At 45.2% G+C, this 359,829-nt stretch carries 329 protein-coding genes, 6 tRNA genes, 1 rRNA gene, 3 pseudogenes and 1 other annotated feature (2 of these 340 running past the window's edge); of the genes and pseudogenes, 177 read left to right on the top strand and 162 right to left on the bottom strand.

Annotation, left to right across the window (positions count from 1 at the left end; translation table 11 throughout):
- From map to rplQ, 9 genes are all read left to right on the top strand, one after another.
- Positions 1–453: the 3' portion of a type I methionyl aminopeptidase gene (gene map, locus RUMAL_RS00305; RefSeq protein WP_013496817.1), read on the top strand. 294 nt of this gene lie to the left of the window's left edge; 453 of the gene's 747 nt are visible here — the last part of the coding sequence; its start codon lies off the left edge, out of view; it ends in the stop codon at positions 451–453.
- Positions 453–743: a KOW domain-containing RNA-binding protein gene (locus tag RUMAL_RS00310; RefSeq protein WP_013496818.1), complete on the top strand. Its 291-nt coding sequence runs from the start codon at positions 453–455 to the stop codon at positions 741–743. The genes map and RUMAL_RS00310 overlap by 1 nt, the downstream gene beginning before the upstream one ends.
- The gene (gene infA, locus RUMAL_RS00315) at positions 743–961 is read left to right on the top strand and encodes a translation initiation factor IF-1 (protein WP_013496819.1); all 219 of its coding nucleotides are present in this window, start codon (positions 743–745) and stop codon (positions 959–961) included. The genes RUMAL_RS00310 and infA overlap by 1 nt, the downstream gene beginning before the upstream one ends.
- A gap of 77 nt (positions 962–1,038) precedes the next feature.
- Entirely contained in the window at positions 1,039–1,152 is a 114-nt protein-coding gene (rpmJ, locus tag RUMAL_RS00320) for a 50S ribosomal protein L36 (RefSeq protein ID WP_002847757.1), read from the top strand.
- A 29-nt stretch (positions 1,153–1,181) separates the two neighbouring features.
- Positions 1,182–1,550, top strand: a complete 369-nt coding sequence (gene rpsM / locus RUMAL_RS00325; protein WP_013496820.1) for a 30S ribosomal protein S13 — start codon at positions 1,182–1,184, stop codon at positions 1,548–1,550.
- Positions 1,551–1,565: 15 nt separating this feature from the next.
- Entirely contained in the window at positions 1,566–1,964 is a 399-nt protein-coding gene (gene rpsK / locus RUMAL_RS00330) for a 30S ribosomal protein S11 (protein ID WP_002847929.1), read from the top strand.
- A gap of 102 nt (positions 1,965–2,066) precedes the next feature.
- Entirely contained in the window at positions 2,067–2,663 is a 597-nt protein-coding gene (gene rpsD / locus RUMAL_RS00335; RefSeq protein ID WP_013496821.1) for a 30S ribosomal protein S4, read from the top strand.
- A 117-nt stretch (positions 2,664–2,780) separates the two neighbouring features.
- The gene (locus RUMAL_RS00340) at positions 2,781–3,740 is read left to right on the top strand and encodes a DNA-directed RNA polymerase subunit alpha (RefSeq protein ID WP_013496822.1); all 960 of its coding nucleotides are present in this window, start codon (positions 2,781–2,783) and stop codon (positions 3,738–3,740) included.
- Between the two features lie 18 nt (positions 3,741–3,758).
- On the top strand, positions 3,759–4,100 hold the full coding sequence (gene rplQ / locus RUMAL_RS00345) for a 50S ribosomal protein L17 (RefSeq protein ID WP_013496823.1): 342 nt from the start codon (positions 3,759–3,761) through the stop codon (positions 4,098–4,100).
- 142 nt (positions 4,101–4,242) lie between these two features.
- On the opposite strand, the pseudogene spo0A reads toward rplQ, so the two are convergent.
- Positions 4,243–5,014, bottom strand: a pseudogene (gene spo0A / locus RUMAL_RS23010) (sporulation transcription factor Spo0A).
- Positions 5,015–5,708: 694 nt separating this feature from the next.
- Here spo0A and RUMAL_RS00355 point away from each other — a divergent pair.
- Positions 5,709–6,200 (top strand): GtrA family protein, encoded by a 492-nt coding sequence (locus RUMAL_RS00355; RefSeq protein ID WP_013496824.1) that lies wholly within the window; start codon positions 5,709–5,711, stop codon positions 6,198–6,200.
- Positions 6,201–6,285: 85 nt separating this feature from the next.
- On the opposite strand, the gene RUMAL_RS00360 is transcribed toward RUMAL_RS00355, so the two are convergent.
- Positions 6,286–6,912 carry a sugar O-acetyltransferase gene (locus tag RUMAL_RS00360; RefSeq protein ID WP_013496825.1) on the bottom strand — a complete coding sequence of 209 codons (627 nt, stop codon included), beginning with the start codon at positions 6,910–6,912 and terminating at the stop codon, positions 6,286–6,288.
- Between the two features lie 248 nt (positions 6,913–7,160).
- Here RUMAL_RS00360 and RUMAL_RS00365 point away from each other — a divergent pair, with 248 nt between their 5' ends.
- From RUMAL_RS00365 to rplL, 5 genes are all read left to right on the top strand, one after another.
- A complete protein-coding gene (locus RUMAL_RS00365) occupies positions 7,161–8,315 on the top strand; it encodes a hypothetical protein (RefSeq protein ID WP_013496826.1) in 1,155 nt (384 codons plus the stop codon).
- Positions 8,316–8,339: 24 nt separating this feature from the next.
- Complete coding sequence (locus RUMAL_RS00370; RefSeq protein WP_013496827.1) at positions 8,340–9,350, top strand: hypothetical protein; 1,011 nt, start codon at positions 8,340–8,342, stop codon at positions 9,348–9,350.
- Between the two features lie 19 nt (positions 9,351–9,369).
- The gene (locus RUMAL_RS00375) at positions 9,370–9,849 is read left to right on the top strand and encodes a deoxycytidylate deaminase (protein ID WP_013496828.1); all 480 of its coding nucleotides are present in this window, start codon (positions 9,370–9,372) and stop codon (positions 9,847–9,849) included.
- A gap of 137 nt (positions 9,850–9,986) precedes the next feature.
- Positions 9,987–10,112, top strand: a sequence feature (ribosomal protein L10 leader region).
- A gap of 39 nt (positions 10,113–10,151) precedes the next feature.
- Positions 10,152–10,664, top strand: a complete 513-nt coding sequence (gene rplJ, locus RUMAL_RS00380) for a 50S ribosomal protein L10 (protein ID WP_013496829.1) — start codon at positions 10,152–10,154, stop codon at positions 10,662–10,664.
- Between the two features lie 76 nt (positions 10,665–10,740).
- Positions 10,741–11,112, top strand: coding sequence for a 50S ribosomal protein L7/L12 (gene rplL / locus RUMAL_RS00385; protein ID WP_013496830.1), 372 nt, complete (start codon positions 10,741–10,743; stop codon positions 11,110–11,112).
- A gap of 152 nt (positions 11,113–11,264) precedes the next feature.
- Here the strand turns inward: rplL and RUMAL_RS00390 are convergent, their stop codons facing one another.
- Positions 11,265–12,020 carry an NPXTG-anchored protein gene (locus RUMAL_RS00390; protein ID WP_013496831.1) on the bottom strand — a complete coding sequence of 252 codons (756 nt, stop codon included), beginning with the start codon at positions 12,018–12,020 and terminating at the stop codon, positions 11,265–11,267.
- A gap of 295 nt (positions 12,021–12,315) precedes the next feature.
- Positions 12,316–14,358 (bottom strand): glycoside hydrolase family 11 protein, encoded by a 2,043-nt coding sequence (locus RUMAL_RS22800; RefSeq protein WP_013496832.1) that lies wholly within the window; start codon positions 14,356–14,358, stop codon positions 12,316–12,318.
- Between the two features lie 473 nt (positions 14,359–14,831).
- Between RUMAL_RS22800 and RUMAL_RS00400 the strand changes: the two genes are divergently transcribed.
- A complete protein-coding gene (locus RUMAL_RS00400) occupies positions 14,832–15,590 on the top strand; it encodes an ABC transporter ATP-binding protein (RefSeq protein ID WP_013496833.1) in 759 nt (252 codons plus the stop codon).
- A gap of 335 nt (positions 15,591–15,925) precedes the next feature.
- Positions 15,926–16,855, top strand: coding sequence for a cysteine synthase A (gene cysK / locus RUMAL_RS00405; protein ID WP_013496834.1), 930 nt, complete (start codon positions 15,926–15,928; stop codon positions 16,853–16,855).
- Between the two features lie 91 nt (positions 16,856–16,946).
- Here the strand turns inward: cysK and RUMAL_RS00410 are convergent, their stop codons facing one another.
- The 3 genes from RUMAL_RS00410 to RUMAL_RS00420 are packed head-to-tail and all read right to left on the bottom strand — an operon-like array spanning position 16,947 to position 19,237.
- Entirely contained in the window at positions 16,947–17,405 is a 459-nt protein-coding gene (locus RUMAL_RS00410) for a chemotaxis protein CheW (RefSeq protein ID WP_013496835.1), read from the bottom strand.
- A 21-nt stretch (positions 17,406–17,426) separates the two neighbouring features.
- Positions 17,427–18,401, bottom strand: coding sequence for a chemotaxis protein CheB (locus tag RUMAL_RS00415; protein WP_013496836.1), 975 nt, complete (start codon positions 18,399–18,401; stop codon positions 17,427–17,429).
- Positions 18,398–19,237 carry a CheR family methyltransferase gene (locus RUMAL_RS00420; protein WP_013496837.1) on the bottom strand — a complete coding sequence of 280 codons (840 nt, stop codon included), beginning with the start codon at positions 19,235–19,237 and terminating at the stop codon, positions 18,398–18,400. Before RUMAL_RS00420 ends, RUMAL_RS00415 begins: the two co-directional genes overlap by 4 nt.
- 328 nt (positions 19,238–19,565) lie before the next feature.
- On the opposite strand from RUMAL_RS00420, the gene RUMAL_RS00425 reads away from it, so the two are divergent.
- The 4 genes from RUMAL_RS00425 (at position 19,566) to RUMAL_RS00440 (ending at position 24,782) form a co-directional block, all read left to right on the top strand.
- A complete protein-coding gene (locus RUMAL_RS00425; RefSeq protein WP_013496838.1) occupies positions 19,566–20,225 on the top strand; it encodes a hypothetical protein in 660 nt (219 codons plus the stop codon).
- A gap of 45 nt (positions 20,226–20,270) precedes the next feature.
- On the top strand, positions 20,271–20,807 hold the full coding sequence (locus RUMAL_RS00430) for a hypothetical protein (RefSeq protein WP_013496839.1): 537 nt from the start codon (positions 20,271–20,273) through the stop codon (positions 20,805–20,807).
- Between the two features lie 30 nt (positions 20,808–20,837).
- A complete protein-coding gene (clpB, locus tag RUMAL_RS00435) occupies positions 20,838–23,462 on the top strand; it encodes an ATP-dependent chaperone ClpB (protein ID WP_013496840.1) in 2,625 nt (874 codons plus the stop codon).
- A gap of 135 nt (positions 23,463–23,597) precedes the next feature.
- The gene (locus RUMAL_RS00440; RefSeq protein WP_013496841.1) at positions 23,598–24,782 is read left to right on the top strand and encodes a DHHW family protein; all 1,185 of its coding nucleotides are present in this window, start codon (positions 23,598–23,600) and stop codon (positions 24,780–24,782) included.
- 319 nt (positions 24,783–25,101) lie between these two features.
- Here the strand turns inward: RUMAL_RS00440 and RUMAL_RS00445 are convergent, their stop codons facing one another.
- The 8 genes from RUMAL_RS00445 to serS form a co-directional block, all read right to left on the bottom strand.
- Positions 25,102–26,487, bottom strand: a complete 1,386-nt coding sequence (locus tag RUMAL_RS00445; protein WP_013496842.1) for a hypothetical protein — start codon at positions 26,485–26,487, stop codon at positions 25,102–25,104.
- Positions 26,488–26,647: 160 nt separating this feature from the next.
- Complete coding sequence (gene gpmI, locus RUMAL_RS00450; protein WP_013496843.1) at positions 26,648–28,222, bottom strand: 2,3-bisphosphoglycerate-independent phosphoglycerate mutase; 1,575 nt, start codon at positions 28,220–28,222, stop codon at positions 26,648–26,650.
- 102 nt (positions 28,223–28,324) lie between these two features.
- The gene (gene gpmA, locus RUMAL_RS00455; protein WP_013496844.1) at positions 28,325–29,074 is read right to left on the bottom strand and encodes a 2,3-diphosphoglycerate-dependent phosphoglycerate mutase; all 750 of its coding nucleotides are present in this window, start codon (positions 29,072–29,074) and stop codon (positions 28,325–28,327) included.
- Positions 29,075–29,215: 141 nt separating this feature from the next.
- Positions 29,216–29,710 (bottom strand): hypothetical protein, encoded by a 495-nt coding sequence (locus RUMAL_RS00460; protein WP_013496845.1) that lies wholly within the window; start codon positions 29,708–29,710, stop codon positions 29,216–29,218.
- 101 nt (positions 29,711–29,811) lie between these two features.
- A complete protein-coding gene (tpiA, locus tag RUMAL_RS00465; RefSeq protein WP_013496846.1) occupies positions 29,812–30,588 on the bottom strand; it encodes a triose-phosphate isomerase in 777 nt (258 codons plus the stop codon).
- A gap of 174 nt (positions 30,589–30,762) precedes the next feature.
- Positions 30,763–32,130, bottom strand: coding sequence for a tRNA uridine-5-carboxymethylaminomethyl(34) synthesis GTPase MnmE (gene mnmE, locus RUMAL_RS00470; RefSeq protein WP_013496847.1), 1,368 nt, complete (start codon positions 32,128–32,130; stop codon positions 30,763–30,765).
- 90 nt (positions 32,131–32,220) lie between these two features.
- On the bottom strand, positions 32,221–34,083 hold the full coding sequence (mnmG, locus tag RUMAL_RS00475; RefSeq protein ID WP_013496848.1) for a tRNA uridine-5-carboxymethylaminomethyl(34) synthesis enzyme MnmG: 1,863 nt from the start codon (positions 34,081–34,083) through the stop codon (positions 32,221–32,223).
- A 175-nt stretch (positions 34,084–34,258) separates the two neighbouring features.
- Entirely contained in the window at positions 34,259–35,548 is a 1,290-nt protein-coding gene (gene serS, locus RUMAL_RS00480) for a serine--tRNA ligase (protein ID WP_013496849.1), read from the bottom strand.
- Positions 35,549–35,911: 363 nt separating this feature from the next.
- On the opposite strand from serS, the gene RUMAL_RS00485 reads away from it, so the two are divergent.
- The 5 genes from RUMAL_RS00485 to RUMAL_RS00505 are packed head-to-tail and all read left to right on the top strand — an operon-like array spanning position 35,912 to position 38,586.
- Positions 35,912–36,394, top strand: coding sequence for an FtsB family cell division protein (locus tag RUMAL_RS00485; RefSeq protein WP_013496850.1), 483 nt, complete (start codon positions 35,912–35,914; stop codon positions 36,392–36,394).
- Positions 36,395–36,447: 53 nt separating this feature from the next.
- Positions 36,448–36,966: a S1 RNA-binding domain-containing protein gene (locus tag RUMAL_RS00490; protein WP_013496851.1), complete on the top strand. Its 519-nt coding sequence runs from the start codon at positions 36,448–36,450 to the stop codon at positions 36,964–36,966.
- 14 nt (positions 36,967–36,980) lie between these two features.
- The gene (locus RUMAL_RS00495; protein WP_013496852.1) at positions 36,981–37,244 is read left to right on the top strand and encodes a DUF4321 domain-containing protein; all 264 of its coding nucleotides are present in this window, start codon (positions 36,981–36,983) and stop codon (positions 37,242–37,244) included.
- Positions 37,241–37,933 (top strand): hypothetical protein, encoded by a 693-nt coding sequence (locus RUMAL_RS00500; protein WP_013496853.1) that lies wholly within the window; start codon positions 37,241–37,243, stop codon positions 37,931–37,933. Before RUMAL_RS00495 ends, RUMAL_RS00500 begins: the two co-directional genes overlap by 4 nt.
- Positions 37,934–37,962: 29 nt before the next feature.
- Positions 37,963–38,586: an immunity protein Imm33 domain-containing protein gene (locus tag RUMAL_RS00505; protein ID WP_013496854.1), complete on the top strand. Its 624-nt coding sequence runs from the start codon at positions 37,963–37,965 to the stop codon at positions 38,584–38,586.
- Positions 38,587–38,850: 264 nt separating this feature from the next.
- Here the strand turns inward: RUMAL_RS00505 and RUMAL_RS00510 are convergent, their stop codons facing one another.
- The 16 genes from RUMAL_RS00510 to RUMAL_RS00590 form a co-directional block, all read right to left on the bottom strand.
- Entirely contained in the window at positions 38,851–39,858 is a 1,008-nt protein-coding gene (locus tag RUMAL_RS00510; RefSeq protein WP_013496855.1) for a glycoside hydrolase family 130 protein, read from the bottom strand.
- 401 nt (positions 39,859–40,259) lie between these two features.
- Entirely contained in the window at positions 40,260–41,702 is a 1,443-nt protein-coding gene (gene proS, locus RUMAL_RS00515; RefSeq protein WP_013496856.1) for a proline--tRNA ligase, read from the bottom strand.
- Positions 41,703–41,852: 150 nt separating this feature from the next.
- Positions 41,853–42,218, bottom strand: a complete 366-nt coding sequence (locus tag RUMAL_RS00520; protein ID WP_013496857.1) for a hypothetical protein — start codon at positions 42,216–42,218, stop codon at positions 41,853–41,855.
- Positions 42,215–42,589: a TIGR04076 family protein gene (locus RUMAL_RS00525; protein ID WP_013496858.1), complete on the bottom strand. Its 375-nt coding sequence runs from the start codon at positions 42,587–42,589 to the stop codon at positions 42,215–42,217. Before RUMAL_RS00525 ends, RUMAL_RS00520 begins: the two co-directional genes overlap by 4 nt.
- Before the next feature lie 68 nt (positions 42,590–42,657).
- A complete protein-coding gene (locus RUMAL_RS00530; protein ID WP_013496859.1) occupies positions 42,658–44,103 on the bottom strand; it encodes an MBOAT family O-acyltransferase in 1,446 nt (481 codons plus the stop codon).
- Entirely contained in the window at positions 44,103–44,600 is a 498-nt protein-coding gene (locus RUMAL_RS00535) for a DUF4358 domain-containing protein (RefSeq protein WP_013496860.1), read from the bottom strand. The genes RUMAL_RS00530 and RUMAL_RS00535 overlap by 1 nt, the downstream gene beginning before the upstream one ends.
- 44 nt (positions 44,601–44,644) lie before the next feature.
- Positions 44,645–45,535, bottom strand: a complete 891-nt coding sequence (locus RUMAL_RS00540; protein ID WP_013496861.1) for an SGNH/GDSL hydrolase family protein — start codon at positions 45,533–45,535, stop codon at positions 44,645–44,647.
- A 203-nt stretch (positions 45,536–45,738) separates the two neighbouring features.
- Complete coding sequence (locus RUMAL_RS20410) at positions 45,739–46,260, bottom strand: T6SS immunity protein Tdi1 domain-containing protein (protein ID WP_013496862.1); 522 nt, start codon at positions 46,258–46,260, stop codon at positions 45,739–45,741.
- Between the two features lie 71 nt (positions 46,261–46,331).
- The gene (locus RUMAL_RS00550) at positions 46,332–46,919 is read right to left on the bottom strand and encodes a Maf family protein (protein WP_013496863.1); all 588 of its coding nucleotides are present in this window, start codon (positions 46,917–46,919) and stop codon (positions 46,332–46,334) included.
- A 2-nt stretch (positions 46,920–46,921) separates the two neighbouring features.
- A complete protein-coding gene (locus RUMAL_RS00555; protein WP_013496864.1) occupies positions 46,922–48,436 on the bottom strand; it encodes a SpoIID/LytB domain-containing protein in 1,515 nt (504 codons plus the stop codon).
- A gap of 166 nt (positions 48,437–48,602) precedes the next feature.
- Positions 48,603–49,697 (bottom strand): cell wall hydrolase, encoded by a 1,095-nt coding sequence (locus tag RUMAL_RS00560; RefSeq protein WP_013496865.1) that lies wholly within the window; start codon positions 49,695–49,697, stop codon positions 48,603–48,605.
- A 135-nt stretch (positions 49,698–49,832) separates the two neighbouring features.
- On the bottom strand, positions 49,833–50,888 hold the full coding sequence (locus RUMAL_RS00565; RefSeq protein WP_013496866.1) for a class B sortase: 1,056 nt from the start codon (positions 50,886–50,888) through the stop codon (positions 49,833–49,835).
- An 86-nt stretch (positions 50,889–50,974) separates the two neighbouring features.
- Entirely contained in the window at positions 50,975–52,051 is a 1,077-nt protein-coding gene (locus RUMAL_RS00570; protein WP_013496867.1) for a class B sortase, read from the bottom strand.
- Entirely contained in the window at positions 52,038–52,601 is a 564-nt protein-coding gene (locus RUMAL_RS00575; RefSeq protein ID WP_013496868.1) for a CinA family protein, read from the bottom strand. The genes RUMAL_RS00570 and RUMAL_RS00575 overlap by 14 nt, the downstream gene beginning before the upstream one ends.
- Before the next feature lie 407 nt (positions 52,602–53,008).
- Positions 53,009–54,187 carry a tRNA uracil 4-sulfurtransferase ThiI gene (thiI, locus tag RUMAL_RS00585; RefSeq protein WP_013496869.1) on the bottom strand — a complete coding sequence of 393 codons (1,179 nt, stop codon included), beginning with the start codon at positions 54,185–54,187 and terminating at the stop codon, positions 53,009–53,011.
- A gap of 116 nt (positions 54,188–54,303) precedes the next feature.
- Positions 54,304–55,443, bottom strand: a complete 1,140-nt coding sequence (locus RUMAL_RS00590) for a cysteine desulfurase family protein (RefSeq protein WP_013496870.1) — start codon at positions 55,441–55,443, stop codon at positions 54,304–54,306.
- Positions 55,444–55,660: 217 nt separating this feature from the next.
- Here RUMAL_RS00590 and RUMAL_RS00595 point away from each other — a divergent pair, with 217 nt between their 5' ends.
- The gene (locus RUMAL_RS00595; protein WP_013496871.1) at positions 55,661–56,044 is read left to right on the top strand and encodes a cytidine deaminase; all 384 of its coding nucleotides are present in this window, start codon (positions 55,661–55,663) and stop codon (positions 56,042–56,044) included.
- A 93-nt stretch (positions 56,045–56,137) separates the two neighbouring features.
- On the opposite strand, the gene groL is transcribed toward RUMAL_RS00595, so the two are convergent.
- Entirely contained in the window at positions 56,138–57,784 is a 1,647-nt protein-coding gene (groL, locus tag RUMAL_RS00600; protein WP_013496872.1) for a chaperonin GroEL, read from the bottom strand.
- Between the two features lie 130 nt (positions 57,785–57,914).
- Positions 57,915–58,187, bottom strand: coding sequence for a co-chaperone GroES (locus tag RUMAL_RS00605; protein ID WP_013496873.1), 273 nt, complete (start codon positions 58,185–58,187; stop codon positions 57,915–57,917).
- Between the two features lie 469 nt (positions 58,188–58,656).
- Here RUMAL_RS00605 and RUMAL_RS00610 point away from each other — a divergent pair, with 469 nt between their 5' ends.
- The 3 genes from RUMAL_RS00610 to RUMAL_RS20415 all read left to right on the top strand — a co-directional run bounded on the left by RUMAL_RS00610 (position 58,657) and on the right by RUMAL_RS20415 (position 62,196).
- Positions 58,657–59,361 carry a response regulator transcription factor gene (locus tag RUMAL_RS00610; protein WP_013496874.1) on the top strand — a complete coding sequence of 235 codons (705 nt, stop codon included), beginning with the start codon at positions 58,657–58,659 and terminating at the stop codon, positions 59,359–59,361.
- Positions 59,354–60,766 carry a sensor histidine kinase gene (locus RUMAL_RS00615; RefSeq protein ID WP_013496875.1) on the top strand — a complete coding sequence of 471 codons (1,413 nt, stop codon included), beginning with the start codon at positions 59,354–59,356 and terminating at the stop codon, positions 60,764–60,766. Before RUMAL_RS00610 ends, RUMAL_RS00615 begins: the two co-directional genes overlap by 8 nt.
- A 68-nt stretch (positions 60,767–60,834) precedes the next feature.
- Positions 60,835–62,196: a S1C family serine protease gene (locus RUMAL_RS20415; protein ID WP_013496876.1), complete on the top strand. Its 1,362-nt coding sequence runs from the start codon at positions 60,835–60,837 to the stop codon at positions 62,194–62,196.
- A gap of 211 nt (positions 62,197–62,407) precedes the next feature.
- Here RUMAL_RS20415 and RUMAL_RS00625 read toward each other — a convergent pair whose 3' ends face one another.
- The 3 genes from RUMAL_RS00625 to RUMAL_RS00635 form a co-directional block, all read right to left on the bottom strand.
- On the bottom strand, positions 62,408–63,490 hold the full coding sequence (locus tag RUMAL_RS00625; RefSeq protein WP_013496877.1) for an SGNH/GDSL hydrolase family protein: 1,083 nt from the start codon (positions 63,488–63,490) through the stop codon (positions 62,408–62,410).
- A 57-nt stretch (positions 63,491–63,547) separates the two neighbouring features.
- Positions 63,548–64,309, bottom strand: a complete 762-nt coding sequence (locus tag RUMAL_RS00630) for a Nif3-like dinuclear metal center hexameric protein (protein WP_013496878.1) — start codon at positions 64,307–64,309, stop codon at positions 63,548–63,550.
- 66 nt (positions 64,310–64,375) lie between these two features.
- The gene (locus RUMAL_RS00635) at positions 64,376–65,089 is read right to left on the bottom strand and encodes a hypothetical protein (protein WP_013496879.1); all 714 of its coding nucleotides are present in this window, start codon (positions 65,087–65,089) and stop codon (positions 64,376–64,378) included.
- 493 nt (positions 65,090–65,582) lie between these two features.
- Between RUMAL_RS00635 and RUMAL_RS00640 the strand changes: the two genes are divergently transcribed.
- Genes RUMAL_RS00640 through RUMAL_RS00655 form a run of 4 tightly spaced genes read left to right on the top strand, consistent with a single transcriptional unit; the run spans position 65,583 to position 71,126 of the window.
- A complete protein-coding gene (locus tag RUMAL_RS00640; protein ID WP_037304200.1) occupies positions 65,583–67,274 on the top strand; it encodes an efflux RND transporter periplasmic adaptor subunit in 1,692 nt (563 codons plus the stop codon).
- A gap of 14 nt (positions 67,275–67,288) precedes the next feature.
- On the top strand, positions 67,289–67,999 hold the full coding sequence (locus RUMAL_RS00645; protein ID WP_013496881.1) for an ABC transporter ATP-binding protein: 711 nt from the start codon (positions 67,289–67,291) through the stop codon (positions 67,997–67,999).
- Positions 67,996–69,825 (top strand): biotin/lipoyl-binding protein, encoded by a 1,830-nt coding sequence (locus RUMAL_RS00650; RefSeq protein ID WP_013496882.1) that lies wholly within the window; start codon positions 67,996–67,998, stop codon positions 69,823–69,825. The genes RUMAL_RS00645 and RUMAL_RS00650 overlap by 4 nt, the downstream gene beginning before the upstream one ends.
- An 11-nt stretch (positions 69,826–69,836) precedes the next feature.
- Positions 69,837–71,126 carry an ABC transporter permease gene (locus tag RUMAL_RS00655; RefSeq protein ID WP_013496883.1) on the top strand — a complete coding sequence of 430 codons (1,290 nt, stop codon included), beginning with the start codon at positions 69,837–69,839 and terminating at the stop codon, positions 71,124–71,126.
- A gap of 77 nt (positions 71,127–71,203) precedes the next feature.
- On the opposite strand, the gene RUMAL_RS00660 is transcribed toward RUMAL_RS00655, so the two are convergent.
- The gene (locus RUMAL_RS00660) at positions 71,204–72,505 is read right to left on the bottom strand and encodes a CAP domain-containing protein (RefSeq protein WP_013496884.1); all 1,302 of its coding nucleotides are present in this window, start codon (positions 72,503–72,505) and stop codon (positions 71,204–71,206) included.
- Between the two features lie 268 nt (positions 72,506–72,773).
- Here RUMAL_RS00660 and RUMAL_RS00665 point away from each other — a divergent pair, with 268 nt between their 5' ends.
- The 4 genes from RUMAL_RS00665 to RUMAL_RS00680 all read left to right on the top strand — a co-directional run bounded on the left by RUMAL_RS00665 (position 72,774) and on the right by RUMAL_RS00680 (position 75,507).
- The gene (locus RUMAL_RS00665) at positions 72,774–73,136 is read left to right on the top strand and encodes a hypothetical protein (protein WP_013496885.1); all 363 of its coding nucleotides are present in this window, start codon (positions 72,774–72,776) and stop codon (positions 73,134–73,136) included.
- Between the two features lie 4 nt (positions 73,137–73,140).
- Positions 73,141–73,635 carry a hypothetical protein gene (locus RUMAL_RS00670; RefSeq protein WP_013496886.1) on the top strand — a complete coding sequence of 165 codons (495 nt, stop codon included), beginning with the start codon at positions 73,141–73,143 and terminating at the stop codon, positions 73,633–73,635.
- Position 73,636: 1 nt separating this feature from the next.
- On the top strand, positions 73,637–74,176 hold the full coding sequence (locus RUMAL_RS00675; protein ID WP_013496887.1) for a DUF3592 domain-containing protein: 540 nt from the start codon (positions 73,637–73,639) through the stop codon (positions 74,174–74,176).
- A 401-nt stretch (positions 74,177–74,577) separates the two neighbouring features.
- Positions 74,578–75,507: a cell wall hydrolase gene (locus tag RUMAL_RS00680; protein WP_013496888.1), complete on the top strand. Its 930-nt coding sequence runs from the start codon at positions 74,578–74,580 to the stop codon at positions 75,505–75,507.
- 55 nt (positions 75,508–75,562) lie between these two features.
- Here RUMAL_RS00680 and RUMAL_RS00685 read toward each other — a convergent pair whose 3' ends face one another.
- The 3 genes from RUMAL_RS00685 to RUMAL_RS00695 form a co-directional block, all read right to left on the bottom strand.
- Positions 75,563–76,483, bottom strand: coding sequence for an RnfABCDGE type electron transport complex subunit D (locus tag RUMAL_RS00685; protein ID WP_013496889.1), 921 nt, complete (start codon positions 76,481–76,483; stop codon positions 75,563–75,565).
- A complete protein-coding gene (locus tag RUMAL_RS00690) occupies positions 76,480–77,742 on the bottom strand; it encodes a 4Fe-4S dicluster domain-containing protein (protein ID WP_013496890.1) in 1,263 nt (420 codons plus the stop codon). The genes RUMAL_RS00685 and RUMAL_RS00690 overlap by 4 nt, the downstream gene beginning before the upstream one ends.
- Positions 77,743–78,109: 367 nt before the next feature.
- Entirely contained in the window at positions 78,110–78,745 is a 636-nt protein-coding gene (locus RUMAL_RS00695; RefSeq protein ID WP_013496891.1) for a helix-turn-helix domain-containing protein, read from the bottom strand.
- A 161-nt stretch (positions 78,746–78,906) separates the two neighbouring features.
- On the opposite strand from RUMAL_RS00695, the gene RUMAL_RS00700 reads away from it, so the two are divergent.
- The 8 genes from RUMAL_RS00700 (at position 78,907) to RUMAL_RS00735 (ending at position 83,020) form a co-directional block, all read left to right on the top strand.
- Positions 78,907–79,569, top strand: coding sequence for a histidine phosphatase family protein (locus tag RUMAL_RS00700; RefSeq protein WP_013496892.1), 663 nt, complete (start codon positions 78,907–78,909; stop codon positions 79,567–79,569).
- Positions 79,550–80,482, top strand: coding sequence for a hypothetical protein (locus tag RUMAL_RS00705; protein ID WP_013496893.1), 933 nt, complete (start codon positions 79,550–79,552; stop codon positions 80,480–80,482). Before RUMAL_RS00700 ends, RUMAL_RS00705 begins: the two co-directional genes overlap by 20 nt.
- Complete coding sequence (locus RUMAL_RS00710) at positions 80,464–81,294, top strand: RluA family pseudouridine synthase (protein ID WP_013496894.1); 831 nt, start codon at positions 80,464–80,466, stop codon at positions 81,292–81,294. The genes RUMAL_RS00705 and RUMAL_RS00710 overlap by 19 nt, the downstream gene beginning before the upstream one ends.
- Positions 81,295–81,333: 39 nt before the next feature.
- Complete coding sequence (locus tag RUMAL_RS00715; protein ID WP_013496895.1) at positions 81,334–81,858, top strand: shikimate kinase; 525 nt, start codon at positions 81,334–81,336, stop codon at positions 81,856–81,858.
- Positions 81,851–82,537: a tRNA (adenine(22)-N(1))-methyltransferase gene (locus RUMAL_RS00720; RefSeq protein ID WP_013496896.1), complete on the top strand. Its 687-nt coding sequence runs from the start codon at positions 81,851–81,853 to the stop codon at positions 82,535–82,537. Before RUMAL_RS00715 ends, RUMAL_RS00720 begins: the two co-directional genes overlap by 8 nt.
- Positions 82,538–82,614: 77 nt before the next feature.
- Positions 82,615–82,688, top strand: a tRNA-Pro gene (locus tag RUMAL_RS00725).
- A 134-nt stretch (positions 82,689–82,822) separates the two neighbouring features.
- Positions 82,823–82,898, top strand: a tRNA-Thr gene (locus tag RUMAL_RS00730).
- 37 nt (positions 82,899–82,935) lie between these two features.
- A tRNA-Tyr gene (locus RUMAL_RS00735) sits at positions 82,936–83,020 on the top strand.
- 102 nt (positions 83,021–83,122) lie between these two features.
- On the opposite strand, the gene RUMAL_RS00740 is transcribed toward RUMAL_RS00735, so the two are convergent.
- Positions 83,123–84,457 (bottom strand): SGNH/GDSL hydrolase family protein, encoded by a 1,335-nt coding sequence (locus RUMAL_RS00740; protein WP_013496897.1) that lies wholly within the window; start codon positions 84,455–84,457, stop codon positions 83,123–83,125.
- 455 nt (positions 84,458–84,912) lie between these two features.
- Between RUMAL_RS00740 and glmS the strand changes: the two genes are divergently transcribed.
- Positions 84,913–86,751 (top strand): glutamine--fructose-6-phosphate transaminase (isomerizing), encoded by a 1,839-nt coding sequence (gene glmS, locus RUMAL_RS00745; protein ID WP_013496898.1) that lies wholly within the window; start codon positions 84,913–84,915, stop codon positions 86,749–86,751.
- A 421-nt stretch (positions 86,752–87,172) separates the two neighbouring features.
- On the opposite strand, the gene RUMAL_RS00750 is transcribed toward glmS, so the two are convergent.
- The 5 genes from RUMAL_RS00750 to RUMAL_RS00770 all read right to left on the bottom strand — a co-directional run bounded on the left by RUMAL_RS00750 (position 87,173) and on the right by RUMAL_RS00770 (position 92,292).
- On the bottom strand, positions 87,173–88,330 hold the full coding sequence (locus tag RUMAL_RS00750) for a family 8 glycosyl hydrolase (protein ID WP_013496899.1): 1,158 nt from the start codon (positions 88,328–88,330) through the stop codon (positions 87,173–87,175).
- 134 nt (positions 88,331–88,464) lie between these two features.
- Positions 88,465–88,884, bottom strand: coding sequence for an NUDIX hydrolase (locus RUMAL_RS00755; RefSeq protein WP_013496900.1), 420 nt, complete (start codon positions 88,882–88,884; stop codon positions 88,465–88,467).
- Between the two features lie 36 nt (positions 88,885–88,920).
- On the bottom strand, positions 88,921–89,598 hold the full coding sequence (locus RUMAL_RS00760; protein ID WP_013496901.1) for a PoNe immunity protein domain-containing protein: 678 nt from the start codon (positions 89,596–89,598) through the stop codon (positions 88,921–88,923).
- 12 nt (positions 89,599–89,610) lie between these two features.
- Entirely contained in the window at positions 89,611–91,821 is a 2,211-nt protein-coding gene (locus RUMAL_RS00765) for an alpha-galactosidase (protein WP_013496902.1), read from the bottom strand.
- Positions 91,822–91,839: 18 nt separating this feature from the next.
- Positions 91,840–92,292, bottom strand: a complete 453-nt coding sequence (locus RUMAL_RS00770; protein WP_013496903.1) for a hypothetical protein — start codon at positions 92,290–92,292, stop codon at positions 91,840–91,842.
- A gap of 748 nt (positions 92,293–93,040) precedes the next feature.
- On the opposite strand from RUMAL_RS00770, the gene RUMAL_RS00775 reads away from it, so the two are divergent.
- Together RUMAL_RS00775 and RUMAL_RS00780 are read left to right on the top strand one after the other, a co-directional pair.
- Positions 93,041–93,670, top strand: a complete 630-nt coding sequence (locus tag RUMAL_RS00775) for a type I phosphoribosyltransferase (protein ID WP_013496904.1) — start codon at positions 93,041–93,043, stop codon at positions 93,668–93,670.
- Between the two features lie 142 nt (positions 93,671–93,812).
- The gene (locus tag RUMAL_RS00780; protein ID WP_013496905.1) at positions 93,813–94,001 is read left to right on the top strand and encodes an alpha/beta-type small acid-soluble spore protein; all 189 of its coding nucleotides are present in this window, start codon (positions 93,813–93,815) and stop codon (positions 93,999–94,001) included.
- A 126-nt stretch (positions 94,002–94,127) separates the two neighbouring features.
- Here the strand turns inward: RUMAL_RS00780 and RUMAL_RS20420 are convergent, their stop codons facing one another.
- From RUMAL_RS20420 to RUMAL_RS21520, 10 genes and pseudogenes are all read right to left on the bottom strand, one after another.
- Positions 94,128–96,368 (bottom strand): BspA family leucine-rich repeat surface protein, encoded by a 2,241-nt coding sequence (locus tag RUMAL_RS20420; RefSeq protein WP_050793246.1) that lies wholly within the window; start codon positions 96,366–96,368, stop codon positions 94,128–94,130.
- 92 nt (positions 96,369–96,460) lie between these two features.
- Complete coding sequence (locus RUMAL_RS00790; protein ID WP_013483890.1) at positions 96,461–97,000, bottom strand: hypothetical protein; 540 nt, start codon at positions 96,998–97,000, stop codon at positions 96,461–96,463.
- A pseudogene (tnpC, locus tag RUMAL_RS22280) lies at positions 96,990–98,224 on the bottom strand (IS66 family transposase). Before tnpC (RUMAL_RS22280) ends, RUMAL_RS00790 begins: the two are co-directional and overlap by 11 nt.
- Complete coding sequence (locus RUMAL_RS22290) at positions 98,221–98,499, bottom strand: IS66 family transposase (protein ID WP_043550556.1); 279 nt, start codon at positions 98,497–98,499, stop codon at positions 98,221–98,223. The pseudogene tnpC (RUMAL_RS22280) and the gene RUMAL_RS22290 overlap by 4 nt, the downstream one beginning before the upstream one ends.
- 92 nt (positions 98,500–98,591) lie before the next feature.
- The gene (gene tnpB, locus RUMAL_RS00805) at positions 98,592–98,948 is read right to left on the bottom strand and encodes an IS66 family insertion sequence element accessory protein TnpB (protein WP_013483393.1); all 357 of its coding nucleotides are present in this window, start codon (positions 98,946–98,948) and stop codon (positions 98,592–98,594) included.
- On the bottom strand, positions 98,942–99,259 hold the full coding sequence (gene tnpA / locus RUMAL_RS00810) for an IS66 family insertion sequence element accessory protein TnpA (RefSeq protein ID WP_013483496.1): 318 nt from the start codon (positions 99,257–99,259) through the stop codon (positions 98,942–98,944). The genes tnpB (RUMAL_RS00805) and tnpA (RUMAL_RS00810) overlap by 7 nt, the downstream gene beginning before the upstream one ends.
- Before the next feature lie 100 nt (positions 99,260–99,359).
- The gene (locus RUMAL_RS20430) at positions 99,360–100,631 is read right to left on the bottom strand and encodes a BspA family leucine-rich repeat surface protein (protein WP_013496907.1); all 1,272 of its coding nucleotides are present in this window, start codon (positions 100,629–100,631) and stop codon (positions 99,360–99,362) included.
- Positions 100,632–100,964: 333 nt separating this feature from the next.
- Entirely contained in the window at positions 100,965–101,159 is a 195-nt protein-coding gene (locus tag RUMAL_RS00820) for a hypothetical protein (protein WP_013496908.1), read from the bottom strand.
- A gap of 431 nt (positions 101,160–101,590) precedes the next feature.
- Positions 101,591–101,827, bottom strand: coding sequence for an HD domain-containing protein (locus RUMAL_RS22885; RefSeq protein WP_157865488.1), 237 nt, complete (start codon positions 101,825–101,827; stop codon positions 101,591–101,593).
- Positions 101,828–101,926: 99 nt separating this feature from the next.
- Positions 101,927–102,040: pseudogene (locus RUMAL_RS21520) on the bottom strand (recombinase family protein); the annotation flags it as partial.
- 140 nt (positions 102,041–102,180) lie between these two features.
- Here RUMAL_RS21520 and RUMAL_RS22295 point away from each other — a divergent pair.
- On the top strand, positions 102,181–102,711 hold the full coding sequence (locus tag RUMAL_RS22295; protein ID WP_013496909.1) for a GNAT family N-acetyltransferase: 531 nt from the start codon (positions 102,181–102,183) through the stop codon (positions 102,709–102,711).
- A gap of 71 nt (positions 102,712–102,782) precedes the next feature.
- Here the strand turns inward: RUMAL_RS22295 and RUMAL_RS22300 are convergent, their stop codons facing one another.
- The gene (locus RUMAL_RS22300) at positions 102,783–103,265 is read right to left on the bottom strand and encodes a hypothetical protein (RefSeq protein WP_028504159.1); all 483 of its coding nucleotides are present in this window, start codon (positions 103,263–103,265) and stop codon (positions 102,783–102,785) included.
- Positions 103,266–103,750: 485 nt separating this feature from the next.
- Here RUMAL_RS22300 and RUMAL_RS00835 point away from each other — a divergent pair, with 485 nt between their 5' ends.
- From RUMAL_RS00835 to dcd, 21 genes are all read left to right on the top strand, one after another.
- Positions 103,751–104,461 carry a LytR/AlgR family response regulator transcription factor gene (locus RUMAL_RS00835; protein WP_013496910.1) on the top strand — a complete coding sequence of 237 codons (711 nt, stop codon included), beginning with the start codon at positions 103,751–103,753 and terminating at the stop codon, positions 104,459–104,461.
- Between the two features lie 616 nt (positions 104,462–105,077).
- On the top strand, positions 105,078–105,500 hold the full coding sequence (locus tag RUMAL_RS21595) for a Spo0B domain-containing protein (protein ID WP_157865466.1): 423 nt from the start codon (positions 105,078–105,080) through the stop codon (positions 105,498–105,500).
- The gene (locus RUMAL_RS00845) at positions 105,501–105,845 is read left to right on the top strand and encodes an ATP-binding protein (protein ID WP_013496912.1); all 345 of its coding nucleotides are present in this window, start codon (positions 105,501–105,503) and stop codon (positions 105,843–105,845) included.
- Positions 105,846–106,105: 260 nt separating this feature from the next.
- A complete protein-coding gene (locus tag RUMAL_RS00850; protein WP_013496913.1) occupies positions 106,106–107,362 on the top strand; it encodes a radical SAM protein in 1,257 nt (418 codons plus the stop codon).
- Positions 107,362–108,366 (top strand): radical SAM/SPASM domain-containing protein, encoded by a 1,005-nt coding sequence (locus tag RUMAL_RS00855; protein WP_013496914.1) that lies wholly within the window; start codon positions 107,362–107,364, stop codon positions 108,364–108,366. The genes RUMAL_RS00850 and RUMAL_RS00855 overlap by 1 nt, the downstream gene beginning before the upstream one ends.
- 48 nt (positions 108,367–108,414) lie before the next feature.
- Positions 108,415–108,591, top strand: coding sequence for a hypothetical protein (locus RUMAL_RS21600; RefSeq protein WP_013496915.1), 177 nt, complete (start codon positions 108,415–108,417; stop codon positions 108,589–108,591).
- Positions 108,592–108,677: 86 nt separating this feature from the next.
- A complete protein-coding gene (locus RUMAL_RS22080) occupies positions 108,678–108,854 on the top strand; it encodes a hypothetical protein (RefSeq protein WP_013496916.1) in 177 nt (58 codons plus the stop codon).
- Between the two features lie 86 nt (positions 108,855–108,940).
- Positions 108,941–109,117, top strand: coding sequence for a hypothetical protein (locus tag RUMAL_RS22085; RefSeq protein WP_013496917.1), 177 nt, complete (start codon positions 108,941–108,943; stop codon positions 109,115–109,117).
- 131 nt (positions 109,118–109,248) lie between these two features.
- Positions 109,249–109,425, top strand: a complete 177-nt coding sequence (locus RUMAL_RS22090) for a hypothetical protein (RefSeq protein ID WP_013496918.1) — start codon at positions 109,249–109,251, stop codon at positions 109,423–109,425.
- A 211-nt stretch (positions 109,426–109,636) separates the two neighbouring features.
- Positions 109,637–109,807, top strand: coding sequence for a hypothetical protein (locus RUMAL_RS21605; RefSeq protein WP_013496919.1), 171 nt, complete (start codon positions 109,637–109,639; stop codon positions 109,805–109,807).
- Between the two features lie 28 nt (positions 109,808–109,835).
- Positions 109,836–110,015, top strand: coding sequence for a hypothetical protein (locus RUMAL_RS00860; protein WP_013496920.1), 180 nt, complete (start codon positions 109,836–109,838; stop codon positions 110,013–110,015).
- Positions 110,016–110,058: 43 nt separating this feature from the next.
- Positions 110,059–110,226 (top strand): hypothetical protein, encoded by a 168-nt coding sequence (locus RUMAL_RS21610; RefSeq protein ID WP_013496921.1) that lies wholly within the window; start codon positions 110,059–110,061, stop codon positions 110,224–110,226.
- 32 nt (positions 110,227–110,258) lie between these two features.
- A complete protein-coding gene (locus RUMAL_RS00865; protein ID WP_013496922.1) occupies positions 110,259–111,248 on the top strand; it encodes a S8 family serine peptidase in 990 nt (329 codons plus the stop codon).
- A complete protein-coding gene (locus tag RUMAL_RS00870; RefSeq protein WP_013496923.1) occupies positions 111,241–112,860 on the top strand; it encodes an ABC transporter ATP-binding protein in 1,620 nt (539 codons plus the stop codon). Before RUMAL_RS00865 ends, RUMAL_RS00870 begins: the two co-directional genes overlap by 8 nt.
- A gap of 119 nt (positions 112,861–112,979) precedes the next feature.
- Positions 112,980–113,639 (top strand): ABC transporter ATP-binding protein, encoded by a 660-nt coding sequence (locus tag RUMAL_RS00875; protein WP_013496924.1) that lies wholly within the window; start codon positions 112,980–112,982, stop codon positions 113,637–113,639.
- Positions 113,640–116,102: an ABC transporter permease gene (locus tag RUMAL_RS00880; RefSeq protein WP_013496925.1), complete on the top strand. Its 2,463-nt coding sequence runs from the start codon at positions 113,640–113,642 to the stop codon at positions 116,100–116,102.
- Between the two features lie 442 nt (positions 116,103–116,544).
- On the top strand, positions 116,545–117,351 hold the full coding sequence (locus tag RUMAL_RS00885; RefSeq protein WP_013496926.1) for a hypothetical protein: 807 nt from the start codon (positions 116,545–116,547) through the stop codon (positions 117,349–117,351).
- A 112-nt stretch (positions 117,352–117,463) separates the two neighbouring features.
- On the top strand, positions 117,464–117,799 hold the full coding sequence (locus RUMAL_RS00890) for a hypothetical protein (protein ID WP_028504156.1): 336 nt from the start codon (positions 117,464–117,466) through the stop codon (positions 117,797–117,799).
- Between the two features lie 84 nt (positions 117,800–117,883).
- A complete protein-coding gene (locus RUMAL_RS00895; protein WP_013496929.1) occupies positions 117,884–122,035 on the top strand; it encodes a hypothetical protein in 4,152 nt (1,383 codons plus the stop codon).
- A gap of 177 nt (positions 122,036–122,212) precedes the next feature.
- Positions 122,213–123,724, top strand: a complete 1,512-nt coding sequence (locus RUMAL_RS00900; protein WP_013496930.1) for a hypothetical protein — start codon at positions 122,213–122,215, stop codon at positions 123,722–123,724.
- A 192-nt stretch (positions 123,725–123,916) separates the two neighbouring features.
- Complete coding sequence (gene dcd, locus RUMAL_RS00905; protein WP_013496931.1) at positions 123,917–124,453, top strand: dCTP deaminase; 537 nt, start codon at positions 123,917–123,919, stop codon at positions 124,451–124,453.
- Positions 124,454–124,566: 113 nt separating this feature from the next.
- Here the strand turns inward: dcd and RUMAL_RS00910 are convergent, their stop codons facing one another.
- Both RUMAL_RS00910 and RUMAL_RS00915 read right to left on the bottom strand, forming a co-directional pair.
- A complete protein-coding gene (locus tag RUMAL_RS00910) occupies positions 124,567–124,746 on the bottom strand; it encodes a hypothetical protein (protein ID WP_013496932.1) in 180 nt (59 codons plus the stop codon).
- A 38-nt stretch (positions 124,747–124,784) separates the two neighbouring features.
- Positions 124,785–126,206: a dockerin type I repeat-containing protein gene (locus tag RUMAL_RS00915; RefSeq protein ID WP_013496933.1), complete on the bottom strand. Its 1,422-nt coding sequence runs from the start codon at positions 126,204–126,206 to the stop codon at positions 124,785–124,787.
- Between the two features lie 465 nt (positions 126,207–126,671).
- Between RUMAL_RS00915 and RUMAL_RS00920 the strand changes: the two genes are divergently transcribed.
- The 3 genes from RUMAL_RS00920 (at position 126,672) to RUMAL_RS00930 (ending at position 130,991) form a co-directional block, all read left to right on the top strand.
- Entirely contained in the window at positions 126,672–127,676 is a 1,005-nt protein-coding gene (locus RUMAL_RS00920) for an aldose 1-epimerase (RefSeq protein ID WP_013496934.1), read from the top strand.
- On the top strand, positions 127,649–128,428 hold the full coding sequence (locus RUMAL_RS00925; RefSeq protein ID WP_013496935.1) for a hypothetical protein: 780 nt from the start codon (positions 127,649–127,651) through the stop codon (positions 128,426–128,428). The genes RUMAL_RS00920 and RUMAL_RS00925 overlap by 28 nt, the downstream gene beginning before the upstream one ends.
- Positions 128,429–128,507: 79 nt before the next feature.
- Positions 128,508–130,991: a glycoside hydrolase family 94 protein gene (locus tag RUMAL_RS00930; RefSeq protein WP_013496936.1), complete on the top strand. Its 2,484-nt coding sequence runs from the start codon at positions 128,508–128,510 to the stop codon at positions 130,989–130,991.
- A 123-nt stretch (positions 130,992–131,114) separates the two neighbouring features.
- Here RUMAL_RS00930 and RUMAL_RS00935 read toward each other — a convergent pair.
- The 13 genes from RUMAL_RS00935 to RUMAL_RS01000 form a co-directional block, all read right to left on the bottom strand.
- Positions 131,115–131,188 (bottom strand) — tRNA-Arg (locus RUMAL_RS00935).
- A 95-nt stretch (positions 131,189–131,283) separates the two neighbouring features.
- Positions 131,284–133,239, bottom strand: a complete 1,956-nt coding sequence (gene metG / locus RUMAL_RS00940) for a methionine--tRNA ligase (protein ID WP_013496937.1) — start codon at positions 133,237–133,239, stop codon at positions 131,284–131,286.
- 119 nt (positions 133,240–133,358) lie between these two features.
- A complete protein-coding gene (locus RUMAL_RS00945) occupies positions 133,359–134,963 on the bottom strand; it encodes a mannitol dehydrogenase family protein (RefSeq protein WP_013496938.1) in 1,605 nt (534 codons plus the stop codon).
- 10 nt (positions 134,964–134,973) lie between these two features.
- Complete coding sequence (locus tag RUMAL_RS00950) at positions 134,974–135,981, bottom strand: sugar kinase (protein ID WP_013496939.1); 1,008 nt, start codon at positions 135,979–135,981, stop codon at positions 134,974–134,976.
- A 4-nt stretch (positions 135,982–135,985) separates the two neighbouring features.
- Positions 135,986–136,738 (bottom strand): bifunctional 4-hydroxy-2-oxoglutarate aldolase/2-dehydro-3-deoxy-phosphogluconate aldolase, encoded by a 753-nt coding sequence (gene eda / locus RUMAL_RS00955; RefSeq protein ID WP_013496940.1) that lies wholly within the window; start codon positions 136,736–136,738, stop codon positions 135,986–135,988.
- Positions 136,739–136,785: 47 nt separating this feature from the next.
- The gene (gene uxaC / locus RUMAL_RS00960) at positions 136,786–138,201 is read right to left on the bottom strand and encodes a glucuronate isomerase (protein ID WP_013496941.1); all 1,416 of its coding nucleotides are present in this window, start codon (positions 138,199–138,201) and stop codon (positions 136,786–136,788) included.
- A 67-nt stretch (positions 138,202–138,268) separates the two neighbouring features.
- Entirely contained in the window at positions 138,269–139,336 is a 1,068-nt protein-coding gene (gene uxuA, locus RUMAL_RS00965; protein ID WP_013496942.1) for a mannonate dehydratase, read from the bottom strand.
- Between the two features lie 359 nt (positions 139,337–139,695).
- Entirely contained in the window at positions 139,696–139,905 is a 210-nt protein-coding gene (locus RUMAL_RS00975) for a DUF1858 domain-containing protein (protein ID WP_013496943.1), read from the bottom strand.
- Between the two features lie 138 nt (positions 139,906–140,043).
- On the bottom strand, positions 140,044–140,646 hold the full coding sequence (gene rbr / locus RUMAL_RS00980) for a rubrerythrin (protein ID WP_013496944.1): 603 nt from the start codon (positions 140,644–140,646) through the stop codon (positions 140,044–140,046).
- A 24-nt stretch (positions 140,647–140,670) separates the two neighbouring features.
- Positions 140,671–142,008, bottom strand: coding sequence for a germination protein YpeB (gene ypeB / locus RUMAL_RS00985; RefSeq protein ID WP_013496945.1), 1,338 nt, complete (start codon positions 142,006–142,008; stop codon positions 140,671–140,673).
- 112 nt (positions 142,009–142,120) lie between these two features.
- Positions 142,121–143,437: an ABC transporter permease subunit gene (locus RUMAL_RS00990; RefSeq protein WP_028504118.1), complete on the bottom strand. Its 1,317-nt coding sequence runs from the start codon at positions 143,435–143,437 to the stop codon at positions 142,121–142,123.
- On the bottom strand, positions 143,430–144,374 hold the full coding sequence (locus RUMAL_RS00995) for an ABC transporter ATP-binding protein (RefSeq protein WP_013496947.1): 945 nt from the start codon (positions 144,372–144,374) through the stop codon (positions 143,430–143,432). The genes RUMAL_RS00990 and RUMAL_RS00995 overlap by 8 nt, the downstream gene beginning before the upstream one ends.
- Positions 144,361–145,044 carry a hypothetical protein gene (locus tag RUMAL_RS01000; protein ID WP_013496948.1) on the bottom strand — a complete coding sequence of 228 codons (684 nt, stop codon included), beginning with the start codon at positions 145,042–145,044 and terminating at the stop codon, positions 144,361–144,363. The genes RUMAL_RS00995 and RUMAL_RS01000 overlap by 14 nt, the downstream gene beginning before the upstream one ends.
- Before the next feature lie 496 nt (positions 145,045–145,540).
- Between RUMAL_RS01000 and RUMAL_RS01005 the strand changes: the two genes are divergently transcribed.
- From RUMAL_RS01005 to RUMAL_RS01040, 8 genes are all read left to right on the top strand, one after another.
- Positions 145,541–146,962: an MBOAT family O-acyltransferase gene (locus RUMAL_RS01005; protein ID WP_013496949.1), complete on the top strand. Its 1,422-nt coding sequence runs from the start codon at positions 145,541–145,543 to the stop codon at positions 146,960–146,962.
- 14 nt (positions 146,963–146,976) lie between these two features.
- Entirely contained in the window at positions 146,977–149,679 is a 2,703-nt protein-coding gene (locus tag RUMAL_RS01010; protein ID WP_013496950.1) for a DHHW family protein, read from the top strand.
- Between the two features lie 2 nt (positions 149,680–149,681).
- Complete coding sequence (locus tag RUMAL_RS01015) at positions 149,682–151,463, top strand: HAD-IIIC family phosphatase (protein ID WP_013496951.1); 1,782 nt, start codon at positions 149,682–149,684, stop codon at positions 151,461–151,463.
- Positions 151,464–151,465: 2 nt separating this feature from the next.
- Positions 151,466–151,711, top strand: a complete 246-nt coding sequence (locus RUMAL_RS01020; RefSeq protein WP_013496952.1) for an acyl carrier protein — start codon at positions 151,466–151,468, stop codon at positions 151,709–151,711.
- A gap of 29 nt (positions 151,712–151,740) precedes the next feature.
- The gene (locus tag RUMAL_RS01025; RefSeq protein ID WP_013496953.1) at positions 151,741–152,298 is read left to right on the top strand and encodes a hypothetical protein; all 558 of its coding nucleotides are present in this window, start codon (positions 151,741–151,743) and stop codon (positions 152,296–152,298) included.
- Between the two features lie 40 nt (positions 152,299–152,338).
- Positions 152,339–152,869, top strand: a complete 531-nt coding sequence (locus RUMAL_RS01030; protein WP_013496954.1) for an inorganic diphosphatase — start codon at positions 152,339–152,341, stop codon at positions 152,867–152,869.
- 25 nt (positions 152,870–152,894) lie between these two features.
- The gene (locus tag RUMAL_RS01035) at positions 152,895–153,413 is read left to right on the top strand and encodes a DUF2262 domain-containing protein (protein ID WP_013496955.1); all 519 of its coding nucleotides are present in this window, start codon (positions 152,895–152,897) and stop codon (positions 153,411–153,413) included.
- A gap of 112 nt (positions 153,414–153,525) precedes the next feature.
- Complete coding sequence (locus tag RUMAL_RS01040; RefSeq protein ID WP_013496956.1) at positions 153,526–154,173, top strand: class I SAM-dependent methyltransferase; 648 nt, start codon at positions 153,526–153,528, stop codon at positions 154,171–154,173.
- A gap of 127 nt (positions 154,174–154,300) precedes the next feature.
- On the opposite strand, the gene RUMAL_RS01045 is transcribed toward RUMAL_RS01040, so the two are convergent.
- Both RUMAL_RS01045 and RUMAL_RS20435 read right to left on the bottom strand, forming a co-directional pair.
- Positions 154,301–157,333 (bottom strand): glycoside hydrolase family 2 TIM barrel-domain containing protein, encoded by a 3,033-nt coding sequence (locus tag RUMAL_RS01045; protein WP_013496957.1) that lies wholly within the window; start codon positions 157,331–157,333, stop codon positions 154,301–154,303.
- A 77-nt stretch (positions 157,334–157,410) separates the two neighbouring features.
- On the bottom strand, positions 157,411–160,377 hold the full coding sequence (locus RUMAL_RS20435; protein WP_013496958.1) for a GGDEF domain-containing phosphodiesterase: 2,967 nt from the start codon (positions 160,375–160,377) through the stop codon (positions 157,411–157,413).
- A gap of 418 nt (positions 160,378–160,795) precedes the next feature.
- Here RUMAL_RS20435 and queD point away from each other — a divergent pair, with 418 nt between their 5' ends.
- The 5 genes from queD to queF are packed head-to-tail and all read left to right on the top strand — an operon-like array spanning position 160,796 to position 163,653.
- Positions 160,796–161,218: a 6-carboxytetrahydropterin synthase QueD gene (queD, locus tag RUMAL_RS01055; RefSeq protein ID WP_013496959.1), complete on the top strand. Its 423-nt coding sequence runs from the start codon at positions 160,796–160,798 to the stop codon at positions 161,216–161,218.
- 1 nt (position 161,219) lies between these two features.
- Positions 161,220–161,894 carry a putative 7-carboxy-7-deazaguanine synthase QueE gene (gene queE, locus RUMAL_RS01060; RefSeq protein WP_013496960.1) on the top strand — a complete coding sequence of 225 codons (675 nt, stop codon included), beginning with the start codon at positions 161,220–161,222 and terminating at the stop codon, positions 161,892–161,894.
- A gap of 3 nt (positions 161,895–161,897) precedes the next feature.
- A complete protein-coding gene (gene folE / locus RUMAL_RS01065) occupies positions 161,898–162,458 on the top strand; it encodes a GTP cyclohydrolase I (protein ID WP_013496961.1) in 561 nt (186 codons plus the stop codon).
- Between the two features lie 8 nt (positions 162,459–162,466).
- Positions 162,467–163,153: a 7-cyano-7-deazaguanine synthase QueC gene (gene queC / locus RUMAL_RS01070; RefSeq protein ID WP_013496962.1), complete on the top strand. Its 687-nt coding sequence runs from the start codon at positions 162,467–162,469 to the stop codon at positions 163,151–163,153.
- 2 nt (positions 163,154–163,155) lie between these two features.
- Positions 163,156–163,653: a preQ(1) synthase gene (queF, locus tag RUMAL_RS01075; RefSeq protein ID WP_013496963.1), complete on the top strand. Its 498-nt coding sequence runs from the start codon at positions 163,156–163,158 to the stop codon at positions 163,651–163,653.
- A 305-nt stretch (positions 163,654–163,958) separates the two neighbouring features.
- On the opposite strand, the gene RUMAL_RS01080 is transcribed toward queF, so the two are convergent.
- Complete coding sequence (locus tag RUMAL_RS01080; protein ID WP_013496964.1) at positions 163,959–164,462, bottom strand: hypothetical protein; 504 nt, start codon at positions 164,460–164,462, stop codon at positions 163,959–163,961.
- A gap of 253 nt (positions 164,463–164,715) precedes the next feature.
- A complete protein-coding gene (locus RUMAL_RS01085; protein WP_013496965.1) occupies positions 164,716–166,797 on the bottom strand; it encodes a glutamine synthetase III family protein in 2,082 nt (693 codons plus the stop codon).
- Between the two features lie 379 nt (positions 166,798–167,176).
- On the opposite strand from RUMAL_RS01085, the gene RUMAL_RS01090 reads away from it, so the two are divergent.
- The 3 genes from RUMAL_RS01090 to RUMAL_RS01100 all read left to right on the top strand — a co-directional run bounded on the left by RUMAL_RS01090 (position 167,177) and on the right by RUMAL_RS01100 (position 169,889).
- Positions 167,177–168,865 (top strand): hypothetical protein, encoded by a 1,689-nt coding sequence (locus RUMAL_RS01090; RefSeq protein WP_013496966.1) that lies wholly within the window; start codon positions 167,177–167,179, stop codon positions 168,863–168,865.
- 141 nt (positions 168,866–169,006) lie between these two features.
- The gene (locus RUMAL_RS01095) at positions 169,007–169,534 is read left to right on the top strand and encodes a nitroreductase (RefSeq protein WP_013496967.1); all 528 of its coding nucleotides are present in this window, start codon (positions 169,007–169,009) and stop codon (positions 169,532–169,534) included.
- Between the two features lie 13 nt (positions 169,535–169,547).
- Positions 169,548–169,889: a phenylpyruvate tautomerase MIF-related protein gene (locus RUMAL_RS01100; RefSeq protein ID WP_013496968.1), complete on the top strand. Its 342-nt coding sequence runs from the start codon at positions 169,548–169,550 to the stop codon at positions 169,887–169,889.
- Positions 169,890–169,929: 40 nt separating this feature from the next.
- Here the strand turns inward: RUMAL_RS01100 and tsaD are convergent, their stop codons facing one another.
- From tsaD to hisC, 5 genes are read right to left on the bottom strand one after another with little or no spacing between them, the layout of a single operon-like run.
- A complete protein-coding gene (gene tsaD / locus RUMAL_RS01105; RefSeq protein ID WP_013496969.1) occupies positions 169,930–170,946 on the bottom strand; it encodes a tRNA (adenosine(37)-N6)-threonylcarbamoyltransferase complex transferase subunit TsaD in 1,017 nt (338 codons plus the stop codon).
- Between the two features lie 29 nt (positions 170,947–170,975).
- Positions 170,976–171,716: a GNAT family N-acetyltransferase gene (locus RUMAL_RS20440; RefSeq protein ID WP_013496970.1), complete on the bottom strand. Its 741-nt coding sequence runs from the start codon at positions 171,714–171,716 to the stop codon at positions 170,976–170,978.
- A gap of 14 nt (positions 171,717–171,730) precedes the next feature.
- Positions 171,731–172,165: a ribosomal protein S18-alanine N-acetyltransferase gene (gene rimI, locus RUMAL_RS01115; RefSeq protein ID WP_013496971.1), complete on the bottom strand. Its 435-nt coding sequence runs from the start codon at positions 172,163–172,165 to the stop codon at positions 171,731–171,733.
- Positions 172,159–172,689 (bottom strand): class I SAM-dependent methyltransferase, encoded by a 531-nt coding sequence (locus RUMAL_RS01120; protein ID WP_013496972.1) that lies wholly within the window; start codon positions 172,687–172,689, stop codon positions 172,159–172,161. Before RUMAL_RS01120 ends, rimI begins: the two co-directional genes overlap by 7 nt.
- Positions 172,686–173,753: a histidinol-phosphate transaminase gene (hisC, locus tag RUMAL_RS01125; RefSeq protein ID WP_013496973.1), complete on the bottom strand. Its 1,068-nt coding sequence runs from the start codon at positions 173,751–173,753 to the stop codon at positions 172,686–172,688. Before hisC ends, RUMAL_RS01120 begins: the two co-directional genes overlap by 4 nt.
- 376 nt (positions 173,754–174,129) lie before the next feature.
- Between hisC and RUMAL_RS01130 the strand changes: the two genes are divergently transcribed.
- Positions 174,130–175,554, top strand: a complete 1,425-nt coding sequence (locus RUMAL_RS01130; protein WP_013496974.1) for a GGDEF domain-containing protein — start codon at positions 174,130–174,132, stop codon at positions 175,552–175,554.
- A 340-nt stretch (positions 175,555–175,894) separates the two neighbouring features.
- Positions 175,895–178,282 carry an HD-GYP domain-containing protein gene (locus tag RUMAL_RS20445; protein ID WP_013496975.1) on the top strand — a complete coding sequence of 796 codons (2,388 nt, stop codon included), beginning with the start codon at positions 175,895–175,897 and terminating at the stop codon, positions 178,280–178,282.
- Between the two features lie 150 nt (positions 178,283–178,432).
- Here the strand turns inward: RUMAL_RS20445 and RUMAL_RS01140 are convergent, their stop codons facing one another.
- The 4 genes from RUMAL_RS01140 to RUMAL_RS01155 form a co-directional block, all read right to left on the bottom strand.
- Positions 178,433–179,392: a ketopantoate reductase family protein gene (locus RUMAL_RS01140; RefSeq protein WP_013496976.1), complete on the bottom strand. Its 960-nt coding sequence runs from the start codon at positions 179,390–179,392 to the stop codon at positions 178,433–178,435.
- A 160-nt stretch (positions 179,393–179,552) separates the two neighbouring features.
- Positions 179,553–180,446: a carbohydrate ABC transporter permease gene (locus tag RUMAL_RS01145; protein WP_013496977.1), complete on the bottom strand. Its 894-nt coding sequence runs from the start codon at positions 180,444–180,446 to the stop codon at positions 179,553–179,555.
- 14 nt (positions 180,447–180,460) lie between these two features.
- A complete protein-coding gene (locus RUMAL_RS01150) occupies positions 180,461–181,345 on the bottom strand; it encodes a carbohydrate ABC transporter permease (protein ID WP_013496978.1) in 885 nt (294 codons plus the stop codon).
- A gap of 92 nt (positions 181,346–181,437) precedes the next feature.
- On the bottom strand, positions 181,438–182,730 hold the full coding sequence (locus RUMAL_RS01155; RefSeq protein WP_013496979.1) for an ABC transporter substrate-binding protein: 1,293 nt from the start codon (positions 182,728–182,730) through the stop codon (positions 181,438–181,440).
- 1,089 nt (positions 182,731–183,819) lie between these two features.
- Here RUMAL_RS01155 and RUMAL_RS01160 point away from each other — a divergent pair.
- Positions 183,820–184,359: a stage V sporulation T C-terminal domain-containing protein gene (locus RUMAL_RS01160; RefSeq protein WP_013496980.1), complete on the top strand. Its 540-nt coding sequence runs from the start codon at positions 183,820–183,822 to the stop codon at positions 184,357–184,359.
- A gap of 46 nt (positions 184,360–184,405) precedes the next feature.
- On the opposite strand, the gene tsaA is transcribed toward RUMAL_RS01160, so the two are convergent.
- The 7 genes from tsaA to RUMAL_RS01195 all read right to left on the bottom strand — a co-directional run bounded on the left by tsaA (position 184,406) and on the right by RUMAL_RS01195 (position 189,148).
- Entirely contained in the window at positions 184,406–185,077 is a 672-nt protein-coding gene (gene tsaA, locus RUMAL_RS01165; RefSeq protein ID WP_013496981.1) for a tRNA (N6-threonylcarbamoyladenosine(37)-N6)-methyltransferase TrmO, read from the bottom strand.
- Between the two features lie 75 nt (positions 185,078–185,152).
- Positions 185,153–185,512, bottom strand: coding sequence for a hypothetical protein (locus tag RUMAL_RS01170; RefSeq protein ID WP_013496982.1), 360 nt, complete (start codon positions 185,510–185,512; stop codon positions 185,153–185,155).
- Between the two features lie 124 nt (positions 185,513–185,636).
- Positions 185,637–186,656, bottom strand: coding sequence for a 3-deoxy-7-phosphoheptulonate synthase (aroF, locus tag RUMAL_RS01175; protein WP_013496983.1), 1,020 nt, complete (start codon positions 186,654–186,656; stop codon positions 185,637–185,639).
- 348 nt (positions 186,657–187,004) lie between these two features.
- Positions 187,005–187,520: a hypothetical protein gene (locus RUMAL_RS01180; protein ID WP_013496984.1), complete on the bottom strand. Its 516-nt coding sequence runs from the start codon at positions 187,518–187,520 to the stop codon at positions 187,005–187,007.
- A 115-nt stretch (positions 187,521–187,635) separates the two neighbouring features.
- Positions 187,636–188,493 (bottom strand): NPXTG-anchored protein, encoded by an 858-nt coding sequence (locus RUMAL_RS01185; RefSeq protein ID WP_013496985.1) that lies wholly within the window; start codon positions 188,491–188,493, stop codon positions 187,636–187,638.
- Between the two features lie 504 nt (positions 188,494–188,997).
- A tRNA-Gln gene (locus tag RUMAL_RS01190) sits at positions 188,998–189,070 on the bottom strand.
- Positions 189,071–189,073: 3 nt separating this feature from the next.
- Positions 189,074–189,148, bottom strand: a tRNA-Gln gene (locus tag RUMAL_RS01195).
- A 284-nt stretch (positions 189,149–189,432) separates the two neighbouring features.
- Here RUMAL_RS01195 and mscL point away from each other — a divergent pair.
- Both mscL and alr read left to right on the top strand, forming a co-directional pair.
- Positions 189,433–189,924: a large conductance mechanosensitive channel protein MscL gene (mscL, locus tag RUMAL_RS01200; protein ID WP_013496986.1), complete on the top strand. Its 492-nt coding sequence runs from the start codon at positions 189,433–189,435 to the stop codon at positions 189,922–189,924.
- Between the two features lie 104 nt (positions 189,925–190,028).
- Positions 190,029–191,150, top strand: a complete 1,122-nt coding sequence (alr, locus tag RUMAL_RS01205) for an alanine racemase (RefSeq protein ID WP_013496987.1) — start codon at positions 190,029–190,031, stop codon at positions 191,148–191,150.
- Positions 191,151–191,196: 46 nt separating this feature from the next.
- On the opposite strand, the gene RUMAL_RS01210 is transcribed toward alr, so the two are convergent.
- Positions 191,197–192,285: a GGDEF domain-containing protein gene (locus tag RUMAL_RS01210; protein WP_013496988.1), complete on the bottom strand. Its 1,089-nt coding sequence runs from the start codon at positions 192,283–192,285 to the stop codon at positions 191,197–191,199.
- A gap of 527 nt (positions 192,286–192,812) precedes the next feature.
- Between RUMAL_RS01210 and RUMAL_RS01215 the strand changes: the two genes are divergently transcribed.
- Complete coding sequence (locus RUMAL_RS01215) at positions 192,813–193,262, top strand: Hsp20/alpha crystallin family protein (protein ID WP_013496989.1); 450 nt, start codon at positions 192,813–192,815, stop codon at positions 193,260–193,262.
- A 56-nt stretch (positions 193,263–193,318) separates the two neighbouring features.
- Here the strand turns inward: RUMAL_RS01215 and gpr are convergent, their stop codons facing one another.
- A complete protein-coding gene (gene gpr / locus RUMAL_RS01220; protein ID WP_013496990.1) occupies positions 193,319–194,188 on the bottom strand; it encodes a GPR endopeptidase in 870 nt (289 codons plus the stop codon).
- A 222-nt stretch (positions 194,189–194,410) separates the two neighbouring features.
- Here gpr and rpsT point away from each other — a divergent pair, with 222 nt between their 5' ends.
- The 4 genes from rpsT to RUMAL_RS01240 all read left to right on the top strand — a co-directional run bounded on the left by rpsT (position 194,411) and on the right by RUMAL_RS01240 (position 199,041).
- A complete protein-coding gene (gene rpsT / locus RUMAL_RS01225; protein ID WP_013496991.1) occupies positions 194,411–194,662 on the top strand; it encodes a 30S ribosomal protein S20 in 252 nt (83 codons plus the stop codon).
- Between the two features lie 222 nt (positions 194,663–194,884).
- A complete protein-coding gene (locus RUMAL_RS01230) occupies positions 194,885–195,340 on the top strand; it encodes a MarR family winged helix-turn-helix transcriptional regulator (protein WP_013496992.1) in 456 nt (151 codons plus the stop codon).
- Complete coding sequence (locus RUMAL_RS01235; RefSeq protein WP_013496993.1) at positions 195,337–197,118, top strand: ABC transporter ATP-binding protein; 1,782 nt, start codon at positions 195,337–195,339, stop codon at positions 197,116–197,118. Before RUMAL_RS01230 ends, RUMAL_RS01235 begins: the two co-directional genes overlap by 4 nt.
- On the top strand, positions 197,119–199,041 hold the full coding sequence (locus tag RUMAL_RS01240; protein ID WP_013496994.1) for an ABC transporter ATP-binding protein: 1,923 nt from the start codon (positions 197,119–197,121) through the stop codon (positions 199,039–199,041).
- 155 nt (positions 199,042–199,196) lie between these two features.
- Here RUMAL_RS01240 and thrB read toward each other — a convergent pair whose 3' ends face one another.
- From thrB to rsmA, 9 genes are all read right to left on the bottom strand, one after another.
- Entirely contained in the window at positions 199,197–200,087 is an 891-nt protein-coding gene (gene thrB / locus RUMAL_RS01245) for a homoserine kinase (protein WP_013496995.1), read from the bottom strand.
- A 30-nt stretch (positions 200,088–200,117) separates the two neighbouring features.
- Complete coding sequence (locus tag RUMAL_RS01250; RefSeq protein ID WP_013496996.1) at positions 200,118–200,735, bottom strand: TIGR04100 family radical SAM protein; 618 nt, start codon at positions 200,733–200,735, stop codon at positions 200,118–200,120.
- A 193-nt stretch (positions 200,736–200,928) separates the two neighbouring features.
- Positions 200,929–202,338, bottom strand: coding sequence for a glycogen synthase (locus tag RUMAL_RS01255; RefSeq protein WP_013496997.1), 1,410 nt, complete (start codon positions 202,336–202,338; stop codon positions 200,929–200,931).
- Positions 202,339–202,404: 66 nt separating this feature from the next.
- A complete protein-coding gene (locus RUMAL_RS01260) occupies positions 202,405–202,923 on the bottom strand; it encodes a hypothetical protein (RefSeq protein WP_013496998.1) in 519 nt (172 codons plus the stop codon).
- Between the two features lie 111 nt (positions 202,924–203,034).
- On the bottom strand, positions 203,035–204,162 hold the full coding sequence (gene glgD / locus RUMAL_RS01265) for a glucose-1-phosphate adenylyltransferase subunit GlgD (RefSeq protein ID WP_013496999.1): 1,128 nt from the start codon (positions 204,160–204,162) through the stop codon (positions 203,035–203,037).
- A gap of 18 nt (positions 204,163–204,180) precedes the next feature.
- Positions 204,181–205,383: a glucose-1-phosphate adenylyltransferase gene (locus RUMAL_RS01270; protein WP_013497000.1), complete on the bottom strand. Its 1,203-nt coding sequence runs from the start codon at positions 205,381–205,383 to the stop codon at positions 204,181–204,183.
- A gap of 62 nt (positions 205,384–205,445) precedes the next feature.
- On the bottom strand, positions 205,446–207,419 hold the full coding sequence (glgB, locus tag RUMAL_RS01275; RefSeq protein ID WP_013497001.1) for a 1,4-alpha-glucan branching protein GlgB: 1,974 nt from the start codon (positions 207,417–207,419) through the stop codon (positions 205,446–205,448).
- 213 nt (positions 207,420–207,632) lie between these two features.
- Positions 207,633–209,942 (bottom strand): SpoIIE family protein phosphatase, encoded by a 2,310-nt coding sequence (locus RUMAL_RS01280; protein ID WP_013497002.1) that lies wholly within the window; start codon positions 209,940–209,942, stop codon positions 207,633–207,635.
- 69 nt (positions 209,943–210,011) lie between these two features.
- Positions 210,012–210,872 (bottom strand): 16S rRNA (adenine(1518)-N(6)/adenine(1519)-N(6))-dimethyltransferase RsmA, encoded by an 861-nt coding sequence (gene rsmA, locus RUMAL_RS01285; RefSeq protein ID WP_013497003.1) that lies wholly within the window; start codon positions 210,870–210,872, stop codon positions 210,012–210,014.
- A gap of 273 nt (positions 210,873–211,145) precedes the next feature.
- On the opposite strand from rsmA, the gene RUMAL_RS01290 reads away from it, so the two are divergent.
- The 11 genes from RUMAL_RS01290 (at position 211,146) to purN (ending at position 218,874) form a co-directional block, all read left to right on the top strand.
- The gene (locus RUMAL_RS01290) at positions 211,146–211,343 is read left to right on the top strand and encodes a hypothetical protein (protein ID WP_154662731.1); all 198 of its coding nucleotides are present in this window, start codon (positions 211,146–211,148) and stop codon (positions 211,341–211,343) included.
- A gap of 364 nt (positions 211,344–211,707) precedes the next feature.
- Entirely contained in the window at positions 211,708–212,205 is a 498-nt protein-coding gene (purE, locus tag RUMAL_RS01295) for a 5-(carboxyamino)imidazole ribonucleotide mutase (RefSeq protein ID WP_013497005.1), read from the top strand.
- Complete coding sequence (locus RUMAL_RS01300; RefSeq protein ID WP_013497006.1) at positions 212,202–212,855, top strand: HAD-IA family hydrolase; 654 nt, start codon at positions 212,202–212,204, stop codon at positions 212,853–212,855. Before purE ends, RUMAL_RS01300 begins: the two co-directional genes overlap by 4 nt.
- A gap of 31 nt (positions 212,856–212,886) precedes the next feature.
- Positions 212,887–213,606 (top strand): phosphoribosylaminoimidazolesuccinocarboxamide synthase, encoded by a 720-nt coding sequence (purC, locus tag RUMAL_RS01305; RefSeq protein WP_013497007.1) that lies wholly within the window; start codon positions 212,887–212,889, stop codon positions 213,604–213,606.
- A gap of 3 nt (positions 213,607–213,609) precedes the next feature.
- Positions 213,610–215,031, top strand: a complete 1,422-nt coding sequence (locus RUMAL_RS01310) for an amidophosphoribosyltransferase (RefSeq protein WP_013497008.1) — start codon at positions 213,610–213,612, stop codon at positions 215,029–215,031.
- A 42-nt stretch (positions 215,032–215,073) separates the two neighbouring features.
- A complete protein-coding gene (gene purM / locus RUMAL_RS01315; RefSeq protein WP_013497009.1) occupies positions 215,074–216,114 on the top strand; it encodes a phosphoribosylformylglycinamidine cyclo-ligase in 1,041 nt (346 codons plus the stop codon).
- 89 nt (positions 216,115–216,203) lie between these two features.
- On the top strand, positions 216,204–216,767 hold the full coding sequence (locus RUMAL_RS01320; RefSeq protein ID WP_013497010.1) for a hypothetical protein: 564 nt from the start codon (positions 216,204–216,206) through the stop codon (positions 216,765–216,767).
- The gene (locus tag RUMAL_RS01325) at positions 216,764–217,219 is read left to right on the top strand and encodes a DUF5680 domain-containing protein (RefSeq protein ID WP_169736134.1); all 456 of its coding nucleotides are present in this window, start codon (positions 216,764–216,766) and stop codon (positions 217,217–217,219) included. The genes RUMAL_RS01320 and RUMAL_RS01325 overlap by 4 nt, the downstream gene beginning before the upstream one ends.
- A gap of 10 nt (positions 217,220–217,229) precedes the next feature.
- Positions 217,230–217,721 (top strand): SF0329 family protein, encoded by a 492-nt coding sequence (locus tag RUMAL_RS01330; protein ID WP_013497012.1) that lies wholly within the window; start codon positions 217,230–217,232, stop codon positions 217,719–217,721.
- On the top strand, positions 217,718–218,227 hold the full coding sequence (locus tag RUMAL_RS01335) for a hypothetical protein (protein ID WP_013497013.1): 510 nt from the start codon (positions 217,718–217,720) through the stop codon (positions 218,225–218,227). The genes RUMAL_RS01330 and RUMAL_RS01335 overlap by 4 nt, the downstream gene beginning before the upstream one ends.
- A gap of 20 nt (positions 218,228–218,247) precedes the next feature.
- The gene (gene purN / locus RUMAL_RS01340; protein WP_013497014.1) at positions 218,248–218,874 is read left to right on the top strand and encodes a phosphoribosylglycinamide formyltransferase; all 627 of its coding nucleotides are present in this window, start codon (positions 218,248–218,250) and stop codon (positions 218,872–218,874) included.
- Positions 218,875–218,888: 14 nt separating this feature from the next.
- Here purN and RUMAL_RS22095 read toward each other — a convergent pair whose 3' ends face one another.
- The 14 genes from RUMAL_RS22095 to pta all read right to left on the bottom strand — a co-directional run bounded on the left by RUMAL_RS22095 (position 218,889) and on the right by pta (position 229,001).
- Positions 218,889–219,041 (bottom strand): hypothetical protein, encoded by a 153-nt coding sequence (locus RUMAL_RS22095; protein WP_013497015.1) that lies wholly within the window; start codon positions 219,039–219,041, stop codon positions 218,889–218,891.
- Positions 219,042–219,219: 178 nt separating this feature from the next.
- Positions 219,220–220,575, bottom strand: a complete 1,356-nt coding sequence (gene purD / locus RUMAL_RS01345) for a phosphoribosylamine--glycine ligase (RefSeq protein WP_013497016.1) — start codon at positions 220,573–220,575, stop codon at positions 219,220–219,222.
- A 25-nt stretch (positions 220,576–220,600) separates the two neighbouring features.
- Positions 220,601–221,341: a hypothetical protein gene (locus RUMAL_RS01350; protein WP_013497017.1), complete on the bottom strand. Its 741-nt coding sequence runs from the start codon at positions 221,339–221,341 to the stop codon at positions 220,601–220,603.
- Between the two features lie 32 nt (positions 221,342–221,373).
- Positions 221,374–221,586, bottom strand: a complete 213-nt coding sequence (locus tag RUMAL_RS01355) for a hypothetical protein (RefSeq protein WP_013497018.1) — start codon at positions 221,584–221,586, stop codon at positions 221,374–221,376.
- 66 nt (positions 221,587–221,652) lie between these two features.
- Entirely contained in the window at positions 221,653–222,438 is a 786-nt protein-coding gene (locus tag RUMAL_RS01360) for a hypothetical protein (protein WP_013497019.1), read from the bottom strand.
- Positions 222,438–223,619, bottom strand: a complete 1,182-nt coding sequence (locus tag RUMAL_RS01365) for a phosphoribosylaminoimidazolecarboxamide formyltransferase (protein ID WP_013497020.1) — start codon at positions 223,617–223,619, stop codon at positions 222,438–222,440. The genes RUMAL_RS01360 and RUMAL_RS01365 overlap by 1 nt, the downstream gene beginning before the upstream one ends.
- A gap of 15 nt (positions 223,620–223,634) precedes the next feature.
- The gene (locus RUMAL_RS01370; protein ID WP_013497021.1) at positions 223,635–224,453 is read right to left on the bottom strand and encodes a hypothetical protein; all 819 of its coding nucleotides are present in this window, start codon (positions 224,451–224,453) and stop codon (positions 223,635–223,637) included.
- A gap of 25 nt (positions 224,454–224,478) precedes the next feature.
- Positions 224,479–225,015: a CbrC family protein gene (locus RUMAL_RS01375; protein ID WP_028504112.1), complete on the bottom strand. Its 537-nt coding sequence runs from the start codon at positions 225,013–225,015 to the stop codon at positions 224,479–224,481.
- A gap of 44 nt (positions 225,016–225,059) precedes the next feature.
- Positions 225,060–225,251, bottom strand: a complete 192-nt coding sequence (locus RUMAL_RS01380) for a hypothetical protein (RefSeq protein ID WP_028504111.1) — start codon at positions 225,249–225,251, stop codon at positions 225,060–225,062.
- Positions 225,248–225,571 carry a TFIIB-type zinc ribbon-containing protein gene (locus RUMAL_RS01385; protein ID WP_013497024.1) on the bottom strand — a complete coding sequence of 108 codons (324 nt, stop codon included), beginning with the start codon at positions 225,569–225,571 and terminating at the stop codon, positions 225,248–225,250. Before RUMAL_RS01385 ends, RUMAL_RS01380 begins: the two co-directional genes overlap by 4 nt.
- Positions 225,572–225,651: 80 nt before the next feature.
- On the bottom strand, positions 225,652–226,044 hold the full coding sequence (locus RUMAL_RS01390; RefSeq protein WP_154662729.1) for a hypothetical protein: 393 nt from the start codon (positions 226,042–226,044) through the stop codon (positions 225,652–225,654).
- Between the two features lie 11 nt (positions 226,045–226,055).
- Positions 226,056–226,772 (bottom strand): IMP cyclohydrolase, encoded by a 717-nt coding sequence (locus tag RUMAL_RS01395; RefSeq protein ID WP_013497026.1) that lies wholly within the window; start codon positions 226,770–226,772, stop codon positions 226,056–226,058.
- Positions 226,759–227,730, bottom strand: a complete 972-nt coding sequence (locus tag RUMAL_RS01400; RefSeq protein WP_013497027.1) for a hypothetical protein — start codon at positions 227,728–227,730, stop codon at positions 226,759–226,761. The genes RUMAL_RS01395 and RUMAL_RS01400 overlap by 14 nt, the downstream gene beginning before the upstream one ends.
- Before the next feature lie 254 nt (positions 227,731–227,984).
- The gene (gene pta / locus RUMAL_RS01405; RefSeq protein WP_013497028.1) at positions 227,985–229,001 is read right to left on the bottom strand and encodes a phosphate acetyltransferase; all 1,017 of its coding nucleotides are present in this window, start codon (positions 228,999–229,001) and stop codon (positions 227,985–227,987) included.
- Positions 229,002–229,247: 246 nt separating this feature from the next.
- Here pta and RUMAL_RS01410 point away from each other — a divergent pair, with 246 nt between their 5' ends.
- From RUMAL_RS01410 to RUMAL_RS01450, 9 genes are all read left to right on the top strand, one after another.
- Positions 229,248–229,721, top strand: a complete 474-nt coding sequence (locus tag RUMAL_RS01410; RefSeq protein ID WP_013497029.1) for a PH domain-containing protein — start codon at positions 229,248–229,250, stop codon at positions 229,719–229,721.
- Complete coding sequence (locus RUMAL_RS01415) at positions 229,718–231,214, top strand: PH domain-containing protein (RefSeq protein WP_013497030.1); 1,497 nt, start codon at positions 229,718–229,720, stop codon at positions 231,212–231,214. Before RUMAL_RS01410 ends, RUMAL_RS01415 begins: the two co-directional genes overlap by 4 nt.
- Positions 231,215–231,238: 24 nt before the next feature.
- Positions 231,239–231,532: a hypothetical protein gene (locus RUMAL_RS01420; RefSeq protein WP_013497031.1), complete on the top strand. Its 294-nt coding sequence runs from the start codon at positions 231,239–231,241 to the stop codon at positions 231,530–231,532.
- A gap of 19 nt (positions 231,533–231,551) precedes the next feature.
- Positions 231,552–231,839: a hypothetical protein gene (locus tag RUMAL_RS01425; protein WP_013497032.1), complete on the top strand. Its 288-nt coding sequence runs from the start codon at positions 231,552–231,554 to the stop codon at positions 231,837–231,839.
- Between the two features lie 10 nt (positions 231,840–231,849).
- Positions 231,850–232,242, top strand: a complete 393-nt coding sequence (locus RUMAL_RS01430; RefSeq protein WP_013497033.1) for a hypothetical protein — start codon at positions 231,850–231,852, stop codon at positions 232,240–232,242.
- Between the two features lie 37 nt (positions 232,243–232,279).
- The gene (locus RUMAL_RS01435) at positions 232,280–234,697 is read left to right on the top strand and encodes a chemotaxis protein CheA (RefSeq protein WP_013497034.1); all 2,418 of its coding nucleotides are present in this window, start codon (positions 232,280–232,282) and stop codon (positions 234,695–234,697) included.
- Positions 234,690–235,124 (top strand): chemotaxis protein CheW, encoded by a 435-nt coding sequence (locus tag RUMAL_RS01440; protein WP_013497035.1) that lies wholly within the window; start codon positions 234,690–234,692, stop codon positions 235,122–235,124. Before RUMAL_RS01435 ends, RUMAL_RS01440 begins: the two co-directional genes overlap by 8 nt.
- 129 nt (positions 235,125–235,253) lie before the next feature.
- Positions 235,254–237,824: a DNA polymerase I gene (gene polA, locus RUMAL_RS01445; protein ID WP_013497036.1), complete on the top strand. Its 2,571-nt coding sequence runs from the start codon at positions 235,254–235,256 to the stop codon at positions 237,822–237,824.
- 73 nt (positions 237,825–237,897) lie between these two features.
- Positions 237,898–238,863 carry an RluA family pseudouridine synthase gene (locus RUMAL_RS01450; RefSeq protein WP_013497037.1) on the top strand — a complete coding sequence of 322 codons (966 nt, stop codon included), beginning with the start codon at positions 237,898–237,900 and terminating at the stop codon, positions 238,861–238,863.
- A gap of 55 nt (positions 238,864–238,918) precedes the next feature.
- Here RUMAL_RS01450 and malQ read toward each other — a convergent pair whose 3' ends face one another.
- From malQ to murC, 15 genes are all read right to left on the bottom strand, one after another.
- Positions 238,919–240,436: a 4-alpha-glucanotransferase gene (gene malQ / locus RUMAL_RS01455; RefSeq protein ID WP_013497038.1), complete on the bottom strand. Its 1,518-nt coding sequence runs from the start codon at positions 240,434–240,436 to the stop codon at positions 238,919–238,921.
- 225 nt (positions 240,437–240,661) lie between these two features.
- The gene (gene atpC, locus RUMAL_RS01460) at positions 240,662–241,066 is read right to left on the bottom strand and encodes an ATP synthase F1 subunit epsilon (protein WP_013497039.1); all 405 of its coding nucleotides are present in this window, start codon (positions 241,064–241,066) and stop codon (positions 240,662–240,664) included.
- A 15-nt stretch (positions 241,067–241,081) separates the two neighbouring features.
- Positions 241,082–242,488 carry a F0F1 ATP synthase subunit beta gene (gene atpD, locus RUMAL_RS01465; protein ID WP_013497040.1) on the bottom strand — a complete coding sequence of 469 codons (1,407 nt, stop codon included), beginning with the start codon at positions 242,486–242,488 and terminating at the stop codon, positions 241,082–241,084.
- A 61-nt stretch (positions 242,489–242,549) separates the two neighbouring features.
- On the bottom strand, positions 242,550–243,410 hold the full coding sequence (gene atpG, locus RUMAL_RS01470) for an ATP synthase F1 subunit gamma (protein WP_013497041.1): 861 nt from the start codon (positions 243,408–243,410) through the stop codon (positions 242,550–242,552).
- A gap of 12 nt (positions 243,411–243,422) precedes the next feature.
- Positions 243,423–244,937: a F0F1 ATP synthase subunit alpha gene (atpA, locus tag RUMAL_RS01475; protein WP_013497042.1), complete on the bottom strand. Its 1,515-nt coding sequence runs from the start codon at positions 244,935–244,937 to the stop codon at positions 243,423–243,425.
- 42 nt (positions 244,938–244,979) lie between these two features.
- On the bottom strand, positions 244,980–245,528 hold the full coding sequence (gene atpH / locus RUMAL_RS01480) for an ATP synthase F1 subunit delta (RefSeq protein WP_013497043.1): 549 nt from the start codon (positions 245,526–245,528) through the stop codon (positions 244,980–244,982).
- The gene (gene atpF / locus RUMAL_RS01485) at positions 245,528–246,043 is read right to left on the bottom strand and encodes a F0F1 ATP synthase subunit B (protein WP_013497044.1); all 516 of its coding nucleotides are present in this window, start codon (positions 246,041–246,043) and stop codon (positions 245,528–245,530) included. Before atpF ends, atpH begins: the two co-directional genes overlap by 1 nt.
- 45 nt (positions 246,044–246,088) lie before the next feature.
- Positions 246,089–246,349, bottom strand: a complete 261-nt coding sequence (gene atpE, locus RUMAL_RS01490; RefSeq protein ID WP_013497045.1) for an ATP synthase F0 subunit C — start codon at positions 246,347–246,349, stop codon at positions 246,089–246,091.
- 75 nt (positions 246,350–246,424) lie between these two features.
- Entirely contained in the window at positions 246,425–247,150 is a 726-nt protein-coding gene (locus RUMAL_RS01495) for a F0F1 ATP synthase subunit A (protein ID WP_013497046.1), read from the bottom strand.
- Between the two features lie 6 nt (positions 247,151–247,156).
- The gene (locus tag RUMAL_RS01500; RefSeq protein ID WP_013497047.1) at positions 247,157–247,561 is read right to left on the bottom strand and encodes a hypothetical protein; all 405 of its coding nucleotides are present in this window, start codon (positions 247,559–247,561) and stop codon (positions 247,157–247,159) included.
- A 335-nt stretch (positions 247,562–247,896) separates the two neighbouring features.
- Positions 247,897–249,570 (bottom strand): glycosyl hydrolase, encoded by a 1,674-nt coding sequence (locus tag RUMAL_RS01505; RefSeq protein WP_013497048.1) that lies wholly within the window; start codon positions 249,568–249,570, stop codon positions 247,897–247,899.
- A 138-nt stretch (positions 249,571–249,708) separates the two neighbouring features.
- A complete protein-coding gene (locus RUMAL_RS01510; RefSeq protein WP_013497049.1) occupies positions 249,709–250,599 on the bottom strand; it encodes a glycosyltransferase in 891 nt (296 codons plus the stop codon).
- Positions 250,600–250,810: 211 nt separating this feature from the next.
- Positions 250,811–251,578, bottom strand: coding sequence for a zinc ribbon domain-containing protein (locus RUMAL_RS01515; RefSeq protein ID WP_013497050.1), 768 nt, complete (start codon positions 251,576–251,578; stop codon positions 250,811–250,813).
- Between the two features lie 35 nt (positions 251,579–251,613).
- Positions 251,614–252,198 carry a transcriptional repressor LexA gene (gene lexA, locus RUMAL_RS01520; RefSeq protein ID WP_013497051.1) on the bottom strand — a complete coding sequence of 195 codons (585 nt, stop codon included), beginning with the start codon at positions 252,196–252,198 and terminating at the stop codon, positions 251,614–251,616.
- 25 nt (positions 252,199–252,223) lie between these two features.
- Entirely contained in the window at positions 252,224–253,657 is a 1,434-nt protein-coding gene (murC, locus tag RUMAL_RS01525; RefSeq protein ID WP_013497052.1) for a UDP-N-acetylmuramate--L-alanine ligase, read from the bottom strand.
- Between the two features lie 437 nt (positions 253,658–254,094).
- Between murC and RUMAL_RS01530 the strand changes: the two genes are divergently transcribed.
- Together RUMAL_RS01530 and RUMAL_RS01535 are read left to right on the top strand one after the other, a co-directional pair.
- A complete protein-coding gene (locus RUMAL_RS01530) occupies positions 254,095–255,873 on the top strand; it encodes an ABC transporter ATP-binding protein (RefSeq protein WP_013497053.1) in 1,779 nt (592 codons plus the stop codon).
- Entirely contained in the window at positions 255,873–257,642 is a 1,770-nt protein-coding gene (locus RUMAL_RS01535; protein WP_013497054.1) for an ABC transporter ATP-binding protein, read from the top strand. The genes RUMAL_RS01530 and RUMAL_RS01535 overlap by 1 nt, the downstream gene beginning before the upstream one ends.
- Positions 257,643–257,788: 146 nt before the next feature.
- On the opposite strand, the gene RUMAL_RS01540 is transcribed toward RUMAL_RS01535, so the two are convergent.
- On the bottom strand, positions 257,789–261,376 hold the full coding sequence (locus RUMAL_RS01540) for a leucine-rich repeat protein (RefSeq protein WP_013497055.1): 3,588 nt from the start codon (positions 261,374–261,376) through the stop codon (positions 257,789–257,791).
- Positions 261,377–261,576: 200 nt separating this feature from the next.
- Here RUMAL_RS01540 and yabP point away from each other — a divergent pair, with 200 nt between their 5' ends.
- A complete protein-coding gene (gene yabP / locus RUMAL_RS01545; protein WP_013497056.1) occupies positions 261,577–261,849 on the top strand; it encodes a sporulation protein YabP in 273 nt (90 codons plus the stop codon).
- On the top strand, positions 261,846–262,121 hold the full coding sequence (locus RUMAL_RS01550; protein ID WP_013497057.1) for a hypothetical protein: 276 nt from the start codon (positions 261,846–261,848) through the stop codon (positions 262,119–262,121). The genes yabP and RUMAL_RS01550 overlap by 4 nt, the downstream gene beginning before the upstream one ends.
- 37 nt (positions 262,122–262,158) lie before the next feature.
- On the opposite strand, the gene mnmL is transcribed toward RUMAL_RS01550, so the two are convergent.
- Genes mnmL through RUMAL_RS01565 form a run of 3 tightly spaced genes read right to left on the bottom strand, consistent with a single transcriptional unit; the run spans position 262,159 to position 265,297 of the window.
- Positions 262,159–263,094 carry a tRNA modification radical SAM protein MnmL/YtqA gene (mnmL, locus tag RUMAL_RS01555; RefSeq protein ID WP_013497058.1) on the bottom strand — a complete coding sequence of 312 codons (936 nt, stop codon included), beginning with the start codon at positions 263,092–263,094 and terminating at the stop codon, positions 262,159–262,161.
- On the bottom strand, positions 263,091–263,906 hold the full coding sequence (locus RUMAL_RS01560) for a hypothetical protein (protein WP_013497059.1): 816 nt from the start codon (positions 263,904–263,906) through the stop codon (positions 263,091–263,093). Before RUMAL_RS01560 ends, mnmL begins: the two co-directional genes overlap by 4 nt.
- Positions 263,907–263,920: 14 nt before the next feature.
- Positions 263,921–265,297, bottom strand: a complete 1,377-nt coding sequence (locus RUMAL_RS01565; protein WP_013497060.1) for an MBOAT family O-acyltransferase — start codon at positions 265,295–265,297, stop codon at positions 263,921–263,923.
- A 421-nt stretch (positions 265,298–265,718) separates the two neighbouring features.
- Here RUMAL_RS01565 and RUMAL_RS01570 point away from each other — a divergent pair, with 421 nt between their 5' ends.
- The 4 genes from RUMAL_RS01570 to ppdK all read left to right on the top strand — a co-directional run bounded on the left by RUMAL_RS01570 (position 265,719) and on the right by ppdK (position 270,473).
- Positions 265,719–266,654 (top strand): NAD-dependent epimerase/dehydratase family protein, encoded by a 936-nt coding sequence (locus RUMAL_RS01570; RefSeq protein ID WP_013497061.1) that lies wholly within the window; start codon positions 265,719–265,721, stop codon positions 266,652–266,654.
- A 302-nt stretch (positions 266,655–266,956) separates the two neighbouring features.
- On the top strand, positions 266,957–267,313 hold the full coding sequence (locus RUMAL_RS01575; protein WP_013497062.1) for a DUF6442 family protein: 357 nt from the start codon (positions 266,957–266,959) through the stop codon (positions 267,311–267,313).
- 4 nt (positions 267,314–267,317) lie between these two features.
- Positions 267,318–267,527: a helix-turn-helix transcriptional regulator gene (locus RUMAL_RS01580; protein WP_013497063.1), complete on the top strand. Its 210-nt coding sequence runs from the start codon at positions 267,318–267,320 to the stop codon at positions 267,525–267,527.
- Positions 267,528–267,848: 321 nt separating this feature from the next.
- Positions 267,849–270,473, top strand: a complete 2,625-nt coding sequence (ppdK, locus tag RUMAL_RS01585; protein WP_013497064.1) for a pyruvate, phosphate dikinase — start codon at positions 267,849–267,851, stop codon at positions 270,471–270,473.
- A 177-nt stretch (positions 270,474–270,650) separates the two neighbouring features.
- On the opposite strand, the gene RUMAL_RS01590 is transcribed toward ppdK, so the two are convergent.
- Entirely contained in the window at positions 270,651–272,879 is a 2,229-nt protein-coding gene (locus RUMAL_RS01590; protein WP_013497065.1) for a substrate-binding domain-containing protein, read from the bottom strand.
- A gap of 180 nt (positions 272,880–273,059) precedes the next feature.
- Here RUMAL_RS01590 and RUMAL_RS01595 point away from each other — a divergent pair, with 180 nt between their 5' ends.
- Positions 273,060–275,825 (top strand): glycosyl hydrolase, encoded by a 2,766-nt coding sequence (locus tag RUMAL_RS01595; RefSeq protein ID WP_013497066.1) that lies wholly within the window; start codon positions 273,060–273,062, stop codon positions 275,823–275,825.
- Positions 275,826–276,042: 217 nt separating this feature from the next.
- Here RUMAL_RS01595 and RUMAL_RS01600 read toward each other — a convergent pair whose 3' ends face one another.
- Positions 276,043–277,539 carry an FMN-binding protein gene (locus tag RUMAL_RS01600; protein ID WP_013497067.1) on the bottom strand — a complete coding sequence of 499 codons (1,497 nt, stop codon included), beginning with the start codon at positions 277,537–277,539 and terminating at the stop codon, positions 276,043–276,045.
- A 351-nt stretch (positions 277,540–277,890) separates the two neighbouring features.
- On the opposite strand from RUMAL_RS01600, the gene RUMAL_RS01605 reads away from it, so the two are divergent.
- From RUMAL_RS01605 to RUMAL_RS20450, 5 genes are all read left to right on the top strand, one after another.
- Positions 277,891–278,934, top strand: coding sequence for an FAD:protein FMN transferase (locus RUMAL_RS01605; RefSeq protein WP_013497068.1), 1,044 nt, complete (start codon positions 277,891–277,893; stop codon positions 278,932–278,934).
- Entirely contained in the window at positions 278,931–279,290 is a 360-nt protein-coding gene (locus RUMAL_RS01610; protein ID WP_013497069.1) for a NusG domain II-containing protein, read from the top strand. Before RUMAL_RS01605 ends, RUMAL_RS01610 begins: the two co-directional genes overlap by 4 nt.
- A gap of 4 nt (positions 279,291–279,294) precedes the next feature.
- The gene (locus RUMAL_RS01615; RefSeq protein WP_013497070.1) at positions 279,295–279,798 is read left to right on the top strand and encodes a Gx transporter family protein; all 504 of its coding nucleotides are present in this window, start codon (positions 279,295–279,297) and stop codon (positions 279,796–279,798) included.
- A 145-nt stretch (positions 279,799–279,943) separates the two neighbouring features.
- Positions 279,944–281,467, top strand: coding sequence for a dockerin type I domain-containing protein (locus RUMAL_RS01620; RefSeq protein WP_013497071.1), 1,524 nt, complete (start codon positions 279,944–279,946; stop codon positions 281,465–281,467).
- Positions 281,468–282,125: 658 nt separating this feature from the next.
- Positions 282,126–284,075 (top strand): leucine-rich repeat protein, encoded by a 1,950-nt coding sequence (locus RUMAL_RS20450; protein ID WP_013497072.1) that lies wholly within the window; start codon positions 282,126–282,128, stop codon positions 284,073–284,075.
- A gap of 130 nt (positions 284,076–284,205) precedes the next feature.
- Here RUMAL_RS20450 and RUMAL_RS01630 read toward each other — a convergent pair whose 3' ends face one another.
- Both RUMAL_RS01630 and RUMAL_RS01635 read right to left on the bottom strand, forming a co-directional pair.
- Positions 284,206–285,552 carry a sensor histidine kinase gene (locus tag RUMAL_RS01630; protein WP_013497073.1) on the bottom strand — a complete coding sequence of 449 codons (1,347 nt, stop codon included), beginning with the start codon at positions 285,550–285,552 and terminating at the stop codon, positions 284,206–284,208.
- Positions 285,549–286,289 carry a LytR/AlgR family response regulator transcription factor gene (locus tag RUMAL_RS01635; RefSeq protein WP_013497074.1) on the bottom strand — a complete coding sequence of 247 codons (741 nt, stop codon included), beginning with the start codon at positions 286,287–286,289 and terminating at the stop codon, positions 285,549–285,551. Before RUMAL_RS01635 ends, RUMAL_RS01630 begins: the two co-directional genes overlap by 4 nt.
- 701 nt (positions 286,290–286,990) lie before the next feature.
- On the opposite strand from RUMAL_RS01635, the gene RUMAL_RS20455 reads away from it, so the two are divergent.
- Positions 286,991–288,577 carry a hypothetical protein gene (locus tag RUMAL_RS20455; protein ID WP_013497075.1) on the top strand — a complete coding sequence of 529 codons (1,587 nt, stop codon included), beginning with the start codon at positions 286,991–286,993 and terminating at the stop codon, positions 288,575–288,577.
- A 79-nt stretch (positions 288,578–288,656) separates the two neighbouring features.
- Here RUMAL_RS20455 and RUMAL_RS01645 read toward each other — a convergent pair whose 3' ends face one another.
- A complete protein-coding gene (locus RUMAL_RS01645; protein WP_013497076.1) occupies positions 288,657–290,318 on the bottom strand; it encodes a glycosyl hydrolase in 1,662 nt (553 codons plus the stop codon).
- Between the two features lie 175 nt (positions 290,319–290,493).
- The gene (locus RUMAL_RS01650) at positions 290,494–290,859 is read right to left on the bottom strand and encodes an ACT domain-containing protein (RefSeq protein ID WP_013497077.1); all 366 of its coding nucleotides are present in this window, start codon (positions 290,857–290,859) and stop codon (positions 290,494–290,496) included.
- Positions 290,860–291,148: 289 nt separating this feature from the next.
- Between RUMAL_RS01650 and RUMAL_RS01655 the strand changes: the two genes are divergently transcribed.
- The gene (locus RUMAL_RS01655) at positions 291,149–292,093 is read left to right on the top strand and encodes a flavodoxin family protein (RefSeq protein ID WP_013497078.1); all 945 of its coding nucleotides are present in this window, start codon (positions 291,149–291,151) and stop codon (positions 292,091–292,093) included.
- 241 nt (positions 292,094–292,334) lie between these two features.
- Here RUMAL_RS01655 and RUMAL_RS20460 read toward each other — a convergent pair whose 3' ends face one another.
- Positions 292,335–293,726, bottom strand: coding sequence for a BspA family leucine-rich repeat surface protein (locus RUMAL_RS20460; protein WP_013497079.1), 1,392 nt, complete (start codon positions 293,724–293,726; stop codon positions 292,335–292,337).
- Between the two features lie 478 nt (positions 293,727–294,204).
- On the opposite strand from RUMAL_RS20460, the gene RUMAL_RS01665 reads away from it, so the two are divergent.
- Positions 294,205–295,047, top strand: a complete 843-nt coding sequence (locus RUMAL_RS01665; protein ID WP_202946544.1) for a VanW family protein — start codon at positions 294,205–294,207, stop codon at positions 295,045–295,047.
- A 77-nt stretch (positions 295,048–295,124) separates the two neighbouring features.
- Here the strand turns inward: RUMAL_RS01665 and RUMAL_RS01670 are convergent, their stop codons facing one another.
- From RUMAL_RS01670 to RUMAL_RS01710, 9 genes are all read right to left on the bottom strand, one after another.
- The gene (locus tag RUMAL_RS01670) at positions 295,125–295,697 is read right to left on the bottom strand and encodes an indolepyruvate oxidoreductase subunit beta (protein WP_013497081.1); all 573 of its coding nucleotides are present in this window, start codon (positions 295,695–295,697) and stop codon (positions 295,125–295,127) included.
- Positions 295,687–297,498 carry an indolepyruvate ferredoxin oxidoreductase subunit alpha gene (gene iorA, locus RUMAL_RS01675; RefSeq protein WP_013497082.1) on the bottom strand — a complete coding sequence of 604 codons (1,812 nt, stop codon included), beginning with the start codon at positions 297,496–297,498 and terminating at the stop codon, positions 295,687–295,689. The genes RUMAL_RS01670 and iorA overlap by 11 nt, the downstream gene beginning before the upstream one ends.
- A gap of 189 nt (positions 297,499–297,687) precedes the next feature.
- The gene (gene pulA, locus RUMAL_RS01680; protein WP_013497083.1) at positions 297,688–299,652 is read right to left on the bottom strand and encodes a type I pullulanase; all 1,965 of its coding nucleotides are present in this window, start codon (positions 299,650–299,652) and stop codon (positions 297,688–297,690) included.
- A gap of 36 nt (positions 299,653–299,688) precedes the next feature.
- A complete protein-coding gene (locus RUMAL_RS01685; protein ID WP_013497084.1) occupies positions 299,689–300,153 on the bottom strand; it encodes an HIT family protein in 465 nt (154 codons plus the stop codon).
- Between the two features lie 50 nt (positions 300,154–300,203).
- On the bottom strand, positions 300,204–301,076 hold the full coding sequence (locus RUMAL_RS01690) for a phosphatidylserine decarboxylase (protein WP_013497085.1): 873 nt from the start codon (positions 301,074–301,076) through the stop codon (positions 300,204–300,206).
- A 16-nt stretch (positions 301,077–301,092) separates the two neighbouring features.
- Positions 301,093–302,340, bottom strand: a complete 1,248-nt coding sequence (locus tag RUMAL_RS01695; RefSeq protein ID WP_013497086.1) for a DUF7021 domain-containing protein — start codon at positions 302,338–302,340, stop codon at positions 301,093–301,095.
- A 30-nt stretch (positions 302,341–302,370) separates the two neighbouring features.
- Positions 302,371–303,000, bottom strand: coding sequence for a CDP-alcohol phosphatidyltransferase family protein (locus RUMAL_RS01700; protein WP_013497087.1), 630 nt, complete (start codon positions 302,998–303,000; stop codon positions 302,371–302,373).
- Positions 303,001–303,083: 83 nt separating this feature from the next.
- On the bottom strand, positions 303,084–304,130 hold the full coding sequence (locus RUMAL_RS01705) for a lysylphosphatidylglycerol synthase transmembrane domain-containing protein (RefSeq protein WP_013497088.1): 1,047 nt from the start codon (positions 304,128–304,130) through the stop codon (positions 303,084–303,086).
- A 46-nt stretch (positions 304,131–304,176) separates the two neighbouring features.
- Positions 304,177–305,208 (bottom strand): MraY family glycosyltransferase, encoded by a 1,032-nt coding sequence (locus RUMAL_RS01710; RefSeq protein ID WP_013497089.1) that lies wholly within the window; start codon positions 305,206–305,208, stop codon positions 304,177–304,179.
- Between the two features lie 401 nt (positions 305,209–305,609).
- On the opposite strand from RUMAL_RS01710, the gene RUMAL_RS22100 reads away from it, so the two are divergent.
- The 7 genes from RUMAL_RS22100 (at position 305,610) to RUMAL_RS01735 (ending at position 309,796) form a co-directional block, all read left to right on the top strand.
- On the top strand, positions 305,610–305,771 hold the full coding sequence (locus RUMAL_RS22100; protein WP_013497090.1) for a hypothetical protein: 162 nt from the start codon (positions 305,610–305,612) through the stop codon (positions 305,769–305,771).
- 53 nt (positions 305,772–305,824) lie between these two features.
- On the top strand, positions 305,825–306,001 hold the full coding sequence (locus RUMAL_RS21615) for a hypothetical protein (RefSeq protein ID WP_013497091.1): 177 nt from the start codon (positions 305,825–305,827) through the stop codon (positions 305,999–306,001).
- Positions 306,002–306,161: 160 nt separating this feature from the next.
- Entirely contained in the window at positions 306,162–306,914 is a 753-nt protein-coding gene (locus RUMAL_RS01715) for an ABC transporter ATP-binding protein (protein WP_013497092.1), read from the top strand.
- Between the two features lie 6 nt (positions 306,915–306,920).
- Positions 306,921–308,243: an ABC transporter permease gene (locus tag RUMAL_RS01720; RefSeq protein WP_013497093.1), complete on the top strand. Its 1,323-nt coding sequence runs from the start codon at positions 306,921–306,923 to the stop codon at positions 308,241–308,243.
- 265 nt (positions 308,244–308,508) lie between these two features.
- Positions 308,509–309,063: a hypothetical protein gene (locus tag RUMAL_RS01725; RefSeq protein ID WP_013497094.1), complete on the top strand. Its 555-nt coding sequence runs from the start codon at positions 308,509–308,511 to the stop codon at positions 309,061–309,063.
- A gap of 3 nt (positions 309,064–309,066) precedes the next feature.
- Complete coding sequence (locus RUMAL_RS01730; RefSeq protein ID WP_013497095.1) at positions 309,067–309,591, top strand: hypothetical protein; 525 nt, start codon at positions 309,067–309,069, stop codon at positions 309,589–309,591.
- 1 nt (position 309,592) lies between these two features.
- Complete coding sequence (locus RUMAL_RS01735; protein ID WP_013497096.1) at positions 309,593–309,796, top strand: helix-turn-helix transcriptional regulator; 204 nt, start codon at positions 309,593–309,595, stop codon at positions 309,794–309,796.
- 56 nt (positions 309,797–309,852) lie between these two features.
- Here RUMAL_RS01735 and RUMAL_RS01740 read toward each other — a convergent pair whose 3' ends face one another.
- Positions 309,853–311,028 carry an IS110 family RNA-guided transposase gene (locus RUMAL_RS01740; protein WP_013497097.1) on the bottom strand — a complete coding sequence of 392 codons (1,176 nt, stop codon included), beginning with the start codon at positions 311,026–311,028 and terminating at the stop codon, positions 309,853–309,855.
- Between the two features lie 254 nt (positions 311,029–311,282).
- On the opposite strand from RUMAL_RS01740, the gene RUMAL_RS20465 reads away from it, so the two are divergent.
- The 13 genes from RUMAL_RS20465 to RUMAL_RS01800 all read left to right on the top strand — a co-directional run bounded on the left by RUMAL_RS20465 (position 311,283) and on the right by RUMAL_RS01800 (position 331,613).
- Positions 311,283–312,164, top strand: coding sequence for a CPBP family intramembrane glutamic endopeptidase (locus tag RUMAL_RS20465; protein ID WP_013497098.1), 882 nt, complete (start codon positions 311,283–311,285; stop codon positions 312,162–312,164).
- Positions 312,165–312,327: 163 nt separating this feature from the next.
- Positions 312,328–313,170 carry a fumarate hydratase gene (locus tag RUMAL_RS01750; RefSeq protein ID WP_013497099.1) on the top strand — a complete coding sequence of 281 codons (843 nt, stop codon included), beginning with the start codon at positions 312,328–312,330 and terminating at the stop codon, positions 313,168–313,170.
- A gap of 306 nt (positions 313,171–313,476) precedes the next feature.
- On the top strand, positions 313,477–314,634 hold the full coding sequence (locus RUMAL_RS01755) for a hypothetical protein (RefSeq protein WP_013497100.1): 1,158 nt from the start codon (positions 313,477–313,479) through the stop codon (positions 314,632–314,634).
- A gap of 23 nt (positions 314,635–314,657) precedes the next feature.
- On the top strand, positions 314,658–315,509 hold the full coding sequence (locus RUMAL_RS01760) for a hypothetical protein (protein WP_013497101.1): 852 nt from the start codon (positions 314,658–314,660) through the stop codon (positions 315,507–315,509).
- A gap of 39 nt (positions 315,510–315,548) precedes the next feature.
- Positions 315,549–316,646: a hypothetical protein gene (locus tag RUMAL_RS01765; protein ID WP_013497102.1), complete on the top strand. Its 1,098-nt coding sequence runs from the start codon at positions 315,549–315,551 to the stop codon at positions 316,644–316,646.
- Positions 316,647–316,684: 38 nt separating this feature from the next.
- Complete coding sequence (locus RUMAL_RS01770) at positions 316,685–326,944, top strand: hypothetical protein (protein ID WP_013497103.1); 10,260 nt, start codon at positions 316,685–316,687, stop codon at positions 326,942–326,944.
- A gap of 500 nt (positions 326,945–327,444) precedes the next feature.
- Positions 327,445–327,792, top strand: a complete 348-nt coding sequence (gene tnpA, locus RUMAL_RS01775) for an IS66 family insertion sequence element accessory protein TnpA (protein ID WP_013497104.1) — start codon at positions 327,445–327,447, stop codon at positions 327,790–327,792.
- Positions 327,786–328,049 carry an IS66 family insertion sequence element accessory protein TnpB gene (gene tnpB / locus RUMAL_RS21620; protein ID WP_157865468.1) on the top strand — a complete coding sequence of 88 codons (264 nt, stop codon included), beginning with the start codon at positions 327,786–327,788 and terminating at the stop codon, positions 328,047–328,049. Before tnpA (RUMAL_RS01775) ends, tnpB (RUMAL_RS21620) begins: the two co-directional genes overlap by 7 nt.
- Entirely contained in the window at positions 327,962–328,144 is a 183-nt protein-coding gene (gene tnpB, locus RUMAL_RS22890; protein ID WP_080557306.1) for an IS66 family insertion sequence element accessory protein TnpB, read from the top strand. Before tnpB (RUMAL_RS21620) ends, tnpB (RUMAL_RS22890) begins: the two co-directional genes overlap by 88 nt.
- 92 nt (positions 328,145–328,236) lie before the next feature.
- A complete protein-coding gene (gene tnpC, locus RUMAL_RS01785) occupies positions 328,237–329,682 on the top strand; it encodes an IS66 family transposase (RefSeq protein ID WP_013497105.1) in 1,446 nt (481 codons plus the stop codon).
- A 54-nt stretch (positions 329,683–329,736) separates the two neighbouring features.
- Positions 329,737–330,066 (top strand): hypothetical protein, encoded by a 330-nt coding sequence (locus RUMAL_RS01790; RefSeq protein ID WP_043550577.1) that lies wholly within the window; start codon positions 329,737–329,739, stop codon positions 330,064–330,066.
- A 26-nt stretch (positions 330,067–330,092) separates the two neighbouring features.
- Entirely contained in the window at positions 330,093–330,275 is a 183-nt protein-coding gene (locus tag RUMAL_RS01795; protein WP_043550584.1) for a hypothetical protein, read from the top strand.
- 420 nt (positions 330,276–330,695) lie between these two features.
- A complete protein-coding gene (locus RUMAL_RS01800; protein WP_013497106.1) occupies positions 330,696–331,613 on the top strand; it encodes an SNF2-related protein in 918 nt (305 codons plus the stop codon).
- Positions 331,614–331,682: 69 nt separating this feature from the next.
- Here the strand turns inward: RUMAL_RS01800 and RUMAL_RS01805 are convergent, their stop codons facing one another.
- The 3 genes from RUMAL_RS01805 to RUMAL_RS01815 form a co-directional block, all read right to left on the bottom strand.
- On the bottom strand, positions 331,683–332,207 hold the full coding sequence (locus RUMAL_RS01805) for a helix-turn-helix domain-containing protein (protein ID WP_336470120.1): 525 nt from the start codon (positions 332,205–332,207) through the stop codon (positions 331,683–331,685).
- A 200-nt stretch (positions 332,208–332,407) separates the two neighbouring features.
- On the bottom strand, positions 332,408–333,142 hold the full coding sequence (locus tag RUMAL_RS01810) for a hypothetical protein (RefSeq protein WP_013497108.1): 735 nt from the start codon (positions 333,140–333,142) through the stop codon (positions 332,408–332,410).
- 18 nt (positions 333,143–333,160) lie between these two features.
- Positions 333,161–333,607, bottom strand: coding sequence for a LytTR family DNA-binding domain-containing protein (locus tag RUMAL_RS01815; protein WP_013497109.1), 447 nt, complete (start codon positions 333,605–333,607; stop codon positions 333,161–333,163).
- Between the two features lie 407 nt (positions 333,608–334,014).
- Here RUMAL_RS01815 and RUMAL_RS01820 point away from each other — a divergent pair, with 407 nt between their 5' ends.
- From RUMAL_RS01820 to RUMAL_RS01850, 7 genes are all read left to right on the top strand, one after another.
- A complete protein-coding gene (locus RUMAL_RS01820) occupies positions 334,015–334,533 on the top strand; it encodes a hypothetical protein (protein WP_013497110.1) in 519 nt (172 codons plus the stop codon).
- Between the two features lie 219 nt (positions 334,534–334,752).
- Entirely contained in the window at positions 334,753–336,909 is a 2,157-nt protein-coding gene (locus RUMAL_RS01825) for an O-antigen ligase family protein (RefSeq protein WP_037304748.1), read from the top strand.
- A gap of 435 nt (positions 336,910–337,344) precedes the next feature.
- On the top strand, positions 337,345–337,830 hold the full coding sequence (locus RUMAL_RS20470) for a prepilin-type N-terminal cleavage/methylation domain-containing protein (protein WP_013497112.1): 486 nt from the start codon (positions 337,345–337,347) through the stop codon (positions 337,828–337,830).
- A 234-nt stretch (positions 337,831–338,064) separates the two neighbouring features.
- Positions 338,065–338,553, top strand: a complete 489-nt coding sequence (locus tag RUMAL_RS22655) for a type II secretion system protein (RefSeq protein WP_013497113.1) — start codon at positions 338,065–338,067, stop codon at positions 338,551–338,553.
- Between the two features lie 227 nt (positions 338,554–338,780).
- Positions 338,781–340,259, top strand: a complete 1,479-nt coding sequence (locus tag RUMAL_RS01840) for a preprotein translocase subunit SecD (protein WP_013497114.1) — start codon at positions 338,781–338,783, stop codon at positions 340,257–340,259.
- On the top strand, positions 340,252–341,226 hold the full coding sequence (secF, locus tag RUMAL_RS01845; RefSeq protein ID WP_013497115.1) for a protein translocase subunit SecF: 975 nt from the start codon (positions 340,252–340,254) through the stop codon (positions 341,224–341,226). Before RUMAL_RS01840 ends, secF begins: the two co-directional genes overlap by 8 nt.
- Positions 341,227–341,450: 224 nt before the next feature.
- On the top strand, positions 341,451–342,152 hold the full coding sequence (locus tag RUMAL_RS01850; protein ID WP_013497116.1) for a M23 family metallopeptidase: 702 nt from the start codon (positions 341,451–341,453) through the stop codon (positions 342,150–342,152).
- A gap of 78 nt (positions 342,153–342,230) precedes the next feature.
- Here RUMAL_RS01850 and RUMAL_RS01855 read toward each other — a convergent pair whose 3' ends face one another.
- The 6 genes from RUMAL_RS01855 to RUMAL_RS01880 all read right to left on the bottom strand — a co-directional run bounded on the left by RUMAL_RS01855 (position 342,231) and on the right by RUMAL_RS01880 (position 348,470).
- Entirely contained in the window at positions 342,231–344,855 is a 2,625-nt protein-coding gene (locus RUMAL_RS01855; protein WP_013497117.1) for a glycosyl hydrolase family 28-related protein, read from the bottom strand.
- 233 nt (positions 344,856–345,088) lie between these two features.
- Positions 345,089–345,289 (bottom strand): hypothetical protein, encoded by a 201-nt coding sequence (locus RUMAL_RS01860; RefSeq protein WP_013497118.1) that lies wholly within the window; start codon positions 345,287–345,289, stop codon positions 345,089–345,091.
- A 48-nt stretch (positions 345,290–345,337) separates the two neighbouring features.
- A complete protein-coding gene (locus RUMAL_RS01865) occupies positions 345,338–346,045 on the bottom strand; it encodes an NAD-dependent protein deacylase (RefSeq protein ID WP_013497119.1) in 708 nt (235 codons plus the stop codon).
- Positions 346,042–346,845, bottom strand: a complete 804-nt coding sequence (locus RUMAL_RS01870; RefSeq protein WP_013497120.1) for a CPBP family intramembrane glutamic endopeptidase — start codon at positions 346,843–346,845, stop codon at positions 346,042–346,044. The genes RUMAL_RS01865 and RUMAL_RS01870 overlap by 4 nt, the downstream gene beginning before the upstream one ends.
- An 18-nt stretch (positions 346,846–346,863) precedes the next feature.
- A complete protein-coding gene (locus RUMAL_RS01875; RefSeq protein ID WP_013497121.1) occupies positions 346,864–347,247 on the bottom strand; it encodes a VOC family protein in 384 nt (127 codons plus the stop codon).
- Positions 347,244–348,470, bottom strand: a complete 1,227-nt coding sequence (locus RUMAL_RS01880; protein ID WP_013497122.1) for a DUF2029 domain-containing protein — start codon at positions 348,468–348,470, stop codon at positions 347,244–347,246. Before RUMAL_RS01880 ends, RUMAL_RS01875 begins: the two co-directional genes overlap by 4 nt.
- 747 nt (positions 348,471–349,217) lie before the next feature.
- Between RUMAL_RS01880 and RUMAL_RS01885 the strand changes: the two genes are divergently transcribed.
- From RUMAL_RS01885 to RUMAL_RS01945, 13 genes are all read left to right on the top strand, one after another.
- Complete coding sequence (locus RUMAL_RS01885) at positions 349,218–350,192, top strand: aldolase catalytic domain-containing protein (RefSeq protein WP_013497123.1); 975 nt, start codon at positions 349,218–349,220, stop codon at positions 350,190–350,192.
- A 296-nt stretch (positions 350,193–350,488) separates the two neighbouring features.
- The gene (locus RUMAL_RS01890; RefSeq protein ID WP_013497124.1) at positions 350,489–351,319 is read left to right on the top strand and encodes a helix-turn-helix domain-containing protein; all 831 of its coding nucleotides are present in this window, start codon (positions 350,489–350,491) and stop codon (positions 351,317–351,319) included.
- 184 nt (positions 351,320–351,503) lie between these two features.
- Positions 351,504–352,346: a hypothetical protein gene (locus RUMAL_RS01895; protein ID WP_013497125.1), complete on the top strand. Its 843-nt coding sequence runs from the start codon at positions 351,504–351,506 to the stop codon at positions 352,344–352,346.
- Between the two features lie 197 nt (positions 352,347–352,543).
- Positions 352,544–353,650: a 3-dehydroquinate synthase gene (aroB, locus tag RUMAL_RS01900; protein ID WP_013497126.1), complete on the top strand. Its 1,107-nt coding sequence runs from the start codon at positions 352,544–352,546 to the stop codon at positions 353,648–353,650.
- Between the two features lie 24 nt (positions 353,651–353,674).
- The gene (gene aroA, locus RUMAL_RS01905; protein WP_013497127.1) at positions 353,675–354,904 is read left to right on the top strand and encodes a 3-phosphoshikimate 1-carboxyvinyltransferase; all 1,230 of its coding nucleotides are present in this window, start codon (positions 353,675–353,677) and stop codon (positions 354,902–354,904) included.
- Positions 354,905–354,959: 55 nt separating this feature from the next.
- Entirely contained in the window at positions 354,960–355,343 is a 384-nt protein-coding gene (locus RUMAL_RS01910) for an SMI1/KNR4 family protein (RefSeq protein ID WP_013497128.1), read from the top strand.
- Between the two features lies 1 nt (position 355,344).
- On the top strand, positions 355,345–355,809 hold the full coding sequence (locus RUMAL_RS01915; RefSeq protein WP_013497129.1) for a DUF7832 domain-containing protein: 465 nt from the start codon (positions 355,345–355,347) through the stop codon (positions 355,807–355,809).
- Positions 355,802–356,260 (top strand): NUDIX hydrolase, encoded by a 459-nt coding sequence (locus RUMAL_RS01920; protein WP_013497130.1) that lies wholly within the window; start codon positions 355,802–355,804, stop codon positions 356,258–356,260. The genes RUMAL_RS01915 and RUMAL_RS01920 overlap by 8 nt, the downstream gene beginning before the upstream one ends.
- A gap of 72 nt (positions 356,261–356,332) precedes the next feature.
- Positions 356,333–356,686 carry a hypothetical protein gene (locus RUMAL_RS01925; protein WP_013497131.1) on the top strand — a complete coding sequence of 118 codons (354 nt, stop codon included), beginning with the start codon at positions 356,333–356,335 and terminating at the stop codon, positions 356,684–356,686.
- A 24-nt stretch (positions 356,687–356,710) separates the two neighbouring features.
- Positions 356,711–357,118: a hypothetical protein gene (locus RUMAL_RS01930; protein WP_028504379.1), complete on the top strand. Its 408-nt coding sequence runs from the start codon at positions 356,711–356,713 to the stop codon at positions 357,116–357,118.
- A gap of 63 nt (positions 357,119–357,181) precedes the next feature.
- Positions 357,182–358,273 carry a chorismate synthase gene (aroC, locus tag RUMAL_RS01935; protein WP_013497133.1) on the top strand — a complete coding sequence of 364 codons (1,092 nt, stop codon included), beginning with the start codon at positions 357,182–357,184 and terminating at the stop codon, positions 358,271–358,273.
- A gap of 21 nt (positions 358,274–358,294) precedes the next feature.
- Positions 358,295–358,915, top strand: a complete 621-nt coding sequence (locus RUMAL_RS01940; RefSeq protein ID WP_013497134.1) for a DUF4364 family protein — start codon at positions 358,295–358,297, stop codon at positions 358,913–358,915.
- A 754-nt stretch (positions 358,916–359,669) separates the two neighbouring features.
- A 16S ribosomal RNA gene (locus RUMAL_RS01945) occupies positions 359,670–359,829 on the top strand (it continues 1,352 nt past the right edge of the window).

Here is a 359,829-nt window from a genome sequence, read left to right on the forward strand (position 1 = left end):
GTGGACGGATATCATGGTGATTCCTGCAAGACTTTTGCCTGCGGCAAGATCTCAGACGACGTACAGGCACTTCTTGATTCCACCGAGCAAAGTCTTTATGAGGCTATCAAAATGGTAAAGCCCGGCGTAAGGATAGGCGACATCGGTGCCGCTATACAGAAGTACAACGAGGACAGAGGTTTTTCAGTCGTCAGAGAATACTGCGGACATGGGTTGGGAAGAGATCTCCACGAAGATCCCGAGGTCCCCAACTACGGAAAAGCAGGTCATGGCGTAAGACTCCAGGCAGGTATGGTCATCTGTATCGAACCTATGATAAATATGGGTACTGCAGGTATAAAGGTCATGCCGGACGGCTGGACAGTCAAGACACTGGACGGAAAATGGTCCGCACATTTTGAGCACACTATCGCTGTTACACAGGACGGCTGCGTGATACTCAGCAAGCTGTGATGACAGAAAGTGTAATACAGGTCGGTTCACTGGTTTGGGCGCTTGCAGGCCGTGAGAAAGGCTCCTGCTTTGTTGCAGTGGGAGTAGACGGCGGCTTTGTGTACCTTGCGGATGGCAGACACCGAAAAGTCGGCAATCCGAAGAAGAAAAACATAAAGCACATTTCACCTGCTGATGCTCAGGTATATACGGGTGATCTGACTGACAAGAAGTTAAGACGGCTGATCTTTCGGTACCTGACCCATACCGATCGGCAGCAGACAAGACCTTTGAGTGGGGAGGTTTTTTAATGTCGAAAGAAGATGTACTTGAAGTTGAGGGAACAGTCGTTGAGGCACTGCCTAACGCGACATTCCAAGTTGAACTCACAAACGGTCATAAAATTCTTGCTCATATTTCGGGTAAGCTGCGTATGAACTACATTCGTATCGTGCCCGGTGATAAGGTCACAGTCGAGATGTCGCCTTATGACTTGACAAAGGGAAGAATAACCTGGAGAGCTAAGTAAGCAAAGCGGTTGCTGCAACGGCTTTCCCTTATACGTATGAGAGCCGAGAGGCTCGGATAATCGAAGGAGGTATTTCAATGAAAGTAAGACCTTCAGTTAAGCCTATCTGCGAAAAGTGCAAGATCATCAAGAGGAAAGGCAAGATCATGGTTATCTGCCAGAACCCCAAGCACAAGCAGCGTCAGGGCTAACAAACCAATAATGGAGGTGCAGCTAAATAATGGCTCGTATTGCTGGTATAGACCTGCCCAGAGATAAGAGGATCGAAGTCGCTCTTACCTACGTTTACGGCATTGGTCAGAAGACTGCTACTAAGATCATCAAGGAAACAGGCGTTGATCCTGACGTAAGAGTAAAGGATATGTCTGAGGATGACGTAGCTAAGCTTCGTGAATATATTGATCACAATCTTACAGTTGAGGGCGATCTGAGAAGAACAGTTGCTCTGAACATCAAGAGACTTACAGAGATCGGTTGCTACAGAGGCCTTCGTCACAGAAAGGGTCTGCCTGTTAGAGGACAGAGAACCAAGACGAATGCAAGAACTCGTAAGGGTCCTGTTAAGACCATCGCTAACAAGAAGAAGTAAGGGAGGGTATGAAGCATGGCTCAGGCTAAGAAGAAGACGACAGTTCGTCGCCGTCGTGAAAGAAAGAACATTGAACAGGGACAGGTTCATATCCAGTCCACATTCAACAACACCATCGTTACCATCACCGATATGCAGGGCAACGCAATTTCTTGGGCATCCGCAGGCGGACTCGGTTTCAGAGGCTCCAAGAAGTCTACTCCCTTCGCTGCTCAGACAGCCGCAGAGACTGCTGCAAGAGCTGCTAAGGAGCACGGTCTGAAGGTCGTTGAGGTATTCGTAAAGGGACCCGGCGCAGGCAGAGAAGCTGCTATCAGAGCGCTGCAGTCCGAGGAGCTGGAAGTAAGACTTATCAAGGACGTTACTCCTATCCCTCACAACGGCTGCCGTCCCCCCAAGAGAAGAAGAGTGTAATCATAAGTCATTTGAGTTTGCAGTTTAACTCAAAGTCGGGTAAAGCAGCATAGACGTAAGACTTGAAGCCCGATATCAATTTAGAAAACGGAGGTCATTAAAATGGCAGTAAACAGAGAACCAATACTCAAGAGATGTAAGTATCTTGGCATCAGCCCCATGGTTATGGGCGTTGCTAAGGAGACTAAGCGTGACCCCAACGCTAACAAGCGTAAGAAGGTTTCCGAGTACGGCCTTCAGCTGAAGGAAAAGCAGAAGCTGAGATTCATCTACGGCGTACTGGAGAAGCAGTTCCATCACTATTTTGAGATCGCTCAGAAGATGGAAGGTCAGGCAGGTACCAATCTGCTGACAATACTCGAGTCCAGACTCGACAGTGTTGTATTCAGAATGGGTCTGTCCATGACAAGACGTGAGGCTAGACAGCTGGTTGTACACGGTCACTTCCTCGTAAATGGCAAGAGAGTTGATATCCCCTCTTACAGGATCAAGGCAGGCGACGTTATCTCCCTGAAGGAGAACAGCAAGAAGAGCCCCAAGTTCAAGCAGATCATCGAGACTACTGCCGGCAGAGTAGTTCCTACTTGGCTCGATATGGACAAGGAGAACCAGACTGCAAAGGTAGTTCGTATGCCTGTTAAGGAAGACCTTGATTACGAGATCGAGGAACACCTGATCGTAGAGCTGTATTCCAAGTAATATGTGTAAGGTTCTCGGAGCGCTGTACCTTTTTTGGGTACAGCTCCGCAGAAGCTGCATAATATCTGGAACTTTCGGACACATTACAATTCATGTTTGAATACAGGAGGGTTACTAATGCTTGAAAAGATAGAAAAGCCAAAGATCGAAACGCCTGAGCTCAAAAGCAACGGAACATACGGCAAGTTTATTCTCGAGCCTCTGGAGCGCGGCTATGGTATAACTCTCGGAAACAGTCTGAGACGTGTACTGCTCTCCTCTTTACCCGGTGTAGCTGTTACTTCTGTGAAGATCGACGGTGTACACCACGAACTCTCAACAATCCCCGGTGTTAAGGAAGATGTTACTGAGATCATCCTTAACCTCAAGGGCCTGACTGCAAAGCTTTACGGTGAGGGTCCCAAGACTATCTACATTGAAGCTGAAGGCGAATGCGTAGTTACCGCAGGCGACATCAAGGCTGATTCTGAAGTAGATATCCTTGTTCCCGATATGCACATCGCAACCCTGGGCGCCGGTGCAAAGCTGTATATGGAGATCACTATCGACCGCGGCAGAGGCTATGTTTCTGCTGAAAAGAATAAGTCTCTCATGCAGAACGCACCCATCGGCATTATTGCCGTAGACAGTATTTATTCGCCGGTATTAAAGGTAAACTACACAGTAGATAATACCCGTGTAGGTCACATTACCGACTTTGACAAGCTCACGCTGGAGGTATGGACTGACGGTACTATATCTGCCAAGGAAGCTGTATCAATGGCAGCCAAACTCCTCAACGAGCATCTGAATCCATTCGTTGATCTCTCCGAAGAGACTAACGTTGTGGAGCTTATTGTTGAAAAGGATGATCAGGGCAAAGAAAAGATCCTTGAGATGACCATTGAGGAACTTGACTTATCCGTGCGTTCATTCAATTGTCTGAAGCGCGCAGGCATCAACACAGTTAACGATTTGATCGAAAAGTCAGCAGAAGAAATGATGAAGGTACGTAACCTCGGTAAGAAGTCATTCGACGAGGTTCGCGAGAAGCTTCATTCTTTGGGCTACGAGCTCAATTCTGAGGAAGATAATTAATGTAAGGAGTGAAAATCTATGCCAGGCACAAGAAAGCTGGGAAGGACCAGTGACCAGAGAAAAGCAATGCTGAGAGCTATGGTTACTTTCCTTCTGGAAAACGGTAAGATTGAAACAACTGTAACCAGAGCTAAGGAAGTTGCTGCTATGACCGAGAAGATGATCACACTCGGTAAGTCCAGCGAACTCCATTCCAAGAGACAGGTATTCGCTTATGTAACTAAGGAAGCTGTCGCTAAGAAGCTCTTTGATGAGATAGCACCTAAGTACGCAGACCGTAAGGGTGGTTATACCAAGATCATCAAGATCGGACCCCGCCGCGGTGACGCTGCTGAAATGGCTATCATACAGCTGGTTTAATATACTAATTATAAGGACCGTACCTTCGGGTGCGGTCCTTTTTGCGTATATACTAAAGGCAGGCAGACGCGTAAACTCACGTAATGTGAGATGCGTGTCCGCCTGCCTTTATTGTATATGGGGGTGCTTGTATGATATAGTATCAGGCAGATACCGCTGCACGGAATTTCAGACATATCTTATCTGTTATCAGTGCTATGAACTCGCTGTTCGTCGGCTTGCCCTTGCCTGTATTTATAGTGTATCCGAAAAAGCTGTTGAGAGTATCTATATCCCCTCTGTCCCATGCGATCTCTATTGCATGACGTATAGCTCGCTCAACACGGGAGGGTGTTGTTGAAAACTTTTTTGCCACCGCAGGATACAGCAGCTTTGTAACACTTTCAAGCATCTCCTTGTCGTTTACAGAGCATATTATTGCTTCACGAAGATAGTGATACCCTTTGATATGCGCCGGTACACCGATCTGGTGAATGATATCCGTTACGATTATCTCCAGGTTTGCTGGATGAAAGTATCCTGTGCTCGGAGGATATATCCGTGTCGATATCCAGCATGGCTTTGATACGCTCACCAAGTACCTTAACATCAAAGGGCTTCAGCATAAAGTATGATGCCCCTGCATTCATTACCTGATTCTCTATGAAGCTGTTCTCATAAGAGCTTGTTACTATATAACGGGGTTTCTTATCAAGCTTCTCAGACCTTCGTATAAGCTCTATGGCATCTATCCCGGGCATTACAGCATCTACGATGACTACATCGGGAAGCTCGTTCTTTACCGCGTCAAATATCACCATGCCGTCTTTCTGGCGTGTTATTACAAAAAATCCCGAATTTCTCAGGTTTGCGGCACAGAATACTCCGTACTGAGCAGAATCATCACCTATAAGTATCTTGATCTTGTTGTTCATTATGTTTCCTCCGTAGCTGAAAAATGTTCTTGACTTTTCCCGGGCAGTCAGCTTTTGTTTGCATAATTATCTTAACACAATTAAACTTAAAATGCAATAGCTTTTTATTAAAATCGCCATAAAAATTTCGATAGAATTAGACAGTATGCACTATAAATCAACATAAAATATTGCTATTCTGAATATTTACCCTCTTTTCCGACGCCATTCTGCAAATGCCGTATCTTAACGATATCATTCGCTGTTTCACTATATTATCCAAGCTAAAATTACATCATCAGTCACCTGATGACAAATCCCGACATAGCCCCAACAGAATATGACCGGTACGTATATAGAGTATTTATGAACACTACTGGAGGAAACCTTTCTGAAGAAAGGTTATCCTCCAGACCTCCTTCCAAAGACTTCTATTTCTATTTGGCAGGGGCAGCTATACTTTTATAGTACAGCAAAAGGCAGACATTCTCTGTTCTTTGAGAGAATATCTGCCCCTGCCAAATAGAGTTAAAAGTTTTGGGAAGGGAGTTTGAGGGATAACCCTTTTTCAAAAGGGTTTCCCTCAATAATGATCACAAACGTTCTATATACGTACCGGCCATAGGCGTGTTTGGGCTTTTGGGTGGGTTTACTTTTGGTTTGAGATATGGTATAATATAAGGGACATAATATTTAGTGAAAGGCATGGAAAGAAATGGAAAGTACAGAAAAAAAGGATATATTTGACCGAATAATGGGCTGGGGTTTTCTGAAGACCTTTGAACCTTTTTATAAAAAGAACAAGGAGGTACTTTTGTACCTGTTTTTCGGTGTGATGACAACAGTAGTCAGCTTTATCACGGCGGGTATAGCGAAGCTTCTGCTTGAAAAACTCGGGGCAGGACAAAGCACTGTGATAAACGTAAGCACGGTGTTTTCTTGGATATGTTCAGTGACCTTTGCGTACATCACAAACAGGATATGGGTGTTTGAATCTACCGCACACGGGACTTCGGCTATACTGAAGGAGGGCGCATCATTCTACGGCGGAAGATTGTTCACTATGTTCGTTGAGATGCTTATAATGAACATCGGCGTAAAGCGGTTAGGTGCAAACTACTGGATCACGAAAATAATTGCAAATGTTATAATCATAATCCTCAACTATGTGATCAGTAAATTGTTTGTATTCAAAAAACAGGAATAGCCAATTACCGCTATAATCGGGATAAACATATTTATATACGATATCAGAAAAGACCATGAGCAAATAAGCCCATGGTCTTGTGGTTTTATATACCGTAATTATCTCTTATCTCACGGGGGATCTTTCTGTCCCTGAAATAATACTCCCTGTCATGTTCGCCTATCTCCCTCTGCACTCTGCAGGGTGTACCCAGTGCAAGTACATTCGGGGGAATATCCTTTGTAACGACACTGCCTGCACCTATAACGGTGTTATCGCCTATGGTGACGCCCGGCAATATAAGCACTCCGGCGCCTATCCAGCAGTTTCTGCCGATGTGTACAGGCATATTGTACTGATACTGCTTTATACGAAGTTCGGGTACTATGGGGTGACCTGCTGTAGCTACGGTGACGTGGGGTCCGAACATGGTATGGTCACCAACATAGATATGTGTATCATCAACCAGGGTCAGTCCGAAATTAGCGTAGATATAGCTACCGAAGTGACAGTGCGCTCCGCCGAAATTTGAGTGGAATGGCGGTTCGATATAGCAGCCCTCCCCTATCTCAGCGAACATCTCTTTCAGCAGTGCGGTGCGTTTTTCACTTTCAGTGGGTCTTGTGTTATTGAAATCGTAAAGGCGGTCAAGACATTTTGTCTGCCAACCGATTATCTCCTTGTCATCGGGAAGATAAAGCTCGCCCGTATGCATCTTGTCAATTTCACCCATAGCCGTTACCTCCTTATACTGATATACTATATTATAACTCATCTGAGCTTATTTTTCAACATACTATTATTCAGCTGTTGAAAAATAAGCCCTACAGCCAGAAAAATATGTGAGAAAAAAGTGTCAGAAAGGCGAGTTTATCGTAAAAAGCCTTGATTTTAGTACAGTGATATGCTATAATATGTTATCAGATAAGAAATGCTATAATATGTTATCAGATAAATAGTATGAGCAAAGGAGAACATCAGATGTCAAAACGGTTTATAGCGGCTCTGCTTGCGCTGTCGATGTGCGCAGGATTTGCAGGCTGTGGAAGTGTCAGCAAAGGCAGCAAAGAAGCTGTCAATGGCAAAACTTCAAATACCGCAAGTAATAACGATACGACTAATGAGGGAAAAATAACAATACTCAACAATTTGAAATCTGAAAACATTCTTTATCATGATATTTCAGTCCAAGATTCCGACAAGCCCACAATAGAAGAGGCACTCATGTTTGCCGAGCTTGCTTTGGAACAATATAATGCAGCACAGTCGGGCGATGCTGAAAAATATAAGCAGACATTAAATTTTGAAAAAGTCCTTGACTCGATGGCGGATTCTTTATGTATAAGTATTTTCGTAGATAACAGCAATAAAGATATCAAGAGTGGTATCGCGTCCTTATGGGGGCTTATGCTGATGGCATCAGCTGATGAAGATAAGATAATGGATATCGAAAAAGCCAGAAGATCTTCTGCTAAGGATTTTGATAAGTTGATAAAGCAGCTCAACGAGGACTTTGATCCCAATGCACTTGAAATGTCACTCTGGACAAAAAGAGATTCTCTGTACCCTCTGGGTAATATCGATGATAAGACCATTGTTCGGATCTTTCTGTATGAATTTCAACGCGATGAAAATGCTCTGGAAGTCTATTTCAATATGGACGTGATCAATGATGAGTACATAACTTCACTGAAAAATATCGATGCGTGGTGTATAGACGGTGATATAGGTTTATTAATCAATGATGCAGAGCGTAAGATCAATAAATTTGCAGGCATGACAGCCGAAGAGATAGATCAGCGCCTAATGTATGAAGAAAATACATTAACAGCCCAAATGATATACGATTTTGTAGATGATTATTTCGCTCAAAAATCATCGGTGGGCGAAGATCTAAAGGAAGTCCTTGAAACAGACTTCCCTATGTGTTCTTCATCGGCAGGACTTGATCTCAGAGAAAATGAACCCGAAGCTGATGGCGATAATTATATATACAGTTTTTTGACCGTAACAGCTGAATACAACGGCACAGTATCTTTCGGTCCTTTAGACGAAGAAAAGGGTATGCCCGAATACGTGATATACACCGCAAAAGACGGGACAGCAACTAAATATCCCGATAACAGCGATGATTAAATATTTGTTCAGGAGGAATAAATTATGAGTAAGAAGATAATAGCCGCTATGATGGCGATAGTTATGTGTGCAGGTATTGCATCCTGCAGTAAGTCATCAGGCGGAGATGACAGCAAGTCAGCATCATCTGCGGCTGAAAAGTCGGAGGAGAAAAAGACAGATGTCACCACAGACGATGATACCACCGCTGAAAACGATACTGCGGACAGCACCGATGATTCATCAAAGGATGAAGTGCTTGTTTCCGATGAAAACACACTCAAGACTAATCACCTTACAATGAAGCTTATTGAACCGAATATCATATATATAGATGAGAACAATCTTGAATCCGAGCCTACAGAAGATGAGGTAAAGGCTGCCATCGATGCTATATTTGCACAGTATAAGGCTGCTGAGGACAAGGATGAGCAGGCTTTCATTGATTCTTTCAATTTCGGTATCCTCGTTGACCCCATAGCTACACTTAGCGAAGCTATGTTTGAGTACGACAATGAGAAGTCCGATGAAGAATTTAGGCAGTATCTTACAAGTACAAATCAGGGTACCAAATACGAAGTTATCGACGATGTTATAGGTCTGCTGGAAAAGATCGGTGATCCTGATATAAACAGTCAGCTTGCTGACGCTATGGATAAAAAGGACGGAACCAATCTGAAGGAACTCCTCAAAAAGCTGACAGACGGCGTAAAGCCCGGTGCAGAGGCTGTCAAGGAGAATCTTGATAATGAAACTATCTTCAACAGCAAGGAAGATATAAAGAAGATGGAAAACCTGGGTGATGATGCTACCTATGGTTTCTATCTGGAATACTGCGACAGGTACAACGATGAGCTGTATATGCGCATGACATTCTCGGTGCTGGCAGGAGATAAGGAGTACGACCTGGGCGGCGCAGAAACATGGTTCGTTGGTGATCAGCACGGTGTATTACTTACAAACGAGGCTTATGAGTATGAAATAGACGAAGAAATGATGAATATGAGCACAAAGCAGATATTTGAAGCTATGAAGACTCAGATGTCAGGAGAGTAATTATAAACAGGAGAAGAATATGAAAAGACAGGATTATCTCAGCTGGGACGAATACTTTATGGGTATAGCACATCTTTCCGCAAAAAGAAGCAAGGACCCGAGTACACAGGTAGGTGCCTGTATAGTATCAGAAGAAAACAAGATACTGTCTGTGGGATACAACGGTATGCCCACGGGCTGCAACGATGATGATATGCCTTGGGAGCGTGACGGAGATTTCCTTGAAACGAAGTACCCGTTTGTCTGCCATGCGGAGCTGAATGCGATACTCAACCGTTCTACAGGCAGTCTGAAAAATGCAAGGATATATGTATCTCTGTTCCCGTGTAACGAATGTGCAAAAGCGATAATCCAGAGCGGCATAAAGGAAGTAATTTACGGTGATGACAAATATGCCGATACAGACGGTGTAAGGGCATCGAAGAAGATGTTCAATATGGCTGGCGTAAAGCTGCGCAGATACGAGGATACAGGCAGGCTCGTGAGGATAGAACTGTAATAATTGTATATAAAACGGATGGTCATATGCTTCCGATGAAGTGCGGACGGTATGACCTCCGTTTTTGCGTTAGTTTACAAAAAGTTTACATTAATATCGGCAGTATCCCTTGACATACAGGGAGAAACTTGTTATAATATATAAGCATTCGTATTCTAAAGACAGTCGGCAGTAAGTAAGCCCGACCGAGGAAAAGAAAGCATCGTCAATAATGACTATGTATCTCTTTTGTCTTTGGATAAAAGGGATTTTTCTTTTAGATTACGCTTTGCGAGAAAACTGCAAAGAGGTGAATTTAAGAAATGCCAAGTGAGAAGACTTTACTTGCTAAGCAGGAAAAGGTCAAAGAGCTGACCGAGCTGATCAAGAACTCCGCAGCAGGCGTTCTGGTAAGCTACGAGGGTATCACCGTTGAGGAGGATACCAAGCTCAGAAAGGAAATGAGAGAGGCAGGCGTTAAGTACTTCGTTGAGAAGAACACAATGCTGAGATTTGCATTCAAGAACGCCGGTCTGGACGATATCACAAACGTACTCGAGGGTACTACTGCTATCGCTATTTCCGATGATGATCAGACTGCACCCGCAAGAATCCTCGGCAAGTTCGTTGAGGATACCAAGAACGAGAAGTTCAAGCTGAAAGCAGGTTATATCGGTAGTGAGGTATACGATGCAGCAGGTGTTACTGCTCTGTCCAAGATACCTTCCAAGGATACTCTGCTTGCTATGCTGGTCGGCTCCCTCCAGGGTCCGATGCAGAAGCTGGCTGCTACCCTTCAGGCTCTTGCCGACAAGGAAGGCGGCGACGCTGCATAATTTATGCAGCCTAAAGCTAAGGCGGACGGCTTAAAGCTCCGCACAACTAAAATATTTTATAAAGGAGATTTTAATCATGGCTTCTGAGAAGATTATGAATTTTGTAGAAGAGATCAAGACTATGTCTGTTCTTGAGCTGAAAGAGCTCGTTGACGCTATCCAGGAGGAATTCGGTGTAACTGCAGTTGTAGCAGCAGCAGGCCCCGCAGCAGGCGGTGCAGCAGCTGAGGCTGAGAAGACTGAGTTCGACGTTGTACTCGCTTCCTTCGGCGACAACAAGATGGCAGTAATCAAGGCTGTTAAGGAGATCACAGGTCTGGGCCTGAAGGAGGCTAAGGCTCTGGTTGAGGAAGCTCCTAAGGCTGTTAAGGAGGCTGCTCCTAAGGCTGAGGCTGAGGATATCAAGGCTAAGCTGGAAGCTGCTGGCGCAACTGTAGAGCTGAAGTAATTTCATCTTTTTGCTTACAAGACCCTCGTGTAAATCACGGGGGTCTTTTTGTGGTTATAGTATAGCGCATCACTTTATGCGACTGTATAACATGGTAAATAAAAAAGGATCGCCGATAAATCGACGATCCTTTTTACTATATAAGGACTGTATTAGTTCTTCTTCTTGGAAACTACTGCAACAGCGCCTGCGAGAGCAAGACCTGCCAGAGCAAGACCTGCGGTAGCACCTGTTGCCTGGTTTGTGTTGTCAGAAGCAGCAGCTGCGGAAGATGCAGTTGTAGTTGTGTTGTTGTTTACTGCAGCCTTGGAAGAAGCAGTTTCAGCAGCCTTGCTGGAAGACTCAGCAGCCTTGGACTCAGAAGAATTGCTGGAAGACTCATCAGCCTTGGACTCAGGCTGGCTCTCGGGAGCAGCTGCCTTCTCTTCACCGGTGATCTCGATGCCTGTTATGGAAGCATCCTTGCCCCACCAGAGCTGGCAAACTACCTGTGCAAAGTACTTCTCATCAGTAGGAGCACCCCAGTACTCTTCGCCCTTAGCGCCGAAATCAAATGTCAGTGTGTAAGCGCCGTCAGAACCCTCAGCAGTGATAGCCTTCTCTGCGCCTTCATTGCCCCAGGACCAATCAGTGTCATTCTGATCCCAGCCGCTCTTATTGCTGTTGAGCATCAGACCGCCGCCGAATCCGTCAGAATCATCAATGCTGAAAGAGATCTTAACTGCGGATACAGTAGCAGGATCATAAGGGCTTGCAGCCAGATCAACGTAGAGCTGATTGCCCTCCTTGACCTCAATATAGTCAAGACCTGTGTCGTTAGTGAAAGTGGTGTCTGCGAATGCAGGTATAGCCATTGTTGCTGCGATAGCCAGTGCAGACATTCCTGCAAAGATCTTAGAAATCTTCATATAGATTTACCTCCAATATTATTTTAAAATTTCGCTATATGCGGTATATCGCACATCTATGTACATATTTTAGTACAATGTCAAATAATTAACTAACCAATTATTGCGGTATAAAGCCTATTTTTGACCAATTATTGCGAATTATTACGAAATGTTATAAATTCGACTTAATTATAATTAAAATTAAGCTGATAAACTCAAAAAAATTAAGAAAGACCGCACAGTATCCTTTGATTTTTCGGTGTGTCAAAGAATACTTATCTCCGGTGCGGTCTTTTTAGATCAACAGAATATATCAGGAAAGCTTGGAGTATATTTTTCCGCCCATGAGCTCCTTGCCGTTAGCTGCAAAGAGTTCTGATACGGTAACTACCTGCCAGCCTTCGTCTTTCAGCCATGGTACTATTTCCTCCATAGCTTCTGCGGTCGCTGCATAATTCTCGTGGCAGAGAACTATAGCGCCGTTGAGTGAGCCGTTATCCTTTGCTTTTTTAATAGTATCAACTATTTTGTCAGAGGTAGCTTTGTTCCAGTCCTTGGTATCTACAGAACAGGATATAAGTGCTACATCATTGAGGGTCCTGGTTGTATCTCCGCCGCCGTCAAGATATGGCAGTCGCATCAATGCAGAAGGTTCTTCACCGATTATACCTTTGAGCTTTTCGCGGCATTTTTCGTATTCATCACGGATCTCTGCGGGCTTCAGCTTGGAGAGGTATGGATGTGTCATGGTATGGTTAGCTGTTTCCATGCCTTTCTCGTGAGCGTACTTAACCTGCTCCTCGGTCTTTATCTGACTTCCTATATAGAAGAAGGTAGCGTGGAAGCCGTTATCTGCCATAGTATCAATGATACGGTATGCAGGGTCACCTTTCTTGGCGGCGCTGGCACCGTCATCAAAGGCGATAGCGACCATAGGTTTATCCTTATCTATCCAGGATATATCCGCTGTATTGCTGACCGCTACGGGATCGCTGAATGTGTATTCAGCCTCCTCCTTTTTATCATCAGCTGTTTTTGCAGGCTCGCTGCCGTCACCTGTTGCAGATGCATTGTCAATATAGAAATCTGTAAGGCTGTCGGGTGATTCAACATACAGTACAAGCTTGGTAGCATCATCGGGGATAGTATAATCACCCTCAAGAGTGATCCATTCACCGTCGGGAGCGGTCTGCTGAGCAATCTGGTCATAGTGATCGCCGTCAGCGGCTGTATACTGCATAGTGAATTTCAGGGTAGCTTCCTTGCCGCTTTTCTGCATAGCATCGGTCTTGAATGAATAGGTACTGCCCTGCTTGAAGGTACCGCTGTCCAGCTCTATTGAAGCACCGTTCCAGTTATCCGTTCTGCCGCTTACGAACAGTGAGCCGCTTCCCTCGGAAGCCTCATCGGTGTTCTGTGCAACGGCGGCAGAGCCTCTGCTTGTCCAGCCGCACTCGTCCGATTCAAAATCAGCCGTGAAAAGACCTGCACCATTAGTGCTCTGTGGTTCGGGTTCTTTTTCATCGCTGCTCTTTTTGACTTCGGGTGCGGGGTCTGCGGAGTAATTTCCGTCCACGGTCAGTTCATTTTCGTATATTGTAGCCTGTCCGTTAGACTGATATCCTTCGATATTCAGTGCGACTTCGTACATATTACCGAGAGTGAGCCCTACCTGCTCCCATGCATCAAAGTGCTTGGATATGGATATGGTACCTTCGATCTTAGTGCCGTCGCCTGTGGGCTTATCCTGTCTTACGCTCCAGTACTGGTCAAATGTCTTGGTGCCGTCGATTGAGGGCTGTTCGTATCTTGTGGTCTTGTAGATATCGTACGTGCCGCCGTCAACGGTGACTGTGCCCAGGGATTCAGCAGCTCCGGGCGGCCTCCAGGAACCCCATGATTCTACGATGTAAAACTCTACCAGCGGATCTATTGTCCAGCCGTAAACGCACATATACGAATTTCCGTCGGGCTGATAGTCAACACCGTATTTTACAGAGATGTTACCAAGTTCCTTGTAGGTCTTCGTGCAGTCGAATTTCTTTCCTCTGCGGAACAGTGCATTGTTGATGTTGGACCACTTACATGAGAACGTACCGCCCTCGTTAATGGTCATTTCGGTGTCGCCCTTGTCTTTCCAGAGTTCGTAGTCGTAGCCATCGGAAGTGCCGCGGGCATTTTTGGTAAATACCTGTCCGTTCTTTGAGTCTTTGTTACTGTCAGCCTTAGCGCTGTCAGCGGACTTTTTGGATGAACTGTCCTTATCCGAAGAATTTCCGCAGCTGCCAAGCACACCTGCAAGACATATCACAGCAGCAACTCCCGCCATGACTCTCATCTTGAAATTATTCCTCATTCGGTTTATGACCTCTCTTTCCCGCACAGTTTTCAGCTGCTGTCTTTATTATAATAGTATTATCCTATGCATGATAAATGGTTAGCTGTTAAGAGTGATACTATAAATATACCGTGTATAATACCGCAGTCTGAGTGTGCGAATTTTATCATTCTATATTTTAGCACTTTTTATATTATTTTTCAAGTCAAAAATTGTTATTTGCTGTTAAATCAGAGATATTTTTTGTATCATTTGTTTATGCGAAGATTAATGACAATTAATATTATCGTTAATGTGCATATATAATAACTTTGAGAATAATTGCCGTATATGTCTGAAATGCAGATATATCGGGAAAAATCAGAGATGACACACTTAGGCGCTCGTTTTGCACGACCATTCTGATGATTATTTAAAGACTATTTAAGAATTTCCATGATATACTGGGTCATAGAAAAAGGGACAACAGGCCGCGGAAAGGAGAAACAACTATGAACAAGATACTTGAAGTAAAGGATCTTTGCAAAAGCTATGAGGTAAACAAAAGAAAGACAAATGTGCTGAACGGACTTGACCTGACGATAAACGAGGGTGAAATGGTGGCAGTAATGGGGCCTTCGGGTTCGGGAAAATCCACACTGCTGTATACTGTGTCGGGCATGGATAAGATGACAGGCGGCTCGGTAAAGTTTTGCGGAAGGGATATGGCTAAGCTCAGTGAAGGGGAGTTGGCTGAGATGAGGCTGGACGATATGGGATTTATATTCCAGCAGATGTACATGATGAAGAATCTTTCGGTGCTTGATAATATCATCCTGCCAGCTGTGAAGTCAAAGAGGACTAACGAATCCAGAAAGGAAACTATCCGCCGCGGACAGGACCTTATGCGCAAGCTGGGCATAATCGATACGGCGAACAACGATATCAACGAGGTATCGGGCGGTCAGCTGCAGAGAGCCTGTATATGCCGCAGTATGATAAATTCACCTAAGATGATATTTGCCGATGAGCCTACAGGCGCTCTCAACCGTACCTCATCAGAGGAGGTAATGGATGAGCTTACAAAGCTCAATGAGGAGGGTACAACAGTTATGCTTGTCACCCATGATGCAAAGGTGGCAGCCAAGTGCAGCCGAGTATTGTACATAGTTGACGGCAACATCAAGGGCGAATATGACCCCGACAAAACTCTCCCGGTGCATGAGCGTGAGAAGTCGCTGAACTCATGGCTTATCGACATGGGCTGGTGACGGCATAGAAAAGAGATACCGGATGCTTTGAATGTTCGGTCTTAATAAGTGGATACAACAATGCCCCGGAGCACTTTGAAAATGCTTCGGGGCAAAACTTATTTGTGGTGTCTGTCCGAAACGGCAGATTTTTGTGTGCAGTATCAGGCTCGAGGATGAGGCTTTTGCTTTGTGCAATATTACTTTCATTTGTTGAATAATGGTCAGTGTTTTGGTAAAAGTGGAGAATCACTACATAACCTATTGACATACTAGGGATTATTGTGATATACTGTGAACACAGAAGCGGTAAAATCCGTATTTCGTATCACAAAAAAACGAAAGGATGATAGATAATGGCAAATATCTACAAAAACATTGGTGAACTTATCGGCAAAACACCCCTGCTGGAAGCAGCAAGATTTTCCGAGGCTGTAGGCGCAGAGGGAAAGATACTCGCTAAGCTGGAATATTTCAATCCTGCAGGAAGCGTAAAGGACAGAGTGGCGCTGAATCTTATCGAGGATGCTGAGAAGAACGGCGTACTGAAGGCAGGTTCTACCATAATCGAGCCTACATCAGGCAACACAGGCATCGGTCTGGCAGCTGTGGGCGTTTCAAAGGGCTATAAGGTAATACTCACCATGCCCGAGACCATGAGTATCGAAAGAAGGAACCTGCTGAAAGCATACGGTGCTGAGATAGTTCTCACTGAGGGCGCTAAGGGCATGACAGGTGCTATCAAGAAGGCTGACGAACTCAATGCAGAGATCGAGAACTCTGTTATACTGGGACAGTTCGTTAACCCTGCAAACCCTGCTGTTCATCTGGCAACTACAGGTCCTGAGATCTGGGATGATACAGACGGCAAGGTGGATATATTCATAGCAGGTATAGGTACAGGCGGTACTGTAACAGGTGTTGGTCAGTATCTCAAGTCAAAGAATCCCGATGTTAAGATCATAGCAGTTGAACCTGCTTCTTCCCCTGTACTTTCTCAGGGCAAGTCGGGTCCTCACAAGATACAGGGTATAGGCGCAGGCTTTGTTCCCGATGTACTGGATACAAATGTATATGACGAAGTATTCGCAGTTGAGAACAGTGATGCATTTGCAACAGGCAACCGCTTTGCAAAGACCGAGGGCGTACTTGTAGGTATATCTTCGGGTGCGGCTCTCTATGCTGCTGCTGAGATCTCCAAGCGTCCCGAGAACAAGGGCAAGACCATTGTGGCTCTGCTCCCCGATACAGGTGAGAGATATCTCTCTACTGCACTGTTTGACTAAATCAGGCATCAGACTTATATAATAGAAATAAAAAGGATAGCTGTACTTCCACAGGTACAGCTATCCTTTGTTTTTATGCATAGCAACTGCCTCATTCGGGCAGTGCTGCGAATTTTTCTTCATCGTCGGGGCGTATTATCAGCTCGGGTGTGATGATGAAACAGGGCTGACCTTCATGCAGGAAGGTGCCGCTGATAAATCGCGGATTGACTTCATTGTTCACATCCGGCGGAGGCTGGATATCATCGTTTTCCGTTTCCACGAATCCTGTGATATTATCACAGAGCAGACCCAGACTCTTTTTTGTATCACATATTATTATGCATTCGCGGTCTGTAGTGACGCGGTCAGGATAACCGAATCGTTTTCTCAGGTCTATGACAGTTACGGTCTTGCCCTCATTTACGATAGTACCGTCAACATAATCAGGCAGATCGGGGACTTTGCAGGCATTCTGTGCAGGCACAATCAGACGAACATCTGAAAAGCCCATTGCAAATGTTCTGCCGTCAACAGTAAAGATCAGATATTTATTCTGGCTTTCCTCCAATATTCACACCTCCCGATGGGATCATTGTATTTTTGCTATTACATGGGCTGCTATCTCGTCCAGCGGAAGACTTATATTAGCAGCACCGTTTTCCGCAGCCACCCTGGGCATACCGTATACTACCGCAGTCTTTTCGGATTCTGCTATGTTGTATGCACCGAGCTTTCGCATATCCAGCATACCCTTGGCACCGTCACAGCCCATACCTGTCAGTATGATGCCTATGGCGTTTTCTTTTGCCGCATAGGCTGCCGATGAGAAAAGCACATCCACAGAGGGACAGTGGCCGTTGACCTTTACGCCTTCCTCGCTTGTGATAAAATAGCCCTTTCTGTCGCGGAACAGTCGCAGATGTCTGCCACCTTCAGCTATCACCACCATGCCGCGTGTGAGGTATGTTCCCGAAACTGCCTCGCTTACATCCAGCGGAAGTGAAGCGTTCAGCTGGGCGGCATAGATCTTGGTATAGCCTACGGGCATATGCAGAACGCATACTATCGGCGGGCTGTTGGAAGGCAGATCTTTAAGCAGCTCGGGTAAAGCGTTGGTGCTGCCTGTTGAACCGCCTATAACTATCACTTGATCTTCGTTTGTCTTCTGGGGACTGAGACGCATCCTTACAGCACTGGTACAGCTTTTTATACTCTGGCTGACCCTTTGCAGGAATTTTTCATCTGCACCTGCATCTATCTGATGCTGTACTACATCTATGGCACCTGCAGTAAAAAGTGAAGAACGCGGACCTTTATTTGCGGTAACTGCGATTATCGGTATGGAGTATCTTGGACAAAGATCTGAAATGAAGGCAGCGGCATCGGATGCTTCGCCTCCGTCAATATCCAGTACTATAGCAGAGGGTTTACTCTGAGCTATCATAGCCTTGGCGTTCTTGCGCATACCGGTAGCGATGATAGTGCCTGCAGGCAGAAGTACTGCGAGCCTGGCTGAGAGCAGCTCGCATATCATTATATTATCTGAAATGATGTATATAGTCATACGCTGCTCACCTCCGTTATCTTGCGGTAGATAGCAGGCTTCTGTTTTACATAGGGGATGTCATCGGGTGCTGATTCTGCGTGCCCTATGTAGAGATATCCTCCGTCCTCGGTGGCATCGTAGAAGCGTTTGCATAGCTGTGACTTTGTTTCATCGTCAAAATATATCATAACGTTGCGGCAGAGGATAAGGTCAAACTTTTTTTTGAAGTTGATCTCCTCCATCAGGTTGTGATATTTGTATACGACGTTCCTGCGTATACATTCCTTGACCTGATAAAGACTGTGTGATGTCTTGTCAAAGTACTTTGTACGCCATTCTTCGGGAAGGGCTTCAATAGCTTTTTCGGTGTATATCCCCCTTGCAGCCTGCCTTAATGCGTTGAATGAAATGTCGGTCGCGAGTATCTTCAGATCCCAGTTTGAACGTTCGGGACCGAAATACTCGTCAAGGCACATGGCAAGATTGTAAGGCTCGTTGCCATAGGAACAGCCTGCTGACCATATCCTGAGATCGTGATCCTTTATAGTCTTTTCTGCTTCGGGGAGGAATACCTCGCGCAGATGATCGAAATGATCGGATTCACGCATGAAATAGGTGTGGTTGGTAGTAAGCTTGTTTATCAGGTTTGCGACTTCCCTGCCTGAGGTATCATCAAACACGGTCTCAAGATATTCGCTGAAGCTGCTGAAACCGCAGTCTGCGATGTGATTGGCAAGGCGCGATTGTACAAGGAACTGCTTTCCTTCGAGGTCAATGCCGTAGCCTGATTTGACGAAATGTACAAGTCTTGCAAAATCATATTCGTTTATACCTGAATCGACGTATACTGACACAGCAGCAGACCTCCTTCCATGTGGAAAACGCGGTGTTCTATACAGTTGATTATACCATATTTTTCTGATATTTTCAAGAGGTTTTGTGTTTTTGGTACAATTGTTATAATCTGTGTGTTGTGATATCGGTGCGCTCGATAGAATGCCGATCTATGGTATGCATGAAAAATCAGTTCTATTTTAAAAGATTTTATATACATCAGACAATGGCGGAGGTGTGATGAGATATCTTGATTGTGCATAGTGATAAAGTGAACGTAAAATTATATAATGTCATTGACAAATTATTTAAACGGTGCTATACTATAATCATCAGGAAAGGGGTGAGATGATGAATAAGAGCGTGTATAGTCTGGTGCTGGCGGATGAAGTGGTAGAAGCTATCGACCGTATGGCATATTCGATGAATACCAGCAGATCAAATCTGATAAACCAGATACTGGCAGAACGTGTAAGTCTTATGACTCCCGAGATGCGTATGAGGAAAATTTTCAGCGAGATCGAACAGCTTATGGATCAGCGCTTTATGTTTATCGATCAGCCCTCGGATCATATGGTAGCCATAAAAAGTCCTGTGCGGTACAAGTACCGTCCCACACTGAGGTACAGCCTTGAACTCAGCAGAGATATGCAGGGCAAGGTGGGACGGCTGAAGGTCTCTTTCAGGACAAAGAGCGAACAGCTGACAGCCGCGGCAGATGATTTCTTCAGGGTGTGGAAGCGTGCTGAGGACAAATATCTTGCAAAGGTATTCCCCGAGGGGGTACCTGCACAGGCTGAAAACGGCAGGTATACAAGAGATCTGTATTCGCCCATAGCCGAGCGTCTTTCAGATGAAGAGATAGCAGGTGCGGTGGCAGGGTATATAAGACTCATGGACGGCTGTATACAGACCTATTTTGACGGGCTTACCGAGGGGCGAGATCGCTCGGCTGAGATAGGCGCGGAATATGGGGCTTATGTGAAGACGGTCACGGCGGTGATATAGGACGGTGGAACATAAGAAAGAAGAATTAAAGAGAGGAGACCAACAATGAGTGTTAAAAAGAAAATCTACTATGCACTTTGCTTTGGCTGTTTTATTTGTGGTATAATTTTATGTTATTTTTCTAAGATCAATGGTAAAGAGATGCAAAATAGACTTATAATGGCTACCATTTTTGTCACGACATCATATTTTATGTTTCCTTTTATAAGTAATGAAAAAAAGGATAGAATTCTTATTTCATTCTGTATAAATGTGTCAGTATTTTTGTTTTCTTTAGCTGTTGGAATTAAATCACTTACTTACTTGTTTAATAATGATACATCAAATTGGATTATTGATCTTTTTGCTGCATTAGGAATTTTGTTGATGGCATCTGATTTGGCATATATTATAATATCTTTTATTGCTTCGTTCTATTCTATTGTTTCAGGTGTAATAGGAAAGATCGTACAATCCAATGTTAAAGGAAAATATATGACATTAAAAAAAGTAATTACAGCTTCTACTGCTTTACTCGCAACAGTAACAACATCGTTGGCTGGTTTTTTCGCATTAATAAAATCAGCAAAGAGTATTATGTAAATCAAGTTTTTATATAAAGGAGGACAAACAATGAATATGCAGAAATTTACCGAGAAATCGGTGCAGGCTGTACAGGATGCGCAGAATATCGCGGCAAGGCAGTCAAATCAGGCGATAGGACAGGAACATCTGCTGAGCGCACTGTGCCTTGATGATAACGGTCTGATACCCCAGCTTCTCACACAGATGAGCACGGATATCAACGCTTTCCGCGGCGCACTGGACAGGGCTGTTGATAAGATACCGAAAGTCACCGTGGGCGGACGCGCACAGGGTCAGATATATATTTCCAGCGAACTTGACCGCGCACTTGCCGAGGCAGAAGCACAGGCAAAGCAGATGGGCGATGAGTTCGTATCCGTTGAGCATATATTCTTAGGTATAATGGAATGTGCAAACAGCGAAGTCGCAGAGGTACTGCGTACCTTCGGCATAAACAAGACAGGTTTCCTTGCGGCGCTGAAACAGGTGAGAGGAAGCGCAAAGGTCACAAGCCAGAACCCCGAGGAGACTTATGATGTACTGAAAAAGTACGGTCAGGAGCTGGTAGGTCTTGCAAGACAGAACAAGCTCGACCCCGTTATCGGCAGAGATTCCGAGATAAGAAACGTTATCCGCATACTCTCCCGTAAGACAAAGAACAACCCTGTGCTGATAGGCGAACCCGGCGTAGGTAAAACAGCCGTTGCCGAGGGTCTTGCACAGCGTATCGTCAGCGGTGATGTGCCCGACAGCCTGAAAGACAGACAGATATTCTCGCTTGATATGGGCTCGCTGATAGCAGGTGCAAAGTTCCGCGGCGAGTTTGAAGAGAGATTCAAAGCCGTTGTAAGCGAAATAAAGAAATCCGAGGGCAAGATAATACTGTTCATCGATGAACTTCACACCATCGTGGGCGCAGGAAAGTCCGACGGCGCTATGGATGCAGGAAATCTGCTGAAGCCTATGCTGGCAAGGGGCGAACTGCACTGCATCGGTGCCACCACCCTCAACGAGTACAGACAGTACATCGAAAAGGATAAAGCCCTTGAAAGACGTTTCCAGCCCGTTATGGTAGATGAACCCAGCGTTGAGGATACAATATCCATACTCCGCGGCATAAAGGAGAGATATGAGGTATTCCACGGCGTTAAGATACAGGATCAGGCGCTGATAACAGCGGCTGTGCTTTCCGACAGATACCTGACAGACAGATTCCTGCCCGATAAGGCTATCGACCTTGTGGACGAAGCCTGCGCACTTATCCGCACAGAGATGGACTCCATGCCCACCGAACTGGATGACCTGAGAAGAAAGATACTCCAGCACGAGATCGAGGAAACTGTGCTTAAAAAGGAAAGCGACAAGCTTGCCGAGGAACATCTGGCAGAAGTTCAGAAAGAACTTGCCGATATGAGAGCGCAGTACGACGAGATGCGTGCTAAGTGGGAAAACGAAAAGAACGCTATCTCCAAGGTGCAGAAGATACGCGAGGAGATAGATGCTGTAAACGGCGAGATAAAGCAGGCAGAGCGCGACTATGACCTCTCAAAGCTGGCAGAACTGAAATACGGCAAGCTGGAAAATCTGCAAAAGGAACTGGCAGAGGAAGAAAAGAAAGCAGAGCAGTCCTCAAAGAGCAATACCCTGCTTAGAGATAAAGTCACCGATGACGAGATAGCGCGTATTATATGCCGCTGGACAGGCATACCCGTTGCAAAGCTTATGGAGGGCGAGCGCGACAAGCTGTTAAGGCTTGAAAGCATACTCCATGAAAGAGTTATCGGACAGAACGAAGCTGTTGAAAAAGTCAGCGAAGCTATACTCCGTTCAAGGGCAGGTATCGCAAATCCCAACACACCTATCGGTTCGTTCCTGTTCTTAGGACCTACGGGTGTGGGCAAGACCGAACTTGCAAAGACCCTTGCACAGGCACTGTTCGATGACGAGAACAATATCGTCCGTATAGATATGTCGGAGTATATGGAGAAATTCAGCGTAACAAGGCTGATAGGAGCGCCTCCCGGATACGTGGGATATGAAGAAGGCGGTCAGCTGACTGAGGCTGTACGCAGAAAGCCTTACTCCGTTGTACTGCTGGACGAAGTCGAGAAAGCTCACCCCGATGTGTTCAATATACTCCTGCAGGTGCTCGATGACGGCAGAGTTACCGATTCACAGGGCAGAACGGTAGATTTCAAGAACACCGTTATCATACTGACCTCAAACCTGGGCTCACATTTCATACTTGAGGGCATCGACGAGGAAACAGGAGATATCAGCGAGGAAGCAAGGGACAATGTCAACGACCTGCTGAAAACTCATTTCCGTCCCGAATTCCTGAACCGTCTTGACGAGATAGTAATGTACAAACCTCTGCTGAAGAGCGAGATATACAGCATCTGCGGACTGATGCTGAAGAGCCTTGAAAAACGTCTTGCTGAAAAGCGCCTGAAAATGGAGCTTACCGAATCTGCAAAAGCGGCGATAGTCGATCAGGGCTACAATATGGCATTCGGCGCAAGACCCCTGAGAAGATTTATCCAGAGCCATGTGGAAACTCTGCTGGCAAAGGCAATAATCAGGGACGACCCTGCCGCTGACAGCCTGATGAAAGTCGATTATGACGGAAATGATTTCTCCGTTGAAACGATAGCACCCGAGATAAAAGAATAAGTTATTTATACTGAGGACAGCCGCAAAAGACTGTCCTCATTTTTTGCGCGATATGTTACTGCCTATTGACATTAGGTGCGATACTGTGCTATACTGGTTTTTGTCATGAATATGTTTTTTAGGAGCGTGTTATAGATGAAAATTAAACTTTTTGCCGCCTGTGCTGCAGTGACTATTGCGATATCGGGCTGCGGTAATGTCATCGGGAAGAACAATTCTGTAGTTCCTCCTGCACCAAAGAATACAGAAGCAGTTACCACCCCTGAGGAGGATTCGGCGGATACATCTGAGGTGCCTGTGGATTCTTCGTCACCCGAAACGACCACCACAAAAGCCGATAAAAAAGCCACAACGACAAAAGCTCCGAAAACTACCACTTCTGCTGTTACCACCACGGCAGCCCCGGAGGTCGGCAGCTATGAGTATTTTAACGGCTGTATACTCGCCAATTCGGGAACTCCGCAGGTGCGTGCCATGGAGGAGTATTACTACAGCAGTGAAAACGGAAGATATCTGGCGGACTGCGTTGATGTTTTCGCTGACAGCGCAGGAAATGATATAAACACCTACCTGATGATGATACCCACCTCACAGGAATTCTATACCCCCGATGACCTCCGCAGCAGCTATCCCGATCAGAAGACCTGTGCGGATGATGTGTATTCCATGATGACCTCGGGCAAGGGTGTGGCTGTTAATTCCATACTGGAGGAGCATAAATCGGAATACCTGTATTCCCGTACAGACTACCACTGGCAGCCGCTGGCGGCGTACTATGCCTCAAAGGTGTTCGCTGAAAAGGCAGGGGTGGATTTTGCAGATCTCAGCAGCTATGAAAAGGTTGAGCGCGAGGGTTATCTCGGTGCATTCTATACGGTGAACGGTATATATCCGCTGGAGGAGTACCCCGATACATTCACCTACTACAAGCCTGCAAACCTTGATGCGCTGACGGTGCTTTTCCACGATACATATTTCGGTGAGGGTGTGCCGAGTTCGCTGTTTTTTGAGAATAACGACATCTCCGCAAGCTACACCGTATTTGTTGGTACTGATGATACTATACTCGAAGTCGATACCGATACCGACAATGACAGAGTGCTGGTCATATTCAAGGACAGCTACGGCAACGCACTGGTGCCATTCCTGACCTCGTCATTCTCAAAGATATACCTTTGTGATAACAGGTTCTTCAATATCAACTCTGTTGATTTTGTAAAAGAAGTCGGTGCAACGGATGTGCTTTTTGCCCTGGGCGCGGCATCATCAGGCAGCTACGATAAGATATCTCTTATCGAATCAAATATGGCACAGTCGTAAGGCTGGTACTTATACAGAAGTTTTATGCTATCTATTGGGGAAAACCCTTTGGTTTCCGAAAACTTCTATTTCTTCTGGGCAGGGGGTAGCTATGTTTGCAAACATGGCTACCCCCTGCCTTTTTCTGTCTTTATAAAAAAATCTACCCCGCCCCAAAGAGTTAAAAGTCTACAAAGGCAAAGCCTTTACAGACGGATTCGTGGGATAACTTTTCTTCAGAAAAGTTTCCCCCGATAAATAATATAAACTTCCGTATGGGTACCCGCCTGACGGTGGTGCACAAAAAGGGGCTGTTGCAGCCCCTTTAATCATACTATCATCAGTTCTCTTTTCTCGTTGTTTTTACGCTTTTGGCAAATTCATAAAACCAACTATCTGCGCTTTCAAGCTCCTCATCGGATATACTCTCCTTACCGTTGCATGGCGCAACAACAAATGAAAAAATAGTATCCACAAAATTTTCATCCAAACAGTGAACTTGTATTCTTGAATAGCTTCCTCTAGTCTTATCATCAATACCATCTGCAGTGTTATCTCTGAATATAATAACTGCTCTATTACCGTCTTTTTTAACAGAATAAGTAAGTAGTTCAGGCGCTTTCTGGTCTAATGGATTATTTTCTTTTACTATTTCTTCACTATATTTTCTAAGATTATCGTCTGTGTATTCTTTTAGGTCAAGCTCTGCCACAATAGTATTTATAAATCTGTTTTTGTGTATTGCATATTTCTGACCATTATCCTCATATACGTAAGCAAAACAATTGAAAATGTCGCCCATATACGCTGGAAGTTCGTAGTGTATATCAAAACTGTGATCACTCCCAGGATACATATATTTATCTGGGAAACTGAAATTATCATCGGGTTTCGGAAAGTCATCCAATGAATTGATAGTATATCCCGCCGCCATAATTAAATATTCGTCATCAAAGTTGATATGCGAAACTGTTTTTGTTTTAGGATCTATACTGACCTCGTAAGAATATCCAAAACTGCTATAAGCACCATCCTTGAAATAGCTGTATGGTTGACTCATAGAAGCATCTTCACCTGTTTTTTGGGGAACAACGTAGGTATCCGTTACCATATCCCTCAAGTATACAAGTTTTTCTGCTTCTTCGATATCAGGTTCACCCCAAAGCCTGCGAATCTCTTCTATTGGCATACCTGCTTTCACACCCTTGGGAAATACCACATTTTTTGTGTTACACAATACCATAACATTACAATCCGATAAAAACTGCTTCTCTTCTTCCGTTGTTACATTGAAGTAAAAGCTTGTTTTAACACCATCAATGGTAACATTGTAAATACTTGGTTCTGCTATGATCGTTGTGGGATCTTGACCTTGGCTTATTCCAGCCAGCTGATTCTCATCCAGTTCCACACCATCCATATCAAACAGCTCCTTAGCCGTCATGGGAAGCCTTATCACCTTTTCACCCACCTGAAATACATCAGTATACATTTCCGCATTCAGTACTTCATCAGCTATCTTTGTCTCAGAATCGATTTCATTCTCCGCGGTAGTGTCATTATTTTGATTTTCTTCATTTCCACTTTTTTCGACTTCTGTTGTATCATTAGTAATTTTACTGGACTGTGTAACGATTTTACTTTCGTTATCTGCATTTCCGCAGCCTGTGATACAGCCACAGATACATACAGCTGTTATGAGCAATAATAATGCTTTTGTTTTCATAAAATCCTCCATAACAAAAAAGTATTTAGTTTTGTCGCAATATCTATTATAACCGTATCGACAAATAATGTCAATATATTGGTTAGATAAATTTTGAATAAAAAACAAAGAGCTGTTACGCGCGCAACAGCTCCTTATGTGATCGATAATTTATCGTTTATCAGATCATGGAATCTTCCCAGCAAGCAGGTGCTTCGATACCGAATATCTTCAGTACAGTAGGCGCTACGTTAGCAAGACCGTACTTCTCGCTGTCAGCATCCTTGATCTCGTACTTGTCCTTGCTTACGATGTAGAAAGGAACTCTGTTCAGGGAGTGAGCAGTTCTTACATTGATCTCACCCTTCTTGTTCTTCTCCAGCATCTCGTCAGCGTTGCCGTGGTCAGCTGTGATGAGTACAGTGTAGCCGTATTCCTCAGCGACCTTCAGCAGTCTTGTCAGACCCAGATCAACAGACTCAACACCGATGATAGTAGCGTCCATAGAACCTGTGTGGCCAACCATGTCACCGTTGGGGAAGTTGCATCTGATGAAGTCATACTTGCCGCTCTTGACAGCCTCGATCAGGTCGTCGGTGATCTCAGCGGACTTCATCCAGGGTCTCTGGTCGAAGGAAACCTTATCGGAGGGGATCTCCTTCCAGTCCTCGGAAGCGAACTTTTCGCTTCTGTTGCCGTTCCAGAAATATGTAACGTGACCGTACTTCTGTGTTTCGGATACAGCGTAGGACTTCAGACCTGCCTTCTCCAGTACCTCGCTCATAGTATCCTTGATCTCGGGAGGATTTACAAGGTACTTGTTGGGGATGTGGAGGTCGCCGTCATATTCCAGCATACCTGCGTAGATAACGTCGGGCTTAGCGCCTCTGTCGAAGTATGTGAACTCATCGCCGCCGTCGAATGCCATAGAAAGCTCGATAGCTCTGTCGCCGCGGAAGTTGAAGAGTACAACGCTGTCGCCGTCAACTATCTTGCCGACAGGAGCGCCGTTCTCAGCGATAACGAATGCAGGAAGATCCTGGTCGATAGCGCCTGTCTCGTTTCTGAGAGTCTCAACAGCTTCAAGAGCGTTAGCAAACTGTCTGCCCTCGCCCTTTACGTGAGTTTCCCAGCCGAGCTTTACCATATCCCAGTCAGCCTGATATCTGTCCATGGTGACCTTCATTCTTCCGCCGCCGGAAGCGATCTTAGCATCGAATGTAGCGTCATTCAGCTCAGCCATGCACTTCTCCAGATCCTCGATGTAGATGGGAGCGCTTGTTGCGGGAACATCTCTGCCGTCCAGGAGTACGTGTACTCTTACCTTAGCGGCGCCCTGCTCCTTAGCCTTAGCTATCATCTTCTTCAGGTGAGAGATGTTGGAATGAACGTTACCGTCGGAAAGCAGACCGATGAAGTGAAGAGTGCTGCTCTTGGTCTTAACGTTGTTTACCAGTTCGTTCCAAGTCTCGGAAGCGAACATCTTGCCGCTCTCGATGGACTCGTTAACGAGCTTAGCACCCTGAGAATAGATCTGACCGCAGCCAAGTGCGTTATGACCTACCTCGGAGTTGCCCATATCGTCATCGGTAGGCAGACCAACTGCACTGCCGTGAGCTTTCAGTGTGGTATAGGGACATTCTTTTTTCAGTCTGTCCAGTGTAGGTGTGTTAGCCTCGGTAACAGCGTCACCGAGATGTGTAACGGAAATACCGATACCGTCCATTACAACGAGGATTACTTTTTTGTTAGACATATTTTAAGTCCTTTCTGTATATATTACCGAATCGTCTGCCAAGCGCCCCCGCCGCAGCGGGGGACCCGACAGCCCTTCGGCCTTAAAATTCAGCCGAAACTGTTACTTTGCTTTGCCCTGATTTGCCACACTGTTCATTTTTGCAGCAAGCTCATCGGGGTCGCACAGATACTCCTTGCCGATCACGTTGAATTCGTCATCAAATTCATATACCAGCGGTGTTGCCGTAGGTATATTCACATTGATTATCTCCTCATCGCTGAGACCGTCAAAGTACTTTACCAAAGCTCTCAGGCTGTTGCCGTGAGCTGCTATCACCACACGTCTGCCCGATTTTATCTGAGGTTTTATCTCCTCTTCAAAGTAGGGAACAGCTCTGGCGATGGTATCCTTGAGACTTTCCTGCAAAGGTAACTCTGCGGGATCTTCCTCGCGGTACTTCGGGTCCTTCTTCGGATTCCTTTCGTCATCCTCGGTTAGTGCCATCGGAGGGATATCAAAGGATCTTCTCCAGATCTTCACCTGCTCCTCGCCGTATTTAGTGGCAGTTTCGCTTTTGTTCAGACCCTGGAGAGCGCCGTAGTGCCTTTCGTTGAGCCTCCAGCTCTTAACTACGGGCAGCCACTCTCTGTCCATCTCGGCCAGTACATTGTTGAGGGTATGTATAGCTCTTTTGAGGTATGAGGTATAGCAGATATCAAAGTCATAGCCTGCCTCTTTCAAGACCTTGCCGGCCTTCTTTGCTTCCTCAACACCTGCCTCGCTCAGCTCAACATCAGTCCAGCCCGTGAACTTGTTCTCCTTGTTCCACTCGCTTTCGCCGTGGCGGATGAGTACCAGTTTCATGCTCATATTAAATTGTCCTTTCGTTTATCTCACTGTCCGCGCATGAAGGACAGCGGGATACTTATTTATAATAAATGCTTTGCGCATATATTACCGAAAACAAATAAGAATTAAATATACACCGTAGGGTGTGAAGTTCAGATGCTGTCAATCCAGATCTGAAAATCTCTGTCTGCAAACGGCATAAGCCATAAGCATGAAGATAAATGCTGCAAGGTTTGCCCAGCCGCAATACTCCATCACGCGGAAATGCGCTGTTGTGAATGCTTTGTAATCAGCGCCAAGGCTTGCGTGAGCCTTTATGACGTTTGAGTATAATAACCTGTAGACTACCGTAGATGCAGGGAGCATCAGGAACGACAGTATGCCGATTATCAGCGGATCCATATCCTTGTCCATCATCAGTTTCAGCAGGAACCATAAGATGAAGTAAAGTATGATACCGCCGAACAGTACTCCTGTCAGTGTTTTGTCAGGATCTATGGCAGGGATCTCACTTATATCGAGATCGAACAGCTTTATCAGCGTGTTGTCATATACCGCAGGACGGAAGATCAACAGCACTGTTATCAAAAACATATATATCACTTCGGATACTACCGAGAGTGTCATAAGTCTGCGAAGAAGTCTGCTTCTTTTCATAATGAATACACCTCATAATTTACGTATAAGATCTATCCCCAAAAAACTCTATGAAAAAGGGGCGGGCTGACCCGCCCCCCGATGTGAAGCAAAAATAATTATTAGCCGTTTACAGCTGCCTGTACGATAGTGTTGAAGTCAGCAGCCTTCAGTGAAGCGCCGCCGATAAGACCGCCGTCAACGTTCTCCTTGCTGAGCAGCTCAGCAGCGTTGCCTGCGTTCATGGATCCGCCGTACTGGATAGTAACTGCCTGAGCGGTAGCTTCGTCATACAGCTTAGCAAGTGTAGCTCTGATGAATGCGCAAACTTCCTCAGCCTGGTCAGCAGTAGCAGTCTTGCCTGTGCCGATAGCCCATACAGGCTCATAAGCGATAACAGTCTTCTTAACGTCCTCTGCAGATACGTCGAAGAGATCCAGCTTGATCTGACGAGCGATAACTTCCTCAGTGATGTTGCACTCACGCTCCCAGAGCAGCTCGCCTACGCAAACGATAGGCTTCAGACCTGCAGCCAGAGCAGCCTTTGTTCTCTTGTTAACAGTCTCATCAGTCTCACCGAAGTACTGTCTTCTCTCGGAGTGACCGAGAACAACGTACTCAACGCCCAGCTCTGTCAGCATATCAGCGGATATCTCACCAGTGAAAGCGCCGCTCTTCTCGAAGTGAACGTTCTCAGCGCCTACCTTTACGTTAGAGCCTGCAGTAACATTTACAGCAGTTTCCAGGTTGGTGAAAGGTACGCAAGCGATGACCTCAACGTTGCCCTCTGCATTTGCTACGAGGGGCTTGATAGCCTCCAGCAGTTCCTTAGCCTCGGGACGGGTCTTGTTCATCTTCCAGTTACCTGCGATGATAGCTTTTCTTACGGATTTCTTCATTGTAAAAAACTCCTTTATATTTGAGATAAGATTAAAACCTACATTGATAATTATACAACAATAGCGGTTCAATGTCAATGCTTACGGCAAAATTTATAACAAAACGGCGCTCCCCTTCCGGAAAGTGCCGTGTGGTCATAAACAGTATGTGACTGAATATTGTTTGATGCTTTGTTATTTTCCGACGCAGAATTTTGAGAATACCTCAGCTACTACTGCTTCGGTGGCTTTTTCGCCTGTGAGTTCAAGCAGAGAATCCGCTGCGAAATCTACCATAACAGTTACAGCATCGAGGGTTTCGCCCATATCGAGGGCTTCAAGTGCGGCTTTAAGATTCGTGTGTGCTTTGTCAAGACACTGCTTCTGCCTTTCGTTGGCGAATATGGTGCTGTTTGCATCATAATTTTCGGGTGTGAATATCTTTTCCACAGCTGCTTGTATCTGTGCCCTGTCATCGCGGTTCTTTGCGGATATGTAAACTATATTCTCACTGTAACCCCTGAAAAAGCCTTCATCAACCGCGCTTTCAAGGTCGGATTTGTTCAGCACGATAAGACTTCTTTTGCCCGATGCCTTTACCTTTTCAAGCAGGGCGATATCGTCCTCGTCGGGGCGTACGGAAGTATCGAATACCTCGATAACGAACATACACTCATCAAGGCGCTTTTCAGCCATTTCAACGCCTATCTTTTCCACCCTGTCTTCTGTATCGCGTATGCCTGCGGTATCCGAAAGCCTGAATACCAGTTCGCCAAGCTTTGCGCTTTCTTCAATGACATCTCGGGTCGTGCCTGCCACCTCTGTTACTATTGAACGGTCATATCCCAGCAGAAGATTCATCAGGGTAGATTTACCCACATTCGGCTTGCCTGCGATAACAGTGTCTATGCCCTGCTTTATCAGCATACCGTTATCGTGGTCAGCGATAAGCTTACCTGTTACTGACAGTGCTTTCCCGATACTTTCGCGGAGGGCAGTTTCTTCAACTGCGGGTAGGTCTTCCTCGGGATAATCCACCCATGCCGCCAGTTCTCCCAGAAGCTTTACAAGGTCGCCTGTGACTTCATGGATCTGCCCGAAAAGACTGCCCTGTCTTGTGAGATTTGCCGAAGCAAGGGCATATTCGCCCTGTGCGGCTATGGTATCCATAACAGCTTCAGCCTGAGTAAGTGAAAGCTTGCCGTTCAGCATCGCCCTCTTTGTGAACTCGCCTGCCTGTGCAGGTTCACAGCCGTTTTCAAGACAAAGTCTCAGCACTTTTTTAGTGACATATATACCGCCGTGACAGGATATCTCGCAGACATCCTCGCCTGTATATGAATGGGGCGCACGGAAAACAGTCAGCACGCCGTCATCAACGGTCTTGTCACCGTCATGTATCTGACCGTAGGCGCAGGTGTAGCCCTGCATTTTTTCAACACTCTCACAGGTGAAAGGTTTGAAAACTTCAGCCGCGCAGTTTATCGCATTCTCGCCGCTTATTCTTATAACAGATATACCGCCCTCGGCAAGGGGGGGCGATATTGCACATACTGTTGACATTCTGTCACTCCTCTTGATTTTCATGGATAAGTTTAGATCCCAAATAATAGCTGCTTGGCGTACTGCAAATATTCCACGCTCTATGTGGTATCACTTTATAGTCTCCAGATATACCAGCAGTACATTTATATCAGCAGGGTTAACACCGCTGATACGGCTTGCCTGTCCCACGGAGAGCGGACGTATCTTTGCCAGCTTCTCAGCCGCTTCAAGACGCAGTGAGCCTACCTTTGAATAGTCGATATTTTCGGGTATCTTCTTGTTCTCCAGCTTTCGCATAGCCGCAACCTGTTCCAGCTGTATCTTGATATAGCCCTCGTACTTTATAGTGAGCTCCACCTGCTCGCAAACATCATCGGGCAGTTCGGGGCGCTCGGGGTCGATGAATGCAAGACCCTTGTATGTCAACTGAGGGCGGCGTATCAGCTGTGTCAGCTTTATGCCGTTGTTTATGGGGTCTGTACCCTGTGATACAAGATACTCGTTCAGTTCCTCCGAGGGTGCTATGTTTATGGCAGATACACGCTTTACCTCAGCCTCTATCTGCTCTTTCTTCTTTGTGAATGCGGCATATCTCTCGTCGCTTATAAGCCCTACCCTGTGACCTGTTTCGGTAAGTCTGAGGTCGGCATTGTCCTGCCTCAGCAGAAGTCTGTATTCGCTTCGGCTGGTAAGCATACGGTAAGGGTCGGATACTCCCTTTGTGCAGAGGTCGTCCACCAGTGTGCCGATGTAGCTGCTTGCGCGGTCGAGAACCATAGGTTCTTCGCCTTTCAGTTTCAGTGCGGCGTTTATGCCCGCCACAAGACCCTGCGCGGCGGCTTCCTCGTAGCCAGAGGTGCCGTTGAACTGTCCTGCTCCGTAAATGCCGTGGAATTCTTTGAATTCAAGGGTGGGCAGAAGGTCGTTGGGGTCACAGCAATCGTATTCGATAGCATAGGCATTACGCATTATCTCAACATTTTCAAGACCCTTTATCGTCCGCAGGAATTTCAGCTGAACATCAACAGGCAGAGATGAACTCATGCCCTGGAGATAGTATTCTTCTGTATCAAGACCCATAGGCTCGATAAAAAGCTGATGTCTTGGCTTATCGGAGAAACGCATTATCTTGTCCTCAATGGACGGACAGTACCTTGGACCTATGGCGTGTATACGTCCCGAATATATGGGCGAAAGATGTATGTTGTCCATGATGACCTTGTGGGTTTCTGCGTTGGTGTATGCCACATAGCAGTCCACTTTGTTTTCGGGCGGAACTTCATTGGTAAATGAAAATGGCTGTATATCCTCATCACCATGCTGAACTTCCAGCTTGTCAAAATCTATGGAACGCTTGTGAACTCTTGCAGGAGTACCTGTCTTGAAGCGGCGCAAAGTCATACCTGCCTCTTTCAGACTGTCGGAAAGTCTGCGTGCAGGCAGTACCGAATCGGGGCCGCTTGCGTAGGTGGTGGTACCTACGTGTATCTCACCGTTGAGGTAAGTTCCGCTGGCGATTATAACCGCCCTGCAGCCGTATTCAACACCGAGATGTGTACGCACACCGCGGACAGTCTTGCCGTCATCTTCAAACAGCACGTCGGTTATCTCAGCCTGTTTCAGGTACAGACCCTCGGTATCCTCTATGGTCTTTTTCATAAGGTTGTGATATGCCATACGGTCTATCTGCGCACGCAGACTGTGTACCGCAGGACCTTTTCCGCGGTTCAGCATCCTGCTTTGTATGAGGGTCTTATCCGCTGCCCTGCCCATCTCGCCGCCGAGTGCGTCTATCTCGCGTACAAGATGACCCTTGGCGGTACCGCCTATCGACGGGTTACACGGCATATTCGCCACTGCATCCAGGGTTATGGTGAACAGTGCTGTTTTAAGACCAAGCCTTGCCCCTGCCAGCGCAGCCTCACAGCCCGCATGACCTGCGCCTATAACGATTATATCAAAATTTTCCATACGGTCTGCTCCTAACGATAATATATCAAACTCTCTTATCCCAAAAAACGCCGCACCACTTACAGGCGCGGCAGTTATTTCATATACTTGAAGTCATAAAGATATACAGAACGTCTTTATCACAAATTCCCCGCCCTTGCGGACGGGGGATCTGTACTGTAATGTTTTATATCTCTTACTTTGTGGGCACCAGCTTGTCCTTGCCGCCCATGTACATTCTGAGAGGTTCGGGGATAGATACTGTGCCGTCGCCGTTGAGGTTGTTCTCGAGGAATGCGATGAGCATTCTGGGAGGTGCTACAACGGTGTTGTTAAGGGTGTGTGCAAAGTACTTGCTGCCGTCTTCACCCTTAACTCTTATCTGGAGTCTTCTTGCCTGAGCATCGCCAAGATTCGAGCAGGAACCTACCTCGAAGTACTTCTTCTGTCTGGGGCTCCATGCCTCAACGTCGCAGCTCTTTACCTTCAGGTCAGCCAGGTCGCCCGAACAGCACTCAAGAGTACGTACAGGGATATCCAGCGAACGGAAGAAATCAACAGAGTTCTGCCACAGCTTGTCATACCATGTCTTGCTGTCTTCAGGCTTGCAGACTACGATCATTTCCTGCTTCTCGAACTGGTGTATACGGTATACACCTCTCTCCTCGATGCCGTGTGCGCCTACTTCTTTACGGAAACAAGGAGAATAGCTGGTCAGTGTCTGGGGCAGCTTAGCTTCCGGCAGAGTTGTCTTGATGAACTTGCCTATCATGGAGTGCTCGGAAGTACCTATAAGATACAGATCCTCGCCCTCGATCTTATACATCATGTTCTCCATCTCAGCGAAGCTCATAACACCTGTAACAACGCTGGATCTTATCATGAAAGGAGGTACATAGTAGGTAAATCCCCTGTCGATCATGAAATCTCTAGCATATGAGAGTATAGCAGAGTGAAGTCTTGCGATATCGCCCTTGAGATAATAGAAACCGTTACCCGAAGTCTCACGCGCAGCATCGAGGTCGATACCGTCGAAAGTCTCCATGATATCAACATGGTAGGGTACTTCAAAGTCGGGAACAACGGGTTCACCGAACTTTTCGATCTCAACATTCTCGCTGTCGTCCTTGCCTATAGGCACGCTGTCGTCGATGATGTTGGGGATGACCAGCATTCTCTCACGGATCTTAGCTTCCAGCTCTTCTTCCTTTACTTCAAGGTCAGCCAGTTCCTTAGCCATAGCGTTGACCTCAGCTTTTACAGCCTCAGCCTCCTCCTTCTGACCCTTGCCCATCAGAGCGCCTATCTGCTTGGATTTTACGTTTCTCTGATTTCTCAGTTCATCAGCCTTTGTACGTGCTGCTCTGTATTCTTTATCAAATTCTGCTACCTCGTCTACCAGTACCAGTTTTTCATCCTGGAATTTCTTCTTGATATTCTCCTTTACGAGTTCGGGGTTAGTTCTTATCAGCTTGATATCTATCATAATTATTACTCCTAATCCTGGGCTTTCACCCGAAATTTATCAACTTATAGTGTAACATTTATTGCAGCTTTTGTCAAGACCCGAAAATGCCTTTTGCAGGCTGTGGTGATGCCTGTATAAGAAAAAACGATATCCATGAAAACAGTTTTCGTATTTACGAAAAAGATGAGTTTTCTGATATATTGTTTCTCCAAAAAACTGATAGCACCAGATGAACTATTTGTGTAAAACGCCTAAATTTATCTTAAATAAGAAAAACTTGGTAAAAGCCCTTGAAACTTTGGTCAAAAATGTTGTATAATACAGTGGAGTAGACTTCTGCTTTATATATTTATTGTATGCAGAGTCGGAAAGGAGCAGGCGATGGAACGGGACGACGAACTTGAGATCCATGATGGCATGGAGAACGAAAATGAAGCCGCTGACGCTGCTGAGCTTGTTGAGCATGATGAGGCTTACGAAACTGAAGATGAAGAATATACTGATCCTGTAGCTGATACAGATGATGAAGTACCTTTGCCGGACGATGAAGGCGAAACGGGCAGCATAACAGTTGCTAAGCGTAAACGCGCTCTGTTCAGACCCGTACTTTTCGTTATCATCGTTTGTTTCTGTGTTATCGCGGCAGTTGATATGATGTCACAGCGTAATGAGATCGAGCAGCTGCGGCAGGAAACTGTCATGATGACAAGCAAGATAGAGGAAACAAAGCAGAAGAACGATGAGTATACTGCTTTGCTTGAAGCGGACGAGGACGAGTTCATGGAGAGAGTGGCTGTTGAGCAGCTTGGGTATTCATATCCCAATGAAAGACGCTACTATATAGTGAATAAGTCAGGAGAATAGTAAACAGCGGTCCATGACCGAAATAAATATAAAGGTAAGGAAGTAAAATCCAGATGCAGCTTGAAGTAGGAAAGATCTATGAAGGAAAAGTAACAGGTATCACAAAGTTCGGTGCTTTTGTGGAGCTTGATAAGGATACCACGGGAATGGTACATATCTCTGAGGTGGCTAACACCTTCGTGAGCGAGATAAAGGATCATTTGCAGGAGGGACAGACCGTAAAGGTAAAGGTACTCAGTATGGGTGAGGACGGCAAGATCTCGCTTTCAATAAAGAAGGCGCAGCCCGCTCCCCCGAAGAAAATGGGTGATAAGGGCGGCAGACCTATGGGCGGAAATAACAGCCGCGGCGGTCAGGGCAGACCTCAGGGCGGTTTCAGACCCCGCCGCGATGACAGACCTCCCCAGGACTTCAGCAAGAACCCTCCTCCGATATACGATCCCAACCAGAGATCGGGAAATGCGGACTTTGAGGATATGCTGAGCAAGTTCAAGGCTTCCAGCGATGAGAAATTCTCCGATCTCAAAAAGATAACCGATAATAAAAGACGCTCACCTTCACGCAGAAAGTGAGTGCGGAGCAGACTATGGATAAATTTAAGAAAACTTTTGCATTTGTGTTTTTCGTGCTTTCAGGTATCATACTGGGTGTTTTTCTTGCTAGTATATGCGAAGGTCAGCCTTATTTCGACTGGCTGGCATGGGGCAGGGATCTTGGTATAGAGGGCGTATCGGTTGATCTGCACGTTATCAGATTCAACTTCGGATTTATGATACACGCAACTATATCGCAGATAATCACCATTACCCTTTCACTGGTACTGTTCGTGCGTATCGGCAAGAATATATGAAAAAGATCGTTAAGGCTCTGTCAGTGGGGCTGGCAGCAGCGCTCATGCTTGGAGGCTGCGGCAAGGCTGAGGACAAAGCAGGCGGTCTGCTTATAAAGCAGGCACGGGAGGAGTATACTTCTCTTGACAGCGCCAGGGTGGTCATGACGGATATGGCTACGGGTGAGGAGGAACAGTCCTTCACCTTCAAGTATGACGAAAAGGATACACTGGTTTTTTCATACTACGGCAAGAGCGATAACAGCGAGTATGCACAGTTCAATAACGGGCTGGAATGCTTCACCTATGAAAACGGTGAGGTCAAGCACTCGGTAAAAGGCGATAATGATTTCGTCAGGTATACAAGAAAGATGCCGCATCCGCAGGCTGATAAAGGTCTGCTGATATACGATCCTCAGTATATAACCTCTGCCAAAGAGGAAACTGTTGACGGCGGCATAAAAGTTACACACGTGTATGATGCGCAGAAGATCGGCGCTGAGGTGGAAAATGGTGAAGTCACAGGGTTCACGGCGGAATATTTTTTTGATGATGACGGCGGACTTGAATATTTTACCGAAACTACCACATCCGAATGTGAGGGCAAAGAAGAAATATACGCGTACAAGGTGGATATCACCGAAAAGAACAGTGTCGATAAAGTTGAGAACACTGTAAAACAATTTATGGATGATAAGACGGGCGGATAAAACTCCGCCTGTTTTTATAGGGAGATAATATGATACAGAATTACACGGAAGTGATACACGATATAAAGTTCAGATTTGCAACAGAGATGGCGCTGAGACCATTTGTTGAACCTCTGCTGGAGGCGATAGAGAATATACCTGCTGACAGGATAAAGGACGGATTCAGGATAAGGGCAGGTTTTTCTACGTTTCTGCTGAGTGAACATAACGGAGGATATGATATAGCTGCACCTGATTTCACGGATGACCCGCTTACTGCCCTCAACACCGATCTTACAACAGCACTCAGTATACAGTATCGTCAGATATTTCTGCTGAAAAAACTTGGGATCATGGGGGAAGCAGTGCATTTCTACGATAAAATGGCTGTGGCAAAAGGCGCACTTGAAAAGGATAACCTTGTTATGAAAAGGTTCAGGGAGATGGGTTCCTCAGGCTGGCAGCTGAACAGTTTCTCATACGGCAGCAGCGGCAAGGCAGAGATAGATGATGCTGCTTTATTTGAGCCTGTGTTTGTGTATGAGCTTATGGAGAAAAGACCGTCGCTGTTGGACTTTATGTGTCTGCCCTACGGTTACACAGCTGTGTTCCGCGGTGAGGTACTTGCTGAACTGTTTGACGATGAAGGCGAAAGCGTTATATACAATTCATAAGTACTAACGCCGGCCGGGCGAATATCGCGGCAGCAAACTTCCGCTCCTGTCAAATAGGCGCGGCACAACATTCCGAGCGTGGACAAAACAACTGTCCACGCTCTTTTTATGTGCGGAGCTATTGCCGCACCCGATGTCAGGGGTGAAAGGTCAGATGCAGTACGTCAGCTCAAAATGTTCCACGTGGAACATTTGTTCTGCAATATGGAAAGCAAAAAGCTGCCGCAAACGCAGCAGCTTTTCTCTTGATCACAAGATATTATATCAAACAGAAGAATGGCTCTTAACGTAGTCTACAACGTCATCAACAGTTGTGAATGCCATGCTTACGCAGGTATCTGCACAGCCGTAGTAAATAGCGATCCTGCCTGTGTCAGCATCAACGAGGGTAGCACAGGGGAATGTAACGTTCTGAACGTCACCAACGCACTCGTAGATCTTCTGGGGGCTCAGCAGATACTCAGCACATCTGTACTTAACCTTCCAGGGCTCGTCCTTGTCAAGTATGCAAGCCGAGAAGCTGTAAACAAAGCCGTTGCAGCTCTCCAGTACGCCGTGGTAGAAGCACAGCCAGCCTTCGCTTGTCTCTATCGGGATAGGACCTGCGCCGATCTTCTTGGACTCCCAAGCCCTCAGGGGTCCCATAACGTGTCTGTGCTCGCCCCAGTACTTCATATCAGGTGACTGGGATATAAACATATCACCGAAAGGAGTGTGACCGCTGTCGGAAGGTCTTGAGAACATAACATACTTTCCGTTGATCTTTCTGGGGAACAGTACACCGTTTCTGTTGAAAGGCAGGAAAGCGTTCTCGCACTGATAGAAGGTCTTGAAATCAAAGGTGTAAGCCACACCGATAGTAGGCTTCCAGCCGTAAGCGTTGCACCAGGTCACCCAGAATCTGTCCTCGATGAAGCATACTCTGGGGTCATAGCCGTAGCCCCACTGGTTAACTTCCTCGGTAGACTTTTCAGCCTGCTCGAATACTATCCTGTCAGGGTTGATATCCCAGTGGATACCATCCTTGGAGAAGCCTGCATGGAGCTCCATGTTTCTGCACTTGTCATCAACACGGAATACGCCTGCGAACTTTCCTTTCTCGCTCTCATAAGGAACAACTGCGCTGTTGAATATAGAGTTTGAGGTAGGCAGCTGATCTCTGGGGATTATGGGGTTAGCATCGTATCTCCATATAACGTCCTTGCAATCTGCGGGCTTGTCCTGCCAGGGAATATTGGGAAGTGATACACCATTGATTATCTGTGTCTTCATAGTAATTTCCACCTTTCAATTTAGATTTTATTATACTTACACCAAATCAGCTTTTGGTCATTCGGTAGTTGACTCAGCTGTCTTAAATTATTATACACAATTATTGCGAATTTTGCAACCCCCCACACTCATTAAGAAAACGATTAACCCATGATGAAAACGTATTCTTGTGAAAAGTTAACACAATATTTACAATTATGAACACATGATTATGGAAGTAATCGTTATCATAAACTGAGTCAGATGCGCTGATACGTTGCGGCACTGTTGCTGATCGGTCCAGTCGGTGCAGATCAATGTCCCGATTTTTGTGTTTTTATTAACGCTTAACAAAAAGCGCCCACGGAAGCATCCGTGAGCGCATATACATAAAAGTAAAAATATTTGCCAAAAATTGTGGATCAATAAGCCTTGCCCCAGAGTACCATTTTCTTTGCAGGCTTGCCGCAGCATACACATACGTCGCTGAAATTGTCCTGCTCGAAGGGGATACATCTTGAACCAACGCCTGTCAGTTCCTTGACCTTATCCTCGCACTCTTCTTCGCCGCACCACATAGCCTTTACAAAGCCGTCGCCGTTCTCTTCAAGAGCCTTGATGATCTCATCGGTGTTCTTGCAAGCGTAGGTACGTCTTTCGCGGTTCTCGAGAGCCTTCTGGAATATGCCCTCGCGTACTGCTTCGAGCTTGGCGTTTACTGTTTCAACCAGTTCGGTGAGAGGTGTGAAGGTCTTTTCTCTGTCGTGTCTTGTAACTATTACGCACTGACCGTTCTCGATATCCTTGGGTCCCAGTTCGATACGAACGGGCACACCCTTCATCTCGTACTCAGCAAACTTCCATCCGGGAGACTGATCGCTGTCATCCAGCTTAACGCGGATACCTGCTGCCTTCAGCTGCTCGTATACTTCGTTTGCCTTTTCAAGCACGCCTTCTTTGAACTGCTGTACAGGAACGATAACTGCCTGTATAGGTGCTACTGCGGGAGGCAGTACAAGACCGTTGTCATCGCCGTGAGTCATTATGATAGCGCCGATAAGACGTGTAGTAACGCCCCATGATGTCTGGTGGGGGAATGCCAGCTTGTTATCTCTGCCTGTGAACTGGATGCCGAAAGCCTTTGCAAAGCCGTCACCGAAATAGTGGGAAGTACCTGCCTGAAGTGCCTTACCATCGTGCATAAGTGCCTCGATAGCGTAGGTAGCTTCAGCACCTGCGAACTTATCACTGTCGGTCTTTCTGCCCTTAACTACAGGCATAGCCAGATCTTTCTCGCAGAAGTCAGCATAGCAGTTCAGCATACGCTCTGTCTCTTCGATAGCTTCCTCGGGAGTTTCGTGGATAGTATGACCCTCCTGCCACAGGAATTCTCTGGAACGGAGGAAAGGACGGGTGGTCTTTTCCCATCTTACAACGCTTACCCACTGGTTATACAGCTTGGGCAGGTCGCGGTAGCTGTGTACGATATTAGCGTAATGCTCGCAGAACAGAGTCTCGGAAGTAGGTCTTACGCAGAGTCTGTCTTCAAGCTTTTCGCTTCCGCCGTGAGTTACCCATGCAACTTCGGGAGCAAAGCCCTCAACGTGATCCTTTTCCTTCTGGAGAAGGCTCTCGGGGATAAACATAGGCATACAAACATTCTCGTGACCCAGTGCCTTGAAACGGCTATCGAGTATCTTCTGTATATTCTCCCAGATAGCGTAGCCATAGGGTCTTATTACCATGCAGCCCTTTACGCTTGTATACGCGATGAGTTCTGCCTTAGTGCAGATATCGGTATACCATTTTGCGAAATCCTCATCCATTGAGGTTATCGCATCGACCATTTTCTTATTCTTTGCCATATTTTTTTCAACTCCTAATTATATGTACGGCGATATCATTACGCCACTGTTTACTTATTTTATTTCTGCGCGTCGAGGATAAAATCGTTGATAAATGAAAAGTCGCTTTCATAATAGGAGAAAGATCCTAAAATGCCGGACGGCACTTTTTCATTTATCTTCATCTGTGCTGACCTCTTGCGGCGGCTCCGCTTTCTTCTTTTTCTTACCGAAGTTCAGCGCGTAGATATCCTGATTATATATCTTGTAATTCGGGTCGAAATCCTCTTCCTTTGAAGCTTCAAAGGCGCTGTGAACTTCGTAGTTTTCCTGGGGAGAATGTCCCGTGGCAGTATTCTCCACCCTTTCGGGCGCGGCAAGACCCTTGCGTTCGATCTTGTCTGCAAGCTGAGGATTTTTATTCTGTATCCATTTCGCCATTCTCGGCGTTACCAGACAAGCCAGCACTATCAGCACCATTATGATGCCGCATTTTAATGCCAGTGAACCCAGCAGATTCAGTAATTCGTGATTCATTTGCATTCCTCTGTTTCATCGGGGTAATCCCAGAACTTTCCTTTATGGAAGTTCAGGTTGCCCAAAGGCTTTGCGGTCAGTCTGAACATGACACAGCCGTCAGGACAGACTATTGTTTTTGTATACTTGCTGTCACCGCCGAGGTTTTCAAGGTCGCCGCCGCTGCGGACAGCTTCCATAAGCGGGTACAGCATCATCATAGTTTTGGAACATATACCCTGACCGTCCTTGTTTACGGGACAGCCGTAGGTACAGGTGTATATATCGCCGGGCTCTTCGCCGTTGCGGCAGTATCTTTCGGTCTTGTCACCATGAAGAAATCCCACAACTTCAACAGTGAACTCGTATTCTTCGTTATACCATTTTTTCATGGTGTACCTCCGTCAGAATTTGCATTTGTCGGCGCATTTTTGATATATCACCGTCAAAGCGAGTCCTCCTAGAACCTGAAATACAAAAACGGATTGAAGGAGTTGCCTGCCAGGTACGCTACCGATACTATGAACAGCAGGGTACATTCTGCGGGGACTATCACCGTTTCGTAGAGGGCGAGCTTGCGCTTTGCAAGGAAATCGCCTGTTTTCTTGATAATTGGTGTTGAGCATACTATTGCCAGTATGAACAGCAGAGCATTCTGCGAAAGGCGGAAGGATGTCATGTGGTTCCAGAAGGGAAGTCCGCCGAAGCCGAACATATTTTTAAGGTTCTGCAAAAGTGCCGTGGTATCCTCGTATGCGAATATGCCCCAGCCAATTACTATCAGCAGAAGTGCATAAATGTGCCGCACTATCTTTGGCGATTTTTTCAGCAGCTTCAGCAGGAAGTTTTTCTCCAGCAGGAGTATCACGCCGAAGTATACGCCCCACATCATGAAATTCCAGTTAGCACCGTGCCAGAAGCCTGTCAGGAACCATACAACCATGATGTTCACGCACTGTCTTGCCTTGCCCTTGCGGTTGCCGCCCAGGGGGATATAGACATAATCCCTGAACCAGCTTGACAGTGAGATGTGCCACCTGCGCCAGAATTCGGTGATGGAATCTGAGATGTATGGGTAATTGAAGTTCTCAAGGAAATCAAACCCGAACATCTTGCCGAGACCTATCGCCATATCGGAGTAGCCCGAGAAATCGAAGTATATCTGGAATGTATAAGCGATTATGCCTATCCAGCTTGCAGCCACGCTCAGTTCATTCTGCGGAGAATGGGATATAGTATCAAAAAGCTCGCCCACTGCGTTGGCGATAATTACCTTCTTTCCAAGACCCACACAGAAACGCTTTACGCCCTGTGCGAACTTCGCCTCGTCCTCCTGCCTGTTGACAAGCTGTTCGGCTACATCCACATACCTGACTATAGGTCCTGCGATAAGCTGAGGGAATAGCGCTACATAAGTCCCAAGGTGGAGTATATTCTTCTGGCACTTCACGTTGCCTTTGTATACGTCTATGACGTATGAAAGGGTCTGGAAGCTGTAAAAGCTTATACCTATTGGCAGTGCCAGTCCTGTGGGCTTTATTTGCGTGCCTGCGGCTGAGTTTATAGTATTTATAAAGAAATCAGTATACTTGAAAAACAGCAGCAGTCCGAGATTCCATACCACCGCTGTCATCATGGAGATAAAGGGGACTTTGCTGCCCTTTTTACTTTCAGGCAGACGGCTCTTATCCGCAAATATTCCCGTGAAGTATGCCACTCCTATCGACAGACACATAAGCAATATGTATATCGGTTCGCCCCATGCGTAGAACACAAGGCTGAACAGGAACAGCACTGCATTCTGGGCTGTCCTCGCGCGCTTTTTCAGGAAAAGCGGCATGAGGAAGTACATCAGCAGTACTGCCGGAAGAAAGCCGAAAAGAAAGGTCGTACTTGAAAAAAGCATTAACCGATTATCTCCTTAGCCTTTGCGCTGTCGCCTGATACGCAGTAGTATACATAATTGTCCTTGACTATCAGTACAGTATTTTCCAGCTTGGGAGCCTGTTCGGGCTTATAATCGGTGAAAACGCTCTTCTGATTTGTTACTCTTGTGGAAAGGCTTGCCTTGATAGTCTCAGCCATTCCGTCATTTGCTTCAAAGCAGGCGATCTCCTCGGGGGTAGCGCCTGTTGAGCTTACATACACCTTAGCTGTCTTGTAAGCTGAGGGTGCAATACCCAGTATATTCTCTATCTTGCCGCTGTCGAATTCAACAAGGCTGTCATCGTAAGCGATATCGCTCTTGAGCTTGTCTGCAACTGCTGTTACATCAACGCTCTCTGTTGCTGTCTGAGCCTTGTCGCTGCCCTTGTCGCTGCCGCCTTTGTCGCCGCATGAAGCGAATGCGCAGGTAACTGTCATAGCTGCAAGAATGATACATACTGTCTTTTTGATATTCATTTTAACTCACCTTATCCTTTTACTTTTTACTTATATCCATACCATCAGGTATTGTCTATTATGAAATTCTGCCAGTACAGGCAATAGTCGGCGGTCATGTGTATGCCGTCGGGAGAAGCTTCCTCGGGAAGATATCCGTTTTCGTCTGCAACAGCTTCCGAGCAGTCAAGATAGTGCAGACCCAGTTCACCTGCTACCTTCTTTATCGAAGCTGTGAATGTGCGGGCATTCTCATTGTTGACAGCATCGCCGTCAGTATCCTGGGATTCTGCCAGGGGAAGTATGCCTATGAGGTATATCTCCGCATTGGGCTGATAGCTCTGTATGGTCTTTACCATCTCGGTATAGTGTTCCTCAAAGGTATCAACATAAGGCCAGCCCATCTCGTTGGTGCCGAAGCTTATGAACACTCTGCCGTACTGACGGGAGCTTAACGCTTGCTGGAGAGTACCCACTGAACCGTCGCCCTGTGCTATCTCGGTAGATGTCAGTACGGTATCGATATTCAGACCGACTGCACACAGGAATGTTGCCTGCGGCTTATCGGTGCTGTTCATCATTCCGACTGTACGGCTGTCACCGATAAACACTGCATCACTGAGGTCATCAGCGGTATCCTTAGGTGTGGTGTACGGGTGTGTACCATCATCGGGATCCTCGGGCTGGGGCGCTATGGAGCTTGTGTCCTCAGCTGCTGAACTTTCCTGTTTCCTCTCGGTCAACTCTATGGTTATCCCTGCCACAGAACTTGTATCTTCTGTTTTGGTATCGGCGGTCTTATCCGCCTTAGCGTCAACAGCAGGCTTGTGTGCTTCTTTTACAGCTGCAAAAACAGACCAGCATACTGTGAACAGCATACACATAAGGCAAAGTGCCGTCACCATATTCTGCTGTGCTTTGACACGTCTTTTTCTGATAACTGAATTACTTTCCATATTTCCTTTCCTCTGAACATAACTAGATAAGTCTATCATACCATATTTCCGAGATATTTGCAAGTATATTATTGAAATTTAGTATTATTATCCCCCGATTTCTCCGCGCTATACAAAAGGCGGATAGATGACTCTATCCGCCTTGTTTAAAATTATATCCCAAATTCAGTTTCGTTTGCTATATCCTGATCCTGCGGGGGCTGTTAATTATAGAGATCCCCTGTGATAGTCCAGTAAACCTCAAGATCTGTAACATCAAGGTTGTCGATATCTTCCGCTCCGTTAAGGAACAAGGGTACTTTATAGCCTATACAGCTGCCGTATTTCAAATCGGGATCGCCGTTTTCATCGACCCATTCTTCATAGAATTCTGCGGCAAGAAAGCCGTCGGGGTCATCGGCGATATCGTCAAGGAAGGATTCAAAAGGCATATCGGTGGCATAGAACTCGCAGTCAAAAGCATCGACCATTTTCACATTGTCTGTAGCAGAATCCACAAAATAAAGCCTGCCAAGCCAGTCATAGCCGAAAAATGCAAGCTCCTCTTTCAGTGCGGGAAAGACTTCTTTGAATATTTTCTGCCACTTTTTAACGTCCTCTTTCCTGAAAAAAGTGAACAGTCCGTCCAAAAAGCTGTTGCCCGCCGCAATTTCGAGAAATTCTTCTTTGTTTGCACAGGAGGTTGCACCGACCTTCTCGGATGTGCCCAATATCTTTTCAAACATTTTTCGAGTACTCTCCATTGTATTACTTCGATACGATAAACTCAGGTCTTTGCTTTTTGAAAAACGATGTTTCAGTCCAGCATATCATGCAGCTTGATCGCAAGTTTGGATACGGGCAGTCCAACAACGTTGAAGAAATCGCCCTCGATCTTATCCACGAGAAGTGTTCCCTCGCCCTGTATGCCGTAAGCGCCAGCCTTATCCATCGGTTCGCCGGTATTGATATAGTCCTCTATCTCTTCATCAGTGAGATCTTTGAACCAGACCTTTGTAGTTTCGGTAAAGGTTTCGGTACGACCTTTATAGCAGATGGAAACGCCTGTATCCACAGTATGCATACGTCCCGAAAGAAGCCTGAGCATACGCGCCGCATCTTCTTCGTCCTTGGGTTTTCCGAGTATCTCGCCGTCAGCGGTGGTTACTACTGTATCGCAGCCTATAACTACTGCTTTCTGGTATACATCAGCTATGCATTTGCATTTCTGATATGAAAGAAACGCAGGAACGTCCGCAGCGTTCATAGCCTCGGGGACAGCTTCCCCGCAGTCGGCGGGTATCACTCTGAAAGAGGGACATATCAGCTGCATAAGTTCTTTCCTTCTCGGTGATGCCGATGCGAGTATCACATCGTATTCCATCATCAGATTTTTAATAGTCAACCTCAGTACCCTCCATTCTGGTCATAGGACCAGCTGTTATCGTAGTAGCCGCCGTTGTCGTAGCTGCCGTTATCATACCCTGTATCGGGTGTCCACTGTGTATCAGTTGAAGCATCCTGTCCGGACCACTGTGTATCGCTGTAGCCTGTATCTGTCTGCTGTGCGGTATTATCCTGTGCAGCAGGTGCAGTGTAGGTGTTGTCCTCGCTGCTGTTATCCTCGGGTGCTTTTTCGGATGATGAAGCAGGCTCTGAAAGTGCCAGCTTGGCATCAACGTAATAGTGGGTGAGTATCTGGTCATATGTCCAGCCGTTCTCTGCGTAGTAATGTGCGCCCCACTGTGACATACCGACACCATGTCCCCAGCCGCAGGAGGTGAATGTGAATTCTCCGTCCTTATACTTTATGGTTATTGCGTTGGATTTGAGTCCCATCATATTGCAAAGCTGGTTGCCTGTGAGCTTGCAGTTATCTCTGCCGTCGATAGTCACGGTATCTATATATACCACGCTGTACGCTCTGTCGATAGTGAACCACTTGGTCTGATCCTCTGAAAGGGTGATGCCGAAGCGGCTTTCCAGCATGGACTTGACCTGTGATCTTGAATATGTCTTTTCGATGCCCCAGTTAACATCCTGATCATCGAATTCGCTTTCAACGCATTTAAGGTAGGGATAATCCATGCTCCAGATGTCGCCTGCGGTGGTGGTATAGCCTGCGCTCGAAGCGGAGTATACCGCATTGATTATCTCTCCGTCATAGTGCATAGCCTGTCCTTCTACGGATTCGACTATACTCTCAAGCTTTGATGAATAGCCGTATCTGAGACCTATGGTAGGTGTAAGACCATGCTCCTGATTGAATCTCAGGTGGGAGTATGCAGCGACTATCTGCGCCTTTATGGCATCGTCGTCCCATGTATCACCTATCTCATTATTCACCATAAGGCAAAGCAGTTCATGACCGTTCATTACAACGGTAGAACCTGAATTTTCATCATGCACCCTGAAGTACTCGCCTGCTACACTTCTGGTAGCGGTAAGCTTCTGCGGTGCTGCTTTTTCTGGATAATAGATAAGCGTATCCTGCTCGGGGAACGGTACTGTAAAATCATCTGGGTCGGTGATAGCGGCACTGTTGATCTTGAATCCCTTGCACTTTGTTTCGGCAGCTGACATATCATAATCGCATATAGCTGCTTTTTTATACTTAGGAAAACTCATCTTTTCAACAGTTTTCTGCTCGCTCTCCTGTTTATCCTCGCTGTCGGTAGGAGTGATATCCTCGTTCGCGGGGGTTGCGGGCTTGTGGGCTGTCTTTTCTGCTTTCTCTACTATGGCAGATCTGACAGGTTCCTTAGCTTTCACCCTTTTTGCAGGGTTGAAGGCACTGTCGGTCAGCATAAGCAGTCCGCAGCCGCCTGTGACAGCAACACCTGTCACCAGCAGTCTGATATGTGCTGCAAGCTGTCTTCTGATAGACGGTTTACCCGTATTTTCGTTTTTAGTCATGCTCATCACAATATTACCTCAAACGTTTAAGATTCGTATTTTAGGGCTAAAACGCCCACACTTATAGTTTATCAAATAAAGAGAAAAAGTCAAGACAAAGCTATTGTCTGTCCTGACTTTTCGTATGTCTTACCAAATGTTGCACAAAGACTGTCGATAGTGCTTATGCACTTTACCAGTTTTTGAAATACCTCTGACCATCGACTTCAAGACAGAACTGCAAGGTCTCAAACCAAGCTGATGTGGAACCGCCGCAGTATCTGGGAGCGTAGTAGTAGGTAGCACCGTTGGTGTTATCTTCGCCCTGAAGCGCTCTCAGTGCACAATCTCTTGTGTTCTGGGTGGGGACGGCAGTGCCGTAGTAATAGCTGTATATAGCGTCAAACTGTGTGGGAGCTGTGAGCACTGCCGAAATAGAATCTGGGAACTGGCTCGATTTTACCCTGTTGATTATAACGTTTGCAACAGCGATCTTACTTGCTTCTGAACAATTTCCTACCTCGCTCTGGAGAACGTAGCACAGCATCTCGAACTCATCATCTGTATAGCTGATGACGCTTTTCTTTTCGCTGTCCTTATCCTCAAGCTCGATAACGGTCTTTTCTTCTTTCTTTGTTTCCTTGCTGTCCGGTTTTTTGCCGGTGAAGTACTCAGCCATTGCATAGCCCTTTATCTCGCCATGTCTTACCGAATACCACACACCGTCATCGGTGCAGCCGTCAACAACTACTCTTGTGTCGGTGTCGAGTACTTCAAGTGCTTCCGCGCTTTTGCTGGGTTCTGCCCTGAGATTTACGGGCGACTCAACGTAAAGGAATGTCTTTGAAATACTTTTTACCTTGTTCTCCGTTTTCTTACCGGTCTCAGCCTTGACCTTTTTCTTTTCTGTCTTTTTCTCCGTGGCTGAAGTTGTCGTCTCGGTCTTGGAGGTACTTGTCTTTTTCTCTGCTTCTGTTACCTTAGCGGTATCGGGAGCTGAGACCTCCGCGAACTCATACTCGTTGATACTTGCCTTTCTCCATGTGACAGTATCCAGTGCGGTATACGCACCCTCGTCTCTCGCTGTGTCGGTGGTGTTTACATTCGCAGCCTTTGTTTCTCTGCCGGTATCTGCTTCTGCTCCTGCATTTCTGCCAAGCAGTCCGCATACGCTTATTGTGCCCACCGTTAGTACGCACAGAGCGCTGCTTCCAAGCAAAGTGCCGACCTTTCTCACGGACGGCTTCGCGGAATTCCGTTTAGCAGCCCTTGATCTTTTCTGCTTCATTTTTTATCACATTACCTTTCCGGGAGCCCCTTGCGAGACTTCCTGTCCGCAGCCGTGAGAGATGCTGCGGAGCTTTATATTTTACACCGGCGAATCCGGTGTAATAAGCATAAAGCGAATGATGACCTTACGTCATCAGTATTGCCAGCCCTTATAGACTGTCTTGTTCCCGTAGTTGTCTTTCCACAGCTGCGGGAAGTAGATATCCTTGCCTGCTTTGTTCTTGTAGGATGCTTCTATGGCATCGATATCATCATCGGGTGTAAGCTTCTTAGCTACTATTACCCATCTTAATCCTTCCTCTGTCAGCTTTGAACAGGTGGAAAGGGTTATATACTTATCGTTCTCGGTACATTTGATATCGCTTGAGTACCATGAACGTCTTGTTATCTCGTTGTACCAGTCATCGAATCTGTACTGGTCATCGGTGAAATCTCTGTAGCCTATGTATTCCCAGAGTTCTCCGTTGTCGTCTTTTTCGTCAGTGTTTATTATAAAGCAGCTGACCACGGCGTATTTGCATTTGCTCTCATATATGGAGTTGAACTCTATTATTGCATGGTCTTTCACGAAATCGGCGCCCTGTTCGTACTCTGACAGGTGAGTGAAATTTGTGCCCACCCAGCCCATGTGGTGACCGAATATGGTGATATTGTCAGACTGGCGTTCCTTGCCTATAACGCTCCATGCATCTGCGAATATACTGCCTGATTCGTAGTAATTGCCGTCGATATCCTTATAGAGATATTCGTCATTGTCCTTGCCCTGAAGTACGGGGAAGCTCATATACTGGTCGCCGTCGCTGTCCACGAAGCCGGGTATCTTTATCCAGCCTACGACATCGTCGTTGCGCTCCAGCAGTTTCTTATCCTTGACCCACTTCTGGACCTCACGCGCTCTGTAAGATTCATCGGGTTCTGCGATATCCACATTGTCACTGCCTGTATTTGCCTCATAGTCTATATTGTCATCGAACTTGGGCTCATACTGGTCGATAACTCCGCGGGCACGGTCTTTGCCGTCGCGTACAGTATCAATATGGTTTTTCAGCTGTCCTAACGATACGCAGAAGATACCCACTGAAGCAATAAAAACTATCTTCCTGACTATCTCGCTGCTCTTGTCCCCCTTCCAGGGGATGAAATATTTCAACAGTCCTGCAAAGCTGCCGGACTTCTTGCTGTCGTTCATATCTGTTGTTTCTCCTGCTATTGCTATCTATAATTGTTCTCCGACTTTTCGGGGTCATATCCCTGCGTCGGGTCTTGTTTGTATGATCAGTATTCCCAGCCCTTATAGACCTTGTTGTTGCCGTAAAGGTCGCGCCAGTATTTCGGAAAATATATATCCTTGTCGGGCCTTTCCTTATAGGATTTCACTATCTGGTCTATATTGTCATCGGGCGTGAGTTTCTTTGCCACTATTACCCAGCGCAGATCCTTCAGCAGTTTTGAACAGGTGGAAAGGGTGATGTACTTATCGTCCTCGGTACACTTGATATTGCTTGAATACCAGGATCTTTTGGATATCTGATCGTACCAGTCCTCGAACTTGTTGTCATCATCATTGAAATCCCTGCAGCCTACATACTCCCATACATCGCCGCCATCATCCTCGGGCTCAGTGTTTATCGCAAAACAGCTGACTATCGCATATCTGCGACCGCTTTCGTATATGGAATTGAACTCGATTATAGGATACTTTTTCAGGAAGTCCACACCCTGTTCGTACTCTGACAGGTGGGTGAAGCTTGTGCCTACATAACCCATGTGGTGCCCGAACACCGTGATATTATCGGTCTGTCCGTTTTCATCCATCACGCTGGCATAATCGATAAATATGCTTCCTGACTCGTAATACTCTTTATCAAGATTTTTTTTAAGATAGTATTTATTATCCTCGCCTCTTAAAACGGGGAAGTTTACATACTCTTCGCCGCTGTAATCGGTGAAGCCCGGTATCTTTATCCAGCCGATAACGTCCTTATTGCGTTTCAGCAGGGGTTTTGCCCAGTCCTGTAGTTTGAGCTTCTGCTGTGATGCCTCGGGGTCGGCTGCGTCATAATCATCGGCGCCTTTGTTAGCATCGTAGCTGACGTTCCCATCGAACTTAGGTTCATACTGAACAACGACTTCCTGTATGTAGGATTTCTGTTCCTCACGGCTCGCACCAAGATAATCACTGAGCTTGTTGAGTGACATCGAGAACAGTACCAGTGATGCGCAGAATGCCGCTTTGCGGACTACCTCGCTGCTCTTATCGCCCTTCCATGGGATAAAGTATTTTACAAACCTCAGAAAGAAATTTGAATCATCTCTGTCTGTCAGATTTGCGGTTTCATTAAACATTGCCATCGTTATGATCTCCTTGACCTATCGGTATGCCGCAAAGCTCACATACCATCTGCATAGTCTTCAGTACAGTTATCCTTCTGATCATTTCTCTGTCAAGTTTTTCATACTCTTCATAAAGTTTCAGCACCCGTGACAGTTCCTTGCTGCCATACCTTACTGAAACGTACACCGTACCCACAGGTTTTTCCTCAGTGCCGCCCGAAGGTCCTGCAAGTCCCGTGATGCCTACAGCACAATCGGTGCCGAAAAGCTTCCGGGCGCCAAGGCTCATCTCGCTTGCCACCTGAGAGGAATATACCGTGTATCTCTCCAGTGTTTCCTTTTTTACACCGAGGACTTTCATCTTTATATCTTCGGTGTATGTGCAGACACCGCCTTTGAACATTCCTGACGCGCCTGACACTGCTGTGATGCATTCGGAAACCATTCCGCCGGTACAGCTTTCGGCTGTTGAAATAGTGACCGATTTCATCAACATATATTTTACTACACCCTCTGTAACTATGTCAATACTTTCTGTTACCACTTTGTAGTCTTCCGCAAAATTCATCTGTCTTCCTCCGCTTTTTACTGACACATCATACAAAAAATCAGGGCTGATTTTGAACTATGTATAGATTTAGGTAATGTATCTAACTAAAAAATCAAGGTTTTTTCTATGCCTGATGTTACGCTTTTGTTACAGATATGAGGCATAAGTGTTTGATTTTTCGGACATTTAACACATTCAAAACCTCGGAAATTCGGGAGATCATCATCTTTGATCACCAATTTTTCACATTGATCAAGTACCAAAAACAGGACACAAAACTTAAAATTTGGAAGCATTGTAACCGTTGTGTAACCAAATTTACCAATTGTAACATTATACAAATTGAGATATTTTTTGTACAGCTGAAAGTTCCTGCATAATGCAAATATATGAAACTGTCAGCCGCTTGTAAGTGCTTGGTTCTCTTATCTGTTTTTTATAAGCGTCACGCTGGTAGCTTCTACAGCCTTCTGTATATAAGGCTCAAAATCAAAGCTTGCCTGCGCCTTTTCTACCTCCGCAAGTGACGGTCTTGTTTTGGGGTGCTTGGGTGTAAATACGGTACAGCAGTCCTCATAAGGAAGAATAGAAGTCTCAAAAGTGCCGATCTTACGGGCTATCTCAACTATCTCGGACTTGTCCATACCTATGCAAGGTCTGAATACGGGCATACGGCAGGCTGCATCGGTGCATACCATGGCATACATGGTCTGACTTGCTACCTGTCCCAGGCTTTCACCTGTAACAAGTGCCTGGATATCTCCGTCCTTTTCGCATATACGCTGTGCTATCTCCATCATAAGTCTGCGCATGAGTATGGTGAAAAGCTCCTCGGGGCAGTTGTCGCGCAGAAGCTCCTGTATCTCCGTAAAGGGTACGCAGAAGAACTTCACGTCGCCGCAGTAGGCTGTCATTAGCTTTGCAAGTGTTTCAACTTTCATCCTCGCTCTGTCGGAGGTGTAAGGCGGAGCCTCAAAGTGTATAGCTTCAACTACTGCTCCTCGGCGTGCCATCATATAGCCTGCAACAGGGGAATCTATACCGCCCGAAAGCAGCAGCATAGCGCGTCCGCTTGATCCTACCGGTATTCCGCCTGCGCCGTCAACGGGGTCGGAGTGTACAAAAGCGAAGTCCTCGCGTACTTCAACAGTTACTGTGACCTCGGGTTCATGCACATCAACTTCCAGATGAGGGAACCTGTCCAGTATAGCTCCGCCAAGTTCAGCGCATATCTCAGGGGATTTGTGAGGGAATTTTTTATCGGCACGTCTTGCGTTTACTTTGAAAGTCTTAGCGCCCTCAAGTACCTCTGCCAGATAGTCGGGTGCCTGCTCGCATATTGCTTTCAGATCCTTTTCGATAGCGCCGCTCCTGCAAAGCTTAACAATTCCGAATACCTTGGAAAGTCTGTTTTCAAACTCGTCTACATCGGGGTTCTCACCTAAGGGTTCAACGTACAGTGTTGATTGCGATTTAGTTACTCTGAACTCTCCTGCGCTTGCCAGCCTGCGCTTTATAGTCTTGACCATCATGCTCTCAAAAGTGCTCTTGTTAAGACCCTTGAGGGCTATCTCGCCATATTTGCAAAGAATTATTTCCTTCATTATAACAGCTCCTCCGTTGATTTTTTGTCGGGAACTGTCGGCACGTAACATAAATAATCCTACATATACCGACATTTCTCTTTATATATTAATATGGTATAAAACGTCCGTTCACATCACTTCAGCCTTGCCAGTTCGCTTTGTGCGGCTGAGATCCCTTCTATAAGTCCGTACAGATCGTCCTCGGTGGTATCGGGCGAAAAGCTTATGCGGAGAGTTGTGTCCATATCGCGTACAGGTATTCTGAACTCTGCCAGAACTCCGCTTTTTTTACCCTTGGAACAAGCTGAACCGCTGGAAACGAATATCTCGCGCTTTTCCAGATAGTGCAGCAGTACCTCGGATTTCAGCCCGTCCACGGTTATACTTGTAACATAAGGCGATTTTTCACCGCGGAAATTTATGCCGATGCCGCCGTTCTTTTCGCAAAGCCCGAATAGCAGAGATTCCAGCTTTTTCGCATTTTCAAGTCTTTCTGCTATGCTTCCGCTGTAATGCTTTACTGCTTCACCGAAGCCGCATATCAGCGGTACGGACTCCGTACCGGAACGCATATTTTTTTCCTGGCCGCCACCCATCAGCAGTGCGGGGATGTGCAGACCTTTGCGTATATAAAGCGCACCGATGCCTTTCGGGCCGCAGATCTTATGGGCACTCAGCGATATAAGGTCTGCCCCGAGGGTCTTTGTCTTTATGGGCAGCTTCATATATCCCTGAACGCAGTCGCAGTGGGTGATGACCTTCGGAAAACGCCTGTGTATCGCATTGAAAGCCTTGCTTACGGGGAGCACTGCGCCTGTTTCGTTGTTGACCAGCATCATGCTTACAAGGAAGGTATCCTCGTTTACCGCGTCAGCCACGGCATCGGCCGGTATCATTCCGTTCTCATCGGGAGATATACGTATGACTTCGCAGCCAAGACGTTCAAGCTCATCAAATGGACGTGCGGTCGCAGGGTGTTCTATCGTGGTGGTGACCACTCTGTGCTTTCGCTTTCCCTGTGATCTGTATGCCCCGAAGATAGAGGTGTTGCTGCTTTCTGTAGCGCCGGATGTGAAGAATATCTCCTCTGCGAGGCATCCGAGGCTGTCAGCTATGGCATTTCTTGCATCAGTGACGAGCAGCTCCGCATCAAGTCCGCAGCGGTGCAGCGATGACGGATTGCCGAATACCTCCAGCCCCTTCATGACTCCTGCTTTTGCGGCATCACAGGGCTTTGTGGTGGCAGCGTTGTCAAGATATATCAATACGCTCATTCCTTTCCGTTTTTGTAACATAAATTATATTATACCATATTTAGCACATGATTTCAACATAATAAGTGTGAACACCTTCTATGCCACAGGTTATCCGAAAGTTCATTTCTGTGATATCTTTTGTTCATGGAAGTATTGACATCGGTTTACATAAATGCTATAATAATCTGGGTAATGGCCATAATGGCGAAATATATGGATATCGGGGTGTATTATAATGGATAGCAACGAACTTCTGCAGCTTGCCTGCGAAGCCGCACAGAATTCCTATTCAAAGTATTCGGGTTTTTCTGTCGGAGCGGCACTGCTGACTGAGGACGGAAGGGTATTCAAGGGGTGCAATATTGAAAACAGCTCATTCTCGCTGACTATATGTGCCGAGCGCACAGCTATATTCAAGGCGGTGTCGGAGGGGTGTACAAGTTTCAAAGCTATTGCCATAGTAGGCGGTGCTGAGGGCAATTTTTCGCATCCTTGCTGTCCCTGCGGCGCGTGTCTGCAGGTGATGAGTGAATTCTGTGACGAGGACTTCTCTATAATTCTCACAAACGGCGAATTCACGCTTGATGATTTTCTGCCTATGCGTTTTGAACTGAATTGACACTATATCAGAGCACAGGATCTCCTGTGCTTTTTTCATGCAAAAAAGCGGAGAACAGCTACTCTCCGCTTTTGTTATCATATTCTGTCAGGATCAGTACATACCGCCCATGCCGCCTGCTGCACCTGCAGCAGCTGCTGCCATAGCTGCATCAGCAGCGGGATCCTTCTTGTCAGCAACAAGGCTCTCGGTGGTGAGTACCATTGCAGCTACGGAAGCTGCATTCTGCAGAGCACTTCTTGTTACCTTGGTAGGATCAACTATACCTGCGGGTATCATATCAACATACTCGGAGGAGTATGCATTGTAGCCGTAGCCAACCTTGCCGGAACGAACGATGTTATCAATGATAACGCTGCCTTCCATGCCTGCATTGGCTGCAATCTGTCTCAGAGGCTCTTCAAGTGCCTTGTATACGATCTGAGCACCGGTCTTCTCGTCGCCTTCAAGACCCTCTACCAGTGTCTTGACATCAGGCATAGCATTGATGAGCGCTGTGCCGCCGCCTGCAACGATACCCTCTTCAACAGCTGCCTTTGTAGCTGCCAGAGCGTCCTCGATACGCATCTTCTTTTCCTTCATCTCAACTTCTGTAGCAGCACCTACCTTGATAACTGCAACACCGCCGGAGAGCTTAGCAAGTCTTTCCTGCAGCTTTTCTCTGTCGAAATCGGAAGTTGTGGTCTCGATCTGACCCTTGATCTGGTGGATACGAGCCTGTATAGCCTCGCTCTCACCTGCGCCGCCAACGATTATTGTGTTCTCCTTCTGAACAACGATCTGTCTGGCAGAACCCAGCTGTTCGAGAGTAGCTTCGCTCAGTTCCATGCCAAGCTCGGTGGAGATAACTTCGCCGCCTGTCAGCACTGCGATATCCTGGAGCATTTCCTTTCTTCTGTCGCCAAAGCCGGGAGCCTTTACAGCAACACAAGTGAAGATGCCTCTCAGCTTGTTGAGTATCAGTGAGCTCAGAGCCTCGCCCTCAACGTCCTCAGCGATGATGAGGAGCTTCTTGCCCATTTTTACGATCTGCTCCAGCAGTGGGAGTATATCCTGCATATTGCCGATCTTCTTATCAGTGATAAGTACCAGAGCATCGTCCAGTACAGCTTCCATCTTATCGGTATCTGTTACCATGTAAGGGCTGAGGTATCCTCTGTCGAACTGCATACCCTCAACAACCTCGCTGTAAGTCTCAGCTGTCTTTGACTCTTCCAGAGTGATAACGCCGTCAGCAGTTACCTTCTCCATAGCCTCAGCGATCAGCTGACCGATAGTATCATCAGCAGCGGAAACTGCACCAACTCTTGCGATATCCTTGCTGCCTTCGATCTTCTTGGAGTTCTTTATGATAGCCTCAACTGCTGTATCAACAGCCTTAGCCATACCCTTCTTCAGTACCATGGGGTTAGCACCTGCGGCGATATTCTTCATGCCCTCACGTACCAGTGCCTGTGCCAGCAGAGTAGCTGTGGTAGTGCCGTCGCCTGCTGCGTCATTGGTCTTTGTAGCAACTTCCTTTACCAGCTGAGCGCCCATGTTCTCGAATGCGTCCTCCAGCTCGATCTCCTTAGCGATTGTAACGCCGTCGTTAGTGATAAGGGGAGCGCCGTACTTCTTGTCGAGTACTACGTTTCTGCCCTTGGGTCCAAGTGTTATCTTAACGGTATCAGCCAGCTGGTCGATACCTGCCTGCAGTGCTTTTCTGGCATCTTCGCCGTAAATGATCTGCTTTGCCATTGTAAATTACCTCCGTCTTGATAATTCATGATCCATAGTTCGGTTTGGAAATCGCTTCCTGCTATTTATGAAAAAAGCTCTGAACTATGATGATTATAATTTGATGTTATGCCTGATGTACCTGCCGAAGTTATTCAACTACTGCGAGTACGTCCTCCATTTTAAGAATGGTATATTCCTGACCGTCTACCTTGACTTCTGTGCCGCTGTACTTGCTGACCAGCACCTTGTCGCCTACCTTGACGTTCATCTCAACGTCCTTCTTGCCGGGGCCTACTGCTACTACTTCAGCTACCTGGGGCTTTTCCTTTGCAGAGCCTGCAAGTATGATACCGCTTGCTGTAGTCTCTTCAGCCTCGGTCATCTTTATAACGACTCTGTCCATAAGGGGTTTGATATTCATTTTAAGTTCCTCCTTGTATATAAAAATGTTTGTCGCAAAATGTTATTTTAGCACTCTTGCTATCCGAGTGCTAAGTATATTGTACCACGATTTTTCTAAATTGCAATACATATAGTATATTTTTGTAGATTTGCACAAAACTAGGTTTGCACATGACATGAAAATTGTGTTAGTATGTGTCTGTTATTTTATGAAAATTTATGCTATAATGAATGTAATTAGTATATGTGACAAAAATCATCTGTTGTTGACTTTGTGTTTATTCTTTGAATTTTTTTAAATATCGCGCTAGAAATTTATTGAATATTCATTAAAAATTAACTGCCAGTTCACAAAAGTTGATTGTAAATTTGTTATACTGTAATTACTAATTTAATATTTAATTTAATTCTGTTGTCTGTAAAAAGACTACATTATATTAAGCGCTGCAGTCCGGGTCGTGACTGAGCCAATGAAAGGAAGATGAAATATGTCACTGGGAAGAGTCTTGGTAGTTGATGATGATAAGAATATCTGTGAGCTGCTGCGTCTTTATCTTGAAAAGGACGGATATGGCGTTATCCTGGCTCATGACGGCGAGGAAGCGGTCGTAAAATTCAATGCACTGAAGCCTGATATCATACTGCTTGATATCATGCTGCCTGGCATCGACGGCTGGCAGGTCTGCCGAGAGATCAGAAAGAAGTCCAACGTACCGATAATCATGATAACTGCAAAGGTCGAGACATTTGATAAGGTGCTCGGTCTTGAGCTTGGTGCGGATGATTATATCGTCAAGCCCTTTGATACCAAGGAAGTTATCGCGAGAATCAAGGCTGTTTACAGAAGAGTCGGTCAGTCCTCTGCAGAGAGTGAGATCAAGGAAGTCAAGTATGACAAGCTCTCTGTAAATATGACAAGATATGAGCTGAGAGTAAACGGTCAGGTAATGGATACTCCCCCGAAGGAGCTGGAACTGCTGTTCCATCTGGCATCGAACCCCAACAGAGTTTATACCAGAGATCAGCTTCTTGACGAGGTATGGGGTTTTGAGTACTATGGTGACTCAAGAACTATCGACGTTCATGTTAAAAGACTTCGTGAAAAGCTCGAGGGCGTTTCCGATAAGTGGGCACTGAAAACTGTTTGGGGCGTAGGCTACAAGTTTGAAGTATCCGAAAACAACAATGAATAACGGCAAAAGTATATTTACAAGGTACTTTGCGATTTGCTCAGCAGTAATACTGATAAGCTTTTGTTGCTTAGGAACAGTATTACTGCTTGTTTCTTCAAGGTACTTCTTAGATGAAAAAAAGAGCCTCATGCTGAAAGATGCCAGGGCTCTTGCTTCATATACGCAGGAAAAAATGCTGGCGCAGCCTGACGTGTGGCGCGAAGATGTTGTGGCGGAGATGAAGACCTATGCCATAGGCAGTAATTCGGATTATCTGCTTTGCGGTGATGACGGCTATGTGGTTGCGGCGACGAGCGGCGATGTTGAGGATATAGATCCTGAACTGCTGCAAAAGTTCGACGGCAATACTACCTATTCATACGATGACCTTAAAGGGGCGCTGAAAGAGGTATGTCATATCACCGGTGATTCATTCACGGCTAACGGTCCGAGGTACTATGTGCTGGCGTATTCTCCTAAATCGGAGCAGGATAACTATACAAAGAACATCATGGAGATATTCATGATCAGTGCAATAGCTGTGCTGTTGGTTGTGATGTTCCTGGTGTATTTTGCTACGCTGAAGCTTACCGCACCTATAACGGAGGTCGCTGATATAGCTAAAAAGCTGGGAAGCGGCGATTTCTCGGTAACGCTGCCAGAGTATACCACCAAGGAGTTCAATGAGCTTTCCATAGCCTTCAATGAGATGGCGGCTAACCTGAAAAGCTACGATACCATGCGAAACAGCTTTCTTGCCAATGTTTCACACGAACTGAGAACACCTATGACTTCCATAGGCGGCTTCGTGGACGGTTTGCTCGACGGTACGATACCCAAGGCAAAACAGGGATATTATCTCAGGATAATCTCATCTGAGGTAGCAAGACTTACCCGTCTAGTAAAGAGTATGCTGAACCTTGCAAAAATAGAAGCGGGTGAGCTTGAACCGAACAAGACTACCTTCCCTGTTACCGAGCCCATACTCGATACGCTTCTGACATTTGAACCAAGGATAGATGAGAAAAACATCGAGATCCGCGGTCTTGATGTGCAGAGGATAAGTATGTATGCTGATATCGATCTTATCCATCAGGTGATGTATAACCTTATCGAGAATGCTATAAAGTTTGTGAATGACGGTGGATATATAGAGTTCTCCTTCGATGAGGGAGAGGACGTTACTTCCGTTTCAATTCGCAACAGCGGTGAGGGCCTTGCTGAGGATGAGCTCCCTCTGGTATTCGACAGATTCTATAAGACCGATAAATCCAGAGGTATATACGCTCAGGGACTTGGTCTGGGGCTTAATATAGCACGCTCCATAGTCGAGATACACGGCGGCAAGATAATGGTCAAAAGCCTTAAAGGTGAGTATACCGAATTCACATTTACTATACCAAAGGCCGCTAAAACTGAAGAATGATGAACGTCGGGGGACTGCTGTTCGCGGCAGTTCCCTTTTTTTACAACGGATAAAGAGGTGATACCCTGATGGATATTGAAAATGAGAACACCCGCGGTGAGAATGAAGCTGCTGAGGATATTACAGATGCCGCTGAAAAGCTGGCAAAGGATTCTTCAAACAGCTGGGATTACAGCAGGAGATTTTTTGCTATGCCTGAAGGTTCGGTAGAAAATGATGAGATAGTTGACGGAGATTTCTGGAAAGGCATAACCCTTCCTGCTATTGACGAAAAACCGCGCAAAAAAGGGTTCATAAAGCGTCTTGTGCTGCATATACTGTTCGCTGTGATATTTCTGGGTTCAGGTTTTGTTCTCGCGTGCATAAGCGTAAGAGGAAAAGGCGTGTTTTCAAACCTTGTTACAGGCGGAAAGCACATGACATTCAATGTAAAGGTATCTGACAGACCTGAGGCTCCCGATGAACTGAAGGACGATTCCGGCAGGTATACCGCACAGGGTATTGCTGAGGTCTGCTCGCCTTCGGTAGTATCCCTTGATGTATTCACCGATAAAAGCGAGATAATGCCTGCGGGAAAGGGCAGCGGTATCATACTCAGTACCGATGGTTATATCGTTTCTAATGCCCATGTTGTAGATAAGGCTAAATACGGTATAAAAGCAGTGCTGAGTGACGGTAGGGAGTATGCCGCTGAGGTCATAGGCTCCGATCCGCGGACGGATATCGCGGTTATAAAGATACCTGCCACAGATCTTATCCCTGCAGAACTTTGCGACTCCGATCAGGTAAAGCTTGGTGAGGATGTAGTCTGCATAGGCACGCCTGCGGGTTACAGACACTCTATAACCAAAGGAGTTGTATCGGGTACTGACAGAAGAGTAGTCCCCGAAAATTCCAACAGGAGCGTCAGCTGTATACAGGTGGATGCAGCCATAAACCCCGGAAACTCAGGGGGCGCTATGTTCAATATGTGGGGTCAGGTCATAGGTATAACCTCATCAAAGCTGGCATCTATAGACTATGAGGGCATAGGCTTTGCCATAGCAACAAACGAGGCAAAGTCTGTTATAGAAGAACTTATCGAGTACGGTGCAGTCAAAGGCAAGGCGCGTATGGGTATCATGTTTATTCAGATATCCAAAGCTACAGCCGAGCTTACAGGCTCCACTCCGGGACTCAGTGTTCAGTCGATAGCTTCCGACTGCGATGTGGCAAATACCGACCTCCGACCCGGTGACCTCATAACCCATATCAACGGTACTGATGTCAATGATATCGAGGACGTTCCCGCATTTGTTAGAAAAATGGAACCCGGTGATGAAGTGACCTGCCATGTAGTCAGACTGACCGACGGCAAAAATAAAGAATTCGATATCAGTTTCAAACTGATGGACGACAGAGGCTCTCTCGCCGAGGATACCGACGAATAAAACAATACACTTGATTTGACAGGGAGTAGTTATGTTTGCTAACGCAGCTACCCCTGTCTTTTTCTTTATAAAAATCTACCCCTGCTCAAAAGAGTTAAAAGTCTGTTTGGATCCAAACAGGTTCGGGGGATAACTTTTCTGAAGAAAAGCTATCCCCCGATAGGTAATATAAACTTCTATATGAGCACCCGCCGTGAGTACTGCCTTTTGATCATTTCCAGATATCATCACCAAGGGATGATATGTAGGCTGTGAGTTCTTCTGCCATCTCATACTGTTCGGATATTCTGGGGTGGCCGGGTGTAGCCTTGCCTGTACGGGTGAACATGAAATGCTTTATATGCTCGTCACCGAGTTCATTTGCTATCTCATCGATCGCCTTATCCCATTCGGGATCGTGACCTAGAACTGTGAGCAGGAGGACGAAATAAGCCTTGGGATATTTTACGCGCAGATCTTTGATGATAGTCTTATAGCCCTCTTTCCAGCGTGTACGGAAAGCCGCGTCTGTGATATCCGGATCACCGTCGGCTTCGTTGTGGCTGTCATTCTGTCCTACAGCGAATATGACCACGTTCGGGGTATATCTGCCGAAGTCCCACGGGGTATATCCTTTTTCGCCCTCGGGAAAATAGCAAAGCTTGTTGTAGGCAGTTTCCATGCCGATGAAATCAGGGGAATGATACCAGCCTGTGTTATCAAATACAGATATTCCGCCCTGGGCTGTACAGTTCAGCTGCGCCCCGAGATTTCTGGCAGTTATAGCTGCATAGCTGTACCACGCATTATCGTAGATGCCGTTTTGTCCTTCGGGGTCTGTCTTGCCCTCGTAGCCGTGGGCTTCAACTACCGCGCCTGCTGATACGGAATCGCCGTACACTTCGATTTTCCTTTTTGGAAGAACAGGGGCATCGAGCACCTCGCCGTCAATAATAAATCCCAGGAATTTGAAATAGTGGGAAGCATCCTGACGCTTGAAAAGCACTATCTCGTGCTCGGTGTCTTCAAGGGAGTCTGCAAGGGTTACACAGTACTCTTTCTCCCATTCGCTTTCGTCACCGAAATCTACGCTGCACACCTTTCCGTCTATGACATACCCCAGTGACATTTTATTGAAAAAACGCCTGTTGTATATCACAGCACTGACACTTGTGCCTTTGAACCTCATGCGCACATTTGAACCTGCCCATATAAATACAGGCGCATTAGGATCGTCAAAGTCTATCCTGCCCATATAGGACATTTTGTCTGTGGGACTGATAAGCTTTTTTTCTTCATTGATCTTTGTTTCCATAACCATACCCTCCATTTTTAACCTTATATCTTTCAGCGCTATTCACGCTGCTTCCTGCTACTTATGCCATACCACCACATCGCCCGAACTTTTTGCTATGCTTATATCTGCATCGGGGAATCTCTCTTTCAGCAGACCTTGCATATATTCGCAGAAGATATCCTCGGTGTAGAAATGCCCGGCATCGAATACCACAAGACCTGCGTTGTAAGCATCAACAAAGATATCGTGCTTCACGTCTCCCGTGATGTAGCCGTCACAGCCCTTGGAAAGCACTTCACCGAGAAAACTTCCGCCGCTGCCGGAACATACAGCTATCCTTTTCAGCAGACCGTCATTCGCCTTGTCATACCTCACCGTGGGACAGCCCAGTTTTTCCTTGCAGATATCAGCAAGAGCTTCGGCGGTAACACCTCTTTGTTCGCATATACAGCCCATTTTTGCACCGTTTTCCTCAGCTATGCAGTCGATAGGTGTAAGACCAAGTTTTTTGCAGAGTATATCATTCATCACAGCGCTGTCAAAATTTGTATGGGCTGAGATAACGCTGATATCGTTCCTGACAAGTACACCTACCACGCTGTCGGGATCGAGCTTTTTTATGCCGCGGAAGATCACGGGATGATGAGTAACGATAAGGTCAGCACCTGTATCTGCTGCCTCTCTTGCCACATCTATGGTACAGTCAAGGGATAAAAGTATCTTATCTGCCTTTCTGCCTTTATTGCCCACACAAAGTCCGCTGTTGTCGTAGCTTTCCTGCAATCGGAAAGGGGCTATTTCCTCGATGAATGCATATACTTCTCCTGCCGTATACATAATGATCCTCCTGTCTGCTATAAAAAGACACCTCCGGCATTTTCTGCCGGAAGCGCCGTACTGTCTTTATTTTTTTCCGAACAGACCCTTTTTCGCAGGCTTCTTTCCAAAATCCTTAGTCGGGTCACCGAAGCGTTTCTTGTTCTTCTCGATATCCATTGTCTTATCGTGTACGCTTGCAGTCATAATTCCTGTCATCTGCTGCATCAGCAGATTAGACTCAAACAGCTCAACAGCTTCTTCACAGGTCTCAGCTTCACCGTTCACCATAAATTCCTTGATCTGACCTATATTATTCATGTAGTCCATATCAAGCTCCATGAAATCTATCTTTTTCCTGAGCGCTGCCAGATAATCGTCACGCTGTTTTTCAAGCTGCTTTATCCTGCCTGCCAGAAGCTCTATCTGCTCGGTGATACCTTCATTTACCTCTTTCTGGTGCTCCCTGACTTCGGAAAGCTTCTGGATGTAGTATTTGTTTGTCTGTCTGAATCCGAATATTATTACTGCAACAAAGCCCAAAAGAGGGATTATCCATAAAAATCCTGTATGGAATGCTGCAAAAAGTATCAGTGCAAAAATAAGAGCGCCGATCAGCACATATATCATAGTCTTATTACGTTTTCCGTTAAAATCGTACTCACGTTCCGCTTCAGAAACGTCCCTTATATATATTTTCAGATATTCCTTGTTTTCCTTGCTGACCTCAACACCGTCAGCTATCTCGAAATATCTGTTGATATAGCATTCTGCCAGCTCCATTTTTTCAAGCTCGGTCATTATTATTCACCCTCTGATACTTAGTTATGAAAAGAGTATACCAATACAGCTATGACACAGGTCAAAGTGTATATAGTAGAAGTATAACACAACTGTTCTGTTTTGTCAATGATAATATTATTATTTTATTCAATAAAATTATAATAGTGTAATTTTTTCTGTACCGTTCCACCAAAAATGCCATTATTTTACAGAGGTGGGTTAGCAGTTAACTAAAACTAATGCTAATATAAATTTTCATATAGCCTATATATAACCAGTTAATAATCAGAAGAATTTCTTAAATTCGCTTAACTTCCATTGACAGAATATAATTTTTGTACTATAATAATTATATAGATATATATTAAATGTGTAGACAAAAAAACGACAACAGGCGACGGATATGACCGTTAGTCTGTATACTTCACTTCAGCCGCCGGCAAAGACAGGCAGGCTGTGTGTTTGTACGGACTTTTTTTGTCTTAACGAACTTAAAACAGGAGGATATGATATGTCAAAAGCAAGCTCTATCGGAAAAGCTGTTGCTACTTTACTGATCATCGGCGGAGTAGGCTTCGGCGGCTGGAAGCTGTACAAGAATTACGCCGGTCCTGAGGCTAACAGCAGCGATAAGGTATACGTTCAGAAGGTGGCAAACGTAAACACCGTCACGGGTGCGGATCTGTTTGCAAACAGCTTCCCGGGCGTTATCGTTTCGCAGAAATCAGTGGATGTAAAATACGACAGCACCAAGACCATAAAGGATATACTCGTTGCCGAGGGCGACAAGGTCAACAAAGGTGACAAGCTGTTAACTTACGATACCGATGCTATCAAGATCGAGATCGACACTGCCAAGCTGGATGTAGAAAGGGCTCAGAACGAGATCGACACCAACAACCTTCAGATAAAGCAGTACGAGGAAGAAAAGAAAAAAGCCAGCGAAGATCAGGTAGTATCCTATACAAACCAGATACTTCAGCTGCAGAGCGACAATGCCAGAAAGGAATACGATATAAAGGCGAAGAACGTGGAGATCAAAAAGCTTGAAAGCTCCATGAAGAACGCCTATGTTGTAGCACCTATAACCGGTACTGTAAAGGAGCTGAAAGATCCGTCATCAGGCATGAATGATGAATACGACTACCGCTACGGAGAATCGGACGGAGATGCTATAATGAAGCTGACCGCCGAGGGTGACTACCGTGTTAAGGGTGTATTCAACGAGCAGAACAGCAGTTCCATATACAATGGTGCCGAGGTGATACTCCGCAGCAGGATAGATGACACCTGTACAGAAGGTGTTGTCAATGAGATAGACACATCACCTCAGAAAAACAATGATGATATGTACGGCTACCGCATGGACGAAGATGAGCAATCAACTTCATCGAAGTATGCTTTCTATGTTGAGCCCGAATCACTTGAAGGCTTCAGGCTCGGACAGCACATCCTCATAGACACCGACAACGGCAGCGATGTGGAAAAGACAGGTATATGGCTGTATGCGAACTTCATACTCAAAGAGGGCGACAAATCCTACGTATGGGCAAAAAAAGGTGACAAGGATGTTATCGAGAAGCGCTACGTAAAGATAGGCAAGGAAGATACTGACTACGGTGACTGCGAGATCCTCGAAGGACTGTCACCTGATGATTACATAGCATACCCTGCTGACTATATCAAGGCAGGTCTGAAGACGACTACTAATTCATCCGACAAGGACATACCCGAAAACGAGCTTGACAAGTCAGGCATGATGGAAGACGGTATGATGGATGAAGGAATGATGGACGAAGGTATGATGGATGAGGGCGACATGGGTACGTCCGATAACTTTGTATCAAACGAAGACGGAAGCTATTCAATGACAGATGAGGACGGCAATTTCATAGAGGGTGCTGCTGACGGTTCAACAAAAATAACTTCACCTGACGGCGGTGTTATTGAAATGGATGCTGATGGCAACTTCATCCGCGGAAATATCGACGATGAAGGCAACTTCACATTTGACTATGACGGTGAAGCAGCTGACGGCGGTGATGCACCTGCTGACGTAAATGACGGCAAGGCAAAGGCTGATACTACCGAGAGCGAGGAACCCGATGTTACCTTTGAGGAGCTCTACGGCATCTCCGAAGCTGAATTCAATGCCATGTCCACCGACGAGAAGGACGAGTTCCTTAAAAAGCATTACAGCTGAGAAAGGCGGACAATATGGTATTTGAACTGAACAATATATTCAAGGACTATATGCAGGGCAAAGAACCTGTCCCCGTACTGAAGGACATCTCACTGAGTGTTGATGACGGCGAGTATGTTGCTATAATGGGACCTTCGGGCTCGGGTAAATCCACACTGATGAACATAATCGGATGCCTTGACAAGCAGACAAAGGGCAGTTTCATATTCGATGGTTCGGATATAATGAAATGCAGCGACAAGCAGCTTTCGGATATACGCAATACCAAAATAGGATTCGTTTTCCAGAACTTCAATCTTCTGCCAAGACAGTCGGCTCTGGAAAACGTGGAGCTGCCCCTGCTGTATGCGGGCTTTTCAAGAAAGAAACGCCGTGAGATGGCAAAGGAAGCCCTTCGCAGAGTAGGACTTGAGGACAGGATGAACTTCAATCCCACTCAGCTTTCCGGCGGACAGAAGCAGAGAGTAGCAATAGCAAGAGCAATAGTGAACAAGCCGAAGCTTCTGCTGGCTGACGAGCCTACGGGCGCACTGGACACAAAGTCGGGCGATGATGTAATGGAGCTTTTTGAGGAGCTCAACGGCGACGGCGTGACCATAGTAATGATAACCCACGAACCCGAGATAGCTGAGCACGCAAAGCGTGTGATGTACATACGTGACGGTGAGCTGCACAGCGGTGCATTCAACAGCCGCATAAAGAAAGAGGAGGAGCAGAGCGAATGAAAAAACTTATAATACTTCTTCTCTGCGTAGCAGTACTTGGCGGCGGCGGATATTTCGGCATCAAAAAATACAAGGACAGCAAGCAGGAGAAAGTCATCGTAGACGTAGTACCTGTAAACCTGATGATGCTGCCGAGCGATTATTTCGATTACTACTTTGACGATATTGACGGTGAGATAGTAGCATCGAACACGCAGAGAGTGTACATAGACACGGAAAAACTTGTAAAGAAAGTATACGTCGAGGAAGGACAGAGCGTCAAAAAAGGCGATGCGATACTTGAATACGATATGACTGTAGTTGAGCTGGAGCTTGCACAGAAAGAGAATGCCGTAAAGATAGTTGAGCAGGATATTAAAATGGCAAAGAAGGAGCTTGAAAAGATAAAGACCTACAAGCCCTCCGAGGACGCACCTCAGCCGCCCGAGCCTGATTATCCCGACTTCCCTGATGATATGCCCGATGACAGCATACCTGACGACAGCATACCCGATGATATTGATCCCGATATCCCCGACGGTCCCCCCGCACAGCTCATAACTGATGTGGTCAAGCCTGCATTCACACCGGCAGAGGGCGTAGGAACAATGGAGATGCCTTATATCATCAACTGCACTCAGGAAGCTGAGATATCCAAGGAATTCATGATAAGAATGGCAAGCGAGAAGAAGTACGCGGAGATATGCGTATACGACGAAGCATTCAGATACCTGTTCAAGTGGATAATCGTACCCGCAGAGAAGACCGCCCCCGAAGAGCTTGTAAGCTGGAAGGTATGTGACGGCATAACCATTGACGAGGACGGCAACCCCTCGATAGATACCGATGTCAAGCACTACGGCAAACTGAGCTTCACTCACCCGACTACCAAAGAGAAGAACGAGGATTCTTCAATGCCCGAGGACGAAAATACCGAGCCTGAGATCCCGGAGGAGCCGGAGGAATACTTTGAGGACTATGAGCCTGCCGAAAACTACATCGACCCCGACAGCAACGATTATATCTATTCCCGCGAGGATATCAAGGGTATGATATCCGACAAGGAGGACGAGATAAAACAGCTGGAACTTGATCTCAAGGGCGCGAAATTCGAGCTGAGCACAGCAAAGAAGCGCAAGATAGACGGCAAGCTGTATGCTGAAATGGACGGCATAGTAAAGAAGATAGGCAAGGCTTCCGGTGAAGAGAGCGATGAAGAAGAACCTGTCGAGGAAGACGAAGAAGATATCTACGAAGAGCCATCGGCTGATGACCGTGCATTCGCTGTTATACAGGGCGAAGGCGGCTCAGAGGTGATATTCGATGTGACCGAGCTGAATCTGCTGAACATACAGATCGGTGATCCCATGACACTGACATCATGGGATACAGGCAACGAAGGCAAGGCCGAGGTAACAAAGATAGACAATGAACCTGTAAGCTACAATAGCCACAGCTGGGGCGAAAATCCCAACAATTCAACTTACAGGGTACACGCCAAGTTGACTGAGGGTGAAGAAAACTTCTCACTGGATGACTGGATACAGGTACGACCCGACAAGAAAAATACCGACACCAATAAGTCTTCTGATTCGATATACCTGCCGATACACTATGTAAGGCAGGAGGGCGGCGACTATTACATAATGAAAGCCGATGAAGACGGCAGACTGAAAAAGCAGTATGTGAAAGTCGGACAGATAATGTACGGGTATATCATCGAGATAAAGGGCGGACTGAGTTACAAAGACAAGATATGTTTCCCATTCGGCAAAGACGTCAAGGAGGGTGCCAAGACCCGCGAAACTACCGAGATACTCCAGCCCGAGAACATGGACATATTCTGAGGAGGTAAGCTATGATAGAAAATGTTAGGCTCTCCCTTCAGGGAATAGTGAGCCATAAGATACGTTCTTTCCTTACGATGCTGGGCATAATCATTGGTATTGCGGCTATAATCGCCATAGTATCCACCATTGAAGGAACTAACGAACAGATAAAGAACAACCTTATCGGTGCAGGCAACAACACCGTTAAGATATCACTGATGGAGGGTGATTCGGAAACAGATTTCAGCTGGACACCCGTACCCGATAACATAAGAGTGATATCGGAGGACAGCAAAAAGAGGATAGTCGATCTGAGCGAGGTAGAAAGCTGTACTCTTTACCGTCAGAGAGATACTCTCGACAATCTGTTCTACCTGAACAAGAAGATAGAATCCTCGATAATATACGGTATCGATGAGGACTACTTTTCCGCAATGGGATATGAGATAGCAGAGGGCATAGGCTTTTCTGACAAGCAGTACAACGACTTCTCAAAGGTAGCCATAATAGACACCAGTATGCAGAGAGGCCTATTTGAGGGCGAGAACCCGATAGGAAAGATACTCGACATCAACGGTGAGCCTTTCAGGATAATAGGCGTTGCCTGCAAGCGCACAGGTTTTGAGCCTGTTATAAACAGCGTTGAAGATTATTTCACCTACAACAGTTCGTCGAGCGGACTGATATTCATACCTACCAATGACTGGGGCATACTTTTCCACTATGACGAGCCGCAGAACTGTGTGGTGCGTGCAAAGGACACCGACAGTATGACAGGCGCAGGCAAAAAGACAGCGGATATACTCAATGAGAATATTCAAAAGGCGAGCGTTGACACAGAGCAGCAGCCTGAGGAGGGTATGGCAAATACCCTTGAATACAAGAGCGAAAGTCTGCTGGAACAGGCTAAGAAGCTTCAGGATCTTTCAAAGTCCACAAACCAGATGCTTATATGGATAGCAGGTATATCGCTGCTTGTAGGCGGTATCGGTGTTATGAATATAATGCTGGTATCCGTTACAGAGCGTACCCGTGAGATAGGACTTAAAAAAGCACTCGGTGCAAGAAAGACACGTATACTTGCGCAGTTCCTGACTGAGGCATCTGTACTGACCACCATAGGCGGTATACTCGGTGTACTGATAGGAATAGGCTTATCAGAGGTCATAGCTAATATCGCTGAGGTGCCTGTATCGATATCCACCCCTGCGATAATAGTATCTGTAGCATTCTCCATGGTAGTAGGTATAGTCTTCGGACTTATCCCCAGTATCAAGGCTGCAAACCTCAATCCTATAGATGCACTTCGCTACGAGTGATATTTACACTGTACAAGAAAAATCTGCTATACATCAAAAAGGCGGAGAGCCATGTGCTCTCCGCCTTTATCGTTTTATTATTCGGCTTCTTCCTCAACGGGTACATAGGAATCGTTGAACATAAGGAGCTCCCAGTAAGTCTCGCCGTCAGCCTCATACTTCGCCAGTGAAAGATACTTCATATCGGGATCGAGCATGACCGCCCTGTGCTTTTCGGAGCTTATCCAGCTGTCAAAGACCTCTTTTGCATCAGCGCCGCCCTTTGCGATGTTCTCGCCGCTGCGCCACCATACCATGCCTTCACTGCTCAGTACAGTATTATACGAACTTTCCTTCTCATCTGGTCTGGTATGGCTGAAATTCTCAGCCAGCTCCTTCGCCCTTATATCCGCTGCCTTATCGAGCTCATCAAGGCCGTACACATAAGGCATATCGTACTGCTTTCTTACCTCATTGACATAGCTTAGCATCTCACCGGTAAGGGAGCTGATATCATTATTCTCATCAGCTGCAGAGCCGTAATCTATAGGGGGACGCATAGGCTCAAGCCCTATCTTGTCGATATCCACCTTTACATCGGGATCAACATGGTCATCGGTATAACCGTAGGGAACAAGCTCCCTGCCGTTGATATAGAGTACGTTCTCCCATGTGGTAGTCAGAAGATCGTCACCCAGTCTGTAAACATTATAGAACCAGCCGTCATTAACACCCTCAGTATAAAAGCCCTCATCATCAGCCTTGATCTTTATCTTTGAACCCGTATTCTCTTTGAGTTCAAAGGTCTTGACGATCTTGCCGTTACTGTCCTTGATCCTGTATTTGCCCTTCTCGGTACACTCTATAACATGATCCTTATTTATCCTGTAGGACGAAAAAGAAGTTGCTTTATACTCAACAGGGCTGCTGTCAATATACAGCTTGCCGTCCTTGAGCTCTATCATATGGTTTTCGTATACAAATCCTGCTGCGGGCTGATCATCCCTTGTAAGAACCAGCTTGCCGTCCTCTTTTGAGAATTTCACCTCAGCACCGCTGTCATCCTGAACGGCAATACCCTTGACAGTATCTCCGTTCTCCATAAACGAATAACCTCCGTCAGGTGATGCGAATATCACATTTCCGCCAAAGTCAACAGACTCACAGCTGAGCTCAGGTATCTCTGCAGCAAGAATGACTTTCTCTCTGCCGCTTTTGTCTGTCTTTTCAGATCCGCCGCCCTTAGCATTACTGCTTGCCGCAGCACTGCTGTCAGCTTTCTTCCTGATCTCATTGTCATTACCGCCCTTTTTATCGGCAATAACAATACCCACACCAAGTGCTGCAACTGCAGCAAGGCACACGATGTTTTTTACGTTTGCAGCTTTCTTTAAATTCATATTTTATCCTTCTGTCTTTCTGTATTTTTACACAAATTAAATTGTTATCTCACATTAATTAATTATACCGCACCGCAGAAGTTTTGTCAAGTATTTTATCACTGCCGAAACACAGGGCGCATACCAAAATACACCCGTGGCGTAAGTACTGCCTTTTTTCGTCTTTACATTTTTATTGTGATGTGATATAATACATTTATGGTGGATGTCGTATATTAATATAGTACCCTTAAATGTATTTGGCGGCATTCCTGAAAGGAGAGATCTCATGTACGAAGAATTTGCGGCATGGCTGGATGAAAAGCTTGAGAACGGACTGCCAGATGAAGCGGCAGCTGCTAATTTCAATATATACGAGGAAGAGAACAACGGCTGGTCTGTACAGCTGGTGGCATCCGACAGATTTGATGCACAGGACGATGAATGGGCTTGTTTTGAAGTATATTCATCGCAGGAAGACCTGTATTACTGGGAAAAGGAATACAGCTGGGAAGAAGCACACGAAGATGTCCGTGAACTGATATCCGCTTATCTTGAAAATGGCAGATACTCGGATATGCTGAAAAACTACCGCGCTGTTGGTTTCGGCTTTGTTGACGGCGATCTTGAACTTGCCTACGTAAGGGAGTGATATCATGACCGATCTTGATATTGTAATGCTGGTGTGTCTTGCAGGCGCCGCCGCAGCTCTCTTGGTTATTGATATCAGGTTGATAAAGGCTTTGAGAGCCGCAAAGGATAAAGTCATACTGCCTGAGATATGGGATTTTGTATTTATGGTGCTTTTCGCTGCGGGCACAAGCTGTTGTTATGCGGTAGATAATATGTCACCGGTGGTATACGTGCTTGCGCTTATAGTCACAGTGCTGTATCTGCCGTGTGCGTTCACCGTCGTAACTCCCGTGGGCATTATCGTCCCCGAGATAAAAAAGGACTGTCTACGACCTGCCGAAAAATACAGCTACGATTATACACAGTGCAAGGTCATCAAAGAGGTCCTCAACATCTACTACAACAACGGCAGACCGTTTAAACTTTATATCGGCATAAAAAGCACCAAGCTTATAACTATGCTGAACGACAACTATGAAAAGCACGGATACGAAAATCCCATGCTGAGAGGTGGATAAAATGGATATAACTAAACTGCTCATAATGGCAGACGATACAGACAAAAGCTTTGACGGACTTTTCAGCGGGGCAGGGCATATCGTGGGTATAGTGTTGATGGTCACAGGACTGTTGCTGTTGTATATAGCCTTCAAGGTCGCTAAGGGATACAGCTTCATGCCTACCTTCGGCACTGAAACTATTATTGAAGAGGATACATACGTTGAGGGGACTGCCAGGACGGTGGAAAAGTCAGTCACAGCCATACCTGACCCTAACGGAGGCAGCGACAAGGAGTTTGTCGAGTGGAAGATAGTATATACCGTAAACGGCGAGGAGTATGCACAACAGATACCGGATGACGGATATTCCGAGGGTGACGATATCAAAATAAAGTACGATCCGAAGAAACCGTCGGATTATTATCTTGATGACGGAGATGCTCCCGATGAGCCCGATGACAGTGCTTCGGATGACGGCAAAAGCAAAACTGCGGGTATCATACTCGCCGTACTTGGCGTGCTGGTCATGCTTGGCGGTGCGGCACTTTTCAGATCATGATCATAAGGAGAGGACAGCGATATGCTGCCCTCTTTTTTTGTAAAAAATCGTCATAGATTTCTGTGCAAATTGTTACAATTATGACAGCCTTGATACCGTTTTTTTACCGGCGTAAAATATGTAAAAATCCCCTCACGAATGGTCGGAAATCCCCGAATTTTTCGGCTTTTTTTGTTGATTTGGATTGTTAAAACATATAATCAAGGAAATAGAATGGATATTTTTGAGGCAATTTTATTGTGCATTGTTGCTGAAAATTAAGCTAAAATTAAGCTGTAAAGTGTTTACAAAATGGAAAACCATTGTAACCTTCTTGTAATCATTCGCGAAATGTGTTATCATAGTCATCGTGAACAAAAGACAGAGATAAATCACACAGACAGATCAGAAAGGATATTGATATGACTAAACTCAAGATCGCAGCCGTAGTAGTATGCATGATAGCCACAGGAGCTTTCGCAGGATTTACATATCAGGCAGTAAGCAACGGCAGCGCTGATGAAGATGTAACTGTAAGATCATTCACCGAGGTAACTACTGATGATGAGGACACCACTGATGATGAGACCACATCCGATGAAACTGTTACCGATGATGAAACTGCTTCCAAGGAAGTTACCGCTGAGGAGGATACTCTCGCAGTGACCACAGCAGTTACAGCAAAGAAGACTGAGAAGGTCACAAAGAAGAAAGCCGAGAAGTCTGAAGCAAAGAATACTTTAAAGAAGACTACAATAAAGATCTCAGATGAGGATCTGAAAAAGGCAGCTCCTGCACCTGCAGTTACTGCAGCTCCCGTTGTTGAGGAGGTACCTGTTACCGAGGCGTATACCGAGGCACCCGTATATGAGGAGCCTGTGTATACCGAGAGTGAGCCTGTTTATGAAGAGCCTGCTGAGGAGACCGCAGAGGTTACCGAGGCTGCACCTGTTGAGGAAACTGCTCCCGCTGAGGAGCCTGCACCCGAAGAACAGCAGGACAACGGCAGAAAGGTACAGGTGACTGATGAAGAGTATATATGGCTCTGCAACGTTGTAGGCCATGAGTACGGCTCTGACTGGATAGCCATAGAAGAAAAGGCTAAGGTCGTTGAGGCTGTTATGAACCGTGTTAAGGATCCCCGTTTCCCTAATTCTATATGGGGCGTTCTCACTCAGCCTTATCAGTTCTCAGGTCTTGAATGGACACTTTATCTGGGTACATTTTCCTATCAGGTAACACCCAGTGTAAAGGCAGCGGTTGACCTTTACCTCGAACACCCCGAGCAGTTTAACCACGGTTATAACTCTTTCTGGGGCGATGGCAGCATGAACCATTTCTATTCCATTTGATCACATAATAAATAGTAAACGGAGGAAGCGCAGCGCTTCCTCCGTTTTTATCGTTCTATTTACCGGGGGCAGTCTCTGTCACCCTGTCTATAACTATCGTCAGCAGATTGCATATAAGTATTGCAAACAGCAGTCCTTGCGGTATATCGGTAAAGAACCTGAATACGCAGGTCAGAAAACCTGCAGCTATACCGAATATTATTTTGCCGATATTGGTCGAGGGGGTAGTCACTGTATCGCAGCAAAGGAAGAATGCCGCAAGCACAGTACCGCCTGCAAGTATCTGGTATAATCCGTCCTTTCCTGCTATTGCCGAGAACAGGTATATCGTTCCCAGGAAAGCAGCAGGCTCATACAGGGATATCACTCTCATGGATACCAGATAGAAAGCACCTGTCAGCAGTGCTATTACAGATACCTCGCCCAGACCGCCGCATACTCTGCCGAGGAACATATCTCCGTAGGAATCTACGCCCGACATCAGCGATAACTCGCCGTAGCTTGGCATATCAGCTGAATTGACATCAGGTTCATAGTATATGAAGCTGGAACGGAATATGAACCAGCATACCAGTCTGCTTGCAACAGCGGGGTTGAATATGTTTTTGCCAAGTCCTCCGAACAGATGCTTGAATACCACTATCGCTATAAAGGTGCCTATGGCAGCTTGCCAGAAGGGGAATCCCGTGGGCAGCATATAGGCGAATATCATACCCGTAACTGCAGCCGAAAGATCATTTATGCTGTTCTTGCGCTTCAGTATCAGGCATATGATGAATTCCCACAGCAGCGAAGTTAGTATGCAGAAGCCTGTAAGCAGCAGTGCCGAGCCTCCGAATAGTATTCCCGAGAGTATCAGCGAGGGCAGCAGTCCTACCATCACATGGGTCATTATCTTTGATACCGAAGTATCCTCTTTTATATATGGTGCAGAAAACTGTTTCAGTTCTGCGATCTCAGGTCTGAAATCTGTCACTGCTCCTCACCGCCCTTCCTGTCAATGATCTCTGCTGCTTCGCGTATTACTTTTGTCAGCTCACGTTTTGCAGGACATACATAAGTGCAGGCACCGCATTTTATACAAAGATCGGGGCGCAGTCTTTCAAGTGCGGCCTTGTTCCTTCTTTTAAGTGCTTTTTCTATTCTCATAGGCATGAGCTTTGCAGGACAGGCGTGCGCACATCTGCCGCATTTTATACAGTTTGTCTTCTGCTGAGGGTCATTAAGACTTCCCTTGCCCGGTGCCAGAGGTTTCATGAATATCAGCACAGCACTGTCCTCTGCTCCCAGTGGAAGCTCAGTGTCAGTAACTGATCTGCCTGTCATAAGACCGCCGATTATCAGCTTTTCAGCAGGCTTTGTGTTAGCATCCGCATAATCCAGCAGCGCTGAAAGAGGTGTGCCTATGGGTGCTTTCAATATACATGGTGTTTTTACCAGATCGCCGTCCACTGTAACTCTTCTTTCGATAAAGGGCATACCCGTTTCAAAGTACGATGCTATGAATGCCACGTCTGACGGCAGCAGCACCAGGACCTTTTTGTCTGCCGCTGTTTCTTTGGGCTTGATGCTGCGACCTGTGATATTGTTCACCAGCATCAGGTCAGAGCCGCCGGGATGATCGCACCTCAATTTTGTGACTAGGGTGTTGGGGGCTTTTGCTGCGACCTTTTCCATGGCAGCAAGTGCCTCGCTGCAGTCTGAAGCTACAGCTATGTATGTTGTATTAATGCCAAGCAGCTTGCCCGTCAGCGCTATACCCGCAGTGATGAGTTCGCTGTCATCCAGCATACATCTGTTTTCAGCCGTCAGATACTGTTCGCTTTCTATGCCGTTTACTATCAGTATATCAGCGTTCGCAGCTCTTGCTATCTTTCTTCCTGCAGGGCTTCCCGATGCCTTTAGCGCTTCGATGAAGCTTTCTCTGCTGTCTGCACGCGGAGTTTTAACCGCTGCATCCTTCTGCGCCTCGTCAGCTTTGATCACAACGGTTTCAAAACTGTTCCCGGAGCATTCCATAGTCTTGATCTCTTCGACCTTTCCCGAAACAGAAGCGTGTACAGGGATCTCGCAGTCACATATCCTGTTGCCGCGAAGTACCCACTGCCCCGTTTTTACCGATGCGCTGCACCCTTTCGGCAGCGGCACGTATACCCTTTCGGGGGTCGGCAGTGCGAGAGTCAGACTTTTTGCGGTGTTTTTTTCTCTGTCGAGAAAAATACCTCTGATCTTCAAATTACCACTCCTTTAGTATAGAATTGATTTGCAGTTGTAGACAATGCACATATCTCGTGCGCGAGCATTGTACAAACAACTGTTTTTATTTTTAACCCGGACTTATTCCTGCAAGAGTTGAACAAAAACGTACAACTTTTGCAGTTTTTTCACTGTATATAGGAAGGCATAAACTATTCCGGCGGCCTTCAGTCGCCGTTTATATATCGACCCCTGTGCGCACGATGGCAGGGGTGAATACACTTTATGGCATGGGTAACGGTTGTTACCCATGTGATGATATATGCAATTTCCGAAAATTGATTTCCGTGAATTGTCTTTATGCGGCTTTACTTTTGTTTGAATATATGCTATAATATCTGTGTGTCTATTCGGCGTTGTCTATGAGCTTGGCATTTTTGGTGTTTTTCAGCATATATTCGCATTCAGCGATGAAAGCTCTCAGCTCCGGATTCTTTTCGGGCGGTATCTCGAAATTGTTCGCCTTTACTTCGCGGCTGTGCTGTATAAAAGCAGATATGCCGTCAGGTGCTGCGTTCATTATCCTGTTCACACCGCTCATCGCATCGTCAAAATCTATGGAGAACAGCTTTTCACTGTTCTTGGGATTTTCACGGTATATGGTCCTGAATATGATGTATATCACCAGTTTCAGACAATTGCTTGTGCCTGTCAGCAGTTTATCGCTGCTGCCGTTGCCGACGAGCAGAGTCAGAAGTTCAAGGGATATATCCGCGCTGCCTCCCGATGGGAAGTCGCTAAGATTGTAGTCCTTCTCCTCACTTCCGAATATCATTTCGTAGGGTACCTTGTAGTACCTTATAAGTGAGATTATCTGCGCTGTGCATATACTTTTTCTGCCGCGCTCGACCAGCGAAAGAAAGGACTGCGACATACCTGTTGCCTGAGCAGCCTGCTTCTGTGTTATTCCCATGAGCAGACGTGCACCTCTGAGTCTTTCGCCCACCTGCTGAAGATATTGCTGAGTTTTGTCAGCTTTCATACCAGAACCAACTCCCGTAAACGTTAAAAGACAAAGTGTGCTGCTGTAAGATCTTTTGGAATAAAAATGATTTCGTTTCCGATCTCAGCCGTATTTATATTATACAACAATTTCCTATGTTTGTAAAGTGATAATAAATAATTAATTTAAGGAGAGTTTCCATGAAGGGTTATAGGATAGCATTTATACGTCATGGCATTACAGAAGCCAATGAGGACGGAAGATATATCGGTACTACCGATCTGCCGCTCAGTAATGCGGGCGCACAGGAGCTTTTTGACAAGCTTGAGAAACTGGATTACCCGAATCCGCAGAAGGTGTATGTATCCCCTCTGAAACGCTGCAAGCAGACTGCGGGCATAATATACCCAAACTGCTATACTGTTGAACTTCCCGAACTTCGTGAGATGGATTTTGGCAAGTTTGAAAACAAAAAGGCAGAGGATCTTATGGATACCCCTGAGTATAAACAGTACATCAAGGGCGGACTTGATAATCCTCCTCCCGGAGGAGAGTCGGCGAGGGATATGGTCAACCGCTGTTATGAAGCAATAAAGATCATCATATCCGATATGATGTATGAGGGACTTACCTCTGCTGCGGTAGTGACACACGGCGGTATAATAATGAATATGCTCAGCTGTTTCGGTGTACCCAAGCGCCGCCCTATGGACTATGCCTGTGATTTCGGTGAGGGCTTTGAGGTAATGGTAACTGCTTCCATGTGGCAGAGGTCTGAGGCGTTCGAGGTGCTGGGAAGATATCCCGACCGCGACCCTGATGAAAGCTTCGGAAGCTTCTACGATGAAGAGGAAGGCGATTAAATTGCAGACTGCAGATGTTTTGGATGTAGGAAACGACATCGTCGATGTACCCGAAGTAAGCGCGGATACCTACCGTCCGATGAGCGGTGAGGATATCAGGCGTGTTGCAAAACAGAGGATAGCCAGATGCAGCGGCGACAGCGTTTCGCTGATGGTGTTCCAGTTTGCAGTGATAGCGCTGATACTTCTGGGTGAAACGACACTGTATCTTTCGCTGCGGAGCGTAGGGTATACATGGCTTTACAGTGCTGAAGAGCTTCTTGAAGGCAGGGTGATGACCTGGGTGTTCTGGGTCAGCAAAACGCTGTTTGAGTTTTCACTGGCATCGCCGTTTTTCGGTATGGTGAGAAGGCTTTATCTGGATATTGCCATGGGCAGCGATATCATGGAAACGCGAGGCTATGCTTCTGCCCATTCCGTTAAGTTTTACAGCAGCTCGTTTTATGCAGCGTTCATCCAGCTGGTGATAAAGGTCACTGTGATAACTCCCGCTATGCTTACGGCATACACTGCTTACTACTGGGTACAGGAGATAAGGCTGAGTGAGCTGAATTCATGTGCGCTCATCGCGCTGATGGCATCGCTGAGTATGACGGCGGTTTGGCTGTTCTTGGCGTTGAGGTATTACATCTCAATGGCGCTGACACCATATATTATGGCTCCTAATCCGCGCTGTAATGTGTTTGATGCCTGTGATCTTTCGGTAAGGCTGATGGAAGGCAGGCACGGACGGTATCTGACGTTCATAGCGTACTATATAAAATTTTTACCGCTGCTGCTGCTGGTGTATCCGTATTTTGCGGTGTATCCCTATTTCAGGGTGAGCTATGCACTGTTTATGCGTGAATTGCTGGGTGACAGAAATCAGGATAAGCTGCCGGGTATGATAAAGAGATGGAAGAAATATATGTAAGGACCCTGACCGTCACGCTGGAAGAAGACGGACGGTCGGTCAAGGATATACTGCGTGCGCGGGGTTTCTCGCGCCGCCTGCTGACCAAGCTGAAACTATCGGACGGTATATGTCTTGACGGGGCTAAGATAAGGGTGACAGCACCGGCATATGAAGGTCAGAAAATAACTGTCACTGAACCCGGGCAAACTGCGCCCGAACCGAATCCGCTGCTGGATGTCCCTGTGCTTTATGAGGACGGGGACGTTATAGTTTTTGATAAGCCTGCGGATATGCCTGTACACGAATCAATAAACCACCGCGGAGATACGCTGGCGAACTTTTTTGCCTGTCGCTGTAAAGGACTTACTTTCCGCACTGTGAACCGCCTTGACAGAGATACTGCAGGATGCGTATGCGTGGCAAAAACTCGTTATGCCGCAAATGCGCTGGCAGGCAGCATAAGCAAGGTTTACTGCGGACTTATACCTCTCACAAAACTAAGCGGAGGACGGGTGTGTGCACCTATCGCCAGGGAGAGAGAATCTGTTATACTGCGCTGTGTGCGTGCGGACGGTAAGTACTCGGCTACCTGCTGGCAGGTGATCGAAAGGCGTAAAGACAGTGTGCTCTGCAGATTTCTGCTTGAAACCGGGCGCACTCATCAGATACGTGTGCACATGGCACATATAGGTCTGCCGCTGATAGGTGATGAGATGTATGGCGGTGATACTTCAAACAGGAAAGGGCAGGCGCTAATGTGCAGTGAGGTGAGCTTCATATCGCCCGAAAGCGGTAAGAGGATAACAGTGTTTTCTGAAAGGAAACTGTGATGATATGAGAGCGTACATCGGAAGTTAAGGAGGAAATATATGGTACCCATATTTCTTTGCGGCTTTATGGGCTGCGGAAAAAGCACTGTCGGAAAGATACTGGCAGGAAGGCTGAAATGCAAGTGCGTTGATCTCGACGACTATATAGAAGAAAGGGAGGGTATTACCATACCCGATATATTCGCACAGAAGGGCGAGACTTATTTCAGGGAGAAAGAAACCGAAGCACTTGCGGCTTTCGGTGATATGGGCGGAGTGGTAGCCACTGGCGGCGGCGCTTTGCTTTCTGATAAAAACGGTGAGACTGCTATGGGCGCAGGCATGGTGGTATTTATAGATACTGATTTTGACACCTGCTATGACCGCATAAAGGATGACCCTCACCGTCCTATAGCTGCAAGTTCGACCCGTGAACAGCTGCTGGCGCGTTTTGAGGACAGAAAGCCGAAATATCAGGCGCATTCGCACTTTGTGGTATCGGGTGGATATCCGCCGCTTGTTATAGCAGTGAAGATAGAGCGTATGTATAAAAAATTCATCAGGGAGAACGGTAAAAATGGATAAACGTCTGCTGACCTGTGTATCGCTTTGCAGGGGCAGGGTCATAGCTGATATCGGTACAGACCACGGATATCTGCCTTGCTATATGGCTGCTGAGGGTCTTTGCGATAAAGCCTATGCCTGTGATGTAGCTGAGAAGCCTCTTGAAAGTGCAGCGGCACATATATCACAGAACGGGCTTGAAGACAAGGTGACACCAATACTTTCCTGCGGACTTGAAAAAGTGCCTGCGGAAGGGCTTACGGATATAGTCATAGCGGGTATGGGCGGTGAACTGATAGCGAGGATACTGGAGGACTGCCGGTGGCTGAAAACTGCTGAACCTGCGTTGAATCTGGTGCTTCAGCCCATGACGAAATGGGATACATTAAGGCGCTGGCTTTATGAGAATGGCTTTGAGGTAAGAGGAGAAAAGCCCTGTACGAGCGGGCGCTTTGTATACTCGGTAATGCAGGCGGTGTACACAGGGGAAAAGCCTGGTTATCCATGTGACCTGAGATACCTTTTCTGCGGCAGAGTTACTGCGGATGATGACGACGGAAGAGAATATCTGCTGAGGCAGGCGGTGCGTCTTGAAGCCTGTGCAAGGGGTAAGCTGTCATCCGGGGAAGCAGATGCTGCAAAGGAGATGCAGGCACTTGCGGAGGATATTAAGGAACAGTGCGAAAAAAATTGCTTATAAAAAATTTATAATTTCCTCTTGACAATACTGCTATGTAGTGGTATAATATAAAGGCTGCACGGATAATGGTGCAGAAACGAGACGTAACTCAGTTTGGTAGAGTGCTTGCTTTGGGAGCAAGATGCCGCAGGTTCGAATCCTGTCGTCTCGATTTGAGCGATTTTGAAGAAATGTGAACAATTTGAAAACATTCAAAAAAGCGCTTGACATTCAAAAAGATCTGTGGTATAATAATTAAGTCGTCAGGAGAGAGACGACACCACGGAATACCGCTAATGATGATTAGCTGGTGTAGCTCAGTTGGTAGAGCAGCTGATTTGTAATCAGCAGGTCGGGGGTTCAAGTCCGTCCACCAGCTCCAGTTATATTCATTCGGGAAATATTCCGGGTGAATAAATGGGAGAATTCCCGAGCGGCCAAAGGGGGCAGACTGTAAATCTGTTGCTTTCAGCTTCGATGGTTCGAATCCATCTTCTCCCACCAGAAACGCCTTGCAGGTAACTGCAGGGCGTTTGTTTTTTTATATGGCAAGTATAAATATTCAAGCCCCTGAGCATTTGACACTCGGGGGCTTTGTGTTCTGTATCAGCTTATGAGCCAGTTGAGTATGCTGAAATCGGGATTGGTATCGCCGTTGATGGATTCTACGGTGACAGTATGTTCAGCGATGGAATCAGAGGAGAATATCTCATCTGCCTTGGGATAACTGCCCCAGCCGCCGGGGAAGTCGCCGTCTATGATGACAGCATCGTTGTCATCGACCTTTACAGATACCTTGCCGAAAGTGCCGTTGATATTCTTCATATAGAGCATACCAAGGTTTTTGCACTTTATTTTAAAAGTTATCTTGCCACCTGACTTGGTTGCCCAGCCGCCGCTGAAATTTCCGGACTGCGCGGTCTCGGTGAATGTGCCTGCATCGGTGACTTCCACTATATCGGGAGTATCGGAAGAACCGAGAACAGCACCTGCGAATTTATCGTCTGTGGGTGAAGGCACAGCTGCAGGGTCAAAGGGAGTGACTTCCTTGTTCTCACTGTCCAGACCGTTCTTTACCTGCTCCAGCAGATTGATAACGCACTGTGCCATGATCTTATGACCTGCATCGTTAGGGTGCACGTTATCATTGGATGTATCCTTCCATTGGAAATTTCCTGCATCAATCTCGGGGATGATAGCATCGTGGTAGGATATCATGGGTATATCATAGGTCTTTGCAACGTTGAGATGTGATGCCTGTGGAGATCCGCCGCCCTCGGTTGAGGGTTCGATGAGTATGACAGCGGGCTGGTTTTCCAGAGAGAGACAGTACCTTACAAGGCTGTCCATTGAGGATTGATAGAGGAGATTGTCCTGGTCATTGATGAATTCGATGAATATGATATCGGATTCGGGCGGGATATCTCTTGAAGCCCTGTGTACAGCGAGGTAGGAATCAGTAGCGCCTATACCTGCGTTTGTTCCAAGCACGTAAAAGCTGAGGTTTTCCTCCCACCATGCGGTGATCAGGTTGGTATACTGCTTGGAAGATCCTGTGGAGCCTGAACCTGCGGTAATGGAATCTCCCATGTAGCAGATGTTGGTCACGGCTTTTGGATCGTCAATGGTACGCTGGAGCTTTGCTGCCAGCCTTGAGGTATCTCCGTGATTGAGTATGGCTCTGCCCAGCATATTTTCTGTGGCACCCTGTGTGAAGTCATAAGCGCCTTCGTTTACGGGGTATTGTGCAAGAAGCTGAGCGGAGGGGTCGTCCTCCGGGACTGGCTCGGTATCATCTGCCGATGTGTCTTTGCTGTCGGCAGTATCGGTCTTTGCGGTGGTATCCGCCTTTGAACTCTCATCAGATGAAGAGCCGCTGCAGCCTGCAAGAGCTGCTGCACAGATGGTAAGTGCAAGTATCGGTGCAAGTATTTTTTTCATACTAACACTCCTTTCATAATATAATATCCTTTCATGCCTTAACGGCAGTACCCTTTTGTAATTGCATTATAACACACGGGAGATAAAATGGCAAGGTATTTCCCATGATATCCGAAAATTTTCAGTATGTGAGATCTTTGTATAAGCTGAGAAAAATTCTGCTGTAATTTTTGCGGTGTTGGAATAAATTTTCAGATACGGGCGTATCATTTATGGCTGGACAGTGCTTTGCTGAGGAAAATGTGTTGAAAATTGTGTGAAACCGTTGACAGTTAATGAATTTTCTGATATAATTTTTATCAGGTGTTGATTTAAAAAAAGTTACGGATATCCCATTGATACACTATAATTTTAAGCCGATATATCATTATCGTTCCTAAAAAGGCTGTTTATCGCGGTGTGTCAGGGGTGAACGCAATAAAAGATCATGATCACAGGATACTGGAGGTATATATATGTGTGGTATAGTTGGATTTACCGGCGATCATCAGGCGGCTCCCGTTTTGCTTGACGGTCTTTCAAAACTTGAATACAGAGGTTACGATTCGGCGGGCATAGCTGTTCGCGACGGAGATAAGGATACTGAGATAATCAAGGAAAAGGGCAAGCTGGAAGTACTTATAAATATGACTGACGACGGCAAGGCTGTCAAGGGCTGCTGCGGTATCGGTCATACCAGATGGGCTACCCATGGTGAGCCTTCTGCGCTGAATGCTCATCCTCATGCTACTGATGATGAGAACGTTATAGCGGTACACAACGGTATAATCGAGAATTATCAGGAGCTTCGCGGCAAGCTGATAAAGGCAGGCTATACCTTCAAGTCACAGACAGATACCGAGGTAGCAGTAAAGCTTATAGACTATTACTACCGCAAGTACGGCGAGGGTCCTGTGGATTCCATCGCGAGGGCTATGATACGTATACGCGGAAGCTACGCGCTTTGCGTTATGTTCAGGGAATATCCCGGTGAGATATATACTGCCCGTAAGGACAGCCCTATGATAATAGGTATTGCAGATGGCGAGACCTATGTTGCTTCTGACGTTCCTGCCATACTCAAATATACAAGGAATGTTTACTACATAGGCAATCAGGAGATAGCAAAGCTTGAAAAGGGCGCAGTTACCTTCTACAATATCGAGCGTGAGGAGATAACCAAGGAGCTCACTGAGATAAAGTGGAACGCTGAGGCAGCTGAAAAGGGCGGCTATGAGCACTTCATGCTGAAGGAGATACATGAGCAGCCCAAGGTAATAAAGGATACCATAAATTCAGTTGTAAAGGACGGAGATATCGTACTTTCCGAGTTCGGTCTTACCGATGAGGAAGTACAGGCGCTCTCGCAGATATACATCGTTGCCTGCGGTTCTGCTTACCACGTAGGTGTTGCGGCTCAGTATGTTATCGAGGAACTTACTTCTATCCCTGTGAGAGTTGAGCTTGCCAGCGAATTCAGGTACAGAAAAACTCCGCTGAACAAGAACAGTCTTGTTATAATAATCAGCCAGTCCGGTGAAACTGCCGACAGCCGTGCGGCTTTGACCCTTGCAAAGGAAAAGGGCATAAAGACTCTGGGTATAGTCAACGTGGTAGGCTCTAATATCGCGAGAGAGGCTGACAGCGTGTTCTATACACTGGCAGGCCCCGAGATATCTGTTGCTACTACAAAGGCATACAGCACTCAGCTTATAGCTTCGTACCTGCTGGCTATGCAGTTTGCAAAGGTACGCGGTGAGATATCCGACGAAAGATTTGCTGAGCTTCTTGAAGAACTTCAGACAATTCCCGAAAAGGTAGCTAAGATACTTGAAGACAAGGAAAGGATACAGTGGTTCGCTTCTAAGTTTGCAAACATCAAGGATGCATTCTTCATCGGCAGAGGTATCGACTATGCGGTGAGCCTTGAAGGTTCGCTGAAGATGAAGGAGATAAGCTATATCCATTCGGAGGCGTACGCTGCAGGTGAACTGAAGCATGGTCCTATCAGCCTTATAGAGGACGGTACACTTGTTATAAGCGTACTGACACAGCAGGCGCTGTTTGAGAAGACAGTATCCAACATGGTGGAGTGCAAGGCAAGAGGTGCTTACATCATGGGTCTGACTTCCTACGGCAATTACAGCGTTGAGGACACTGCGGACTTCACCGCATACGTTCCCAAGACCGACCCGCTCTTCGCCGCAAGTCTTGCGGTAGTTCCTCTCCAGCTGCTCGGATATTATATCTCGGTAGCTAAGGGTCTTGATGTTGACAAGCCCAGAAACTTGGCTAAGAGCGTTACAGTTGAATAATATTTTCGGCGGACAGATACACATTCTGTCCGCCGTTTTTATGCCCCGCGGAGCAGTCCCAGTTCGGTGCAGATGATGGTTTATCTTGCGTACTGCGGGTTCTGCTGGGGAAAACCTTTCTGAAGAAAGGTTATTCCCCAGACCCCTTTCCAAAGACTTCTATTTCTTTTTGGCAGGGGGCAGCTATTATTATATAGTGAAGTAAGTGACCGTACTAGGTGTACTTTATAAAGATGTCTGCCCCCTGCCAAAAAGAGTTAAAAGTTTTCGGGGAGGAGTTTGAGGAGGACCCTTTTTCAAAAGGGTCTTCCTCAATAAAGCTCGCAGTCTGTAAGATAAACCATCATCTGTATCAATCCGAGACCGACCTGCGCAGGCATAAAAAATTGGAGACAGCGGGTGAGTGCTGTCTCCTGTGAATTTACCATATCCTATAATTTCCGCTGAGGGCAAGGAATGCAAAGAGATACAGGCAGTTATCGTAGTAACGTCTGTCGCCTTTGCGGAGGGGTTCGTTCCAGAAACGCTCTACCCATTCAGCGGCAAGGCGTACTGACTTATCCTCTGCATCGAGAGAAAGCTTTCCGCTTATGGCAAGTGATGCCTGTGCTGTTGTTGCAAGCAGTCCCACAGGATGTCTTGCGGGTTCGTCCAGTGGAGTACCGTCTACCTCATAGGTCATGAAAGGTGCATTTTTATTGATGATGCCGAGAGTATACTGCAAACGTCTTACAGCATCTTCAAGGCGGTCGTCCTTGCCGCCCCATGATCTGTCAAGACCGATATTGGCGGCAGTGCGGTAAGCATCGCTGTAGAACCAGTCATGTCTTTCGCTTGCCCATGGGAGAGGACGGGACATGGGAGAACCGTCAAACTCGCCGTACTCGGGATTCATGCCCGTGATATGGTGGCACGATTTTGCTATGTAATCGCGGCTTGCCTTAGCTGCCTGTGCAAAGAACTCTCTGTCCTCATCATAAGCCCACTGTGCGAAAAGCTCATAAAAATGGGGCAGATGATAGGAAGCATCAGTAAAATCAGAACCGGGCACAAAGAGTATCAGCTTGTTATCCCTGTTCCACATAGGTGCACCTGCCCTGCCGTTTTCGCCCTTGTGCAGGCAGGCGCGGAGTATCTCCTTAGCTTCGTGGGAATAGTTGAATATGCCCTCGCCGTCGCCCCATCTGTGTGAAGCGAAAAACAGTGCCATAGCGTAGAACTCTTCGCCGTCGGGTGCAGGACCCTCAGCGTTGCTTTTGCCGTCAACGCCGCATGACCACCTGAAATAGCCCTCGTTTGCGCCCTCTGTCAGGTACATATATTTCTTTGACCATTTCCATATCTTATCGAAGATATCTTTTTTATCCAGCTGGACAGCCATCATCATGCCGTAGGACATTCCCTCTGTTCTTGCATCGTGATTGCCTGTATCTTCAAAATAAGCGGTATCACCGTCCTCATGATAGAAGGTGTCATCACCGTAAAAAAATTCATTGACTATTTTTTCAAGCCTTGCGGATATTTCTTCGTTTGTCTTACCTATCTCGGCAAAGGCGTTGCGGTAGTTTTTTGTGTTCATTTTATACCTCCGTGGTTGATTTTATTAACTATGATTTTATCACGGCACGATATCAAAGTCTAATCAAAAATTGCTGATGACTTGCTGTCTTTTTAAAAAACACCCCTGCCCTGTGGGGCAGAGGTGTTTTGGTATCATAGTATGCGGTATCTTTCGGGGTGTAGCTTCAGTATCTCCAGCATATGCCCGATATTTCCCTCCCCTGCATACTTTTTCATATCGAAAAAATCTTCGGTGAGGGGCATCCATTCAAGGTCATTTTCATCGCCGCTGACTTCGGTGGGCTGACTTAGCTGACCTGCCCATACCTCCACATAACAGCCGTCCATGGGGTAATCGAAGGTCATAAGGCGTTCTAAGGTTATATCCTCGCGGGTGATGGAAGTCTCTTCAAAAAGTTCGCGGTAGGCTGCGTGTTCGCCCTCCTCGCCTTTTTCGATCTTACCGCCCACCAGATTGTACAGCCCTTTGTAGGGATCCTTACGGCGTTTGCACATCAGCCACTCGTCACCCTCGGGTGAGAGGACTATCATGCAGTTGTAGCCTTGTACCATGAGGTCACTTCCTTATATTTTTAGTCGGTATATCAATCAGTTGAAATGAACAAGATCGTAGGGATAGTATTGTTCATTTTGCAGGTCGCTGTCGTTGAGACCAAGTCTTTTGGCGACGGCGGCGGATTCAAAAGACCAGTAGCCGTTATAGCAGTATTTATTTTCCAGTTCGTGGGTGCCGTACCACGCACTGCCTTTTGAACCTTTATACCAGCCTTTCAGGTATTTGAGGAATGGTTCTCTGTCTTCGGCTTCGATGCTTTTTACCAAATTTTTGTAGGGTTTCGGGAAGGATATTTTTGATGCATCGAAGTTGTCTTTATTTCCTGTGAGGATAAACTCCAGCAGAGAGTCATAGTTATCGGCGTTTTGCAATTTGTCTTTTATGCTTTTCAGCTTATCGGCTTCAAGACCGAGAAGATATGCAAGTGAGGCATAGATGATATTGCTGTCGTAGACCGAATCGTCCCATGCTTCGCAGAAAAGTTCGACAGTGGAATCGAATTCCTGTTTGATATCATTGAGAGGGTCGCCTTTGGAATACTTGGCGATGATTATACCTATCTTTTTTTGCAGAATGTAGTCCTTTATAAATAGTATCTTATCTGCCTGATATTTTCCTTCGGAAAGACCATTTTCAAATTTTTGGATACCTTCTGACGTTTTTTGGATATACTGGTCGAAATATTCTTTGGGTTTTAATGTATCACGCATGGGGGTCTTCTTTTAGTGTTTGATATAGTGGAGTATCTTTGAGGAGTAGTCACCGCTTATGCCGTCGGCGCCCCATATCTTTGCACAGTTGATACCTGCGTTCATCAGTGCCGCACCCGATATCAGCTTGTCGGGTTCGCTTTCCTCATAGTAGTAAGCATCGGGGTCAAGACCTTTCAGCTTTATCCTGCGTGAGCGCATATTCGGTCTTGCCATTACCTGCACGAACTCGAACAGGGCTTCGCTCTTATCCTTTGCAACGAACATCCATGCATCCCATGTGTTGTCTTCAAACATATTGCCTATGCGGTAGTGGTCGCCTGTGCGGACGAGAGGATTGTACTTCTTGAACTCCTCTATCTGGGCAGGTATCATATCCCTGTCCTCCTGAGGTATGCGTGTTACATCGAGTTCATAGCCGAAAGTTCCCACCATGGCAACGTGCCCCCTTGTTTTGAAAGGAGTATTTCTGCCGACGGTATGGTTGGGGCAGTCGGAAACGTGTGCGCCCATAGCCGAACAGGGGTAGCATATGGAAGTGCCGTGCTGTATCTTCAGGCGCTCAATGGCATCGGTATCGTCGGAACACCATATCTGCGGAGAATAATAAAGCATAGCAGGGTCAAATCTTGCACCGCCGCCCGAGCAGTTCTCCAGCAATATATGGGGATAATCGGCGGTTAGTCTGCCCATGAGGTCATATACACCAAGGACGTATCTGTGCCAGAGTTCGCGCTGTCTTTCGACGGGGAGTGCGGCTGAACCGACTTCTGTAAGCTGACGGTTCATATCCCATTTGATATACTCTATATTGGCATTGTCGAGTATATTCTTCATCATGGAGTAAACGTAGTCGCGTACCTCCTTGCGGGAGTAATCAAGTACGTACTGCTCGCGGCAGAGAGTCAGGGGTCTGCCTTTTATCTGTATAGCCCAGTCGGGGTGAGCGCGGTAGAGGTCGGAATCGGGAGATATCATTTCGGGCTCGAACCAAAGACCGAACTTCATTCCCAGCTTGTTGACTTCTTCAACAAGGTGCTTCAGACCGCCCTCAAGTTTCTTTTCATAAACGAACCAGTCACCGAGAGATGAGTTATCGGAATCCCTGTGACCGAACCAGCCGTCATCCAGAACGAGCATCTCTATGCCCAGCCTGGAGGCCTCCTTTGCGATCGAGATTATCTTCTCGGTGTTGAAGTTGAAGTAGGTAGCCTCCCAGTTGTTGATAAGTATGGGTCGGCGCTTGTCCTTATACTCGCCGCGGATAAGGTTCTCGCGGTAGAGGTCATGGAAGGTGCGCGACATTTTGCCTATGCCCTCATCGGAGTGTACCATTACTACCTCGGGGGCGGTGAAAGTTTCGCCAGATTCAAGGAGCCATTCAAAATCAAGGGGATTTATGCCCATGACGAAACGTGTCTTTTTGTGCTGTGTGACTTCTGCCTGAGCGAAGAAGTTGCCCGAATAAACGAAGTTGAAACCGAAGACCTCTCCCATATCCTCGTCTGCATTATGTGCGCACAGTGCAACGAATGGGTTGTTCTGGTGGGAAGATTCGCCGCGGCAGGAATCTATGCTCTGCTTGCCGTGGTGGAGGGGTGCACGTTCAATATGGCGCTCCCTTGCCCATGAACCGTTCAGCGTTATCATATCCATCTTGTCGGTATCGAATTCAACGCAGGCAGAAAGGGCACGGGTTAGTTTAAGGGGCTTGTCTGAGGTGTTTGTAAATCTCACCGAACGGGTGATAGCATCAAGGTTTTCAAATACAGAATATACCAGCACAGCTTCAAGTCCTGTGTGGGCATCTTCCATGGTGATTTCAAGAGTCTGTGCAGGGCTTTTTTCGGTGGCGAAAGTTGCCGGCATACCCTCGAGAGCAGGCTTGCCGTCATATATCCTGTGGGAAACATATCTCAGGTCGCAGGAGGACATACCTTCGCTGTCAAGTATTTTAAGCGTGCTTTCGCGGTAGTCTCCGATACCGAAGCAGGGATATTCAAATGGAGTGGTATCGAGATACACAGCTCTGTCGCGGTCATTGGTCTCGGGGGTGAAGGGGCTTTCATCAAGGCGCAGCAGCCAGTCCATATCCTCATCGGGGACTTTTTTGCCGTAGTAAACATGTCCGAGATATTCGCCGTTTATCACTTTGAACATATAGTCGGTGTTGTTGGCGCGAAGTTTGAATGAACGTGTTTTTTCGTTGTAGGTTATACTCATGATGGTACCTCCGTTTGCTTATATTACCGTAAGATCGTCGGCTTCGGTGTCTTTGTAGTGCAGAGTGAGTATCTCTGCAAGATCGCTGTGGGTGAGGATATCAAGCCTGTTCATATTATCAAAATCAAGGGAATCCCAGTCGTAACTTTCTGCATCGGGGATACGAACAGTTCCCGTGCAGTATGTTGTAACACGGAAAAGATATTCATTGTTTTCACCTATTGCGTTGATTATCGCGGGCATCTCAAAATTAAGAGTGAGATGACCGTTTTGTTCTTCAAAGTCAGTGACTATGAATTCATCGGACTCATGAACTTCTGCGCGGGCTATTTTTTCAACAGTTGTTTTTTCTGTATATATCAGATGTCTGAGTTCTTCTTTTATATTTTCAAAATCTTTTTCGACGTATTCGCTGACTATGTCCCAAAGGAAAGCTTCTCCTATGATCTCTGCAAGTTCGTTGTTATCCATTGTTATACCTCTGTAGAATAAATTTATCGTTTTCACAATTGTACCAAAAAAAACAGAAATAATCAACACTTGTAAACGATTAGAGGACATATAATTTTGTGAACTTTCTGTAAACGAAGGGATAGACGCCCAAAAAGGGACTTTTCGGGGGTTAACGGGTTGTCATATTTATTACGGCTTTATTACAGTTGAGAACTGACGGCAATTTGACGGAGAACGTTTGAAGTACGTCTTTTGGGACAGACTGTGTAACCGAATGATTACACTGCGGTTACATTAAAGGGAGAAAAAAAGGACGAATGTTGAAATGCTGAAAAGTTTTCAACAATCAAAAAGCGAAAATCAAGTTTTTACACCCTCTTTTCAACAGTTTCAACAGAGTTTTCAACAATTTTGAAGATGAGAATGTTGGATAAAAAGCTGTCCAAAAAAGTTCTTGTTACCGTTTTTTAACTGTTTGTAACTTAATAATGGAAAGTTAATACAGTATCGGAAGGTTAAGCTGATATTTCCCGAAATACAGGGAAAGGGCGAAAATCATGGTTATAGTTGGTATAGTTGGGTAAACAAAAAGAGCTGATCATTCTTGTGAAAAATGTCTAACGAAAATACTTAACAAGATGTTTACAAATAGGCGAAAATATGTTATAATATAAACAGCGGAAACCGAAATGCCGCATTTAATTGCATACCACAGGGTATGATATAAAGTATATTCATGCCCTGTTGTCTAAAAGGAGGATTAACAATGGAAGAACGTTTGCAGACTATACAGTCGGTAAAAAACAAAAAGGTGCAGATAGGCATAATACCCGGACACTATGCCACTAACCATTCGCACGTTAATTATTATGTTGATATGACATCAATAAAGACAAGCCTGAAGATGGCTAAGGAAGCGGCACATGAGCTGGGCAGCACTTATGCCAACACAAATATCGAAACGATAATATGTCTTGAAGGAACAGAGATTCTCGGCGGTTTTCTTGCAGACTATCTTTCACAGGCAGGCATAAACAAGGGTGAGGATATAAACCTTATCACGCCTGAGCTTAATGCAGTGAATCAGATGATATTCCGTGACAACACCCAGAAGAAGATATGGGGCAAGCAGGTACTTCTGCTGATATCCAGTGCTTCAACAGGAAAGAGTATCAGACGTGCTGTTGATTGTCTGCAGTATTACAGCGGAAAGCTGACAGCTGTAGGAGCTATATTCTCGGCTATCGACAAGTTCGATGATATACCTGTACACGCACTGTTCACCGCAGAAGACCTTCCGCATTACGAGAACTATCTTGCTAACGACTGTCCTATGTGTAAGAACGGTCAGAAGGTAGATGCACTGATAAACAGTTTTGGTTATTCAAAGCTGTAATGAACGATATTTCCCCCGGATGCTGCCGTATCCGGGGGATTTTTCTGATACAAAAATCATGTCATAAATTTCCTGTAATAACAACGCGGCAATAGCATACAATATAATCGCAAGCCCGAATAAAACAAAAGGAGAAACGATAATGAAAGGTGTAACAACTCAGCAGGGCAGAGATACTCTCAACAAGTTCAAGATGGAGGCAGCAAATGAAGTTGGTGTCAACATCAAGCAGGGTTACAATGGTGACCTGACTTCAAGAGAGGCAGGCTCCGTTGGCGGCCAGATGGTCAAGAAGATGATCGATGCTTACAAGACAGGCAGCAAGCAGTAAGATCTGCTCCGCCCGACGCGGGCGGGTACATAAAGCCGCGCAATTCATTACACAACAAAAACGGATAGCCGCCAGATAATGACGGTCTATCCGTTTTTCGTGTATGTAATCAGATCAGTGTGACTATCACTTTATAGTAACAGTCACTGCATTTTTGATAGCGTTTGTAGTATCCCATTTGCCGTTAACTCTTGCGGCGATAGCTACTTTGTAGGTCTTGCCGGGGGTGAGATTTTTAGGAGAAGTGTAGGTGGTTCCGGTGATATCATGCTTCTGAACTCTCCACTTTCCTGCCAGATAAACAGCTATTCCGTAACTGTCAGCGTTTTCAACTTTGTCCCATGTGAATCTTGCCTGGTGGAATTCCTCACTGTATTCTACCTTGATGTTGGTGGGATAGGTGGGCTTTGTTTCTTCTTCGATAGACAAGCGCTTGTAGGTGTTCTTGCCGTTGTTTTCGATCACTGCAAAATCGCCGTTGCCGCTGATAACATTTGTGGTTTTATTTGCGTTTACCCATCTTTCGCCGTTGGGAAGTTTTGCGTCAGCTTTTATGTTCTTGAAATTTTCACCCAGAGAAATGTTTTTTAGCTCAGTACAATTATCGAACATACTGATCATATTTGTGACCTTGGAAGTATCAAATCCGCTCAGATCAAGATCTGTCAGACCGGTACAGTCACTGAACATTAATTTCATTTCCGTGACTTTGCTTGTATCAAAATTGCTCAGATCAAGTTCGGTCAGGTTGGAACAGCCTTTGAACATACTGTGGATCTCTTTGAGGTTTCTTGTATCAAAGTTGCTTAAATCAAGTTTAGCAAGATTCTTACATTCAAAGAACATCCATCTCATATCATTAACGTTGCTGGTATCAAATCCACTCAGATCAAGATCAGTCAGGGCTTCACAGTTCCTGAACATTCCTGTCAAATGAGTAACTTTGCTTGTATCAAAATTGCTTAGATCAAGTGTTTTCAGATTAGAACAACCCTCAAACATATAAGGCATAAATGTTACATTGCTTGTATCAAAGTTGCTTAAATCAAGTGTGGTAAGAGCAGAACAGTTTTTGAACATACTTTCAGTTTTTTTAACCTTGCTTGTATCAAAGCTGCTTATATCAAGTGTGCTTAGTTTAGAACAATCGTCAAACATATAAGATATATATGTTACATTGCTTGTATCAAAGTTGCTTAGATCAAGTGTGGTCAATTCGGAACAGCCGCCGAACATACTACCCATATAAGTTACTTTGCTTGTATTAAATCCGCTAACATCAAGCTTGGTCAGGCTTCTGCATCCGCCGAACATAGCGCTCATATCAGTAACATTGTTTGTATCAAAGCTGCTTATATCAAGTGAGGTCAATCCGGAACAGCCATGGAACATACTAACCAAACTAGTGACTTTGCTTGTATCAAAACCGCTCACGTCCAGCTCAGTCAAACTTTCACAACCGATAAACATACCCTTAATATTTGTGACATTGCTCGTATCAAATTTACTAACATCAATTGAGGTCAAAGCACAACAGTTGGAAAACATATTATTGATATTTGTGACCTTGCTCGTATCAAAACCGCTTACATTAACTTCGGGTAGGATTAAACACAAATGGAACATATAGCTCATATCAGTAACATTGCTTGTATCAAAATTGCTTACATTAACTTCGGTCAGGATAAAACAGCCACCGAACATATAGCTCATATCAGTAACATTGCTTGTATCAAAATTGCTTACATCAATAGAAGACAACTTTTTACAATAATAGAACATTTCTGACATATTCGTTACTGCGCTTGTATCAAAATTACTTACATCAACTGCAGACAAATTATTACAATTACTGAACATCCCTGACATATCTGTTACTTTACTTGTATCAAAGCCGCTTACATCAACTGTGTTCATGGCAAGACAGTTGATGAACATTTTACTCATATTTGTAACTTTGCTTGTATCAATTCCGGCAACATCAATTGCAGACAGCTTTTTACAGTCACTGAACATTTCACTCATATCTGTTACTTTGCTTGTATCCGCATTTGAAATGTCGATAGAAACACAATTGTCAAAATTATAAAACAGCTTGCTGCTATCTTCGGGAAAAACTGTACCATTTTCAGCCATAATGAATTTTACATATGCTTTGAAATAATCGCTTAATCCCCTTAATTCATCACCGTTCACATTGCCCTTTAATGTAAGCACACCTGTTGATGCATCGAATGAATAAAAGCTGCCATCGAACGAAGCAGCCTGTGCAGCAATTCCCTGCGAGATAACAGGCGCACCATAGCTGGCAACACCTGCTGCCATACATAGAGACATTACTACCGCTAAAACTTTTTTTATCTGCATTATTATTTCCTCCCAAATATTTACAAACGTAAGCGTATAACCCCCCGCATCATAAAAGCAAACAGCCGGGCAGATAACACCCGGCCGTAACATCATATTCTGGCTTTGATTTCTCCATTTCTCTTTGCGTCCATGTATATTTCTTTGAAATCAGCTTTGCTGTTCGGACCGAATATGATCGGCATAACAGATACCAGGCCATCGGAAATGATCGCATTTTTAAATGGCAGAAGCGCTGCATCAAGCAAAGTTGGCATCGGTGCATTTCTCAGCATTTCCTCCCAACTGCTGACAATGCCGTTTACAAGAAAAACAGAATTGTCATCGATCGATATAAATACCGATCCCTTTTTCCAATGTCGCTCAATGATAAATCTGCCGGTGATGCACCCTTTCCAGCTTTTAAGTATCTCCATGTGTTCTTCGGGCAGATCCGATCGCTCAAGATAATCATCAATGATCCATGTCCGTTCCCATAAAAAGTGGGCAACCTCCGCAGCGTCCTGTGGGTCGATCATTCCTTGCCCGAAATAATCTTCCTCAGGAAGTATATGATATTCTCTGTTCACATAGTCAAGCAGTGGAAAAAACAGTTCATAAAACAGCTTTGCATCTTCATTACTAAGTTTCATTTTCTTCCCTCCATGGTAATAATATCGTCCCCGCAGGCTGTGAAAACAGCTCGGTCAGGTATTTCTCAGCATCAACACCGTTCGCCTGTGCAGTTGAAATGATCGAATACAGCGTTGCACTTGATCTGGCTCCGTTTGCTGTATTTGAAAACAGCCAATTTTTTCGGCCTAACGCAAACGGTCTTATTGCGTTTTCGGCTCTGTTGTTGTCGATAGGCACGTCTCCGTTTTCAAGAAACGTGTAAAGATATTTCCGTTCATTCAACGCATATCTTACTGCATCTGTCAGCTTGCCCTTACCACTGACCTGAACATTTTCAAGCCACGCAAAAAACTCGTCAAGCAAAGGCTTTACCTTCACAAGGCGCTGTTTATATCTGTATTCTGTGGAGCTGTCGGCAAGCAGATTTTCTTCGTGATATATCTTGTTGAAATATTCTACTGCCTTTGCCGCAACAGAAGTGCTGTGCAGCTTTTGGTCGTTCGGAAGAGCCTGAATAAAACCACGCCTTGCATGAGTCATACAGCCGCATCGCTTAGCACCCTCGACTGCATTGTAGGCATCGTATCCGTCACAGATAAGATAGCCGATAAATCCTTTCAGGAAATTCGAGGCGTGCTCACCCTTTCGTGTCGGCTGATAATCGAAAATGATGATGCTCCTGTCATTCATTTTGCCGTTGCAGTAGACCCACATTCTTGATGTCGTGGTAGGCTTTCGGCCTTCCTCGTGAAGCACCTGAACGGTCGTTTCATCGGCATGGATCATCTGCCCTGCGATAAGCGTCTCATGCATTTTCTCCACAATCGGCAAACACCATTTTCGGCAGCAGTGCCTACCCAATTAGACATAGTCGCTTTGAGCAGAGGTATGTTTTTGGAATTAAAGTCCTTTTCCTGACGGTGCAGAGGTACTGACTTTGCATATTTTTCGTAGATGATATGAGCCAGAAGTTCGGGAGAGCAATAGCTTCCCGGGATCATAGCGTGAGGATATGGCGCACGGATGATATGACAAGGTTCGTCCCTTTCTTCGGGCTTTTCTCCGCACTCGGGACACTTGTACTTATGTACTATATGCCTGCGGATATGATATTTTGGCGGCGTAAATATAAGTTCATCGTAAGCCTTTTCGGGAGTCAGTTCTTCCATTTCGGCGCCGCATATTTCGCATACCGGGTTGTCAATTTTGTGATGTTCTTCTTTTACAGGCAGATTGTTCATCCATTCATCGTGAGTGCGTTTTTCTTGCGCTTGTGTTCGGGAACAGTAATTGTTTCGGCAGATTTAGCTGCGGATTTTTCTTCATTGTTTCCGAACATGGAAAGCTGAACACCGAACTCCTTTTCCATAACAACAGATGTCTGCTCTGTTTTTCTTCCGAATATCTGCTTTCTGAACCACGCTAACTGCTGATTGGCAAGTGCTAGTTCTTCCTTGAGAACAGCGTTTTCATTACGGAGCGATACAATTTCCGATGTCATATTTGGTTCGGACATAAAGCACCCCTCCGTTCGTGATGATACTTTAATGATACCACGAAAAGAGGGGCTTTTCAAGCACATATTCTGAATATTCGGTAAGTATTGCCTTAATACAGCGCCCCCGGCTTTCCCTCACGGATAGCCTTCGGCTGCTCTATTTTCAAGCCTTCCAGAAGCCAGCGAATTTGCTGAGATGTGAGCATTACTGCTTCGGTCTCACTGCGCGGCCACTGGAATCTTCCGTTGTCAAGGCGCTTGTACAACAGCAGAAAACCATCGCCCTCCCACAGCAGACCTTTGATGCGGTCACAACGTCTGCCGCAGAACAAAAACAATGCTTTCGAGAACGGGTCAAGTCGAAGCTGAGCCTGAACGATAGTCGCAAGTCCGTCTATCCCGCGTCGAAGGTCGGTGTATCCCGTAACAAGATAGACCTGTGCGTCCGCTGCCAGATCATTCAGCATAGCTCATGCACCAAAGCGGTCAGAGTGTCCGCAGATATATCTGCCGGAAGAGATATTTGAAGTCCGTTTTTCTCAATGCGGATATTTTCGTTTGAGCAAGGAACTGATACAGGAACGATGGTCGGAGAATTTTCGATATACTTTTCACGAACTTTTCTTAGGCGGTTGTAATACGTGTTTGGCTTGATCCCTTTTTCTTTGCACCATTCCCGGATCGTCAGACCGCTTGCCTGCTGTGCTTTGATCTGCGCAGACCATTCCTGAAGCTGCATTTCTTTTTTGATTGTTGTGATGGATGTTGTTTTGTCCATACCTGTTACCTCCTTGTCTAATCGTCTCCAATGAACTCCATGGATCAATTTGGATTATTCAATTTACTTCATGGTGTTCCTTGGAGTTTATTATACTTTATTAGACTTCGGTGGGGTAGGTGCTGGGGGTTATACGCTTACGGTTATATTCTTGGCTGTATTCAACTTTGATGTTGGTAGGATAGGTGGGAGTATAGGTTATATAGGTATTCTTCCCGTTATTCTTGATAACTGCAAATTTTTCGTCACCGCTTACTATTCTTGTAGGAGCTTTCATATTTACCCAGACTTTGCTGTTGGGAAGTTGTGCTTTTTTGAGAACATTTTTGAAATTCTCACCAAGAGTAAGGGACTCCAGTTTATTACAAGAACTGAACATACAACTAGAACTGGACAAATCAGACTTTTCTGTAACCTTGCTTGTATCAAAACCACTTAAATCAAGTGATGTCAATTCACCGCAGCCATAAAACATATAACTGATATCTCTAACATTGCTTGTATCAAAAGAGCTTAAATCCAGTGTGGTTAGTTTGAAACAATCACCAAACATATGATACATATCTTTAACTTTACTTGTATCAAAATTGCTAAGATCAAGTGCAGTCAGGCTATGACACCAAGAAAACATATCGCTCATCTTTGTAACTTTGCTCGTATCAAATCCACTTACATCAAGCGATGTCAAGCTTTTACAGGAACTGAACATACCGTTCATATCTGTAACCCTGCTTGTATCAAATGCAGTAACATCAATTGAAGTCAATTTGAAACAGCCACCAAACATACTACTCATATCTGTAACTCTGCTTGTATCAAATTTGCTTACATCAAGTGATATCAATTCGTTACAGCCATCGAACATATCTCTCATATCTGTAACTGCGCTTGTATCAAATCCGCTTACATCAAGCGATGTCAAACTTTTACAGTAACAGAACATCTCGTCCATATATGTAACTTTACTTGTATCAAATCCACTTACATTGAGCGATTTAAGCTTGCAACAGTTATCGAACATTCTGCTCATATTTGTAACATTGCTTGTATCCGCATTTGAAAGATCGATAGAAGAACAATTTGTATAATTACGAAAAAGAAGGCTGCTGTCTTTAGGAAGAACTGTACCTTTTTCAGCTATGACAGATTTAACACGATAGCCATACTTATTGTTAAATTTACGCAAAGTAGCACCATCAACCGTATCGCTAAGCGTAAGCGTACCTGTTGTTTGGTTAAATGAAAAACCGTTTGTTGCTGAATCAGCTGCCTGCGCAGTTATGCTCTGTGTGATAACAGGTGCTCCATAGCTGACAGTTCCTGCCACCATACAAAGTGACATCACTACTGCTAAAATTTTTTTTAACTTCATATTTATGTCCTCCTGAATTCTAGTGCCGAAAACGGCAATATGTCAATATTTCCTCAAATATGATAGCACAGATGATTATTCATGTCAATTACTTCAATAAATTTTCTTGAACATTCGGCGCTTATCCATAATAAAAAATTATATAATTTTTTATTTTAGACAAATTATTATTCGCTCATCAGATAGATCTTTTTTCTGAGATATAAAGCTATCCGTCAGACTGTCAGTATCCGGATCATTCTTATCATAATATATTTTGATCCTCTTGCCAACGGGAAAAGCATTTTTGAACGATGTCGAACTACGACACTTCTTACAGAAATACTCACCTGTTTATGTGGTGTATTCATACCATGGGGTATAAACATATCTTGCTTTTGAAAATGCTTTATCAAGTCTGATAGCTTTTCCTGAGCAACACACTCCATTCTTTTTTATTGAAAAAAACTCTACCATTTTTATAATGCAATATATGTCTATTATTAAAAATACTATTCCAAATATCCCGAGACAAAAAGTGCCTGCCATAATTCACACTCCCGAAAAAGCAATCTTATTTCTGAGAGAGCAAACCGCTGAAGCCAATGATATTATTAGATTTTTTACGGATATCCGCGGTTTTATCTGCAAAAAGCTCTCGTACTTTTTGAATAGCATTAGTCGGATTCCCCCCCGCACACGCGGGGAGAAGTCGCCGTAATCTTCTAATCCGCCATGCCTCGGTTTTCCCTAAGCCCATAGGTGCTTAAAGGATATATATCCCTGCTGACGAAACATCAGAGACTATGTCCATAACCTCCTGCTGAACTGCATTCGGGACAAAACCAAATCTTTCGTAAAAATCGGGTTATCCGTCATAAGCTTCCCGGTATGACGGAAGCCCTGGTTTTTCAAATGCATAAGCAGCTCGTTCTTCATAGTTATCGGGTGTTATAAAAGTATCTGTAAGCGGAAAATATTCACGCACCGGCTGCTGCATGATGAACAGTTCTGGTATTATTGAGTTTTTTATTAAGTATTATTCTTTCTGAATAAAGCAATTCTGCGTGACTTTCGATATTATCAGTTATTTTGTATTGAAAAGAGTATGTAAGTTTACCTGTATCGTGGAGCAGTGCAGCTGATCGGAGAATTCTACGTATTATGTCTGTACATTCATCTAATGAAGTTTTTATACCCAGCTGTGATGCTAATATTCAAGTTCAAGTTCAGAAAGCCAGTGATCAAATAATCTATTGATCACCGAAGCTGTATCATATGCGTGTGTCACAAATGACAGCCATTTGCTATTGTTCTCCCGAAATCTTCTCGGAGAAGATGCGGTCAACCTGATAACCGCGCATGATCTCCTGCTGACTGGCTGTCTCCTGATGTTCCGTGGAAACACGGATATTACCTATTTTGCTCATAGATGTTGTTTCCTTTCTGATGTAATAATATTTTTCTTTCTGTTGCTTTGTGATTGACTTATTTGCGGTGATGATGTATAATTACTGATAAGGGTAGGCACTTGGTTTACTCGTGAAAATCGGAATTTGGGGCGGATTGTATGAAATTGACTTTGGAAACAGAAAGACTGATTTTAAGACCTTTCACAATAGAGGATGCACAAGAAGTGTTCTTTGGCTGGGCAAACGATCCCGAAGTCACAAAATATCTCACATGGAATACTCACAAAGATATTGAAGAAACAAAGAGGATACTGAGTTTATGGATTGATGAGTATGAAAAGCCTGAACGCCTGAATTTTGCAATAGAACTAAAGAAAGAAGATAAGCTGATTGGCGGAATTGATGTGGTCGGTTATTTAGGAGGTGTCCAAGGTACTCCTGTAATAGGATATAATTTGGCACGGAAATATTGGGGTAATGGCTACATGACAGAAGCCTGTCACTGTGTGATAGAATATTTATTTTCCAAAGGCTATTCTGAAATAAGGATAGATGCTATGTCTGAAAATATTGCTTCTATCAGGGTTATTCAAAAATGCGGCGGTATATTTCTTAAAACCGACGAGGATTATTATCCGTTAAAAGACAAAACAGTGTTAATCAACAGATACATTATCAAGAACAACTAAATTCTGATTTTTTAAGTAACTATACACATCATCACGGCAAGGAGAACCATTCTCCCAGCCGTTATTTTTTTTCAAGCCGACTTTTCTTTCTCTTGGAAGCCTGTTCGTTCTGCATATATCGGGAAAGTGTCCTCTGACTGTCTCGTTTCTGCCTTGCTCGCCGCCTTCATATTCTCACGGTCCTCCCAACGGTCGCCCGTCCCCTCTGTCACTTTGTGACATCTCCCCACACTGTGGGGAGTCACCCAATTCGTTAAGCCCTGAGACTGCTGAAACTTCTCGGCTGTGGTGCGGATAATTCCCGCTGTCGGGCGGTGCGACATTTGGTACTTGTAGCTTATGATACGCTTTCTGATCTGCTGGCTCTCATAGAAGTAGCCCAGTGTTTTCGCCCTTGTAAACTTCGCCCTCGGATTGCGCTCTTTCTGCTCCGCAAGCATAAATTTCAGGTCGATCTTGTGGTCGGGATTGTAAAGAAGATGATCGATGCTTACAAGACAGGCAGCAAGCAGTAAGTTACTGCTTATACCCTGAAAAATACAGCCGCAGTGCATTTATGTTACTGCGGCTGTATTTTTGTGAGGTCAGGAAATCTGACAAAGATGATTTCGTAAAGCTAACTTTGTTTGCTGTTATATTGATGAAAAAATATCATAAGTAATATAGTAGGATATATTTTCCAGATCGTCTTTAGCGTAGGACCTGATTAAAGATGCACTTTGAGAAAAGATATAGAACGGATACAAAGTATGGGTATAAACAATAAATTTATATAATTTGTTGTTGGGGATGCATCTTGTGATTTAGTTCATATGAGATTAATAATTTGGTGGTTATGTATAGTTGAATAAATGTAAATTAAGCAACTTGTTTAATTCAAAATATTTGGTTTACAACTAGTAGAAAATATTTTCACAAAGGATAAAAAACTATTGATTTTTAAATAAAAATGTTATATAATAGATAATATATTGTTATTTATTATTGAAAAAATAAGATGTTATGTATAGTTTGATTAATCTTGCTTGGGAGTGAAATAATGAAGATCGCAGTATGTGATGACGAAAAGATGTTTCGTAATGAAGTTATCATTCTGCTTAATAAATATGCAGAAGAGAATAATATTATCCTTGATATAACCGAATTTGATGACGGCGGGAAGGTCGTGGCTGCCAAGACGGTTTTTGATATGATATTTCTCGATCATCAGATGAATGAACTGAACGGACTGGATACTATAAAACGTATACGTGAAAAAAATATAGATACGAAAGTTGTTTTTGTAAGCAGTTATTCAGAGATAGTATTTGACAGCATGAAATACAATGCATTCAGGTTCATAGTAAAGCCTGTTACAAAGGATAAGCTTTATGAGGCTATGGATGCTGCACTTGAAATCAGCAGCAGCGAGCGCAAGCTGATAGTAAAGGATGAAGAGTATAATGAGAGCATAGTGGTGTATGAAAAGGATGTTATATACGCGCAGGCGGACAATGTATATACATACATAATAACAGCGGAAGGCTCGTTCAGGTATCCTTACAATCTTTCAACGCTTGAAGAGGAGCTGGATTCGGGGGGGTTTTTCAGGACGAACAGGTCTTATATAGTAAATCTTGAGCATATAAATTCCTACGATAAGACGGGTATCACCTTATCGAACGGACATAAAGCTGTGATATCAAGATCAAAGTACAAGGATTTCAACAATTGTTATCTCAATTATTTAAAGAGATCTTCATCAAGATGATAGAATGATCCGGGTTTGCTAATGGTGTAATGAAATAATGTTATGGGGAGTGTATTAAATGGAAATCGTATTAAAAAATGTTAGGTTTATATTATTTATATCCGTGTATATTTTATATTTTGTGAATATACATAAAAGTGTTAAGTTGATTTCGGATGATAATAAGTTCAGAAAAATCAGCTATGCTGTCGCGGGCTTACATATTATTTTGAAAATATTATTAGAAACTGTTCCTTTTTCAAAACAAGTAGGAGATGTTATATGGCGGATGGGAGTACCATTGCTTTGTCTGTCAGTATTCCTTTCACACAAACAGCATCTATTAAAAACTGTTTATGTAACATTACTCTATTCATCTCTTGAAGCGAGTCTGGGAACAGTGATAAATATACTAATTGATGTCATTGTTCCGATAAAATACAGGGATTATAGTGGAGTAGCATTATACTTTTTATTAAATCTGGCATATTATTTTATATTGACAAGATATCTGACGCAAAAGGCGGAAGATTTGAGGCTGAGTTTGGAATTTATTAATAGAAAAACATATATATTCATTCTTATATATGCAAGGATACTTTCAAAACTAATATCAGTTACCAGAGCTGGAGAAAATATGAAATTTACAAGTGTGAAGCTGTTGTTCTATGTCAAATTATATATTATACCTATCTGTATAATTTCAATGTTTATCATAATCCTTTTGATATCAAACAGTATGTCCAAATTCTACTATAAAAGGTCAGCGGAATTGCTGGACAAGCAGCTGGATATGCAGGCTAAGTATTACGAAAAAATCGATGAGATGACTACGGATATCAGGAAATTCAGGCACGATTATAAAAATCACATGCATTGTCTGAAGTCGCTGCTGGGCAGCAAGAAAATAGATGATGCGCTGGAGTATCTGGATTCCATATCCGCTAATCCAACTATGAACAAAACATCATTCAAAAGCGGCAATACCATAGCCGATGCGATACTAAACGATAAGGCTGCAATAGCAGCACATGAGAATTTCAGGCTGAATTTCTCGTGAGTGATCTCGGAAAAAGTATCGGCATTCGATATATGCACCATTCTTTCAAATGCACTGGATAATTCCATAGAAGCCTGTCGAAGGCTGAAAAGTGCAGAGGATAGGTATATAGACGTAAACTGCGTGCTTAAAAATGATATGCAGATGATATGTATATCAAATCCATCGGATACTGATGATCCGGATCTTAAAACTTCAAAGGATAATAAAAATGAGCATGGCTTTGGTCTTTATAATATAAAGAAGACAGTTGATTCACTGGATGGAACAGTGAATATCTCACAGACCTCGCCTGTATTCGTCCTGGATGTAATGTTCAGGATAAAAATGCCTGAAACGGCGTGATTTCGGAATAAATAACATAAAACAGCAGTATGTAAAAAGTACTGCTGTTTTTTATTTTCATATCAAAATTACCATTCACAAAAAAAAACGGGGGCTTTACAAGAGATTTGTTGTTTTAACATGGCTTATACGCTATACTATGAGTGTACCAAGACGAAGGGAGGTCAGAGAGATGGATGAATACTACGGCTGGAAATGGCATTGATGCTCAGTGAAATGAACTTGAATAAATTAATAAATAATATGTGGGGTTTTTCAACATGAGGAAATTTACAAAGAATCTGCTGTTCCTGCAGAATAAGGAGCAGGTGATAGTCGGCAACAAATGCGAATGTACTTTCCTGAAAATGAGCACAGAGTGCTACGATATACTGAACGGCTTTGTGAAGAGAGGTATAGGAAAGCATGAGTATGAAAAAATTTTTGAAGATAAAGAAGATAAGGAGTACTTCAGCGAGCTTCATGACAAGCTGGTTGAGAAAAAGATACTTGTTGATGTAAATGACAAGGAGCTCCTTACAGATTTCGATATACAGTGGGAAGTAACAAATCAGTGCAATCTGCACTGCAAGCACTGCATAGCAGATGCAGTTACTACCAAGACGCTGATAGCTGACAGAGATGAGATATATGCCATAGCCGATAAGATACTCGGCGTTAAGCCAAGGCTGATAACTGTCACTGGCGGTGAGCCTATGGTACTGCCGTTCTTCTTTGAACTCAGCGAGTACCTGAGAAAGAATACCCGCGGTGAGATGAACCTGATGACCAATGGCACTTACATTACCGAAGAAAATGCAGCTAAGATAAAGGAACTTTATGATGCTGTATTCATAAGTGTTGACGGCTCGGATGAAAAGTCCTGCAGCGAGATAAGAGGAGCAGGGGTGTTTGGAAAGGTAATGGATGCCATCAAGTATCTGAAGGCGGCAGGAGTTAAGAATATATCCCTTTCCTTTGTACTTACAGCACAGAACAGAGAGCATGAGAAGCCTTTCCTGAAGCTGTGCAGGGAGCTGGAAGTCAGCCCCATGGTGAGAACGTTTTCGCCCGTAGGAAGAGGCAAGGATCACAAGGACTGGTATATCCAGGATGAATCGGTGGAAGACAATGATCCTGTTGATCCCGAGTTTGTAAAGAAGACAAAAGAGAACCAGCCTTACATCGAGTTTGGTGCCTGCGGCGGACGCTACGGTTCCTTTACGGTAAATGCAAAAGGAAATATGTTCCTGTGCGCACCCTATGAATGTTCCGAGAAACCTATCGGAAATATTCTCGAGGTTGACGATATAAACAAGTATTTTTACGAAGAGGAATTCAGGAAAACAGAAAGCTATCTGAACTTTGAAAAGAAAATGCCTGAGAATTTCAAGAGATGTCAGGAGTGCAGTGTAAAGTACTTCTGCTGGCACTGTCCTTTCCTGTTCGAGCAGTCACTGAAAAACGAGAAGTCGTTTGATAACTACTGCAAGATCAGAAAAAAAGAGATCGGCTTTTCGCTTTGGGGTGAGATCTGATGCACGTTGTATTTTGGACTACGAATGATTGCAACCTGAACTGCAGCTACTGCTACAACAGGATGAGCAATAATATAAAGAAAGAATATATGACCAGAGAGGTCGCAGATGCAGCGATAGATATGCTGACCAAGCTTGACTGCTGGAAAACTGCCGATGAGATCGCAGTACAGTTCCACGGCGGTGAGCCTCTCATGAATTGCGATATAATAGAGTATATCATGGAGCGTTTTGAAGCTCTGGTGCCTGCATCAAAGCTGTACTACGGAATGACTACCAACGGTACGCTCTATGATGACAGAAGAAAAAAGATAATCGATAAAATAAACGAACTATCGCTGAGCCTTGACGGCAAGGCGGAGATACATGACCTGAACAGAAAGTTCGTAAGCGGCAAGGGTTCGTTTGATATCGTTATGGATACAGCCAGGGATATCAGCAAGAGAAAAGATGTCCGGCTGAGGATGACTGTTACAAGAGATACTATCGGTGATCTTTGCGATACGGTCTGCTATTTCCTGGAGGAGGGTTTCAGACGGATAATACCCGTACTGGATATGTATGACTCTCACTGGAAGGACGAGGACGAGCCGATAATATTTGAGCAGTTCCGCAAGATAAAAGAATATATAGAAGAAAAAGACTATGGAGATGCCGTTATCTCGTACGTTACCGAATCGGAATTTGTCCGCAAGGCAAAATGTACGGGCGGCGTGGAAAGTTTCCACTTCCTGCCTGACGGCAGCATCTATCCGTGTTCGTTGACAGTAGGTGACAGTTACTGGCTGCTGGGAAATGTGCTGGACACAGGGCTTGACAAAGCCAAGGTGGATGAGCTCCAGATGATAAACAACAAGGACACATCAAGCTGTACCGGCTGTGAGATGTATCACTACTGTGCAAGCTCAAGATGTAAACTTATAAATAAAAAGATAACAGGCGATTATTATACTGCCAGCAGTATAGCCTGTCTATGCAGCAGACTTGAATACGAGTTTGCTTAAAATCTGATATTTATACGCCGAAGCAGTCGATTTTAGGAGGATTTAATTATGGAAATCAAGAAAATCGACAATAAGGTAAAGCTCAATAACCAGAATGTAAAGGCTGAGAGAGACGAGTATGCTTGTCACCACGACTGCATCGAGTACTACTATTCCGGAAGCACAGGCGCAAAGGGTTGCCGCAGAGGAAGCACTATTTCCGCTAAGACTACCCGCGCTTGGTAATCTTGGATCTTTTGGATAAAATACAAAAATCATAAGAAAACTATACGCACTAATACAATCTACATTTAATATAGGAGGATTTTACTATGGAAATCAAGAAGATCAATGACAAGGTTAAGCTGAACGAAGAGAACGTAAAGGCAGAGAGAGACGAGTACGCTTGCCACCACGACTGCATCGAGTACTACTATACCGGAAGCACAGGCGCAAAGGGCTGCCGCAGAGGAAGCACTATTTCCGCTAAGACTACCCGCGCTTGGTAATCTTGGATCTTTTGGATAAAATACAAAAATCATAAGAAAACTATACGCACTAATACAATCTACATTTAATATAGGAGGATTTTACTATGGAAATCAAGAAGATCAATGACAAGGTTAAGCTGAACGAAGAGAACGTAAAGGCAGAGAGAGACGAGTACGCTTGCCACCACGACTGCATCGAGTACTACTATTCCGGAAGCACAGGCGCAAAGGGCTGCTCCAGAAGAAGCACTATAACTGCTAAGACAACCCGCGCTTGGTAATCTTAGATCTTTGAATGCAATAATCATAAGAATACTATTCTAGCAATTCATAATAATACTATACGCACCAATACAATTTACTACTAATAACAAACAAAGTAATAATTTATAAAAAACAGGAGGATTTTATCATGGAAATCAAAAAGATCAATGACAAGATTAAGCTGAACGAAGAGAATGTAAAGGCAGAGAGAGACGAGTACGCTTGCCACCACGACTGCATCGAGTACTACTATACCGGTAGCACAGGTGCAAAGGGCTGCCGCAGAGGAAGCACTATTTCCGCTAAGACAACCCGTGCTTGGTAATAAGCAGTCTGATTTAATGATGCGATAATATCGTATTAATGCAACAAAGCTACACTACAGTTTTATTATTCTGACACAGCAATAAAGTACTAATAACATAATCAAAAATCACAAACCGAAAAAATAACATTTTAAACAAGACTGCTTCGGTGTATTAAATATAAATATGGTAACAAACCAATATAAAATCTTATGAAAAGGAGTTGTTTTTATGAAGGTACAGAAAATAACAGACAAAATCAAGCTCAGTGAGGAAAATGTAAAGGCTGAAGGCGGCGGCTGCCTTAAAGACTGTGCAGAGATACAGTATACAGGCAAAAACTCAGCTAAGGGCTGCAGAAGGACCACAGTATATACAGCAAAGTACACTAATATGTGGTAATGCAAAGCGTTGAAACGGAGAAAAAATCATGGTGATCAAGAAGATCAAAGACAAGATAAAGCTTAGAGAAACAGTCAAGGCTGAAAGACTGGACCTTCAGGCTGACTTTATGCAGGACTGTGCTGAACAGACTTATGCGGGATATACCGCCAGAACAGGATGCAGAAGAAGAATGAATTACAGCGCAAAACTGTATTCAAGATTGTAAGCTTAAAGCAATTATCTTATATTTCGACAGGAGGAAAAACAGCATGAACATAAAGAAGCTTCTGGACAAAGTATTTGTAAAAGAGAATGTCAAAGCAGAAGGTATCTTTTCGGATTTCAACTACGATTATGTCGGTTTTGATCCATGCAATAAGACCAACAAGATCAATCATAGGGAAAATATCACAGAGAAAAACAGAAAAAAGATTTGATTTGAGATTTTATAAGGATCCGGTGTATTGATATGAGAAAAGTTAAAGTTGCGATCATTGACAGCGGGATCAACTACAACATAGTTAATGACGATGTCAGAAACTGCATAAAGACCGGATATTTAGTTCATGATGATGAAGCCAATACTGTTCAGGAGGTATCACCTTCCGAATTGTGTGATTTCAACGGGCATGGTACGGTATGCGCTTCAATAGTAAACAGGATAGCGCCGGAAACGGAGATAATCCCTGTTTGTATATTGGGTAAGAACGGCAGATGCACTCCGGGCAAACTGGTAGCTGCACTGGAACTGGCCAAACGGCTCGATGTCCAGATCATCAATATGAGTCTCAGCTCAAATGATCTATTTATACGGCATAAACTGAAAAAGCTGACAAAGGAACTTGAAGCGCAGGGAAAGATCTGTGTAGCTTCAAAGTCCAATGACAGACACATCAGTTTTCCGGCAGATTTTAAAAACGTTATAGGTGTTGTAGGCAGGATCGACGTTTTTAATGACGGTTTTGAATACGACAGTCAGAAGAAGATACAGGTAACAGCCAGCGGAGCTACAGAGCTTATGGAATTCCATATGCCCGGTGCGAACTTCTTCAGAGGCAACAGCAGGGCGGCTGCGATATTCTCAGGCGTTCTTGCGGATGCTTACGCAAAAGGAAAGTTCAGCACAAAGGCAGAGGCGGAAGAGTATATGAGGTCTGAGTCCTGGGTGAGCGAAAAGTTTTACAGGTCTCCGGAGGATGATGAGAGCGATGAGAAGATCGTGAACAGGATCCTCACAAGAGTAAGTAAAATGATATCCGATGAGAGGATACGTGTTAAGCTCGCAGATGATCTTGAGCTGGTGTATACCAATTCTACTATCTATGATTATTACAAGATAATCTATATGCTCGAAAATGAGTTTTCGTGCAGGATATTCGGCAAAGTCCCTGTATACAGGGTATATTTTCAGAAGATAAATTATCTCGGCAAACTGGTAAAGGAAGCACTCAATGAATAATGAAATAAGGAAACTGCTCAGGATATGGAAACTTGACAGAATGAAGAAAGGTGTTTTCTTTACCCTGATGCTGATATCGGTGTTCTTGTCGATAGCCGTGCCAATGGTATTCGTTGACTTTGTAGATGTGGTCACGAAAGCGGCATCGATGAGTTCGCTGGTAAGATTGATAACAATATATTTAGTACTTAACATTTCACAGATGTTTGTGGAGTTCGCGTTTGATTATTACTCATCCGTAAAGGAATTCGAGTTCGCACAGCATCTGAAATTTACAGCGCTGGACAGACTTTTCATGAAGGACGGAAGGTTCTTCGCCAATGAAAAGACGGGCGACCTTATGACGGTGGTAAATGATGATGCAGCAAAGCTGGCATCATTCGTATACAAAGCATACAAGGTGATCGTTTCACTGGTCCAGGCGATCGGCATAATGGGTGTCATGTTCTACTATGATGTGAAACTCACGCTGCTGCTGATCGTTATGATACCTATAACTCTGGCGGCTCAACAGAAGTTCGGAGATAAACTCAGGTATCTGGCGCTTGAGAACAGAAGAGATTACGGAGAGCAGAATGCTCTCACAGAGGAGTTCATATCAAATGCACCTGCGATGATAACATACGGTTTCCGCAGGAGCTTTCTCAACAAGTATGAACTTGCATCAGATGTGTTGAAAAGAAGCTTTAAAAAGCTCACACTGACAAATGGTTTTTCAAATCAGGCTATAGATATGATATCTACCATAAGCCTGATAGCGATAACTGCATTCGGCGGTTATCAGGTATTTCAGAAGCAGATCTCAATGGGTGTAATGATAATATTCCTGCAGTACTGCACAAGGTTTATCGCACCGTTTGAGAACCTGGTATTCATGAAAGTAAGCTTTAATATGGTCATTCCTTCTCTTGACCACGTAGATGAAGTGCTGGGCGGAGATACTTGCGCAGACACTTCGGCAGGCAAGCAGATAGATGAGATCGACAATATAAAGCTTGAAAATCTTACATTCGGGTACACCCGCGGAAAAAACATTCTCAACGGGCTGGATCTGGATTTTGAGAAGAACAAAAAATATTTGATTTGCGGAAAAAGCGGTGCAGGCAAAACTACCATATTCAATCTGATCCTCGGATTGTGGCGGGCAACGTCGGGCAATATCTATATAAACGACGATGAGATCGGCAGCATAGATCTTGAATCATTCAGGGACAGGATCTCACTGGTCTCGCAGAAAACGTTCTTCCTGCATGATACGATATATAATAATCTGACCAATGGAAGGGATATACCGGAAGAAAAGGTATGGGAAGCTCTGCGGTGTGTTGAACTTGACGATTTTGTCAGGGGCATGGAAAATGGTTTGGATACCATACTGGGTGATGATGGTATGACAATGTCCGGAGGACAGAGGCAGAGACTGGCAATAGCACGTTCAATGCTGAAACGATCGGATGTGGTAATATTCGATGAGCCGACTTCGGCACTTGATAAGAATACAGAGAAGATAATTGCGCGTTCCATAATGGGTATAAAGGATAAGATAATAATCATCGTATCCCACAGCAATTGTTTTTCGGATCAGGTCGATCAGATATACAAGATCGGATAAAAGTGCGATCTAAGCGCGTAAATATGCATTTTTTGGTTGACTTTATCAAAAATATGTGATAAGATATATAATGTTTGCCATGACATGATGAAAATATATGATAAGGAACGGTGATAGTAATGGTAATTCAAACTCACGATCTGTGTAAGTATTACGGTGATGAAAGCAATATGGTGAAGGCTCTTGACAAGGTGAACCTGAGCGTTGACAAGGGTGAACTGATAGGCATAATCGGCAAGTCGGGCAGCGGTAAGTCAACGCTGCTGAATATGCTGGGTGCGCTCGATCATCCCACGGGAGGAAGCATCATTATCGGCGGAGAGGATATCTCCAAGATGAACGATGAGCAGCTGACAAAGATGCGTCGTTCAAAGATCGGCTTCATTTTCCAGAACTACAATCTTATACCCGTACTGAATGTATACGAGAACATAGTTCTGCCTATACAGCTTGACGGAAAGAAGCCCAACAATAAGTATATCGATACTATACTTGATGCACTGGAGATCTCACACAAGAAAAATTCTCTGCCTTCCTCCATGTCCGGCGGACAGCAGCAGAGAGTTGCCATAGCAAGAGCTCTGGCAAACAAGCCCGAGATAGTTCTGGCTGATGAGCCTACGGGAAATCTCGATGAAGCTATGGGCGCAGAGGTAGTTGATATGCTCAAATTCATGAATAAGGAGTTTGACCAGACTATCATTGTAGTAACACACGATCAGGAAGTTGCATCACAGATGAACAGAGTGATTAGAGTAGTTGATGGGAGAGTGCAGTAAATGATCAGAAAACTCGCGTTCAGGTCACTTATGGCAGAAAAGTTCAGATGTGTCTGTACTGTTATCGCCATGATACTGACTGCTCTGCTGTTTTCAACGCTGTTTACTACGGCGGCAGGGCTAAACAATGCCAATACCTATTATGAATTCAAAAAGCTGGGAACCACTGCCCATGTTATAGTAAAGGACTGGGACAAGGGCTATGGCAAAGAATTTGAAGCTATCAGGGGTCACGGACTTGTAAAAAAAGCAGGTTACCGCAGATTTTTGGGATATGCAGTAAACAGCGGTATCAAATACAATGTTGAAGTCAGCTACATGGGCGCAGATGAGGCAGAGCTTGACTACTACACACCCACAAGCGGAAAACTCCCCGTTGAAGCAAACGAGATAGCTGTCGATACGACTACTCTTGCTGCACTTGGCGTGGAGAAGAAGGTAGGCACACCCGTCAGCATCGACCTTGATGTAAGCGGCAAGACCGTTACCGAGGAATTCGTGCTTTCGGGCTGGTTCGAGATAAACAAGGCTTATTCTGTAAAGATAGGTCAGATAATAACCTCCGAAAAATACAGCGATATCTGGGACAGCAAGTTTGAAACCGACACCGTGAACGGAACGAGCGATGTATCAATTCTGCTGAGTGATGGCTATGATATCGAAGGTGAAACAGAGCAGATTTTCAATGATGTTGGTCTTGCATATTCTCAGGATATCATATCTGTGAATCCCGGTTATAATGTCAGCAGTGAAACGATGTCAAGCGAAACAATGGTTACCCTGATAGTAGGTATACTCGTTATCGTACTTATCGGTTATCTTATCATCAACAACATTTTCTATATCTCGGCAAGAAAAGATGCAAAGCAGTTCGGCAGACTGAAGACTATCGGTATGTCAAACAAACATCTGGCAGCCTTTGTAAGGACTCAGGCATTTATAATGCTTGCTGTCGCAGTTCCCCTTGGTATAGTAGGCGGATATTTTATGGGCAAACTTATACTGCCTGCGATACTGCGCCAGACTGCCTATGATTCTGTCGCTGATGATACAGTCATATCAGGCGGAGTTATCGCCCTGATACTTGCAGCAGCAGCGCTGTTCGTTGTGATAACTACACTGGTAAGTATAAACGGACCTATAAGAATGATAAAGAAGCTTTCGCCTATCGAATCGACAAGGATAGAGCTCAAGGGCTATAAGAGCACAAGAAAATCAAGCGACGGCAGCAAGACCCACAAATTTGCAAAATATAACATCCTGCGCAACAAGAAGAGCCTTGCGATGCTGCTCGTAAGCATATCACTTCCCGTACTGCTGGTAATAGTTTCATACGATGCACTCAACAGCTTTGATATGGATAAGTACCTTTCGACTATACTCGCATCTGATTACACTGTAGCATCATCGGATTATTACAAGAATGACTATATCGACAATGAAAACAATGTAAAGACACTTGATGCATCGGTAGTTGAAGAGATAAAAAACTGCGGTTTTGTAGAAGAAGGTTCGATAGTATACGGTGATATGGCTAATGAATATGCAAGTGTAAAGGAGATTCAGATCCCGGAGGGCGATGTGTATACACTTGACCTTTATGGTTCAGAAGAATTTACAATTGATAAGTCGCTTATCATCGAGGACAATATCGACATGGCAAAATTCAAGGACGGTACAGGTATCGTTGAGGGCTGCTGGCTGACATCCGAGGGAGAGATCTACCCCGGTACAAGTCAATTCAACCAGGGCGACACTGTTACTATAACAGGTGCAGACGGAAAAGAGCATACCTATACAGTCTTAGGTCACATGAATGTTGCTCTTGGTGCCAAAAAGACAGGTATATCAAAAGGCGGCATCACCTGCGAGCTTTATATGAATACTGCGCAGTATGAGCAGGTAACAGGCAATCAGAACATAATGTCCTATGAATTCAACGTAAAGAACGGCATGGAAAAGGAAGCTGAAAAATACATCAAGGGCATGACAGAGGCTGATAGCTCAATAAATTATCAGTCTAAATATTCTCTTGCCGCTGATTTTGCATCAATGAAGCTTCTGGTAAAACTGATATGCACTCTGCTGTGCGTGGTGCTTACATTTATCGCTGTAATGAATCTTATCAACGTATTTGTATCAAGTATAATGGTAAGAGAAAAGGAGATTGCGACACTGAAGAGCATCGGCATGACGAGAGGTCAGCTGAGAAAGATGCTGTTCTGGGAAATATTCTACTACAACGGCACAGCGTTTATAATAGCAGCTGTACTTTCGCTGGTACTGTCGCCAACGGTTTTCAAAAGCGTTTTCAACGAATTCCCGTTCCTGACCTTCCGTATGAACTGGATGTCATACCCTGCGATAATAGTAGTTATAATGTTTGTAGGTATAATGACTGTTATATGTGTTGAGAACAGGATATCTAAAATGAACATCCCCGAAGAATTAAAGACTGCGTAATGAATAACTTCGCTGCGTGATATAATGATCGTAACATCGGCTTTGCTGTAAAGGCAGAGCCGATGTTGTTTTATGTGTGAAAGACTGGAAAGGCAATATATTAATATTGTTAATTATTTACTCAAAATAACGTCTTTGAGCATAACTGACATAACTTTCGGTTAATAATAGTAAAAATTGTAAAAATGTATGTAAAAGACTTGAATTATATTTGGTTTTGAGGTATGATAATAGTATAAAAAATATTATGATTGTCCCGCTGGCATACCTTATAAAATGGTGTTATATCCAAACTTGAAATACTTGGCAGTTATCTTTTCCCCCGCCTGCGGCGGAAGGAAGATAACATTAACACAATGTTTCATTGTTATATATCGCTTTGTAGTGGTGTGTTAAAGGGATAGCCGGTAAAAATTAACAGTAAAGGGAGGGGGTGAGTGGTATGTACAGAGCAGCAGGAAAAAAAGTTCGTTCGGATAACGGCTCAGAGGGCAGACGTAAAGCAGGGCTCATAAGAGCAGCGATCGGTTTCGGTTTTGTGCTGGTCATGTTCGCATTTATCACTCTCTCCTGGTTCACATTCAGCAAGCAGCTTGAAGCAGGTGGGATATTCATAAAGACAAGTGATCCTTCCATTGATTGTACTGCGACTTCATACTACTATATCCGTTCGCAGGGAAACACGTATGCTCCGCAGGAGGGAACGGAAGATAATATATTTAAACTTATGCAGTATGACTCGTTATTCGGCGGCAATAACACACATACCTATGTGGTGGAACGTATGGAGCTGACAGCATCGGATCTTCCCGAGAACGGAACACTGAATTTTACTATAGAGCGTGAGACCTCGCAGGCATCTGATATGCCGGGCTCGGACTATATATCAAGTGTTACGTGTTATACCTTTGTGACACTGCCGACATTCCCGACAACTTCGGGTGCTATACTCAGCGCTGTTAACGCGGCAGCGGCGGATACCGACTTTGTGACCCGGACATTTGTCGTAAATGATGAAAAGGCGGATATGATAACGTTCAGTGTGCCATATACTTCCGAAAACTGGACGGACGGTAAACTATATATTTATTTACATATTGATTATGATGAAACACTCATCACGGAATATATCGATAAGTCACTGCGCAACCTGCTGAAGAACAACGGCAGCAACGGGCAGGTCGATGTGGAATACGGTGCGGATGTTACGATGCAGAATGATATTCAACGGATCGTGATCTCCCGTTGATCCTGATGAGTACTGATAACATATAACGGGGAGGTGTACGATATGAAAATGAGAGGGAAAAGACTCGGTCATACACTGAGACTGTTTTGCCTGATCGTTTTGCCTGATCGTTTTGGCTGCCGTGTCAGCGCTGTATATCGTCCCGGGAGCATATGCGTGGTTTTCAAATAATAAAGATCGCGAACTCAACGTTACCGGAAATGTCAGAAGGACATATTTTGAAAGGGGCAGGGGCACAGCAGATGATCCGTATGTCATCGCACGTCCGCTGCAGCTGTACTATCTTGCATGGCTTCAGGATATTGGCATATTCAATCAGGATATAGACAACGATGATACGATTGATACCGTCTACTTTGAACTTGGTAATATGAACGGTCAGGAAGCCAATGAGAATATGGTCATAGATATGAGCGGCTTTACGCTGCCGCCTATCGGAACAACGTAATACCCGTTTGTCGGCAGCTTTAACGGCAACGGCAGGACGATCAGCGGTCTGACGGTATCCAATGATGATACTGCGCTTTCAGATATGCCTTCGAGCATCACACCTGATTCGGCAACGACAAATGCACCAATACTCGGGCTGTTCGGCGTGGTCGGGGGATATATCGATACCGATACTACCGGTTGGTCTGCCCCTGAAAGATCGGTGTATGATGTTGTACTTGAGGATATCACCATAGACAATAAAGATCCTTTGGACGGACAGGCACTTGCAGGCATCGCGGCGGGATATGTTAACGGAGTGATGGAGAACGTTAAGGTGGAAGGAACTTCGACGATCACCAATGCATCCGGGATATCAGCTATGTCCTTCGGAAATGACGGAAATGAAACCAGAACTGCGCTCTCGGATCATGCGCTCGCAGGCTATTGCACAGAACCGTACCGCGAACTTATGAAACGTGAAGATGTTAAGGTATACGATCCCACTGTTGAGATAAGCAATCTTGCTAACTACAGTGAGATCGGACAGGGCAGCGCCTGGGGCAATACCATTGATATGAAGACGATGTATGACCGTCTGCTGGATATATATACCCCATTGGAAGATGACAACAGTGCACTTGCAAGATATCCGTCTTCATTACTGGTGACGGTTGACAGGACTGGAGAAAGTGAAGTGCGTACAGAGGAGATACTTCAGCTTGGTGATGAAGTCCCCACTGTCGGCGGACAGCAGGTGCTAAATTACAATAACGACTTCTCTTCATACTCCTTTATAAGGCGTACAGATACACATGATTTCATGTATCTTTACGGCGCATCACAGCAGAGTGCGAACCGCACAGTAACTACAACTACACGATTTATTGAACGTGCTTTCCGTATACATCAGGATAGCAACTACCTGAGATTCGGCGGTACAGGCTTTACGAATACCACAGCGGCTTCGGATGCAACGTGCTGGATTATAGACGGAAATGGCAGGATATATACTGTAGTGCAGAACGTTAACACATACACACGGTTTTTCCTTGTAAATGACGGAAATACCCTGGGGTACCGTGAAGTCGCAGCGAATGCGGTGATACCAAATACTGTAACTGAGTGGACGATCGACAGTACCTCTATAAGCGATAACGGCTATTATCTTAACTATGACGGCACATGGAAACTGGTTCAGCAGGTAACTATCACTGATGCTCCCGAAAATGGTGACCCGCATTTTATGACGGTGGAGAACGGTGCTGTACAGAACACCAATGATCCCACGGAAACCATAATGTGGAAAAAGACAGTCATAGATACCGTGAACAATAAAGTGCGTTTTACACTTTCGTGCAAAAGCGGTAACAACACGTACTATCTTAATCAGGCCGATGGCGAGCTTGTGCTTACCACAAGTGCGGCTTCTCCGACACTATGGAGTTTCAAGGAGGCTGTAATAGGAAATCAGGCGGAAGACAATGAGCCTGCGAAGATCTATACAGTCATCGAGGGCGATGAAGAAGGCAACGGCTATGCGCTTTACTACGATGAAGAGGAAGATAACTGGTTTCTTACCGATTTCCAGGAAACAGCATCGGGCTCGGGCATAGGCAACGAATGGGGCGTGTCCATACCGATGCAGGAGATGTACACGAATCTGAAGTACATCAAAGAACATTTCGCTACCGACTCACAATACGTTTCTTCGAAGACTATTGTAATTGACGATTCGACCGGAGAAAAGACTGAACGTGAAGAAGATCGTATATATTCCAACCTTGCAACAAGCACATACGGCAGTGAAACGACTAATCGTAGAACTTATGTTCAAAATGGCTTGGGAGAGTTTACCTTTACGCATCGTACTAATTTATCAGGTAATCCCTATCTGTATCTGACGGATGAAACCAATACCACAACAAACAGTGCAACCGTAAAATATGTACACTTGCTTGACGAGACACAGTCGGCACACTATATCAAGGTCGGCAGCAATTACCTTACGTTGAACAGCAACCATAATGGTTTTACCTCATCAGACGAAGCTGCGGCGACCAAGTGGGTCATTGACGGAAGCGGTCATATATATGTTGATGTGGAAGGCACGACCTCGGTTGAACGGCGGTATGTAAATGTTTCGGGCGGAATACTGACTGCAACAAATACAGCATCTACCACTTGGACATACGATGATGTCAACAACAGGTTATACTGTACATCTGGCGGAAATACTTACTATCTGGCATATGGCAACGGCTGGAAAGCTACTACACAGGAAGAACTGTATCATCTGACCAACGGTTCCGGCAGTTATCTGACAGTAGAAAACGGAAAGCTTGTGACCACACAGACGCCCGATGTATGGACACCGACAGCAGGTGGCTACACCATTGAAAAGAACGGTACTCAATACAGTGTTGAAAGCAACGGTACACTGACGGGCGCTATGTTCATACATGACGGCAACAACTATATGACTAGCACACTTGCCAATACAACTGGTCAGAGCAATGCTTCAACATGGTATTTCAGTGGTTCGTCTTCCCCAATCTATACGGTCAGTGGAGGAACAACGCTCTACTTGAACAAAACGGGAAACAATACATTACAGGTTGGAACGAATAACAATCCTACTGTATGGACGATAGACATGGAAAACAATGAGATAAGAAGCGGAGATTGGTATGTATTCCGCAGTGGAAATCAGTGGACACTGAAACGTAAGAATACCAATGTTATATCTGACGGGGGCACAAATTATGTACGTATTGATGCTAATGGAACTCCCGTTAATACAACAGATATTGATCAGGCTTCCGACTTTGTGCCAAGCAACAATGGCAGCACCCTTACAGTTTATGCAAATAATACAACTTATGTTTTTACGGTTGACGGAAATGGCAGGATACTTAGAGGCGATAAGATGCTGTATTTTGAAGGTGATGACTGGAGATTAACAGAGCCAACTTATACAGTTATTACCGATGGAAATGGACACTATCTTAATTATAATGGAAGTGGGATTAATAATTCAAATGATCAATATACAGCAACACATTGGATGACCCAAAACATTAACAATGGATTTACCATTTCAAATGGATCGGTTTATTTGCGTGGTTATCGTGAGGGCAGGAATTATGTAATTTATAACACATATACTTATAACTTAGGTACTAGAGACTCTGAATCTGATTCCAATACTGATACTACTACTTGGAATAATGATAATAATGGGCTTTATGTTACTATTGCTAATACTAAATACTATTTAAATTATTCAAACTCAGGTTGGACGACACTTTCAGCTAATTCCGGAAACGCAGTCGTTCAAACCATTACCCCAACCAATAATGCCACACGGACGCCTATAACTTACTCGCCTGTTACCGCGTTTACTGCAAACACTATTGCCTACACAGCATCTGAAATAGGCGAAACAACAGTAAAGATCGCTGACACAACATACCGTCCCTTCACAGTGACGATGGGTTCTGAGCCTGTGGGTCAGACGTATTTTCCGCTGCAGATAAATGTGGACAGCAGCAAGACAGGTGCGGACAGATTTTCTGTAAATCCGCTGAACACAGGTTATGTCATCAGTGGTCATCTTGATTCGACAAACGGCGGCGATATCCGTGTTTCGGAATATACCAAAAGTGATAATATCACGAAATCATTGAAAGATAACAACACTGCTCTTGATCCAACAAAGGTTCGCACATTCATGGGCGGTACCAACAGGACGCTTTCAGCTTACGGCTTAGATAATTTCGTCAAGTATGATGAAACCAGTACCAAATTCAACGAGACTATCAAAGGTGATAGCAGTGTTTATGGTCTGCATTTCATGGATGCAAGCATCAGTATCGACGATCTTGTGACAGCGCCTTCGGTAACGATCAATGAGACTGTATATGAAAATTATCAATTGCCAAAGGACAGCATCGACTTCCGTCTGAAGGATAAGGGCTATATCAACTTCCTGGCAGGTACTTACTTTTCGGGCAACGACAGCTTTTTCTCCCTTCACAAGATCGAACGAGATGCCGACAACAATATAACCTCCATCAAGGAGATAAAGGACATATACGGCACAGGCAAAAGACGTGACCCGTATATCTACAAATTCTCCAATAATGACTATGAGAGCTGGGTATACTACAGGAGCGGTAATGTAAAGGAACACAATGTATACAACAGCATTTCGGAACTACCTGACGGCTATGAAAGTATCTTCAACACATAGTGGATAAAGACACAGACACTGACTACCAAAGCCGTATACTACTTTGAGATACCAACAGATGCAGGCGAATACGCGCTGGGTTCGGTTGACGGTGGTACAGGTGCATATCTGCTGTATCTGGATATAGGCACAGGCGGCAGCGTTAAAGCACCCGAGGGCAACGCGAAGTTTTCGGAAGTGATACCTTCAGATGTAAGCAGAACGGAAACGACTCTTACATACGAAGAAACATCGACTGCGACGACCCCTGTTGTTATCAATTCGTATCCGACCTATTTCCCGTTGGCGATGAATGCAAGCGGAACAAATGTATTAGATTCCAACACAGGTTATGTTGTCAGCGGTGCGAATTATCCGGGCAATGATCCGCCCGGTGATATACGTGTATCAAGATATGACCGTAATCCGTATATCAGTAATTCTCTGACAAACGGATCTCTTGACAGCAGCAAGATATTTACTATCGGCCTGAACGGTCAGCAGCAGACCCTGCGGCAGTACGGTACTGACAGATTCTACAAGTACCATACTGCAAGATCACAGCTGCAGGAAACGCTGGATGCTGGTGAAGGAAGCGTGTATGGTCTGCATTTCATGGATGCTGAGATCAGCAAAGATCATCTGGTAACACTTCCCACGGCAACGTTAAACGGACAGACCTATACAAATTTCGCTGTTCCTGAGGATAGTATCGACTTTACGCTGCGCACGCAGGGATACATTAACTTCTTTGCAGGTACGTATTTCAGCGGCTCCAATGTACAGAGCTTCTTCTCTCTGCATCAGATCTTCCGTAATGCACAGAATGAGATCACTGAGATCAAGGAGATCAAGGAGATATACAAGAATGCTGACGGAACATCATATACCTATCGGTATGACGGTGAAAGCGCACCGTCAAGCGGAACGAAGGTCTTCGATACTGCATGGTTGACCGATCCAAGCAATATTACAGCAAACAGAGTATACTATTTCGAGATACCTGTCAACGAAGGCGAATACGCGCTGGGTTCAGTAGCGGGAAAGAATGGCGCATATTTACTGTATCTTGATATATCTACTCATCAAGGCGACTCCATACTCACACGTGAGAAAATGGAGATCATATCTTCGACTTATCTGCTGCCTGCAGGTATAAGATTCAGTGATGATGAGTACAAGTCGTATATCATACCCATAACACAGACAGGTGATACGGCGATCGTAAGCGAGAACGGCACCGTGACCTCTGTGCCCGAACTGGATGAAAACAGTACAGAGGAGACCAGACTCATCGAGACCGTTACAATTTCAGACTACGCAGGAATGCTGGTCGTACAGCGTATTACAGAGGGCAGCACAGTGACCTACTATTACGGAACTGATACCGAACATCTGATACTATCCACAGCACTGGTATGCAGCGGATATTTCAGCGGTACCGAGCCCGATACCGAGCCCGATACAGTGATACTGCAGTACTACTATTATCCTGAGGGAACCAACACCGTTATGAATACCGCATCTGCAGAGTATGATATCGCAGATGATGTTACTGTAACTGCATACGATGTGACAGCTGCGGCAGACAGTGCTGCTGTTACAGCTTATGTAACCGGATTTGACGGTGAAAAGTCTTATCTGACATTCCAAAGCCGAAATGGTCTTTCAGCAGGTGACAGTGTGATAATTACGGTGCGCTCTCCGTAAACCAAAGCTGCCGCTTACACGGTAAAAATAAAGCCTCGACAGCATATATGCGATGCTGATACAGAAGGTTTTCACCATAGTATTTCTGATGTCCGGTCAGAAGTACTATGGCGTTTCTGTTGACATGGCAGTAATACTGTGATATAATGTATGCAAATACAAATCGGATCCGCATAGAGAGGGGCTATAAAAATGATATTATCAGATAAGACGATTATCAAAATGCTTGATGAAAACTCATTGGTTATCAAGCCGGTCACAAAAGAGCAAATACAACCCGCAAGTGTGGATATACGGTTAGGTGATACATTCAGCGTTGTTGATGACACACCGTCGGGAATAATTACTCTTGACAATAAGATAGAATATAAGACTATTAAAACTGACACCTACTTGATCTTACCCGGACAATTCGTTTTAGCAACAACCATGGAGTATTTTGAACTCCCGGATAACCTGACGGCATTTGTTGAAGGCAGAAGTTCTCTTGGCAGAATGGGATTGTTTATTCAAAATGCAGGATGGGTAGATCCCGGATTCAAAGGTGAGATAACATTAGAACTATATAATGCTAACAGATGTGCTATAGAACTTAAATGCGGCCGTAGAGTAGGTCAGCTGGTATTTGCTGAAATGGACGATCATGCACTGAATCCATACAGCGGAAAGTATCAGGGACAAACAGGTGCAACAGGTTCAAAAGTGTTTATGGATCCCGATAAATTCTGAGCAATATGATCAATACAATGCCCCGAAGCGCTTCAATGCGCTTCGGGGCAAAACTTATGTGTTGGGTGACCGCCTTATCCTGTGAAGGCGGTAAAAAAAGTCGGTTGGGATTCTTACAGAGTGAGTACCGTTATCGCTGTGAATATCAGCAGTATGGCAGCGAAGATCAGTATTATGCACAGCCTTTGAAGACGTTTTTTCTTTTCCTGCCGTTGACGTTTCAAAGATTCCAGCTGCGCTGCTGCGTGCTCCTCTGCTTTTTTCATAATATCATCTGTGATGCGGCTGTCCATGATCTTCACCTCGTTTCAATGTCGTAAAGAAAGTGCGGTCAGACGATCGCCTTCTTGCCTTTGATATGTGCGGCTATTATAGATATATCAGTAATTGTGATCTTTCCGTCACCGCTGATATCTGCTCTGCTTTCCTGATCTTCATTCAGTGATCTTTTTCCTTTAACATAAGCTGCAGCAAGGGAAAGATCGGTAACATTTATTATACCGTCACCGTTTATGTCGCCTTTAACTTTGAGCCTTTCTATAGCTACCATTTTGGCGGCTTTGGATCCGCCGTCATAAATGGTATTGTTTCCGACAGTATATGGAGAAGGGAAGGATAAATTTCCGTCATATATATTGAAGCTGTCGGGGGCAAAAGCGAATGCCTGTTCGGAGCCTGCTGCAAGTACATCAGAATTGTAAATATCTATACTGCCTGTTGTAGTCCCTATCCCCACATGACCCAATGCCATAAGACGGGTATTATCTATGGTGAGTTTACAGTTATGGTTTGCTATGGCTGTTATGCTGTTTCCGGAACTTGTTCCCGTACCCGTGATAAAGACGCCTTTGCCGGTTATGACAGTATCTTCATGCAGGACGGTATATCCGGGTATTTCGGAATCCTCGGTCACGTTTATAATAAGACCTTTCTCACTGCTGTATATCAGCTCTTGGTCCATGGGGTGATCGAAGCTTCCCGATATAGTCAGCATCTTTTGGACGGGATCATAGCTGAATATACCGTTATCCAGTATATCATGGCAGTTATCTGCATTGACCTTGTTCTCGTCTATCCAGAGGTCGTATGAGGGTATCATACGTACATCTTTTGCGTAGGTGGTCATATCGGCTTCGTATATGCCGCCCTCTCCCCAGAAGCAGTAGGCGGGTTTTGTGATATCACAGCGGAATATTGATACGGTATTTAGATCGCATATCGCAGCTTCTTTACCGTGGGCATTTATGTATGATCCGCTTATATAAATATCCTGAGTGCCCCTGATGCTGCCCGAGATCGCGTTGCAGCCGCTGATATCAAGGTCGGCATCCATTATGGTAAGGCGGGTGCCGCCGTACAGGGTTATGGCATTTAATGAATCTGAGGTGCTGAGTGACAGCTTGCCCGTACCTGTTATCGTGGTGTCTTTATAAAAATAAAAGTATCCCTTCAACTCGGAATCTCCGATAACGTTTACGGTAAGATCTTCAATATTGCTTGATATCAGTTCAGCACTCTCGTAGCCGTAATTGCCATTGATAGTAAGCGTGCTTGTTTCGGGTTCATAGCTGAATACTCCGTTGCCTAGTATATCTTTGCAGTTTGAAGTTTCTACTCTTTCTTTGCCAACATAAATATCATACACTTCTCCGGCGCTAGCTTTCAGTGTCCCTGCGGGAAAACCCGATAATACGGCTGCTGAAACGAAAAGGACTGCAGATGCTGATACGATGCGTTTTATCAGATCTTTCATATTATGCTCCTCCTTATCTATCAGTCGATATATAAGATCTGCGATTTACTATAACGTTTACGATGAGATCAGTGCATTATATACCACATATATTATAGCGTATGAACATCTTAACATATTCTCGACTAAATGTCAATAATATTTGTGCGATTTATTTCTAAAGTCGGAAATTTTATATTAAATTGATTCAAGTAATATCGTCAGAGAAAATTCTTAACAATTTTGTCGAAAATTTGGCAATGTATATGAAGCCTGAGCTGATATTTTACAAATATCGAACTAATGTTTTCGTAAACGTTTACGTTTCGTTGTTAACTTGTTCAAAACAGTTGGGGAGAAATTATAAAAAAGTGCAAATTTATGTAAAAACACTTGAATAATCATAGCAAGTGTGTTATAATGTATGCTATATAAGGTCAGAGAACATAAAAAACGTTTTCTGACAAAAAGTGAGGAGAGTAAGAAGTGAATAGGATAGACTTGAATTATACGTTCAAGGGCAAGGACTGCGTAAAGATGCAGTCGGGGAAATATACTGCAATAATCGCTCCGTCTGTCGGATCTTCGGTGTTGAGATTCAGAGATGACGAAAACGATTTGGAAATATTCAAATTCCGTAAATTCATACCTATGAAGACTATTGAGGAACAGCGCGAGATATGGGGTCTTCCGACGCTTTATCTGCCTAACCGCTTTGATAAGGGCGTGCTCAGGACTTCCGATTCTGTGTATGAACTGCCGATAAATGAGCCGCTTCTGGATAATTTCATCCACGGCTGGGTACACAAGCGCGAGCATGAGATAGAATGCTATACCGAAGAGAACGGCAAATGCGTACTGATAACCTCATACGTTTTCGATGAAAAGGACGAGATGTACAAGTACTTCCCGCTGGATTTCAAGATATCCTATACCTTCACCCTCTCTCCTGACGGGCTGAAACAGGAGATATATCTGACCTCCAATGCGGAAAAGGCACTGCCTGTTTCTATATGCACCCACACCTGTATAAACGCTCCGCTCAAAGACGGCGGGGATGAAGCTGATCTGAGGCTTTGCGTACCCATTGGTGAAAGGTGCGAACTCAACAGAAGATGTCTTCCTACTGAGAAACTGCTGCCTCTGGCAGACTGGGACAAGGAATACAAGGACGGACAGAAGGTGCCTGTTGGTCAGCCGCTTGATAACGATATGTATACCGCGGTAATGAACGAATACAATGGCAAGCCCTTTAACGGCGTTATTGTAAGGGATCTGAAGAGCGGTCATACACTTCTCAACGAGGTGTCCAAGGAATTCAGGTTCTGGAATATGTGGAACGACAGCGGTGATAAGGGATATTTCTGCCCTGAGCCCATGACCGCGATGATAAATTCAGCTAACCTGTCGCTGGGTGCTGATGTGACAGGCTACTGTGAGCTGAAAAAGGGCGAAACATATAAATGCTGGCAGAGGTTCTACACCGAGTAAAAAAGCTTTTCACAGCTGCGGCTGCAGCGGTCTTTGCGCTGACGGCATCAGGTTGTGAGTGGGACGATGCGGAGATACCCGATGCAGAGTCCGCGGCAGATAAAGTCACCTCGGATGATGAGATACTTACCGAGGAGGAAATATTACTGCCTGAAGATCCACCCGAGATAACGTCGGCTAAGGAAGTATTTGAGAAATGGCTGGGATATCTTGCGGAGGGTGAGTGTGATAAAGCTGATGAGATGATTACCGAAAGGCTTAGATCGCAGCCTTCGCTTTCAAGGCTGTTCAATGAGTATTTTCCCGGAAAAGCATCGGTGGGTTACTTTGCACCTGCCACTTTATCCGAAAATGACGGTGAGATCACCGTAGTGCTCAGAGCTGCCGTATCATCCGAGATCCTGCCGGAGTGTAAGGTCAATGCGGAGGTATCCGTCAGGATACAGGCGGACGGAAACGCAGCGATAGATCAGCTTCGCGAGATAGGCAGCAGCTCATCTGATGTAAGGATGTTATACCGCAAAGCATATATAGCTTATCAAGCGGCGGCAGAGATATTTGACGATATCGATCCTGTGCCTTACGGGGGTATGCACCATATAGGTGACGGTTCGGAACTGACGGAGACCGTCAGAGAAAAAACCGTTCCTTCCGATACTGAAAGCTTCAGCATCGCGGTGCGGGACAAAAAACTGATGTATGTCAGCTGGAGCAACGGGGCTTATACCATGAGATACCCGAAAGCTCAGTGATGAAAAATGATATCATAGGATCTGTCCCCGTGAAGGGGCGGTGACTTAGTATAAAAATAATGGAAAGGTGGAAATACCAATGAAATTCGGAAAATTTGACGACGTGAACAAGGAATACGTCATCACCGAACCAAGAACTCCTTACCCTTGGATAAACTATCTGGGCTCTCAGGCGTTCTTCTCCCTCATATCCAACACAGCAGGCGGTTACAGCTTCTACAAGGACGCAAGACTGAGAAGGATCACACGTTACCGTTACAACAACGTGCCTATCGATATGGGCGGAAGATATTTCTATATCAATGATAACGGTACTGTATGGAATCCCGGCTGGTCACCTGTAAAGACCGAGCTTGATGCGTATACCTGCCGTCACGGTATGGGATATACCATAATCAAGGGTGAAAAGAACGGTCTGGAGGCTGAAGCTACATTCTTCGTACCTAACAACTACAACGGAGAGGTACAGCAGGTTGTCCTCACCAACAAGAGCGGCGCAGCAAAGACATTCAAACTGTTCTCTTTCGCAGAGTGGTGTCTGTGGGATGCACAGGATGACTGCACAAACTTCCAGAGAAACTTCTCTACAGGCCGTGTTGAAGTAGACGGCTCTGTTATATACCACAAGACCGAGTACAGAGACAGACGTGACCACTACGCTTTCTACTCTGTTAACGACAGCATCGACGGCTACGATACAGACAGAGATGCTTTCATTGGTCTGTACAACGGTTTTGGTGATCCTCAGGCTGTTATTGCAGGAAAGGCAACTGATTCCTTCGCTGACGGCTGGTCACCTATCGCTTCACACTACAAGGAGATCACCCTTGCAGCAGGCGAGAGCAAGACACTTATCTTCATCCTCGGCTATGTTGAGATGCCTGTTGACCAGAAGTTTGAGGCTGACGGCAAGACCATCAACAAAGTAAAGGCAAAGGCTATGATCGAGCAGTTCAATACTCCCGAAAAGGTCGCTGCAGGTCTTGCAGAACTCAAGGAGTCATGGGACAAGCTGCTGGGCATACTCAACGTTGCTACTCCCGATGATAAGGTTGACCGTATGGTAAATATCTGGAACCAGTATCAGTGTATGGTTACATTCAACCTGTCACGTTCTGCTTCCTACTTTGAGTCAGGTATCGGCAGAGGCATGGGCTTCCGTGATTCCAACCAGGACGTTCTTGGCTTCGTTCACCAGATACCCGACAGAGCAAGAGAGCGTATCATAGATATCGCTTCCACTCAGCTCCCCGACGGCGGCTGCTATCACCAGTATCAGCCACTCACCAAGAAGGGTAACTCCGATATCGGCGGCGACTTCTCCGATGACCCGCTGTGGATGATCCTGTCCGTTTCCGCATACATCAAGGAAACAGGCGACTGGGGCATTCTGGATGAGATGGTTCCTTACGATAATGATGAGTCCAAGGCTCAGCCTATGCTGGATCACCTGAAGGTATCCTTCTATCACATCGTAAACAACCTCGGTCCTCACGGTCTGCCTCTGGCTATGCGTGCTGACTGGAACGACTGCATCAACCTGTCATGCTACTCCGATACTCCAGGTGAGAGCTTCCAGACTTACACCAATCCTAAGTTCGCTGCTGAGGGCGGCTACTCCAAGGTAGCTGAGTCCGTAATGGTTGCTACACTGTTCACCTACACAGGTCCTAACTACGTTGCTATCCTGAAGCATCTCGGCAAGGATGACGAAGCTGCTGCTGCACAGGCTGAGATCGACAAGATGAAGAAGAACGTTATGGAATCTGCATGGGACGGCAACTGGTTCCTCAGAGCTTATGACGCTAACGGCGAGAAGATGGGCTCCAAGGAGTGCGAAGAGGGTCAGATATTCATCGAGCCTCAGGGCTTTGCTATCATGTCCGAGATCGGCAAGGAGCAGGGTGCTGACAAGAAGACTCTTGCTGCTATAGATGAAAGACTCAACACCAAGTTCGGTCTGGTACTGAACAACCCTGCATTCACAAAGTACTACATCCAGTACGGTGAGATCTCCACATATCCCGGCGGATACAAGGAGAACGCAGGTATCTTCACACACAACAATGCATGGATAATCTGTGCTGCTGCTTATGCAGGTGAGGGTGATCAGGCATTCAAGTACTATTCCGAGATCGCTCCTGCATTTACTGAGGATACTTCCGATATCCACAAGACCGAGCCTTATGTATACGGTCAGATGATCGGCGGTAAGGACGCAGGTGCTGATATCGGCAGACCCGGCAAGAACTTCGGTCAGGGCAAGAACTCATGGCTGACAGGTACAGCTGCATGGAATATGGTAGCTATCTCCCAGTACATCCTGGGTGTACAGCCTGACTTCGATGGTCTGAAGATCGATCCTTCCATTCCTTCTGCTTGGGACGGCTTCAACATCACAAGAAAGTTCCGCGGCAACACCTACAACATCACCGTTAAGAACCCCGATCACGTATGCAAGGGCATCAAGGCGGTAACTGTTGACGGTACCAAGATCAACGGCAACGTAATGCCTGTATTTGAGGCTGGTTCTACTCACGAAGTTGAAGTAGTAATGGGCTGATACCAATAAGTATAATAAAAGAGCGGTCGGTGCTGACCGCTCTTTTTTGTATACTGTTGTATGGATGTATCATGCAAACGCAAAGCCCCGCATATCTTCGCAGATATGCGGGGCTTGTTTAAATGCGCCCGACAGGAGTCGAACCTGCGGCCTTCAGAGTCGGAGTCTGACGCTCTATCCAGCTGAGCTACGGACGCGGAATTAGTGAAAAATGAATAGTATCGGTGCCGCCCAAGACGTTTTTTGGAACGCGGGCGGATACCTTTTCTATTCTGTTATATGGTCATATTTTTTATCTCAGCTTAGCACCGTTAGGCAGTGTCTGGTCGGGGAATATCACCCTTGCAGAACCGTCGGGAGCATCTGCTGCGCAGATCATTCCGTTGGATTCAACACCGCAGAGTGTAACAGGCTTCAGGTTTGCTACGATGATGACCTTCTTGCCGATAAGGTCTTCGGGCTTGTACCATGCAGCTATACCGCTGACTACCTGTCTGCCGCCGAAACCGTCATCAAGCTGTAAGCAAAGGAGCTTCTTGGACTTCTTTACCTTCTCACATTCCTTGACCTCTGCCACTCTCAGCTCGACCTTTGCAAAGTCATCAATTGTGATCTGCTCTGCAAGAGGTACAGGCTCGAATGCGTCAGCAGCTTCTTCAGCCGCAGCAGCTGCTGCCTGTGCAGCCATCTTAGCCTCAGCTTCCTCCATGAACTTAGCAGCGTCTATTCTTGCAAACAGCGGAACAGGATCGCCCACACTGCTGCCGACTTTCAGCCCGCCGAATTCGTTCAGGCTGTCAAAGCCCTTTACATCTGTGCCGATCTGAGTGAGTATCTTCTCGCTTGTCTCTGGCATGAATGCTTCGAGTATAACACCCAGGAAACGGATAGTTTCAAGCAGGTTGTAGAGAACTGTGGAAAGTCTGCCGAACTTGGCTTCGTCCTTGCCCAGTACCCACGGCTCTGTCTCGTCGATGTACTTGTTTGCACGTCTTGCCAGTGTCATTATAGCTTCCATAGCGTCAGCCATACGGTACTGGTCGATAAGGTCAGCCACCTTCTTGGGAGTTTCAACTGCAAGAGCGATAAGCTCGTCATCAACAGGCTCTTTCACCTCGGGCTGACGTATCTCACCGCCGAAATACTTCTTGGTCATGGCAACAGTTCTGTTCACCAGATTGCCCAGAGTATTTGCAAGGTCGGAATTGTATCTCTCGATAAGTGATTCGTAAGTTATTGAACCGTCACCGTTAAGACCCATCTCGCTAAGCAGATAGTATCTTGCGCCGTCAACACCAAAGGTATCCACAACTTCATCAGCATAGATAACGTTACCCTTGGACTTGCTCATCTTGTCCTCACCGAAGAGTATCCAGTTGTGACCGAAGAGCTTCTTGGGTATCTCAACGCCCAGTGCATGAAGCATGATAGGCCAGTAGATAGAATGGAATCTCATTATATCCTTGCCGATAACGTGGCAGTCGCAGGGCCAGTACTTCTTGAACTGCTCGCTGCTGCCGTCGGGATCATAGCCCAGTGCTGTAATATAGTTTGAAAGCGCATCTATCCATACGTAGATAACGTGCTTGGGGTCGAATGTAACAGGTATCGACCATGTGAAAGTTGTTCTCGAAACACAGAGATCCTGAAGACCGGGCTTGATGAAGTTGTTGAGCATCTCCTTCTTGCGGCTCTCGGGAACGATGAAATCGGGATGTGTCTCGATGTAATCTTCCAGCCACTGCTGATACTTGGAAAGCTTCAGGAAGTATGCTTCCTCATGTGCGGGCTTTACTTCACGTCCGCAGTCGGGACATTTGCCGTCAACCAGCTGTGACTGTGTCCAGAAGCTCTCGCAGGGTACGCAGTACATACCCTCGTAAGAACCCTTGTAGATATCGCCCTGCTCATAAAGCTTGTTGAATATCTTCTGAACTACCTTTTCGTGCTGTTCATCGGTAGTTCTGATAAAGCCGTCGTAAGATATATTCATGCACTTGCAGATATCCTTTATCTCGCCTGCTACCTTGTCAACGTGCTCCTTGGGAGAGATACCCTCTTCCTTAGCAAGACCTTCTATCTTCATGCCATGCTCGTCCGTACCTGTGAGGAAGAAAACGTCATAGCCCTGCATCCTTTTGAAGCGGGCGATAGCGTCGGTGAATACGACCTCATAGGTGTTGCCTATATGGGGCTTTTTAGACGCATAAGCGATAGCTGTTGTTATATAAAATTTTTCCTTAGCCATAAAAAGACCTCCTGTCAAGAATGTCACTATACTATTATACCACATAATAAAATCAATTGCAAGCGTTTTTTGCCAAAAAAGAAGAGCTGCACGATATGGTGATTCGTGCAGCTTTGTTGTTAGTCTTTGCCTACGGCTTCGCTGAGGGTTTTGCGTACAGCGCCTTTGCCTGCCAGCATTTTATCGAGGTAAGATATGATCTTATCCGCAAGACCAGCATTTACCAGATCGGTACCGAACAGGGTGCTGTTTTTCAGCACTTCACGTACTTTTATGCCATCGCATACGTTCCCGTACCATTCCTTGCGGACGGTCTTCTGCATATACTCCAGCATCGGGTCGGAACTCAGTTCCATAGCCTCGCCGTTATCGTCTGTACCGGTCAGGTACCTGAACCATGCCGCTATAACCAGTGGTATAAGTTCAAGTGTTGAGGTATCGCCCTTTTCTTCATAAGCCTTTATCGTTTCACCGAAGCGTATAGCAAGCTTCTGGCTGGTATCGGTGGCTATCCTCTGTGGAGTATCTGGCAGGTTGCCGTTTGGCAGACGTTCTTCCAGCACTTCTCTTAGGAAATCCTCGGGACGGATTATACCGGGGTCAACAACTACGGGAAGACCCTCGTTGTATCCAAGGCGGTATACCAGCTTTCTGAGGTCGGTGTCCTCCATTTCCTCGGCTATCTTTTTGTGACCCAGCAGACAGCCGAATATTGCAAGCGCCGTATGCAGGGGATTAAGGCAGGTCATTACCTTCATCTTCTCTGCGCGGTCAACGGTCACGCGGTCGGTCAGATATACTCCTGCCTTTTCAAGGGGCGGTCTGCCGTTCGGGAAATCGTCCTCTATCACGAGATACTGAGGCATCTCGGCATTTACGAAGGGGGCTATGTAAGTTCCGCGGGCGGTCCTTACAGGCTGCATTCCCTCAATGCCCATAGCGGTCAGTTCATCGCATATACCGCTGTCGGGACGTGGAGTTATCTTGTCTATCATAGACCATGGGAAGCTGACCTTGCCGCTTTCAAGATAAGTGATAAAGTCTTGGCTGACAAGACCATTTTCAGCCCATGCACAGGCTATGAACATCACCCCTGCGCGCAGCTTGTCGCCGTTGCGGCTGCAGTTATCCATGCTGACCAAAGCCAGTGGCTTTTCGCCTGCTATGAACCTGAAATACAGCATAGCCGCGATAACAGCCATAGCAGAGTTCAGGCTGCCCTCGGGTCCTGCGCTTATATCCTCCTTCACAAATGGGAATACATCGCCGTTCATATCCTTTACAGCGTAGCCTTTTTCGGTGATGGTGAATGATATCATCTGCAGGGAACTGCTTTCGGCATATTTTTTAAGCTGACCGAAGCCTTCACCCTTAGCGCAGAGTGCGCCGCCGATACTGCCTATTACACGCAGATATCTATCGCCCTGAGCACGAAGTCCCACCAGCAGCACCAGATCATCGAATGGATCGTATATCTTCTCGATAGTCTCGGTATTAAAGCTGTCCACCGTGATAATGCCGCTTTCAGCCTCGCCTTTCTTTATCAGTTCGTCCTGAAGGCAGGCGATATATCCGCGGAATATATTGCCGCCGCCGAAGTGTATCCATGCAGGATGATCCAGCGTGCGCTTTTTTACAGCTTCCGTATCATATCCCGGCATTATGAAGCCCTTGTCTTCCCATGCCTGTTTGTTGTTGACTATGCTTTCCGTTGATAGCTTCATGATGATCTCCTTATCTTTGTACCTGCGCTGAACCGCTGCCGAATGCCAGTGCTTTTACTTCATCTGCGCTTATGATGTTGCAATCGCCTTCCACCGAGAGTTTAAGACAGCTTGCAGCAGCTGCGAAATCAACTGCAGCCTGTGTGTCCATACCCTCACCGAGTGCATATATCAGCCCTGCAGCAAAGCTGTCGCCGCCGCCTACACGGTCAACGATCAGCGAACGGTATTCGCGGCTGAAACAGTGGTTTGTACCATCGTACAGCAGTGCAGCCCATTTGTTCTCATCGGATGAAAGTGTAGTCCTCAGGGTTATTGCGACTTTCTTGAAGCCGAATCGTTCTTTCAGTTTTTCGGCTACAGCTTTGTACGCTTCATAGTCGCTGTCATCGCTGGCATTGGTCGGTATGCCGAATAGTTCCTCCGCCTGATCTCGTCCGCCGATGTATACGTCTGTATACGACAGTATACCGGCCATGACCTTTCCTGCGGTTTCTTTATCCCACAGCTTGCGGCGGAAGTTTATATCGCAGCTGACTGTTACGCCCAGCTTTTTCGCAGTCTTAACAGCTTCAAGCGAAGCCTTTGCACACTCTGCCGAAAGGGCGGGAGTTATACCTGTTATGTGGAACCAGTCAGTCCCCGAAAGCAGCCTTTCCCAGTCGAATTCTTCTGCCTTGGATGCCGCTATGGATGAACCTGCCCTGTCGTATATCACCTTTGAGGGACGCTGTGCAGCACCCTTCTCCAGGTAGTATATACCTATCCTGTCACCGCCACGGAGTATCTCGGAGGTATCGACACCGTACTGACGCAGTGTGTTTATGGCTGCCTGACCTATTTCATGGTCGGGGAGCTTTGTGACGAATTTGGTATCACACCCGAACTGTGCCAGTGATACAGCGGTATTTGCTTCTCCGCCGCCGTATACCGCTTCAAAGCTGTCTGCCTGCAAAAAACGTCTGTGTTCCACAGGAGATAGCCTTAGCAGCATCTCACCGAAAGTTACAAATCTCATGCTGTCACCCCCGTATTATACTTATGCCTGTGCCGATATGACCTCTGCGTGCCATGTGGTATAAAGTTCTTTCGGGCTTTTTGGCAGCAAATACGCTTGCACCCTCTTCATCTGTACCGACATACCTTACTTTCAGCATAATGTCCACAGCTGATTCGGTCGCCTTGCGTACAGCTTCAAAATCCCCTGCGGCTATCCATGCCTTGTTCACCATGAAGCTTCCGCCGCAGGCTATGACCTCAGGGGCATCAAGGTATTCCCCGATGTTCTTTGTATTCAGTCCGCCTGTAGGCATGAACTTCACTCCGCCGAAGGGCGCAGCCATCGCCTTTATCATGGCAAGTCCGCCTGCCTGTTCCGCAGGGAAGAATTTAACCTCTGTAAGTCCTATAGCAACTGCCTTTCCAAGTTCCGAGGGCGTAGCTATGCCCGGCAGTACGGTGACGTTCCTTTCAAGGCAGAGCTTTACTACCGCTTCATCAAAATTCGGTGAAACGATGAACTTCGCACCTGCCGCAAGTGCATCCTCAGCCTGTTTTACTGTCAGCACTGTGCCGGCACCGACTATCATTTCGGGGAAAGCTTTGCACATAGCCGCGATAGCATCCTTAGCCGCCGCTGTGCGGAAAGTTACCTCAGCCGCAGGCAGACCGCCCTCGCATAAAGCTTTTGCCAGCGGTACAGCTTTTTCGGCATCCTCTATCACAACCACGGGGATTATTCCTATTTTACCAAGTTCTTCCAACATCTTATCCATATATCATGTACCTCTTTTATGATCTTTGCTATGAATGATGATTCGTTTTATCCCAGCCCGAAGAACTTCAGGGCATTGTTGAAGCTGATATTTCTAACGATCTCACCAAGGTTTTCTTCGTCCGGGTACAGTTCGCCGTCAGCGCAAAGCCTGCCTATGTATGCGCATAGTATACGTCTGAAATATTCGTGCCTTGTGTACGAAAGCATACAGCGTGAATCCGTCAGCATACCGATGAAATTCCCGAGTACGCCTTGTTCGCACAAACTTCGCAGATGATCTTTCATGCCGCCAAGATTATCATTGAACCACCATGCCGCGCCGTGCTGAACTTTCCCGTATACTCCCTCATCATTGAAGCATTTTGCCAGTACATCAATAGCGGTGTTCATTGTAGGGTCAAGGCTGTAAAGTACTGTTCTGGGAAGATCATCGGTCTTGTCAAGTTCATCAAGAAAAGCCGCAAGGCTCTCTATGGGCGCATCACTGTGTATGCGGCCGAATCCCGCATCTCTGCCAACGGATCTGAACATACGGGTATTGGAGTTTCTTGCCACCCCGAAATGCAGCTGCATGACCCAGCCGTGACGGCGGTATTCCTTTCCGAGGAACAGCATGATCTCGGTAATAAATCCAAGACGTTCTTCCTCGGTGAGGTCTTCATTTGCCATGCCCTTGCGGAAAATGTGCTCGCATTCGGTCGCATCTGTTGGTATGCAGGGGAACATCACCGTACTCTGATCGCTGCTTTTGCATCCCATGCTTGTAAAGAAATCTATCCTCGCTGACAGAGCTTTTTTCAAGTCCTCAAAGCTGTTCACCTCAACGTCTGCAGCTTTTCCCAGTGCACGTACATAATCGGCAAAACCGCTGTCTTCTATAAGCAGCACCTTGTCGGGTCGGAATGTGGGTATGACTTTGCATCCGAGCGCTTTGTCCTCGGCTATCACTTTATGCCAACGCAGGTCGTCGCATGGATCGTCCGTTGTACCTATGACTTTTACCTTAGACATACGTATTATCTTCTTTGCCGAGAGTTCTCCGCTGTGAAGTTTCTTGTTGCACATATCGAATATTTCATCTGCGTTACTTTCGTTTATGGCAAGTCTGCAATCGAAGTACCTCTGCAGTTCCAGATAGCTCCAGTGATACAGCGGGCTTCCCACAGCCTGCGAAAGGGTTCTGCACCACAGCATGAAACGCTTGCAGCTGTCCTCTTTGCCTGTTATGTATTTCTCGGCTATGCCGCACTGACGCATGGCACGCCACTTGTAGTGGTCGCCCCCAAGCCATAGTTCGGTGATGCTGTCGAAGTTTTTGTCCTCTGCGATATCCTTTGGGTCGATATGGCAGTGGTAGTCGATTATAGGCATATCCTCAGCATACTTGTGGAAGAGTATACGTGCTTCTTCGGTATCGAGAAGAAAATCTTTATCCATAAATGGTCGTTTTGCGTTTTCCATAAAATACCTTCCTGTATCATTTAAGGCAGGGTGTCCCGCATAAGATACGGAACACCCGATTCATTGATTATTTTCCGTCCAGCTTGTCCAGCATATCCCATACACCCAGTATGTACATTATGCCCAGTGCCCTGTCATAAAGACCATATCCCGGACGGCATTTTTCATCCCAGATGTGTCTGCCGTGGTCAGGGCGGATATATCCGTCAAATCCGCCGTCGTGGTAGGCTTTTATGATATCCAGTATACCCACATCACCGTCGCAGTCGCGGTGGGATGTTTCGCTGAAATCACCGTTGTCAAAATGCTTCACGTTGCGTATGTGTGCGAATGCTATGCGGTCGCAGTGCTTTCGCACGATGTCAGCTACATTGTTATCCGGGTTTGAACCCAGTGAACCCGAACACAGTGTCAGGCAGTTATAGGGATCGTCTACCATATCAAGGAAACGGTCTACTGCAGCTTCATCGGTCAGCAGACGTGGCAGCCCGAAGATATCCCAGGGCGGATCGTCGGGGTGTATAGCCATTTTGATATCACACTCGTGACATACAGGCATAAGCTCTTCAAGGAAGTATTTCAGGTTTGCCCATAGAGTCTCCTTGTCAACATTCTTGTAAAGTGCAAAAAGCTCTTTCAGATTTGCCAGTCTTTCGGGTTCCCAGCCGGGCATGGTATATCCTTTTGTTTCCTTGAGGATGTATGCTGCCATTTCCTCGGGATCCTGTTTTATCTTGCTTTTTTCGTAATATAGCGCAGTTGAACCGTCGGGCAGGGGGTGAAAAAGATCCGTCCTCGTCCAGTCAAAAACAGGCATGAAATTATAGCAGACTACCTTAACGCCGAAATCCTTGAGATTGCGGAGAGTCTGCTTGTAGTTCTCTATATAAAGATCCCTGTTCTTGCCTGCGGTCTTTATATCATCGTGAACGTTCACGGATTCTACCACGCTCATGCCGAAACCGTACTTGTCCAGTTCGTCCTTGACAGCCTGTATCTCGTCTTTTTCCCAGACTTCGCCTGGCTGCTTTTCATGCAGTGCCCAGACTATCTCGCTGACACCGGGTATCTGACGTATCTGCGAAAGAGTGATGCTGTCATTGCCTGTGCCGTACCAGCGGAATGACATTTTCATGTGCGTTCCTCCCATCATTATTATTTATCTGTATTATACTACACTTATGTTGCGCTTTCAAGTGAAGTTTAGCTTTTTGTACAGATGCACGATGACGCCCATAAAACCGATGTTATGGGATGTAATCGACTACTATGGGGAAATGAACTTACCGATTATTGCGTTTCTGATTAAAGGTTAATTTCGCTGCTAATATTACCGAGATAAAAATTACTTATGTTGTTTGTTAAATTTACTGTACTGATATCCTTGCATAATGATTTATCTTAAAGGCGGCTGATCCTGCACAGTAAATGGCATAAATGCAAAAGCGGCTGTGACGGTATATCCGCCGCAGCCGCTTTGTTTAGTTTTCAGTATCAAGCCTTGGCAGCAAAGTGTGCGTTGAGCTTTTCAACCAGTGCATCGGGGTCTGTGCCGTGTACAGCGCAAGCCTCTTCGATAGTTTCGCCTCTGGATGCGGGACAGCCAAGACAATGCATTCCTATTTCGAGAAACAGGGGTGCAACATCAAAATCTGTATCGAGGATATCGCCGATAACAGTATCCTTAGTAACTGAATATGCCATTTGAAATTCCTCCTTTTCGGTCGTTTGATACATTATAACATATATTTCTGCAAATGTAAAGATACAGGGATACAAAATTTGGATAATTTCAGTAGACTTTATATATTTTGTTCACAACCGTCCGGTTTGAGTGCGTATTCAGATACTGTTGCAGTCCATGCCCCACTTTGTCATGCACAGGCGGATATAATATCCCTGAGGTACACCGCAGACGGGGCATTCTTCGGGGGCACTGCTGCTTGAAAGTATAAATCCGCAGTTCATGCATACCCAGACTTCTTCTTCATCACTGCTGTAAAGCTGTCCTTGGCGGATAAGCTCTGCAAAAGCTGAAAATCTTTCGGCGTGGGCATTTTCTATCTTTGCGATGTTCTCAAAATCACGGGCGATGTCGGCAAAGCCCTCCTCGCGGGCGATGCGGGCAAATTCGGGGTAGATAGTCCCTGATTCGTTCCGCTCATGTTCTGCTGACATATCAAGCACCGTAAGGAGGTCACTGCTTATATCCACGGGATAGTCTGCACAGATCTCCAGCTGCTGCCCCGAAAGATCTTTCAGATGATCGTAGAACACCTGTGCGTGGGCACTTTCCTGGTCGGCAGTAAAACCGAACAGCTCTGATACTGCGTAGTCCTGTGCAGCGAACTTTTTCTGTGCAAAGGTGTACCTGTTGCGTGCCTGACTTTCGCCTGCAAATGCTTTCATAAGGTTTTCACGGGTCACGGAATCTGCTAAATTCATATCATTGTTCCTTTCTGTATCCATTTATATGGTTAGGGTGCCGTTCTCGTTTTCTTCAAGAAGAAGCACACGTTCCTCAGCAGCGGTTACTGCGTTGATATAAACCAGTACCCTGCGTCCGCTTGCTGCCTGACAGGTGTATTCGTAGCACAGTACTTCGTTTCCTCCGTCAGTGGGTATGACTGCCATTCGGTCGCTCAGTACCCTCAGCCTTGGAGATATCTCTTTTTTCGCACGAAGGACGGAGCATATCTTGTCATCGTATTCGCGCTTGCGGTGGTTCGTCAGGAATCCCCTGGCATCATAGCCGAGTATATCACCGTTATCCATAGCCACCGATACCTTTACAAGATCGGGATATATACGTCTGCCAAGATCGCTGTAGCAGAAATTCACGGTCATAACATTGTCCTGTATCTCATAGTAGGTCTTCTCCATAGACAGTATACCCAGATCCTGTAGGCAGCTTTCGGCTTTTTGTACGGCAGTGTCGTTATCGAGCTTTGTACTGTCAACATTGCGCATCTTCAGAAAATATGAGATATATCCACCATTCTTTGTTACCTCGCAGAATGCTCCGCCTTTATCGTCGGAGAATCGCCATGCAGGCATTTTACCTTCTGACTCTGCTGTGTCGGTAAGGTCTGATACGCTGATATCCAGTGCCGAAGAAGCTTTCCGAAGGCAGTAGTCCTCGCTGACTTCTTCGGCATTTGCTGTCATGTGCGGTGTCTGTTCAAGTATATTGTCGGAGAAAGGTCCGTCATAGATAAGCTTGGGGTAATCGTCAAAGCTGCTCTCGAAGTCGGTGAAGCCCTCGGTGACATGGGGCGGTTCTTCGTCAGCCATAACGCCCTCAGCCTGTTCAAATGATAGTCCGCCTGCAGCTACTTCCCCTTCCAGCTCCCACAGCCTGTCGCTCAGTGCCTTTGAGAACCTGCAGAGGTCTGATATGCTGCTGTATTCCTCAGAGGTTAGCTTTTCGCCGTCTTGCAGTTTTTTTGACAGTGCCATAGAATAATTTCCGACCTGTGAGAGAAACTTGTTAGTGTTTTCAAGATCGAGCTGACTTACGGGAAGTCTTGCAAGGGCTGAACGGGCGGCGGAAGCATCGCGGCAGAGGTCGGCTGCGATAGCCTGCTGTACTTGTCCCGATGCGGAATACAGCTGTTTTTCAAGTGAGTTTGAGATGTTCTCGCAGCTGCCTGCAAGCTCTTCGACAGCGGCAGAGTAAGAATTGTTCACTGCACGCTGAGCAGTATCTGCACGTTTTGTCAGCAAAACATTTTTTACCGATAGCGCAGTGATCGCTGATAATGACAGCAGGGACATTTTTATCAGTCCGCGTTTTGTTATATGCATAAGCATCATTCCTTTACATGATCTTGAATATAGTATGTCACGATGCAAAAGGATTATGCAAAACAAAACGGACGGAGAATACGAGTTCTCCATCCGTTTGATGATAATTGTTTTATACGGAACGTCTTGTAAAGCTGTCCCATGCTGTAAGCAGGAATACTGCCATGTGCGCGATGATAACTATGAGTGCAAATCCCAGGGAGTGCTGTGGGAACACCGATGTACCCTTGTAAATGTTAAGCAGATCGGTGTTTGCGAATATAAGATATCTGCCCCAGTCCAGATTGAAGGAATACATTACAGATACCAATGCAACGTCTATGGAATTTAGTATGTAGCCTGTGATCACAGCAAGTGCGGTGCTTCTTACTAATGAGGACAGCGTGAATGCAAGTGTTGTGGATATGATAACCTGAACGCTCTTCAGCATGAAAGACTTTATAAGATAAACGAATGTGCTTTGTGCAATTACCTCGCCGTCAATGACACTGATATATGGAGCCGTTATACCCTTGAAGCTGAACAATAATCCCGTGATAGGTATGTTTATCAGGAACATTACCAGCATCATCAAAAAGCCCAATGATATCACGGTGAAATATTTTGCCATAAGTATCTTTTCACGCTTGACAGGGCTTATAAGCAGAAATTTTATAGTGCCCTGGCTGAATTCACTTGATACGATGCCGCCTGCTATCACGATCATGATGATTCCGATAAAGCTTTCAACATAGGGTATCTTTATCATTACATCCCAGAAATCAAAGTGCTCGTATGGGGTGATATCAAACAGTGAACTGGGTTTATACGAAGTGTCTTCGTATACCTCATGTTCAAGCTGATACATACCTACCATAACGATTTCCTGCTGAGATCTGCCGGTAGTGTCGAACGCTTCTCCGTTCATGCCGTTTGCAATTTGATTTATTATCTTATTCTGTTCGTCGAATTTGCTGCTGTAGTCTATATTGTGTTCAAGCCTGTAATTGCAAGCCCATCGCTCACCGGTGGAGGCATCCATGCTGTTTGCAGTGTATGTCATGAAACCACGCCAGTCATCGGTCTTGCAAAACATAGTCATTGTCTGTATCTCACGCTTGGAATCAGAGTACATACCTTGCGTGCAGGCTCTATACTGCCAGTCCGATGCCGGGTCGAAAGCTTCGATAAGTTCCAGCTTGTAATCGCGAAACGGGATATCGGGTGAGTTTTCCAATTCCAACTTTTTATCTTCCATCCTATTCGCATAGTGCTCGCTGTAGTCTGTTGTTTTACTGTCGATATCCCCGATAGCGTAATGGTCTATCAGCTTCATCAGCGGTGCAAAGCACAGGCAAGCTGCCAGGAAGATCACCAGCAGTATCCTTGTTGAAGGCTTTTTGTATAACTTTATATACTCGTTTTTAACGAGTGCAAAAAACTTACCCAATCTGTCCATCTCCTTCCGTTCCTGTGAGCTCTATGAATACCTCTTCGAGCTTTTTGCTTTCCTTGGGGTGTACGGAGTAGATGTTCATGCCGTTCCCTGCCATCTTCTTTATTGCTTCAGCTATATCCGCTTTTGCGTTGGTGCTGTCAAGCTTGATATAGAGCATACTGCCCTGTGCGGTTATGTTGTCGGTGTCGAGTATCTCCAGCGCCTTTTCGGCATCATCGGTCTCAATTATGTATTCGGTGGAGTTTCCCTGTGATTGGGAGATTATCTCCTCCATAGTATAAGTGCCTATCATACTGCCTTTTGCGATTATACCAACACGGTCACACATCATTTCCATCTCGCTCATAAGGTGAGATGATACCACTACGCACACTCCGTCCTTGTGAGCAAGATCTCTCAGGATATCACGAAGTTCCTTGATACCCTGGGGGTCAAGACCGTTTGTAGGTTCGTCCAGTATAAGGAGCTTTGGTTTGTGCATAAGTGCCTGTGCAACACCAAGCCTCTGGCGCATACCCAGGGAGTACTTTGATACCTTATCGTTTATGCGATTGGATAGTTTTACCAGCTCGACAGCTTTGTCGATCTCTGAAAAGTCCAGTCCACGCATACGGGCATACTGTCTGAGATTTTCTTTGCCCGTCATGAATTTGTATAACTCCGGATTTTCAACTATACCGCCCACATTATACATAGCAGCTTCAAATTCCTTGGTGATATCGTGTCCGCAGATCTTTACATCACCTTCGTCCAGAAGCAGGAGTCCCACTACGATTTTTATGGTAGTGGTCTTGCCTGCGCCGTTTGGTCCCAGAAAACCGAAGACCTCGCCTGCATAGCACTCCAGATCAATATCATGTAGGATATGCTTCTTGCCGATGGTCTTGTTCAGCCCCTTTATGCTCAGGACTACATTATTCTTGTCCATCAGCTTCACCTCCCTCGTTTTGATCGGGATACTGTATATCGACATTAGGATAATCATCATCGGATCTTGATACTTTTACAGCTTTCCAGACCCCGTCTTCCTTCTGCATTATCATATTGTATGAGCCGCTGACAGTGATCTGCTTATTACAATCCCATTTGCTTTTGTCGCGCACATCCCATGCGGTGCCTATATTGTATGCAGGCAGCTGCAGGAACGGTACACCGTCGATATCACAGCTCATTGTGTATGTTACCCAGATTTCAGCACCGTCTATGCCCCATTTTGATACGGATGCTTTTAATTGTTTGTATTCTGCGGAGTTTACACGGTCGTTACCTGTATTGTCGGCGGTCGAAGATTCAAGATCTAAAAGCAAAGCAGATTTGTTCATTACAAGTCCGTTTTCTGCTTCATCGACGGTAAGCGAATATGCTTTGTTGATGAAATTATCCTGTATACGGGAAGCCAGCATACGCTTTACACCCTCGCGGTTATCACCGATATTTGCCTCGGCTATCGTTCTTCCTATCTCCTCTGCACGTTCCTGTATCTCGGGGATATTGCTTTTGAACATAATGTTCTGAACAATAACATACACAGCGGTGCCTGCACCCAGCAAAATGCCAAGCACCACTCCTCGGTTCACGCGGTCAAGTCGTAACTTCATTTTCTAACCATCTTCTTTCTTTTGAAATTGTAAAATAAGGTTATCACACTGACGCACTGCGCTGAATAACTTTTTGACAGACTGTAACAATGATCGGTGGTATTATATTGCCTCTGCTGCGGCATCGGAAGAATACTCATCAATAAATGTACTTCGTTGTATTGATATGTTAAGCGGTGTGCTGAAGTGATAACCACATTTTTGAACGAATATCAATAACGTTTATGATTATAACACGAACTTAACAAAAAAGCAATAGTTTTTTCTCGAGTTTAAGATAAATTTAAGACAAAATTTAATCAGTATATTATAGTTTATAAATATAGTAATAGGAAGAATGTTTAACCGATGATAGATAACAAGTCCGATTTTTTTCACTTTTTTATGAAAAAAGGTTGACCTGACAGAAAATAAGTGGTATAATAACTGTATATGACCGATTTTGTATAATTCGGTGAATTATTGGAAATTTTTACATGGCGGGGAGTAGTATAACGTGGTTTTTGCAGATCTGTTTTTTCTGTATTTCTTTTTGCCTGTGTGTCTGATATGTTATTTCATCACACGCAACGCAACGATACGCAATATTGTACTAATAGTCTTTTCAATGATATTCTACGCATGGGGCGAACCTGTATGGGTCAGCATACTATGCGTATCAGCACTGGTCGATTACTACAACGGACGAGTCATCGAGAAACATCCCGAAGGCTGGCAGGCGAAGATGGCGCTTGCATGGTCACTTATATTCAATCTGGGATTGCTGTTCGGGTTCAAGTATACGGGGTTCTTTGTTGAAAATCTCAACAATGCCGCAGGACTCGGGCTGCCTGTGCCGCACATAAAGCTGCCCATAGGCATATCCTTCTACACATTCCAGACCATATCCTATACTATAGACTGCTACTGGGGCAAGGTAAAGCCGCAGAAGAGTTTTCTGAAATTCCTGATGTACGTATCTCTTTTCCCGCAGCTTGTTGCAGGACCTATCGTAAGGTACTCCGTCATCGCTGAGGAGATAGAGGACAGAAAGACCACCATAAACGATCTTTCAGAGGGATTCTCGCGGATAATACTCGGTCTTGGCAAAAAGGTGCTTATCGCCAACAGCCTGAGTACGGTAGTCACCTCGCTTTTCGGTGATGCAGATAACGGCTATTCTGCAATAGACTCGCTTTCAGTGTTGGGCACATGGTACGGCGCTATACTTGTGGGACTCTGGTATTACTTTGATTTCTCGGGATACTCCGATATAGCTATCGGTCTGGGACGTATATTCGGCTTCCATTTTGATGAGAACTTCAAGTATCCTTTTATATGCAAGACTATATCCGAATTCTGGCAGAGATGGCATATCTCCCTGAGTTCATTCTTCCGTGATTATGTGCTGTACATACCGATATTCGGCAAAAGGCGCAAATACGGCGGACTTTTCCTTGTGTGGTTCCTGACTGGTCTGTGGCACGGCGCAAGCTGGAACTTCGTGTTCTGGGGACTTTACTACGGTCTGTTCATCATGATGGAGATGATGATAGGCAAGAAGAAAATGAAGAAAATGCCCGTACCTGCGGCACATATCTATACCAAGACGATAATATTCCTGGGCTTCGGCATATTCTATTTTGAGAGCCTGCCAAAGCTGTGCAAGTTCTTCAAGGGACTTGTGGGACTTAACGGCAATTCATTCTGTGATTCCTACACCGCTAATATATTTATGGGAAATATTTTCCTGTTCATTATAGCGATATTCTTTTCTATGCCGGTTATCCCGAAGCTTCGTGAGAAAGCTTTCAGAAAACCGGGAAGTGCATATATTTTCCAGTCGGCAGGCGTTATAAGCAACGCACTGATACTGCTGGCGAGCAGTCTGCTGCTGCTTAACAACACAAACAATCCGTTCCTTTATTTCAGATTCTGAGCAGGTGAGTGACAATGATGGATAATAAGAATAACAAGCACTCTCCGGCGTTTGATCTGGAGGCGCTTACAAAAGCGTATGAGCGTTCTCTTAACGATGTAACGCTGGGCGGCAAGGATATACCGACTCCTGATAATGTACGTGCACACAGGAACACCCAGCCTGTTGGTGAGCTGAAAAGTTTTGTCCCCGATGAGGGTGTTTCTGAGCACGATAAGATAGTAGATAAGATAAGGGCAGACCGCCGCAAGCGCAGTCACAGCGTATGGACGGACAACCCTTTGCTGAAGCCTAAAAAGAGCGTATGGATAGATGATGAGGCGGAAGAACGCCCTGCTGAGCCTGTAAAGTATCGTCAGCCTGAAAGACAGCAGCCTGTGCAAAAGCAGCTGCCGCCTGATTTCATAGCACCGCTGCCCGTTATGACAAAGCCTTCTGAACCCAAGCCAATACCGGATTTTGATGAGGTAGTTGATGCGGCTATGGACAGACCTGTAAGCAAGAGCGTAGTTCCGCTGCTGAACGAAAGACCACGCAAACAGGAACTCCAGATGAAGCTGGGGTCACAGGGCGATGCAAGAGTACGTGAGGTGCCTCGCAGGGTCAACAAGCAGAAAGTAACAGTGGATATGTCTGGGTATCCTACTGAGGATGAAAGCCCTAACAAGCGTACAGTATCGCTGAAGATGCCGCTGTCTAAAATGAACCTTGATGACCTGCGCGAACCGTTGCATGACAAAAAAGCAGAAAAGACTGAAACAGCCAAAGCACAGGCTGTTTCTGAGCCTGCCGATAAAGCGGATGAGCATGAAAAGACCGCGGAATTCAGCCCGGTCAGGGAAACGGCTGAGATGCATGATGCTGTTAAAGCAGTGGAGGACAAGCCTTCGGCGGATGTTTCTGCTGTGGTGAATCAGGTCTCAACGGAGGCAAATGCGGCTTCTGAAGAAGCTGCTGCGGTAAAGGCTGAAGAAGTCAAGACTCCCGAAATGAAGCACAGTGTCGATGATGCTTACGACTTTGCTGATATGATAAAGAAGATCCGCACCGAGAAAAAGGGCAAGGTCGATGAGGAATACAGCAGGGGCGGTGTCAGCGAACACACACAGATCACCGATAAGGCACAGCGTCACGGCGTTGATCCTAAGTATATAATGCCGAAGAAGAATCTCTCAAAACGCAAGAAGTCCAAGACGCATGAGCTGGAATTCCACTTCATCAATTGCATAATGTGTATATGCATAATATTTGTGATATTCTTCTCACTGCTGTTTATGGAGAGGGAGAGCGGATTTATTAATTCCGAGAACAGGAATCTTGCAGAATTCCCTTCATTCAGCATAAAGGATTATTTCTCGGGAAAGTATACCAAGGCTATAGATGATTATTTCACAGATACTATCCCCGGACGTGAAGAACTTAAAAAGTTCGGCGCGGCTTATGAACGTCTGAAGGGTATAGACCTGGGCGGTGCGAAGGTAAGTGGTACTCACAAGACTGCTGAAAAGGAAACTCTTGATGAGAAAAAGCGTGCTGCTGTTACAACTGTGACCGCAAATACCGATCCCAAGGCAGTTACTACCACTAAAGCCAAGGGCAAGGACGGCAAGAAGACTACGACTTCAAAAAAGGAGAAGGTAGTAAAGCTGCCTGAGATACTTGATGACGGAGTGCTCGAAGGCGATGTCATCGTATTCGGAAAGGGCAAGGATGTGCGTGCAGTAGCGGGCTATTACGGTATGTTCGAGACAGGTGCGCTCTATGCCAAGACTATAAACAAGTACAAGGAAGCTATGCCCGAGGTCAATGTATACAACATGACCATACCAACATCTGCGGCTTACTATATGCCCAAGAATTTCAAGGACATCGTTGCCGATCAGAAGGATAATATCGACAATATAGCATCCGAACTGAGCGGTATAATAAACGTTGATGTATTTGATGCCATAGGTGCTCATGCCAATGAGTACATCTACTCCCGTACAGACCACCACTGGCAGCCTTTGGGTGCTTATTATGCAGGCAGGGTGTTTGCAGAAAAGGCAGGGGTAAAGTATGCAGATATCAAGACTTATGAGAAGTTCAAGATAGATGGATTCCTGGGTACGATGTATGCCTACAGCAACTACGACAGCAAACTGGAGGCTAATCCCGATACTTTCATCTACTATAAGCCCGATAACAATTATACTACAAAGTACTACAATACCGATTTTACAAACGGTGAAGAGGGCAGCCTGTTCTTTGATTTTGCTGAGGGCGTTAACTGCTACTCGGCAATACTGGGCAAAGATGAAGAGATCACTGAGATAACTACCGATGCCGATAACGGCAGAACGCTGGTCATTTTCAAGGACAGCTTCGGTAATGCACTGGTGCCTTTCCTGACACACAGCTTTGAGAAGATATACGTGTGTGATTTCAGATACTTCGACGAGAACGCAATTGAGTTCTGCCGTGCGGTAGGCTGTACCGACCTGCTGTTCTCCATCTCAATAACTTCCTGCTCGACTGAAACGCACATCACCGCGATAAACAACAACCGCGTGCAGGATTCCGCAGTGCCTTTGGAGATACAGTCGGATGAACCCGAGGAAAGTCAGCCCGAAGAGAAACCTGATGAGAACGAATCAAAACCCGAAGACGGAAATGCTGACAGCGCCGCTGAAAATAATGAGAATACCGATAATGCCGATGACGGCTATGAGGATTAGTTATGAAGGAACTTGAATACCCCTTTGACAGCGGGTATATAATGAAAAAGAAAAAGTCGCTGAAAAGGCGGCTGACCGAAGAGGTAACACCCGTACAGACCAAGCGCATAGCTGTGCTGGGCGGGTCTACCACCTCGGATATAGTATCGGTGCTGGAACTTTTCCTGCTGAACTATGGCATAAAAGCTGAGTTCTACGAATGTGAATATGCCCAGTACAGGCAGGAAGCACTGTTCCCATCGGAAGAACTTATGGCTTTCAAGCCCGAGATAGTATTTCTGCATACGGGGCTTCGCAATCTCACTTTCAAGCCGACACCCAAAATGTCGGAAGCTGATATAGCCGAGGGTCTTGAAAACGAGATAGCGGGCTATAAGCAGATGTGGGAAAGCCTGAAAGCTAACTTCGGCTGTGCTGTGGTACAGAACAATTTTGAACTGCCGGGTTTCAGACTTCTGGGCAACAGTGACGGCAGCGATAAGAGAGGTCTTGTAAATTACGTCACAAGGCTGAATCTCAGGCTGGCGGAGGAGATAAATGCTGCAAGCGGAGTGTATCTCAATGATATCAACTACCTGTCGGCAGTATGCGGACTTGATGCATGGAGCGACCCGCAGTACTGGTATCTTTACAAATACAGCCTGAATATCCGCTTTATACCCGACCTCTGCTTTGAGGCCGCAAAGGTCATAAAAGCCATATGCGGAAGAAATAAAAAGGTACTTGCCCTTGACCTTGACAACACCCTCTGGGGAGGCATCGTCGGTGATGACGGTGCTGAGAACCTGACCATAGGGCAGGAAACTGCCGAGGCTATGGCTTATTATCAGTGGCAGGAATATGTGAAGTCGCTCAAAGACATAGGTGTCCTTCTGACAGTATGTTCAAAGAACGAGGAAGAAAACGCTATGGCAGGGCTTGAACATCCCGAGGGCGCACTAAGACCTTCGGACTTTACAGTGATAAAGGCAAACTGGGAGCCAAAGAGCGAAAACCTTATAAATACGGCGAAAGAGCTGGATATACTGCCCGAAGCTATAGTGCTGGCAGACGATAACCCGGCTGAAAGAGAGATAGTCCGCGGAAGTGGATTTTCTGCACCTGATATGGACAATGTTGGCGATTATATCCGCGTTATCGACCGTTCGGGGTTTTTTGAGGTGGTCAGCCTTTCGGCGGATGACCTGAAACGCAACGAGATGTATGCCGCGAATATGCAGAGAAAGCAGGAACAGTCAAGATTTGCAGATTACGATGATTATCTGAGAAGTCTTGATATGTATGCGGAGATAGCATCTTTCAAGCCCATGTATGTGCAGCGTCTTGCACAGCTGGCAGGAAAGAGCAATCAGTTCAATCTGACCACAAGGCGTTTCACCGTTACTGAAATGGAAGAACGCATGAACAGCGCAGAGTACATCACCCTTTATGGCAAGCTTGTGGACAAGTACGGTGATAACGGAGTGGTATCGGAAGTTATAGGCCGTATCGAGGGCAGTGTTCTTTATATGGAGCTGTGGCTGATGTCATGCAGGGTGCTGAAAAGGGGCATGGAGTACGCCATGCTGGATGAACTGGTGAAAAATGCAGAAAATGCAGGCATCACCGAAATAGTGGGCTACTATTATCCCACGGCAAAGAATAAAATGGTGGCACAGTTCTACGGTGAACTGGGCTTCGATAAGCAGAGTGAAAATGAGAACGGCGATACCGTGTGGAAGCTGGCACTCTGTGACTATAAAGAAAACCGCAACAAGGCTATAAAAGTAAATTCGGAGGGATAACGATGCTTCTTCTTAAACAGACAATGACAAGACTTACCGATGTTTTCAGAGATGTTTTCGATGACGACAGCCTGAACATCACACCCAATACTACCGCAGATGATATAGAGGACTGGGATTCCATCGAGCATATCACACTTATAGGCGCTGTTGAGGATGAGTTCGGTATGAAGTTCAAGATGGGCGAAGTATCGGGCATGAACAATGTGGGCGATATGCTGAAGATAGTAATGGAGAGGGGCAAGTAAGCCCGTATACCGAAAACGGAGGTGTCGGTGTGAGTTTTACACTGTGTGCAGGGGTGTATTCCCCCGGGGAAGATAAAGTGAAAAGCAGCTATAGCTGTAAAGGCAGGAATATCAGCGGCATACTCAGCGCTGAACTGATACTGACCTGTGCCAGGGAATATATAGAATTGCTGCCCAAGCAGGTCTTCTTCTTTATAGACCTGCCAAGACAGGACAGCGAGGACTGCTATGATACCTATATACTCGACTGCACAAAAAAAGTCGCACTGGCATTACTTGACCACTACGGGGATATCCTTGTGAATGACGGCCCTTCAAGGTTCGGATTCGGGGGATACCCTTATGAGGACGAAATGATGTTCGGGGAATTCCAGGAATTTACAGCATACTGCGACAGCGTGAAAGCGGATAAGCTTTGTGAGATGCTGGACAGGACAGGTGCGGTAAAGCAGGAAAAGGCAGACAGTCTGAGGGACTATATGTCCGATGAGGATGAGGGTATACTCAGCCCTGTGGAGGCTGACGGAATAACAGTATATGACCTTCCTACATTGTTGGCTGATGCGGGAATGTATATGGCTGAATAAGAACTGCAGACTTACGAAACCGGAACAAGGAGGTAAAAGTATGAATATATGGCATGATATATCACCCAAGGCGATATCAAAGACAAAGTTCACAGCTGTTGTTGAGATACCAAAGGGTTCAAAGGTAAAGTACGAACTTGACAAAGCGACCGGACTTCTGAAAATGGACAGGATACTGTATACATCCACCCATTATCCTGCTAATTACGGTTTTATCCCACGTACCTACGCAGAGGACGGCGATCCCCTGGACGTGCTGGTACTGTGTTCTGAAACGCTCCAGCCCCTTTCACTGGTGGAATGCTATCCGATCGGCATGATAATGATGATGGATAACGGTGCGGCGGACGAGAAGATAATCTGCATACCCTTCAATGACCCGACTTACAATGTATACAAGGATATAAGCGAACTTCCGAACCATATATTTGATGAAATGAAGCATTTCTTCACGGTATATAAGGCACTGGAAAACAAAGATACCGTCATAGACGATGTCAAGAACGTTGATGAAGCAGTGAAGACCATTGATAGCTGCATTGACAGATATATCGAGTGTTTTTGCAAGTGACATATAGCGGAAGGAGCGAGTGCGTATGTCTTTTTTAGGAAAACTGTTCGGCAAAAAGGAAAATCCGGAACCGCAGCCGAAACTCAGAGAAGGCGAGATAGCTACCCCATGGGGACCGTTTATGTACCTGGGAATAAAGTATAACTCGTTTGAATACGAAGGCATGGTAGATTGGTATGATGATGCTGATGAACAGTGTGATGTTTCGATAGAAACAAATGCTGTCGGTTCGGACGATATGAGCGAGGGCTTTGAAAGATTCGCCCAGCTGATGAATAACAGGGCAGAAATGGACTACAAGGTAAAGATGGCTGCACTGGATAAACTGGCGGACAGCGAGGGCATGATAATGAGCGAAAGCGAACATATGCTGATGTCAAAGACACTGTTCCCTGAAAAGATGGTCATTGAATGCATATCGGTTATGCGTGACGGTTGTACGCACTTTACCATGTGGGATACCGATATATACGATATCTACAATATTACTGTGATCTATACAGATAAGGGAACCTTTGAGGTCGAAATAGATAATCTCAGATAATAACGAAATAAAAAGGCTGCGTTATAGGACTATGCTGATATAGAAGCATTGCGCCATCGTTGTGCTATAATTGCTGCTAAGAGAAATCAGGCTTTGACAGAGAAAAAGTGATATGAAAAATATTGTTTCAGAGTGGTATGAAGAAAAAAAGAATGTTGATGAAATGCGGAATTGGAATTTGGCACTAAAAGAATGGGAACAGTCGGTTATCAGTTATTTTCCTCCGGGTGCCAGAATATTGGATATTGGTTGTGGCTTAGGACGGGAAGCATTTGCATTATCCGATCTGGGATATGATGTGGTCGGAATTGACATTTCAAAAGAAGTCATATCACAGGTCAAACAGCTGTCTGCCGAAAAAGGATATCATATTTCATTTCAGGAATATGACGGGGAACATCTGAATTTCCCTGCAGGATCATTCGATGTCATAATTATTTGGGCACAAACATTTGGATTGTTATATGGAAACGAATTCAGGAAGAACTATTTGTCAGGATGTAAAAAAGTCCTTAAAAAAGGTGGACTATGCAGTTTTTCAACGCATGATCACAGGTTTCTGACGGAGCATTATCCAAATTGTCTGGACGGTCACAGGTTCTATCCTTTTGCCGATTCCGAAATATACTGGGAGACATTTGAAGTGGATGATCTGATACAGTTTGCAGAGCAGGCGGGCTTTGATGTTATCCTTTGTGAAAAAGGAAACATTTATAAGCCGGAAGACGGAACAATCCTGCATTGTCTATGCAGAAAATAGATCCGGCAGATTCTGATTTATCCAAGCAGCAGGTAATACAATGCCCCTGAGCACTCTGAAGCGTTCAGGGGCATAACTTCTATATGGGTAGCTGTCTATAAGGGCAGCCTTTTTGTTTTATATAGTATCACAGATGATCTTCTGTGTGGGAAGGTGAAACGTCTGATGCAACGGGCTGTATACGTATGCTACCTGTGAGATTATTGCCGGGCAGCCTGTATTTTTCTGCAAGTGCAGGACCGCAGGCAGCGGAGCCTACTCCTGCCATGAAGAAATCGGCACATATCACGCTGTATCCGCTTTTTTCGAGTTCAAAGTTATGCCGTTTGGCAGCGAGTTCTTCCTGAGTGTAGCACGATGCATTGAAGGAGAATCCCTCGTGCTTTGTAAAACGAAGAACAGTGGTGCCATCGGATACGGACATTCTTTTGCATCCGAAGTGGGATCCGTTTTCCTGCGGTCGTATATAGTCTTCGTGCATATAACTGATATCCGAAGTAAAATTCCCCATATAGCAAGCCTGATGCTTGTCGCAGTAGCTTTCGTACTTGCCGTATCCGAAGTATTCTATATCAGTGAAACTTTCGGGCAGGAAGAACCTCAGACCGAAACGCGGATATACCTCGATCTTGTCGGAGAGCTCAGCTTTGCAGAGAATATCAACTCCTCCCGACGGGTCTATGCGGTATTCGGCTTCAAGCCTTGCAAAGGGCTTGTTGATGCTCCAGCCGAGGGACAGCTTCGCACGTATCACAGCACAGCAGCTATCCTCTTCAAGAGAAGTATCATATACCTTAACGATATGGTCATCAAGATGCAGCTTGCGCCAATCGTCCCTCATTGTATCGTTATCCACAGGGGCGCGGAAGAAGTTATATTCCATAGGTCTTGCGAGGATATCTCTGCCGTCTTTTGATATCTTTTCAAAGACAGCTGTACGTCTGTTGAAGACATATTCGCAGTTGTTGGCAGTCACACGGATCCACAGGGGAGTTTCCTCACATTTCGGAGGCTCTCCGGTTATTGCGGCTATGACGTGTTCAGCAGTATACAGCTTTATCTGGTCGAAGCATACCACTTCTCCTTTCTTGAATACACCCTCATTCTTTGCAGTAAAGATGAATCTTATGTAGGTGTCATCGGTGAAGTGGCCTGCCGCCTCGGGTACAGCAACAATGGTGCAACCCTCGGGAGGTACGCTGAAATTCAGGCTGCCATCTGCAAGTATGCCGCCGTCATGGGTGATCTCCCAGCGGCAATCCAGTTCGTCCCCCGCATCTTTGAAGCGAAGTATGCTTTTTATGAGGAAACTGTCGGCGGCATCACCTTTAGTCACCCTTACAGGGCGGTATACCTGTTTTACTTCCATAAGTCCCGTATGAGGAGTCCTGTCGGGATAGCACAGGGCATCCATGCAGAAATTACCGTCGTTGTGACGTTCTCCGCTGTCACCGCCGTAGCCGAATTTCGGTTTTCCGTCCTCGGTGTGTCCCAGTATCACTGCATGGTCAGCCCACTCCCATACAAGTCCGCCGCACAGTCTTTCATTGGACATGAACAGTTCGTAATAATCTTCAAGATCTCCCGGACCGTTGCCCATAGCGTGACAGTATTCACAGAGTATGAACGGACGGTGTTCGTTCTTCTTATCAAGGAACCTGCGTATATCGGGTAAAGAGGTGTACATCTCAGATACCATGTCAAGGACATCATCGGGTGTGTCATCCAGCTTGTGAGTGCTCTCATAGTGGACAGGCCGTGTGCTGTCCAGTGACTTGACCAGCTTTGCGGCTTCTCGCAGATTCTCACCATAGCCGCTCTCGTTTCCCAGTGACCAGAAAATAACGCAGGGACGGTTTATATCCCTTGTTACCAGCAGACGCTCGCGGTCAAGTATAGCTTTCCTGAACATAGGATCACCTGCAATAAGTGCTATGCCGTTGTAGCCCTTTGTCCATTTCATATCATTATAGGCTTCCACACACCCGTGGGATTCAAGATCTGCTTCATCTATCACGTAAAGACCTAACTCATCACACATGGCATAGAATTCGGGTGCGTTTGGATAGTGTGAAGTCCTGACAGCATTGATATTATGGCGCTTCATCATAATGAGATCATAGCGCATTTTCTCTCTGTCGGCATAGTAGCCGGTATCAGGATAACTGTCATGGCGGTTAACGCCAAGTATTTTAATATGTCTGCCGTTGAGTTTCAGTATGCCGTTCTCGATGCTGACTTTTCTGAAGCCTGTTTTTTCGGATATTATCTCCTTATCTGTTTCTATCTCTGTTCTGTAAAGATAAGGGCATTCTGCTGACCACAGCCTGATATTTTCAAGCTTATGGCAAAGAGTTTCCCCGTCCCTTGCTTTTCCCGAGAATATCAGCTTATCACCGTCAAACAGACGTATATCCGCATCTGTACCTGATAATGTCACTTCAAATATTCCGTTGTTGAAGCTTTCATCGGGGCAGGCATTTATGCGGAAGTCCGTAATCCTTTTTTTGGGGCGTGAAAGCACATAAACATCGCGGAAGATGCCTGAAAGCCTGAATTTATCCTGGTCTTCAAGATATGTGCCGTCGCACCACTGCAATACAGCGGCGGTGATATGGTTTGTTCCGGTTTTCAGAAAGTCTGTTATATCAAATTCTGAGGTGTGATGTGACACCTGCGAGTAGCCGACGAATTTACCGTTGACGTACAGGTATATACAGCTGTCTGCGCCCTCGAAACACAGTATCCTGCGCATACCGTCGGAGGTATAGCTGTAGCTTCTGCGATACACACCTACGGGAGTATCGTCCGGGACGTAAGGCGGATCGAATGGTATGGGATAGCATACGTTGGTATACTGTGGCTTTCCAAAACCATTGAGCTGCCAGTTTGAGGGTACCAATGTCTTTACTGAGCCGGACATATCTGTGAGATCATCGGGCATATCCACTATACTTTCATAATAGCAGAAATCCCATTCACCGTTAAGCAGTTCAAAACGATCAGACTCCTCACGGCAGGCAGAAGCGTCCTGACCATTGGCAAAGGGTATGAAGTAACAATGTTCTGCAAGGGTGCCGATATGCAATACTGACGGTTCCTCGTGATATATCATCATGCTCTTTGGCGAGCCGTTTTTTGAGATAGCAGAAATATCCATGATCTCCTCCGTGATTATAATATCTCCCCATTCCGGCATTTTAATAAGGAATGGGGAGCATAGTATAGTATCAGCAGCTATTTTTCTGCTGCATTTCTTTTTACCCCCAGTACCAGTTTATCGCCGTCATCATCATGTATCATGGCGATCCTTGCAGTAACAGGGAGCGGTCCTTTATCTGTTTTAAGGGCGTAATTTATGGTGAAACTGCCATCCCTTTCGATGGCATCCATAACGTTCTCCTTGGTAAACTGACTGCGGAAACGTTCACAGTCCTCCTTGCTGTATATGGCTTTGTGGCAGTTGTCACGGCCTGATCTGAAAAAGTCCGTGCCTTTTATTGCAAAACCATAGCTTTTATAAATATTTGAGGCTTTATATTCGGTATAGTTTTCTGTCAGCGGATCAATGGTATAAAGACAGATGTAATCTCCTGAAATTGCCATTACAAGGGTGTACAGCTTTTCGTTGCGATGTATCTGTTCAAGCATGAGCTTTTCTTTCATCTGTTGATCGACGTTGCTGACACCTATTATTATGTGAGAAGGATCGTGTCCCATACGCATGGCTTTCATGTCCATGTATACAGGTTCATTATTGACCATAAGTCTGTAAGTGATCTTGAAATTACCCTGCTCGTCCAGTGATGAAATGATATGCTCTTTGGAGAATGTATTTATGAACATATCTATATCCTCTGAGTATATAACTTTTCTGGCTTTTTCAAAACTGGTATTGAAAAAGTCCTTGCCGTGGCTTCTTACAGAGATATCGTCCTCGCCCATTTTGGAGGTGTATTCGGTGTAACTGTCGTTTTCAAGATCGACATAGTAAAGACTGATATAATCGGCTGCCAGTGCTTTTGCTATGTTCACGTATGAGATACTGCTGCTGTCATTTATTGAGAGCGAGGCAACAGCTATTGCAGCCGTGCCGTCGGTGTTTACGGCGATCTTTCGCATACAGGAACGTATCGACAGACTGCCGATCTGTTCTTCCAGAAAAAGTATTTCGTCACTGTTTCGGCATTTGGTCAGGTTTTTCATGAAATCACTTTTTTCTACTATATCATTGTCTTTGAAAAAATACACCTGTGGTGTCACGGCCATGCCGAAGTACCTTTGCATAAAATCTCTGTAGGATGAGTTAGTACGTACAAAGCGCACGCTGTTATCATTGATCTCGATTATGGACATGGGCAGGGTGTCGAAGTATTTGTCAAATCCGCCCGTGTTGCCCTGTGCTACCGTTGAAAGATCGTGCAGGCTCACTCTGCCTATCTCCTCATAATAGTAAGACTGCTCAGGAGATTCAAAGCCTATCTGTATGCCTTTTTCATACTTCTCTATTATCTTCTCGACGGGTATGGGCTTTTGATAGAAATAGCCCTGCAATTTTGCACAGCCTGCCTCCTGCAGGAACTTGACCTGATCCTCGGTTTCCACGCCTTCACAGACCGTATCAAGCTCCAGCGAGTTAGCCATACGCAGAAGTTCGGTGAGTATTATCCTGGTCTTGGGACTGCTGTCGAACTGCTGCATGAAACGCATATCGAATTTCAGCAGATCGAATTTTATGCTCTGCAGCAGATCAAGTGAAGAGTAGCCGCTGCCGAAGTCATCCATCCACACGGCAAAGCCTTCTTTTTTGAACCGTTCTATCTGATTTTTCATGAATTCAAAATCTTCACCGATGATACTCTCGGTGATCTCGATGTTTATCATGCTGCGGCTTATGCCTGCCTTATCTGTACGGCGGCATATCTCGCTTACTATATCGCAGCAGTCGAAATCAGACCGTGAAAGGTTGATAGACTGTGGCATTATCGTCAGCCCTGCATCCGAAAGTGTTTTTATTTTCTGCAGTACGCAGTCTACCATATAAAGATCAAGCTTGTATATCAGCTTGTGATCTTCAAGCACCGATATGAAATCAGCCGGTGACATGAACCCTTTTACCGGATCTATCCATCTTGCCAGTGCTTCTTCATCACACACCTTGCCGTTTACAGCGCGAACTATAGGCTGATAGTATACAGTTATCCACTTTTCTTTTATTGCCTTATCAAGGTTTGCGATTATATACTGCTGTTTGTCTTCTTCATCCTTCATTTTCATATTGTAGTAGCTGAATTCGGAAGAATAATGATTTTTAAGGGTATCACAGGCGAATTTTGCCCTGTCGCACGCCATGCTAGCAACTATGCTGTCCTGCCAGTATTTGTATATCCCTACGTGAATGGGCAGAGTTTTTCCGTTGTTCATTACGGCACTATCTTCAAATACTCCGCGCAGCTGAGTTTCTGCATCCTCTGCATTGGTTATCACGGCAAAATGATCCTGTCCCAGACGGCTTGCGTTCTCGTTGCCGAAATACTTAGCCAGTATCCTTGAGAATGCCTGCAAAAGCTTATCGCCCTCAGCAAAGCCAAATTTATGGTTGAAATACTTCATTCCGCTGAAATCCATATACAGCAAAGCAGGCGTGCCGCCTTCGGATATTATCACCTGTTTTTTGTATGTAGCAAGCTCAAAGAAATATGTCATGCCGGGCAGACCTGTGAGGTGGTCATAATAGCTGGCTTTCAGCATACGCTCTTCATAAAGTGCTATATGCATGGAATCCCTCAGCGGATCAGCTCCTTTTTTATCAGAAGAACTGCTGCCTTCGTAAGTATACCAGACCTGCGCCAGCCGCACGCCTGTTTTGGTCACAGTGTGTTTGCCCTGAGCGTGTATTATACTGTAATCTGAACTGTATTTTGTTTTTGTACGGTAGATAACATTATACTCATCTTCCTCGTTTGCGAATCTCAGAGCAGCATCTGCGATTCGTGCAGTATCATCGGGATGAGTTGCCTTGTGCATATCGTTATCCATATCATAATAAGCCTTGGAGAGGTCATCATAGCCAAAGAGGTCACAGAAACCCTTTGAGAGTATCAGTGTGACAACGCGCTTGTTGATAAACTGGTATATTGCAAAAGGTATATCAGAGCTTTCCATCATAGCTCGTTCATTGTCAGAAAAGCAATATTTTTCCATTGCATATCACCTCTGTGAAATTCAAAATTGTGACTCTTTGTGAATTGCTACATATTCCTAGAAGTCTATTTACTTTATTATAACAGATTTTACAATATAAGTCAATGATTTTACGAAAGTTAATTAATATAACTTAATTGAATACAAATTAAAAAAATAGTCGTAAACGGCGGATCAGCGAAGAAATATGACACTATAAAAAATTAGTAAAATTTACATAAAAATAATTGACTTTTGTGTGAGATAGTGCTATAATATATTGCGACAGTTCGATTGCGCCATCCTGTCATATGCCGGATCAAACGGCATAAAAACAAAACCAGGGCACATAACGGTATAAGGCTTGGGTCGTATTCCCATGCCGATACTCTGTGCGCCTGCATTATTTGCGGACGCATTATTTTTTTGGAGGTTTAAAATGTATAAACTTAGAACCGAAGCACATTTCGACAGCGCACATTTTCTGGCTGGATATAATGGAAAATGTGCTAATATACACGGTCACTGCTGGAAACTGGAGGTAGAGATATCAGGCTGTGATCTTCAGCAGGATCGTGAAAAGAGAGGTATGCTGATAGATTTCGGTGATCTGAAAAAGGCTGTACGTGCAGCGGCAGATTCATTTGACCACACACTGATATATGAAAAAGGAAGCCTTAAAGCCACAACTCTGGCAGCATTAAATGACGAGGGCTTTTCCCTTACCGAGGTTGACTTCCGTCCGACTGCTGAGAATTTTTCAAAGCATTTTTATACTATGCTTTCAGGACAGGGACTTCCCGTCAGCAGGGTGACGGTATATGAGACCGCTGAAAACTGCGCTTATTATGAGGGCGAATGATATGGGGACACTGAAGCTTGCCGAAAACTTCGTAAGTATAAACGGAGAGGGCAGATATGCAGGAGAGCTGGCGCTGTTCATGAGATTTGCAGGATGCAATCTGCAATGTGACTGGTGTGATACAAAGTGGGCTAACGGGGCTGATGCTCCGTTTACCGAAAAAACAGCAGTACAGCTTGCAGAGATCGCAGAGGATGCAGCAGACGGATACGGTCTGCACCGCGTCACCCTCACGGGCGGGGAGCCGCTTTTACAGAAGGATATAGCAGAACTGATAAATGCACTGAATGATCGCGGTCTGGATGTTGAGATAGAAACAAACGGCTCGGTACCAATAGCACCTGTGGCTGAGATCTGCAGGGTGCGGCCTGTTTTTACTATGGATTACAAGCTGCCTTCCAGCGGTATGGAAAGCCGTATGTGTATTGAAAATCTTTCACAGCTTAAAGAGAGCGATACACTGAAATTTGTGTGCGCATCAAAGGAAGATCTGAAACGTGCAGTATGGGTCCTTGATACGTACGAGCCTGTCTGTATGGTATATCTCAGCCCTGTTTTCGGGCGGATAGAACCTAAGGATATGGTTGAGTTCATGAAAGAGAAGAAACTTGGCAAGGTGCGTCTGCAATTGCAGCTGCACAAGTTTATATGGGATCCGAATGAGAAAGGGGTTTGAAATATGGATAAGGAAAAAATAAAGTTCCACATAAAAGGCTTGCTTGAAGCCATCGGTGAAGACCCTGAGAGAGAGGGACTTAAAGATACTCCCACGCGTGTGGCTAATATGCTGGCGGAAGTTCTTGAGGGCACCGCATACACGAACCACGATATAGCCGAGATGTTCGGCAAGACCTTTACTTCCGAGGATATCGGGGCGGAAGAAGCTATCGTAATGAAGGATATAACTGTCTTCAGTTACTGCGAGCATCACATGGCACTGATGTATGATATGACAGTTAACGTAGCGTATATACCCAATGGCAAAGTTCTTGGGCTGAGCAAGATAGCACGTATCTGCGAGATGGCAGGAAAGCGTCTGCAGCTGCAGGAAAAGCTGGGAAGGGACATAGCGGAGATAATTTCGGAGGCAGCAGGAACTTCCGATGTTGGTGTTAAGATATCGGGCTGCCACAGCTGCATGACGGCAAGGGGCATAAAGAACAGTTCCTCACACACCGAAACACGCACATATCTCGGCAAATTCAGAACAGACAGCGATCTGAAAAAATTACTTGATTGAGGTGCAGCATGAAAGCATTGGTATTATTCAGCGGCGGTCTTGACAGTGCGACCTGTCTGGCGCTTGCTATAAAAAAACACGGTAAAGAGAACGTTACTGCACTGTCGGTATTTTACGGACAGAAACACGATAAGGAGATACAGGCTGCAAAAAATGTGGCGGAATATTATGGTGTAACACTTAAAACGCTTGACCTGGCATTGATATTTGCGGATTCGGATTGTTCACTGCTTTCAAATTCCGATAAGGATATACCTCACGAAAGCTATGCTGAGCAGCTTTCGCATACTGACGGAAAGCCTGTATCCACTTACGTTCCTTTCCGCAACGGACTTTTTCTGGCTTCTGCGGCAAGCATAGCTATATCCCTTGACTGCGGTGTGATATACTACGGTGCTCATGCTGATGATGCGGCAGGCAACGCTTATCCCGACTGTTCGCAGGCTTTCAATAATGCCATGAACAGCGCAATAACTATCGGCAGCGGTGAGCAGGTACATATCGAAGCACCTTTTGTGGGTCTTACAAAGGCTGATGTAGTAAAAATGGGAACTGAGCTTGGAGTGCCTTACGAACTTACATGGAGCTGCTATGAGGGCGGAGAAAAGCCCTGTGGAGTCTGCGGCACCTGCATCGACAGGACTGCGGCTTTTGAGGCAAACGGGCTTACAGACCCTCTGCTGAAAGGAGAATGAATATGACAGGCAGAACAGAAAACGAAAGAGGAAGCATATCCCTGCTTGGGAATAACAACACAAAGTACAGCGCAGACTACGCTCCCGAGGTGCTGGAAACATTTCCGAACAAGCACCCCGACCGTGATTATTTTGTAAAGTTCAACTGTCCCGAATTCACAAGCCTTTGTCCGATCACAGGACAGCCTGATTTCGCGACGATATATATATCATACATCCCGGCCGAGAGAATGGTTGAGAGCAAATCGCTGAAGCTGTATCTGTTCAGCTTCCGCAATCACGGTGATTTCCATGAGGACTGCGTGAACATCATCATGAACGACCTTATAAAGCTGATGGAACCCAAGTACATCGAGGTATGGGGAAAATTCCTGCCGCGCGGCGGCATATCCATTGATCCTTACTGCAACTATGGCATTAAGGGCACAAAGTGGGAGGAACTGGCATGGCAGCGTCTGGCACAGCATGATATGTATCCCGAGGACGTAAACAACAGGTAACTCGCAGTTATACTGATGCGAATAAATACAGCCGCATCCATGAGTATGCGGCTGTTTGCGTTTGCATACAAAAAGATCCCCGCCCGGAAATTTCCGGACGGGGATCGCCGTTTATGACCGTGCTTCTGCGGCGGAAGCTTTTCTGACGTTCACCATTTGTAAAAAATAAAATCAGAGCAAACATTGTACCTTACAAATAACGGATAACAAGATCAATAACCAATAAACTATACCATGTACCTGATCTATGTACTATTAAAAGAATAAATCTTTTTCGGGAACGTCAGCGGAATAACGAGCCTTTATCAGGGCTCGAATTCCATCGTTACTGTGCTGTTGACCAGGTCAAGAGCAGTCTGCAGTTTTGCAAGTGTATTGCGTGCCTTTTCGTAATCTGCCTTTGCCTGTGCAGGGTCGTAGTTGGTGTAGGTGTAGTCGATGATGTTGTTGTAGTTGCTTGAAGTGCATCTGCGCTTCGGCAGTACGTTCCTCATGGCGAACAGCTTGGTTATACGTGCATTCAGCTGAGGTATGTACACCAGCACCTGATCTATTGTCATATCGAATCCCGGTACTTCGGTGGTGCAGTTGAATACATTCACAGTGTGTTTCAGCTTTCTTATTTTTCTGTCCAGCTCATCCAGCTGTGCCTGAGTAGATGTGTAGTCGTATTCGGGACGCAGTTCATCGGGATCTTCGCCCACGGCTGCGTTATACTCCTTGCCGTTACGCTCTGCTATGCAGAGATTGTTGTATTCATCGGTATAACCTCTCAGTATCTTAGCAGCTTCTGCAGATGTTATCTTCATAATATCTCCTCCTCGTAAGTATTGTACTCTTGTTGTTTTCTGAACTAAGTATAACACATCAGCGATGATTTTTCATATAAAAAAATCTGCGATGTCAGATCAGGCGGTATAAAAAGGAACTGCTCTCCCTTGCGGAAAAGCAGTTCCAAGCTATATAAGATGGGGTCATCGTGTAATGCACAGGAATGATATCAAAAAGAGTGTACAAGGTTATCAGCCTTGTACACTCCGTCGTGCATAGCGTTATATGTGATTATTTAACATAGAACAGCAGCTGACCGTATGTAGGATAAGGCCAGTACTTTTCGCCTACAAGAGTTTCGATCTCGTCAGCGGATGCTCTCAGCTCACCCATAGCTACGAATACAGTATCGTGGTAGAAGTTAGCCAGAGCTTCAACATCGTCGATATCTCTTGCCTTGACCTCAGCTTCTTCCAGCGAAGCAAGTCTGCGGTAGGTCTGTGCAGCCAGTGAAGAAAGTCTCTTGACCATATCGTCCTCGAAGGAGGTGTCAGCACCGCATTCCTTAGCCAGCTGAGAAGTTTTAGCCAGTTCCTTGATATATGTAGCAACAGCGGGCAGGATATCCTTTTTAGCCATATCTATCATGGTCAGTGCCTCGATGTTGAGGGTCTTGCAGTACTCGTCCAGAAGTATCTCAACTCTGGATTTCAGCTCGGTCTCGCTGTAAACATTATACTTGGAGAACAGCTCAACATTCTTGGGTGCGAGGTATGTGGGTATAGCCTCTGGAGTGCTCTTCAGGTTCAGCAGACCTCTCTTTTCAGCTTCGGTTACCCAATCAGCGGAATAGCCGTCGCCATTGAAGATGATGTTCTTGCTTTCCTTGATAGTGTTCTTGATGAGGTCATCCAGCGCATCCTGGAAGTTATCAGCCTTTTCAAGCACATCTGCGAAATCGTCCAGTACCTTTGCAACTATGGTGTTGAGCACTGTGTTGGGACCTGCACAGGAAAGTTTTGAACCGGGGCTTCTGAACTCAAACTTATTGCCTGTGAAAGCAAAAGGAGAAGTTCTGTTTCTGTCGGTAGTATCCTTAGCGAAGTGAGGCAGTACGTCAACACCGATCTCCATCTCAACGTGTTTGCCTTCATACTTGTAACCGTTAACGATAGCGTCAAGTACACCTGTCAGTTCATCGCCCAGGAATATGGAGATGATAGCGGGAGGTGCTTCGTTAGCGCCCAGTCTGTGATCGTTGCCTGCAGTAGCAACACAAGCCCTCAGAACATCCTGATAATCATATACAGCCTTGATGACAGCTGTGAGGAACAGCAGGAACTGTGCGTTCTCGGCAGGGGTCTTGCCGGGTTCGAGGAGGTTAATGCCTGTATTTGTGGAAAGCGACCAGTTGTTGTGCTTGCCCGAACCGTTGATGCCTGCAAAGGGCTTCTCGTGCAGGAGGCACTTGAAACCGTGCTTTCTTGCTGTACGCTTCATGATCTCCATTGTCAGCTGGTTGTGATCGGTAGCGATATTGGTAGTGCCGTAGATAGGTGCAAGCTCGTGCTGTGCGGGAGCGACCTCGTTGTGCTTGGTCTTTGCATATATTCCAAGCTTCCAGAGCTGCTCATCAAGATCCTTCATGTAAGCGGCAACTCTTGTCTTGATAGTGCCGAAGTAGTGATCTTCAAGCTCCTGACCCTTAGGTGCGGGTGCGCCGAACAGTGTTCTTCCTGTGAAGATCATATCCTTTCTGTGAGAATACATCTCTCTGTCAACAAGGAAGTATTCCTGCTCGGGACCTACGTTGGAGATAACTCTTGTTGCGTCTGAACCGAAGAGTTTCAGTACTCTCAGTGCAGACTTGTTGATAGCCTCCATAGATCTCAGCAGAGGAGTTTTCTTATCCAGTGCTTCACCGTTGTAAGAACAGAAAGCGGTGGGTATGCACAGGGTCTTTTCCTTTATAAAAGCATAGGAAGTAGGATCCCATGCGGTATAGCCTCTTGCCTCAAATGTTGCTCTCAGTCCGCCGGAGGGGAAAGAAGAAGCATCGGGTTCGCCCTTTACAAGCTCCTTGCCCGAGAATTCCATAATAACATGACCGCCGTCTGCGGGCTGAATGAAGCTGTCCAGCTTTTCAGCTGTAAGACCTGTCATAGGCTGGAACCAGTGTGTGTAGTGTGTGCAGCCCTTTTCAACTGCCCAGTCCTTCATTGCATTAGCCACGATGTTTGCCACATCGGGTGCAAGCGGATCGCCGTTGTCGATGGTCTTTTTCAGTGCCTTGTAGGTAGCCTTAGGCAGTCTTTCTCTCATTGCCGACTCGTTGAAAACATCTGAGCCGAATATTTCGGGTACGTTGGTCATAATTATCCCTCCAAAAATATTAAAGGCGCTGCGGACTTTTTCGTCCACAGCGCCATTGCTGTTTACGTGTATGAGTATACACCAATCCGGACAGTTTGTCAAGGGGTTTTTGGATTTTCAGCCAAAAGGACAAATCAAAGTGCTGTCTGTCGTTGCGGTTTGGTGCATTCATCCCAAAAGTTAGCTTCTGCAGTTGTAGGATATGCTGAACTTATTATAAGCTGAAAATACCGTCACAGCGAAGTTTTCATGTGTTTTTCATTGACAGCGGACATAAAATGTGTTATCATTATGGATAACGATGAGGGGACGGCACCCATGATAAAAAACGGACATCGTACAACAGAAAAAGGTTTTAGTTACAAAGGGGAGGACACCCATGATAAAAAACATTATTGTAACGGATGAAAACGGCAAAATGATAGGCACCACCTACCCTAAAAGGGCAGCTGGGCTTGTAAAGAACGGTCGGGCAGAGTATGTCAGCGACTGTGAGATAAGACTGATATCTGCTCACGCTCCGACCGCAGAGATAAAAACGGAGGAACAACAGATGAGCAAGATAATAGAATTTGATGCGAGAAAATTCGCATTTGACAAGAGCTGCCGCTCCAATTCGGGGCTGCGTACATTTATCACCCTTTCCCTTGGCACTGCCGAGGTATGGGAGATAGGTGACCATGACAGACACAGGTCACAGATAATCAGCAGGATGAAGCTGCAGAGGTTCACTGATTATACTTTCCGCTTTGCTATGGTGGGCGGTCATAATGAGAATGGTGATGAGGTATCCCTTGTGAATATCTTCCCTGAGAACAGGTGGGATGACAGACTTACCTATGCACTGGACAAGGACCGCTACGAGCCTGTTATCAGCAAGCGTGACAAGACAGGTCTGCTGAGGGTATTCGAGCTGCCTTTCAACTCGGGTAATGCTGAGGATTGGTGCATAGTCATCACTCAGGAAAAAGCACCTGCAAAGTTCACAGCACCCCTGCCTCTTGATGCTTACGCAGGGCTTGAGAATATGACTTACCGTCAGTGGATCAACGAGAACGGCAAAAAGCGCAGCTTTTTCAACAGAGAGCCAAACAAGGACAGCGGTTTCATATTCCGTGACCCCTTTGCAGGCGGAAGTACTTTCAGAAAACTGATAGATATGGCAAAGCAGGGTGCAGATGTTGACAGTATAATAGAAAAGGCAAGGAGAGGCTTTGACCTTGAAAGTCTTATCGAACAGGTAAAGCAGGGCATAGACCCCGACGGCGAACTTTTCGGCTGCGAGAAGAGCACTCCCGATTATGTGGATAACGGCAGCGACAACGCAAGCGGTTTCACCACAGGTTCAAACGGTATGAACGTCAACTGCACTGACCTTGATATCAACGAGAGCGAGTTTGCAGAAAAGCTTTTGCAGATAGGAAGCGGCTGCACTTTCAGGATGACAGATGTGAATATCGGTCCCTGCGGCGACAGAAGCTGCATGATTATAGGCAGCCCGACCTCGGGCAGCACCCTGTGCTTTGAGGATGTGACCATGACCTCATATGCGCTTTCGATGATAATGGCTAAGGTCGGCGGAGGATGCGTAGTTACATTCACTGATGTTACCATTACCGCGGACGGCGTGGATTCCATGATAGATGCCGATAACGATGCAAGCGGAATAAAATTCGTGCTGAACGATGTTACTCTGCCAAAGCAGGCACTTGACCTTATCTATTCAAAGATAAAGACAGGCAGCACCATCACAGCCAACAATATTTCTTCCACATTTACAGCATCTTCGGAAACACAGGAAAAACCTGCGGCTGAAAAGAACGTACAGCAGGGCAAGGAAGAAGCACGCGGCGGATATTTCTTCAAGGATATGCTGAAAAGCACTTTTGAAAATGCGGCTGAGAGCTTCAACACTTTCGGAGAGATGATGCGCAAAGCTGAGAACGATATATCTAATGTGATCGGTGATATCGTGAACGATAAGAACGGTTCTGGCGATGCTCCCGACAAAAAGGAGAATGCCGAGCCTGAAACTGATGACAGTGTTGATACTGACGGCGAAGAATAATGTATATACGGCACGTGAAAACCACGTGCCGTATTTTTACACAAAATGGAAGACCGTATTTCGTGCATTAAGCCGATAGAAGATAATGCAATAAAAGTGTTATAATATATAAATGAAACATAGTCAAAAGGAGGACTGATCATGAGCGATGTTATCGAAAAGATCATCACAAGAAGAAGTGTAAAGGCTTTCACAGACGAAATGCCTACCGAGGAACAGCTCGAAGCTATCCTGAAAGCCGGTACCTATGCACCTACGGGCATGAACAGACAAGCACCCATAATGATAGCTGTTACAAACAAAGAGGTGCGTGATAAGCTTTCTGCCATGAATGCTCGTATAATGGGCATGGAAGGGAAGATAGACCCATTCTACGGTGCACCTGTTGTCATAATAGTTCTGGCTGATAAAAGTGTCAACACCCGCGTTTATGACGGCAGCCTTGTTATGGCTAATCTTATGCTGGCAGCCCATGATCTTGGTCTGGGCAGCTGCTGGATACACCGCGCGAAAGAGGAATTTGAAACCGATGAGGGCAAGGCTCTGCTGGCAGACCTTGGTATCACAGGTGAGTATGAGGGTATAGGTCACTGTATAGTCGGACATATCAAGGGTGATTATCCCGCAGAAAAGCCGCGTAAAGAAAACTATGTATATTATATAAAGTAAGGAGGACATTACTATGCCATTCATAAATATAAAGACCAATGCAGCTGTTACCCCCGATAAGGAGGAGAGCATAAAATCTGCTATGGGTCAGGCAATAACCGCTATCCCCGGCAAGTCTGAAAGCTGGCTCATGGTAGGTATCGAGCCTGAGTACAAACTCTGGTTCAAGGGTACCAAAGATCCTGCAGCTATGGTACAGGTAAGCATATACGGTACTGCCGACAGATCTGCAAAGAATAAGCTCACAGGCAAGATATCCGAGATAATCGGTGACGAACTCGGTATCAGCCCGTCACGTATATATGTAAGCTACACCGATACCCCCGACTGGGGCTGGAACGGCGCTAATTTCTGATAACAAAAAGCCCTTGTCTGATATCGGACAAGGGCTGTATTTATTCTGAAATGGCGTCAAGAGAAAGGGTAGCTATGCCATTTAGGGAGCCGTCGGCACGTTTGCCAGCAAGAAAATCGTAATAGCCCTGACAGGATATCATGGCACCGTTGTCTCCGCAGTATTTAAGCTCAGGCATATACACCTTGAAACCGCGCTTGTCGCATTCCTTTTGCAGCAGTTCTCTTACACCCGAATTAGCAGAAACACCACCTGCAAGACCTATGGTCTTGTAGCCGAGGTTTTCTGCAGCCAGCATGGTCTTATCTACCAGTGCTTTAGCCACTGTTGCCTGGAATGAAGCCGCCATGCCTTCGCGGTCTATGGGAACACCTTTCTGTTCGGCGTTGTGGACGAGATTTATCACCGCGGTCTTCAGTCCCGAAAAGCTCAGGTCGTACTCACTGCCCTGCACACGGGGCTTAGGCAGAGCGTAGGCCTTTGGGTCGCCCTGCTTTGCGGCGGCATCTATGAACTTTCCGCCCGGGTATTCGTAGCCCAGTGTTCTTGCCACCTTGTCAAAGCACTCACCTGCCGCATCATCACGAGTTCTGCCGACAACGTGGTAGTGGGTATAATCCTTTACCTCGACGATATGGGAATGTCCGCCCGAAGCGACAAGGCAGAGATATGGCGGTTCAAGGTCGGGATGGGAGATATAGTTTGAAGCGATGTGTCCCGCGATGTGATGTACGGGTACAAGAGGCTTTTTGGTGCTCATCGCAAGTCCCTTGGCAAAGCTTACACCAACCAGCAGCGCACCTATCAGTCCCGGTGCGTAGGTGACGGCTATAGCATCTATGTCATCCATTGTGCAGTTTGCTTCTTCCAGTGCGGCTTTTGCCACCCATGAGATATTCTCCGCATGGCGGCGTGAAGCTATCTCGGGGACAACTCCGCCGTAGAGCCTGTGTTCATCTATCTGTGAAGCGACGATGTTTGAAAGTACTGTCCTTCCGTTCTCCGTAACGGATATGGCAGTTTCGTCGCAAGAGCTTTCTATTCCTAAGATCTTCATATTATCCTCCGTATCGGGCATCAGCCCGTTCAGCGTTTGTGTATCAAACAGCATTCCGCTGTTTTGAAAAACCCAAGTTTCAGCGCAAGTCCTGCCGAAGCTGTATTCCTCGAATGGCACGCCCATACGGGAACTTTACCGCTTTGCAGTATATACTCGGTCATCTTTGCGGCAACGCAGTATGCAAGTCCTTTCCTGCGGAACTCCTCTGCTGTTTCAACACCTGTATCGACTTCATTTCCGCCAATAGCAGCCGAAAAAGCCCATGCTGCAGGTCTGTCCTCAAAGGTCACACAGAAGCCTGTTCCTCCCGTGAGGAATCTCTCTGTATCCTCCCACGAAAATGCAGGTACGATACGCCCCTCAGTCTGCGATATCAGCCCGAGGTCAAACCGTTTCAAAGTGTATCCGTCTGGCAGGTGATATATCGGCGGTGAGTTCTTTTTATATTCAAAGAAAAGTCTGCTGTCCACAGCAAACTCTTCACGGAAATGTTCTGCCATTTCATCGTCGGCAAACAGCATCAGACGCCGTCCGCCGGTCAGCATAAGTTCTTTGACACTGTTTATAAATGTATCATCAGCTTCTCCTGCAATATGCCCGAAACCGCACAGATGATGAAACAGCACAGCCTTTCCGTCGGTATATATATCCCCTGTCTGCCTGTTTTCGGCAATTGAAAGCGGATATACCTTGCCGAAAGGCAGAGCATCAGCGATATGTATATATTCGCTGTGTTCTTTTTGTGGTATCTTCCTGAATACAGCCATGATCCACCTCGTTATCAGGTGCTTTGCTTAGTCATTATAACAGCGTTTTCGCAAGGGTCATCGTAAAAGTTCCTGCGCACTCCCGCTTTTTCAAACCCCAGACTTTCATACAGCGCTATTGCCGCCGAATTCGACTCCCTGACCTCCAGCACCCAGCTTTCGGCTTCGGAAAGCTCCTTGAATATCTCGTCAAACATCGCCCGCGCAATTCCCTGTCTGCGGAATTCGGGAAGTACACAGATATTATTTATCTCAGCCTCTCCTGCTATGTACCAGCAGCTGAGAAAACCTGCAGCTTTGCCTTCTGCGTATGCAAGCAGAGTGCGGTCATTCGGATTATTCAGCTGTGCCCGACAGACTTCCTCGCTCCAGGCTTCTTTCAGACAGGCAGCAGAGAGTGCTGCGGCTTCTGCCACATTATCCTCTGTCATAGGTACTATTTTCAGCATGGCTTATCACCTGTCAGCAGATACGAACCTTCTGTCCGCAGTATCTTCACTGCAACGTTCCTGAATCCTGCCGCCCTTGCCTTTTCCCTGAGGTCACGCGGCGGTGTACCAAGACCTGTATCACTGTCAAACGTGAATACGCATACAAATCGTCCGTCCGTTTTCAGCACCCTGAGTATCTCACAGAGTGCTGCTTTTTTGTCCTTCCACAAGGGTGGAGTGTACAGGGTGGTAACGCAGTCGAAAAAATTATCAAAATATGGAAGTTCTTCAATATCCGCCTGACCCATAAGAGCTATCTCATCGATGCTCCTGCTTCTGTCAGAGGGGGATATATCTATCCCGTAGAGGTCAAGTGGCTTGTCGCTCAGCTTTTGCAGCATTGTATCACTGCCAATACCTATATCCAGCAGTCTGCCGCCTATAGGTGCTTTGATGAACTGCCTTGCGGCAGCGTAATGTTCATTGGATTCCTTTCGCCTGTTCAGGGCGTTTTTTACGTATTCAAAAAACATTAAGTTCATCTGTTTTCGATACACTCCTTAACAGCGTCGATCAGCTTGTCCATCTGTTCATCAGTTCCGATGGTTATACGAAGCCATTTGTCTATAACGGGTTTTTTGAAGTAGCGTATGAATATACCCTTTTCTCTGGTATAGGCGAATATCTCCTCTGCAGGGATAGTTGGGTGTGAAACGAACAGGAAGTTTGTTTCGCTGTCGGTTACCTTGAAGCCCATATCCCTGAATGCCTTTGCAGAACGGTCGCGGGTCGCCTTTATCTTTTCTACGGTATCGCGGAAATACTTCTCATCGTTAAGGCTGGCAATAGCTGTCTCGATAGCCAGCTGATCCAAAGGATAGCTGTTGTAGCTGTCCTTGACTGCCTGCATATAGCTGATAAGCTCGGGCTGTGCAAAAGCCATGCCGATCCTCATGCCTGCCAGTGAACGTGACTTGGAGAATGTCTGGGTAACGATAAGATTATCGTACTCCCTGATAAGTTCAACGCAGCTGTAACGTCCGAAATCCACATAAGCCTCGTCGATGATAACTATAACATCGCGGTTGTGTTCAAGCAGGTCGATGATGAAGTCCTTGCCTACTCCGATAGCTGTAGGTGCATTCGGGTTTGGTATTACCACACCGCCGTTCTCGGGATAGAAGTCCTTTACATTTATAAGGAAGTCGCAGTCAACGGGCTTGGTCTCATAGGGTATTTTCAGAAGCTCACACCATACAGGATAAAAACTGTATGTTATATCGGGGTAGAATACAGGTTTATCCGAGTTGAAAAATGCTCTGAAAGCTGTTGCGAGCACATCGTCCGAGCCGTTGCCGCAGAACACATTCTCAGGTGCAAGACCGTATCTTTCAGCGAGGGCTGCCTTCAGCGGCACAGCATCCGCAGAGGGATATTTTTTCAGATCAAATATATCCTTTCGGCGCAGTACATCCTGTACACCTGCCGCAGGTGGATAAGGGTTCTCGTTGGCATTCAGCTTTATGATGTTTTCATTCTTCGGCTGTTCGCCTGCTACATACGGTTCGATATTTATAAGATTTTTTCTCCAAAGTTTTTCACTCATTCCAATGCACTCCTTACATTTCGGGCATATCCGATTACATTATATCACAATGGCGGCTTACTGTCAAATTCAGCATGGTAAAGTATTACCATGCTACCAACATAAACAAGTATAGCACACTTTGTTGTATATGTCAATAGCCGCATATTCGTTTTATGCATATCATACATTATGTTACGTATAAGCATATCGCCTGATTATCATGTCCTATTATATGTGAATATTTCTTTTGCGGCGGCGTGGGAAAGCTATTTGATGAATATATTCAATTAATTTTCATCAAATGCTTGAAATTCGGTAAGTTTTCTGATATAATTATATAAATGCATTTTGTTAGATGACTTCTGATGAGTATAGATGTTTTGGAGGAATGAACATGGATCTTCAGAAATTTGTAGATAGTTATGTGACTATGTCTTGTATCATTTCCGTACGGACGTTTCCTGACGGTCATTACGGAGATATCAGGCTGGTATGCGCCAACAAGGCATATATAGATACTATTGAAGATCCTGAGAATATTGCGTATTCGGAAATGCTTAATAATAAGTTCGTACCCGATTCGCCATATGAGATCTATATACCGAAGGATCTGAACTTTGAGGATGCGTGCTACCGCTGTGCTGTCCTTAAAAAGCCGTTCCATACTTATATACATCCCGAAAGGTACAATTTCTGGCTGGATACGTATATCATGCCTCTGACATTTGACGAGGGTGACAGGCATTATTGCATATACTCTCAGGAGATAACGCCCTGTGCAAGCACCAGGCGTATGTCCAATCTTGATGCAGGGGTCGCTGAGTCAGTACTTCAGACCTGTATAAAGCTTCATGACGGCAGTGATTTCAATCAGACAATGGATGAGATCGTAAAAGACCTCTGTAAACAATGTGAGGCAGATAAGGTATGTCTTATACTTACGGACATGAAAGAGAGAACGTTCTCGATACTGAGCGAAGCAGCAGGTTCACCCATTGCTGATTATTCCGTTGAGGACTATTTACGCAGCAGATATGAGGATTTCTTTGATATCATAGAAACATGGGATCAGGCTATTGCCGGAAGTACCTGCCTTATTATACAGAACGAGAGGGATATGGAGGTGCTTTATGAGCGCGATCCTGTGTGGGCAGCATCCATGCAGGAGGTCGATGTGCATACCATAGTGCTGTTTCCTCTTGTGTATAACCATGAAACTCTGGGATATATCTGGGCGATCAACTTCAAAGCAGAGAACACTATGCGTATACGTGCGCTGCTAGAACTGGCAACATTTTTTATCGCCTCCGAGATAGCTAATCAAAAGCTGTTGGATCAGATGAAGATGATGAGCTGGTCAGATATGCTTACAGGTGTCAACAACCGTAATGCCATGAATCTGAGGGTCGATAGTATCGTCAATGGCGAAGAGGAACTCCCCGATGAAACCGCCGTTATCTATACAGATATAAACGGTCTTAAACAGGTGAACGATAACGGAGGCCATGCTGACGGAGATCGTATGCTGAAAAAGGCTGCCAATATTCTGAAGGATGTATTCCCCGACGGAGATATCTACCGCGCGGGCGGTGACGAATTCATGGTGCTGGTAACAGGTGTGCCCGAACATATAATAGAAGAAAGGATAGAAAAGCTGAAGGTCTATCGTTCTGATAAGGCAGATGTGAGCTTTTCGGTGGGCTATTTCTGTTCTTGCGGAAAAACTGATATACGCCATGCTATGACTATGGCTGATAAGCGTATGTATGATGACAAACAGCGCTATTACCAGGATCACCCGTACCGCAAGCGCAGATGAATACCCTGAAAATAAACGGGTCTGTTCCGGAGAGAACAAGCCCGTTTTTCATATCAGACTATTTATCTGATACCGTGATAGTTAATGAAGCTTTGTGTGCCGCTGATATACCGCATTATACAGGCGCATCAAGTGGTTTGCCAACGGATAGCCACGTATTTAATTGGCATCAAAATAATTGCAGCGTACATAATACTTGCGAACGCAGACTTAAATGCAGATTTTTTATGTCTTAAATCTTTACTTTTTTAAGAAAATATGTTATGATATAAATTACGATACTATATATTCTGAACAAAGAGACCTACTCTTATAGTCATCTTTAAAAAAGGAGGACAGCATGGAATTCTTAAAACAAAATCAGTTAAACATATTGCTGTTTCTCAGCGGTGTCTGTGCGGCAATGTGGGTGATGGTGTTTTTTTCCAGATCTATACCGATAAAACGCAGAAATGCACTGGGTACTATAGAACTCTGTGCGACTCTGCTTCTTATTTCAGATCGGCTGGCATATATTTATCGCGGTAAACCGGGAGATCTTGCCCGTGTAATGGTCAGGGTCAGCAATTTTGGCGTATTCATGATGGTACTTGTGATACTGAAAGCTCTGAACCAATATCTGAAAAGTATCCTTTCTGCATCTGATGATCATAATGAGCCTTCAGCATTGCTGCAAGCGGCGGATATAGTTATATACATAGACGTGGTAATGACGATACTGACGCAGTTTACAGGCTTTTACTACTACTTCGATGAATTCAACCGATATCAGCGGGGCAGCGGAATATTTTTCAGCGTATCTTTACCGCTTCTGGCTTTCGTTTTTCAGCTTTCCGATATCATGCGCCGCAGAGAACGTCTTAGCACGAGAATGCTGATGTCACTGATAATATTTACGACTCTGCCTGTTATAGCTTCGACGATACAGCTTTTCGCGTATGGCATTTCGCTGACAAGTATCTCTATAGTCGCACCGTCGATGCTGCTGTATCTGTTCTCGCTTATAGAAATGAATGAAAAGGTTGAAAAAGCCAAGGATCATGAGATCGAACTTCTGAAAGAAGAACAGGAAGCTATGCAGCAGCTGTTTGAACAGACAGCTATGGCACTGGCAGGGGCAATAGATGCAAAGGATAAGTATACTCACGGACACTCTCGCCGTGTGGCAGAATACTCCCAGCGTATAGCCGAATATGCAGGTAAATCCCATGAAGAAGTGCAGGATATATACTACTCGGCGCTGCTTCACGATGCCGGCAAGATAGGCGTGCCCGATGTTATAATAAACAAGGAGGGCAGGCTGACCGACGAAGAATTTGCAGCTATCAAGACCCATCCGTCAATAGGAAGTCAGATACTTTCAAGTATAAATATATCACCGTCGCTGAGTATAGGTGCCAGCTATCACCATGAACGCTATGACGGCAGGGGATATCCCTCGGGGCTAAAGGGCGATGATATACCTGAGATCGCTAGGATAATAGCTGTGGCTGATGCTTATGATGCCATGACATCCAAAAGAAGCTACCGTGAACCGATGCCGCAGCAGCTGGTGCGTGAAGAGCTTGTAAAGGGCTCCGGGACACAGTTTGATCCGGTATATGCAAAGATAATGCTCCATCTTATCGATGTTGATACAGAATACAACATGAAGGAACACGAAACAATAAAAGAGCTTTCGGGCAACGCTGAAATGGTATGCACTGAATTCAGGACGGAATTCAGTGAGGGTGTTATTGCAACACGCGAGGAGATGACCATACATCTAAATTATATCTCTGATGACGATGATGATCCTGTTCCTACCCTGATATTGTTTGACTCACTGGATCAGAAGATACACTGCGATGACACTAGCAAGAAGATAGTGAACTACTTTGAGTACTGTGAGATAAGGCTTGACGGACACGTTGAACGTTCCGGCGCAAGAGAGATACAGAACGAGATCATATACGACAGCGGTATCAGCCGTGATGAGCTTCTGCGGAAGTTCAAGAGCGGTATAGCCTACGATATAACGGCTGTTAAGTACAATGACCATGTCAGGGTCAGGATAGAGAACGAGTATCGTTCGATCGAGGTGATAACTGCACTGCCGGATAATTCCAGATATGTGTTCCTTAGCTTTACAGGCAGAAACTGCAGGATAAACAGCTTCAGGACACAGAAGACAGGTGTTACTGCGGATGAGAATTCCATAAAGCGTATCGCGCCTGAAATAAGCTATATCAAAGTACCAGCAGGAAATGTTCCCAATATACAGATCGACGGATGGCGTACAGCTTATACTAACGGTGAAGAGCTTGTTAGTGAAATGAAGATATTTTTCCATGCCATGAGCCTGCCGACGGCAAGACTTATATGGCATTGTCCGTTTATTGTATTGTACAGCTCGGATAACGGAAAGATCAAAGGTCCTAATTACCGGGAACTTGCGCTGATAAGGTTTGACGGCGAATGCTGGGATGAAAAACGTATGGTAAACAATGATATACAGATAAGCAGGACCGATGATTTTACAGGCTGGGAAAACTGGAAGAATACAAACAAACAGGGCGCTGACTGCAACGCTCAGCTTGTAAAAAATGATAACATCATTGATACAAATATCGAATATAACGGTCTTGTGCTGAAAATCAAAACACAACTGCCTAAAGGAGAGATATCAAAAGTATATGTATCCATAACGGGAGATCAGTGTGCCATCACGAATATATGGATAAAGTGAATAACGGATATATGTGATGACTAAAACATCCGCCTTTAGGGTGGATAAACATATAGAATTGCCCCTGAGCATTTCAAAGCGCTCAGGGGCATCGTACTTTATTGTTACAAAGATAAATATGAATTTATATGATTATAATAAATAATATATCTACCCAATTTGCTCCAGAATCTTTTCCATATTTTTATAGTACAACGGCAGGCTTAACTCACGTTTCTTGCCTTCATCGTATACACATTTACACCCATATAAAATATCGCTGATATCATTATGCAGAGTCATGATTCTTGAAGTTAGCTCATTAGACGAAAACATTTTTTTCATAGCAATACCAGCTAAACCCGCAGGTATCTTGTATGGCAGCAATTCATTTTTATAAAGTTTAAGATCAACACCTCTTGCCTTAACGATCTGAAGTGTTTCACGAATAGTTTTAACTGCCAGTTTCAATGCTTTTGAATCAGCCATAAGTTCCATTGCCAATTTATTCGGGTCATCAAGTACACCCGCTCTGCCTGCAGTAGATGTTACCCCTGCATTGATAGCCATATGGATCCAGATCCATTCAAACATATCATATGGTATTTCCCACTTTAAGTCAGCTGATCTCAGCAGATTTAATATTTCAGCATAATTAGAAATATTAGCCTTGGCTTCACCCTCGAGCATTACATGATCAAAAAGTACGCAATTGAGTTCATGATCCTTGCTCATATGACCGCCTGCTGTTGGAAACGCAGTGATGTATTCATAGTCACCTACTATTCTTTCGATATCCTTTCTTTCATCCCAGAAATTACAGAAAAGGACAATCGTTCCTTTGATATTCCTCTTCATTATAGTATCCATCGCACAATCCAGCTTGCCACTTGCGACGCTGACAATAATGAAATCATATTCAGAATTATCCTCTGCTACCATGACTTTATATACATCATTTTTTTCTTCGCCTTTCGCGTTGTATCTGCCATCTAAAACATGAATACCAATTTTAGCTGGAATATCTTTTTTACCTTCCCTCAATATGTGATAAGTATCATGTCCTGCCTTTTGAAATGCGTAGGCATATGTTGTTCCAATAACACCGATTCCCAATACAGCTATTCTCATGTTATCTCCTTTATAAATTACGATTTTAGTAACAATTATATCACAGAATAGCGTCTTTGTCAATAAAAAAGCCATAGTGTTTCTGGCTTAACATCAGAAATACTATGGCTAAAATTTTTATATCAGCGCCGAACTTTAATGCGGCTGTATATGTCAGATATCAACCCTTTACGGCACCTGCGGTAAGGCCGTCAACGATCTTGTTGGAGAATGCGCAGTAAACTATGATAGTCGGGATCACGGCTATCATGATAGCTGCAAACATCTGTGAATAGTTTGTATTGTATGGTCCTACGAACTTGGACAGTGATACCGGAAGTGTCTTTTTGGTTTCATCGGAGATGAATACCATTGCAAGAAGAAGTTCGTTCCAGTTGCCGACGAAAGTCATAAGACCTGTTACAAACAGACCTGTTCTGCCGAGGGGCAGGCATATCTTGAAGAATATCTGGAAGATATTAGCACCCTCCATACAAGCACATTCGATAAGCTCGTTAGGCATACTCGTGAAGAAGCCTTCCATAATGAATATCGTAATAGGAAGTGAGAATGTAAGATAAGGAAGGACAAGGCTTGTAAGCGTGTTTGAAAGATGCAGAGTTGTAAATCCGAGATTCAGATTCGCAAATCTTGTGAACAGAGGTATAAGCACGCAGTGGATAGGTATCATCATACCTGTAAGGAAATAAGTCATGGCAAGCTTAGAACCTTTCCAGTGCAGACGTGAGATGCCGAATGCAGCCATTGAACCGATCAGCATACTGAGCAACAGTGAAATAACACACACGATGAATGAATTGAGTGTTGCTGTACCCAGATTACCTGCTGTCCATGCGAATGAATAGTTATCAAATGTTATATTTTGTGGAAGTGCAAAAGGAGCGGTAAATATCTCCTTGTTCGTTTTGAACGAAACGTTGAACACCCAAAGCAGCGGAAGAAGATATGTTAAGGATATTATTACCAGAAATGCATATATCACTATCTGTATCGGTGTTATCTTTTGCTTGGAAGAAGGATCCGGTGCTGCAGCTCCAATTTTTGAAGAACTCATTTAGCTGTACCTCCTTACATCTCGTACTGCTCGGTCTTAACGACCTTGTTGATGAATAATGTTACTGCCAGACAAAGTATGAGCAGTACTACGCCTATAGCACTTGCATAGCCGTATTTTGAGAACTTGAAGCCCTGCTGATATAGGTGAGTTGCAAGTACCTCAGTTTTATGGTTGGGGCCGCCTTCGGTCATATTGAATATAAGATCGAAGAATTTCAGCGAGCCTATGGCATTCAGCGACATAGCAGTAGCTACCATGGGCTTGATAAGCGGAAGTGTAACATATCTGAATGTCATAGCCTTGGTACATCCGTCGATATAGCTTGCCTCCATAAGGGACTTGCTTATACCTGATATCTGTGCCATATAAAGCATCATAGACTGACCAACATACTGCCAGAGAGCAACAAAAGCTATTATCCACATGGGAAGTATGATAGTGCCCCTGATATCCGACAGCCACATAGGACCCTCAATGCCCATTTTTTCAAGGAGCAAGTTGATACCCAGCTTAGGGCTGAATATAAACATCCACAGCAGACCGAGTGCTGCTGATGAGAGTACGCAGGGCAGATATATAATGTTCTTGAATAAATTTCGACCTTTCTCGATGTTTGTAAGCAGCGCTGCATAGAAAAGACCTAAGATAAGCTGTGACACACATGAGAAAATGAGAAAGAACATTGAGTTCTTAAAAGCAATAGCGAACGTTTTATCGGATAGTATAGCCTTATAATTGTCAAGCCCGATAAATTTAGGGGCTTGGAGTACTTTATATTCACAGAATGAATAATACACCGACTGTATGATCGGTATAAAAAGCACCAGTGTGAACAAAAGAAACGCAGGAAGCATGAAGATAACAATAGCTTTCTTGCTCCTAAGCATTTTGTCCATCACGGATCAACTCCTTTCAAAATGGGGAAACATTAAAAACAATATAGAGGCGTATTGTGCGCCCCTATATCGTCTTTTGATAGATCGAAATATTACTTTCTGCAGTTAGCAGCGTAGTATTCTTCCATATCCTTAGCAGCGTCTGCAGGTGTAATGCTACCCTGGAATACAGCTACCATTGTATCGTCGAAGTGAGCACCTGTCTCAGTTGTAGGCATGGACTCATTATAGAAGCCGAATGTACCGGTTGCGTTGCTGAATACATCCATAACGAATGCGAGCTGCTTGGGAGCTGCGGAAGTATCGTACTCAACCTTTGTTACAGGGATCTTACCACCCTTTTCAGCGGTGTACTTCTGAGACTTTTCATCAGTGAAGTACTTGATGAGGGCAGCAGCGCCTTCGGGACAATCAGTTGTAGAGCTCATGCACAGAGAGTCGGATTTAGCGATAACTCTGTCAACGCCGGGGAACTGGAATACGCCGCACTTGGATTCAAAGTCAGGATTCTGACCGTTGATCTGACCGATAGCCCATGAACCCTGGATAAGGATAGCTGCTTCTTCGTTGTAGAAACCTGCGGTTGCAACGTCATTGGTGTCGCCGCCTGCTGTCTTCTGGAAGTACTTGGACAGGTCAAGGAGCTTGTTGCAAGCGTTCTCGAGCTTACCATCTTCCCATGAAGCGGAACCGTCAGCCAGCTTAGCAAGGTCAACACCCTCAGCCTCACAGAGGTAACCAGCTACCATTGAGAGACACCATGCGGTATTAGCAGAAATAGAAATAGGTGTATAGCCTGCACCCTGGAGCTTTTCGCAAGCAGCGATCATCTCTTCCCATGTCTTAGGTGTATCGGAGATACCTGCCTTTTCAAACATCTCGGTGTTGTAGAAGCAGCAAGCAGCTGCAGTGTTCAGCGGAACAGCGTAGATCTTTCCGTCGTAGGTCTGCTGAGAGAATACAGAATCACTTGTGAAAGTATCCTTCCAGCCGTCCTTTGCAAGATAATCATCAAGGGGAGCTGCAACGCCGGGCTTAACATAGTCGGTCAGCTGAGGTCCGGGGCTTACGATGAATACATCGGGAGTCTCTTTTGCTGCAACTTTAGCATTGAGGTTGTTGTAGTATTCTTCGAGGTTTGTTGTTATAGGTGTTACGTGGTACTTACCCTTGTAATCATTGTTGAATCTCTCGATAGTTTCCTTATAGCCGAGAGAGATCAGATCCTCGGTAGCGTTGAGGTCATCCCAGAACATCCATGTGATCTCCTGTGAGCCGTCAGCGTTTTTCTTCTTTTTAGAACCGCTTGCGTCGCCGCAGCTTGCAAGCGTAGTTGCCAGCATTGCTGCTGATACTAGTGTTGCTAAGATCTTTCTTTTTTTCATTGTTAATACCTCCTGGTCATATGCCGCACTACATAATTTATACGGTTTTACCGATTTTTGATACTCACCATATCGGTGACTTCGTAAATTTTACCATAATATTAACCCATTGTCAATAGAATATAAGTAATAATGGCAAAAATAGATAAGGAACCCTAACAATTGTAGCAATAAATGGTTAGTTGATATTCCCTCTATCAAAGCTTACAGATACTGGATGTTTTTATCTCTAAATTAATGCCTGTGAATTATATAATATGCATCTATACAGAAGCGTTCAAAAGACCTGAGGTATAGAAAGTGCACATGGTTTACTTGCTGTAGGTTGAAAGCTTACGGATGATCAGCAGATGCAGGATATGATTAATTAGTTGCTGATATAGCACTAATATCCGAATTAATTTAATTGTACTAAAAAATATATATGATTTATCTTTAAACTAAACGCCGTGAATGTTTAGTTTAAACAGACCCGAAGGGTATCTGATGTCCTAGTCTTGTTATAAAAATAAGTCATGTTAAAGATAATATTTCGCCGTACTTTCCAAGCCGACAGACCACATTTTTCTTTTTTACACAGATGTATTTTCTGCCAGAAAAAAGCATATCATCACGATCATATCCGGTGTGGTTGTGATGATATCTCTTAATTATTATTGCTATGGCATTTTACAGTTTACTCGAAATTACGTCTATTATTTTAAGAATACATTACTGAACTGTAGATTAAAATTAATTGCATTATGTCTATACTTTGGTAAATTATTTACCGCGCGGGACTGTTAAGTTTTTATCTCACAGAAGGATATTTTATCTGAGGGTAAATTTTAATATATATGGTATAAAGAGCTTCAGACTGAGATCCGCGGTGATCTACTTGCTTTTCTTCAAGAAAAACTTTCTCATATATATGGAACAGTCAGACTCTTCGTTATTTTAAACGATGCTTGTGTATTCTTTATGATCCTTTCGCTGATAAATAAGATCGGCAAACTTTGGTGAAAAAATTAAATTCCTATGCCGAATGAATAAACTTCCAATATCTGCGTAAACTATTCCCACAAAAAATCTATTTAACGGAGGAAACGGATGAAAGCAACAGGAATAGTAAGACGCATAGATGACCTTGGCAGGGTAGTCATACCGAAAGAAATACGCAGGACTATGAGGATTCGTGAAGGCGACCCCCTAGAGATCTACACCAACCCCGACGGCGAAGTAATATTCAAAAAGTATTCCCCGATAAATGAGCTTTCCGATGGCGCTTTGCAGGCGGCGGAGGTCATATCAAAGCTGGGCGGTGCGCCTGCGGTGATCTTTGATAAGGATCATGTGGTGGCAGTGTCGGGTGTTCCGAAAAAGGAGTACTCGCAGCGCAGGCTGACCCAAGCGCTGGAAAATATGATGGAGAACCGTTGCAGTTATGAGTACCGCAGCGGATCGGCGGAATTTCATCCCGTGGAGGGCATTGATACCCACGCACTGGCAGTTGCGCCGATAATATCGGGGGGAGATATCACAGGCGCTGTGGCGTTTCTCGGTGGGGACGATGACCGCCATGTTACCGATGATCAGGCGATGCTTTGCAAGGCGGCGGCTATGTTTCTCGGCAAACAGATCGAACAATGACAAAAGGCAGCACTGCTTGGTGCTGCCTTTTGCTGTGTATGGAATATCACGTTTCTTCGACTTCGATCACTTCAAGCCTGTCACCCGATACCCTAAACCGAACATCGAGTCCCGCATACCCGAAACCGTATACCCTCTCCGGGTCGTTCTGATAAGCGGGGCGAGGGTCCTGAGCCAGAAGTGCTTTCAACGCTGTCCGCTTGCTTTCGGGTACTTTCTCCAAAAGTTCGGCAGGGAAGTCTACTTTTACCGAATAACCAGCCTTTTCCGCCGCAAAACCGCCTGTAGCTTCGGGGCGGCAGTCAGCAAGGGGGAGATATGGCTTGATATCCAGTATCGGCGTGCCGTCCATCAGATCGGCTCCGCCTACCCTCAGGGCAAGCCCTTGATCTGCTGTTTTTTCAACTCCGAGAAGTTTCACGCATGAAAGTCCGATGGGGTTCGGGCGGAAAGGTGATCGTGTAGCAAATACGCCCATTCGCTTGTTTCCCCCCAATCTCGGCGGACGTACCGTAGGCGACCAGCTGTCACGCTTTGCCTCGGAAAATTCCCATATCAGCCACAGGTGCGAGAATCCCTCTATCCCCCGAAGTGCTTCGGGTTCTCGGTATTTCGGCTCAAATACCACCAGACCTTCCAGTTCCTCAACCAGTCCGCTCTGCCGCGGCAACCCGAATTTTGTGGGCAGGTCGGTGTGTATCCTTGCGATTATCTCCATGTGAAGCCCTCCTGTAGCATTAGTTGGTAGTTTAACACCATCACTTCGCAACAATATTTTTTGAAAACAAAAAGATCAACTGTTATCGCCTAATAAATCTATTTCACTCTCATTCAATTCCTTAACCATTTTGATAAAATCGTTATATTCATCACCATTTAAATAATTAAAGGATTGATTGGATTGAATTATCTTATTTGTAAGACTTTTTATTCTATCTATGGCATATGTCGGCAGTCCTCCCGCCTTTTTCCACATCGCATGATAAAAAATTATTTCTGCAATAATCAGTTGTTCAGTATCTGCAACTCCTAAAACTTCTTCCGAGTACATTCTTGCAATATTAGCTTTATCTATAGGGTATCTTGTAAAATAATGTTCAATTGAATCAATCGTAGTTTGTTTTTCTTCAAAATAGTTGTTATCTATGTACATATTAATCCCTAACTTCGTAATTCGTATATTATTATTATGAATTATTTCAATGTTTGGGTGACGTTCAACGAATTGTGCTTAGCTGAACCTATCAATTTGATTATACCACAACGCGGAGCTTTCGTCAATCAGCGTCAACAGGTCTTCCGCAGAATTCAGCCATAGCGCGTATTTTATTCATTACCGCCTTGAATTTTTCGGGGGTCAGGGACTGTGCGCCATCGCTCCATGCGTGTTCGGGGTCGATGTGTACCTCTATTTCCAGTGCGTGACAGCCCATTGCCACCGCGCCGAGAGAACAGGGCTCTACCAGTGAAGCGATACCTGTCGCATGGCTGGGGTCAACGGTAACAGGCAGATGTGTCTTCTGTTTCAGCAGAGGTACACTTGCAAGGTCGAGGGTGTTGCGGGTGGCGGTCTCATAGGTGCGTATGCCGCGCTCGCAGAGTATCACCTGACTGTTGCCCTCGCTCATGATGTACTCAGCCGACATCAGCAGTTCCTGCAAAGTACCGGAAAGACCACGTTTCAGCAGTATAGGCTTGTTCAGCCTGCCGAGGGCTTTCAGCAGGGTGAAGTTCTGTGAATTTCTCGCACCCACCTGAATGATATCAACATCGTCGAAAAGGTCGATATCGCTGACGTCCATTATCTCGGTGACAATGGGCAGACCTGTCTCAGCTCTTGCTTTTTTCAGGATATCAATGCCCTCCTTGCCAAGACCCTGGAAAGCGTAAGGCGAAGTTCTCGGCTTGAATGCGCCGCCGCGAAGCATTGTGGCACCTGCTTCCTTGACGGCAATAGCGGTCTTGATAGTCTGTTCCTCGGTCTCAACCGAGCAGGGACCCGCAATTACCTGCAAGCGGTCGCCGCCCAGCTTTCTGCCGCGGACATCTATCACAGTGTCCAGCGGGTGGAAACGTCTGTTGGCGTTTTTGTAGGGTTCCTGCACACGCTTGACAGTGTCAACTATCTCCCTGGCCTGCACCGATTCGATATCCACCGCTGTTGTATCACCGATAAGACCGATTATCTTCGAGTGTACGCCCTCTACAAGATTTGATTTCACATCGAACCTTGTGAGCCATTCCATAAGTTCCTCGATCTGCTTTTTGTTGGCGCTGTCTTTTAATACGATAACCATAATGATTCCTCCTGTAAATAAATAGAAATAATTAGAATATATTGTCAGAAAATCTGCATCAAAAAAACCGTGCTCTCGTAATACGAAAGCACGGTCTGTGACCTGAATGGATATATTGTCAGCCCATATCCGGCTGTACACCCGTCCGCATAGCTTTCATACCACGACAAATAAGCTTGTAGCCAAAAAATCGGCTAAAGCTAAAGAAGTATGTAAAGACAGCGAATACGGTGATAAGCTTCATTACGGGTCAACCTTTCTGTTTACTGATCAAGATTATAGAAACATTATACTTCATCAAATTAGGAATGTCAAGGATAAAGAAAGCTTGTTTACACAAAATTAATATTATTGCCTGTCAAAGTAAGCCTTTCCTTTATCGGGCTTGAAATAAGTTCGCAGATATCCGTCCTTGGAAACTATTACAAATTCGTTTGTTTCCTCGAGGTAATAGGCATCGTCGCCGTCCTCTTTTTCGGTTTTGTGCAGGGCGGAAGGGTCATTGACAACGTCCGAAGCCGCCTTGCGGTAGTCATCGGCGCTTGCAAATCCCATTTCTATCCCATGTTTTTCGTAGTGCTGGTCACGAAGTTTTTTTGTCCTGAACCAATACTCTGTGTATTCATCGTCCTCGGGATCCTCGCTGTCGGCAGGGATATCACTCTGAGGTTCGCTTGATATTTCAGATGAACTATCCTCTGCAGTTATTGGGTCTGCTGATGTATTATCAGTTGATGCTGAACTGCTATCCTCGATTATCAGATCATAGAGAGAATCACTGCTTTTATTTTTCTGACCGCTGCAGCCCGTCAGTGTGAAAAGCACTGCTATAATAGTAAGCAGGCTGAATATCTTTAGTTTCATAGCTGCACCTCCCAATAAGATTATACAACAACTTGTCAATAAAGTCAACAAAAACGGCAGAGTCAAATGACTCTGCCGTAATAAGCGTTATTTAATTGACTTATCGTCGTTTAAATTACTTTCTCTTCTTGGAGATAACTACCAGAGCAGCAGCAGAAGCAGCCAGAGCTACAGCAGCTGTAGTAGCAGCACCAGTGTTGGTGTTGGAAGTAGTGCCGTTTGTGTTGCTCTTAGAAGAAGTGTTAGTAGTAGCCTTAGAAGAAGAAGACTCGCTTGTAGATGTGCTCTCGGAAGAAGACTCGCTTGTAGATGTGCTCTCGGAAGAAGACTCGGACTCAGACTCAGACTCGGACTCAGACTCGGAAGCATCAGCAGAAACAGTTACAGAAGCAGGAACTGTTGTCCAATCAGCGTACCCGTCTACGTCATAGTTAGCGATACCACCAGCAGTGATCTTAGCAGTAGAAGTAGAGATGTTGATAGCAGTACCATCCTCAGCATCGTCAGCAGCCTTAACTGTCAGAGTACCGATAACCAGCTTGTTAGGAACAATACCATCAGCGTCCTCGAAGGTCTGATCGTAAGCCATTACCTGATATTCCTCGTTATCAACGAACTGCTCCTTCTCTGCATCGGTCATCTTGCCCTTGTAGCCCCAGTAATCGAAAGCCAGACCAGCGGTAGTGCTCTTCAGGTTGTCCTCGTTGAAAACGAAGTTAACGATCTCACCGTTCTCAGCAGTAAAAGCGAACTGCTGAGTGCAGAGCTTAACGTCAGCAGAGACAGCTACATCGAAAGTAACTTCCTTGCCTGCAGCTACCTTCTCAGCAGAAGGTATAAACTCCAGAGTAGCAGTAGCGCCTGCAGGATTATTGTTGTTTTCGTTGTTCTCGTTGTTCTCAGCGAATACAGAAGGTGCAACAGCTGCCATCATTGCAGCGGATGTGAGAAGTGCAAATAACTTCTTGTTCATAAAAAATTCCTCCCAAAATTATTATTTTGAATTTCTATTGTTTAATCATACCCATTTCTCCGCAAACACCGCACAGATAAAGCTTGTCCCATGAGAGCAAAGTATGGCTATATAATTAACTCGGTATATTAAATTATAATACAAATATAGATACCATTGTTGAATATTTTGTTAACATTATATTAACTTTTATTCGTACAGATTTTTTCAGCAGCTGCTTCAATGGTATTTACAGCGTATTATATCCCGAACAAGACGTCTCATGTTCGGATTTGTCCACATTATATCACACTTTAGATTATATGTCAATAGCAATTTACCAATAATATTTACCATTGAAGAATTCATTTTTTAGTATAATCACTATATTTTTAATGATTTTTTGGTCAATACATCTTATTTATTTGTAAATGCTTCTTCAAACGGTACCCATGAAGATTGATAGTGTGATCTGTTATCGGGGTGTGAAAAATCCCTTGCTCATTTCTGAACAAGGGATGATTATTGGGGCGGAAGGATTCGAACCTTCGGAGTGACGGAGTCAGAGTCCGTTGCCTTACCGCTTGGCGACGCCCCAGTATGGTTGGGATAGATGGATTCGAACCATCGAATGACGGAGTCAAAGTCCGTTGCCTTACCGCTTGGCTATACCCCAGCTTTTCGACATTCGAGCATCTCACTGTCTTGTCCCTGACAGCTTAATTATTATAGCACAGCTTTTCAGAAAATGCAAGTGGTTTCATAAAACGTTTACAAAACAGTTTCAAAACCGAAATATGCATACTATTTTAAAGAGAACATTAATTTTGGTGCTGCTATGCTATATTCCGCAAAAATATTTGAAAAAATAAGATTTTTTACCTTTTTTTGACTTGACTTCATGACTTTGATGTGCTATTATAATATCAGATAAAAATTTCCGAAAGGTCGTGCAGAAGTATGTTTAAGAAGTTTATGACAGAATTCAAGGCATTCGCACTCAAGGGCAACGTTATGGATATGGCGATCGGTGTTATCATCGGTGGCGCTTTCAGCGCTATCGTTACTGCACTCACCAGCTGCTTTATCAACCCCCTTATCGCTGTTATCACAGGCGGTGTGAAGTATGATGAGGAAGGCAATCCTCAGATTGTCGGCGGTTCTTTCAAGATCCGCGGTGTATCCTTTGATTACGGCGCATTCATTTCCGCGATACTCAATTTCCTTATCATCGCACTTGTTCTTTTCCTGCTTCTCAAAGCTATAAATGGCGCAGTTTCAAAGGCTGCGGCTCTTGCTAAGAAGAAAGAGGAAGAAGAGGAAGCTGTTGCTGAGCCTTCTGCTGAAGAAAAGCTCCTCACCGAGATCCGTGATCTGCTGACAGCAGGCGCTACTCCCGAGGCACTGGCAAAGATCGAAGCTGCTAAGGCTGATAACGAAGCTGCAAAGTAATAGCAAATGTTTTCGGAAGCTGTCCTTCGGGACAGCTTTTTTGTTGACAAAATTTCATTAAGGGAGTATAATCATAATATCAATCTATAAAGGAAGTCTTGTACATGAATTTTTTAAGACGCTGCTGGGCGGAGATCGACCTTTCAGCTGTTGATTACAATGTTTGTGAATATAAAAAGCTGCTGCCGCAGGATACCGAGCTTATGTGTGTAGTAAAAGCCTCCTGCTACGGGCACAGTGATGAGTTGATCGTACCGCGGCTGCAGCAGGTACACGGTGTAAGGTATTTTGCGGTATCAAATATACTCGAGGGTATAAGGCTTCGTGAAATTGGTATAAACGGGGATATACTCATACTTGGTTATACTCCGCCCGAATGCGCGGCTGAGCTTGTTAAATACGATATTATACAGGCTTGTACCGAACTGTGCTATGCTCAGGAACTCAGTGCGAATGCAAACGGTACTGTGCGACTGCATGGCGCCGTAGATACCGGTATGACTCGTATAGGCGTTCATGGGACCGCTGAAGAACAGGCTGATGAACTTGCGAAGGTATCGGCTTTGCCGAATATCTCCCTTGAAGGCATATTCACGCACTTCTCATCTGCCGACGGTATTGATGATGCTGATGAAAAGTATACACAGATGCAGTCTGAAAGATTTTTCCGTGTAAGGGATCTTCTGAAAGAAAAAGGTATCAGACTTAAACACGCCCACATAAAGAATTCAGCAGGCGGAGCATACGGGTATGGTGACGAAAGCACGCTGGCACGTCTTGGCATAATACTTTACGGTCTTTACCCCGACCCTGCCAAGTCCCTGCCTTTTGTGCCCAAGCCTGTTATGACCCTCAAAGCTGTCGTTTCTCAGGTGAAGTGGATCGATGAGGGTACAGCAGTCAGCTACGGCAGAACTTTTGTAAGCGACAGGAGGATGAAGCTTGCGACTGTCACTGCGGGATATGCCGACGGTTATCCGAGGGCGCTCTCAAACAAGGGCGAGGTCATTATCCGCGGAAAAAAATGCCGTATCTGCGGCAGAGTATGCATGGATCAGTTTATGTGCGATGTTACCGACATACCGGATGCGGCACCCGGCGATGAAGTTATACTGATGAATGCTGAGATAAATGCAGATGTTATAGCTGCACTGACAGGCACTATAGGATATGAGATCACCTGCGATATAACCTCGCGTGTGCCCCGTGTACCTGTAAACTCATGATAAAAAACCAAGCCATAGAGGATGACCATATCCCCTATGGCTCATTTTATTTTACGGTTTTGTTTTTGCCTGAGTTTTTACCCTGATGCATAAGCTTGTCAGCGTGAGAAATGATCTTTTCTATATCGTCACCGGGTTCGCCGCGGCATACGCCTATGGTCATGGTCACGCGGAAATTCCCGTTGTCTGATCTGAAGCTCTTTTTATAGATATCTTCGCGTATCTTATCAGCAAGTTCTGTACCGCTGGAAACATCGGCATTCGGTACTATAAACAGGAATTCTTCACCGCCCCATCTGGCGGCGTAACCCTCGGCAGGAACTGTGCGAGCTATAACATCGGCGGTCTGCCTGAGTACTTCATCGCCTGTGAAATGGCCGTGTTTATCGTTGATCTTTTTGAGATCATCCAGATCACCGATACAGACAACATAGCCCTTGTCGGAACGAATGCTGTTATGCTGTATCAGCTTCAGGTATTCGTTCATGGCGCGGCGGTTGAAAAGCTGTGTCAGCGGATCAATGGTAGCCAGCTTTATAAGGCTCTCATTCTTAGTCACCAGTTTGAACTGCATAAGTTCACGGCTGAACATATATATTGATGATACATAAAGCAGTATCAGCGCCGCAAAGGATATGTTCATGAAATAAACGATATTGTTTATAACACGGTCATTGAAGGTGTAGATATTACCTGATCCGCCGCCTGAACGTATATATGCCGCTATAGCAACATACAGCGCGAAGGGTACAAGTGAGAAAAGGTAAGGCGTTATCATCCGCCGCAGAGGAAGATAGAAGGGTATCGGTATGAGAAACAGCAGCATCGTACCGAAACCCATATCCCAGCCCATGGAAAAGCACCCAAGGCAGGAGTGTACCATTACTTCGACCAGCGATATCAGTACCAGCCGCTTTCTGTAAGGGCGCTTGTAAAGCAGCACCAGCATTGAAAAGTAAAATGTGACACTGAATATATTGTAATAAATCATGGGCTTTACACCCAGTATCGAGAAAATGCACAGATAAGCGATATGTGATACCAACAGTGATATACCGCCTATGGAATACACAGTGCGTTCGTTAAGATCATCGAAACGCATTATATTAAAACCGGACTTTTTTCTTTTTTTCAATATATGCGCCCCCTTTCGTATTTCTGTATCAGTAAGTCTCTATCATTTTTATGCTCATCCATTTGATACACCACGCTAAACAGCTATCTGACAGGCTGTAACAATAGTTGATATGTACTTAGTTATAATGTGATGCCGGGTTATGTGCATAAGGGATAGCTATAATTATTTATACATTAATTATAAATTATTAAGAAACTATTTTCAAGACTATATATGCACAAATTTATATACTTTTTTTAGTGAAATAAGCATATAGATATCTGTGCGTTGTGATCGGCGGCTGTGATGACCGAATAATATCCCATTATTTTCCTGATTGTGAAGTTTATGCGTATAAAATTGAAAAATATGTGAAAATTAGCACTCTCCACTTGACAGTGCTAAAATTTGTGCTATAATATAATCAGAACAAAGGAACAGAACAGACCGCCGCGGAGGTCTGAACTATCCGTCCCGTTGCTCATGGTATAAACATTCGGCAAAAGGTCATAATATGTTTGTATGATGAAAAGGAGGACTGACCTATGTTACTGCCTAGTATTTTTGGAAATGATATGTTCGATGATATGATGGGTTTTCCGAGGTTTGATGACTTCGGGGATATTGACCGCAAGCTTTACGGCAAGCACGCTGACAGAGTAATGAAGACGGATGTCAGTGAACATGATGACCACTTCGAGGTGGATATAGATCTGCCGGGCTTCAAAAAGGATGAGATAGAGATCGAACTCAGTTCGGGTTATCTCTCTATCAGGGCATCAAAGGGGCTCGATAAGGACGAAACTACTCCAAAGGGCAAGCTGATAAGGCAGGAACGCTATGCAGGCGCTATGCAGAGAAGCTACTATGTAGGCAAGGATATCACCGAGGAGGATATCAAGGCGAAGTTCGATAACGGTGTATTGAGTCTGCAGATACCAAAGAAAGAGCCGCAGAAGGCTTTGCCCGAAACAAAGCGGATAGCCATTGAATAATATATCAGACACTTCTGCTGAAACGGCAGAAGTGTCTTTTTATTGTAAGGGAATATCTATATAAGGCTTCTGAGTTCTTCGGCTGTCAGACTTTTCTGGAAAGCGAGATTTATACCTTCGGATATATATGCGGCGGCAGAAGCCGCAAGTTTGTCGATGCTTCCCGGAGTGACGGTCATGCGGTCGCATCCCTCGGGTGCGGCGGCACCGAATATCATCTCGGCGGCTGATGTGAGGTCAACTACCATGGGTACGCCTATAGCAACGCAGGTGACGCCGAGGGTCGCACGGGAAAGCTCTTTTCGGGAGTTTTCAACACCGCTTCCCGGGGATATGCCTGTATCACATATCTGTATCGTCCGCCCGAGATGCTCCAGATCCCAGCAGGCAAGGGCATCAACAGCTATGACAAGGTCGGGCTGAACTGCTTCACACAGGGCTTTGATATGCTCGGTGGATTCTATGCCCGTTTGACCCAGCACACCTGTTTCGATAGCTGATACTTCCGTCAGCTCGTCTGTTTCTGTTTCGTGTGCCAGATGTTTGATGTGTCTTGTAGCGAATATCTTATCCACCGTCAGAGGACCAAGTGCATCGGCGGTAAGCTGTCGGTTGCCAAGCCCTGCCACAAGTATGCGCTCGCATCCGTCTGCAAGTCTTCGCAGAGTCTCGGCAATTGTTCGTATACGTGCATCGCGGCAGGTACAGAAGTCATCAAAGGTACCGTCAAGAGCTTTAAGGGTGATATACCGCCCCTTGGGACGGCACAGCTCAAGAGCTGCAGAGGAACTCTCAATGGTGATATCTGCGATCTCAAGCTGTGAGTCAGACAGTATATCTATCCTGCGGCTTACGCCTTCGAGGTCACGGCTGAGGGAGAGCTTCCTGGCGGCTTCCACAGCAAGATCGGTTCGCGGGTCTTTCATTTACATACCTTCTTTCCCGGAATTATATTGTATTTTAAACAATATGTACAAATAAAGTTCCGAAATTTTGCGGAATTTTTTTTGAAAACCCCTTGCAATTGGAGCAAAAATGTGTTACACTATTTTAGTAAGCTTGCCAAATCTGTTATCCGCATTTCCTCTCAGTCTGCGGATAGCTTATCCTGATAAGCGAGATTTTATTCATTGAGGGAGGTGTCCATAATGCCTAACATTAAGTCTGCAAAGAAGAGAGTTAAGGTCATCGAGAAGAAGACCCTGAGAAACAAGGCTATCAAGTCCGATCTTAAGACTGCTCTGAAGAAGGCTGATGCTGCTGTTGCTAACAATGCTGCTGATAAGGAGCAGGTAGTTAGAACCGCTATCAAGAAGGTCGATATGGCTTGCACAAAGGGTATTCTGCACAAGAATAACGCTGCAAGAAAGAAGTCTCAGCTTGCTAAGAAGCTCGGCTAAGATCGTTATTATAACGGATATGACCCGATACCTTAAAGGTGTCGGGTCTTTTTGTGCCATGCGCGTTTTTCTGAATATGGAAGGGACTATCGGTTTAGTTATGCGCGTTTTGCATGAAAATAGTTTGTTCATAAAATAGCTGTATAAATAATGATAAAAAAGCATTATAATTAAATAGCAGACTGATAGTTAGTAAGCTAATTATAAGGGGGCGAATAATTTGTGAGAAAAGAAATACAGAAAGAAGTTATCATAGCTTCCAAGTATGTTCATCAGAAGATAGGATGTATAATAAATTCTGAGCTTGCCCACAACGATATAACTGCGGCGCAGAGCCATGTGCTGATGTTTATAATGTGTCATGAGCCTCCTGTTTATCCGTCGGATATACAGCGGGAGATGCATATTTCAGGGGCAACGGTATCGGGACTTGTGAAAAAGCTCAGGGCAAAAGGATACCTGACGCTGGAGGGCTGCGACACCGATGAACGCAGGCGAGGTCTGATAGCCACCGAAAAGGCTGCTATGCACAAAGCCGAGATAGAAAACTGCATGAGCAGTATTGAAGACAAAGCTTTCAAGGGATTTGAGGAAGATGAACTTGAAACTCTGAATAAATTGCTGTCGCGGATGGCAGAAAATTTAAAAGACGCTGAAAAGGAGGGTCAGGATAAATGAAGAAGATCCTAGCTCAGATAAAGCAGTATAAAAAGGATACTATCCTCACGCCTATTTATGCGATGCTGGAAGTCGTTATGGAGGTACTGCTGCCATACATAATGGCGATGATAATCGACAAGGGAATTGAAAAAAACGATATGAAAGCAGTGTGGCTCTACGGCGGACTTATGGCGGGTGCGGCAATGGTCAGCCTGTTTTCGGGCATCATGTCGGGCGTACACGGTGCGAGGGCATCTACAGGTTTTGCCTGCAACCTGCGAGAGGAGATATACCGTAAGATACAGACATTCTCTTTTGGCAACATCGACAAGTTTTCAACTGCAGGTCTGGTAACGCGAATGACTACTGATGTCACCAATATACAGAACGCTTTCCAGATGTGCATACGCATAGCAGTTCGTGCACCTTTTATGCTGATAAGCAGTATGGTGATGAGTTTCGTGGTAAGCCCGCGAATGAGCGGTATGTTCCTTGTGGCACTGCTGATATTGGCTGTGGCGCTGGGTCTGGTGGTAAGGTTTGCTATGAAGACATTCAGCGCGGCTTTTCAGAAATACGATGAGCTCAATTCCAGCGTACAGGAAAATGTATCGGCTATAAGAGTTGTAAAGGCGTATGTGCGTGAGGACTACGAAAAGCGGAAGTTCCGCAAAGCATCGGGCAACCTTTACAATATGTTCGTCAAGGCAGAGAGCATTGTGGCACTGAACAACCCTGTAATGATGTTTGTCAGCTATACGGCTATCATCGCTATAAGCTGGCTGGGTGCACACATGATAGTGGGCGGCACACTCACCACAGGTGAACTGACCAGCCTGTTCTCCTACATTTTCAGCGCGTTCATCTCGCTGATGATGCTTTCGTTCATATTTGTTATGATATCAATGTCCACTGCCAGCATCAAGCGTATCAGCGAGGTGCTTGACGAAGAACCCGATCTCTCCGACAAGGCTGACACAATAAAGGAAATGAAGGACGGTTCCATCGACTTTGAGCACGTTGATTTTGCATACTTCAAGGGCGAGAACAAGGACGTGCTCCACGATATAGACCTGCATATTAAATCGGGTGAAACTATCGGTATAATAGGACCTACAGGTTCAGGCAAGACCTCTCTTGTCAACCTTATAAGCAGACTTTACGATGTTACATCGGGGTCAGTTAAGGTCGGCGGAGTAGATGTAAGAGATTACGATATGGAGTTCCTCAGAAACAATGTATCTGTGGTATTGCAGAAGAACGTGCTGTTCTCGGGTACTATCATCGATAACCTGCGCTGGGGCAACGAGAAAGCCACCGAAGAGGAATGTATAGAAGCCTGCAAGTCGGCTTGTGCAGATGAATTCATCGAGCGTATGCCTGATAAGTATAATTCACATATCGAGCGCGGCGGCGCTAACGTATCTGGCGGACAGAAGCAGAGACTCTGTATAGCAAGAGCGCTGATGAAGAGCCCCAAGGTGCTTATCCTTGATGATTCCACCAGTGCGGTGGATACCGCTACCGATGCGAAGATAAAGCAGGCATTTGCAGAGAGGATACCGGGCACTACAAAGATAATAATCGCACAGCGTATATCCAGTGTTGAAAAGGCTGACAGGATACTCGTTATAGAAGAAGGCAGGATAACAGGCATCGGTACTCACGAAGAACTGCTGAAAACCAGCGAGACCTACGCTGATATATATAACTCTCAGGCAGGCGGCGGAGGAGACTTTGACCGTCCCGAGAATGCCGACGGAAAAGCAGTAAGCGTAAGAAAGGAGGGAGTATAAATGCCAAGACCTGATAGAACAGCACCACGTCCGCAAATGAGCAAGGACACTTTCAAAGTGCTTGGGCGTGTGCTTAAATTTATGTTCAAGGACTATAAGATGCATTTCGGTATAGTGGTTGTCTGCATCATCATACAGGCTGTTACGACCCTTGTGGGCATGGTGTTCATACAATCCCTCGTTGATGACTATGTTGTGCCTATGCTCGAAGAAAAGAAGGAGCTCGGCGATGCGTTTGTCGCTGACTATAAGCCGCTGGCTATGGCGCTGGTAAGGCTTGCGGTGATATATGTACTGGGACTCACCTCGGCTTATGCCTATAACCGTATCATGGTAAACGTAGGTCAGGGTACTTTGCGCAATTTCAGGAATGCGCTGTTCGATAACATGGAAAGTCTGCCGATAAAGTATTTTGACACCCACGCACACGGTGATATAATGTCGGTATACACCAACGATGTTGATACCCTCAGACAGTTCATCGCACAGAGCATACCTCAGCTCATAAACTCCACCGTGACACTGGTGGTAACGCTTATATCCATGTTCACCAGAAACATACCCCTTTCACTGCTCTCGATATTCATGGCGGCTGTTATGATGTTCGTGACAGCGAAGATATCGGGTAATTCAGGTAAGTATTTTGCGGCACAGCAGAAGGATCTGGGTGAGGTAAACGGCTTCATCGAAGAGATGCTGGACGGTCAGAAGGTTGTCAAGGTGTTCTGCCATGAGGAAAATGCGCAGGCAGATTTCAGGGAGCTTAATGACAAACTGCGCGACAGTGCCAACAACGCAAACAAGTTTGCGAACATACTGATGCCAATAAACGGCAACATCGGAAATATCAGCTATGTGCTGTGTGCAGTCTTCGGTGCGATACTGCTGATAAATAATGTAGGCAGTATAACCCTTGGCAGACTTGTTGCTTTCCTTACGCTGAACCGTAACTTCACCATGCCTATCACCCAGATAAGCCAGCAGATGACCTTTGTTATAATGGCTTCCGCAGGTGCAGGCAGAGTTATGGATCTGCTGGATCAGACTCCCGAGACCGACGAGGGCTATGTTGAATTCGTAAATGCAAAATTCGATAATGATGGCGAACTGAAAGAATGTGCAGAACGTACAGGCACATGGGCTTGGAAACACCCCCACAAGGAGGACGGCACTGTTACCTACACCCAGATGAAGGGTGAGATAGTATTCGACGGAGTGGATTTCGGCTACAACGATGACAAGATAGTTCTTCACGATGTTCAGCTGTTCGCTAAACCCGGTCAGAAGATAGCCTTTGTAGGTTCAACAGGTGCAGGCAAGACCACTATCACCAATCTGATAAACCGTTTCTACGATATACAGGACGGCAAGATAAGGTATGACGGCATAAATATCACCAAGATCAAAAAGCCGGCACTGAGAAAGACTCTCGGCATAGTTTTGCAGGATACACACCTGTTCACGGGTACGGTAATGGATAATATCCGCTACGGAAACCTTGATGCTACCGATGAGGAATGTATCGCGGCGGCTAAGCTTGCGAATGCTTCGGGCTTTATTGAAAAGCTTGAACACGGCTATGATACTGTACTGAAAGGCGACGGCGGAAACCTCAGCCAGGGACAGAGACAGCTTCTTGCAATAGCGAGAGCGGCAGTCGGAGACCCGCCTGTGCTGATACTCGATGAAGCGACTTCCTCCATTGATACCCGCACAGAAAAGCTGGTTCAGGCAGGTATGGATGCTCTTATGAGCGGCAGAACGACTTTCGTTATAGCACACAGACTTTCAACAGTAAAGAATTCAGACTGCATAATGGTACTTGAACAGGGCAGGATAATCGAGCGCGGTACACATGATGAACTGCTTGAAAAGAAAGGCAAGTACTTCCAGCTATATACGGGCAGCTTTGCAGAAAACTGATAAAGGGTCATAAATAAGCTGAAAAACGGAGCGTATGCAAAAATGTGAATGCATACGCTCTTTGTTTGTATGTAGATCATTGTACACAGTACAGGCGGGTGCCGCAGAATACAAATGTTCCACGTGGAACATTTGTTCTATATTAAGCGCGGCTGTTATGGATTGAAAACTGTACCTTCGTTATCAATGGCAAGTTCCTTGACCTGCCAGCCGCCAAGCCCTGCGTTATCAAGTGAAAACCTCATTTTGCCTGCGAAGAACTTGTTATCAACATCGACTATTGACATGACAGTAGGACCTGCGCCGCTTATGTAGCTTGCATACGCGCCGTGGGTATAGGCTATATCGAAGACTTCTCTGCAGCCGGGGATAAGCTCCATACGGTATGGCTGATGAAGTTTATCGTGTACCGCAGTACGCAGGTTTTCAAACTTGCCTGTCAGGAGAGATGCTGAAAACAGAGCCGCTCTTGACAGATTGTATACTGCATCCTTGTGGGATACCTGCTTGGGCAGGCAGGCGCGTGCTTCTTCCGTCTTTAACTCAAAATCAGGTATCATCGCCACGAATTTCAGTTTGGTGTATACTTCCTGCTTGACCCAGTGCACCTTTCTGCCATCGAATACAGCCGTAACTATACCGCCTAAAAGTGCAGGTGCAGTGTTATCGGGGTGACCCTCTATCTGTGCGGCAAGATCAACAAGATCGTCCTTTGTCAGGGGATCACCGAGCATCCTGTTTGCGCCTACAAGTCCTGCGATTATGCAGGCTGAGGATGAACCCAGACCCCTTGCCATGGGTATATTGTTGGTCTGACGCAGCTTCAGACCTGTCAGCTTTTTGCCGCATACTGCATACAGATCCTTTGCGGAAACGTATATCAGATTTTTTTCATCACAGGGAACGTCAATACCGTCTGATGATGCTATGTCGATAATGTCGCTTTCTTCCATTTCGACATAGTTGTAGTAGTTGAGCGCAAGTCCCAGCGCATCGAAGCCCGCGCCGAGATTTGCCGAGGTGGCAGGTATTTTAATATTTATCATTTTACTTCCTCATTTCCAAAGGGTCATTGATCAGGATTCAAGCGGACGGACTCTCAGCTTGACTCCGATACTGTCAGCCACTGCCTGTGACTTTGCTATTTCCTCTTCACCTATAACATCAACTACGGTGAGTATTACATTCGGGACATACTGCTTTACATTTTCTGCAAATGAAAGCAGAGCGGCAAAGCAATCCTTATCTTTCCACTTAGGACGGGTGATCGCCATATAAGCTTCGCTGTCGGATGCGTTAAGGCTGATAGAAACGGTATCTATAAGACCTTTGAGATCCTGCTCGATGTTCCTTTCGTGTATAAGGTCAGCAAGACCGTTAGTGTTAAGGCGTATGGGGGTATCACAGACAGAACGTATATACTTTGCGGTGCCGAGAAGTATATCAAGTTCGCTTGTGGGCTCGCCGTAACCGCAGAATATTATTTCCTTGTAGGATGAGAGATCGCGGGTCTTGAGATTTTCGATGACCTCATCAAGGCTCGGCTGATGTTCAAGCCACAGTGGGTCTGAGCCGTATGCGCCGTCATCGTTCTGCCTGAGGCAGAATGTACAGGCGCAGGGGCATTTGTTTGTGATATTCAGATAAAGCTTTTCCCAAAGTTCATAAGATATGGTCATAGCTGTTTTTTTCATATTTATCCCTCCGAAAGATCATTTGATAATATTATAACATACTGCTTGCAAAAATAAAAGAATAATTTTATACAAATGCTTTAATAAACGTAATACAATTTTTCACTTAGGAGATCTTTTGACATGGAACAGAGTGAAGAAGTGATGTAATGATAAAACAGCGGATAGCACGATACTATCCGCTGTTGAATATTCAGATATCTTCGTAAAGGCGAATATATTCCTTTGCGGAGCGTTCCCAGCTGAAATCCTGCTTGAATGCGGTGGATACCAGTCGTCCCCATCGCATCTTGTCGTCATAGTACGCTCTTGCACGTACAGTTGCGTTCAGCATATCCTGGGCGTTGTAACTCTTGAAAGTGAAGCCGTTGCCGTTTTCTCCGCCTGCATCGCGTATGGTATCACGCAGACCGCCTGTTTCGCGGACTATGGGGATAGTGCCGTATCTCAGTGCTATCATCTGGGCAAGACCGCAGGGCTCGCTCTGGGACGGCATGAGGAACATATCTGCACCTGCATAGATGCGTCTTGAAAGTTCGGGTACAAAGCCTAAACGCAGACCTACTCTGTCGGGATAACGGTAATGCATCTCGGTGAAGAAGTCCTCGTATATCTTTTCGCCTGAACCCAGTATTGCAAATTTATAGCCCAGGCGTATCATATCTTCAAAAACATACTTTATAAGGTCAAGACCCTTGTGTGAAACGAATCTTGTAACTATGCCGATGATGGGTTCCTTGCCCGTAGCTATGCCGAGTTCGTCGCACAGTGCTTTTTTACAGACAAGTTTGCCGAGCCTGTCGTTAAGACTGTAATTTTTTGCCAGATTCTTGTCGGTGGCGGGGTCGTATATCGTCTGGGATATGCCGTTTAAAATACCGCTGAGTTTATACTGGTGGTGGACAAGTTCTCTGTCGAGAGAGTGGGAATACCAGGGGTCGAGTATCTCCCATGCATAGCTTGGTGATACTGTGGTGACCCTGTCACTGACCTCTATTGCGGCTTTCATGAAATTCACGTCGCCGTCATAGCTCAGCATATCTGTATGATAGAGGGGTATGCCCATGAGGTCGTTTATAAGTTCAAGACCGTACTGACCCTGATACTGGATATTGTGTATGGTAAATACTGTCTTGATATCCTCATATCCCGGCTGATAGCGGTAGAAGATATCATAGTAAACGGGCACGAGTGCGGTCTGCCAGTCATTGGCATTTATCACATCGGGTTTGAAGTCGATGAATTTAATCAGCTCAAGAACTGCGCGGGAGAAGAATATATATCTTTCTGCATCATCGTAGAAGCCGTACATACCGTTTCTGGCGAAGTAGTATTCGTTATCGAGCAGATAGTAGGTAACGCCGTTTTCAACACCTGTGAAAACTCCGCAGTACTGGTTGCGCCATGCTACGGGCACGGTGAAGTTTGTAACGTAATTCAGTCTGTCTCTGAGTTCCTGACGGATACTGCCGTAAAGGGGCAGTACAACGCGGCAGTCCTGTCCGAGTGCGTTGAGTGCGGCGGGCAGGGAGCCTGCAACATCTGCGAGTCCTCCCGATGCGGAATAGGGAAGTCCCTCGCTGGCTGTATAGAGTATATTCATAGTATCACCCTCCTTTTGCGTAAGTGATAGGTCGGTCATAGTTGGTGGGGTCTGCCTGGGCAGCCGTTACAATTGATATTTCTTTGAAAAATCATCAAACATATCTGAAAATTCAGCTTTCTTTTCTTCGGGCATATTATTATATGAATCAACGATAAGCTTTTGGAAAGCAGTGGGAAAGGAATTTGTCTGATAGTTATACATACTTAAAAGTATGGTTTCTATCAGGCTGTATTCCATTGTTGTTTTCCTTTGGTTCATCAGCGTGACCGTTTTGTTATCATCAAAGTCATAGCAAGTGTTCCATACACAAGCCTGAAGAAAATGGTCACCTTTATCATTTATAAGGATATCCATGCCTGTATCAAAAGCTTTTGAAGATGACCGCTTCATGAGTTCATTTAATGCATAAGGAACTTCATCGATATATACCATATCATCTATGATCTCAACAAGCTCATCATCAGATGATCGTTTAATAAGTTCTTTGAATGCTTCGCCCATTTTTACGTGATCTTCAGTTCTTTCAATAATATCATATAGCTGATCGTTTGAATAATTCTTCAGTTCCGTATTTTCGCTCATTTGTAAAAGTTAGTATTTATGCCGTGAAACAGGTGCGGTTTCTCCCACAGACCATGTTTTATTATCGAAAACGCACGGCACCGACCGACGGCGCCGTGCGGCGAGTTTTTATTATACGGTAGCGCCCTTGGATACGTACATCTGGTAATCCGCGGTGCTTGTCAGAACGTGCTTGGGAGCAACGGTAACGTCCTTATCGGTAATGACGTAGTTCATCTGTGCGCCGTCGCCTACAACAGTACCCTGTCCGAGGATGCAGTTCTTGACCTTTGTGCCCTTTCCGATCTTTACACCCCTGAACAGCACGCAGTTCTCAACTTCGCCCTCGATTATGCAGCCGTCTGCTACAAGAGAGTTCTTTACGATGCTGTCAAGATCGTACTTAGCAGGTGCGTTGTCGCTGACCTTTGTATATATGGATCTCTTGGGAACGAAGAGCTTTCTTGCGTTCTCGGGATCGAGGATATCCATATTAGCCTTGAAGTATGTATCGGTGGAATTGAGCTTGCTGAAATAGTACTTGTATTCATAAGCCATTATTTTCAGCTCATTGCATCTTTCCTGAAGGATATCTTTCTCGAACGAAACTTTGCCCCTTGCTATGGAGTCCCTTATCATATCAACTATGAATTCCATGCTCATTACGAACATATTCAGGCTGCAGGTGCAGGTGCCGCTGAGTTCGGGCTGAATAAGCACGCTGGTGACCTGACCTTCGTCATTTGTGTTCAGGACGGTGGCGGTCTTCAGGTCTTCTGAGGTATAGGGGCCGGTGTGTGACACTACGGTTATATCGGCACCTGTCTCGATATGCTTTGCAACTATCGGTTTGTAGTCGATATTGGTTATAACATCGCAGTCGGTCAGTACAACATACTTTGCGGAGGAATGAGTGATAAAGTTCATAGCGCCGTATATAGCCTCTATCCTGCCTCTGTAAAGAGTACTTTCAACGTTTCCGAAAGGAGGCAGGATATAAAGTCCGCCTTTCTTTCTTGCAAGATCCCATTCTCTTGCACTTCCCAGGTGATCCATCAGCGACTGATAGTTGCTCTTTGTAATAACACCTACCTCAGAGATGCCGCTGTTTACCATGTTTGAGAGAGGGAAATCTATCAGGCGGTATCTTCCGCCGAACATTACAGAACCCATAGTCCTGTTCTTTGTCATGTCGCCAAGAGTCGTGTCGTGCATATTTGCGAAAACAAGACCCAGTACATTACCCATATTTATTTCCATTTTACCCGGTCTCCTTCCTTACATATTTTCGTAGATTATTGCCTTTGGCACAACATTGGCTCCGTCGGAGATAGTCAGGTTATGACCTACTACCGCAACGCCCCAGCTGTCTTTGTCCTCGATAGTTTCGGGTCTTGCGCCTATCTGACAGTTCTCGCCGATGACTGAGTTTTCACCTACGATGGCATACTCTACCTTAGCGCCCTTCTTGACTACTGCGCCGGGCATGAGGATAGAGTCGTATATAACAGCGCCCTCTTCAACGATAACGCCGTCGGATATCATGGAAAATTCAACGCTGCCGTCTATGACACAGCCCTCTGTAACCATACAGTTCTGTATCTGCGCATTCTTGCCGATACTCTGGGGGGGATATACGGGGTTTCTGGAATATATCTTCCAGTTGGGGTCATAGAGGTCGATGGGGATGTTGGGATTGATAAGATCCATATTTGCTTCCCAGAGGGATTCAATTGTTCCAACGTCCTTCCAGTAGCCGTCAAAGCGGTAAGCTACCAGCTTTTCGCCTGCTTCTCTCATATCGGGTATGATATTTTTTCCGAAGTCCTTGGAAGCAGTTTCGTCTTTTTCATTGGCGATGAGGTAAGCCCTCAGCTTCTCCCATGTGAATATGTAGATACCCATTGAAGCCAGTGTGGATCTTGGGTTCTTGGGCTTTTCTTCAAAGTCGATGATATTGTCATCCTCGTCGGTTATCATTATTCCGAATCTGCTTGCTTCGTGCTTGGGAACATCGAGTACTGCGATGGTAGCAGCTGCTTCTTTCTTCTTGTGGAACTGCAGCATTTTGTTATAGTCCATCTTATAGATGTGGTCACCTGAGAGGACAACAACGTACTCGGGGTCATATCTGTCGATAAATCCGATGTTCTGGTAGATAGCGTTAGCTGTACCGGAATACCAGTCGGCACCTGTTGCCTTCTGGTAAGGCGGCAGTACATGGACACCGCCGTGGATACGGTCAAGGTCCCAGGGCTGACCGTTGCCTATGTACTCGTTGAGTACGAGAGGCTGATACTGTGTAAGTACGCCCACTGTGTCTATACCCGAATTTATGCAGTTAGACAAAGGGAAGTCAATGATACGATATTTTGCGCCGAATGGCACTGCGGGCTTTGCAACGTCCTGAGTCAGGGCATAAAGTCTGCTGCCCTGTCCGCCTGCGAGAAGCATAGCCACACATTCTTTTTTGTTGAACATAAATTTCACCCACCATATATTTTATACTATTGACAACGCTGTAAGCTGAAAAGTCAAGCAACTTATTCTGCTTCTTTTGCGGTCTTTTTCTTGTCGGAATTCTTTTTGTGCTCTGCCTTTTTGATAGTAGCTTTTTTCTTTTCGCTGTCCTTTTTCACTTCAAAGTACATACAGGAGAAAGGCGGTATATCTATACATACCGACTGTTCAAAGCCGTGCATGGGCACATCCTGTGACTTTACAGTGCCGTTGGTCATAGGTGCGCCGTCAGGAGAAGCGGAGTTGAATACTTCGGTATACTTGCCTTTGTAAGGCACTCCGAAGCAGTAGCTCTTTCTCTCAACGGGGACAAAGTTGCAAAGCACTATGACCTCGTTCGCCTCCGCATCAAATCTGCGGAATATGATTATACTCTGTCTGAAATCGTCATTTGCTATCCAGCTGAATCCCGACCAGTCGAAGTCTTTCTGCCAGAACTGAGGATGGTCGAGATAGAAGCGGTTCAGCCGTTTTGAGAACGCGTGGTAGTTGCGGTGGTTCTCGTATTCTTCTACAAGGAACCATTCAAGACCGTTCTCGTAGTCCCACTCCCTGAACTGGGCGAACTCTGTGCCCATGAACATAAGCTTCTTGCCGGGGTGAGCCATCATATATGCATTGAACAGCTTGCACTGCTCAAACTTTTTATCAACATCTCCGCCGTACATCTTGTTTACCAGCGAAGCTTTTCCGTGTACTACTTCATCATGGGATATAGGCAGTACGAAATTCTCCGAAAATGCGTAGAAGAACGAGAAGGTCAGCATATCGTGATGGAATGCTCTGTCTATGGGGTCATAGCTCATATATTTGAGCATATCGTTCATCCAGCCCATGTTCCACTTGAAGTTGAAGCCAAGACCGCCATCGCTGACCGGCTTTGTTACCATTGGCCATGCGGTGGATTCTTCGGCTATCATAAGCACTGTGGGGCATCTGGAGAATACGGCTGTATTCAGGTCACGAAGGAACTGTACAGCTTCGAGGTTCTCGTGACCGCCGTAGATATTTGGTGTCCATTCGCCGTCGCGTCTGTCATAATCGAGGTACAGCATGGAGGCTACTGCATCAACACGCAGACCGTCGATATGGTACTGTTCTATCCAGTACAGCGCGTTGGAGATAAGGAAGCTTTTTACTTCTCCTCTTCCATAGTCGAAAACTCTTGTGCCCCATGCGAGATGGTCACGCTTTTTAGGGTCGGCATACTCATAGCTTGCGCCGCCGTCAAATTCAAACAGACCTGCCTCGTCCCTTGGAAAATGTGCGGGTACCCAGTCGAGGATAACGGATATCCCTGCCTGATGGAACAGGTCTATCATCGCCATGAACTCGTGGGGAGTACCAAAACGTGAGGTCGGTGCATAGTAGCCTATGCCCTGATAACCCCAGGAACCGTCAAAGGGGAATTCTGCCAGGGGCATGAATTCGATGTGGGTATAGCCCATATCCTTGAGGTAAGGTATTATCGTATTTGCAAATTTGGTATACGAATAGTACACACCGTCATCGCAGGACTTCCACGAATTCAGGTGAACTTCGTATATATTCATTGGGCAGTTGTAAACGTCCTTGGTCTTGCGTTCCTTCTGCCACTTATCGTCTTTCCATTTATAGCCTTCGATATCGAATATCTTTGAGCCGGTCTGGGGCTTCAGCTCCATATGTGTACCATAGGGGTCAGCCTTGCAGCGGCGTTTGCCGTCGCAGCCGACTATGGAGAATTTATATGTATCAAATGTCTTCATGCCCGGGACGAATACTTCCCAGACTTCCGACTTTTCAAGCTGCTGCATAGGTGTGGCGTTATCATCCCAGTTGTTGAAATCGCCTACCAGTGATACTGCGCGTGCCTTGGCAGCCCATACTCTGAAATAATAACCGTCATTTCCGTCTTTTACGCCTTTATGGCAGCCGAGAAAACGGTATGTTTCATAATTTGTTCCGTTGTGGAAAAGGTATAGAGGTATCTCATATTCCTGAGGCATCTTATCCATGAAAACTCTTTCCTCCTTTGTTTGCAAGGCATAGCAATACCTTTTTATACATCTATTTTAACTCTTATTTCATATTTTTTCAAGGGGTTTTGTGATTTTTTTCAAGTTCTTACATATTTTAATCAGTTGTTTTGTGTAATTGGTATATCGCATTAATAAAAAATACACGCCAATATAGTAATATATTTACATTTATGAATTTTTATACATAATTCATTCTTTTTGTGTGCCGATGCGCACTGCCATGATAGTAATATCATCGCCTCTCATGCCTTTGCGGCGGTCGTTAACGAACTCTCCGAGCTGCTGTACGAGCTCATTGATATCGCATCCGTCAGATGCTGCGGCAGTGTCTGCGATGAGCTGTGAGGATACATCATCGGCACCATCGGAAGTCATTATTATAAGATCGCCGTCAAACAGTTTTATCTCACACTTGTCTGGCGGACAATCTGACAGTATCCCTGCGGGGAACGAGATCTCTCCCAGCGGCATAGCCGAACCGTCACGGCACAGCCAGCTGCTGACAGCGCCGGCTTTCAGTAAAGAAGCCCGTCCGCCGCACAGATCCAGTCTGAGGATATCCATTGTGGCAAAGCTTTCTTCCCAGCCTTTTACCCTCAGCATGGAGGATACCAGCCTGTGTACGGTGGTAAGCGAAAGCCCTGAGGTGATAAGCTTGCGGCTAAGGCTGACGGTGAATGATGAATCGAGCCTTGCACGCTTGCCTGTGCCCATACCGTCGGAAAGCACGAGATATTTCTCGCAGCCGTCCACATCGAAGATATCATAACTGTCACCTGAATATTCACCGCTTGCAGATGCAGAAAATACTGCGGTCTCTGCGGTAAATGCAGGGAGTTCGGCAAAGGATATCCTTGTAATGCCGTTGTCGCCTGTTATATCAGGCAGCCCCATATCACAATCCAGTATAGATGATACCGAGGCTGTAAGCATAGCGATATCTCCTGAAAAGCTGCCTTTTATAAAGGCATCGGCTCTGCAGCAGAGGTCATTGTCCACATAAACGCAGACTCTGGCTCCGCGGTATCCCATTACAGCCAGCTGTTCGCGGACGCTCTCTGATAGTCCCGTATCAATGGAATGCACCTGTGATGAACGGTACGAGAGGTCGGAAAGGATATCCTCCATGGAGAGGAGCTGGTCTGTCAGCATGGTGCGAAGCTCCTTCATTCGGATATTTTCAGCCTTATCCTCAAGGATGTGCTTTTCAAGGTCATTGAAGGCTTCGCAAACCAGTGCGGGTCTGTCGCAGCAGCCAACGTTACTGCGAACCTGCTCGTCGGTTATGCTGCCGCCACAGTCGAGGATCATCTGCAGTTTATCAAAAGCACCTGCTGTACTATCGTTTTTCTCGAAGCATAGTCTGTATGAAGGGCAGTCGGTACAAACACAGCGCCTTACCTCCGATGAAGCAGTTCGTGAAGCGGTATTTCTGTCCATAGTAACAGTTACCATATCGAGCTGCCTGCGTATTTCGCCAAGGGTCTGACCTGCCAGCATCAGCCGTGCGGCAGTAGTCTGCCCTATGAGTTCGGGAGTACTGCGGAAGCCTGATATACGCTTGCCCATGCGTTTTATCTTGTCCGAAGGTATCATCAGGAACATGAGAGAACCTGCAACGATATCCGCGAACATATGATATGTATCACCGTTGATGCCGACAGCTACAAGGCTTATGAGGGCAGTTACAAGAAAGCTCATGACCTCTGCCAGCCTGCCGAATTGTACGAATACTCCGCATATCAGCCCGGCTGTTGCGAGAAGAAGTGTGTTCCTTGCAAGACTCGGATCACATATCAGTACTCCGCAGGCTGTCAGTGCACCTGCCACTGCACCGCCGAAACTTCTGTATCTTCGTGCGGCTTGCAGAAGAATGAACGCACCGATGGTCCTTCCGAGGTTCACGACGAATAAATTCACCGAGGCGGTAATACTCACGGCAATTATGCACAGCATACCTGCGAATACTCCGTTGATACCGGTAAGATCGTATATACCGCTGCGCTTTGATGCGGTGCGGATCGTCATGGTGATGAATACCGTACAGCCTGCAAGAAGTGAATTTATCATCCTCATTGAAGCATGGTAGAAATCGCCGGGGATAGCTGCTGTTATAACGCATGAGAACAGCATAAGTACACCTGATACTACCAGTGAGCGGTAAACAGGCTCATCGCGTTTGTCACCGAGGGGGTCGATGAAGTGGATGGCTGTTATTACCAGCACAGAGCATATCTGCACTATCCCTGCCTCGATACCGCGGTTCAGGATGAACGCAAGCAGCGTCCCGAGAAATACGGCGGGTGAATTATCACCTGCCAGAGATGCTGCCGCTGCGCACATGAAAGACGGAAATCCGAGTGTGACGGAAAGTCCTGTCAGGAGCCCGCATATGAATGCGCCTATACGATACTGCCATTTTTTTACTGCCGCCCTTTTGGAAGACCTCTGTTTTGCACCGGCTGATCCGGAGGGAGCTGTTTTTACATTTTGAAACATATTTCTCACGTCCTACGAATAGAATAGTAAGTATATTCTATCATCAGGTATACGTGAAAAATGTCACAATCACATGAGTTTTTTCAGTTCTTCCCCGAACCTCACGAACTCCTTCATAAGAAGCTGTTCGGGACGGACGTTTGCCTGAAGACCGCTGTTTTCCACTGCTGCGGCGACCGTCTGCTTATCTGCGCCGAGTCCTGCGGACACGGAGTTCACCAGAGTTTTTCTGCGCTGAGAGAAAGCGGCTCTTACCATCTTGAAGAAGAATGCTTCGTCAGTTACGCCTTCCGGGGTGTTCTCCTTGATATCGAACCGTACGACACAGCTGTCAACATTCGGGGCAGGCATGAAACTGCCGCGTGAAACATTGAAAAGTATCTTAGGCTCTGAAAAGTAGTTCACTGCCACCGTGACAGCGCCCATATCCCTTGTGCCGAGGGGAGCGCATAGCCTTGTACCTGCTTCTTTCTGCACCATGACGGTCACGGAGCGTATCCTCAGACGCTGTTCAAGCAGCATCATGAGTATTGGTGAGGTTATATAGTAGGGGAGGTTCGCACATACGGCTACCTCCATTCCGCTGAATTCATCTTCGATGAGTTTATGCAGATCGACTTTCATTACATCTGCATTTATTACTTTGACATTATCATGCTCTGCAAGCGTTTCCTCAAGCACGGGGATGAGGCGGTCATCTATCTCGATGGCTACGACCTTATCGGCACGCTTTGCAAGTTCATTGGTCAGCACGCCTACGCCTGTGCCTATCTCTATCACACCGTAGCCTGCCTTTGCGTTGCCCATTTCGGCTATGCGGGGGCATACCGATGGGTTTACAAGGAAATTCTGCCCCAGTGCTTTTGAGAATGTAAAACCGTGGCGCTGCATAACATCTTTAATAACGCCTATATTTGATAGATTGTCCATTATCTTCTCCCCGTTTATCTCTTATTTGTCTGATGCATCGGACTTACAGATCTGTGTACATCTGATGAAGTTTTCTGACGTTTTATTTTGTATTACGACAGTAAACAAAGTATTTTGTTATTTATGTTAATTTTCAGATATAAAACGATAATATAATTTTAACATATAACCGCCTGTAAGTCAATAGGCAAGAGCATTATTTCACATATATTGGATATACTGATAAGGAAATATGTCAGCAGGCATCTGCTGATGAAAATGGAGGAACAAGTTGTGAATAATACAGGATATTATGCGGATATCGAGATGACCGCAAGGACATCCAGGATCACGGGACACAGAGGTTTTTCGGGGATAAATGCTGAGAACTATGGGGCGGTAAAACGGCTTTGCAAAGGTCGCAGCAGTGTGGAAACTGCATTGGGAATGTCTGCGGAGGCAGCCGCATACGGTGCTGACTGCAGGCATTGATCCTATATAAAATAAGGTATGATTTGTTATTTTACACAAGAAATCTTTTTATTACCTTAACAAATTCTATATGGAAAACTGTTGAAATTATCCCGAGAATATTGTACAATATGTATGTGATATCGGGAGGGCTGACCCTTCCGGAGCCGCATGGTCGGGATGGGAGTAGGTATGATGTATTCGGGGATATCTAAAAGTTCAGAAACTTTATATTCCATGGGCGGAGCAACAGACGGCTGCCGTTCTGTATCATCACACTCTTATTACACCCTCATGTGTGCTGAATGTAACAATTATGACCTAATTTGAACTGCAACGCAATAGTTGCAGTTTTTTTGGTTTGATGAAGGAGTTAGATGCTGATATGAAGAAAGTAGCAGTTATCATGGGTTCAGACAGCGATTTCCCTGTAGTATCCAAGGCTTGTGCTGAGCTGAAGGCTTATGGTGTTCCTTATGAATGTCATGTTATGAGCGCTCACAGAACACCTGCCCTTGCTGCTGATTTTGCAGACAAGGCTAAGGCTGAGGGCTTTGGTGTTATAATTTGCGCTGCGGGAATGGCTGCACATCTTGCAGGTGTTATCGCAGGACACACTACACTGCCTGTTATAGGCATCCCCTGCAAGTCGAGCAATCTTGACGGCCTTGATGCGCTGCTCGCTACAGTACAGATGCCCAGCGGCATACCTGTTGCGACTGTTGCGATAGACGGTGCTAAGAATGCTGCTTTGCTGGCAATACAGATGCTGGCACTGTCGGACGAAGGTCTGGCTGAGAAGCTTGAAAAGGCAAAGGCAGATATGATAGACGGCGTCAAGGCTAAGGACGCTGCTCTTCAGGAAAAGCTGGCTGCGCTGTGAGCAGATACAAGGTATTGCTGTTCGATCTGGACGGCACACTGCTGGATACTGCCCCGGGCATAATTCGCATAGTAAGATATACTATGGAGAAAATGGGACTGGAGGAGCCTGCTGAGATAAGGCGGTTCCTGGGTCCTCCGTTATTCAGGTCGATGAAGGATTTCTGCGGTCTGGATGATGAACGTGCATGGGAAGCGGTGAGGATATACCGTGAGAAATATCCTGTGGACGGACTGCTTGAATCGGAAAGATTCGACGGAGTTGAAGATCTGCTTGGAACACTGAAGGACATCGGATATGTTCTCGGAGTGGCTACAAGCAAACCTGAGCCGTTTGCAAGAAATCTGCTGGAACACTTTGATATGGCAAAGTATTTCACGTTTATCGGAGGCTCCGGTGTGGATGGCGCAAGGGACACCAAGCGTGAGGTGATAGAGTATGTGCTGGAAGCACTGAATGTCACTGACAGGAGCAGGGTGCTGATGATAGGCGACAGACAGCATGATATCATAGGAGCGAATGAATGCGGACTTGAAAGCCTGTACGTGCTCTGGGGATACGGCAGCAGAGAAGAAGCGAAGGAATGCGGTGCGCCCGCGATAGCGGAAACACCTGCGGACTGCCGCAAATATATAATGTCACAAATTTAAGTTAAGATAAACATTTCAGGAGGTAATCGTTATGGCAAATGTAGTAAAGGGAGAGCAGCTCTACGAGGGTAAGGCAAAGAAGGTATACGCTACCAATGATCCCGACCTGGTGATCGTTGATTACAAGGACGATGCTACCGCTTTCAATGGTGAGAAGAAGGGTACTATCGTAGGTAAGGGCGTTATCAACAACAGAATGACCAACTTCATGTTCAAGAAGCTTGAAGCAGCAGGCGTTCCCACCCACCTTGTAGAAGAGCTGAGCGACAGAGAGACTCTGGTAAAGAAGGTTTCTATCGTTCCTCTGGAGGTAATAATCAGAAACGTTGCAGCAGGCAGCTTCTCCAAGAGAATGGGCGTTCCCGAGGGCAAGGAGCTCCTGACACCAATACTGGAATTCAGCTACAAGAACGATGATCTGGGCGATCCTTTCATAAATGATTACTATGCACTGGCACTGGGTCTGGCTACAAAGGAAGAACTGGATACCATCGCTAAGTATGCGTTTGCTGTTAACAGCTTCATGGTAGATTTCTTCAAGGGCGTAGGCGTTGATCTTATAGACTTCAAGATCGAGTTCGGTAAGACTTCTGACGGTACTATAATCCTCGCTGACGAGATCTCTCCCGATACCTGCCGTTTCTGGGACAGCAAGACCCACGAGAAGCTTGACAAGGATCGTTTCCGCAGAGATATGGGCGGCGTTGAGGACGCATATCAGGAAATGATGAAGAGAGTCCTGGGAGAATAATATATGGGCGGATTTTTCGGCGCAGTGTCGGCAAACGACTGTATACAGGACGTTTTCTTCGGCACAGACTATCATTCTCATCTCGGCACCAGAAGAGGCGGTATGACCGCTTATGCACCCGAGATAGGATTTCAGAGAAATATTCACAGCATAGAAAACTCACCTTTCAGAACAAAGTTCGAGAAGGATGTTGAAGCTATGCGCGGCAAGGTCTGTATCGGCTGCATAAGCGATACTGATCCTCAGCCTATAATGGTACGTTCCAAGATGGGACTCTATGCTGTCTGTTCCATAGGCGTTATACATAACGCCAAGGAGCTGACTCAGGAGCTTTTACAGAACGGCTGTGCGAATTTTGAAACCATGAGCAGCGGCGCTATCAACTCTGCGGGGCTGATAGGTGCACTGATAGCTCAGAAAGACAATTTCGTTGACGGTATACGCTATGCTCAGGAGAAGATACAGGGTACCATGTCACTGGTGCTTATGACAGAGGATTCTATCATATGCGCAAGGGACAAGGCAGGCAAGCTGCCTATAATCATAGGACAGAGGTCTGACGGCTACTGCTTCTCATTTGAGGATTTTGCTTATCAGAAACTTGGCTACAAGACTTGCCATGAGCTGAAGGCAGGCGAGATACTGAAGCTTACCAAGGACGGCTTTGAGGTTCTGTCCGAGGGTACAGACGATATGAGTATATGTACGTTCCTGTGGACTTACTACGGTTATCCCAACGCTAATTACGAGGGTGTGAACGTAGAGGGCATGAGGATACGCAACGGCATGATAATGGCTGAAAATGACATCAAGAACGGCAAGCTGCCTGATGTTGATTACGTTTGCGGAGTTCCCGATTCAGGCACTCCTCACGCTATCGGTTATGCCAACAGGAGCGGTATCCCCTTTGCAAGACCATTCATAAAGTATACTCCCACATGGCCCAGAAGCTTTATGCCTACCAATCAGTCTATGAGGAACAGGGTAGCAAAGATGAAGCTGATACCTGTGCATGAATTCATTGAGGGTAAAAAACTGCTGTTCGTTGATGACAGTATAGTAAGAGGTACCCAGATGAGGGAAACTGTAGAGTTTCTTTATGAGAACGGCGCTAAGGAAGTACACATGAGGTCGGCTTGTCCTCCTATAATGTACGGCTGCAAGTACCTGAACTTCTCCAGAAGCTCATCTGAACTGGAACTAATTGCCAGACAGATCATCGACGAGAACGAAGGCGCTGAGGGTGTAAAGTATATAAGAGAGTACAGCGACACCAATACCGAGAGGGGCAAACTTCTGAGAGATGAGATCTGCCGCAGGCTGAAGCTCACCTCACTGGAATTCCAGTCCATCGAGGGTACAGTTAAGGCTGTTGGCAAGCCTGAATGCGGTCTTTGCACATATTGCTGGGACGGCAAGGAATGACATACATACCATTAGATCATACAAGACCGAAAGGAAGCATTTATGAATAATAACAGCTATTCAAACAGCTACAAGGAAGCAGGCGTGGACGTTACAGCCGGCTACAAGGCAGTAGAGCTTATGAAGCAGTACGTAGGCAGAACGGTCACAAAAGGCGTAATCGACGGCATAGGCGGCTTCGGCGGACTTTTTGAGCTGGACATGACAGGCATAAACAAGCCTGTACTGGTGTCGGGCACTGACGGCGTAGGCACTAAGATCAAGATCGCTTTCCTGCTGGACAAGCATGACACTGTGGGCATAGATTGTGTTGCCATGTGTGTCAATGATATAATCTGCTGCGGTGCAAAGCCTCAGTTCTTCCTGGACTATATTGCCTGCGGAAGAAATATCCCCGAGAAGATCGCAAGCATAGTTTCGGGCGTGGCCGAGGGCTGCGTTCAGGCAGGATGCGCTCTGGTAGGCGGTGAGACTGCAGAACATCCGGGTCTTATGCCGGAGGAAGAGTACGATCTTGCAGGTTTCTCCGTGGGTGTTGTTGACAAGGACAAGATACTTGATCCCACCACACAGAAGGCAGGAGATGTGATGATCGCTATAAAGTCAAGCGGTGTACACTCCAATGGTTTCTCACTGGTTAGAAAGGTATTCGATGTAAACGAGGAGAACCTTGCAAAGCACTATGACGAGCTGGGCACCACACTGGGTGAGGCACTGCTGACACCTACACGCATCTACGTAAAGGCTATAATGAGCCTGCTTGATGCTGTAAAGGTAAAGAGCATATCCCACATAACAGGCGGCGGATTCTACGAGAATATCCCGAGATCACTGCCCAAGGGCATATCAGCTCAGATCAAGAGAAGCGATGTTCAGGTACTGCCTATATTCGACCTTATCGCAAAGACAGGCAATATCCCCGAGAGAGATATGTTCAACACCTTCAACATGGGCGTTGGTATGACTGTTGTTGTTGACAAGGCTGATGCTGATGCAGCTATCGCGGCTATAAAGGCTGCAGGCGAGGACGCTTATGTTCTCGGTGAGCTGGTAGACAGCGATATGGGCGTTATCATCTGCTGATAAAAAGTATTTTTCAGCCACTCGGCGCGGCTCGTGTCGGGTGGCTTTTTTGAACGGTTCGGGTACGGCATCAGAGGATAAATAAGTATATGAAGTACAGGATATTCGGGAACGGAGATAAAGATACTATACTTCTGCTCCACGGCGGCGGGCTATCTCTTGGGGGACAGGTCGCTCTGGAAATGCTGGCACAGCGCGGAGATATCTGCGAAAATGCAGTGATAGAGAGCGCGCTTGTTATACCCTCAAAGGTGACAGCGGCGCTTCTGCCGTCGTCACTGAAAATGAGTTACGGTCTGATACAAAAAGAGTGGTTCGCAAGAAAGCAGTTTGCGGCACTCAGGATACCCGAAGAATTTTTTGAGGATTATTTCCGCGACACCAAGGAGATAACTCTGAAAAATATGACAGCTTTTCTCACGGCAAATCAGCAGTATGAACTGAAAAGCTCTGTGAAAGATACTTCTGCGCGGGTGTATGTTTTTGCAGGCGGAAAAGAAATAAAGTCGGTAAAACGATCGGCGGAGATGATAAACAAAGCCGTTAAGGGCAGCAGCATTGAGGTGCTTGACGGAATGTATCACGGAGAATTCTCAATGAAGTATGCGGAGCGGTATGCTGATAAGATCATTGATATCTGCGGAGGAAAATGATGTTGGACAAACTTGACGATAAGGTTATCGGATTTCTGATAAGGGCGAAGAAAGCCACTTATGCGGGCAAGGGCGCGGAAAGCGCAAGCAGCCGTCCGAAATCCCATGATTTGAAGTACAGCGAGGATGGGCTTACTTACATAGACACTTATCTAGGCGGCGAGAGATTTGCGGGCGAGGAAGCTTTATGGCGTGACGGCGAACCATTCTGGTCGATGAATTATGTCGGCAGAGTGACAGGCGAGAATTTCAGCGGAGATTTTCTGAAAGAGGCGCTGTTAAGAGTTCCTGCGGATAAGCCATTCAGAGGACCTGCGCGTTATGAGGACGGCGGATATGTATACGAATGCGAGGTAAGCGGTGACACCTGCTGGTTTTATGGGCATGAGATAATATCATTGAATGGTGTGCAGATATATGAATGTCTGTTCCACGGCGGAAGCATAAAGTAAGGAGGGCATTATGCCGTTTACAAAGATAAAGAAAAGGCTTGAGACGGAGTTTCTTGCGCCCTCATTGCAGGGGCGTGTGACATACTTTGCCACCTCATACAGCAAATATCCCGACCATGAGGGGCGTGCGGCAATACGTGTTGACGGTGTTGAGGTCTTCAAGAGCGACTATTTTGAACTCATGATGCTGCATTCACAGAAATACCATGAGCAGGAAGAAAGCGGCGCGGGGCTTCACAAAAGCTGGATGCAGGCATTTGATGAAGCCGAAAAAGCTGGCGGATTTGACCATCATGCATTTTACCGCGCATTTGATATGTTTGCTTCACAGCCGATTGAGGAGAGCCTGAAAAGCGAGTATCCGCTTGTCAGGATATTTGCGATACTCGACAGGCGGACGGGTAAGCGCAGACTTTCTGCTATGGCTGAGGAAATGGAGAGCGCACCGCCTTTTATACAGATATTTTACAAGCTGAGATGCGAAGCGGAGGGCTTATCGTGAGAGAATTCGACAACAGGAAGTCGCTGAAGACATTCTGGCACAGGCACGGACATCAGCTTGCAGGACTTATCGTGCTGGCGGGAGTATTGACAATTGGCTATATCGGTTATCGTGAAAGTCACCCAAAGGCGGTCAGTGTTGATGATATCAACTCGGAGATGCCAACTTATAAGGAGACGCTTGGCATTGATAAACTAAAGCTGAGTTATGATATCAAGGTCGATGGCTTTGACGGAGAGATGTTCCTGTACAGCGTTTACTTTGAAAATCCCCCCACAGATGAAGATATCAGTGCGGTGGAAGAGTGTATGGATAAACTCCCGCAGGATGACGAAAATACATATCACGGCGATGTTATGGTCTTTGCAGATGAACCCGACAAAGTAACGGTGATGCTCGATCTCGGAAATGCAGATGATGAACAGTATATAACCGAAATCCCGAAAGCACTGGACGGTATGAAAGGCATTAAAAAGGTAGTTTTAAACGAAGGTGCGGAATACTAATTGCGAAAGGAAGTATCATTATGAAAAATATAGTTGTACTGGTCTCGGGCGGCGGGACTAATTTGCAGGCGCTGATAGACGCTCAGGCACGCGGAGAGATAAAGGGCGGAAAGATAAGCTGTGTAATATCCTCAAAAGAGGGCGCATATGCCCTTGAAAGAGCGGCTAAGGCAGGTATACCCTCAGTGGTGCTGCCAAGAAAGGAGTATGCTGACAAAAAGGCATACAGTCAGGCTATACTGGAAGAACTGAACAGACAGAAAGCCGACCTTGTTGTGCTGGCAGGATTCATGATAATCCTTGACGAAGTAGTTACAAAAGCCTACCCCTATAAGATAATCAACGTTCATCCCGCACTGATACCCTCTTTCTGCGGTGAGGGCTACTATGGTCTGAAAGTTCATGAAAAGGCTCTGGAATACGGTGTTAAGATCAGCGGCGCGACTATCCACTTTGTAAATGAAGAAGCAGACGCAGGTGCGATAATCCTTCAGGGCGCTGTGGATATCGCCAACGATGAAACTCCCGAAACTCTGCAAAAGAAGATAATGGAAAACGTGGAGTGGAAGCTTCTGCCCAAGGCAGTTTCGCTGTTCTGTGAGGACAGGATAACTATCCGTGACGGCAAGGCATATATTGATCTGTAATAAAAAGGGACTGCTTAAGGGCAGTACTCATACGGAAGTTTTATGTTATCTATTGGGGAAAACCCTTTTGAAAAAGGGTTATTCCTAAGCGTCAGCTTCGCTGATGCTGACCCCTTTCCGAAAACTTCTATTTCTTTTGGGCAGGGGGTAGCTATGTTTGCAAACATAGCTACCCCCTGTCTTTTTCTGTCTTTATAAAAAACTACCCCCTGCCCAAAAGAGTTAAAAGTCTTTTGAAAGGGGTTCGGGGGATAACTTTTCTTCAGAAAAGTTTCCCCCGATAAATAATATAAGCTTCTATATGGACACTGCCCTTAAGCAGTCCCCTTTTTTATGTGGATATCATCACTGACGCAGATATACGCCGTTTTCTTCGATGTAATCTTCCATATCGTCTTTATATCCCAGGTGCAGAGGGTCACTGTCGAGTGCCTTTAATGCACGCTGACCGATGTCCTTACGGAAGTGTGCGCCCTCGAAGGTGATCTTTTCAACACCCTGGTATGCCTTTTCAAGAGCGGAGTTGAGGGTAAGACCCTTTGCGGTAACACCGAGGACACGTCCGCCGCTGGTGAGAAACTTGCCGTCAGCAAGCTTTGTACCTGCGTGGAAGACCTGAGCACCGTCAACCTGACCCTTGGCGTCAAGACCCTTGATCTCAATGCCCTTGGGGTAAGAGAGGGGATATCCGCCGCTTGCCATGATAACACAAGCGCAGCTGCCCTCTGCCCACTCAACGTTGAGTTCGCTCAGCTTGTGATCGTATATGGCTTCCATTATGTCAACGAGATCCGTTTTCAGCATAGGCAGAACTACCTGTGTCTCGGGATCACCGAAACGGCAGTTGTACTCGATGACCTTTGGTCCTTTGGGGGTAAGCATAAGTCCGAAATACAGACAGCCTTCAAATGTCCTGCCCTCGGCATTCATGGCATTTATAGTAGGCAGGAATATCTTCTCCATGCACTCCTCAGCTATGCTGTTTGTGTAGTAGGGGTTGGGAGATATAGTACCCATTCCGCCTGTGTTAAGACCTTCATCATTGTCAAGTGCTCTCTTGTGATCCATGGAGGATATCATGGGAACTACAGTCTTGCCGTCTGTGAAGCTGAGTACAGAAACCTCGGGACCTGTCAGATACTCTTCAACGACGATAGTCGAACTGCTGTCACCGAACTTCTTATCATCTATCATTTCCTTGATAGCTGTTACAGCTTCTTCCTCGTTCTGCGCAAGTATAACGCCCTTGCCCAGTGCAAGACCGTCAGCCTTGATAACAGCAGGATAGGTGTTCTGCTGCTTAACGTAAGCTATGGCAGATTCACTGTCCTTGAACACCTCATAGCCTGCGGTAGGGATATTGTATTTTTTCATCAGGTCCTTGGAGAATACCTTTGAACCCTCGATTATAGCTGCAGCCTTCTTGGGTCCGAAGGTCTTGAAGCCCTCAGCCTGCAAAGCATCGACCATGCCCAGTACCAGCGGATCATCGGGTGCTACAACAACAAGATCGACAGCCAGTTTTTTTGCAAGTGCAACAACACCGTCAATATCTGTTGCACCAACGTCAAAGCACTCTGCCATAGCAGAGATGCCGCCGTTTCCCGGGGTGCAGTATATCTTTTCTGCTTTCGGAGACTGTGCGAGTTTTGCGATGATCGCGTGTTCACGTCCGCCGCCGCCGACTACAAGTATTTTCATTTAATACACTCCTTTGTGAATATTATCATGTCTTTGAGAAGCTTATGGTCTTCAACACTTTGTTGAAATTATCACGCATGGCGGAAGTACACTGATCATAGGATATGACCCAAACTTCAAGAACATTGGTGTCCTCAGCCATAATGCTTATATCTATGTCGAAGGATACGCCGTCAGAAGTATAAACACCGCTGACAGTGTACGCAAAGTGTCCGCCGATTTTGGTATCGCCTCTGTCGGTAACATCGATCAGATCTTTCATACCCTTTGAATCTATCACTGCATCAGCAACTTCGCTCAGGGTCATTTCAGCCATGGTTTCAACTACACGGGAATTTATCATTATCGAGCAGTTGTCTTTAGCGTCGGCAATATCATCGCCCTTGTAGATTATCGAGGTGCTTGAAGAGGACTCCTGCGTAGTTTCCCACTTGGCTTCGTCAGCCTTTACGGTGAATACAGGTTTTGATTCCTTCTTCTTTTCAGCCGCAGAAGATGTATCAGCAGCATCGGGGTCTTTTATCTCGATGACAGTCTGTTCATCTTTATCGGGATCATGCCCGGCTGCTGATGACGTGTCATTGACAGCCGTTTTTTCCTCGTTTGGGTCGATAACTACTATACCGGGGGTATCCCCGGATGGAGCGCCCGTTTCTGCGGAAGCACTGTCTGCAGTTTTGTCAGCGCTGTCCTTGTTTTTGCCGCCGCAGGCAGTGAGCCCTAAAGCCATAACTGCTGCTAGCGCAGCGATAGCGATCTTTTTCATATCAAACCACACTTCTGTCAAATTTTATGTCATTATTCAGCTTTGATGTTCTCCTCATCGGTAACAACGTCCTCTTCCTCGGAAGTTGTTTCATCCTCAGCGGTAGTAGTTTCTTCATCGGTAGTAACAACAGCAGTTGTTTTTGCCTTAGTGTTCTTTTCTGACTTGCTGTCGTCCTTCTCGTTGCAAGCTGTCATTGTGAGTGCGGCAGCAGCGGCTACCATAGTTATAAGTACCTTATTCATTTTAAACTCTCCATTCATGTACCGATCTCTCGGTTATTTTACTTTCCTTATTTGCAGTTATTACTGCTATTCAAAATTTACTGACCACAGCAGATCACGCAGATCGCTGTCGATTGATTCCACACTTGTTTCAGTTATGGTGAAACAGATATTAAGCTCTCTGTATCCATTGAAACCTGTGTATTGTAAAAGTCTTGATTCGGCTCCGAAAAGTGTCGGATCAATTGTATATTCCCTACGTATCCAGGTCTTGCCGTTGATATCTACGGTGTTATGGTCTATCAGTGTCTGTCCCGTGGGAGGGGCATCATTTTCCCAATAATGCTGTGCTACTTCATTGATGTCATACTGTGATAAATCAGTAGAAAGCTCATTTGAAGCAAACACACAGGTCGAACTGTAATCACCCATCCATCCGTAAATATATTCTATGCCCTCAGTTCCTTCAGCTGCGTTTATGGAAACGTGTTCTTTTGCATCCATCCATTTAGAAAGATCAACGTCAAATCCGTAGCCTGTGCCGCTTATGTGCTCTATCCTTACCTCTGCAGGTTCGGGCTTTTCGACGGCGGAAGTTTCGGCTGCTGAACTATCCGCGGCAGGTTTGCTTTCAGCTGTGGGAGGTGTTTCCGTTACAGAACTTTCTTCTTCGGGCTTGCTTTCCTCGGTGATACTGCTTTCTTCGGGTGCTGAGCTTTCTTCGGCAGCACTTATCTCTTCCGACGAAGTTTCAGCTTTACGGCTCATATCCTTCTTCACGGCACTTACCTCCGAAGTTTTTACGGAGGCTTTGCCGCATGAAGTCAGCAGCACTGCTGACAGCAGCGCCGCTAATATAACTCTCTTATCCATCAGTGGTGGAAGAGTCTGATACCTGTGAATGCCATAGCCATTCCGTACTTGTTGCAGGTGTCTATAACATTGTCGTCACGGATAGATCCGCCGGGCTCTGCGATATAAGCCACACCTGACTTCTTGGCTCTTTCGATGTTATCGCCGAAGGGGAAGAATGCATCGGAACCAAGACATACATCGGTATTTTTAGCCAGCCATTCCTTCTTCTCCTCGCGGGTCAGAGGCTCGGGCTTGGTCTTGAATATTCTCTGCCACTCGCCTTCAGCCAGAACGTCCTCATACTCCTCACCGATGTATACGTCGATAGCGTTGTCACGGTCAGGTCTGCGTATATCGTCCTTGAAGGGCAGAGCCATTACCTTGGGGTTCTGTCTGAGCCACCAGTTGTCAGCCTTGCTGCCTGCAAGTCTTGTGCAGTGTACTCTTGACTGCTGACCTGCACCGATACCGATAGCCTGTCCGTTCTTGACATAGCATACAGAGTTTGATTGTGTATACTTCAGTGTTATCAGCGAGATGATAAGATCTTCCAGCTTGTCATCGGGGATATCCTTATTCTCGGTAACAACGTTGGAAAGCAGCTCCTTGTCGATCTTCAGCTCGTTTCTGCCCTGTTCAAATGTAACACCGAATACCTGCTTGCGCTCGATCTCAGCGGGAACATAGTTCTCGTCGATCTTGATGATATTGTATGTACCCTTTCTCTTGGACTTGAGTATCTCCAGAGCTTCATCGGTATAGCCGGGAGCGATAACGCCGTCGGATACCTCTCTCTGTATCATCTTGGCAGTAGGAACATCACATACATCGGACAGTGCGATGAAATCGCCGTAGCTGGACATTCTGTCTGCACCTCTTGCCCTTGCATAAGCGCAAGCCAGTGAAGAAAGCTCGCCCAGATCGTCAACGAAGTATATCTTAGCCTCAGTCTCTGTCAGGGGTCTGCCGATAGCGGCACCTGCGGGAGATACGTGCTTGAAAGAAGTTGCAGCGCACATACCGGTAGCAGCTTTCAGCTCCTTTACCAGCTGCCAGCCGTTGAAAGCGTCCAGCAGGTTGATATAGCCGGGCTTGCCGTTGAGCACTTCGATAGGAAGATCCTTACCATCCTCCATATATACTCTTGACGGCTTCTGATTGGGGTTGCAGCCGTACTTCAAAAGCATCTCGTTTGCCATTGTTATTACCTCCGATTAAAATATAATTTTATCCTTATCCGCGGGATCATCCGCGTCTTTATCAGCTTTTACTATCGGGACTTTACCGAAGAAATCATCGGGATCCACAGTTTTAGTTCTTTCATCCATGCGGCGCATTTCTATGCCCATGTTTTTGAACATCGGGTCATCAGGATCTTTTACTACCAGAATATCATCACTGTTTCTGTTGGCGCGGGCATCTATCTGTTCTGCCGAATACTTGTCAAGCTGTAAAAAATCTGCCACAGTGTTTCCCAGTGCTGCTCTTGTCAATGAGTCCATTTCTTTGCCTGTTGGTGCGCCCAAAGGTTCGTTCACTCTCAGTTCGATGGGTGAAACGCTTTTTATCATTTCGATAAACTCTTCAATTTCACTGCGTGTCGCAAAATTCAGCACATTGCTCGCTGTTTCACTGTTATACTTTATATAAATATACAGCTGATACGTCGGTTTATTGCTTTGAAGACCGTAATACCTCGGCTGAATAATGTCTATATCGGTGTAAAGAGTCAAATGACATGATAACAAACCGTAGATACCCTGATCCAGCGCTGCATTATCGCCCTTCACATTCCGGCATTTTCTTACAGCTTCATCAAGGTCGCCCTTGTACAGAAGTTTCGAGCGCCTGTATTCCTTTTCTGTCTTGCTGATAAAGAAAAGGAACGGACCCCAAAGCAGCAGCAGAAAAGGTAAAGCAAATATCAGATCAAATACGTCAAAGAACATCATAGGTAAGAATAGCAGTGTGAAAAGGGTGATTATAACAAACCCGTTCTTTTTGTTCTGCCTGTACTTGTCATTATTATTCATATTCTGACACCTCCACAGGCGATGTTCAGTCACAGTCTGCATAAAGCTGATACTTTCCGCAGTGCAGGCACCTGAAAAGATAGCCCTGCATACTGCCGCCGTTTGTCATACATTCTCTGATATCACCGATATCGAACATAGCCTCGTCCTTGCGGTAGATATCTTCCAGTTTATCTGAAAGACCCATCTTTTCAAGTTCTGTCATGCCAACGTATCCCACGAAAGCACAGTAGTCATTACAATGTGCCAGCCAGACTTCCTGCTGCCACCCGCAGTATCCCGGGGTACGGTGTATAAGTTCGTCCAGCTTGGATACATCATTTATCTTCTCACAGCTGTAAGCGTCCTGAAACTCGCCGTCAAATTTTTTTGCGGCACTGCCGTCGGCTATACACCACGGACACAGACACTCAACATCTTCTGTCGAATAGAATGGACTTTCGTATACATATTCGGTCTTTTTGCCGCAGCATCCGCATATCTGCGGCTTGTCAGCCTTTTTGAAAGCCCCTGTGCCTATGGGATCGGGGTGATATCTGAATTTCGGGAAGTCTTTATCCATATCCATACCTCACTGTTTCAGAAACTGTTATGTGCAGAAGATGATCAAAAAATCTCCATGATGAGATAAGCTATGAAACCACCTCCCAAAGCTACCAGCAATGCGGTAACTGTCATTCTGACAGCGGCGGGCAGCCCTGATCTCAGTCTCAGCGGCTGTTCGACTTCTTTGGGTGGGATGGGTACTGTTTTAGAAAAGACCGCAGGTACTGCCAGAAAGGATATGCACAGCATCAAAAAATTATCCCGCCGAGATTATACCCGCCTGAATGATTCCTGAAGAAGTCTAACAACAGGAAAGCTGTGATCGTCAGCACGAATACAAGCCCGTAATAGAGATATGTGAGCGTTTTCCAGTGCTGTACGCTTCTGGCATATTCATACCTGATATGCTCGATGTTCTTGAATTCATTTTTGGTTCTTTCAAGGGCTGCCCTGTCAGAGCCTTCCTTTATGTTCAGCACCGAATCACAGTATGGGCATTTTACCACCTGTTCACCAGGGGTATAACTTATATCGCCCGAACAGTTCGGACATCTGATAGCTACTATTTGCATAGTATTCTCCTCTTATGGAAAAATGTTTGCTTCAACTGTATCACCGTGGGGTATTTCATAGATGTTCCTTTTTGGTATACTCAGTCCAGATCGAAGCTTTTTTCGCAGTCATCAGTCACAAGTATCACCTTTTCACCCTCGATCCTGCCGCTTATAATGTGGTTCCCATTGATGAAACGGAAATACTCCATGTGTTCCTCAAGCGTTTTATGCTCGGGTACCAGCAAAGGCATAGGTTCTGCACGCGAACCCTGAAAAGCTATACATTCACAGTTTGTATATACGCTCTGGATCAATCCGCGGACAGTACCTTTGTTAGCGGGGTCGGTAAACTTCTCATAAAGCTCTCTGCCGATGTCATACAGCTCGGTCATCTGGGTGCTTCCAATCTTGCCTGCAAAGACATATCGTCCGTCCTCTGTCATGCCGAGTGTATAACCGTTTCCCGGAGCGATCGAGAAGTATCTGATCATCTGCCGTGCCATTACTTTGTGTATTTGTTAACTATCTTCGATACAGCCTTGCCTGTTTCTATGTCGATGAATCTTACGAACAGGGATACCTTGTTATCCTCGTTCAGCGCATTCCACAGACCATTTGTGAATTCATCGATATCATTGGGGATAGTTATCTTCTTGGGCTCACCTTCAAAGCTGGGCAGAGGGTTGCCGTCACCCATATATGTGTGGATGAAATGACCGTAGCCGGCTATGGGAGTTGAATAGCTGAAAGTGAATCTCTCAACACTGTCGGGGTTGCCGTCAGCGGATTTCAGTATGCTCATAGCATAGTTGTACTGACCGTCGCCAACGTGCATGATTCCGGAAATTCTGGGTGTGTAGTTGGGAGCATCGTCCTCATATTCTCTTGTGCGCAGGCTCTGTTCAAAGGTCTGCTGCTTGTCCATCAGCTCATAGATCGTATCTGTCTGATCGCCGTTGGTAACGATGGTCTTGTTTCCAAGAACTCTGACAGGTGAGTATATTATCAGATGAGGATCGGAAAGCTTTGAAGGATCAGCAGCCTCGGTCTTGATGCCGTCAGCAGTTTCGGTGAATACTCTGTTTCTGGAATTTACGCTTCTGCCCATGATGAAATAAGCAGTAACAGCGTTCTTTCCGTCAGCACTCTTGCCGATAACGATACCTCTTCCGGGGTAAGCGTTGCCTTTCAGTTCCTCATAAATGTCAAGTGTTTTCATATTTTTGACCTCCTTGATCGGGTTTAGGTTTGCCATTGAACTTTACTTCAATGGTATTTGTCAGTTTTTTTATAATATTTTTTGTCAGCTGAAAAACAGCCTCGTAAATTCTCATAACGATCCTGAGCATCAGCTCGAAGCATATCACTATCGCCAGATTCAGCAGAGGGAAAAGAATAAACGGGACGATAAGTCTATCGAGGATAATATCCGATGCTGAATACAAGCAATAAACTTTTACATAGATACCGTAAAAAAAGCCTATCAGAAATTGTGTTGATTTGTATATGGGCATTGTTATGCCCAGTAGCATATTGTATATACTAATCAGGATCGCTCGAAGCCAGATGGATTGATAGATCGACCACCTAACCATAGGTGCAAATATCACAAATATCAATCTTGTGGCTGCACCTATAGAAAAGAACGCGATGTAGTCAGCCAATACCTCCGCAAAGATATTCTCCGTGCGGTAGTATAGCAGCCTGAATCCCTTCTTTTTTGGCTCGCCAAGTTCAACCCTGTCTTTTTCCTTTTTGAACAGCCTTTTGCAGACAAATGTCTTGATCAACATTATCAACGGAAATGTAACTGCCAATATATCAGTGGCATAGTCCATCAGGACTTCGTCATAGCACACAACTAGATCTTCCACACCGAAAGTTGTGATCTTCATCAGAAGTTTTATAATATAACCATTATGAGGTCGTTCAAAGTGATATATCTCATCGTACATGACTGCCAAATACTGATCCTGCGCTGAATTTATACTAAAGGGGCAGTTTTCTTCCATGTGTTCCACAAAGGTATCGCCAATGTCGTAAGGACTGGATGACCACGGATTGGCAAAAGTGCCTATCAGCAGACAAAGCAAATATATCCCTATAAGTATAAGATACTTTTTCTTCTTAGGCTTAGGCGATATCCCCGATAGCATATTATTTGATTTTTCGTTCATATTATGTTCGTTATTCTCAAATGCATTCAGTGTTTTAAGCCAAAGTGATGTACGCCCACCACCTCAAATATATATTATAGCAGAAATTTCAGACAATTGCAAGTCATAGCGGACAATTATCGCTAATTTTATTGGAACAGAATGAAAAGAATATCTGATATTCAAAAAGTATGTTGCATATATCCAAAACAGCCATAAAGAGGTCAGCTGATCTCTTTATGGCTGTGGATAGTTATGGTATTATTGCTTCGTTATCAAGCCATGCCTGCAGTGATGATAGCCATCTTGTAAACTTCATCAGCGTTGCAGCCTCTGGAGAGGTCGTTGATAGGAGCGTTCAGACCCTGGAGGATAGGACCGTAAGCCTCATAGCCGCCGAGTCTCTGAGCGATCTTGTAGCCGATGTTGCCTGCCTCGATAAGAGGGAAGATGAATGTGTTAGCCTGACCTGCGACCTTGCTGTCGGGGCACTTGGTCTTTGCAACTTCGGGAGATACAGCTGCATCGAACTGGAATTCACCGTCGATAACGAGATCGGGGTCGATGTTCTTAGCTTCGATAACAGCATCGTGGCTCAGCTGAACAGTGCCGCCCTTGCCTGAACCGTAGGTGGAGAAGCTCAGTACAGCTACCTTGGGGTCGATACCGAAGAAAGCTGCTGTTCTTGCAGTTTCAACTGCAACTTCACCCAGCTGTCTTGCTGCGGAAAGAACTACGTTGCCTTCCTTGTCAAGTCTGTCGGTGTAGCCGAGATTGATAGCACAGTCGCCCATAGCGATCTTCTCTTCCTTGCCGTCCTTCTCTCTGAAAAGGATGAAAGAGGAGCTTACCAGATTGCTGCCCTTCTTGGTCTTGATGATCTGGAGAGCAGGTCTTACTGTATCAGCGGTGGAATAAGTAGCGCCGCCCAGCAGAGCGTCAGCCTTGCCTGCCTTAACGAGCATTGTGCCGAAGTAGTTGGACTTCTTCAGTGCAGCTCTTACTTCTTCCTCGGTCATCTTGCCCTTTCTCAGCTCAACCATCTGAGCAACGAGAGCATCCATCTCGGGATAAGTCTCGGGATCGAGTATCTCAGCGCCGTCGATATTGAAATTGCCTGCCTTTGCAGCAGCCTTTACTTCGTCAACGTTGCCACAGAGTATAACGCCCATCAGACCCTCTTTCAGAAGTCTGTCAGCAGCGGTGAGTATACGTGAGTCATTACCCTCGGTAAATACGATTGTCTTCTTTTCAGCTTTGAGATTAGCTATCAGCTTATCAAACATTCCCATAATTTTACAACCTCCATGAGAAAAATAAATTTACCATATAATTATAACATACTTTTTGAGAAAAGTAAAGGGATTTTTCAGGGTACGGAAAGGCTTTTTGTCGCACAAAAAATCTTTTTGTATAAATTTTGAATTCCGCATATTTTTTCGTTATTCGTACTTGTAAAGCGGTGTAAAATGTGTTATACTAATTATGTATAAGTTTTTGGGATAATGCAGGAATGCCGTTTATAAGGAGTAGGGGATATGAAAGTTTACAAGCTGTCTAAAAGACCGCTGGCGCTTATCTATGCGTTTCTTGGCGGGATACTTCTGCTTATAAGGTTCGCGCTGAATCTGGTGATCGATCTTATCGGACGATTTACACATATCCGTGGTGATCTTGCCGATTACTATGTGCTTTTGCCATTATGGGTGATCGCTGCACTTTTTGCGATACTGGTACTGCCTTTTTATTTCCACAAGGCGAGTTACACGGTATCGGATAAGGAGATAACCGCTAAGGGCGGACTTATGGTCACATCAAGGCAGTTCATGCTGACATCTGCCGTTAAATCGGTGACTTCGATACTTCTGCCACTGGGCAGGCTGACAGGCATGAACTTCATAATACTGAACGCGCTGGGCTCAAGACTGGTGATACCCTTTCTGTGCAGACGTGATGCCGAAGAGATCGCCAATCTGGTAAACAATTCCATAAGGAGCAGGGCTGACCTATGATTGACGAATACAAGGGTATAGGCGGCTTTTTCAGAAGACGGCAGCATCCTGTGAAGATATTGATGTATATAGCGAAGTATCTGTGGCTGCTGCTGATACCTCTGGCGAAATACCTTATTGCGATGCAATTCGATTTTGAAAACTGGGTTAAGACAAACTGGGTAGATATACTTACCCTCTCGGTGATATTCGGATACGGCATACTGCGGTGGGTATTCATATACTTTGAGATAGAAGAAGACGGTATTATCGCACATACCGGATATTTCGGCATAGAAAAGACCCAGGTGTATTTCAGTGAGATGTCCTCAATGTCCCTATGTCAGGGTTATATATTCAGGCTGCTGGGAGCGTGTACGGTATATATCGACACAGATGCCAAAAGCATCGGAAATACGGATATAAGGCTTGATATCAGTCAGAAGCAGGCATTCAGGATATACGAGCTTGCAACAAAGCGCTGCCGCAATAAGCCAAAGTATATATTCAATTCGCAGAAGCGAAGCCTGATCATATTCTCGCTGCTTTTTTCATCGACGCTTTCGGGTATGCTGCTTACGCTAACATTCATATACCAGGCGTACAGGATAGTCGGACGTGAGATAGAGGAGGAATTCCTTACAAAGGTCAATACTCAGCTTGAAAAGCTGGCAGTACACATACCCAAATATCTTATAGTTGCAGCAGCGGTGGTGACAGGCAGCTGGCTGGTATCCTTTATATCAAACCTTATGCGTCACTGGGGATTCAGCTGTACCAGATGTGCGGATATGCTCCTTATAAGCAGCGGAAAGGGGACCAAGCGCCGCCATGTAATAATGCGTGACAGGATAAACTTCATAGATTATCAGCAGTCAATGTTCATGAAGCTTTTCGGGATATGTTCGGTGCAGGTGCACTGTACGGGCTACGGCAAACGCAGGCTCGAACTTTCTGCACTTGTTCCCATAACGACTAATACTGCTGCGGAAACTTCCGTCAGGCTTCTGATGCCGAATATGCCTACAGCAGGGTATGATGTAAGAACAGGCTGGGGAGATGTCAGGAGATTCGTTACTGTGCCGCTGCTGATATGTCTTCTGCCCGGAGCGCTGTATGAATTCCTTTGCAGATTGATACCTCACTTTGAGATGGTGGTGAAGACTATCCCAGACTGGAAAAGCGCCATAACCAATCTTGCAGTGATATCTATGCTGCCGCTTGTATGGCTCGTAATAATAAAGGTAAATGCGGCATTCAATACAGCGGCAGGATTTGAAAACGGTCAGTGTATGCTGTCATACTGCAAGTTCTATCGTTTCCACAGAGCGGCAGTGAGGATAGACCGCATAAGCAAGATAAAGATAACCAGAAATCCATTTCAGCGTATGAACGGTACTTGTCACCTTTATGTGTATACCTCTGCGGAGGGTTCAAGCCGCCATGTGGTAAAGGGGCTGAATTATGAAAGACTCACTGCTGCGATGGCTAAGGCAGGCATTATCGACCCATGATGATATCGGGAAAAGGAGAGGGATATGGCAGAGGCTAAAGTAATTATAACGAAGATAACCGATAACGGCACCTACCCGATGTGGGCGGAGGCAGAACTTATCGATACCCACGGGAAGAAACACGTTTTCAAGGATAAACTGCCGATATTCGCTCATGATGATATGGACGATACCTGTCCCCGTGATGGTGTGGTGAGATGTTTTATCAAGGAAGAACACGACAGTTTTTATGTTATCGATACGAGATTTCCCGATGATGTTGAATCTGATGACGGAGAGACATGGTTTGAGGTGGACAAGGAAAAAGTCACACCATAGCTTGAAAAAAAGCAGCGGTATGACCCTAATAAAAGATGAGGCTTTTGAAAAGCTTTATGAGCAGTACGATGAAGGTGTAATAGAGTATTTTATCATGAAGAGCGATAAGCCTTACGATGGCGAAAAGTCCCACAGGAATGCGGTGCTGTTCCCGAAAGGGGTTCAGGACACCGAGATATACAGCTGGAGCCATGACTGGTCGGAATATTTTGACGATGGAAATGAATGGTGGGGCTGTATGTATCATACTGTATACGACAGGGCTATGGACAGATTTACAGTTATAGCCGCATCTGCCACGGACTAGGAGAGGGACTATGGAAGAATATTCTGTAAAGCTGAAAAAACTTACGGACGGTACTTTCTATAATGCCGTTGTAACAGAGGATGATAACGGTGAAGTGCTGAAGTTCAAGGCGGAAATCGGCGGCAAAAATTACGTGGGTGAAGACGAGGACTATTATACGGCTTTCAGAAAGCTGAGGGACGTTCTTCTCACTGCGGGGTACGGTATGTGCTGTGCAGGGGCAATGGTGAATGCTTTGCAGTCGGGCATGATGGCGGGGAGTGACAGGGTATATCTTGTGAAGCTGAATGAAAAGCCGTCATTGAAAGACGCAGCAGGGATATTTGATCCTGCTGCCCCGGAGATATTCCCCGACAGCAAAGCACAGGAGATATACACAGAGAGATTCTTTGATTCGATATGATACAATGAATATTTGAAATAATGGGCGGTGATACGATATGCCAAAATTTGATGAGAGTATGGAAAGCATGGTCGATACCTTTTTGTTTGAAACGGGCGAACTGCTTGAAAACCTTGATGAGATACTCATGCGTGCCGAACAGGCGGAAGAGATATCCATGATAGAGGAGAGCGACATCGCGGAGATATTCCGAACCATGCACACGATAAAGGGTTCGGCGGCGATGATGGGTTTGCAGAATATGTCTACCCTTGCCCATGCGATGGAGGATATGTTCTATATAATCCGTGAGAAGACCTATGTACGCACTGACAAGGCAGCGCTGTTTGACCTGCTTTACAAGAGCAGTGATGCGCTGAAAGCAGAGCTTGAAAACCTTTCGGATGAGGATATACCGCTTACTGATTTTTCGGATATGATAGGGCATATCCACGATCTGGCAGCATTCTTCAAGGGCGAGGGTGATACTGTTGAAGAACAGATCGCGGAAGTACCTCAGGATATCTTTGATGAAAATGAACCTGAGGATATGCTGACATATAAGCTTATATATGATGAGGGCTGTCAGATGCCGTCTGCAAGGGCTATAGTGCTGATACGCAAGCTTGGGGCTTTTGCAGAGGTCTGCAGAACTATCCCGCCTGATATGGATGATGACAGCGCTGATGGAATAATCAAAAAATCGGGGCTGTATATCAAGCTGATAACAGATGACCGCAAGGCAGTTGAAAAGGTACTTTCATCTGCGCTGAATGTTGAAAACTTTGAGCTTTTCACAAAGGAAAGGCTGAAAATTATGACGGCGGGATCAGCAGCTGATAAAACTCCCAAGGCGGATCTACCTGATGGCGTATTCCTGCCCGATGATCCGGACGATCTTCTGACCTACATGGTAAAATACAGTGACAACTGTGCTATGCCCTCCGCAAGGGCGATAGTGCTGCTGCGAAAGCTGGGCACTGTTGCGGAAGTCTGCCGCACTCTGCCTGCCGATATGGACAGCGATGATGCCGATGATATCATCAAAAAGCAGGGGCTGTATATCAGATTGATGACTGATGATACCTCCGCAGTGGAGAAAATGCTCAAAAGCGGTATCAATGTGGAGCAGACAGCGAGGATAGAAAAGCCCTCGGAAAAAAAGGAAGAACAAGGTGTTGTTCCGGAAAAAACAACGGAGAAGGATACTCCGCAGGAAAAAAACGATCAGTCGGCAAAGCCTGCACCGAAGCCGCAGAAAAAGGATCACAAGGAGCAGAGCCTGCTGACGGTCAAGCTTGAAAAACTGGACAAGCTTTTAGACCTGGTATCTGAGATCGTTATAACCGAGAGCGCTGTTACCTCATCGCCTGACCTGAGAGGATTGGAAACCAAGCTTGACCGTTTCAACAAATCCTCCCGTGAACTGAAAAAACTGACGGATGAATTGCAGGACGTAGTCATGTCACTGCGAATGGTCCCTGTATCTACGGCTTTTCAGAAGATGAACCGAGTTGTCCGTGATATGAACAACACCCTTAAAAAGAATGCTGTGCTGCTTTTCAGGGGTGAGGATACAGAGGTCGATAAATCCATAATAGATATGCTTGGCGATCCGCTGATGCACATTGTCAGGAATGCTGTCGATCATGGTATCGAGACCCCTGAGGAACGTGCTGCAGCAGGCAAGACCAATGCCCCTACAGTAACTCTTAGCGCAGGCTATGAATCCAATGAGGTAGTTATATCATGCAAGGATAACGGCGCAGGTATGGATGCTGCCAAGATCCTTGCAAAGGCAAAGAAGAACGGTCTGCTTACCAAGCCCGAGAATGAGTATACCGAAAAAGAGATATTCAACTTTGTTATTGCTGCGGGCTTTTCAACAAATGAATCGGTCACACAGTACAGCGGACGCGGTGTCGGCATGGACGTAGTAAAGCAGAATATCGAAAAAGTGGGCGGCAAGCTTATCGTATCTTCAAAACTGGGAGTAGGCAGTACCTTTACCATAAGGATCCCACTTTCGCTTTCGATACTGGATGTTCTCAGTGTTGAAATAGGAGAAAGCAGTATATCTATACCTGCGGCATCTGTAAGGGAAGCATTCTCCTGCAAAGCGGGCAGCCTTATAACCGATCCTGACGGTAATGAGTTCATATATCTCAGGGATAAGTGCCTGCCGCTGATAAGGCTGGGAGAAAAGCTTAAGCTTGAAACTGAGATAACCGAACCCGAAAAGGGTATATGCATATACTGCCGTGAGGGCGCCAATGAAGCGGTGCTTCTTGCTGACAGGATAGTATGCGATCAGCAGGTGGTAGTAAAGCCGTTCTCACCGCTGCTTGACGGTCTTCACCTTAAAGAAGCGGGGCTTGCAGGCTGTTCGATATTGGGTGACGGCAGTATGACCATAATACTTGATATGATAACACTGCTGGGCAGCGAAACAGGAGAGGAGACTTCAAATGGCTGATGTTTACGAACTTCTGGATAATGGCGGTCAGCTGCTGACATTTACCGCCGGGGGAGAGTATTACGGATTTTACATTCTTGATGTAGCAGATATCATAGAGATGCCAGCATTTACTGTCATACCTACAGCACCGCCGTATGTTCTGGGACTGATGAACCATCGCGGAAAGGCGGTTCCCGTAATGGATCTGCGTCTGCGTTTGGGGCTCCCTAAGGGCGATTACGATGACAGGAGCTGTGTGATAGTGATAGAGGTTAACACTATGCAGTGCGGACTTGCAGTTGACAGGGTCAGCGATGTTGAGAATATCACAACGGATATGATAGCACGTTCCCCTGTAGATACAGGTCTTGTAAAGGGTTTTGTTATCCGTGATGGCAGACCGAGGATAGCTATACTCGACCCCGAGTCAGTGGCAAGGACATAATGATCGTATTATCTTACAGTGAACAGTTAAGGTATCACCTTGCTGTTCACTGTTCTTTTTTGCTTGCATGATCAGGCATAATGTGGTATAATATAACAGAACATTGTTAACAAACCGGGAGGTATACAGATGAAACTGCTTTGTATAGACGGCAACAGCATAATGAACCGTGCTTTTTACGGCATACGCATACTCACCAATTCCAAGGGGATATGCACCAATGCCATAACAGGGTTCATGAATATATATATGAAAGAGATAGGTGAAGTGCACCCCGACTGTGTGGCTGTAGCCTTCGATCTTAAAGCACCGACTTTCAGGCATAAGGCGAATTCTTCATACAAGGCAAACCGCAAGGGTATGCCCGATGAACTCGCTCAGCAGATGCCCCTTATAAAAAAGCTTCTCGGACTTCTCGGCATAAAGACTGTGGAGTGTGAGGGCTACGAAGCCGATGATATCCTCGGCACACTCTCAAAAGCCGCTGCCGATAGCGGAAATGAGTGCTATATCCTCACAGGTGACCGCGACAGTTTCCAGCTTGTCAGTGAAAATGTCACGGTACGACTTGCGGGTACTAAAGAGACCAAGATATACACTCCCGAAAGGATAATGGAGGAATATGGTGTAACACCCCGTCAGATGATAGAAGTCAAAGCGCTCATGGGTGATACCTCGGATAATATCTCGGGTGTTAAGGGCATAGGTGAAAAGACCGCCCTGAGCCTTATACAGCAGGCAGGTACTGTTGAAAACCTCTATTCCGACCTTGATAAATTCACGATAACTAATGGCAACCGCGCAAAGCTTGAAGCGGGTCATCAGGACGCGATAGACAGTCATTTCCTTGCAGAGATATGCCTTGAAGCCCCCGTTGAAAAGGACACTGCGGCTTACAAATTAACTGCTCCCGATGCAGCCGAAGCTAAAGCTTTCCTCACCGAGCTTGAAATGCTCAGACTGATGGAAAGGCTGAAACTCACAGGTGCAGACAGCAAGTCAGCCGATGCGGGTGAGGAGACCAAAATAAAGCTCAAAGACCTGCCCAAGTACGAAACAGGTCTTCCCTTAAATGATGATGCCATCGCACAGATGACCGAGGGCAAAAAATCAGCCTTTATCTTTGACGGTAATAAATTGCAGGTCTTCTTTGAGGATAAGGTGTATTCAATAGCTTTCGGTGACTGGGATTTCGACGGCATCGCCCTGAGATATTTTGAGAGCGGCTGTGAAAAGACCGCATTTGAGGGCAAGAAAGCCCACAGATTCGCATTTGATAACGGTACCCGCCTTAACGGTCTGACATTCTGCTGTGACCTTGCAGGATATCTGCTGAATTCTCAGGCAGGGGAGTACACAGCCGAAAATCTCTGCCTGACCTATAAGGTCACTTACCGCTCGGATATGGGCGATTTTGCAGATGTCTGCTCTCTGCTACCGCTTGCAGAAAACCTTAAATTACAGCTTGAACAGACCGAGATGCTCAAACTCTTCAATGAGGTGGAAATGCCCCTCTGTGAAGTCCTCGCATCTATGGAACATTACGGTGTACGTGCAGATACAAACGGTATACGTGAGTTCGGCAAATGGCTGAAAAAGGATATCGAAGCCCTCACCAAGCAGATATACGACCTTGCAGGCGGCGAATTCAATATCGCATCACCGAAACAGCTGGGCGAAGTCCTCTATGAAAAACTGGGACTTCCCGCAAAGAAGAAAACCAAGTCGGGTTATTCCACCAACGCCGAAGTTCTTGAAGAACTTGCAGACAAGCACCCCATTGTACGCCTTGTGCTTGAATACCGCACCCTTACAAAACTCAGCTCCACCTATGTTGACGGTCTGCTGAAAGAAGTAGAATCCGACGGCAGGGTACACAGCGTATTCAAACAGACCGAGACCCGCACGGGACGTATAAGCTCCACCGAACCCAATATGCAGAATATCCCCGTGCGCAAGGAGATAGGACGCAATATGCGTAAGTTCTTCGTTGCAGGTGAAGGCTGTACTCTTCTTGATGCCGATTACAGCCAGATAGAACTCCGTGTTCTCGCGGCAGTATGCGGCGACGAGAATATGAGAAAAACTTTTGAAGAGGGCACGGATATCCATGCCATGACAGCTTCACAGGTATTCGGGATACCCGCCGATATGGTGCTCCCCGAGATGAGATCAGCCGCAAAGGCAGTAAACTTCGGCATCATCTACGGTATCGGAGCATTTTCACTATCCAAGGATATAGGTGTCAGCGTGGCAGAAGCCAAGCAGTATATCAAGAACTATCTCGATAACTTCCCGAAGGTATCACAGTTCATGGATAAGACAGTAGAGGACGGCATAAAGAACGGATATGTCACCACCATATTCGGCAGAAGACGCTATATCCCTGAGCTTTCCGCGACCAATAAAGTCATGCAGGCATTCGGAAAGCGTGCCGCTATGAATGCCCCGATACAGGGCGCGGCGGCAGATATCATCAAGATAGCCATGGTAAAGGTCTACCAAAGGCTGAAAGAAGAAAAGCTTGATGCAAGGCTGATACTTCAGGTACACGATGAACTTATAATCGAAGTCACCCCCGAGGACAAGGACAAAGCTTCCGCAGTTCTCAAAGAGGAGATGGAGAATGCAGTCAAGCTTGCAGTACCTATGGAGGTCTCCGTAGGCGAGGGCGAAAGCTGGTATCTTGCAAAGGGCTGATAAGTCCATATATACTAAAGCGGAACTGGCAGATTATCTAAAAACGACAGCATAGTACAGGCGGAGGATAAATTTGAGAGAATTCAGTATAAATAAAAATGACGCGGGACAGCGCATGGATAAATTTCTCACCAAGGCAGTCCCTGCACTGCCGAAAAACCTGATGTACAAATACATCAGGTTAAAGCGCATAAAGCTTAACGGCAAACGTTGTGAGATAAGCACAAAACTCAGCGAGGGCGACAGCGTACAGCTCTATATCAATGATGAATTTTTCCCGGAAAAGCGCGATGAAGCCCATCGTTTCCTCAACTCGCCCAAGGATATCGAAATAGTGTACGAGGACGAAAATATAATCCTCTGCGATAAGCCCTGCGGTCTTGTTGTACATGAGGACGAAAGCGGCGAAGCGGATACACTGATAGACCGTGTTCTGCACTATCTCTATGACAAAGGGGAATACGATCCCGATACCGAAAACAGCTTTACTCCCGCCCTGTGCAACCGCATCGACAGGAATACCTCTGGTATAGTGATATGTGCCAAAAATGCCGAAAGTCTGCGGGTGCTCAATCAGAAAGTCAAGGACAGGGAACTTGAAAAACTCTATCTCTGCGTTACAGTGGGTATACCGAATAAAAAGTCCGCTGAGCTGAAAGCTTTCCACCGCCGCGATGAAAAGACAAAGGTAGTCCGTGTAGAGGACAAGTCTTTCCCGGGCAGTAAGACCATGATAACCCGCTATAAAGTCCTCGCTGAGAATAAGCAGTCAGGTCTTGCACTTCTGGAAGTCGATCTCGTCACAGGCAGAACTCACCAGATAAGAGCACATCTTGCACACATCGGCTACCCCCTGCTGGGCGACGGAAAATACGGCAGCAATAAGATAAACCGCGCCCTCGGCGTGAAGACCCAGGCACTGTGCTCATATAAACTCACATTCAGATTTACCACCGAAAGCGGCTGTCTGGAATACCTTGACGGCAAAAGTTTTGAAGTTAAAAAAGTCTGGTTCAAAGATAAGTTCTTTGAATTATAAAAAAACCGTCCCCGAAAAAGGGACGGCTCATATATCGTATCATATCGGGCGGAGGTCATTCTTCCGCCTTTTCTTTTTTCTTTTCTGTCTTGGGTGCTCTGCCATAGATCTCAGTTATATCTGCAAGCTTGTCGATCAGCTTGTTCGTGAGAAGCTCTGAACTTTCCAGACGCCATTTCCAGTTCGTGCCAACAGTCGAAGGTGTGTTCATTCTGGCGGATGAACCAAGTTCAAGTATGTCCTGCATCTGCGCGATAGCAGTATCACATACGCTTGACCAGCACAGCCTTGTAAGTGCCCAGGGCACATCACTGTCTTTTTTGACGTTAAGGTACTTCTTGCAGAATTCCGCAGTCTTTTTATCGCAGCCGGTTATCCAGCCAAGGGCAGTTTCATTATCGTGAGTGCCCGTGTAGCATACGCTGTTTGAAGTTGTATAATTATGCGGAAGATATCCGTTGGAACTGTCACCGTCAAATGCGAACTCCAGTATCTTCATGCCGGGATAACCTGCTGCTTCCAGCATCTTGACAACCTTTTTAGTAAGGAATCCAAGATCTTCCGCTATGATATCAAGATCTCCAAGCTTGCGGTTCACCGCTTTGAAAAGCTTCATATCAGGACCCTTGCTCCAGTGACCCTTTCTAGCATTGGGTGCACCGTAGGGTATGCAATAGTAGCTTTCAAATCCGCGGAAATGGTCTATCCTGACGGTATCATATATATCAAATGCTGTGCGTATACGTTCTGTCCACCAGTGGTATTTTTCCTTTGCCATATAGTCCCAGCGGTACAGGGGATTTCCCCACAGCTGACCGTCCTCTGAGAAACAGTCGGGAGGACATCCTGCCACTTCGATTGGCTTCTTGTCCTTATCCAGATAGAAGTATTCCGGAGTAGCCCATACCTCAACACTGTCGTAAGCGCAGTATATCGGTATATCACCGATTATCTTTATGCCGCGGTCATTGGCGTACTTTTTAAGACGTTTCCACTGTCTGAAATACTCATACTGCACAAAGCACCAGAAGTCGATATCGTCAGCATAATCCTTTGAAGCCTGTTTGACAGCCTTGCCCTTGTGCATTTTCAGCGGTTCTTCCCATTCGTACCAAGCTTTTCCGTCATGTGCGAATTTCAGCGCCATGAACAGACCGTAGTCGTATATCCAGTTCTTGTTGTCCAGTACGAATTTCACATAACCCTTTGCAGGAGATTTGCGGAAGCGCTTATGTGCTTTTTTCAGCACCTTGAAGATATTCTCGTATATAGTGCCGTAGTCAACGGAGCCTTTGTCTTCGCCCCAATTGATATCTTTGTATTCCTCGGCTTTAAGGTATCCGTCCTTTTCAAGCGTTTCAAGGTCGATGAAATAAGGATTTCCCGCGTGTATCGAAAAACTCTGATAAGGTGAATCACCATAGCTTGTAGGTGACACCGGAAGTATCTGCCAGCAGCTTTGCTTGGCACGTACCAGAAAATCCACAAATCCATAGGCTTCACGCCCCATTTTGCCTATGCCGTAATTATTTGGCAGTGAGGATATATGCATAAGTATTCCGCTTTTTCTCATATTGATTACCTCGCATAGAAGTTCTTGTCATTGTTACGTATACTATAATTGTAACATATTTATATGAATTTTGCAATAGTGTGGAAGGAAATATTGTTATATTTTTCACAATTAAGATATCACTTCAACGCACCGCTTAAAATGTATGTAGACACTGCTGATCATTTATATTGCAAATAAAAAGGGGCTGAGATCATTGATCCCAACCCCACAGCTCTTTATGTTTTATTTCTTGTTCGCCACCGAGATACGGTTGACCGCTCTCTTCAGCTGTCTTTCAGCAAGGTCGAATTCGGTTCGGCTAGTCTCGGCTTTGAGCTGTTTCTCCGCTCTTGCCTTGGATCGTTCTGCACGAGCTACATCGATCTCGTCAGACCATTCTATAGCCGAAGTCAGCACAGTGACCATGCTGTCCTCGGATACTTTTACTATACCGTCGGATATAGCCGCACTGCGGAAGCTTCCGTCTGAACGTATCTTCATTTCGGAAGGTACTATACTTGCAACATAGGGCGCATGACCTTTCAGTATGCCTACATAGCCTGATGTAGTTTTAGCGATCAGCTGTTCGGCATCGCCCTCAAAGAATATCTTCTCGGGGGTCAGTACTCTTAATTTGAAAACTGCCATAGTTTCCGCCTTTCGTTATTCTTCTTCTGCGGACTTCTTTGCCTTTTCCACAGCCTCGTCGATAGTACCGACAAACAGGAACGCACTCTCGGGCAGATCATCATGCTTGCCTTCGATTATCTCCTTGAATCCGCGGATAGTTTCCTTCAGCGGCACGTACTTGCCCTGATAGCCTGTAAACTGTTCAGCAACAAAGAAAGGCTGTGAAAGGAAACGCTGTATCTTTCTTGCACGGGATACGGTCAGTTTATCCTCATCGGAAAGCTCATCCATACCCATGATAGCGATGATATCCTGGAGCTCTACGTATCTCTGGAGGATGGACTGTACCTGTCTTGCCACCTGATAGTGTTCGTTGCCAACTATCTCGGGTGTTAGTATACGTGAGGTGGATTCCAGCGGGTCTACTGCAGGGAATATACCCAGCGAAGCTATGCTTCTTGAAAGAACGGTAGTAGCGTCAAGGTGTGCGAATGTAGTTGCAGGCGCAGGGTCTGTCAGGTCATCCGCAGGTACATATACTGCCTGTACAGAAGTGATAGAACCCTTATTTGTCGAAGTTATACGTTCCTGCAGAGCGCCCATCTCTGTTGCCAGGGTAGGCTGATAACCAACGGCTGAAGGCATACGTCCCAGCAGCGCTGAAACCTCGGAACCTGCCTGTGTGAATCTGAATATGTTATCGATGAACAGCAGTACGTCCTGACCTTCAACGTCACGGAAGTACTCTGCCATAGTCAGACCGGACAGACCAACTCTCATTCTTGCTCCGGGTGGTTCGTTCATCTGACCGTACACGAGAACGGTCTTGTCGATAACTCCCGACTCTTTCATTTCCCAGTAAAGGTCGTTGCCCTCACGGGTACGCTCGCCAACGCCTGTAAATACGGATATACCGCCGTGCTGATTGGCTACGTTGTTTATAAGTTCCTGAATAAGAACCGTCTTGCCGACACCTGCACCGCCGAACAGACCTATCTTACCGCCTTTGAGGTAAGGTGCGATCAGGTCTATTACCTTGATGCCTGTTTCCAGTATCTCGTTAGCGGCAGTCTGCTCCTCATAAGAGGGCGGCTCACGATGTATTTCCCAGCGCTCAGCTGTTTCGGGTGCGGGCAGATTGTCAACAGGGTCGCCCAGCAGGTTGAACATTCTTGAAAGTGTCTCTCTGCCTACGGGTACGGATATAGCCCTGCCGGTATCCACAGCATCAACGCCTCTTACGAGGCCGTCTGTGGATGACATAGCGATACATCTGACCACATCATCACCGATATGCTGTGCGACCTCGACTACCAGCTTGGTGCCGTTATTGTCTATCTCAAGCGCATTTAGAAGGTTCGGCATATGTTCTTTGTCAAAGCGAACGTCAACGACCGCTCCGACTATCTGCACGACCTTGCCTATGTTAGTGCTTTCCATTACTGACTTCCTTTCCTATCCATTATCTGAATGATACAGTCAATGGATCATGAATTGTGAATCACGAATTATCGTTCAGGCTTGCCGAGCTTATCTCGGTGATCTCCTGAGTTATCTGTGCCTGTCTTGCGCGGTTGTACAGCAGTGACAGCTTTTCGATCATCTCGTTAGCGTTGTCGCTTGCTGATTCCATAGCAGTTCTTCTTGCAGCCTGTTCGGATGCGAAGCTGTCAACTATGGCCGAATAAAGCATACCGCCCATATATTCAGGTATCAGGCTGTCAAAGACCTCTTCGGGTGAAGGGTCATATATGGTCATAGGATGTTTCTGACCAAGGTATTCAAGGTTCTCAACAGGGAGTATCCTGAGGTGCTGTGGTTCCTGTGTCATTACAGAAACGAAAGTGGTGTATACCAGTTCCACAGCATCGAAATCACCTATCTTGAAACGCTCGATCACCTTGTTGGCTATCATCATGGCATCTATGAGCTCTATGCCTTCAGCTATCTGCGGGAAGCCGTCTATAAGTTTATATTCACGCTTCTCAAAGTACTCAACTGCCTTTTTTCCGATAGCCATTATAACAGCTTCACCGCCGCTTTCGGTTATCGCATCAGCCTTGGCTTTTGCCAGTTTCAGTACATTAGTGTTGAAACCGCCCGCAAGACCTCTGTCACCTGCAATAACTATCAGAAGTACCGAGTTCTTGAACTTTTTCTTGGTGAACACCGAGGTGAATTCGTGGTCGCGGGAGATATCTGCCATTACCTGGAAAACGCCCTCAAAGAACGGGTGTACCGCTTCGGCACGCTCCTTGGCTTTCCTCATCTTTGAGGACGCGACCAGCTGCATAGCCTTGGTTATCTGCATGGTGCTTTCCACGCTTTTTATACGGCGCTTTACGTCCTTCATGTTAGCCATAAGCCGTTCTCCTTACTTCTGCTGCATAAACTTATCCGCAAAATCCTTAAGCACATTTTTGAGTGCCTTTTCGTTCTCTGCGGTGAGTTCCTTTGTATCGCGTATAGATGCGAGTATATCGGGATGAGATTCATCGAGGAACAGGAACAAGTCCTTCTCGTACTCACGTATATCCTCCACCGGTATCTTCTTGAGGTAATTATTTACAACAGCGTAGATTATAACTACCTGCTTTTCAACATCAACAGGGGAGTTCTTGGACTGTTTGAGTACCTCAACTATACGTTCTCCCTGTGCAAGTCTGTCCTTGGTATCCTGGTCAAGATCTGAACCGAACTGTGAGAAGCTCTGCAATTCTCTGTACTGAGAGTACAGCAGCTTCAAGGGACCCGATACCTTCTTCATCGCCTTTATCTGTGCCGAACCGCCGACACGGGATACGGATATACCCGGGTTTACCGCAGGTCTAACACCTGAGAAGAACAGCTCTGTTTCCAGGAATATCTGACCGTCGGTAATGGATATTACGTTTGTTGGTATGTAAGCCGAAACGTCACCTGCCTGAGTTTCGATGATAGGCAGTGCGGTTATGGAACCGCCGCCGTTATCTTCATTAAGACAGCACGCTCTCTCCAGCAGACGTGAATGCAGATAGAATACATCGCCGGGATAAGCCTCACGTCCTGTAGGTCTTTTCAGCAGCAGTGACATTGTTCTGTACGCAACAGCGTGCTTTGAAAGATCGTCGTATACGCACAGCACATCCTTGCCCTGTAACATGAAGTACTCTGCCATAGCAACACCTGCATAGGGTGCTATGTACTGCAGAGGAGCCATTTCAGATGCAGTAGCTGATACTACTATGGAATAATCCATAGCATCATTCTTAGTCAGGGTATCAACGATATTTGCAACAGTTGATATCTTCTGACCGATAGCGACATAGATACAGATAACGTTCTTGCCCTTCTGGTTGATGATAGTATCAAGTGCGATGGTGGTCTTACCTGTCTGTCTGTCGCCTATTATAAGTTCACGCTGACCTCTGCCTACGGGTATCATGGAGTCGATAGCCTTGATACCTGTCTGAAGGGGTCTGTTTACTGATTTTCTTGTGATTATACCAAATGCGGGGCTTTCAACGGGTCTTGTCTCGTTTGTGAGTATAGCACCCTTGCCGTCGATAGGCGCACCAAGCGCGTTTACTACTCTGCCCAGCATAGCTTCGCCTACGGGTACGGATACTATCCTGCCCGTTCTTTTGACGTTTGAGCCTTCTCTTATGCCTTCTTCTGTACCCAGCAGTACGCAGCCGACGAAATCCTGTTCAAGGTTCATCGCCATGCCGTAAGTGCCGTTCTCGAATTCCAGCAGCTCGCCCGACATACATTTCTCAAGTCCGTTGACTCTTGAAATGCCGTCGCCCACCGTACATACAGTGCCGACATCGTCAAGCACTAGCTTGGTACGGTAGTTCTTTATCTGTGATTTTATCAGACCTGTTATCTCATCAGGACGTAAATTCATAATTTTCCGTTCCCTTCCGTATGTTTAAATGAAACTTCGCTTTTAAGCGATAGTGTTCGTTATCTGAGCCTTCAGATTATCCAGCCTTGTCTTTACGCTTGAATCAAGTTCTGTATTGCCGTAGCGCACTATTATTCCGCCGATAATGGACTTGTCGATCTCTTCGGTAAGTACGATGCGCTTGCCTGTTGTTCTGCCAAGCTTATCGGTTAGCCGATCCCTGAGCTCCGCGGTCATAGGCTGTGCGGTCACAGCGGTAACCTCCAGAAGCCCCAGCTTGTCGTTATACATCTTCCTGAATTCGCCGTATATCTCATCGAGCTTGTCTGCTCTGTTCTTTTCAGCGGTAAGGCACAGAAAATCCAGCAGCAGAGCGTCTATCTTATCTCCGAAAACTGCTTTGATGCTGTCAGACTTTTCCTGTCCGGAGATAAGGGGTGATGCCAGAAATCTCAGATAATCGGCGCACTCGCTGTTTTTCATCAGCGCTTCAAACTCGCTGTAATCACTGAAAACTTTTTCCAGTTTATCCTGCTCAGTACACAGCTCAAACAGCGCTGTGCTGTAAACCTTGCCAACTGTTTCCGCCATCAGTTTTCACCCACGTTATTGATGAACTCGCCGATCAGTCTTTCGTTATCCTGACTGCTCAGGTCTTTTTCAATAACAGCCTGTGCCGCCTGGAAAGCAATATCGGTGATATCGTCCTTTATCTTGTTTACCGCGATCTTCTTTTCGCGTTCTATCTCGCTTCTTGCCTGCTCGGTGATGCCCTTAGCCTCCACCTTGGCATCAGCGATTATCTCATCGCTTCTCTGCTGAGCCTTGCGGGTAGCCGCCTGGATTATCTTTGCAGATTCCTCCTTGGCGCCGCTTATGCGCTCCTCGTAATCCTGCTCCAGTTTCTCAGCTCTTTCCTTGGCTTCGTCCGCCTGTTTGTAAGTCTCGGCGACCTCGTTTTTCCTGTCTTCCATCACCTTGTTCACTTTGTTGAACAGGAAATGTTTCATGACCAGGAACAGTATAAGCAGGTTGAGCCATGTAGCGATGATCGTAGTGAGATTTACCGACAGGAAATCGGTAACGTCACCTCTCGCCAGTATCATTATGCAAAACCTCCCTTATATCAGAACACTGTACATATAGCTATATTACAGCTTGCCGATAAAGGGGTTGCCGAACATCAGTATCAGCGCAACAACGAAAGCATAGATACCTGTTGACTCTGCCATAGCTACACCGATGAACATTGTTCTTGTGCAGTCGCCCTGTGCTTCGGGCTGTCTTGCGATAGACTCGATAGTCTTACCAACAGCGTAGCCCTCACCGATACCGGGGCCGATACCTGCGATCATTGCCAGACCTGCACCCAGTGCAGAACAACCCAATACAAATGCCTTATCACTTAACATAATAAAAACCTCCAAAGTTTTGTTTACTTTATTTATCGCAGATATCCTGCGTACTTAACTTTATTGAAATACTTGTTATTCTTCAGCCGCTGCCGCAACGTTTACCATAGTCAGCGTTGAGAATATGTAAGCCTGTATGCAGCCTGAGAATAGGTCAAAATAGATACTCAGTACTGCGGGAATACCTACCTGCAATACACTGAATGCCCATGAAGCAAATTCAAAGTGCAGATGCAGTGCTGTTGAAGCAGCGCCCAGTGCCGAATACAGCAGTCCTGTTATTACCATGCCGCCCGCAACGTTGCCGAAAAGACGGAACGCCATAGATGCAGGTGTTGCTATCTCACTGATAAGGTTCAGCGGCAGAATGAATGCAACAGGCTGTGCGAAGCTTTTCAGGTAGCCCAGGAAGCCGTTTGTTTTTATCTTGGTGTAGGTTATCAGCACGAATGTGACTATCGCCCATGCGGCTGTAACGTTTATATCCGCTGTCATCGACCTCAGACCCACCATGCTTATCAGTGCGCCAAGCACTGCGGATACCAGCAGTGCGCCGATGTATGGGGCATAGTACATCATCTTTTCGCCCATAGATTGTTTTACCATGCCGTTGACGAAGTTCACGAACATCTCCGCGACTATCTGCCGCTTGCTCTCGGGCTTCTTTTTAAGGTCTTTTGTAAGCCACAGACAAAGCAGCGTCACCACTGCGATTATCAGCCAGCCCATTACTACCGTTTCAGTGAATATCAGAGGTCCTATCTCAAAGACGATCTTAGGACCGTCGCCCAATCCGTTCATAATTAGCTATCCTTTCCTGCCGAAAAACTGATCGGCTGTAAGTATTATCTTCGGGAACAGCTGAGGTATCAGTATCCCCGTAAAGTTTGCAATACCTGTATATGCGGCAGCGCAGCTCAATATCACAAGTGCAGTGCACCTTATAGCGTAGCAAATACGCATTTTGCGTACTGCTGACTTCCTGTCCAGCTTTACAGCACTTTCGCAGCTCCGTCCGAAGTACTCGAACTGGGCACACATAAATCCGTATCCCAGCACGAATCCCAGCAGCTGCGAAGCTTTGAATCCCCAAAACAGCGTTACAGCGAAGCAAAGTACTGTCAGTACAGCTCCCCATTTGTATATCATAAGCAGCAGCGGTCTTGTCACCGAGGTGTTATCCGAAAGCTTGGTTTTATCAAGGTTTTCCATGTATAGTACCTGCCTTTCGGTATCGGTTTGAAAAACACTCGCACATACAAATTTATTATATCATCTTTTCTCATTTTTTAAAAGGGGGTTTTAAGCTGCTTTGATAAGTTTTACAATTTGTTAATAAAATTCTTCCTCTTCGGGGGTATAATTTCTCAAATTTCGGGTAAAAAGCCTCTTGCAAAAATGACCATTAGTCATGTTTGTGACTATCATATCACAATAATTGATGTTTGTCAATGACGAAATGACCAATAGTCATAATCTATCGCAGGATATTCTGTGCTGTAATAGACAAAAACCCCGCAGATCTTTAGGTCTGCGGGGTGATGTTGTCAGTTTTTCAGGAATGTGTCCAGGTCGATAGGCCAGCTTTTCAGGTCAGGAAGTTCATCCAGTGTCAGAACGCGGTCGCTGCTGTATATCTTATCCCAAGTATCAAATGTGGTATACTGGTCAGAGAGCTGCTTGTTCTTTATGGCGAACTCTCCGTTCCAGGTCGCAAAGTATGACCATCTTGTGCCTTCATTGAATGCGGCATCGGGATCGAACATAGATCCGTTCTCGGTCTCGGCTATTATCTTGCTGCCCGTAGGTGAGCACTCCTTCAGAAAGTCGTAGTAGTATTTCTGTGAAGAGGAATCATGCTCATCGGGATAGCAATCGTAACCGACTATATCCACGTATTCGTCGCCGGGATACCAGCTCTGGTTCTGAGCGTTCCATACCCATATAAGGTTGTTTAAATGATACTCATTTACAAACTTATCGTACATGAGCTTGTAAAGCTCCAGATAAGCGTCCTTGCCTGATGCGCCCCACCAGAACCATGCGTTGTTTGGATATCTCGGGTCGCCTGCTGCTTCGTGCAAAGGCCGCCACAGTATAGGTATATCTGCATCAGCCAGAGGCTTCAGCTGCTCAGCCATATTGTCAAGCTCAGCTACTATAGCGTCATAGCCTTCCTTATCCTCGCCTCTCATGGCTTTGCCCAGGTCAAAACTTGTGCTGTCGGTATAGAAACCTCTCCACCAGGGCTGACCGTTGACTTCAAGGTATTTTGAGGGAGCGTGCCAGTGCCAGCAGAATGTTACGATGCCGTTGTGGTTATTGTACCAGTCCATAGCATATATAGGCACCATATCGCCGCCGCCTGCCTGGTGATCAACTTTGGTGGATATGCCGAGATTGCCCACATCAAGACCAAGCAGTGCAGGGGTCTTGCCTGTGCGCTTGTTTATCTCTATGAACTCGCGGGATTCGGGACCCATGTTGTCGCCCGAATACTGTCCCGATATGGTATACTTGCCGTAAGTTGCTCTCATGAAGCTGTAAAGTCTTTTTGCGTTATCGCTGGCGTTTGGATTGCACAGCTTATCTGTTACATCATACTGTGAAAGGTCTATGGGCGCAGCCGGAACGATCTTCAGCGTATCAACATAGATATGTCCCGTATCGGCACGTATGCCGATAGTATGGCTGCCGCCATCTATCAGGACGTTTTCTGCAGTTACTTCTGCAAATTTCGATTCGCTTGAGGTAAACTTTTTTACAGCGCTGCCGTCAACAGTTATAAGGTTATCCGAATTGACATTATCTGCAGCGATCTTCATTACGACATTATAGCTGCCCTTAGCGGGAAGCTCGATATCAAAAGTGATCTCATCGCCCTTGTCATATACTGCTACATAGCCGTCACCTGAAAAATCTCCTGCAAATGCCTTGTTCATGATCATAGCTTCATTGAGCAGAGTACCGGATTCTGCTTCCAGCTCAAGAGAAAAATCCTCAGGGACATCATAAGCCGAGGTGAAGTCCGAAAGGTCGAAATCACCGATGGTTTCAATGACATCAGGTTTCTTTTCCTCGCTGCTGTCATCAGCAGCCTTGCTTGCATTGTTTTTTTCAGAATCGTTCTTTTTTTCGGTGCTTTTTCCGCATCCGAAGAGTCCCGCGCTCATAGTAAGTGCAAGTGTGAGTGCGAGCATCCTTTTCATTTTAGTTTTCATTTTATATACCCTCCGTTTATCCATATACGTTACTTGTGTGAGTTCTGCATTTATCACTACCTTTCAAAAATTGTATCAGCATTATTTGTATACGTTATAGTTATGCGGCAGTGCCGCTTGTGTGACGTGTTGTTCATATCAGACATTATCCGCTGTAGGCGGAGTTATCTTGGTGTCACGCAGGAATTTTCTGTAAAACCATCTGGTGAATTTCATTGGAAGTATAAAAAGTATGAGCTGCAAAAAGCATGGCGGAAAGAAATCCCTGAAACCGATATAGCCTTCGATGAACAGTTTCCATCTCACCGCTATAAATCCTTTGGTGAGCCTCCAGCTGCGCCTTATCCTGGGCGTGCTTTCACTGACACGGTAGCGTACCAGCACCTCGGGAATATTCTGCCCCACTGCACCCCCTGCAAGCATCCTTACGGCAAAATCGTAGTCCTCGCACAGCTTCAGGTCACTGTAACCGCCGACTTCCAGCGCTTTGCTTTTTCTGAAAGCCACCGTCTGTCTGTTGAATGGGTTGCGGCGCTTGGAGTAGCTCAGTATATCCTTTTGTACAAGGGGTACTTTTTTCAGTGTAAGAGTCTTATCGGTGAGGTCATCGAATTCTTCTACGAAGCTGCCCACTATATCAAGCTCGGGCTTTACCGCAAACAGCAGCATCTCTTTGATGCATCTGTCGGGCTTGGAAACATCATCGCTGTCCATACGGACTATGTATTCGCAGCGGCAGGCTTTTATTCCTTTATTTACTGCCTTGCCGGCTCCCACATTCTCATCTATTCGCACTATCCGGAATATACCTTTGTATTCGTTCTGGAAAGATTTTACTATTACATCCAGAGCATTTGTCAGCTTGCCGTCGCATACCAGTACAAAATCTGAGGGAGGGTATGTCTGCTTCAGCATAGATTCGAGGCTCTGGTTCAGGTTTTCGGGAAGCTCTTTATCATAGACCGACATAAGAACGCTGTATTTTGGCAGTTCATACCCTGCCACATTCCTGTTTACACGTCGTGCCACAAATAAGCCCCCTTTCCCGGAATATTATCATCTATTAATATACTATGTATAGCATAATTTTATCATATACAGTAAAATTTGTCAAGATGCAATAAAATTATTACTTCATTTTCGCTCATTCAATGAAAAATGTCTATAATATTAGGCGCAGATAAGCTAAAAAAGCGGACACCCGAAGGTATCCGCCTGATAGAATACAATAAATTATAGGTCAAAGTCCTTTTCCTGTCATGGAAACGTGCTTGATATCCTTGGGAGTCATGAACATTCCCATTATGTAGGTATTCATAATATCCACATCCTCGGTGGTTATTTTTTTGCCGTCTATCCTCAGTTCCTTTACCGCAGTCTGACCGTCGGGTGCTCTGCCGAATACCATATTGTATTCTTTGCCGTCCTTGTCTACGCCGCGGAACGTTACTTTGTTCTGGCTGAAATCGAACCACCAGTGACATTCTTCAAAATAGCTGTCAAATGCATCGCCGTAATTGCTGCTTTCAAGCTTTATACTCTCATCGAGATTGAAATCGTAATTTGTATGTGAAACTAATAGTACCCTGCCTATCGCATAGATTACCATGCCTATTATAATAATAAGTATGAATTTGATCACGTTGGCAAGACCGTTGCTGATAATACTCCTGTTTGCCTGCTTGCCGCTTCCGGTAGTGGCAGAAAAAGGCACAGCCCTGTTATCCTTGCGGGGATCGTAATTATCGGGATGATGCTCTTTGCGGGCTTTTGCAGTGCCGTAATGCTCATCCAGCTTGTCCATCTGTCTTCCTGACCTGGTAGCGGCGTAGGGGGTCTGAACTACAAGTCTTGAAGGGGATAAACCATCCCGCTCTCTGTCTGAGGAAAACTGATTATGTCTGCCAAGTTCTGCGCCCTTAAATGCAGGCATTACCTTTCCGCATCCCGGACATATTTTGTCGGTGCTTTCAACACTTGCGCCGCAGAATCTGCAAGATATCTTCATTTGTCTTCACTTTCCTTTCAAACCCTGATCGGGGCTCAGATGTATCTTATGACCCCCACTACCCGACCGAGTATCTCGACATTATCCAGTATTATCGGATCCATCGTATCATTCTCGGGCTGAAGTCTGAAATGCCCTTCTTCCTTATAAAAGGTTTTGACTGTTGCATCGCTGCCTTCTACAAGTGCGACAACGATCTGACCGTTCTCTGCAAAGGGAGTCTGTTCAACAACTACCGTATCACCATCGAGTATCGCTGCGTTTATCATTGATTCACCGCGAACTTTCAGAGCGAAAAGCGGATTTCCGTAATGTCTTGCGGGCTGAAAGCTTATATACTCGCTGACATATTCTATTGCTGTGATAGGTGTACCTGCCGTCACTGTTCCTACAAGAGGTATCAGCATACCGCCGCCGCCCACCAGTTTTATGGCACGGTTCTGGTTATCACTTTTTTCAAGGAATCCTTTGGAAGTCAGGGTCTTTATATACCTGTGTGCAGTTGAGGTGGATTTAAAGCCGAAATGCGAGCATATCTCTCTAACCGTGGGTGGATAGCCCTCCTCGACCCTTTCCTTGATAAATTCAAATACATTGCGTTCATTGTCAGTGACTTTCATACGCTCCTCCTTTGCGGTCGCTGTGTCAGTCGCTCTCTCTCAATCTTTTTGCAAGCTTCTTCGCAAGCTTGTAAACGTCGCCGCATCCGAAGGTGATAAGTATATCTCCGTCCTCAGCGTTCTTCATTATATAATCGATACATTCATCGAAGTTCTTTTCCTTCTGCTCGGCAGTCTGCTTGTCAACTACCTCATGCGGTGTATCGAACCAGACAGCGTTCCTTGTTTTTTCGCCAAGCATCTCTGTGTATATGCCGTGGTCATTCTTTTCACGGCTGCCCATAATATCGGTTATAACTGAAATATCAGCTATCTCCAGCGCTCTGGCAAAATCATCCATGAGTATCTCTGTGCGCGAATAGGTAAATGGCTGGAACACTGCCCATACTCTCTTGAAATCAAGACTTTTTGCGGCTCTCAGTGTTACCTCGATCTCCTTGGGGTGATGTGCATAGTCATCGACTATGGTAAGACCTCTGACCTTGTCTATCAGCTGGAAACGTCTTATAGCCCCATGGAAGCTTGAAAGTCCCTTAGCTGCGGCTTCAAATGAGATGCCCGAATATCTTGCGGCAGCAAGTGCAGCAAGTGCGTTGAGCACATTGTGGTTGCCGGGGACGTTTATCTCGATCTCTCCAAGAGACTCACCCTTGAAAAATGCAGTGAACCTGGTCACAAGCCCTTTCTTTGAAATGATCTCTGCGGAGTAATCGTTTGCTTTGTTCCAGCCGAAGCTGATAAGCTCCTTGCCGGATATGCCTTCCAGTGCCTTGCGGGTATTTGCATCATCGCCGTTGTATATAACAGCGCTGCTTGCCATATCAGCGAATGTGTGGAAGCTTTTTATGATATTTTCTATATTCTTGAAATATTCCAGATGGTCTGCATCAACATTGAGTATTATCGCACAGTCGGGGTGCAGCTTCAGAAAATGATCCTGATACTCGCAGGCTTCGCAAACCATATCCTTTGACTTGCCTGCTCTTCCTGAACCGCCTATGCTTGGGAGCTTTCCGCCGATAACACAGCTTACGTCCTCACCTGCGTCAACGAATATCTGTGTGAGCATCGAGGATGTTGTCGTTTTGCCGTGAGTGCCGCAGACGCACAGTGCATTTTCGTACCATCCTGTTATTACACCGAGTATGTCCGCACGCTCGCATACTATCGCTCCGCTTTCTTTTGCAGCTATAAGCTCGGGATTATCAGCCATTATAGCTGCGGTATATATTATAAGCTCAGCACCCTCGATATTCTCTGCCCTCTGACCGAGAAATACCTTTATGCCCAGCTTGCGTACAGCTTCAAGAGTTTCTGTTTCGTTATTGTCCGAGCCTGTTATCTCATAGCCCTTTGCGTGGAATATCTGCGCCAGCGGATACATTCCGGAACCGCCGATGCCTATAAAATGAACTCGCTTTATTTTGCCGAGTGCTTCTTCTGTTAGTGCCGAACTCATAGTAAAGTTCCTCCTGAATGAAAACATTTATTCTATTATATTATACTACACTTTCGCAAAAAAATATTGACAAATTAAGAACATTTATTTGCCACGTGGTAAACATATTTACACAGAACATTTTTAGTTAATAATTTTACTTGGCATAGGCGGTATCAGATGTGTTTTTCTGCGTGCGTATGCATAATAAGAGAATTTAAACCGTAGTGCTTTCTGATAGAAAGCGTATACTCTGTTGTGCCGTGGTCATCAAAAAGAATACGTTAAAAGGATGTATCCTGTTTTTAAAGTAAACGTTTTCCAATGTACGAATGATAGGATATGTTAAGAAAAGTATAGTATATACTATTCAAATCCGCGGGCGGTGTGCTATAATGAATAATATTTCGGAAAAAAAGAGGATAGTTTAAGAAAGGCTACGGCCAGGGAGGAAGAATATGTTTCAGCTGAGATGGCTGTGGGCTAACCTGAAAGGCAGCCGTGCGGTCTATATCTGCGCACTGGTGCTTTCGGTTGTCTGCAACGGATTGTATATTGCCACACCATATTTTCAATCAAGAATAATCGATACTTTCATTTCAAATGAGAACGCTGCGGAAAACCTCCGCGATCACAGGGATCTGCTGCTGTGGCTGATAGTCGGAATGATAGGTATAACGTTCCTGCGTACTGCGCTTACCTATACCTGCAATATGTACTACGAAAAAGCATCGCAGTCTATGATATACAGGATACGTACTCACCTGTTCCGCAAGATAGAGAATCAGGATATGGATTTCTATGACCGTTATCGCACAGGTGACCTTATGACAAGACTTACAGGTGACCTGGATATGGTAAGGCACATGGTATCCTGGGTAATAAGCAACTGTGTATCCAGTATCGCGCTGTTTACAGCTTCTATGGTATACTTTTTTACCATAGATTTCCGTACAGCACTTTGCATCATGGCGATGACACCAGCCATATTCATTGTCACCAGACTGTTCTCGCGTCAGGCAGGTCCTGCTTACCGTAAGGTCAGGGAAACATCATCAGCACTTAACACCGCCGCACAGGAGAATATCTCCGGAAACCGCGTTGTAAAGGCTTTTGCAAAGGAAGACTACGAGATAGAAAAGTTCCGTCAGAAGGATGAGGAATACAAAGAATCCAACATAAAGGCGGCTATGGTATGGCTGAAATATCATCCTTTCATAGATATCGCTGCAGGTGCACTGAGCGTTATACTGCTCATGTGCGGCGGATATTTTATGATACGTCAGCATCTGACTATGGGACAGTATGTAGCTATATCAGGACTTTTATGGGCTGTAAGCAATCCCATGAGAAATCTGGGCACGTATGTCAATGACTTCCATCGTTTTATGGCATCAGCGGGCAAGGTCATCGAGATATACTACGAAGCACCGCGTATCGTTGACAGAGTGGATGCAGCTGAAAACAAGGAAAAGCTCCGCGGTGATATAGAATTCAGGAACGTTACCTTCTCAATAGGTGATAAGAAGATACTTGATAATGTCAGCTTCCGCATAAATGCAGGCGAGACCGTTGTCATAATGGGTGAAACAGGCAGCGGAAAGACTACCCTTGTCAATCTTATCCCGAGATTCTTTGACTGCGACAAGGGCGAGGTACTGGTGGACGGCAAGAATGTTCGTATGCATAAGCTCCATACCCTCAGAAGCAGCATAGGCATCGCGACACAGGATGTTCTCCTTTACTCCGATACCATAGATTCAAATATAGCCTACGGTGACAGTGATATGGAAGAAGCTTATGTTAAGCGCTGTGCAGAGCTTTCTGCTGCCAGCGAATTCATAGAGAAGCTTCCGGATAAATATGAAACTATCGTTGGTGAGCGCGGTGTGGGCCTTTCGGGCGGTCAGAAACAGCGTATCTCTCTGGCGAGAGCGATAGCTGTCAGACCTGCTGTGCTGATACTCGATGATACTACATCCGCGGTAGATATGGAAACAGAGCACTATATACAGCAAAGCCTTAACGGCGGACTCGATTTTGAATGTACCAAGATAATGATAGCGCAGAGGATATCTTCATCAAAAAATGCTGATAAGATAATCATACTCGAAAACGGAAAAATAGCCGATATGGGCACACATGAGGAGCTTATCAGACGCAAAGGCTATTACAGACAGATATACGAACTCCAGAGCGGCATAAACTGTGCTGCTGAAAGCGAGGTGACGGTATAATGGCAAGAAATAAGTACGATGTGGATGAACAGCTTGAAAAGCCTTTTGACTTTGCCCACCTGAAGCGTTCATACGTATACATAAAAAAATACAGGAAAAAGATGATACTTTCACTGTTGATAAGTATGGCGGCTGCGGTGTTCGGGCTTATGGGGCCGCTGATAACTCAGCGTGCGCTGGATGTCACTATACCGCAGAAGAATGTAAAGGAGCTTATGCTGCTGGGCGGTGCGCTGCTTCTTTGCACCATACTGGGTACAGTGCTCGGCAATATCCGCGGACGTATCATGACTGTTGTAGGTCAGGATATAATCTTCGATATCCGTGAGGATCTCTTTGCACATTTACAGAAACTTCCATTTACTTACTATGATGATCGTCCGCACGGAAAGATACTGATAAGAGTTATAAATTACGTCAACTCTGTATCGGATATGCTCTCGAACGGTATAATCAATTTTGTCATGGAGATATTGAATATGCTGTTCATACTTGTCTTCATGCTGATAGTCAGCCCAAGGCTGACACTGGTAGCGATGTCCGGTCTGCCCATATTTATAATGGTAATGTTTGCTATAAAGAAACAGCAGCGCAGGGCGTGGCAGGAGGTGTCAAACAAATCCTCAAATATGAATGCTTATCTGCAGGAAAATATCGTCGGTGCAAGGATAACTCAGGTGTTCACCCGTGAGGAGGAAAATGCTGAGATATATGATAAGCTGAACGAAAAATACCGCACTGCATGGATGAGGGCTGTAAAGTACTCTAACCTGGTATGGCCTGCTACGGATAATATATCAACTGCTATAAGAGCAGCTCTTTTCATCGTGGGTCTTCTGGTACTCCCGCGTGAAACAGTATCTCTCGGAGTACTGGCGGCTATGACGGGTTATGCTGGTCGTTTCTGGCAGCCTATAATGAATATATCAAATATAATGAACAACTTCATAAACAATATAGCTTATCTGGAGCGTATATTTGAAACGCTGGACGAGCCTGTCACAATTACCGACAAGGAAGATGCTTCTGAACTTGGGGATATAACAGGTCAGGTAAGCTTTGAAGATGTTACATTTGGCTACGAAGAAGGTATAAACGTACTGGAGCATCTTTCTTTTGATGTCAAGGCAGGCGAAAGTATAGCGCTGGTTGGACCAACAGGTGCCGGCAAATCGACTATAGTATCCCTGATATCCAGATTCTACGATATCAAACACGGCAGGATAACAGTTGATGGTGTTCCGATATCTGATGTTACATTGAAGTCGCTGCGTTCGCAGATGGGTATAATGCTTCAGGACAGCTTTATATTCAGCGGAACTATAATGGATAACATAAGATACAGCAGGCAGGAGGCTACCGAGGAAGAGGTACGTGAAGCCGCAAGAACTGTCTGCGCAGATGAATTCATCAGCCGAATGGATATGGGTTACGAAACTCAGGTAAACGAGCGCGGCAGTAAGCTTTCCGGTGGTGAGAAACAGCTTATAAGCTTTGCAAGGACGCTCCTCAGTGATCCCAAGATACTGGTGCTCGATGAGGCGACTTCTTCGATAGATGCCAAGACAGAGGCTCTGTTACAGAAGGGTATAGAGCAGCTGCTTAAAGGCAGGACATCGTTTATAATCGCACACCGACTTTCAACAATACGCAATTGTGACCGCATAATGTACATTGACGAAAAAGGTATACTTGAAAGCGGCACCCACGATGAGCTTATGGAAAAGCGCGGTGCATATTATGAACTATATACATCGCAGTCAGCGTAGAATCACATATTATAAAGACAGCCCGCGGCGGCTGTCTTTTTTTGCACAAAAAAACTTTGCGGCTTAGTGCAGAGTTACAGCTGATCTTTTATACATAAAAAAGACAGCCGGTGTTATCCGACTGTCTTGTAATTATATCAATTTTATCAGCTCAGGAGCTTCTTGCCCTTTACGTGAGCTGCGATCTTGGAAAGATCTGAAACGTTAACGCTGCCGTCGCCGTTTACATCAGCTGACATGAAGCGAGTGCTGTTGATCTGCTTTTTGCCCTTGATGTGAGCTGCGATCTTACTGATATCTGCAACGTTTACTGTGCCGTCGCCTGTAACATCACCGGGGATATAATCATTCAGTGTAGATTTATCAGCAACCGTAAGTGTGATGCTGGCAACTGCTGTGCCGTTAGCGTTTGTGACTTTGATAGTAGTAACGCCCTTGCTCTTGAATGTTACCTTACCAGTGTTGTCAATGACAGCAACTTCAACATCGCTGGAGGACCAAATGAGGTTGTCAGCAGCTTCTTTGCCGCTTGCAGTAGTCTGCTTGCAGCCGAAGGTGTAGGTCTTATCATTGATAGCCAGCTGAACGCCGCCGGTGAGGACATTGCCGCCCTTGGAGATTATTTCCAGCTTAGCAGCTGCACGGTCGTTATCAATGAATGTTACCTTTGAAGTGTTTTTACTAGCATAGGCCTCTGCGGTAGAGCCGGTGGTTCCGTACAGTGTGATCTTGCCCTTGTCTTTTGCGAATATGACCTTATTTTCAGGGAAAATCACAGAGCCGTTCTTACCGAAGTCAACGCCCTCAAGGCTATGGCAGTCATTGAATGCCTTTTCTTCGATGTATTGCAGACCTTCATTGAGTACAACGTTTTTCAAATTACTGTTTACACAAGCATAAGACTTGATGGTTTTAACGGTACTGGGTACAGCGTAAGTAGGATCCTTCTTGTTGATAGGACGATTGTAGAGGATCGTCATATCTTTGCTGTAAAGTATGCCGTCAACACTCTTATAATTGGGGTTGTTTGAATGTACTCTTATAGCTTCAAGAGGAGTATAGCCGTTCTCCTCGACCTTAGCGTTTCTGAGGTCGATATTGAACATTGACATAGACAGCGATGTTGCTGATGCAGGAATATTGATCACCTGCATACAGAAGTTGTCAGCGAATACCTTGTCACCGATAGATGTCAGGGATTCGGGGAGGGTATATTCGCCGCTTTTAGCGGAAGTTGATCCGAAAGTGTGCAGACGGTTACACTTAGAGAATGCGTAGTCATCAAGCTTGGTGAGAGAACTCTCGGGGAGTAATACTGTCTTGAGGTTGGTATCATTGCTGAAGCAATACTTTGGTATCTCTATAATGTTGGAACCTGAGAGGTCAACTGAGATCAGTGACTTATTATCTGAAAACGTGTATGAGCCAAGGAGTATCTTGTCGCCGTTGGCAGGGGTGCCTATGGTCACCTTTGTAAGTGCTGTCTTTGTGAATGCGTGAGAATTGATCTTTGTAAGGCTGTCAGGGAATGTGGAATTTGCACTGCCACCCTGGTATGTGAATACAGCCAGCTTCTCATCGCCGTTAAAGGCACTGGTGTCGATAGTAGCGAGTGCGGATCCCTTTTCCCAAAGTACCTTTTCAAGCGTTTTGCATCCGCTGAATGCGCTGTTGCCTATAACCGTAACGTTCTTGGGTATGAAAGCTTCTGTAAGGCTTGTGCAGTTCTTGAATGTGGAAGCGTTAATTGTATCTATATGCGAGAATGCAGTCTTGCCTTCTTTGGTGTGAGGCATACTCTTCAGAGATGAGCAGTCTGCAAATGCTGAGTCACGTACCTGCTGGATAGTATCGTTCATGATAACGTCTTCCAGTGCAGTACACTTCTGGAATGCGGAGATACCGATGGTGGATACACTGCCGAGGAACTGGATGTTCTTAAGAGAATTACACTCAGCGAAAGCATAACTGAATATATCGCGTACACCTGTTGGCATAAGGATAGTGTTGTTTGCGTTTCCGCCTTCATTTGAACCAAGCAGACCTTTACACTTATAGAATGCTCTTTCACCTAAAACGGAGAACTGAGAATTCTTGGCAAAGTTTATGTACTTGATAGAAGGACAGTTTTCAAAGCTGCTCTTCTGAACACCGCCGAGAGATGCAGGGAACTGTATTGTATAAGGAAGTACAGTCGCATCACTGGGTGTCAGTGTTTCAAGAGAAATGCAGTCCTTGAAAACGCAGCCACTGGGAGTAGATGACGGCGATTTTTCATTTTTACCAAGTACAGCCAATTTCTTGGATACTACTACGTTCTTCAGTGACTTGCAATCGCAGAAGGTGTTATCATAGAGAGTAGTTACTGCATCCGGTATCTTTATGCTCTGCAGAGAATTACAAGAGTAGAAAGCATTTCCGCCTATATATGTTGCGGGTGAAATATCCACTTGTGTGATACCTTCGCAATTACTAAAAGTACTATTTGAGATCACCTGCCATGTGGACGGAAGAACGACTTTGTTCTTGGTCTTGTTAGCATCGGATCTTGGATACAGTGTCAGTACCCAGCAGCCTCCGAAGGCACCTTCACCAACATTTGTAAGTTTATCGGAAACCACAACATTCTCGAGCTTGAAACAGTTATTAAAAGCAGAAGCAAGGATAGTGGTATTTGCATTTGGCAGTTCAATGCTTGTGAGTGATTCGCATTTATTGAAAGTGGATTTTCCTATGGTAGCGCAGGCAGAACCTGTAGCACCACCCTCAAATGCGAAATTTGTGAGTGCGGTACAGCCGTTGAATGTACCATCGGGTATAATAGTGAAACTTTTGGGCCATGTGAAGTTCTGCAGTGAAGTACATCCACTGAAGAGATTGGTGCCGCACGAAATATCAGCGGTGCCGTTTGGCAGTGTGTTTGAGGTGGATCCGTTAACACTTACGGCAGTCAGGCTGGTGCAGTTTGAAAAAGCAGATATGCCGATATAGGAAATAGTATTACTTCCTCGGAAAAATACAGATTCCAGAGCCTTACAGTTGTAGAAGGCATTGTCATCGATTTTGGTAAGTGCTGCAGGGAGATCCAGTGTTTTCAGCGCTGTATTGCCTGAAAAAGCACTTCTGCCTATGGTTTTGAGATTTGAACCGAACTTGATGCTCTGTATCTCGACCGTACCATTGAAAGCAGATGCATCGATATTAACTATATTGGAAAGATCCAGTTTGGTTCCCGATGTACCCTGCAGGTGGTCACAGTTGCTGAATGCGCTGCTGCCTATGGTATTTATCTTGCTTCCGAAGTTAACTGTCTGGAGAGTTTTACAGCCGGATGCAAAGCTTGCGCCGACATCAGTGATAATGTCATCTGTGAAATTGATGTGTGCAAGGTTAACATCAGCGGTAAGTGATGTGTTGGGCTTTTTCAGGATGACTTTCTTACCTGAAAGGGAACCGCCCGCATACTCGACAATAGTAGATTTCAGTTTGCTGAAATTGATGTTCAGTGTCGATACACTGTCAGAAACGCCAAGACAATCAAATATATTTTTGGGGGTTATCTCGATGTCGCCTGAGCTTGTTTCTGATATAATGACATAGTCCAGCTCCAGCTTAGCTTTTGCAGCGGAAGCTGTTATCGGCGCTATAGGTGAAAAGCCGAAATTCGTGTTTGCGGGTACGCATGATGCTACCATCAGCACAGCAGCTACACCGGCTAAGATCTTCTTTCTCATTTGTTTCTTCCTCCTTCAGGAATGTTCATATGTTATTTTTTTACCCTGAGATCAGGGTATATGTACAGAGTAAGTATAGCACATATTTTACAGTTTTGCAATAGGCTGTATCATTTTTTTTTACTTTCGGTAAATTCCACGATTCGCGTAATATACAGGTGATGCGAAGCATATGATATACCGAAAAGGAGGGCTGCTATATGACAGAAATACAGGGAAGGCATAACGCCATACTGGAAGATCGCAGCAAACTGATGCTGACAGGTGTGAACGATGTTGAGAGATTTGATGAGAATACAGTGGTATTGTATACTCAGCTGGGAGAACTTACTATCAGGGGAGAAAAACTCCATATCAGCGAACTCAGCGTTGAGAACGGAGAACTGAATATTGATGGTGAGATATCCGCTGTTGTCTACGGTCAGCGAGATGCTGTAAAAAAGCTTGGCTTTTTCGGTAAGCTGTTGAGATGACATTGTTTGAAGCTGCAGGGCAGCTGGGTGGGCTGCCCTCCGGGGTCATACTGGGTATGATATGGGGCTTGCTCTCGTTGCCGCAGCTGCACTGTCCCGGGTGGATGCGTTTTATCGGTGATATGCTGGCGGTGCTGATGTTCTCGTTTTGCCTTTTCATACTTGGCGTAGGTATAGAAGGTCATCTGAGATATCCTGTTGCTGCAGGGGCAGCTATCGGTTTCTGTGCAGTAAGATGTTTGTATGCTGTACTCCGAAGCAAGGCAAAATAAAAATACCGTCTGCACATTTATGCGGACGGTATACCTTTTATATCTTATCCCCCTGATACGCGTTCCTGCGAACCATTTCCATGTCGATGCCATTAAGCACACGCCGCTTATCACGGCTCCAAAGCGGTGCTATGAGCTCACTGCGGTCGCCGTCGCCTGTGAGCCTTTCGATTATCACCTTTGGCGGGATCAGTTCCAGCTGGTCGCAGATGATGCCTATATACTCGTCACGTTCCAGTGTGCGGAGATCTCCGCGTTCATACATATCTGCCAGAGAGGTGCCTTTAAGCACGTGAAGCAGATGAAGTTTTACTGCGTGTATATCCAGCTGTCCGATCGTGTATGCCGATCTTCGCATCATATCGGGCGTTTCGCCAGGCAGACCGTTTATCAGGTGTATGCACACATTTACGTCCTCTGCACGAAGAAGTTCGTATGCCTCCAGAAGGTCATTATAAGTGTGACATCGGTTCATGGCGATGGCAGTGCTGTCAAATATTGTCTGCAAGCCCAGCTCTACTGTAAGATATGTGCGTTTTGCAAGGGCCCCGAGCATTTCTGCTTTCTCGCGGTCTATACAGTCGGCGCGTGTGGCGATGCTTAGACCTACTGCGTTATCAAGTTCAAGGGCAGCTGAGAACATTTCTCTCAGTACGCCTATGTCTGCATAGGTGTTGCTGCCTGCCTGAAAGTATGGTATACAGAGTGCATCTGCCCATTTCTTTTCCATAATGGTGCGCACCTGAGAATATTGCTCCTCGATGCTCCTGCGGGGATCACCTGCGAAATTTCCGCTCATCCTGGCTGAGCAGAAAGCGCATCCGCCGATGCCTTTCGTACCGTCACGGTTGGGACAGCCGAGGTCTATATTCAGCGGTACTTTATATACCTTTTTGCCGAAGCGTTTTTTTAGGTAGTAATTATAGCTGTGATAGCGCTTGTTGTCATCGGAATATTCAAATGCATACATCATTCTGAAGGTTCATCTATCGTGGGCGGATCTGTGTCGATGGGGTCCGTATCAGGCTTTGAATCAGGCTCATCTGTGATCGGTGGATCTGTGTCCGGCGGATCGGAGATATCATCCGTATTCTGTGAGGGTTCGGTCCGTACTGTTATGATGGTAGTGGTTGTTGTCACAGGCGGAGCGTTGTTGTTTGTGGTGGTGATATCTTCATCATTTTCGGATGTTGTGAATGTCCTGGAAGTGGAATCCGGTCTTGCTACCGCTGTTGTTCCTCCTCCCGGAGCAGTTTCTGCGTCGGCAGGTTCGGTGAGTGTATTGCCGTCCTTGTCGGTCATTACAGCCTTAGTGGTAACGGCGTTCTCATCACGTTCCTCGTCATCGGGCTCGAATGCATTGTGCTCGGCATCTTCAAGCTGACGTTCACGAAGGATATCATAGTTGCCGCTGCTTTTTTCGCTTATGGTATTTCCGATGCCGTAAAGGAATGATATATGTTCTTCTGCCGATCTCATCTGTTCGGGAATAGGCAGCTCACGGATATATCTTTCTTCAAGTCCCTTTGTAAACTCACCGCTGAGAAAGCTTTTTTTTGTCAGTATCAGTTCTTCCTCACTGCGTATCTTTCCACTGCTTACAGCCAGAAATGATACGGATATGAATATCATAAGTACAGAAAGTACCAGCAGGTTCAGATTATCGTAATGCCCCACACCTGTTTCAAGTGCGAGATATCTCACAGCACGGTCATTTTCCGCGCACTCATCGGGCAGGTCTATCCCGGAGGATTCTGCTCTAAGCTTGCTGAATTGATCTTCCATATTTTCCTCCGTTCTCATACTGCGGCATTTGCAGCTAGTGTTATAACGCTTATTATAAGCACAGCAGCAGTTGCTATGGTCTTGCAGATGCGTATTGTACCATAGGAGCGTTTGCTCTGGGATGAAAGCTTATCCGCAGAACCGGTTATCAGCTTGCGAACAGGCGTACATACAATGCAGAACGCTATTATTATAAGTACGATATTGTTTAGCACAGCATCTCTTACAGCAACGCTGAGGGTGTACTTCACACCTGAACCTATAAGTCCCTTCAGCCATTTGTGGTAGCCGTAAAATCCCTTGAATTCAAGTACTCCGAATATCACAAGGCTTGTAAGTACCAGATATACATACTTGAAAAATACAGGCAGCTTAGCTAGTATAGCTTTAAGGAAAAGCTGTTCCAGCGCCACCAGCAGTCCTGCTGCGAGCCCTACCATCAGGCTTGTGGGCTTTACTGCGTACCAGAGTCCCATAAGTCCGCCGCATATTACAGCTCCGACAGCATTTCGTATCTTTGACTTGCTGTCAGGTATCCCGAGCAGGTCGCTGAAAAAAGCGATAACTGTTGAATTATAACTCTTTACCATGCCCGTGAAAAGTTCGTCAGCTTCGATATCCCTATAGTTTATCGGAAGCATGAATCCTCCCATAAGGCTAAGACCGCGGCTCATATCACAAAGTCCAGTGAATATAAAATAGTACTGTGCAAAAAATGCCAGCATACCCAGCCAGCAGCCAAGTGTGGTTATCTCGCTGCCGTTAAGACCGGCTGCGCGTATCTTGCGGAATACCTCTGAAAGAAGTACTATCTTGCCGAGACCCCAGATCATTTTGTTAAGACCTGCATTCAGCTTGTCTGTGGTTACCTCGCGCTTTCTTATCTGCTTTTCCATATCACCGTAATGCACAACGGGACCCGCACACATCAGGTGGAAGGATACCATATAAGTCATTATACAGAATACGTTTTTTTCAGCCTTTATCTTGCCGCGGTATACATCGGATACGTATGAGAACCCTCTAAGCGCGTAGTAACCTATACCCACAGGCAGTATCAACGCATCCATTCCAAGCTTTGTTCCCTCAAACAGGTAATTGTTGCCGAATATCAGCAGCAGCGCTGTATTCATCAATCCGTCGGCTGCGGTGACGACAGCTGCAGCAGGGCGGCTTTTCTTTCGCAGAGAATCAACAGCCAGGCCGAATGCCCAGTCTGCTATCAGTGAAAGAAATATCAGACACAAGGCAAAGGGTCTGCCCCAGCTGAAAAACAGCAGCGATGTGATTATCAGTATCATATTCTTATATTCTGAACTTCTGTCCAGCATGGATAATACTGCCGAAAGCGGAAATAGTCCGAACAAAAAAATGAGGTCTGTGTAAGTCAAGTTATTTTCTCCTTATATAGCAAGTTCAATTTAACTGAACTCAAAATGTCGTTGATCAGTTGCCGCATCCTATTGCCGATGATAAAAGGCAGTGCGCATTTGCTGCCGATTTTACGCGGCTTATAGCGATCGCGTCTGCAAGATGATACGGCTGTGATATAGTCTATTTACATTTTAGCACACTTCACAAAATTAGGCAAGTGAATTTATAAAGAAAATCTAAATTTTTATTTTTTTAACCATCATATATTGCAAAATATTAAAAGTGTGTTATAATATTATCATATAGAATTATGATAGTGCGCCTATCATATCGTGAAGACACGATACATCCGGTTTATTATTGATGCAGACTATGGCACTGACAGCCTGCGTGGCGTCTGTGAGGGGAGAGGCGCGTTCTGGAAGGGGAGTGACAGAGATGTCATCAATACTTGTTACAGGTGCCAGCGGCATGATAGGTCAGTATCTGACGTCAAGTCTGCTGCACAAAAAACATCGTGTCTATGCGGTCGATTCAAAACCGAATGATTTTATTGGGTCAGATCCCAATTATAGCTTCGTACAGTGTGATATCACAGATAAAAAGACAGTAAGCGAGATAATGGATAACAACCATATCGATGTTGTTGTTCATCTGGCAAATTCAGTTGATAATGATATCGATCCGCTTATAACGGATGCTGAGATAAGGAAGAGCAAAGCGACCGATAAATATATCTATGCTGCGGCAGCAAAAAGCGGTGTCGGATGCTTCGTGCTCCTCAGTACCACAGATGTATACGGATTGCAGAAGGGCAGGGAACCTATCAGGGAAACTATTGCTGAAAAGGCTTTTACCTACTATTCTGAAATGAAGCTCACCAGCGAGAAGCTGATGGAGAAGGCTTTCAAAAAAAGCGATATCATAGAGGTAGTCGCAAGGGCGGCACCTGTCTACGATGCCGAGCATACGGATAACCTCCACGCACACGTCTATGACAACAAAGAAAATGTAGGCTATGTTTTTGGTGATGGCGATTACGGATATACTTTCTGCTGTGTATTCAATCTGATAGATTTTATAAACGGCATAATCTCTGTGCCTCAGGGCAGATACGGCGGTGTGTATAATGTCTGTGATTCCAGGCAGACTAACGCCCATGAGATAATCGAGTATGAAAAAGAACGTCACCGTATCGGTGCGGTCATACAGCGTTCACCCGGAAGTGAAAAAGCCATGCTGTTCAATAAGGGCAAGATGAGAGCGGATTATCGTTATTTTGATCCTACACTCACCTATAACAATTGGCTGTTCGATAATACCCGCGCCAAGCGTATCGCGCCCATGAGGTGGAATCTCGGCAATACCAAATAATAATGTATCCAAGGCACTCCTGTTTATCGGGGGTGCTTTTTCGTTAATGACCATACCTGATAATTATAGTATACTTTTTTGAAAAACAGGCGAAAACGGACGGAAATCTTTATGACATAATTTTATTAAGTGTGGTAATGAGTATACAAAAATTAGGTGAAGAATTATGCATATCTACAAAGCTGCCAAGTTGACTGTGCAAAATCTTGACAAGTACACTTGGCAGTGATATAATACAGTCATACCAAGTAAACTTGGCAGAATACCAATAAAACTGTGCATATCAAGATAGGAAGATGACTATGGATAAAGAAAGAGTATTGGCAATGAGCCGCGAAGAATATGAATATGAAGACTTAGCTGAAAGGGAAGCGTGCGAAAAAGGTGCTATTAAAACACACGCGGTGTTGTTCTATATTTGTATAGGGCTGTTTGTTCTGGATTTTTTGTTTGCTCATCATATCAATGCTGGGTACCTTTTGATAACAACACTGGACAATGCGATCAAATATAGAAATAAATCAATAATTTCCAAAAAGAAGAAAGATTTGATCTGTTTTGTGCTGTTGACAGTGGCTTTGTTCGTAGATTTGATAGTAATAGCCATATTTTATTATGTTGACACAGTTATGCCAACAGGTTTTATACGAAGAATTTGATGCTATGGACGAAACACTAATTCTGAAAAACCACCTGAAAGAAGCTCGCGCAGAAAAGAGGATATCTCAGGGGGCACTTGCGAAAATGGTGGGCGTATCGAGAAATACCATAAGCTCCATTGAGACAGGGCAGTTTTCCCCTACTGCGAAACTTGCACTTATAATATGTATAGCCCTGGATAAAAAATTCGAGGAGCTGTTTTACTTTGATTGATGAAAAATCCCTTTCCGTACTGCGGACGGGGATTTTTTTGACGTATTATGATATTTAAGATGTATACACAGTGAATAGGTAAAAAGCACTGTTCATATCCCATTTATTTTTCATTCTTAAAAAGTGCGTCAAAAGGCCGTTTTTGTAGAATGTGCATAGAAGTGTTATATAAATATTGTTGAAAATTTTCTAACTAAAAATTGCCGCAAACTATGGTAATTTTGGCGGAAATCTGTTATAATATATTTATGACCGTAAATTGTCCAGCGGTGTGCTGTGCAAAAAAAACGGAATTCAAAATTTTTTGGAGGTAGATAACCTATGGCAACTAAGTATTGCTATCTCTTCTCTGAGGGTAATGCCAACATGAGAGAGCTGCTCGGCGGTAAGGGCGCAAACCTGGCTGAGATGACCAACATCGGTCTTCCTGTTCCCCAGGGCTTCACTATCACTACCGAGGCTTGCACACAGTATTATGAGGACGGCGGTATCTCTGAAGAGATCCAGAAGGAGATCAATGAGTATATCGTAAAGATGGAAGGCATCACAGGCAAGAAGTTCGGTGACAAGGAGAATCCTCTCCTCGTTTCTGTTCGTTCCGGTGCAAGAGCTTCCATGCCCGGTATGATGGATACAATCCTGAACCTGGGTCTTAACGAAACTGTTGTTAACACTATCGCTGAGAAGTCCAACAACCCCAGATGGGCTTGGGACTGCTACAGAAGATTTATCCAGATGTATTCTGACGTTGTTATGGAGGTCGGCAAGAAGTACTTTGAAGAGCTGATCGACAAGATGAAGGAAGAAAAGGGCGTAACTCAGGACGTTGAGCTGACTGCTGAAGACCTGAAGGTACTGGCTGGCCAGTTCAAGGCAGAGTACAAGGCTAAGATCGGCGTTGATTTCCCTGACGATCCTAAGGAGCAGCTGATGGGCGCTATCAAGGCTGTATTCCGTTCTTGGGATAACCCCAGAGCTAACGTTTACAGACGTGACAACGATATTCCTTTCTCTTGGGGTACTGCTGTTAACGTACAGTCTATGGCATTCGGTAACATGGGTGACGACTGCGGTACAGGCGTTGCATTCACCAGAGATCCCGCTACAGGCGAGAAGAAGCTGATGGGTGAGTTCCTGACTAACGCTCAGGGCGAGGACGTTGTTGCAGGTGTTCGTACTCCTATGCCTATCCAGCAGATGGCTGAGACCTTCCCTGAGGCATTCGCTCAGTTCAAGGAAGTTTGCCAGACTCTGGAGAACCACTATCACGATATGCAGGATATGGAGTTCACTGTTGAGAACAAGAAGCTCTACATGCTGCAGACCAGAAATGGTAAGAGAACTGCTCAGGCTGCTCTGAAGATCGCTTGCGATCTCGTTGATGAGGGCATGAAGACCGAGCAGGAAGCTGTTGCTATGATCGACCCCAGAAACCTGGATACTCTGCTTCACCCTCAGTTCGATGCTAAGGCACTGAAGGCAGCTACTCCTGTTGGTAAGGGCCTGGGCGCTTCTCCCGGAGCTGCTTGCGGTAAGATCGTATTCACAGCTGATGACGCTGTTGAATGGGCTGAGAAGGGTGAGAAGGTAGTTCTGGTAAGACTGGAAACTTCTCCTGAGGACATCACCGGTATGAAGGCTGCTCAGGGTATCCTGACTGTTCGTGGCGGTATGACTTCTCACGCTGCCGTTGTTGCTAGAGGTATGGGCGAGTGCTGCGTATCCGGCTGCGGCGACATCAAGATGGACGAAGCTAACAAGAAGTTCGAGCTGGGCGGAAAGACCTTCAAGGAGGGTGACTACATCTCCATCGACGGTACAACAGGTAACATCTATGATGGTATCATTCCTACCGTTGACGCTCAGATCGCAGGTGAGTTCGGCAGAATCATGGCTTGGGCTGACAAGTACAGAACTCTGAAGGTTAGAACTAACGCTGATACTCCTGCTGACGCTAAGAAGGCTAGAGAGCTGGGCGCTGAGGGTATCGGTCTGTGCCGTACCGAGCACATGTTCTTCGAGGCTGACAGAATCGCAGCATTCAGAGAGATGATCTGCGCTGACACCGTTGAAGAGAGAGAAGCTGCTCTGGCTAAGATCGAGCCTATGCAGCAGGCTGACTTCGAGGCTCTGTATGAGGCTCTGGAAGGCTGCCCTGTTACTATCAGATTCCTGGATCCTCCTCTCCACGAGTTCGTTCCTACTGAGGAAGAGGATATCAAGGCACTGGCAAACGCTCAGGGCAAGTCCGTTGAGGATATCAAGGCTCTGATCGCTGGTCTCCACGAGTTCAACCCCATGATGGGTCACCGTGGCTGCCGTCTGGCTGTAACATATCCCGAGATCGCTAAGATGCAGACAGCTGCTGTTATCAAGGCTGCTATCAACGTTCAGAAGAAGCACGCTGACTGGAACGTTAAGCCTGAGATAATGATCCCTCTGGTAGGCGATGTTAAGGAGCTCAAGTTCGTTAAGAAGGTTGTAGTTGAGACTGCTGACGCTGTTATCAAGGCTGCAGGTTCTGATCTGAAGTACGAAGTTGGTACTATGATCGAGATACCCAGAGCTGCTCTGACTGCTGACGATATCGCTGCAAACGCTGACTTCTTCTGCTTCGGTACTAACGACCTGACTCAGATGACCTACGGCTTCTCCAGAGATGACGCAGGCAAGTTCCTGGGCGCTTACTATGACAAGAAGATCTTCGAGAACGATCCTTTCGCTAAGCTGGATCAGACTGGTGTTGGCAAGCTGATGGAAATGGCTATCAAGCTCGGCAAGCCCGTTAATCCTAAACTCCACTGCGGTATCTGCGGTGAGCACGGCGGCGATCCTACTTCCGTAGAGTTCTGCCACAAGATCGGTCTGGATTATGTATCCTGCTCTCCTTTCAGAGTGCCGATCGCAAGACTGGCTGCAGCTCAGGCTGCTATCGCTTCTAAGTAATAGTTTTAAAGCCGCGTTTTCATGGGAGTTTTATACACCCTTTGAAATTGTGGAAGCTATTAATGTAAGATCAGTAGCGATATATTGTGTTCTGTCTTTAAGCAGGCAGAACATACGATAAAAAATCAAAGCCTCGTATCGACGGTGTTTATACACCGTTGGTACGGGGCTTTTTTGTTATTTCTCTCCCTTTGTTTTTCGATATTCGTTTGGCGATACTCCGTTTTTCTTTTTGAACTGTCGGATAAAGTGACTGGTGTTATGATATCCACAGCGTTCAGCGATCTCCGTAACAGATAGTTCCGTATGTATCAGATGGTATTCAGCACTGTCCATTCTTGCTGATATGATGTCCTCCTTACAGCTTGTACCGAATAATTCCTTGTATATTCTCTGAAAATGGCTTTTGCTTATCCCGAGACTTCTTGTGATAGATTTTACGTTCCATGGATTATGCGGAGAATTGAATATACTTTCGCGCAGCGATGTGAATGTATCCCTATAACTGAAAATGCCTGCCTGCATGGAAAGTATTTTGCCTTTGATGTTCTGAACGGCAGTATCCAGTATTTCTGAGAAACTGAATATGTCTGCCGACGATATCTTTTCAGAAAGAAAGACAATGTTTTCGGGTTCGATCACTACCGTACCTTTATAGATCGTATCCATTTTGTCTGCGATTTCTCTTGCCCAATCCCGATGCAGGCCGTTTTGATCGCTTTCGCTGCTGACGATAACGATCAGATCATCTTCGATACTTGCAAGCAGCATTTCTTCGGGAGATGAGATCCTGAGGGCGTTGACGATCGCGTGGATCGGCGGAACAGGATATTTTTTCTTTTCATTTTGTAAGTACGAAATGATCGTAAGCGTCATGGATGTTTCACTGTCATCCATTATTATCTGCGTCAGCCGCCCGATCAGCCCGCGTTTGTTGTATATACCGAGTATCGGTGCGTATTCCGATATAGCCTCGATCCGCTTATTGACATAAGTTTTATACATTATATTCTGTACGATGTTCAACCCGACGCTGACTGAATCGCACCAATTCATCAGATAATCATCAAGAATGATATCAGCAGCATTTTTATAACTGAAACATATATATCCAAATATCTGCCCTTTGTAGTGAAGCGAAGTTGCAACTGTCAGCTGAGGACTATGAGGCTGTGTAAAAAAAGGAAGCAGTTCAGAAGAAGGAAATTTGGAAAAAGATGTATTGATACAGTTATCGGCTGATTCAAAACCGAGCAGCATATTTGATGATAATCCGCCGCGTCTGTAAAGAGCAGGATTTTGAAAATTTCTTTTCCAGTCTTCACACAAGCATATTTCTGCCCTTGTGAAGCCGGGTATCATAAAAATACATTCGCCTGTTGTGCGCATTACATCTTCGGGGGTGCTGCATTCCGACATCTTGCTCAGGATGTTAGCGCAGCTTCCTAAACGATAGCTTTGCTTTAGCCGATAAAATGAGCCTGCATAATCACGGATCTCTGAAAGCGCATTGTTTTGTTCGATATTTCTGATATCTGTACAGCCGCAGCTTTCACCGATCACAAGTGAGAAATCGTGTTCATCTGATTCAGTTACCTCATACCCCATGAGCCTGAGCAGCTGTTCGGCAGAACGTCTGCCGCAATATCTCGCCTGCCCGGCAACAGTAGTTATGGAAACATACTCGGTCAATGATATCAGATCGCCGTCACAGCCTGTGATCTTTATATCATCCGGTACACAGATACCATGTGATCTTAGTGTGCGGCAAAGCTCAACTGCCATGATATCACTTGCACAAACGATCCCATCCGGTAAGGGTATCTTTCCTTCGGCAAGCTGTATACCGATTTCATGAGGTATTGTACTCCAGTATTCTCCGTAGAAGATACAGCTTTCATCATACGGCAGACCTGCCTTATCCATTGCTTTGCGAAAGCCTGAGATACGGAGCTCTGATTTTTCATCTCCCTTATGACCACCGATACAATATAACCTGCGGCAATTATGCTTGCGTATAAGATGTTCGGCTGACAAGTACAGAAGCTCACTTTCGGGCATAGTTATCACCGGAAACTCATCCTGCTGATAACCGATCACAACACAGGGCTTTTCGGTTTTGCGGATCATATCAAAAATACGGCTCCGCAGTCTGTCACTGCAAAACAGGTCTGCCAGAAAGATAAAGCCGTCAAAGTCGGATGAAATGATCAGATCATAAATGTTGATCAATCCCTTATTGTAATCCTCGTCTATCATTTCGTTCATGAAGTTTATAATGCCTGAGAGCAGAATGGTATCATATCCATAATGGATAAATGTTTTATGGATGACTTCTACAAATTTGACATCAAGATTATTGATCAGGTGCGGAACGATAACACCGATACGTCCTCTGCTATTCACAGTGACCACCTCCTTCATATACCTATTATACACATACGATTTCCTGCCGTCAATAGATTATTTATTATGTTTGGGGCAAAACGCATATTTTTTGGTGCGAAAAATCATTTCATTTTTGGAGATGATGATTTATAATGTTCAGTATAAGGTCCGGAATGTATACTCAAGGAGGTTATATTCATGAAACGATTTATTTCAGCAGCACTGATCGCTGCAATGGCGGCAGGAACGGTCTCGCAGTTCCCGCTTCAGGCAACAGCGGCAGGAAACAGCTATGAGCTGGAAAACGGAACCATTTATGATGCAGGAGAGAACACTACAAAAGTACTGTCTTTGACAGGTGCAAGCGGCGGTAAAGTCATCGACCTGAAAGATGCAGGCGATTCTGTTACCATATCAGCCAATATGGCAAGTGCAGGTATGTACAAGCTGACACTGCGTTACAGTCAGCCCTTTGATGAAGGCGGAAAATACCAGAACATACTTATCAACGGTGAGAATATCGGACAGATACAGTGTGCTTACACAGGTCAGAATAAATTTGCGGAAGTCAGCACCTTGGCATACCTTGATAAGGGAGCAAACAAGATTACCATTCAGGGATCCTGGGGCTGGACCTATCTTGATAAACTGACGATAGATAAAAGCGAGGTATCTGTAGGAAACATAAATACATCCCTATCCAATCCGAATGCTTCTGCACAGGCGAAGTCCCTATACAGTTTCTTGTGTGATACTTACGGGGATCATATTATTTCTGGTCAGCAGGAGTCCACTTGGATGGGCAGTGAAGATTATGAAATGAATATCATCAAGAACGCCAGCGGAAAATATCCTGCCCTTCGCGGACTTGACTATATGGGCGATGACTTTTCAGGCTGCAACCGTCGTGCAAAAGCATGGTATGCAAAAGGCGGCATTGTTACGATATGCTGGCATTGTGGAAGTGATTTCAGCGGAAGCCACTCGGAGGCACTTGCAACTGATCTTGACTGGAACAAGGCGCTGACTCCCGGAACAAATGAGTACAATAAACTCATAGCGGGTATGGACAAGGGTGCAAAGGCACTGCTGGAACTGAAGCAGGCAGGCATACCTGTTATATGGCGTCCCTTCCACGAATTTGACGGTAAGTGGTTCTGGTGGGGCAAAGGTGGAGCTGATAATTTCAAAAAGCTCTGGAGGATAATGTACGACCGCTATACCAATGTATGGGGACTTGACAATCTTATCTGGAATCTTGGTTATTGCGGAGACGTCAACAGCGGCTGGTATCCGGGTGATGAATATGTAGATATTGTCGGAGCTGATACTTACGTAGACAATACCAATTCACTCGTCGGTATATATCAGAAAGCAGCACAGGTCACCAATAAAGCCGTTTGCCTGCACGAGAACGGTCCTATACCCGATCCCGATAAGCTGACAGCGGAAGGTGCAAAATGGCTGTGGTTTATGACATGGCACACTTCGTTCATTGATAGTCATGCTATAAATACAGCTTCGTATGTGAAGCACGTATATACCAGCGACTATGTGCTGACACTTGATGAACTGCCTGATGTATATCACTATACTTCGGCAGGCAACAATGATACACCTCAGGAACTTCCTGCGGTGTCCGTTAAATATTCTTCCGGTCATCCCAATAATATCATCAGCCGTAATGTTCCTGCATACGCTAGTGCAGGAAGAGCCTCTGACGGAAATGACAACTATTATTATACGGAATGGTCTGCAAATGCACCTGCATACCTTGCTTATGATCTTTCTTCTGTTCCAAGTTCAGACAGGAAGCAGGTACTTGCGGCATGGTACAATACAGGTACCTTTGATAACATCGGATATTACGTCAATAAAAGTAATGAGCCTGTAAATTACACAATTGAACTCAATTCCGCACCGGGAGGTTCCTATCCTGCTGACGGTTGGGTAACTGCCGCAACAGTTAATGATAACCACTACAGCTCTCGCCAGCATTACATTGATATGCAGGGATACAACTGGATAAGACTTAATGTAAAAAAATCAGATAACGGACTTGTTAAGCTGAATTTTGATGTGCATAACGCTTCTGAAGGAGTATCTGACAGCTGGCTGTTCTTAGGTGATTCCATCACTGCGGGAAGTATGGTCAACTGTTATGGTACAAGCTTTGCAGAGTTTATGAACCGTATTGATCCGAAGTATTATCCCGTTCAGCAGAATGGCGGTATAGGCGGTACATTAAGTTCTGACGGCAAAAATGCTATAGATAGCTGGCTTCGCGACAACTCCGCAAAATATGTCAGCATCGCTTATGGCACTAATGATGCGTGGGGCAATCCAAACAATACACAGCGGTATTATGAGAATGTAAAGTACATGGTAGATGCCGTTATCGCAGCAGGTAAAACTCCTGTTCTGCCTAAGATACCGTATGCTACCAATAAGGATGTTGGCTCTAATACAGGCTATTATAATGCGATGATAGATAAACTCTATCAGGAATACGGCTCTAAGATCGTTCACGGACCCGACTTTGATAAATTCTTCAGAGAACACACAGAATATCTCAGCAGCGATGGGGTACACCCCAGTTCAGACGGATACGAAGCTATGCGAAAGCTTTGGGCGGAAACTATGTACGCAAATGTCCACTCGGGCAATCAGAATAGCGAAAAGACTTATCCCGATAATATCCGTGTAAGCTACAGCTCTCAGTATCATCAGATCAGATTTACATGGAACGCAGTGAAGAATGCTCAGAACTACGGTATCGCAGTTTATCTGGCAGGAAAGTGGAGGATCCAGACTCAGTCCATACCGTCTTCCACTATGTCATATACAACTCCCAAGAACCTGACACCCGGCATGACATACAGGGTCGCTATAGCTGCTAAGGTCGGTGGTAAATGGGATACTGCCGGCGCTATCAAGAACTATGTAAGAGTTACTGTAAAGTGATCGGTTTACTGGATCAGAAATTCCCCTCCCAGTAACACTTCATTATGGAACGATAAAAGCGTGTTGATCGCGTTTGATCCGATCATGCAGGAGTTGTTATTGGCATATAGATTCATACTACCAATATATGACCGCAAACGGCAGTGCACATCAAGTACACTGCCGTTTCGGTCCTTATAGGGATCAGAACATCATCACGGTATGACGGTGTTCTTTTTTATTTTCTTGCCTGTTCAAGGCATTTTTTAACAGCATTCATTATGGCATTTGAACTGTAGGTAGCGCCTGATACTGCATCAACTTCATAACTCTGGTAATAGAGGATATCACCTGCGATCTTCTCATATGCTGAGTCGAAATACTCGGGTTCTTCCTCATCGGAATAGGCTGATATTTCAGTGATGACATCATTCTCAATGGTTATGGTGACGTGTACATCTCCGTCATAACCGTAAGCTTTATCCTCATAGGTGCCGTTGTTGTAGATGTACTCAGGCTCGGGAGGCGCAGTGACAGGCGGCTGAGTCTGAACAGGCTCTTTTACTTCCTGACGCTGTTCTTCCTGCTTCTCATGTTTTTCTTCCTGTCTGTTGTCTTTGTGTTCTTCACGCTGTTCTTTGTGTTCTGATTGGTCTTCATGATCTTCCGTGTCTTCATGCTCATCCTGCTGTTCCTGATCTTCTTCGTGCCCTTCTTCGTCTTTATCATCATTATCCGAAGAACTGTCTTTCTTGCCGGAACTTGAACTGTCCTTTTTTGAAGAACTGCTGTCTGATGAACTTTTGCTGTCGGAAGAACTGCTGTCGCCTGCGGCAGTCGATAAAGTGCCGTCATTGTCTGCACTCAGCCTTAATGCCGCTCTGTCTTCGCCGTCTGTCGGAGAAGTGTCGGTATTCTTCTTTATACTGATGGTCTTTGAAGCGGGTCTGCTCGTTTTTACCTTGTTCTGAGGTTTGCCGTAACTGCAAAAAGCGATGATACCGGTAAGCAGCACTACACAAGCTGTACTTGCGATATTCAGCCATGCCTTGCTTTCCGGGGACTTCTTCTTTACGTACCACTTTCTTATTCTGAGGATCATGTAAGCTCCGAATACTGCAGTATACACAACACAGCTGAAGAAATAACCTTCTATACCTGCCTTAGCCTTGGGTATAAACAGTATGATGATGTGAAGATATATCAGCGCATAGAAAACGTATGCCGCACGTTGTATATTCTTCCATTTTTTTGCGTTCATCTTTTTGCGTATCTTCTTGAAAGATATGACTGTAAGCGGTACCATTATCAGCACCAGTGCCGCACATACCACACAGGTGAGCAGGAAGTCTGCTGTTTTGCTGAAATTCGGGTTGGTCAGCTGTTTTATATACGATATCCCGAAGAATACTATATGGGACAGCGTTACTGTTGCCGAGAAGATGGAAAGCTCGCCTCTTATTGGCATCAGGCGCTTTATAGCCTTGCTTCCGTCGGGGAGTACGCGCATACCCATTACGACCATCCACAGTGCACCCGCCAGTGCACCTCTTGAAAAAAGCCCTATGACATACTTGCGTATAATGATATTTTCTACGGGCTGTTGTGCCAGTACTATCATAAGTACCGATATCAGCGTGCCGCCGATATAGAATGCTGCGGGAGCTTTTTTTAGAGCACCCGCACACAGCACTGAGAACAGCACCGCGATGGTCAGAGCGATAAGAAATAACATATTTTTATTACCTCACATTCTGTCGTTCGTTTTATACGACTAACTTCAATGAGATATTATACTTTATGTGAGCGATGTTGTCAATTAAATATTATATATTTTTACGAAAAGTTAATATTCACAAAATTAGCCTTGGCTAACTTTGCGTGAATTCGTCATTATGTTAGATTAGGTGAGACTAATCAGTGCCTTATTCGTTTAAAGATACTCTTGATTATTTCATGGTGATATAGTATAATTATCCATGCGGATAGTAGCGGCTAACTAATTTTGGCAGTGATAAAGAAGTTATGGTACTAACGGTGCAGCTGCCTTCGTGACATAAAACAGCGGCAGATCGGAGAGAAAAGGATGAAGAATAAAATTGTGTCAGCTGTTATTACGGCAGTACTGTTCATACTTACCTCATGTGCTGCAGATGCTCCCGATGACAGCATCGCAGGTGTGACAGGTGAAAAGAAAAGCAGCGGCTCGGTATTCGCTATGGATACCTATATGACGATCACTGCCTATGGTAAAAACGGCGAAAAAGGGATCGAAGCTGCGCAGAAGGAAATAACAAGGCTTGAAAAACTCTGGTCTGTAACTGACGAAAACAGTGAGATATACGCTATCGACCACAGCGGCGGAACTGATGTGGAAATAAGTACCGAGACCGAAGAGATACTCAGTTTTGCAACAGATATGCACAGACGTACAAAAGGAGCACTTGATATCACCCTTTATCCTGTACTGAGGGCGTGGGGCTTTACCACGGGTGAATACCGTGTTCCCGATGAAGATGAGATATCTGCGCTCCTGGAATGTAAGGGCGTTGATATGATAAAGGTGGACAGCGGAAAAGTGTCTGTTCCTGAAAACACCGAGATTGATCTTGGTGCAATAGCGAAGGGCTGTGCGGGAGATGCTGCGGCAGAGGCTTTGAAAGATCAGGGAGTGACTTCGGCACTGCTTGACCTTGGCGGTAATATACAGACCGTAGGAGATACAAAGCCTGATGGCACAAAATGGAAGGTAGGCATACGCGATCCCTTCGGGGAGGGAAGTATAGGCACACTATCTGTTGGAGAATGTGCAGTCATAACATCGGGCGGATACGAAAGATTCTTTGAACAGGACGGAGTGATATACAAGCATATCCTAGACCCTGAAACAGGCAGACCTGCCGAAAGCGGTCTGGCTAGTGTCACGATAATCGGAAATGAGGGCAGGACGTGCGATGCGCTTTCGACATCGCTGTATGTTATGGGTCTTGATGATGCCTGCGGATACTGGCGGGAAAATGGTGATTTCGATATGATACTGGTATCGGATGAAGGCGGTATATATGTGACCGAAGGCATATCCGATAGTTTTGCTCCTTCAGCGGGAAATGTAACAGTGGTAAAAAGATGAGAACAAGAACTATCTGTATCATCATTACATTGTTGATACTTTCGACAGCTGCGGTATGGTGCGCACACATCATGAAACCGAAAAACGGCAAAACAGCAGTTATATCACAGGACGGCAAAGTGCTTTACCGCATAGACCTTTCATCTGAAAAGGACAGGACTATAGAAGTAACATACAATGGCAGAAAAAATATCATTGAGATAAAAGACGGCAGGATACGTATGAAGGATGCTGATTGTCCCGACCATATATGTGTGGATACAGGATGGCTGGAGGACGGTAAGCCCATAGTATGTCTGCCGAACAGACTTGTGATAGAGTATGAGGAAAGCGATATCGACGGTACAGCGAGGTGAGATGATGGATACAAAAAAACTTACGCGCCTTGGTCTGCTGACCTGCCTTGCGCTTATAATATTCATTGTTGAATTGCGTATACCCGATATCGTTCCCATTCCCGGGGTAAAACTTGGTCTTGCAAACATTGTGACCGTGTATTGCATTTACAACTACCGCCCTGGAGAAACTGCCATGATGCTGTACAGCAGGATACTTCTGGGGGCACTGTTCAGCGGCAATCTTATGGCGCTGTGGTACAGTATAGCAGGCGGCACCCTCTGCTTTGTCGGTATGGTTTTTCTGAAAAAGATCATACATGAGGACAATATGTGGTTTTTGAGCATAGCAGGTGCTGTGCTGCATAATATCGGTCAGATAGCCGTTGCTATACTTGTGCTGAAAAGTACGTCGGTCATAGCATATCTGCCATTCCTGATGTTATCGGGGTGTATCGCTGGAGCTTTCACGGGTCTGTGCGCACAGATGGTCTGCAGAAGACTTAAAAGATCCGGCAAGGTTAGCTAAAACTTACTTGTAAACATTTGTCAAAAAGAATTGACGAATTTCTAGTGATATGGTATGATACTAATGCAGAAACAAGGTAATATGCCATGCGGTTAGCTATATCTAACTTTGCGGCATAAATATATAATGATAAGGAGTAGTAAATATGAGAAAAACAAAAAGAATTTTCAGCTTGTCGATATGTGCTGCAATGGCAGCAGCTTCGATACCTATGAATGTTTTTGCCGATGAGGTAAAGGCAGAGGAATACGTATACGGCACTATGAAGATACCCTATGCAAAGTTTTATGAGGCTGAGGCTGAGAACCTGAGCAATGCTGATGGCCTTGATGCTGTAACTTCTGCAACTGTCAACAAGACGAGGATGAACGGTGAGGGTCAGCTTTTTGAAGGTACATACAACAATGCGGGCGAGGAAGGTTCTGATGAACTGGGTAAGATCTACGGCGTTGTATACCCCGTTGCAATAAAGCAGGCAGACCTTGAGGCTCTGGGCGAGAACAACTACGGTTTTACTGCAGTTTCCGAAAAGCCCGAAGCTTACAAGACCGTTACCGTTGCTGAAGGTGATGCAAGCTTCTCGGCTGTAAACGATGAGAACCCCGATAATGTAACAGGTTCCATGACACTGAACACCAATACCCCCTGGGGCGATTATGCAGGAAATGTTACAGGCAAGCCCGAGAACGGTACTGTCATCTATGGTATAATCATAAAGACCAAGAACGGTGAAGCTTACGCACTCCGTCACGAGCAGAACATCTGGAGAAATGCGGAGTTCTCATGGTCATCAGGTGTAAAGACCACCGAGTCTCACGGCATCGCACTTGATTACCAGGGCTTTGAGAGCCTGATGGGAAATACCATTACCGAGATGGAATACATCACTGCGACAGGCTATGTTAAGGTAGATGTAGGTGAGGTTTATGTTCCTGTTAAGTTTGTTGGCGGAATCGCTGTTGAAAACACTGCTGTAAGTGCAGGCAAGGCAGATATAGTACTGACAGATGTTCCCGAGGATTTTGATATCTCATACAGCATCGAGGGTCTTGAAGCTGTATTCAAGGATAACGGATTTACTTTTGCAAATGCAAATCCGGGCAGCTATACCCTTTCTGCTAAGGACAGCAAGGGCAAGTATGCAGATATCTCTACAAGTTTTATGCTGACAACAGCTGATCTTCCTGCTGCATTTGACGGTGAGGAGAATAAGCTGACTGCAGCTGAGGGCTTTACAGCTGAACAGCTCGAAGCATATATCAAGAATATTTCTTCCGTTACTGTAAATGAAAAGGAGTATTCCGCAAAGGGCAAAAGAGCTAAGGTGATCATCAAGGGCGACGGCACACTTGATACCGAGAGCGATGTATTTGCTGAGGGCGAGAATTTTGAGATAACTGTAAAGGCAACAGGCTATGATAATGATCTGGCATTCACATACACCAAAAAGGCTGGTGTGGAGCCTGTTGAATATAATAGCGGTGATGTAAACGGAGATAATGCCGTAAACATTACTGATATATCCATGATATCAGCTCATGTCAAAGGCAAAAAGCAGCTTGACGAAAAGGGATTCAAGGCAGCTGATGTAAACGGTGACGGTAAGGTAAATGTTAGCGATATCGTTGCTATAGCTGCTCATGTCAAGGGCATCAAGCTTATAAAGTAAGCCATCCGATTTCATATTCATAATATACAGAGCAGAAAGCGCCTCTTTTTTTGATGAAAGAGGTGCTTTTTGTTTGTTACACCAAAACTGAAATACCAAAGGACAGATACTATAGAACGTATCTGTCCTTTTCTTTTTTGTCGAAACAAACAATAATATAGTATCGTTCCAGATCCCGAGTGCGATCCATGTCGTTTTTTGTAATAATAGCACAAACTGTTTTTGTTATGCCCGTAAAAATATCGTATCATCGTGTTGGACATAAGGCGGTATTTTATTAAAAAACTTACATATTGCTACAAAAAAACGCTATTTGTTTACAAAAAATTACGAAACGAGCGAAAGTTACGAAAAGCAAATGTTAACTTTTTCGAGATGTTTTTACTATATATAGATATCAAATGAGCACAAAACACTATATATGGAAACGAAAATGTTTTCTGAAAATAATTAATTAAAAATGCTCCCCTATTAAAGAAAAGTATACCCAAACTTCCTTGATAATTATTACATAATAATGTATAATTTAATCAGGATAAATGATATAGGCAAATTCAATATAAATTATAAAAATTAACTTGATAATTATTTTGAATGTGTACTTTATATTTCGTGGTATAAACAAATAACAAAAGGTAATTTGAGTGGAGGGATCTTTATGACAAAGAGATTTTTAGCAGGACTTATGACTATCGCTTTAGTATTCGGCGGAACAGCAATTCCTCAGAGCATAAATATAATAGATACCTCCATTACTGCAAGCGCAGACAGAGTGGAAGGCTATTTTGAATATGCTTTCATAGATGACGTCAGAAGCGGCATAAATATTAAGGGCTACAACGGCGGCGAATCTAACGTTGTTATACCTTCTTATATCAATGGCGTGCCTGTTGTTGGCATAAGCGGATATGCTTTCAGTGGAAAATCCTACATCAACAGCGTTACAATACCCGAAACAGTTACCACAATCGATATGTATGCTTTCTATTCCTGCACAAACCTCAGGACAATAAGCAATGCAAGCGGTCTGAAAAAGATAGGTATGTATGCTTTCTTCGGCAACACTTCTCTTACCAAGATAACTATACCCGGCGGCGTTACTGAGATAGGCTACGGAGCTTTTGATTCTTGCACAAATCTCGAAAAAGTCAGCCTGCCTAAGAACCTTACAAATATCCACGGTATGGCATTCAACGCAACCAAGTGGCTCGAAAATATGCAGAAAAAGAGCGATCTGGTCATCGTAAACGGCGTAGTTCTCGACGGCAGAAACTGCAACGGTTATGTAAAGATACCTGACGGTGTAGTTAGTATCGGCGGTAATGCTTTTGCAAAGAACAATAATATTTCCGGCGTTGGCATACCTAACAGCGTAAAGTCCATAGGCGCATTCGCATTTGGCAGCTGCGGCAGAATAAGGAACATAATAATACCCGGCAGCGTAACAAGTATAGACTATGATGCTTTTAAGGGCTGTTACAATCTTGAAAGTATATATATACCCAACAGCGTTACATACATCGGCTACGATGCTTTTACAGATACAAAGTGGCTTGCAGCTCAGCAGGCTAAGAGCTCTCTCGTAGTAGTCAACAATATCGTGATCGACGGCAGAAAATGTTCAGGCAGAGTAGTTATACCCAACGGCACAAAGGCTATCTGTGATAACGCATTCGCACTGAATAGCATGATGACCGATGTTTCTATACCCGGAAGCGTAAAGGAGATCGGAGATTACGCATTCGTTTCCTGCACAGCTCTCCAGAAGATAGTTATACCCGAAGGTGTTACCACCATAGGTTCAAATGCTTTCCTCGAAGCAAGAAGCCTTCAGTCGGCAGTTATACCCGACAGCGTTACATATATGGGTCAGGAAGCTTTCAAGGAATGTTCTGCACTTGCAGAAGTTACCGTTCCCGGCAGCATCGAAACAATAGAACTTGCAACATTCCAGGAATGCCAGAGCCTCAAGTCCGTTACCATAGAGGGCGGCGTTAAGAACCTGAATGAATATGCATTCTCAAACTGCAGCGCACTTACCAATATGAATATCTCCGGTAGTGTTGAAAACGTAAAGTGGCGCGCATTCTATGGCTGCACCAGCCTTTCCGAAGTTACTTTCTACGAGGGTCTTACCACTATCGCAGCTTATGCATTCCAGAAATGTGATTCGATAATGACCATCACTCTTCCCAAGAGCCTGAAAAATATCACCGCTACATCTTTCAACTACAGCGTTCCCGGATTTAAGATCAGAGGCTGTGCAAATACTACAGCACAAAGACTTGCATCATACGCAAACGTAGGTTTTGAAGTTCTTGAAGCTCCAATGTACTCCGGCGATGTTATGGTACAGAACAGCGAACCCAGATTAGATACTATCAAAGCTGACAACAAGAATACATCAGCTGCAGTTTCCGGAAAAGGCGATTTAAACAATGACGGAAACATAAATGTATCTGATATATCCAAGATAGCAGCTCACATAAAGGGCAAGAAGATGCTTGGTAATGGTAAGGTTGCAGACATAAACAACGACAGCACAGTCAATGTTACCGATCTTTCGCTGCTGGCAGCTCATATAAAGGGCAAGAAGATAATGAAATAAGATAGCAATATATCAATGATAAGAATTCATAAATATACTTCCTCTCAAGAAATTCCCCCGCATATATCATACGGGGGAACTTCTTTTTGGATAAACATAATATTGTATCGGCGGGATCATAATATCAGTATCAGCGTGCGGGGCTCGTGACAGCTTCTTGCTCGGGGCGGTACATGAGTATGCTTACGTTGAATATCCCGTTGTGAGTTTCGATGACCATTGAGCCTTTGTATCGTTTCACGATGTTCTGTACAGAATGAAGACCTATGCCATGCCCATCCTTGTTAGTTATCGGCAGATCGTTCCTGCCAATCTCTATTCTGCCGCGATAGGGATTGTATATGGATAGTACCAGTGTTTTCGGGTTCAGCATACCTATTCGGACATTTACAAGACGGTTGTCACCGTCAAGCTCGGATGCTGCACGTATGGCATTTTCCACCAGGTTTCCCATAACTGCGCACATATCAGATTCTTTCACCGGCAGATCATCACCTAAGTCTATGGACCAGTTTATCGCGATCTCCAGCGACTTTGCAACTTCATCATAGTGACTTGCTATAGCATCTACTGCCTGATTTTCGCATAGTATTTTGTGACTCTGTGAGATATGCTCCACAAGGGGAGCGAGGTATTCGTTCAGTTTGTCCGTCTGACCTTTTTTCAGATATTCATTGATGAGGAGTATATGCTGGCGGAAATCGTGGCGGAGCTGGGAGGATTCCTGTAAGTAGCGCCTTGTTTTTCTGTACTGGTTTTCTTCCATCTGAAACAGGTCAAGGCTTCGTTCCATTTCCGCACGCTCGGTCAGCTTATTTGAAAGCCACCAAAGTATATGAAAAAGGAACAACGTTATCAGCGGGATATTAAGAAATGTAACAATGCAAATCTTTCTCAGTCTGCCTGTCATGACATTCTCCGCACTGACGGGATTTATCCAGATAATTACAACAGCACCCACTACAGGGGCTATGGAAAGAACGCGCCAAGCCTGATCGAGACTTTCGTTATCAAACATATCCGGAATCTTTTTGAACAGCGTTCGTGCAAAGACCACCCCGATAGATGATGCGACCCCAAGACATATCGTACCTGAAAGCTGGGTATAGACATTATATGTGTTTTTCAGTTCAAGGGGCGCGGTGAGAAATGTGTTGTAGGTGGTAGCAAAGCCGCACAGGAATACAGAATTTGCAAACGCAAATATTTTTTTGAAAACGGACAGTTCAAAGCAGAAATGATATATTATAAAAAGTGTCGCCATTGATGGGAAAAGCAGGGTATTCGTTGGGATCCGCATAATTGAGCATAGTGCGGCGCCGCCTATAGTGAAGAACGAGAGCAGTATCGCAAGTGAGCAGAACAGAAACGGTTTGTTGACCCTTCGGAAACGATACACAGGAATTATAGCGATGGCAGCGGCAGGTATGATCATTGCAAGCTCGGTGAAATACCGCAGCATCAGGCTGAAATTCATATATCGAGCCTCCTGCGCATACGCGATGCAGCGTACTTCGTGAATTTTGCAAGAATATCCTTGCGCCCGCGTCTGCGGACCGGATATATGATCTCGTCCTGCATGATTATCTGATCGCCCCTGACCTGTGAGGCATAATCCATGTTGACTATTACGCCTCGGCTGCAGAACAGGAAATTCGGCTCATTTTCCAAAGCAGATTCCAGTTCGCCGAACAGCATGATGCTATGCTTTACTTCGCCTGTGATCAGTTTAACATCGACTGAGTGATTATTGGAAAGCACAGCGACTATCTCGGAAAGGGGTATCTCAACTACCATGTGTGGGATGTTTACTTTCAGCATTTTTTCCTCTGCATCCATATCACGTATGGTCCTGCTCATGATCTCGGCAAAGGCAGCATACTCAAAGGGCTTGCACAGGTAGCCTTTGGGCTGGGAAGGGAATGACTGAAAAACGAAATCGCGTGTGGTGGACATAAAAATGATACCGATATCACGGTCAGCTATACGCAGTTGTTCTGCAAGCGTTAGTCCGTCCATTTCACCCATGCACACATCAATAAATACGATCTCAAACATACCTTTTCGGTAGGATCTTAGAAATTCCTCGGCGGATGAGTAATTTGCTGTCCTTACATTACAGTTGCGACGATCGTTGAAAAAACGGTCAAGGCAGTTCTTTATGACGATGCGGTCGTGTTCAAGGTCATCAACGACCGCGATATTAAGCTCCATAAATTCACCTCTCTGACTAAGTTATTGCTTAATATATACAAATATATTATACCATAGTGACAATTAAAATACAAGATGAAAAATGACCGTTCACGTAAGTTTTATACAACTCACGCAATTTCTATTGACATTTTCGTTCGTTTATATTACAATTCTTAGTATAGCGTTGAAAATGAAGCACATCTACCATTTGTTCAAAACTTTATGAACAGCAAAAGATGACATTTTCGTGTAAAAATGATGATCTCATCATTCGGAAGAATAGCGGTTTTATCGGATGTATGTGCATTTAAGTGCGCTGTTGCTAACTTTTCTAAGACGATAGATTGAAGGATAGTTATTGTATATGTCGCCGGGACAGGCGATTCCCGGTTGCAGATATGATATATTTTTATGTCAAATATATAAGATAAATCTTTAAATATATATAAAAAATATTAATAATAGTGATTTTAATGATAGCAAAAATGCAAATAAATGGATTATTTGTGGAGATTTAATATAATAAAACTAAATCATCTGTAAACTTTTGTTCTGAGTTGTACGGTCGTCTTATGAATATACAGAATGTTGTCTGTATCGGATATATCTGTATATTGACCTTATCTTTCAGGAATACTTTTCAGTCAATAAAAGGGTATCCACAGTGGTAATGGATACGCTTTTAAAATATCATATTCATTCTAAGGAGGAACTAGAAAATGAACGAGAGAAAAAATGCAAAAAAGGTAGCGGCAGGTCTGATCGCACTTACCATGGCAGCAGGAATGATACCTGCAGGTGTTTGCGGTTTTACAAGCATAGCAGCAAATGCTGATGAATTTGAGCTTGCAGTCCTTGCTGATGAAGTAGTTACCGATGATGAAACTACTGCAGCTGAAGAAGTTGAAGTTGTAGATTACAGCGCACTCAAAACAGGCAGTTACGTAATTGAAGACGGAAACGTTACTGTTGACAGTGTTATCACCGTTTCAGGCGTAGTTGATCTTACACTGAACGAGGGTGCTACACTTACTGCTTCTCAGGGTATAGTTATCGAAGAAGGCGCTGTACTCAACGTTTATGGTGAAGGTACACTTATCGCAGTTGGTGCTCCCAATGAAGGTACAAACCAGTTCGGTCACAATGCTATCAAGGGTACTATAAACATTTACGGCGGTACTGTAGATGCTACTGCAAGTGATTCTGCACAGGGATATGGCAGCACAGGCTGGCTGCGCGGTAACGGCGGTGTTCCCGGTGTAGCAGCTATCGATGGTGATATAACTGTATATGGCGGCAAAGTTATCGCTAAGGGCGGTAATGCAGGCAATGGTGGCGATGGCTGGTATGCAGGCAACGGCGGAAACGGCGGATATGCACTGGCAGGCAAGATCACAATCTACGGTGGCGATTTTGACCTTAAGGGCGGAAAAGCCGGCAAGGGCGTAAAGAGCAGCAACTCATGGGGCGGTTATCCCGATGGCGTAGATGGTAAGGACGGTGCTGCATTCGATCCCAATTCTTCCGTATATGTAGACGGCAAGGGTGCAATTATTGAGAAGATCAACTATGTAACATGGAACTGGATCCTTCTTGAGGACGGTACATACACCGCAGTTCCCAAGCTGTTCAAGGCTGACGGCAGCGAGAGCGATATCAGCGAAAAGGAAGTAAACATTACAACTGCTTATTCTAAGGGTCTGACAATCTATACCGCTACTGTATTTGTTGACGGCAAGGCATACAGCAATTCTATCCAGACTGAGGCAAAGGTGAAGTATAACCCCGAAGTTACCCACGAGGAGGGTTATAAGAAGGTAACTCTGAAATGGGATAACGTATACGGTGCACAGAAGTATGGTGTTGCCGGTTACGTAAACGGAACCTGGACACTTCTGGATCAGGTTCACGGCAATTCTTATGATCTGAAAAATCTGAAACCCGGTCACGAGTGCAAGGTAGCAGTAGTAGCTATGTTCAACGGTAGGTGGAACATGGATGATTCCAATGTTATCACTGTATCTCCCAAGGATGCTGAATATCCTCAGGTCAACGATATTGAGTACAGCAGACAGTTCCATCAGTTCAGACTGCATTGGGATGAAGTAGATGATGCAGATGAGTACGCTGTTGCTGTTAAGCTTGCAGGCAAGTGGAAGGTCATCGGCCGCACCGAAGATACTTCTTATACTTCTCCTAAGCTGATAGTTGACAGCTCCTATGAGATGGTAGTTATTGCTAAGATCGACGGCAATTGGGATCTTGATGCTATTGATAGCAGATCCTTCAACGTAACTGTTCAGTAATAAGGCTGTTATAACAGATAATTCTGCAATTAAATAAGGCGGTCCAATAACGGACCGCCTTTTTGCGTTATCTATATGTTCAAAGATTTCTTATCCCTTTAATATGTGCAGCTATCAGTGAAATGTCTGTAATATTCACCTTGCCGTCGCCGTTTACATCGGCTGCGGTTTTGTCCTTAGGTGTCTTTATTCCCTTGACCAGTGCCGCTGCAAGAGAAATGTCAGTAACATCTACCTTGCCGTCGTGGTTGATATCACCTGTCTGAAGATCATCTACGGGTGGTACATCACCTTCGACGGGATAAGATCTAAGGTCGGGGAGCTCATCCAGTGTCAGAACATATTCGCTGTTATAGACTTTCTTCCACATCTCAGCGGTGGAGTACTCTTCCGAAAGCTTGCTGCCGCTGCGAACGAATTCTCCGCCCCAGATACAGAACCAGCTCCACAGGGTATTTCTGTCATGAGCTACATCGGGATCAAAAAGACAGCCGTTCTCCGAAAGGGTTACTATCTTTGTGTCATCGGTATAATCTGCAGCCTCCAGGAACTTGCTTGACTGAGGAGAAGTCACCTGCTTGCCGGGGTATATGTCTTCACCGATGATATCCACATACTCATCTCCGGGATACCAGTCCTTTGACTGACCGTTGTATACCCATATCAGATTGTTCAGACCATGTTCATTTGTAAGCTTGTCATACATGGTCACCCAGAGCTTTTTGTAACTGTTCGCGCTTCCACTGCCCCACCAGAACCAGCCGCCGCTGCCCTCGTGGAGAGGTCTGAACAGTATCGGAACATCTGCATCCTGCAGTTTTTTCAGTTCAGCTGCTATAGTATCAATATCAGACATCAGCAGCTTATAACCCTCGGGATCCTTGCCGTTCATTACAGCATCAAAATCAATAGTAACATTTGCGGTGTAAAAACTGCCCCACCACATGGGGTTGCCGTTGCTGTCTTTTCCCTCTTTTATGTACTTTCTGGGTGCGCTCCAGTGCCAGCACATCTCAACTATTCCGCCTGCCTTAGAGAATTCAATTGCCTTTTCTACTGAGTTTCCCTTTGCGCCAAGAGATACTCTTGACGGTGTGTAGTCCATAAGGTCAAGTCCGACCAGTGCAGGGGTCTTGCCTGTAGCTTCCTTTATTACCTTAAATTCTGTGCCGTTCAGACCGCCGTCGCACTGCTGTCCCGAAATTGTCTTCATACCGTAGTTGTCTTTCAGGAAAGCCATAAGACGCTTGGTGCTGTCAGTGGCATTTTTATTTGAAAGCTCACCCTTAACATCGTAGCTGTTTTTCAGCTGTGCTGCATTTATCACCAGTGCATCGATGTTTATCCAGCCCCATGAGGGTGTCACAGTGATGTCATGGCTGCCCTTTTCCATGAATACATTCTTTATTTCCGAATCGTTCATAGCGCCGCTTTCAGACTTGAATCTGCCTGTGAACTCACCATCTACGGAAGCGTTGTTCTCCTTGCTGCCGCCAATGCCCGAACTTATGAAATCCAGATCGTACCAGCCGGTCTCAGATATCTCCACCTTGAAAGTCACACTGCCCTCGCTTTTCAGGCTTACATAATCTCCCTGAACGTCAACTTTGTCCAGTACTGCCTTCTCAGCCTCATATCTTGCCGCAGCTTTCTCAGCTGAAACAGGTACTGATGCCAGAACACAGACTGCAGCGCATACAGCTGCCAGCACCCTTTTGTGCCTTGCTTTGATATTATCCATTGATTATCCCTCCGAAAATTATTCATACAGAATCCTTCTGCTGTATCATTCTAACATGAATGACCGCCTTTGTAAATAGTTTCAGGATATTTCCCGCAAAAAAGAGAATGAAATTGTTTTCAGAAAAGGATTACCTTGTCTGTTTGCATAAATGATCACAAATGCAGATCAGTATTTATACTATGGTATATCCTTCTGAGGTCAAAGCATCCAATGCCCGTTCAAAGTTTTCTTCTTTCACAAGGATATAATCCGTGTTATATGTTGATACTGCGAATATGCCGATCTTATGTTCTGCCAGGATGCCGGATAGTTTTGAAAGTATACCGATCAATGAAAAGTCAAGAACTCCCTGGATACGGAAACCTCTCCATCCGTCATCACGTTCGATAGTGTTTTGCGGCGTATCCTCTGATCTGCACACCAATGATAATTCTTCATCGGTCTTACCTATAAAATAAAAATCAGTATCCACGTCGATATCCGAAAACTTTGATACTTTACATACAGTAAGCTCATAATTGATGATCTTCAGCTCCATAGATATTGTTTCCTCCTAAAAATCTGATCTTTCAGGCAGTCAAACTGCCGATACTCTACCTGAATTATATCATTCAGCCCCAAAAAAGTCAATCGTCAACCAATAAAGTGAACAATACAGCAATAGTTGGCTTGATTGTTCTGTTATTATATTCTATACTAAGTAATACGGTGTGAACAGTCTGAGTTGTAAAACTTAGTAAAAATATATGGTCATTCCTTGAACACACCGCTTTATACACCGGTATAACAGTGAGATGACCATATAAGATCATTAAAAGGAGAATATTATGGGATTCAAAGTAATGGGCGTTACTGCCGGACGTAAGGACAGCAACTGTGAGATACTGCTGAAAGAGGCACTTCTTGTCTGTCAGGAGCAGGGTGCTGAGATAACTATGATCAATCTCAAGGACTATGAACTGCTTGACTGCACAGGCTGTACTTCATGTACAATGGGAATGTCAATGGGTAAGCATACAGGCTGTTCACTTGACAAAAAGGACGATAAGAAAAAGATAATGGACATTCTTCTCGATCAGGATGCTGTTATTTTTTCAGCACCTACATACGCGCTTATGCCGTCCTCGCTTTTCCTGAAATTCATGCACCGCAACCTCGCGTATGAAACTGCATTCCTTACCAAGATAGGCGCTATAGCTCCCCGTGACCGTGTAGGTGCCCTCATCGCTGTGGGCGGTTCAACACGTTCATGGCAGTCGATGGCTCTGGAATGTATGCAGGCAGCTACATTCTCAAACAGCTTCAAGATAGTTGATATGTACATGGCAACAATGGTGCCCGCTCCCGCACAGGTTCTTCTGCACGAGGAAAAGCTTGCAAGGGCAAGAGAGATAGGTGCAAATATCATGAAGTCACTGAATACCCCTGCCGCAGAGCGTCAGTGGCTGGGTGAGCCTGATGCAGGCTGGTGTCCTAACTGCCACAGCAATTGTCTTTGCCTTGGCGAACCCCAGTGGAAGGGATTACAGTATCCTATAGAATGTGCAGTATGCGGTGCAGGCGGAGATCTTGTCAAGACAGATGACGGCAAGTGGAAATTTGTGATAGCAGCAAACGGACTTGAACGTGACCGTACTTCCGAGGAAGGCAGAGGAGTTCATTGTGACGAGATCGCAGATACACAGGGCGGTTTCTTTATGGATCCCCAGAAGCGCGCAACTGTTGCAGAGAAACTGGAGAAATATAAAAAGATAAAGTTCCCGGGAATATAATTGTCTATTAGGGAATAGTATGCTGATAATGTGTGGGCTGCAGCCTCTGCTATCCGCATAGGGATGATTAACATTTTGATGTAAAAGACGATAGCGCCCTCTCTGATGTTTAGGAAGGGGCGCTATTTATGGGTATAGTCAAACTCACAGATACTGGGGATATGCTGCTGAAAACGGACAGCCATCCGACAAAGATCAGCTGTCCGTTTTGAGTTTGAGAGATATTTACAATGCTGACCTGTCACTTTACGGTAACAGTCACGGCATTTTTGATCGGGTTTGTTGTATCCCAACTGCCGTTCACTCTTGCAGCAACAGCGATTTTGTAGGTCTTGCCGGTGGTGAGGTTCTTGGGTGATGTGTATACAGTGCCTGTTATGTTCTGAGTCTGTATCCTCCACTTGCCTGCAAGGTATACAGCTATGCCGTATCTGTCAGCGCCTTCCACCTTGTTCCATGTAAATCTTACCTGGTGATATGTCTCGCTGTATTCGACCTTGATATTTGTGGGATATGTATTAGTGCTGTCGGAGTTTCCTGTATCGGTGCCAAAGCGCTTGTAGGTGTTCTTTCCGCTGTTTTCGATAACTGCATATTTACCGTTTCCGCTTATAATGGTTTTGGGTGCATTAACATTTACCCATCCGTCGCCATTTGGCAGATATGTATTTTGTGCTATATTTTTGAAATCCTTGCCAAGGGTGATAGTATTCAGACCATCGCATAGGGTGAACATATCGTTCATGTATATGACCTCACTTGTGTCAAAACTGCTGAGATCAAGGGAAGTCAGGGCGGTGCAGCCTCCGAACATAGTGTACATCTCTGTGACTTTACGTGTATCAAAACCGCTTATATCAAGCTTTGTCAGAGCAGAACAGCCGTTGAACATACTGTACATAAGTGTAACATTGGATGTGTTGAATCTGCTAAGATCAAGTCTGGAAATACCTGAACAGCAATAGAACATACTGCCCATATTTGTAACGTTACCTGTATCAAATCCGCTTACATCAAGTGCAGTCAGCTTTTTGCAGTTTAAGAACATGGCACTCATATCTGTGACCTTGCTTGTATCAAAACTTCTAAGATCAAGTGAAGAAAGGTTGGTGCAGCCATAGAACATACCGGACATATCCGTAACATTACTTGTATCAAATCCACTGAGATCTATCGAAGACAGATTCTTACATCCGCTGAACATATCAGCCATATTCGTGACCTTGCTTGTGTCGAGATCACGTACAGCTATTTTTTTTAGCGCAGAACACTCAGCAAAAATTGAGCTCATATCTGTTACGCTGCTTGCATCAGCCTTTGAAAGATCTATAGAAGTGCAATTATTGTAATAGTAAAAAAGGCTGCTGCTGTTGTTCGGGAGTACTGTTCCCTCCTCGGCTGTTACAGATATTACTTTTACATCATTATAATAGCCGAATTCCTTTAATGTATCACGATCTACCTCTCCTCTGAGGGTGAGCACACCTGTTGTTTCGTCAAAGGAATAACAGCTGCAATCAATTGAAGCGGCCTGAGCTGTGATGTTTTTTGTGATTATTGGTGTTCCGTAGCTGACAGCACCTGCTGCCATACAAAGTGACATTACTACTGCCATAAATTTCTTTACCTGCATGATCGTTCCTCCGTTTTACAGTTATTGCCCACCGAAAGACTGTTTAGCGGTATGACAATATTTTAACCGATATTTCAAGAACTATGATAGCACATATAAAAATCAATGTCAATGATTTTTGTATTATCATTTGATCATTCGTGGGTTCTCAATAAAATGATAGCTTGTTAATTTATAATTTATTCAATGAACTAAAGTAAGTACGATGATTTGTATGTAAATAATATAATTAATACTTCTGTGATATTTTGGGCCTCGCTTGCCGGATCCCGACTTGCTTGATCGATGTGCCGATTAGTGTAAGTTCCTGGAAATACCATTTTCTAGAAGTTTGTGCGCTGCTTTGATATATATATCGCTATGGTGATTTTAATTCACTGAAAATTAACATATGATTTACGCAGATTTTGAAACTTTTGAGCTTTTTGAACGTCTATTATAATGTATAATAAAACTAATATGTTTGAAAGAGAAGGTAATGAAAAAAATGAAGAGAAAACTATTTTGTGAGTTATGTCCCCTTACATATGCTTTATCCGTAAAAAAATGCGAAGCACTCAGATTCTTGCACGATCTTAAAGATAAGCATACATTCGCCCGCACTATCTCCGAGGACAAGCTGGAATACGTGATATACAAGCACAATTCCCTTATACGCAGGCGTCTTGGAAATGTAAATATGCAGCTTCAGGAAAACAAGGCTGTCAATCTTTCGCTTGCAGCCCCGAAGATAAATGGTGTACTTATTCATCCGGGTGAAACTTTTTCCTTCTGGAATCTTGTCGGCAGTCTTACAGTGAAAAAGGGCTACCGCGAGGGGCTGACCATATTTTCCGATCATCCGTCCTCCGGTCTTGGCGGAGGTATGTGCCAGATGACCAATCTGATACACTGGATGATACTCCATTCCGAAATGACTATCACCGAACATCACCACCACGATCAGATAGACCTTTTCCCTGATTTCAACAGAACTATACCTTTCGGTACAGGTACATCTATAATGTACAATTATCTTGATTACCGCTTCCGCAACGATACCGACAATACTTATCAGCTTATAATCTATACGACCGATGAGTATCTCTGCGGTGAACTTAGGGCAGAAAAAAGGCAGGATTACAAGTTCCATATACAGGCAGAGAATGTATATTTTTCCCGTGAAGACGGTGTAGTTTACCGTAACGGAGATGTTTACCGCGAAAAAGTCGACCGCCGCTCGGGAGTGCACGTTTCAAAAGAGGTAATAAGGCATAACCACGCGAGGGTATGTTATGATACATCTGATCTGACGATAGTTGATCAGCAACCTGCAGTGTGATATCAAAGCTGATGACAAATAAATAGTCTAGTATAAATAGTGAGGGGCTGTTGCGTGTTGCAACAGCCCCTTTATCCTTATATCTCCAGCCTGAGAGCCTTGCAGTTCATATCTATGAACTGTGGCTTAACAGTTTTTTTCATGGTGTCCTCAACATCGTCTATGCCGAAGGGCAGCACGCCTGTGCGTACCGATCTTCCCAGCATTATCATGTTGAGCGCTCTGGGAGAACCTACCTCTCTGCAGGCAGCTTCACCGTCGATGGTTTCTAATTCAGCAACGTTCTTTTCAAGATATTCAAGCATTTCTCTGCCTGTGTATGATGTGCCTTTCAGTGATACAGTAACAGGAACGATGGGGTGAGTATTCACGATCACCTTTCCGCCCTCTTTCAGATAAGGCAGCATACGCACTGCTTCCGCAGGTTCAAAGGCTATGATAAGATCTGCTGTTTTTTCGGGGAACATGGGGCAGTAAAGATCATCACCCAGTCTTAAAAAGCTGAATACGCTTCCGCCCTTCTGCGCCATACCGATAGTCTCCGCGCTCATTACGGGGATATCCTTTGCCATTGCTGTAGCCGCGATAAGCTTTGAGGTCAGCACTATGCCCTGTCCGCCAACGCCGCATATAAGAATATTATTCTGCATTTTTGCCGCCTCCTATCGCATTAACGGGACATACCTGCGCACACAGACCGCAGCCGGTGCACAGACTTTCCTCTATAGCTATCTTGCCGTCCCTGAGAACGAGTCCGGGACATCCCAGAAGATTCTTGCACTTCTGGCAGTTGATACATTTCTCAGTGTCGATCACCGCAGGTCTTTCGGGCTTTATCAGCACCGCGCAGGGCGATTTGAATATTATCGCCTTAACACCCTTTTCCTCTGCAACGCGCTTTACTGTTGTAACAGCTTCATCAAGTTTCAGCGGATCAACGGTTTCTACGGTCTTTACTCCGACACCGTGAAGTACCTGTTCGATATTGACCTTGTCAACTACCTGACCCATCATCGTTCTGCCTGTGCCGGGGTGGGGCTGATGACCTGTCATGGCAGTGGTGGAGTTATCCAGAACTACCAGCGTCATGTCAGCCTGATTGTACACTGCGTTCACAACACCTGTTATAGCAGATGCGAAAAATGTTGAGTCACCGACGAAAGCAAAACACTTTGTATCTGGTTCGATGCGTCCGATGCCCTGGGTGATGTTCACACCTGCGCCCATGCAAAGGCAGGTATCCACCATATCAAGCGGCATGGCGTTGCCGAGGGTATAACAGCCGATATCTCCGCAGAATACGCTCTTGATGCCTTTCATTGCCTGCTTTACCGCGAAGAATGATGCTCTGTGAGGACAACCCGCACAAAGTACAGGAGGTCTTACGGGCAGAGGTGGAACGTCCTCAGCTTTTGTTTCATCGGGGATATATATTCCAAGGAAAGAAGCAGCAGCGTGTTTTACGGATGTGCAGGTGTTCTCACCTGCGGTGGGGATATTGCCTGTCTGCTTGCCGTATATCTTCGTATCAAGACCGTATTTTCCGCATACGTATATCAGTCCTCTCTCGATGACAGGGTCAAGCTCCTCTATGCAGAGGACTTCGTCAAGTCCCTCAAGAAAAGCTTTTGCAGCTTCTTCGGGAAATGGGAATGGGGTGCCGACCTTGAAAAGTGGAACTTCAACATTCAGTGCTTTCAGCGCTTCCTTGGTGTAGGTATAGCTTATTCCGTGTGTTGCGATGCCGCGTTTGCCTGTGCCGCCGATAGTGGGATTAAGTCCGCTGCCGCTGAATACTGCAGAAAGCTCAGTGTTGCGCTTTTCTATATCGCCGTGTGCCTTGAAGGAAAGTCTTGGGAATATTACCCATTTCATTGGGTCGCGTACAAATCCCTCGGGGCTGTTCTTTTTCAGCTCGCTGTCGTCCTTTACTTCAATAGATGCGTATCCGTGACAGACTCTTGTAGTCGGACGGAAAAGTACAGGGGTGTGATACTTTTCGGAGTACTCAAAAGCGGTCTGTATCATGTCATAAGCTTCCTGCACCGATGAGGGGTCAAAGCAGGGGAGTTTTGAATAAGCCGCGAAAGTACGTGTGTCCTGTTCGGTCTGTGAGGATATGGGTCCCGGGTCATCGGCTACGAGTATAACCATGCCGCCCTTAACTCCGATGTATGCAAGGCTCATCAGCGGATCTGAAGCCACATTCAGACCCACCTGCTTCATGGTCACCATGCATCTGGCACCACTGTAAGCCGCACCTGCACCGACCTCCAGCGCAGCCTTTTCGTTTACAGACCACTCCACATACAGACTGCCGTCATTGTTTTTAGCAGCAGTTTCCAGTACCTCGGTGGATGGTGTGCCGGGGTATCCGGAGATAACATTCAGACCCGCAGCTATCGCACCTCTCGCGATGGCTGCGTTGCCCATCAGAAATTCTTTATGCATAAAAAACGCTCCTTTTTTATGGATATTTACCTATAGTATTATATCATATTATCAGAAAAAAGTAAAGACGCCTATAAACGGATCACATCACATTCGGCTTCAGATTGAAAAGCGCAGTAAGAATACATCCGCCGCGCAGAAAACTTCAGCGGAGAACGCAAAATGCTTTCTCCGCTTTTTAAAGTGCTGTTATATCCTTTTGAATACTGTTGCAGACAGCGGCGCACAGCGCACGTATCCCGAGCATTCTTCATCATCTGTAAAACCGAATTCGTCCAGACGCTTGTAGAATATTCCCCAGGGCAGATTGAAATATCTCTCCTCGGGGTACGGATTGAGTGATATTACAAAGCATTCCTTTTCGCTTTCCAGTTTCCATACTATGAAATTGGCATCGCCTGTGTCAATGAACTGCAAATGCTGTTCAACGTCACCCTTGTTTGCCATACGGAAAAGTCCGCTTGATTTTCTAAGCTTTATCAGCGCCTTGTAATAGTTGAATACACAGCGGTACTTGTTCTTTTTGTTCCATTTTATAGCATTGGTGAAATCAGGTGCATTGTAGCTGTTGCCGTTGTAAGTGTGTACCTCGTTTGGAGCGCTGCCGCTGTTGGTCTTATCGGGTTTGCTCCTCAGAAAATCCTGCCCCAGCTGGATAAATGGCATACCCTGTGATAGTATTATTATCGCAGCCGCAAGTCTGTCCATTTTTATAAGATCGGCAGAGGTGTAGTGATTGCTGCAGGATATCTTCAGCTTGTCCCATAGTGTGTGGTTGTCGTGGGCTTCGGCATAATTGACAGCCTGTGTAGGTTCAAATGCCCAGCAGGCTTCGGATGCATCATAAAGCTGATAATGTGGTACCGAGCCCGCTATACCTCTTTTGAGTATTGATGAGGTGTTTCGGTTTCCGCTTATGAATCCCAGGTCATAGGGATTGAAAGTACCGCCCTTGACCGAATCGCGGATATTATCATTGAAAAGTCCCACTCTTCCGAATCTGTAGCTGTTCCACTTGTAAGCCAGCTTGTCAGCAGGCATGGGGGATTCGCCGCCTGTCCAGCCCTCTCCGTACATCAGCAGACCCGGGTCTATCTTGTCCAGTTCATCGCGGATGATATTCACCGTTTCAATATCATGCAGCGCCATAAGGTCAAAGCGGAATCCGTCAACCTTGTATTCCTCTGCCCAGAATTTCAGTGAATCTATCATGTATTTGCGGAACATCAGGTGATCGGATGCGGTTTCGTTTCCGCAGCCCGAACCGTTTGAGAAGGTACCGTCCCGCCTTTTGCGGTGATAGTAACCGGGGAATGCCTTTTCAAAGGAGCTGTCCTCGGTGTGGTATGTATGGTTATATACAACGTCCATGATAACGCCTATACCGTTCTTGTGGAGCGTCATTACCAGTTCCTTGAATTCGCGTATGCGGCATTTCGGGTCAGCAGGATCGGTGGAATACGAACCCTCGAGGCAGTTGTAGTTCTTGGGATCATATCCCCAGTTGTACTGAGCTTTCTCCGGGTGGGCTTCATCTACGGTAGCATAGTCTGCCACAGGCAGAAGATGTACGTGAGTTATGCCAAGCTCCTTCAAATGGTCAAGACAGGTCTCCGATTTTCCGCAGCGCGTCCTGCTGTGTGTAAGCCCCAGAAATTTTCCTCTGTGTTCAGGGCATATCCCGGAACTTTCGTCAATGGTGATATCCCTGATATGGCATTCGTATACTATCGCCTGACAGGCATTGGCACATTTCGGCTTGGGAACATCGTCCCAGCCCTTCGGGTCTGTGGTATCGAAGTCTACTACCGCACCTCTGTTACCGTTGATACCGCAGGCTTTTGCATAGATGTCTATTGTTTCAAGACGGTTGTTCATATACTCGAATTCGTAGGAGAATGTATAGAAAAGTCCGTCACAGCTTCGGAAAAGCTCAACGTACCATACGCCTTTGTCCAGCATCTCCATAGGCAGTGTTTCGATGCGGTTGTCACCTTCACCGTCAAGATAAAGGTTCAGGTAAACTCCTGTAGCCAGCGGTGACCAGGTCTTGAAAACAGTCCTGTCCTTGTCCTCGCCGACGATGTTTGCACCAAGGTCGTTGCCGTCATAGTAATATTTATTGTCGATATCTGCCGCGTTGAATCTCAGCAATTATTTCACCAACTTTGTTTATGATTCATTTTTTCCTTACGTAAGCTTGTCAAGCTCTTCGCGGAGCTTTCGCTTCATATCCTCAAGTTTCTCTGCATCGGGACGATTGTCGTCGCTGTACATCACATCCATTGGTATGCTCCACACAGGTCCTCTGCCATTGTTGTAGCAGTTTCCGATATCTCCCGTCCTCCGCGGGAAAAGGTGCCAGTGCAGATGAGCGTCCCCCATACCGAGAAGTTCGTAGTTCATCTTTTCAGCACCGAAAGCCTTTGCCGCCGCTTCGGCAACAAGCACCATTTCCTCCATGAATTTCGCACGCTCGGCGGTATCAAGGTGAAAAAGCTCGGTCTTGTCACCGTGGTGTTTATAAAGAAAAAGCGTGTAACCGTAAAAATACTGATGATCGCCTATGACCACATAGCCAGTTTCGAGCTCTTTTACGAGATAGGGGTTTTCGCCCTTTTTTATCATATCTATCCTGTCGCATATAAGGCACATATTTCTGCTCCTGTTAAAAATTCCATTTTATACCTATGCTCGCCGCCGCTTTATTTTACAGATTTCGCCAGCTGTTCACCCTGACGCACCTTTGTCTCAGCGCCCTCGCGGGTGTTTATCAGCAGGTCTTCATCAACTATTGCCGCGCCTTTTTCAAGCAGTACTACGATAGTCGAACCGCCGAATTCAAACATACCCTTTTCTTCGCCCTGACGAACTCTGTGATTTCCCCAGGGGTGGTGGTTGGAAATTTTACCCACCATAAGTGCCCCGACTTCCATCTGTATCACATCGCCGAAGAACTCTGTTCTCAGCATACAGTAGGTTCGGGAATTCTCTTTGTATACCTCCACATGGCGGTTAGCCACGGGGTTTACTGTATTCAGGAAGCCCTTTATCTCACGGTCATGGCTTTTGATACCGCTGAGTGGATAGATGTATCTGTGGTAGTCGTCAACGCTGAGTCTTATGATAAGAGCATATCCACCTGCGTATTTCTGTGCCAGCTTTTTGTCACGCAGCAGGCTGTCCACATTGTATACCGAGTCCTTTATAACAAAGGTATTCGATGGTGTTATCTCATAAGCGCTCACTTTACCGTCCGAGGGTGAGACCAGTTTGTGTTCATCGGGCTCAAAGTGTCTTCTGCCGGGCTTTATCCTGCGGGTGAAGAACTCGTTGAAAGATGAATACTGCTTGTCCTCGTAATCGAACATATCTATACCGTTCTTTTCAGCGAAATTCTCAATGAACCCGCTGCTGAGTCTGCTGTTCAGCACCTTTCTGCTGACCTTTGAAAACACAGGGAGTGAAGCTATCTCCAGCACGCTTCTTCCCAGATAGCTGTCATAGGCATCATTGAGAAACCTGTCCTGATTTGTAGTGACTTTGTACTCGTTGCCCTGTCTGTCTCTGTACCTCATAAGTTTACGCTCCTTTCTAACAATTCATATAACAGTCATTAGGACCTTTTTCCTTATCAACATTTACTATTACTTCAGATGAATCCCACAGTTTATCGGAATCATATGTAACAATGATCTCTGTCTCATAAATGTCTAAACTTATCAGGGATATACCTTCGTATTTAGCCTGCTCGGGAAGATCGTTGCCTTCTTCATCAAACGCATCAACATTCTTTGAAGCATATATCCTGCATTTTTCATTCAATTCGGCTATGTCACACACAAGCTCAGCCGCGTTTCTTATGCACTCGTTCCACTTATCGGGCTCATATTCCGCGTATATATAGATACCGATACTTTCTTCACCGGACTTTATCTCGCCCTCGAAACGCTCTTCTGTTCTGTCGTATTTAAGCTCTCCGAAGAACTCGTCCTTTACGATGATAGGCTTGTTGTATTCGTCTACATATGCCTGAAGTTCGGGACACTGCACATTTTTATCCACAACTCTCTCAAGCCAGAATCTGTGGTATTTTTTCGTATTGTCCGTATCGACAGCATCCTTGGACTTTTGCTCACGTACACGCACACGGTACATACCGTTTCCGGTGAAGCCCTTTAGTTTGCCGCAGTAACTGCGGGCTTCCTTTCTGATGTACCAGTGGAGGTCTCCTGCCTCGGGTATGAGTACGCCTTTTTCCTCGTCATAAAAGGCTAAACAACCAACATTTACGCGGTACGTTTTAGCATTTATGCGGAACGATCCGTCCGTGTTGCATTTATCAACAGCGGCAACCAGCGTGCGGATATCATTTTCATAATATGTATTCTCTCCTACTGCGCTGTCGGGGTCGATATTGCCCATGGAGATCTTTCTGATGAATCTGCGTCCGTAATGAGTCAGCAGCACCCACAGCACTGTCAGCATGAAAAATGCACCGAGCTCCCGACCCGATTCTTTCAGACAGTAAAGGGTAAGTATCAGCAGAAACAGACCTCCGCCGTACCAGACTATGTATAACAGCGCCTTGGGAAAATACCTTATCAGCTTCAGATATGCCACAAAGGACTCTTTGAAGTTTTCACCCTGCGCCTTACGTATCGCCGCACCTTCGAGCCCTGTGAGGATATACCCCGCCAACAGGACAAGAAATGCGAACAGCAGATCTTCGGGTCTGCCATCATTGATATAGTCTCTCACCAAAAGGATGATAAACACACCCGAGAATGTGATCGTACAGCTCATAAGAAGTATCAGTATCCCGATGATAAATGCGGTCACGGCTTTTCCCTCCCAGTGAAGTTCTAGAGATCAGATGATATGGTTCATTTTCAGATAGCTGAACAGTATTATCAGCCCCAGTGTGAACATCACCAGCAGACCTTTGTTGCTTGGCTTGTTGACCTTTATCCTCAGTACGAACAGCACCGATATCAGTACAAGGAATCCCTGAAATACATAGGGGAATATGTACGAGGGGATATTATGTCTGCCGATATACAAAAGCGGCAGAACTATACAGACGCTTGTAACAGGCAGACCCTCGTACTCCTTGCGGTTCTCCTCCGTTTCACGCTGACGTTCCTCTTCCATAACGTTGAAGTACGCAAGCCTTATAACAGCCGCAAGTACTATCATCAGTGATGGTATCAGCCTCATGGGATAGACTGTAGGATAGTGGTATCCCAGCACAGCAGGGAAAACACCGAAGCACACGAGGTCACACAGCGAATCTATCTGTATGCCGAATACTTTTTCATGGTCTGAGCGGTTCTTCATCGAGCGTGCTATCTTGCCGTCGAATAAGTCGCATATACCCGATATTACCAGACAGAAAAATGCAACGGCATCATGTCCCTCAAATACCTGAGTTATCCCGAATACCGAGGATAACAATCCCACATAGGTGAGTATCACCGAATAATTATAAAAGCCTATCATTTGTTATTCTTCCTTTTTCTTATCATAAATAGTCTGTAACATCATTTTATTTATTGACGTGCCTTTTTCCATGAGCCCTGGTCTTAACGGTGCTCGGGCGGTATGTTCAGCTGCTTGTCCGAACGCATGACCTTCAGGTGTGCTATGAAAGTCACAAGACCGCCTGCGATAAGTACTGCGTAAAAGGTAAGTCCTCTGCTCAGGAGAAGTGCGGGCTTTACCAGCTCACGTCCGAATATCTTCTCAAATACCAGCAGGAAACTTCCCTCGGTAACTCCGGCAGCCCCCGGCAGCGGCAGCATCTCAACAGCTATCGCTATCATTATCTGCATCGTTACGATGTCAATAAAGCTCACACCCGAAAGTCCGTAGGATTTGTATACTATCCACGTCACCGCGAACAGGCAGAGCCTCTGCAGAAGTGTCATAAAGAATACCTTAGCAACTACCACTGCATTTTCACGCACGTACTTCGAGCCGATAACGTATGTGTCGCAGATACGGTTTATCTTATCTACCAGTTTTTCATGGTTCTTTTCTTTTACTATCTTCCAGTCGGTAAGTTTATTCAGTATAGTTATACCGGCACGTCTTGCCCAGTCGGGTCTTGCCACGATGAATGCAAGTGCTGCTATGAATGCTATGTTCAGTACAAAGCCAAGTGTCAGCAGCCATACCAGACGGCTGCCGTGTTCAGCTACAGCACCGAAATTGAATATCAGCAGCAGTATACCCATTATCACCAGCACTGATTTGTATGCTATCGTCACCAGCAGCATTATCAGTGTTGAAAAACCTATCTTTACTCCGTCCTTTTTCATATAGTACATCTGTGCAGGCTGTCCGCCCGATGATGACGGGGTTATGTAGCTGAAAAAGAACCCGATGAACGAGTATTTCAGACATCTGACAAATTTTACCTTCTGTTGACATACCCTTAGCAGGTAGTGTATGATACAGGATTCTCCTGCCACAAAGCAGAAAGCAAGACCAAGTCCTGCTATCAGCCAGCGGTGATCTGCGTTCCTGAGGTCTTTGATTATATCGGAAAATTCCTGACCTTTGAACAGCAGGCGGAACGTCAGCAGCATTATCAGTGCAATAAAGCCAACATTAAGGACATATTTCAAATATTTCTTTTTAAGCCGTTTTATTGTCTTTCACCAACTTTTATATTTATCCGAGAGATGTAAGTCTGTCGTAGTTAGTAGCCGCAAGATACATTATATCTATTACGAGCTGTATTATAGTGAATCTCATCACTACCTGTGTATCCGACCAGCCCTTGTTCTTGCGGGCATGGTCATGGAGGGGAGTGCGTATATCCTTCATGAAGTTCTTCATTTTAAGGAATCTTATGAAGCTGACCTTCAGCAGGCTAAGACCGCCGTTTAGTATTATAACTATACACATAGGTACAAAGCTGATGGGGTTTTTGCTCATAAGGAAAAGTATTGCAAGCAGTACACCCAGCGCACGTGAACCTGCATCGCCCATTAGCATAGTAGAAGGCGAGCAGTTGAACCACAGGTAAGCTGCCAGTGTTGCCAGCATTATAACAGGTGCAAGATCAAGGAATGTCCTGCCGACTGTCATTGTCAGTACACCGCTGAACAGTACCATACAGAAAAGTACTGCCATTACCAGTGAAGCACACAGCCCGTCCACACCGTCGGTACAGTTAGTAACGTTTATCGAAGTCCATACCAGTACACCTGCGAGTATTATGAATATTACCGCAGGTACATGGAAATGCAGGTGCAGCAAAGGCAGGTCTATATAGCTGTCATTGAAGTACCAGTAATTTACAGCTGTACCCAGCGATATCACCAGATCAAGCAAACCTTTTTTCAGGTTTCCCCACGGTACTTTTGCAGCATCGTCCAGATAGCCTGTCAGCATTGCACCGTACAGCATTACAAGGTATATGATGTATTCCATATCCAGCGGGATGAACAGCGCTGCCGAAAGACAGAACGTGGTTATGAAGATAAGTCCGCACCCTCTTGCCTTACCTTGTGAGAGCGCACCGTTCACCGCAAATTCTCTGCCCTGATCCTTGGGGAGTATGTTCCTGAGATGTTTCAGCCCCAGAAAACACGAACCGAATGAAAAAGCAAACATCAGCAGCATGAATACTGAATACTTTGCAGGATTGCCCTCGTCAAAAAAATCATAGACTCTACCGAATAATAATCTGTATAACATTTACATCTTCCTTTTATATAAAAATAATCATACATCAAATATTATACTACATCTTATAAGAAAATGCAAATATTAATACGTGGCATTTTGCACAAATTTTCGGGGTTTGCATGGCAGCAGCAGAAAAGCAGCGTGTATACTGCTGTGTATATCCGGCGGGGGGGGGATATATACAGTTAGGAGTGCTGTAATGCTGCTAAAAGGGGACTGCATTGTTAAATGTATACAATCGGTGAATATTATGTGTTGCTTTTGATGTGCAAATATACGATTGTATCGTGCGGCTATTGACAATACTGTGCAAACTGTGTATACTGTATACATACAGTTAAGGCTGCAATAACAGTCATTACAGTAACAAAGATAAAGACAACAAATCGTATGCGAAAGGAAGTATAATTATGAAAAACAGAAAAGTACTTGCACTCAGGATCATAGGTGCGTTGATGCTCGTAATGGGTATCATGGGAACAGCAAGGGGCAGCACAGCTGCAGTGGCTTGTCTGTGCGGTGCAGCAAGTGTTATAAATGCATCAAACTGGATAGTACGCAGAAGCAGATAAATACAGGATAGTATGATATAACAAAACGAAAGAGGATAAAAGGAGCGGCAACTATGAAAAATAACAATATAAAGAAGATAATAGCAGTACTTGCAGCATTGGCAGGTTTGATCTCGATAATAGTATTTATCCGCATGAATACAGGTGACAGCACGATCACCCCTGCGGTAGTGCTGATGGCTGGTATGCTGCTTTTGAGGGTGGGTTTTAACAAGCTGTGCGGCAAATAAATACTTTGTCATTATATTAAAATAGTATAAAACAAAACATGGCTATCCCTTTAGCACACTGCAAAGTGCTATATAACAAGGAAACATCGTGTTGATGTTATCTTTCCCGCCGCATTATGTGGAAGGATGACTGTTAAACAAAAAATATGAGGTGAATCAGATGGAAACAAGAGAAAAGGTTCTTGAAGTCAAGGGGCTTTCAAAGCAGTATAAAAAAGGCGTGTACGCCTCAGAGAAAGTTACCTTCGATGTTCACAAGGGCGAGATCTTCGCGCTGATAGGTCCTAACGGCGCAGGCAAAACAACTACCATAAGAATGATATCCACGCTTTTGCAGGCAACTGAAGGCGATGCGGTGGTAAGCGGCCACAGCATACTTAACGAGCCAGACAAGGTGCGTAAGTGCATAACCTATCTTCCCGATGAAGCAGGCGCTTATAAGAATATGAAGGGTATCGACTACCTGAAATTCATGGCAGAGCTCTATGCTGATAACAAACAGCAGGCTGAAAGCTATGTTGAGCGCGGAAGAGAGATATGCGAGCTTGGAGACAGGCTGAATGATAAGATACAGAGCTATTCCCGCGGTATGCAGAGAAAACTGCTGCTGGCAAGGGCAATAATGTCAAAGCCCGATCTTGCCATACTCGATGAACCCACCTCGGGTCTTGATATAATCAATGCGCTGGAGATCAGACGTATGATAAAGAAGCTTGCATCCGAGGGCATGAGCTTTCTTCTGTCCTCACATAATATGCTGGAGATAGAGTACGTATCCGACAGAGTGGGTATTATCGCCAAGGGACATCTTCTCGAAACCGGCACTCCGGAGGAGCTTATAGCTAAATACAATGCCGAAAACCTGGAGGACGTTTTTGAGACCGTGGTAATGAAAAGGAACAAAGAGGTGTGACACACTATGAAATTCAAGACATTGTTTATGAAAGAGCTTCGTGAGATGCTCAGTTTACAGACTATAATGACTATGGTCATTTCCGTTGTGATACTTTCCTTTGCAGGACAGACCATGAGTAAGGCTGCCGAGGAGAGCGCAGAAACTATGATGGATATAAATATCTGCGATCAGGATGATACCGAATTCACAAAGAATATGATAAAATTCCTGACAGCTAATCTGGCTCAGCTTGACGGAGAAGTCAATGTGGTGGAAATAAACTCCGATGATTACGCAAAAGAACTGAAAAATGCTGATGTCAAGAACGTTGTCATTATTCCCGAAGGCTTCACAAAGAGCGTTGAGAACAACGAGGCTGCCACAGTAAGATTCGTGCAGCGCCTGAATTCTCTGGCTACTATGTCAAACCTTAACACAGGCTCACAGGTAGCCGTGGAATATCTTACAGCAGCCGTAAAGGACGTTGTATACAATACTAAGGTATCAAGCGGCAAGCTTACCAATGACGAAGTCGCATTCCTCAATAATCCTATCGCACTGGAAGAATCCACAGTAGTAGCTGATAAGAGCGCGGATATCTCCGCAAGTGTCATCATGTCACTGTGTTCTGCACAGGGTATGATAGTGCCTATAATGATGTTCGTGCTGGTAATGATGTCATCAAATATGATACTTAATGCCATAAGCACCGAGAAGATCGACAAAACGCTTGAAACTCTCCTTACAGCACCAATATCAAGACTTTCCGTAATTACAGCCAAGATGCTGGCGGCTGCAGTGGTTGCAGCTATGCAGGCAGCGGTATATATGATCGGTGCTAAGAATATGATGAGCGGCGTGCTCGATAAGGTCAGCAGCGACAGCGGATATTCCGAGATACTCAAAGACCTTGGACTTACCATGAATGCAGGTCAGTACGTTCTCGTAGGCGTGCAGATGTTCCTTTCGATACTCATCGCGCTTTCAGTAGCACTGGTGCTTGGTGTACTGGCAAAGGATGCCAAGAGCGCACAGACACTCACCCTGCCTATCATGATGTGTACCATGATACCTTATATGCTCTCCATGTTCGTTGATATCAAGACCATGTCACCTGCTATGAGATATGCAGTATATGCTATCCCCTTTACACATTCCTTCATGGCATCCGAAAATGCTATGTTCGGCAATTACAGCGTATATACGGGCGGACTTATCTATCAGTTCATTTTCCTGCTGATATGTATGTTCATCACCCTGAAGATATTCATGAGCGACAGGATATTCACAATGACCATAGGCGGCAAAAAGAGCACAGGAAACGCAGCTCAGGACAACAACGAATAATTACCGGAAGGGCGGTGTGATACCGCCCTTTCTTCGGCTTATGGGAGTTTTGTAAAAAATCTGTCCGCAGCTGTGATATAATTGTCACATTATCCCGAACTCGTTTTTGTGCAGTCCTATAAAAGTGATAAATTTATCACTTCCACTGTTGACAAATATACTCCGATGTGATATTATTGTCACATAAGGTGAGGAATATATCACCTTTGCCATTATCAAAGCTTTTATAATAACAAAAAGACAGAAGACATACGGAGGCATTATTATGCGCGATAACGAGAAAGTCAGACAACTGTATAAGGAATATCAGCGCAAAGATATCACACGTGCCGAAAGACGGGAAATGCTTGAAAAGATAGCCCGTGAACGTTATAAGACCGATCCGAGAAAGTCTATGAGCGTAAAAGGTCAGGCACTGATGAACCTGCTGTTAGGCGCACTGATGATGGCACATGCTGTGATAGCACTGATATCCAGAACATCCGGCAGTATCAGACAGCAGACACCCCTTTTCCTTTCGGCGATAGCAGTGTATGTGGTGCTTCTGTTCATAATGGGAAGATACAAAAAAGAACCCGAGGACGAGCTTTCAAAGGATCTGAAACTTAAAGCTGACGCATATACCGCACATGGACTTATAGTTGCAACAATGGTATATGGCATAGTTTTACAGACAGCGGGTAACCATGTCCATAAAGTCAGCATAACAGGCGAAATGATAATGTGGTTCGGATATCTTATGATTGGAACATATCATGTGCTGAGGAACGCTATATACTTACGTCTTGACAGAACTCCCGAGTCTGAGGAGGAAGCATGACCTATGATACAGAATAGAAATATCTCCCCGGATATACTTAGGGAAAACTACAAAAAGGACAAGCGCAAACCAATGTCATTGCGTGCTCATACCAAACTAAACGCTGTAACAGCGATGTTTGCGGGATCACTCTTCTTTTGGTCAATGGTATCTTCCGATGTGATAAATGGTAAGGAAAACCCTGCAGACATCGCGATATTCATAATCCTGGGATTGGGTATGTTCATAAGCGGCTTCATCTGGTGCATGAATCTCACTTCATACAAATTGGAACCCGATGACGAAATGTCGGAACAATTGCGGGGCAAAGCTAACGGAATGGCTTTCATTGTATGGTTTCCTTTGGCGCTGTCTGTGTTTTCTCTGCTGGAACATTTCCACCCGGGAGCAACTTCAGCAATCATGAAAATTTCAAATACTAATTCCTATATGCTGTTGATAAGCGGTATACTCACATATGATTCCATAAGGCATTTCCTATTCCTTATGATGGACAAGGATGATAAGTCCTCGGAAAAGGAGGAATGATATGCCCGAACTGAAAACACGACTAAAGGAACTCAGGGCTTCGAGAGATATGAAGCAGGGCGACCTCGCCGAACTGGTGGGTGTCAGGAGAGAAACTATCATCAGGCTTGAAAAAGGACAGTACAATCCCTCTCTGAAGCTGGCGATGGACATAGCCGCAGTGTTCGGCGTATCGGTGGAAGAAATATTCAGCTTTGAGGATTAAGGGCGAAAGACTAACTATCAAAAGTCAACCCCTAAAAATGAAGATTAACAAAAATTTCAAACAACAGGCTGATATGGCGAATGAGACTTTTCAAGAGCAAAAATGAGTCTGACGAGTTTCTTGACAGCGTGAGATAATGCAACATTGTAATGCTTGCCCTCGGCTCGCTTCTTGGCGAGATAATCTTTGAATGTCTTGTCCCAGGTGCAGACGAATTTGGCAGCGTTGTAGAGAGCATAGCGAAGATACTTTGAGCCGCGCTTTTCCATCTTGGCATAACAATTCGTCAGCTGTCCCGATTGGTATGTAGAGGGCGACATTCCCGCAAATGCAAGTACTTTGTCGGGTGTTGCGAAGTTTGAAAAGTCACCGACCTCTGCGAGGATCATAGCGACAGTTGAATAGCTGAGACCGGGAACGGTCAGAAGTGTAGTGTCGGTTGCATCGACCAGCTTCTTTATCTCGGTTTCTATCTCATCTATCTGCTCGGTCAGGTCAGCAATGAGCTTTATGGTGTGCCTGAGTTCCAGCGACTTTGCAGGCATTACAGAGCCGACAGAGCGTCTTGCGGCACCTCTGATCTGAATAGCTTTGTCCTTGCCGTAGTGACCTTTGGAAGTCTCTGAAAGCAGATTGGCAAGCCTTGTAAGGTGAGCATTTGCGATATGCTGCGCTGAAGGAAACTCGCTCAAAAGAGTATAGACAGACTTCATGTGCAGCGAAGGCACGAGCGCTTCAAGTTCGGGAAAGAGAATAGTCACAAGCCTTGATACGGAGGTCTTGAGCTTTGCACGCTCGGAAACCTTGTCAAATCTGTATCTGGTCATTGACTTTAGCTCTTCGCTCTGATATAATGTATTTGTGTAGGGCTTTAGGTCTACGCAAGACATTAGCATAGAAGCAATCACGCGCGCATCTGCCTTGTCTGTCTTCGTTTTACGAAGTGTAAGGCTTTTTCGGTAAAGATTAGTGTGCAAAGGGTTCAGAACGTAGGTTGGCAGGCCGTTGTTCAACAGAAATCCCAACAGATTGTAGCTGTAATGTCCCGTAGCCTCGAGTCCTACTTTTATTATGTCAAAATTTTCGGTAACGGACTTGATGTTATCAAGCAGGATATTAAAGCCGTCAAGAGTGTTTGGGATAGTGAACACATCAAAGAGTACTGTACCTTCAGAATCAACAATAAAGCAGTCATGCTTGTCCTTTGCCACATCAATACCAACAACGATCATAATGATACCTCCAAAAATTATTGATGCTGTTTAGATCCACAGAGACTCTACGCTAATGTAACCTCGTTCTAAATAAACCGTCGGGCGGTATCTAACTGATCAACAAATTGCATAGAGACTGCGGTCGGAGCCTTTCGTAAACCGTCATACGGTAGGAAGATCAAACCAATCCACAGCATCTAAACAATATTATACCATAGTTCTTGGAGAGGAACTCTAAAAACTACTACTTTTATTATACGAGGAAGATAACGATGGAAGAAACAATGATACAGGAAAAAGGCAGTACACCTGTAACCGCAGGTGCTGTATTCAGGACCGCAGGCATAGTGATCGGTTCGGCGGCAAGCTTTTTGGTATCCTCTCTGATAGGCGGCATAATATGTCAAAAAGCAGGAATATCGGGGTATGCGGCACAGTTCACAACAGGTCTGGTGTCGTTGGCGTTTTATATAGTCATACTTATATTGCTGAAGAAGAAATGTGTGCTCACCACAAAGGGCAACGGCTTTTTCGGCGGACTGCTTACAGGGCTTTTTATGGTATATTCCAGCGTTGTGGCGCTGGCGAGCGAGCTGTTCGTATCGACTGAGGGCAAAACGGCAAAGATAGTAATGCCTTCGGAGCTGCATTTCGGGTCTGAACAGGTGTGGTGCATACTGGCTCTGTTTGTAGCCGCAGGTATCTGCGAGGAACTGCTTTTCAGAGGCATTATATTCAATGTCTTACGTGATCTTTTCGGCAGGAGCACCGTAAAAGGCACTGTCACAGCAGTGTTCGTTTCGGGCATCCTTTTCGGTCTTTATCATTTTCTTAACCTGACCGCAGGCATAGGTCTTGATGCTGTACTTCCACAGGTAGTGTCCACCGCAGGACTCGGAATATTCCTCTGTGCGGTATATGCAAGGTGGGGAAATATATGGATAACGGTCTTCCTTCACGCACTTATGGATATATGCGTGGTACTTCCCGGAAGTATGAAGAACAATGAAAATATAGTCGAATCCATAAGCAGCAATATGTCTGACCCAAGAAAGTACATAGGTTTCTTTATCTATGCCGCACTTGCCATATACCTGCTGAGAAAAGACAAAAGACCGCAGATGTTCACATACAGCGTCAGCGATGACCAATAATTTAAACGTCGATGATCCGTCTCAAATGCTACGGATATGCAATTAAAACAATCATAAACGGTATAAGGCGCATGGCAGAGTCTGCGCTTGAAAGACCGAAGATCACAGATTTATCGCGGAAGAATACGATCGATATAAACCGCGCAAAACAGGAGGAGCTATTATGCGAGAGATCAATGTCAATGAAGTAGAAGACCTTATAAGAGAACTTTGTATCAAGGCGAACCTTTATCTGCCCGAGGATATGGAGCAGTGCATAAAGGCAGGTGCTGAAAAGGAATGTTCACCCGTGGGCAAAAACGTGTTTGATGATATCATAGACAATATCAATGTTGCCCGCAATGAGACCATACCGATATGCCAGGATACAGGCATGGCTGTAATATTCATGGAGGTAGGTCAGGACGTTCACTTCGTGGGCGGCTCACTTAACGATGCCATAAACAAAGGCGTATCCCGCGGCTATATCGACGGCAGACTTCGCTGTTCGATAGTCAGTGACCCTCTTGACAGAGTAAATACAGGCGACAACACACCACCCGTGGTACACCTTAAAATAGTTGACGGCGATAAGGTCAATATCATGGTAGCCCCCAAGGGATTCGGCAGTGAGAATATGTCACAGCTGAAGATGATGACACCTTCCGTAACCCGTGAGGAGATAGTTGACTGGGTAGTTGGCGTATGCGCGAAAGCAGGTTCAAACCCATGTCCCCCGATAGTTATAGGCGTAGGCATTGGCGGCGATTTCGAGAAGTGCGCTTATCTTGCCAAGAAAGCCCTTTGCAGACCTGTCAGCGAGAGAAACCCGAAGAAGCTGTATGCTGATCTTGAAGCTGAGATACTGGAGAAGATCAATAAGCTTGGTATAGGACCCCAGGGCTTTGGCGGCACTCAGACCTGCCTCGCAGTAAATATCGAGGAAGCCCCCACCCATATCGCAGGACTTCCCGTATCGGTAAATGTGGGCTGTCACGTAACAAGACACGCACACGGCACTATATAATGACATAAACTGGAAAATCAAGCGGCCTTCAGCAGCCTCACCATAGGTGTGAGGCTGCTTTTTTGCCTTATATAGGCACTCCTGATTGTTAATTATTGTAAATTTATTTGTGAATATTTTTCATTGGATACAAAAACAAGACACACACATTGTATATGCATACAAAAACTAAGTTAATTATTTTTCTTAAATGGTCTAATGTTGACAACGGCGCATGACAGTGATATAATTATAGTAGATAAGTATCTATGCGTATAGAGATAATAAAAACACACCCGTTTTCATGGGATACAGGAGGTGAAGCAGATGAATGGTACAAATATGAAATATCCAATAGGCGAATTGGCTGAGTCTGCTTCTGCAGCTGTCCTGACGGCAGATGACCAGCGTTCTGAGAAAAAACAAGAACGCAACAGATCGATTATAAAGCTGTGTGCCATTGGCACGCTGATACTGATAGTGATCATCTTTTCTTCTATCGCGTGGTTTACTATGAATAGGGAAGTGGGGACCTCAGGGATGGGGGTGAAGGTGGCTCCTGCTCCGTTTGAACTTGAGGTCCGTGGCACAGACATTGAAAACGAAGACGATTTTTCAAAAGCTGATGATGAATATGATGATGGCGTGGATTTGGAAGAGCTAGATGCATATCAGACTGCCGGACAATATGGCAAGATAATCTGGAGAAAAACAGGCACCTCAGCTGACGATGGTCACTATCCTGATGGTTTATCACCTAATTCGCATGGCAAACTCACATTTTGGGTTGTTCCAAACAGCACAGGGACACTTGATATAGAATTCAAATTCAAGGTCAGATGTTTTATCGGAACATATACTCCTGCAGCAACAGAAGATGCAGACCCTTCTTTAAATAATCTGTTTGAAGTAAACGAGAGCATGGAGGTTACAGCGGAAAACGGATTGAAAGATGCGGCAGATCTTGCTAAGAAAAAAGATGCATTAAAATATATACAAAGCCACATCTTATTCTTCTCTGATTTTGACGGCACAAACTATTCGGGTTTTCTTGGAACAGGTCGGTCGATTAGATTCGGTGACTGTATAAATCCTTCAGCAGAGCCAAAAGCAAAGTATAATGCAGGAAATGCTGTGACTGTCACAGAGGGACAAAAATATCAGGTGACTATCTATTGGAAGTGGGCAAATACACTTGAGCAGATGATATTTGACAGCAATTCCCAATATAGAGACGATCCTTTGTTTGCAACATCAAACACAACGGATCGAAATGCAATATACACATATTTGAAAGACACCACTAATAACTCGGCTTTTTCCGGGGCATCAGACATTGAATCGCTTTTGACAACAATTCAAGGTGGAACAGATATTTCCACAGCACTTGCAACGCTTACGACCGCATATGATAATGCCGATCAGATAATAGGTAATAATCTGGATTACATTTTGATTGAGATGATTGCAGAAACTGCATCATAATCATTAAAGGAGGAGGTGCTATTATGAGCAAGGTTTTTAACAAGATAAAAAACTTGAAACTCAAAGAGAAAATACAGCTTATTATGGCACTTCTTTTAACGTTAGCAATAATAGTGTCAATTCCGGTATACGCATGGTTTAATCATCAAAGACAAATTGCAGAGCTTCAAAGGATTAAAACACCGGACTTGTTATATATCAGCGCTGCATATGCTGAAGATGTAAAGTACTTTCAAATACCGTCCATAGATGTCGCTGATGAAAATAACACTAAGCATCGGCAGGTGTTTCCTTTTGCTGTAGCAGGTGAATATGTTCCTGAGTTTACTCTTCAGCTTGCTCACACAACAAACATTCCATTCACATATAAAATATACGAGGCGGAATACTATGATACCGAGTCTGCCGCTAGAACAGCGATAAATACTAAAAATCAGAGTATTGCTGAGGAAGCTGATAAACTCTCATATGAATATGATGCAGTAAAGTACGATGTTAAAGCAAAATGGACGATGCTGGATGAGTACACATTATCTCAGCGAACATTAAACGCAGGTGATACTCTCTATTTGGTTAAAGGGAATCAGGTTTCCGGAAGCTATTTGAACAGTACAACTTCAGGAAACCGATTAATTGCAAGCAATAAATACCATCCGGAAACATATAAGGATGGGGACAGTACTTATGGTCAGGTACAAACATATGCTGAGCCGCTGTATTGGCAAAGCAGAAAAATATCAAGCGTCCCGAATCCTTCTGGATGGGGAGGAAATCCATTTTTCAAAACTTTTGTCATAGAAATATCCTGGGATCCGTCTGAGGTGCAGAATGATAAAGAGACGGATATGATTTATATTTCCGCTTACAGGGAATAGGCACTATTATCAATAATCAAAGAAAGGAGCAATGGCGCTGTGAAAAAGTCAATCCGGGCTAAGAAGTTTATAAAAAAACACTTAATCACAATATGGTTAGTTATAGCTGCTATTGCTTTCTGTGGGATTCTCGCTTATGCAAAGTTTAGTGATGGACAGAACTATACCAAGAGGGTTGTTTCAACAGGAACTAATGATAAGGTTTTATTTACTTCGAATTTGCTCAATACTTCAAATTCCGGACATCCGAAGTCTGTAACAAAAGGTTTTGCTGCTGATAGCTACTATGATATAAATATTTATAATTATGATAAGAATAAGGTATCAGCGTATTATCCTGGTACAATTAATTATACCTTAAGTGCTATGCTTGTTAAGCCTGATGCTAGTAGTACAGTCTATGATACTACAGTCACGGCAGACCTTAATGCATTAAAAGATGTTTTGATTGAAACACACGTCGATAATACAGACCCTGATAATCCGGTTACTACATATACTTATCACAAGATATACATATATCGACTGATTGACGGAACACCGGAAGATACGCCCATCGTAACGCTTGGCGCAATAGATCAAGATACAATGACCGCATCGTATGATTTAACGGGAGAACAGCTGGTGCCGGGAACATCTGGAAGTGCGGTTGAAAGCTACAGGGTGATTTTGCCTAAAGAAGTTATTGATTCAGATGTTCGAGTTAAGATCACAGCTCAACCGAACGGACACAGTGATCTTCCTTCATCGATAGGCGGAGTGTTTTATATTCAGTCTCAGAACATAGTTATTACAACAGGATGGAAAGGCGAATTTGTTGATAGCCGAACAAAAGCCCCGAGCGAATATGATGCATTTAATTATAGAATATCCGGAGCAGGAACGGCTAATAAGGTACTGAAGTGGAATAGTACTTATCTTCAGCCCAATAAGCAGGAGATAGCCGACCTTTTCGGTGACGGCTCGTTCTCAGCATCAACAAATCAAGAAACACACAGTTTTCCTTTAAAACCTGATGTTTATACTTATGATATCCAGTTTTATGTTAAGGATGCTGCAGCTAGAGAATATATCGATGGTTTGACATGGGAACAGCTGATAGCAGCTAATCTTGTCACCTTGGAAGATCCGCAATGATTTTCGGATTGCTTTGTTGGTAAAATGGAGTGATATAAATGAAAAAACGTTTTAGAAAAAACAAAATTAATAATATAAGAAAACGTATCATAAGCTCAGTGATAGTAGTTGCAATGCTTGTGAGTGACTGTCCTATGTCAGAACTTTCCAGAATTATTGGAAAAAAAGTGTCCTCGCCGTTTTCTCTTGAGGCTTCTGCTGCTGTAACATACGATAGGAGCGAATACACCAAGCATTACATAAATGAAGGGGTTGATACCGGTTACATACTCATCGAGTCATGGGATGATCTTGTTTGGTATTCTCAGTCGTATCACAATTATTCTCTTGGAACCGTATATACTACATCTGTAGAACACGAAAAAGATGTTCTGTTTATTAATTTTGGTGCGAGTCAGGGAAATAACTACAACCTTAACGGAAAGGGCTATGTGCCTATCGGTAATGATTTAAAGCCATTTGAAGGAAGAGTAGTGTTTTCCAACTCTTCTGCTGCTGATACATTTAATGTTCCTGAAGCGCTTTTTGGTACCATTTCTGAAACGGTTTCTATAAAAAATCAGGCTGAAACCGCCGTAAAGCAAATAAAGCTTACACGCACTGGCACAGGAAGCGGTGACGTATTATTTGCAAGAAAGGTAAAATCTGATGATGATAGCACCACTTGTGCGGAGTGGGACATAATATTTGACAAGTTCGATAATTCTTCAGCTATTTCATATGCCGGATTGATAGGTGAGATTGAGGCTGGTGCAAATGTTCAGATTACTTATGAGAACAATTCCATTTTGACAAAATCAAATCTTGAAGCAAATGCAACATCTTCCGATACAGATGGTAAGCCGGTAGATGCCGGTGCCATTTGTGGAAAAATGGGTGCAGGGGCATCCCTGACTGCGACTTATTCCGGCACAAATACAGATTATAACATTACATCAGCTAATGGAAACGCAGGAGGCCTTGTTGGTTCAATGGAGGTTGGATCTTCTCTGACAGTGACAACTTCTAATCTTCAGGGAGCTTCTGCTTGGGTATCTGCATCAAATGGTTATGCAGGTGGTATAGTCGGAAAAAATGACGGCGGTACGGTGACCATCACCCCATCATCCGGAACAACCTATACTGTTAGTCAGATAATACATGGAAAAGATGGCACAGGCGGATTATTTGGGTACTATGCACCACCATCATTAGCTACGGCAGAACTTGATATTAGCAATTATTCAGTAAATTGCAAACTTGAGCAGGCAGTCTCGGAAACCGGCATCGGCGTTGCAGGCGGAATAATAGGTGTTATTGAAAACGTTCCCGCAGACCCCACAGGAAGAGTAGGGGGCAGTTTAACAATTATAGGTAAGTCTGATGGTACTACTGTTGTAACCTCCACTCATGTTTCGCAAATAGATACCGTAACAGGTAAAGATACCGGTTATAAGGCTGAAGCATATGGTGGGCTTATCGGTTCTTATAAAGCAAGTGATACCAGTTACTCTTTGAACATTAAGGATGTATCTACTACACCTACAAATACTCTTGCTGCTTCTGTTTATGGCGGAGGTATCGGTAAAATCATCGATGCATCGTATGTAAAGTTTGAAACCTTTAAGCTCAATAGTGCAGCAGGTGATCGTTCAGGAACATTTGGCGGGTTAGCGGCAGACAGTCCAAATGGATATATTTATGCAGATGGTTCAACAACAAATTCAAATTGTACAGGTATTGTAATTGGCAGTTCAGTGATTGACGGATTTACAGGTGGCGGTCTTGTAGGAAACCTTGGTGACGGAGTTCTTGGAATAAAGGGCATGATTAATGTTTCAAATGCAAAACCTACTGCTGACGATACTAACGGTCATCTTGTCGGAACACGTGACAACGCTCTTATCTATGCTGATGGAACTCCAAGCTACACCATGAGTAACATAGAAGTCGATAATGTTGGCTCTTGGGGCGATATTGTTGTTATTGACGGTACTAAACTGAAAAAGAATGCAACGTTAGATAATCTTAATGTGTTCAGTGAATCCAATCATATAATTACGATTGATAGTGTAACTCCTACAGCGATCGCAAATGCGGCGGATTATGCAAAGGCATCACTTCTCTACCAAATTGAAGTTACAAAGAATGATTTTATTGCCAATGCTTCGAGTTTAACATCGAGTACTTCTGCACCATTAAACCTTACATTTGGAGCAGATATCAATCTGACTGGAACTGGTCTTCGCGGAATAACCAGAGACAATGGAACCGACAGGGTTTCATATTCAGGTACGATCTCCGGCGGACATACGATTACTCTGGATATAAAGAATGTTGGCGGAAGCGACAGACCTGTCTATAGAAAGAAATACATCGGAATGCTTGGAATAGCAGATACCGTAACGATCAATAACACCACCTTTAGTGGTACTATTCTAAGCAAAAATGAAAGAACCACTGATAAAGACACCATATGTTATTTGGGGTCAGCTGCCGCACAGATTAAAACAAGCTTTATCGCATCAAATTGCAATACAGCAAGTGGACTTAGTATAACTATGACTGGTTCAAAAGATGTTATTTCTGGCAGGCTGATAGGTGAAGCTGAGAGTGCTATTGGTACAATAACAATTTCTGGTAGCACATATGATGGAAATATTACCGGAAATAACAAAACGACTGTAGGTGGTACTATCGGCAAAATTGCCGGTGCTGCAAGCGGAGCTGTTTGGTCATTTAATGGTATCACTCTAAGAGGCAACGTAAAAGGAATACAACATGTCGGAGGCCTTATTTCTGATGTTGAAGGTAGCGGTAATGCTACGATAAAACTTGGCAATTCTTCAAGTGTAGTTGCTGATAATAATCTTCATATTGAAGGAAACAGCAGTGACTCAATGGGAGGCCTGCTCGGTTATAGCTGGTCAAAAGCAGATGTGGAAGTCACAGATGTTGTAGCTTCCGGTCATCCTACAGTAGAACAAAAAAGCAGTGGTGGAGCTGCTGGCTTAGTTTATAGCGCTACAGGTCATTGGACTATTACAAAGCTGTACCTCGGCTATACTGACGCAGAAGAAAACTCTCATGCGATCAAAATGCTTACCGGTACGGCTGGTTCTGTGGGCATGATCGTTAACAAAGGTAAAATAAGCAGTGACGGTATTTATCTCGAACTGCCTTCGGGATACGATTATAAACTTGCATATTATACTGCTGAAACAGAAGGCTCTGCTTTCAAATCTGGTGGTGTGTTTGATGAGATCTGCGCATACAGTGCTTCATCTAAAGATGCTATAATGAACAACGGTCAGGGTATTGTTTCTATTAGCACGACCGGTCTGACAATGTCAACAACAGCGTCCGACAGCTTGAGTTATAAGAATCAGACTGTTCAGGGTAAATATAAAAACGGAAATACAAGGTATTATTACAATTTGGATACTATTGATAAAGATAACACTCTATCTTCAACTGCTTATGCTAAGAAACTAATGAGATGGGGTGTACGTCAGTATGCCTGTGGAAATATCCAAAAGCATTTCCCCGATCCTTTCAGCAATAATACTATTCCTTCAGGAACATACAATATGCAGGGTTATAGCTGGTATCCAGTTACACCTCTTAACGCAATGACGGTAAACGGCACGTTTACTTTCTATAATAAGGAATTTGACGATTGCGAAAAAGTCAAGGGAAAGCACGCAAATATTTCAGATGCTAGCAATAAAAACATCTGGTCACCGCTTGAGGCTGATCAGCATTACATGATGCAGAACGGCTTGTTTTATGATGTAAATAAAAATATAACAATTGATGCAATCACACTTGCGGGTACTATCGGTGCAGTTGACAGTACCTCCGGTACCGGTGCGCTTGTTTACGGAAATGTAAAAGGAACTTCAACAGCCGTTACAACTATAAGCAATTCCGGAACGATTTCTTTAGCAGGCATCAGAGTATGGAATTTGAGTACTTATCCGGACTATGCGCCGCTACTTATCAATAAAGCAAGCGATTATGTTACATTTGATATTAAAAATGTATCAACAACGGATGCATATAAGAGAACAACGACAGGTGAATCCCCTGTTACAACGACGATAGATGCCGCAACAAGTCTTATTGGTAAAGCCGGAACACGTGATACAGTCACCACAGACAGCAGCGGTAACCAAATACCGATAAGTCAGGGAATTACCGTCAGTTTCTCTGCAATTAAGCTTGACGGTAGAAATGCTGAAGAAGTTTCTGCCTATGGTACTACACCTGATCGTTATAATACTACAAAATCAATATTTACAAGGGCAACGCTGCTTGAACAGTTAATTGGTTCAAACGGCATATATAACTATACATTTGATGAGGACTGGGGTACGGGAACTCCTCATAAAGTTACTTATGGTAAAGAAGTAGGTTATACAACACAGGAACAGTATCCTAATCAGGAATTGTGGTATAAAGACGAAAAAGCAACCGGAGGCAAATCGAGATATACTCATCCTGACGCTGCGCCGCTCGATTCAGGTTCCACACGGTATACAGGTTTTGACTCATTCCGTCCTTATGTAGCAAGTGTAAGCACAAAAGCTGATATAGATGATAAGACAGGGTTTAAGTACCAGCTTATGGTCAACCATCAGCCTTCGGACAAGATAGCCGGGTGCGGTACTTATAACGATCCGTATATTATTACAAGCGCATCAGATCTAGTTACCATTTCAAAGTTTATAAACAGTAGTTCCAACCTTAATGGTACGATAAACTATGATGTTGATAAAGACGGATGGTGCGATTCTACAACGGTAGGTGAGACAACGACTCTTTATACAGAGCATTTTGAATACACTCTCAATGGAACTTCAGCTGCTACCTGCTCAGGACAGTCTAATGTTACAGCTGATGATATGAGAAAGTATCTTGCAAGCGCATATTATCAGATTCGTCTGTCAGGAGCTAATCAGCTTGTACTTACTTCTTCGTCAGGTTTCGTTGGCCTTGGCACATCGGATATTCCCTTTTCCGGTGTTATTGACGGCGGACAGAATTCAACAACTACAATCGTAAATGAAACCCAGTACCCGCTGATTAACTACAGCGGCGGTTGTGTTGTAAGAAATCTAATCGTAACAGTTAATGAAACAGTTACCCTTGACGACGCGACAGATTCATATGATTATATTACGGGAGGAAAATCACACGGCGCTTATGGTGCCATAATTGCTGTCGTTGAAGGCGGCGATAATATAATCGATAATACACAGGTTACATTTGGCACATCTGTTATAAATGCAAAGGGTAAGAAAGCACAGTTCCAGCCGATCGGTGGTTATGTTGGTGTTGTTGTTAATGGCGGTGTTATATTCAGAAATATGACATCAGGCAACATTAGCGGTATTTCCAGTTCAAATGTATCAGCAGTACAAGGAGGCAACTGGCCTCAGATTAATTATTCTGACGGGAAAGCTATAGATACCACAGCCAAGCTGTCTGAATATACCGTTAATATGACTCAGCCAAATAATTTGCTTTGGCTCTATGTTAATCCTATTATCGGCAGGGTTATTAACGGTTATGCCGTGAACATTGCCTCCGCTTATCATCCTGCTTATTCAGACTGCATTATGAATAACGGTAATAAGAGTTATTCGATAACGGATATTTCTTTGTCAGGTGGTTCGTTAACAATTTCCGGATCAAATCTGACTGTTCCAAATGGTCAGGCGCTGTTCTTGACTTCCGTGATCGTAAACAGCGGCATGGGCGCAAATAATACGCTTGGCTATGCAGATACATATACTAAACGTACTGCTGATTATAACAATGTGGGATCTAATGCTGTGGCATATACTTTATGTTCGGATTTCAATACCTATGCAAAGAATGATACAACAACTGGTACTGCGTATATTATTGATAATTTTGCAACCGATGGCAGTACGCTCGGAAGTGGAGGACCATGGAATATTACGCTAACATCGAATGGATCGTTTGTTCTTCCTGATGGCTTCAGAGGTATTGGAAACTTTTATCAGAATGATACGAAGTATCTTCTGAATGTCAGCGATTTTAACGGTAATGGAGAAACTATAACTCAGAATACCTATTTCTATACATATGACGACGGTAGTGGTAAGTTTGATACAGTATATTATCCTAACACAGGTATTGAGGGGGCAGCGTCATATAGTAGTACAACAGACGCTGGAATAGGCTTATTTACCAGGCAGGTCCAAAACGGAGCAAATTATTATGATTTTAAACTGTCCGGAACACTTAAAAGCGACGTTATAAATCATAAAACTGGTGTACACGTTGAATATACAGGAAATACTAAAACTGCTGGCTCTATAGTTGATGCTGGTAATTCTGATCTAAAACAAGTATTGTCAGCAGGAATGTTATTTGGTAATTTTTCAGGAGCAGGAGCTAAAGGGGTTAGTAATTCTGCACCAACCTATATAACTAATGTTGCACTGGTAGATATTGATGTTAGCGCGGCCAAAATGGCAGGTGGAATGATTGGTATTGTACCTATTGGTGCTGCTAATACAGACGGTTTTACAAATATGGAGATAGAGGTTAATTCCAGCACTTATAATTCATATGGCATAAAGGTTCATGGAGGACTAAGTTCAGCCGGTTTAATCGCAAGATATCAGCAAGGTATCTGTAATATTGATTTCCATGGGAACAGATTCGATATAAACGAAATTGTGAGCGACACAAAGTCAAATACAGATAACTATTATTATGGTGTCGGGGGTATTATAGGAACACTTAGAGCTGATAGAAATACCCCAGCAAGCCCTGTTACAATAAAAAATGTTACGTTGGGTGATAAAAATGCTACAAAAGCTATTGAGGTTAAATGTTCAGAGAGCGGATGCGGCATAAATGCCGGTGGATTGATCGGCTCACTTAACAGAGCTTCGGCGACAATGGACAATTGTCATGTGTTCAATGTTTCTGTATCTTCCAATGGGTCTTCAACTCATGTTGGCGGCGCTTTTGGCCATATGCGTACACAATGTAACGTTACTGTAATAGATTCCTCAATAGAATCAAATGACACCGCAAAAGCAAGTATAACAGGTAATGGTTATGTTGGCGGCTTCTTGGGCAACTCTCCGATAACCGGTGATCAGGCTCGAACATTTATCGTGGAAAACAGTAGGATCAAAGGGTATACGATATCCGGAAATATTTCCGGCGGTATTGTAGGTGATAGAGCTGCTATTAACGCTACCTATTATCTTACCGTTAACAATTTTTCAATTGAAAAATGTACTATCAAAGGTGATACATATGCCGGTGGTTTGGTTGGCTATTTACATCATCCGTTGAGCGGCTATAACATTTTGGCAAAGGATTTAACTTTTGAACCTCATACTGAAGGCGGCACTATTGCCAATCTTGGTTATTTAGTAGCGAAAAATGATAGTGTAATCAAATTGGTAGGTTTTTCTCGTCAGGCTGATTCTTCATCAACGATGGTTCAGGCTATGACCGGCGGAAGCAACGCTACAAATTATGGCAATGGCGGATATGTTATCTTTGCTGATTATATGGGTACGGCATCGTATAACAACAGCACCTTTACTCCGGGGGAAAACTCGAAGAATGCTTTTTCAGGCATGACAAGCAGTACAAATGTAACGCCTTATGCTCCTTATGTATCGACGAGCCCGTTTGCAAATATTGCAAATTATAACTCTGTCATGCAGTATCTGCTAAGTGATGGCGCAAGCCCGCTGACGAGTGCAACATTCGGTCGTTCTACACAAGCTTTTGCCAAGATTTATGATGATATTGCCAATAACAATAATGGCTACTATGAGATACCAAAAGCATATCTTGATACGGAGGATGAGTATAAGTCGTATACTACAAAAATCTCATCATTTAAAACTGAAATGGGCGACAAGCTTGCGAATGGAATAGATTTTCCTGTGCTTGTGCTTGATAAAATTAACAAAGGTGAGATGACTGATTTTATAAATCACTATATAAATCTACTTACAAATACGTCAAGCACATATAATTTTGCAACAAGTGCTAATAGTACAATATACGATGTTGATATTTACAAGGTTATATTTAATGCTGCCGGTGATGAGATAAGCACTATTACAGATGTAGACACCTGTCTTAAAGTTAATGCTGGAACAAATGCAACTGCCCAGTTCTATATTGAATCCGATGATACGGATACAGCTGCCTCGACAGCACAGTTTACTCTGATGGATGTTAAGTTTATGAATCCTTCGGCTACGGGAACGGTTGCATATCATCTATATATTCCCTGTTATGTCAGAAAGCTTCTTGAATACGATTTTGATATCCATATAGATTCAGGAACGACCTATGACATAAACAAATATACTCAGCTCACTGAAAATAGTCTTGTTGAGAATATCGGAACACCTATAACTCTTGAATTTGCATTTACCTACCAGCGTAATGCTCAGGAATGGACGGAAGCGGTCAACGGCGGAGACTCACTTCTCTCTAATTATCCTAAGAGTTTACTATTTGACAACTCAACTACTGTAACATCTGGATCAAAGCCTCAATTCTCGTCCACAACCAAAATGGTTCTTATTGATACGCAGAATTCTTCAAAGGCATATTATCTTGATGGACTCAATAATACTTCGTTCACTCCATCAGGGGATTACAGAACATTGAACTTCAGTAGTTTTGCTGATCTTAATAGTACTGGATTTACGCCTGTAAGTTTCAATGATATGTTAAATGTTTCTGTAACGCCAAATTCATCCGGAACGCTTGTGCAGGATAATAACAATGCTATTGTTAAGGACACTACAACGGGAACAAAATATAGACTGGCGACTGATGCAGATACCGCTCTTACAAAATACACTGCAACTGTCACATTCAAAAACGAAGGAGATACAGCTCTTTCCGAACATTATTTCCTGACAATATATACTCCGTATTCAACTGCTGATGTTGTTTACCATTATGTTGTTCAGGCAAATAAAGATCTCGGAACCGATCCATATCCTTCAAGAATTACGTCAGAATCAGAAAGCAACGTTGTTCATTTGTATACAGGCTATATTTATAACAACCATGTGTATATCGATAGTCTCAAGGTTGGTGGAGTAGAAAACTATGAGGAAATAACAGCAGAGAACAACTCCATCGAAGCGAGTATTCATGCAACTATAGGACTTACTTCTTCTGGTGAAGAGAACATCAGATCTACCTTATCGGCTACCACGCCGCCTGACATTTTCCAGAGTTTTCTGATAAAACTCAACAAGGATGGAAATGTTGGACTTGCTGCGGCAAGTTCGGTTACAGTAGAGAATTATAGAATTGGTAATAAGCTTGTGACTGACTCTACCATGAACCCGTCGTGGACTAGTGCTGAATACACGGATATGCGCATACCTAATTACATTGAAATGAGAAATGGTGTCCCTCTTGCACGATCTCTTTCTGAGATTCCTGCTAATGGAACGCTTAACGTTTCAGCGAAAGCGACCATTACCTTTGATAATGACAATGGTGATATCACTGCTCAGTTCTTCCCGCAAACGGCTGAAAAATACACAACGCTCATTGCTTATTCAAATATTGCATCAAGTAGCGAGAATACGGCTTCGAGTAATGTTTCAGCGTATGCTGATACCACGGTCGGAGGAACCAAACCTCAATATTATACAAAGATTGAAGAAAAGGCAATACTGAATTATGATGCGCTTGATGTTCCGGCAGACGGAAGCAATTTGCCGCAGCTTGGAATTAATGCCAATGATCCAAATGACATTAAGAAGCTACCTGCACCTATAAAAACGGTAGCATCATATAATGTTGAAAATTGTCAGTCAGCATGGCAAGTGGCCAATTTCGTCAAAATTGAAATTGAATTGAAATCAAAAAATGATGGATATACTGCACCTTTAGGTATTTTTGATTACATCCAAGAAAGCACGTTTACAATATTTGATGGTGAGATTGATTCCGATGATATAATAACAACTGGGACTACTGCGAACAAATTGATTTATATTATTGACAAGACTGATTTGGAACAGTTTTATAATGATAAGGTATATCGTATTCCAATTGATTTCAATGTTTACTCTGGAAGCGGAGCAAGTAATAATTTTGAATCGGTAAATAAGCAGTATTCTAATTATGGTATATTCATAAAGGTGTCAATGCTTCAAGCGGCGGATTCCGAATCAGCGGTAAGTGGAACAGAACCGGAGTATAATAACAACAATTTTGTTAAGTATACAAATGCTAGGATATACCTTGAAAAGGTGAATCCAAACAAATAGGAGTAACCTACACACCATTGTCCCCTAAAACCCAATCCATCCTCACAGGGCATACAGGGGATATAGGGTGTGTGGCGAGATAGGTAAAACTCCTGTCAAAAACTCAAAGCTTTGTCAAAGGATGACCCGCCTTTCCCCCAATCCCTTAAATTTTCCCCTGGCCTTAACCCGGCAAATCCAATGAAGTGGAGAGTATTAAGAAAGAAGCCGCAGGTTTATGTAGAAAAAGGTAAAGGTAAAGTGGTAGAAAACAAGTAATGAATATCACCGAGTATTAAAACAAATTAATATTTCCTAATAACACCCCAGGGGAAGAGAAGAGTAATACTTTTCTACTTTACCCACCGGGGTGTTATTTTATATAGTAGGGCACTTTAGTAGTGTAAATGGGTAAGCGTATAACCCCCAGCACCTACCCCACCGAAGTCTAATAAAGTATAATAAACTCCAAGGAACACCATGAAGTAAATTGAATAATCCAAATTGATCCATGGAGTTCATTGGAGACGATTAGACAAGGAGGTAACAGGTATGGACAAAACAACATCCATCACAACAATCAAAAAGAAATGCAGCTTCAGGAATGGTCTGCGCAGATCAAAGCACAGCAGGCAAGCGGTCTGACGATCCGGGAATGGTGCAAAGAAAATGGGATCAAGCCAAACACGTATTACAACCGCCTAAGAAAAGTTCGTGAAAAGTATATCGAAAATTCTCCGACCATCGTTCCTGTATCAGTTCCTTGCTCAAACGAAAATATCCGCATTGAGAAAAACGGACTTCAAATATCTCTTCCGGCAGATATATCTGCGGACACTCTGACCGCTTTGGTGCATGAGCTATGCTGAATGATCTGGCAGCGGACGCACAGGTCTATCTTGTTACGGGATACACCGACCTTCGACGCGGGATAGACGGACTTGCGACTATCGTTCAGGCTCAGCTTCGACTTGACCCGTTCTCGAAAGCATTGTTTTTGTTCTGCGGCAGACGTTGTGACCGCATCAAAGGTCTGCTGTGGGAGGGCGATGGTTTTCTGCCTGTTCGTACAAGCGCCTTGACAACGGAAGATTCCAGTGGCCGCGCAGTGAGACCGAAGCAGTAATGCTCACATCTCAGCAAATTCGCTGGCTTCTGGAAGGCTTGAAAATAGAGCAGCCGAAGGCTATCCGTGAGGGAAAGCCGGGGGCGCTGTATTAAGGCAATACTTACCGAATATTCAGAATATGTGCTTGAAAAGCCCCTCTTTTCGTGGTATCATTAAAGTATCATAACGAACGGAGGGGTGCTTTATGTCCGAACCAAATATGACATCGGAAATTGTATCGCTCCGTAATGAAAACGCTGTTCTCAAGGAAGAACTAGCACTTGCCAATCAGCAGTTAGCGTGGTTCAGAAAGCAGATATTCGGAAGAAAAACAGAGCAGACATCTGTTGTTATGGAAAAGGAGTTCGGTGTTCAGCTTTCCATGTTCGGAAACAATGAAGAAAAATCCGCAGCTAAATCTGCCGAAACAATTACTGTTCCCGAACACAAGCGCAAGAAAAAACGCACTCACGATGAATGGATGAACAATCTGCCTGTAAAAGAAGAACATCACAAAATTGACAACCCGGTATGCGAAATATGCGGCGCCGAAATGGAAGAACTGACTCCCGAAAAGGCTTACGATGAACTTATATTTACGCCGCCAAAATATCATATCCGCAGGCATATAGTACATAAGTACAAGTGTCCCGAGTGCGGAGAAAAGCCCGAAGAAAGGGACGAACCTTGTCATATCATCCGTGCGCCATATCCTCACGCTATGATCCCGGGAAGCTATTGCTCTCCCGAACTTCTGGCTCATATCATCTACGAAAAATATGCAAAGTCAGTACCTCTGCACCGTCAGGAAAAGGACTTTAATTCCAAAAACATACCTCTGCTCAAAGCGACTATGTCTAATTGGGTAGGCACTGCTGCCGAAAAATGGTGTTTGCCGATTGTGGAGAAAATGCATGAGACGCTTATCGCAGGGCAGATGATCCATGCCGATGAAACGACCGTTCAGGTGCTTCACGAGGAAGGCCGAAAGCCTACCACGACATCAAGAATGTGGGTCTACTGCAACGGCAAAATGAATGACAGGAGCATCATCATTTTCGATTATCAGCCGACACGAAAGGGTGAGCACGCCTCGAATTTCCTGAAAGGATTTATCGGCTATCTTATCTGTGACGGATACGATGCCTACAATGCAGTCGAGGGTGCTAAGCGATGCGGCTGTATGACTCATGCAAGGCGTGGTTTTATTCAGGCTCTTCCGAACGACCAAAAGCTGCACAGCACTTCTGTTGCGGCAAAGGCAGTAGAATATTTCAACAAGATATATCACGAAGAAAATCTGCTTGCCGACAGCTCCACAGAATACAGATATAAACAGCGCCTTGTGAAGGTAAAGCCTTTGCTTGACGAGTTTTTTGCGTGGCTTGAAAATGTTCAGGTCAGTGGTAAGGGCAAGCTGACAGATGCAGTAAGATATGCGTTGAATGAACGGAAATATCTTTACACGTTTCTTGAAAACGGAGACGTGCCTATCGACAACAACAGAGCCGAAAACGCAATAAGACCGTTTGCGTTAGGCCGAAAAATTGGCTGTTTTCAAATACAGCAAACGGAGCCAGATCAAGTGCAACGCTGTATTCGATCATTTCAACTGCACAGGCGAACGGTGTTGATGCTGAGAAATACCTGACCGAGCTGTTTTCACAGCCTGCGGGGACGATATTATTACCATGGAGGGAAGAAAATGAAACTTAGTAATGAAGATGCAAAGCTGTTTTATGAACTGTTTTTTCCACTGCTTGACTATGTGAACAGAGAATATCATATACTTCCTGAGGAAGATTATTTCGGGCAAGGAATGATCGACCCACAGGACGCTGCGGAGGTTGCCCACTTTTTATGGGAACGGACATGGATCATTGATGATTATCTTGAGCGATCGGATCTGCCCGAAGAACACATGGAGATACTTAAAAGCTGGAAAGGGTGCATCACCGGCAGATTTATCATTGAGCGACATTGGAAAAAGGGATCGGTATTTATATCGATCGATGACAATTCTGTTTTCTTGTAAACGGCATTGTCAGCAGTTGGGAGGAAATGCTGAGAAATGCACCGATGCCAACTTTGCTTGATGCAGCGCTTCTGCCATTTAAAAATGCGATCATTTCCGATGGCCTGGTATCTGTTATGCCGATCATATTCGGTCCGAACAGCAAAGCTGATTTCAAAGAAATATACATGGACGCAAAGAGAAATGGAGAAATCAAAGCCAGAATATGATGTTACGGCCGGGTGTTATCTGCCCGGCTGTTTGCTTTTATGATGCGGGGGGTTATACGCTTACGTAAATGGGTGGAGTACAAGGGGAGGAATTTCTGAAATTCCCCCATTGACTGCTGAACGCCACAGCCCTTATAATAGAACTTGCCCTTTCTGCATGGATTACGGAGAGAGTACCTTATTCATTAGTGACTCCTTTTCTTCGGCTTCTTGTCTACCTTACAGCTGATGACTGATTGTAAAGGAAGTTCCGCTCTTCTCTGAGAATATCGGTGCGAAGATACCGGAGCTGGATATCACAGCTCTGCCCCGTGATCAGGGCGAGCTGGACAATATGGATGATTATGGAGATACATATGAACCCGAAGACCCGTCAGTTTTGGCGGGCTTTTTTGATCTGGATAAAGGAGGTGTCGGCGATTGAGGTTTAATCCACACGATTATCAATCGTTCTGTATTGAATATATCAAAACACATCCCGTTGCAGCCCTTCTCCTGGACATGGGCCTGGGAAAGACTGTGATCACACTGACTGCTTTAAATGATCTTATATTCGATGACCTTCTTGTTTCCAAAGTTCTGGTCATTGCACCGCTTCGGGTATCCCGCGATACCTGGCCTGCAGAGGTGAAAAAGTGGGATCATCTGAAAGACCTGGATATTTCCGTTATCGTCGGCGACTTAAGGACAAGAAAGGCGGCAGTAAGTGCTTCGGCACAGGTTTATGTCATCAACCGGGAGAATATCAAATGGCTGGTGGAATATTACGAGAAAAACGGACTCAGATGGGATTTTGACTGTGTTGTTATCGACGAACTGAGTTCATTCAAGAACTACCAGTCGCAGCGTTTCAAGTGGCTGAGGAAGGTCAGACCTTTCGTTCATAGGTGGATAGGCCTCACAGGAACTCCTACCTCCAACGGCCTCATGGACTTGTGGGCGGAGATCGGTATTCTTGACGGTGGCGAGAGACTTGGCAGGTTTATCGGACGTTTCCGTGAAAGTTATTTTAAGCCCGGTTCCATGAATCCGAGTACAGGTGTTTTGTTCTCATACATTCCCCGCCCCGGAGCGGAAGAGCAGATATATGACAGGATTTCTGATATTACCATATCCATGAAGGCACTTGACTACTTACAGCTTCCAGATTGTATCTATGTAAATCATGAGGTGGAGATGAATGACCAGGAGCGAAGGCTTTATGATCAGATGAAGCGTGACCTCATAATTCCAACTGATGACGGTGACATTGATGCTGCGAATGCGGCATCGCTTTCCAACAAACTGCTTCAAATGGCTAACGGTGCTGTAATGCAAGGCTGGAACCAACCGTTATAAACTGATAACAAAAAACGAGATACAGACAAACTCTGTATCTCGTTTTGTTATATGCCGTATATTTTCTCATCACCTTTTATCCCTATCCACTTTTTGAATACTGCGCACATGATCTTTTGCATTCATCACAAGCATAAATGCACATACAGCCGTCAGTAATAAAGGCACCGCAACAAACACCGCGCTCAGCCTTATGCCGCGGGTGATCATTATGATTATGGCTATGGTGTACCCGCAGCAAAGCATCTCCGAACCGAATAGTATCATGCCCCTGAGTATAGCCTGCTTTTTCTGTTTGTCGGTGTAATCCGCCACCATTGTCAGAGTTTCTTTCACATCCTTGTTCATGTCCTCACTCTTCCTTTCTCCGTTCAGCAGTTCACGGATGTCGATACCGTAATAGTCAGCCAGTTCGATAATAATACTGATGTCCGGCATAGTCCTGCCGTTTTCCCATCTTGAAACAGACCTCGATGAAACACCGAAGACCTCGGCAAGCTTCTCCTGAGATAGTCCTTTCTCATTCCTCAACTGTTTAAGGAATGCCCCGATCTTAACCTGATCCATAGTGACCTCCTTTCTGTAATATATGATAGCATATCATCTGCCAAAATACCACGACATAGAGTGAGAACTGCCGCTTTTCCCGTGTCTGACAGATGTGTCCTGTTAGAAAAATTATAGCATACAGGCGGTTTTATGTCAATAAAAAGGGGCTGCAACAGCCCCTCCTCCGGTAGTTATCATAAATATTCTTTACGGACACTGCCCTTACGAGCGGTGCCTTTTGTTTATCAATACCCGTGTTCGGGGTAGGACATATCAAGTTCGAGGGTACCTTTTATCTGAGCTGATTCGTATGTTTCATCCCAGCTCAGATGTTCAAACAGGAGTTCTTCGTCAAAGCAGAATTCTTCCAGTTTTATGGTGCCCTCAAAATTGTTGCAGTCTATGGCGTACATATAACATTTTCCTCCGCCGCCAAGATCAAGTTTGCGTTTGCCTTCTCTTGCATAAACGTGGAATCCGTATTCCAGATCTGCTGTGTCTTTTGAAGTTTCAGTTGCGATTATCAGCCTTGGCATAATACCCAGCATATTGTCCTTTACTTTATAATAGTAGAATGTTATATCTCCGTTAGTCTCCGTGAATTTTTCGTATCCTGCTATATCATCACCCGTTTTGTATCCCTCAAAAAAGCTGTCATCCATATCGTCTTCGCTTATTGTGCGTATGTGTATCAGTGATTCACCGTCAAATCCGCCGTGAGATCTTCCTGTTGAAACGATGTTTTTGCCTACAAAAATAGCAAACACTATGACCAACAGTGTTGTTACTATGCTAACACATATCATAGTCACCAGTATAAATACTATGGGCGGCATCATTGGTCTGCCTTCTCTTTTGCCTGATATATTTCCCTTCGCAAGTCGTTTGTTTATCTTTCTGCGGTAATAAAACATATATATAAGCACTGTTATGCCAATCACCAAAGGTGCCACAAATATTACTGCCAAGATCGGTGTCATGATCGTCAGCTCCTTTCTTTATATTCCCAGGAATTCCTTGAATATGTAATAGTATGTTCTTGTTACATCGACTTTGCTGCCGTCTGTAAGGGTGAGAAGATATTTCTGTGACAGGGCAGGACGTATGCTTTTTATATGGTGTACTGCCACTATCGCTGAATTGCTGACCCTTATGAATTCCTTCGGATCAAGTATCTCTTCAAGACGGCGCAAACGTTCATTGAGTTTGTATTCCGAACCTCCGCTGTATGCTATTATGTCGTGAGCAAAACTTTCGATATGAGTGATATCCTTAACATCCAGCCTGAATATATCCTCACCCTTTCTGCCTATAAGATGTTTTACACAGACATTGTTCTCTGAAAGGATAAGATCAGCAGTATCATCTATCTCTATGCCTGCTGCAGAAAGCTGTTTGTAGATCATGGAATAATTTTTTTCACTGACCAGCAATCTGATCTTCATTTCGCTCCGCCTCCCCGATTTATTGATAAGCGCTTATCTTGTACACATTATAACCGACAAGGTGCAAAAAATCAATAGCCTGTGCACAACTTACGCACAGGCAGTCATAATACGCATATACGGGATAACGGAATTACAGGCAGATAAGGGCACATAGAAAATTCTTGTATAAACTGTACTACGTGCTAACGTTAGCATTGTGCAAATATACAAAAAACGATTCGTTGTTTTGTCGGCATTGTTCATAACGAGGAATTTTTATCACAAATGTGTTTTGCCTCTTTACAAGCTGTCCGCAGTATGATATAATTCGTGATACAGAAAGTTAGACAGTTCAAAAAATAAGACACCACCCGCAGGTGAAGGTGGCAGGCACATGGTTTTGCCGAACGGAGGATAAACAGAGTATGAAAAAACAGATGGTACTTACAGCGGTATGCTGTGCGCTCGCCCTTGCAGGCTGCACAAAGACCGCTATGCTGAATGAGAATGAAAAAAGTGCTGCAGCTAATGATATAATACTGGCTACCGAGGCAGAGGATCTGACCACAGCAGATCAGGATTCCTCACACGAGGGTTTTGCTGAGATACCCAATGATGCCGAGGATCCATTTGACCGCGTGATAAGATCCATAGACAAGAACTTCCCCAAGGAGAAGAAGAATGTAAAAAGATACTACGGCTATCTCGGTGAGAAGCAGGTAGACGGCACCCTCTGCTATGTGTTCGCGGTATACGATGAGAAAGACGGAGAACAGCAGGCTGTTACCACAGCAGCTATAACCTCTGACAGCAGCAGAGTATACGCACTTAACTCAGAATCCGGTCAGTTCTGGCTGCTGGAACAGTTCAGCGACAGAGTTCCTGTTGATTACAGCTGGACTTTTACAAAAGCCCCCGATCAGTCAGCAACTGATGAGGAATAATACAGCTATATATTTATAATAGTATACCCCCGTGAATGTGTGAGAGCTTCGCGGGGGATCTTTTTTGTATAAGTCCGGGACAAGAGATAAGGCGGCACCAAATATAACGTAAAATCGGCGCCGTTAATGGGAGATTTCGGTATTTAACACTATTGAAAAAGCTTCGGCGGTATGATATAATATTTATGTATGATTTTTTTAGGAGAGGTGTTGGTCCACATGAAGCGGGAAGACCTGCTGGACTTCAATTTTGACTGGCACGACGACAGTACCTTCAAAGAGGCGCTGAATGAATCGGGTCTGTCCGAAAAGGAAAAGATACGTCTGCGTGACGAGCGTATGCGCAGGCTTGAACTTGAGGCGCTGAAGGAAGAGTCCGGCGGATACGACGACTACTATGATGACGATACCGCGGAGGAAACTGCCGCCGAGGATGATATCCCTGCGGAGAAAAAAACTGAAAAAGCTAAAAAGAAGAACGCTGAGGACAACAGCGTTATTGTTTCTATAAAGGAAGATTACCCCATACGCAAGATCGCTGTGGCACTGATGATGAGCGTATTCATAGCGATACTGCCGTACATATCCTATCTGCATTATCAGTCGCTTACAAACCTTACCGCCAAATATTTTTCGTCTGAAAAGGGCAAGATAACAGACTGGTTCCTTTTCCAGAAGGAATTCTGCGTGGTGCTGGCGGCGGTGATACTGTCAGGGCTGTTCATGGTGGATGAAGTGTTCTTCGAAAAGCACTGGAAGGATATACCACTAAGAAAAAAGAGTATGCGGTTACCCGTGATACTTACGGGTGTATACGCACTTCTGCTGATAGTATCAGGCATAGCATCGGAACACAAAGAACTGGTACTGATGGGCATAGTAAAGCATTATGAAGGCTTGCTGGGCGTACTCGGGTACCTGGTGATATTCCTTATGGCGATGAACTATTTCTGCGATACCAAGTCGCTGGAGATATTCAGCTGGGCGATGATAATCACCACCCTCGCCTGTGCTATATTCGGTGAAATGGAGTATAACGGACATGCACTACAGGAAACAGATTTCATGGCGCACCTTATGGCACCGCCGGAGGAGTACGAGTATGCCACAATGCTGCGCTCGACCAGCAGTAATGTACATATAACCTTTTTCAACTCCAACTACCTCGGTTCCTTCTGCGGACTGATGTTCCCGCTGGCACTGGCACTCGGACTGGGAAGCAAAGATGTAATAAAGAAGATACTGGGTATCGCTGCAGCTGCGGGAATAGCCGTATGTGCGGTATTTTCAAACTCAACAGGCGGACTTTATTCCATAGCGGCCAGCTGTGTGATACTGTTTTTAATATATCTGGTATACTGGTGCAGAAATCTTATAAACAGACAGGCATCGCTGATAGGCTTTATAACTGCGGTGGCAGTTATCGCAGGCGGTGCGGCATTCGTATTAAATACCAATGCGGATATCCGCCAACGTGTGGATACCATTGTGAACAACGGTTCGGGACAGAAGATGACCGTGGAAGAAAGAAGACAGCGTCTGGCAAAGGATCATTATGTTCTCAAGGATATAAGGCAGGAGGGCTCAAGCCTTGTGCTGGATGACTACAGCGGCAACAGCATAACCGTTACCTACACGGCACCGGAGAGCGGCAACAATGAACTAAAGTATTATGATACCAAGGGCAGCGAGCTTGAAATGAGCACTGACAACGATAGGTACGAAAGAGCCAAGGACAAAAGATACAGGAACTGCAAATTCAAATGGCTTGAAAAGACCAAAAAGCTGACAATAAATCTGGGATACGATAAGAACCTGATATTCGCCTATGAGGACGATAAGTTCAAGCCGTTCGTACACGGTATGTATACCCAGGATAAGATCAACAGCTACAAGGGTCCCGAATTTTTCAAGAAGGATCTCCGCGCTGTATCGGGTCGTTACTTTATATGGGGAACTACTATATCAATGCTGGATGAATGCCTGTTCATCGGCAAGGGCAGCGGAAATTTCGTGACGGTGTTCCCGCAGTATGACTACGTAAGCCTCCTGGAAGTATACGATACCCCTGCCATGGTGGTGAACAAACCTCACAACTGGTATCTGGGCGTGGCTATGGATTCGGGAGTAGTATCTCTGCTGGTACTGCTGACAATGCTTGGAGCATTCCTGGTGACAGGCATAAGGAACGTACTGATACACCCTGTAAACGACAGCCTGAAACATCTGAGGATAGGCGTGCTGGTATCGGTAACGGGATTCATGCTGGTGGGCATAGTAAACGACAGCTATGTATGCGTGAGCCCCGTGTTCTGGTTCATATTCGGTGTGGGCTGGTATGCGGTATCCTGCAACAAGGTGATAAAGACAAACTGATAATTTAAAAGCACTCCTGCGGGGGTGCTTTTTAAATAGTGCGTAAATTGGGCGCGAAAAGCACATCGGCAGGTCAACAGATCGCACACCTCTATATGGGCATTTAGGCGAAAACGTTTGCAATATAGTGAAAACCCTTGTGAAAAGTGCCGTAATGGATCAGAAATAATACAAAATGAGCTGAAATCTATAGTTAAAATATGTAGCATTTGTGAAAGGTGCCAAAACTGAAAAAGCTTCAAAAAAATCTTCAAAAACCTATTGACAAATCCGGGATCATGAGTTATAATATAGACACAGTAAGGGAAACGAAACAACATGAAGCTTCAAACGATCGATCGATGCTAAGGTTCGTTACCCCGAACAATTAATTTCGGCAGTATCCGCGATTCGCGGTACTAAAATATTTAACATTTATTATGGAGGGATTTTCAAATGAAAAATTCAAACAAAAAGGGCTTCACTCTGGTTGAGCTGGTAGTAGTTATTGCGATCATCGGCGTGCTCGCAGCAATCCTCGTACCTAGCATGATGGGTTATGTTAAGAAGTCCAGACTGAAGACCGCTAACGGCAACGCTAAGACTGCTTACAATGCAGTTGCTGAGTATGCAGCTGATCAGGAAACTCAGGGTACTCCTGTAGACTGGTCTAAAGATGGTGGTACTTTTGATGCAAAAACAGATGGTACTGGCATTCAGCATGAGATCTACAAGGCACTTGCTTCCAACGGTAATGAAGCTGGTGAAGTTGTAGTAGGCGGTGAGACTATTAACGGTGAAGATACATTCTTCGTTCAGTGGCACAAGACTTCTACTGATGATGTATTTGGTCAGTATCCTGAGGCTATCAAGGATGTTGATACTGCTGAAGAGGGTACCTTTGGTAAATACATCGCAGGTGGTAAGGCTAGTAAGGCTTAATAACTAATCTTTATCTTTAAAAGATTATACTTAAAAAAGCAAATAATGATCAGCGGTCCTTGTGACCGCTGATTTTTTTGCGTTATTTTACATATATTTAGACATGGATTTTTAAGTAATTTATACATTGACAAACGAAAACGATTATAGTATAATTATCTCAATAAGTTGGGTGTATGCCCGCATTTGGGGCGCGGGTATTCTATGTCTTTTTATTTATACGGAGGGAAAACTATGGACAAAAACAAGAAAGGCTTTACGCTGGTAGAGCTGATCGTTGTACTGACCATCATTGGCATACTTGCAGCTATACTGGTACCGGCTCTTATGGGATATGTCAGAAAGTCAAGACTAAAATCTTCAAATGCAAGCGCAAAGGTGGCTTACAATGTGCTGACAGGAACTATCGGTAAATATCTGTGTGAAGGCAAGGAAAACGAAGCCGATTTTGTAGGCATGGAGATAAACTGCCGCGGTGGTGAGCCACAGCCTAAAGACGAGTTCACTCAGATGATATACGATTCTCTTGCACAAAACGGCGAGGGTTCGGGCATAATGTACATAGGCGAATTTGTAAACAGCGGTTCACGCGACGGAAAAGATAAATCCTACTTTGTGCACTGGATAGTGGCAGAGGGCGATGAGATGGTTGGTCAGTACCCCGACCCTGCTTATGAGGTTGAGGATACTCCCGTTTACAAGACTTTCAGACCTGCAGAATAAATCAATGTCAGATAAAGACCGTCCTTTCAGGGCGGTCTTTTTTTGCAGGTGCTCAAAGTTCAGCATATCAGTCGGAAATTGGCTAACAGACAAAAAAAATTCAGATAATCTGATAAAGTTTTTAGCGCATATTATCGAAAAACTATTGACTTTTAAGGGAAAAAGTTATATAATGAATAAGTGAATGTGCATACTCAGCATAGTAAATTTTGTTAGGAGGACTTTTAGTGCGAAAGATCACAAAACCAGTCTTTTTCATCGTGCTGCTGCTCATTCTCGGGTTTGCTTATCTGACTTACGCCGGTATACATCATTATTACGGCGATATCAGACGCAGCTACATCAAGGGCGTTGATGAGATCCGCTGGGGTATAGATATCCAGGGCGGCGTTAATGCTACATTTGAGCCTGAGATCAATAATGAGGATGCGGAACTGACCGACGCCGAATCAGACGCTCATCTGACCGACGATGACACAGACGCAGACAAAGAAAAAGACACTAAAATAACCAATGATGACATGGATGCAGCTAAGGCTGTTATCGAACAAAGACTTGTCAGCCTGAACATCACTGACAGTGAAGTGTACGCTGATTACACCAAGCACCGTATAATGGTATCGTTCCCATGGCAGTCGGGTGAAGATAACTTCGACCCTGCCGAGGCTATTTCAGAGCTTGGCGATACTGCTCAGCTGATATTCGCAAAGGGTACAGATCAGCCTACAGGTGTTGATGATCCCAACGTTGTTCTCACAGGTAATGACGTTGAAAAGGCTGAGGCACAGCCATATCAGAACAAGGACACAGGTGAGAATTCATGGGTCGTTGCTCTCAAACTCAGCAAAAGCGGTCAGCAGGCATTTGCCGATGCTACCACTGAACTTGCAGGCAACGGTCAGATATCTATCTGGATGGATGATACTTCCATATCTGCCCCCAATGTAAATGAACCTATTCTCGATGGTGAATGTACTATCACGGGTGACTTCACCTATGAATCTGCAAAGAGCCTGGCTGATAAGATCAACGCCGGTGCTCTCCCCTTCAACCTGAGATCTACAAGCACGAACATCATATCCGCCAGCCTTGGTGAAGGTGCTAAGCGTGCCATGACGATCGCAGGTATCATCGCTTTCATACTTGTAGCTATCTACATGATGATCGTATATAAGCTGCCCGGATTTGTAGCTTCCATCGCTCTGCTGGGTCAGGCGGCAGGTTCACTTGCCTGCATAAGCGGATTCTTCGGAAATATCGACAGCTTCACGCTGACAATACCCGGCATCGCAGGTATCATACTTGCTATAGGTATGGGCGTTGACGCTAACGTTATCGTTTCTGAGCGTATCAAGGAAGAACTCAACAACGGCAAGACCCTCAACGGCGCTATCGAGCTTGGTTACAAGCGTGCCTGGGCTGCTGTATTCGACGGAAATATAACTGTTGTATTCGTTGCAGTAATACTTATGGGTGCTTTCGGTCCTACTGACAGCGTATTCGGCACACTGCTGAAACCTCTGTTCATGGCATTCGGTGCGTCTACTGCGGGTACTATCTACTCGCTGGGCTACACCCTGCTGGTAGGTATAATACTGAACTTCTTCTTCGGTATTTTCTGTTCAAGACTGATGCTTTCTTCGCTTTCCAAGTTCAAGGCATTAAAGAAGCGCAAGCTGTACGGAGGTGTTGAGAAGAATGACTAATGAAAAGAAAAATCTTGACGTTGTAGGACACCGCAAGGTATTCTACTGTATCTCCTGCGGACTTATAGCACTGTTCATCGTACTGACTTTCGTACTGGGACTGAACGTGGACATCATGTTCAAGGGCGGTACTATCATGACTTACAGTTACACAGGCGACATAAGCACTGATGATGTTCAGGATGTCGTAACTGAGGTACTGGATCAGAAATCTACCGTTACAAAGGGTGAAAACGCTGCTACGAAGCAGACTACTGTTAAGATACAGCTGTCCTCCACAGGCGGCATAAATGAAGTTAAGCAGAACGAACTCCAGAGTGCTCTGGAAGAAAAGTTCGCTGATAACGAACTGGCACTGTTTGAATCCAGCGACGTTAACGCTTCAAACGGTATGGATTTCTTCCTTAAGTGTCTGGTGGCTGTTATCTTCGCAGCTATCGTTACCATTATCTACATTGGTTTCCGTTTCAGAAAGATCGGCGGTATATCCGCAGGTATATTCTCGGTTGTAGCACTTCTGCACGACCTTTGCATGGTTTACGGCTGCTTCGTTATCTGCAGATTCGATATCAATGCAAACTTCATGGCAGTACTGCTGACAATACTTGGTTACTCAATTAATGCGACTATCATTATCTACGACCGTATCCGTGAGAATCAGAACCTCAAGGGCAGCAAGCTTGAACTTGAAGAACTGGTAAACCTTTCTGTAACACAGACTCTGGGACGTTCGATACACACCACTGTAACAACTGTTATGGCTATGTCCGTTGTATGCATTGTATGCACTTTATACGGTGTAAGCTCCATAATCAGTTTCGCATTCCCTCTGATAATCGGTATGCTGGCAGGTGTGTACTCCTCTAACTGCATCGCACCTACACTGTGGGTACTGTGGAGAAGACACGCTGAAAAGAGCCCTAAGAACAAGTCAAAAGGTTCTACAAAGAAATCGGGCAGAAGATAAGTTTGAATAGTGAAAGGGGCTGTTGCTTAGTGCAACAGCCCCTTTAATAGATAGCATAAAACTTCCGTATAAGTACTGCCCTTACGGGCAGTGTCTTTTATTTTTTTAATGTATATTTTTTCTTTTTCCGTCCACAATACTGACAAAGGGCTTTGCATCACCGAAGTGCTGAGCTGAAATTTAGTATCTGTCAGTGCACAGATATGTTCGGGGAAAGGAAAATTATGGGTAATTTTATCAAAGATTCAAGTCTTGGAAAAAGGCTGGGCACAAAGGGTGTCTGCATAACTCTCGGTGCTTGCCTGATAGCACTTGCCGGGGCGGGGGCAGCTGCCTATAACAAGGCTGTGGATGAACTTAACAGCACCATCATCACCGATGTGCCGCGTGCTGCTGAACAGGCAGACAACAAGACATCGGGTGTAAAGCGACCTGATGCTCCGAAGGATACATCCTCTGAAAAGCCTGAGGATACTTCATCCATGATGTCTGATGATATCAGGACACAGCCTAATGTAATGCCTGTCAACGGTGATATCATAGCACCGTTTTCGGATGGCGAGCTTGTCAAGGACAGCACTCTGGGAGTATGGCGCACCCATGACGGCGTTGACATAAAGGCTGACGTTGGAACTCCCGTAAAAGCCATGAACAAGGGAACGGTAGTAGAAGTCAAGGAAGATCCGCTGTGGGGCAACTGTATCGTCATAGATCACGGCAGCGGCATCACAGGATATTATTACAGCCTTTCCAAAGCCATGAACGTAGTGGAAGGCGACCGTGTAAATGCGGGTGAGGTAATAGGAGCCGTGGGTGATACTGCCGAATGCGAAGCAGCTGAGGTATCACACCTGCACTTTGGCCTTAAAAAGAACGACAGCTGGATAGACCCTATAGAGTATATCGGCATAAAGTATTCCAAGTAGATACTTCCGTTGCAGACGAAAAAATACAGTGCAAGCCGTCGGGCTGTGCACTGTATTTCTTGTATAAAGGGTACTTTTTTAAAGTGCCCTCAATCCTTTTATCGCTGCTGCGATAAGGAGTACATCCTTGATGTTTACGAGTCCGTCTTTGTTTATATCTGCACGGCGGTGAGTCTGTTCGTCAGTGAATGGTCTTATCTGTTTTACATAGCTTGCGACGATAATAACATCACCGATCTCGCGTCTGCCGTTTCCATTCAGATCTCCGCGCAGGAATTCTTCGGTCTCATAATCGCCATCGTTCTCCCCGAATATATCAGGGTCAATGGCGGCGTATTTCATGCGGAAATGATCAAAGCTGTAAAGCTCTCCCGTCTCGTATACAGCTGCATCTGTGCTGTATGAGTCTGTGACCTTTACTGTAAAAATGCTGTCACCGTCACGGAGAATATTTCCGTCTGCATCAACTATCTTAGCCGTCAGACCTGAGTTGTCCCTGACTTCTCCTGCCGCATACAGACAGCTTAAAGAACAGTCATTGTCTATCACCCATTCGCAGCCTTCGTCTATGCTCACTGATATCTTTCCGCTGTCACCTGGCAGAGCCTCCGCAGAGATTGCTTTCGGTGTGCCGCTGTATACCGAATCTTCCGTAAGGTATATATCCAGTGTGCTCAGGCTGTCACAGAGCATATTGCCATTCAGTTCCTGCCCTTTCAGTATAAGGCTGCATCTTGCACCGCCGCTGCCCCAGCCGTGGAGTGTCGGGTCTGATACACATTTGAGTATATATCCGTCGCTGTCGGTAGTAAGCTGTGTTCCGCGGAGTATGATCTCGCTCCTGCAGTTTGTGGTGAATATGATATCTCCGTGGGAGGCTATGCTGCCGCCCTCCACATACAGCCGTGAAAGCTTGTCCCCGTTACTGCCGTTACTGTCTCCGTAAATCACTGCAGCCGCTGTCAGACCGTCATCGGATCCCATAACATCTGTTGAAAGCTGACAGTCATACAGATACATCGTTCCCTGATCTGACACACGCACCGCTTCGGACTTTCCGCCTTTCAGCACAGCGCCTTTTATCGCTATGACCGAATGTGATACCGCTGCAGGGGAGTTTTCACCTTCCGAAGTGTAGGTGCCTCCGCTTATGACCATATTTCCGCTGCCTTTTTCTGCCACCATAGGGCTTGATGAAGTGCCCTTGGAATCAACGGTAAGATCCCAGCCGAAAACCGAGCCGTCATTACCCGACCTGACTCCGCAGCAGCAGTCCGACGAATTTGATAGTTTCATATCCTGCAGATATACTCTGCCGCCGCTGACCGAGATGCCTCCGTCTGCCGGTGTTACGGCGGTGTTTTCCGTAAAGAGCGTATCCGAAGAATCCTGCACGCTTATAAGGTCAAAGTCCGCATTCCATTTCCCGACGTATGAAAGTCTGTTGTGATCCACCTTTATGCCCATGACATCGTTCATCATTATGCAGGTGCCAGGTATACTCAGGGTGTTGTCGGTAATGCGTACCCCTTCCACCTGATGATCGAAATTAGAACCGGCTTCGTTCTCTATCAGCTTGCCGAAAAGCTGTATACCCACAGGTGAAGGTCTGGTGCTTGTTTGCCGAGCGTATATGCTGTTGTGCTCTATGATAGTATTAAGATCGTTGTTCAGGCTGCCGCTGATGTTGGCAGTGTCATCAACAGGCTTGTTGTAGCCTGTGTTTTTGTCTGACGGCGACATATTCCTTACTATTATACCGCTGCCGACGTTATTCATGGTGTTGCCGCTGACGGTGATGTTCTTGTAGCTTTGCATAAGTATAGCGCAGTCTGTAAGGTTGGTGAAGGTGTTGTTCTCTATAATGAAATCCTTGTAGTATTTACCGATAGTAGTTGAATGTGAACCTATTCCGCGCATAACGTTGCGGAAGATGTTGTTCTTTATCACCACGTTCTCGCAGGTGGTGTCATCGAATGGTTCAAATCCTGCGAATACGGTTGAGCTGTTCATCATATCGAATTGCAGGGCTTCCTTGATATTGCTGCCCTGGTAGCCTGAAAAATCACAGCCTGTGATCGTAACGTCCCTTATGCCGCCGAGTTCAAGGTGATGGGTATTCAGGTTGTCTTTGAATGACACGTTTTTCATCATGAGATTTTTCATGTGAGCCATACGCACATTACAGAAATTTTTGTAATCCGGCTTGATGTTTCCGTCAAAACAGCCGCCTTCGATGATTATATTTCTTGCATCATCGTAGCCGCCCAGCCTTTGAGGCTGTGCATTCCTGAGTATACAGCCTCCTGTCGAAGCTGCCTTTTTCAGTACAGCACCGTTCATGCTTATGTAGGTGTTTGAGTATACGTTCAGTGTCTTGTTTATCAGGTAGGTGCCGTTGGGTATTATGACCTTTACCTGAACAGTATCGCTTGCATTGTCGCGGGCATAGTCCAGTGCTTTCTGTATAGCGGCAGATGCGTAATTCTGACCTGTGTTATCAGCGCCCATATCTCCGGCATTTACTGTGATCACTTTTTGGTAGTTTTTATTTTTAAAGCCCGAAACGTTACGGGCACCTGTTATGCTGTCAAAGCTGTACGCGTGTGTGCGTATCTGCACTCCCGGGGATACTGTTCCTGAAAGGCATAATGCCGCTACAGACAGTAGAACAGATATCTTATTCATAAAATGTTTTAACATTTGTGCCACCACCAAAACAAAATAGAAATATTTAGGATAAATTTATTATACCATATTTTATGATGAAAGTAAATACCTGGTATTCGCTGTGAACTATTTTCGGTATTTTATAGTAAACAGCTCTTTAACATTTGTCAGTCTGATTATTGACAGTTGTTTCTTTTTTTTGGGGGCGGCGAAAAAATACGAGCCTCCGAGGAGGCTCTGGATCAAATGATATGTTGAGCATTGGTCTAATCCAAAATAGTAACAGTTATCCCTTTATCTTTGAATCTCTGCATCATTTCTTCTGACATCATAGAATCGCTGACATCAACTTCTTTAAGATTCGGAAGCTCCAATAATCCTTCAAAGTCAGTAAAATCAGTATGTGCTATATTTATCTCCTGTAATTTGTCAAGACCATAAACTGAAAGCGTACTTAGATTTTCCATTCCTTGCAAATCTAGTTCAACAATGTATCACTTTCGGGATCGGTTTTATCATATCACTATCTTATCCAGCACTTCTCCTACCTTGTCGTGGAGGACAAGTTCGCAGACTTCGTCCATTGGGGTAGGGTCACGGTTTATCAGTACAAGATGCTTGCCGCGGAAGTATCTCACCATACCTGCGGCAGGGTATACTGTAAGGGAAGTTCCTGCGATGATAAGGCAGTCTGCGCGGGATATGCTTTCAACAGCGCCCTCGACGGTAGCGTTGTCAAGACCTTCTTCGTAGAGTACCACATCGGGTTTGATAGTTCCGCCGCAGGTGCATTTCGGCACACCTGTGCCATTGAGGATATCCTCGACAGGATAGGGCTTGCGGCACTTCATGCAGTAATTTCTCAGCACCGAACCGTGGAGCTCATAAACGTTTTTACTGCCTGCCGCCTGATGCAGACCGTCGATATTCTGGGTGACTATCGCTGTCAGCTTGCCTGCCTTTTCAAGTTCAGCCAGTTTAAGGTGAGCTTTGTTGGGCTTGGCAGTAAGGCAGAGCATCTTGTCGCGGTAGAATTTGTAGAATTCCTCGGTCTTGTCCATAAAGAACGTGTGGCTGAGTATAGTCTCGGGAGGGTAGTCGTACTTCTGATTATAAAGCCCGTCCACCGAACGGAAATCAGGTATGCCGCTCTCGGTGGATACTCCTGCGCCTCCGAAGAATACTATGCGCTTGGAATCGTTGATTATCTCCTGCAATGTCATTGTGATACCTCCTTGTGGGTAGTTTTGGTTTTTGCGATGATGAAAAATATCGCCGCGAGAATAATATTCAGCATCGTTACTATGATGCTTGCTTCTATCTTGTACCCACTGCCCGAAAGCAGTTTGCTGCCATTTGAAGTAAACTCATAAATATGCGGATAATCCTCTGCAAGACTCACTCCGCCAATCACTAAAGCGCCGAGCAGGTTCCAGACAGTGTGGGCTGCAATCGGTGCAAAGATGTTTCCCTCTGCTTCATATATGGCAGAAGCAAACAAACTCATAGTTACCACGTTTATCACTGCCACAGCACCAGCTTCAAATGCACCGCCGTGCATTGCCGTGAAAAGCAGTGTTGTAAATATCACAGCAGCAGGGAGACCATATTTTGTTTTCAAAAGCTGATAGATATATCCGCGTATCAGCAGTTCCTGCATACACACGTTTATGAATGCCGAAACGAACCACATCGGAGAAATAGCTGTGCTGCCCTTTGTTATCGATGATATCCCGGTAAACAGCATTATGCCCACGGCAGCTCCTATCCATAAAGCGCCTGTCAGCGTGCCTGAAACAGCAGCTTTCACAAAGCTGCGCAGACAAGGTATCTTCACCTCGCCTTTTTCGGCAATAATAAATACAGCTGTGAATACTGCCAACGCTGCAAACGGGATAAGTTCAGCGAAAAAACGCCACAGCACAGGGTCATTTTCGCAGGGTACAGGCAAAAGCCCAGCTGTTACAGCCCAGCCGATGAAAAAAACAAGTAATTTTAGCGTTATCAGTAAAAACTTTTTCATTGTTTTGCCCCTGATGGTCTATACTGTCAGCTCGATAAGGTTGCCCTCAAAGCCGATGATGCAGCTTTCGTAGTAGCCGTCGCCTGTGACTCTCGGGGGGCTCTGAAGTTCAAAACCGTCATCTGTGAAAGTCTTTGTCAGTTCATCGACTTTTTCTCTGCTTCCGACGCTGAATGCGATATGTGCATATCCTGTTCGTGCTGACTTGTTGTTTTCATCGAGGATGTTGGGCTTGTTCATTATCTCAAGCCTTGCACCGTCCTCGAAACTTAGGAAATAGGACGAAAAACCTGTATGGGGATTGCGATAAAGTTCACCGCTTCCGGCTTTCAGGTACTTTGTGAAAAACTCTTTTGCGCCTTCAAGGTCATTGACGTAAAGGGCTGTATGTTCTATTTTCATGCTTTTTCTGCCTTTTTCTCAAAGCACATAACAACTTCTTCATCGCGGGGCTGTTCTATCTCCTTTTTGAGGCAGAGGTATACCACAACGATGTTTACTATCTCGATGAGGAGCAGGAATCTTCTGTCCATGGAGCCCTTGCCGAAAAGGTAGCCCGAAAGCGCCTGTACTGAGCAGTACTGGGATGTGAATATCAGCCATAGTCTGCTTCTGTAACAGAAGGCGAATATAACGAACATGACCTCGGAAAGGTAGAAGTATCTTTCGTGCATATGGGGCAGTACAAATGGTACCGCGAATGAGGATATCATGGCGAGGGCTACCATTGTATTGTTTGTGAGTTTCAGTTCCTTTTTGGTGATGTAGTAGTACATTATAGTAACTACGCACGCGCCTGCAAAGAATATGCCTGCAGGTCCGAGGAGTTCGTTTTCAACGTCCTCCCACAGTGCCCAGAGGTTTGGCAGGGACATACAAAGGTCTTCGTACTGACCCGACTGGCGGAAGTAAACTGTCAGCAGACGAACAAAGTCACCGCCTGCGATAGTGGCAGGGATGATGCTTATAACGTATACAGCAGGTATCCACAGCAGGTTAAGGGGACGTATCTTTTTCTTGAAAAGTGCTATACCGATGAACGGTGCGAAGAATATCGCCTGAAGCTTGAATGAAAAACTTATGCCGAACATTATCATAGCAACATTGTCCTTGCCTTTCATCATATAATAAAGGCACATTACAAGGAAGCAGGAGTAGATGACATCGCACTGACCCCATGTGGCAGAATTGAGTACCACTGTAGGCAGGCAGAACACAGCTGTAAACGCTATAAGGGGTAAATGCTGGTTCTTTTTCTCGGTCATTTCGACTATCCACATGGCGTATATCGCTGTGATGAAGTCGAATACTATTGAAAGTATCTTCAGACCAAGCTGCGGTGACGCGCTTTTGAAGTAGGTGAGGAATGCTATATAATAGTAGTAAAGGGGAGTATAGTCACCCACATCATCGCCTACTGCCTTGAAACCGCCGTGTTCGGCAAAATAATTATACCATTTTTCCAGGTACAGCCACATATCCCTTGATGTATGGGGGAGCAGTTTGTTGCGCATGAACATTCCGCATACGCATACTATTACGATATAGACGATCTTTACTATCCTGTCAAAGTCCAGTGATCCGAGGATGCCGGTCTTTGATTTTTGTGATTTGTTTTTGCTCATTAAATTGCCTCCGTAAATTAATCATAGATAAATACATTTTAACTTATTTACAGGGTTTTGTCAATAGCGCAGGGGTGAGTTTATCAGGTTTGTGTGCCCGTCTGTGCAGTATAGCACGTCACTTCATATCCCGTAGTCATAGTCAGCAACTGCCTGCCATCGTGCGCACAGGGGGCGATATATGTAAACGGCACTTGGGGTGCCGGAGTTTTATATAAAAGGGATCATTTTTGAAGGCTTATGTTCCTTTGCGGAATGATGAGCTGGTCTGTATGATAAAGCCCTTCTATATACAGCGAAAAAACGCAAAAAGTTGTACGTTTTTGTACAACTTTTGCAGAAATATGTCCGAGTTAAAAGAAAAATCATTTGTATGTACAAGGTGTGCGTGCGGGATATGTGTGTTATCACCAAAGAAATGAGGTCTGGTTTTTGATGATAAGTCGGGAAGGCGGATGAGTTTATGGATAAAAAAATCCGCGGAGGGGAAAGTCGGTTTTGTAGGGTAAAAAATATGCCGGGGATATTTGGGTGAAAAACGAAAGATGTCTGTTTATTGGCAGTAATTTACAAAGTCAAACGCATCAAACGGAGGTCAAATTCGCGTAATGCACAAAGTTGTGTGAACGATATATAAAATATCGGATAAGCTATTGCAATTTTACGGCAAGTGTGATATACTTTGCTTTAGTGATTTAAAGCTTAGACGGCATAAAGCGAATTTATAAAAAACGGGAGATGTATGGTATGAAAGAGATATCCAATCTGATGAATTACAGAGACAGCGTAAAGGTGGTAGACGCTACACTGAGAGACGGCGGTCTGGTAAATGACTTTTTCTTTGATGACAGGTTCGTGCACGACCTTTACCTTTCAAACATAAAGGCGGGCGTTGATTATATGGAGTTCGGCTACAAGGCTGACAAGGAGATGTTCGACCGTGAGAAGCTGGGCAAGTGGAAGTTCTGCGACGAGGAAGACATCAGGGCTGTTGTTGGCGAGAACGACACTGACCTGAAGATAGCAGTAATGGCTGACGTTGGCAGATGCAACTACAAGCAGGACATTATAAACAGGAATGACAGCGTTATCGACCTTATCAGAGTGGCTACTTACCTCAATCAGATACCCACTGCTGTGGATATGATAGAGGATGCTAAAAACAAGGGCTATGAAGTAAGCTGCAATATAATGGCTATATCCACCGCACAGGAAGGTGACCTGAGGGCTGCGCTGGATATACTGGGCAAGTCACCTGTGGATGTTATATACATCGTGGACAGCTTTGGTGCTATGTACCCCGAGCAGATGCAGCGTCTGGCTTCGATATACGTTGAGTACGCTGAGAAGTACGGCAAGAAGATCGGCATACACGCACACAACAATCAGCAGCTGGCATTTGCAAATACTATCGAGGCTGTGGGTGACGGTGTTGACTGGCTGGATGCCACATACTCATCTATGGGCAGAGGTGCAGGCAACTGCGCTATGGAGCTGCTCCTCGGATTCCTGAAAAACCCCAAGTACAACGTATTCCCTGTAATAAAGTTCATTGACGAGCATATGACAAAGATGCGTGAGCAGGGCATAGTATGGGGATACGATCTGCAGTACCTGATGACCGGTCTGCTGAACCAGCACCCCAGAACAGCTATCGCTTTCACCAAGGACAAGAGAAACGATTATGCTGAGTTCTACAAAGAGATAGTAACTATGGACTGATAAATTTCCTGATATATCCAGAAAAGGGCAGCTGAGGGCTGTCCTTTTCTTTTTGTGGTATGGAGAAACACGGTGGATTTGTGGTACTATTTTAAACTTTGACATGGCATGGATATCCCGTATGCGGACGGTGCGCAGATGTGCTGTGAAAGGGACAGCAAGCCATTTATCCGGTCACTGCTTATGAAAAAATTCCTTGCCAGGTATTGACATTTTAGCCTTATTGTGATATTATAGAATAATAGAATTTGAAAATATTTTGTCTATAATGATTATGAAAAGGCAGGCGATCATAAATGACAGATTTTTACTATCCTGTACTGGGCGATGAAGTCGCACTTCCGCTGTTCGTGCTTGGCGCGGGCGCGAGAGACAGGGAATGGCATTTTATCAGAGAAGACGGATATCCCGGATACCAGATAATCTACTGTACCAGAGGTGCGGGCGTGCTGAAGATAGCAGACGGTGAGTTCCCTGTTAAGGCAGGGGATGCTATGTATCTTCCTCCCAATGTGCCCCATGAGTATTATCCTGTGGAGGATATATGGGAAACACACTGGATAGCTTTTTCGGGCAGAGATGCACAGTACACACTGGAACACCTGAAGCTGGACAAGGCGAAGGTGGTACATATCAGTGATATCAGCGGCATAGAGGCTATATTCAAGAAGATCATGTATCTGCTGAAGACCAACTATTACTATGCAGGACATGAATGCTCCATGCATCTGTACCAGTTCCTGATAGAGCTGCACAGAGTGGTGAATATGCAGAACGGCGGTCAGGACAGTGCAAAGCTGAATCAGCTGAAGCCGGTAATAAACTACATAGATACCAATTACTATAAGGAACTCACGCTGGTGGAGCTGGCTGAGCTTATTGACCTTTCACCGCAGTATCTTTGCAGACTTTTCAAGGAATGCCTGAACCAGCGTCCCTTTGAATACCTTGCGAGAAAGAGGATACAGCAGGCGAAGATACTCCTGCTGGAGGACAAGATGAACATAAACGAGATAGCTACAAAGGTGGGATACAACGACTGCAGTTATTTCTGCGCGGTATTCAAGAAGCATGAGATGCTTTCGCCTGCGGAGTTCCGTTCGCTGCACAAGAAGGCAGGAAAGTGATATTCTGATATATAGTGTATAGGTGTATAATTTTTGGCAGGGTGATGACATCGCCTGCAATATAAACTATCCGAGCGTATGCGACTTTATGCATACGCTCTTTTATGCTGCCTGCGGTATGCGGCGGCTTTACTTTTGAGGGATTTTGTGATATAATACGTAAAAACAGATCGGAGGTATCAAAATGAACGGTGTTGACGAGGAGTTCACTTCGCCTGTATTCAGTATGGAAACGCTGATGCGCAGTATAGCCAATCCTTACGGTAAAAAGGTTATCGTGAACGGTGTGCCTGCGGATAAAACGGGACTTGAAGAAAATAAGGACAGCAAGGAGGAAAAGACGAACGGTATCTTTGGAGCGATATTTATAATATCGTTTATAGGTGCGATAATAGCTATGGTGGTGTTTTCACAGACGGAGCCGCTGCTATGCTTGGCGACATTCGGAGCACTGCTGTTTGTTATAGGGCTGGCTATCTTGTTTCAGCATGGGCTCTCACTGGATAATATGCCTTCTCTTGCGCTGCCGCTGCTTGGTGCGGTGCTTACGGCGATACCTGCGATAAATGTATATCACAGATCGCACCCTGACAGCTTTTACTTTACTATGGACATGATCATCGATGTGATATGCATAGGGTTTGCACTGGTGGGTGTGGGGCTTATCGTGATACCGCCCTTGATACGTTCGCGTAAGATGAGAAAGTGTTCGCAGATAATATCTGCAATGTGCGTATACCGTACTACCCGCAGTGCTCAGAGCAAGGAAGCGAACGGCAGGACGCGTCACTACGATCTCTATGCGCCCTGGTGGCAGTACGAGGTGAACGATGTGATATATGTTACCTGTGAGGATGCTTACACGAATGAAAAGGTACCGGATATCGGGGAGATACAGGAGATAAGGATATCACCCGATGAACCTGCGGAGATATACCGCCCGATGATAGTCAGCCGTCTGGTGCCGCTGTTTATCGGTGTGATGTTTGTTGTCATTTCTTCGTTTACGCTATTCGTGCTGCACTAACAGATAATACGGTATATGTGATGCTGAGGGAGTACCTTTACGCAAAGGGGCGACCTCGGCATTATTTGTTTGGATAGCGCTTTGAAGTCTATATTTTACTATTTACATTTTTCGGATATTGTGGTATAATTATTTGTATGTAGGTTTTAAACCGTTAAATCGTTAAACCCCGTGAGGGTATAGAAAGAGTGAACATTATGGTATTTCGTTGTGAGTTAAAAAAAGTGGTGGATGACACATACGATATAGAGATAGGTCACGGACTGCAGAAACAGCTTATCGATGACCTTAAAGGCGGACTGACGGGCAAAAAGAGGTTCGCGGTGATAACCGACAGCATAGTTGAGGGGCTGTATGCGGCTGATATCCTCGGTATGCTGAGAGATGCGGGATTTGCGGCTGAGATGTTCGTTATTCCCGAGGGTGAGAAATCAAAGACCCGTAAGTGGAAAGAGTATCTTGAAGATGCTATGCTTGAAAAGGGATTCCGTCGTGACTGTGCAGTTATCGCTGTGGGCGGCGGTGTTGTTACCGACCTTGCGGGATTCGTGGCAGGTACTTTCGGCAGGGGTGTGCCTTTTATAAATTATGCGACTACTCTGCTGGCGGCGGCTGATGCTTCGGTTGGCGGAAAGACAGCGGTGGATACTCCTCTTGCAACTAATCTGATAGGTATGTTCAATCAGCCCGACAAGGTATACATCGACATAGATACATGGAAAACTCTGCCAAGACAGCAGATAGCAAATGGTCTGGCGGAAACGATAAAGCACGGCTGTCTGGGGGACAGGGAGCTTTTTGAGTATCTGGAGAAGAACGTTGACAAGATATTTGAGGGTGATGTTGATGCCTGCGAATACATAGCGAAGCACAACTGCGAGGTCAAGTACAACGTTGTTATGCAGGACGAGCGTGAGAGCGGTCTGCGCGAGGTGCTGAATCTCGGACATACTGTTGGACGTGCAGTGGAGACGGTATCTGATTATGAGCTGTATCACGGAGAAGCTGTATCTATCGGTATGGCGGCGCAGGCGCGTCTGGGCGAGAAGTACGGATTTGTTACGGCTGAAGAAAGACAGCGGGTGGAATCTCTGCTGGAGAGGGCTGAACTGCCTGTACGTGTACCTGAATACATTGACAAGGCGGCACTGGTGAAGAAGCTTTACACCGATAAAAAGGTGAGGGACGGCAAGCTGAGGTTCGTATTCCAGAAGGGGATAGGCGAGGTAGTGCAGTTCGGTGAGAATAATTTTGCCAAAGAGATAGCCGAGGACGAGATAGCTGCGGTCATCGCGGAAATGTGAGAATTGACATAAAGGACTGATAATATGGATATAAAGATAACCCCCACAAAGCTTCACGGTACGGTAACACCGCCGCCTTCAAAGAGTGCGGCGCACCGTATGCTTATCGCGGCGGCACTGGCTGAGGGGACTTCGGTGATAGACAGGCTGTATCCCTCGGTGGATATAATGACCACTGTTGAGGCTATGCGTCAGCTGGGTGCTGAGATAGATGTCAATGGTGACAGGGCGGTAGTGCGCGGTATAGGCGGTGCCCCCGAAAGTGCGGTGCTGGACTGCTGTGAGAGCGGTTCAACGCTGAGATTTCTGATACCTGTGGCGGCGGCGCTGGGTGTCAGGACGGAGTTTCTTGGCAGGGGCAAGCTTCCCGAAAGACCTATAACTCCTTATCTGGAAGAATTTCCCTGCCATGGTGTGGAGTTTGATTATAACAACACCATGCCTTTCACAATAAATGGTAAGCTGACAGGTGGCAGATACGAGATAGACGGCGGGATATCCTCACAGTTTATCACAGGGCTTCTGCTGGCTTTGCCGCTGACGGGTGAGAGAAGCGAGATAGTGCTGACTTCACATCTGGAATCACGTCCCTATGTGGATATGACCATAGATGTAATGCGCAAATACGGCGTAAATGTGGAGGTCACGGAGAACAGCTTCATCATACCCGAAGGACAGAAGTTTGTAGCGTGTGACGGTGCTGTGGAGGGTGACCATTCTCAGGGTGCGTTCTTTGAAGTGGCGAATTCTCTGGGTTCAGAAGTGGACATCAGGGGGCTAAATGTAAATTCTTTTCAGGGCGATAAAAAAATCATTGAAATATGTGAAGAAATGGTGTATAATAAAAAGGGTATGCCGAAGCCTTTTACCGTAAGTGCGGCGGATATACCCGACCTTGTGCCTATACTGGCAGTGCTGGGCAGTTTTTGCGGCGGAGAGAGCAGGATAACCGATGCGGCAAGGCTGAGGCTGAAAGAGAGCGACCGTCTGGCGGCTATGGAGGAAACGCTCAATGCGCTTGGCGGAGATGTTACCGCAACGGCGGACAGCCTTATCATAAAGGGGAAGGAAAGTCTGGCAGGCGGTGCTGAGGTATCGGCACACAACGATCACCGCATAGCTATGGCTATGGCTATAGCGGCTACAAGGTGCGAGGATCCTGTGATTATACGTGGTGCGGAATGTGTCAGGAAGAGCTATCCCGACTTCTGGGAGGTTTACAGAAGTCTGGGCGGAATAGCTGAGGAGATCTGATACACATAAGCAGCATTCGGGCTGAGGTCTGTTATCGTATGCGGAGGTGAATGCTATGGAGATTTTTGACAGGTTTGAGTTTGCTGAGCCTTACAGAGGCGAACCGATAGAAGATGTAGGCGGCGTGCTGCTGCCCGAAGATTATCTTGCTTTCATGCATGAGCACGACGGCGGCGAGGGTGAGGTCTGCGGAACTTATCTTGTACTTTTTCCGCTGGAAGACCTTAAAATGGTGACGGACAATTACGATGCGGCTGAACTTCTGCCGGGATGCGTCATCATCGGCGGTGACGGCGGCGGAGAGCTTTACGGAGTAGACGAGAACGGAAGGTACTTCAATGTTCCTGCGATGATAGACAGGAAAGATATCACATATCTGGGCGACAGCTTTGAAGCATTCATAAAAAATGCTGCTGCTATGTGGGAAGGAGATGGCTGATATGGCTATAGACCGTGCTGACTGGCATTGGGACAGTGCAGAAAAGCTGTACCGTGAGACCCACGGTATAACAGGTGAGCTGACCGATGAGCAGGAGAATGAGATCTGGCTGCTGGCGGGAGACCATATCGGTATGTTCCTGCGGTGGATAATCGAGAACGGTTTTGAGGGCGAGGAAGCGGATCCCGACCATTGTGAGGACGTGCGCAGAGGGCGCATGAGCGGTGCGGAGTTCCTGATGTGGGACTGCGACGGCAAGCTTTGGGATGAGGATATACGCGAGGACATACTGCCCTTTGCAAAGGCATACTACGAAAAGCAGTTCTTTGATGATTACGGCGAATGCTGCGGCGGAGATACGCCGTGTTACGGGTTCATCAGCGGCGAGGAGGACTATGCAAGGCTCCGAGAACGCATAGACGCGGCATTTGAAGCCTATTACGAAGAGGATTACGGAAATGGCTGATTATATATCTTATATCCGTGGTATGGTCGGACATGATATGGTGATAATGACAGCTGCCTGCGCTGTGATCGAGGACGAAAACGGCAGGATACTGCTGCAGAAGCGTCCTGACGGGAAGTGGGGACTTCCCGGGGGTATAGCAGAGCTTGGCGAGGCACTGCACGAAACGGCAGAAAGAGAGACCCTGGAGGAAACAGGGCTGAGAGTACGTGCAGATAAGCTGATAGGTATATATTCGCGGTACAGTGCGGTATGCGCTAACGGCGATAAGATACAGCCGATGGTGGCGCTGTTTTCAGCGGAGGTCATGGGCGGAGAGCTTTATGCAGACGGCGGTGAAACTCTGGAGCTGAGGTATTTCGGGCGGGATGAGATCCCTGAGATATACTGCTTACAGCACAGGGATATGATAACAGACTATTTTACAGGAAATACAGGTTTTTACAGATAAGTCAACGGATAAAAAACACGAAGTTCGGTCCCGCACGCGATATAGCGTGCTTTTGATAACGGAGGTTGGAATATGGGGCTTTTGGATAAACTGCTGAATGAAGGCAATAATGATGAGAAAAATGTAAACGGATCGGAACAGGCAGCTGAGGGTGTACTGAGGACGGTGCGCTTCGGAGGGTATGACCGCAAGGAAACTCTCATGGCGATAAACAGGCTTCAGAATGAGATATATGCGCTTGAACAGGCACTTAATGCCAAAAAGCTGGGTATGTCATACAAGGTGCCGCCCGAGGAGGAGCTTTCACCGATAAGCCGCGCCATGACAGGCGGATTCAGTGAAAAGGACGCAAATACATATTTTGATGAGCTGTTTGAGCAGATACGTGTACTCAGGGAGAAGCTTGCCGAAGACGGCGAGGAATGATATCATATCCGACGGGGCGATGTAATGGATCTTTTCAGAAAACTGTTTATCTATAATAATGAAGATATTATAGAGGAGGACGGCAAAATGGGATTTTTCAGAAAACTGTTCGGTGCGGATAATGACAATGGTACAGAGAAAAAAGAAATACAGATAAGTGAGTCTGCGCAACCCGGTATGCTGAGGACGACGTCCAAAGGCGGTCTCGATAAAAGGGGAACTCTCACGCTGATCGACAGCATGACTGCAGAGATCATGCTGCTGCAGGAAGCGGCGGAGGCACGCAACAGTGGCGAGGAGTATCAGGTGCCGCCTGAAAAGCAGTATTCACTGCCGGATGCAGTGAGCAGGGGCGGATTTAATGAGGAGGATGTCAAAGACTATATGGACAGCCTGCAGGCGAAGATAAATAACCTGAGAGCCGGACTGTGACTTTATACCCTGTGACACGGGGACGGATATGGTAAAAAATATAGTAGTAGGAGGACAAGTGAAATGTCATCAACATGGAAGAACAATATAAGCTTCACCGTTTTCGGGGAGAGCCACGGACCTGCCATAGGTGTGTGTATGGACAATGTACCGCCCGGGGAAAGCATAGATGTGGATAAGATATACAAGTTCATGTCGCGCCGCGCCCCAAAGAAGGACGGCACTACCACTATGAGGAACGAGAAGGATATACCGCAGATAATATCGGGCTACCATAACGGAAAGACTACAGGTACTCCTCTGGTGGCTATGATAGCTAACAGCGATCAGCATTCGCAGGACTATAATAATCTTTCCAAGCTGGCAAGACCCGGTCATGCAGACTATACAGGTGCGCTGAGATACCGCGGATTCAACGATATACGCGGCGGCGGACATTTTTCGGGCAGACTTACTGCACCTCTCTGCTTTGCAGGCGCAGTTGCACAGCAGATACTTGAAAAGAGAGGTATATACATAGGCGCACATATCTCGGAGATACACGGTATCACAGATAAGGGATTTGACCCGATAAATACGTCAAGACAGGATATTATCGACCTCAGAGAAAAGGATTTCCCTGTTATTATCGACGTTCAGGGAAATGAGATGAAGAAGGAGATACTCCGCGCACGTGAGGAACAGGACAGCGTGGGCGGCGTTATCGAGTGCATCGCCATAAATGTTCCTGCAGGTATAGGCTCGCCTATATTTGACGGTCTGGAGAATTCCATAGCACAGCTGATCTTCGGCATACCTGCAATAAAGGGACTGGAGTTCGGTGCAGGCTTTGATGTGGCTAAAATGACCGGTTCGGAGAACAATGACGAATTCTACGTGAATGACAGAGGTATAGTTGTTACAAAGACAAATAACCACGGTGGTATACTTGGCGGTATATCTTCGGGTATGCCTATAACACTCAGGGTAGCTGTAAAGCCTACACCTTCCATATCAAGACCGCAGGAAACTGTGGATTATTCTGCCATGAAGAATGAGACCCTTGTAGTTAAGGGCAGACATGATCCTTGTATAGTAGCGCGTGCTGTGCCGTGCGTAGAAGCGGCTGTCAGCCTGGCTGTGCTCAGCCATATGCTTGAATACCCAAATTTTTAGATATTTTCCCGAAGGAGGGTGATGGAAACGATAAATAATCCCGAAAACTATATTTCAGGGAGCATGAAGAATGTAACGGAGGTATACCGCGTACAGATACTGTTGGCTTACTTCCTGAACAGGATAAATCAGCTTTGCACGCCCAATCAGCTTACGGAGATCGCGACGGGAGAGGGTATAGTCAACTATTTTGACTATACCGCAGCCATAAGCGCGATGCTGGAGAACGGTACTATCGAGATCACAGAGATAGAGGGGACGGAGTACTACCGTCTTACCGAAAAGGGAAAAGAGGGCGCGGAGAGCTTTAAAAAGCAGGTAGAAAAAAGCCTGAGGGATAAGATATACGCTTCCGGACTAAGACTTTTCGCACAGCTGAAAAGCGAGATGGATATAAGCTTTGATGTGTCAGCGTCGGGAAACGGGTACAATGTGGGCTGTAAATATATGGACGGCGATATGATGCTGATGGATATACAGCTATATGCTCCCGATGAGGATCAGGCGAACTTTATCAAATCGAAGATAAAGATGAACCCTACGGATTTTTACTGCAGGGTGATAGACTATATAATAGATAATGAGGAGTACGTGCCAAGCGTTATGGCTGATGAGGCAGACGATGGACAGATAAGCTTCTGAATATATGTATATAAATGTGAAACCGCCTGATTTAGGGCGGTTTTTTTGATGGAAAAGTTTAGAAGAAGGAGAAAAAAATGACAGGTAAAGTTAATTGTAGAAAGTAGATAAAATTATGCAGGATAGTGGAAAATGATTTTACTTGACAAAACGTGAAAATGATGCTATAATAATTAAGCTGTCAACGAGAGAGCGAGCGAAAAGAGCGAAAAAACGCAGGAAACTTAGGGGTAAGAGAACGAGCGGGGTAGTAGTTCAGAAAAAGCGAACTCGAAAAAAGCAGAAAAAATATCACAAAAGGTCTTGACAAAAGCGAGAAAATGTGATATACTAAAAAGTACCGCACGAGAGAAAAGTTCAGTAAAAAGGAACTGCTCAGAAAAAAACTTCAAAAAAGTTCTGAAAAGAGCTTGACAAACGAAGAAAAATGTGGTATAATAGAAAAGCTTATAACACACAAAAATCTCTGAAAAAGAGATGAAAAAAATCTTCAAAAAACTTCTGAAAAGGGGTTGACAAATGAAGAAAAGTGTGGTATAATAAATGAGTTGTCTGACAAAAGACAGACAACGAAAAGGCATCTTGAAAATTGAACAACCAAGAATACGAAAACCCTTGAAAATACTTTGAGTGATTGAAGTATTGACGATGAATAAATTCATCGGAGTCAAGTACAAGACTAAGAAAATGTACAAACGTTCAGTGAAACGAAACTGAGATCATAATTACTCTGAGAAGAGTATTAGGATACAACTTTATTAAGAGTTTGATCCTGGCTCAGGACGAACGCTGGCGGCACGCTTAACACATGCAAGTCGAACGAGCGAAAGAGTGCTTGCACTCTCTAGCTAGTGGCGGACGGGTGAGTAACACGTGAGCAATCTGCCTTTCGGAGAGGGATACCAATTGGAAAC

It is taken from the genome of Ruminococcus albus 7 = DSM 20455, from assembly GCF_000179635.2.
GTDB lineage: Bacteria > Bacillota > Clostridia > Oscillospirales > Ruminococcaceae > Hominimerdicola > Hominimerdicola alba.

Coding starts and splice junctions, on each gene's coding strand:
- RUMAL_RS00310 (WP_013496818.1), top strand. CDS start 453: ATGACAGAAAGTGTAATACAGGTCGGTTCACTGGTTTGGGCGCTTGCA.
- infA (WP_013496819.1), top strand. CDS start 743: ATGTCGAAAGAAGATGTACTTGAAGTTGAGGGAACAGTCGTTGAGGCA.
- rpmJ (WP_002847757.1), top strand. CDS start 1,039: ATGAAAGTAAGACCTTCAGTTAAGCCTATCTGCGAAAAGTGCAAGATC.
- rpsM (WP_013496820.1), top strand. CDS start 1,182: ATGGCTCGTATTGCTGGTATAGACCTGCCCAGAGATAAGAGGATCGAA.
- rpsK (WP_002847929.1), top strand. CDS start 1,566: ATGGCTCAGGCTAAGAAGAAGACGACAGTTCGTCGCCGTCGTGAAAGA.
- rpsD (WP_013496821.1), top strand. CDS start 2,067: ATGGCAGTAAACAGAGAACCAATACTCAAGAGATGTAAGTATCTTGGC.
- RUMAL_RS00340 (WP_013496822.1), top strand. CDS start 2,781: ATGCTTGAAAAGATAGAAAAGCCAAAGATCGAAACGCCTGAGCTCAAA.
- rplQ (WP_013496823.1), top strand. CDS start 3,759: ATGCCAGGCACAAGAAAGCTGGGAAGGACCAGTGACCAGAGAAAAGCA.
- RUMAL_RS00355 (WP_013496824.1), top strand. CDS start 5,709: ATGGAAAGTACAGAAAAAAAGGATATATTTGACCGAATAATGGGCTGG.
- RUMAL_RS00360 (WP_013496825.1), bottom strand. CDS start 6,912: ATGGGTGAAATTGACAAGATGCATACGGGCGAGCTTTATCTTCCCGAT.
- RUMAL_RS00365 (WP_013496826.1), top strand. CDS start 7,161: ATGTCAAAACGGTTTATAGCGGCTCTGCTTGCGCTGTCGATGTGCGCA.
- RUMAL_RS00370 (WP_013496827.1), top strand. CDS start 8,340: ATGAGTAAGAAGATAATAGCCGCTATGATGGCGATAGTTATGTGTGCA.
- RUMAL_RS00375 (WP_013496828.1), top strand. CDS start 9,370: ATGAAAAGACAGGATTATCTCAGCTGGGACGAATACTTTATGGGTATA.
- rplJ (WP_013496829.1), top strand. CDS start 10,152: ATGCCAAGTGAGAAGACTTTACTTGCTAAGCAGGAAAAGGTCAAAGAG.
- rplL (WP_013496830.1), top strand. CDS start 10,741: ATGGCTTCTGAGAAGATTATGAATTTTGTAGAAGAGATCAAGACTATG.
- RUMAL_RS00390 (WP_013496831.1), bottom strand. CDS start 12,020: ATGAAGATTTCTAAGATCTTTGCAGGAATGTCTGCACTGGCTATCGCA.
- RUMAL_RS22800 (WP_013496832.1), bottom strand. CDS start 14,358: ATGAGGAATAATTTCAAGATGAGAGTCATGGCGGGAGTTGCTGCTGTG.
- RUMAL_RS00400 (WP_013496833.1), top strand. CDS start 14,832: ATGAACAAGATACTTGAAGTAAAGGATCTTTGCAAAAGCTATGAGGTA.
- cysK (WP_013496834.1), top strand. CDS start 15,926: ATGGCAAATATCTACAAAAACATTGGTGAACTTATCGGCAAAACACCC.
- RUMAL_RS00415 (WP_013496836.1), bottom strand. CDS start 18,401: ATGACTATATACATCATTTCAGATAATATAATGATATGCGAGCTGCTC.
- RUMAL_RS00425 (WP_013496838.1), top strand. CDS start 19,566: ATGATGAATAAGAGCGTGTATAGTCTGGTGCTGGCGGATGAAGTGGTA.
- RUMAL_RS00430 (WP_013496839.1), top strand. CDS start 20,271: ATGAGTGTTAAAAAGAAAATCTACTATGCACTTTGCTTTGGCTGTTTT.
- clpB (WP_013496840.1), top strand. CDS start 20,838: ATGAATATGCAGAAATTTACCGAGAAATCGGTGCAGGCTGTACAGGAT.
- RUMAL_RS00440 (WP_013496841.1), top strand. CDS start 23,598: ATGAAAATTAAACTTTTTGCCGCCTGTGCTGCAGTGACTATTGCGATA.
- RUMAL_RS00445 (WP_013496842.1), bottom strand. CDS start 26,487: ATGAAAACAAAAGCATTATTATTGCTCATAACAGCTGTATGTATCTGT.
- gpmI (WP_013496843.1), bottom strand. CDS start 28,222: ATGTCTAACAAAAAAGTAATCCTCGTTGTAATGGACGGTATCGGTATT.
- gpmA (WP_013496844.1), bottom strand. CDS start 29,074: ATGAGCATGAAACTGGTACTCATCCGCCACGGCGAAAGCGAGTGGAAC.
- RUMAL_RS00460 (WP_013496845.1), bottom strand. CDS start 29,710: ATGAAAAGAAGCAGACTTCTTCGCAGACTTATGACACTCTCGGTAGTA.
- tpiA (WP_013496846.1), bottom strand. CDS start 30,588: ATGAAGAAATCCGTAAGAAAAGCTATCATCGCAGGTAACTGGAAGATG.
- mnmE (WP_013496847.1), bottom strand. CDS start 32,130: ATGTCAACAGTATGTGCAATATCGCCCCCCCTTGCCGAGGGCGGTATA.
- mnmG (WP_013496848.1), bottom strand. CDS start 34,083: ATGGAAAATTTTGATATAATCGTTATAGGCGCAGGTCATGCGGGCTGT.
- serS (WP_013496849.1), bottom strand. CDS start 35,548: ATGATAGATATCAAGCTGATAAGAACTAACCCCGAACTCGTAAAGGAG.
- RUMAL_RS00485 (WP_013496850.1), top strand. CDS start 35,912: ATGGAACGGGACGACGAACTTGAGATCCATGATGGCATGGAGAACGAA.
- RUMAL_RS00490 (WP_013496851.1), top strand. CDS start 36,448: ATGCAGCTTGAAGTAGGAAAGATCTATGAAGGAAAAGTAACAGGTATC.
- RUMAL_RS00495 (WP_013496852.1), top strand. CDS start 36,981: ATGGATAAATTTAAGAAAACTTTTGCATTTGTGTTTTTCGTGCTTTCA.
- RUMAL_RS00500 (WP_013496853.1), top strand. CDS start 37,241: ATGAAAAAGATCGTTAAGGCTCTGTCAGTGGGGCTGGCAGCAGCGCTC.
- RUMAL_RS00505 (WP_013496854.1), top strand. CDS start 37,963: ATGATACAGAATTACACGGAAGTGATACACGATATAAAGTTCAGATTT.
- RUMAL_RS00510 (WP_013496855.1), bottom strand. CDS start 39,858: ATGAAGACACAGATAATCAATGGTGTATCACTTCCCAATATTCCCTGG.
- proS (WP_013496856.1), bottom strand. CDS start 41,702: ATGGCAAAGAATAAGAAAATGGTCGATGCGATAACCTCAATGGATGAG.
- RUMAL_RS00520 (WP_013496857.1), bottom strand. CDS start 42,218: ATGAATCACGAATTACTGAATCTGCTGGGTTCACTGGCATTAAAATGC.
- RUMAL_RS00525 (WP_013496858.1), bottom strand. CDS start 42,589: ATGAAAAAATGGTATAACGAAGAATACGAGTTCACTGTTGAAGTTGTG.
- RUMAL_RS00530 (WP_013496859.1), bottom strand. CDS start 44,103: ATGCTTTTTTCAAGTACGACCTTTCTTTTCGGCTTTCTTCCGGCAGTA.
- RUMAL_RS00535 (WP_013496860.1), bottom strand. CDS start 44,600: ATGAATATCAAAAAGACAGTATGTATCATTCTTGCAGCTATGACAGTT.
- RUMAL_RS00540 (WP_013496861.1), bottom strand. CDS start 45,535: ATGGAAAGTAATTCAGTTATCAGAAAAAGACGTGTCAAAGCACAGCAG.
- RUMAL_RS20410 (WP_013496862.1), bottom strand. CDS start 46,260: ATGTTTGAAAAGATATTGGGCACATCCGAGAAGGTCGGTGCAACCTCC.
- RUMAL_RS00555 (WP_013496864.1), bottom strand. CDS start 48,436: ATGAGCATGACTAAAAACGAAAATACGGGTAAACCGTCTATCAGAAGA.
- RUMAL_RS00560 (WP_013496865.1), bottom strand. CDS start 49,697: ATGAAGCAGAAAAGATCAAGGGCTGCTAAACGGAATTCCGCGAAGCCG.
- RUMAL_RS00565 (WP_013496866.1), bottom strand. CDS start 50,888: ATGAACGACAGCAAGAAGTCCGGCAGCTTTGCAGGACTGTTGAAATAT.
- RUMAL_RS00570 (WP_013496867.1), bottom strand. CDS start 52,051: ATGGCAATGTTTAATGAAACCGCAAATCTGACAGACAGAGATGATTCA.
- RUMAL_RS00575 (WP_013496868.1), bottom strand. CDS start 52,601: ATGAATTTTGCGGAAGACTACAAAGTGGTAACAGAAAGTATTGACATA.
- thiI (WP_013496869.1), bottom strand. CDS start 54,187: ATGAAGGAAATAATTCTTTGCAAATATGGCGAGATAGCCCTCAAGGGT.
- RUMAL_RS00590 (WP_013496870.1), bottom strand. CDS start 55,443: ATGAGCGTATTGATATATCTTGACAACGCTGCCACCACAAAGCCCTGT.
- RUMAL_RS00595 (WP_013496871.1), top strand. CDS start 55,661: ATGGATAGCAACGAACTTCTGCAGCTTGCCTGCGAAGCCGCACAGAAT.
- groL (WP_013496872.1), bottom strand. CDS start 57,784: ATGGCAAAGCAGATCATTTACGGCGAAGATGCCAGAAAAGCACTGCAG.
- RUMAL_RS00605 (WP_013496873.1), bottom strand. CDS start 58,187: ATGAATATCAAACCCCTTATGGACAGAGTCGTTATAAAGATGACCGAG.
- RUMAL_RS00610 (WP_013496874.1), top strand. CDS start 58,657: ATGTCACTGGGAAGAGTCTTGGTAGTTGATGATGATAAGAATATCTGT.
- RUMAL_RS00615 (WP_013496875.1), top strand. CDS start 59,354: ATGAATAACGGCAAAAGTATATTTACAAGGTACTTTGCGATTTGCTCA.
- RUMAL_RS20415 (WP_013496876.1), top strand. CDS start 60,835: ATGGATATTGAAAATGAGAACACCCGCGGTGAGAATGAAGCTGCTGAG.
- RUMAL_RS00625 (WP_013496877.1), bottom strand. CDS start 63,490: ATGGAAACAAAGATCAATGAAGAAAAAAAGCTTATCAGTCCCACAGAC.
- RUMAL_RS00630 (WP_013496878.1), bottom strand. CDS start 64,309: ATGTATACGGCAGGAGAAGTATATGCATTCATCGAGGAAATAGCCCCT.
- RUMAL_RS00635 (WP_013496879.1), bottom strand. CDS start 65,089: ATGACCGAGCTTGAAAAAATGGAGCTGGCAGAATGCTATATCAACAGA.
- RUMAL_RS00640 (WP_037304200.1), top strand. CDS start 65,583: ATGTCAAAAGCAAGCTCTATCGGAAAAGCTGTTGCTACTTTACTGATC.
- RUMAL_RS00645 (WP_013496881.1), top strand. CDS start 67,289: ATGGTATTTGAACTGAACAATATATTCAAGGACTATATGCAGGGCAAA.
- RUMAL_RS00650 (WP_013496882.1), top strand. CDS start 67,996: ATGAAAAAACTTATAATACTTCTTCTCTGCGTAGCAGTACTTGGCGGC.
- RUMAL_RS00655 (WP_013496883.1), top strand. CDS start 69,837: ATGATAGAAAATGTTAGGCTCTCCCTTCAGGGAATAGTGAGCCATAAG.
- RUMAL_RS00660 (WP_013496884.1), bottom strand. CDS start 72,505: ATGAATTTAAAGAAAGCTGCAAACGTAAAAAACATCGTGTGCCTTGCT.
- RUMAL_RS00665 (WP_013496885.1), top strand. CDS start 72,774: ATGTACGAAGAATTTGCGGCATGGCTGGATGAAAAGCTTGAGAACGGA.
- RUMAL_RS00670 (WP_013496886.1), top strand. CDS start 73,141: ATGACCGATCTTGATATTGTAATGCTGGTGTGTCTTGCAGGCGCCGCC.
- RUMAL_RS00675 (WP_013496887.1), top strand. CDS start 73,637: ATGGATATAACTAAACTGCTCATAATGGCAGACGATACAGACAAAAGC.
- RUMAL_RS00680 (WP_013496888.1), top strand. CDS start 74,578: ATGACTAAACTCAAGATCGCAGCCGTAGTAGTATGCATGATAGCCACA.
- RUMAL_RS00695 (WP_013496891.1), bottom strand. CDS start 78,745: ATGAAAGCTGACAAAACTCAGCAATATCTTCAGCAGGTGGGCGAAAGA.
- RUMAL_RS00700 (WP_013496892.1), top strand. CDS start 78,907: ATGAAGGGTTATAGGATAGCATTTATACGTCATGGCATTACAGAAGCC.
- RUMAL_RS00705 (WP_013496893.1), top strand. CDS start 79,550: ATGAAGAGGAAGGCGATTAAATTGCAGACTGCAGATGTTTTGGATGTA.
- RUMAL_RS00710 (WP_013496894.1), top strand. CDS start 80,464: ATGGAAGAAATATATGTAAGGACCCTGACCGTCACGCTGGAAGAAGAC.
- RUMAL_RS00715 (WP_013496895.1), top strand. CDS start 81,334: ATGGTACCCATATTTCTTTGCGGCTTTATGGGCTGCGGAAAAAGCACT.
- RUMAL_RS00720 (WP_013496896.1), top strand. CDS start 81,851: ATGGATAAACGTCTGCTGACCTGTGTATCGCTTTGCAGGGGCAGGGTC.
- RUMAL_RS00740 (WP_013496897.1), bottom strand. CDS start 84,457: ATGAAAAAAATACTTGCACCGATACTTGCACTTACCATCTGTGCAGCA.
- glmS (WP_013496898.1), top strand. CDS start 84,913: ATGTGTGGTATAGTTGGATTTACCGGCGATCATCAGGCGGCTCCCGTT.
- RUMAL_RS00750 (WP_013496899.1), bottom strand. CDS start 88,330: ATGAACACAAAAAACTACCGCAACGCCTTTGCCGAGATAGGTAAGACA.
- RUMAL_RS00755 (WP_013496900.1), bottom strand. CDS start 88,884: ATGGTACAAGGCTACAACTGCATGATAGTCCTCTCACCCGAGGGTGAC.
- RUMAL_RS00760 (WP_013496901.1), bottom strand. CDS start 89,598: ATGCGTGATACATTAAAACCCAAAGAATATTTCGACCAGTATATCCAA.
- RUMAL_RS00765 (WP_013496902.1), bottom strand. CDS start 91,821: ATGAGTATAACCTACAACGAAAAAACACGTTCATTCAAACTTCGCGCC.
- RUMAL_RS00770 (WP_013496903.1), bottom strand. CDS start 92,292: ATGGATAACAACGAACTTGCAGAGATCATAGGAGAAGCTTTCCTTTGG.
- RUMAL_RS00775 (WP_013496904.1), top strand. CDS start 93,041: ATGGAAGAACGTTTGCAGACTATACAGTCGGTAAAAAACAAAAAGGTG.
- RUMAL_RS00780 (WP_013496905.1), top strand. CDS start 93,813: ATGAAAGGTGTAACAACTCAGCAGGGCAGAGATACTCTCAACAAGTTC.
- RUMAL_RS20420 (WP_050793246.1), bottom strand. CDS start 96,368: ATGCAGATAAAAAAAGTTTTAGCGGTAGTAATGTCTCTATGTATGGCA.
- RUMAL_RS00790 (WP_013483890.1), bottom strand. CDS start 97,000: ATGAAACTTAGTAATGAAGATGCAAAGCTGTTTTATGAACTGTTTTTT.
- RUMAL_RS22290 (WP_043550556.1), bottom strand. CDS start 98,499: ATGTCCGAACCAAATATGACATCGGAAATTGTATCGCTCCGTAATGAA.
- tnpB (WP_013483393.1), bottom strand. CDS start 98,948: ATGCTGAATGATCTGGCAGCGGACGCACAGGTCTATCTTGTTACGGGA.
- tnpA (WP_013483496.1), bottom strand. CDS start 99,259: ATGGACAAAACAACATCCATCACAACAATCAAAAAAGAAATGCAGCTT.
- RUMAL_RS20430 (WP_013496907.1), bottom strand. CDS start 100,631: ATGAAGTTAAAAAAAATTTTAGCAGTAGTGATGTCACTTTGTATGGTG.
- RUMAL_RS00820 (WP_013496908.1), bottom strand. CDS start 101,159: ATGGCAGGCACTTTTTGTCTCGGGATATTTGGAATAGTATTTTTAATA.
- RUMAL_RS22295 (WP_013496909.1), top strand. CDS start 102,181: ATGAAATTGACTTTGGAAACAGAAAGACTGATTTTAAGACCTTTCACA.
- RUMAL_RS22300 (WP_028504159.1), bottom strand. CDS start 103,265: ATGCACTGCGGCTGTATTTTTCAGGGTATAAGCAGTAACTTACTGCTT.
- RUMAL_RS00835 (WP_013496910.1), top strand. CDS start 103,751: ATGAAGATCGCAGTATGTGATGACGAAAAGATGTTTCGTAATGAAGTT.
- RUMAL_RS21595 (WP_157865466.1), top strand. CDS start 105,078: ATGAAATTTACAAGTGTGAAGCTGTTGTTCTATGTCAAATTATATATT.
- RUMAL_RS00850 (WP_013496913.1), top strand. CDS start 106,106: ATGAGGAAATTTACAAAGAATCTGCTGTTCCTGCAGAATAAGGAGCAG.
- RUMAL_RS00855 (WP_013496914.1), top strand. CDS start 107,362: ATGCACGTTGTATTTTGGACTACGAATGATTGCAACCTGAACTGCAGC.
- RUMAL_RS21600 (WP_013496915.1), top strand. CDS start 108,415: ATGGAAATCAAGAAAATCGACAATAAGGTAAAGCTCAATAACCAGAAT.
- RUMAL_RS22080 (WP_013496916.1), top strand. CDS start 108,678: ATGGAAATCAAGAAGATCAATGACAAGGTTAAGCTGAACGAAGAGAAC.
- RUMAL_RS22085 (WP_013496917.1), top strand. CDS start 108,941: ATGGAAATCAAGAAGATCAATGACAAGGTTAAGCTGAACGAAGAGAAC.
- RUMAL_RS22090 (WP_013496918.1), top strand. CDS start 109,249: ATGGAAATCAAAAAGATCAATGACAAGATTAAGCTGAACGAAGAGAAT.
- RUMAL_RS21605 (WP_013496919.1), top strand. CDS start 109,637: ATGAAGGTACAGAAAATAACAGACAAAATCAAGCTCAGTGAGGAAAAT.
- RUMAL_RS00860 (WP_013496920.1), top strand. CDS start 109,836: ATGGTGATCAAGAAGATCAAAGACAAGATAAAGCTTAGAGAAACAGTC.
- RUMAL_RS21610 (WP_013496921.1), top strand. CDS start 110,059: ATGAACATAAAGAAGCTTCTGGACAAAGTATTTGTAAAAGAGAATGTC.
- RUMAL_RS00865 (WP_013496922.1), top strand. CDS start 110,259: ATGAGAAAAGTTAAAGTTGCGATCATTGACAGCGGGATCAACTACAAC.
- RUMAL_RS00870 (WP_013496923.1), top strand. CDS start 111,241: ATGAATAATGAAATAAGGAAACTGCTCAGGATATGGAAACTTGACAGA.
- RUMAL_RS00875 (WP_013496924.1), top strand. CDS start 112,980: ATGGTAATTCAAACTCACGATCTGTGTAAGTATTACGGTGATGAAAGC.
- RUMAL_RS00880 (WP_013496925.1), top strand. CDS start 113,640: ATGATCAGAAAACTCGCGTTCAGGTCACTTATGGCAGAAAAGTTCAGA.
- RUMAL_RS00885 (WP_013496926.1), top strand. CDS start 116,545: ATGTACAGAGCAGCAGGAAAAAAAGTTCGTTCGGATAACGGCTCAGAG.
- RUMAL_RS00895 (WP_013496929.1), top strand. CDS start 117,884: ATGCCTTCGAGCATCACACCTGATTCGGCAACGACAAATGCACCAATA.
- dcd (WP_013496931.1), top strand. CDS start 123,917: ATGATATTATCAGATAAGACGATTATCAAAATGCTTGATGAAAACTCA.
- RUMAL_RS00910 (WP_013496932.1), bottom strand. CDS start 124,746: ATGGACAGCCGCATCACAGATGATATTATGAAAAAAGCAGAGGAGCAC.
- RUMAL_RS00915 (WP_013496933.1), bottom strand. CDS start 126,206: ATGAAAGATCTGATAAAACGCATCGTATCAGCATCTGCAGTCCTTTTC.
- RUMAL_RS00925 (WP_013496935.1), top strand. CDS start 127,649: ATGCTGGCAGAGGTTCTACACCGAGTAAAAAAGCTTTTCACAGCTGCG.
- RUMAL_RS00930 (WP_013496936.1), top strand. CDS start 128,508: ATGAAATTCGGAAAATTTGACGACGTGAACAAGGAATACGTCATCACC.
- metG (WP_013496937.1), bottom strand. CDS start 133,239: ATGGCTAAGGAAAAATTTTATATAACAACAGCTATCGCTTATGCGTCT.
- RUMAL_RS00945 (WP_013496938.1), bottom strand. CDS start 134,963: ATGAAGCTATCAACGGAAAGCATAGTCAACAACAAACAGGCATGGGAA.
- RUMAL_RS00950 (WP_013496939.1), bottom strand. CDS start 135,981: ATGAGATTTGTAACTTTCGGTGAGATGCTGCTAAGGCTATCTCCTGTG.
- eda (WP_013496940.1), bottom strand. CDS start 136,738: ATGGATAAGATGTTGGAAGAACTTGGTAAAATAGGAATAATCCCCGTG.
- uxaC (WP_013496941.1), bottom strand. CDS start 138,201: ATGGAAAACGCAAAACGACCATTTATGGATAAAGATTTTCTTCTCGAT.
- uxuA (WP_013496942.1), bottom strand. CDS start 139,336: ATGAAAATGTCATTCCGCTGGTACGGCACAGGCAATGACAGCATCACT.
- RUMAL_RS00975 (WP_013496943.1), bottom strand. CDS start 139,905: ATGGCATATTCAGTTACTAAGGATACTGTTATCGGCGATATCCTCGAT.
- rbr (WP_013496944.1), bottom strand. CDS start 140,646: ATGAATTTAGCAGATTCCGTGACCCGTGAAAACCTTATGAAAGCATTT.
- ypeB (WP_013496945.1), bottom strand. CDS start 142,008: ATGCATATAACAAAACGCGGACTGATAAAAATGTCCCTGCTGTCATTA.
- RUMAL_RS00995 (WP_013496947.1), bottom strand. CDS start 144,374: ATGGACAAGAATAATGTAGTCCTGAGCATAAAGGGGCTGAACAAGACC.
- RUMAL_RS01000 (WP_013496948.1), bottom strand. CDS start 145,044: ATGAAGTTACGACTTGACCGCGTGAACCGAGGAGTGGTGCTTGGCATT.
- RUMAL_RS01010 (WP_013496950.1), top strand. CDS start 146,977: ATGATGGATAATAAGAATAACAAGCACTCTCCGGCGTTTGATCTGGAG.
- RUMAL_RS01015 (WP_013496951.1), top strand. CDS start 149,682: ATGAAGGAACTTGAATACCCCTTTGACAGCGGGTATATAATGAAAAAG.
- RUMAL_RS01020 (WP_013496952.1), top strand. CDS start 151,466: ATGCTTCTTCTTAAACAGACAATGACAAGACTTACCGATGTTTTCAGA.
- RUMAL_RS01030 (WP_013496954.1), top strand. CDS start 152,339: ATGAATATATGGCATGATATATCACCCAAGGCGATATCAAAGACAAAG.
- RUMAL_RS01035 (WP_013496955.1), top strand. CDS start 152,895: ATGTCTTTTTTAGGAAAACTGTTCGGCAAAAAGGAAAATCCGGAACCG.
- RUMAL_RS01040 (WP_013496956.1), top strand. CDS start 153,526: ATGAAAAATATTGTTTCAGAGTGGTATGAAGAAAAAAAGAATGTTGAT.
- RUMAL_RS01045 (WP_013496957.1), bottom strand. CDS start 157,333: ATGGATATTTCTGCTATCTCAAAAAACGGCTCGCCAAAGAGCATGATG.
- RUMAL_RS20435 (WP_013496958.1), bottom strand. CDS start 160,377: ATGGAAAAATATTGCTTTTCTGACAATGAACGAGCTATGATGGAAAGC.
- queD (WP_013496959.1), top strand. CDS start 160,796: ATGTATAAACTTAGAACCGAAGCACATTTCGACAGCGCACATTTTCTG.
- queE (WP_013496960.1), top strand. CDS start 161,220: ATGGGGACACTGAAGCTTGCCGAAAACTTCGTAAGTATAAACGGAGAG.
- folE (WP_013496961.1), top strand. CDS start 161,898: ATGGATAAGGAAAAAATAAAGTTCCACATAAAAGGCTTGCTTGAAGCC.
- queC (WP_013496962.1), top strand. CDS start 162,467: ATGAAAGCATTGGTATTATTCAGCGGCGGTCTTGACAGTGCGACCTGT.
- queF (WP_013496963.1), top strand. CDS start 163,156: ATGACAGGCAGAACAGAAAACGAAAGAGGAAGCATATCCCTGCTTGGG.
- RUMAL_RS01080 (WP_013496964.1), bottom strand. CDS start 164,462: ATGAAGATAACATCTGCAGAAGCTGCTAAGATACTGAGAGGTTATACC.
- RUMAL_RS01085 (WP_013496965.1), bottom strand. CDS start 166,797: ATGACCAACGTACCCGAAATATTCGGCTCAGATGTTTTCAACGAGTCG.
- RUMAL_RS01090 (WP_013496966.1), top strand. CDS start 167,177: ATGATAAAAAACATTATTGTAACGGATGAAAACGGCAAAATGATAGGC.
- RUMAL_RS01095 (WP_013496967.1), top strand. CDS start 169,007: ATGAGCGATGTTATCGAAAAGATCATCACAAGAAGAAGTGTAAAGGCT.
- RUMAL_RS01100 (WP_013496968.1), top strand. CDS start 169,548: ATGCCATTCATAAATATAAAGACCAATGCAGCTGTTACCCCCGATAAG.
- tsaD (WP_013496969.1), bottom strand. CDS start 170,946: ATGAAGATCTTAGGAATAGAAAGCTCTTGCGACGAAACTGCCATATCC.
- RUMAL_RS20440 (WP_013496970.1), bottom strand. CDS start 171,716: ATGGCTGTATTCAGGAAGATACCACAAAAAGAACACAGCGAATATATA.
- rimI (WP_013496971.1), bottom strand. CDS start 172,165: ATGCTGAAAATAGTACCTATGACAGAGGATAATGTGGCAGAAGCCGCA.
- RUMAL_RS01120 (WP_013496972.1), bottom strand. CDS start 172,689: ATGAACTTAATGTTTTTTGAATACGTAAAAAACGCCCTGAACAGGCGA.
- hisC (WP_013496973.1), bottom strand. CDS start 173,753: ATGAGTGAAAAACTTTGGAGAAAAAATCTTATAAATATCGAACCGTAT.
- RUMAL_RS01130 (WP_013496974.1), top strand. CDS start 174,130: ATGGATCTTCAGAAATTTGTAGATAGTTATGTGACTATGTCTTGTATC.
- RUMAL_RS20445 (WP_013496975.1), top strand. CDS start 175,895: ATGGAATTCTTAAAACAAAATCAGTTAAACATATTGCTGTTTCTCAGC.
- RUMAL_RS01140 (WP_013496976.1), bottom strand. CDS start 179,392: ATGAGAATAGCTGTATTGGGAATCGGTGTTATTGGAACAACATATGCC.
- RUMAL_RS01145 (WP_013496977.1), bottom strand. CDS start 180,446: ATGAGTTCTTCAAAAATTGGAGCTGCAGCACCGGATCCTTCTTCCAAG.
- RUMAL_RS01150 (WP_013496978.1), bottom strand. CDS start 181,345: ATGGACAAAATGCTTAGGAGCAAGAAAGCTATTGTTATCTTCATGCTT.
- RUMAL_RS01155 (WP_013496979.1), bottom strand. CDS start 182,730: ATGAAAAAAAGAAAGATCTTAGCAACACTAGTATCAGCAGCAATGCTG.
- RUMAL_RS01160 (WP_013496980.1), top strand. CDS start 183,820: ATGAAAGCAACAGGAATAGTAAGACGCATAGATGACCTTGGCAGGGTA.
- tsaA (WP_013496981.1), bottom strand. CDS start 185,077: ATGGAGATAATCGCAAGGATACACACCGACCTGCCCACAAAATTCGGG.
- RUMAL_RS01170 (WP_013496982.1), bottom strand. CDS start 185,512: ATGTACATAGATAACAACTATTTTGAAGAAAAACAAACTACGATTGAT.
- aroF (WP_013496983.1), bottom strand. CDS start 186,656: ATGGTTATCGTATTAAAAGACAGCGCCAACAAAAAGCAGATCGAGGAA.
- RUMAL_RS01180 (WP_013496984.1), bottom strand. CDS start 187,520: ATGAAACTAAAGATATTCAGCCTGCTTACTATTATAGCAGTGCTTTTC.
- RUMAL_RS01185 (WP_013496985.1), bottom strand. CDS start 188,493: ATGAACAAGAAGTTATTTGCACTTCTCACATCCGCTGCAATGATGGCA.
- mscL (WP_013496986.1), top strand. CDS start 189,433: ATGTTTAAGAAGTTTATGACAGAATTCAAGGCATTCGCACTCAAGGGC.
- alr (WP_013496987.1), top strand. CDS start 190,029: ATGAATTTTTTAAGACGCTGCTGGGCGGAGATCGACCTTTCAGCTGTT.
- RUMAL_RS01215 (WP_013496989.1), top strand. CDS start 192,813: ATGTTACTGCCTAGTATTTTTGGAAATGATATGTTCGATGATATGATG.
- gpr (WP_013496990.1), bottom strand. CDS start 194,188: ATGAAAGACCCGCGAACCGATCTTGCTGTGGAAGCCGCCAGGAAGCTC.
- rpsT (WP_013496991.1), top strand. CDS start 194,411: ATGCCTAACATTAAGTCTGCAAAGAAGAGAGTTAAGGTCATCGAGAAG.
- RUMAL_RS01235 (WP_013496993.1), top strand. CDS start 195,337: ATGAAGAAGATCCTAGCTCAGATAAAGCAGTATAAAAAGGATACTATC.
- RUMAL_RS01240 (WP_013496994.1), top strand. CDS start 197,119: ATGCCAAGACCTGATAGAACAGCACCACGTCCGCAAATGAGCAAGGAC.
- thrB (WP_013496995.1), bottom strand. CDS start 200,087: ATGATAAATATTAAAATACCTGCCACCTCGGCAAATCTCGGCGCGGGC.
- RUMAL_RS01250 (WP_013496996.1), bottom strand. CDS start 200,735: ATGAAAAAAACAGCTATGACCATATCTTATGAACTTTGGGAAAAGCTT.
- RUMAL_RS01255 (WP_013496997.1), bottom strand. CDS start 202,338: ATGAATATACTCTATACAGCCAGCGAGGGACTTCCCTATTCCGCATCG.
- RUMAL_RS01260 (WP_013496998.1), bottom strand. CDS start 202,923: ATGAGCGAAAATACGGAACTGAAGAATTATTCAAACGATCAGCTATAT.
- glgD (WP_013496999.1), bottom strand. CDS start 204,162: ATGGAAATAAATATGGGTAATGTACTGGGTCTTGTTTTCGCAAATATG.
- RUMAL_RS01270 (WP_013497000.1), bottom strand. CDS start 205,383: ATGTTCAACAAAAAAGAATGTGTGGCTATGCTTCTCGCAGGCGGACAG.
- glgB (WP_013497001.1), bottom strand. CDS start 207,419: ATGGATAAGATGCCTCAGGAATATGAGATACCTCTATACCTTTTCCAC.
- RUMAL_RS01280 (WP_013497002.1), bottom strand. CDS start 209,942: ATGTTTCAAAATGTAAAAACAGCTCCCTCCGGATCAGCCGGTGCAAAA.
- rsmA (WP_013497003.1), bottom strand. CDS start 210,872: ATGGACAATCTATCAAATATAGGCGTTATTAAAGATGTTATGCAGCGC.
- purE (WP_013497005.1), top strand. CDS start 211,708: ATGAAGAAAGTAGCAGTTATCATGGGTTCAGACAGCGATTTCCCTGTA.
- purC (WP_013497007.1), top strand. CDS start 212,887: ATGGCAAATGTAGTAAAGGGAGAGCAGCTCTACGAGGGTAAGGCAAAG.
- RUMAL_RS01310 (WP_013497008.1), top strand. CDS start 213,610: ATGGGCGGATTTTTCGGCGCAGTGTCGGCAAACGACTGTATACAGGAC.
- purM (WP_013497009.1), top strand. CDS start 215,074: ATGAATAATAACAGCTATTCAAACAGCTACAAGGAAGCAGGCGTGGAC.
- RUMAL_RS01320 (WP_013497010.1), top strand. CDS start 216,204: ATGAAGTACAGGATATTCGGGAACGGAGATAAAGATACTATACTTCTG.
- RUMAL_RS01325 (WP_169736134.1), top strand. CDS start 216,764: ATGATGTTGGACAAACTTGACGATAAGGTTATCGGATTTCTGATAAGG.
- RUMAL_RS01330 (WP_013497012.1), top strand. CDS start 217,230: ATGCCGTTTACAAAGATAAAGAAAAGGCTTGAGACGGAGTTTCTTGCG.
- purN (WP_013497014.1), top strand. CDS start 218,248: ATGAAAAATATAGTTGTACTGGTCTCGGGCGGCGGGACTAATTTGCAG.
- RUMAL_RS22095 (WP_013497015.1), bottom strand. CDS start 219,041: ATGTTTGCAAACATAGCTACCCCCTGCCCAAAAGAAATAGAAGTTTTC.
- purD (WP_013497016.1), bottom strand. CDS start 220,575: ATGAAAATACTTGTAGTCGGCGGCGGCGGACGTGAACACGCGATCATC.
- RUMAL_RS01350 (WP_013497017.1), bottom strand. CDS start 221,341: ATGAAAAAGATCGCTATCGCTGCGCTAGCAGCAGTTATGGCTTTAGGG.
- RUMAL_RS01355 (WP_013497018.1), bottom strand. CDS start 221,586: ATGAATAAGGTACTTATAACTATGGTAGCCGCTGCTGCCGCACTCACA.
- RUMAL_RS01360 (WP_013497019.1), bottom strand. CDS start 222,438: ATGGATAAGAGAGTTATATTAGCGGCGCTGCTGTCAGCAGTGCTGCTG.
- RUMAL_RS01365 (WP_013497020.1), bottom strand. CDS start 223,619: ATGGCAAACGAGATGCTTTTGAAGTACGGCTGCAACCCCAATCAGAAG.
- RUMAL_RS01370 (WP_013497021.1), bottom strand. CDS start 224,453: ATGAATAATAATGACAAGTACAGGCAGAACAAAAAGAACGGGTTTGTT.
- RUMAL_RS01375 (WP_028504112.1), bottom strand. CDS start 225,015: ATGGATAAAGACTTCCCGAAATTCAGATATCACCCCGATCCCATAGGC.
- RUMAL_RS01385 (WP_013497024.1), bottom strand. CDS start 225,571: ATGCAAATAGTAGCTATCAGATGTCCGAACTGTTCGGGCGATATAAGT.
- RUMAL_RS01390 (WP_154662729.1), bottom strand. CDS start 226,044: ATGATCAGATACTTCTCGATCGCTCCGGGAAACGGTTATACACTCGGC.
- RUMAL_RS01395 (WP_013497026.1), bottom strand. CDS start 226,772: ATGAAAACACTTGACATTTATGAGGAACTGAAAGGCAACGCTTACCCC.
- RUMAL_RS01400 (WP_013497027.1), bottom strand. CDS start 227,730: ATGAACGAAAAATCAAATAATATGCTATCGGGGATATCGCCTAAGCCT.
- pta (WP_013497028.1), bottom strand. CDS start 229,001: ATGGGAATGTTTGATAAGCTGATAGCTAATCTCAAAGCTGAAAAGAAG.
- RUMAL_RS01410 (WP_013497029.1), top strand. CDS start 229,248: ATGAAAGTTTACAAGCTGTCTAAAAGACCGCTGGCGCTTATCTATGCG.
- RUMAL_RS01415 (WP_013497030.1), top strand. CDS start 229,718: ATGATTGACGAATACAAGGGTATAGGCGGCTTTTTCAGAAGACGGCAG.
- RUMAL_RS01420 (WP_013497031.1), top strand. CDS start 231,239: ATGGCAGAGGCTAAAGTAATTATAACGAAGATAACCGATAACGGCACC.
- RUMAL_RS01425 (WP_013497032.1), top strand. CDS start 231,552: ATGACCCTAATAAAAGATGAGGCTTTTGAAAAGCTTTATGAGCAGTAC.
- RUMAL_RS01430 (WP_013497033.1), top strand. CDS start 231,850: ATGGAAGAATATTCTGTAAAGCTGAAAAAACTTACGGACGGTACTTTC.
- RUMAL_RS01435 (WP_013497034.1), top strand. CDS start 232,280: ATGCCAAAATTTGATGAGAGTATGGAAAGCATGGTCGATACCTTTTTG.
- RUMAL_RS01440 (WP_013497035.1), top strand. CDS start 234,690: ATGGCTGATGTTTACGAACTTCTGGATAATGGCGGTCAGCTGCTGACA.
- polA (WP_013497036.1), top strand. CDS start 235,254: ATGAAACTGCTTTGTATAGACGGCAACAGCATAATGAACCGTGCTTTT.
- malQ (WP_013497038.1), bottom strand. CDS start 240,436: ATGAGAAAAAGCGGAATACTTATGCATATATCCTCACTGCCAAATAAT.
- atpC (WP_013497039.1), bottom strand. CDS start 241,066: ATGGCAGTTTTCAAATTAAGAGTACTGACCCCCGAGAAGATATTCTTT.
- atpD (WP_013497040.1), bottom strand. CDS start 242,488: ATGGAAAGCACTAACATAGGCAAGGTCGTGCAGATAGTCGGAGCGGTC.
- atpG (WP_013497041.1), bottom strand. CDS start 243,410: ATGGCTAACATGAAGGACGTAAAGCGCCGTATAAAAAGCGTGGAAAGC.
- atpA (WP_013497042.1), bottom strand. CDS start 244,937: ATGAATTTACGTCCTGATGAGATAACAGGTCTGATAAAATCACAGATA.
- atpH (WP_013497043.1), bottom strand. CDS start 245,528: ATGGCGGAAACAGTTGGCAAGGTTTACAGCACAGCGCTGTTTGAGCTG.
- atpF (WP_013497044.1), bottom strand. CDS start 246,043: ATGATACTGGCGAGAGGTGACGTTACCGATTTCCTGTCGGTAAATCTC.
- atpE (WP_013497045.1), bottom strand. CDS start 246,349: ATGTTAAGTGATAAGGCATTTGTATTGGGTTGTTCTGCACTGGGTGCA.
- RUMAL_RS01495 (WP_013497046.1), bottom strand. CDS start 247,150: ATGAACGGATTGGGCGACGGTCCTAAGATCGTCTTTGAGATAGGACCT.
- RUMAL_RS01500 (WP_013497047.1), bottom strand. CDS start 247,561: ATGGAAAACCTTGATAAAACCAAGCTTTCGGATAACACCTCGGTGACA.
- RUMAL_RS01505 (WP_013497048.1), bottom strand. CDS start 249,570: ATGAAAACTAAAATGAAAAGGATGCTCGCACTCACACTTGCACTTACT.
- RUMAL_RS01515 (WP_013497050.1), bottom strand. CDS start 251,578: ATGAAGATATCTTGCAGATTCTGCGGCGCAAGTGTTGAAAGCACCGAC.
- lexA (WP_013497051.1), bottom strand. CDS start 252,198: ATGAAAGTCACTGACAATGAACGCAATGTATTTGAATTTATCAAGGAA.
- murC (WP_013497052.1), bottom strand. CDS start 253,657: ATGAGTTCGGCACTAACAGAAGAAGCACTCGGCAAAATAAAGCGAGTT.
- RUMAL_RS01530 (WP_013497053.1), top strand. CDS start 254,095: ATGTTTCAGCTGAGATGGCTGTGGGCTAACCTGAAAGGCAGCCGTGCG.
- RUMAL_RS01535 (WP_013497054.1), top strand. CDS start 255,873: ATGGCAAGAAATAAGTACGATGTGGATGAACAGCTTGAAAAGCCTTTT.
- RUMAL_RS01540 (WP_013497055.1), bottom strand. CDS start 261,376: ATGAGAAAGAAGATCTTAGCCGGTGTAGCTGCTGTGCTGATGGTAGCA.
- yabP (WP_013497056.1), top strand. CDS start 261,577: ATGACAGAAATACAGGGAAGGCATAACGCCATACTGGAAGATCGCAGC.
- RUMAL_RS01550 (WP_013497057.1), top strand. CDS start 261,846: ATGACATTGTTTGAAGCTGCAGGGCAGCTGGGTGGGCTGCCCTCCGGG.
- mnmL (WP_013497058.1), bottom strand. CDS start 263,094: ATGATGTATGCATTTGAATATTCCGATGACAACAAGCGCTATCACAGC.
- RUMAL_RS01560 (WP_013497059.1), bottom strand. CDS start 263,906: ATGGAAGATCAATTCAGCAAGCTTAGAGCAGAATCCTCCGGGATAGAC.
- RUMAL_RS01570 (WP_013497061.1), top strand. CDS start 265,719: ATGTCATCAATACTTGTTACAGGTGCCAGCGGCATGATAGGTCAGTAT.
- RUMAL_RS01575 (WP_013497062.1), top strand. CDS start 266,957: ATGGATAAAGAAAGAGTATTGGCAATGAGCCGCGAAGAATATGAATAT.
- RUMAL_RS01580 (WP_013497063.1), top strand. CDS start 267,318: ATGGACGAAACACTAATTCTGAAAAACCACCTGAAAGAAGCTCGCGCA.
- ppdK (WP_013497064.1), top strand. CDS start 267,849: ATGGCAACTAAGTATTGCTATCTCTTCTCTGAGGGTAATGCCAACATG.
- RUMAL_RS01595 (WP_013497066.1), top strand. CDS start 273,060: ATGAAACGATTTATTTCAGCAGCACTGATCGCTGCAATGGCGGCAGGA.
- RUMAL_RS01600 (WP_013497067.1), bottom strand. CDS start 277,539: ATGTTATTTCTTATCGCTCTGACCATCGCGGTGCTGTTCTCAGTGCTG.
- RUMAL_RS01605 (WP_013497068.1), top strand. CDS start 277,891: ATGAAGAATAAAATTGTGTCAGCTGTTATTACGGCAGTACTGTTCATA.
- RUMAL_RS01610 (WP_013497069.1), top strand. CDS start 278,931: ATGAGAACAAGAACTATCTGTATCATCATTACATTGTTGATACTTTCG.
- RUMAL_RS01615 (WP_013497070.1), top strand. CDS start 279,295: ATGGATACAAAAAAACTTACGCGCCTTGGTCTGCTGACCTGCCTTGCG.
- RUMAL_RS01620 (WP_013497071.1), top strand. CDS start 279,944: ATGAGAAAAACAAAAAGAATTTTCAGCTTGTCGATATGTGCTGCAATG.
- RUMAL_RS20450 (WP_013497072.1), top strand. CDS start 282,126: ATGACAAAGAGATTTTTAGCAGGACTTATGACTATCGCTTTAGTATTC.
- RUMAL_RS01630 (WP_013497073.1), bottom strand. CDS start 285,552: ATGAATTTCAGCCTGATGCTGCGGTATTTCACCGAGCTTGCAATGATC.
- RUMAL_RS01635 (WP_013497074.1), bottom strand. CDS start 286,289: ATGGAGCTTAATATCGCGGTCGTTGATGACCTTGAACACGACCGCATC.
- RUMAL_RS20455 (WP_013497075.1), top strand. CDS start 286,991: ATGAACGAGAGAAAAAATGCAAAAAAGGTAGCGGCAGGTCTGATCGCA.
- RUMAL_RS01645 (WP_013497076.1), bottom strand. CDS start 290,318: ATGGATAATATCAAAGCAAGGCACAAAAGGGTGCTGGCAGCTGTATGC.
- RUMAL_RS01650 (WP_013497077.1), bottom strand. CDS start 290,859: ATGGAGCTGAAGATCATCAATTATGAGCTTACTGTATGTAAAGTATCA.
- RUMAL_RS01655 (WP_013497078.1), top strand. CDS start 291,149: ATGGGATTCAAAGTAATGGGCGTTACTGCCGGACGTAAGGACAGCAAC.
- RUMAL_RS20460 (WP_013497079.1), bottom strand. CDS start 293,726: ATGCAGGTAAAGAAATTTATGGCAGTAGTAATGTCACTTTGTATGGCA.
- RUMAL_RS01665 (WP_202946544.1), top strand. CDS start 294,205: ATGAAAAAAATGAAGAGAAAACTATTTTGTGAGTTATGTCCCCTTACA.
- RUMAL_RS01670 (WP_013497081.1), bottom strand. CDS start 295,697: ATGCAGAATAATATTCTTATATGCGGCGTTGGCGGACAGGGCATAGTG.
- iorA (WP_013497082.1), bottom strand. CDS start 297,498: ATGCATAAAGAATTTCTGATGGGCAACGCAGCCATCGCGAGAGGTGCG.
- RUMAL_RS01685 (WP_013497084.1), bottom strand. CDS start 300,153: ATGTGCCTTATATGCGACAGGATAGATATGATAAAAAAGGGCGAAAAC.
- RUMAL_RS01690 (WP_013497085.1), bottom strand. CDS start 301,076: ATGAGGTACAGAGACAGACAGGGCAACGAGTACAAAGTCACTACAAAT.
- RUMAL_RS01700 (WP_013497087.1), bottom strand. CDS start 303,000: ATGATAGGCTTTTATAATTATTCGGTGATACTCACCTATGTGGGATTG.
- RUMAL_RS01710 (WP_013497089.1), bottom strand. CDS start 305,208: ATGTTATACAGATTATTATTCGGTAGAGTCTATGATTTTTTTGACGAG.
- RUMAL_RS22100 (WP_013497090.1), top strand. CDS start 305,610: ATGAAAAACAGAAAAGTACTTGCACTCAGGATCATAGGTGCGTTGATG.
- RUMAL_RS21615 (WP_013497091.1), top strand. CDS start 305,825: ATGAAAAATAACAATATAAAGAAGATAATAGCAGTACTTGCAGCATTG.
- RUMAL_RS01715 (WP_013497092.1), top strand. CDS start 306,162: ATGGAAACAAGAGAAAAGGTTCTTGAAGTCAAGGGGCTTTCAAAGCAG.
- RUMAL_RS01720 (WP_013497093.1), top strand. CDS start 306,921: ATGAAATTCAAGACATTGTTTATGAAAGAGCTTCGTGAGATGCTCAGT.
- RUMAL_RS01725 (WP_013497094.1), top strand. CDS start 308,509: ATGCGCGATAACGAGAAAGTCAGACAACTGTATAAGGAATATCAGCGC.
- RUMAL_RS01730 (WP_013497095.1), top strand. CDS start 309,067: ATGATACAGAATAGAAATATCTCCCCGGATATACTTAGGGAAAACTAC.
- RUMAL_RS01735 (WP_013497096.1), top strand. CDS start 309,593: ATGCCCGAACTGAAAACACGACTAAAGGAACTCAGGGCTTCGAGAGAT.
- RUMAL_RS01740 (WP_013497097.1), bottom strand. CDS start 311,028: ATGATCGTTGTTGGTATTGATGTGGCAAAGGACAAGCATGACTGCTTT.
- RUMAL_RS20465 (WP_013497098.1), top strand. CDS start 311,283: ATGGAAGAAACAATGATACAGGAAAAAGGCAGTACACCTGTAACCGCA.
- RUMAL_RS01750 (WP_013497099.1), top strand. CDS start 312,328: ATGCGAGAGATCAATGTCAATGAAGTAGAAGACCTTATAAGAGAACTT.
- RUMAL_RS01755 (WP_013497100.1), top strand. CDS start 313,477: ATGAATGGTACAAATATGAAATATCCAATAGGCGAATTGGCTGAGTCT.
- RUMAL_RS01760 (WP_013497101.1), top strand. CDS start 314,658: ATGAGCAAGGTTTTTAACAAGATAAAAAACTTGAAACTCAAAGAGAAA.
- RUMAL_RS01770 (WP_013497103.1), top strand. CDS start 316,685: ATGAAAAAACGTTTTAGAAAAAACAAAATTAATAATATAAGAAAACGT.
- tnpB (WP_157865468.1), top strand. CDS start 327,786: ATGCTGAATGATCTGGCAGCGGACGCACAGGTCTATCTTGTTACGGGA.
- tnpC (WP_013497105.1), top strand. CDS start 328,237: ATGTCCGAACCAAATATGACATCGGAAATTGTATCGCTCCGTAATGAA.
- RUMAL_RS01790 (WP_043550577.1), top strand. CDS start 329,737: ATGAAACTTAGTAATGAAGATGCAAAGCTGTTTTATGAACTGTTTTTT.
- RUMAL_RS01795 (WP_043550584.1), top strand. CDS start 330,093: ATGCTGAGAAATGCACCGATGCCAACTTTGCTTGATGCAGCGCTTCTG.
- RUMAL_RS01810 (WP_013497108.1), bottom strand. CDS start 333,142: ATGACACCGATCTTGGCAGTAATATTTGTGGCACCTTTGGTGATTGGC.
- RUMAL_RS01815 (WP_013497109.1), bottom strand. CDS start 333,607: ATGAAGATCAGATTGCTGGTCAGTGAAAAAAATTATTCCATGATCTAC.
- RUMAL_RS01820 (WP_013497110.1), top strand. CDS start 334,015: ATGAAAAAACAGATGGTACTTACAGCGGTATGCTGTGCGCTCGCCCTT.
- RUMAL_RS01825 (WP_037304748.1), top strand. CDS start 334,753: ATGAAGCGGGAAGACCTGCTGGACTTCAATTTTGACTGGCACGACGAC.
- RUMAL_RS20470 (WP_013497112.1), top strand. CDS start 337,345: ATGAAAAATTCAAACAAAAAGGGCTTCACTCTGGTTGAGCTGGTAGTA.
- RUMAL_RS22655 (WP_013497113.1), top strand. CDS start 338,065: ATGGACAAAAACAAGAAAGGCTTTACGCTGGTAGAGCTGATCGTTGTA.
- secF (WP_013497115.1), top strand. CDS start 340,252: ATGACTAATGAAAAGAAAAATCTTGACGTTGTAGGACACCGCAAGGTA.
- RUMAL_RS01850 (WP_013497116.1), top strand. CDS start 341,451: ATGGGTAATTTTATCAAAGATTCAAGTCTTGGAAAAAGGCTGGGCACA.
- RUMAL_RS01855 (WP_013497117.1), bottom strand. CDS start 344,855: ATGTTAAAACATTTTATGAATAAGATATCTGTTCTACTGTCTGTAGCG.
- RUMAL_RS01860 (WP_013497118.1), bottom strand. CDS start 345,289: ATGGAAAATCTAAGTACGCTTTCAGTTTATGGTCTTGACAAATTACAG.
- RUMAL_RS01865 (WP_013497119.1), bottom strand. CDS start 346,045: ATGACATTGCAGGAGATAATCAACGATTCCAAGCGCATAGTATTCTTC.
- RUMAL_RS01870 (WP_013497120.1), bottom strand. CDS start 346,845: ATGAAAAAGTTTTTACTGATAACGCTAAAATTACTTGTTTTTTTCATC.
- RUMAL_RS01875 (WP_013497121.1), bottom strand. CDS start 347,247: ATGAAAATAGAACATACAGCCCTTTACGTCAATGACCTTGAAGGCGCA.
- RUMAL_RS01880 (WP_013497122.1), bottom strand. CDS start 348,470: ATGAGCAAAAACAAATCACAAAAATCAAAGACCGGCATCCTCGGATCA.
- RUMAL_RS01885 (WP_013497123.1), top strand. CDS start 349,218: ATGAAAGAGATATCCAATCTGATGAATTACAGAGACAGCGTAAAGGTG.
- RUMAL_RS01890 (WP_013497124.1), top strand. CDS start 350,489: ATGACAGATTTTTACTATCCTGTACTGGGCGATGAAGTCGCACTTCCG.
- RUMAL_RS01895 (WP_013497125.1), top strand. CDS start 351,504: ATGAACGGTGTTGACGAGGAGTTCACTTCGCCTGTATTCAGTATGGAA.
- aroB (WP_013497126.1), top strand. CDS start 352,544: ATGGTATTTCGTTGTGAGTTAAAAAAAGTGGTGGATGACACATACGAT.
- aroA (WP_013497127.1), top strand. CDS start 353,675: ATGGATATAAAGATAACCCCCACAAAGCTTCACGGTACGGTAACACCG.
- RUMAL_RS01910 (WP_013497128.1), top strand. CDS start 354,960: ATGGAGATTTTTGACAGGTTTGAGTTTGCTGAGCCTTACAGAGGCGAA.
- RUMAL_RS01915 (WP_013497129.1), top strand. CDS start 355,345: ATGGCTATAGACCGTGCTGACTGGCATTGGGACAGTGCAGAAAAGCTG.
- RUMAL_RS01920 (WP_013497130.1), top strand. CDS start 355,802: ATGGCTGATTATATATCTTATATCCGTGGTATGGTCGGACATGATATG.
- RUMAL_RS01925 (WP_013497131.1), top strand. CDS start 356,333: ATGGGGCTTTTGGATAAACTGCTGAATGAAGGCAATAATGATGAGAAA.
- RUMAL_RS01930 (WP_028504379.1), top strand. CDS start 356,711: ATGGATCTTTTCAGAAAACTGTTTATCTATAATAATGAAGATATTATA.
- aroC (WP_013497133.1), top strand. CDS start 357,182: ATGTCATCAACATGGAAGAACAATATAAGCTTCACCGTTTTCGGGGAG.
- RUMAL_RS01940 (WP_013497134.1), top strand. CDS start 358,295: ATGGAAACGATAAATAATCCCGAAAACTATATTTCAGGGAGCATGAAG.